At 52.2% G+C, this 461,373-nt stretch carries 419 protein-coding genes, 8 tRNA genes and 1 riboswitch (1 of these 428 cut by a window edge); of the genes, 174 read left to right on the forward strand and 253 right to left on the reverse strand.

The features are described from left to right. The 10 genes from gmd to OGY13_RS18000 all read right to left on the reverse strand — a co-directional run. On the reverse strand, positions 1 to 169 hold the 5' end (the start) of the coding sequence (gmd, locus tag OGY13_RS17955; RefSeq protein WP_213752596.1) for a GDP-mannose 4,6-dehydratase. The gene continues 953 nt to the left of window position 1, outside the view; the window shows 169 of its 1,122 coding nt (coding positions 1-169); the start codon lies at positions 167 to 169; the stop codon falls past the left edge of the window. Between the two features lie 24 nt (positions 170 to 193). Further along, positions 194 to 748, reverse strand: a complete 555-nt coding sequence (gene wcaF / locus OGY13_RS17960; RefSeq protein WP_001153539.1) for a colanic acid biosynthesis acetyltransferase WcaF — start codon at positions 746 to 748, stop codon at positions 194 to 196. 9 nt (positions 749 to 757) lie between these two features. Beyond that, entirely contained in the window at positions 758 to 1,504 is a 747-nt protein-coding gene (wcaE, locus tag OGY13_RS17965) for a colanic acid biosynthesis glycosyltransferase WcaE (RefSeq protein ID WP_213752595.1), read from the reverse strand. 5 nt (positions 1,505 to 1,509) lie between these two features. Further along, positions 1,510 to 2,727: a colanic acid polymerase WcaD gene (gene wcaD, locus OGY13_RS17970; protein WP_286637801.1), complete on the reverse strand. Its 1,218-nt coding sequence runs from the start codon at positions 2,725 to 2,727 to the stop codon at positions 1,510 to 1,512. Continuing rightward, positions 2,702 to 3,919 (reverse strand): colanic acid biosynthesis glycosyltransferase WcaC, encoded by a 1,218-nt coding sequence (gene wcaC, locus OGY13_RS17975; RefSeq protein WP_213752594.1) that lies wholly within the window; start codon positions 3,917 to 3,919, stop codon positions 2,702 to 2,704. The genes wcaD and wcaC overlap by 26 nt, the downstream gene beginning before the upstream one ends. Further along, on the reverse strand, positions 3,916 to 4,404 hold the full coding sequence (gene wcaB / locus OGY13_RS17980) for a colanic acid biosynthesis acetyltransferase WcaB (RefSeq protein WP_032943932.1): 489 nt from the start codon (positions 4,402 to 4,404) through the stop codon (positions 3,916 to 3,918). The genes wcaC and wcaB overlap by 4 nt, the downstream gene beginning before the upstream one ends. Positions 4,405 to 4,406: 2 nt before the next feature. Further along, complete coding sequence (gene wcaA, locus OGY13_RS17985) at positions 4,407 to 5,249, reverse strand: colanic acid biosynthesis glycosyltransferase WcaA (RefSeq protein ID WP_000206145.1); 843 nt, start codon at positions 5,247 to 5,249, stop codon at positions 4,407 to 4,409. 72 nt (positions 5,250 to 5,321) lie between these two features. Next, complete coding sequence (gene wzc, locus OGY13_RS17990; RefSeq protein WP_103285528.1) at positions 5,322 to 7,484, reverse strand: tyrosine-protein kinase Wzc; 2,163 nt, start codon at positions 7,482 to 7,484, stop codon at positions 5,322 to 5,324. Then, positions 7,481 to 7,930, reverse strand: a complete 450-nt coding sequence (gene wzb / locus OGY13_RS17995) for a low molecular weight protein-tyrosine-phosphatase Wzb (RefSeq protein ID WP_032949610.1) — start codon at positions 7,928 to 7,930, stop codon at positions 7,481 to 7,483. The genes wzc and wzb overlap by 4 nt, the downstream gene beginning before the upstream one ends. Positions 7,931 to 7,935: 5 nt before the next feature. Next, the gene (locus OGY13_RS18000; protein ID WP_003834266.1) at positions 7,936 to 9,075 is read right to left on the reverse strand and encodes a polysaccharide export protein; all 1,140 of its coding nucleotides are present in this window, start codon (positions 9,073 to 9,075) and stop codon (positions 7,936 to 7,938) included. A gap of 655 nt (positions 9,076 to 9,730) precedes the next feature. Here OGY13_RS18000 and OGY13_RS18005 point away from each other — a divergent pair. After that, positions 9,731 to 11,314, forward strand: a complete 1,584-nt coding sequence (locus OGY13_RS18005; RefSeq protein WP_032941964.1) for a TerC family protein — start codon at positions 9,731 to 9,733, stop codon at positions 11,312 to 11,314. Positions 11,315 to 11,358: 44 nt separating this feature from the next. Here the strand turns inward: OGY13_RS18005 and asmA are convergent, their stop codons facing one another. The 3 genes from asmA to udk form a co-directional block, all read right to left on the reverse strand. Further along, positions 11,359 to 13,212, reverse strand: coding sequence for an outer membrane assembly protein AsmA (gene asmA, locus OGY13_RS18010; RefSeq protein ID WP_213752593.1), 1,854 nt, complete (start codon positions 13,210 to 13,212; stop codon positions 11,359 to 11,361). A 26-nt stretch (positions 13,213 to 13,238) separates the two neighbouring features. Then, positions 13,239 to 13,820 carry a dCTP deaminase gene (gene dcd / locus OGY13_RS18015; protein WP_003834269.1) on the reverse strand — a complete coding sequence of 194 codons (582 nt, stop codon included), beginning with the start codon at positions 13,818 to 13,820 and terminating at the stop codon, positions 13,239 to 13,241. A gap of 91 nt (positions 13,821 to 13,911) precedes the next feature. Continuing rightward, entirely contained in the window at positions 13,912 to 14,553 is a 642-nt protein-coding gene (gene udk, locus OGY13_RS18020) for a uridine kinase (protein WP_003036776.1), read from the reverse strand. A gap of 315 nt (positions 14,554 to 14,868) precedes the next feature. On the opposite strand from udk, the gene OGY13_RS18025 reads away from it, so the two are divergent. Further along, entirely contained in the window at positions 14,869 to 18,198 is a 3,330-nt protein-coding gene (locus OGY13_RS18025; protein WP_213752592.1) for a diguanylate cyclase, read from the forward strand. On the opposite strand, the gene alkA is transcribed toward OGY13_RS18025, so the two are convergent. After that, positions 18,166 to 19,035 (reverse strand): DNA-3-methyladenine glycosylase 2, encoded by an 870-nt coding sequence (gene alkA, locus OGY13_RS18030; protein ID WP_213752591.1) that lies wholly within the window; start codon positions 19,033 to 19,035, stop codon positions 18,166 to 18,168. The genes OGY13_RS18025 and alkA overlap by 33 nt on opposite strands. Positions 19,036 to 19,171: 136 nt before the next feature. Here alkA and yegD point away from each other — a divergent pair, with 136 nt between their 5' ends. Further along, on the forward strand, positions 19,172 to 20,524 hold the full coding sequence (gene yegD, locus OGY13_RS18035) for a molecular chaperone (RefSeq protein ID WP_213752590.1): 1,353 nt from the start codon (positions 19,172 to 19,174) through the stop codon (positions 20,522 to 20,524). 99 nt (positions 20,525 to 20,623) lie between these two features. On the opposite strand, the gene OGY13_RS18040 is transcribed toward yegD, so the two are convergent. Next, the gene (locus OGY13_RS18040; RefSeq protein ID WP_100280300.1) at positions 20,624 to 20,683 is read right to left on the reverse strand and encodes a type I toxin-antitoxin system Ibs family toxin; all 60 of its coding nucleotides are present in this window, start codon (positions 20,681 to 20,683) and stop codon (positions 20,624 to 20,626) included. 279 nt (positions 20,684 to 20,962) lie between these two features. Here OGY13_RS18040 and OGY13_RS18045 point away from each other — a divergent pair, with 279 nt between their 5' ends. From OGY13_RS18045 to trhP, 8 genes are all read left to right on the forward strand, one after another. Then, complete coding sequence (locus OGY13_RS18045; protein ID WP_048215952.1) at positions 20,963 to 22,210, forward strand: MdtA/MuxA family multidrug efflux RND transporter periplasmic adaptor subunit; 1,248 nt, start codon at positions 20,963 to 20,965, stop codon at positions 22,208 to 22,210. Beyond that, complete coding sequence (locus tag OGY13_RS18050) at positions 22,210 to 25,332, forward strand: MdtB/MuxB family multidrug efflux RND transporter permease subunit (protein ID WP_213752589.1); 3,123 nt, start codon at positions 22,210 to 22,212, stop codon at positions 25,330 to 25,332. Before OGY13_RS18045 ends, OGY13_RS18050 begins: the two co-directional genes overlap by 1 nt. Continuing rightward, positions 25,333 to 28,413: a multidrug efflux RND transporter permease subunit MdtC gene (gene mdtC / locus OGY13_RS18055; protein ID WP_213752588.1), complete on the forward strand. Its 3,081-nt coding sequence runs from the start codon at positions 25,333 to 25,335 to the stop codon at positions 28,411 to 28,413. Continuing rightward, a complete protein-coding gene (locus OGY13_RS18060; protein WP_204192613.1) occupies positions 28,410 to 29,822 on the forward strand; it encodes an MFS transporter in 1,413 nt (470 codons plus the stop codon). The genes mdtC and OGY13_RS18060 overlap by 4 nt, the downstream gene beginning before the upstream one ends. After that, positions 29,822 to 31,225, forward strand: a complete 1,404-nt coding sequence (baeS, locus tag OGY13_RS18065) for an envelope stress sensor histidine kinase BaeS (RefSeq protein ID WP_003834277.1) — start codon at positions 29,822 to 29,824, stop codon at positions 31,223 to 31,225. Before OGY13_RS18060 ends, baeS begins: the two co-directional genes overlap by 1 nt. Further along, positions 31,222 to 31,944, forward strand: a complete 723-nt coding sequence (gene baeR, locus OGY13_RS18070; RefSeq protein ID WP_032943946.1) for an envelope stress response regulator BaeR — start codon at positions 31,222 to 31,224, stop codon at positions 31,942 to 31,944. The genes baeS and baeR overlap by 4 nt, the downstream gene beginning before the upstream one ends. A gap of 135 nt (positions 31,945 to 32,079) precedes the next feature. Next, positions 32,080 to 32,412 carry a YegP family protein gene (locus tag OGY13_RS18075; protein WP_048224506.1) on the forward strand — a complete coding sequence of 111 codons (333 nt, stop codon included), beginning with the start codon at positions 32,080 to 32,082 and terminating at the stop codon, positions 32,410 to 32,412. Positions 32,413 to 32,571: 159 nt separating this feature from the next. After that, complete coding sequence (gene trhP, locus OGY13_RS18080) at positions 32,572 to 33,933, forward strand: prephenate-dependent tRNA uridine(34) hydroxylase TrhP (RefSeq protein ID WP_213752587.1); 1,362 nt, start codon at positions 32,572 to 32,574, stop codon at positions 33,931 to 33,933. Between the two features lie 269 nt (positions 33,934 to 34,202). Here the strand turns inward: trhP and clpA are convergent, their stop codons facing one another. Together clpA and clpS are read right to left on the reverse strand one after the other, a co-directional pair. Continuing rightward, entirely contained in the window at positions 34,203 to 36,479 is a 2,277-nt protein-coding gene (gene clpA, locus OGY13_RS18085) for an ATP-dependent Clp protease ATP-binding subunit ClpA (RefSeq protein WP_003036804.1), read from the reverse strand. Positions 36,480 to 36,509: 30 nt separating this feature from the next. Beyond that, positions 36,510 to 36,830: an ATP-dependent Clp protease adapter ClpS gene (clpS, locus tag OGY13_RS18090; RefSeq protein WP_003036810.1), complete on the reverse strand. Its 321-nt coding sequence runs from the start codon at positions 36,828 to 36,830 to the stop codon at positions 36,510 to 36,512. A 323-nt stretch (positions 36,831 to 37,153) separates the two neighbouring features. On the opposite strand from clpS, the gene cspD reads away from it, so the two are divergent. Continuing rightward, the gene (gene cspD / locus OGY13_RS18095; RefSeq protein WP_003036813.1) at positions 37,154 to 37,378 is read left to right on the forward strand and encodes a cold shock-like protein CspD; all 225 of its coding nucleotides are present in this window, start codon (positions 37,154 to 37,156) and stop codon (positions 37,376 to 37,378) included. Between the two features lie 74 nt (positions 37,379 to 37,452). On the opposite strand, the gene macB is transcribed toward cspD, so the two are convergent. Together macB and macA are read right to left on the reverse strand one after the other, a co-directional pair. Continuing rightward, entirely contained in the window at positions 37,453 to 39,399 is a 1,947-nt protein-coding gene (macB, locus tag OGY13_RS18100) for a macrolide ABC transporter ATP-binding protein/permease MacB (protein WP_213752586.1), read from the reverse strand. Continuing rightward, positions 39,396 to 40,511, reverse strand: coding sequence for a macrolide transporter subunit MacA (macA, locus tag OGY13_RS18105; RefSeq protein ID WP_071444783.1), 1,116 nt, complete (start codon positions 40,509 to 40,511; stop codon positions 39,396 to 39,398). The genes macB and macA overlap by 4 nt, the downstream gene beginning before the upstream one ends. A 159-nt stretch (positions 40,512 to 40,670) precedes the next feature. On the opposite strand from macA, the gene OGY13_RS18110 reads away from it, so the two are divergent. After that, positions 40,671 to 41,618, forward strand: coding sequence for a VirK/YbjX family protein (locus OGY13_RS18110; protein ID WP_048234957.1), 948 nt, complete (start codon positions 40,671 to 40,673; stop codon positions 41,616 to 41,618). Here the strand turns inward: OGY13_RS18110 and OGY13_RS18115 are convergent. Beyond that, positions 41,615 to 43,273, reverse strand: coding sequence for an ATP-dependent endonuclease (locus OGY13_RS18115; RefSeq protein ID WP_003834292.1), 1,659 nt, complete (start codon positions 43,271 to 43,273; stop codon positions 41,615 to 41,617). The genes OGY13_RS18110 and OGY13_RS18115 overlap by 4 nt on opposite strands. Before the next feature lie 371 nt (positions 43,274 to 43,644). Here OGY13_RS18115 and aqpZ point away from each other — a divergent pair, with 371 nt between their 5' ends. The 5 genes from aqpZ (at position 43,645) to OGY13_RS18140 (ending at position 50,091) form a co-directional block, all read left to right on the forward strand. Further along, the gene (gene aqpZ / locus OGY13_RS18120; RefSeq protein WP_003840208.1) at positions 43,645 to 44,340 is read left to right on the forward strand and encodes an aquaporin Z; all 696 of its coding nucleotides are present in this window, start codon (positions 43,645 to 43,647) and stop codon (positions 44,338 to 44,340) included. Positions 44,341 to 44,608: 268 nt separating this feature from the next. Then, complete coding sequence (locus OGY13_RS18125) at positions 44,609 to 45,508, forward strand: LysO family transporter (protein ID WP_181510746.1); 900 nt, start codon at positions 44,609 to 44,611, stop codon at positions 45,506 to 45,508. A gap of 155 nt (positions 45,509 to 45,663) precedes the next feature. Continuing rightward, on the forward strand, positions 45,664 to 47,316 hold the full coding sequence (gene hcp / locus OGY13_RS18130) for a hydroxylamine reductase (RefSeq protein WP_008785224.1): 1,653 nt from the start codon (positions 45,664 to 45,666) through the stop codon (positions 47,314 to 47,316). A gap of 10 nt (positions 47,317 to 47,326) precedes the next feature. Continuing rightward, a complete protein-coding gene (hcr, locus tag OGY13_RS18135; protein WP_213752585.1) occupies positions 47,327 to 48,295 on the forward strand; it encodes an NADH oxidoreductase in 969 nt (322 codons plus the stop codon). A 179-nt stretch (positions 48,296 to 48,474) separates the two neighbouring features. Further along, complete coding sequence (locus tag OGY13_RS18140) at positions 48,475 to 50,091, forward strand: FAD-NAD(P)-binding protein (RefSeq protein ID WP_213752584.1); 1,617 nt, start codon at positions 48,475 to 48,477, stop codon at positions 50,089 to 50,091. Between the two features lie 69 nt (positions 50,092 to 50,160). On the opposite strand, the gene OGY13_RS18145 is transcribed toward OGY13_RS18140, so the two are convergent. Next, positions 50,161 to 50,595: a DoxX family protein gene (locus OGY13_RS18145; protein WP_213752583.1), complete on the reverse strand. Its 435-nt coding sequence runs from the start codon at positions 50,593 to 50,595 to the stop codon at positions 50,161 to 50,163. Positions 50,596 to 50,748: 153 nt separating this feature from the next. Here OGY13_RS18145 and poxB point away from each other — a divergent pair, with 153 nt between their 5' ends. The 4 genes from poxB (at position 50,749) to OGY13_RS18165 (ending at position 56,176) form a co-directional block, all read left to right on the forward strand. Then, positions 50,749 to 52,467 (forward strand): ubiquinone-dependent pyruvate dehydrogenase, encoded by a 1,719-nt coding sequence (poxB, locus tag OGY13_RS18150; RefSeq protein ID WP_032943955.1) that lies wholly within the window; start codon positions 50,749 to 50,751, stop codon positions 52,465 to 52,467. A 155-nt stretch (positions 52,468 to 52,622) separates the two neighbouring features. Continuing rightward, positions 52,623 to 53,624: a low-specificity L-threonine aldolase gene (gene ltaE, locus OGY13_RS18155; protein WP_048234951.1), complete on the forward strand. Its 1,002-nt coding sequence runs from the start codon at positions 52,623 to 52,625 to the stop codon at positions 53,622 to 53,624. A gap of 10 nt (positions 53,625 to 53,634) precedes the next feature. Then, positions 53,635 to 55,065 (forward strand): SDR family oxidoreductase, encoded by a 1,431-nt coding sequence (locus OGY13_RS18160; RefSeq protein ID WP_191215579.1) that lies wholly within the window; start codon positions 53,635 to 53,637, stop codon positions 55,063 to 55,065. Between the two features lie 97 nt (positions 55,066 to 55,162). Then, complete coding sequence (locus OGY13_RS18165) at positions 55,163 to 56,176, forward strand: 3-beta-hydroxysteroid dehydrogenase (protein ID WP_060683559.1); 1,014 nt, start codon at positions 55,163 to 55,165, stop codon at positions 56,174 to 56,176. A gap of 100 nt (positions 56,177 to 56,276) precedes the next feature. On the opposite strand, the gene OGY13_RS18170 is transcribed toward OGY13_RS18165, so the two are convergent. The 4 genes from OGY13_RS18170 to cspE all read right to left on the reverse strand — a co-directional run bounded on the left by OGY13_RS18170 (position 56,277) and on the right by cspE (position 58,043). After that, positions 56,277 to 57,107, reverse strand: a complete 831-nt coding sequence (locus tag OGY13_RS18170; RefSeq protein ID WP_008785229.1) for an N-acetylmuramoyl-L-alanine amidase — start codon at positions 57,105 to 57,107, stop codon at positions 56,277 to 56,279. After that, on the reverse strand, positions 57,104 to 57,427 hold the full coding sequence (locus OGY13_RS18175; RefSeq protein ID WP_001160725.1) for a heavy metal-binding domain-containing protein: 324 nt from the start codon (positions 57,425 to 57,427) through the stop codon (positions 57,104 to 57,106). The genes OGY13_RS18170 and OGY13_RS18175 overlap by 4 nt, the downstream gene beginning before the upstream one ends. Positions 57,428 to 57,631: 204 nt before the next feature. Then, the gene (gene ymcF / locus OGY13_RS18180; protein ID WP_071692589.1) at positions 57,632 to 57,820 is read right to left on the reverse strand and encodes a cold shock small protein YmcF; all 189 of its coding nucleotides are present in this window, start codon (positions 57,818 to 57,820) and stop codon (positions 57,632 to 57,634) included. Between the two features lie 10 nt (positions 57,821 to 57,830). Continuing rightward, positions 57,831 to 58,043, reverse strand: a complete 213-nt coding sequence (gene cspE / locus OGY13_RS18185) for a transcription antiterminator/RNA stability regulator CspE (protein WP_213752582.1) — start codon at positions 58,041 to 58,043, stop codon at positions 57,831 to 57,833. Between the two features lie 520 nt (positions 58,044 to 58,563). Here cspE and OGY13_RS18190 point away from each other — a divergent pair. From OGY13_RS18190 to yegS, 7 genes are all read left to right on the forward strand, one after another. After that, positions 58,564 to 59,079 carry a lipoprotein gene (locus tag OGY13_RS18190; protein ID WP_003834409.1) on the forward strand — a complete coding sequence of 172 codons (516 nt, stop codon included), beginning with the start codon at positions 58,564 to 58,566 and terminating at the stop codon, positions 59,077 to 59,079. Positions 59,080 to 59,304: 225 nt separating this feature from the next. Continuing rightward, on the forward strand, positions 59,305 to 60,033 hold the full coding sequence (gene artP, locus OGY13_RS18195; RefSeq protein WP_003027295.1) for an arginine ABC transporter ATP-binding protein ArtP: 729 nt from the start codon (positions 59,305 to 59,307) through the stop codon (positions 60,031 to 60,033). Between the two features lie 16 nt (positions 60,034 to 60,049). Continuing rightward, a complete protein-coding gene (gene artI / locus OGY13_RS18200; RefSeq protein WP_003027298.1) occupies positions 60,050 to 60,781 on the forward strand; it encodes an arginine ABC transporter substrate-binding protein ArtI in 732 nt (243 codons plus the stop codon). Between the two features lie 6 nt (positions 60,782 to 60,787). Beyond that, positions 60,788 to 61,504: an arginine ABC transporter permease ArtQ gene (artQ, locus tag OGY13_RS18205; protein ID WP_003027301.1), complete on the forward strand. Its 717-nt coding sequence runs from the start codon at positions 60,788 to 60,790 to the stop codon at positions 61,502 to 61,504. Then, entirely contained in the window at positions 61,504 to 62,172 is a 669-nt protein-coding gene (gene artM, locus OGY13_RS18210) for an arginine ABC transporter permease ArtM (RefSeq protein ID WP_003840185.1), read from the forward strand. The genes artQ and artM overlap by 1 nt, the downstream gene beginning before the upstream one ends. A gap of 261 nt (positions 62,173 to 62,433) precedes the next feature. Then, the gene (gene artJ, locus OGY13_RS18215; protein ID WP_003027308.1) at positions 62,434 to 63,165 is read left to right on the forward strand and encodes an arginine ABC transporter substrate-binding protein ArtJ; all 732 of its coding nucleotides are present in this window, start codon (positions 62,434 to 62,436) and stop codon (positions 63,163 to 63,165) included. 131 nt (positions 63,166 to 63,296) lie between these two features. After that, complete coding sequence (yegS, locus tag OGY13_RS18220) at positions 63,297 to 64,196, forward strand: lipid kinase YegS (RefSeq protein ID WP_048215937.1); 900 nt, start codon at positions 63,297 to 63,299, stop codon at positions 64,194 to 64,196. 20 nt (positions 64,197 to 64,216) lie between these two features. On the opposite strand, the gene fbaB is transcribed toward yegS, so the two are convergent. Continuing rightward, a complete protein-coding gene (fbaB, locus tag OGY13_RS18225) occupies positions 64,217 to 65,269 on the reverse strand; it encodes a class I fructose-bisphosphate aldolase (RefSeq protein WP_213752581.1) in 1,053 nt (350 codons plus the stop codon). 252 nt (positions 65,270 to 65,521) lie between these two features. On the opposite strand from fbaB, the gene OGY13_RS18230 reads away from it, so the two are divergent. The 3 genes from OGY13_RS18230 to OGY13_RS18240 are packed head-to-tail and all read left to right on the forward strand — an operon-like array spanning position 65,522 to position 68,762. Continuing rightward, on the forward strand, positions 65,522 to 66,799 hold the full coding sequence (locus OGY13_RS18230) for a nucleoside permease (RefSeq protein ID WP_153687498.1): 1,278 nt from the start codon (positions 65,522 to 65,524) through the stop codon (positions 66,797 to 66,799). Then, the gene (locus OGY13_RS18235; protein WP_137377500.1) at positions 66,796 to 67,800 is read left to right on the forward strand and encodes an ADP-ribosylglycohydrolase family protein; all 1,005 of its coding nucleotides are present in this window, start codon (positions 66,796 to 66,798) and stop codon (positions 67,798 to 67,800) included. Before OGY13_RS18230 ends, OGY13_RS18235 begins: the two co-directional genes overlap by 4 nt. Next, on the forward strand, positions 67,797 to 68,762 hold the full coding sequence (locus tag OGY13_RS18240) for a PfkB family carbohydrate kinase (RefSeq protein ID WP_213752580.1): 966 nt from the start codon (positions 67,797 to 67,799) through the stop codon (positions 68,760 to 68,762). Before OGY13_RS18235 ends, OGY13_RS18240 begins: the two co-directional genes overlap by 4 nt. Here the strand turns inward: OGY13_RS18240 and OGY13_RS18245 are convergent. The 3 genes from OGY13_RS18245 to thiM are packed head-to-tail and all read right to left on the reverse strand — an operon-like array spanning position 68,736 to position 71,110. Continuing rightward, a complete protein-coding gene (locus OGY13_RS18245) occupies positions 68,736 to 69,482 on the reverse strand; it encodes a GntR family transcriptional regulator (RefSeq protein WP_008785236.1) in 747 nt (248 codons plus the stop codon). The two genes, OGY13_RS18240 and OGY13_RS18245, sit on opposite strands and share 27 nt — an antisense overlap. Positions 69,483 to 69,524: 42 nt before the next feature. Further along, positions 69,525 to 70,325, reverse strand: a complete 801-nt coding sequence (gene thiD / locus OGY13_RS18250; protein ID WP_048234945.1) for a bifunctional hydroxymethylpyrimidine kinase/phosphomethylpyrimidine kinase — start codon at positions 70,323 to 70,325, stop codon at positions 69,525 to 69,527. Beyond that, positions 70,322 to 71,110, reverse strand: coding sequence for a hydroxyethylthiazole kinase (thiM, locus tag OGY13_RS18255; protein ID WP_213752579.1), 789 nt, complete (start codon positions 71,108 to 71,110; stop codon positions 70,322 to 70,324). Before thiM ends, thiD begins: the two co-directional genes overlap by 4 nt. A 31-nt stretch (positions 71,111 to 71,141) precedes the next feature. Beyond that, positions 71,142 to 71,238: riboswitch (TPP riboswitch) on the reverse strand. A 237-nt stretch (positions 71,239 to 71,475) separates the two neighbouring features. Here thiM and OGY13_RS18260 point away from each other — a divergent pair. Next, entirely contained in the window at positions 71,476 to 71,808 is a 333-nt protein-coding gene (locus OGY13_RS18260; protein ID WP_003834436.1) for an RcnB family protein, read from the forward strand. A 70-nt stretch (positions 71,809 to 71,878) separates the two neighbouring features. Here the strand turns inward: OGY13_RS18260 and OGY13_RS18265 are convergent, their stop codons facing one another. The 6 genes from OGY13_RS18265 to apbC all read right to left on the reverse strand — a co-directional run bounded on the left by OGY13_RS18265 (position 71,879) and on the right by apbC (position 78,577). Beyond that, positions 71,879 to 72,859: a fimbrial protein gene (locus OGY13_RS18265; RefSeq protein ID WP_213752578.1), complete on the reverse strand. Its 981-nt coding sequence runs from the start codon at positions 72,857 to 72,859 to the stop codon at positions 71,879 to 71,881. A gap of 8 nt (positions 72,860 to 72,867) precedes the next feature. Further along, positions 72,868 to 75,345: a fimbrial biogenesis outer membrane usher protein gene (locus OGY13_RS18270; protein WP_213752577.1), complete on the reverse strand. Its 2,478-nt coding sequence runs from the start codon at positions 75,343 to 75,345 to the stop codon at positions 72,868 to 72,870. 12 nt (positions 75,346 to 75,357) lie between these two features. Continuing rightward, positions 75,358 to 76,041: a fimbria/pilus periplasmic chaperone gene (locus tag OGY13_RS18275; protein WP_213752576.1), complete on the reverse strand. Its 684-nt coding sequence runs from the start codon at positions 76,039 to 76,041 to the stop codon at positions 75,358 to 75,360. A 47-nt stretch (positions 76,042 to 76,088) separates the two neighbouring features. Continuing rightward, positions 76,089 to 76,643, reverse strand: coding sequence for a fimbrial protein (locus OGY13_RS18280; protein WP_213752575.1), 555 nt, complete (start codon positions 76,641 to 76,643; stop codon positions 76,089 to 76,091). 277 nt (positions 76,644 to 76,920) lie between these two features. Continuing rightward, on the reverse strand, positions 76,921 to 77,202 hold the full coding sequence (locus tag OGY13_RS18285; protein WP_085047890.1) for a DUF2574 family protein: 282 nt from the start codon (positions 77,200 to 77,202) through the stop codon (positions 76,921 to 76,923). A 265-nt stretch (positions 77,203 to 77,467) separates the two neighbouring features. Further along, positions 77,468 to 78,577: an iron-sulfur cluster carrier protein ApbC gene (apbC, locus tag OGY13_RS18290; RefSeq protein WP_213752574.1), complete on the reverse strand. Its 1,110-nt coding sequence runs from the start codon at positions 78,575 to 78,577 to the stop codon at positions 77,468 to 77,470. Positions 78,578 to 78,741: 164 nt separating this feature from the next. Here apbC and metG point away from each other — a divergent pair, with 164 nt between their 5' ends. Together metG and OGY13_RS18300 are read left to right on the forward strand one after the other, a co-directional pair. After that, the gene (gene metG, locus OGY13_RS18295; RefSeq protein ID WP_213752573.1) at positions 78,742 to 80,775 is read left to right on the forward strand and encodes a methionine--tRNA ligase; all 2,034 of its coding nucleotides are present in this window, start codon (positions 78,742 to 78,744) and stop codon (positions 80,773 to 80,775) included. A 205-nt stretch (positions 80,776 to 80,980) separates the two neighbouring features. Further along, entirely contained in the window at positions 80,981 to 81,439 is a 459-nt protein-coding gene (locus OGY13_RS18300) for a YehR family lipoprotein (protein ID WP_071444692.1), read from the forward strand. Between the two features lie 43 nt (positions 81,440 to 81,482). Here OGY13_RS18300 and OGY13_RS18305 read toward each other — a convergent pair whose 3' ends face one another. Genes OGY13_RS18305 through OGY13_RS18315 form a run of 3 tightly spaced genes read right to left on the reverse strand, consistent with a single transcriptional unit; the run spans position 81,483 to position 84,401 of the window. Beyond that, a complete protein-coding gene (locus tag OGY13_RS18305; protein WP_003834454.1) occupies positions 81,483 to 81,953 on the reverse strand; it encodes a YehS family protein in 471 nt (156 codons plus the stop codon). 46 nt (positions 81,954 to 81,999) lie between these two features. Continuing rightward, positions 82,000 to 82,719 (reverse strand): two-component system response regulator BtsR, encoded by a 720-nt coding sequence (btsR, locus tag OGY13_RS18310; RefSeq protein WP_003840155.1) that lies wholly within the window; start codon positions 82,717 to 82,719, stop codon positions 82,000 to 82,002. Continuing rightward, on the reverse strand, positions 82,716 to 84,401 hold the full coding sequence (locus OGY13_RS18315; protein WP_020996665.1) for a sensor histidine kinase: 1,686 nt from the start codon (positions 84,399 to 84,401) through the stop codon (positions 82,716 to 82,718). The genes btsR and OGY13_RS18315 overlap by 4 nt, the downstream gene beginning before the upstream one ends. A 225-nt stretch (positions 84,402 to 84,626) precedes the next feature. Here OGY13_RS18315 and mlrA point away from each other — a divergent pair, with 225 nt between their 5' ends. Both mlrA and OGY13_RS18325 read left to right on the forward strand, forming a co-directional pair. After that, positions 84,627 to 85,358: an HTH-type transcriptional regulator MlrA gene (mlrA, locus tag OGY13_RS18320; protein ID WP_003027351.1), complete on the forward strand. Its 732-nt coding sequence runs from the start codon at positions 84,627 to 84,629 to the stop codon at positions 85,356 to 85,358. Positions 85,359 to 85,617: 259 nt separating this feature from the next. Beyond that, the gene (locus OGY13_RS18325; RefSeq protein ID WP_003027354.1) at positions 85,618 to 85,725 is read left to right on the forward strand and encodes a protein YohO; all 108 of its coding nucleotides are present in this window, start codon (positions 85,618 to 85,620) and stop codon (positions 85,723 to 85,725) included. Here OGY13_RS18325 and OGY13_RS18330 read toward each other — a convergent pair. The 5 genes from OGY13_RS18330 to bglX form a co-directional block, all read right to left on the reverse strand. Continuing rightward, entirely contained in the window at positions 85,706 to 86,437 is a 732-nt protein-coding gene (locus OGY13_RS18330; RefSeq protein ID WP_213752572.1) for an ABC transporter permease, read from the reverse strand. The genes OGY13_RS18325 and OGY13_RS18330 overlap by 20 nt on opposite strands. Beyond that, positions 86,421 to 87,368 carry an ABC transporter ATP-binding protein gene (locus OGY13_RS18335; RefSeq protein WP_213752571.1) on the reverse strand — a complete coding sequence of 316 codons (948 nt, stop codon included), beginning with the start codon at positions 87,366 to 87,368 and terminating at the stop codon, positions 86,421 to 86,423. Before OGY13_RS18335 ends, OGY13_RS18330 begins: the two co-directional genes overlap by 17 nt. Further along, positions 87,361 to 88,527: an ABC transporter permease gene (locus OGY13_RS18340; RefSeq protein ID WP_286593534.1), complete on the reverse strand. Its 1,167-nt coding sequence runs from the start codon at positions 88,525 to 88,527 to the stop codon at positions 87,361 to 87,363. The genes OGY13_RS18335 and OGY13_RS18340 overlap by 8 nt, the downstream gene beginning before the upstream one ends. A 15-nt stretch (positions 88,528 to 88,542) precedes the next feature. Further along, entirely contained in the window at positions 88,543 to 89,460 is a 918-nt protein-coding gene (gene osmF, locus OGY13_RS18345) for a glycine betaine ABC transporter substrate-binding protein OsmF (RefSeq protein ID WP_213752569.1), read from the reverse strand. Positions 89,461 to 89,693: 233 nt separating this feature from the next. Next, positions 89,694 to 91,991, reverse strand: coding sequence for a beta-glucosidase BglX (gene bglX / locus OGY13_RS18350; RefSeq protein WP_191227008.1), 2,298 nt, complete (start codon positions 91,989 to 91,991; stop codon positions 89,694 to 89,696). A gap of 232 nt (positions 91,992 to 92,223) precedes the next feature. On the opposite strand from bglX, the gene dld reads away from it, so the two are divergent. Next, positions 92,224 to 93,933, forward strand: a complete 1,710-nt coding sequence (gene dld / locus OGY13_RS18355; RefSeq protein WP_020996666.1) for a D-lactate dehydrogenase — start codon at positions 92,224 to 92,226, stop codon at positions 93,931 to 93,933. A 100-nt stretch (positions 93,934 to 94,033) separates the two neighbouring features. Here the strand turns inward: dld and pbpG are convergent, their stop codons facing one another. Together pbpG and OGY13_RS18365 are read right to left on the reverse strand one after the other, a co-directional pair. Continuing rightward, a complete protein-coding gene (pbpG, locus tag OGY13_RS18360) occupies positions 94,034 to 94,981 on the reverse strand; it encodes a D-alanyl-D-alanine endopeptidase (protein WP_048234922.1) in 948 nt (315 codons plus the stop codon). A 180-nt stretch (positions 94,982 to 95,161) separates the two neighbouring features. Beyond that, on the reverse strand, positions 95,162 to 95,749 hold the full coding sequence (locus tag OGY13_RS18365) for a Yip1 family protein (protein ID WP_003834475.1): 588 nt from the start codon (positions 95,747 to 95,749) through the stop codon (positions 95,162 to 95,164). A 239-nt stretch (positions 95,750 to 95,988) separates the two neighbouring features. Here OGY13_RS18365 and OGY13_RS18370 point away from each other — a divergent pair, with 239 nt between their 5' ends. Then, positions 95,989 to 96,558: a DedA family protein gene (locus tag OGY13_RS18370; RefSeq protein WP_003834476.1), complete on the forward strand. Its 570-nt coding sequence runs from the start codon at positions 95,989 to 95,991 to the stop codon at positions 96,556 to 96,558. Between the two features lie 38 nt (positions 96,559 to 96,596). Here OGY13_RS18370 and mdtQ read toward each other — a convergent pair whose 3' ends face one another. Then, positions 96,597 to 98,036: a multidrug resistance outer membrane protein MdtQ gene (gene mdtQ / locus OGY13_RS18375; protein ID WP_048234918.1), complete on the reverse strand. Its 1,440-nt coding sequence runs from the start codon at positions 98,034 to 98,036 to the stop codon at positions 96,597 to 96,599. Between the two features lie 169 nt (positions 98,037 to 98,205). Here mdtQ and OGY13_RS18380 point away from each other — a divergent pair, with 169 nt between their 5' ends. Both OGY13_RS18380 and yohP read left to right on the forward strand, forming a co-directional pair. After that, positions 98,206 to 98,940, forward strand: a complete 735-nt coding sequence (locus OGY13_RS18380) for a class I SAM-dependent methyltransferase (protein ID WP_213752765.1) — start codon at positions 98,206 to 98,208, stop codon at positions 98,938 to 98,940. A 70-nt stretch (positions 98,941 to 99,010) separates the two neighbouring features. Further along, entirely contained in the window at positions 99,011 to 99,094 is an 84-nt protein-coding gene (gene yohP, locus OGY13_RS25175; RefSeq protein ID WP_015572324.1) for a small membrane protein YohP, read from the forward strand. Positions 99,095 to 99,197: 103 nt separating this feature from the next. On the opposite strand, the gene dusC is transcribed toward yohP, so the two are convergent. The 6 genes from dusC to mhbT form a co-directional block, all read right to left on the reverse strand. Continuing rightward, a complete protein-coding gene (gene dusC / locus OGY13_RS18385; protein ID WP_003834483.1) occupies positions 99,198 to 100,142 on the reverse strand; it encodes a tRNA dihydrouridine(16) synthase DusC in 945 nt (314 codons plus the stop codon). 61 nt (positions 100,143 to 100,203) lie between these two features. Continuing rightward, positions 100,204 to 101,397 carry a 3-hydroxybenzoate 6-monooxygenase gene (locus OGY13_RS18390; RefSeq protein WP_125362677.1) on the reverse strand — a complete coding sequence of 398 codons (1,194 nt, stop codon included), beginning with the start codon at positions 101,395 to 101,397 and terminating at the stop codon, positions 100,204 to 100,206. 14 nt (positions 101,398 to 101,411) lie between these two features. Beyond that, positions 101,412 to 102,056, reverse strand: a complete 645-nt coding sequence (gene maiA / locus OGY13_RS18395; protein ID WP_103014205.1) for a maleylacetoacetate isomerase — start codon at positions 102,054 to 102,056, stop codon at positions 101,412 to 101,414. 8 nt (positions 102,057 to 102,064) lie between these two features. After that, the gene (locus tag OGY13_RS18400) at positions 102,065 to 102,766 is read right to left on the reverse strand and encodes a fumarylacetoacetate hydrolase family protein (protein ID WP_213752766.1); all 702 of its coding nucleotides are present in this window, start codon (positions 102,764 to 102,766) and stop codon (positions 102,065 to 102,067) included. Positions 102,767 to 102,781: 15 nt separating this feature from the next. Continuing rightward, positions 102,782 to 103,819 carry a gentisate 1,2-dioxygenase gene (gene gtdA / locus OGY13_RS18405; protein WP_048234914.1) on the reverse strand — a complete coding sequence of 346 codons (1,038 nt, stop codon included), beginning with the start codon at positions 103,817 to 103,819 and terminating at the stop codon, positions 102,782 to 102,784. 11 nt (positions 103,820 to 103,830) lie between these two features. After that, the gene (mhbT, locus tag OGY13_RS18410; RefSeq protein WP_213752767.1) at positions 103,831 to 105,189 is read right to left on the reverse strand and encodes a 3-hydroxybenzoate transporter MhbT; all 1,359 of its coding nucleotides are present in this window, start codon (positions 105,187 to 105,189) and stop codon (positions 103,831 to 103,833) included. A 126-nt stretch (positions 105,190 to 105,315) separates the two neighbouring features. Here mhbT and OGY13_RS18415 point away from each other — a divergent pair, with 126 nt between their 5' ends. The 6 genes from OGY13_RS18415 to OGY13_RS18440 all read left to right on the forward strand — a co-directional run bounded on the left by OGY13_RS18415 (position 105,316) and on the right by OGY13_RS18440 (position 109,610). Then, positions 105,316 to 106,224, forward strand: coding sequence for a LysR substrate-binding domain-containing protein (locus OGY13_RS18415; protein ID WP_008785262.1), 909 nt, complete (start codon positions 105,316 to 105,318; stop codon positions 106,222 to 106,224). 131 nt (positions 106,225 to 106,355) lie between these two features. Beyond that, the gene (locus OGY13_RS18420; protein WP_003834497.1) at positions 106,356 to 106,760 is read left to right on the forward strand and encodes a CidA/LrgA family protein; all 405 of its coding nucleotides are present in this window, start codon (positions 106,356 to 106,358) and stop codon (positions 106,758 to 106,760) included. Then, on the forward strand, positions 106,757 to 107,452 hold the full coding sequence (locus OGY13_RS18425) for a CidB/LrgB family autolysis modulator (RefSeq protein ID WP_003027380.1): 696 nt from the start codon (positions 106,757 to 106,759) through the stop codon (positions 107,450 to 107,452). The genes OGY13_RS18420 and OGY13_RS18425 overlap by 4 nt, the downstream gene beginning before the upstream one ends. A 148-nt stretch (positions 107,453 to 107,600) precedes the next feature. Next, complete coding sequence (gene cdd / locus OGY13_RS18430; protein ID WP_079934537.1) at positions 107,601 to 108,485, forward strand: cytidine deaminase; 885 nt, start codon at positions 107,601 to 107,603, stop codon at positions 108,483 to 108,485. Between the two features lie 163 nt (positions 108,486 to 108,648). Continuing rightward, a complete protein-coding gene (sanA, locus tag OGY13_RS18435) occupies positions 108,649 to 109,368 on the forward strand; it encodes an outer membrane permeability protein SanA (protein WP_003027383.1) in 720 nt (239 codons plus the stop codon). Positions 109,369 to 109,370: 2 nt separating this feature from the next. Continuing rightward, entirely contained in the window at positions 109,371 to 109,610 is a 240-nt protein-coding gene (locus OGY13_RS18440) for a DUF2542 family protein (protein ID WP_213752768.1), read from the forward strand. Positions 109,611 to 109,660: 50 nt separating this feature from the next. Here OGY13_RS18440 and mglC read toward each other — a convergent pair whose 3' ends face one another. From mglC to folE, 6 genes are all read right to left on the reverse strand, one after another. Then, the gene (mglC, locus tag OGY13_RS18445) at positions 109,661 to 110,671 is read right to left on the reverse strand and encodes a galactose/methyl galactoside ABC transporter permease MglC (RefSeq protein ID WP_003027393.1); all 1,011 of its coding nucleotides are present in this window, start codon (positions 110,669 to 110,671) and stop codon (positions 109,661 to 109,663) included. Positions 110,672 to 110,686: 15 nt separating this feature from the next. Next, a complete protein-coding gene (mglA, locus tag OGY13_RS18450; RefSeq protein ID WP_003027396.1) occupies positions 110,687 to 112,207 on the reverse strand; it encodes a galactose/methyl galactoside ABC transporter ATP-binding protein MglA in 1,521 nt (506 codons plus the stop codon). A 71-nt stretch (positions 112,208 to 112,278) separates the two neighbouring features. Continuing rightward, positions 112,279 to 113,277: a galactose/glucose ABC transporter substrate-binding protein MglB gene (mglB, locus tag OGY13_RS18455; protein ID WP_003027399.1), complete on the reverse strand. Its 999-nt coding sequence runs from the start codon at positions 113,275 to 113,277 to the stop codon at positions 112,279 to 112,281. A gap of 293 nt (positions 113,278 to 113,570) precedes the next feature. Continuing rightward, positions 113,571 to 114,596 (reverse strand): HTH-type transcriptional regulator GalS, encoded by a 1,026-nt coding sequence (gene galS / locus OGY13_RS18460; protein ID WP_032943995.1) that lies wholly within the window; start codon positions 114,594 to 114,596, stop codon positions 113,571 to 113,573. Positions 114,597 to 114,740: 144 nt separating this feature from the next. Continuing rightward, a complete protein-coding gene (gene yeiB / locus OGY13_RS18465; RefSeq protein WP_079934539.1) occupies positions 114,741 to 115,898 on the reverse strand; it encodes a DUF418 domain-containing protein YeiB in 1,158 nt (385 codons plus the stop codon). Positions 115,899 to 115,912: 14 nt separating this feature from the next. Continuing rightward, a complete protein-coding gene (folE, locus tag OGY13_RS18470; RefSeq protein WP_003027410.1) occupies positions 115,913 to 116,581 on the reverse strand; it encodes a GTP cyclohydrolase I FolE in 669 nt (222 codons plus the stop codon). A 322-nt stretch (positions 116,582 to 116,903) separates the two neighbouring features. Between folE and fghA the strand changes: the two genes are divergently transcribed. Together fghA and OGY13_RS18480 are read left to right on the forward strand one after the other, a co-directional pair. Further along, the gene (fghA, locus tag OGY13_RS18475; RefSeq protein ID WP_213752769.1) at positions 116,904 to 117,740 is read left to right on the forward strand and encodes an S-formylglutathione hydrolase; all 837 of its coding nucleotides are present in this window, start codon (positions 116,904 to 116,906) and stop codon (positions 117,738 to 117,740) included. A 279-nt stretch (positions 117,741 to 118,019) separates the two neighbouring features. Continuing rightward, the gene (locus tag OGY13_RS18480) at positions 118,020 to 120,005 is read left to right on the forward strand and encodes a ligand-gated channel protein (protein ID WP_213752770.1); all 1,986 of its coding nucleotides are present in this window, start codon (positions 118,020 to 118,022) and stop codon (positions 120,003 to 120,005) included. A gap of 72 nt (positions 120,006 to 120,077) precedes the next feature. Here the strand turns inward: OGY13_RS18480 and lysP are convergent, their stop codons facing one another. Continuing rightward, the gene (gene lysP, locus OGY13_RS18485; RefSeq protein WP_003834517.1) at positions 120,078 to 121,547 is read right to left on the reverse strand and encodes a lysine-specific permease; all 1,470 of its coding nucleotides are present in this window, start codon (positions 121,545 to 121,547) and stop codon (positions 120,078 to 120,080) included. Between the two features lie 193 nt (positions 121,548 to 121,740). Next, on the reverse strand, positions 121,741 to 122,622 hold the full coding sequence (gene yieE / locus OGY13_RS18490) for a DNA-binding transcriptional regulator YeiE (protein WP_003834519.1): 882 nt from the start codon (positions 122,620 to 122,622) through the stop codon (positions 121,741 to 121,743). A 119-nt stretch (positions 122,623 to 122,741) separates the two neighbouring features. On the opposite strand from yieE, the gene OGY13_RS18495 reads away from it, so the two are divergent. Then, positions 122,742 to 123,791 carry a YeiH family protein gene (locus OGY13_RS18495; protein ID WP_008785269.1) on the forward strand — a complete coding sequence of 350 codons (1,050 nt, stop codon included), beginning with the start codon at positions 122,742 to 122,744 and terminating at the stop codon, positions 123,789 to 123,791. A gap of 71 nt (positions 123,792 to 123,862) precedes the next feature. Beyond that, positions 123,863 to 124,720, forward strand: coding sequence for a deoxyribonuclease IV (gene nfo, locus OGY13_RS18500; RefSeq protein ID WP_032944004.1), 858 nt, complete (start codon positions 123,863 to 123,865; stop codon positions 124,718 to 124,720). A gap of 32 nt (positions 124,721 to 124,752) precedes the next feature. On the opposite strand, the gene hypT is transcribed toward nfo, so the two are convergent. Continuing rightward, complete coding sequence (gene hypT, locus OGY13_RS18505) at positions 124,753 to 125,664, reverse strand: hypochlorite stress DNA-binding transcriptional regulator HypT (protein WP_020996669.1); 912 nt, start codon at positions 125,662 to 125,664, stop codon at positions 124,753 to 124,755. A gap of 353 nt (positions 125,665 to 126,017) precedes the next feature. Here hypT and cuyB point away from each other — a divergent pair, with 353 nt between their 5' ends. Both cuyB and OGY13_RS18515 read left to right on the forward strand, forming a co-directional pair. Then, positions 126,018 to 126,737, forward strand: coding sequence for a cysteate racemase (gene cuyB / locus OGY13_RS18510; protein ID WP_048234902.1), 720 nt, complete (start codon positions 126,018 to 126,020; stop codon positions 126,735 to 126,737). Positions 126,738 to 126,812: 75 nt separating this feature from the next. Further along, complete coding sequence (locus OGY13_RS18515; RefSeq protein WP_008785273.1) at positions 126,813 to 128,111, forward strand: anaerobic C4-dicarboxylate transporter; 1,299 nt, start codon at positions 126,813 to 126,815, stop codon at positions 128,109 to 128,111. A 107-nt stretch (positions 128,112 to 128,218) separates the two neighbouring features. Here the strand turns inward: OGY13_RS18515 and fruA are convergent, their stop codons facing one another. The 3 genes from fruA to fruB are packed head-to-tail and all read right to left on the reverse strand — an operon-like array spanning position 128,219 to position 131,992. Continuing rightward, positions 128,219 to 129,907, reverse strand: coding sequence for a PTS fructose transporter subunit IIBC (gene fruA / locus OGY13_RS18520; RefSeq protein ID WP_213752771.1), 1,689 nt, complete (start codon positions 129,905 to 129,907; stop codon positions 128,219 to 128,221). A 16-nt stretch (positions 129,908 to 129,923) separates the two neighbouring features. Continuing rightward, positions 129,924 to 130,862, reverse strand: a complete 939-nt coding sequence (fruK, locus tag OGY13_RS18525) for a 1-phosphofructokinase (RefSeq protein ID WP_003834544.1) — start codon at positions 130,860 to 130,862, stop codon at positions 129,924 to 129,926. Beyond that, complete coding sequence (gene fruB, locus OGY13_RS18530) at positions 130,862 to 131,992, reverse strand: fused PTS fructose transporter subunit IIA/HPr protein (RefSeq protein ID WP_003834546.1); 1,131 nt, start codon at positions 131,990 to 131,992, stop codon at positions 130,862 to 130,864. The genes fruK and fruB overlap by 1 nt, the downstream gene beginning before the upstream one ends. 368 nt (positions 131,993 to 132,360) lie before the next feature. On the opposite strand from fruB, the gene setB reads away from it, so the two are divergent. Continuing rightward, complete coding sequence (gene setB, locus OGY13_RS18535; protein ID WP_213752772.1) at positions 132,361 to 133,542, forward strand: sugar efflux transporter SetB; 1,182 nt, start codon at positions 132,361 to 132,363, stop codon at positions 133,540 to 133,542. On the opposite strand, the gene OGY13_RS18540 is transcribed toward setB, so the two are convergent. After that, entirely contained in the window at positions 133,539 to 133,793 is a 255-nt protein-coding gene (locus OGY13_RS18540; protein WP_008785278.1) for a YkgJ family cysteine cluster protein, read from the reverse strand. The genes setB and OGY13_RS18540 overlap by 4 nt on opposite strands. A gap of 157 nt (positions 133,794 to 133,950) precedes the next feature. On the opposite strand from OGY13_RS18540, the gene yeiP reads away from it, so the two are divergent. Further along, positions 133,951 to 134,523, forward strand: coding sequence for an elongation factor P-like protein YeiP (gene yeiP, locus OGY13_RS18545; protein WP_003027452.1), 573 nt, complete (start codon positions 133,951 to 133,953; stop codon positions 134,521 to 134,523). Between the two features lie 319 nt (positions 134,524 to 134,842). Here yeiP and torD read toward each other — a convergent pair whose 3' ends face one another. The 3 genes from torD to torC are packed head-to-tail and all read right to left on the reverse strand — an operon-like array spanning position 134,843 to position 139,106. Further along, positions 134,843 to 135,475: a molecular chaperone TorD gene (gene torD, locus OGY13_RS18550; RefSeq protein ID WP_008785279.1), complete on the reverse strand. Its 633-nt coding sequence runs from the start codon at positions 135,473 to 135,475 to the stop codon at positions 134,843 to 134,845. Further along, entirely contained in the window at positions 135,465 to 137,963 is a 2,499-nt protein-coding gene (gene torA, locus OGY13_RS18555; RefSeq protein WP_079934545.1) for a trimethylamine-N-oxide reductase TorA, read from the reverse strand. The genes torD and torA overlap by 11 nt, the downstream gene beginning before the upstream one ends. Positions 137,964 to 137,972: 9 nt before the next feature. Further along, positions 137,973 to 139,106, reverse strand: a complete 1,134-nt coding sequence (gene torC, locus OGY13_RS18560) for a pentaheme c-type cytochrome TorC (protein WP_048224633.1) — start codon at positions 139,104 to 139,106, stop codon at positions 137,973 to 137,975. 165 nt (positions 139,107 to 139,271) lie between these two features. On the opposite strand from torC, the gene pdxR reads away from it, so the two are divergent. Further along, positions 139,272 to 140,744, forward strand: coding sequence for a MocR-like pyridoxine biosynthesis transcription factor PdxR (pdxR, locus tag OGY13_RS18565; RefSeq protein ID WP_213752773.1), 1,473 nt, complete (start codon positions 139,272 to 139,274; stop codon positions 140,742 to 140,744). Between the two features lie 45 nt (positions 140,745 to 140,789). Here the strand turns inward: pdxR and uxuA are convergent, their stop codons facing one another. Continuing rightward, on the reverse strand, positions 140,790 to 141,980 hold the full coding sequence (gene uxuA / locus OGY13_RS18570) for a mannonate dehydratase (protein ID WP_048215901.1): 1,191 nt from the start codon (positions 141,978 to 141,980) through the stop codon (positions 140,790 to 140,792). 202 nt (positions 141,981 to 142,182) lie between these two features. Here uxuA and OGY13_RS18575 point away from each other — a divergent pair, with 202 nt between their 5' ends. From OGY13_RS18575 to yejF, 9 genes are all read left to right on the forward strand, one after another. Next, entirely contained in the window at positions 142,183 to 143,649 is a 1,467-nt protein-coding gene (locus tag OGY13_RS18575; RefSeq protein WP_008785284.1) for a mannitol dehydrogenase family protein, read from the forward strand. Between the two features lie 119 nt (positions 143,650 to 143,768). Continuing rightward, positions 143,769 to 144,755, forward strand: a complete 987-nt coding sequence (locus OGY13_RS18580) for a CobW family GTP-binding protein (RefSeq protein WP_118262681.1) — start codon at positions 143,769 to 143,771, stop codon at positions 144,753 to 144,755. A gap of 33 nt (positions 144,756 to 144,788) precedes the next feature. Next, complete coding sequence (locus tag OGY13_RS18585) at positions 144,789 to 145,502, forward strand: phosphatase PAP2 family protein (RefSeq protein WP_032944023.1); 714 nt, start codon at positions 144,789 to 144,791, stop codon at positions 145,500 to 145,502. A gap of 413 nt (positions 145,503 to 145,915) precedes the next feature. Then, positions 145,916 to 146,485, forward strand: a complete 570-nt coding sequence (gene mepS / locus OGY13_RS18590) for a bifunctional murein DD-endopeptidase/murein LD-carboxypeptidase (RefSeq protein ID WP_003834567.1) — start codon at positions 145,916 to 145,918, stop codon at positions 146,483 to 146,485. A gap of 167 nt (positions 146,486 to 146,652) precedes the next feature. Then, entirely contained in the window at positions 146,653 to 148,212 is a 1,560-nt protein-coding gene (locus OGY13_RS18595; RefSeq protein ID WP_048215898.1) for a cyclic di-GMP phosphodiesterase, read from the forward strand. A gap of 100 nt (positions 148,213 to 148,312) precedes the next feature. Beyond that, on the forward strand, positions 148,313 to 150,127 hold the full coding sequence (locus OGY13_RS18600; RefSeq protein WP_213752774.1) for an extracellular solute-binding protein: 1,815 nt from the start codon (positions 148,313 to 148,315) through the stop codon (positions 150,125 to 150,127). Next, positions 150,128 to 151,222 (forward strand): microcin C ABC transporter permease YejB, encoded by a 1,095-nt coding sequence (locus OGY13_RS18605; RefSeq protein WP_213752775.1) that lies wholly within the window; start codon positions 150,128 to 150,130, stop codon positions 151,220 to 151,222. It begins immediately after the preceding gene. Next, positions 151,222 to 152,247, forward strand: a complete 1,026-nt coding sequence (locus tag OGY13_RS18610) for an ABC transporter permease (protein WP_003834577.1) — start codon at positions 151,222 to 151,224, stop codon at positions 152,245 to 152,247. Before OGY13_RS18605 ends, OGY13_RS18610 begins: the two co-directional genes overlap by 1 nt. 1 nt (position 152,248) lies before the next feature. Continuing rightward, complete coding sequence (yejF, locus tag OGY13_RS18615) at positions 152,249 to 153,838, forward strand: microcin C ABC transporter ATP-binding protein YejF (protein WP_208743980.1); 1,590 nt, start codon at positions 152,249 to 152,251, stop codon at positions 153,836 to 153,838. Between the two features lie 3 nt (positions 153,839 to 153,841). On the opposite strand, the gene OGY13_RS18620 is transcribed toward yejF, so the two are convergent. The 3 genes from OGY13_RS18620 to rsuA all read right to left on the reverse strand — a co-directional run bounded on the left by OGY13_RS18620 (position 153,842) and on the right by rsuA (position 156,433). Further along, on the reverse strand, positions 153,842 to 154,186 hold the full coding sequence (locus OGY13_RS18620) for a YejG family protein (RefSeq protein WP_085951589.1): 345 nt from the start codon (positions 154,184 to 154,186) through the stop codon (positions 153,842 to 153,844). A 333-nt stretch (positions 154,187 to 154,519) separates the two neighbouring features. Then, on the reverse strand, positions 154,520 to 155,710 hold the full coding sequence (locus OGY13_RS18625; RefSeq protein ID WP_003834584.1) for a Bcr/CflA family multidrug efflux MFS transporter: 1,191 nt from the start codon (positions 155,708 to 155,710) through the stop codon (positions 154,520 to 154,522). Between the two features lie 15 nt (positions 155,711 to 155,725). Then, on the reverse strand, positions 155,726 to 156,433 hold the full coding sequence (rsuA, locus tag OGY13_RS18630) for a 16S rRNA pseudouridine(516) synthase RsuA (protein ID WP_008785291.1): 708 nt from the start codon (positions 156,431 to 156,433) through the stop codon (positions 155,726 to 155,728). 151 nt (positions 156,434 to 156,584) lie between these two features. Between rsuA and radD the strand changes: the two genes are divergently transcribed. Both radD and rplY read left to right on the forward strand, forming a co-directional pair. After that, positions 156,585 to 158,345: a DNA repair helicase RadD gene (radD, locus tag OGY13_RS18635; RefSeq protein ID WP_079934598.1), complete on the forward strand. Its 1,761-nt coding sequence runs from the start codon at positions 156,585 to 156,587 to the stop codon at positions 158,343 to 158,345. Positions 158,346 to 158,469: 124 nt separating this feature from the next. After that, on the forward strand, positions 158,470 to 158,754 hold the full coding sequence (gene rplY, locus OGY13_RS18640) for a 50S ribosomal protein L25 (RefSeq protein WP_003027502.1): 285 nt from the start codon (positions 158,470 to 158,472) through the stop codon (positions 158,752 to 158,754). Between the two features lie 120 nt (positions 158,755 to 158,874). Here the strand turns inward: rplY and yejK are convergent, their stop codons facing one another. Further along, positions 158,875 to 159,882: a nucleoid-associated protein YejK gene (yejK, locus tag OGY13_RS18645; RefSeq protein WP_048234884.1), complete on the reverse strand. Its 1,008-nt coding sequence runs from the start codon at positions 159,880 to 159,882 to the stop codon at positions 158,875 to 158,877. A gap of 134 nt (positions 159,883 to 160,016) precedes the next feature. Between yejK and OGY13_RS18650 the strand changes: the two genes are divergently transcribed. The 5 genes from OGY13_RS18650 to narP all read left to right on the forward strand — a co-directional run bounded on the left by OGY13_RS18650 (position 160,017) and on the right by narP (position 164,588). Continuing rightward, complete coding sequence (locus tag OGY13_RS18650) at positions 160,017 to 160,244, forward strand: YejL family protein (RefSeq protein ID WP_003027506.1); 228 nt, start codon at positions 160,017 to 160,019, stop codon at positions 160,242 to 160,244. Between the two features lie 31 nt (positions 160,245 to 160,275). Further along, positions 160,276 to 162,036 (forward strand): LPS biosynthesis-modulating metalloenzyme YejM, encoded by a 1,761-nt coding sequence (yejM, locus tag OGY13_RS18655; RefSeq protein WP_057066518.1) that lies wholly within the window; start codon positions 160,276 to 160,278, stop codon positions 162,034 to 162,036. Positions 162,037 to 162,110: 74 nt separating this feature from the next. Continuing rightward, positions 162,111 to 162,187 (forward strand) — tRNA-Pro (locus OGY13_RS18660). A gap of 324 nt (positions 162,188 to 162,511) precedes the next feature. Then, on the forward strand, positions 162,512 to 162,949 hold the full coding sequence (locus OGY13_RS18665) for a glycosyltransferase family 2 protein (protein ID WP_213752776.1): 438 nt from the start codon (positions 162,512 to 162,514) through the stop codon (positions 162,947 to 162,949). Positions 162,950 to 163,940: 991 nt separating this feature from the next. After that, on the forward strand, positions 163,941 to 164,588 hold the full coding sequence (narP, locus tag OGY13_RS18670; protein WP_003834605.1) for a nitrate/nitrite response regulator protein NarP: 648 nt from the start codon (positions 163,941 to 163,943) through the stop codon (positions 164,586 to 164,588). 96 nt (positions 164,589 to 164,684) lie between these two features. Here the strand turns inward: narP and OGY13_RS18675 are convergent, their stop codons facing one another. From OGY13_RS18675 to napF, 15 genes are all read right to left on the reverse strand, one after another. Next, complete coding sequence (locus OGY13_RS18675) at positions 164,685 to 165,734, reverse strand: cytochrome c-type biogenesis protein CcmH (protein ID WP_125112613.1); 1,050 nt, start codon at positions 165,732 to 165,734, stop codon at positions 164,685 to 164,687. Next, positions 165,731 to 166,288 carry a thiol:disulfide interchange protein DsbE gene (gene dsbE, locus OGY13_RS18680; protein WP_213752777.1) on the reverse strand — a complete coding sequence of 186 codons (558 nt, stop codon included), beginning with the start codon at positions 166,286 to 166,288 and terminating at the stop codon, positions 165,731 to 165,733. Before dsbE ends, OGY13_RS18675 begins: the two co-directional genes overlap by 4 nt. After that, complete coding sequence (locus tag OGY13_RS18685) at positions 166,285 to 168,240, reverse strand: heme lyase CcmF/NrfE family subunit (RefSeq protein WP_213752778.1); 1,956 nt, start codon at positions 168,238 to 168,240, stop codon at positions 166,285 to 166,287. The genes dsbE and OGY13_RS18685 overlap by 4 nt, the downstream gene beginning before the upstream one ends. After that, a complete protein-coding gene (ccmE, locus tag OGY13_RS18690) occupies positions 168,237 to 168,716 on the reverse strand; it encodes a cytochrome c maturation protein CcmE (protein ID WP_003834619.1) in 480 nt (159 codons plus the stop codon). The genes OGY13_RS18685 and ccmE overlap by 4 nt, the downstream gene beginning before the upstream one ends. Next, on the reverse strand, positions 168,713 to 168,925 hold the full coding sequence (gene ccmD, locus OGY13_RS18695) for a heme exporter protein CcmD (protein ID WP_048215892.1): 213 nt from the start codon (positions 168,923 to 168,925) through the stop codon (positions 168,713 to 168,715). Before ccmD ends, ccmE begins: the two co-directional genes overlap by 4 nt. Further along, on the reverse strand, positions 168,922 to 169,659 hold the full coding sequence (locus OGY13_RS18700) for a heme ABC transporter permease (protein WP_003027538.1): 738 nt from the start codon (positions 169,657 to 169,659) through the stop codon (positions 168,922 to 168,924). The genes ccmD and OGY13_RS18700 overlap by 4 nt, the downstream gene beginning before the upstream one ends. Positions 169,660 to 169,735: 76 nt before the next feature. Then, positions 169,736 to 170,395 carry a heme exporter protein CcmB gene (gene ccmB / locus OGY13_RS18705; RefSeq protein WP_048215891.1) on the reverse strand — a complete coding sequence of 220 codons (660 nt, stop codon included), beginning with the start codon at positions 170,393 to 170,395 and terminating at the stop codon, positions 169,736 to 169,738. Continuing rightward, positions 170,392 to 171,012: a cytochrome c biogenesis heme-transporting ATPase CcmA gene (ccmA, locus tag OGY13_RS18710; RefSeq protein ID WP_008785298.1), complete on the reverse strand. Its 621-nt coding sequence runs from the start codon at positions 171,010 to 171,012 to the stop codon at positions 170,392 to 170,394. Before ccmA ends, ccmB begins: the two co-directional genes overlap by 4 nt. Positions 171,013 to 171,032: 20 nt before the next feature. Beyond that, positions 171,033 to 171,635, reverse strand: a complete 603-nt coding sequence (napC, locus tag OGY13_RS18715; RefSeq protein ID WP_003027548.1) for a cytochrome c-type protein NapC — start codon at positions 171,633 to 171,635, stop codon at positions 171,033 to 171,035. 9 nt (positions 171,636 to 171,644) lie between these two features. Further along, positions 171,645 to 172,094: a nitrate reductase cytochrome c-type subunit gene (napB, locus tag OGY13_RS18720; RefSeq protein WP_003834627.1), complete on the reverse strand. Its 450-nt coding sequence runs from the start codon at positions 172,092 to 172,094 to the stop codon at positions 171,645 to 171,647. Further along, a complete protein-coding gene (gene napH, locus OGY13_RS18725) occupies positions 172,091 to 172,954 on the reverse strand; it encodes a quinol dehydrogenase ferredoxin subunit NapH (RefSeq protein WP_003027552.1) in 864 nt (287 codons plus the stop codon). Before napH ends, napB begins: the two co-directional genes overlap by 4 nt. Further along, a complete protein-coding gene (napG, locus tag OGY13_RS18730) occupies positions 172,941 to 173,636 on the reverse strand; it encodes a ferredoxin-type protein NapG (protein WP_003834629.1) in 696 nt (231 codons plus the stop codon). The genes napH and napG overlap by 14 nt, the downstream gene beginning before the upstream one ends. 6 nt (positions 173,637 to 173,642) lie before the next feature. Continuing rightward, positions 173,643 to 176,129 carry a nitrate reductase catalytic subunit NapA gene (napA, locus tag OGY13_RS18735; protein ID WP_008785300.1) on the reverse strand — a complete coding sequence of 829 codons (2,487 nt, stop codon included), beginning with the start codon at positions 176,127 to 176,129 and terminating at the stop codon, positions 173,643 to 173,645. Next, the gene (gene napD, locus OGY13_RS18740; protein WP_048215888.1) at positions 176,126 to 176,389 is read right to left on the reverse strand and encodes a chaperone NapD; all 264 of its coding nucleotides are present in this window, start codon (positions 176,387 to 176,389) and stop codon (positions 176,126 to 176,128) included. The genes napA and napD overlap by 4 nt, the downstream gene beginning before the upstream one ends. After that, positions 176,379 to 176,870, reverse strand: a complete 492-nt coding sequence (gene napF, locus OGY13_RS18745; RefSeq protein WP_213752779.1) for a ferredoxin-type protein NapF — start codon at positions 176,868 to 176,870, stop codon at positions 176,379 to 176,381. Before napF ends, napD begins: the two co-directional genes overlap by 11 nt. A 413-nt stretch (positions 176,871 to 177,283) precedes the next feature. Here napF and eco point away from each other — a divergent pair, with 413 nt between their 5' ends. After that, a complete protein-coding gene (gene eco, locus OGY13_RS18750; protein ID WP_032934607.1) occupies positions 177,284 to 177,781 on the forward strand; it encodes a serine protease inhibitor ecotin in 498 nt (165 codons plus the stop codon). Positions 177,782 to 177,877: 96 nt separating this feature from the next. Here eco and mqo read toward each other — a convergent pair whose 3' ends face one another. Further along, positions 177,878 to 179,539 carry a malate dehydrogenase (quinone) gene (mqo, locus tag OGY13_RS18755; protein ID WP_003834639.1) on the reverse strand — a complete coding sequence of 554 codons (1,662 nt, stop codon included), beginning with the start codon at positions 179,537 to 179,539 and terminating at the stop codon, positions 177,878 to 177,880. A 278-nt stretch (positions 179,540 to 179,817) separates the two neighbouring features. Between mqo and OGY13_RS18760 the strand changes: the two genes are divergently transcribed. After that, on the forward strand, positions 179,818 to 181,065 hold the full coding sequence (locus OGY13_RS18760) for a SulP family inorganic anion transporter (protein WP_213753082.1): 1,248 nt from the start codon (positions 179,818 to 179,820) through the stop codon (positions 181,063 to 181,065). Here the strand turns inward: OGY13_RS18760 and mgtE are convergent. From mgtE to OGY13_RS18790, 6 genes are all read right to left on the reverse strand, one after another. Continuing rightward, positions 181,028 to 182,464 (reverse strand): magnesium transporter, encoded by a 1,437-nt coding sequence (gene mgtE / locus OGY13_RS18765; RefSeq protein ID WP_071444658.1) that lies wholly within the window; start codon positions 182,462 to 182,464, stop codon positions 181,028 to 181,030. The genes OGY13_RS18760 and mgtE overlap by 38 nt on opposite strands. A 105-nt stretch (positions 182,465 to 182,569) precedes the next feature. Then, a complete protein-coding gene (locus OGY13_RS18770; protein WP_003834645.1) occupies positions 182,570 to 184,213 on the reverse strand; it encodes a multidrug ABC transporter permease/ATP-binding protein in 1,644 nt (547 codons plus the stop codon). 75 nt (positions 184,214 to 184,288) lie between these two features. Further along, positions 184,289 to 184,939: a DNA oxidative demethylase AlkB gene (gene alkB, locus OGY13_RS18775; RefSeq protein WP_213753083.1), complete on the reverse strand. Its 651-nt coding sequence runs from the start codon at positions 184,937 to 184,939 to the stop codon at positions 184,289 to 184,291. Beyond that, positions 184,939 to 186,003 (reverse strand): bifunctional DNA-binding transcriptional regulator/O6-methylguanine-DNA methyltransferase Ada, encoded by a 1,065-nt coding sequence (ada, locus tag OGY13_RS18780; RefSeq protein ID WP_213753084.1) that lies wholly within the window; start codon positions 186,001 to 186,003, stop codon positions 184,939 to 184,941. Before ada ends, alkB begins: the two co-directional genes overlap by 1 nt. A 79-nt stretch (positions 186,004 to 186,082) precedes the next feature. Then, positions 186,083 to 187,135 carry an FAD:protein FMN transferase ApbE gene (gene apbE, locus OGY13_RS18785; RefSeq protein WP_048224669.1) on the reverse strand — a complete coding sequence of 351 codons (1,053 nt, stop codon included), beginning with the start codon at positions 187,133 to 187,135 and terminating at the stop codon, positions 186,083 to 186,085. Positions 187,136 to 187,249: 114 nt separating this feature from the next. After that, a complete protein-coding gene (locus tag OGY13_RS18790) occupies positions 187,250 to 188,365 on the reverse strand; it encodes a porin OmpC (protein WP_048215883.1) in 1,116 nt (371 codons plus the stop codon). A 738-nt stretch (positions 188,366 to 189,103) separates the two neighbouring features. Here OGY13_RS18790 and rcsD point away from each other — a divergent pair. Next, entirely contained in the window at positions 189,104 to 191,773 is a 2,670-nt protein-coding gene (gene rcsD, locus OGY13_RS18795; RefSeq protein ID WP_213753085.1) for a phosphotransferase RcsD, read from the forward strand. 16 nt (positions 191,774 to 191,789) lie between these two features. Further along, positions 191,790 to 192,440 carry a response regulator transcription factor RcsB gene (gene rcsB, locus OGY13_RS18800; RefSeq protein WP_003027592.1) on the forward strand — a complete coding sequence of 217 codons (651 nt, stop codon included), beginning with the start codon at positions 191,790 to 191,792 and terminating at the stop codon, positions 192,438 to 192,440. A 116-nt stretch (positions 192,441 to 192,556) separates the two neighbouring features. Here the strand turns inward: rcsB and rcsC are convergent, their stop codons facing one another. Beyond that, positions 192,557 to 195,403 (reverse strand): two-component system sensor histidine kinase RcsC, encoded by a 2,847-nt coding sequence (gene rcsC / locus OGY13_RS18805; protein WP_213753086.1) that lies wholly within the window; start codon positions 195,401 to 195,403, stop codon positions 192,557 to 192,559. A gap of 54 nt (positions 195,404 to 195,457) precedes the next feature. On the opposite strand from rcsC, the gene OGY13_RS18810 reads away from it, so the two are divergent. Continuing rightward, on the forward strand, positions 195,458 to 195,721 hold the full coding sequence (locus OGY13_RS18810) for a hypothetical protein (protein WP_081365299.1): 264 nt from the start codon (positions 195,458 to 195,460) through the stop codon (positions 195,719 to 195,721). A gap of 50 nt (positions 195,722 to 195,771) precedes the next feature. Beyond that, positions 195,772 to 196,527: a MurR/RpiR family transcriptional regulator gene (locus OGY13_RS18815; RefSeq protein WP_048224672.1), complete on the forward strand. Its 756-nt coding sequence runs from the start codon at positions 195,772 to 195,774 to the stop codon at positions 196,525 to 196,527. A 92-nt stretch (positions 196,528 to 196,619) separates the two neighbouring features. On the opposite strand, the gene OGY13_RS18820 is transcribed toward OGY13_RS18815, so the two are convergent. The 5 genes from OGY13_RS18820 to gyrA form a co-directional block, all read right to left on the reverse strand. Next, positions 196,620 to 197,636, reverse strand: coding sequence for a Gfo/Idh/MocA family protein (locus OGY13_RS18820; RefSeq protein ID WP_048224675.1), 1,017 nt, complete (start codon positions 197,634 to 197,636; stop codon positions 196,620 to 196,622). 11 nt (positions 197,637 to 197,647) lie between these two features. Further along, positions 197,648 to 198,664, reverse strand: coding sequence for a PTS glucitol/sorbitol transporter subunit IIB (gene srlE, locus OGY13_RS18825; RefSeq protein ID WP_186413152.1), 1,017 nt, complete (start codon positions 198,662 to 198,664; stop codon positions 197,648 to 197,650). Beyond that, positions 198,645 to 199,043: a PTS glucitol/sorbitol transporter subunit IIA gene (locus OGY13_RS18830; protein ID WP_048224679.1), complete on the reverse strand. Its 399-nt coding sequence runs from the start codon at positions 199,041 to 199,043 to the stop codon at positions 198,645 to 198,647. The genes srlE and OGY13_RS18830 overlap by 20 nt, the downstream gene beginning before the upstream one ends. 9 nt (positions 199,044 to 199,052) lie before the next feature. Beyond that, positions 199,053 to 199,574, reverse strand: a complete 522-nt coding sequence (gene srlA / locus OGY13_RS18835) for a PTS glucitol/sorbitol transporter subunit IIC (protein WP_186413151.1) — start codon at positions 199,572 to 199,574, stop codon at positions 199,053 to 199,055. 358 nt (positions 199,575 to 199,932) lie between these two features. Next, on the reverse strand, positions 199,933 to 202,572 hold the full coding sequence (gyrA, locus tag OGY13_RS18840; protein WP_057066395.1) for a DNA topoisomerase (ATP-hydrolyzing) subunit A: 2,640 nt from the start codon (positions 202,570 to 202,572) through the stop codon (positions 199,933 to 199,935). Positions 202,573 to 202,730: 158 nt separating this feature from the next. Between gyrA and ubiG the strand changes: the two genes are divergently transcribed. The 4 genes from ubiG (at position 202,731) to yfaE (ending at position 207,659) form a co-directional block, all read left to right on the forward strand. After that, a complete protein-coding gene (gene ubiG / locus OGY13_RS18845; protein WP_008785314.1) occupies positions 202,731 to 203,459 on the forward strand; it encodes a bifunctional 2-polyprenyl-6-hydroxyphenol methylase/3-demethylubiquinol 3-O-methyltransferase UbiG in 729 nt (242 codons plus the stop codon). Positions 203,460 to 203,878: 419 nt separating this feature from the next. Continuing rightward, on the forward strand, positions 203,879 to 206,164 hold the full coding sequence (nrdA, locus tag OGY13_RS18850) for a class 1a ribonucleoside-diphosphate reductase subunit alpha (protein ID WP_003834667.1): 2,286 nt from the start codon (positions 203,879 to 203,881) through the stop codon (positions 206,162 to 206,164). 110 nt (positions 206,165 to 206,274) lie between these two features. Further along, complete coding sequence (gene nrdB / locus OGY13_RS18855) at positions 206,275 to 207,405, forward strand: class Ia ribonucleoside-diphosphate reductase subunit beta (RefSeq protein WP_003834668.1); 1,131 nt, start codon at positions 206,275 to 206,277, stop codon at positions 207,403 to 207,405. Then, complete coding sequence (yfaE, locus tag OGY13_RS18860) at positions 207,405 to 207,659, forward strand: ferredoxin-like diferric-tyrosyl radical cofactor maintenance protein YfaE (RefSeq protein ID WP_003027609.1); 255 nt, start codon at positions 207,405 to 207,407, stop codon at positions 207,657 to 207,659. Before nrdB ends, yfaE begins: the two co-directional genes overlap by 1 nt. Positions 207,660 to 207,662: 3 nt before the next feature. On the opposite strand, the gene OGY13_RS18865 is transcribed toward yfaE, so the two are convergent. Continuing rightward, on the reverse strand, positions 207,663 to 208,853 hold the full coding sequence (locus OGY13_RS18865) for an MFS transporter (RefSeq protein ID WP_048234859.1): 1,191 nt from the start codon (positions 208,851 to 208,853) through the stop codon (positions 207,663 to 207,665). A gap of 160 nt (positions 208,854 to 209,013) precedes the next feature. Between OGY13_RS18865 and OGY13_RS18870 the strand changes: the two genes are divergently transcribed. Beyond that, entirely contained in the window at positions 209,014 to 209,892 is an 879-nt protein-coding gene (locus OGY13_RS18870; RefSeq protein WP_213752565.1) for a LysR family transcriptional regulator, read from the forward strand. 61 nt (positions 209,893 to 209,953) lie between these two features. Here OGY13_RS18870 and glpQ read toward each other — a convergent pair whose 3' ends face one another. After that, positions 209,954 to 211,021, reverse strand: a complete 1,068-nt coding sequence (gene glpQ / locus OGY13_RS18875) for a glycerophosphodiester phosphodiesterase (RefSeq protein ID WP_213752564.1) — start codon at positions 211,019 to 211,021, stop codon at positions 209,954 to 209,956. 3 nt (positions 211,022 to 211,024) lie between these two features. Continuing rightward, a complete protein-coding gene (glpT, locus tag OGY13_RS18880) occupies positions 211,025 to 212,383 on the reverse strand; it encodes a glycerol-3-phosphate transporter (protein WP_153687468.1) in 1,359 nt (452 codons plus the stop codon). A gap of 270 nt (positions 212,384 to 212,653) precedes the next feature. Here glpT and glpA point away from each other — a divergent pair, with 270 nt between their 5' ends. The 4 genes from glpA (at position 212,654) to OGY13_RS18900 (ending at position 217,819) form a co-directional block, all read left to right on the forward strand. Further along, complete coding sequence (glpA, locus tag OGY13_RS18885) at positions 212,654 to 214,282, forward strand: anaerobic glycerol-3-phosphate dehydrogenase subunit A (RefSeq protein ID WP_032944055.1); 1,629 nt, start codon at positions 212,654 to 212,656, stop codon at positions 214,280 to 214,282. After that, complete coding sequence (gene glpB / locus OGY13_RS18890) at positions 214,272 to 215,531, forward strand: glycerol-3-phosphate dehydrogenase subunit GlpB (RefSeq protein ID WP_032944057.1); 1,260 nt, start codon at positions 214,272 to 214,274, stop codon at positions 215,529 to 215,531. Before glpA ends, glpB begins: the two co-directional genes overlap by 11 nt. After that, entirely contained in the window at positions 215,528 to 216,718 is a 1,191-nt protein-coding gene (gene glpC, locus OGY13_RS18895; RefSeq protein WP_048215874.1) for an anaerobic glycerol-3-phosphate dehydrogenase subunit GlpC, read from the forward strand. The genes glpB and glpC overlap by 4 nt, the downstream gene beginning before the upstream one ends. Positions 216,719 to 216,901: 183 nt before the next feature. Beyond that, positions 216,902 to 217,819 carry an Rpn family recombination-promoting nuclease/putative transposase gene (locus OGY13_RS18900; protein WP_213752563.1) on the forward strand — a complete coding sequence of 306 codons (918 nt, stop codon included), beginning with the start codon at positions 216,902 to 216,904 and terminating at the stop codon, positions 217,817 to 217,819. A 38-nt stretch (positions 217,820 to 217,857) separates the two neighbouring features. Here the strand turns inward: OGY13_RS18900 and OGY13_RS18905 are convergent, their stop codons facing one another. Together OGY13_RS18905 and OGY13_RS18910 are read right to left on the reverse strand one after the other, a co-directional pair. Continuing rightward, positions 217,858 to 219,054 carry a nicotinamide mononucleotide deamidase-related protein YfaY gene (locus OGY13_RS18905; protein WP_213752562.1) on the reverse strand — a complete coding sequence of 399 codons (1,197 nt, stop codon included), beginning with the start codon at positions 219,052 to 219,054 and terminating at the stop codon, positions 217,858 to 217,860. Between the two features lie 79 nt (positions 219,055 to 219,133). Continuing rightward, positions 219,134 to 219,676: a YfaZ family outer membrane protein gene (locus tag OGY13_RS18910; protein ID WP_048215871.1), complete on the reverse strand. Its 543-nt coding sequence runs from the start codon at positions 219,674 to 219,676 to the stop codon at positions 219,134 to 219,136. A gap of 317 nt (positions 219,677 to 219,993) precedes the next feature. Between OGY13_RS18910 and nudI the strand changes: the two genes are divergently transcribed. The 8 genes from nudI to arnF all read left to right on the forward strand — a co-directional run bounded on the left by nudI (position 219,994) and on the right by arnF (position 228,090). Next, positions 219,994 to 220,419 carry a nucleoside triphosphatase NudI gene (nudI, locus tag OGY13_RS18915; protein WP_048215870.1) on the forward strand — a complete coding sequence of 142 codons (426 nt, stop codon included), beginning with the start codon at positions 219,994 to 219,996 and terminating at the stop codon, positions 220,417 to 220,419. 294 nt (positions 220,420 to 220,713) lie between these two features. Then, on the forward strand, positions 220,714 to 221,853 hold the full coding sequence (gene arnB, locus OGY13_RS18920) for a UDP-4-amino-4-deoxy-L-arabinose aminotransferase (protein ID WP_213752561.1): 1,140 nt from the start codon (positions 220,714 to 220,716) through the stop codon (positions 221,851 to 221,853). A 2-nt stretch (positions 221,854 to 221,855) separates the two neighbouring features. Beyond that, positions 221,856 to 222,839: an undecaprenyl-phosphate 4-deoxy-4-formamido-L-arabinose transferase gene (gene arnC, locus OGY13_RS18925; RefSeq protein WP_042307134.1), complete on the forward strand. Its 984-nt coding sequence runs from the start codon at positions 221,856 to 221,858 to the stop codon at positions 222,837 to 222,839. Further along, positions 222,836 to 224,818 carry a bifunctional UDP-4-amino-4-deoxy-L-arabinose formyltransferase/UDP-glucuronic acid oxidase ArnA gene (arnA, locus tag OGY13_RS18930; protein ID WP_213752560.1) on the forward strand — a complete coding sequence of 661 codons (1,983 nt, stop codon included), beginning with the start codon at positions 222,836 to 222,838 and terminating at the stop codon, positions 224,816 to 224,818. Before arnC ends, arnA begins: the two co-directional genes overlap by 4 nt. Further along, positions 224,815 to 225,717, forward strand: a complete 903-nt coding sequence (gene arnD / locus OGY13_RS18935) for a 4-deoxy-4-formamido-L-arabinose-phosphoundecaprenol deformylase (protein WP_008785331.1) — start codon at positions 224,815 to 224,817, stop codon at positions 225,715 to 225,717. Before arnA ends, arnD begins: the two co-directional genes overlap by 4 nt. Continuing rightward, the gene (gene arnT, locus OGY13_RS18940) at positions 225,714 to 227,372 is read left to right on the forward strand and encodes a lipid IV(A) 4-amino-4-deoxy-L-arabinosyltransferase (RefSeq protein ID WP_153687570.1); all 1,659 of its coding nucleotides are present in this window, start codon (positions 225,714 to 225,716) and stop codon (positions 227,370 to 227,372) included. The genes arnD and arnT overlap by 4 nt, the downstream gene beginning before the upstream one ends. Beyond that, positions 227,369 to 227,704 (forward strand): 4-amino-4-deoxy-L-arabinose-phosphoundecaprenol flippase subunit ArnE, encoded by a 336-nt coding sequence (arnE, locus tag OGY13_RS18945; RefSeq protein ID WP_003834709.1) that lies wholly within the window; start codon positions 227,369 to 227,371, stop codon positions 227,702 to 227,704. The genes arnT and arnE overlap by 4 nt, the downstream gene beginning before the upstream one ends. Continuing rightward, positions 227,704 to 228,090, forward strand: coding sequence for a 4-amino-4-deoxy-L-arabinose-phosphoundecaprenol flippase subunit ArnF (gene arnF, locus OGY13_RS18950; RefSeq protein ID WP_048215866.1), 387 nt, complete (start codon positions 227,704 to 227,706; stop codon positions 228,088 to 228,090). Before arnE ends, arnF begins: the two co-directional genes overlap by 1 nt. A 2-nt stretch (positions 228,091 to 228,092) precedes the next feature. Here the strand turns inward: arnF and pmrD are convergent, their stop codons facing one another. The 9 genes from pmrD to OGY13_RS18995 all read right to left on the reverse strand — a co-directional run bounded on the left by pmrD (position 228,093) and on the right by OGY13_RS18995 (position 236,453). After that, positions 228,093 to 228,356: a signal transduction protein PmrD gene (pmrD, locus tag OGY13_RS18955; protein WP_079934570.1), complete on the reverse strand. Its 264-nt coding sequence runs from the start codon at positions 228,354 to 228,356 to the stop codon at positions 228,093 to 228,095. A 95-nt stretch (positions 228,357 to 228,451) separates the two neighbouring features. Beyond that, entirely contained in the window at positions 228,452 to 229,831 is a 1,380-nt protein-coding gene (gene menE / locus OGY13_RS18960; RefSeq protein WP_213752568.1) for an o-succinylbenzoate--CoA ligase, read from the reverse strand. A gap of 41 nt (positions 229,832 to 229,872) precedes the next feature. Continuing rightward, on the reverse strand, positions 229,873 to 230,835 hold the full coding sequence (menC, locus tag OGY13_RS18965) for an o-succinylbenzoate synthase (RefSeq protein WP_032944069.1): 963 nt from the start codon (positions 230,833 to 230,835) through the stop codon (positions 229,873 to 229,875). Next, positions 230,835 to 231,692 carry a 1,4-dihydroxy-2-naphthoyl-CoA synthase gene (gene menB / locus OGY13_RS18970; RefSeq protein ID WP_003027671.1) on the reverse strand — a complete coding sequence of 286 codons (858 nt, stop codon included), beginning with the start codon at positions 231,690 to 231,692 and terminating at the stop codon, positions 230,835 to 230,837. Before menB ends, menC begins: the two co-directional genes overlap by 1 nt. 14 nt (positions 231,693 to 231,706) lie before the next feature. Next, positions 231,707 to 232,465 (reverse strand): 2-succinyl-6-hydroxy-2,4-cyclohexadiene-1-carboxylate synthase, encoded by a 759-nt coding sequence (gene menH / locus OGY13_RS18975; RefSeq protein WP_213752559.1) that lies wholly within the window; start codon positions 232,463 to 232,465, stop codon positions 231,707 to 231,709. Further along, positions 232,462 to 234,132, reverse strand: a complete 1,671-nt coding sequence (gene menD / locus OGY13_RS18980) for a 2-succinyl-5-enolpyruvyl-6-hydroxy-3-cyclohexene-1-carboxylic-acid synthase (RefSeq protein WP_060683502.1) — start codon at positions 234,130 to 234,132, stop codon at positions 232,462 to 232,464. Before menD ends, menH begins: the two co-directional genes overlap by 4 nt. An 87-nt stretch (positions 234,133 to 234,219) precedes the next feature. Next, positions 234,220 to 235,518 (reverse strand): isochorismate synthase MenF, encoded by a 1,299-nt coding sequence (gene menF / locus OGY13_RS18985; RefSeq protein ID WP_213752558.1) that lies wholly within the window; start codon positions 235,516 to 235,518, stop codon positions 234,220 to 234,222. A gap of 104 nt (positions 235,519 to 235,622) precedes the next feature. Continuing rightward, entirely contained in the window at positions 235,623 to 235,928 is a 306-nt protein-coding gene (elaB, locus tag OGY13_RS18990) for a stress response protein ElaB (protein ID WP_003027683.1), read from the reverse strand. A gap of 63 nt (positions 235,929 to 235,991) precedes the next feature. Further along, positions 235,992 to 236,453 carry a GNAT family N-acetyltransferase gene (locus tag OGY13_RS18995; protein ID WP_008785342.1) on the reverse strand — a complete coding sequence of 154 codons (462 nt, stop codon included), beginning with the start codon at positions 236,451 to 236,453 and terminating at the stop codon, positions 235,992 to 235,994. A gap of 67 nt (positions 236,454 to 236,520) precedes the next feature. Here OGY13_RS18995 and rbn point away from each other — a divergent pair, with 67 nt between their 5' ends. Both rbn and OGY13_RS19005 read left to right on the forward strand, forming a co-directional pair. Continuing rightward, positions 236,521 to 237,438, forward strand: coding sequence for a ribonuclease BN (gene rbn / locus OGY13_RS19000; protein WP_063940559.1), 918 nt, complete (start codon positions 236,521 to 236,523; stop codon positions 237,436 to 237,438). A 64-nt stretch (positions 237,439 to 237,502) separates the two neighbouring features. Continuing rightward, the gene (locus OGY13_RS19005; RefSeq protein WP_032944079.1) at positions 237,503 to 238,507 is read left to right on the forward strand and encodes a chemotaxis protein; all 1,005 of its coding nucleotides are present in this window, start codon (positions 237,503 to 237,505) and stop codon (positions 238,505 to 238,507) included. Between the two features lie 58 nt (positions 238,508 to 238,565). On the opposite strand, the gene nuoN is transcribed toward OGY13_RS19005, so the two are convergent. The 14 genes from nuoN to lrhA all read right to left on the reverse strand — a co-directional run bounded on the left by nuoN (position 238,566) and on the right by lrhA (position 255,264). After that, positions 238,566 to 240,023, reverse strand: coding sequence for an NADH-quinone oxidoreductase subunit NuoN (gene nuoN, locus OGY13_RS19010; protein ID WP_003027689.1), 1,458 nt, complete (start codon positions 240,021 to 240,023; stop codon positions 238,566 to 238,568). A 6-nt stretch (positions 240,024 to 240,029) separates the two neighbouring features. Beyond that, the gene (gene nuoM, locus OGY13_RS19015) at positions 240,030 to 241,559 is read right to left on the reverse strand and encodes an NADH-quinone oxidoreductase subunit M (protein ID WP_003027692.1); all 1,530 of its coding nucleotides are present in this window, start codon (positions 241,557 to 241,559) and stop codon (positions 240,030 to 240,032) included. A gap of 251 nt (positions 241,560 to 241,810) precedes the next feature. Next, positions 241,811 to 243,652 carry an NADH-quinone oxidoreductase subunit L gene (gene nuoL, locus OGY13_RS19020; RefSeq protein ID WP_003834744.1) on the reverse strand — a complete coding sequence of 614 codons (1,842 nt, stop codon included), beginning with the start codon at positions 243,650 to 243,652 and terminating at the stop codon, positions 241,811 to 241,813. After that, positions 243,649 to 243,951 (reverse strand): NADH-quinone oxidoreductase subunit NuoK, encoded by a 303-nt coding sequence (gene nuoK / locus OGY13_RS19025; protein ID WP_000612644.1) that lies wholly within the window; start codon positions 243,949 to 243,951, stop codon positions 243,649 to 243,651. Before nuoK ends, nuoL begins: the two co-directional genes overlap by 4 nt. Beyond that, positions 243,948 to 244,502: an NADH-quinone oxidoreductase subunit J gene (nuoJ, locus tag OGY13_RS19030; protein ID WP_003028059.1), complete on the reverse strand. Its 555-nt coding sequence runs from the start codon at positions 244,500 to 244,502 to the stop codon at positions 243,948 to 243,950. The genes nuoK and nuoJ overlap by 4 nt, the downstream gene beginning before the upstream one ends. A gap of 11 nt (positions 244,503 to 244,513) precedes the next feature. After that, complete coding sequence (gene nuoI, locus OGY13_RS19035; protein ID WP_003028062.1) at positions 244,514 to 245,056, reverse strand: NADH-quinone oxidoreductase subunit NuoI; 543 nt, start codon at positions 245,054 to 245,056, stop codon at positions 244,514 to 244,516. Positions 245,057 to 245,070: 14 nt separating this feature from the next. Next, the gene (nuoH, locus tag OGY13_RS19040; RefSeq protein WP_003028063.1) at positions 245,071 to 246,048 is read right to left on the reverse strand and encodes an NADH-quinone oxidoreductase subunit NuoH; all 978 of its coding nucleotides are present in this window, start codon (positions 246,046 to 246,048) and stop codon (positions 245,071 to 245,073) included. Next, entirely contained in the window at positions 246,045 to 248,771 is a 2,727-nt protein-coding gene (gene nuoG, locus OGY13_RS19045) for an NADH-quinone oxidoreductase subunit NuoG (RefSeq protein ID WP_071445283.1), read from the reverse strand. Before nuoG ends, nuoH begins: the two co-directional genes overlap by 4 nt. 80 nt (positions 248,772 to 248,851) lie before the next feature. Further along, positions 248,852 to 250,189, reverse strand: coding sequence for an NADH-quinone oxidoreductase subunit NuoF (gene nuoF, locus OGY13_RS19050; protein ID WP_003834753.1), 1,338 nt, complete (start codon positions 250,187 to 250,189; stop codon positions 248,852 to 248,854). Beyond that, entirely contained in the window at positions 250,186 to 250,686 is a 501-nt protein-coding gene (gene nuoE / locus OGY13_RS19055; protein ID WP_003028069.1) for an NADH-quinone oxidoreductase subunit NuoE, read from the reverse strand. Before nuoE ends, nuoF begins: the two co-directional genes overlap by 4 nt. Before the next feature lie 2 nt (positions 250,687 to 250,688). Next, positions 250,689 to 252,491: an NADH-quinone oxidoreductase subunit C/D gene (gene nuoC / locus OGY13_RS19060; protein WP_003834757.1), complete on the reverse strand. Its 1,803-nt coding sequence runs from the start codon at positions 252,489 to 252,491 to the stop codon at positions 250,689 to 250,691. An 85-nt stretch (positions 252,492 to 252,576) separates the two neighbouring features. Next, positions 252,577 to 253,239, reverse strand: a complete 663-nt coding sequence (gene nuoB / locus OGY13_RS19065) for an NADH-quinone oxidoreductase subunit NuoB (RefSeq protein ID WP_003028075.1) — start codon at positions 253,237 to 253,239, stop codon at positions 252,577 to 252,579. 15 nt (positions 253,240 to 253,254) lie between these two features. Next, on the reverse strand, positions 253,255 to 253,698 hold the full coding sequence (gene nuoA, locus OGY13_RS19070; protein ID WP_003028077.1) for an NADH-quinone oxidoreductase subunit NuoA: 444 nt from the start codon (positions 253,696 to 253,698) through the stop codon (positions 253,255 to 253,257). Positions 253,699 to 254,325: 627 nt separating this feature from the next. Next, complete coding sequence (lrhA, locus tag OGY13_RS19075; protein WP_003834760.1) at positions 254,326 to 255,264, reverse strand: transcriptional regulator LrhA; 939 nt, start codon at positions 255,262 to 255,264, stop codon at positions 254,326 to 254,328. Between the two features lie 926 nt (positions 255,265 to 256,190). Here lrhA and alaA point away from each other — a divergent pair. Both alaA and yfbR read left to right on the forward strand, forming a co-directional pair. Continuing rightward, on the forward strand, positions 256,191 to 257,408 hold the full coding sequence (gene alaA, locus OGY13_RS19080; protein WP_003028082.1) for an alanine transaminase AlaA: 1,218 nt from the start codon (positions 256,191 to 256,193) through the stop codon (positions 257,406 to 257,408). Positions 257,409 to 257,491: 83 nt separating this feature from the next. Next, positions 257,492 to 258,091 carry a 5'-deoxynucleotidase gene (gene yfbR / locus OGY13_RS19085; protein ID WP_003028083.1) on the forward strand — a complete coding sequence of 200 codons (600 nt, stop codon included), beginning with the start codon at positions 257,492 to 257,494 and terminating at the stop codon, positions 258,089 to 258,091. A 63-nt stretch (positions 258,092 to 258,154) separates the two neighbouring features. Here the strand turns inward: yfbR and OGY13_RS19090 are convergent, their stop codons facing one another. From OGY13_RS19090 to yfbV, 4 genes are all read right to left on the reverse strand, one after another. Further along, on the reverse strand, positions 258,155 to 259,987 hold the full coding sequence (locus tag OGY13_RS19090; RefSeq protein WP_032944084.1) for an SLC13 family permease: 1,833 nt from the start codon (positions 259,985 to 259,987) through the stop codon (positions 258,155 to 258,157). Between the two features lie 77 nt (positions 259,988 to 260,064). After that, positions 260,065 to 260,742, reverse strand: coding sequence for a sugar phosphatase (locus OGY13_RS19095; protein WP_008785348.1), 678 nt, complete (start codon positions 260,740 to 260,742; stop codon positions 260,065 to 260,067). Continuing rightward, positions 260,735 to 261,229, reverse strand: coding sequence for a YfbU family protein (locus OGY13_RS19100; protein ID WP_003028086.1), 495 nt, complete (start codon positions 261,227 to 261,229; stop codon positions 260,735 to 260,737). The genes OGY13_RS19095 and OGY13_RS19100 overlap by 8 nt, the downstream gene beginning before the upstream one ends. 83 nt (positions 261,230 to 261,312) lie before the next feature. Beyond that, a complete protein-coding gene (gene yfbV / locus OGY13_RS19105) occupies positions 261,313 to 261,768 on the reverse strand; it encodes a terminus macrodomain insulation protein YfbV (RefSeq protein ID WP_003028087.1) in 456 nt (151 codons plus the stop codon). Between the two features lie 339 nt (positions 261,769 to 262,107). Here yfbV and ackA point away from each other — a divergent pair, with 339 nt between their 5' ends. The 3 genes from ackA (at position 262,108) to yfcC (ending at position 267,250) form a co-directional block, all read left to right on the forward strand. Next, positions 262,108 to 263,310 (forward strand): acetate kinase, encoded by a 1,203-nt coding sequence (gene ackA, locus OGY13_RS19110; RefSeq protein ID WP_003834770.1) that lies wholly within the window; start codon positions 262,108 to 262,110, stop codon positions 263,308 to 263,310. A gap of 75 nt (positions 263,311 to 263,385) precedes the next feature. Beyond that, a complete protein-coding gene (gene pta, locus OGY13_RS19115; RefSeq protein ID WP_008785351.1) occupies positions 263,386 to 265,530 on the forward strand; it encodes a phosphate acetyltransferase in 2,145 nt (714 codons plus the stop codon). Between the two features lie 199 nt (positions 265,531 to 265,729). Continuing rightward, positions 265,730 to 267,250, forward strand: a complete 1,521-nt coding sequence (yfcC, locus tag OGY13_RS19120) for a putative basic amino acid antiporter YfcC (RefSeq protein ID WP_008785352.1) — start codon at positions 265,730 to 265,732, stop codon at positions 267,248 to 267,250. 56 nt (positions 267,251 to 267,306) lie between these two features. Here the strand turns inward: yfcC and yfcD are convergent, their stop codons facing one another. The 3 genes from yfcD to yfcF are packed head-to-tail and all read right to left on the reverse strand — an operon-like array spanning position 267,307 to position 269,169. Further along, a complete protein-coding gene (gene yfcD, locus OGY13_RS19125; RefSeq protein WP_003834775.1) occupies positions 267,307 to 267,861 on the reverse strand; it encodes an NUDIX hydrolase YfcD in 555 nt (184 codons plus the stop codon). 56 nt (positions 267,862 to 267,917) lie between these two features. Continuing rightward, positions 267,918 to 268,469, reverse strand: coding sequence for a phosphodiesterase (yfcE, locus tag OGY13_RS19130; protein WP_048234823.1), 552 nt, complete (start codon positions 268,467 to 268,469; stop codon positions 267,918 to 267,920). A 55-nt stretch (positions 268,470 to 268,524) separates the two neighbouring features. After that, complete coding sequence (gene yfcF / locus OGY13_RS19135) at positions 268,525 to 269,169, reverse strand: glutathione transferase (protein ID WP_003834778.1); 645 nt, start codon at positions 269,167 to 269,169, stop codon at positions 268,525 to 268,527. Between the two features lie 134 nt (positions 269,170 to 269,303). Between yfcF and yfcG the strand changes: the two genes are divergently transcribed. From yfcG to OGY13_RS19155, 4 genes are all read left to right on the forward strand, one after another. Further along, a complete protein-coding gene (gene yfcG, locus OGY13_RS19140) occupies positions 269,304 to 269,939 on the forward strand; it encodes a GSH-dependent disulfide bond oxidoreductase (RefSeq protein ID WP_020996685.1) in 636 nt (211 codons plus the stop codon). A 54-nt stretch (positions 269,940 to 269,993) separates the two neighbouring features. Further along, complete coding sequence (gene folX / locus OGY13_RS19145) at positions 269,994 to 270,356, forward strand: dihydroneopterin triphosphate 2'-epimerase (RefSeq protein WP_003028107.1); 363 nt, start codon at positions 269,994 to 269,996, stop codon at positions 270,354 to 270,356. 20 nt (positions 270,357 to 270,376) lie between these two features. Then, positions 270,377 to 271,270 (forward strand): TIGR01777 family oxidoreductase, encoded by an 894-nt coding sequence (locus OGY13_RS19150; protein ID WP_003834782.1) that lies wholly within the window; start codon positions 270,377 to 270,379, stop codon positions 271,268 to 271,270. Between the two features lie 71 nt (positions 271,271 to 271,341). Continuing rightward, positions 271,342 to 271,857: a GNAT family N-acetyltransferase gene (locus tag OGY13_RS19155; RefSeq protein ID WP_071845290.1), complete on the forward strand. Its 516-nt coding sequence runs from the start codon at positions 271,342 to 271,344 to the stop codon at positions 271,855 to 271,857. 33 nt (positions 271,858 to 271,890) lie between these two features. Here the strand turns inward: OGY13_RS19155 and hisP are convergent, their stop codons facing one another. From hisP to OGY13_RS19190, 7 genes are all read right to left on the reverse strand, one after another. Then, complete coding sequence (gene hisP, locus OGY13_RS19160; RefSeq protein WP_003028114.1) at positions 271,891 to 272,664, reverse strand: histidine ABC transporter ATP-binding protein HisP; 774 nt, start codon at positions 272,662 to 272,664, stop codon at positions 271,891 to 271,893. Between the two features lie 13 nt (positions 272,665 to 272,677). Continuing rightward, complete coding sequence (gene hisM, locus OGY13_RS19165) at positions 272,678 to 273,385, reverse strand: histidine ABC transporter permease HisM (protein WP_003028116.1); 708 nt, start codon at positions 273,383 to 273,385, stop codon at positions 272,678 to 272,680. Beyond that, positions 273,382 to 274,068 carry a histidine ABC transporter permease HisQ gene (locus OGY13_RS19170; RefSeq protein ID WP_003028118.1) on the reverse strand — a complete coding sequence of 229 codons (687 nt, stop codon included), beginning with the start codon at positions 274,066 to 274,068 and terminating at the stop codon, positions 273,382 to 273,384. The genes hisM and OGY13_RS19170 overlap by 4 nt, the downstream gene beginning before the upstream one ends. Positions 274,069 to 274,259: 191 nt before the next feature. After that, positions 274,260 to 275,042 (reverse strand): histidine ABC transporter substrate-binding protein HisJ, encoded by a 783-nt coding sequence (gene hisJ / locus OGY13_RS19175; protein WP_003028120.1) that lies wholly within the window; start codon positions 275,040 to 275,042, stop codon positions 274,260 to 274,262. A 247-nt stretch (positions 275,043 to 275,289) separates the two neighbouring features. Then, positions 275,290 to 276,072 (reverse strand): lysine/arginine/ornithine ABC transporter substrate-binding protein ArgT, encoded by a 783-nt coding sequence (argT, locus tag OGY13_RS19180; protein ID WP_006683634.1) that lies wholly within the window; start codon positions 276,070 to 276,072, stop codon positions 275,290 to 275,292. A 287-nt stretch (positions 276,073 to 276,359) separates the two neighbouring features. Further along, complete coding sequence (locus tag OGY13_RS19185; RefSeq protein WP_003028125.1) at positions 276,360 to 276,929, reverse strand: UbiX family flavin prenyltransferase; 570 nt, start codon at positions 276,927 to 276,929, stop codon at positions 276,360 to 276,362. A 40-nt stretch (positions 276,930 to 276,969) separates the two neighbouring features. After that, positions 276,970 to 277,983, reverse strand: coding sequence for a LacI family DNA-binding transcriptional regulator (locus tag OGY13_RS19190; RefSeq protein ID WP_191215528.1), 1,014 nt, complete (start codon positions 277,981 to 277,983; stop codon positions 276,970 to 276,972). A 338-nt stretch (positions 277,984 to 278,321) separates the two neighbouring features. Between OGY13_RS19190 and OGY13_RS19195 the strand changes: the two genes are divergently transcribed. Together OGY13_RS19195 and OGY13_RS19200 are read left to right on the forward strand one after the other, a co-directional pair. After that, positions 278,322 to 279,725, forward strand: coding sequence for an MFS transporter (locus OGY13_RS19195; protein WP_071445215.1), 1,404 nt, complete (start codon positions 278,322 to 278,324; stop codon positions 279,723 to 279,725). A 7-nt stretch (positions 279,726 to 279,732) separates the two neighbouring features. Continuing rightward, positions 279,733 to 281,694 carry a glycoside hydrolase family 127 protein gene (locus OGY13_RS19200; protein WP_213752557.1) on the forward strand — a complete coding sequence of 654 codons (1,962 nt, stop codon included), beginning with the start codon at positions 279,733 to 279,735 and terminating at the stop codon, positions 281,692 to 281,694. 102 nt (positions 281,695 to 281,796) lie between these two features. Here the strand turns inward: OGY13_RS19200 and purF are convergent, their stop codons facing one another. The 9 genes from purF to pdxB all read right to left on the reverse strand — a co-directional run bounded on the left by purF (position 281,797) and on the right by pdxB (position 290,947). Further along, the gene (gene purF, locus OGY13_RS19205; protein WP_003028127.1) at positions 281,797 to 283,314 is read right to left on the reverse strand and encodes an amidophosphoribosyltransferase; all 1,518 of its coding nucleotides are present in this window, start codon (positions 283,312 to 283,314) and stop codon (positions 281,797 to 281,799) included. 33 nt (positions 283,315 to 283,347) lie between these two features. Then, complete coding sequence (gene cvpA, locus OGY13_RS19210; RefSeq protein ID WP_003028129.1) at positions 283,348 to 283,836, reverse strand: colicin V production protein; 489 nt, start codon at positions 283,834 to 283,836, stop codon at positions 283,348 to 283,350. A 213-nt stretch (positions 283,837 to 284,049) separates the two neighbouring features. Further along, on the reverse strand, positions 284,050 to 284,718 hold the full coding sequence (gene dedD / locus OGY13_RS19215) for a cell division protein DedD (protein WP_213752556.1): 669 nt from the start codon (positions 284,716 to 284,718) through the stop codon (positions 284,050 to 284,052). After that, a complete protein-coding gene (gene folC, locus OGY13_RS19220; RefSeq protein ID WP_213752555.1) occupies positions 284,708 to 285,976 on the reverse strand; it encodes a bifunctional tetrahydrofolate synthase/dihydrofolate synthase in 1,269 nt (422 codons plus the stop codon). The genes dedD and folC overlap by 11 nt, the downstream gene beginning before the upstream one ends. 192 nt (positions 285,977 to 286,168) lie before the next feature. Then, positions 286,169 to 287,083 (reverse strand): acetyl-CoA carboxylase, carboxyltransferase subunit beta, encoded by a 915-nt coding sequence (gene accD, locus OGY13_RS19225; protein WP_003834797.1) that lies wholly within the window; start codon positions 287,081 to 287,083, stop codon positions 286,169 to 286,171. Between the two features lie 149 nt (positions 287,084 to 287,232). Then, complete coding sequence (locus OGY13_RS19230) at positions 287,233 to 287,892, reverse strand: DedA family protein (protein WP_003028140.1); 660 nt, start codon at positions 287,890 to 287,892, stop codon at positions 287,233 to 287,235. 24 nt (positions 287,893 to 287,916) lie between these two features. Next, entirely contained in the window at positions 287,917 to 288,729 is an 813-nt protein-coding gene (gene truA / locus OGY13_RS19235; protein WP_003028142.1) for a tRNA pseudouridine(38-40) synthase TruA, read from the reverse strand. Next, positions 288,729 to 289,742 carry an aspartate-semialdehyde dehydrogenase gene (locus tag OGY13_RS19240; RefSeq protein WP_008785360.1) on the reverse strand — a complete coding sequence of 338 codons (1,014 nt, stop codon included), beginning with the start codon at positions 289,740 to 289,742 and terminating at the stop codon, positions 288,729 to 288,731. Before OGY13_RS19240 ends, truA begins: the two co-directional genes overlap by 1 nt. Before the next feature lie 68 nt (positions 289,743 to 289,810). Then, positions 289,811 to 290,947, reverse strand: coding sequence for a 4-phosphoerythronate dehydrogenase PdxB (gene pdxB, locus OGY13_RS19245; protein ID WP_079939919.1), 1,137 nt, complete (start codon positions 290,945 to 290,947; stop codon positions 289,811 to 289,813). Between the two features lie 108 nt (positions 290,948 to 291,055). Between pdxB and flk the strand changes: the two genes are divergently transcribed. Further along, positions 291,056 to 292,057 (forward strand): flagella biosynthesis regulator Flk, encoded by a 1,002-nt coding sequence (gene flk / locus OGY13_RS19250; protein ID WP_079939942.1) that lies wholly within the window; start codon positions 291,056 to 291,058, stop codon positions 292,055 to 292,057. On the opposite strand, the gene OGY13_RS19255 is transcribed toward flk, so the two are convergent. Together OGY13_RS19255 and OGY13_RS19260 are read right to left on the reverse strand one after the other, a co-directional pair. Beyond that, complete coding sequence (locus OGY13_RS19255) at positions 292,054 to 293,232, reverse strand: MFS transporter (protein ID WP_003834805.1); 1,179 nt, start codon at positions 293,230 to 293,232, stop codon at positions 292,054 to 292,056. The two genes, flk and OGY13_RS19255, sit on opposite strands and share 4 nt — an antisense overlap. Positions 293,233 to 293,411: 179 nt before the next feature. Next, complete coding sequence (locus OGY13_RS19260) at positions 293,412 to 293,786, reverse strand: MerR family transcriptional regulator (protein WP_213752567.1); 375 nt, start codon at positions 293,784 to 293,786, stop codon at positions 293,412 to 293,414. Positions 293,787 to 293,954: 168 nt separating this feature from the next. On the opposite strand from OGY13_RS19260, the gene OGY13_RS19265 reads away from it, so the two are divergent. From OGY13_RS19265 to OGY13_RS19275, 3 genes are all read left to right on the forward strand, one after another. Continuing rightward, the gene (locus OGY13_RS19265) at positions 293,955 to 294,212 is read left to right on the forward strand and encodes a helix-turn-helix domain-containing protein (RefSeq protein WP_060683488.1); all 258 of its coding nucleotides are present in this window, start codon (positions 293,955 to 293,957) and stop codon (positions 294,210 to 294,212) included. A gap of 150 nt (positions 294,213 to 294,362) precedes the next feature. Continuing rightward, a complete protein-coding gene (locus OGY13_RS19270) occupies positions 294,363 to 294,728 on the forward strand; it encodes a CHAP domain-containing protein (protein ID WP_213752566.1) in 366 nt (121 codons plus the stop codon). A 2-nt stretch (positions 294,729 to 294,730) separates the two neighbouring features. Further along, entirely contained in the window at positions 294,731 to 295,249 is a 519-nt protein-coding gene (locus tag OGY13_RS19275) for a YqhG/Tai3 family protein (protein ID WP_071445205.1), read from the forward strand. A 52-nt stretch (positions 295,250 to 295,301) separates the two neighbouring features. Here OGY13_RS19275 and fabB read toward each other — a convergent pair whose 3' ends face one another. Further along, a complete protein-coding gene (gene fabB / locus OGY13_RS19280; RefSeq protein ID WP_038642358.1) occupies positions 295,302 to 296,522 on the reverse strand; it encodes a beta-ketoacyl-ACP synthase I in 1,221 nt (406 codons plus the stop codon). 159 nt (positions 296,523 to 296,681) lie between these two features. Here fabB and mnmC point away from each other — a divergent pair, with 159 nt between their 5' ends. Next, on the forward strand, positions 296,682 to 298,682 hold the full coding sequence (gene mnmC, locus OGY13_RS19285) for a bifunctional tRNA (5-methylaminomethyl-2-thiouridine)(34)-methyltransferase MnmC2/FAD-dependent 5-carboxymethylaminomethyl-2-thiouridine(34) oxidoreductase MnmC1 (protein ID WP_213752554.1): 2,001 nt from the start codon (positions 296,682 to 296,684) through the stop codon (positions 298,680 to 298,682). Between the two features lie 114 nt (positions 298,683 to 298,796). On the opposite strand, the gene OGY13_RS19290 is transcribed toward mnmC, so the two are convergent. From OGY13_RS19290 to prmB, 6 genes are read right to left on the reverse strand one after another with little or no spacing between them, the layout of a single operon-like run. Continuing rightward, the gene (locus OGY13_RS19290) at positions 298,797 to 299,072 is read right to left on the reverse strand and encodes a YfcL family protein (protein WP_003028163.1); all 276 of its coding nucleotides are present in this window, start codon (positions 299,070 to 299,072) and stop codon (positions 298,797 to 298,799) included. A gap of 32 nt (positions 299,073 to 299,104) precedes the next feature. Beyond that, positions 299,105 to 299,653, reverse strand: coding sequence for an elongation factor P hydroxylase (locus tag OGY13_RS19295; protein ID WP_079934585.1), 549 nt, complete (start codon positions 299,651 to 299,653; stop codon positions 299,105 to 299,107). Further along, positions 299,653 to 300,462, reverse strand: coding sequence for a sulfite exporter TauE/SafE family protein (locus OGY13_RS19300; protein ID WP_003834821.1), 810 nt, complete (start codon positions 300,460 to 300,462; stop codon positions 299,653 to 299,655). Before OGY13_RS19300 ends, OGY13_RS19295 begins: the two co-directional genes overlap by 1 nt. Beyond that, complete coding sequence (gene mepA / locus OGY13_RS19305) at positions 300,462 to 301,286, reverse strand: penicillin-insensitive murein endopeptidase (protein WP_032944099.1); 825 nt, start codon at positions 301,284 to 301,286, stop codon at positions 300,462 to 300,464. Before mepA ends, OGY13_RS19300 begins: the two co-directional genes overlap by 1 nt. 3 nt (positions 301,287 to 301,289) lie before the next feature. Beyond that, complete coding sequence (aroC, locus tag OGY13_RS19310; RefSeq protein WP_003834825.1) at positions 301,290 to 302,375, reverse strand: chorismate synthase; 1,086 nt, start codon at positions 302,373 to 302,375, stop codon at positions 301,290 to 301,292. Between the two features lie 39 nt (positions 302,376 to 302,414). Beyond that, positions 302,415 to 303,347, reverse strand: coding sequence for a 50S ribosomal protein L3 N(5)-glutamine methyltransferase (gene prmB, locus OGY13_RS19315; RefSeq protein ID WP_003028173.1), 933 nt, complete (start codon positions 303,345 to 303,347; stop codon positions 302,415 to 302,417). A gap of 166 nt (positions 303,348 to 303,513) precedes the next feature. Here prmB and smrB point away from each other — a divergent pair, with 166 nt between their 5' ends. Next, the gene (gene smrB / locus OGY13_RS19320) at positions 303,514 to 304,065 is read left to right on the forward strand and encodes an endonuclease SmrB (RefSeq protein WP_003839296.1); all 552 of its coding nucleotides are present in this window, start codon (positions 303,514 to 303,516) and stop codon (positions 304,063 to 304,065) included. An 80-nt stretch (positions 304,066 to 304,145) separates the two neighbouring features. Here smrB and sixA read toward each other — a convergent pair whose 3' ends face one another. The 4 genes from sixA to OGY13_RS19340 all read right to left on the reverse strand — a co-directional run bounded on the left by sixA (position 304,146) and on the right by OGY13_RS19340 (position 308,759). Next, positions 304,146 to 304,631 carry a phosphohistidine phosphatase SixA gene (gene sixA / locus OGY13_RS19325; RefSeq protein ID WP_003028179.1) on the reverse strand — a complete coding sequence of 162 codons (486 nt, stop codon included), beginning with the start codon at positions 304,629 to 304,631 and terminating at the stop codon, positions 304,146 to 304,148. 208 nt (positions 304,632 to 304,839) lie between these two features. Next, on the reverse strand, positions 304,840 to 306,987 hold the full coding sequence (gene fadJ, locus OGY13_RS19330) for a fatty acid oxidation complex subunit alpha FadJ (RefSeq protein ID WP_213752553.1): 2,148 nt from the start codon (positions 306,985 to 306,987) through the stop codon (positions 304,840 to 304,842). Beyond that, positions 306,987 to 308,297: an acetyl-CoA C-acyltransferase FadI gene (gene fadI / locus OGY13_RS19335; protein ID WP_213752552.1), complete on the reverse strand. Its 1,311-nt coding sequence runs from the start codon at positions 308,295 to 308,297 to the stop codon at positions 306,987 to 306,989. The genes fadJ and fadI overlap by 1 nt, the downstream gene beginning before the upstream one ends. Before the next feature lie 177 nt (positions 308,298 to 308,474). Continuing rightward, positions 308,475 to 308,759 carry a YfcZ/YiiS family protein gene (locus tag OGY13_RS19340; RefSeq protein WP_003834838.1) on the reverse strand — a complete coding sequence of 95 codons (285 nt, stop codon included), beginning with the start codon at positions 308,757 to 308,759 and terminating at the stop codon, positions 308,475 to 308,477. A 371-nt stretch (positions 308,760 to 309,130) separates the two neighbouring features. Between OGY13_RS19340 and fadL the strand changes: the two genes are divergently transcribed. After that, complete coding sequence (gene fadL / locus OGY13_RS19345; protein ID WP_048215843.1) at positions 309,131 to 310,462, forward strand: long-chain fatty acid transporter FadL; 1,332 nt, start codon at positions 309,131 to 309,133, stop codon at positions 310,460 to 310,462. A gap of 59 nt (positions 310,463 to 310,521) precedes the next feature. On the opposite strand, the gene mlaA is transcribed toward fadL, so the two are convergent. Continuing rightward, positions 310,522 to 311,277 (reverse strand): phospholipid-binding lipoprotein MlaA, encoded by a 756-nt coding sequence (gene mlaA / locus OGY13_RS19350; RefSeq protein WP_003028190.1) that lies wholly within the window; start codon positions 311,275 to 311,277, stop codon positions 310,522 to 310,524. Between the two features lie 288 nt (positions 311,278 to 311,565). On the opposite strand from mlaA, the gene OGY13_RS19355 reads away from it, so the two are divergent. From OGY13_RS19355 to OGY13_RS19375, 5 genes are all read left to right on the forward strand, one after another. Then, positions 311,566 to 312,507: a formate/nitrite transporter family protein gene (locus OGY13_RS19355; RefSeq protein ID WP_048224768.1), complete on the forward strand. Its 942-nt coding sequence runs from the start codon at positions 311,566 to 311,568 to the stop codon at positions 312,505 to 312,507. Positions 312,508 to 312,582: 75 nt separating this feature from the next. Beyond that, positions 312,583 to 312,654, forward strand: a tRNA-Arg gene (locus tag OGY13_RS19360). 187 nt (positions 312,655 to 312,841) lie between these two features. Beyond that, entirely contained in the window at positions 312,842 to 314,113 is a 1,272-nt protein-coding gene (locus OGY13_RS19365) for a tyrosine-type recombinase/integrase (protein ID WP_023203545.1), read from the forward strand. A gap of 74 nt (positions 314,114 to 314,187) precedes the next feature. Then, positions 314,188 to 315,162, forward strand: a complete 975-nt coding sequence (locus tag OGY13_RS19370; protein WP_024235423.1) for a hypothetical protein — start codon at positions 314,188 to 314,190, stop codon at positions 315,160 to 315,162. 107 nt (positions 315,163 to 315,269) lie between these two features. Beyond that, positions 315,270 to 315,479, forward strand: a complete 210-nt coding sequence (locus OGY13_RS19375) for a helix-turn-helix transcriptional regulator (protein ID WP_023203543.1) — start codon at positions 315,270 to 315,272, stop codon at positions 315,477 to 315,479. 51 nt (positions 315,480 to 315,530) lie between these two features. On the opposite strand, the gene OGY13_RS19380 is transcribed toward OGY13_RS19375, so the two are convergent. Further along, the gene (locus tag OGY13_RS19380; RefSeq protein WP_024235422.1) at positions 315,531 to 315,710 is read right to left on the reverse strand and encodes a YlcI/YnfO family protein; all 180 of its coding nucleotides are present in this window, start codon (positions 315,708 to 315,710) and stop codon (positions 315,531 to 315,533) included. Positions 315,711 to 315,841: 131 nt separating this feature from the next. On the opposite strand from OGY13_RS19380, the gene OGY13_RS19385 reads away from it, so the two are divergent. From OGY13_RS19385 to OGY13_RS19420, 8 genes are all read left to right on the forward strand, one after another. After that, on the forward strand, positions 315,842 to 316,018 hold the full coding sequence (locus tag OGY13_RS19385) for a host cell division inhibitor Icd-like protein (RefSeq protein WP_001118612.1): 177 nt from the start codon (positions 315,842 to 315,844) through the stop codon (positions 316,016 to 316,018). Next, positions 316,011 to 316,370 (forward strand): hypothetical protein, encoded by a 360-nt coding sequence (locus tag OGY13_RS19390; protein ID WP_023203540.1) that lies wholly within the window; start codon positions 316,011 to 316,013, stop codon positions 316,368 to 316,370. Before OGY13_RS19385 ends, OGY13_RS19390 begins: the two co-directional genes overlap by 8 nt. A gap of 31 nt (positions 316,371 to 316,401) precedes the next feature. After that, positions 316,402 to 316,686, forward strand: a complete 285-nt coding sequence (locus OGY13_RS19395; RefSeq protein ID WP_023203539.1) for a hypothetical protein — start codon at positions 316,402 to 316,404, stop codon at positions 316,684 to 316,686. Further along, positions 316,683 to 317,066, forward strand: coding sequence for a DUF5375 family protein (locus OGY13_RS19400; RefSeq protein WP_023203538.1), 384 nt, complete (start codon positions 316,683 to 316,685; stop codon positions 317,064 to 317,066). Before OGY13_RS19395 ends, OGY13_RS19400 begins: the two co-directional genes overlap by 4 nt. Next, positions 317,063 to 319,735 carry a TOPRIM and DUF927 domain-containing protein gene (locus tag OGY13_RS19405; RefSeq protein ID WP_023203537.1) on the forward strand — a complete coding sequence of 891 codons (2,673 nt, stop codon included), beginning with the start codon at positions 317,063 to 317,065 and terminating at the stop codon, positions 319,733 to 319,735. The genes OGY13_RS19400 and OGY13_RS19405 overlap by 4 nt, the downstream gene beginning before the upstream one ends. 400 nt (positions 319,736 to 320,135) lie before the next feature. Then, complete coding sequence (locus OGY13_RS19410) at positions 320,136 to 320,897, forward strand: phage polarity suppression protein (RefSeq protein WP_023203536.1); 762 nt, start codon at positions 320,136 to 320,138, stop codon at positions 320,895 to 320,897. Then, a complete protein-coding gene (locus OGY13_RS19415) occupies positions 320,897 to 321,169 on the forward strand; it encodes an Ogr/Delta-like zinc finger protein (protein ID WP_023203535.1) in 273 nt (90 codons plus the stop codon). Before OGY13_RS19410 ends, OGY13_RS19415 begins: the two co-directional genes overlap by 1 nt. Positions 321,170 to 321,615: 446 nt before the next feature. Beyond that, on the forward strand, positions 321,616 to 322,581 hold the full coding sequence (locus OGY13_RS19420; protein ID WP_024235421.1) for a DUF4062 domain-containing protein: 966 nt from the start codon (positions 321,616 to 321,618) through the stop codon (positions 322,579 to 322,581). Positions 322,582 to 322,610: 29 nt separating this feature from the next. On the opposite strand, the gene OGY13_RS19425 is transcribed toward OGY13_RS19420, so the two are convergent. Beyond that, on the reverse strand, positions 322,611 to 323,636 hold the full coding sequence (locus tag OGY13_RS19425) for a phage portal protein (protein WP_074676096.1): 1,026 nt from the start codon (positions 323,634 to 323,636) through the stop codon (positions 322,611 to 322,613). 593 nt (positions 323,637 to 324,229) lie between these two features. Further along, the gene (locus OGY13_RS19430) at positions 324,230 to 324,862 is read right to left on the reverse strand and encodes an ECs1377 family protein (RefSeq protein ID WP_048215836.1); all 633 of its coding nucleotides are present in this window, start codon (positions 324,860 to 324,862) and stop codon (positions 324,230 to 324,232) included. Positions 324,863 to 325,189: 327 nt separating this feature from the next. Between OGY13_RS19430 and OGY13_RS19435 the strand changes: the two genes are divergently transcribed. Together OGY13_RS19435 and OGY13_RS19440 are read left to right on the forward strand one after the other, a co-directional pair. Beyond that, positions 325,190 to 326,221 carry an isoaspartyl peptidase/L-asparaginase family protein gene (locus OGY13_RS19435; protein WP_286637818.1) on the forward strand — a complete coding sequence of 344 codons (1,032 nt, stop codon included), beginning with the start codon at positions 325,190 to 325,192 and terminating at the stop codon, positions 326,219 to 326,221. A gap of 342 nt (positions 326,222 to 326,563) precedes the next feature. Next, complete coding sequence (locus OGY13_RS19440) at positions 326,564 to 327,172, forward strand: DUF1062 domain-containing protein (RefSeq protein ID WP_213752551.1); 609 nt, start codon at positions 326,564 to 326,566, stop codon at positions 327,170 to 327,172. Positions 327,173 to 327,248: 76 nt separating this feature from the next. Here OGY13_RS19440 and OGY13_RS19445 read toward each other — a convergent pair whose 3' ends face one another. Continuing rightward, complete coding sequence (locus OGY13_RS19445) at positions 327,249 to 329,147, reverse strand: methyl-accepting chemotaxis protein (protein ID WP_032944111.1); 1,899 nt, start codon at positions 329,145 to 329,147, stop codon at positions 327,249 to 327,251. Positions 329,148 to 329,519: 372 nt separating this feature from the next. Here OGY13_RS19445 and OGY13_RS19450 point away from each other — a divergent pair, with 372 nt between their 5' ends. Next, entirely contained in the window at positions 329,520 to 330,059 is a 540-nt protein-coding gene (locus tag OGY13_RS19450) for a DUF2058 domain-containing protein (RefSeq protein ID WP_100272066.1), read from the forward strand. A gap of 105 nt (positions 330,060 to 330,164) precedes the next feature. On the opposite strand, the gene pgtA is transcribed toward OGY13_RS19450, so the two are convergent. The 3 genes from pgtA to pgtC are packed head-to-tail and all read right to left on the reverse strand — an operon-like array spanning position 330,165 to position 334,607. Beyond that, positions 330,165 to 331,412 carry a two-component system response regulator PgtA gene (gene pgtA / locus OGY13_RS19455; RefSeq protein ID WP_032944112.1) on the reverse strand — a complete coding sequence of 416 codons (1,248 nt, stop codon included), beginning with the start codon at positions 331,410 to 331,412 and terminating at the stop codon, positions 330,165 to 330,167. After that, positions 331,402 to 333,396, reverse strand: a complete 1,995-nt coding sequence (gene pgtB / locus OGY13_RS19460) for a two-component system sensor histidine kinase PgtB (protein ID WP_172111188.1) — start codon at positions 333,394 to 333,396, stop codon at positions 331,402 to 331,404. The genes pgtA and pgtB overlap by 11 nt, the downstream gene beginning before the upstream one ends. Before the next feature lie 11 nt (positions 333,397 to 333,407). Then, a complete protein-coding gene (gene pgtC, locus OGY13_RS19465; RefSeq protein WP_104856825.1) occupies positions 333,408 to 334,607 on the reverse strand; it encodes a phosphoglycerate transport regulator PgtC in 1,200 nt (399 codons plus the stop codon). 415 nt (positions 334,608 to 335,022) lie between these two features. On the opposite strand from pgtC, the gene pgtP reads away from it, so the two are divergent. Continuing rightward, positions 335,023 to 336,414 (forward strand): phosphoglycerate transporter PgtP, encoded by a 1,392-nt coding sequence (pgtP, locus tag OGY13_RS19470; protein WP_186413128.1) that lies wholly within the window; start codon positions 335,023 to 335,025, stop codon positions 336,412 to 336,414. A 109-nt stretch (positions 336,415 to 336,523) separates the two neighbouring features. Here pgtP and OGY13_RS19475 read toward each other — a convergent pair whose 3' ends face one another. Continuing rightward, entirely contained in the window at positions 336,524 to 336,766 is a 243-nt protein-coding gene (locus tag OGY13_RS19475; protein ID WP_008785383.1) for a DUF2545 family protein, read from the reverse strand. 440 nt (positions 336,767 to 337,206) lie between these two features. Here OGY13_RS19475 and lpxP point away from each other — a divergent pair, with 440 nt between their 5' ends. Beyond that, positions 337,207 to 338,127 carry a kdo(2)-lipid IV(A) palmitoleoyltransferase gene (lpxP, locus tag OGY13_RS19480; protein ID WP_186413127.1) on the forward strand — a complete coding sequence of 307 codons (921 nt, stop codon included), beginning with the start codon at positions 337,207 to 337,209 and terminating at the stop codon, positions 338,125 to 338,127. Between the two features lie 41 nt (positions 338,128 to 338,168). On the opposite strand, the gene OGY13_RS19485 is transcribed toward lpxP, so the two are convergent. Further along, entirely contained in the window at positions 338,169 to 338,783 is a 615-nt protein-coding gene (locus tag OGY13_RS19485; protein WP_079935172.1) for a lysozyme inhibitor LprI family protein, read from the reverse strand. 343 nt (positions 338,784 to 339,126) lie between these two features. On the opposite strand from OGY13_RS19485, the gene ypdK reads away from it, so the two are divergent. After that, positions 339,127 to 339,198, forward strand: coding sequence for a membrane protein YpdK (ypdK, locus tag OGY13_RS19490; RefSeq protein WP_010723117.1), 72 nt, complete (start codon positions 339,127 to 339,129; stop codon positions 339,196 to 339,198). 67 nt (positions 339,199 to 339,265) lie between these two features. Here the strand turns inward: ypdK and alaC are convergent, their stop codons facing one another. Next, positions 339,266 to 340,504 carry an alanine transaminase gene (alaC, locus tag OGY13_RS19495; RefSeq protein WP_008785386.1) on the reverse strand — a complete coding sequence of 413 codons (1,239 nt, stop codon included), beginning with the start codon at positions 340,502 to 340,504 and terminating at the stop codon, positions 339,266 to 339,268. Positions 340,505 to 340,891: 387 nt separating this feature from the next. Here alaC and OGY13_RS19500 point away from each other — a divergent pair, with 387 nt between their 5' ends. From OGY13_RS19500 to OGY13_RS19510, 3 genes are all read left to right on the forward strand, one after another. Then, complete coding sequence (locus OGY13_RS19500) at positions 340,892 to 342,589, forward strand: sensor histidine kinase (RefSeq protein ID WP_008785387.1); 1,698 nt, start codon at positions 340,892 to 340,894, stop codon at positions 342,587 to 342,589. A gap of 14 nt (positions 342,590 to 342,603) precedes the next feature. Further along, positions 342,604 to 343,338, forward strand: a complete 735-nt coding sequence (locus OGY13_RS19505; protein ID WP_003834866.1) for a LytR/AlgR family response regulator transcription factor — start codon at positions 342,604 to 342,606, stop codon at positions 343,336 to 343,338. 123 nt (positions 343,339 to 343,461) lie between these two features. Continuing rightward, the gene (locus OGY13_RS19510; protein WP_213752096.1) at positions 343,462 to 344,508 is read left to right on the forward strand and encodes a hypothetical protein; all 1,047 of its coding nucleotides are present in this window, start codon (positions 343,462 to 343,464) and stop codon (positions 344,506 to 344,508) included. A 2-nt stretch (positions 344,509 to 344,510) separates the two neighbouring features. On the opposite strand, the gene glk is transcribed toward OGY13_RS19510, so the two are convergent. Next, entirely contained in the window at positions 344,511 to 345,476 is a 966-nt protein-coding gene (glk, locus tag OGY13_RS19515) for a glucokinase (RefSeq protein ID WP_186413125.1), read from the reverse strand. A 204-nt stretch (positions 345,477 to 345,680) separates the two neighbouring features. On the opposite strand from glk, the gene OGY13_RS19520 reads away from it, so the two are divergent. Further along, entirely contained in the window at positions 345,681 to 346,916 is a 1,236-nt protein-coding gene (locus tag OGY13_RS19520; protein WP_186413124.1) for an ion channel protein, read from the forward strand. On the opposite strand, the gene OGY13_RS19525 is transcribed toward OGY13_RS19520, so the two are convergent. Continuing rightward, entirely contained in the window at positions 346,917 to 348,569 is a 1,653-nt protein-coding gene (locus OGY13_RS19525; protein WP_213752097.1) for an alpha-keto acid decarboxylase family protein, read from the reverse strand. Positions 348,570 to 348,751: 182 nt separating this feature from the next. Here OGY13_RS19525 and mgrA point away from each other — a divergent pair, with 182 nt between their 5' ends. Continuing rightward, a complete protein-coding gene (gene mgrA / locus OGY13_RS19530; protein WP_128316372.1) occupies positions 348,752 to 349,741 on the forward strand; it encodes an L-glyceraldehyde 3-phosphate reductase in 990 nt (329 codons plus the stop codon). Positions 349,742 to 349,878: 137 nt separating this feature from the next. Beyond that, positions 349,879 to 350,205: a DUF2502 domain-containing protein YpeC gene (gene ypeC, locus OGY13_RS19535; protein WP_003834889.1), complete on the forward strand. Its 327-nt coding sequence runs from the start codon at positions 349,879 to 349,881 to the stop codon at positions 350,203 to 350,205. A gap of 32 nt (positions 350,206 to 350,237) precedes the next feature. Here the strand turns inward: ypeC and OGY13_RS19540 are convergent, their stop codons facing one another. Beyond that, positions 350,238 to 351,476, reverse strand: coding sequence for an Nramp family divalent metal transporter (locus tag OGY13_RS19540; protein ID WP_213752098.1), 1,239 nt, complete (start codon positions 351,474 to 351,476; stop codon positions 350,238 to 350,240). After that, positions 351,473 to 351,547: a hypothetical protein gene (locus OGY13_RS25180; protein WP_418219455.1), complete on the reverse strand. Its 75-nt coding sequence runs from the start codon at positions 351,545 to 351,547 to the stop codon at positions 351,473 to 351,475. The genes OGY13_RS19540 and OGY13_RS25180 overlap by 4 nt, the downstream gene beginning before the upstream one ends. Before the next feature lie 273 nt (positions 351,548 to 351,820). Here OGY13_RS25180 and nupC point away from each other — a divergent pair, with 273 nt between their 5' ends. Beyond that, positions 351,821 to 353,023, forward strand: a complete 1,203-nt coding sequence (gene nupC / locus OGY13_RS19545; RefSeq protein WP_003834893.1) for a nucleoside permease NupC — start codon at positions 351,821 to 351,823, stop codon at positions 353,021 to 353,023. 150 nt (positions 353,024 to 353,173) lie between these two features. On the opposite strand, the gene OGY13_RS19550 is transcribed toward nupC, so the two are convergent. Both OGY13_RS19550 and OGY13_RS19555 read right to left on the reverse strand, forming a co-directional pair. Beyond that, positions 353,174 to 353,249, reverse strand: a tRNA-Ala gene (locus OGY13_RS19550). A gap of 42 nt (positions 353,250 to 353,291) precedes the next feature. Then, positions 353,292 to 353,367: transfer RNA gene (locus tag OGY13_RS19555), tRNA-Ala, on the reverse strand. A gap of 221 nt (positions 353,368 to 353,588) precedes the next feature. Here OGY13_RS19555 and OGY13_RS19560 point away from each other — a divergent pair. Together OGY13_RS19560 and OGY13_RS19565 are read left to right on the forward strand one after the other, a co-directional pair. After that, a complete protein-coding gene (locus OGY13_RS19560) occupies positions 353,589 to 353,951 on the forward strand; it encodes a YfeC-like transcriptional regulator (RefSeq protein WP_003028277.1) in 363 nt (120 codons plus the stop codon). 1 nt (position 353,952) lies between these two features. Beyond that, complete coding sequence (locus OGY13_RS19565) at positions 353,953 to 354,345, forward strand: MerR family transcriptional regulator (RefSeq protein ID WP_003834896.1); 393 nt, start codon at positions 353,953 to 353,955, stop codon at positions 354,343 to 354,345. A 56-nt stretch (positions 354,346 to 354,401) separates the two neighbouring features. Here the strand turns inward: OGY13_RS19565 and gltX are convergent, their stop codons facing one another. Next, positions 354,402 to 355,817 carry a glutamate--tRNA ligase gene (gene gltX, locus OGY13_RS19570; protein WP_008785393.1) on the reverse strand — a complete coding sequence of 472 codons (1,416 nt, stop codon included), beginning with the start codon at positions 355,815 to 355,817 and terminating at the stop codon, positions 354,402 to 354,404. Between the two features lie 258 nt (positions 355,818 to 356,075). On the opposite strand from gltX, the gene OGY13_RS19575 reads away from it, so the two are divergent. The 4 genes from OGY13_RS19575 to OGY13_RS19590 all read left to right on the forward strand — a co-directional run bounded on the left by OGY13_RS19575 (position 356,076) and on the right by OGY13_RS19590 (position 356,476). Further along, positions 356,076 to 356,151: transfer RNA gene (locus OGY13_RS19575), tRNA-Val, on the forward strand. A gap of 46 nt (positions 356,152 to 356,197) precedes the next feature. Then, a tRNA-Val gene (locus OGY13_RS19580) sits at positions 356,198 to 356,273 on the forward strand. 47 nt (positions 356,274 to 356,320) lie between these two features. Then, positions 356,321 to 356,396 (forward strand) — tRNA-Val (locus OGY13_RS19585). A 4-nt stretch (positions 356,397 to 356,400) separates the two neighbouring features. After that, positions 356,401 to 356,476 (forward strand) — tRNA-Lys (locus OGY13_RS19590). 405 nt (positions 356,477 to 356,881) lie between these two features. Here OGY13_RS19590 and OGY13_RS19595 read toward each other — a convergent pair. The 7 genes from OGY13_RS19595 to OGY13_RS19625 all read right to left on the reverse strand — a co-directional run bounded on the left by OGY13_RS19595 (position 356,882) and on the right by OGY13_RS19625 (position 363,756). Continuing rightward, positions 356,882 to 357,766, reverse strand: a complete 885-nt coding sequence (locus OGY13_RS19595; RefSeq protein WP_032944129.1) for a LysR family transcriptional regulator — start codon at positions 357,764 to 357,766, stop codon at positions 356,882 to 356,884. Positions 357,767 to 357,864: 98 nt separating this feature from the next. Then, positions 357,865 to 359,121 (reverse strand): nucleoside permease, encoded by a 1,257-nt coding sequence (locus tag OGY13_RS19600; RefSeq protein ID WP_048215824.1) that lies wholly within the window; start codon positions 359,119 to 359,121, stop codon positions 357,865 to 357,867. Between the two features lie 56 nt (positions 359,122 to 359,177). After that, the gene (gene xapA, locus OGY13_RS19605; protein ID WP_008785395.1) at positions 359,178 to 360,011 is read right to left on the reverse strand and encodes a xanthosine phosphorylase; all 834 of its coding nucleotides are present in this window, start codon (positions 360,009 to 360,011) and stop codon (positions 359,178 to 359,180) included. 325 nt (positions 360,012 to 360,336) lie between these two features. Next, entirely contained in the window at positions 360,337 to 360,606 is a 270-nt protein-coding gene (locus tag OGY13_RS19610) for a YdgH/BhsA/McbA-like domain containing protein (protein ID WP_213752099.1), read from the reverse strand. 230 nt (positions 360,607 to 360,836) lie between these two features. Continuing rightward, entirely contained in the window at positions 360,837 to 361,232 is a 396-nt protein-coding gene (locus OGY13_RS19615; RefSeq protein WP_213752100.1) for a DUF302 domain-containing protein, read from the reverse strand. A gap of 77 nt (positions 361,233 to 361,309) precedes the next feature. Continuing rightward, on the reverse strand, positions 361,310 to 362,401 hold the full coding sequence (locus OGY13_RS19620) for a YVTN family beta-propeller repeat protein (RefSeq protein ID WP_213752101.1): 1,092 nt from the start codon (positions 362,399 to 362,401) through the stop codon (positions 361,310 to 361,312). Positions 362,402 to 362,829: 428 nt separating this feature from the next. After that, a complete protein-coding gene (locus OGY13_RS19625; RefSeq protein ID WP_003834913.1) occupies positions 362,830 to 363,756 on the reverse strand; it encodes a LysR family transcriptional regulator in 927 nt (308 codons plus the stop codon). An 89-nt stretch (positions 363,757 to 363,845) separates the two neighbouring features. Here OGY13_RS19625 and OGY13_RS19630 point away from each other — a divergent pair, with 89 nt between their 5' ends. After that, a complete protein-coding gene (locus tag OGY13_RS19630) occupies positions 363,846 to 364,844 on the forward strand; it encodes a bile acid:sodium symporter family protein (protein WP_003038103.1) in 999 nt (332 codons plus the stop codon). Here OGY13_RS19630 and OGY13_RS19635 read toward each other — a convergent pair. The 3 genes from OGY13_RS19635 to zipA all read right to left on the reverse strand — a co-directional run bounded on the left by OGY13_RS19635 (position 364,841) and on the right by zipA (position 368,161). After that, positions 364,841 to 365,059, reverse strand: a complete 219-nt coding sequence (locus OGY13_RS19635) for a DUF3820 family protein (protein WP_003038102.1) — start codon at positions 365,057 to 365,059, stop codon at positions 364,841 to 364,843. The genes OGY13_RS19630 and OGY13_RS19635 overlap by 4 nt on opposite strands. 1 nt (position 365,060) lies before the next feature. Further along, entirely contained in the window at positions 365,061 to 367,076 is a 2,016-nt protein-coding gene (gene ligA / locus OGY13_RS19640) for an NAD-dependent DNA ligase LigA (RefSeq protein ID WP_213752102.1), read from the reverse strand. 71 nt (positions 367,077 to 367,147) lie between these two features. Continuing rightward, a complete protein-coding gene (gene zipA, locus OGY13_RS19645) occupies positions 367,148 to 368,161 on the reverse strand; it encodes a cell division protein ZipA (RefSeq protein ID WP_048215814.1) in 1,014 nt (337 codons plus the stop codon). A 230-nt stretch (positions 368,162 to 368,391) separates the two neighbouring features. Between zipA and cysZ the strand changes: the two genes are divergently transcribed. The 5 genes from cysZ to crr all read left to right on the forward strand — a co-directional run bounded on the left by cysZ (position 368,392) and on the right by crr (position 373,252). Further along, positions 368,392 to 369,153, forward strand: a complete 762-nt coding sequence (gene cysZ, locus OGY13_RS19650) for a sulfate transporter CysZ (RefSeq protein WP_095533163.1) — start codon at positions 368,392 to 368,394, stop codon at positions 369,151 to 369,153. Between the two features lie 163 nt (positions 369,154 to 369,316). Beyond that, a complete protein-coding gene (cysK, locus tag OGY13_RS19655; RefSeq protein WP_003038091.1) occupies positions 369,317 to 370,288 on the forward strand; it encodes a cysteine synthase A in 972 nt (323 codons plus the stop codon). A 383-nt stretch (positions 370,289 to 370,671) separates the two neighbouring features. After that, entirely contained in the window at positions 370,672 to 370,929 is a 258-nt protein-coding gene (gene ptsH / locus OGY13_RS19660) for a phosphocarrier protein Hpr (protein WP_002913505.1), read from the forward strand. A gap of 45 nt (positions 370,930 to 370,974) precedes the next feature. Then, positions 370,975 to 372,702: a phosphoenolpyruvate-protein phosphotransferase PtsI gene (ptsI, locus tag OGY13_RS19665; RefSeq protein ID WP_008785405.1), complete on the forward strand. Its 1,728-nt coding sequence runs from the start codon at positions 370,975 to 370,977 to the stop codon at positions 372,700 to 372,702. 40 nt (positions 372,703 to 372,742) lie between these two features. Then, entirely contained in the window at positions 372,743 to 373,252 is a 510-nt protein-coding gene (crr, locus tag OGY13_RS19670) for a PTS glucose transporter subunit IIA (RefSeq protein ID WP_000522253.1), read from the forward strand. Between the two features lie 211 nt (positions 373,253 to 373,463). Here crr and OGY13_RS19675 read toward each other — a convergent pair whose 3' ends face one another. Both OGY13_RS19675 and pdxK read right to left on the reverse strand, forming a co-directional pair. After that, positions 373,464 to 373,703 (reverse strand): hypothetical protein, encoded by a 240-nt coding sequence (locus OGY13_RS19675; RefSeq protein ID WP_008785406.1) that lies wholly within the window; start codon positions 373,701 to 373,703, stop codon positions 373,464 to 373,466. Next, positions 373,700 to 374,566, reverse strand: a complete 867-nt coding sequence (pdxK, locus tag OGY13_RS19680) for a pyridoxine/pyridoxal/pyridoxamine kinase (RefSeq protein ID WP_213752103.1) — start codon at positions 374,564 to 374,566, stop codon at positions 373,700 to 373,702. The genes OGY13_RS19675 and pdxK overlap by 4 nt, the downstream gene beginning before the upstream one ends. An 82-nt stretch (positions 374,567 to 374,648) precedes the next feature. Here pdxK and ptsJ point away from each other — a divergent pair, with 82 nt between their 5' ends. Continuing rightward, positions 374,649 to 375,941, forward strand: a complete 1,293-nt coding sequence (ptsJ, locus tag OGY13_RS19685; protein WP_213752104.1) for a MocR-like B6 salvage transcription factor PtsJ — start codon at positions 374,649 to 374,651, stop codon at positions 375,939 to 375,941. Positions 375,942 to 375,954: 13 nt separating this feature from the next. Further along, positions 375,955 to 376,671: a type 1 glutamine amidotransferase gene (locus OGY13_RS19690; protein ID WP_213752105.1), complete on the forward strand. Its 717-nt coding sequence runs from the start codon at positions 375,955 to 375,957 to the stop codon at positions 376,669 to 376,671. Positions 376,672 to 376,761: 90 nt separating this feature from the next. Here the strand turns inward: OGY13_RS19690 and cysM are convergent, their stop codons facing one another. The 10 genes from cysM to OGY13_RS19740 form a co-directional block, all read right to left on the reverse strand. After that, on the reverse strand, positions 376,762 to 377,673 hold the full coding sequence (gene cysM / locus OGY13_RS19695) for a cysteine synthase CysM (RefSeq protein WP_003835014.1): 912 nt from the start codon (positions 377,671 to 377,673) through the stop codon (positions 376,762 to 376,764). Between the two features lie 119 nt (positions 377,674 to 377,792). Next, positions 377,793 to 378,890 (reverse strand): sulfate/thiosulfate ABC transporter ATP-binding protein CysA, encoded by a 1,098-nt coding sequence (gene cysA / locus OGY13_RS19700; protein WP_213752106.1) that lies wholly within the window; start codon positions 378,888 to 378,890, stop codon positions 377,793 to 377,795. Beyond that, positions 378,880 to 379,755 carry a sulfate/thiosulfate ABC transporter permease CysW gene (gene cysW / locus OGY13_RS19705; RefSeq protein WP_003038064.1) on the reverse strand — a complete coding sequence of 292 codons (876 nt, stop codon included), beginning with the start codon at positions 379,753 to 379,755 and terminating at the stop codon, positions 378,880 to 378,882. The genes cysA and cysW overlap by 11 nt, the downstream gene beginning before the upstream one ends. After that, a complete protein-coding gene (gene cysT / locus OGY13_RS19710; RefSeq protein WP_003038061.1) occupies positions 379,755 to 380,588 on the reverse strand; it encodes a sulfate/thiosulfate ABC transporter permease CysT in 834 nt (277 codons plus the stop codon). Before cysT ends, cysW begins: the two co-directional genes overlap by 1 nt. Next, entirely contained in the window at positions 380,589 to 381,605 is a 1,017-nt protein-coding gene (cysP, locus tag OGY13_RS19715) for a thiosulfate/sulfate ABC transporter substrate-binding protein CysP (RefSeq protein WP_003835019.1), read from the reverse strand. Positions 381,606 to 381,762: 157 nt separating this feature from the next. Further along, positions 381,763 to 382,554, reverse strand: a complete 792-nt coding sequence (gene ucpA, locus OGY13_RS19720; RefSeq protein ID WP_003835020.1) for an SDR family oxidoreductase UcpA — start codon at positions 382,552 to 382,554, stop codon at positions 381,763 to 381,765. Positions 382,555 to 382,726: 172 nt separating this feature from the next. Beyond that, the gene (yfeX, locus tag OGY13_RS19725; RefSeq protein WP_003835022.1) at positions 382,727 to 383,626 is read right to left on the reverse strand and encodes a porphyrinogen peroxidase; all 900 of its coding nucleotides are present in this window, start codon (positions 383,624 to 383,626) and stop codon (positions 382,727 to 382,729) included. 93 nt (positions 383,627 to 383,719) lie between these two features. Further along, positions 383,720 to 384,295, reverse strand: a complete 576-nt coding sequence (locus OGY13_RS19730) for an RpoE-regulated lipoprotein (RefSeq protein WP_048215807.1) — start codon at positions 384,293 to 384,295, stop codon at positions 383,720 to 383,722. 59 nt (positions 384,296 to 384,354) lie between these two features. Beyond that, positions 384,355 to 384,804: a DUF2919 domain-containing protein gene (locus tag OGY13_RS19735; protein ID WP_008785415.1), complete on the reverse strand. Its 450-nt coding sequence runs from the start codon at positions 384,802 to 384,804 to the stop codon at positions 384,355 to 384,357. Then, a complete protein-coding gene (locus tag OGY13_RS19740; RefSeq protein WP_003038048.1) occupies positions 384,791 to 385,216 on the reverse strand; it encodes a GNAT family acetyltransferase in 426 nt (141 codons plus the stop codon). Before OGY13_RS19740 ends, OGY13_RS19735 begins: the two co-directional genes overlap by 14 nt. Before the next feature lie 211 nt (positions 385,217 to 385,427). Between OGY13_RS19740 and amiA the strand changes: the two genes are divergently transcribed. Next, positions 385,428 to 386,297: an N-acetylmuramoyl-L-alanine amidase AmiA gene (gene amiA / locus OGY13_RS19745; protein ID WP_003038046.1), complete on the forward strand. Its 870-nt coding sequence runs from the start codon at positions 385,428 to 385,430 to the stop codon at positions 386,295 to 386,297. Between the two features lie 2 nt (positions 386,298 to 386,299). Next, entirely contained in the window at positions 386,300 to 387,199 is a 900-nt protein-coding gene (gene hemF, locus OGY13_RS19750) for an oxygen-dependent coproporphyrinogen oxidase (protein ID WP_213752107.1), read from the forward strand. A gap of 95 nt (positions 387,200 to 387,294) precedes the next feature. Here hemF and eutR read toward each other — a convergent pair whose 3' ends face one another. The 18 genes from eutR to maeB all read right to left on the reverse strand — a co-directional run bounded on the left by eutR (position 387,295) and on the right by maeB (position 404,594). Continuing rightward, positions 387,295 to 388,347 (reverse strand): HTH-type transcriptional regulator EutR, encoded by a 1,053-nt coding sequence (gene eutR / locus OGY13_RS19755; protein ID WP_003835032.1) that lies wholly within the window; start codon positions 388,345 to 388,347, stop codon positions 387,295 to 387,297. Positions 388,348 to 388,395: 48 nt separating this feature from the next. Further along, positions 388,396 to 388,926: an ethanolamine utilization microcompartment protein EutK gene (gene eutK, locus OGY13_RS19760; protein WP_003835033.1), complete on the reverse strand. Its 531-nt coding sequence runs from the start codon at positions 388,924 to 388,926 to the stop codon at positions 388,396 to 388,398. 11 nt (positions 388,927 to 388,937) lie between these two features. Further along, complete coding sequence (eutL, locus tag OGY13_RS19765; RefSeq protein ID WP_213752108.1) at positions 388,938 to 389,597, reverse strand: ethanolamine utilization microcompartment protein EutL; 660 nt, start codon at positions 389,595 to 389,597, stop codon at positions 388,938 to 388,940. 9 nt (positions 389,598 to 389,606) lie between these two features. Beyond that, on the reverse strand, positions 389,607 to 390,503 hold the full coding sequence (gene eutC, locus OGY13_RS19770) for an ethanolamine ammonia-lyase subunit EutC (protein ID WP_008785418.1): 897 nt from the start codon (positions 390,501 to 390,503) through the stop codon (positions 389,607 to 389,609). A gap of 20 nt (positions 390,504 to 390,523) precedes the next feature. Further along, positions 390,524 to 391,885, reverse strand: a complete 1,362-nt coding sequence (gene eutB, locus OGY13_RS19775) for an ethanolamine ammonia-lyase subunit alpha (RefSeq protein WP_003038029.1) — start codon at positions 391,883 to 391,885, stop codon at positions 390,524 to 390,526. A gap of 11 nt (positions 391,886 to 391,896) precedes the next feature. Beyond that, complete coding sequence (eutA, locus tag OGY13_RS19780; RefSeq protein ID WP_048234758.1) at positions 391,897 to 393,300, reverse strand: ethanolamine ammonia-lyase reactivating factor EutA; 1,404 nt, start codon at positions 393,298 to 393,300, stop codon at positions 391,897 to 391,899. Then, complete coding sequence (gene eutH, locus OGY13_RS19785; protein WP_003835043.1) at positions 393,297 to 394,529, reverse strand: ethanolamine utilization protein EutH; 1,233 nt, start codon at positions 394,527 to 394,529, stop codon at positions 393,297 to 393,299. Before eutH ends, eutA begins: the two co-directional genes overlap by 4 nt. Positions 394,530 to 394,648: 119 nt before the next feature. Continuing rightward, complete coding sequence (eutG, locus tag OGY13_RS19790; protein WP_008785420.1) at positions 394,649 to 395,836, reverse strand: ethanolamine utilization ethanol dehydrogenase EutG; 1,188 nt, start codon at positions 395,834 to 395,836, stop codon at positions 394,649 to 394,651. Then, positions 395,826 to 396,665 (reverse strand): ethanolamine utilization protein EutJ, encoded by an 840-nt coding sequence (eutJ, locus tag OGY13_RS19795; protein WP_048234757.1) that lies wholly within the window; start codon positions 396,663 to 396,665, stop codon positions 395,826 to 395,828. Before eutJ ends, eutG begins: the two co-directional genes overlap by 11 nt. Positions 396,666 to 396,677: 12 nt before the next feature. Next, positions 396,678 to 398,081, reverse strand: coding sequence for an aldehyde dehydrogenase family protein (locus tag OGY13_RS19800; protein ID WP_153687435.1), 1,404 nt, complete (start codon positions 398,079 to 398,081; stop codon positions 396,678 to 396,680). Positions 398,082 to 398,092: 11 nt separating this feature from the next. Beyond that, positions 398,093 to 398,380, reverse strand: coding sequence for an ethanolamine utilization microcompartment protein EutN (gene eutN / locus OGY13_RS19805; protein ID WP_003038011.1), 288 nt, complete (start codon positions 398,378 to 398,380; stop codon positions 398,093 to 398,095). Positions 398,381 to 398,494: 114 nt separating this feature from the next. Beyond that, positions 398,495 to 398,788, reverse strand: a complete 294-nt coding sequence (eutM, locus tag OGY13_RS19810) for an ethanolamine utilization microcompartment protein EutM (RefSeq protein ID WP_003835054.1) — start codon at positions 398,786 to 398,788, stop codon at positions 398,495 to 398,497. 36 nt (positions 398,789 to 398,824) lie between these two features. Continuing rightward, positions 398,825 to 399,841: a phosphate acetyltransferase gene (gene pta / locus OGY13_RS19815; RefSeq protein ID WP_213752109.1), complete on the reverse strand. Its 1,017-nt coding sequence runs from the start codon at positions 399,839 to 399,841 to the stop codon at positions 398,825 to 398,827. Beyond that, on the reverse strand, positions 399,838 to 400,641 hold the full coding sequence (eutT, locus tag OGY13_RS19820) for an ethanolamine utilization cob(I)yrinic acid a,c-diamide adenosyltransferase EutT (RefSeq protein WP_213752110.1): 804 nt from the start codon (positions 400,639 to 400,641) through the stop codon (positions 399,838 to 399,840). The genes pta (OGY13_RS19815) and eutT overlap by 4 nt, the downstream gene beginning before the upstream one ends. A gap of 9 nt (positions 400,642 to 400,650) precedes the next feature. Next, positions 400,651 to 401,349 carry an ethanolamine utilization acetate kinase EutQ gene (eutQ, locus tag OGY13_RS19825; RefSeq protein ID WP_103285614.1) on the reverse strand — a complete coding sequence of 233 codons (699 nt, stop codon included), beginning with the start codon at positions 401,347 to 401,349 and terminating at the stop codon, positions 400,651 to 400,653. Beyond that, entirely contained in the window at positions 401,327 to 401,806 is a 480-nt protein-coding gene (gene eutP, locus OGY13_RS19830) for an ethanolamine utilization acetate kinase EutP (RefSeq protein ID WP_003037998.1), read from the reverse strand. Before eutP ends, eutQ begins: the two co-directional genes overlap by 23 nt. 12 nt (positions 401,807 to 401,818) lie before the next feature. After that, positions 401,819 to 402,154: an ethanolamine utilization microcompartment protein EutS gene (gene eutS / locus OGY13_RS19835; RefSeq protein ID WP_003037995.1), complete on the reverse strand. Its 336-nt coding sequence runs from the start codon at positions 402,152 to 402,154 to the stop codon at positions 401,819 to 401,821. 160 nt (positions 402,155 to 402,314) lie between these two features. Beyond that, entirely contained in the window at positions 402,315 to 404,594 is a 2,280-nt protein-coding gene (maeB, locus tag OGY13_RS19840) for an NADP-dependent oxaloacetate-decarboxylating malate dehydrogenase (RefSeq protein WP_003835063.1), read from the reverse strand. Between the two features lie 280 nt (positions 404,595 to 404,874). On the opposite strand from maeB, the gene tkt reads away from it, so the two are divergent. Next, complete coding sequence (gene tkt, locus OGY13_RS19845) at positions 404,875 to 406,869, forward strand: transketolase (protein ID WP_003835065.1); 1,995 nt, start codon at positions 404,875 to 404,877, stop codon at positions 406,867 to 406,869. Here the strand turns inward: tkt and OGY13_RS19850 are convergent. From OGY13_RS19850 to aegA, 3 genes are all read right to left on the reverse strand, one after another. Continuing rightward, entirely contained in the window at positions 406,859 to 407,902 is a 1,044-nt protein-coding gene (locus OGY13_RS19850) for a DUF1176 domain-containing protein (protein ID WP_008785425.1), read from the reverse strand. The genes tkt and OGY13_RS19850 overlap by 11 nt on opposite strands. A 123-nt stretch (positions 407,903 to 408,025) precedes the next feature. Beyond that, a complete protein-coding gene (gene nudK / locus OGY13_RS19855) occupies positions 408,026 to 408,601 on the reverse strand; it encodes a GDP-mannose pyrophosphatase NudK (RefSeq protein WP_008785426.1) in 576 nt (191 codons plus the stop codon). 156 nt (positions 408,602 to 408,757) lie between these two features. Next, a complete protein-coding gene (gene aegA / locus OGY13_RS19860) occupies positions 408,758 to 410,737 on the reverse strand; it encodes a formate-dependent uric acid utilization protein AegA (RefSeq protein ID WP_213752111.1) in 1,980 nt (659 codons plus the stop codon). A gap of 260 nt (positions 410,738 to 410,997) precedes the next feature. Between aegA and narQ the strand changes: the two genes are divergently transcribed. Together narQ and acrD are read left to right on the forward strand one after the other, a co-directional pair. Next, on the forward strand, positions 410,998 to 412,695 hold the full coding sequence (narQ, locus tag OGY13_RS19865; RefSeq protein WP_020996701.1) for a nitrate/nitrite two-component system sensor histidine kinase NarQ: 1,698 nt from the start codon (positions 410,998 to 411,000) through the stop codon (positions 412,693 to 412,695). 184 nt (positions 412,696 to 412,879) lie between these two features. Continuing rightward, entirely contained in the window at positions 412,880 to 415,993 is a 3,114-nt protein-coding gene (gene acrD / locus OGY13_RS19870; RefSeq protein ID WP_079935150.1) for a multidrug efflux RND transporter permease AcrD, read from the forward strand. 75 nt (positions 415,994 to 416,068) lie between these two features. Here the strand turns inward: acrD and ypfM are convergent, their stop codons facing one another. After that, positions 416,069 to 416,128 (reverse strand): protein YpfM, encoded by a 60-nt coding sequence (ypfM, locus tag OGY13_RS19875; RefSeq protein ID WP_001386977.1) that lies wholly within the window; start codon positions 416,126 to 416,128, stop codon positions 416,069 to 416,071. Positions 416,129 to 416,517: 389 nt separating this feature from the next. Here ypfM and OGY13_RS19880 point away from each other — a divergent pair, with 389 nt between their 5' ends. From OGY13_RS19880 to OGY13_RS19890, 3 genes are read left to right on the forward strand one after another with little or no spacing between them, the layout of a single operon-like run. Next, on the forward strand, positions 416,518 to 416,874 hold the full coding sequence (locus OGY13_RS19880; protein ID WP_128611175.1) for an ArsC family reductase: 357 nt from the start codon (positions 416,518 to 416,520) through the stop codon (positions 416,872 to 416,874). Positions 416,875 to 416,877: 3 nt separating this feature from the next. Beyond that, positions 416,878 to 418,005: a succinyl-diaminopimelate desuccinylase gene (dapE, locus tag OGY13_RS19885; protein ID WP_003037976.1), complete on the forward strand. Its 1,128-nt coding sequence runs from the start codon at positions 416,878 to 416,880 to the stop codon at positions 418,003 to 418,005. Between the two features lie 27 nt (positions 418,006 to 418,032). After that, positions 418,033 to 418,233, forward strand: a complete 201-nt coding sequence (locus OGY13_RS19890; protein ID WP_003835080.1) for a YpfN family protein — start codon at positions 418,033 to 418,035, stop codon at positions 418,231 to 418,233. Positions 418,234 to 418,336: 103 nt separating this feature from the next. Here the strand turns inward: OGY13_RS19890 and ypfH are convergent, their stop codons facing one another. The 6 genes from ypfH to dapA form a co-directional block, all read right to left on the reverse strand. After that, positions 418,337 to 419,035 carry an esterase gene (ypfH, locus tag OGY13_RS19895; protein WP_213752112.1) on the reverse strand — a complete coding sequence of 233 codons (699 nt, stop codon included), beginning with the start codon at positions 419,033 to 419,035 and terminating at the stop codon, positions 418,337 to 418,339. A gap of 73 nt (positions 419,036 to 419,108) precedes the next feature. Next, positions 419,109 to 421,124, reverse strand: coding sequence for a tRNA(Met) cytidine acetyltransferase TmcA (locus OGY13_RS19900; protein WP_213752113.1), 2,016 nt, complete (start codon positions 421,122 to 421,124; stop codon positions 419,109 to 419,111). Positions 421,125 to 421,139: 15 nt separating this feature from the next. Next, the gene (ypfJ, locus tag OGY13_RS19905) at positions 421,140 to 422,003 is read right to left on the reverse strand and encodes a KPN_02809 family neutral zinc metallopeptidase (RefSeq protein WP_032944186.1); all 864 of its coding nucleotides are present in this window, start codon (positions 422,001 to 422,003) and stop codon (positions 421,140 to 421,142) included. Between the two features lie 128 nt (positions 422,004 to 422,131). Beyond that, a complete protein-coding gene (gene purC / locus OGY13_RS19910; RefSeq protein WP_003835086.1) occupies positions 422,132 to 422,845 on the reverse strand; it encodes a phosphoribosylaminoimidazolesuccinocarboxamide synthase in 714 nt (237 codons plus the stop codon). A 111-nt stretch (positions 422,846 to 422,956) separates the two neighbouring features. Further along, positions 422,957 to 423,991, reverse strand: coding sequence for an outer membrane protein assembly factor BamC (gene bamC, locus OGY13_RS19915; RefSeq protein WP_003835088.1), 1,035 nt, complete (start codon positions 423,989 to 423,991; stop codon positions 422,957 to 422,959). A gap of 16 nt (positions 423,992 to 424,007) precedes the next feature. After that, positions 424,008 to 424,886, reverse strand: a complete 879-nt coding sequence (dapA, locus tag OGY13_RS19920) for a 4-hydroxy-tetrahydrodipicolinate synthase (protein ID WP_003037957.1) — start codon at positions 424,884 to 424,886, stop codon at positions 424,008 to 424,010. 145 nt (positions 424,887 to 425,031) lie between these two features. Here dapA and OGY13_RS19925 point away from each other — a divergent pair, with 145 nt between their 5' ends. Together OGY13_RS19925 and bcp are read left to right on the forward strand one after the other, a co-directional pair. Continuing rightward, a complete protein-coding gene (locus tag OGY13_RS19925; RefSeq protein WP_213752114.1) occupies positions 425,032 to 425,604 on the forward strand; it encodes a glycine cleavage system transcriptional repressor in 573 nt (190 codons plus the stop codon). Next, positions 425,604 to 426,074: a thioredoxin-dependent thiol peroxidase gene (gene bcp, locus OGY13_RS19930; protein ID WP_003835095.1), complete on the forward strand. Its 471-nt coding sequence runs from the start codon at positions 425,604 to 425,606 to the stop codon at positions 426,072 to 426,074. The genes OGY13_RS19925 and bcp overlap by 1 nt, the downstream gene beginning before the upstream one ends. Positions 426,075 to 426,181: 107 nt before the next feature. Here the strand turns inward: bcp and iadA are convergent, their stop codons facing one another. From iadA to OGY13_RS19950, 4 genes are all read right to left on the reverse strand, one after another. Next, the gene (gene iadA / locus OGY13_RS19935; protein WP_213752115.1) at positions 426,182 to 427,345 is read right to left on the reverse strand and encodes a beta-aspartyl-peptidase; all 1,164 of its coding nucleotides are present in this window, start codon (positions 427,343 to 427,345) and stop codon (positions 426,182 to 426,184) included. Positions 427,346 to 427,356: 11 nt separating this feature from the next. Then, positions 427,357 to 427,818: a YjiG family protein gene (locus OGY13_RS19940; RefSeq protein ID WP_003835099.1), complete on the reverse strand. Its 462-nt coding sequence runs from the start codon at positions 427,816 to 427,818 to the stop codon at positions 427,357 to 427,359. A gap of 1 nt (position 427,819) precedes the next feature. Next, on the reverse strand, positions 427,820 to 428,479 hold the full coding sequence (locus OGY13_RS19945; protein WP_186413109.1) for a nucleoside recognition domain-containing protein: 660 nt from the start codon (positions 428,477 to 428,479) through the stop codon (positions 427,820 to 427,822). Positions 428,480 to 428,645: 166 nt separating this feature from the next. After that, positions 428,646 to 429,710, reverse strand: coding sequence for an AI-2E family transporter (locus tag OGY13_RS19950; RefSeq protein WP_003037941.1), 1,065 nt, complete (start codon positions 429,708 to 429,710; stop codon positions 428,646 to 428,648). 226 nt (positions 429,711 to 429,936) lie between these two features. Here OGY13_RS19950 and bepA point away from each other — a divergent pair, with 226 nt between their 5' ends. Next, positions 429,937 to 431,400: a beta-barrel assembly-enhancing protease gene (bepA, locus tag OGY13_RS19955; RefSeq protein ID WP_213752116.1), complete on the forward strand. Its 1,464-nt coding sequence runs from the start codon at positions 429,937 to 429,939 to the stop codon at positions 431,398 to 431,400. Positions 431,401 to 431,522: 122 nt separating this feature from the next. Next, on the forward strand, positions 431,523 to 431,882 hold the full coding sequence (arsC, locus tag OGY13_RS19960) for an arsenate reductase (glutaredoxin) (protein ID WP_003037937.1): 360 nt from the start codon (positions 431,523 to 431,525) through the stop codon (positions 431,880 to 431,882). Positions 431,883 to 431,917: 35 nt separating this feature from the next. Here the strand turns inward: arsC and OGY13_RS19965 are convergent, their stop codons facing one another. From OGY13_RS19965 to OGY13_RS19980, 4 genes are all read right to left on the reverse strand, one after another. Beyond that, positions 431,918 to 432,619: a DnaA inactivator Hda gene (locus OGY13_RS19965; protein ID WP_211924219.1), complete on the reverse strand. Its 702-nt coding sequence runs from the start codon at positions 432,617 to 432,619 to the stop codon at positions 431,918 to 431,920. Between the two features lie 95 nt (positions 432,620 to 432,714). After that, positions 432,715 to 434,004: a uracil permease gene (gene uraA / locus OGY13_RS19970; RefSeq protein ID WP_003835107.1), complete on the reverse strand. Its 1,290-nt coding sequence runs from the start codon at positions 434,002 to 434,004 to the stop codon at positions 432,715 to 432,717. Between the two features lie 96 nt (positions 434,005 to 434,100). Next, a complete protein-coding gene (gene upp / locus OGY13_RS19975) occupies positions 434,101 to 434,727 on the reverse strand; it encodes a uracil phosphoribosyltransferase (RefSeq protein WP_003835110.1) in 627 nt (208 codons plus the stop codon). Positions 434,728 to 434,910: 183 nt separating this feature from the next. Next, on the reverse strand, positions 434,911 to 436,341 hold the full coding sequence (locus OGY13_RS19980) for a 6-phospho-beta-glucosidase (RefSeq protein WP_071446833.1): 1,431 nt from the start codon (positions 436,339 to 436,341) through the stop codon (positions 434,911 to 434,913). Between the two features lie 295 nt (positions 436,342 to 436,636). On the opposite strand from OGY13_RS19980, the gene purM reads away from it, so the two are divergent. The 4 genes from purM to ppx all read left to right on the forward strand — a co-directional run bounded on the left by purM (position 436,637) and on the right by ppx (position 442,141). Next, positions 436,637 to 437,674 (forward strand): phosphoribosylformylglycinamidine cyclo-ligase, encoded by a 1,038-nt coding sequence (gene purM / locus OGY13_RS19985; protein ID WP_213752117.1) that lies wholly within the window; start codon positions 436,637 to 436,639, stop codon positions 437,672 to 437,674. Next, entirely contained in the window at positions 437,671 to 438,312 is a 642-nt protein-coding gene (gene purN / locus OGY13_RS19990; protein WP_008785442.1) for a phosphoribosylglycinamide formyltransferase, read from the forward strand. The genes purM and purN overlap by 4 nt, the downstream gene beginning before the upstream one ends. Positions 438,313 to 438,528: 216 nt before the next feature. Beyond that, positions 438,529 to 440,595 carry a polyphosphate kinase 1 gene (gene ppk1 / locus OGY13_RS19995; RefSeq protein ID WP_032944192.1) on the forward strand — a complete coding sequence of 689 codons (2,067 nt, stop codon included), beginning with the start codon at positions 438,529 to 438,531 and terminating at the stop codon, positions 440,593 to 440,595. Positions 440,596 to 440,599: 4 nt separating this feature from the next. After that, a complete protein-coding gene (ppx, locus tag OGY13_RS20000; protein WP_032944195.1) occupies positions 440,600 to 442,141 on the forward strand; it encodes an exopolyphosphatase in 1,542 nt (513 codons plus the stop codon). Here ppx and OGY13_RS20005 read toward each other — a convergent pair. Next, positions 442,121 to 444,391: a bifunctional diguanylate cyclase/phosphodiesterase gene (locus OGY13_RS20005; RefSeq protein WP_071446835.1), complete on the reverse strand. Its 2,271-nt coding sequence runs from the start codon at positions 444,389 to 444,391 to the stop codon at positions 442,121 to 442,123. The two genes, ppx and OGY13_RS20005, sit on opposite strands and share 21 nt — an antisense overlap. A 350-nt stretch (positions 444,392 to 444,741) precedes the next feature. Here OGY13_RS20005 and OGY13_RS20010 point away from each other — a divergent pair, with 350 nt between their 5' ends. Then, positions 444,742 to 444,945 carry a YfgG family protein gene (locus OGY13_RS20010; RefSeq protein WP_008785446.1) on the forward strand — a complete coding sequence of 68 codons (204 nt, stop codon included), beginning with the start codon at positions 444,742 to 444,744 and terminating at the stop codon, positions 444,943 to 444,945. Between the two features lie 365 nt (positions 444,946 to 445,310). Beyond that, on the forward strand, positions 445,311 to 446,189 hold the full coding sequence (mscS, locus tag OGY13_RS20015; RefSeq protein WP_008785447.1) for a small-conductance mechanosensitive channel MscS: 879 nt from the start codon (positions 445,311 to 445,313) through the stop codon (positions 446,187 to 446,189). A 121-nt stretch (positions 446,190 to 446,310) separates the two neighbouring features. On the opposite strand, the gene guaA is transcribed toward mscS, so the two are convergent. Both guaA and guaB read right to left on the reverse strand, forming a co-directional pair. Further along, positions 446,311 to 447,888, reverse strand: a complete 1,578-nt coding sequence (gene guaA, locus OGY13_RS20020) for a glutamine-hydrolyzing GMP synthase (RefSeq protein ID WP_003037760.1) — start codon at positions 447,886 to 447,888, stop codon at positions 446,311 to 446,313. A gap of 63 nt (positions 447,889 to 447,951) precedes the next feature. Next, positions 447,952 to 449,418: an IMP dehydrogenase gene (gene guaB, locus OGY13_RS20025; RefSeq protein ID WP_003037756.1), complete on the reverse strand. Its 1,467-nt coding sequence runs from the start codon at positions 449,416 to 449,418 to the stop codon at positions 447,952 to 447,954. A gap of 160 nt (positions 449,419 to 449,578) precedes the next feature. On the opposite strand from guaB, the gene xseA reads away from it, so the two are divergent. Then, positions 449,579 to 450,952: an exodeoxyribonuclease VII large subunit gene (gene xseA, locus OGY13_RS20030; protein WP_213752118.1), complete on the forward strand. Its 1,374-nt coding sequence runs from the start codon at positions 449,579 to 449,581 to the stop codon at positions 450,950 to 450,952. Here xseA and OGY13_RS20035 read toward each other — a convergent pair. The 9 genes from OGY13_RS20035 to rodZ form a co-directional block, all read right to left on the reverse strand. Further along, complete coding sequence (locus OGY13_RS20035; RefSeq protein ID WP_003835160.1) at positions 450,949 to 451,164, reverse strand: zinc ribbon domain-containing protein; 216 nt, start codon at positions 451,162 to 451,164, stop codon at positions 450,949 to 450,951. The two genes, xseA and OGY13_RS20035, sit on opposite strands and share 4 nt — an antisense overlap. A gap of 52 nt (positions 451,165 to 451,216) precedes the next feature. After that, the gene (locus tag OGY13_RS20040) at positions 451,217 to 452,299 is read right to left on the reverse strand and encodes a Gfo/Idh/MocA family oxidoreductase (RefSeq protein WP_213752134.1); all 1,083 of its coding nucleotides are present in this window, start codon (positions 452,297 to 452,299) and stop codon (positions 451,217 to 451,219) included. A gap of 63 nt (positions 452,300 to 452,362) precedes the next feature. Further along, positions 452,363 to 453,904 (reverse strand): peptide MFS transporter, encoded by a 1,542-nt coding sequence (locus tag OGY13_RS20045; protein WP_003835166.1) that lies wholly within the window; start codon positions 453,902 to 453,904, stop codon positions 452,363 to 452,365. Between the two features lie 300 nt (positions 453,905 to 454,204). Next, a complete protein-coding gene (gene der / locus OGY13_RS20050; protein ID WP_003835168.1) occupies positions 454,205 to 455,677 on the reverse strand; it encodes a ribosome biogenesis GTPase Der in 1,473 nt (490 codons plus the stop codon). A 118-nt stretch (positions 455,678 to 455,795) separates the two neighbouring features. Then, positions 455,796 to 456,974 (reverse strand): outer membrane protein assembly factor BamB, encoded by a 1,179-nt coding sequence (gene bamB, locus OGY13_RS20055; RefSeq protein ID WP_008785453.1) that lies wholly within the window; start codon positions 456,972 to 456,974, stop codon positions 455,796 to 455,798. Positions 456,975 to 456,984: 10 nt separating this feature from the next. Next, positions 456,985 to 457,605 carry a YfgM family protein gene (locus OGY13_RS20060; RefSeq protein WP_003835172.1) on the reverse strand — a complete coding sequence of 207 codons (621 nt, stop codon included), beginning with the start codon at positions 457,603 to 457,605 and terminating at the stop codon, positions 456,985 to 456,987. 13 nt (positions 457,606 to 457,618) lie between these two features. Then, a complete protein-coding gene (gene hisS / locus OGY13_RS20065) occupies positions 457,619 to 458,893 on the reverse strand; it encodes a histidine--tRNA ligase (protein ID WP_003835173.1) in 1,275 nt (424 codons plus the stop codon). Positions 458,894 to 459,003: 110 nt separating this feature from the next. Further along, complete coding sequence (gene ispG, locus OGY13_RS20070) at positions 459,004 to 460,122, reverse strand: flavodoxin-dependent (E)-4-hydroxy-3-methylbut-2-enyl-diphosphate synthase (RefSeq protein WP_208743869.1); 1,119 nt, start codon at positions 460,120 to 460,122, stop codon at positions 459,004 to 459,006. Positions 460,123 to 460,148: 26 nt separating this feature from the next. After that, entirely contained in the window at positions 460,149 to 461,147 is a 999-nt protein-coding gene (gene rodZ / locus OGY13_RS20075; protein ID WP_008785454.1) for a cytoskeleton protein RodZ, read from the reverse strand. Between the last annotated feature and the right edge of the window lie 226 nt (positions 461,148 to 461,373).

Here is a 461,373-nt window from a genome sequence, read left to right on the forward strand (position 1 = left end):
TGGGATTGCCTGAATGCGGATCCTGGTAGATGTGGTCCACACGTTCGGTGTTGAATGATGAAGCGCGACGCTTAATACCGTGTACTTCATACCCTTTTTCCAGCAGAAGTTCTGCAAGGTAAGAACCATCCTGCCCGGTTACGCCAGTAATGAGAGCGACTTTTGACATGTTATAACCTCTTCAGTGATCCCCTCAGGGAGTAACTTTCTCGACGCGTTCGCGCGTGACTACTGCGGGATTTCCCCGACAAACAACATTTGCTGGCAGCGATTTAAATACGCTGCTTCGTGCTCCAACGACGGTGCCATCGCCAATCGTCACGCCAGGCGCGACAAAGACATCTGTCGCCAACCAGCATTTAGCGCCAACCACAATCGGCGTGGCGTTAATATCAAAATGTTGACTGGCATAATCATGACTTCCGGTGCATAAATAACTTTTTTGCGAAATAACTGCATGGGCGCCAATCGTAATATCACCTAACGTATATAAAACCGCGTCGTCACCCACCCAGGCATAATCTCCCAGGGTTAGTTTCCACGGATAAGTAATTTTTACTGAAGGCCGAATGACTACGTTTTTTCCTATTTTCGCGCCAAACATTCGTAATAAAAATGCACGCCAGCGATACATGACCTGTGGAGACCAGCGAAATAATGTTGCTTGCACCGCCCACCATAATTGCACTTTAATAGCACCACCGCCGCGAAAACCTCCAGGCACTTTAAATCCGCTTAAGTCCTGCATAATATGCCCTTACATTTTCCCATATAAGGTTTTTGTTTTACCGGTTGTGCGCAGACGTAAATATTCTGACAAACCGGTCCAAAAACCTGGCATGTGTAATATCTGGCGCTGTACTTTTTTGGCATCCCGACACAATTCCAGATTATTCGTCGTTGACACTCCGCCCATAGAAAACTCCGACACCAACCCGCTCAACTTTTTAAAAGCGTAACCGGACTTGTATAATTGGGCTGCCAACGCGTAATCAGACGATATTTTATATTGCAAATCATAATTCCAGACATTCAGTCCTGAGAGTGGAAAGAATATCGCCTGATGGCTGGCGGGCAGGCTGTGATAAATATACCAACCCGGTTTTGCCCGGCGCTTAATTTTGTTGCCATTGCCGAAATCCAGCAACGCATCGCCAATGACCATGGTTTGGTCGCTCTGCATTTTTAGCTGGCGGATAAAATGTGCCGCATCCGCATGCAAAATATCCCCGGAGTTGAGGAACAGCGCGAACCGCCCGCGCGCCATCGCGATGCCTTTGTTCATCGCATCATAGATGCCGTTATCCGGCTCGCTGACAAACCGTAACCGGTGTTCCCCACTGAGCCCTTCAAGAAACGCCGACGTACCATCCGAGGAGCCGCCATCAACAACAATCCACTCAAAACTGATATCACCCGCTTGCGCCAGATGTGCCAGCGATGCGTGAGTTTTGACGATCCCTTCCAGATTGCGAAAGGCGACGGTAATGATACTGAGCAGCATGTGAGTTACCTCGCGATATTCAGCGCCTTGCGCAATATAAACGGACACACAATTAAAAATGCGTATTCCGGACTAAATACTGAACCTGTAAAAAACAGTGACAACGGTGTAAAAAGATAAAGCTGCACCCGATAATTCTGATTATCGCCAAACGCATTGATCATCATTTTCATGACCTTCCCCATGTACCACAGGGCTAATATCACCGCGAACCATGAAAAATAAATAATCAGCAGATACAAACCATTGTCTATTGTTTTACCGACATCTGCACCGTTAAAAATTCCGAATGACGCAACGTATTCATAAAGTGAGCCAAATCTCACTACGCCATCAACGTTCAGTAACGAATAACCGACCATCACTAATGGCCCTACGATACGATAATACGATGACGAACCTTCAGTCCCTAAATCACCAAGCCGCGTTGCGATGTACGGAAAAGCAAATATCACCCCAACTAAAAACACGCTTAATGAGATTATCGCCAGCGGTAGCTTCTTTTTTATCGCATCCTTATTCAGGTACTGGAACGCCCACTCCAGGAGATAAAACAAAATAAACGTCATTACTCCTGAAAACGATCCTGATAATATTATCCCTGCCAGAATCATAGCATCGGACTTAGGTGTTTTGATACCAAACTGTTTGATACTGAGCCAAATTGAGATTAACGCCAGAGCGAAGAATGCCGGTTCGAAATAGAGCGCAGTGGTACGTTTCCCACCAAACTTAATAAAGTTCAGAACATAGCTGTTACTGTAAATAAGATATTTCGAAATAACTTCCATTAAACTTCTGCCGCCGCTGAGAATTATCTGCGCCATTTCAACCGCAGCTAACCCCACCACCAGTCCCACTACCAGCCAGAAAAACCGCAAGATCTTAGCGTAGTTATGCGGTGAAATGGTTTTGAAGCGAATACTCCACACCATGCCAATGATCACCACGGTATAAACAAACAGCATCGCTGACGTTACGTACTTACTGGCATCCAGTGATTGACCGAACAGGTAGTTAAACGCCGTCAGCCCGCCCCCTACCCCCAGTGCGATCATTAATTTTTTGATATTGATGCGCTCGACAAACAGCAACAGCAGAACGGGTAAGAAGGTGACGATAGTTATCGGGAAGCTCTCGCCAAGCTGGGCGAGTTTGACGTTAACCAGCAGATAAAGCAGCGGTAGCACCAGATAGCTACAGATTCTGATAGAACGAGACATATTCCTCCAGCATCTGTTGCCCACTGTATGCCACCCGACTGCGTTGACTGAACGCGGTAAGGGACGTGTCAAATACCGCCTGCGCAATGTCTGATTTTTTCAGCTGCACCAGCTGCAATACGTCCGCTTCGCTGAACGTTTTACCGCCTGATTTAGCCAGCACTTCCTGCGCGGCATCGCTGTGCGTGGCAATTACCGGTACGCCGATGGAAAGCGCTTCACACAAAATCAGCGGGTAGTTATCGACACGGGAGCTGAACACCAGTCCATCCATCTGGTTAAGCGCACTCATCAACGTGCGCTTATCGCTCTCAAAACCGTGATTGATGACGTTATCTCCCGCAAATGGCGAAAATTTGCCGAAGGTATGCAGCTCAATTTTTTCTCCCAACGCCATCAACTCCTGCACCAGCTGCTGATTGGTTTTACCGTCATAGCGCAGGTCATGAGCCACCACGGCAATTTTCGGCCGACCGCTCTCCGCAGGCATCGCGGGTAGTTCGGCAAGAATGGCTTCGGTTGCCACATCAATGCCATTATTGATAACGCGGCAGCATCCCACGCCATACAGGCTGTTGAATGCGTCGGCCACATGTTGACTGGGCGAGATAAACTGGCAGCCCAGCGCCAGCATGGCACGGAACATCTGCCGCTTACCGGGCAACTGCTGATGGGCTTTATCGACTTTTACCGGCGGATAGTTGCTGAGCGTTGGGCATTTCTGGCAGCCCGTTTTCCAGCCTTCGCAACCATCGGTAAAGGCACAGCGCCCGGTCACGCTCCAATGATCGTGCAGCGTCCAGACGAAGGTGATATCCGGTTTATGCGCCTTCACTTTTTGGCAAAAGGTCACCACCTCTTCCAGGTTCAACCAGTAGCTGTGCAACACATGAAAATGCAGTACCAGTGGGCCGCAGGTGCGGGTAACCGTGCGATATAGCTTGTCGAGATTGCCGAACATGTCGCGATTTGCAAAACGAAACAGCGCAATGTTAGCCGCCGACGTCAGGCGCGGCGTATATTTGATAACCTGTGGGTATTTCGCATGACTGGCGCTTTTTTTACCGCCTTTGCCATAGCCATAGACAAACCGTGACGACAGCCCTTTTTCCAGCGCGCGAAGATGCAAATCTAACGCCACACCTGCCGCCCCACCTTCTGCGAGTCGCACATTAAACTGTAATATCTTCATTTTATTACCTTCACCCGTGCCTTCTCGCCCACGACCAGCGTATTGTCCGGAACGCTATCCACCACGACGCTCCCGGCGCCAATCGTCACGTTATCGCCAATAGCAACGTCGCCGAGCAGAGTGACATTGGCCCCCAACTCAACGCCGTTACCGATGACCGGACAAGATGGATCGTTGGCACCAAGATTGCCGATAGTGACGCCGTGGCGTAGGGTAAAATCATCCCCCGCCACCACGTGTTTGTTGATAACCACCCCATAACCATGATGGATGGTGAAACGACGACCGATTGATGCAGCAGCCTGAATTTCATAGCCAAACAGGCATTCGGTGATAAGGCGATACATCACCAGCACCGGGGCAGCCCACAGGTTGTTTATGATATTTTTTTTACGCCAGACGGAGCAAAAATGGGCAATCCGATAGGCCGCCACCATGCAGCAGGGGCGCAGACTCCAGCCGTTCGCGCGTAAATCTTCCAGCATAATTAGCGTCCTCGCAGTCCGTCGGCCAGACGCTTACTGTTACGAACAGAAAGCAGCGTCAGCAGCGTGCGCCAGTTCATCCGTTTGTTGCGGATCTGATAGAGGGTAAACAACTGATATTTCTTGCTGGCCCGGTCAAATTTGCCTTTGTGCTTGCGGTAAAACTGAAAGTAACCGGAGAATTTATTCGGCGATGAGGTAATACGCATCTCGCCGTGATTCACATGCAGGATCTGCGTCGCCTCTTTGACCTTCCACGGTTTGCCATACGCCACCACCATGCGCAGGAAGATGTCGTAATCCTGCGCCGCTTTCAGCGTGGTATCGAACAGGCATGCTTTAAACCGCCATGCCCAGGTAAATACCTGATTACCAATGATGTTGCGTTTATAAAACCTGCGGCGTGAATATACGGACTTCGGATAGAGCGGCAGACTGGTCGGCTGCGAATACACTTCGCCCTCACAGACATAGTCATTGGCATATAGAAACGCCCGTGTGACCAGTTGATGCCGGTACTGCAGGAACACGCTCAGGCGGTTCGGCGTCCATTCATCATCATCATCAATCCCCGTAATGTATTGCCCGTTGGCCTGCATAATGGCCTGATTACGCACCGCACAGGCCCCGGAGTTGGTGGAATTATGCGTATACGACACGCGCGGATCGTTGAGTTCCTCAACAAACTGCTGCAACTGCTCATATGAGGAAGAGCAATCATCCACAATGATCATCTCCCAGTGAGGGTAGTCCTGGCGCAACACCGATTTAATCGCCCGAATGGCCAGCTGCTGGCGGTTCCAGGTTGGCATATAAATTGAAATTAGCGGGTTTTCTGTCGTCATTTTCGTTTCCGGATAGATACGCTTTTGTAGGCCGGATAAGGCGTTTTCGCCGCATCCGGCAGGGTTGGTGATTTATTTCGCATCCGACGTGTATTCGTATTCGTAGTAGCCGTAATCCTGATACCCGCTGGCACGGCGGAAGATCGAGTTGAGGATCACCCCTTTCACCTGAATGCCGTTTTGCTCGAAGCGACTCAGGCTGGTTTCCACCTCTTTCAGCGTGTTGACCGCATAACGCGCCACCATCAGCGTGGTGCCGACATGACGGCCAACAATCGCCGCGTCGGTCACCGCCAGAATTGGTGGGGTGTCAATCAACACCAGGTCATAGTGCGAGCTGGCCCAGGCAATCAGTTCGCCGAAACGTTCGCTCATCAACAGCTCGGAAGGATTGGGAGGGATTTGACCACGAGGGATCAGATCAAAATGCGGAATCGATGTCGGTTTGGCGCTGGATGAGATATCCCCCTTGCCAATCAGGATCTCAGACAGGCCGTTGACGTTATTGGTCCCCAGCAGTTCGTGGGTATAGCCTTTGCGCATATCGCAGTCGATCAACAGCACGCGTTTGTTGGTCTGGCTGATGACTGCCGCCAGGTTGGCGCATACAAACGTTTTACCAATCGACGGGCTGACGCCGGTCAGCATCAATACGTTGTTACGCGCCTGCATCATGGCAAAGTGCAGGCTGGTACGCAGGCTACGTACCGCTTCTATGGCGAGATCCGTTGGATTCCCCACGGCCAACAGCTGGCTTTGCTTGTAGCGTTTCACACCTTTAATGGTCTGAACGTTATCACGCGCTTTTTGCCATTCGGACAGCGGAATACTGGCATACACGCTGATACCATGCTCTTCCAGCGCCTGCGGGCTTTCAATACCGCGATTAAACAGAGAACGCAGCAGTACGCCCACCACGGAAAGCATCAAACCGAGAATGATACTGCCGAGAATAATCAGCGCCGTTTTCGGCTTCAGCACGCCTGGCTGGGCAATCGCGGGATCGACAATGCGCACATCGCCAACCGTACTGGCCTCGGTAATCTTCAGTTCCTGTTGCTTGTTCAGCAACTGCATATAGACCTGCTGACCGGACTCCACATCACGCGTCAGACGAACAATTTCCTGCTGCGTTTTCGGCATCGCCGTTACGCGCCCGTTCAGCTTACTTTTCTCATCTTCCAGCGCCTGGCGTTTTTCCAGCAGCGTGCGGTACGCCGGATGCGCTTTGGTGAACAGCTTGGAAATCTCCGCTTCTTTGAAGGTCAGTTCATTCAGCTGCGCATCGATATTCACCATCGAATCCAGCACCGCTTTGGCTTCCAGCGGCAAATCCACGGAGTCTTTATCCTGACGAAAGGCGTTCAGCTTGTTTTCAGCAACGTCAAGCCGGTTACGTACCTCAGGCAGTTGCTTTGCCAGAAACGCCAGACTTTTGGCAGCCTCTTCGGATTTACGTTCCACGTTTTGTTGCAGATAGTTGCGGGTAATACTGTCGAGGATCTGGCGGATTTGCTCGCGGTCTTCGCCGGTAAACGTCAGGCTCAATACGCCGGTGTCTTTGCCCGTTTCCGTCACCATCAGGTTATTTTGCAGGGTGTTTATCATGCCCAGCGTGGAGAATTTGCTGACGGTAAATTGGCTCTCCGGGCTGGCATGAATCGCCTCAACCAGCATCGTCACGCCATCATGTTCCAACACCTTGCCGACTTGCCCCCGGGCGCTAAAACCCCCGTCACTCACCAGTTGATAGCTTTTGTCATTCAGCACATTGAGCGTGAAGGTCTGTTCATTCATTGCCTTTGGCAACGTGAAGGTGGTCACATTAACCGTTTCGTTCTGGCGGCCCATCAGCCGGTCCCAGCCCGCGCCAAAAATAGGGAATGTATCTTTGGTAACGGCGATATCGAGGTTAAGATCGTCTACCGTTTTCCCTAATACCAGACGCGACTGGATGAGCTGAATTTCCGCTTCCGAGGCCGGAGGTTTGTTCGACAACGCCGAGCCAATATCCTGCACCAGTGAATTTCCGGTATTTTGCTCAATTTGCACCAGCGCGTCCGCACTGTAGATGGGTGTGGCGAACAGCGTGTAGACCGCGGCACACAATGCAAAAGCCGTGGTAATGCCTAATACCCACCAGCGGGCCTCCACCACCGTTGCAACCAGACGACCAATATCGATTTCATCATTGCCGGTTACCGGCGCAGCAGACTGTTTAACTTTTTCTGTCATTGTTTTCCCTGCTCTGCGTTCAGTGCCTGAGCCCATTGGCGGGCAGACCGTTCAAGTAATGCGTACACCGCGTCAAACGCATCACGGCTTTTACGATACGGATCGGGAATTTCGCGCTCGCTGTCCCAGTGCCCAAAAAGCATCACTTTGCCACGCATCTCCGGTACCATTTCACACAGGGCAGAGATATGGCGCTTCTCCATGGTCAGGATCAGGTCATACTCCCGGCACATGCGTCCCGAGATCTGCCGGGCACAATGATTATCCAGTGACAGGTTGTGCGCCTGTGCCACGCTAATAGCACACGGATCCGCGCCTTTCCCCACCAGCGCCCCAAGACCGGCTGAAGAGACCGTTAACGCCGGATGAAATTGCCTTAATAAGCGCTCTGCCGTCGGGGAACGACAAATGTTCCCCACACAGACAACTAAGATTTTGTTAAACATGATGATTACCAGTTGTGAAGGTCGCTGGCCGTGTCCGTCATATAGCGAACACCGCTAATAGTCGGCAGCAACTGATTGATCAAACGGTTCCAGCGAGCAACCGGCGCGGTAGTGACATACACCACATCGTATGGCTGGAGTCGGAATGATGTTGCCATCACCAGCGACGTCGCATCGGACATATCAAGCTGATAGATATTGGCGATCTTGCCGTTGTTCCCGCCCTCGCCTTTCAATGGTCGAATAACGAAAATGCCGCTGGCATTGGAGGTGGTCAGGTCGATACCTTCGGCATTGCCCAGCGCTTCGGTAAGCGTCATGCCGCTGAAGTCCATTTTGAGGGTGCTCTGTTTTTTTACTTCCCCCATTACGAAGACTTTCAGATCGTCATTACGCGGAACAAACAGAATGTCGCCAGGATAGAGCAGCCGGTTCTGGCTCAGGTCGCCATTTTGCATCAGCGCTTGCAGTGAAATACGTTGCTCCTGCCCTTTATGAGTCAGCACAACGTTGCGCCAGTCTGCTGCCTCGGTGAGACCGCCAGCGGCGTTAATGGCATCGAGAACGGTAAGCGGCACGTTGGTGATGGCCTGCTGGCCGGATTTGTTCACCTGCCCGGAGACATAGGCCTTCTGCGAGCGGAAAGCGGCGATATTAACGTCCACCTGCGGGTCAGCAATGTACTTCGCTAAGCGCCCGGTAATATCACTACGAATCTCTGCCAACGTTTTTCCCACCACGCTGACTTTGCCGATGTAGGGGTAAAACATGGTGCCATCAGGCTGCACCCAGTTGCCGGTATCGCTTGAGCTACGGTACTGCCCGGCCGGCGTGGTGAGTTCAGGATGGTCCCAGACGGTCACATTCAGGACATCCCCCGGGCCGACCCGGTACTGATATCCGGAAATCTCCTGGTCCAGCGACATATTAGGCTGGGCAACATTTGGTCGAGGACGTAATTGTTCGACCAGCCGTGGCGTGAGTGGATAAACATTCACCATGCGATCGATATCAAAATCAGCGTCCTGCTGTTTAATCACATCTTTGCCCATCGTAGACATATTGCTGCCCGGAAGCACGGTACAACCGTTTATCAAGATCACCGATACCAATACTGGCATCAATTTAAGTTTGGATTTCATCATTGATTATTTATCACTTTGGCAGAGTATTTATCACATGCAATCTAAATAGCGACTTCGCCTGTACGTATTTACCTTGCCGTTAATTGAAATGGAATTTAACTGGCATCAGTCCTAAAAAAAATGAATTCATCTGCGGTCTCTTGACAGAATAATTTAGGCTTGTTTCAGGCGACCAGACACGCTACCGCCCCTGGCTTCACTAGCTACCAATGCACTGATTAATTTAAATTTTTATCTTCTCCTTTATTTTCATCACATTTACAGCGTTAACGCATCGGGAATGGCGCCACTGATTGATGAGGAAATATTTATCTTTTGATTATTACCGCAAGAATTGTTGCAGCTATGCGAATATCAGGCAAGATAACAAACCGCCGATACCTGGCTTTTAAGATTAATATTAAGCGTCGGTTTTATATATTTTTAGGATTTTATTGATATTGACAATATTGATATAGAAATATTCCACCTGCGATATTTCCTAAATATATTTAGATTAATAAAATCATTTCCTGTAGTTACATTAAGGCTATTATCCTGCATCAGTTCTGATATAACCGACAGAGAAATCCCTTCTCGCCATTGCATTTTTCGCCAGTTTTACCCATGATCGAATTGTGACAATTGTCATACAACTATGGGTATAGCATTTACTATGGAATGGATTGCCGATCCGTCAATCTGGGCCGGACTGGTCACGTTAATCGTGATCGAACTTGTTCTTGGCATTGATAATCTTGTTTTTATTGCCATCCTCGCGGAGAAACTACCTCCTGCCCAGCGGGATAAGGCGCGTATTACCGGGCTACTGCTGGCGATGGTTATGCGCCTGCTGCTGCTGGCATCAATATCCTGGCTGGTAACGCTGACCACGCCGCTGTTCAGCATTCGCGATCTCAGCTTCAGCGCCCGCGATCTGATCATGCTGTTCGGTGGTTTCTTCCTGCTGTTTAAAGCCACTATGGAGCTCAACGAACGGCTGGAAGGGAAAGACAGCGATAACCCCACCCAGCGTAAAGGCGCTAAGTTCTGGGGTGTGGTCGCGCAGATCGTGGTGCTTGACGCCATCTTCTCTCTGGATTCCGTCATTACCGCTGTTGGCATGGTCGATCACCTGGCAGTGATGATGGCGGCAGTCATTATTGCCATCAGCCTGATGTTGCTGGCCAGCAAGTCGCTGACGCGCTTTGTTAACAGCCATCCAACTATTGTTATTCTGTGTCTGAGCTTCCTGCTGATGATTGGTTTCAGTCTGGTGGCCGAAGGGTTTGGTTTCCATATCCCGAAAGGTTACCTGTACGCGGCCATCGGCTTCTCGGTCATGATCGAAGCATTGAACCAGTTGGCTATCTTTAACCGTCGTCGCTTCCTCTCAGCCAACCATACTCTGCGCCAGCGCACCGCCGAGGCGGTAATGCGGCTGCTGAGCGGGCAAAAAGAAGATGCCGAACTGGATGCCGAAACCGCAGCGATGCTGGCGGATCATCATGAAGGTCAGATTTTTGCGCCACAGGAGCGGCGGATGATTGAACGTGTGCTGAACTTCAATCAGCGTACCGTCAGCAGTATCATGACCTCGCGCCATGATATTGAACATATCGACCTCAATGCGCCCGAAGCAGAAATCCGCGCCTTACTGGAAAAAAACCAGCATACGCGTCTGGTGGTCACTGGCGAAGACGAGCAGGAGGAACTGCTGGGCGTGGTGCATGTCATCGATTTGCTGCAACAGTCTCTGCGCGGCGAACCGCTCGACCTGCGTGTATTGATTCGCCAGCCGCTGGTGTTCCCGGAAACCTTGCCGCTGCTTCCGGCGCTTGAGCAGTTCCGTAATGCCCGGACGCATTTCGCGTTTGTAGCCGATGAATTTGGTTCCGTCGAAGGGATTGTGACGCTGAGTGATGTGATGGAAACCATCGCCGGCAATCTGCCAAACGAGGTAGAGGAAATCGACGCCCGTCATGATATTCAGAAAAACGCCGATGGTTCGTGGACCGCTAACGGACATATGCCACTGGAAGACCTGGTGCAGTACGTGCCTATCCCGTTAGACGATAAGCGTGAGTATCACACCATTGCCGGACTGTTAATGGAGTATTTGCAGCGCATCCCGAAAACCGGGGAGGAAGTCCAGGTTGGCGACTATCGGCTAAAAACCCTGCAGGTGGAAAATCATCGCGTGCAAAAGGTCCAGCTGATACCGCTACACGGTGAAGAAGAGATGGATTACGAGGTGTAAGTCACGAGCCGGATGGGGCATTAGCCACCATCCGGCAATATGAATCAGAGCTTATCCAGCAACTTTTTAACATCTTTGCCGTTGCGGGAATCTTTATTGCGATCTGCCCAGTCATTCAGACGACGTTTTGCTTCATCCTGCAGATGCTTACGCAAAAGCTGATCAACTTGCAGACTGTAGTTCAGTGATTGCCACTGGCCATAGACCCTGAGAGGAACCGGGGTGGCCTTCAGGAAACTAATCAACTTACTTTCGCCATCCCAACCGCCCAGCACGCGAATGTTAAACAGCGTGTCGCAATTCTGCTTCACCAGATCTAACGTTCCTTTGCCGGTTAGCGCCAACATCGCGGACTCCCCTGCCATGTTATCCAGCGTCACCTCACCGTTATCCAGCGTCATATCGGTTACAAAATGATCCAACCGGGTCACGTTATCGAGGTTTTGCTGAGATTTAACATCCCCACCGCTGCGTTCTACAGCCTGTTGAATCATCTGCTGGAAGTTCATCCCTTCCATTCGCGTATCTTTCATTTCGACATGGGCCTGCCCTTGCCAGCTATGGCGAAACGCCTGGGCATCAATATCTGAGCCGGAAAAATCTCCCGCCAGCGACAGCTTGCCGGTGAGTGCGATGGGGTAATCAAAGGCCTTCAGAATCGTGCCAATTTCCACACCTTCCAGGCGCGGATGAAAGACCGCTCGCGGTTCTCCCTTTCTGGCATCCAGCGTGCCGGGCAGTGAGATCAGCCCGCCATCACTTTTTCCCTGCAACTGCGCAATGTTCAGTAAGCCGAACTGGTTGTCTATTTTTGCCGAAACATTCTCAAACGCCATTTTCCGCCACAGCACTTTGTCAGCCTGCAAAGCGATGTCGGCCGAAAAACCCTTGAGTCCCTGATACGAAACGGCATCAACCTGGGAAGCAATGACGGGGCGCGCCAGCGTTGACTGACTCTGACCTTGCTGAACGTCACCTTTTGCTGTCGCCGCTGCGTCATGCTGTACGAGCAGGTTATCCAGATTGAGCTGACCAAATTTTAAGTCGACGGCCCATTCCGGTTTTTCCAACAAGGATACGTGCGCTTGCCCGGAGAACGAAGAGTCATTAGCAGTCAAATTTATCTGGCTAAACGAAAGCTGTTTTTTCTCTTCCAGCCATTGCGCCTGAAGATGTCCCTGACCGTTGATCCCCTGGGGCGGCAGATCGGCCCCCTGCAATTGCCAGCTTAACTGCTCGATATTCGCAGATAAGTTGTGCGGATAATCGGAGGCATCGACCGTGCCGTTAAAGGATAACGCGAGATCGCGCTGATCGCGGTTCACACGCCCGGAAAAATCAAACGTACCGCGGTGCTGGCTATCTTGTTCCATCTCCAGACGAATATCACGAACGGTAACTTGTTCGTCGTCTTCATGCTGGAATACCAGAACACTGTCGGCAACCCGCAAACGGGCGATATCAAACGACCACCCTTTGTCTTCCGCCAGATCGGGCAACATATTGTCTTTTGGGGCAACGGGCGCATCTTTACCGCGCACCGCCTCAGTTTGCGGGGTCAGTTGAATCACTGCGCCTTTGAGCATCACCTGCTTCACGCTGAGCTGGTGGCTCAACAGCGGCCATAACGCAACGTCAAGACGCATATTGTCGGCACGAACCAGAGGTTCGCTGGCACCTTCAGCCGTTAACACCACTCGCCCTGAGAGGATACTCAGTTGCGGCCATACGTGCCAACGCAGGGGGCCATCCAACTGCAGCTGATACCCGCTACGTGCGGCAACCTGCTTGACCATATACGCGCGGAAATCATTCGGATTCACCAACAGTACTAACGCAGAAAAGCCGGCCACCAGCACGACCAGAAGAATCATCAGCGTCGTCAGAAATCGTCTCATGCTATCCCCAATGGACTGAAAAACACTCAGTCTTTATCGATCCGGCTGGCAACGGCGCCCTGCTGGTCGCGATACTTCGCATCCTGACGACGGTTGTATGGTCGCGCTGCCGGACCGGAAAGCGGTTCGAAACTTAGCGCGCCAATCGGCATGCCCGGACGCAGAGCCAGCGGTAATTTTCCGGAGTTGTAAAACTCCAGTACGATACAGCCAGACCAGCCCGGATCGATACGGTGTGCGGTGACGTGTACCATCAGTCCCAGACGCGCCAGAGATGAACGGCCATCTAACCAACCGACGAGATCGGAAGGCAGCGTCACGGATTCGAATGTTACTGCCAGCGCAAGCTCACCCGGATGCAAGAAGAATGCCTCGCCGTCCTTGAGGACGATTTCATCACTCATCACGCGATCCAGCGCGGCGCTGACTTCATCTTTCGGTCCGCTCAAATCGATATACGCCGCCGTATGACCGCGGAACGTACGGAATTTGTTGCCAAGACGCACATCTACCGTGGCGCCATTGATTCGCTCGACAGGAGGGCGTGGAGTGATCGACAGGCGACCTTCATCCAACCAGGCTTCAATATCTCGGTCACATAAACGCATGGCACTTTCTCCTTTCGTGCTTCAAACCCTTAATGCCAGGTGCGTTAAGGGTGAACCAGGTTATCACTGAACGGTACACAATTCGCTGAACTTATTCAAAGAACTGACTGATTTTAGCCTTCAGAATATCGATGGCGATGCGGTTTTTACCCCCGCGCGGCACAATGATGTCGGCGTATTGCTTTGAAGGCTCAATAAATTGCAGGAACATTGGACGGACGGTTTTCTGGTATTGCGCCATCACCGAATCCATTGAACGACCACGTTCATTCACATCCCGCTTGATACGGCGCATCAGACAAATATCCAGCGGCGTATCAACAAAAATAGAAAAGTTCATCTCATCGCGCAAACGCGCATCCGTCAGCAGCAAAATGCCTTCCAGGATAATGACTTTCTTCGGTTCGATATGAATAGTGTCTTGCGTACGCGTGTGCTCAACATAGCTATAAACCGGCAGCTCAATGGCAGAGCCGCGTTTCAGCGTTTGCAGATGTTGAAACAGCAGGCTGTGGTCCATCGCGTTCGGATGGTCGTAGTTGGTTTTTACACGTTCTTCCATCGACAGATGGCTTTGATCTTTGTAATAGCTGTCTTCGGGAATAACGCCAATATGTTCGTCACCGACTTGTTCACGCAATTCGCGATAAAGAGTACTGGCAATAAGGCTCTTGCCGGAAGCCGATGCGCCGGCAATGCCGATAATGACGCACTGATGGGACTGATCAGTCATAAATTTAGCGACCTGATTAACCTGGATGTAAGGAAGGGCGGCGCCGAAACGCCAAACGCGGCAATTATAGGGATTTCAGCGGCGCGATGCCACCCCAGGCTGCACCAATGCTGTCCCTGTCGCAAATTAAAATGGTCAGATTTAGAACAGCCGCTATATTTATTCACCTGCCTTAGGAATTAATAGCTTGGGAGTGTTAATTTATGAGCAGCTGGCGTATAAATTGTAAATTGTTTGTACTAGCATAATCCCAGATTAAATGTGATGCGTCCGGCATCTCTGCTGGGCGACAACGGCTATTTGGGTAGAGTGGTAATGAGTAAACAATCCCAACATGTTTTAGTTACCTTACCCCATCCTCTACTGCGCCTGGCCAGTTTAGGTCTGGTGGCTTTCATCTTTACGTTGTTTTCGCTGGAACTATCACGTTACGGCGCACAGCTTGCCCCTCTGTGGTTTCCAACCTCTATCATGATGGTGGCTTTTTACCGTCACGCGGGAAAGATGTGGCCTGGGATCGCGCTGGCTTGCTCATTCGGTAGCATCGGCGCCTCTTTACTTTTTTTCCCCGGACAGTCGCTTAATTTCTCCTATACGGTCATTAACATTATTGAGGCTGTTGTTGGCGCAATGTTATTGCGTAAACTGCTGCCCTGGTACAATCCCTTACAAAATTTGAATGACTGGGCGCGCCTGGCATTTGGTAGCGCGGTTGTTCCGCCACTGTTGGGCGGCATTTTGATGTGGTTGTTGCTGCCGAAGGACACGTCGTTAAATACCTTTCTTATTTGGGTACTGTCAGAATCCATTGGCGCACTGGCGTTGGTGCCGTTAGGTTTACTGTTTAAACCACATTACCTGTTGCGCCATCGCGACCCGCGATTATTGCTTGAGACCCTGATTACCCTGCTGGTGACCTTAACGCTCAGTTGGCTGTCCATGATGTACATTCCATGGCCATTTACCTGCGTTATTGTCCTGCTGATGTGGAGCGCTGTCCGTCTGCCGCGTATGGAGGCGTTTTTAATATTCCTCAGCACCGTGATGATGGTTTCGCTGATGCTGGCCGCCGACCCTTCGCTGCTCTACACCCCTAAATTGACCGTATTGACCAGCATACCGTGGCTACCGTTTTTGATGATCCTGTTGCCCGCCAATATGATGACCATGGTGATGTACGCATTTCGAGCCGAACGCAAGCACATCTCTGAAAGCGAATCGCGGTTTCGCAACGCCATGGAATATTCCGCGATTGGCATGGCGTTAGTCGGTACCGAGGGGCAATGGTTACAGGCCAATAAAGCCTTGTGTCAGTTTCTGGGCTATAGCCAGGAGGAGTTACGTTCACTGACCTTCCAGCAATTAACCTGGCCGGAAGATTTGAACAACGACATTGAACAGTTGAACATGCTGGCACGCGGAGAGATTAATAGCTATTCCATGGAAAAACGCTATTACACCCGTTCGGGCGACGTCGTCTGGGCGTTGCTGGCCGTTTCGTTGGTGCGTCATAGCGACAATACCCCACTCTATTTTATCGCGCAGGTTGAGGACATTAACGACCTGAAGCATACCGAGTGGATTAACAAACGGTTGATGGAGCGCATTACCCTCGCCAATGAAGCCGGGGGGATTGGGATCTGGGAATGGGAACTCCAGCCTGACGTGATCAGCTGGGATAAACGGATGTTCGATCTCTACGAAGTTCCTGCGCATATCAAGCCCAGTTGGCAAGTCTGGTATGAGTGCGTGGTACCCGAAGATCGTGAGTACGCCGAAAATGTGATTCGTGATTCACTGGCCGCACGGGCTCCGTTTAAGCTTGAGTTTCGTATCGCGGTAAAAGATGGCATACGCCATATCCGCTCGTTGGCCAACCGGGTACTGAATAAAGACGGTGAAGTTGAACGCTTACTTGGTATCAATATGGATATGACCGAAGTCAAGCAGCTTAACGAAGCGCTGTTTCAGGAAAAAGAGCGCCTTCACATTACGCTGGATTCAATCGGCGAAGCGGTGATTTGTATTGATGTCGATATGAACGTGACCTTTATGAATCCGGTTGCTGAGAAAATGAGCGGCTGGCAGCAGGACAGTGCCATCGGCATTCCGCTATTGACGGTACTACATATTACTTTTGGCGAGAACGGTCCGCTGATGGAAAATATCTACAGTGCTGACATGTCGCGTACGGCAATCGAACAGGAAGTGGTCCTGCATTGTCGTAACGGCAACAGTTATGACATTCAGTACAGCATCACGCCCCTCAGCACCCTCGACGGCGGCAGCATTGGCTCGGTGTTGGTTATTCAGGACGTCACAGAGTCGCGGAAGATGCTCCGCCAGCTTAGCTACAGCGCCTCGCATGATGACCTGACCCAGTTGGCAAACCGGGTCAGCTTCGAAAACCATCTAAAACAATTGCTGCATTCGGTACACGACACGCACCAGCGCCATGTGTTGGTTTTTATCGATTTGGATCGTTTTAAAGCGGTGAACGACAGCGCGGGTCATGCCGCTGGCGATGCCCTGCTGCGTGAACTCTCAGCGCTTATGCTCAGCATGTTGCGATCCAGCGATATGCTGGCACGCCTGGGCGGCGACGAGTTTGGTCTGTTGCTACCGGATTGTAATATCGAAAGCGCCCGCTTTATCTCAGGTCGCGTCATCAGTGCTATTAATAATTACCACTTTATGTGGGAAGGCCGCTTACACCGTATAGGTGCCAGTGCGGGAATTACGCTGATTGATGAGAAAAACCATGTCGCGACCGATGTGATGTCTCAGGCCGATATCGCCTGCTATGCGGCGAAAAACAGTGGGCGTGGACGTGTCTGCATTTATGAACCGCAGCAAAGCCAGGGTCATGCCGCGCGTAGTCAACTGACATTGGATGAGCAAAGACACACCATTATGAACAACCCAATGCTGATGATCGCCAGAGGTGTGGCTTCCCCGCGTATACCGGAGACGTTTAGCTTCTGGATTATTTCGCTTCGCTTAGGCACCGCTGAGGGTGAAGTCATTGAGGAGCAAGCCTTCCGCGCCGGGCTGGTCGATCCCGCGTTAAGCAAGGCGCTTGACCGTCGGGTATTTAGCGAGTTCTTCCAGAACTCTGCCCAAGCAGTAGCCAGTAAGGGCCTCAGTATTGCCCTGCCCCTTTCCGCCGTCGGCCTGCTCAACACAGAACTTATCGATGAGCTGCTGGAGCACTTGCAACGCAGTCCACTACCGCCGCGATTGCTGCATCTGACCGTTCCGGCAAGCGTCATCAAAACCAACCCAACGCAGGCGGTATCCGCCCTGCATCGGCTGCGCCAGTACGGCTGTCGAATTGTATTAAGTCAGGTTGGTCGCGATTTAGAGCTCTTTGACAACCTGAAATATCGCATTGTCGATTACCTGTTGCTCGACAGCGAGCTAAGTGCCAGCGCTCCCGGCAACCTGATCGACGAAATGTGGGTGTCCATTATCCAGGGTCATGCCCAGCGTCTGGACATAAAAACTATCGCCGGGCCGGTGCAGTTGCCACTCATCATGGATACGCTTTCTGGCATCGGTGTTGATATGATTTATGGCGATATTATTGCCGATGCCCAACCGCTGGATCTGCTACTGAATACCAGTAATTTCGCCATCAACTGACGGTTGCCAGCCATCCGTATACCAAATATGTAACAGCGCATAGGAGCGCCAGGGTTTCCAGCGCTCTGCATACCGTCGGATCTGGGCCGGTGTCATGCCGGGAAAACGCTGTTTAATCAGATAATCATCCGGCAGAAAAACGTCCTTCGCCTGCCAACCACGTAGCGCGAAATAGTTGGCGGTCCAGCGCCCTATCCCGGGAAACGTTTGTAGCTGCTTAACGCCTTGTTCGATATCGGCAGGGGCTATTGTCGCGAGCGTTCCTTCAAGGGTTGCATGAGCCAGGTGGATCAACGCTTCAGCGCGTTTGAGCGGCATTCCTAGCGCTTTCAGGCGTAGCGGATCGGCATTGGCAAGCGCTTCTGGCGAGGGAAAACACACATACTCGGGCGCATCCTCCAGCGCTTCCCCGTAAGCGTGCGCCACTTTCGCCGTCAGTTTAGCGGCCATCAATACGCTGACTAACTGCCCTAAAATCGCCCGTACCCCTTGCTCAAACGCATCGACACATCCCGGCAGGCGCAGTCCCGGACGCGCCGCACCGAGGCTACCCAGCGCGGCGATAATTTGCTGCGGGCAACAGCCAAGATCGAACAAGCGCGTTATTTTTGCCAGGCACTCGGAAGCTACCGGCTGTAACCCTGTGCTCAATGTCACGTGTAGCACGTTGGCGTGCAGATCCGGGACAACGCGCACCAGACCACGATGCCCCCCTACGCACAGGCTTCTGACATAGCTCAGTTCCTCTACGGTTTCGACACCTTCAACCGCACGGGCGGCAAGAAATCCCAGCATCCAGGGCCAGTCATAAGGTGGTTGCCAGCTCAGCGTGAACATTCAGTTTTCCTTTTTACGCAAACCTACAGCATAAACGGTATTCAATCAGTACGCCTTGCTTTCATATTCCAGTTGTCGGGGCGTCAACTATTCGTTAAAGTCACGCCCCTTCTTCACTGGCATGGGGATTTTTACGGTGTTTATTGGTTTTGACTACGGTACGGCAAACTGTTCAGTGGCCGTTATGCGTGATGGGCAGCCCCACCTGCTCAAAATGGAAAATAACAGCACGCTGCTACCCTCAATGCTGTGCGCACCAACGCGCGAAGCGGTTAGCGAGTGGCTGTATCGCCATCACGACATCCCAACTACGGACGATGAAACGCAGGCGCTGCTTCGCCGTGCGATGCGCTACAACCGCGAAGAAGACATCGACGTTAACGCCAACAGCGTACAGTTCGGTCTGGCATCGCTGGGTCAGTATATTGAAGACCCGGAAGAGGTGTACTTCGTTAAATCGCCAAAATCATTTTTGGGCGCCAGCGGTCTGAAGCCGCAGCAGATTGCGCTGTTTGAAGATCTGGTCTGTGCAATGATGCTGCACATTCGCAACCAGGCGCAAAGCCAGCTGCCGGAAGCTATCACTCAGGCCGTGATTGGTCGGCCCATCAACTTCCAGGGATTAGGTGGCGATGACGCCAACACCCAGGCGCAGGGTATTCTTGAACGTGCGGCCAAACGCGCCGGTTTTCAGGATGTCGTCTTCCAGTACGAGCCGGTAGCGGCGGGACTGGATTACGAAGCGACGCTGCAGGAAGAAAAACGCGTGTTGGTGGTGGATATCGGCGGGGGTACGACCGACTGTTCACTGCTGCTGATGGGGCCGCAATGGCATCAGCGTGCCGATCGCGAAAACAGCCTGCTGGGACACAGTGGCTGCCGCGTAGGCGGGAACGATCTGGATATCGCGCTGGCGTTTAAACACCTGATGCCACTGCTAGGTATGGGCGGTGAGACAGAAAAAGGTATCGCCTTACCGATTCTCCCGTGGTGGAACGCGGTCGCAATCAACGACGTTCCCGCGCAAAGTGATTTCTATAGCAGCGCCAACGGTCGACTGCTCAACGATCTTGTCCGCGACGCGAGAGAAGCCGATAAAGTCGCTCTGCTGCTTAAAGTCTGGCGCGAGCGTCTGAGCTATCGCCTGGTGCGCAGTGCAGAAGAGAGCAAAATCGCACTTTCCGACCAGACTATTGTAACGGCGGCGATACCGTTTATCAGCGACACGCTGGCAACCGATATCAATCAACACGGACTGGAAGCTGCGCTCAATCAGCCCCTGGCGCGTATTCTCGAGCAGGTCCAGCTGGCGCTGGACAACGCACAGGAAAAACCGGACGTGATTTATCTGACCGGCGGCAGCGCGCGTTCGCCGCTGATTAAAAAAGCCCTCGCCCAGCAGCTTCCCGGGATCCCTATCGCGGGTGGCGATGACTTCGGTTCTGTCACCGCCGGACTGGCCCGCTGGGCTGACGTTGTTTTCCGCTAAGCCGCTCGCATGCTGAAAAGTGTGCGTATTGACATCATCCTTGCTGTGGCTTATTTTCAGGAGTGAGGGTTAGGGAGGGTTTCCCCTCCCCCTGGTGTCTTAGTAAGCCGCGAAGCTAATGACTAAGAGTATCACCAGTATGATGACCTGCTTCATCATAACCCTTTCCTTATTTTGGCCCCTTCCTCGGGAGGGGCTTTCCCGTTCCAGCGTCCTGCTGAAATCTCTGGCTTTCCTCCTTTTTGCCTTGTCAGCACTCTATCGCACAATTGCATATTCGCTATCTTCACCACCGATTGTTGCGTAACGCCTCGCAAAGCCGCGTCAGCATTCAGACGAATCCCGACAGTGTTTCATAATTCCTCCATTTTTCTCCCTTGTTCACTGGCTAAACTAGTATCATTCCGCGAATCGTTTCAGGATGAGAAACTCATAACAATGAAAGGCAGTAATAAATCCCGCTGGGTGATAGCAATCGTGATCGTCGTGGCCGCCGTCGCCGCCATCTGGTTCTGGCAAAGCCGCAGCGCATCCCAGGGAACCGCACCGGGCGCGACCAAACCCGCGCAGCACACGGCGGGGTCAGGACGGCGTGGAATGCGCTCCGGACCGTTGGCTCCCGTGCAGGCTGCCACCGCCACCGAGGAAGCCGTGCCACGCTATCTGACAGGGCTGGGGACCGTTACTGCCGCAAATACCGCCACGGTGCGTAGTCGGGTGGATGGTCAACTCATCGCCTTACACTTTGAGGAAGGACAACAGGTTAAAGCCGGTGACCTGCTGGCAGAGATAGATCCCAGCCAGTTCAAAGTTGCTCTGGCTCAGGCGCAGGGACAACTGGCAAAAGATAAAGCCACGCTGGCGAATGCCCGTCGCGATCTTGCCCGCTATCAACAGTTGGTTAAAACCAATCTGGTCTCCCGTCAGGAGCTGGATGCCCAGCAGGCGCTGGTCAATGAGACGTTAGGCACAATCAAAGCGGATGAAGCCAGTGTCGCCAGCGCTCAGTTGCAACTCGACTGGAGCCGGATAACCGCGCCTGTCGATGGTCGTGTCGGCCTGAAACAGGTCGATGTCGGTAACCAGATTTCCAGCGGCGATACCACCGGAATTGTCGTCATTACGCAAACGCATCCTATCGACCTGATATTTACGTTGCCGGAAAACGACATTGCTACCGTATTGCAGGCACAAAAATCGGGGAGCCCGCTGAAGGTCGAAGCCTGGGACCGAACCAATTCGCAAAAGCTGAGCGAAGGAGTTCTGCTCAGCCTCGACAATCAAATTGATGCCACCACCGGAACAATCAAAGTTAAGGCTCGTTTTAACAATCAGGATGATGCTTTATTCCCTAACCAGTTCGTTAACGCCCGCATGCTGGTCGACACACAACAAAATGCTGTTGTGATCCCAACTGCCGCCCTGCAAATGGGTAACGAAGGCCACTTTGTCTGGGTACTGAACAGCGATAACAAAGTGAGCAAACACCTGGTTAAACCGGGTATTCAGGATAGCCAAAAAGTGGTGATTGCCGCCGGGCTTTCTGCGGGCGATCGGGTCGTGACCGACGGGATTGACCGTCTGACGGAAGGCGCAAAAGTCGAAGTCGTTGAGGCGCACGACGCCTCTGTTCAGGACGAGAAAACAGCGCCACGCGGATACGGCAAAAAAGGAGCTAACTCCTGATGCAGGTGTTACCTCCGGACAACACAGGCGGACCATCGCGCCTGTTTATTCTGCGCCCCGTCGCCACCACGCTGCTGATGGTCGCGATTTTGCTTGCCGGAATTATCGGTTATCGCATCCTGCCAATCGCCGCCTTACCTGAAGTGGATTACCCCACGATTCAGGTCGTTACGCTCTACCCTGGCGCCAGCCCGGACGTCATGACCTCGGCGGTCACCGCACCGCTTGAACGTCAGTTTGGACAGATGTCTGGCTTAAAACAGATGTCATCACAAAGCTCCGGTGGCGCATCGGTCGTTACGTTACAGTTTCAACTGACGCTCCCGTTGGATGTTGCCGAGCAGGAAGTTCAGGCCGCGATTAACGCCGCCACCAATTTATTACCCAGCGATCTCCCTAACCCCCCGGTCTACAGCAAGGTAAACCCGGCAGATCCACCGATCATGACGCTGGCGGTCACATCCAGCGCCATGCCGATGACGCAGGTGGAAGATATGGTCGAAACCCGCGTCGCGCAGAAAATCTCTCAGGTCTCCGGCGTGGGTCTGGTAACACTTTCTGGTGGGCAACGTCCGGCGGTCCGCGTGAAGCTTAACGCTCAGGCCATTGCCGCACTCGGTCTGACCAGCGAAACCATCCGTACGGCCATTACCGGTGCCAACGTCAATTCGGCAAAAGGGAGTCTTGATGGCCCAACGCGTGCCGTTACCCTTTCAGCCAACGACCAGATGCAGTCCGCGGATGAATATCGTCAGCTCATTGTTGCCTATAAAAATGGGGCACCGGTTCGTCTGGGCGATGTTGCCACCGTTGAGCAAGGGGCCGAAAACAGCTGGCTGGGCGCATGGGCCAATAAGCAACAAGCTATAGTGATGAATGTTCAGCGTCAGCCTGGCGCGAACATCATCTCCACGGCAGACAGTATCCGCCAGATGCTGCCGCAGCTCACCGAGAGCCTGCCCAAATCGGTTAAGGTCAGCGTACTTTCCGATCGTACAACCAATATTCGTGCGTCCGTAGCGGATACCCAATTTGAGTTGATGCTGGCGATTGCGCTGGTAGTCATGATTATCTACCTGTTTTTGCGCAATATTCCGGCAACTATTATTCCTGCAGTCGCCGTACCGTTATCGTTAATCGGTACTTTCGCGGTGATGGTATTTCTTGATTTCTCCATCAACAACCTGACCCTCATGGCGCTAACCATCGCGACAGGCTTTGTGGTGGATGACGCTATCGTGGTTATCGAGAATATTTCACGCTATATCGAAAAAGGCGAAAAACCGCTGACTGCTGCCCTGAAGGGCGCGGGCGAGATTGGTTTTACCATCATCTCTCTGACATTTTCACTGATCGCCGTACTGATCCCACTGCTATTTATGGGTGATATCGTAGGTCGATTATTCCGGGAGTTCGCTGTGACGCTGGCCGTGGCGATTCTGATTTCCGCCGTTGTCTCACTCACTCTTACGCCGATGATGTGCGCGCGTATGCTGAATCAGGCCTCATTGCGTAAGCAAAACCGCTTCTCCCGTGCCTCAGAGCGCATGTTTGATCGCGTTATTGCCGGGTACGGCCACTGGCTGGCGAAAGTGCTCAACCATCCGTGGCTCACGCTGAGCGTTGCGCTCGGCACGCTGGCGCTGAGCGTTATGCTATGGGTCTTTATCCCCAAAGGCTTCTTTCCGATCCAGGATAACGGCATTATCCAGGGCACGCTACAGGCACCGCAGTCCAGCTCATTTGCCAGCATGGCCCAGCGCCAGCGTCAGGTTTCAGATGTCATTCTGAAAGATCCGGCGGTAGAAAGCCTGACCGCTTTTGTCGGTGTGGACGGCACTAATACGGCATTGAACAGCGCGCGCTTACAAATCAACCTTAAGCCGCTGGATGAACGCGACGATCGGGTGCAGAAAGTGATTGCGCGCCTACAGGACGCGGTTGACAGAGTTCCCGGCGTTGACCTTTATCTTCAGCCCACTCAGGACCTGACGATTGATACTCAGGTCAGCCGGACGCAATATCAGTTCACGTTGCAAGCGACATCCCTTGATGCCCTCAGCACCTGGGTTCCACAGCTGATAGCAAAACTAAATCAGCTACCGCAACTGTCCGATGTCAGTAGCGACTGGCAGGACAAAGGGCTGGTAGCGTATGTGAACGTCAATCGCGACAGCGCCAGCCGTTTGGGCATCAGCATGTCAGATGTCGACAACGCCCTGTACAACGCCTTCGGCCAGCGACTGATTTCAACCATCTACACCCAGGCAAATCAGTATCGCGTGGTGTTAGAACATGACACCAACAATACGCCAGGGCTTGCGGCACTGGATACAATTCGTCTGACCAGTAGCGACGGCGGCATAGTACCGCTCAGCGCGATCGCCAGTGTTGAACAGCGTTTTGCCCCGCTGTCGATTAACCACCTCGATCAGTTCCCGGTCACCACCATCTCGTTCAACGTGCCAGACGAGTGGTCGCTGGGTGATGCGGTACAGGCCATTCTGGATACCGAAAAAACGCTTAACCTGCCCGCCAATATTACCACCCAGTTCCAGGGCAGCACGCTCGCCTTCCAGGCCGCGCTGGGAAATACCATCTGGTTGATTGTGGCTGCGGTTGTCGCGATGTATATCGTCCTCGGCGTGCTGTATGAGAGCTTTATTCACCCAATTACTATTCTCTCCACGTTGCCGACGGCGGGCGTCGGGGCGCTCCTGGCGTTAATGATTGCCGGGAGCGAACTGGACGTCATCGCGATTATCGGCATTATTTTGCTCATCGGTATCGTCAAGAAAAACGCCATCATGATGATCGACTTTGCCCTTGCCGCGGAGCGCGAACAGGGAATGTCACCACGCGATGCCATTTTCCAGGCTTGTCTGCTGCGTTTTCGCCCGATCCTGATGACTACACTGGCGGCACTGCTCGGCGCGTTGCCGCTGATGTTGAGTACCGGCGTGGGCGCAGAGTTACGTCGTCCATTAGGTATTGGCATGGTCGGTGGGCTGCTGGTGAGTCAGGTATTAACCCTGTTTACCACCCCGGTGATTTATCTGCTGTTTGACCGTCTGTCGTTGTACGTGAAAAGCCGCTTCCCGCGTCAGGAAGAGGAAGCGTAAATGAAATTTTTCGCGCTTTTCATTCATCGTCCGGTGGCGACCATTCTCATTTCGGTAGCCATCACCCTGTGCGGCATACTCGGATTTCGTCTGCTGCCGGTCGCTCCGCTACCGCAGGTGGATTTTCCGGTGATCATGGTCAGCGCATCGTTACCGGGTGCCTCACCCGAAACGATGGCGTCCTCGGTCGCAACTCCGCTGGAGCGCTCGCTGGGGCGCATTGCGGGCGTGAACGAAATGACTTCGAGCAGTTCACTTGGCAGTACGCGTATTATTCTCGAATTCAAATTCGACCGTGACATCAATGGCGCGGCGCGGGACGTTCAGGCCGCAATTAACGCCGCGCAAAGTCTGCTACCCAGCGGGATGCCGAGCCGACCAACGTATCGCAAAGCCAACCCTTCCGATGCGCCAATCATGATCCTGACGCTAACGTCGGACACGTACTCGCAAGGTGAATTGTACGATTTCGCATCAACACAACTGGCGCAGACCATCGCACAAATCGACGGCGTGGGCGACGTGGACGTTGGAGGCAGCTCTCTGCCTGCGGTGCGTGTAGGGCTTAATCCGCAGGCGCTGTTTAACCAGGGTGTGTCGCTGGATGACGTGCGTAGCGCAATTGACAACGCCAACGTGCGTAAGCCGCAGGGCGCTATCGAGAATGATACCCACCGCTGGCAGGTCCAAACCAACGATGAGCTGAAAACCGCCGCCGAATACCAGCCGATTATCATCCACTACAATAACGGCGCGGCGGTACGACTGGGCGACGTTGCGTCTGTAACCGACTCGGTGCAGGACGTACGCAACGCGGGGATGACCAATGCCAAACCGGCCATTCTGCTGATGATCCGCAAGCTACCGGAAGCCAATATTATTCAGACGGTAGACAGCATTCGCGCCAAATTGCCGGAGCTACAAACGCTGGTCCCGGCCGCTATCGATCTGCAAATCGCCCAGGACCGCTCGCCGACTATTCGCGCCTCGCTGGAAGAAGTCGAACAGACGCTGATTATCTCCGTGGCGCTGGTTATCCTGGTGGTCTTTATTTTCCTGCGCTCCGGGCGCGCGACGCTGATCCCCGCGGTAGCTGTTCCGGTCTCGCTGATCGGTACCTTTGCCGCCATGTATCTGTGCGGATTCAGCCTGAACAACCTGTCGTTGATGGCGCTCACCATTGCTACGGGATTTGTCGTCGATGACGCCATCGTGGTGCTGGAAAATATTGCCCGCCACCTGGAAGCGGGAATGAAGCCGCTCCAGGCGGCGTTACAGGGTACGCGCGAAGTGGGATTCACCGTGCTCTCCATGAGTCTGTCGCTGGTGGCGGTGTTCCTGCCACTGCTGTTAATGGGCGGATTGCCTGGGCGCTTGCTGCGTGAGTTTGCTGTCACGCTGTCGGTTGCTATCGGTATCTCGCTGCTGGTGTCGCTGACATTAACGCCAATGATGTGCGGCTGGATGCTCAAATCCAGCACCCCGCGCGAACAGTCTCGCAAGCGGGGTTTTGGTCGTGTGCTGGTTGCACTGCAACAGAGTTACGGCACCTCGCTTAAATGGGTGCTACGCCATACGCGGCTGGTAGGCGTGGTGTTACTTAGCACCATCGCGCTGAATATCTGGCTTTATATTTCCATCCCCAAAACCTTCTTCCCGGAGCAGGATACGGGTGTATTGATGGGTGGGATCCAGGCCGACCAGAGCATCTCATTTCAGGCCATGCGCGGCAAACTGCAGGACTTTATGAAGATCATCCGCGACGACCCGGCGGTGAATAACGTCACCGGTTTTACCGGTGGTTCGCGGGTCAACAGCGGGATGATGTTTATTACCCTCAAGCCACGTGATGAGCGCCATGAAACGGCTCAGCAGGTGATCGACCGCCTGCGCGTCGCGCTTTCAAAAGAGCCAGGTGCGAATCTGTTTTTAATGGCGGTGCAAGATATTCGCGTTGGTGGACGCCAGGCCAACGCCAGCTATCAATACACATTGCTGTCCGACGATCTCGCGGCGCTGCGTGAGTGGGAACCGAAGATCCGTAAGGCGCTTGCCGCCCTGCCCCAACTGGCAGACGTCAACTCCGATCAGCAGGACAATGGCGCGGAGATGAATCTGATTTACGATCGCGACACCATGTCTCGTCTGGGGATCGACGTGGCAGCCGCCAACAGCCTGTTGAATAATGCTTTCGGACAACGACAGATCTCTACCATCTATCAGCCGATGAACCAGTACAAAGTGGTGATGGAGGTCGATCGACGTTACACCCAGGACATCAGCGCACTGGACAAAATGTTCGTCATCAACAATGACGGTAAAGCGATCCCGTTATCGTACTTTGCTAAATGGCAGCCGGCGAATGCGCCACTGTCTGTGAACCATCAGGGCTTGTCTGCCGCCTCAACCGTGTCGTTTAACCTGCCGACAGGTTCTTCACTGTCAGAAGCGACAGAGGCCATCAACAGAACCATGACCCAGCTCGGCGTCCCTTCCACGGTTCGCGGTAGCTTTGCCGGTACCGCACAGGTATTTCAGGACACCATGAATTCGCAGGTGATCCTGATTATCGCCGCCATCGCCACGGTCTATATCGTGCTGGGGATGCTGTATGAAAGCTATGTCCATCCGCTGACCATTCTCTCCACGCTACCTTCGGCTGGCGTCGGGGCGTTGCTGGCGCTGGAACTGTTCAATGCCCCGTTCAGCCTAATCGCCCTGATAGGGATCATGCTATTAATTGGCATTGTGAAGAAAAACGCCATCATGATGGTCGATTTTGCGCTGGAAGCGCAGAGAAACGGCAAACTACAGCCGGAAGAAGCTATTTTCCAGGCCTGCCTGTTGCGCTTTCGCCCAATAATGATGACCACGCTGGCGGCGTTGTTTGGCGCGTTGCCGTTGGTGTTATCCGCAGGAGATGGCTCTGAACTGCGTCAGCCTTTGGGGATAACCATTGTCGGTGGGCTGGTCGTGAGTCAGCTCCTGACGCTGTACACCACGCCCGTGGTCTATCTCTTTTTCGACCGTCTGCGTCTGCGTTTTTCGCGTAAAAACAGCAAACCGGTAGCAGAGTTATGACAGAACTTCCCGACAGCACCCGCTGGCAACTTTGGATTGTGGCATTTGGCTTTTTTATGCAGTCGCTGGATACCACCATCGTTAACACCGCGCTTCCCTCGATGGCGGCAAGCCTCGGGGAAAGCCCGTTACACATGCATATGGTCATTGTGTCATATGTTTTAACTGTTGCCGTGATGCTGCCCGCCAGCGGATGGCTGGCGGACAAAGTTGGCGTGCGTAATATCTTCTTCACCGCCATCATCCTGTTTACGCTTGGCTCGCTGTTTTGTGCCGGGTCCAGCACACTCAACGAGCTGGTGATGGCGCGCGTCTTACAAGGCGTTGGCGGCGCGATGATGGTGCCGGTCGGCAGGCTAACGGTGATGAAAATCGTCCCGCGTGAGCAATATATGGCGGCAATGACGTTTGTCACTTTACCCGGTCAAATCGGCCCGCTGCTGGGCCCAGCGTTAGGCGGGATTCTGGTTGAATACGCCTCCTGGCACTGGATATTTTTGATTAACATTCCGGTAGGCATTGTCGGCGCAATAGCGACGTTAATGCTGATGCCCAACTACACCATGCAAACCCGACGTTTCGACCTCTCTGGGTTCGCGATGCTGGCGGTCGGCATGGCGGTACTGACGCTGGCGCTCGATGGCAGCAAAGGAACCGGCCTCTCCAGTATCACGCTGACGGCGCTGGTTATCTGCGGGGTATTGGCTATTGCGCTGTATCTGAAACACGCCCATCGTAATCCGCGTGCGCTATTCAGCCTGAATCTGTTTCGCACACCAACCTTCTCGCTAGGTCTGTTCGGCAGTTTTGCCGGACGCATCGGCAGCGGCATGTTGCCGTTTATGACACCGGTGTTTTTACAGATTGGCCTCGGTTTTTCACCTTTTCATGCCGGGCTGATGATGATCCCGATGGTGCTGGGCAGTATGGGCATGAAGCGCATTGTGGTGCAGGTCGTTAACCGCTTTGGTTACCGTCGTGTGCTGATTACCACTACGCTTGGCCTGTCGCTGGTCAGTCTGTTGCTAATGACCACGGCACTGCTGGGCTGGTATTACGCCCTGCCCTTCGTGCTGTTTTTACAGGGAATGGTCAACTCAACGCGTTTTTCATCCATGAACACGCTTACGTTAAAAGATCTGCCTGACGATCTGGCCAGCAGCGGTAACAGCCTGCTGTCGATGATCATGCAGCTATCGATGAGTATTGGTGTGACCATCGCTGGCCTGCTGCTGGGCATGTTCGGCCAACAGCATATCGCCATCGACAGCGGAAGTACGCATACCGTCTTTATGTATACCTGGCTGTGCATCGCCTTCATTATTGCGCTGCCCGCCATTATTTTTGCCCGCGTGCCGAACGACACGCAAACCAACGCGGTGATTTCACGGCGCAAAAGGAGCACCTGATGAAGTTCTGGCGGCCCGGTATCACCGGCAAACTGTTTCTGGCGATTTTCGCCACCTGCATTGTGTTGCTGATCAGCATGCACTGGGCCGTACGCATTAGCTTCGAACGTGGTTTTATTGACTATATCAAGCACGGCAACGAGCAGCGGCTGCAAATGCTCAGCGACGCATTAAGCGAGCAGTACGAGCAGCACGGCAACTGGCGATTCTTACGCAATAACGATCGTTTTGTTTTCCAGATCCTGCGCTCTTTTGAACACGACAACGACGATGATAAACCGGGTCCAGGCATGCCGCCGCACGGCTGGCGTACACAGTTTTGGGTTGTCGACCAAAACGCCCGTGTGCTTGTCGGCCCGCGCGGCCCAGTTCCTCGCGACGGCATGCGCCATCCCATACGCGTTAACGGTAGCGAAGTGGGCGCCGTGATTGCCTCTCCTGTGGAACGCTTAACGCGGAATACGGATATCAATTTCGACATGCAGCAACGACGATCCAGTTGGCTTATCGTTGCGCTCTCCACGATCCTGGCAGCGCTGGCGACGTTTACGCTGGCGCGCAGCCTGCTGGCCCCGGTTAAGCGGTTGGTGGAAGGCACGCACAAACTGGCAGCGGGCGATTTCACCACTCGCGTTACGCCAACCAGTACGGATGAACTGGGCAAGCTGGCGCAGGACTTCAACCAGCTCGCCAGTACACTGGAAAAAAACCAGCAGATGCGTCGTGACTTTATGGCCGATATTTCTCACGAACTGCGTACGCCGTTGGCGGTGTTGCGCGGTGAACTGGAGGCCATTCAGGATGGTGTCCGCCAGTTTACCCCTGACTCCGTTGCCTCGTTGCAGGCTGAAGTCGGTACGCTCACCAAACTGGTTGACGACCTTCATCAGCTCTCCATGTCAGATGAAGGCGCGCTGGCCTACCAGAAAACATCGCTGGACCTCATCCCCCTATTGGAAGTGGCAAGCGGCGCATTTCGTGAACGCTTCGCCAGCCGTGGATTGACCATACAGCTTTCGCTCCCCGACAGCATGACGGTATTTGGTGACAGGGATCGTCTGATGCAGCTGTTCAACAACCTGCTGGAAAACAGTCTGCGCTACACCGATAGCGGTGGCGGGTTGCATATCAGCGCCGAACAACGCGAACGCATGGTGTTATTAACCTTCGCAGATTCCGCTCCCGGCGTAAGTGACGAGCAGTTACAGAAGCTGTTTGAACGATTTTATCGCACCGAAGGCTCGCGCAACCGCGCCAGTGGAGGTTCCGGGTTGGGGCTGGCGATTTGCGTCAATATCGTACAAGCGCATAATGGTCTGATTCGTGCCGCCCATTCGCCTTTTGGTGGGGTTAGCATTACAGTAGAGTTACCGCTGGAACGCGATTTACAGAGAGATGTATGACTGAGTTACCCATTGATGAAAACACACCACGTATTCTGATCGTGGAAGATGAGCCTAAGCTGGGGCAACTGCTGATCGACTACCTGCGGGCAGCGAGCTACGCCCCTACGCTGATCAACCACGGCGACCTGGTTCTGCCTTACGTGCGCCAAACGCCGCCCGATCTGATCTTGTTGGATCTGATGCTGCCCGGTACCGACGGTCTGACTCTGTGTCGGGAAATCCGCCGCTTCTCAGAAGTCCCCATCATGATGGTAACCGCTAAAATCGAAGAGATTGATCGCCTGCTGGGGCTGGAGATCGGTGCTGATGATTATATTTGTAAACCTTACAGCCCGCGTGAAGTTGTCGCGCGCGTGAAAACAATTCTACGCCGCTGCAAACCGCAGCGCGAACTGCAACAAATGGATGCAGACAGCCCGCTTATCGTCGATGAAGGCCGTTTTCAGGCCTCCTGGCGTGGGAAGATGCTCGATTTAACGCCCGCCGAATTCCGCTTACTTAAAACGTTGTCACATGAGCCGGGAAAAGTGTTCTCCCGTGAACAGTTGCTCAATCATCTCTATGACGATTACCGCGTCGTTACCGACCGCACCATCGACAGCCATATTAAGAACCTGCGACGCAAGCTGGAGTCGCTGGATGCCGAGCAGTCGTTTATCCGCGCGGTCTATGGCGTGGGGTATCGCTGGGAAGCCGACGCCTGCCGAATTGCTTAAACTCTCCTGCCCTTCAGGGCTCCGCTGCTCCGTGAGCCCTGGTAACTAGCAACTCTCCAAATATCGCTCATACTCTTTCTGACAATACTGTCGTCAATAACTGTTTGATATAAAACTTTTAATCAAGGAGTTCATATGGCTGGTTGGTTTGAATTAAGTAAGAGTAGCGATGATCAGTACCGCTTTGTTCTTAAAGCTGGGAACGGGGAAATAATCCTTACCAGTGAGCTTTACACTACAAAAGGCGCTGCAGAAAAAGGGATCGCATCTGTCCAGGCTAACAGCCCTCTGGATGAGCGTTATGAGAAAAAAACAGCGTCTAATGGCAAATTACATTTCAACCTGAAAGCTGCAAACCACCAGATTATTGGTAGCAGTCAACTGTATGCGAATGAACAGTCACGCGAGACCGGTATTGCTTCAGTTAAGACCAATGGTGTCAGTCAGACGATAAAAGATAAGACCTGATAATTACTCGCCCAGCCGGGTAACACAACGCTGTCGCCCGGCGTTTTTCTTTACCTGACTTCCTCGCAGCGCTACAATGCCCGCCCTTAATATGGGGGCACTCCCCTAACCGCCTCATTGAGTGAGGCGAGTCTGACCTGTCATCAGAACGAGAAAATTATGTTTAAACCGGAACTCCTTTCCCCGGCGGGAACGCTGAAAAACATGCGTTACGCTTTCGCCTATGGCGCAGACGCTGTGTATGCGGGCCAACCGCGTTACTCACTGCGCGTACGCAACAACGAATTCAACCACGAAAACCTGCAGCTCGGCATTAATGAAGCCCATGAACTGGGTAAAAAATTCTATGTGGTGGTTAACATTGCCCCACACAATGCCAAGCTGAAGACCTTCATTCGTGATCTGAAACCGGTGGTGGAAATGGGACCGGATGCACTGATCATGTCAGACCCTGGTCTGATTATGCTGGTGCGCGAAAACTTCCCTGACATGGACATTCACCTTTCAGTACAGGCTAACGCCGTAAACTGGGCGACGGTGAAATTCTGGAAGCAGATGGGGCTGACCCGCGTGATCCTCTCCCGCGAGCTGTCGCTGGAAGAAATCGAAGAGATCCGCACCCAGGTGCCGGATATGGAGCTTGAGATCTTCGTTCACGGCGCGCTGTGTATGGCCTACTCCGGCCGTTGCCTGCTTTCTGGCTATATCAACAAGCGTGACCCTAACCAGGGTACCTGCACCAATGCCTGCCGCTGGGAATACAACGTGCAGGAAGGCAAAGAAGACGTGGTGGGCAATATCGTACATAAGTACGAGCCTATCCCGGTACAAAACGTTGAGCCTACGCTGGGTATCGGCGCACCGACAGACAAAGTCTTTATGATTGAAGAAGCCCAGCGTCCGGGTGAGTATATGACCGCGTTCGAAGACGAACATGGCACTTACATCATGAACTCAAAGGATTTGCGTGCCATAGCCCACGTTGAACGCCTGACGCAGATGGGCGTGCATTCCCTGAAGATCGAAGGCCGCACCAAGTCATACTATTACTGTGCACGTACCGCGCAGGTCTATCGTAAAGCCATTGATGATGCCGCAGCCGGTAAACCGTTCGACCCGCAACTGCTCGAAACGCTGGAAGGTCTGGCGCATCGTGGTTACACCGAAGGGTTCCTGCGCCGCCATACGCATGACGACTATCAGAACTACCAATACGGCTTCTCTGTTTCCGAGCGTCAGCAGTTTGTCGGCGAGTTTACCGGCGAACGTAAAGGTGAACTGGCAGCCGTACTGGTGAAAAACAAATTCACCATCGGCGACAGCCTGGAGCTGATGACCCCACAGGGCAACATTAACTTTACCCTCGAACAGATGGAAAACGCGAAAGGTGAAGCCATGCCGGTTGCGCCGGGCGATGGTTACACCGTGTGGATGCCAGTACCAGAGGATATCGATCTGAATTATGCATTGTTGATGCGTAATTTTACCGGTGAGTCCACGCGCAACCCGCATGCTAAGTAGTTAATTACGGTTATTTTTCAGCGTTCGGAAGATTCTTAGAAATCGATCACATACCGTTGCGTTCATTAAGGGTATTATCCCCTCCGCTGAAAAACATAACCCATAAATGCTAGCTGTACCAGGAACCACCTCCTTAGCCTGCGTAATCTCCCTTACGCAGGCTTATTTTTTGCCTGCCGTTTAAACTCCCCCGAATATCCCATTTCAAATCACTTTTATCAGGCGAAAAAAAACCGGGCATTACGCCCGGCTGATTAGGTGATTAAAGATTAATGTGCGGCTTCTGGCTTGTGCTTTTGCGCACTCTGGAAGCCATAGGTCAGCTCATTTTTCTCTTTATCCAGCGCAACGGTCACCTGGCCACCATCCACCAGCGAACCAAACAACAGTTCGTTAGCCAATGGTTTCTTCAGGTTATCCTGGACCACACGCGTCATTGGACGTGCGCCCATTGCGCGGTCATAGCCCTTCTCTGCCAGCCAGTCACGTGCTTCCTGGCTCACTTCCAGAGAGACACCTTTCTGATCCAGCTGAACCTGAAGCTCGACGATAAACTTATCAACAACCTGATGAATCACCTCGGTAGAGAGATGATCGAACCAGATAATGTTGTCGAGGCGGTTACGGAATTCCGGCGTAAACACTTTTTTGATTTCGCCCATTGCATCAGTACTGTTGTCCTGATGAATCAACCCAATCGATTTACGCTCAGTTTCACGCACACCGGCGTTGGTGGTCATGACCAGCACCACGTTGCGGAAATCCGCTTTACGCCCGTTATTGTCGGTCAGCGTGCCGTTATCCATCACTTGCAGCAGCAGGTTAAAGACATCCGGGTGCGCTTTTTCGATTTCATCCAGCAGCAGTACGGCATGCGGATGCTTAATAACAGCATCGGTCAGCAAACCGCCCTGGTCGAAACCAACATACCCCGGAGGCGCACCAATCAGGCGGCTGACGGTGTGGCGTTCCATATATTCGGACATATCAAAACGCAGCAGTTCAATACCCAGCGCTTTGGACAACTGCACCGTGACTTCGGTCTTACCGACGCCAGTTGGTCCGGCAAACAGGAACGAACCGACCGGTTTATGCTCGTGTCCCAGACCGGCACGGCTCATTTTGATCGCTTCAGTCAGCGCCTCAATGGCTTTATCCTGTCCGAATACCAGCATTTTCAGACGGTTACCCAGGTTTTTCAGCGTGTCGCGATCGCTCTGCGAAACGCTCTTCTCCGGGATCCGCGCAATGCGGGCCACAACGGACTCGATATCCGCCACGTTGACGGTTTTCTTGCGCTTGCTGACCGGCATCAGACGCGCACGCGCGCCCGCCTCATCGATCACGTCAATCGCTTTATCCGGCAGATGACGATCGTTAATGTATTTCACCGCCAGTTCAACCGCTGCACGCACCGCTTTGGCGGTATAGCGGACGTCATGGTGCGCTTCGTATTTCGGCTTCAGACCGTTGATTATCTGCACGGTCTCTTCTACCGATGGCTCAGTGACATCGATTTTCTGGAAACGGCGCGCTAAGGCACGATCTTTTTCAAAGATATTGCTGAATTCCTGATAGGTTGTGGACCCTATCACACGGATCTTACCGCTGGAGAGCAGCGGCTTGATCAGGTTAGCCGCATCCACCTGGCCGCCCGATGCCGCACCCGCACCGATAATGGTGTGGATCTCATCGATAAACAGAATGCTGTTAGTATCCTGTTCCAGCTGTTTCAGCAGCGCCTTAAAGCGTTTTTCAAAATCACCGCGATATTTGGTGCCAGCCAACAGCGAGCCGATATCCAGGGAGTAAAGGGTGCAATCAGCCATGATTTCAGGCACATCACCCTGGACGATACGCCAGGCGAGGCCTTCAGCAATGGCGGTTTTACCGACACCAGACTCTCCCACCAGCAGCGGGTTGTTTTTTCTGCGACGGCACAGTACCTGAATGGCGCGCTCCAGCTCTTTGTCCCGGCCAATGAGCGGATCAATTCCACCCACTCGGGCAAGCTGGTTAAGGTTAGTCGTGAAGTTTTCCATACGGTCCTCCCCGCCAGCTTGCTCTTCGTTATTTGGCTGATTCCCAGAGTCAGAAGACTGACTGGGTTCGTCTTTGCGCGTGCCATGAGAAATAAAATTCACCACATCAAGGCGGCTCACTTCATGCTTACGCAGCAGATAAGCCGCCTGAGATTCCTGCTCGCTGAAGATAGCGACCAGCACATTTGCGCCGGTAACTTCATTACGCCCGGAGGACTGAACATGAAAGACCGCGCGTTGCAGTACACGCTGAAAACTCAACGTTGGCTGCGTGTCGCGTTCTTCCTCACTGGCAGGCAATACAGGTGTGGTCTGTTCAATGAAGGCTTCGAGTTCCTGACGGAGCGCCACCAGATCCACAGAACACGCTTCCAGCGCTTCGCGGGCCGATGGGTTACTGAGCAACGCCAGTAACAAGTGCTCGACGGTCATAAACTCATGTCGGTGCTCGCGCGCTCTGGCGAAAGCCATGTTTAAACTGAGTTCCAGTTCTTGATTGAGCATAGGCACCTCCCCCAATGTTTATGCCTGCATTCAGGCTTTTTCCAGCGTACACAGCAACGGATGCTCGTTCTCCCTCGCATATTTGTTCACCATCGCTACTTTGGTTTCAGCCACTTCGGCAGTGAACACACCGCAGATAGCTTTGCCTTGATAGTGAACTGCAAGCATCAGTTGCGTTGCACGTTCTACATCATAAGAAAAGAATTTTTGTAACACGTCAATAACAAACTCCATCGGAGTGTAATCATCATTGACTAATATCACTTTATACATAGATGGCGGTTTTAGCGCGTCGCGCAATTTGTCTTCCGCCAGCAGATCGAAATCCAGCCAGTCGTTCGTCTTACCCATTGTCAGTCGTCATCTTCAGTTACGGTTTCCGGCAGAAAATCTTGCCGCTGACAAGCAGCCTATGCGCACAATCAATCTACCTCAAGTATTAGATAACTATCATCTATTAGTGCCATCCGCGACATCTGTCACATAACCGACAATAGCGTTAACTGCTTCAAATTTTGATGCATTTTTACCCTATTCCGTCTGCATGGCGCTTGACGCCCCGCCTGATTTCTCTAAATTGTAGTCTCGAGAGTTGGCGAGGTTTTGAACAGCCCCCACTCCGCCACCGGTTCATTCCATCTTACTTATATAAGATTTACGAAGGATGTCGAAGTATGGAAACGGGTACTGTTAAGTGGTTCAACAACGCCAAAGGGTTTGGTTTCATTTGCCCCGAAGGCGGCGGCGAAGATATTTTCGCCCATTACTCCACCATTCAGATGGATGGTTACAGAACGCTAAAAGCCGGACAGTCTGTCCAGTTTGATGTCCACCAGGGGCCAAAAGGCAATCATGCCAGTGTCATCGTGCCTGTCATTGAAGCAGAAGCTGTCGCATAGCTCTTCTGTCTCATTGTGTACATCCCGCAGTCAAAATGCCAGCCCTTGCGGCTGGCATTTTTATCTCTGTGGCATTATTCCCGCGCCAGAGCATCTACCGGATCCAGACGTGCCGCATTCCGCGCCGGTAGCCAGCCAAACAACACCCCGGTTGCAGTCGAACACAGAAACGCCGTCAACAGCGCGACGGGTGAAAATCCAATTTCCCAGCCCGGCAGAAATAGCTGTAGCGTAAAAGCGATCAGCATCGACAGGCTAATGCCCAACGCGCCGCCAACCAGACACACCAACACTGCTTCAATTAAGAACTGTTGCAGCACGTCACTGGCGCGAGCGCCAACCGCCATACGAATGCCAATCTCACGCGTTCGTTCGGTTACTGAAACCAGCATAATATTCATCACGCCAATCCCACCGACCACCAGCGAAATCACCGCCACCAGCGTCAGGAAGAGTTGTAATGTACGTGTGGTCTTTTCGGCGGTTTTCAAGATGCCGTCCATATTCCAGGTGAAGAAATCCTTCTTGCCGTGGCGCAACGTCAACAGTCGGGTCAGTTGCTGTTCGGCCTGGGCACTGTCAAAACCATCCTTCACTCGCACGGTGATCGAGTTCAGCCACGACTGTCCCATAATGCGCCCGGACATAGTGCTATAAGGCAGCCAGACACGCAGGATCTTGCTACTGCCAAACATCGACTGTTTCTCTTCTGCAACACCAATCACCGTGGCAGGCATATTCCCCACCAGCACGACTTCGCCAACAACTTTCGCTTTATTGGGGAACAACTGACGACGGGTATTGCTGTCGAGCACCACCACCTGAGCGCGCCCCGCCAGTTGCTCGGCGTTAAAGGTGGTCCCTTCGCTAAATGTCATGCCATAGACGTTGAAATAGTCGCCGCTAACGCCATTAGCACTGGCAGCAACATCGATATTGCCATAGCGTAACCGCAGGTTCTTCGACACCGCAGGCGTTACTGAACTGACCCAGGGCTGCTTCTGTAGCGCCGTCAAATCGTCATACTTCAACGCCTGTTGATATTGCGGATCGTCGTCGCCGAAGTCTTTGCCTGGATAGATATCAATGGTGTTAGTACCTATAGCGCGAATATCTGCCAGTACCAGTTGTTTAGCCGCATCGCCTACCACCACGATCGACACCACCGAAGCAATACCGATAATGATCCCAAGCATGGTCAGTAGCGTTCGCATTTTATTCGCGGCCATTGCCAGCCAGGCCATGGTAAGCGCTTCACGAAAACCGCTGACAAACTGGCTCCAGCCGGATGCCGTTTTCACCGTTGGCTCCGCGATATCGCGTCCGCCAGAGGGGTTCTGTGGCGGTGGATTGCGCACAATCTCGCCGTCACGAATTTCAATGACCCGTTCGGCCTGCGCGGCGACCTGGCTATCGTGAGTAACGATAATTACCGTATGCCCGCGATTGCGCAGCTGATGCAAAATCGCCATCACCTCTTCGCCGGAATGGCTATCCAGTGCACCGGTGGGTTCGTCGGCAAGAATAACCTGCCCCCCGTTCATCAGCGCACGCGCGATACTGACCCGCTGCTGCTGACCACCGGAAAGCTGGGAAGGTTGATAGTCAACCCGGTCACCCAACCCCAGCCGCTGGAGTAATTCCTGCGCACGCGCCAGGCGCTGCTTACGTTCAGTGCCCGCGTAGACCGCCGGTACCTCAACATTTTGTGCGGCGGTTAAATGCGACAGCAGGTGATAGCGCTGGAAGATAAAACCAAAATGCTCACGACGGAGTTGCGCTAGCGCATCGCTATCCAGCGTAGAGACATCGCGTCCGGCAACCCGATACGTACCGCTGGTTGGCTTATCCAGACAGCCGAGAATGTTCATCAGCGTCGATTTACCCGAACCCGACGCCCCGACAATCGCCACCATTTCCCCGGCCTGAATGCTCAAGGATACGTCCTTCAACACCTCAACCTGGCCTTCGCCTGACGGATAGCTGCGGCGGATATGGCTCAGCTCAAGCAATGCTGTCATTTTGCAGCTCCAGCGTTGCCCTCACCGGTAATGACTTCATCCCCCTCTTCCAGCCCTTTCACGATCTCCACATCGGTGTCATTACGCGCGCCGATAACCACTTCACGTTCGCGGGTTTCGCCGTTACGCAGCAACCTGACGTTATAACGATTATTGCCGATAGGATCGCCCAGCGCCGACAGCGGGATGGTCAGGACATTTTTGACATCAGTGAGCTGGATATGGACCTGCGCGGTCATATCCAGGCGCAGGATCCCTTTCGGGTTGGGAACTTCGAAGCGGGCATAGTAGAAAATCGCATCATTCACTTTCTCTGGCGTCGGGAGAACATCTTTGAGCTTACCTTCGTAGCGCGTCTGCGGATCGCCCAGCACGGTAAACCAGGCCTTTTGCCCCGGATGCAGGTGAATTACATCAGCCTCAGAAACCTGCGCTTTCACCAGCATGGTGCTCATATCCGCCAGGGTCAGAATGTTAGGTGCCTGCTGGGCGGCAATAACGGTTTGCCCCTGCAGGGTAGTAATTTGTGTTACTTCGCCAGCCATTGGCGCAACGATGCGGGTGTAATCAAGATTGGTTTTCGCCGTATCGAGAGAGGCCTGATTACGCTTAATTTGCGCGTCAATTGTGCCAATTTGCGCCTGTTTGACCGCCATTTCGGTGGCCGCCGTGTCGAGATCCTGCTGTGAAACGGCCTGAGTTTTCGCCAGCTGTTGTTGGCGGGAGAGAGTGACCCGCGCCAGCTTCCACTCAGCTTCGGCTTGTAAACGCTGGGCGCGCAATTCCATTAGCGTCGCTTCAACCTCTTTGATTTGGTTTTGCGCCTGTTCAGGATCGATAACACCGAGCAACTGATCTTTTTTCACTTTATCGCCAATCGCGACCGACAGCGTTTTTAACTGCCCGCTGACCTGCGCCCCGACGTCAACTTTACGCAGCGCATCCAGCTTACCGGTCGCCAGCACGCTTTGTTGCAGATCGCCAGGACGAACAATTAATGTTTGATACTGAGGTAAAGGCGCATTAAGCGTTCGCCAAAGTGCAATTGCCGCCACAATAAGGACGACGGCGAACAGAAAATAGCGTTTTTTGATTTTTCCCTTGAGCTTCATAAATGTCCCAATTCCCCCAATACGCCCACCAGAGTGGAGTGCTAAACATCAACGTTAAATAAATCGCCGTTGAAAAGCGCAAGAATAACAGAGTTATTGATGAATGGTTAAGATCCGCTGTGCTGAAATTAGTACAAAGGTATCAATCGGATTTATATTATGAGCCAGCTAACTGAAAGCACTTTTCTTTCCACCAAACCAGTCACGCGTTTTGGCCTTTTTTTCAGCCTGAGCAGCGGTCATTTACGGCCCGCACATTGCTGGGATAAACGGAGCTTTCGTCGTAAGTTTATCTGGCGTTCATTATTGATACCCCGCCTCACTCAGGAATGGATGACTGAACTGGCCCAATGGCCGGATCTTGGCCCCCTGCTCGCCCGTCAACCCCGACTGCCGGTTCGTTTGCACCGTCCTTATCTTGCGGCAAACTTCTCCCGCAAAATGCGTTTAGATGCGGTGCGTTTTCATTACCATTTTATCCGCCACGCATTCTTACCCGCTGAATTTAACGCCTTATTAAGCAATGACGGCTTACATCTGGCGCAAACCGAAGGTAAAGACGGCGATATATTTACCATCACCATGATGATGTTTCCGGTACTGGATAAAGAGGGTGAAGCCACCATTCAGGTGCGCAATGGTGACGGAGACGTGCTAACTAAAATGACGTTTACGTTCTGCGAATATAATGGGAAAAGGACATTATTTATTGGCGGTGTGCAGGGCAATGCGCAACTACCGCACGAAGCAATCCAAAAAGCGACGAAGTCCTGCCATGGAATTTTCCCAAAACGTATTGTGATGGAAACCATTTGCCGTTTAGCCGAACAGTTGAATATTGAAAAAGTTATGGCTGTAAGTAATGAACAGCATATCTTTCGCAGTCAACGCTACCACGATAAAAACAAGGTGATCCATTCTGACTACAACGCTTTTTGGGAGTCGGTTGGCGGTGAGTGCGACAGCAACGGGTACTACCATATTCCGCGCACGCTGGCGCGAAAAAGCGAGGCGGATATTGCGAGCAAAAAACGCGCAGAATACCGCCGCCGCTATCAGCTACTGGACAGCATCCATTCGCAGCTGTCGTCGATGTTTCGCCACTAATCCGCTCTGCCGCGTGCCAGCCACAGCACGCGGGAAAACATTTTTCGCAGCAGCGTTGGCACCGCATCAACGCCCCGCCGCCCGGCTTCCATCGCCACCTCAATGGCCAAATCCGGTTTTGACGAACGATGTATCGCCTTGGAGATTATTTTGCGCATATTCATAGGCACATTCTCCGGAATTTGCGCCACCCGGTGAAAGACGTCAGCAAATCCCTGGCGATACATAAAGTGTTCCATATCCAGCGCGGGGAGCATGGTCAAATGCTCACGCTCTTCCTCTCTGTCGTCATTCAATAAGCTACGTACCGTGGCCGCGTACTTTTTCCCGGCTTCATCGCCATCGACCAGCACATGCCACTCTATCCCCATCCGGCGGGCGAATTTAACCAGCGGCTTAAGACCGGACTGGGCAAATTCAATGACTTTAATCCCTTCTGCATCAAAGTGATGTCCGCACTGGCGGGCCAGTTCGTTAATAACCCAGGTTTCCGTTTCACCTTCCACCAGCAGCCAGCAGCGGGCAAACAACGATGACGCACGATTAAAACGAATATGAAATGCGATTCGCCGACCATCTTCTGCACTGATCCCACCCGGCCCAAGCCGCCAGGCAGCGACACGGGATGATTCACGTACCAGACGAACAACATGCTCAACAGGCGTAAGGGACAGCAGCTCACCGGAGTTGGTGGTCGCCACTCGCTGCAGAGGCAGTAAATTCAACAAGTGCCAGGCCACCGACAGCATGATGGGATGTAAACGCGTTTCCGGATCTTCCACCAGCAGTAAAGGTCGGGCGTCTTTATCCAGCCTTAGCGTGCCTTTGGCCTGCAACAAGGTCGAAAAGAGGCCCAACAGAATAACCCGGTGCGTACGTCCGCCGGGTTTATCAATCATGCGGTTAATAATGTCCAGATAGCGCCAGCTTCGTTGTTCGTTATTGGAGCGACGGCGCATCAGACGGTAGCGGGACTGGCCAGCCCCCTGCTCGGAAAAATAGTGCTCCAACAACTGAACCATGGCCGATAACCCCTGACGGATCTGCCCGTCGGTCAGGTTTTGCGGCCGGGTAGCCAGCTCACGCGCCAGAAAATCCAGTTGGCGGGCGGTGACTTCGACATCCGCCGAGTCCGGCACGGTACCGTTGCGGATCCGTCGCATAAATCGCGCGTCGCGCAGACGCAGTACCGGCATCAGACGCACAAGGTGGCGCGCCTGATCGTTAATGTCATCGAGAGGTAATGGATGGCCGTCGCCATCAAGAAAACTGCGCAAGGTAAGAACGCTACCGTCATCCGCACACTCGCCTTCCAGGCGATAAAAAATGCGGTGATAGCCATCCTGGCAAGGCGTCCAACTGGCTTCCAGAGGACGATAGCGACGCACCCGGTGACGACCTGGTTGGGATTCACGAAACGTCAGGATAATGTGCAGGTGGTGTTCCCGGCCCTGTATATCACCCGGCGGGAACCAGAAATCCTCGCGGACAAAATGATACAAGTCTGACTCCGGCGACAGCAGCAGGGTCAAGGCATCCAGCAGACTGGATTTACCCCACGCGTTCTCCCCAATCAGCACGTTGCTCTGCTCCAGCATCAACGACAGACGGTTAATACCGCGAAATCCAACAATCTCAACGCGTTCGAGAATCATATAGCCTCCGGAAATGCTAACTTTTTCCTTCAAGTTATCAGGAGTATAACGGCAAGCGGGCGCTCAGGACACCCGATATCAATCTGGTGTGAATCGCAAAAGCAAAAAAAATAAGAATATTCTTCTTATGTTTTCTCCCGAATATAATTTCAGAACTTAATCATCGTCCTTTCGCTAATTGAACTATGCTTCATTCACCCAAGATTCAAAAAGGAATCGCAACATATTGCCTTAAATCAAATTTTTTCATCAATTTAACTGGCGAAGGGATGATATTTTTTTCTAAAATACCCGCTCTTTCATCATCGTCCCTTTTAGCGATGAATTACCGGGCAAGGAACACGAACCCGGAACTTTTAATTGAGGTGGTTATGTTCAGGAAATTAGCAGCTGAATTCTTCGGTACGTTTTGGCTCGTTTTTGGTGGGTGCGGTAGTGCAGTGCTGGCAGCCGCATTCCCGGAATTGGGAATTGGATTTGCCGGTGTCGCGCTGGCATTCGGCCTGACAGTATTAACCATGGCATTCGCTGTGGGTCATATTTCAGGTGGGCATTTTAACCCGGCGGTAACCTTCGGTTTATGGGCTGGCGGTCGTTTCCCGGCAAAAGATGTTATTGGTTACGTTATTGCTCAGGTTGTGGGCGGTATTGTTGCAGCTGCGGCACTGTATCTTATTGCCAGCGGTAAAGCAGGTTTTGATGCAACGGCCAGTGGTTTTGCTTCGAACGGCTTTGGTGAACATTCACCAGGCGGTTATTCCATGCTTTCTGCCGTCGTCATTGAAATTATTCTGACCGCAGGTTTCTTATTAGTGATCCACGGCGCGACCGATAAACATGCTCCGGCAGGTTTTGCACCTATCGCAATTGGTCTGGCGTTAACACTGATTCACTTAATCAGTATTCCGGTCACCAACACCTCCGTAAACCCGGCACGTAGTACCGCAGTAGCCATTTTCCAGGGCGGCTGGGCATTGCAACAATTGTGGTTCTTCTGGGTCATGCCGATTATCGGTGGGGTTCTCGGCGGTCTTATTTACCGCACCCTGCTCGAAAAACGCGATTAATCGCTAACAAAAAGGCCTGGCGAAAGTCAGGTCTTTTTGTTCCTCTCTATATTTCCTTTTATTTGCAACTTTACTCCCCTCTTTGCATTGAGTAGTGTGTATACCCGTTATACTTCAAGTTGCAGATGTGTTGACTGCGCTCGCTCCCCCCAGTCACGTACTTATGTACGCTCCCGGGGATTCACTCCCTTGCCGCCTTCCTGCAACTTGAATTATTTAGGTTATAGTGACGCATTTCGTCTTACTTCTCAGCAAGGATCTGATTTTCATGTTTTCAGGGCTGTTAATCATTCTGGTTCCCCTTATTGTGGGCTACCTTATTCCGCTCCGGCACAGGGCTGCATTACAACTTATCAATCGCCTGTTAAGCTGGATCGTCTACCTTATTCTCTTTTTTATGGGTATTAGCCTGGCGTTTCTGGATAATCTCGCCAGCAACCTGTTAGCCATTCTTCATTATTCTGCGGTCAGCGTGACGGTCATTATACTGTGTAATATTGCGGCGCTGTTCTGGCTGGAGCGTTCGCTGCCCTGGAGACACAACCACAAGCAAGAAAAGCTCCCCTCGCGAATTGCAATGGCGCTTGAGTCGCTTCAGCTTTGCGGCGTCGTCGTCGTCGGTTTCCTGCTCGGCCTCACTGGGCTTCCCATTCTGCAGCATGCCACCGAAGCCAGCGAATATACGTTAATCTTTTTACTGTTCCTGGTGGGGATTCAACTGCGCAACAGCGGCATGACCTTAAAGCAAATTGTATTGAACCGTCGTGGGATGATCGTGGCCGTCGTCGTCGTCGCCAGTTCGATGCTGGCGGGGGTTATCAATGCCTTGATCCTCGGTCTACCGCTGAAAACCGCGCTGGCGATGGCATCAGGTTTTGGCTGGTATTCCCTGTCCGGTATTCTGTTAACCGAATCGTTCGGGCCCGTAATTGGTAGTGCCGCCTTCTTTAACGACCTGGCCCGTGAGCTGATCGCCATTATGTTGATTCCAGGAATGGTGGGCCGCAGCCGCTCTACCGCGCTGGGATTATGCGGCGCGACATCAATGGACTTCACCCTGCCCGTTTTACAACGCAGCGGCGGTCTGGAAATGGTCCCGGCAGCCATCGTCCACGGCTTTATTCTGAGTCTGTTAGTACCTCTGCTGATGGCGTTTTTCTCCGCCTGACGCCGGGACAAATACCTCTCTGGCGGTAGTCAGCTACCGCCAAAATTGCGCTAAATCAATCTCCCTGCAAGTAGTAGCAGAAATCCCTTTTATCCCTTCGCGCACAGGCATAACCTTAAACATGTATATCAAATATAACTTTAAAAGGTGTGACCATGTTTTGTGTGCAATGTGAACAAACCATCCGTACTCCGGCAGGAAACGGCTGCTCTTACGCGCAGGGTATGTGCGGTAAAACGGCTGAAACCTCCGATTTGCAGGATCTGCTGATTGCTTCCCTACAAGGTCTGTCTGCATGGGCTGTTAAAGCACGTGAATACGGCATCATCGACCATGAGGTTGATAACTTTGCGCCGCGTGCGTTCTTCTCCACGCTGACTAACGTTAACTTCGATTCCCCGCGTATTGTTGGCTATGCCCGTGAAGCTATCGCCATGCGCGACGCCCTGAAAGCGCAATGCCTGAACATCGACGCGAACGCAGCGGTCACCAACCCGATGGCCGATCTGCAACTGGTCAGCGACGATCTGGGCGACCTGCAACGTCAGGCCGCTGAATTTACCCCGAACAAAGACAAAGCAGCCATTGGCGAGAACATTCTCGGCCTGCGTCTGCTGTGTCTGTACGGCCTGAAAGGTGCGGCAGCTTACATGGAGCACGCGCACGTTCTCGGTCAGTACGACAACGAAATCTACGCTCAGTACCACAAAATCATGGCATGGCTGGGTACCTGGCCTGCCGATATGAACGCTCTGCTGGAGTGTTCAATGGAAATCGGCCAGATGAACTTCAAAGTGATGAGCATTCTGGACGCCGGTGAAACCACCAAATACGGTCACCCAACCCCGACTCAGGTCAACGTAAAAGCGACCGAAGGTAAGTGCATCCTGATCTCCGGTCACGACCTGAAAGATCTGTACAACCTGCTGGAGCAGACCGAAGGTACTGGTGTTAACGTTTATACCCACGGTGAAATGCTGCCGGCGCACGGCTACCCGGAACTGCGTAAGTTCAAGCACCTGATCGGTAACTACGGCAGCGGCTGGCAGAACCAGCAGGTAGAGTTTGCCCGCTTCCCAGGTCCGATCGTCATGACCTCTAACTGCATCATCGACCCGACCGTTGGCGCGTACGACGACCGTATCTGGACCCGTAGCATCGTCGGTTGGCCGGGTGTGAGCCACCTCGAAGGCGACAACTTCGGTCCGGTTATCGCTCAGGCACAGCAGATGGCTGGCTTCCCGTACAGCGAAATCCCGCACCTTATCACCGTAGGTTTCGGTCGTCAGACCCTGCTGGGCGCTGCTGATACCCTGATCGACCTGGTGAGCCGCGAAAAACTGCGTCACATCTTCCTGGTTGGCGGTTGTGACGGTGCACGTGGTGAACGTAACTACTTCACCGACTTCGCCACCAGCGTGCCGGATGACTGCCTGATCCTGACCCTTGCTTGCGGTAAATACCGCTTCAACAAACTGGAGTTCGGAGATATCGAAGGCCTGCCGCGTCTGGTGGATGCTGGTCAGTGTAACGATGCTTACTCTGCCATCATCCTGGCGGTAACCCTGGCTGAGAAACTGGGCTGTGGCGTGAACGATCTGCCACTGTCTCTGGTGCTCTCCTGGTTCGAACAGAAAGCGATTGTTATTCTGCTGACCCTGCTGTCTCTGGGCGTGAAAAACATCGTCACTGGCCCGACTGCACCTGGTTTCTTCACACCGGATCTGCTGGCAGTTCTCAACGAGAAATTTGGTCTGCGTTCCGTGACCACCGTTGAAGAAGACATGAAGCAACTGCTGAGCGCGTAAGGAGTAAAGAATGACAATGCCAACTCATCAGTGCCCATGGCGGATGCAGGTTCACCACATCCATCAGGAAACGCCGGATGTATGGACAATTTCGTTGCTATGCCACGATTATTATCCTTACCGCGCCGGGCAGTATGCACTGGTCAGCGTACGTAATTCAGCGGATATGCTGCGTGCTTACACCATTTCTTCAACGCCGGGCGTTAGCGAGTACATCACGTTGACCATCCGCCGGATTGACGATGGCGCAGGTTCACAGTGGCTAACCCGCGACGTGAAGCGCGGCGACTATATCTGGCTGTCGGATGCAATGGGTGAGTTCACCTGTGAAGATAAAGCGGAAGACAAGTTCCTGATGCTGGCCGCCGGCTGTGGTGTCACGCCAATCATGTCAATGCGTCGCTGGTTGGCAAAGTACCGCCCACAAGCGGATGTACAGGTAATCTTTAACGTTCGCTCGCCGCAAGATGTCATTTTTGCCGACGAGTGGCGCGAATATCCGGTGACATTAGTTGCTGAAAACAATGCCACAGAAGGTTTTGTTTCCGGCCGACTGACGACTGAACTGCTGAAAAGCGTACCGGATCTGACCTCGCGTACCGTGATGACCTGTGGCCCGGCACCGTATATGGATCTGGTCGAGAAAGAAGTCAAAGCGCTGGGTGTGACGCGCTTCTTTAAAGAGCAGTTCTTCACACCTGTTGCCGAAGCCGCCACCAGTGGCCTGAAGTTTACCAAGCTACAGCCGGCGAAAGAGTTCTACGCGCCGGTGGGCAGTACGCTGCTGGAAGCGCTGGAAAGCAACAAGGTTCCGGTTGTCGCCGCATGCCGTGCAGGTGTTTGCGGCTGCTGCAAAACCAAAGTGGTTGACGGTAACTACACGGTCAGCAGCACCATGACGCTGACCGACGCAGAAATCGCTGAAGGTTATGTGCTGGCTTGTTCCTGTCATCCGCAGGGTGATTTAGTGCTGGCGTAATTGGCCGGTATCTGATGTGCAAAAGGCTGCCTGGCTGTACCGGGTGGCCTTTTTTTATGCTGTCAGGCGTTGCAAAATTCTGATGTTTTCACTCTCCCCGCAAATTATCGACCACACTTACCCTGCGCAGATTAAACATAATCCCCGACTAGCACGTCGAACTTTCTACAAGGATCCCCATGAAAAAAGTGGCTATTGTCGGCGTCGGTCCCACCGGGATTTATACGTTTCATGCCCTGGTTGAGCGCGGTGAACCGCTGGAAATAGAGCTTTACGAGCAAGCTGAAGAGGCGGGCGTTGGCATGCCTTACAATAGCGACAACAACGCAGACCACATGCTGGCAAATATAGCCAGCATTGAGATCCCGCCGATCTATATCAGTTATCTGACGTGGCTTCAGAATCAAAGTGATGACTATCTGGCCCAGTTTCAGATTAAACGCGCGTCTTTGCATGAGCGGCAATTTTTGCCCCGCGTGATCCTCGGCGACTATTATCGCGATCGTTTTTTAGCCATTGTCGAGAAAGCGCAACAAGCCGGTTTCACGATTCGCGTACATGAATCAAGCGAAGTCACCGACCTGCGAGCAGACCCGAATGGGGTTTCTTTGTGGATCAACCACGCGTCACAACCCGTTGAGGTGGATTTCGCCGCTATCGCCACTGGTCATCTGTGGCCTGAAACGGATGCTCAGGAACGCAAATTTTTCCCCAGTCCGTGGACCGGTCTGATGGACGCGCAGATTGGTGCTTGCCGGGTAGGGATTCTGGGCACCTCGTTAAGTGCTATCGACGCCGCGATGGCTGTGGCCAGTCAGCATGGCACCTTCACTACCAATACCGACCATTCACTGCAATTCACACCTAAATCCGACAGTCAAAACCTGAAACTAACCCTGATGTCGCGCAGCGGGGTACTGCCTGAAGCGGATTTTTACTGCCCCCTTCCGTATGAATCGCTGAATATCGCGACGCCAGAAGCAATTGAAGATGCCATTGCCCATGGACAAAACGGATTACTGGACCGCATCTTTCAGCTTATGGCGCAACAACTGCAAGACGCAGCGCCAGGCTGGTGCCAACAGGTGGCGCTTGCGACGCTTAACGCCGACACGTTCCCCGAAGTCTATTTCGCCGACAGGCTCAGACATGACCCTTTTGACTGGGCGAGACGTAACCTGGTAGAAGTTGAGCGCAACAAGCAAAAACAACATACCGTCGCCTGGCGCTATACCTTGCTGCGCCTGCACGAGGTTATCGAGGAGATAGTCCCTCATCTTGATACCCGCGACGAAAAACGTTTCAGGCGCGGACTGGCGCGGGTATTTATTGATAACTATGCGGCAATCCCGTCAGAGTCAGTTCGCCGACTGCTGGCGCTGCACGAAGCCGGGCTGATTGAGATCCTCGCGCTCGGCACAGATTATGAGCGCATGAATGAACAGGAAATGACGGTAATTTCCCACCACGGTCAGCGCTGCGAATTTGATGTGTTTATTGACGCCCGAGGACAACGGGCATTGCAGAGCAAAGATATCCCGTTCCCAACACTACGCGATCAACTGCTGGCCTGTGGCGATGAGATCCCGGATATCGGCGAAGATTACACGCTGCAAGCGCCGGAAAACGCCCGCAATCGCATCGCTTTTGGCGGGCTGCCGTGGTTGATGCACGATCGTCCGTTTATTCAGGGACTGGTGGTCAGCGCTGAAATAGGCGCCGCGATGGCAAGGGCATTGACGCAGCGAGCGCTGAGACGTCGGCACAAACTATGGAACAGTGACGACATAGAGTAGCGACAAATTGAACGACGAGGCGGAGCAATGCTACGCTTTCCCGCCTCGGTATAGACTCTCAGATGGTAACTATCGCCAGGCAGAATTCCCGGCAACGGAGTAACGCCCCGCCCCCAAAAACGCCACGGCCAGCGCGCCGATAAAGAAATAAACCAGACTTTCAATCGCCCATGCACCGGTTTTATCCAGTGTCCAGGTTTCGCCTATCCCGACCATCAGCCATGCCACAACCATCGTAAACGCCAGCCCCAACGCCGCCGGACGCGTCAGGATGCCAAGAATAATCAGGCACGGTGCCACGACCTCTCCCAACAGAACGCCATACGCAATAAAGCCAGGGAAACCTTTCGCTATCAACATACCGCTGATGCCATCAATACCCGCAAAGAGTTTATGCAGCCCATGAAACAGCATCAGCCCACCGACGGCAAAGCGTAACAATAACTTGCCAAAATCTTCGTGAGTCAGTACTCGGTTAACTGAATTTAATAGTTTTATAACCATTTGAATTTATTCCTTGTTTCACCATGTCCAATAACAAACTACGCTTAATACAGGTTAAATGAAACCTGCCGGAAATAAGGGGGAAATGAGAAGCATAACTATTATCTTCATCTAAACTTGTAACCGGTATCACATTAGAGGAGAAGGAAAACCATGAAACAAACGGTTGCCGCTTTTATTGCTAAAACACTCGAACAGGCTGGCGTAAAACGCATTTGGGGTGTAACGGGTGACTCACTTAATGGTCTGAGTGACAGTCTGAATCGTATGGGAACAATTGACTGGATGCCAACCCGTCATGAAGAGGTTGCAGCCTTCGCTGCGGGTGCTGAAGCGCAGTTGACGGGCGAACTGGCCGTCTGCGCAGGCTCGTGCGGGCCAGGCAACCTGCACCTGATCAACGGGCTGTTTGATTGTCACCGTAACCACGTCCCGGTACTGGCAATCGCCGCGCATATTCCCTCCAGTGAAATAGGCAGCGGTTATTTTCAGGAGACCCACCCGCAAGAGTTGTTCCGCGAATGTAGCCACTATTGCGAGCTGGTTTCCAGCCCAGAACAAATCCCACAGGTGCTGGCAATTGCCATGCGTAAGGCGGTGCTCAACCGTGGCGTTTCCGTGGTGGTTTTACCCGGTGACGTGGCGCTAAAACCTGCACCTGAAAGCGCCACCACGCACTGGTATCATGCGCCGCTCCCGGTGGTGACTCCACAAGAAGAAGAGCTGAGAAAACTGGCGCAACTGCTGCGCTACTCCAGCAATATCGCCCTGATGTGCGGTAGTGGCTGCGCCGGTGCGCATAAAGAACTGGTTGAGTTTGCGGCTAAAATCAAAGCGCCGATTGTTCACGCCCTGCGTGGTAAAGAGCATGTTGAGTACGATAACCCCTATGATGTGGGTATGACCGGGCTGATTGGCTTTTCATCCGGCTTCCATACCATGATGAATGCCGACACGTTGATCCTGCTTGGCACCCAGTTCCCCTATCGCCCGTTCTACCCCACCGACGCCAAAATTATTCAGATTGATATCAATCCGGCGAGCATTGGCGCGCACAGTAAAGTTGATATGGCGCTGGTAGGCGATATTAAATCTACGTTACGTGCCCTACTGCCGCTGGTGGAGGAAAAAACCGAGCGGCAGTTCCTGGACAAAGCGCTGGAGCACTATCGCGAGGCGCGCAAAGGGCTGGATGATTTAGCCAAACCCAGCGATAAAGCCATTCACCCGCAGTATCTGGCGCAGCAGATCAGCCACTTTGCCGCTGACGATGCCATCTTTACCTGCGACGTTGGTACGCCAACGGTGTGGGCAGCACGCTATCTGAAAATGAACGGCAAACGTCGTCTGCTCGGATCGTTTAACCACGGGTCGATGGCGAATGCTATGCCGCAGGCACTCGGTGCACAAGCTACAGAACCAGGACGCCAGGTTGTAGCAATGTGCGGTGACGGCGGCTTTAGCATGCTGATGGGAGACTTTCTGTCGGTTGTCCAGATGAAGCTGCCGGTGAAGATTATTGTCTTCAACAACAGCGTGCTGGGATTTGTCGCAATGGAGATGAAAGCGGGCGGTTATCTGACCGACGGCACTGAACTGCACGACACCAACTTCGCGCGGATTGCCGAAGCCTGCGGCATTACAGGCATTCGCGTGGAAAAATCCTCAGAGGTTGATGAAGCGCTACAAAGGGCGATGTCGATTGACGGCCCAGTGCTGGTCGATGTGGTCGTGGCGAAAGAAGAGCTAGCGATCCCGCCGCAGATCAAACTCGAACAGGCCAAAGGTTTTAGCCTGTATATGCTGCGTGCAATCATCAGTGGACGCGGTGATGAAGTGATCGAACTGGCGAAAACGAACTGGCTCAGGTAAAACATCCTTATTAAATCACACACAAAATCATTCATGATGCATCAAGGCGGCTAGCCCGAAAATCCCCAGGAGCATAGGTATACTATGTGACTGGGGTTTAAGGGTGCGGCCAACGCCGAGACAGCTTGAAGGATGAAGTGTAATAAGGAGACACCATGATTGATTTACGCAGTGATACCGTCACCCGGCCGAGTCGCGCCATGCTGGAAGAGATGATGGCAGCCCCGGTCGGGGATGACGTGTATGGAGACGACCCTACCGTTAACGCCCTCCAGCAATACGCCGCAGAGCTTTCTGGTAAAGAAGCCGCTATTTTCTTACCTACCGGTACTCAGGCTAACCTGGTGGCGCTGCTCAGCCATTGTCAGCGTGGCGAAGAGTACATTGCCGGCCAGGGCGCGCATAACTATCTCTACGAAGCAGGTGGCGCAGCGGTGCTCGGTAGCATTCAACCGCAACCTATCGACGCAGCACCGGATGGCTCCCTGCCTCTGGACAAAGTAGCTGCAAAAATCAAAGTGGACGATATCCATTTTGCCCGCACCCGCTTGCTCAGCCTGGAAAATACCCACAACGGCAAAGTGCTGCCGCGCGAGTATCTGAAAGACGCCTGGGAATTCACCCGTGAGCGTAATCTTGCCCTGCACGTCGACGGCGCACGTATTTTTAACGCCATCGTCGCCTACGGCTGTGAACTTAAAGATGTCACGCAATACTGTGATTCGTTCACCATTTGCCTCTCCAAAGGCCTCGGTACCCCCGTTGGTTCACTGCTGGTCGGCAGCCACGAGTACATCAAACGCGCTATTCGCTGGCGCAAAATGACCGGCGGCGGAATGCGTCAGGCCGGTATTCTGGCAGCGGCCGGGCTGTATGCGCTGAAAAATAACGTGGCGCGTTTGCAGGAAGATCATGACAACGCCGCCTGGATGGCGGAGCAGCTGCGCGAAGCAGGGGCGGACGTCATGCGCCACGACACCAATATGCTGTTTGTTCGCGTTGGCGAAGAGCACGCTACCGCGCTGGGCGAGTATATGAAAGCGCAAGGTGTGCTGATTAACGCCTCCCCGATTGTGCGCCTGGTGATGCACCTGGACGTATCACGTGAACAACTTGCTGAAGTCGTCGCCCACTGGCGCGCTTTTTTAACCCAATAAGGAGATGGGCGTGCCGCAACGGATTTTGGTTCTTGGCGCCAGTGGCTACATTGGTCAGCATTTGGTACAGGCGCTCAGTCAGCAAGGGCATCAGGTGTTGGCTGCGGCACGTCGCATTGAACGGCTGGAAAAGCAGCAACTGGCCAATGTCAGTTGCCACAAGGTCGATTTGAATTGGCCAGATAACCTCACCCCGCTGCTGACGGGTGTTGATACGGTTTATTATCTGGTTCATGGTATGGGCGAAGGCGGTGATTTTATCGCCCACGAACGTCAGGTGGCGATGAACGTGCGCGATGCGCTGCGTAATACGCCAGTTAAACAGCTTATTTTCCTGAGCTCATTGCAGGCTCCCCGGCATGAACAATCCGAGCATCTGCGTGCGCGACAGATAACTGCAGACACCCTGCGCGAGTCAGGCGTGCCAATGACGGAATTGCGCGCGGGCATTATCGTGGGAGCGGGTTCCGCTGCCTTTGAAGTCATGCGCGATATGGTTTACAACCTGCCGGTTCTCACCCCTCCACGCTGGGTACGCTCGCGTACCACGCCTATCGCGCTGGAGAATTTAATGTACTATCTGGTGGCATTGTTGGAAAATCCCACACAGCATCACCGCGTCCTCGAAGCCGCCGGGCCGCAGGTGTTGAGCTATCAGGAACAGTTCGAGCATTTTATGGCGGTCAGCGGTAAACATCGCCTGCTCATCCCCATCCCCTTCCCTACCCGCTGGATTTCGGTCTGGTTTTTGAACGTCATTACGTCAGTGCCGCCAACCACGGCCAAAGCGCTGATCCAGGGCTTAAAACACGACCTGCTGGCCGATGACACCGAATTACGTGCGCTGATCCCACAAAAACTGATTGCCTTTGATGACGCGGTGCGCAGCACGTTGAAGGAAGAAGAGAAGCTGGTCAACTCCAGCGACTGGGGTTACGACGCACAGGCGTTTGCCCGCTGGCGTCCAGAATATGGCTATTTCGCCAAACAAGCTGGCTTTAGCGTTGAAACCTCTGCCAGCACAAAAGCGCTGTGGCAGGTTGTGAATCGACTCGGCGGCAAAGAAGGCTATTTCTTTGGCAATATTCTATGGAAGACGCGCGCGGCGTTGGACCTGCTGGTCGGCCATAAGCTGGCAAAAGGTCGTCCCGAACACCCACTATTGCAAGTTGGCGACACCGTTGATAGCTGGAAAGTCATCATCGTTGAGCCGGAGAAACAGCTGACGCTGCTGTTTGGGATGAAAGCGCCGGGACTGGGTCGCCTGAGCTTCACACTGGAAGATAAAGGCGATCACCGGCGCATTGATGTACGCGCGTGGTGGCATCCGCACGGTATGCCTGGCCTCTTCTACTGGCTGTTGATGATCCCCGCCCACCTGTTCATTTTCAGGGGGATGGCGAAGCGTATAGCCAAACTTGCAGAACAAATCACAGACTAATGATAAAAAGAGCCTGTATTCTTTCATGTTTCCCATTGCATACAGGCGTAATTCACGGAAGAATGCGCACGACGTTTTTTAAACACAGTGGATTGATATGAAGGTACTGGTTACCGGAGCCACCAGCGGCTTGGGCCGAAACGCGGTTGAGTTTTTATGCAGCAAAGGCGTCAGCGTCAGAGCCACCGGTCGCAACGAAGCGATGGGCAAGCTGCTGGAGAAAATGGGCGCAGAGTTTGTGCATGCGGATTTGACCGAGCTGGTTTCTTCGCAGGCAAAAGTGATGCTTGCCGGCATTGACACGCTGTGGCACTGCTCCAGTTTCACCTCTCCGTGGGGAACTCAGGAAGCTTTTGATCTGGCCAACGTTCGTGCTACCCGCCGTCTGGGCGAGTGGGCCGTAGCCTGGGGCGTACGTAACTTTATTCATATCTCTTCTCCGTCGCTGTATTTTGATTATCACCATCATCGCGATATCAAAGAAGACTTCCGTCCCCATCGCTTCGCCAACGAATTCGCCCGCAGCAAAGCGGCTGGTGAAGAGGTGATTGCGCTGCTCGCCCAGGCCAACCCGCAGACTCGCTTTACTGTCTTGCGCCCACAAAGCTTGTTCGGACCTCACGATAAAGTCTTTATTCCCCGCCTCGCCCATATGATGTACCACTACGGCAGCATCCTGTTGCCGCACGGCGGGAGTGCGCTGGTGGATATGACCTATTACGAGAACGCGGTTCACGCGATGTGGCTGGCGAGTCAGCAAGCCTGCGATAAGCTGCCGTCGGGTCGCGCGTACAATATAACCAACGGTGAACATCGCACCCTGCGCAGTATTGTGCAGAAACTTATCGACGAGCTGAATATTGATTGCCGTATCCGCTCCGTGCCCTACCCGATGCTGGACATGATTGCCCGCAGCATGGAGCGCTTAGGCAATAAATCGGCGAAAGAGCCAAAGCTTACGCATTACGGCGTTTCGAAGCTGAATTTTGACTTTACGCTGGATACCAGCCGCGCCCAGGAAGAGTTAGGTTATCAGCCCGTTGTGACGCTGGATGAAGGGATTGAGCGTACCGCGGCCTGGCTGCGCGACCACGGTAAGCTGCCGCGTTAGGCTGATAGCCATTGCAGGGTGGCGGCACAAGCGCCACAAAAACCTGCCAAATTAACCGTAGGCCTGATAAGCGAAACGCCATCAGGCATTGGTGTCTGCGTTAACCCTGCCCGTATTTCTCCAGTAACGCTTCGGCAATCGCCTGCGTTTCCGCGTCCGCCACGCCATTCCACAACGTCGAGCGGAAGTGCATCTGGAACGCCATAATCACCCGCTGCTGTTCACGCGGCGTCATCTCGGGTTTTACCTCATAGCCATAGCGTGACAGCAGATCGAGCAATGACGCGGTTTCTACCGGCGTATGGGGCGCTCGTCCGGCGAGATAAAATGCCACACGCTGAGCATCCGGCCATGCGCCAATGCCCTGAGCGGCCAGTGCTTGCCACGGAAACAGCGGACCGGGATCGTCCTTACGCTGCGGCGCAATGTCTGCATGAGCCACCACGTTTTGCGGTTTTATGTCGTAGCGGGCGATGATATCTTTCGCCAATGGGATTAACGCCTGAATCTGCGCGGGCTCAAACGGCGCAAAATACTTGCTGCCCGCCGATTTTTGCCAGCCGCGGTTTTCCAGCTCAATACCAATTGAGGTATCGTTAATACGCGTAGCGCCGCGCCAGAAGCTAATCCCCGCATGCCAGGCCAGATCTTTTTCCGGCACCAGTTGCCAGATACGCGGTTTACCATGGTAAAGCGGCGGCACTGCGGGGATCAAATAGTGTGAACTGACGTTTTTATCGGTCAGCGTAGCCAGGGAAGAGTCAAAATCATCGGCCGTGTAATGGATAACCAGTACTTTAATGCGTGGATAAGCAGCCTGGGCCTGACGGCGGGTATCTAACTGATACCCGTCTTTGTCGACAATCCCTTTTTCGCCAGCACATCCCACCAGCAACAGCGTAAATGCCAGCAGACACAACAGACGTTTCATCGGCGAGTTTTCACCGCGGTACCGCTGACGCTCACCATCAGCATGCTACCGTCTTTGCCTACGGTTTCGTAATCGATATCGATACCGACCACCGCATCAGCACCCAGCGCTTTCGCCTGTTCGCCCAGCTCCTGAAAAGCAATTTCACGCGCTTTACGCAGCTCTTTTTCATACGCGCCGGAGCGACCGCCAACAATATCGCGAATGCCGGCAAAAAAATCGCGGAAGATATTCGCGCCTAAAATGGCTTCACCGGTAACAACACCGCAGTATTCCACGATGCTCTGTCCTTCCAGCGTAGGGGTTGTCGAAAACTGCATGGTTAATCTCCTTTTTGCGCTAAGAGCACAATCTCAAAAGCATTATCAAACCAATACACTATGACACTCAAAGGAAAGCCCGCCAAATAAAACTGCTATCCTTGTTGATGTGTAGCGGTTTCAGGTGGTGCATTTTTTATTTTTATTTGACTGGCAAGCCGCCAGAAATAAAAAAGCCCCCAGATGTTTGGGGGCCTGAAGTTATTATTTTCTGAAATCTAATGGCGCCTGGCCGGACTGAATGTACATTGCTACGTTATCAAATGTAATCATTTTTGATTTACAAAAAATACATTTTGCCCCGAATGGATTTCCTTCAGTAACATCAAAGGTTGATGTTCTGTATTGGGAACCATGGCAACATGGACAGCGAAAGTGAATATGATTAGTAATAATAGTTACCTCAAAGCGCCACAACATTAATTGCGGATGGACCTTTAGGTCCCTGCTCCACACCGAATTCGACTTTCTGGTTTTCATTCAGCATCTTAAACTCATTACTTTGAATCGCTGAGAAATGGACAAAGACATCTTTGCTGCCATCTGCAGGCGTAATGAAGCCAAAACCTTTTTCAGGATTGAACCATTTAACTAAACCAGTCATTTTAGTAGACATATATTTATTCCTTAATTTGAGCCTTTCGGCAAGCTTGGTTTTTATGACAGAAACTTCGTAGTGCTTAATGAAGAGACTCAAAGAGGGGATAAACGGATTACACCTGAAAATGAGAACTGCTTGAGTAAACTACTTTGTATATCGTCTGTTATTCAAACCGACTGGATCATTAACGCACGGGCACCGAGATTAAGCAACTCTTATTTTAGCCATCCGGAGTCCCTTATAGCCAACAACACGGCATGAGTTTTGTTTAGCCAGGCGTAAAGCGCGGCAAATGGAACATGCAAATGCTCAGATGGTCTATACAGTATAAGAAGCATGAATGGCCGCCAACGCCCCGTTGCAGGTTGATATACTAAAGCTGAAGCTGGCAACGAGCGCCACCAACATGCTTCAGGTCGGGTGTCCGCGAATTTGCTTTAGCAAAAACAATGTGTTAATCGATCATACAATCTTTAGTGAGACCGAATTGTTCATCGTAGAACACAATTAGTAGGAAGCTTATAAGGAAATCATTATGCGCTATTCGAAACTCTCTCTGCTGGTTCCATGTGCACTACTTCTCAGCGCCTGTACGACCGTGACGCCGGTCTATAAAGATAACGGCACGCGTAGTGGTTCATGCATAGAAGGTGGGCCAGACAGCGTGGCTCAACAATTCTATGATTACCGTATTCAGCATCGAAACAATGATATTACCGCCCTTCGTCCGTACCTGAGCGACAATCTGGCTAAACTGCTGACCGATGCCAGCCGTGATAATGCACACCGCGATCTGTTTAACAGCGATCCGTTCTCCAGTCGCGCTACGTTACCAGACAGCGCCAGTGTCGCCAGCGCATCGACTATTCCGAATAGTGATGCACGCAACATTCCACTGCGCGTAGAGCTGAAACAGGGTGACCAAAGCTGGCGTGATGAAGTGCTGATGATCCGTGAAGGTCAGTGCTGGGTCGTTGATGATGTACGCTATCTGGGCGGCAGCGTACACGCGCCAGCCGGGACGCTGCGCCAGTCTGTCGAAAACCGCTAACCGCCCCATTCACCCGCTTAAATCATAACCCCCATAAATTGTCTGGCATTCTGCATAGAATGCCGACATTTATTCTTGCCCACTGGTGGCCCCGCTATTTTGTGCTATGTTTAGAGAAGAATGCGGTTTGCATTTAACTTTTAACGCATAAATATTGCATAACTATTCTGTCAAAGGTAGTATCTGCGGCTTCAATAGCTATCAGACTGCCAGTATCGAGTGTCAATGAGTATTCAATTAAACGGCATTAACTGCTTCTACGGCGCACATCAGGCGCTGTTCGATATCACGCTGGATTGCCCTCAGGGTGAAACACTGGTGTTACTTGGCCCAAGTGGAGCCGGGAAAAGCTCGCTGCTGCGCGTACTCAACCTGCTTGAGATGCCGCGCTCAGGCACGCTCTCTATTGCGGGCAACCGTTTCGACTTCACGAAGACCCCGTCAGATAAAGCCATTCGGGATCTGCGTCAGAACGTGGGCATGGTCTTTCAGCAATATAATCTCTGGCCGCATCTCACGGTTGTGCAGAACCTGATTGAAGCGCCCTGCCGCGTACTGGGTCTGACAAAAGAGCAAGCGATGGCGCGCGCCGAGAAACTGCTGGAACGTCTGCGCCTCAAGCCTTACAGCGATCGTTACCCATTACATCTTTCCGGTGGCCAGCAACAGCGTGTGGCCATTGCCCGCGCGTTGATGATGGAGCCGCAGGTGCTGCTGTTTGATGAACCGACCGCCGCGCTTGACCCGGAAATTACCGCCCAAATCGTCAGCATCATTCGCGAACTGGCGGAAACCAACATTACTCAGGTGATCGTCACCCACGAAGTGGAAGTTGCACGTAAAACGGCCAGTCGTGTGGTGTATATGGAAAACGGTCATATCGTCGAGTTTGGGGATGCGAGCTGCTTTGCCAACCCGCAAACCGAAGCGTTTAAAAACTATCTTTCTCACTAAGATTCGGGACAATACAATGAAAAAAGTTCTGATTGCCGCGCTAATCGCAGGTTTTAGTCTTTCCGCTACCGCAGCCCAAACCATTCGTTTCGCCACCGAAGCGTCTTATCCTCCGTTTGAATCTATCGATGCGAATAACAAGATCGTAGGTTTTGACGTTGATCTGGCAAACGCGCTGTGTAAAGAGATTGACGCTACTTGTACCTTCACCAATCAGGCTTTCGACAGCCTGATTCCGAGCCTGAAGTTCCGTCGTTTTGACGCGGTGATGGCCGGTATGGACATCACGCCTGAGCGTGAAAAACAGGTGCTGTTCACCACCCCTTACTACGACAACTCTGCGCTGTTTGTGGGCCAGCAGGGTAAATACACCAGCATCGACCAGCTGAAAGGTAAAAAAGTCGGCGTTCAAAACGGTACCACGCACCAGAAATTCATCATGGATAAACATCCGGAAGTGACCACTGTGCCGTATGACAGCTACCAGAATGCCAAACTCGATCTGCAAAATGGTCGTATTGACGGCGTCTTTGGTGATACCGCAGTAGTAACCGAGTGGCTGAAAGACAATCCTAAGCTTGCCGCGGTTGGTGACAAAGTGACGGATAAAGATTACTTCGGTACAGGTCTGGGCATTGCTGTGCGCCAGGGCAATACCGAGCTGCAGCAGAAATTTAACGCTGCGCTGGAAAAAGTGAAGAAAGATGGGACTTACGAGACCATCTACAACAAATGGTTCCAGAAGTAATATTTGATGAATGAATTTTTTCCTTTAGCAAGCGCCGCCGGGATGACCGTCGGCCTTGCCGTTTGTGCGCTGATCATTGGCCTTGCGCTCGCCATGTTCTTTGCCGTCTGGGAGTCAGTAAAATGGCGCCCGGTGGCATGGGCGGGCTCGGCCCTGGTCACCATCCTGCGCGGTCTGCCAGAAATTCTGGTGGTTCTGTTTATCTATTTCGGCTCCTCACAACTGCTGCTGACGCTGGCCGATGGCTTTACGATCAATCTCGGGTTTGTACAAATCCCGGTTCAGATGCAGATCGAAAACTTCGACGTCAGCCCGTTTCTGTGCGGTGTCATTGCACTGTCATTACTGTACGCCGCTTACGCATCACAAACGCTGCGTGGCGCGCTGAAGGCCGTGCCACTCGGACAATGGGAATCTGGTCAGGCGTTGGGTTTGTCTAAAGCCGCGATCTTCTTTCGTCTGGTGATGCCGCAGATGTGGCGTCATGCCTTACCGGGACTGGGTAACCAGTGGCTGGTATTGCTGAAAGATACCGCGCTGGTCAGCCTTATCAGCGTGAACGATCTGATGCTGCAAACGAAGAGTATTGCCACCCGTACCCAGGAGCCGTTTACCTGGTACATTGTGGCGGCCGCTATTTACCTGGTGATTACGCTGGTGAGTCAGTACATTCTCAAACGCATTGACCTGCGCGCGACACGTTTTGAGCGGAGACCAGGCTGATGCTTGAGTATTTACCTGAATTGTTGAAAGGGCTGCATACCAGCCTGACGCTGACGGTCGCCTCCATCGTGGTTGCTCTGGTGCTGGCGCTAATCTTCACCGTCATCCTGACGCTGAAAACGCCGGTGCTGGTGTGGCTGGTTCGCGCTTATATCACGCTGTTTACCGGTACACCGCTGCTGGTGCAAATCTTCCTGATCTACTACGGACCAGGACAGTTTCCGGCATTGCAAGAATATCCGGTACTGTGGCATCTGCTCTCTGAACCCTGGTTATGCGCCTTAATTGCGCTGTCGTTAAACAGTGCGGCCTACACTACGCAACTGTTCTACGGCGCTATCCGTGCAATCCCGGAAGGCCAGTGGCAGTCCTGCGGAGCGTTAGGGATGAGCAAAAAGGATACGCTGGCGATTCTGTTGCCGTACGCCTTTAAACGCGCCCTCTCCTCGTATTCCAACGAAGTGGTGCTGGTATTTAAAAGTACCTCACTGGCTTACACTATCACGCTGATGGAAGTCATGGGCTATAGCCAGCTGCTGTACGGTCGTACTTATGACGTTATGGTCTTCGGTGCGGCAGGTGTGATTTATCTGATCGTCAACGGTTTGCTAACGCTGATGATGCGCTTAATCGAACGTAAAGCGCTGGCGTTTGAACACCGGAATTAAGCATATGCCTGATGGCGCTACGCTTATCAGGCCTACGGTTCATGCACCTTTTGTAGGCCGGATAAGGTGCTAGCACCGCCATCCGGCAAATATGCATAAAGCAAAATAATGAAGACGGACAAGAACCTAAATTGTCCGTCTTTTTTTACACCGCAAAAAATACTTAATCATTTTTATTGCATATAAATTCATAAAATGGCATTGTTACTCCACGCCGCAGACACGGTAATAATCATAAGATTGACAGACGGGAGTTCCACCATGAAAAAGTTAGTACTGGCCGCATTACTTGCTACTTTCGCCGCTGGCGCCTCAGCTGCTGATAAAATTAGTTTCGGTGTATCAGCCACGTATCCGCCATTTGAATCACTGGACGCGAGCAATAAAATTGTCGGTTTTGACATCGACCTGGCAACGGCGCTGTGCAAACAAATGCAGGCAGAATGTACTTTCACCAATCACGCTTTCGACAGCCTGATCCCCGCGCTGAAATTCAAGAAATATGATGCGGTAATTTCCGGAATGGATATCACACCTGAGCGTAGCAAGCAGGTTGCATTTACTCAGCCTTACTATGCCAACTCCGCGCTGGTGATTGCGAAAAAAGACACCTATAAAACCTTTGCCGACCTGAAAGGTAAGCGCATCGGTATGGAAAACGGCACCACCCATCAGAAATACCTGCAGGACAAACATCCTGAGGTGAAAACCGTGGCCTACGATAGCTATCAGAATGCGATTATCGACCTGAAAAATGGCCGTATTGATGGCGTATTTGGCGATACCGCTGTGGTTAACGAATGGCTGAAAACCAACCCGCAGTTAGGCGTAGCCACAGACAAAGTAACCGATCCGCAATACTTCGGTACTGGCCTTGGCATCGCGGTTCGCCCAGATAACAAAGCCCTGCTGGAAAAACTGAACAGCGCGCTGGCGGCAATCAAAGCTGACGGCACGTACCAGAAAATCAGCGATCAGTGGTTCCCGCAGTAACGTCTGCCCAATCTGAAAAGCCGCGCTCTGCGGCTTTTTTTATCTCTTCGCCTGCGCTTTCAGTCAGTTCTTACGCCATAAACGCTTTCCTGGCATACACTTGTTAAAACGAAAAAAAGTGAGGCAAACGGATGATAGCGTTCCCTGCCAGTTTACTGATCCTCAATGGAAAAAGTGCTGATAATCTCCCCCTGCGTGATGCCATTGCGAAGCTTCGCGATGAAGGCGTGGAAATCCATGTTCGCGTGACCTGGGAAAAAGGCGATGCCCAACGCTACGTTGATGAAGCTCGTCAGCTAGGCGTTGCTACGGTGATAGCCGGCGGCGGTGACGGCACCATCAACGAAGTTTCGACAGCGCTGATTCAGTCGCAGGGTGGCAATATTCCAGCGCTGGGTATTTTACCGTTGGGAACGGCGAATGACTTTGCCACCAGTGTTGGTATACCCGATGACCTTGATAAGGCGTTAAAGCTGGCTATCGCTGCAAATGCGACTGCGATTGATATGGTGCAGGTCAACGATAAAACCTGTTTTATCAACATGGCGACCGGCGGGTTTGGCACTCGCATCACCACCGAAACGCCGGAAAAACTCAAGGCCGCACTGGGCGGTGTATCGTATTTTATTCACGGATTAATGCGCATGGATACGCTCAAGCCCGACATCTGTGACATTCGTGGGGAGGATTTTCACTGGCAGGGTAAGGCGCTGGTGATTGGTATCGGTAACGGTCGCCAGGCCGGTGGTGGGCAACAGCTTTGCCCGACGGCGCTGATCAACGACGGCCTGCTGCAACTGCGCATTTTTACCGGCGAGGAACTACTGCCAGGACTGCTTTCGGCGTTAACGCAATCCGAAGACAACCCTAACATTATTGACGGCGCATCGTCGTGGTTTGATATCCGCGCCCCACACGAAATTACCTTTAATCTCGATGGTGAACCGCTCAGCGGACAAGAGTTTCATATTGAAATCCTGCCCGCTGCGCTACGTTGCAGACTGCCGCCGGGTTGTCCGCTATTGCGCTAACCCAACGACAATCCGAGGGATCAGGCAATAGTGACTTTGCTGTCCAGATAAACGTCCTGTACGGCGTTAATCAACTTAACGCCGTCGGCCATGGTTTTCTTGAACGCTTTACGCCCCAGAATCAGCCCCATACCACCCGCACGTTTGTTAATAACCGCCGTACGCACTGCATCGCTCAGGTCGGTGTCGCCGCCGGCCGCCCCGCCAGAGTTAATTAACCCGGCACGCCCCATATAACAGTTCGCCAGTTGGTAACGCACCAGGTCAATTGGATTCTCGCTGGTCAACTTGGTATAGACGCGATCGTCGGTATAGCCAAAATTAACCGCTTTATACCCGCCGTTATTTTCCGCCATTTTCTGCTTAACGATATCCGCTCCGATAGTGGCAGCCAGATGGTTAGCCTGCCCGGTAAGATCGGCGGAAACATGGTAATCCACGCCATCTTTTTTAAACGCGGGGTTACGCAGATACGCCCACAGCACGGTAACCATACCCAACTCATGGGCGCGCTCAAACGCTGCTGAAATCTCTTCAATCTGGCGGCGAGATTCCTCAGAACCGAAATAGATGGTTGCCCCTACCGCAACCGCACCCATATTGAACGCCTGCTCTACGCTGGCATACAGCGTCTGGTCAAAGGTATTCGGATAGCTGAGCGTTTCGTTGTGGTTAATTTTAACGAGGAACGGGATACGGTGCGCGTAGCGGCGGGAGACAGAAGCCAGCACACCGTAAGTCGATGCCACGCAGTTGCACCCTGCTTCGATAGCCAACTCCACAATATTCTTCGGATCAAAGTACAGCGGGTTAGCGGCAAACGAAGCCCCAGCAGAATGCTCTACACCCTGATCCACCGGTAGGATCGACAGATACCCTGTCCCGGCAAGTCGCCCTGTGTTATACAGCGTCTGCATATTACGCAGCACGGCAGGCGGCCGGTTGTTATCCACCATCACGCGATCGACGTAATCATGTCCAGGCAGGTAAAGTTGGTCAGAAGGAATGGTCATACAACGATGCTGTAAAAGGCTGTCGGCATCTTTGCCAAGCAACTGCGCAATATCAGTCATAGCTATGCTCCCGTAAGTTCCGGTTTAAAACCGGAATATGGATTGTCCTGACCCGCCTTTTTGCGGGCAGCATTAAGCCTGGTACCGACTGCGCTTTTTTTCCATCTTTAGCGCACTTTTCAGCAACTTCTGCTGGCTCGATTCAGGAAAAAATAATGTTAAGACGGTCAAAGTTTAATCTCAAAGGTATTTTAAAGGTATTATTGAATGGTACTATCAGCGCGTACCTTACCTGTCATGAAGGATTTAAAGATGAAAACTACAGTTAAGCTGTCGTTCATGATGTTTGTAGAGTGGTTTATCTGGGGCGCCTGGTTTGTACCGCTGTGGCTTTGGCTGAGTAAAAGTGGCTTTAGTGCTGGAGAGATCGGCTGGTCCTACGCCTGCACCGCCATTGCGGCGATCCTGTCGCCCATTCTGGTCGGTTCAATCACTGACCGCTTTTTCTCCGCGCAAAAAGTGCTGGCGGTGTTGATGTTCGTCGGCGCTATTCTGATGTACTTCGCCGCCCAGCAAACCACCTTTAGCGGATTCTTCCCTCTGTTACTGGCCTATTCGTTGACCTATATGCCGACGATTGCGCTGACCAACAGTATTGCTTTTGCCAACGTACCGGATGTTGAACGTGATTTCCCGCGCATCCGCGTGATGGGGACCATTGGCTGGATTGCCTCCGGTTTGGCCTGCGGTTTCTTACCGCAAATGCTTGGCTATAACGACATCTCACCGACCAATATTCCCCTGCTTGTCACTGCCGGAAGCTCCGCATTGTTAGGCGTTTTTGCCTTCTTTTTACCGGATACGCCGCCCAAAAGTACCGGCAAAATGGATTTCAAAGTTATGCTGGGTCTGGATGCGCTGATCCTGCTGCGCGATAAGAACTTCCTCGTCTTCTTCTTTTGCTCTTTCCTGTTTGCGATGCCACTGGCGTTCTATTACATCTTTGCCAACGGTTACCTGACAGAAGTCGGAATGAAAAACGCCACCGGCTGGATGACGCTGGGCCAGTTCTCTGAAATCTTCTTTATGCTGGCGCTACCGTTTTTCACCAAACGCTTTGGCATTAAAAAGGTATTGTTGCTTGGTCTTATTACTGCGGCGATCCGCTACGGATTTTTCGTTTACGGCGGTGCGGAAGAATATTTCACTTACGCCCTGCTGTTTCTCGGCATTCTGCTGCACGGCGTCAGTTACGACTTCTATTACGTCACGGCTTACATCTATGTCGATAAAAAAGCGCCGGTCCACATGCGCACCGCAGCGCAAGGGCTTATCACCCTCTGCTGTCAGGGGTTCGGCAGCCTGCTCGGTTACCGTCTGGGCGGCGTAATGATGGAAAAAATGTTTGCTTATCAGGAACCGGTTAATGGTCTCACCTTTAACTGGGCTGGCATGTGGGGATTTGGCGCGGTCATGATTGCCGTCATTGCCGTGATGTTTATGATTTTCTTTCGCGAATCAGACAAAGAAATCACCGCCATTAAGGTGGACGATCGCGATGTAGCGTTGAAACAAGGGGAAGTAAAATGAAAGCAGAACGTATTCTCGGTGCTCTTTATGGGCAGGCGTTAGGGGATGCGATGGGCATGCCGTCGGAACTGTGGCCAAGAACCCGGGTAAAAGCACACTTCGGTTGGATCGACCGTTTTTTGCCCGGCCCTGCGGAAAATAATGCCGCCTGCTATTTTAACCAGGCGGAGTTCACTGATGACACGTCCATGGCACTGTGTCTGGCAGATGCCCTGCTTGAGTGCGACGGCGAAATTGTGCCAGACGTTATTGGTCGCAATATTCTGGCATGGGCTGAGCAGTTTGATGCTTTTAATAAAAACGTGCTCGGCCCGACCTCGAAAATTGCGTTGAAAGCTATTCGTGACGGTAAACCGGTCGCCGAACTTGAAAACAACGGCGTGACCAATGGCGCGGCAATGCGCGTTTCCCCGCTGGGATGCCTGCTGCCCGCCCGCGATCTTGATGCCTTTATCGATGATGTGGCACTGGCCTCCAGCCCAACGCATAAATCGGATCTGGCTATCGCGGGAGCCGTTGTCGTCGCGTGGGCGGTATCGCGCGCCATCGACGGAGGAAAATGGTCAGAGATTGTCGACGCGCTACCTGCCATTGCCCTGCATGCGCAGCAAAAACGAATCACCACCTTTAGCGCATCGCTTTGTGCACGCCTTGAACTGGCGCTGAAAATCGTCCGTAACGCCGATGGCATCGAGTCCGCCAGCGAGCAGTTGTATCAGGTTGTGGGGGCAGGAACCAGCACCATTGAGTCCGTTCCTTGCGCTATCGCCATGGTTGAGCTGGCGCAGACCGATCCTAACCGCTGCGCCATTTTGTGCGCTAACCTCGGCGGCGATACCGACACCATCGGGGCGATGGCAACCGCCATTTGTGGTGCATTACACGGCGTGAGCGCGATCAACCCAGCATTGAAGCAGGAGTTGGACGCGGTGAATCAGCTGGACTTTACCCACTACGCCAACGGGTTAATGCGACTGCGCGAGCAGCGGGAGGCGCTATGAGCAACACGCATCTGCAACAACTTCTCTCGCAATTACGTACACAGCGGCCAGTAACGGTGGTGGGTGCGGCGGTGATTGATGTCATTGCCGATGCGTATGCCCTCCCCTGGCGCGGCTGTGACATCGAGCTCAAGCAGCAAGGTGTTAACGTTGGCGGCTGCGCACTCAATATCGCCGTCACGCTTAAGCGTTTAGGTATCGATGCCTGCAATGCTCTACCACTGGGTCAGGGAGTGTGGGCCGACATTATCCGCAACCGGATGACAAAAGAGGGACTGCATAGCCTGATCGACAATGCCGAAGGCGATAACGGTTGGTGTCTGGCGCTGGTGGAGCCGGATGGCGAGCGTACCTTTATGTCTTTTAGCGGCGTTGAGAATCAGTGGAATGCCGCCTGGCTGGCACAGCTGGATATCCCGCGTCATAGCCTGGTGTATCTTTCGGGTTATCAGCTAGCGTCCCCGTGCGGTGAATTGCTGGTGCAGTGGCTGGAAGGTCTGGAAGAGGTGACACCATTTATCGATTTTGGCCCGCGCATCGGCGACATTCCCGAGCCCTTACTGGCAAGAATTATGGCCTGTCGTCCGCTGGTGTCACTTAATCGTCAGGAGGCGGAAATTGCTGCCGAGCGGTTTGCATTAAGTCAGGATGTGGAAGGTTTTGGCGCAGAATGGGTGCAGCGTTTCACCGCACCGGTGGTCGTGCGTCACGATAAAGACGGCGCATGGTATTTCAGCGCACAGACATCCGGCTGCGTACCGGCATTTGCAACGGCGGTCGTTGATACTATCGGCGCAGGTGACAGCCACGCTGGCGGCATGCTGGCTGGGCTGGCGTCTGGCTGGACGCTGGCCGACTCAGTGCTGTTAGGTAACGCGGTGGCGTCCTGGGTAGTTGGGCATCGCGGTGGCGATTGCGCCCCGTCACGCGAGGAGCTACTCCTCGCACACAAAAACGTATAGATCGCTACGACAGTAACTGATGCTGTATTCAATAGGCCGTTGCTGCTGGTCAAGCGCTACCTGCTTGATCACCAGTACCGGCACTTTGCTATCCATTTGAATGTGCGCCTGGAACTCTGCGTCAGGCATTCTGGCGCTAACACGTGAGCGCGTGCGCTGCGGGAAAATATGCTGGCTACGAAAATAGTCATACAGCGAAACACCGATGGCATCCACGTCATGAATTAGATGTGCGGGTACCCAGGACTCTTCAATAGAGACTGCGTCTTCGTCAACGTAACGAATGCGTTTGAGCAAGAAGACATCACTCCCTGCGACAACAGCCAACTGCTGTGCCACCTCTTCCGGGCAAGGCACAATTCTTTTGTTAACCCACAACGTATCTGGTTTTTTACCGCGCAACACCACCTGCTGAGAAAAACCGCGCGCTTCTTTAAGCGAATACTCGAAGATATTGTTAATTTGCGTTCCGTAACCGCGGGCACGTGTTACTACACCTTCTTCTTCCAGAGCCTGCATCGCCTTGCGTACCGTAATCCGAGAAACGCCGGTCAACTGGCTGAGGTCGCGCTCGCCGGGCAGGATATTGCCGTGCTCCAGGATCCCACTGCGCACAGCATTCTTCACCGTCTGCGCAAATTTCATATACAGCGGCGTGTTATCCGCCGCTGAAATACGTTCATTCAGTTGTGCGATAAGCTGGGTATGCGCTTGTTCCATTTATCTTTTTCCTGGCCGCCGTTTCTGCAGCCAGTATACCCATTACCACCACGCGTGGAAATGATGCACCGGACCAATTCCCTCGCCAACTTCCAGCGTGTCGGCCTGTGCCAACGCCGCTGAAAGCCACAGTTTGGCTTCCTGTACGGTATCGGCCCAGTTGTTATGGCGCGGACGCAGGGCTGCCAACGCCGCCGATAGCGTACAACCGGTGCCATGGGTATTTTTGGTCATCACCCTTGGTGCGGTAAAACGCTGCTCACCATCGCGCGTAAAGAGCCAGTCGGGGCTTTGTGCATCATCCAGATGACCGCCCTTCATCAACACTGCCTCGCAGCCCAGCGCCCGTAGCGCCCTTCCCTGCTCTAACATCTCCTGCTCAGTCTGCGCATGCGATGCCCCGAGCAGTGCAGCAGCTTCGGGTAAATTAGGGGTGATAATCGAAACCTGCGGCAGCAAACGGGTACGCAACGTTTCTACCGCCGAGGGCGACAGCAACGGATCGCCGCTTTTCGCCAACATCACCGTGTCCAGCACCACATTTTGTACCCGATGGCGACGTAAACGTTCGGCGACAGCTTCGACAATGTCCGTCTCCGCCAACATACCGATTTTAGTCGTATCAATACGCACATCATTGAACACAGAGTCCAACTGCGCGGCGACAAAATCAGGTTCAATGCGATACACCGACTGCACCCCACGCGTATTTTGCGCCACCAACGCCGTGATAACGGAACAGCCGTAAGCGCCCAGCGCCGAGAAGGTTTTTAAATCAGCCTGAATACCCGCACCACCGCTTGGGTCGGTTCCGGCGATCGTTAATGCGTTAATCCGTTTCATGCTTGCTCCTGGGCGTTCAGATTATAGAGGGCGTCGAGAAATGCCGGGACAAAGCTGCCCGGTCCGTTTGATTGTTGTGTGGCTATTTGCCCGGCCTGTTTCATCCAGCTACAGGCGGAGGCGACGTTATCAAGTCGGTCACCACGTAAAGCGCAACTGGCCGCAACAACCGCTGATAGCGCGCATCCGGTGCCCACCACGCGAGTCATCAACGGGTCACCACCGTCCACGCAAACGGTACGCTGACCATCGGTGACGTAATCCACTTCGCCGGTAACCACGACAATGGTCCCAATCTGACGAGCCAGCGCCTGCGCTGCCGGAAGCGCAGCGACAACCGTATCGGTTGTATCCACGCCGCGTCCCCCACCGTTCATGCCGGCCAGAGCAAGTATTTCCGAAGCGTTGCCACGAATAGCCGCAGGCTGCAGTGACAATAATTCCAGGCAGAAGCGGCGACGAAACTCAAGCGCGCCTACGGCAACGGGATCGAGCGTCCACGGGGTTTTAGCATGATGAGCCTGCTCAACTGCGGCACGCATCGCCGTGGCCCGTTCCCGAGTTAAGGTGCCGACATTAACCAGCAATGCACTGGCAATAGCGGCGAATTGGCTGGCTTCTTCAGGCTCGATCACCATCGCAGGCGATGCGCCCATCGCCAGTAACGTATTGGCAGTAAAGCTTTGCACGACCTCATTGGTCATACAGTGTGTGAGCGGGGATAAGATTCTAAATTGGTGCAAGATGTGAGCCGCGAGTGCGCGGCTGTGCAGGTCAGGCTGCATGGTTCAGCTCCTGCCCGCGCGAAGAAGGGACACGAGCAGTGTCAGACTTCCCTACGCTGGCATTATCCAGATCAGGTGGTACGGGTATTTCTCAGCCTTCACCAGGAAGGGCACCCCGAGTCGTTGAAACGCAAATGTAATATGTTGGTTTCAGCAACAGGATACTGTCTGTGTCTGATGATGTAAATTGGCACTGCACGCTGATGCTTCGCCGCTAAACCTCTGGTCACAGTTGCCGGATTTCTGTACTTTCATTTACACTTTTTACGAAATTACTGGAGTGATCACAAAATAGTGCTTGTCAGACATCCGGTATGCCAGGAATGATACATGACTGATTTTGATGACCCGAAGAGGTAGAGAGGATGGGTATGAAGAATAAAATGTTGCTGGGTGCACTTCTGCTTGCAAGCAGCGTCGTCTGGGCCGCACCAGCTGCAACAGCTGCCCCCACCGGTATCGATAAGTATGAACTGAGCAGCTTTATTGCTGACTTCACCCATTTCAAACCCGGTGACAAGGTTCCACCACTGTATCTCACCGAAGAATACACCATTAAACAGTGGAATCTGCGCAACCTGCCCGCACCGACAGCAGGTACCCACTGGACCTACATGGGCGGCGCGTATGTGCTGGTCAACGATGCCGATGCTAAGATCATTAAAGCCTACGACGGCGAGATTTTTTATCATCGATAATGGTATTTAATTAAAATGAAGAACACGTACTGTCCAAGAGGCAATTCGTGTTCTAAATTTCATGAAAAAATCAATCATATGTAATAGTAAAAACAACCTTGCTTTGCACTTTCCCTGTTCGTAACGGTTCATTATTAATTCGTGCATACCTGGCACTAACTATAAAATTATAATATTTGTCAACCGCGCCCATCTTTTCTATTCTTTTTAAAACAGATCCATTTTTTAAGGGGACACTGGTATCTGAGCCACTGTAGATATTAAATCCCACTCCTTGCGCACCATCAGGTAAAGTGTTTTTCAGGGTAAGTCCATCATCCGACCAATCGCCAGAAGAAACTTTAAGGGTGACAGGATTTGTTGCTACACTATACACACCGTTACATTCTAGCTTTAGAGTATCAGAAACATTCCCTCCATATCTACCAGCCTGTAAATCTTTTATAGAAATATTAGGTAAAGTAATAGCATAATCAGACTGTAAAAACTTACAGGTTGTCGGTTTATGCGTTATATTGAAAGTTATTTTTTGCGAAAATGAAGCATTCAGACCTAGTAAACATGCTAAAATATTTGTCAAACTACAGCTGGAATTTGATGAAAATATAATCGCATCATCAATAGTAAAGGTGCTGGTGTTAGAAAACCGCTGTTTTACATTACCAGGATCGTCGACATATTCAACCTTAAGTTGAATATTTTTTGTATTAAACAAATCTGCTGCTGAATAATTACGACTGGGAAATACTGAACCTGGCGTAGGTATTGGCCATTCCCCCCCGACAGAAGCATTTAATTTAATATATATAGATTTCCCGCCTGAAGAATTTTGTAATTCAACTATATAATCTTGTAGGCTATTGGCGATATAAATTTTATCTCCAGAGCTATAACAACTAAAACTCCCATCAAAATTCGTATTGAAATTTTTAGTCTCCCCTTGATCCGTTAATGTGAAACTAATGTTAGCATCTTTATCTTGCGTTCCCGAGCAAGTTGCGTAAGACATCATTGGAAATAATAAAACCAACATTATGTAATACTTTTTCATGTATCACCTCACCGACAAATATAAACTTTACTTTCATCAATCGTTTTATCGAAGGTGATTGCGCATGAAAGTCCCTGTTGTTTATCGACCGCCACTTTTATCTCCGGCGGTACTTGGTTGGTACGAATAAAAAGCTGACTTCCCTGACCTACCACACCAATATTTTGTCCATGGCTGTCTTCAACTTCATAGCCAAACGTCAGCGGTGAACCATCTGGACGCAACGCACGAATAAACCATGGCTGACGTTGATCGGTCTCAAATTTAACCAACACCACGGCACCCCGATAGGGAGAGGTACTGTGTCGATTCCCCATCAACTCGGTTTCACTGTTCGTATTTGAAATATCCAGCATCAGTTTATTTTCCCGATAGGGGGTAATAGTATCGTATAACACTACACCGTTATGGTTCGTGATACGGTATCGTTGCCCGTTAACATAGGCCCCTTCCAGTCCCGGAGCCTGAAGAATAGCAAAGGTATCTGAGAGACGATTAGCCAAATTCACTCCGCCAGACCATGCCAACACCCCGCCTGAAATATTGCCGCTGGCTTGCATATATTTATTTGACTGGCTATAGCTGCCGTTTAGCGTAGCAAGCGGTGCATTCCACGTTAGGTTGGCACCAGCCATTGTTTCGCTGTCCTGACGCTGATGACTCAGGTTGACACCGTAGTTAAACTGGTCGCGATCGCCAATCGTTCCTGAGAGCCCGGTCGTATTTGAGGCAAAGCCGTCATCATCAAAAGTTGTTGAATTGGATACATATAAACGTCGGCTTCTTGAAGTTATATCATCTCCCCATTCAAACGGAATAGAGATAAAAAAGTTAAACCGCTTATCTTCGCGATGATTTTCATCATAAGTCTGACTGGCAGAAAACGTATAACTGATCCGTTGCCATGTATTTGAATAACTCAACTGATAATCTTTACTGCTGCCGCTACGCCCCCAATAATCGCGCCATAGTGTACTCAGTGATACAGACCCCCAGCCGACTGGTAAAGATTGGTTGATGTTTGCAGAAAAACTATTTTTACGGCCAAAATCATTCTGGTAATAATCTGCAATGTCATAAACATCATTTTCATCACGGTGATAGCTGTCTTTATTATTAGCCCAAACGTGATCGTTAAACGTTCGGTAATCCCGTGATGAGTATCGATAGGCAGCAAGGCCAAAACGAGTGGCGGTTTGTGTTAAATATTTATTATAAGCAATTTGATAGCTTTGCCCATCAAATACATCGCCATTATCTTGTTTACTGTGCGAACGCGTCGCATCCACGGAGATGGCGCCAATTCGGGTATTCCAGCCAGTCCCTAACGTAAACGAATTGTAGTTATCAGCGAGCATCGTACCGGCGTATAACGTCAAGAGGTTATTCCACCCATATTGATAACTTAGCTGGGTAAAATCGGTTTGGTTACTTGCACCCTCAATATGGCTGCGACCAGCGACAAAATCATATTTGGATACACCAGGTTGCAGCATATTCGGGACAGAAGAGAACGGTACCAGATAGGTCGTTACTGACCCATCGGCCTCTTTAATACTGACATCAAGATCAGCACCACCGCCCGCCAGTTGTAAATCAGCGATAGAAAACGGACCTGGCGGTACCTCTTTTTGGTAAACCACAAATCCGTTCTGCTCAATAGTCACTAACGCATTACTCTGTGCAATCCCCTGAACCAATGGCGTAAAGTTTTGCCTTGAGTTCGGTAACATCTGCATATCACGGTACACTCGCACTCCGCGAAAGCGCACAGAGTCAAAAATATCAGACGATGTGTACATATCCCCGACACGCAGAGTACCGAGAATTTGCGAGATCCCACGCTCAAGGTAAAAAGTATTACTTTTCCACTCACCGCTACTGTCTTGAGCTTTGGTGTAGCTGGCATCTGAATGTAACTGCCAGCCCAGCAGATTCAGTCCACTGTTAAAACGAGCATAGGTGCTTTTACTATTACCAGAATTTTTATAGTCGCTGTAATACTGACTAAGGTAATAAGAAGTATAAAGAGCATTAATTCCACGGTCCCAGTTTTCTGGGGGAACATAACCATTTTCCAATTCATCTACATAAGCCTGGGGTACGCTAAGGTTTAACTGAAATTTTCCTATATTCCAACTATAGCTTCCTCCTTGAACCATTTGCTTAAGCGTCAGACATGTCTGGGTTTTATCGATCTCATCAGTATTAATTCCTAAACGCGAAATCGTATCGCGGGACAGACAAGTTTCTTCAGGGGTGTCTTTAACAGTAATATCATATTTACCGCGCCATTGAGCATTGACATAGATATCAATATCATACTGCCCTGGCAATGGATGGTTATCATCAATACGGAAATCAGAAACCTTCGCCCCCTTCATACCACCAGTCATAAAATTGGTATCGAAGGTCTCTTCAGCATAGGTAGTAATACTCCATAACGAAATTAATATCGCAGAAGCAAGCGGGGTCATCCTTAACATAATCAGCTCCTGTTATTTCAAGCTGACGCTATCACTTATAAAGCTGCCATAATCATTGATAATGGTTAATTTATATTGGTTAGCGTTACTACTTTTAACCATGACGGGTTCACTAGAGAATGGTGCGACCATCACTGATTTATCATTTATTTTCACACTGCCAACTTTTATCTCAGCTACCGTAACCCAATTAGCATTGTCATTTTTTATGACAAAAGTCTTACCATTGCGTACCAAAACTATTTTTTTGAAAGTCGCACTATTAACTGGTGCAATACCTGACGGACGGTAAAATAATTTAATACGATTCTGCATCGCAAACTTTATAACATTCTTGCCAGCATTTGCTGGGTTATTAGGCGGAATATCCAGTACATTAAGATAAAACAGGCTCTCTTTATTTTTCGGCAACGTATTGGGCATTTTTTTGATTTTGAGCTGTTGACCTGAATTGCCCGGCACCCTGACCACTGGAGGCGTTAATAAAAAGGGAACCTGAATCTTCTCTGGCGGTAATGATGTATTACCATCATCGATCCAGGCCTGAACCAGAGAGGCATTTTGTTCCTGGTTCATTAACTGCAGCGTTATTTCACTTTTTTCCGCGGGGTAAATAACTCTTGTGCCATAAATCACTATCCCTGCATGAACTGGTGTAACAACTGATAATGTGATTACCGCACATAGCATCTTCATTTTTCATTCCTTATTTTATGCCGGCAACCAAGGTTGCCGGCATAACATTATTCCTGGATGACCATCAGTTTTACAGTTCCGTTTACCTTACCCTCAGAAACGTTAGTTGCTGATTTTGCATACCGCGCAGAAAGAAGCAACTCATATTTATTATCGCCTAATGATTTAAGATCAGAAATAGCAAGCGTTGAGTTTCCGTCTTTTTCAATTAACTTATTTTTATGGTATAATTTAAAACCAACACCGGTAGCACCACCAGATCCCTGAGCCACGGTGTTTTCGATAACATCATTATAATCGAAAGCAGCACCATCAACTTTAATAATTACATCTTTGTTTGGATCGCATACCAAAATCATTGGTGTTGTCGCTTCATTTTCGCCAAATGGAACATCAACGCCAACATCGTAACCTTGAAATGCCGAAGCAGGTACATTTCCTAGTTCAATTGCAGAAACATTATTCCCATTATCGAATCGACAAGCGGTACCTGTTACTTCGCCAGTAATTGTCAAAGTTCCTTGTTCCTCTGCAGGAGCAGCAAAAGCCCCACCACTCAAAAATACGCCAGCCAATACAGCAGCAATAATTGAACGATTCATAGTATCTTCCTTAATCAATATATTTAGATTTGTTACTCGGTGTTATTCCTGTAACTAGAATCTACACGCTTAAATCGTTACCGCAATGTAAACGGAATGTTTTTTTGATTTAAGACAAGTTACTCAATGCAATATAATTACAACAAATAGTCAGGAACCAATCTTATTTACAAAATTAATAAGTTAACGTAATTTACCATTCATATTTATTTTCAAGATAAATAAAAAAGCCCACATCATTCATGAGAGTGATGTGGGCTATATGAAAGAGAGTATTCTAGTCGTAGCGGTTGAGGATAATTTGACGATTATCGCTGCCCGGAACAGCGACCAGTTCCGTTGTTACTCCCCTCACCACCGATGAAACAGTTTGTTCGGTACTGGAAACGTGGGTGGTGTTGCCGCAGCGCTGTTGAAGCTGAGCATTTACCACTTCGGTACTGCAGGTCGGCGCGACAACGTTGCCGCTAATAGTTAAGGTTGCGGTATCTGTTCCCAATGCGGGAAGACTTAATCCATAAGCCAGAACTATAATTCCCAGCGACAAAGTTTTTTTCATCTAAACGTCATTCCTGTATTAAGCCCGATTTAACATGCAGGGTAGTTATTTAGCGTAATAATAGGTGCGCTACCACGCGAAAACCAATTAAAATACTAAATCAATAGGATAGGCATGATCAATTTAAATGATGAATATCGGATTTAATTCAGAAAAAAACATGTTTTATTAAGACAGGGTAAACAATGCTCTATTTTTTCTTCATCTTATATATTCACCGCATCAATATATCATTGATGCGGTGAATAATTTTTAACGCCAGAAATTACACCGCGCGGAAGGCAATCTCGCCCGGAATAACTTCACCCTGCCAGTACAGCTGCGCTGCTACGCGCCCTGCAAGGTCACGGTAAATGGTGGTAAATTCGCTGTCTGGACGGCTGATAACCGTCGGCGTACCGCGATCGAGGTCTTCACGCAGAGAAATATGCAGCGGCATTTGCCCCAGCAACTGGGTGTGGTACTGCTCGGCCAGTTTCTGCGCGCCACCGGTGCCAAAGATGGGCTCATGATGTCCGCAGTTGCTGCAAATATGCATACTCATATTCTCAACAATACCCAACACCGGCACTTCGACTTTTTCGAACATCACAATGCCTTTTTTCGCATCGATCAGCGCGATATCCTGCGGCGTGGTCACTACAACCGCCCCCGTTACCGGGATGTTCTGCGCCAGCGTCAGCTGGATGTCACCGGTGCCCGGCGGCATATCCAGTACCAGATAATCGAGATCCGGCCATAAGGTTTCCTGCAGCATCTGCAACAGCGCTTTACTGGCCATCGGGCCGCGCCACACCATGGCGTTATCGTCGGTGACCAGATATCCAATGGAGTTGGTCGCCAGACCGTGAGACATGATCGGCGCCATATGGGTGCCGTCCGGCGAAGTGGGACGCTGGTTTTCCGCACCGAGCATTGTCGGGATAGACGGACCATAAATATCGGCGTCCAGAATCCCTACCTTCGCCCCTTCTGCAGCCAGCGCCAGCGCCAGGTTCACAGCGGTAGAGGATTTACCCACGCCACCTTTTCCTGAACTGACGGCGATGATGTTTTTCACACCATTAATACCCGGCTGGTTTTTCACGCGCTTCAGCGTCGCGATGTTATGCGACAGTTTCCAGTCGATCGCTTTCGCACCGGTAATACGCAGCAGATCGGCGCTACATTGCTCTTTTAAGTCCTCAAACGCGCTATGCCAGACAAACGGCATGACCAGCTCAACGTGCAACGTGTCATCCATCCAGGCGACGTGGTGCAACGCTTTAAGCGTCGTCAGATTATGCTTCAGGGTTGAATGCTGAAAATTCGCCAGCGTCCCGGCAACCATGGCGCGCAGGGTCTCTGGTGATTTGGCCTGGGATTGTGCGTTCATCCCGACTCCTTTTTGTTGTTCTGAATATACAATAGTCACCAGGTAGTTTACTCCAACCGCAACAATTATTCATTTACGGATAAATGCCCTTATCGCTTGGCGCAGTAATTACCATTTTGGTACTATCAAAGCCCTTTTCACTACAAAAGAAGTAATTGCCCACTATGACTCAAGTCGCGAAGAAAATTCTGGTAACGTGCGCGCTGCCGTACGCCAACGGCTCAATCCACCTCGGCCATATGCTGGAGCACATCCAGGCTGATGTCTGGGTCCGTTACCAGCGAATGCGCGGCCACCAGGTTAACTTCATCTGCGCGGACGACGCACACGGTACGCCAATCATGCTGAAAGCACAGCAGCTTGGGATCACGCCAGAGCAGATGATCGGTGAAATGAGTCAGGAGCATCAGACTGATTTTGCAGGTTTTGACATCAGCTATGACAACTACCACTCGACGCACAGCGAAGAGAACCGTGAGTTGTCTGAGCTGATTTATACTCGCCTGAAGGAGAACGGTTTTATTAAGAACCGTACAATCTCCCAGCTTTACGATCCGGAAAAAGGCATGTTCCTGCCGGACCGTTTTGTTAAAGGCACCTGCCCGAAATGTAAGTCTCCGGATCAGTACGGCGATAACTGTGAAGTCTGCGGCGCAACCTACAGCCCGACCGAACTTATCGAGCCGAAATCCGTCGTGTCTGGCGCAACACCGGTGATGCGTGACTCCGAACACTTCTTCTTTGATCTGCCGTCATTCAGCGAAATGCTGCAGGCGTGGACGCGCAGCGGCGCGTTACAGGAGCAGGTCGCCAACAAAATGCAGGAATGGTTCGAATCCGGCCTGCAACAGTGGGATATCTCTCGCGATTCCCCGTACTTCGGTTTTGAAATCCCGAATGCGCCTGGCAAGTACTTCTACGTTTGGCTGGACGCGCCAATTGGCTATATGGGTTCATTCAAAAACCTGTGCGATAAGCGCGGTGACACCACCAGTTTTGACGAGTACTGGAAGAAAGATTCCGGCGCCGAGCTGTATCACTTCATCGGTAAGGATATCGTTTACTTCCACAGCCTGTTCTGGCCTGCCATGCTGGAAGGCAGCAACTTCCGTAAGCCGACCAACCTGTTCGTACACGGTTATGTGACGGTGAACGGCGCGAAGATGTCCAAATCTCGCGGCACCTTCATTAAGGCCAGCACCTGGCTGAAGCACTTCGATGCCGACAGCTTGCGCTACTACTACACCGCGAAGCTTTCTTCACGTATTGATGACATCGACCTGAACCTGGAAGACTTTGTCCAGCGCGTTAACGCCGATATCGTCAACAAAGTAGTCAACCTGGCATCCCGTAACGCTGGCTTTATTGCTAAGCGTTTTGACGGCATTCTGGCGGCTGAGCTGGCCGACCCGGCGCTGTATAAAACCTTCACCGACGCCGCAGCGGTGATTGGCGAAGCATGGGAAAGCCGTGAATTTGGTAAAGCTATCCGTGAAATCATGGCGCTGGCCGACGTGGCAAACCGCTACGTTGACGAACAGGCACCGTGGGTCGTGGCTAAACAGGAAGGCCGCGATGCCGACCTGCAGGCGATCTGCTCGATGGGTATCAACCTGTTCCGCGTGCTGATGACCTACCTGAAACCGGTTCTGCCAACGCTTGCTGAACGTGTTGAAGCTTTCCTGAACAGCGAACTGAGCTGGGATGCCATTGAACAGCCACTGCTCGGCCACAAGGTCAACACCTTTAAAGCGCTGTACAATCGCATCGACATGAAACAAGTTGAAGCGCTGGTTGAGGCGTCGAAAGAAGAAGTGAAAGCAGCTGCAGCACCGGTTACCGGCCCGCTGGCTGATGACCCGATTCAGGAAACCATCACCTTTGACGATTTCGCCAAAGTTGACCTGCGTGTAGCGCTGATTGAAAACGCCGAATTCGTGGAAGGTTCCGACAAACTGCTGCGTCTGACGCTGGATCTCGGTGGTGAGAAACGTAACGTCTTCTCTGGTATTCGTTCTGCGTATCCAGATCCGCAGGTCCTGATTGGCCGCCAGACCATTATGGTTGCCAACCTGGCACCACGTAAGATGCGCTTCGGCATTTCCGAAGGGATGGTGATGGCCGCAGGTCCTGGCGGGAAAGATATCTTCCTGTTAAGCCCGGACGAAGGTGCAAAACCAGGCCAACAGGTGAAGTAAATCAAACATCTCAAGCGCTGCAACCGCAGCGCTTTTTTTTTCTACGCAAGTGCTTCCTCTAATCTTAACCCCTGCTCCATTTTCGGACTGCTTCGTTGTTAATATTAGATTTATTCTATACTGCTCTGGTATCAAGGTAGTCCGGGCTCACCAGATTCGTGGACGTTATTATTTAACATCCGATATTCATGAAATGGAGTTTTACATGAAAGCGTTACAAAAATTATTTTCTCTCGCCGTGGCATCGATTGTGGTTTTTTCCCTGGCGGGATGTGGTGATAAAGAAGAGACAAAAACATTCAATGCCAACATTAATGGTTCTGATATCACCGTCTCTTACACCTATAAAGGTGATAAGGTCCTGAAGCAAATCTCCGAAAGTAAAATTAGCTATGCGTCAGTCGGTGCCAGCAATAAAGAGGAAGCAGCAAAAGTATTCGACGCATTAAGCGCCAAATATCAGAACATTCCTGGCATAGAAGAAAAACTCACCTATTCAGATACCTACGCGCAAGAAAATGTCACTATCGATATGGAAAAAGTTGATATAAAAGCGTTGCAGGCCATTTCAGGGATGAAGCTATCTGAAAACGCCGATAAAAACATCAGCATGAAGCAAATGCAAACGGTAATGGAATCGGCGGGTTTTAAAGAAGTGAAGTAAACCATCGGCGACCCGATTTTAATCGGCGTCGCCCATTTTTTCTTTATGGCTTCGCGTTATGTACCCGTGATGTCAAACCACGCAGAAAATAACGCAGGAACTGATCGCCGCATTCGCGATAGTTCTTATGATCAGGTGCACGCATCATGGCGGTAATTTCCGGCATCGACACACGGAATTTCTGCTCGGTCATAATAGCCAGAATATCGTCGGTTTTCAGCGAAAAGGCGATACGCAGCTTTTTCAGCACCGTATTGTTATTAACACGACGCTCCAGCGCCAGTTCCGGTGCAGAATCATCTTTACCACGCAGATGATAAATCAGGCCGTTTAAAAAACCGGAGAGAATGATATCCGGGCAACGAACAAACCCAGCCTCATCTTCTTTTGTCATCCAGGTATCGAAACCTGCGGAGGTGGATTCCATGTCAGCAAGCGCAAGAATACGCACCATGTCGTTATTGTTCGCTTTCAGGGTGTAGCGCAGGCTACGAAGAATATCGTTACTTAGCATAGAGCCTTCAACTGTCGGTGATGCAATGGCGCGCAGTGTATCAGTTTTACAGTCCAATCGCCTCTTTTAGACTTTTAAGATAACGACGACTCACCGGAACGGTCAGTCCGTTACGCAAAATCAGTTCCGCCTGACCGTTGTCTTCCAGACGGATCTCCTGCAATTGCGCCATATTTACCAGATATTGCCGATGACAACGCAGCAGAGGAGTACGGCTCTCCAGCGTCCTGAGCGTCAACTCAGTGAAGCCTTCTTTACCATCGCTGCTCGTCACATACACACCACTCATGCGACTGCTGATAAACGCCACATCATCCATTTGCAGCAAATAAATCCGACTATGACCGCTGCACGGAATAAACTTCAGTGCCTGCTGATTTTCTGGCAGCAGTGATACATCCTGCTTGGTACGCTCCTGACGCAAACGGATTAGCGTTTTTTCCAGCCGTGCTTCTTCAATCGGCTTGAGCAGATAATCAAACGCATGTTCTTCGAAGGCTTTCACCGCATACTCATCAAAGGCGGTCAGAAAAACAATGTACGGACGATGCTCGGGATCAAGCATGCCAACCATTTCCAGGCCGCTGATTCGCGGCATCTGAATATCAAGGAACAGAACATCCGGACGCAATTTATGCACCGCGCCAATGGCTTCCACCGCATTCGAACATTCACCGACAATCTCGATGTCGCTTTGCTCTTGCAACAGGATCCGCAGATTCTCCCGGGCTAACGGTTCGTCATCGACAATCAGCACTTTGATCATGCCAGTTCCTCCAGAGGAAGTCGTAAAGTGATTCGGGTAAAGCGGTCAGGTTCACACGCTACGCTGATGCCAAAATCATCGCCAAACCGCTCGCGCAGTCGTTTATCGACCAGATTCATACCCAGTCCACTGGCTTCTGAGGTTGGCTGATACAGCCCGGCATTGTCTTCGATATCCAGCATCAGATATTGCCCTTCGCGATGGGCGGTAATCGATACTTCACCGGTATCCAGTAACTGAGAAGTACCGTGTTTAATGGCATTCTCCACGATGGGTTGCAGAGTAAAGGCGGGTAATTGCTGATGCGAAAGTTCTTCTGGCACCGTCAAGGTCACCTGAAGACGCGACTGGAATCGTGCCTTTTCAATTTGCAGATAAGCATTAACGTGTTCAATTTCATCGGCCAGCGTCACAATTTCCGACGGGCGTTTTAAATTTTTACGAAAGAACGTCGACAGATACTGCACCAGTTGGCTGGCCTGCTCGCTATCGCGTCGGATCACAGCTTTGATGGTGTTGAGTGCATTAAACAGAAAATGGGGATTGACCTGGGCGTGCAGGAGTTTTATTTCCGACTGCGTGAGCATCGCTTTTTGCCGCTCATACTGCCCGGCCAGAATCTGTGCCGAAAGCAGTTGGGCGATCCCTTCCCCCAGCGTACGGTTGATCGAACTAAAGAGGCGGTTTTTGGCTTCATACAGTTTGATGGTCCCCATTACCCGCTGGTTTTCACCTCGCAGAGGGATCACCAGCGTCGAGCCTAATTTGCATTGCGGGTGCAAAGAGCAACGGTAAGGAACTTCATTTCCATCGGCATACACCACCTCTCCGGTTTCAATCGCGCGTTGGGTATATGACGATGAAATAGGTTTGCCGGGTAGATGGTGATCGTCACCAATACCGGTAAATGCCAGCAGTTTCTCACGATCGGTAATCGCCACCGCACCGATATCCAGCTCTTCATACAGCACCTGAGCAACCTTCATGCTGTTAACCTCATTGAACCCCTGGCGTAAAATACCTTCCGTTGAGGCGGCAACTTTGAGTGCTGTGGCGGAAAAAGCGGAGGTATATTTTTCAAACATCGCGCGTTTATCGAGCAAAATACGCATAAACAAGGCGGCGCCCACGGTATTGGTTACCATCATAGGCGCGGCAATATTGCTGACCAACCGAAACGCATCGTCAAACGGACGGGCAATTAATAAGATGATCAGCATCTGCACCAGTTCGGCGACAAAGGTAATCGCCCCCGCAGTCAGCGGACTAAAGACTTTATCGGTACGACCACGACGGGTGAGCACGCTGTGCACCAGCCCGCCTAGCAACCCTTCCACAATGGTCGAGATCATGCAGCTAAGCGCTGTCATCCCACCCATCGAATAACGATGCAAACCGCCGGTAAGACCAACTAAACCACCGACCACAGGGCCGCCAAGCAGCCCGCCCATCACCGCGCCTATAGCGCGAGTGTTGGCAATAGAATCATCAATGTGCAGCCCGAAATAGGTGCCCAAAATGCAGAAAATGGAAAAGGTGACGTAGCAAAGCAGTTTATGCGGGAGTCGGATAGTCACCTGCATCAGCGGGATAAACAAACGCGTTTTGCTCATGAGCCACGCGATAACGAGGAACACACACATCTGCTGAAGCAGCAGCAACACCAGATTAAACTCGTACATACCCGCCAACCACACATCACTTAAAAGCGCGTAACATACATGGGCTGGGTGTAACTTTCTTTGAAGTGTTGCAAAAAAAGACGAATTTGTGAGAACGATCACTCGAAAGCGCGAGCATGGTTACAAATTCACCCATTCATAGATCAAAAAACAGACAAAACTACCTGGTTCGCAAAAGAGCGTCTAAAGTAAAACTGGGACCTCGCGAGCAAGAGTGAGACGACGATGGCGCTTTACACAATAGGTGAAGTGGCTTTGCTTTGTGATATCAACCCTGTCACTTTACGCGCGTGGCAGAGGCGTTACGGATTACTTAAACCGCAGCGGACAGACGGCGGGCATCGCCTGTTTAACGATGCGGATATCGACCGGATCCGCGAGATAAAACGCTGGATAAACAACGGTGTCCAGGTCAGCAAGGTTAAAATGTTGCTCAGCAATGAGAGCATTGATGTGCATAACGGTTGGCGTGAACAACAAGAGACGCTGTTGAGCTATTTGCAAAGTAATAATCTGCATAGCCTCAGGCTATGGATCAAAGAGCGTGGCCAGGATTATCCCGCACAAACGCTCAACACCCATTTGTTCATTCCTTTACGCCGACGTCTGCAATGCCAACAGCCGATCCTGCAGGCGTTACTGGGGATCCTCGACGGCGTACTGATCAACTACATCGCGATTTGTCTGGCCTCAGCACGTAAGAAACAGGGGAAAGATGCTCTGGTGGTTGGCTGGAACATTCAGGATACGACCCGTTTATGGCTGGAAGGTTGGGTCGCCAGCCAGCAGGGATGGCGCATTGACGTCCTTGCCCATTCGCTGAACCAACTGCGACCGGAGCTGTTTGAAGGTCGCACCTTGCTTGTCTGGTGCGGCGAGAACCAAACGCCCGCTCAGCAGCAACAGCTGAACGAATGGCGCGCGTTGGGTCACGATATTTATCCACTCGGTATTTAGAGCCTGGCCCATTAGGGCTATTTTGCTTGCCATTTCGAACCTGGGCAGTGCTCAGACAACACTCAGAGAGTTTTGAACGCCCTTTAGGGCGGCCCGGAGGGTGAGCGTAGCGAATAATCCTCACGTACTACGTGTACGCTCCGGTTCTTCCGCGCTGGCCGTGTTCAAACTGTCTGCGCCAATAACGCCTAATGATCCAGGCTCTTAATATTCTATTAACAAACGTGTACAATCCTTGAATTCACATAAGGAGTGCATAATGAGCGCAGCTAAAATCGGTGTCATTACCCTCTTCCTGCTGATGGCCATCGGCGGTATCGGCGGTGTCATGCTGGCAGGCTATACCTTTATTTTACGTGCCGGGTAAGATGTCTCGCTAATTTCTCAAACCCGCGATCAACAATTACCGCCGCCAGCGCGACCAGCAGCGCTCCCTGAATCACATAGGCGGTATTGAACCCACTCAGCCCGATAATAATCGGCGTACCCAGCGTGTTTGCCCCGACGGTTGAGGCGATGGTTGCGGTGCCGATATTAATAATCACCGACGTGCGAATCCCGGCCAGAATCACCGGGGCCGCCAGCGGCAACTCGACTTTAAGCAGCCGCTGCCTCTGACTCATGCCCATTCCGCTGGCAATATCCATCACGCTGGGTGAAATTCCGCCGAGTCCCGCCAGTGTTGCCTGCAAGATCGGTAATACACCATACAGGATCAACGCGATAATTGCCGGTTCAGGACCAAATCCCATCACCGGTACGGCGATCGCCAGCACAGCAACTGGCGGAAAGGTCTGCCCCACGGCGGCGATGGTTTCCACCATCGGCCTGAATTCCGCGCCCCAGGGCCGGGTTACCGCTATACCGGCCCCGGTGCCAATAAGTACGGCAATCAGGCTTGAAATCCCCACCAGGCCAAAATGGCTCAGTGCCAGCGCCGCAAAACTTTCCTGCTGATACACGGGACGCGGTAGCGCCGGAAATAGCGCACTGAACAAGGCCTGACTATGAGGCAACCCAACTAACAGGACCAGAAACAGGACAATAAGCCATAACAACGGATCAGCAAGACGTTTCACGGGTCGGCATCTCCGAAAGCAAATCACGAAAATGAAGCGTCCCGCAGGACAACCCCTGCGGGGTCACGACCGGCAAGACGTCGCAACCACGCGCTACGAACATCGACAACGCATCACGCAGCGTCATTTCATCTACCAACGGTTCACCGGCTGTGTGTTCACCGCGACGGATAAAATCCCCTACCGTGCGAAGCGACAGTAGACGTACGCCCAGTTCACTACGGCCAAAGAATGTTTGCACGAATTCGTTCGCCGGTGCTGTCAGCATCGACAGCGGCGTGCCTTGCTGCACTACCTTTCCTGCATCCATCAGAACCAGATGCTCCGCCAGCCTTAGCGCCTCGTCGATATCATGCGTCACCAGCACAATGGTACGCCCGAGCAGACGATGAATACGCGTCATCTCCTGCTGCAGCGCACCGCGGGTGACCGGATCCAGCGCGCCAAAAGGCTCATCCATCAGCAGTACCTGCGGATCTGCCGCCAGGGCACGCGCCACTCCGACCCGCTGCTGTTGCCCGCCAGACAGCTGATGCGGGTAACGATGGCGCAAACTTTCCTCAAGACCCAGCAGCGCCATCAGTTCGTCTGTTCGGTCATCAATACGTGAACGCGACCACTTTTGTAGCTGCGGCACCGTGGCGATGTTCTGCGCGACGGTCCAGTGGGGAAACAAGCCAATAGACTGAATCGCGTATCCCATGCGCCGCCTTAGCTCCAGCACCGGTAGGCTGCGGATCTCTTCCCCGGCAAAGCGAATCTGTCCGCTGTCATGTTCAACCAGCCGATTGATCATTTTCAGCGTGGTGGATTTCCCGGAACCTGACGTGCCAATTAACACCGAAAAGCTGCCCTCCCCCAACCGCAGATTAAGGTCGTCAACGGCTTTTTGCTGGCCATAGGTTTTACTGACATGGCGAAATTCAATCATTATTCGATACCTCTAGCAGCGCGAGCCCTAAATCAAACAGCGCATCAATCAATACCGCCAGTACCACAACCGGGATCACGCCCAGCAACACTAAATCGACGGCGCTACTGAGCAATCCCTGAAAGACCAGCGCGCCAAATCCCCCTGCGCCAATCAGTGCAGCAATCACCGCCATTCCCACCGTTTGCACCATCACTACCCGTAAACTGCGCAAGAAGACTGGCAATGCCAGCGGGAACTGCACCGAGACAAACCGCTGGAAAGTGTTCATCCCCATCGCTCGGGCGCTTTCCAGTACATCCCGCGGCACCTGATTCAATCCAGCCACAACGCCACGTACCAGCGGTAACAGCGCATACAGCACTAACGCAATAAGCGCAGGCGTCAGGCCGGTCCCGGCGACGCCGAGCGAACCCAACAAAGGAAAGTGCTTCACCAACCCGGCAAGGGGCGCAATTAACAGGCCAAACAGCGCGACTGAGGGAATGGTTTGGATGACATTCAGTACCGCAAAAACCGGCCCCTGACGGGAGACAGAGAAAGCACACCAGATGCCCAACGGCACACCAATAAGCAGCGCGGGCACCACGGTAGCGAACAGAATTGTCAGATGCTGCGCCAGGGCGTCGTTGAAGACATCCTGACGGTTGGCATATTCTTTAAGCAGGGAAAGATCGTTAAACGTGCCGGAGAACAAAAGCACCAGCGGAAAAATAAACATTTGCGCGTGCAACAGCCAACGCCATGATGCCAGCTCGGTTATGCGACGAATGGCGTCACTGGCGGCCAGCAACATTAGTCCTAGCCCCAACCAGAACCCGCTGCCCAGGCTGGTTCTGGCCAGTGGACTTCCCGTCTGGGCCAGATACGTTGCCGTTGTTCCTGCGGTTACCAGCGCTGCAATAACCAGCAACTGGCTAATAACAAGCGTCAATATATTGCCGGGCTTTCCCGGTACAAAGCACAGAAGAAACAGCAGCGAACAGGCTACTGCCAATCCCCACGCCATGTCGGGCCGGATATCCCAGAGTTGGCGCCCCTCACCGGAGACCAGGCGATTAGGCGCATAGCTAATGAAAGGCAGCGCTGCCGCCGCGAAGGTAAGAAGTACCAGTAACAACAGCACCCGATTAACTGAAATCTTTGACAAAACACCCACCTGCTGCAAACTCCGTTACTTCACCCATCCTTTTTGCTTCAGGTAGTCTGCTGCAACTTTTTTCGCATCCAGCCCCTCCACGGCAATACTGGCATTCAGCTGCTGCAACGTTTTTTCATCCAGGCTGGCAAAAACCGGTTGTAGCCATTCTCCCATTAGCGGGTAGTCTTTCAGCACCGATTCACGTACGACGGGTGCTGGCGCATAAATGGGCTGGACACCTTTGGGATCGCTTAAAGTTTGCAGACCAAGCGCCGCAACCGGGCCATCGGTGCCATAAGCCATCGCCGCATTGACGCCAGAAGTCTGCTGCGCCGCTGCTTTAATCGTCACCGCGGTATCTCCCCCAGCTAGCGACAACAGCTGATTTTGATTCAGTTTGAAATCATAGGCTTTTTCAAACGCAGGCAACGCGTCAGCCCGTTCGATAAATTCAGCAGAGGCAGCAAGTTTGAATGTTCCCCCGTCTTTCAGGTAGCGGCCTAAATCAGCAAGGGACTCAAGCTTGTTCTTTTGCGCGACATCCTGGCGTACCGCAATGGTCCAGGTATTATTGGCGGGTGCAGGTGTTAGCCAGACCAGCTTATTTTGCTCTGCATCCAGCTTTTTCACTTTCTCGAAACCGGCCTGCGCATTTTTCCACGCGGGATCATTTTCATCTTTAAAAAAGAATGCGCCATTACCGGTATATTCCGGATAAATATCCAGCTCACCGGAGGTGATTGCCCCACGCACTACTGGAGTGGTACCCAGCTGTACTTTATTGACGGTTTTCACGCCATGGCTTTCGAGCACCTGCAAAATAATGTTGCCGAGCAGCGCCCCTTCGGTATCTATTTTTGAACCAACCGTGACGGGTGACGCGGCCTGTAAGGGTAGGCTTATCGCGGCTAACAGCGCCAGCGAAGCCACCGATACTTTTGAGATTATCATGCTGTACTCCTCATCCTTTTGCGGCCCTTTTCAGAGACTTGAGGAAAAAGCATAGTCGAAAAATCAAGCCTTAACCTGGCAATTGGGTGGTAACGCTGAGAGTTATTAGCGGTAAGGCGATAATAAAATAAAAAAAAATCCGGCAAACCCAATATGAATTTGCCGGATGATACAACTTTGTCAGCCTGATAAGCGTAGAGCCATCAGGCATGCTGCATGACTTTATTCATCTATTACAGCAGTTCAAATTCGCCCTGCTTCACTCTGGCGGAATCCACGCCGATGAAAACGTTAAATTTGCCAGGTTCTGCATCGTATTTCATCTGCTGGTTCCAGAATTTGAGCGCTTCAATATCAATCGGGAAGCTGACGGTCTGGGTTTCACCTGGCTTAAGATTCACTTTTTCAAAACCTTTCAGCTGTTTTACCGGACGACTCATGGAGGCGGTCACATCCTGTAAATACATCTGAATCACCGTTGCACCTTCGCGCTTGCCGGTGTTGGTCACCTGCACGCTGGCCGTCACGGTTCCGTCACGCTTCATCGTCGGAGAAGAGAGCTTCACATCAGAAACCGTAAACGTGGTGTAGCTCAGGCCATAACCAAAGGGATACAACGGACCATTGGCTTCATCAAAGTAGCGCGACGTGTACTTGTTCGGTTTATCGGCGTTATACGGACGACCGGTATTGAGATGGCTGTAATAGACCGGGATCTGTCCAACAGAGCGCGGGAAAGACATCGGCAGCTTGCCTGACGGATTGTAATCACCAAACAGCACATCGGCGATGGCGTTACCGCCCTCCGTCCCGGCAAACCAGGTTTCGAGGATCGCATCGGCTTGTTGATCTTCCTTCACCAGCGCCAGCGGACGACCGTTCATCAACACCAGAACCAACGGTTTACCCGTGGCTTTCAACGCGGCAATCAGGTCACGCTGACTTTGTGGAATGGTGATATCGGTGCGGCTGGAGGCTTCATGCGCCATGCCCTGCGCTTCACCGACTACCGCGACAACCACATCAGATTGCTTCGCGGCGTTAACGGCTTCATCGATCATCGCCTGCGGCGAACGCGGGTCAACCTTTACCGCTTCTTCATACAGGTTGAGGAAATCGACAATGCCTTTGTCGTTGGTGATATTCGCCCCTTTGGCGTACAGCACTTTGCCCTGATCGCCGACGGCATTTTTAATCCCCGTCAGTACCGTTACCGACTGATCGGCAACACCGGCGGCGGACCAACTGCCCATCACATCACGCTTGCTGTCGGCCAGCGGACCGACAACCGCCACTGTGGCCGATTTTTTCAGCGGCAACGTTTCCAGACGGTTTTTCAGCAGCACCAGGCTTTCGCGCGCCACTTCACGCGCCTCTTTGCGATGCAAACGGCTTTCTGCGTTGGTGTCCTGTGGGTCAGATTCTTTGGCCCCCAGATGGCTGTACGGATCGTTAAACAGCCCCATATCATATTTCACGTTCAGCACGTGGCGCGCGGCGTCGTCCAACTCCGCCATCGTCACTTTGCCGGATTTAATCAAGCCCGGCAGATATTTGCTGTAATACTCATCGCTCATACTCATGTTGATGCCGGACTTGATCGCCACACGCACCGCATCTTCAGGATCGGAGGCGGTACCGTGCTTAATCAGTTCCTTAATCGCGCCGTGATCGGAAACGGTAATCCCCTTAAAGCCCCACTCATCACGCAGCACGTCTTTTAACAGCCATGAATCTGAGGTTGCAGGCGTACCGTTTAGCGAATTAAGACCCACCATCACCGCACCGCTACCGGCATCCAGCCCGGCTTTATACGGCGGCATATAGTCGTTGAACAGACGCTGTGGGCTCATATCGACGGTGTTATATTCCTTGCCACCTTCAACCGCGCCATAGGCGGCGAAGTGCTTGACGCTGGTCATCACCGAATAGCGGTCAGCCGGGCTTTTCCCCTGCATCGCTTCCACCATGGTTTTACCCATCGTAGCCGTTAAATACGTGTCTTCACCAAAACCTTCTGAAGCACGGCCCCAGCGCGGATCGCGAGAGACATCGACCATTGGCGCCCAGGTCATATTCAGACCATCATCGGCAGCTTCATACGCGGAAATACGGCCAACGGTTCTGACCGCATCGAGATTAAAAGAGGACGCCAGGCCAAGACTTATCGGGAACACGGTACGCTGGCCGTGCAATACGTCGTAGGCAAAAAAGAGAGGAATTTTCAGGCGGCTGAGCTCCATCACCTGATCCTGCATTTTGCGGATATCCTGGCGCGTGACGGTGTTAAAAATTGCCCCAACCTGCCCGTCTTTGATCATCTCGCGGATGGCTTCTTTCGGGTTATCAGGTCCGACGCTTATCAAGCGTAGTTGCCCAATTTTCTCATCCACGGTCATCTGTTTAAGTAAATCGGTAACGAATGCATCCCGCGCTTCTGGCGTCAGAGGATGGTTACCAAACAGCGTGTCCGCCAGCGCTGGTTGCAACGCCAGACTCACCGCGACACCTACAGAACATAGCCATTTCATGTTGATTCTCTCTTTATTTTTTCCCGACGAGGCAGCGAAAATATAACAAAAACCGCAGTTTGCCGTAAGACTAAACGGGAGCGATAAAGAAAGCTAAGGTTATTCTCCTAATTTTCGAAACCAACGCGACTCAGTGGAGGACAACCCAGAGACAATGTGAATGAGAAAGCGTATTGTCATACAAAGCGCTATGCTTGTTCCTGATATTGAGTCCCACCACAAGGAGTGGAGAATGTCTTCCATTACAACAGATAATAAAGCTTTTCTGAATGAACTGACCCGTCTGGTAGGTCATTCACACCTGCTCACAGACCCTGCTAAAACCGCCCGCTATCGCAAGGGATTCCGCTCCGGTCAGGGCGATGCACTCGCCGTGGTGTTCCCTGGCTCGCTTTTAGAATTGTGGCGCGTCCTGAACGCTTGTGTCGCCGCAGATAAAATTATCCTGATGCAGGCCGCCAACACTGGGCTGACCGAAGGCTCTACGCCAAGCGGTAATGATTACGACCGCGAGATTGTCATTATCAGCACCCTGCGCCTTGATAAGCTGCACGTCATCGGCAAAGGCGAACAGGTGCTGGCCTATCCCGGCACCACGCTTTATTCACTGGAAAAAGCGCTCAAACCGTTTGGCCGTGAGCCGCATTCGGTGATCGGATCTTCCTGTATCGGCGCTTCAGTGATTGGCGGTATTTGTAACAACTCCGGCGGCTCGCTGGTTCAGCGCGGTCCGGCATACACGGAGATGTCGCTGTTTGCGCGTATTGACGAGCAGGGTAAATTACAGCTGGTTAACCATCTGGGTATCGAACTGGGCCAGACCCCGGAACAGATCCTTAGCAAACTTGATGACGAGCGTATCAAAGATGACGATGTGCGCCACGATGGACGTCATGCACACGATCACGACTACGTTACCCGCGTCAGAGATATTGAGGCGGACACGCCCGCTCGCTATAACGCCGACCCGGATCGGTTGTTTGAATCATCCGGTTGTGCAGGCAAGCTCGCGGTTTTTGCGGTGCGTCTGGACACCTTCGAAGCCGAAAAAAACCAGCAGGTCTTTTACATCGGTACCAACCAGCCAGAGGTGCTGACGGAGATTCGCCGTCATATTCTGGCAAAATTTGAGCATCTGCCGGTCGCCGGTGAATATATGCACCGCGATATTTATGACATCGCTGAGCAATACGGCAAAGATACGTTTCTGATGATCGACAAGCTCGGCACCGACAAAATGCCGTTCTTCTTCACCCTGAAAGGTCGCACCGATGCAATGCTGGAAAAAGTGAAAATTTTCCGTCCACATTTCACCGATCGGGCAATGCAGAAATTTGGCCATTTGTTCCCCAGCCACTTACCCGCGCGCATGAAAAGCTGGCGCGATAAGTACGAACATCACCTGCTGTTAAAAATGGCCGGTGGTGGCGTGGCTGAAGCGCAAAACTGGCTAAGCGAGTTTTTCAAAACCGCTGAAGGCGACTTCTTTGCCTGTACGCCGGAAGAAGGCAGCAAGGCGTTTTTGCATCGCTTTGCGGCGGCTGGGGCGGCGATTCGTTACCAGGCCGTACATGCCGATGAAGTGGAAGATATTCTGGCGCTGGATATCGCGCTGCGCCGTAACGACACCGAATGGTACGAGCATCTGCCTGCAGAGATCGACAGCCAACTGGTGCACAAACTCTATTACGGCCACTTTATGTGCTACGTCTTCCATCAGGATTACATCGTGAAAAAAGGCGTGGATGCGCATGCCCTGAAAGAGCAGATGCTGGAGCTTCTGCACGAGCGCGGAGCACAGTATCCGGCAGAGCATAACGTCGGACATCTGTATAAAGCACCGGAAACATTAACCCGTTTTTACCGTGAGAACGATCCCACCAACAGTATGAATCCGGGTATTGGGAAAACGAGTAAGCAGAAGTTCTGGAAAGAGTCATAAAGCAAAAAAGATAAGCGCCACCGGGCATGTTGCCGGGGGCGCTTCGCTTGCCCGGCCTACCGCTACATTAGCTATGTGTATGCCGGATAAGTTGTCTTATTTAATCGTTCTGTGCAGTTTGCTCGCTCGTCGCTGAACCCGCCGCTGCCATCTGCGCCGCTTTTTGCTTTTTATAGCTCAGCGCCGCTGCCGGAACCGGCATCACCTTGCCCGTTTCAATCCAGGTACGTAAACGGCTGGCATCGGCAAAGTGGGTATATTTACCGAACGCATCCATCACCACCAGCGCCACCGGTTTGTTATTGATCACGGTGCGCATCACCAGACAGTGGCCTGCCGCATTGGTAAACCCGGTTTTGGTTAACTGAATATTCCAGTTATCGCGGTATACCAGATGGTTAGTGTTACGGAATGGCAGCGTATAAGCCGGGTTGGCAAAGGTCGCCATATCTTCACGCGTGGTGCTTAACTGGCCAATCAGCGGATACTGCTTGCTGGCAATCAGCAGCTTGGTTAAATCACGAGCGGTCGAGACGTTATGAATCGATAAGCCGGTTGGTTCCACAAAGCGAGTCTGAGTCATGCCGAGCGCTTTCGCTTTAGCATTCATGGCCTTAATAAACGCGTTATAACCGCCAGGGTAATGATGCGCCAGGCTCGCCGCCGCACGGTTTTCTGATGACATCAGCGCCAGCAGCAGCATGTCTTTACGGCTAATTTCACTGTTCAGTCGCACACGAGAGTAGATGCCTTTCATTTCCGGCGTCTGGCTGATATCAACTTTCAGCTTCTCATCCAACGGCAGTCGTGCATCAAGCACTACCATCGCGGTCATTAATTTGGTAATCGACGCAATCGGACGCACAAGGTCCGGGTGGTTCGAATAGATAACTTTGTTGGTATTCAGATCAACAATCATCGCGCTACCGGACGCTATCTCAGGCTGAGAAGCTGCTGCGGTAGTTGCCGTTTTAGCCACGGCTTGGGGTGCAAAAGGAACGGCCAGCACCAGGGCAAGGCTTAATAATGAAACTCGGAATTTCAGCATGATGAGATTTCTGATAATGGTTCACGCACGTCACAACGCACACCGCCAGAGACTAAGTATTATCTCAAGCTAGCTCAGGCATCATAGCGATCCGGCAGGTTTGCCGCCACAGGAGAATCGTCTCGAAATGCTGCGTTGCTGACTTTTACGTCAACAACGCAGCGCAGACAGGTTTATCCGTCAAAATAACCGATAGCCGTAACCCCACAGGATTACCGTAATCGCCAGCAGAACTTCCAGTACCAGAACACCGATCGCCAGTGTTGAACTGGAAAAGCTCAGGCCTTCCTCTTTAGAGATATTCAGGAACGTCGGAATGCCGAGATAGAGTAAATAACCGGTGTAAAATAGCGCGATCGTTCCTACTAATGCACACAGCCAGACCAGCGGATAAAGTGCGACCAATCCGCTTAAAAACAGCGGCGTCGCAACATACCCTGCAAAGACCATACAGTGGGCCAACGACGGGCGCTGCGGGTAATTACGTGCCATCCACCAGATAACCCGGCCCATGACGGCGACGCCTGCCAGCATCACCCCGTAAAACAGAATTGCCATCGCAAATCCGGTCAACAGAGATAACTTCAGGATATTGCCATCGCCAAAATTCCAGCCGATTTGCGTGGTACCGATAAACGCGCAAACAACCGGGATTGCCGCCATCAGCAGTACATGGTGGGTATAGTGATGCGAAACACTTTCGTTTTCGCTGTTGATCACGTGCATTTCACGATCGGGATGGGAAAACAGCCCCCAGACATGGTTCATACCGCCCCCTTCTTGTCAGCTCCGGACCTCAACACTTCAAGTATAATTCAGCTTTTGATTATTTTATGTACACATGAAAAATACCGAAGCGCCGGGTAAAAAGTGTGTAAGCCGTAGGCTTGATAAGCGAAGCGCCATCAGGCATTAGGGAACTGAACGACGTTAAGCGCTACTATGCGTCTTTTCCGGCATCAAGTATTCATAGGGTGTATGCTATTACCGTGGAGGTCATACAACGTATGGATATAACGCATTATGTTGCGCAGTACGGCTATGCTGCGTTAATCATCGGCAGCCTGGCGGAAGGTGAAACCATTACCCTGTTAGGCGGCGTCGTGGCGCATCAGGGAGTCCTGAAATTCCCGCTGGTGGTACTCTCGGTCGCACTAGGTGGGATGATTGGCGATCAGTTGCTCTATTTACTCGGACGTCGTTTTGGCGGCAAAATTCTGCGTCGTTTCTCGCGCCATCAGGCGAAAATTCATTATGCGCAGAAAATGATCCAACGGCGTCCTTACCTGTTTGTGGTCGGTACGCGCTTTATGTACGGCTTTCGCGTTATTGGTCCCTTACTGATTGGCGCCAGTCACCTGCCGCCGAAGATATTTTTACCGCTGAATATTCTTGGCGCGTTTGTCTGGGCATTGCTATTTACCACCCTCGGCTACGTCGGTGGCGAAGTGATCGCGCCGTGGCTGCACAGCCTCGACCAGCATATCAAGCATGGTATCTGGCTGGTGCTGGTTATCGGAATAGTCGCGGGCGTTCGCTGGTGGATGAAACGCCGAAGCACGCGTAAAGCGCAATGAAGATGGCCCGACAGCGGAACACCGGCGGGCCGATTAAATCAGGATGCGTGATAACCGCCGCCCAGCGCGCTGGTCAACTGGATTGAGGCATCCAGCCACTGGCCTTGCAAAAGCAGACCGTTGCACTGCTCACGTAATGCCGGGATCTTTGCCTCGCTAACCCTGGAGCCCGCAATAATACCCGCATTAAAGCGCGCCTGTGCCAGCCCCACTACGCGCTGAGCGTCATGTTCAATCTGCTGCTGATGCTGATTTTTCTGCGCCAGTGTTTCTACCTGCGATGCCGCACGTGCCACGTCATTCACCGCATCCACCACAGCTTTGTTGTAATTCGCCACCGTCAGGTTACTTTGCGCTTTCGTAATATCGAGATTCGCATTCAGCCTGCCACTGTCAAAGATAGGCAGCGTCAGCCCGGCGGTTACGCCCATTTGCTGCGCGGAATGGCGGAACAGGTCACTCAGATGTAACGCATCCTGTTGTAAAAATGCCATCAGATTCACATCGGGATAAAACGCCGCTTTCGCCGCATCAATGCTGCTCAGCGATGACTCAATGTACCAGTGTGCTGCCTGCAAATCTGGTCGACGGGCCAGCAGCGAATAACCTAGTTGGGACGGGAGCTGACTTTCAACCACGGGCAGTTTGGTCGAATGGAGCTTCAGGGCAACGGACTGCGAGTTGCTCAGCGCGCTTAGGCGCGCCTCAATCACCTTCATTTTACCGCTGACATCATTCAGCTGCTGCTCTGTTTTGCTGGAATCGATATCGGTTTCGACGCCTTCCACCGAAGAAGTGAGGCCGTTTTGATATAGTTGACGATCGACGGTAATCACATTTTGCTGCTCGCTTTCGATTTGCGTCAGCACGGTTTTCAGCGCGGCCTGCGTCTGCCATTCCCAGTAAAGACGGGAGACACCGCTCGCCAGCAGTTGCCGGGTTTGCTCGCGCTCAGCCTCACGTGCCTTAACGGCCCCTATACGCGCAGTCACTTCGGCCCGATTCTTACCCCACAGATCCAGATTCCAGCCGGCGGTTAAACCAAAAGTACCGTTGGTGTACCACGGCCCTGTCGTCCCGGCGGCCGGATCGGTAATGGCAAACGGCCCCATCAGCCCTTCGGCTGACATTCTCTGACGCTCAACGTCTGCGGAGAAGTCAATCTCCGGGCCATCTTGTGCTTCCACGGCCTTAGCCTGCGCCTCCGCCAGTTGAATGCGCTGTTCCGCGACCTGCATATCAGGAGAATTTCGCAACGTGCTGTCAATCAACGCATTAAGCTGGGGGTCGTGATATGCCTTCCACCACTGGCTGTCCGGCCAGCCATTTTTTAACGCGGCAGGCAATGTGGTATCGACATTTGCGGCAGGCGTCTGCTGTGACAGAGACTGACGGTCATCATGCATCGGCGCGCAGCCAGACATCAGAACAAAAAGCGGCAACAATGCCGTCGTGACAAACACAGAATTACGATTCATGGAGATATACAGGTAAGAAAAGATGTGCAGAGATTACGACTTGTCGCTGTTGCTTTTTTAGTTACGCGTGGCAATACATCTTTGGCAATAAAAATATATAATCAGAAAAATATACACCTCGTGAATAATATAGATTAAATAATTTTAATAATTAATGGATGGAGATGTTATGTCACAGAATATCTATGACGATCCTGAGTTCTTTGCCGGATATGCCACGCTGGATCGTTCAGTAAAGGGACTCGACGGCGCGCCAGAATGGCCGACAATACAAGCGATGCTCCCCTCTCTTCAAGGCAAAAACATTCTTGATTTGGGCTGTGGATATGGTTGGTTTTGCCGCTACGCGCGCGATAATCTGGCAGCCAGCGTAATGGGACTGGATATTTCACAAAAAATGTTAACCCAGGCACACAGTATGACGCAGGGTAATGGCATCGTTTATCAGCGTGAAGATCTCGAAACGCTAACCCTGTCCCCAAATTCTTTTGACCTGGTTTATAGCTCGCTTGCCCTGCACTATTTGCACGATATAGAACGATTATTCGTAACCATTTACCAGTCATTAACACCAGGCGGTATGTTAGTTTTCTCTGCCGAGCATCCAATTTATACCGCACCGCTTAATCAGGGCTGGATAAAAGATAAAACCGGGCAGCTGTCCTGGCCGGTTAATCATTATCAGCAGGAAGGTGAGCGTATCAGTAACTGGTTTGCTGAAGGCGTCAAAAAACAGCACCGTAAGCTGGCGACCTGGATTAATGCGCTGATTGCCGCCGGATTCGAGATCGTTTGTGTCGATGAATGGGGGCCGTCCGCGCAACAGATTGCTGAAAACCCGGCTTTAGATGAAGAAAAAGAGCGGCCGATGGTGTTTCTGCTCAGCGCACGTAAACCAGCATAACAACGCCTCCAGGCAGAATGATTGATACTTTCCTATACTCAATCTGAACTTACCAAAAAAAGGAAAGTTAATGAAAATTCTGCTGTGGGTAATTCTGATTATTTTTCTGATTGGGCTATTGGTGGTAACAGGCGTGTTTAAGATGATTTTCTGATGTCGTCATTTCGCCCAGGCCTGATAGCAGAAATCTCAGGCTATTATTCTCTCTGATGCCGGATGGCGGCGTAAACGCCTTATCCGGCCTACTGGAACTGAGATCAGGCAGTAATCTCGATAGCCTGAATCGCACGTGCGATATCCGGCGAATTATTTAACGCACGAATTTCCTGAAACAGTTCTGTTGCCTCTGAATATTCTTTGCGCAAATACCCTAACCACTGCTTAATCCGCGCTACATGATACAGCCCGGTGTCCCCCTGCTTTTCAAGGCGGGTATATTTTTGCAACAGCGTCACGACTTCAGGCCACGGCATACGCGGCTCGTTGTATTTCACCACGCGGCTCAGGTTCGGAATATTTAATGCGCCACGTCCGATCATCACCGCATCGCATCCGCTGATAGCCATACAATCCTGGGCGCTCTGCCAGTCCCAGATTTCACCATTCGCAATAACCGGAATGGTCAGCCGCTGGCGGATCTCGCCAATCGCCTGCCAGTTGATATGTTCCGCCTTGTAGCCCTGCTCTTTGGTTCGGCCGTGCACCGCCAGTTCGCTGGCACCAGCCTGCTGGACGGCATCGGCAATTTCAAACTGCCGGTCGCTGTTGTCCCAGCCCAGACGAACTTTCACCGTCACCGGAAGATGAGCCGGAACCGCCTCGCGCATAGCTTTTGCGCCCCGGTAGATAAGCTCAGGATCTTTCAATAGCGTTGCGCCACCGCCGCTACCGTTCACCAGCTTCGACGGACAGCCACAGTTTAGATCGACACCGTATGAGCCCAGTTCTACCGCGCGTGCGGCATTCTCCGCCAGCCACTGCGGATACTGTCCTAACAGCTGAATGCGAACCAACGTGCCGGATGGCGTCCGGCTGTTGTTATGCAGTTCCGGGCAGAGTCGATGAAATACTTTTGCCGGCAGGAGCTGATCCACCACGCGCACAAATTCGGTGATGCACAGATCGTAATCATTCACTTCAGTCAGCAGCTCGCGCACCAGTGAGTCGAGCACGCCTTCCATCGGCGCCAGTAAAACACGCATATCGTCACCCGCAAAAAAAGAGGCGCTATGGTAGCGCCTCCGTTCGGGAGATTAAAGAGGCTCAGCGCGGCAACAGGCAGTTATCTTCTTTCCAACCGTACAGCCATTCCATACCGCGATAAAACTCCGCCTGCGATTTGTCTTTCCACAGCAGATTACGCACCTGCCGCTCGACGCCTGCGGCGTGGTAGACACGGCCCATTTCACGCGTTGACCAGACGATGCGTGCGGTACGCGGAATACGCACCGACTCATACAGCGCAAAGGCATCAGCCGCATCGCCATCACACTGCTGTAGCGCTTTACCGAGCGTTACCGCGTCTTCCAACGCCATACAGGCACCCTGCGCCATATATTGCGCCACCGGGTGAGCGGCATCCCCCACCAGCGTGATGCGGTCGGTTCCCCATTTTTCTACCGGCTCGCGGTCGGCGGTGGACCAGCGCCGCCATGACGTCGGTTTATCCAGCATCTGGCGCGGGCGCGGATGGATACCCGCAAAATAGGAGAGCACTTCCTCTTTGCTGCCATCTTTCACGCCCCACTCTTCCTGCTGACGACTGTGGAAGGTCACCACCAGGTTATATTGCTTACCGCCGCGCAGCGGATAGTGCACCAGGTGACAGTGTGGTCCGGCCCACAGCACCGGTGCGTTAATGCGTAAATCTTCCGGCATATCATCGCAATCAATCACGGCGCGATAGACCACGTGTCCGGTAACCCGTGGCGCATCGCCAATCAGAGACTGACGAACGACCGATTTTACACCGTCACAGCCCACCAAAATATCCGCCGTCCAACTGTTGCCGTGTTCATCAAATACCGTCACGTCATTCTCTGTCTGGCGAATATCAACCACGTTAGTTGAAGTGCGATACTCAACGTTAGGATGCACCAGCGCCGCTTCCCAAACGCTGGCGTGAATATCAACCCGATGGATAACCGCATAAGGGCCGCCAAAGTGATCGCGGAACGCCTGGCCGGTTTCAATGCGGACCACCTCTTTCGCATTTACCGCATCCATCATCGTGATGTGGTCGGTAAAAACGGCGCGTTGGCGGGCGATTTCCCCCACGCCAAGGCTGTCCAGAGCAGAGAATGCATTCGGCCCGAGCTGAATACCCGCGCCAATTTCACCAATCTCGTGCGCTTTCTCCAGCAACATCACTTTAATGCCCTGACGGGCCAGCGATAGCGCGGTCGCCGCGCCGCCAATCCCACCACCCACGATAATTGCGCGTGTCACTTTAGCCATTGTCGTTCTCCTTATCAGGCTGGAATTTTATCTTGTTGATTCTCGGGCGCGGCGGCGATAAACGCCGGAAGCTGAGTACAGGCATCATATACCGCCTTACAGCGCGGATATCCGCTCAGATCACAGCCCATACGTAACGCGTTCGCCCACTGTGGGATCAGACAGCAATCCGCCAGCGTTGGCGCATCACCCACGCAGAACGTCCCCGAATGACTCTGGCGCAGCATCTGTTCCACCGCGCTTAACCCTTGCTGGATCCAGTGTGCATACCAGCGTTTTTTATCTTCTTCACTGACCTTTAACTCTTCACTCAGGTAGCGCAGTACCCGCATGTTATTCACCGGGTGGATATCACAGGCGATGGCATAGACAATTTCCAGCACCTTACTGCGCACCGGGAAGTCGGCAGGCAGCAGTGGCGTTTGCGGAAAGTGGCCATCCAGCCAGTCAATTATTGCCAGCGACTGCCCAAGTGATTCTCCGTCATCGGTCACCAGAGTCGGCACCAGTCCCACCGGGTTCATCCGTCGGTAGGCCAGTTCGTTCTGCTGACCGATGCGAATGTTGACACCCACCGTCTGGTAATCCAGCCCCTTCAGCGCCAGCGCAATGCGCACCCGATATGACGCCGAGCTATTAAAGAAACTGTACAGCTTCATCATCCACCTCAGACAATCTTCACGGCGATGGGGGTTAAACCGTCTACGTTTCCGGTGATCACATCCCCTTTCACTACCGCCCCCACGCCTTCTGGGGTACCGGTGTAGATCAGATCGCCCGGCTGCAGTTCAAAGAAACCAGACAGATAGCTGATGGTTTCATTCACAGACCAGATGAGGTGGCGAATATCGCTACGCTGATGATCGTCGCCGTTGACCTGCAACCAGATTGGCGCATTGTTAACATCCACACTTTCGCTGGCTTTATGCAGCGGCGCGATGGGTGCGGAGAGATCAAACGCTTTGCCAATTTCCCACGGACGCCCCATCTGCCGCATCTCCATCTGCCGATCACGGCGGGTCATATCCAGGCCGGTGGCATAGCCCCAGATATATTCGTGCGCTTTTTCCAGCGGAATATCACTGCCCTTTTTGCCAATCGCCACCACCAGCTCTATCTCATAGTGATAGTTATCGGTTTGCGATGGGTACGGCAGTTCGAGGATCTGACCAGCCGCCACCGGGACTACCGCATCGGCAGGTTTACAGAAAAAGAACGGTGGTTCGCGATCCGGATCAAAGCCCATTTCACGGGCATGAGCGGCATAGTTACGGCCCACGCAGTAAACACGGCGCACAGGAAATTGTTCATCACAGCCAACAACAGGAACGGTAACAGGCACTTGTGGTTCAAATACGTATTGCGTCATTTTCTCTCTCCCAAATTAATAGCGTGCTTCGCGGAACAACCCCAGTGCTTCCTGAACCGGTCTGTCCGAAAAACTGAATAAGACGGTATCTTCGTGGGTCTGGAACGACACGCCGTGCCAGGTTGGCACCACAAAGATATCTTTTGGCGAAAAGTTGAAGGTCTCATTGCCGATGGTGACCTGCCCACTTCCTTCCACCACGTGGTAGATAGTGCTGTCGGTGGTACGCGCCATTCGTGAGGAAAAGCCCTGCGGCAACAGTTGCAGGAAGGTTCCCATCGAAGGCATGGGATAACCGCCGGTTACCGGGTTGACGTAACGCATCTTGTAACCGTCCCACTCATCGGCGTCGCCCATGCGCGTCAGGTCATGCAGTGCTTCACGGCTGCGATCGTAGCGATAGTTAAAAATCGGCGATGAGTTACCTTTCTGATGACGCAGCGGCAGCATATTGGCCGCGTAGCGCGGTAAGTAATCCCCTTCCTTGCGCGTGACCGGCTGCTGATCTTCCGGGTAGTCTTCCGCAAAGCCGCAGCCCAGCAGGTTCACCAACGGCAGGTCCAGACCGTCCAGCCACACCACCGGTTCACTGCCCGGGTTGCCGTGATCGTGCCAGCGCCACTGCGGCGTCAGAATAAAATCGCCTTCATGCATTTGGGTGCGCTCACCGTCCACAGCGGTAAATGCCCCTTTCCCTTCGACAATAAAGCGCAGTGCAGACTGATTATGACGATGACTCGGCGCAACCTCGCCCGGCATAATTAACTGCAATCCCGCGTACAGCGTTGGGGTGATTGAAGACTGTCCACGCAGCATTGGGTTTTCCAGCACCAGCACGCGGCGAATCGCCTCTTTCGCGCCAATCAGATCGCCACTTTCCAGCAGCAGCGGGCGGATCTCCTGATAGTTCCAGTACGCAGGCGCGCAATGTGCGTTCGGTGTTGGCGGCACCAGGCGGTGCAGCGACTCCCACAGAGGGGTCAGATTCTGCCCGGAAATATGCTGGTAAAACTGCTGACGGCTGTTCTTAACGTCCTGATTCAGTTCAGACATAGGGATTCTCCTTATTCATTCACAACACCTGCGCGTGGCAGAGTATTTGAGGCAGAGGCCGACTGGCGGATAACAACCGTCAGCAGCGTAAGCATTACCGCGCTGATGGCCGCCGGGACGGCAATAATGAAAAACAGGTTATCGAATGAGAAATTCATCGCCATCATCACCCCGCCGGAAAGCGAGCCGACAATCGCGCCGCAGCGCCCCACTGCATTAGACCAGCTGACGCCCGTCGCCCGGCTTTGTGTCGGATAAAGCGTGGCGGTTAACGCATTAATACCAACCTGAGAACCGCTGATGCCGATGCCGGTGCCAAAAATAGCCAGTGCCATCAGCCACAGACCGTTTTCGCTCAGGCCAATCATGACGATGCACACTGCGCCCAGCGCATAACTCACGGCCAGCACGCGGAAAGGGTTATATTTGTCCATCAGCACACCCAGCGCCAGTGCCCCCAGCGTTCCTCCAATCTGGAAGGCGGCAGTTACCCAGGAGGCATGCTGCAGATCAATTCCACGATGGTTAAGCAGCGTTGGCATCCAGCTGGAGAGCAGATAAATAATCAGCAGGCTCATAAAGAACACTACCCATAGCATCAGAGTAATAGGCAGCTGTCGCCCAACGAACAGCTGGCGAATGCTGCCTTTAGCTATCGCGGCACCTTCGTTGAGATAAAAATGGGTATTGTCATAACGTTCCCGGGTGATGGCGCTAACGGTTCTGGCAATCACGTTTTGCGGCACTTGACGACGAACCTGCCAGCGCGGGGATTCCGGTAGCGCAAACAGCAGAGCAACAAACAGCATTAGCGGTAGAACGCCTCCCAGCACCAGAATGCCGTGCCAACCAATCACCGGCACCAGCTGTGCGCTGACGATACCGCCCATTGCCGATCCCAGAGTAAAGCCACAGAACATCATGGTGACCAGTGCGCCACGCCGACGCGCGGGCAGGTATTCCGAAGTCATAGTAATGGTATTCGGCATTGCCCCGCCCAGCCCTAAGCCGGTAAGAAAGCGCAAAATAACCAGCGTTTGCAGATCGGGGGAAAAAGCCGAGAGCAGGCTCAGTGCACCGAACAGCGCCACGCAGAGTTCTATCACCCGTTTGCGGCCAAAACGGTCGGACAGCGGGCCACAGAGCAGCGCGCCAGCAGTCAGCCCCAGCAGACCTGCGCCAAACAGCGGTGCCAGATCGCCGGCAGTCAGCTGCCAGTGAGTGCGAATGTCGGGTGCGATAAAACCAATCGCCGCGGTATCAAATCCGTCGAGCATGACAACCAGAAAACAGCAGATGATAACGCGCCACTGGGTCTTACCGACGGGGGCGGAATCGATCAGTGCTTGTAGATCACGTTGTTGAGTCATAGTGAATGCCTCAGTGCAGGTAGAGTAGATGTCTGTTTTGTTTTAGGTATGTTGCGACTTTGTATGTTTGGAGATGAAATGTACAATGGCTTTTCATGCAGAGGCATAACCTGGAGGTTATAGCAAATGGCAAACTGGGCGCAGAAACTGAAGTTGCAACACCTGCAAACGCTTATCGCGCTGGGCGAACAGGGAAATCTGACGCACGTCGCCCGGATGATGAATATCACCCAGCCCGCGTTGTCGAAATGGTTATCACAGCTCGAAGATGAGATTGGCATCACGCTCTTTGAACGTCACAGTAAAGGCTTGCGCCCTTCCGAAGGCGGCAAGTTGCTACTGCAACATGCCCAACGCCTGATCAATGATATGGAGCGTTCGCAGTATGAAATCGCCCGTTTTAAGCAAGGCGGCCTTGTAGGGAGTCTGAAGATTGGCTGCTCGCCGGTAGCGACCGACTGTGTTTCACAGGCAATACTGGGTTTGCTCACAGAACTGCCAACCCTGCATCTAAATATTGAAGAGAAAGTGATGACCCCGCTGCTGCACGATCTGCTCGCGGGTTCGGTGGATGTCGTCGTCGGTCGGGTCGGCGGTCGGGCGCTTCAGTTGCCGCTCAATTATCAAGTGCTGTATACCGAGCCGGTCTGTTTCGTCGCCCGCCCCGATCATCCCTTGGCAAAATATCCCCTGCTCACCTGGCACGATCTGGCTAACTGGCGCTGGATTGTCTGGCCGACAGGAACCCCTATCCGGATAAGCATTGATAACGCGCTGGTTGATAACGGCGTAATGTTGCCGGAAAACATCATTGAATCGGCATCAATCAACGTCAGTACCAACCTGCTGCAAAGTAGCGACATGATCTCTATTCTTTCTCTACGGCTGGCACAACGGTATGCCGCCCAGGGACAACTGGCTATCCTGAATCTGCCGAAGATTGAACAAAAAGGCAGCGTCGGCGTATTCTGGCGCAACAACGAAACGCCTACTACCGCCCTGAACCGTTTTCTGTACTACCTGGCACAAGTTTAGCGCGGAGAGTTAGGGCCATCGCCCGATGTTCCAGATATCTATTTCCTCTATGCTTAGAATTCATGATGTGATCGGTAGCACGTTTTTAAGTTTAATTGTATGATGAATGAGTCTCGTCAAGGGTTTCAACTATGAGCAAAGCACTGAACGTTATCTGGCAATATTTGCGCGCATTCGTCCTGATTTATGCCTGCCTCTATGCAGGTATTTTTCTTGCATCGCTACTCCCTATCACCATTCCGGGCAGCATTATCGGCATGCTGATTCTGTTTGTTTTACTGGCTTTGCAGGTGTTACCGGCAAAATGGGTTAACCCCGGCTGCTACGTGCTGATTCGCTATATGGCCCTGTTGTTTGTCCCGATTGGCGTGGGGATCATGCAGTACTTTGACCTGCTGCGCGCGCAATTTGGTCCGGTGGTGGTGTCTTGTACCATCAGTACGCTGGTCGTTTTCCTGGTGGTGAGCTGGAGCTCGCACATTGTGCACGGTGAGCGCAAAATCGTTGGGCAAAAAGAGGCTAAAGCAAAAAAATGATGTCGTATATCTGGTGGTCATTACCTCTTACGCTGGCGGTATTTTTTGGCGCACGTAAGCTGGCAGCTCGCTTTAAAATGCCTTTGCTGAATCCGCTGCTTGTTGCCATGGTGGTGATCATTCCCATTCTGCTGCTGACCGGTATTCCCTACGATCACTATTTCAAAGGCAGCGAAGTGCTGAACGATTTGCTGCAACCTGCCGTGGTCGCGCTGGCCTATCCGTTATACGAACAGTTGCACCAGATTCGCGCCCGCTGGAAATCAATCATTGCTATCTGTTTTGCCGGGAGCGTTGTGGCGATGGTTACAGGTACAACAATCGCCTTGTTGATGGGCGCATCGCCGCAAATTGCCGCGTCTATCATGCCAAAATCGGTCACCACGCCTATCGCTATGGCCGTGGGAGGCAGTATTGGCGGCATTCCGGCGATCAGCGCCGTATGCGTCATTTTTGTCGGCATTCTCGGGGCGGTATTTGGACATACGTTACTCAATGCCATGCGTATTCGCACTAAGGCCGCTCGTGGGCTGGCAATGGGCACCGCGTCGCACGCCCTGGGCACCGCACGCTGTGCGGAACTGGACTATCAGGAAGGTGCGTTTAGCTCACTGGCGCTGGTCATTTGCGGCATTATTACCTCGCTGGTAGCCCCGTTCCTGTTCCCGATTATTCTGGCAGTGGTGGGTTAATCTTCATTTTTTAGCTATTTATTTGCGATGCGTTGCACATTTTTCATTTAAGTTTCATAAGTTGCATACACAATGAGATTTGGATCACATATAAAGCCATAACAGGCCCGTAAACTACGATTCCATTACATTGTTATGAGGCATCGCCATGCATCCACGTTTTCAAACTGCTTTTGCCCAACTCGCGGATAACTTGCAATCAGCCCTGGCCCCTGTTCTGGCGGATGCACATTTCCCCGCCATGCTGACTGCTGAGCAGGTCTCTTTGCTAAAACGCGAATCGGGACTGGACGAAGACGCGCTGGCATTCGCTCTGCTGCCGCTGGCTGCGGCCTGCGCACGTACTCCGCTGTCCAACTTCAACGTTGGGGCAATTTCTCGCGGCATCAGCGGCAACTGGTACTTCGGTGGGAACATGGAGTTCCTGGGCGCGACCATGCAGCAAACTGTTCATGCCGAGCAAAGCGCTATCAGCCACGCCTGGCTGCGCGGTGAAAAAGGGCTCGCCGCCATCACCGTCAACTACACGCCGTGCGGCCACTGTCGCCAGTTTATGAACGAACTGAACAGCGGACTGGATTTACGTATTCATCTGCCGGGACGTGCGCCACACGTGCTGCGTGATTACCTGCCAGATGCCTTCGGCCCGAAAGATCTGGAGATTAAAACGCTGCTGATGGACGATCAGGATCACGGCTTCGCACTGCAGGGCGATGCGTTGACCCAAGCGGCAATCACCGCTGCCAACAGATGTCATATGCCGTACAGCAAATCCCCAAGCGGCGTGGCGCTGGAGTGTAAAGATGGCCGTATTTTTAGCGGCAGCTATGCTGAAAATGCCGCCTTTAACCCGACCCTGCCACCGCTGCAGGGCGCGTTAAACCTGTTGAATCTGAACGGTTATGATTATCCAGATATCCAACGCGCCGTGCTGGCTGAAAAAGCCGACGCGCCGTTGATTCAGTGGGATGCGACCTCCGCCACGTTGAAAGCACTGGGCTGCAATAATATTGAGCGCGTTCTCCTGGGTTAATCGACTCAATAACGCCAGTTCGTAGGCCGGATAAGGTGTTTACACCGCCATCCGGCACTATGCAGAATGCCTAAAATCCCCTCAATCAGACTGCTGTTTCTTGCGCTACGTCTTCCGGTACAGTAGCCTGATTGAAATTCCATCCAAATAACGAGTTTTCTGCATGTTAAAGCGCGTGTTTTACAGCCTGTTAGTCCTGTTAGGCTTGCTGCTTTTGACTGTGCTTGGACTCGATCGCTGGATGAGCTGGAAGACTGCTCCCTACATTTACGACGAACTGCAGGATTTACCCTACCGCCAGGTCGGTGTGGTTCTGGGCACGGCGAAGTATTACCGCACCGGCGTCATCAATCAGTATTACCGCTACCGCATTCAGGGCGCATTGAACGCCTATAACAGCGGGAAGGTAAACTATCTGCTGTTAAGCGGCGACAATGCCCAGCAAAGCTACAACGAACCCATGACGATGCGTAAGGATCTGATTGCCGCAGGCGTTGATCCCGCTGACATCGTGCTTGATTACGCCGGGTTCCGCACGCTCGACTCCATCGTGCGTACGCGTAAAGTATTCGATACCAACGATTTCATCATTATTACTCAACGATTCCACTGTGAGCGCGCCTTGTTTATTGCGCTGCATATGGGTATTCAGGCTCAGTGCTATGCGGTGCCTTCGCCAAAAGATATGCTCACCGTGCGGGTACGTGAATTTGGTGCCCGTTTTGGCGCACTCGCCGATCTCTACATTTTCAAACGTGAGCCTCGTTTTTTAGGCCCACTGGTGCCCATCCCTACCATGCATCAGGTACCGGACGATGCGCAGGGGTATCCGGCGGTCACGCCTGAACAATTACTCGAATTACAAAAGAAACAAGGAAAATAAGCATGGAAGGAAAAACGATCTTTATCGTTACTGGCGTACTGATGATTGTTCTCTGGACGTGCAGAGAAGGCCTGAAGGGACTGCGTTCCGGTATCGTCGAGAAAACCGTGAAAGGTTCGCAGACGCCAATGATCATTTCTCGCGCTAAAGAACCCAGCACTTACTGGAGCTATATCATCGTTTATTTCGGTATGGCCATTGGTGCACTGTTCACTGGTATCTGGTTACTCTTTATCAAATAAAAAACCGATGCAGAAAGCCTCTGCACCGGTTTTATTTTTCTCTTCCCAGATTACTTCTTACGCGCGTACTTCAGTGAGTCCAGCGCGACCGCGAAGATGATAATGCCGCCTTTGATAATATACTGCCAGTAAGGGTTCACGCCGATGTAGGTCAAACCGTAGTTGATGACGGTGAAGATAATCACACCGGTCACTACGCCAAACACGGTACCTACCCCGCCGCTGAACGACACGCCACCAACCACGCACGCCGCAATCGCATCCAGCTCATACATAAAGCCGAGGTTGTTGGTCGCAGAGCCGATACGCCCTGCTTCCAGCAAACCACCGAAGGCATAGAACACGCCAGACAACGCATAGATAATCAGCAGGTTCAGCGCAACGTTTACACCGGACACTTTCGCAGCTTCCGGGTTTCCGCCGATGGCGAAAATGTTTTTACCGAAGCGGGTCTTGTTCCACAGCACCCACACAAAGGCCACCGCAATCAGCGCATAGAATGTGATGTAGGAGAGTCGGAAACTGCCCAGTGCAATAAAGCCCTGCGCAAAGGTTGAGAATCCACTGTCAAAGCCAGAAATTGGCGATGCACCGACGAAGTCGTAGTACAGGGAGTTGATCCCGTAAACGATAATCATCGTACCCAGTGTGGTAATAAACGGCGTTACGTTCAGATAAGCAATGATAATACCGTTCACCAGACCGATAATGGCGCCAATCACGCAGACAATCAGCACCACTACAATGATCGGCATCGTCGCCATTTCCGGGAACACCTTGTTGGCATTCTCCATCGACTGCAACAGAGTTGCCGCCACCACTGCCGCCAGGCCAACCTGACGCCCCGCCGACAGGTCGGTCCCTTGGGTAACAATCAGTCCAGCCACACCCAATGCGATAATAATACGCACCGAGGATTGCGTGAGAATATTACTCAGGTTCAGTAAGCTTAAGAAAGTGGGATCCTGGAAAATAATAATCGCCAGCAAAACCAAAAGAACAACGTAAATTCCGCCTTCTTTCAGGTAAGTAAGAAAACTTTTCTTATTTAACGCACTCATGAGGAGCCCCTAATCTTAAAGGTGCAAAGACGCAAGACGGAGGATTTCGTTTTGCGTTGTTGTTTTAGTGTCAACAATTCCAGCAACGAGACCATTGCTCATCACCAGAATACGATCGGTAATACCCAGCAGCTCCGGCATTTCAGAGGAAATAATAATAATCCCCTTATCCTTTTTCGCGAGTTCGGCAATCAACTGATAAATTTCAAATTTCGCACCAACATCGATTCCGCGCGTCGGTTCATCCAGCATCAGAATTTCTGGCTGGGTTAATAACCAACGACCAATAACCACCTTTTGCTGATTACCGCCAGAAAGTGAACCGATTTGCGTGCGATGACCCGGTGTTTTTACCCTCATAGAGTCAATTACCCACTGGGTATCACTCTTCATGCGGGAATTATCCAACAGACCAACTTTGTTTTTATAGTTTTGGATATTGGAGATTAACGAGTTAAAACCAATGTCCAGATACGCATAAATACCGGTTGAGCGGCGCTCTTCCGTGACCAGTGCAAAACCATGGTTGATGGCTTCATTTGCACTGTGGTTATTAATCTTTTTGCCGTGTAGCGTAATCGTACCCGATGATTTCTCACGAATACCAAAAAGCGTTTCAACGATATCCGTGCGTTTTGCGCCTACCAGACCTGCAATCCCAAGAATCTCCCCTTTGTGCAAATCAAACGAGATATCACGAATCGACGGCTGGCGCAGCGAGGTCAGGTTACGCACTTGCAGAATGACTTCACCAGGTTTGTTTTCTTTATCCGGAAAACGTTGGTTCAGTGAACGTCCAACCATCATGGCGATGATCTTATCCATATCCAGCCCTTCCAGCGGCTGGGTCGCAATCCACTGGCCATCGCGCAGAACGGTAATTTCATCGCACAGCTGGAAGATTTCTTCCATTTTGTGAGAGATATAAACAATACCGCATCCACGCTCTTTCAGCTTACGGATGATGGTGAACAGATGGTTAACTTCTTTTTCGGTTAACGATGAAGTTGGCTCATCCATGATGACGATTTTGGCGTCATAGGAGAATGCTTTCGCAATTTCAATCATCTGCATTTGTGAAACGGATAATGTGCCGACACGCGCACGCGGATCGATATCAATATCCAGTTCATCAAATATCGCTTTGGTATCGCGGTACATTTTTTCCTGATCGACAAACATGCCTTTGGTGGGATAGCGTCCCAGCCACATGTTGTCCATTACAGAACGTTGTAATACCAGGTTTAATTCCTGGTGTACCATCGAAATACCATTTTCAAGCGCTTCTTTCGCAGAATGAAAATCGATTTCTTTACCCTGAAATAAAATACTGCCGGAATCTTTTTGATAGATGCCGAAAAGACATTTCAATAATGTTGATTTCCCCGCGCCATTCTCTCCCATGAGGGCGTGAATAGAATGCGGGCGGACTTTTAAATTGACATTATCAAGCGCCTTAACGCCGGGGAAGGACTTGTTGATGCCGGTCATTTCCAACAAGTATTCGCCTGACGACTGAGTATGTGTGCTGACCATAATTATACCTTATTGGCCTTGCAGAGTGCGTTATTAAGGGCGCAATGAAATTGCGCCCACATACGGAGTATTTATTTGTTGGTGAACTCTGCCAGATTATCTTTATCGACACCTACGTACGGTACGCGAACAATCTTGTTCTCAATTTTCCAGTTAGTGCCATCTGCCGCACCTTTGCCGTCAGCCAGGTTTTTCGCCAGATCGAAGGTGGCTTTCGCCTGGTTGTTGGCATCGTTCAGGACGGTACCGGCCATGGCGCCAGATTTCACCAGAGCCAGCGCTTCAGGCAGCGCATCCACACCAAATACTGGTACGCTGGTTTTGTTGTGCGCTTTCAGCGCTTCAACTGCACCCATTGCCATCGCATCGTTGTTAGCGATAACCACTTCAATTTTGTTCGCGTTTGGACCAGACATCCACGCATCCATCTTATCTTTCGCCTGAGCGGTATCCCACATTGCAGTATCTAACTGCAGCTGCTCAGTTTTAATGCCTTTGTCGTTCAGCTCTTTAATCACGTAAGTGGTACGTGCTTCAGCATCCGGGTGTCCCGGTTCGCCTTTCAGCAGAACAAACTGAATTTTGCCGTCTTTGTTCAGGTCCCAGTTCGGGTTAGCTGCCCAGTGTTTGGCAATCAAATCACCCTGAATAATGCCGGACTCTTTAGAGTCGGTACCGACGTAATACGCTTTGTCATAGCTGTCCAGCGCTTTACGAGAAGGTTCTTTGTTGAAGAATACGATCGGTACGTTCTGTCCGCGTGCTTTTTCAATGACCGTGCCAGCAGCTGCCGGGTCAACCAGGTTAATCGCCAGTGCTTTAACGCCTTTTGCCAGCAGCACGTCGATCTGATCGTTTTGTTTGGACTGGTCGTTCTGCGAGTCGTTCATCAGCAGCTGTACATCTGGTGCCGCTTTGGCATCTTTTTCAATAGCCTTACGTACTACAGACATAAAGTTATCGTCATACTTATAGATAGTCACACCAATGCGGGTATCAGCAGCGTGCGCAGCCGCGCCGAATAACATGCTTGCCATTACAGCAGACAGGGTCAACACCTTCTTATTCATGGTATCTCCGGTTTTATTATGCAGGGTAGTACTTGAGATAAATGCTCGGCAGGCAGAACGTTACTGAAGTGTTACTGAACGCCGAAGCTCACTTTTAAAAAATATTTCTTCCGTGTCTGGCAACGCTCCAAAAACAGGCTTTAATTTTTGTTTAAGGCACCTATACCTCGATGAAAGTGATTATTCACCGTTACATAGTAGTTACAGCGCAACAAACAGTGTCATCATAGCTATCGCATTGTTAATATACTGTGAATTTACTCACATATTGAAAGCGGTTACATCGCGCAACGTTATGAGTTAGTGATCGGTGCCGCATTCTGCCGCAGCGCTACTGAATGGCGACGCACCAGCGTTGGCATAAAACAATGTGACGCCTGCGGATCCAACGTGCCAGCCGCCCCCTGTAGCGCAAGCTCCGTCGCCATTTTTGCCATTGAGGCAATGGGATAGCGCACAGTGGTTAGCTGCGGATCGGTGTAACGCGCGATGGGAATATCATCGAAGCCAATGATAGAAAGGTGTAATGGAATAGCGATGCCGTTATCTTTTAGCGCAGTCAGCGCGCCGGCTGCCATATTGTCGTTGTAAGCAAAGACCGCCGTCAGTTGTAAGTTACGCCCCAGCAGTTCCACCATCGCGGACTCTCCGCCCTGCATATCGGGCGAACCAGTGCCGACCCAGCTTTCTGCCGCAACAATCCCCTGCTCTTTCAGGGCAGTTAACCACCCTTCTTTGCGCATGGCGTCATCTTCAATACGGTGGCTTGATGCCAGATAACCGATGCGTTGATGACCATTATTTAGCAGCATTCGGGTAGCCATTTTGGCACCGCTGATGTTATCCAGGCAGACGCAACGGTGTGCGTAGCCAGGAACAAGGCGGTTGATCAGAACCATGCCGGGAATTTGATCCATAAACTCGGCCAGCTCCCGATCGCTCAGTGCTTTAGAATGTACAATCAGCGCGTTACAGCGTTGGCGAATCAACACCTCAATGGCATGACGTTCTTTTTCCGCCTCATGGTAGCTGTTGCCAATCAGGACATACTTCTGATGCTGCTGGGCAACCATATCCACGGCTTTTACCAGCGCGCCAAAAAACGCATCTGATACATCCATGACGACAACACCAATCGTGTCGCTTACCTGCGTCGCCAGTGCTTGTGCGTTGGCATTAGGTCGATAGCCAAGCTGAGTGACTGCCTTCATTACCGCTTCACGCGTATCGGGACTCACCAGCGCACTGTTGTTCAGTACGCGGGAAACGGTCGCTACAGAAACGCCAGACTGCCGTGCCACATCACGAATGGTTACCATATTCACTGCCCTGTTTTAGATTGCGGCTGCCCACAGACACCCCAGGCTGGGTATTTTGTCAGCACAATGAAACGGACTGCGTGAGTGATGTCACAGGAATGAAAGCGCTTACATCCATTTTGTTAATGAATGTGATCCAGATCGTTATCTGGATGTTCGCGGTAATGATGTCCCCGCAGCACGCAGGGTTAATTGACGCCACAGCCATTCCACCGGGCCCTGGCGGTAAAAACGCAGCCATATGACAGAGAAAAGTAAGTTAATCGCCCAGACAGGGATGACGAAAAACAGCAGCTCCAGCCGGTCAAATTTCATAAATAAACCGGCCTGATAAAACAACGTGGTGCAGATTAAGGTTTGTAACAGATAGTTGGTTAATGCCATGCGCCCCACACAGGCGATAGCAATGACCCATTTGAAGCGACTAAGCTGCGGCCAGAAACCAAACATCAGCGCGGCATAACCAATGGTTTGCAAAGGCGCACCCAACTCTCGCGGGGCTTGTAACAGGAAGGCACACCAGCGGTAGGACCAGTCCAGTTGCCACTGGGCGACGATAGCAGGCAGGTTAATCGCCATGCCGATAATAACCAGCAAAACGCCAGTGCGTCGATAATGCTGCAAACTGTACTGCCCTTTTAGCCAGCCACTACGCATTAATGCCGCGCCGAGCAGCATCATTCCCGCCAGTTGCCAACCGTATTGCGCACCCAGCGCCAGCAAGCTATTGGACATCATATCCACGCGATTGCTGATTGCTTCCATTCCGCCGTTCACTTTCCAGTATTTTTCATACAGCAACGCTGAAGCATCCGGTGTCCAGGCGCGGCTGGTTTCGCTCCCGGAGATCACACCCAACAGCAGCAATACACCAACGCCCGCCAAATAAAGCACCACGCCGGTGTTAAACAAGCTTTTCACCGACGGCGCATCCCGGATCAGCCGCCAGCAAATCAGGCCGATCAAGCCATATGCCAGCAGGATATCGCCATCCCAGAAGAGTAAACCGTGAATGAATCCCAACAGCACCAGCAACGTAAGCCGCGACTGGATCCAGCGTTTACCACGCGGGAGCAGCATTTGCAGACCAGCACCAAACAGCAGAGCAAACAGCGTGAGGAATTTTACCTGCGCGAAGAGATCGAGCAGCGCCCAAGTCCAGGCGTCGGATAAGGTGATGTTGCCATACCAGGCGGGATTGAGGTATGCCGCCTTTGGCAAGCCAAAGGCGCTAATATTGAGAAGCAGGATACCAAGAATGGCGACGCCACGAATAAAATCCAGCGTGACATTACGCTCCATGGTTCCTGCCCTAATCAGTTGTGATGACGTACTGCGCGCAGAAATTCCTGACGCGTGTTCTGGCTGGACTTAAACAATCCGCCAAGAGAAGTGGTGGTGGTCGCACTGGTCGCATCGCGAATGCCGCGCGCTTTCACACAGTAATGCACCGCATCAATCGATACCGCCACATTATTCGTCCCGAGCAGCGTTTGCAGCGCGGTGAGAATTTGCTGAGTCAGACGTTCCTGTACCTGCGGACGTTGCGCAAAGAACTGCACAATGCGGTTAATCTTCGACAGACCAATGACCGAATCTTTCGGAATATACGCCACCGTCGCTTTGCCATCGATAGTGACAAAGTGGTGTTCGCAGGTGCTGGTCAGCGTGATATCACGAACCGTGACCATCTCGTCCACCTTCATTTTGTTTTCAATGACGGTGATTTTCGGGAAGTTGGCGTAATCGAGGCCGGAGAAAATCTCATCGACATACATTTTCGCAATGCGATGCGGAGTTTCCATCAGACTGTCATCGCTCAAATCGAGATTGAGCAATTGCATAATCTCGGTCATATGGCCAGAGATAAGACGTTTGCGTGTTTCGTTATCCATCTCTTGCACGGGCGGGCGCAGCGGGGTTTCGAGACCACGCGCAACCAGCGCTTCATGAACCAGTGCCGCTTCTTTACTGAGTGATGACATTTCTTCTTCTCCTGCAGGTGGGGCGCCTCTGCCCTGCATGGGGCAAAGTTTTTAGGCTGTGTCACAGCCAGAACATTGTGCGTGAGGCGGCGCACATAATCCAGTATTCACCGTGATAATTATTGAAATTGGCACAGCCTTTCAGCGTTGCTGATTTCACTTGTCGTTCAGCCCGGTGACGTCGAGTGTTAATGTAAAGTTATATAGATGATGAAGTATGTTTGCTCAATGCGGAAGTGAAAGTTACTCACAGTGCTATGAATAATCTGTATTATGATGAGTTCGCAAACACATTCAGGTTCAACACAACAAGGAGCCACGCATGGAAATGCTTGAAGAGCACCGCTGTTTTGAAGGCTGGCAGCAACGCTGGCGTCACGACTCCGCCACGTTAAATTGCGCCATGACCTTCAGTATTTTTCTTCCACCACCCCGTGATAACGCCGCGCCTCCGGTGCTGTACTGGCTGTCGGGCCTGACCTGTAATGATGAAAACTTCACTACCAAAGCAGGCGCGCAGCGCATTGCCGCTGAGCTGGGTATTGTTCTCGTGATGCCGGACACCAGCCCGCGCGGCGAGCAGGTTGCCAACGATGATGGCTACGATTTAGGTCAAGGGGCCGGATTTTACCTCAATGCCACCCAGCAGCCGTGGGCAACGCATTTTCGTATGTATGACTATTTGCGTGATGAGCTTCCGGCACTGATTCAGTCGCAGTTTAACGTCAGCGATCGCTGCGCCATCAGCGGACACTCCATGGGCGGTCACGGCGCGTTGATTATGGCGCTGAAAAATCCCGGGAAATACACCAGCATTTCCGCCTTTGCGCCGATCGTCAATCCTTGCCGCGTTCCGTGGGGCGAGAAGGCGTTTAGCGCTTATCTGGGTGAAGATAAATCACAGTGGGCCGAGTGGGACAGTTGCGCGTTAATGTTGGCCAGCAAGCCCGCAGATGCGATTCCGACGCTAATCGATCAAGGCGACAGCGACCAGTTTCTTGCCGATCAGCTGCAGCCCGCGGTACTGGCCGAAACTGCCCGTCAGACCGCATGGCCAATGACGCTACGCATCCAGCCAGGTTACGACCACAGCTATTACTTTATTGCGTCGTTTATTGAGGATCACCTGCGCTTCCATGCCCAGTATCTGCTGAAGTAATTCCTGAGTTGAGGGCGGAAGCCCTCTTCATTTCTCCATCATTCCTTCACTTTTTCTCCTTTTTTCTTCCCCAACTATCTTATTGATTAAAAAAGCATTTCACTCCAAATCATATCAAACACAAATGATTTCTATTATCATTTGTGTTTACAAATATTCATACTTTTGTACAATCCCCCCGCTTCTTTACTGAAAAGAGTCCTTAAAAGACAAATACATACAATTGTCATGGCCTTTCACATGACGCGCAGTTTGATTCATTTAAATGGAATGATACAAATGACTATACCTCACGTTAAGGCTGTAGCTGCCGCAGTATGCGTCGCCTGCCTCCCATCACTCGGCCATGCCGCTGAACAAGACACCGTGGTCGTTACCGCTACCGGTTTCGAGCAGAAAATTCAGGATGCCCCGGCTTCAATATCTGTTATTACCAAGCAGCAGATTGAGGACAAAGCCTATCGAGATATCACCGATGCGCTAAAAGATGTCCCAGGCGTCGTTGTCACTGGCGGGGGGAGCAGCAGCGATATCAGTATTCGCGGTATGGCTTCGCAATACACGCTCTTCCTGGTCAACGGTAAACGCATCAGCACCCGCGGTACACGTCCTAACAGCGACAACTCAGGTATTGAGCAAGGTTGGCTGCCGCCGCTGGAATCCATCGAGCGTATCGAGGTAATCCGCGGCCCGATGTCATCCCTTTACGGCTCCGATGCGATGGGCGGCGTCATTAACGTCATCACCAAAAAAGTGTCGAATACTAAAGCCTGGACCGGCTCTTTGCACGGCGATGCCACTTTCCAGGAAGACAGAGACTCCGGCGATATTTACCAGACCAACGCCTATGCGTCTGGACCACTGATTGACGGATTACTTGGCGCGAAGGTGACCGGATTATTCTCCCACCGCGCAGAAGATGAAATCGTAAATGGCTACAATGAACAGCGTATGCGTAGCGGGGGATTAACCCTGAACTTTACGCCAGATGATAAAAACGACATCGATTTCGATTACGCACGTGAATTGCAGGATCGCGACAGTACGCCAGGCAAATCCATGGCAGAGGAAAACTGCCGTAACGGAAGCTGTAAGCCCAACAGTAAAAGCGAAAACAAGTATGTGCACACCACGTACTCAATAACCCACAGCGGTTATTACGACGACTTCAACTCCACCAGCTATGTCCAGCAGGAAGAGACCGATAACCCCGGTCGCCAGATGAAGTCCTACAACACGATTTTCAATAACCAGAACCAGGTCTTCATTGGGGCGCACACCCTGACGTTGGGCGGACAATACCGTTATGAAAAACTACGCGATAACGGCAACCAGCTGCAAGCTGCTGATGGACTGAACAAACTGACCCGCTGGAGCTGGGCGCTGTTTGCTGAAGATGAATGGGCCGTTACCGATACCTTCACGCTGACCGGCGGTCTGCGTATGGATAAGGATGAAAACTACGGTGACAACTGGACGCCACGCGGCTATGGCGTATGGCATCTGAGCGATCAGTGGACCTTAAAAGGTGGCGTTTCCGCAGGCTATCGTGCACCGGATCTGCGCCAGTCTTCTGCCAGTTGGGGACAGGTTACCGGCGGTGGTCGTCTGAACGGAATCATTGTCGGCAACCCGGATCTGAAACCGGAGAAAAGCCTCAGCGAAGAGATCGGTTTACTGTGGGATAACGGCAACAACCTCAACGCAGGCGTTACATTGTTCAATACCGACTTTAAAAACAAAATCACCGAAGTTCGCCGTTGTAACAGCAGTTCCGATCCGGCCTGCACCATCGGCGGCACCCATTATGACTTCGTCAGCGATCGCGTTAACGTCGATAAAGCCAATATGCGCGGCGTAGAATCCACCTTCGGCTGGAAAATAACCTCCGACGTCAACTGGACTGCGAACTACACCTACACGGAATCTGAGCAGAAAAGCGGTCAGTTTTCTGGCCAGCCGTTGAACAAAATGCCGAAGCATATGTTTAACACGACGCTGGACTGGCAGGCTACGCAGGATCTCGGTTTCTGGAGCCGTCTGAATCTGCGCGGGAAAACCTCTGAATACCTGAGCCGAACCTCTATGGCACAGGGCACCCCGTCCTATACTCAGGTCGACGTTGGTTTACGTTACTATGCTACCAAGGATCTGTTGATGACCGCTGGCGTGTATAACGTGCTGGATAAACAAATCGATTACGATACCTACGACACCGTCCTTGATGGACGTCGTTACACGGTTGGCATGACTTACAGCTTCTAAGTTAGGCGCAATAAAAAACCCCGGCACTCATCATGCCGGGGTTTTGTTTTTTCTGCCGTATCTGGTTAAGAATTACTTCTTCACGCGACCCGGGAATTTCATTTCGCTGTAGCGAACAAAACGGGTTCCTTTGGTCAGCTTATAGCCAAACCAGATAATCAGGAACAGCGGGATACCGATATAGGTAGCCATCACGCCGCCCCAGTCAATGCTGTCTTTCAGGAACGCTTCGTAGTTCTGACCCAGGGTGATAATCAGGCACAGCACAAAGGCGAAGATCGGACCCAGTGGGAAGAAGCCAGAACGGTACGGCAGATCCTTCACATCGTGACCCTGAAGCACATAACCGCGACGGAAGCGATAGTGGCTAATAGCAATCCCCAGCCAGGCGATAAAGCCCGTCATCCCGGAAGTATTCAGCAGCCACAGATACACGGTCTGGTTGCCAAACATTGAAGTCAGAAAGCACAGCCCCGCCACCACGGTGGTCGCATACAGCGCGTTACGCGGTACGCCGCCACGAGACAGTTTGCCGAAAATACGCGGTGCTTTACCGTCACATGCCAGGGTATAAAGCATACGCGTGGAGGCGTACATCCCGGAGTTACCTGCCGACAGCACCGCCGTCAGGATAACTGCGTTCATCACCGCTGCCGCAGACAGCAGACCCGCATGCTGGAATACCAGCGTGAACGGGCTAACGCTGATATCTTTTACATCGTTACGCAGCAGGCTTGGATCGGTGTACGGAATGATCAGGCTGATAATCAAAATCGCGAACACATAGAACAGCAGGATTCGCCAGAATACCTGACGTACCGCACGTGGAATGTTCTTTTCAGGATCTTCAGATTCGCCAGCCGCGATACCGATAAGCTCTGTCCCCTGGAAGGAGAAGCCGACGATCATCGCCACGCCAATCATCGCAGCAAAACCACCGGCAAACGGTGCATCACCGGTCGTCCAGTTGCTCCAGCCCACCGGCTGAGCGCCTTTGAAGATACCGAAAATCATCATCACACCAACCACGATGAAGATAATGACGGTGGTAACTTTGATCAGTGAGAACCAATATTCCGCTTCACCAAACCCGCGAACGGAAATGTAGTTCAGCAGGAAGATAACGCCGAGGAACAGCGCACTCCAGATCCAGCCCGGCGTGTCCGGGAACCACCAGCTCATCACCAGCTGTGCGGCCACCAGGTCAACGGCAATCGTTACCGCCCAGTTGTACCAGTAGTTCCAGCCCAGCGCGAAGCCAAAGCCCTCTTCTACATAGTTCTGACCGTAGGTGGAAAACGAGCCGGAAACCGGCATATAGGCAGCCAGTTCACCGAGGCTGGTCATCAGGAAGTACACCATCAGACCGATCAGAATATAAGAGAACAACGCGCCGCCTGGACCCGCTGCAGAAATAGTTGCACCAGATGCAACGAAAAGACCTGTACCGATGGAGCCTCCAATGGCAATCATCGTCAGGTGACGCGCCTTCAGTTCACGACGTAGCGTGGGCGCTTCTGTGGTTTTAGTTTCGGAAACCATGTGAAAATGCTATCCATCCAAAAAATGAGGCGCGATTGTAGCAGACGAAATGGCATTCTTCCGGCACAAATACGCTGTTATAAGAGACCTTCATGACTGGCCGCGGATTATAAGTAAAGCAGAAAATATGCGGCGCACAGCGGTTAAGATATAACCGCCGTTCTACAGAGATGACCTTACGACTGTAAGCGCCCTATTCGCCCAGCTCGACCTGGTCGCTGTAATGCAAAAATCGCGTAATGGCATTGGAGATGTGTTTTTGCCTGTGATGCACGCGCCAGAGAGTGCGGACTAAACGCGGCAGCGGCACGGGAACTTCGCTCAGCGTTCCCGCCTGCAGCTGCTCCGCAATGACCCGACGCGACAAGCAGCTGATCCCGAGACCATGGCGTACCGCATGCTTAATGGCCTCTGAGTTACCCAACTCCATTGCCATCTGAAATCTCGGCAGATGAGACAACAGCAGGTAATCCACCAGTTCACGCGTACCGGATCCTCGCTCACGCAGGATCCACGGCGAAGCCGCCAGCTGTTCCAGCGTAACAGGCCCCTTTGTGAGCGGTGACGACGGTGCGGCAAACACCACCAGCTCGTCTTCCAGCCACGGTTCAGAGATAATTTCAGTACTGTGACACGGCCCTTCGATCAGCCCAATGTCTACCCGAAAATCAAGCACAGCATTGATCACATCCTGACTGTTACCCACGCTCAGCTCGAGCGGCAAATCAGGAAAATCCTGCCGATAACGGGCGATCATAGCAGGCAAGATATAGTTACCAATGGTGCTACTGGCATAGACCCGAATGGCACCATTATCTTCGCGAAAAAGCTGCTCGATTTCGGTCGTTTGCTCAAGTAACGCCAACGCTCGTGGGTAGAGCAAACGCCCGTGCTCATTGACCACTAGCCGTTTGCCGACGCGGTCAAACAGTTGCACGCCGAGTTGCCCTTCCAGATCGGTAAGTGCCGCACTCACCGCCGATTGCGACAATGCCAGCATGACAGACGCCTGGGTCGTTGAACCGCTTTTTAGTACCTCAGCAAACACTTCAAGTTGTCGCAAGGTGATATGCATAGTCGTTTTCCACCGGATATCCGTTACTTACCACTTATAGAGATTAATTATAAATATATAATCAATTTTATTTTTAAACCACTTCGCCGTACTCTTTTACCCAGATAAAGGAGAAGGATATGACAGAACTCACCTTGCAGACTCATCGTCGTACAGCGTGGCATTTTATTCCGGGGCTTGCCCTGAGTGCAGTTATCACTGGGGTCGCCTTATGGGGTGGATCTATTCCCGCCGTCGCAGGTGCCGGGTTCAGCGCCCTCACCTTAGCAATCTTGTTGGGGATGGTCCTCGGCAACACCGTCTATCCGCACATCTGGAAAAGCTGTGACGGCGGCGTGCTGTTTGCTAAACAACATTTATTACGTCTGGGGATTATCCTCTACGGTTTCCGCCTCACCTTCGCGCAAATTGCTGACGTCGGCGTCAGCGGTATCGTGATTGATGTGTTAACGCTGAGCAGTACCTTTTTGATTGCCTGCTTCCTGGGGCAGAAAGTGTTTGGTCTGGACCGCCACACCAGTTGGCTGATTGGCGCGGGGAGCAGCATTTGTGGTGCCGCCGCCGTGCTGGCAACCGAGCCGGTAGTGAAAGCGGAAGCCAGTAAGGTAACCGTCGCTGTTGCCACCGTGGTGATCTTCGGTACCATCGCTATCTTCCTGTATCCGGCAATGTATCCGCTGCTGGCACACTGGTTTAGCCCAGAAACCTACGGCATTTACATTGGTTCCACCATGCATGAAGTAGCACAGGTAGTGGCTGCCGGGCACGCCATTAACCCGGATGCAGAAAACGCCGCGGTTATTGCCAAAATGCTGCGTGTCATGATGCTGGCACCGTTCCTCATCCTCCTGGCCGCACGCGTTAAACAGTTGTCTCCGGCTACGGGCGGTGAGAAAAGCAAAATCACTATTCCATGGTTTGCCATCCTGTTCATTGTGGTCGCGATTTTTAACTCGTTCCACCTGCTGCCGCAGTCGGTTGTGAACATGCTGGTAACGCTGGATACCATTTTGCTGGCAATGGCGATGGCTGCACTGGGGTTAACCACTCACGTTAGCGCACTGAAAAAAGCCGGTGCCAAACCGTTACTGATGGCCCTGCTGCTGTTTGTCTGGCTGATTGTCGGTGGTGGTGCGATTAACGTCGCTGTCCACGCCCTGATGGCATAAACGATCACGACTCACCTCCATTAACCCGCTATACTCTCCCTTTTTGTATTTGAGTATGGCGGGTTAAATTTATGAAATATATCGGAGCGCACGTAAGCGCCGCTGGCGGTCTGGCTAACGCCGCTATTCGAGCCGCAGAAATCGAAGCGACCGCATTCGCCCTGTTCACCAAGAATCAGCGCCAGTGGCGTGCTGCGCCGCTAACCACCGAAATCATTGATGATTTCAAATCTGCCTGCGAGAAGTACCACTACACCTCCGCACAAATCCTGCCTCACGACAGTTACCTGATTAACCTCGGTCACCCGGTCAGCGATGCGCTGGAAAAATCGCGTGATGCGTTTCTTGATGAAATGCAACGCTGTGAACTGCTGGGCTTATCCCTGCTGAACTTTCACCCGGGCAGCCATTTGATGCAGATCCCGGAAGATGAATGTCTGGCGCGCATTGCCGAATCCATCAACATCGTCCTCGCTCAGACCCAGGGCGTGACGGCAGTTATCGAAAATACCGCCGGACAAGGTAGTAATCTGGGATTCAAGTTTGAGCACCTGGCCGCCATTATCGACGGCGTCGAAGATAAGTCCCGTGTTGGCGTTTGTATTGATACCTGCCACGCTTTCGCGGCGGGGTACGATTTGCGTTCCGCAGAAGAGTGCGAAAAGACGTTTGCGGAATTTGAACGTATTGTCGGTTTCAAGTATCTACGCGGTATGCACCTGAACGACGCCAAGAGCGCGTTTGGCAGTCGCGTTGACCGTCATCACAGCCTGGGTGAAGGCAATATTGGCCATGATGCCTTCCGTTGGATTATGCAGGATAATCGTTTTGACGGTATTCCGCTGGTACTGGAAACCATTAATCCGGATATATGGGCCGAAGAGATCGCCTGGCTGAAAGCCCAGCAAACAGAAAAAGCAGTGGCGTAACGATCCCCGCGCGCCAGACAAGCTGGCGCGTATCAAGTGAGCGTAACCAGATCCTCTGGCATATGGTTGTACAAAATCCGCCAGAAATGCTCAGCCGTTTTATTCAAACGGGTATCCATTCGGTAAATATAGGCCTGAATTGGCACCATCAACTCCGGCGTGTCCAGACAAACCAGGCGCTTATCCCGTAGTTCGTTCACGATCGTCCACGCTGGCAGCCAGGCGATACCATGACCATCCAATGCCATATTCTTCAATAGCTCACTCATCGAAGACATAAACAGCGTACGCGCTGAAATACTGCCCACCTCCGCCAGGTGACGGTTAACCAATCTTCCCATGTAGGAAGTGCTGGTATAGTTCAGAATCGGCACCTGCGGCTGATAGATATCAAACAACGCCTTACCCTGTGCATCCGCAGCACAGACGGGATACAGCTCAGACTCAAAAACCTTCAAGCCGCAGAAAGGTGACTGCATTAAGTCTTCATCGCGAAAGGAGATAATGAAATCACTTTTCCCTTCGCGCAATGTATTCACCGCCTGGACTACATCAATCGCTTCGACGTGGTAAACAAACTCCTCGCCCCATGCCGACATTGAATGTACTAATCTGGGCAACATCGTCAGCGACAGAGAATGTGCCGCCGCTATTTTGATATTGGGAACGCCAAGCAGATTGTGACCGCTTAGCTCATCTAAATTGCATTCCAGCTGTTGTAGCAGGCTACGGGTCTGCGAATGGAATAACTTACCCTCCTCCGTCAGCTGCAGTGGACTTGTCGTACGGTCAAACAGCAGCACCCCAACAGCGGATTCGAGCGCCTTGATCCGCCGACTAAATGCCGGTTGGGATAGGTTGCGCTCCTCTGCGGCCTGAGAAAAATGACGACACGCTTCCAGCGTCAGAAAATCATATAACCATTTTGTCTCGATATTTTTCATGCCTGTCACGCGGATGTTTAAATATGTCGATTAGTCTTAAGCATCATGCCTGAATATTCCCGGTGATGATATTCAACATCAGCATCTGGTGATTCGTTTTTTGCATAATACCTTCGTTTTTGACATTAACATGTTTCTTTACCCATCGACCACGACCGCTCATCCACCGCGTAATGTCGGGCCTCTGGCTGATTACCGGCCTGCTGAGGTGGTAAAAGACATCACACTCATGCGTTTTTTGCATTGAACCAAACATTATTGCATTTCTCCTCACGACACTCTGCTGTTAAACATAAGCACCAGATAGACACCAGCTCTGAATATTAAATATCGGTAAATTAGAGGTATATATCGTGAAAGGTTTAATTGGCGTACTTGGTGGTATGGGGCCTGCTGCAACCGTCGATCTTTTTAATAAATTCGTCACCTTTACCGCAGCACAACGCGATCAGGAACATATCCCATTAATTATTTCATCCATCCCTGATATTCCAGACCGAACTGATGCGTTAATGCATCATGGTCATTCCCCACTTCCGGCAATGCGTGATTATATGCACAAACTGGAAGATGCTGGTGCGGAGTGTATTGTGATCCCCTGTAATACCGCCCACTTTTGGTTTAATGAATTAAAAGAGTGCTGTCATACAGAGTTACTCAGTATCGTTGAAACAACCATGAATGAGGTCAAAAACTGCGGAAAATCACGTATCGGTTTACTTGCTACTAACGCCACCCTTTACATGGGACTCTACCAAAAAGGCATAGAATCTCTTGGTTTAACCTGCATCAGTCCTGATTCATCCGGTCAGGAAAAGGTCATGGAAAGTATTTATTGCTTAAAAGCCGGCGACCTTAAGCGGGCACAAACGCTGATGAATGAACAGGCTGAAGTGCTCTTCTCACGCGGCGCACAAATCATTGTACTGGGATGTACTGAAGTCCCCGTCATTCTTGCCGAAGCAGTCAGAAAGTCTCCAGATAAATATATTGACTCAACCGGATCATTAGTTCGCGCCGGTATTAAATGGTACGAAAAACGAGTTGGCAAACATCATCTTCTGGCGCAATAACAGCCGTCACCAGATTAATAAAGCATTAAACAACCACTTATTTTAATAACAAATTATTCTCTGGCGGAGGCCATTATGGTTTGGTTAGAAATTATCGTCGTGTTGGGTGCAATATTTTTTGGTATCCGCCTCGGCGGAATAGGTATCGGTTTATGCGGTGGTCTGGGGCTGGCTATTTTAACGTTGGGATTTGATCTGCAAATTGGCTCGCCACCCGTTGACGTTATCCTCATTATTATGACAGTTGTCGTGGCAGCATCGGCGCTACAGGCCGCAGGAGGTATGGATTATCTGGTTCGCGTTGCCGGTAATTTCATGCGGCGTAACCCCAAATATATCAATATTATTGCACCGATTATCACCTGGTCGATGACCATTATGGCCGGAACAGGGTTCATTGTATTTTCTACCCTGCCAGTGATTGCCGAAGTCGCCAAAGAGTCAGGTATCCGCCCTTCTCGTACGCTCGCCGGATCCGTAGTCGCCTCTCAGGTGGCGATATCCGGTTCACCGATCAGTGCCGCAATGGCGGCTATGCTGACCATTATGGAAGGCAACGGTATCACTTTTATTCAGGTCATGGCGGTATGTCTGCCAGCTTCGTTTGTCGCCGCGATGGTTGCCGCTTTTATCGCCTCACGTCAGGGATGCGAGCTACAGGATGATGAAGTCTATCTGGAACGCCTGCAAAAAGGATTAGTGCGTAAATATGAAGGGCAAAACAGCACTACGCCGGGTGCCAAACTCTCAGTCGCCCTGTTTATGCTGGCAACGGTCGTCATCGTTATTCTTGCCGCCTGCCCGCAGCTACGCCCTGGATTCGATGCAGGCAACCCAATGAATACCCGGGATATCATCATTATCTGTATGTTGGCTGCCGCTTGCCTGATGGTGGTGTTATGCAAAACATCAACCGATGCTATTGTCCTGACATCCACGTTTCGATCAGGGATGAGTTCACTGGCGGTCATTCTCGGGATTGTTACACTGGGAACGACCTTCATTGATGCCCACTTAGCGGAGATTAAGGATATCGCAGGCGATATTCTACGGGCTTATCCTATGCTGTTGGCACTGGTGTTGTTTGGTACCTGCGCGCTTCTCTACTCGCAAGGCGCCACCACGCCGCTGATCATCCCTCTGGCCGTTGCGCTCGGCGTGCCTACATGGGCAATTCTGGCCTCCTATGTGGCGGTAACCGGGGTGTTTGTTCTACCAACATACCCGACTTCGCTGGCGGCAATGGAGTTCGACACCACAGGGACAACGCGCGTGGGCAAGTATGTCTTAAACCATCCGTTTATGCTGCCAGGACTGGGTGGGATCATTGCTGGCGTTGCCTTTGGTTTTATCATCGCGCCAATGATTGCCTGACCCGTTTTATTAAGGCTGGATGGATTATTGTGGCGATGCTGCAACGGTATAGGTAAAAACATAAAAAAAGGGGCAGAGAATTCTCTGCCCCTGGTATCGACGTTAAATCAGGCCGCCTTTGCCACAACCTCAGCTTCCGGGCGCTTCAGCACCGCGTAGGAGAGACCGGCTACCAGCGTACCGGCAATAATTGCCAGCAGGTATCCTAACACCGGCGTGATTGCGCCTGGGATTAACAGGACAAACAGCCCGCCGTGTGGCGCCATCAGCTTCGCACCCACCGCCATCGAGATAGCCCCGGTAATCGCACCACCAACGATACAGCAAGGCAGAACGCGCATTGGGTCACGGGCAGCGAACGGGATTGCCCCTTCGGTGATAAAGCACAGGCCCAGTACCAGAGCAGCTTTACCACCTTCCTGCTGCGCTTTGTCGAACTTACGACGCGCAACCAGCGTTGCCAGACCCAGAGCCAGCGGAGGTACCATACCCGCAGCCATAATGGCTGCCATAGGCGCATAAGTTTGCGTACTCAGCAGACCCACACCGAAAGCATACGCCGCCTTGTTAACCGGACCACCCATGTCGGTACACATCATGCCGCCAAGAATCGCGCCAAGCAGCACCGCATTGGCCGTACCCATGGTTTGCAGCCAGTGAGTCAAACCTTCCAGAATACCCGCCACCGGTTTGCCGATCAGGTAAATCATGGCCAGACCAACCACCAGGCTTGAGAACAGCGGAATGATCAGGATCGGTTTCAGCGCTTCCATACTCTGCGGGAGTTTCAGCTTCGTGCTGATAAGCTTCGCCACATAACCGGCAAGGAAACCAGCAATAATACCGCCAATAAAGCCGGAACCGGTGCTTACCGCCAGCATACCGCCGATAAGACCCGGCGTCAGACCCGGACGGTCAGCGATGGAAAACGCGATATAACCTGCCAGTACCGGCACCATCAGCGCGAAGGCTGAACCACCGCCAATCTGCATCAGCGCCGCCGCCAGCGTCCCCTGCTCTTTAAACGCTTCGATACCAAAAGCGAACGAGAGTGCAATACACAGACCGCCAGCAACCACCATCGGCAGCATGTAAGAGACGCCCGTCAGCAGGTGACGATACGCCCCCGCGCTCTCTTTCTTACTTTCGGTTGCTGAAGTCTGCGCTTTACCGCTTGGCTGGTACGGTGTTGCTTCTTCCAGCGCTTTGTCCAGCTCCTGCTTGGTTTTCTTCAACGCAAGACCGGTAGAGGTGCGGTACATCGGTTTGCCGGCAAACTTCGCCAGATCAACTTCAATGTCAGCGGCCACAATCACCAGATCAGCCTGAGCCACTTCTTCCGGCGTAATGGCATTACCTGCACCAACAGAACCTCGGGTTTCAACCTTCACCCACCAGCCACGTTTTTTCGCTTCTGTTTCAATCGCTTCAGCGGCCATAAACGTATGAGCAACACCGGTCGGACACGCCGTCACCGCCACCACGCGTTTTGGACCACTGCTGGCCACAGGTGCTGTTGCAACCGGGGCGCTGTAGGGTTTTGCATGGCCTTTAGCTTCGCTGAGGAAGAGTTCAGGATGCGCAACCGCACGACCAATGTCGCCCAGCCAGACTTTTTTGCCGTTCAGCGAACTGTCGGCAGGAAGCGTATCGCCCAGAACAATTGCCAGTTCGGCATCATTCGGATTATCAATAATTTCCAGATGTGCTTTCTGTGCCGCCGCTCCAAGCAGGGTTTTCGCCATGTAAGCGCGAGCCTGGCCGAGATTAGCGTCAATAATCAGCAGCGTTTTCATTATGCCTCTCCTGCTGTCAGTTAAACGGTTTTAAGTCGACACGCGCCATCATTGCGGCCAACTGAGGACGATCGGTAATGCCTACATTACTTTGGCTTACCGCCAGGGCGGCAACAGCCGTCGCCAGACGCAGGGTATGTTCGCTGGACTCACGCATCAGCAGACCGTAAATAAGACCGCCAACCATTGAATCACCCGCGCCGACGGTGCTGACCACCTCAACTGACGGCGGTTTAGCAATCCACTCACCTGAGGCGTTAACCCACAGCGCACCTTCCGCGCCGAGTGAAATCACCACATGAGCGATCCCCTGTTCACGCAGCGCATGCGCCGCTTCAATCACATCTTTCATTTCCGGCAGCTTACGACCGGCCCAGATTTCCAGTTCGCGACGGTTTGGCTTCACCAGCCATGGTGCCGCTTTCAGACCTGCTACCAACGCTTCACGACTACTATCAAAGATAATGCAAGGACACTGACTACGCAGGCGCGTCATCCAGTCGGTGAAGGCTTCCGGGCTCACGCCGGTTGGCAAACTGCCGCTGACGCACACCATATCGAACTGGCCCAGCCAGCTCAGCGAATCATTCACAAAGCGTTCCCAGTCAGCCGGGGTAACTTCAAAACCAGAGAAGTTGAAGTCAGATACTTCACCGTCTTTTTCGGTCAGCTTGACGTTAATACGGGTACGACCCTGCACGACCTGAAAACGGTTGGCAATGCCCAGCTCGCTGAACAACTGCTGAAAACCATCCTGGTTGTCTTTACCCAGGAAGCCACCCACAGTGACATCGATACCTAAATCCTTCAAAACCTTAGCGACGTTGATCCCTTTCCCTGCCGCATGCAGACCGGTGGTTTTAACCAGGTTCACTTCACCGCGTTCAATTTCCGGGCAGAAACCCACCAGGTCGTAGGCCGGGTTAAGGGTGATAGTAGCAACACGTCTGCTCATTACGCGCCCTCCCCAAGACCTGCCGCGATGGCTTCGCCAATCGCCTTCAGCGCCTGTTCAGCATCTTCACCCTGTGCAGTAAAGCGCAGGTGATGTCCTTTCTTCACGCCTAACGCCACAACTTTCATCAGACTGCGTCCATTCGCCGGCTTGCCGGTTCCATCAAGATTTGTCACGGTAATTTCACTGTTAAATTGTTTAATCGTATTCACCAGCATGGTGCCCGGGCGGGCATGTAAACCATGCTCATTGCGCACAATAAATTCGGCGCTCAGTACATCATCAGTTAAGGCGTCATCGCTGGTCAGCAGCGCCAGCACCGTTGCCGCATCAGCTTTCAACAAACGGTCAGCTTTATTATTCAGCAGCAGATCGCCAAGGCGCTTCAGCACCGCAACCGGTTGATCGTCATTCATGGCGACGGTCACCAGCAGGGCTGCCGCTTCACCTTGTACATCGAACGCTGTTGCTGCACGGCTGACCGCAACGGCGCTACGCACGTTACCTTCAGCACAGTCATTCAGCCAGATCCCCTGACCAAGATTCATCGGCTGCTCATTGATTGCTCTGGCTACAAAGGTGGCGTCAACCGCACCGACTTCTTTCAGCCGCGCCGCGTTGAGTGCCTGCAGCGTCACCAGCGAGTTGGCCACGACATCCAGCGACAGCGTTTCGTTATCAAGCTTCAGCTGTTCACTTTGCTTTTCACCCATCAGCAGCGCACGCAGTTCTTCCGCCGTGGTCGCAGATTTCAGCTGTTCAGCGACGGAGTCATCGCTCAGCACGTGTGTCAGCTGACGCAGTAAACCGAGGTGTTCATCAGAGCTTGCGGCGATACCGATTGCCACATAAGCAACCTGCCCTTCGCCCCAGGTCACGCCCTGTGGAAACTGAAATACCTGCACACCGGTTTTCAGTACCTGATCGCGCGTGTCCGTCGTACCGTGAGGAATCGCAATACCGTTGCCGAGGAACGTGGACGTCTGTTGTTCGCGCGCCAGCATGCCATCGACGTAGCCTTCCGCGACGTTACCCGCCTGCACTAAGGCAGCGGCAACCTGGCGAATAGCCTCTTCTTTATTCCCGGCCTGTTCGCCCGGGTGAATATCCTGAACAGATAACTGGAACATGATTCTCCTCTCCCGCTGAATTGAAACGATTCAGCCAACATGAGAAAAAAGGCGCCACCCGACTCCATCAGCTAAGGCAAGATGACGCTGAAACGTTTCAAGAAGTCTTGCTCTTTTTTCTTCAGCACACAAGTAAAGTTGACAAATTACTTGCTGAATTTAGAGATAACGCACATTTTCTCTGCGAAGGAGTAAAAAATGCTGACGCAAAAACGCCGTCAGCTTGTCAGATTCAGCAACGTCAGCAAACAGCATTCTTTGACTGAAATGCTATTTTGATTTTTGATGCCGATTTTGATTTGGCTCCCTGTTTATTTTCTGACAAGCGGCGTAAACTCCGCGTCTCTTCACATCATTGATATCAAAACATGCATAACACCCCCGTAGCCGCCACACCCAAGGCGTTTGATTTAACGTCTTCGGCGTTCCTGCTTGTCGCATTTCTGACGGGTATCGCCGGTGCGTTGCAGACGCCAACGCTCAGCCTTTTTCTGACGGATGAAGTCCACGCCCGTCCCGGCATGGTTGGGTTCTTTTTTACCGGAAGCGCTGTGATCGGTATTCTGGTAAGTCAGTTTCTGGCCGGACGTTCAGATAGAAAAGGCGATCGCAAGAACCTGATTGTGTTTTGCTGCGTGCTGGGGATGCTGGCCTGCATGCTGTTCGCCTGGAACCGTAATTATTTTATCTTGCTGTTTGTCGGGGTATTCCTCAGCAGCTTTGGATCGACCGCCAACCCGCAAATGTTTGCTCTCGCCCGTGAACACGCCGACCGCACAGGTCGGGAAGCCGTCATGTTCAGCTCAATATTACGTGCGCAGGTTTCGCTAGCCTGGGTAATTGGCCCGCCGCTGGCCTACGCGCTGGCCATGGGATTCAGCTTTACGGTGATGTATCTCAGCGCGGCGGTGGCGTTTGTTGTCTGCGGCGTAATGGTCTGGCTGTTTTTACCCTCAATGAGTAAAAACGTGCCTCTCGCGACAGGCGCAGTTGAGGCCCCGCGCCGCAATCGACGCGACACGTTGCTGCTGTTTGTTATCTGCACATTAATGTGGGGAACCAATAGTCTCTATATCATTAATATGCCGCTGTTTATCATCAACGAACTGCATCTGCCGGAAAAACTGGCTGGCATCATGATGGGCACCGCAGCCGGACTGGAAATCCCAACCATGCTGATTGCTGGCTATTTTGCAAAGCGTCTGGGTAAACGTCTGTTGATGAGAATTGCCGTCGTTGCCGGATTCTTCTTTTATGCCGGTATGCTGCTGGCTCACTCTCCGGCGATATTGCTTGGCTTACAGCTGCTGAACGCGATTTACATCGGTATTCTCGGCGGGATTGGTATGCTCTATTTCCAGGATCTGATGCCGGGACAGGCGGGTTCAGCCACCACCCTCTATACGAATACCATTCGCGTGGGCTGGATTATTGCCGGATCGCTGGCGGGGATTGCCGCTGAAATTTGGAACTATCACGCGGTGTTCTGGTTTGCACTGGTGATGATCGTCGCCACCGTCGTGTGCCTGACGCGCATCAAGGACGTTTAAGGCGCGGTTAGCGCTTCAAGCTCGATGAGATAAACCATGGCCTGGTGCGTCGTCCGCCCGCACATTTCCGCACTGGGCTGTAAACCGCCGCACACCTTTGGTCGTAGCGGCGACGCAAAAATTTTGCAACGCAGGGATTCATCCAACTGAACGCAGGGCGTATTAGCGGGCTTGCCATCAGGCATACCGGGGATGGGACTGGAGATTGAAGGCGCGGTGCAGCATGCACCACAATCCGGACGGCATTCCATACAGTACTCTCTTTATCGTAAACCATCGGATTGTGCGGGAAGGGCACAGTACCACCTTTTTTGCACCAGCAAAAGCATGAATTCCGCTTGCCTGAATGCCCCGGCGCGAGTAGTTTTACGCGATATTTTAGACACTCCCCACTACAGGATTTTTTCGATGCCAAGAGCGAACGAAATTAAAAAAGGTATGGTACTGAACTACAACGGCAAGCTGCTGATTGTAAAAGATATCGATATTCAATCACCGTCTGCACGTGGTGCTGCCACGCTGTACAAAATGCGTTTTTCTGATGTGCGTACCGGTCTGAAAGTTGAAGAGCGCTTCAAAGGCGACGATATCGTCGATACCGTCACTCTGAGCCGTCGTGGCGTTGATTTCTCCTACGTCGATGGCAACGAATACATCTTTATGGATAAAGAAGACTATACCCCGTATACCTTCACCAAAGACCAGATTGAAGAAGAGCTGCTGTTCATGCCGGAAGGCGGTATGCCGGACATGCAGGTACTGACCTGGGACGGCCAACTGCTGGCGCTTGAACTGCCGCAGACCGTAGACCTGGAAATCGTTGAAACTTCACCGGGGATCAAAGGTGCTTCAGCGAGTGCGCGCAACAAGCCAGCAACCCTGAGCACCGGTCTGGTGATCCAGGTTCCTGAGTATCTGAGTGCGGGTGAAAAAATCCGTATTCATATCGAAGAACGTCGCTATATGGGCCGTGCAGATTAAGCTCCTGTCGTTACAGGTGAACCAAAGATAATGACATGTTGTCTCTGGCAAAATGTTCCGTTCACTTTAGTGATATCACTTCTCTGAAACGATACTGCCTGTGAACGTGTTAAGGGTACTATCGCCGTACCCTTAACAATGCCGCCGGGAGCCTGGGTTGCAAGGGAGGCGGCGGTGAGCCTCCCTTGCACGTTCACGGGTATCTGCGCTTCAGAGAAATGACTCCGCTGAGGTGAACGGAACCCTATGCCGCAATAAAATATGCTCCATAATGCTTAACTGACTGGCATTACAACGCAGGCTGTCCCTTTTTTCATTTTCAGCGCTGGCTGCTGAAATAAAAATCATCCATCAGCAATGACTCCAGATACTGTTCATCCTCTTGCATAAAACGCACTATCAGATTCACCGCCTGAGGATAAAACCCCTCGTTATCCCGCACCAGACAAGCGTCGCGAAATAACGGTGCCCAGCACAGAATATGATGATGCAAAAAGTAATATTGCGCCGATAGCCTCTCCTCTTTAGCAACCATCCTCGCCATTAATGCCAACTGCACAGCAATATGATCGGAGGGCTCATTCTCTCGCGCTGCCAGACCTTGCTCAATCAGCAGCACATTCATTTGCCGACGTTCTTCTGCCGCTGTCGTGTGTGGATAGTGCCCTGCATAGGGAGAAACACTAGCCGGCGGGGCCAGCAGAAACAGCGAGGCAAAATCTGCTGCCAGCTCCAGCTGTCGGGAGTCGCGCCGCAAAACCCGGCCCAGGCTACGCTCAAAACGTTTAACCTCGGCAGACACTCCAGGAACCGCCGCCAGTGAGGCAATCCAAGCCTGGCTATCGCCGTTTTCCAGACTGGCGAGCTGTTTTTCATCCAGCTCACGAAATAGCAGTTGCGAAAACCACTGGTACACAGCTGCCCGCTGCTGATGAATTTGCTTATGCTGCACTGGTCCCCTCCTCTTTCACAATCTGCGGACCACCGAAAGCCGTCACCTGCGGGGCTTTCTGCTGATAACGCTCGACCTCCACCAGCACGGTATGCGCTGAAGGCCCCTGGGCCAGCTGTGAAGTGCCGATATCCGCGCTCAGCACGTTCGGGTCGCCATAAGTGCATAATGTCCCGGCTTTCCCCCCTTCCTGCGGGGAGTACCACGCGCCTTCATGAATACGGACCACGCCAGGGGAAAAATCCGGACTGACAACTACGCCAGCCAGTACCTGACCACGAGCGTTGAAGACGCGGGCGATATCACCGGCTTTTAAGCCACGAGCGGTGGCATCCTGTTCACTGATATAAAGCGGTTCTCTTCCGGCAACCGCATAGGTGTTGCGAAACGCCTCGCTAGAGCACAGTTGGGAATGCAGACGTTTATCCGGATGGCAGGATTGCAGATGCAGCGGGTATTTATCTTTTTTGCCGCTATGGGTACGCTCAAAGGGTTCCATCCACACCGGATGCCCCGGACAATCCTCATAGGCAAAGCCCGCGATGGTTTTGCTGTAGATTTCAATCAGACCTGACGGCGTTCCCAGCGGATTCAGGTCTGGCTGGTCGCGAAACTCGCCGTGACGTACCCACGGCTGACCCGGCGGATATTCAATATATCCGTCACCCTGCCAGAACGTTGTGAAATCCGGTAATGAGACGCCGAGCGATGCCCCCATCTTCACGCCTTCGTCATAAAGCGCCTGTATCCACTGCATTTCATCACGGTTTTCACGGTACACCGCTTCCTTGTCAAAGCGCTTACACAGCCCGGCAAATACATCAAAATCATGTCGCGCTTCATATTGCGGTTTGACGATCTGATGCAACGCCATCAACCCTTTATTCGAATGCGTACCGAACTGCTCAATATCGTTACGTTCAAAGCGGGTGGTAACGGGCAGGACGATATCGGCAAAACGGCACGACGCGGTCCATTGGTGATCCAACACCACCACGGTTTCCAGCTTCTTCCACGCGTCGATCATGCGATTCCTGTCCTGCTGCGCATGAAATGGATTCGCCGCGCTGTAGATCGCCATTTTGATGTCAGGCCAGGTTAACGTCTCGCCGTTAAAGGCAACCTTTTTGCCCGGCTCAAGAAGGCAGTCAACGATACGCGAAGTGGGGATATGCTCCGATACGCCGCGAAAATCCGCGTTGTACTTTGCCTGCGGGGGATTCGTGATCCCTCCCAGCCCAGAGAGCACAGGCCCGGCGGATGTTACCGTACCACCGCCGTTGTAGTGCCAGCCAAATCCTACCCCGCCGCCGGGCAAACCAATTTGACCGACCATGCTGGCCAGCACCACCAGCATCCACGGATACTGCTCACCATGGTGCATGCGTTGTACGCACCAACCGCCCATAAACTGTGTCCGGCCTTTCACCAACAGGCGGGCGAAGTCTCGGATCTGCTCTGCCGTCAGGCCGCAGATTTCTGCCGCCCATTCGGCATTTTTCGGCTGTTTATCGGTTTCGCCCAGCAGATACGGCAAAAACTGCTCAAAGCCGACGGTGTAATCGGTAATAAACGCCGTGTCGTACAGTTTTTCTTCGTACAAGGTATGCGCCAGCGCCAGCATTAACGCGACATCGGTTTGTGGCCGCAACGCCAACTGCTCGCAGCCAAGATAGTTTTGCGACTTGCTACGCACCGGATCAACACTGATAACGCGCATCTTACCCTGCGCTACCGCCTCTTTAATCTGCTGCCAGTAGCCAAACGCATCGTGATCGGGAACCAAAAACTCGATCTGCAGGTTCTTGATCGGATCGCAGCCCCACAGCACGATGGTATTGCTGTTTTGAATCACCAGCGGAAGCGACGTCTGCTGCTCATAAACTTCCAGCGAACCAATCACATGCGGTAAAATGACTTGTGCCGCTGCCGCAGAATAGTCGCCGACGGTTGTCACATAGCTACCATGCAGGCCAAGTCCCCGATCCATCGCCCCGCCCGCTTTATGGTATTTGCCCACCATTTGCCAGTCGGCAAGCCCGGTAAATACGCCTGATGAGCCATAGGTTTTTTGCACCCGCTCCAGCTCTTCGTAAAACAGATCCAGCGCCTGATCCCAACTGACCCGAACAAAACGGTTATCTCCGCGCTGACTGCGATCTGACTTCTCACGCTTACGCAGCCAGTCAAGACGCACCATCGGGTAGCGTACCCGCGACGGGTTGTAGACCACTTCACGCACCGCGTTCAGCATATCGCAGGGGTATTTGTCATGTTTGAACGGACGGGTTTCGGTCCACTCACCGTTGACCACTTTGGCTTCAAAAGCGCCATAGTGCGAACCAGATTGGATCCACTGCTCGGGATTTTCCCCCGCCGCCCACACTTTTGATATCAGCGGATTAGGCGCCAGTGCGCTGGCAGCCCCCACCGCCAGCATTCCGTTGAGAAAACGGCGGCGGGACGGATTAAAGTCATGAATATCCATACATTATCCTTACTTTTTGTTGGTTTCAGACACATCGCTGGCGTGGGTCTGGAGGTATTTCAACAACGTACGTTCCTCCACCGGATTAAGCCGGTAATAGGTCGACATGGCTTTCAGTCCGGCGATCCAGCCGTTAGCGGTATATCGGGTTGTAGGAGGAGTGCTATGACAGGCACTACAGGTGGATTGCAGCATTTGATCTGAGTATTCCCAGATTGGCGCAAGCGTGTTGATAAAGTCCTGATCGGTGGTCCAGGCGGTGACGCTCACATGCTGCCATTCCTGATGTGAGTCAGGATCGACCTGGGTTTGAAGCACTTTTACGTTCGCCATCAGGGGCTCATCGAGAACGGCGGAGAAAACGCGTTTCCCCATATACTGAGTGATCACCCGTCCACGCCCTTTGCTTTCTCGCCAGCCCGTGATTTCGAGTTGCACGTTACTGCCTTCTTTTTTCAGCACCTTGACCTCGGTAGCAGGAAATAACAGCGCCTTCCCGACCGGACTCCCTGCCGTTGCCGCCAGTGATTTTTCGCTTAATGAAAACAGTGTGGTCGCATCCGTTGGCGTATCTCCTTGACGCTGTAGCTGCTTATAGCGATCGCGAAAACCGCTGCTCATATCGGGTTTGTGATGGGCTATTCCTTTGTGACAATCGATACAGTTACTGTCTTTTGCTGCCGCTGCGGTCATTTGCGCAGCCGCGTTTGCCGATTGCTTGCCATGATCCATTGCCTCATAGCTATGGCAGGATTTACACGCCGCTGAATTATTCGCGCTCATGCGTGCCCACTCCCGCTGAGCCAGCTCCGGGCGTTTGGCAGCAAACTTTTCAGGAGTATCGATAGAAGGAGAAATAAAGGTGTGATAGAGGTCGTTTAAGGCTTCAGTTTTACGAACAAGCGTTGGAACAACGCCCGGGGGAATATGACAATCCTTACACTCAGCCCGCACGCCAGATGCGTTACGAAAATGCACGCTGGTTTTATATTCCTCTCCAGCCGTGCGCATCGAGTGACACGATAAACAAAATTCGGTGGTACTGGTGTAATGAACGCCTTGCCACGTTCCCCAAATAGCCAGGGCCATTGCCACCGCCCCAGCCAATACGCACCACAATGCGTTCTTTCTTATCCACGACATGCTTGCCTCCATTTTTTTAATAGCGACACGCTAAGGGATAATAAAAATAAAAAATAGAGACAGCGATGGCAAGCTATAGGAACAGCCGCTACTCCATGAGGTGTATCAAATAGTAAAAACGAGAAATTCGTAATATAGTGGCTATATATTAATAAGGAATTCCTCATGCTTACATTAACGCTCAATAGAGAACTCCGCACTCCGCTGCAATTGCAAATTTTTCAATTTTATTTCCAGGCTATTCAGCGGGGAGATTTGCTTTGTGGCGATAAGCTTCCCTCTATTCGCGAGCAGGCTCAGGTATTGAACGTAGCCAAAATAACGGTAGTGATGGCCTATGATAAGCTTATGGCTGCAGGGTTAATCAAGAGCCGACACGGCATCGGCTATGAAGTGATATTCACCACGCCTGTACGTATAACACCAACGCATGTGCCCATTACCCAAGGTTCTCCGCCGACAAAACCTAAAGCTGCCGGAGTCTCAACCGATGTTTACGCCGAGCCTGGACGAGAGTGCTACTGTCGGATGGGCGTCCCCGATCCCAACGCTTTTCCCTGGTCAAGCTGGCGGAAATGGAATAATGCTCCAAGCATACTTAAAGAACAATTATTTACTCGATACCATTCACCAAGTGGATTATTTTCACTGCGTGAGCAATTGGTCAGATACCTTAATTTATCCCGCGGAATTAATACCCGAGCAGAGAACATCATCATTACCAACGGGATTCAGGAAGGATTATCACTGCTCAGCCAAATATTTATTATTCATCATGCCGTCAGTCAGCAAAAAAAGTGCCATATTGTGACCGAATCCCCTTGTTATTCTGGCGCATGGCATCTTTTTAATTATTACGGTGCAGACATTACGTCAATTGCTGTAGATAACCACGGGCTGCAAACAGATAATTTACCCGAGTATGAAACCCAGCTTTGTTATGTTACTCCAGCGCATCAGTATCCGATGGGAAGCGTGCTTTCACTGGAGCGCCGTCAGTCATTATTAACGTGGGCGCAACGCGTCGGCGCTTACATCATTGAAGATGATTACGATGCCGTTTTTACCTATGGGGAAAATCCCCTTCCCGCGCTGAAAGCCATGGATTATCACAACCGGGTTATCTACATGGGGACATTTTCTAAAACGCTGGGGCCAGGCGCACGGCTTGGCTATCTTATTTGCCCTGATGAACTGCTTCCGGCGGTACAGAATATGAAAGCGCTCAATAACAACGGCAGTCAGTGGTTGTTGCAGCAATTTTTGGCCGAACTGATGCAAAACCAGGTGTTCTATACGCATATCAGCAAGCTGGCCTGCAGCTATGCGACGCGCCTCACCCTGTTACGCGATGGCCTTTCCACTCTGTTTCCCGAAGGGAAAATCGCTGGCGCAACGGCAGGTCTGCACCTCTCGTTACGCATTGCCAGACACGCAGAACTCATCACCAGGTTGCAGCAATGCTGCCTGTTGGCCGGGATCCGTTTCGACACTCTGCCGGATATAGAAAATGGATCAGAAGCCGCATGGCGCAAAGAGAACAGCGATGCTGTTATGTTTTTTGGGTTTGGTGGATTGCAGATACAGCAGATCAATAAAGTGCTGACAGTGCTGGAGCAGGCGCTCGCGCAGCCTTGATGAAAAACAGGGATCGCGCCTGTCGCGCAATCCCTGTTGTTAGACTTACAGCAGATCGCGGAACTGCGTTTGTTTCAGCGCCAGCTCAACGCCACGGACTTCTGCCAGGCCTTTCAGGCGGCCAATCGCAGAGTAGCCCGGGTTGGTTTTCTTGTGCAGATCGTCAAGCATCTGGTGTCCATGATCCGGACGCATCGGGATAGGACGCAGGTCGCCCGCTTTTTTACGCCGCTGCTCTTCGCTCAAAATGGCAGCCACCACCGATACCATATCCACATCGCCCTGCAGGTGCGCACCTTCATGGAAGGTTTTCGGGTTATCTTCACGACAGGTTGAGCGCAAGTGCGTGAAGTGGATTCGATCGCCAAAGGTTTCGATCATTTTCACCAGATCGTTATCAGCGCGCACGCCGTAAGAACCGGTGCACATGGTGAAACCATTATTAATGCTATCGACCGTTTCTTTCAGCCATTGCATATCTTCAATAGTCGAAACAATACGCGGCAGGCCGAGGATCGGGCGCGGCGGATCGTCAGGATGCACGGCCAGACGTACGCCGACTTCTTCTGCCACTGGCACAATCGCCCGCAGGAATACCGCCATATTATCGCGCAGATCGTCCTTGCTGATGCCGTCGTATTCAGCGAGACGCGCACGGAACTGATCCAGCGTATAGCCCTCTTCTGCACCAGGCAGACCAGCAATGATATTGCGGGTCAGCTTTTCAATTTCTGCATCGCTCATGGCATTGAAGTAGTCCAGCGCCTGGCGTTGTTCTTCGGCGGTATAATCCGCTTCAGCTCCCGGGCGTTGCAGAATGTGAAGTTCGAAGGCCGCAAAAGCAATCTGGTCAAAACGCAGCGCTTTGGAACCATCCGGCAGCTGATATTCAAGGTCGGTACGCGTCCAGTCGAGGATCGGCATGAAGTTATAGCACACCGTATCGATACCACAGGTCGCCAGATTACGGATACTCTGCTGATAGTTGGCAATCCACGTTTGATATTGACCTGAACGCGTTTTGATATCTTCGTGGACAGGGATACTTTCCACTACCGACCAGGTCAGCCCTTTTTCAGCCAGAATGGCCTGACGCTGCTGAATTTCTTCTACCGGCCACACTTCACCGTTAGGAATATGGTGCAAGGCGGTCACAACACCCGTTGCGCCAGCCTGACGCACATCATCAAGCGATACCGGATCGTTAGGTCCGTACCAACGCCAGGTTTGTTCCATTGTTTCACCTCACAAGTTGTTATACCAAATTAAATCATCTTAATGACGACTACCATACAGGCATCCGTCAACTGATCAACACATTGCCGATGATTGGTTGATCAAGCTCACATTCCCCGGATAAATGAGGCACACCAATTCAATTTGTTGTCATATAACTTTATACTGACATTGTTAATTTATGGTTACTCAGGTGTATTAAATGAAAACTATTGCCTCAGCGCCACTGGCGGAAAATGTCATGATGCCGCAATACGACCGCCAGCAATTAAAAACGCGGATTGTGCATTTTGGTTTCGGTGCTTTTCACCGCGCCCATCAGGCGTTACTAACCGACAGGGTGCTGAATGCGCAGGGTGGAGACTGGGGTATTTGTGAGATCAGTCTGTTCAGCGGCGATCGACTGATGAGCCAACTGCGCGAACAGGATCATTTATTTACCGTGCTGGAAAAAGGGGCCAACGGTAACCAGCCAATTGTTATCGGCGCCGTCAACGAATGTCTCAACGCCAGGCTGGATTCGCTGGCGGCCATTATCGAAAAATTCTGCGAACCTCAGGTGGCTATTGTCTCGCTAACCATCACAGAAAAAGGCTACTGCATCGATCCGGCGACAGGCTCGTTAGACCTCAGTAATCCACGTATTGCTCACGATCTGCAAACACCGACTGAACCGCACTCTGCCCCCGGAATTATTGTTGAAGCCCTACATCGCCGACGTGAACGCGGGCTACAGCCGTTTACCGTCCTCTCTTGCGATAACATCCCGGACAATGGTCATGTGGTAAAAAATGCCGTCCTTGGAATGGCGGAGAAACGTTCACCAGAACTGGCAACCTGGATTCAGGAGCATGTCAGTTTCCCAGGCACCATGGTCGACCGCATTGTCCCTGCCGCCACTGAAGAGTCACTGGCCGAAATTGCCCGCGAGCTGGGGGTTGCTGATCCTTGCGCAATCAGCTGCGAACCGTTTATCCAGTGGGTGATTGAAGATAATTTTGTGTGTGGCCGCCCACAATGGGAAACGGCGGGCGTCCAGATGGTCGAAAATGTGTTGCCGTGGGAACAAATGAAACTGCGGATGCTGAACGGCAGTCATTCGTTTCTCGCTTATCTCGGCTATCTGGCCGGGTTCCAGCACATCAGCGACTGTATGCAGGACAGCGCATTTCGTGAAGCCGCTTACCGCCTGATGCTCAACGAACAGGCACCTACGCTGCAAATTACCGATGTGGATTTAGACCAGTATGCCCTAAGCCTGTTGGAGCGTTTTGCCAACCCAGCGTTGAAACATAAAACCTGGCAAATCGCGATGGACGGTAGCCAGAAATTACCCCAGCGCATGTTGGAAGGGATCCGCGTACATTTAGCCCGCCAAAGCGAGTGGCCACTGCTGGCGCTCGGCGTCGCGGGCTGGATGCGTTATGTGAGCGGCGTGGATGATTCAGGCACCGCTATTGATGTTCGTGACCCGTTGAGTGAAAAAATTGCCGCTCTGGTTAAACAGAGCACAGAGTCAGAACGCGTCAACGCCCTGCTTTCGCTGCGCGAGATTTTCGCTACCGATCTCGTACAGAATCCGCAGTTTGTCGCGGCCATTCAGCAGGCCTGGCAACGCATTGCCCAATACGGTGCGCATCAGGCTGTCATTGAGACGTTAAAAAGTTAACGATTTCTGCCATTAAGCAGGACGAAGCGCCTCTTCGTCCTCTCACCCCTTCTCTTTTTCCCCGTTTTTCGCCAGGATTGTTAAATGCCATTACGGTAATTTATGATTCTGGAGTAAATGTGACTAAAACCAATCTCATCACCGGTTTTCTCGGCAGTGGCAAAACCACCTCTATTCTTCATTTGTTGGCAAACAAAGACCCTGCTGAGAAGTGGGCCGTGCTGGTTAATGAGTTTGGCGAAGTTGGCATTGATGGCGCGTTGCTGGCCGACAGCGGTGCGCTGCTAAAAGAGATCCCTGGCGGCTGTATGTGCTGTGTTAACGGTCTGCCAATGCAGGTTGGCCTCAATACGCTGCTGCGTCAGGGGAAACCCGACCGCCTGCTGATTGAACCCACCGGCCTCGGGCATCCCAAACAGATTCTGGATTTACTCACCGCACCGGTTTATGAGCCGTGGATCGATCTGCGCGCAACCCTTTGTATCCTTGATCCTCGCCTGTTACTGGATGAGAAAAGCGTCGCCAATGACAATTTCCGCGATCAGCTGGCCGCCGCTGATATCATTGTTGCCAACAAAACCGACCGTGCCACGACGGAAAGCGAAAACGCCCTGCAAAGCTGGTGGCAACACTACGGCGGTAATCGACAGTTGGTTCATGCCGACCATGGGCAAATTGACGGACAGCTACTGGATTTGCCCCGACTAAACCTGGCGGAGCTTCCTGTAAGCGCGGAGCACGCCCATAGCCATGCCAACAAAAAGGGGCTGGCAGCATTGAGCTTACCCGCACAGCAGCGCTGGCGTCGTAGCCTGAACAGCGGTCAGGGCCATCAGGCCTGCGGTTGGATTTTTGACGCCGATACGGTGTTCGATACCATCGGTCTGCTGGAATGGTCGCGTCTTGCCCCGGTTGGGCGCGTGAAGGGGGTAATGCGTATTAAAGAAGGACTGGTACGCATTAACCGCCAGGGAGACGACTGGCATATAGAGACGCAAAACGTCGCACCACCGGATAGCCGTATTGAACTCATCGCCGATACCGAGACTGACTGGAATGCGTTACAGAGCGCGTTGTTGAGACTTCGTTTAGACGCTAGCGCGTAAGGTTGCCTTCGTTTTTAGCAATGGTAAACGACGATGAAAACCCGATACCCTTTAATCCTCCTGCTTAATATTGCTGGTCTGGCACTGTTTCTGTCCTGGTATATTCCAGCCGGGCATGGGTTCTGGTCTTCACTCGATACGGGCGTTTTCCGCTTCTTTAATCATAAACTGGTGGAAAGCCCGCTGTTCTTATGGGTTGTTGCTATTACCAATAATCGGGCATTTGATGGCTGCTCATTGCTGGCTATGGGCGCATTGATGCTGCACTTTTGGCTCAAAGAGACGTCGGAAGGTCGCCGACGCATTGTGGCAATTGGTTTGGTTATGCTGCTCACTGCAGTAGTATTAAACCAACTGGGCCAGGCGCTTATTCCCGTTAAACGCGCCAGCCCCACGCTTATGCTGGATAATATTTATCGCGTCAGCGAACTGCTGCATATTCCGACCAAAGATGCGTCGAAAGACAGTTTTCCTGGCGATCACGGCATGATGCTGCTTATTTTTTCCGCATTCATGCTGCGTTATTTCGGAAAAGTCGCAGGAATAATCGGCCTTATTATTGCTGTGGTTTTTGCCTTCCCGCGCGTAATGATTGGCGCCCACTGGCTCACCGATATCGTGGTTGGTTCCATGACGGTGGTCTTGATTGGCCTTCCCTGGTGGCTAATGACGCCATTAAGCGACCGATTAGTCACTCTGTTCGTGAATTATCTACCCGGCAAAAACAAACAATTTTTAAACAAATAACGCAGAGTAATTAACATCATCAGGGATACTTCTGATTCCCTGATGATGCCGGGCAATATTTCATCATTCTGATTGTCATTCTCCTGTCATCTTATTCATGTTTAAAATGAGTAGGTTGCGTATCTTTTGCCCTAACTGTTCTTAATTTAGACAATGCCGTTTATTCACTTTCTGTATCAATTTTTCTTATAAGAAATCACGTAAAATCACTCGCATTGACCGGAACGATCGGGTAATCTCGAACTCGTTTTGCCTCGCGGGATAATTATTCCCTTTCAGAATAAATTTGTGCGTTCTGCCACAGATTTGACCTTAAGGAATTGTCTCATCGTGCGATGGTAATTAGTCTCGTCACGTTTGGCATTTTTTATAACGATATTTATCGTTAAGGACTTCAAGGGAAAACAAACAAAATGGTCAAATCTCAACCGATTTTGAGATATATCTTGCGGGGCATACCCGCGATAGCAGTTGCGGTTCTGCTTTCTGCATGTAGCACAACGAACACCGCCAAGAATATGCATTCTGAGACGCATGCTGTGGGCAATGGAGATAACTCTTCACTGCAAGCCTCTCAGGATGAATTTGAAAATATGGTACGTAATATCGATGTTAAATCACGTATTATGGACCAGTATGCTGACTGGAAAGGCGTGCGTTACCGCCTTGGCGGCAGCACCAAAAAAGGTATTGATTGCTCAAGCTTCGTGCAGCGTACATTCCGCGAGCAATTTGGTTTAGAGCTTCCGCGCTCAACCTATGAACAACAGGAAACGGGAAAATCCGTTTCGCGCACTAATCTGCGCACAGGCGATCTGGTTCTGTTCCGTGCTGGTTCTACTGGCCGTCACGTCGGTATTTATATCGGTAACAACCAGTTTGTACATGCCTCGACCAGCAGTGGCGTTATCATTTCCAGCATGAACGAGCCTTACTGGAAAAAACGTTACAACGAAGCTCGCCGGGTTCTGAGCCGCAGTTAGTTTCGTTTGGCAGCTATCCCTTGGCTATCCTGATGAGACATTCCAAAAGCACTGCTTCGGCGGTGCTTTTTTGTTTCACCCTGCGACTAAGAAAAATCTCACAACATGAGTCATTTCAGGTTATATTCATACAGAGTAAGCGGTTAAATCAGGTAAAATAAGGATCTATGTTCAGACGCTCTTCTTCATCCGGTCGGAAAATCCTGCTTTCCTGTATGTTAACGGGGCTTATCGTCGCAATACTCGTGAGTACCCTGCAGTTTTTCGTCACCTGGCATAAACGAGAAGTTAAGTACGACACGCTCCTTGCCGATATCCAGAATTACGTCAGCAGCTATTTCACCGACCTCAAAACCACCACCGATGCCCTTCAGCCGCTGGTTGCCAACAGTTGCCAACAAGTCGGCGCTAAACTGACCTCCAGTGCAGCCTTCAGCCTGAACGTTCGCGCTTTCTTACTGGTAAAAGACGGCATCGCTTTCTGCTCTTCCGCGACAGGTTCCATGTTCACTCCGATTTTGGATTTGATACCAAACCTCGATATCAGCAGAAATATTGATGTGGAATTACTTCCCGGTACGCCCATGATGCCGGATAAGCCAGCGATCATGATTTGGCACCGAAACGCGTCGTTCAATGATAGCGGCGTATTTACCTCACTGAATATCAATCTGGCACCTTACCTACTCTATACCGCCCGGCAGGATGATTTTGACGGTATTGCGATTATCGTCGGTAATACCGCAATTTCGACATTCTCATCGCGAATCATCGATGTCTCCGCTCTTCCTCATACCTCCTGGCGGCAGGCCACTCTTGAAGGGATCCCGCTTAAAATTCGCTTATACGCACAAGAGTGGAACTATACCGACGTCTGGTATTCTATTTTGTTGGGATGTATGGCCGGGATTATTGCCGCCCTTCTCCTCTGGTACTACATCTACAGCATCCGTTTACGCCCAGGCAAAGATATCCTCAACGCCATCAAACATAACCAGTTTTATGTGGTGTACCAGCCCGTCGTAGAGATGCAAACGCTGGAAGTGAAAGGCGTCGAGGTCCTGTTACGTTGGAATCACCCAACAACGGGCGAGATCCCACCGGATGCCTTTATTCATTACGCTGAATCACAGAAAATGATTGTCCCGCTGACTCAGCATCTCTTTAAGTTGATCGCCCAGGATGCCCCGGCGCTGCAAAAAGTGTTACCCGCTGGCGCAAAATTGGGGATCAATATCGCGCCATCGCATCTGCATGGCGAGACATTTAAAGACGACATCCGGCACCTGCACGCTTCACTTCCCGCAAACTATTTTCAGATAGTGCTGGAAATCACTGAACGAGATATGCTCAATCAACACGAGGCCACAAAGCTATTTGAATGGCTGCATTCCGCAGGTTTTGAAATCGCGATTGATGATTTTGGCACCGGCCATAGCGCGCTTATTTATCTGGAACGCTTTACCGTTGACTACCTGAAAATCGATCGTGGGTTTATTAACGCCATTGGAACAGAAACCCTGACCTCTCCGGTTCTGGACGCCGTGTTGACACTTTCTAAACGTCTTAATATGCTGACGGTTGCGGAAGGGGTAGAAACTCCTGAGCAAGCCCGTTGGCTGCGCGATCGTGGGGTGCATTTTTTCCAGGGATACTGGATTAGCCGACCATTAAAGCTTGCTGATTTTGTGCGTTGGATGGCACAGCCCAATAAGCCGACGTGGTGATCGCAGTATGCGATTCATATACTCTCACTCGCCGCTACATCCCTTATCTTTCAGGCATGATGCCCGTCGGGTTGTGGCAGGAAAAGGAAATCACTTTTATATGATCCCTCGCGTACTGCTTCTGTTTATTACCCTCATCGGGTTTAGCGCCCAGGCGCAATCCATCAAAGAAAGCTATGCTTTTGCCGTACTGGGTGAACCGAAGTACGCATTTAACTTTAATCACTTCGATTATGTGAATCCCGCAGCCCCTAAAGGGGGTCAAATCACCCTGTCCGCCATTGGCACGTTTGACAACTTTAACCGCTATGCGATGCGCGGTAACCCCGGAGCACGTACCGAAACGCTTTACGATACGTTGTTTACGACCTCTGACGATGAACCTGGTAGCTATTACCCGCTCATTGCCGACAGCGCACGCTATGCTGACGACTATTCCTGGGTAGAAATTGCCATTAATCCACGAGCGCGTTTTCACGATGGCTCACCCATTACCGCCCGCGACGTCGCATTCACCTTCCACAAATTTATGACTGAAGGCGTGCCGCAGTTTCGTCTGGTCTACAAGGGAACAACGGTAAAAGCCATCGCGCCATTAACCGTACGCATTGAATTAGCCAAACCGGGTAAAGAGGACATGCTCAGCCTGTTTTCATTACCCGTAATGCCAGAGAAGTACTGGAAAGATCATAAGCTCAGCGATCCCTTATCATCGCCACCGCTCGCCAGCGGCCCTTATCGCATTACGAAATGGAAGATGGGCCAGTATATTGTCTATTCGCGCGTCAAAGATTATTGGGCCGCTAATCTGCCCGTCAATCGTGGACGCTGGAACTTTGATACCATCCGCTACGACTACTATCTGGATGATAACGTCGCCTTTGAAGCGTTTAAGGCCGGTGCGTTTGATCTGCGTCTTGAAAATGATGCCAAAAACTGGGCGACGCGTTATACCGGGAAAAATTTCGCGAATCACTACATCATCAAAGATGAGCAAAAAAACGAGTCCGCGCAGGATACCCGCTGGCTGGCATTTAATATTCAGCGTCCGGTATTCAGCGACCGACGGGTACGGGAAGCCATCACGCTGGCCTTTGATTTTGAATGGATGAATAAAGCGCTGTTCTATAATGCCTGGAGCCGGACCAACAGCTATTTTCAGAATACCGAATATGCCGCGACAAAATACCCCGACGCAGATGAGCTGGTGATACTCGCGCCCTTGAAAAAAGATCTCCCCTCTGAGGTCTTTAGCCAAATCTATCAGCCGCCAAAATCAAAAGGCGATGGCTACGACCGCGACAACCTGTTGAAAGCCGATACCTTACTGGAGCAGGCCGGGTGGATACTAAAGGGTCAGCAGCGGGTAAATAGCGCCAGCGGTAAACCTCTGAGCTTTGAACTGTTGCTCCCGGCGGGCAGCAACAGTCAATGGGTGCTGCCGTTCCAGCATAACCTGCAGCGCTTAGGTATTACCATGAATATCCGCCAGGTGGATAACTCACAAATCACGAACCGCCTGCGCAGTCGCGACTATGACATGATGCCGAGGTTGTATCGCGCGATGCCGTGGCCGAGTTCAGACCTGCAAATTCTGTGGGCCTCTCAATATATTGACTCCAGCTACAACGCCCCCGGCGTACAAAGCCCGGTGATTGATAAATTGATCAATAAAATCATCGCGGCACAAGGTGATAAAGCCAAATTGATCCCACTGGGCCGGGCACTGGACAGGGTACTAACCTGGAACTACTACATGTTGCCGATGTGGTTTATGGCAGAGGATCGCATCGCCTGGTGGGATAAATTTTCACATCCTGCTATTCGCCCAATTTACACCATTGGCCTCGACAACTGGTGGTATGACGTCAACAAAGCGGCGAAACTGCCCGCTGCCAGACGACAGGGAGAATAAATGGGCGCGTATCTGATTCGACGTCTACTGCTGGTGATCCCAACGCTTTGGGCCATCATCACCATCAACTTTTTTATCGTGCAAATAGCCCCAGGCGGCCCGGTTGAACAGGCCGTCGCCGCCATTGAGTTCGGGCAAAGCGGGGCATTACCCGGCGCGGGTAGCGAAGGCGTTCGCGCCAGCCACGCGCAAACCGGCGTTGGTAACATCAGCGACAGTAATTATCGAGGCGGCCGGGGTCTGGACCCGGAAGTGATCGCCGAAATCACTCGCCGCTATGGGTTCGATAAGCCCATTCACGAGCGTTACTTCAAAATGCTCTGGAATTACATTCGTTTCGATTTCGGTGACAGCCTGTTTCGTAGCGCCTCGGTGCTGACGCTTATCAAAGACAGCCTGCCTGTTTCCGTCACGCTGGGGCTGTGGAGTACGCTCATCATCTATCTGGTGTCGATACCGCTTGGGATCCGCAAAGCGGTGCATAACGGCAGCCGGTTTGATGTCTGGAGCAGCGCATTTATTATTGTCGGCTATGCCATACCGGCCTTTCTGTTTGCCATATTGCTGATCGTCTTTTTTGCCGGGGGAAGCTACTACGACCTGTTCCCGCTTCGCGGGCTGGTTTCGGCCAATTTTGACTCCCTGCCCTGGTATCAGAAAGTAACCGACTACCTTTGGCATATTACCCTGCCGGTGCTGGCGACGGTGGTTGGTGGGTTTGCCGCGCTGACTATGCTGACCAAGAACTCATTTCTGGATGAGGTGCGCAAACAATATGTCGTCACCGCACGCGCTAAAGGGGTCAGCGAGAAAAATATTCTGTGGAAACATGTGTTTCGCAATGCCATGTTGCTGGTGATCGCCGGCTTCCCGGCAACGTTTATCAGCATGTTTTTTACCGGCTCACTGCTGATTGAAGTGATGTTTTCGCTTAACGGACTGGGATTGCTGGGTTATGAATCCACAGTATCACGCGACTACCCGGTAATGTTTGGCACGCTTTATATCTTCACCCTGATCGGTCTGCTGCTGAATATCCTCAGCGACATCAGCTATACGCTGGTCGATCCTCGTATTGATTTTGAGGGACGCTAATGTCGCGATTAAGCCCCGTCAATCAGGCCCGCTGGGCGCGCTTTCGCCACAATCGTCGCGGCTACTGGTCGCTGTGGATTTTTCTGGTGCTGTTCGGTCTTAGCCTGTGTTCAGAACTGATTGCCAATGATAAGCCGCTACTGGTGCGCTACGACAATAGCTGGTATTTCCCCCTGTTCAAAAACTACAGTGAAAGCGACTTCGGCGGACCGCTGGCGACTCAGGCTGATTATCAGGACCCGTGGCTACAACAGCGCCTGGAAAACCAGGGCTGGATCCTGTGGGCACCAATACGCTTTGGGGCCACCAGCATTAACTTTGCCACCGATAAGCCCTTCCCTTCCCCGCCTTCCGCACAAAACTGGCTGGGAACAGACGCCAACGGCGGTGATGTACTGGCACGCATCCTCTACGGCACACGTATTTCTGTCTTGTTTGGTCTAATGCTCACTCTCTGTTCGAGCGTGATGGGCATTATGGCTGGCGCAATTCAGGGCTATTATGGCGGCAAGGTGGACCTGTGGGGGCAACGATTCATTGAAGTTTGGTCAGGAATGCCAACGCTGTTTCTCATCATTCTATTGTCGAGCGTGGTCCAGCCTAACTTCTGGTGGCTGTTGGGCATTACCGTATTGTTTGGCTGGATGAGTCTGGTTGGCGTGGTGCGCGCGGAATTTTTACGTACCCGAAACTTTGATTACATTCGAGCCGCTCAAGCGCTAGGCGTAAGCGATCGCAGTATTATTCTGCGTCATATGCTGCCTAACGCGATGGTCGCGGCCCTGACTTTTTTACCGTTTATTTTATGCGCCTCGATAACTACTCTGACCTCACTGGATTTTCTTGGGTTCGGTTTACCGCTTGGCTCGCCATCACTGGGAGAACTCCTGTTACAGGGTAAAAACAACCTGCAGGCACCGTGGCTTGGCATCACCGCGTTCATCTCCGTTGCCCTGCTACTATCACTACTGATCTTTATTGGTGAAGCGGTACGCGATGCGTTTGATCCCAACAAGGCGATTTAAAATGACACAACCTCTGTTAGCCATTGAGAATTTATCGGTAGGTTTTCGTCAACAAGAGACCGTGCGCACCGTAGTCAATGCCCTCTCACTACGGGTTGATGCCGGACAAACGCTGGCGCTGGTGGGCGAGTCTGGATCGGGGAAAAGCGTGACCGCGCTTTCTATCCTACGGTTGTTACCGTCCCCTCCGGTAGTTTACCCTTCCGGGGACATCCGTTTTCATGGTGAATCATTACTTCACGCCAACGAGCAGACGCTTCGCGGCGTACGGGGGAATAAAATCGCCATGATTTTCCAGGAGCCGATGGTGTCACTGAACCCGCTCCACAATCTGGAAAAACAGCTTTATGAAGTGCTGTCGCTGCATAGGGGAATGCGTCGGGAAGCGGCGCGGGCAGAAATCCTGACCTGCCTGGATCGCGTTGGCATCCGTCAGGCAGCCAAACGTCTCGCAGATTACCCACACCAACTGTCCGGCGGTGAACGCCAGCGTGTGATGATCGCCATGGCACTGCTGACACAACCTGAGCTGCTTATTGCTGATGAACCGACTACCGCGCTGGACGTTTCCGTTCAGGCACAGATCCTGCAATTGCTGAGGGAACTACAGCGCGAGCTGAACATGGGATTACTGTTCATCACCCACAACCTGAGTATTGTGAAAAAACTGGCCGATACCGTGGCGGTCATGCAAAACGGCCAGTGCGTTGAGCAAAATAGAGCAGCACAGTTGCTCACTGCGCCAACGCATCCCTACACGAAGAAATTGTTAAACAGCGAACCTTCCGGCGACCCGGTACCTTTGCCTGTCGGGCAAGCTCCGTTGCTGGAAGTGGAAAAACTCCGCGTCGCCTTTCCTATCCGCAAAGGTATCCTGAAACGCGTGGTGGACCACAACGTCGTCGTTAACGACGTCAGTTTTTCCCTCCGGCCCGGTGAAACGCTGGGGCTGGTTGGAGAGTCAGGCTCCGGAAAAAGCACTACCGGACTGGCGCTTCTGCGGTTAATCACCTCACAGGGAAGCATTGTGTTCGATGGTCTGGCACTGCATACCTTAAATCGACGCCAGCTATTGCCGGTCCGTCACCGTATTCAGGTGGTATTTCAGGATCCCAACTCCTCGCTGAACCCACGCCTGAGCGTGCTACAGATTATCGAGGAGGGGTTGCGCGTTCATCAGCCTACCCTGTCAGCCGAACAACGCGAGGCACAGGTGAAATCGGTGATGGAGGAAGTGGGATTGGATAGCGAAACGCGACATCGTTATCCTGCGGAGTTTTCTGGCGGACAACGCCAACGCATTGCTATTGCGAGAGCATTGATTCTCAAACCTTCCCTGATCATTCTGGATGAACCAACATCGTCGCTCGACAGGACCGTACAGGCGCAAATCCTGACGTTGTTAAAATCCTTACAGGAAAAGCATCGGCTGGCTTATATTTTTATCAGCCATGATTTGCACGTAGTACGCGCATTATGCCATCAGGTTATTGTGCTACGTCAGGGAGAGGTCGTGGAGCAAGGGCAATGCGAGCACGTCTTTAACGCACCACAGCAGGCCTATACGCGTCAGCTGCTCGCGCTAAGCTGACGCTCAAAAAGGATTGTTGTTTGAAAACGGTTCTGCGATAGCCACGCCGAAGTTTTTCAGTCTGCAGGTCGCGGCAAATTCGTCCTGGCGATTCACAAACAGGCACGGCTCCCCTTCACATTCCAGTACGGAACAAGGAACCTCGATATCACTGAGGGCCTGGCTGAGCTTATGCATGACTGACCACGCGCTGTCACCATCAGGACTGAGCAATTTGAGTGCCACCAGGCTGTTCTCATTACTCTGACCGTTTTGCGGAATCGGTTCAACTTTCGAACCTGCGAAACCCACCGACCAACGATAGCTCTGCGGCAGACGATGAACGATTGAGAGTTGTAATGTCATCACTTTCTTTCCCTGGAAGCACAATCACTTCACAATTATTTTACATCAATATTAACACATCATTGACAATACGTCTTTAGACAGTTGGTAAACGTTTACATCCAGTACTTATGCTGCTTACAGAACCCAGTAATTAAATTTATTCAACGGTTCTGGCATATTTCCGGGCTATATGTACTCGTTTCTGCGATCTAACTCAACCTTTTTAACTACAATGATGTGACTTTTTACATAAATTGATTTTACATAAAATAAACATAAGCGGGGGAAATGATAGATTTGCGGTTGATGTACATCAACTCTGGAGACCTTATGGCCCCCAGGTTGTGTAATAGATCACCGTTTTTGAGCGCGACTGGCGTAAAGATAGAAGAGAATTGAGCAGGTAGCGCAAAATGCGATCGACCATATCATTGGCCAGGCCGAGTTAAAGGTCGCCAGAGACAACAGGGCCCCGACAATGGCGCCAATGCCAAAGCGGAATGTCCCAGCCAGCGATGACGCCGTTCCCGCCATATGCGGAAATTCATCCAGAATAACCGCCATGGCATTTGATGACACCATCGATACACAGCCAACAAACGCCGCAACGCCAACGACCAGAGCCCAGAACCCCAGCCCAAACAGTGCGCTAAAGACCATCCATCCCGCCATCACGAACTGGATCCACAGACCGGTACGGAACATATTCAATGCCCCAACCCGACGCACAAAGCGACTGTTGATGATAGTCATCACGAACAGGAATACGATGTTCAGTGCGAAGTAATAACCGAAATGCTGCGGTGAAACGTGGTTGATCTCAATGTAAACAAAGGGTCCGGCGCTCAGAAACGAGAACATCCCGGCAAAGCTGAACCCACTGGCCAGCATATAGCTCAGCACTCGTTTATGACGAAACAGCGAGGCAAAGTTGCCAATAGTGGTACGCAGGCGAAACGGCTGGCGACGCTCTACAGGCAGGGTCTCTTTGATCAGCGTAAAGATCATCACCGACGCCAGAACAGCCGCCATGGCGAGGATCCAAAAGATATAGTGCCAGCTCAGCCATACCAGCACCCAACCACCCACGATAGGTGCCAGTAATGGCGCTATTGTGGTGACCAACATGACGAATGACATCATGCGCGAGAACTCTTCCTTTGGATAGATATCGCGCATCAGGGCGTTGATTACCACGCTCGCCGCCGCAGCAGCCAGACCGTGGAAGAAACGCATCACGATCAGTTGATCGATAGTTTGCGCCAGGGCGCAGGCCACTGCCGCCGCCGCAAACACCAGCGTTCCGCCCAGAATCACCGGCTTGCGCCCAATGCTGTCAGCCATTGGGCCATAGAGCAACTGCCCCACTGCAAACCCCAGAATATAGGTACTGAGGGTCATCTGCGCGCTACCCGCAGGCACACCAAACTGTTCTGAGATAACAGGTAGCGCCGGAAGATACATATCAATCGACAACGGCATCAGCATGGCTAACAAGCCAAGGATAAAGACTATGGCAATTGACGAGTTCTGCCGGGTGGTCACATTTAGCTCCTGAAATTAACGCGGGGTTAAGTTAACGCTGGCGATTTCTTCTTCGGTCAATGGACGGTATTCACCCGGCTCCAGATCGTCATCAAGCCTGATGTCACCAATTCGTTCACGGTGCAGTTCCACAACGTGGTTACCCACCGCGGCAAACATACGTTTTACCTGATGATAACGCCCTTCGCTGATGGTCAATCGCACCTGAGTTGGCGTAATGACCTCCAGAACAGCCGGTTTGGTCAGGTCTTTTTCATTATGCAACTGTACGCCATGGGCAAACTGCTCGGCGGTATCGTCTGCCACTGGCGACTCCAGCGTCACCAGATAGGTTTTCTCACAATGGTGACGAGGAGAGGTGATACGATGCGACCACTGTCCGTCATCGGTCATCAGTACCAGTCCGGTGGTGTCGATATCCAGACGCCCTGCCGCATGCAGTTTGTAGGCAACCGGTTCATCAAGGAAATAGAGCACCGTCGGATGATCCGGGTCATCCGTTGAGCAAACATAACCCTGAGGCTTATTCAGCATAAAATAGCGCGGGCCATTTTGTTGAACCAGGGAATTACCGTCATATTCGACGTCGTGTTCTGGTAGCAGCTTAAAGGCACTGTTTTTAACGATTTCACCGTCGACGGTAACGCGGTTAGCACGGATCTCACGCCCGGCAATAGCGCGGCTGACGCCGAGTTGCTGAGCGATAAATTTATCAAGTCGCATGAGTGTGATTTTTGCCTGTAAAAATACGAGAAGCGGGTTTACGCCCGAAAAGTGGGACTATTATCCGCCCAGTATAGCGGTGTTACACCATCCCTCAAGGGAAATGATTCATGGCATACTATACATTGTTGCTGTTTACCTTAATGAGCTCATGATTTTTACTCTTCGCCCGTACCAAAAAGAAGCCGTGGACGCCACGCTCAACCATTTTCGCCACCACCGCACCCCGGCGGTTATCGTCCTGCCAACCGGCGCGGGCAAAAGTCTGGTGATTGCTGAACTGGCCCGCGTGGCACGTGGTCGCGTACTGGTACTGGCGCACGTCAAAGAACTGGTCGCACAAAACCATGCCAAATATTGTGCGCTGGGGCTGGAAGCCGATATTTTTGCCGCAGGCCTGAAGCGTAAAGAGAGCCACGGGAAAGTGGTCTTTGGCAGCGTACAGTCGGTAGCGCGTAATCTGGACGCCTTTCAGGGAGAATTCTCACTGCTGATCGTCGATGAATGCCATCGTATTGGCGATGATGAAGAGAGTCAGTATCAGCAAATCCTCACTCACCTGACTAAAGTAAATCCCCACTTACGTCTGCTCGGGCTTACTGCCACGCCTTTTCGTTTGGGCAAGGGCTGGATTTATCATTTTCATTATCATGGTATGGTGCGCGGCGATGAAAAAGCGCTGTTTCGCGACTGCATTTATGAATTACCGCTGCGCTACATGATTAAACACGGCTACCTGACGCCGCCAGAACGCCTCGACATGCCGGTCGTGCAGTATGACTTTAGCCGCCTGCAGGCGCAGAGTAACGGCCTGTTTAGCGAAGCGGATCTGAATCAGGAGCTGAAAAAGCAGCAACGAATAACGCCGCATATCATCAGCCAGATTGTCGAGTTTGCCCAAACCCGCAAAGGGGTGATGATTTTCGCCGCCACCGTTGAGCACGCCAAAGAAATTCTGGGCCTGCTGCCCGCTGACGACGCCGCGCTAATCACTGGGGATACGCCAGGCGCTGAGCGCGACGTGCTGATTGAAGAGTTCAAAGCCCAGCGCTTTCGCTATCTGGTGAATGTGTCGGTCCTGACCACCGGCTTTGATGCCCCGCACGTTGACCTTATCGCCATTCTGCGCCCGACGGAATCAGTTAGCCTTTACCAACAAATTGTCGGTCGTGGGTTGCGCCTTGCACCGGGTAAAACCGACTGTCTGATCCTCGATTATGCCGGCAACCCGCACGATCTGTACGCACCGGAAGTGGGTGCACCGAAAGGGAAAAGCGACAACGTTCCGGTACAGGTGTTCTGTCCTGCCTGCGGATTTGCAAACACCTTCTGGGGCAAAACCACGGCAGACGGCACGCTGATTGAACATTTTGGCCGCCGCTGCCAGGGATGGTTTGAAGATGATGACGGCCATCGCGAACAGTGCGATTTTCGTTTCCGTTTTAAAAACTGTCCACAGTGCAACGCGGAAAATGACATTGCTGCCCGCCGTTGTCGGGAGTGCGACACGGTGCTGGTTGACCCGGATGACATGCTGAAAGCCGCGCTCAGGCTCAAAGATGCGCTGGTCCTGCGCTGTAGTGGTATGGTGTTACAAAACGGGCAGGATGATAAAGGCGAATGGCTGAAAATCACCTATTACGATGAAGATGGCGCTGACGTCAGCGAACGCTTTCGCCTGCACACTCCCGCGCAGCGTACGGCCTTCGAACAACTGTTTATTCGCCCGCACACCCGAACACCCGGTATACCCTTACGCTGGATAACCGCCGCCGATATCCTCAATCAGCAGGCGTTGTTACGGCATCCTGATTTCGTGGTGGCTCGCATGAAAGGTCAGTACTGGCAGGTCCGTGAAAAGGTCTTCGATTATGAAGGTCGCTTTCGTCGGGCACATGAATTACGCGGTTAATCGTACTTTTGATTGATGTACCAGCCGTTTGAGTATAGAATCTCGCCCGCTTTTGCATACGCAAAGCAGATCACTTACCTGTTGCTGGGTCGCCTGTAGCAGGAATTATTAAAGAGAGATTTAAATGTTTACTATCAACGCTGAAGTACGTAAAGAGCAGGGTAAGGGTGCGAGCCGCCGCCTGCGTGCCGCTAACAAGTTCCCGGCAATCATCTACGGTGGCGCAGAAGCCCCGATTGCTATCGAACTGGATCACGATGCAGTTATGAACATGCAAGCTAAAGCTGAATTCTACAGCGAAGTTCTGACCATCGTTGTTGACGGTAAAGAAGTTAAAGTTAAAGCTCAGGCTGTACAGCGTCACCCGTTCAAGCCGAAGCTGTCCCACATCGACTTCGTTCGCGCGTAATCGCAAACAAGTTGAAGAAAAACCCCGCCAAGGCGGGGTTTTTTTATGGGATTTTGTCATCGATACTGATGGTTCTCGTCGACCGGATAAGGCGTTAACGCTCTCACCCGGCACACGGTTTTATTTCCCGCCAGACGTGCGGCGCTGCAGCTGGTCGCGCAGGTTCGGCGGCGTACCTTTGATGGTCAAGGTGTCCGTCGCCGGATCCCAGAAAATACGTTCACCCAGTAACATAGCGTCGAAGTTAATGGTTAACCCACCGCCGCTGCCGGCAAATTTGGTTAACTGACGCAGCGTACTGCGATCCGCAGGGAAGCTCTCTTCCAGCTCGTAGCCTTTATCAGCGGTAAATTCGCTGAAGCTGACTTCACTGACGCCGGAAAGCTCTTTAGATAGCGACTCCAGTTCGATCTCTTCACCAGCCTGCAGCTGCTCGTTACAGTAGCTGTACACCTGCTGACGCACGTTCTGGCGTTCGGCTTTATCGAGTTGAGCCTCATTGGTAAAGTCATCGAGCGCCTGCAGCAGGCCACGGTTTTGTGCTTTGGCGTTCAGACCTTCGCTGGCACCGAGGAAATCCATAAAGAAATCGGCGACTTTACGCCCGACCCGCCCTTTCAGGAACGTCAGATAGCGCGTGGACTCCGGATTGGTTTCCCACTCGGTTAAATCAATACGCGCCACGATGTCCGCATGATTGATATCCAGATAGTGCGTCGGGTTGATATCCAGATTTTCATTGACGCGCATGCTGCTTAAATTGTTCAGCACGGCGACCAGCAGATACTCTACCGCCAGATAGCGGTAATGGCAGAACAGGACAATACCGCCGTCGGCAAAAGGATATTTCGCCAGCTCGTCCCGCAAGCGTCCGGTCGCGGCACGACTAAATGCCAGAAAATCCTCTTCACCCTGACGCTGTAAACGCAGCGTTTGCGCCAGTTCACTCTCTTCGCTAAACAGGCCATAGGCTTTATTCTTAGCGCTATACACCCGATGCAACTCAGCCATCATATCGACAACCGTCGCTGTCGGTTCCAGTAATGAATCGCGCAAGACCAGCTCAAGGTTCTGCTCGTCACGTTTGATAAGCTGGTGCAGGGCAATCTGGTTGATATCCAGACTCATGATAAACTCTCCTTTTAGACCGGGCGGTATTCAACCACCTGCCGGGCAGTGACGCAATAGAAGATAAAAAAGCAGAAAAAAAACTGTCTGTACGGTAATATGTTGCCCTTTCATGAACAGACTGATTTCGATTTATGCCACAAATTTCCCGCTATAGTGACGAACACGTTGAACAACTGCTGAATGAGATGCTCAACGTACTGGAAAAACATAAGGCGCCGACCGACCTTTCCCTGATGGTTCTGGGAAACATGGTGACTAACCTTATCAATACAAGCATCGCACCGGCCCAGCGCCAGGCGATTGCCAACTCTTTTGCCCGCGCATTGCAGTCTTCGGTAAACGACGACCAAGCGCATTAAGAGCCTGCTCCGGGGAAACGAACAATAGTTTATGGTAACTCATCGTCAGCGCTACCGTGAGAAAGTCTCCCAGATGGTTAGCTGGGGGCACTGGTTTGCCTTGTTCAACATTCTGTTGGCCATGGTTCTCGGTAGCCGTTACCTGTTTGTCGCCGACTGGCCGACAACCCTTGCAGGTCGTGTATATTCCTACCTGAGCGTTGTCGGGCATTTTAGCTTTCTGGTGTTTGCCACCTATCTGCTAATCCTGTTTCCCCTGACGTTTATCGTCATGTCCCAGAGGCTGATGCGATTCTTATCAGCTATTCTGGCGACAGCTGGCATGACGCTGTTGTTAATCGACAGCGAAGTTTTCACCCGCTTCCACCTGCACCTTAACCCGATAGTCTGGGAACTGGTCATTAATCCTGACCAGAACGAAGCGGCGCGTGACTGGCAACTGTTGTTTATCAGCGTGCCGGTTATCCTGCTAATAGAAATGTTGTTTGCGACCTGGAGCTGGCAAAAGCTGCGCAGCCTGACGCGTCGTCGCCATTTCGCCAAACCGTTAGCGGCATTCTTCTTTGTTTCTTTTATCGCCTCGCATGTGGTGTATATCTGGGCAGATGCCAATTTCTATCGCCCGATTACCATGCAGCGCGCAAACCTGCCGCTCTCCTACCCGATGACGGCGCGTAAGTTTCTGGAAAAACATGGCCTGCTGGATGCGCAAGAGTATCAGCGTCGCCTGATCGAACAGGGTAATCCGGAAGCGGTTTCCGTGCAGTACCCGCTCAGCGAACTGCACTATCGCGATCTGGGCACCGGCCAGAACGTTCTGCTGATCACCGTAGACGGCCTGAACTACTCACGCTTTGAAAAACAGATGCCTGCGCTGGCTGAGTTCGCCGGGCAGAATATCTCCTTTACACGTCACATGAGCTCAGGCAACACCACGGATAACGGGATCTTTGGCCTGTTCTATGGCGTATCACCAAGCTACATGGACGGCATTTTGTCGACCCGAACGCCTGCGGCGCTGATCTCTGCACTGAACCAGCAGGGTTATCAGTTAGGGCTATTCTCCTCGGATGGCTTTACCAGCCCGCTTTATCGTCAGGCGCTACTGTCAGATTTCTCCATGCCGAGCGTGCAAACGCAATCAGACGAACAAACCGCAAGCCAATGGATTAACTGGCTGGGACGCTACGCGCAGGAAGATAATCGCTGGTTCTCCTGGGTCTCCTTTAACGGGACAAACCTTGATGACAGTAACCAGAAGAACTTTGCCAAACGCTACGCCAGCGCCGCTCAGGATGTGGATGCCAATATTAACCGTGTACTTAGCGCCCTGCGCGACTCGGGTAAACTGGACAACACGGTGGTGATTATTACCGCGGGTCGAGGCGTGCCGCTGACTCAGGAAGAGAACAACTTTGCCTGGTCGCGTGGTCATCTGCAGGTTCCTCTGGTGATTCACTGGCCGGGAACACCTGCCCAGCGTATCAATAGCCTGACCGATCATACAGACCTGATGACGACGCTGATGCAGCGCCTGCTGCATGTCAGCACGCCGGCTAACGAATACTCGCAGGGGCAGGATTTGTTCAATGCTACACGTCGCCATTACTGGGTGACCGCCGCTGACGGCAGCACAATGGCAGTGACTACGCCAGAGATGACGCTGGTGCTGAACAACAACGGAAATTATCAGACCTATGATTTACGTGGCGAGAAAATAAAAGATCAGAAACCGCAGCTCAGCCTGCTGCTACAGGTTCTGACGGATGAGAAACGATTTATTGCTAACTGATTAATTATAAATCAGTTAGTGAGGCATCCTCTTGCATTCGTAGCGGAAAGCAGTAGTATTAGCAGCCATAGCGTCGGCACGTAGCGCAGCCTGGTAGCGCACCGTCATGGGGTGTCGGGGGTCGGAGGTTCAAATCCTCTCGTGCCGACCAAAAATCCCTAAAAAAACCAACCCTTGCGGTTGGTTTTTTTTTATGCCTGTTTGTTGTTCGTCGCAGTTTAGTAAAAGGAACCAAATGAAAAAATTCAACAAGAAATGAACTGGTAAAAGCGATCCCCCTCGTAACAAGACTATACAACATCAACGAATATAAACATCCTATAGCCTAATTCGCATCCAGACCACCCTTAGCAAGATTGTCACTACAGCTTTCTGTTCTTTGTAACAACTGATAAGATGTTAGGATGAGAAAAACGATAAGCCTCACTTGAATTATTTTTGCGCATCTGTTCAGCAATAATTAAGGATTTATTCTATGACTTCTCCATACTTGCTAAGCGTCATAATCCCTTGTTACAACTGCCAAGATTATGTTTATGAATGTCTGGAATCTGTATGCTGTCAAATTGACAATAGTGTTGAGATCATTGTGATCAATGATGGTTCAACAGATAACTCATTTAAAGAAATAGAACGGTTTGTAAGCAATAATACGAATAAAATCATTAAATTAATTACACAACAAAATATGGGGGTATCCGCAGCTAGAAATACTGGCATTGATGTATCTTCTGGAAAATATTTAGCATTCCTTGATGGAGATGATCTCTGGGATACCTCCTTCTGGGAGAAAATAAGTCCGATACTACAGTCCGATAATATTGATCTAATTGAATTTAATGAAAATAGATTTTACAATGGAAATAAAAATGAAATAACACCAGTATCAATAGTCTCAAAAATGAATCTCTAACAATAAATTCATTAAGCGATTTACGCGAAACATTTTTAAATAATGAATGGTTTCCATGGGCCAGAATTTATAAAAGATTTATATTCAATACGTTACGATTCCCGGTAGGAAGACATTACGAAGATATAGCCTTAGTACCAAAGACATATCTTGCATCAAAAACGATAAAACGGATGACCGATGTACTTGTTTTATATAGAGTCAGATCCGATAGCATTACTAATGCTCCCAAAAAGGAAGACATCGACGATATAATATACGCTTTAGGTGTTCTTAATGGATTAGCTAAGAAAAAATGCGAGACAGAAATTAAAACAATAGCCCCATCTATTCACTTAACATATAGTCTTGCGAGAAGAGTAAGCACAAGTGTTTATGGTTATTGTTTCTTTAACAATCGTCAAATACAAGCTATAAAAGCCGCAGTATCCCCATTTCTAAGCACACAAAAACCAAGCAGAAAAATTAAATTTTATTTTATACGCGAATACTGTCTTATTAAAAAAGTTAAATATAAACTTAGAACTTTTCGAAGCAATGCCTAAAAATAGGCTGCCTATGTTGGGCAGCTTTTTCTAACTGGGTTAAATATGTCATTTGACTTTTCGACATAAAAAAATCAATAGTATCCTGAAGGTGCAGAATTTGAATGCTGTCAAATCACTGTTTACAGTTTTCCTGCACTGACAGATTCACTTTGCCACCGAGGCATTATACATCTATAAGTATCGCCCCCTTAACCTACACACCGTCAGGATGTCAGTAACTAAATCATCAGTAAGGGCACCTAACTAGTTAATTTTTATAGTTTTCCTCGTATAGACTTCGTTGGAAAAATATCGTCGACCGATACCAAAGCATGTGAGTAAAGGTTTTGCTACTTACCCATGCACAAATTGGGGTAAAATTCATCCTCTCATCAGCGCGATGAATCTGGACGATTGATGCGCTGAAAACAATAATGATACTAATAAAAGCTCAGGAGAATAGTATGCCTGAAGTAACGCCTTTTCGGGTGCTGATTGTCGACGACCACCCACTCATGCGGCGGGGAATTAGTCAATTATTGCAACTGGATCCCGCATTTGACGTAGTCGCTGAAGCAGGCGACGGCGCAAGTGCTATCGATCTGGCAAACCGTCTGGACCTTGATGTGATCCTGCTGGATCTCAATATGAAAGGTATGAGCGGGCTGGACACCCTGAATGCGCTGCGTCGGGACGGCGTCACCGCGCAAATTATTATTCTTACCGTATCGGATGCCGCCAGCGATGTGTACGCCTTAATTGATGCCGGCGCGGATGGTTATTTACTGAAAGATAGCGATCCTGAAGTCTTGCTGGAAGCCATTCGTAACGGCGCCAAAGGGGGTAAAGCGTTTAGCGCTCGCGTTAGCGAATATCTGCGCGAACGTGACCTGTTTGGTGCGCAGGAAGATCCATTCAGCATTCTCACCGAACGTGAACTGGATGTATTGCATGAACTTGCTCAGGGACTGTCGAACAAACAGATTGCATCAGTGCTGAATATTTCTGAACAGACGGTGAAGGTGCATATTCGCAACCTGCTGCGCAAACTCAATGTGCGTTCTCGCGTTGCTGCCACCATCCTGTTTTTGCAAACGCGCGGCATGCAGTAATCAATGAGATGCCGGATGACGACGCAGCAGCGTCTTATCCGGCCTACAAAGCTCGCACAGGCCCGAAAGCAGCACGCCTTCGGGTAATCTGGACTCTTACTTCTCCTGCGGCGTTAGCTGCTCCATCGCCTGCTTAATGCTGCGTTCTATCACCGCCCGACGGGTATCATTGGCCGGTAATAATTTCAGCATCATCTCCCATGCCGCAACCGCCTCACCAAAGCGTTGCTGTTCAAAAGCGTTAAACGCGTACATGCTGAGAACCCGCACGTTGGCATGCTCGCCGCGCACCAGCTGGCGTAACAGCTCCCCTCCCCGGCGGTTATCGTCAGGATCGGATGAACGGGTCAGTGCTTCCGCATAACCCAGCGCCGCATCGCTGTTTTTAGGATCCAGTCGATAGGCATTGGCATAGGCTTCAGTGGCCGTACTGGCGTTACCGAGTACCATGCCAATACGCCCAAGCATGATCCAACCTTCAACGTTTGTAGGATCGGCTTGTAAACGCGTGCGCAGCCCCAGCGCCAGACGTGTCATATCTTCTTCATTGAGCGGGTCAGCTTTCGGATCCAACGCGCGTTCCAGCAGCGCCGGTGCCTGAGCGGTGGCCTGATGCCAGACCTGAACCTGCTTATAGCTGCCGGTTTCATAATAGCTCACCGCGCCAACGATCAGCGCCACCACGATGCCGGGCACAAACAACCCAAATCCACCGCGTTTGCCATCCGGGATAACGTCGTCAGGAAACTCTTCCAGCTTCACCCGGACGCGTCGGCGAGTACGGGCAAAAATAATCCAGCCGCCCAAACCAATCGCTACCACCGGCATCACCCACAAAAGCACTGTAAGCGGCGTCAACGGTGGATCGTAGGTGACGAAGTTGCCGTAGCGCGCCACCATGTAGTCGACAATCTCTTTCTGACTTTTTCCTTCCTGCATCAGTTCGTACACTTTCTGGCGCAGGTCAGTGGCAATCATCGAGTTAGAATCGGCGATACTGTTGTTCTGACATTTAGGACAGCGCAGCTGTTCGGTAAGCTGACGGAACTGCTGCTCCTGCGCTTCATCCTTAAACTGCATCACATCGATGGTCGCCAGCGCAGATCCCGAGATAACCAGCATCAGCAGGCCCAGTAAAAATCTCATTGCGCAGCCTCCTTACTGTACTTATCCCACAACGGTTTGATCTCGCTCTCCCACACCCTGGCATTCAAATCACCGGCATGGCGATAGCGAATAATACCTTTACCGTCGATCAGGAACGTTTCCGGCGCGCCGTACACGCCAAGATCCAGACCGAGCATACCGTCGCCGTCAAACAGGCTTAATGAGTAAGGATTGCCCAGCTCTTTCAGCCAGACAATGGCTTTCTGACGATCGTCTTTATAGTTCAGACCCACCACCCGCACGCCTTGTGCAGACAGCTGGTTCAGATACTGATGTTCGGCGCGACAGGCCGGACACCAGGTCGCCCAGACGTTCAGCAGTACCGGTTTGCCCTGGGTCAGCACATCGGCCTGATAATGCTGACCCGGATTTTCCAGCGACTCCAGGCGGAATGTCGGAACGGGTTTGCCGATCAGCGCCGATTCCAGATTCGTGGGATCGTCTCCCTGAGCGTTACGCGCCAGCTGCCACAGCAGCGCCGCCGCAATGACCAGAAAAATAATAAACGGAATTAACAGTGCGTTGCGCTTCATACAGCCTCCGACGCATTTTTTTGCACCGCGGTGCGAGGACGCGTGCGCTGACGATAGCGTGGATCAAACAGGCAGAACAATCCGCCCAGCGCCATCAGCAATCCTCCGGCCCAAATCCAGCGAATAAACGGTTTGTAGTACAGACGCACAGCCCATGCGCCGTTATCCAGTTCTTCACCCAACGCGGCGTACAGATCGCGCGTAAACCCGCCGTCAATTGCCGCTTCGGTCATCATCGAACTGGTGCTGTTATAGAAGCGTTTTTCCGCATGCAGCGTGGCTTCCGGTTTACCATCTCGGGTAACGCCAATAATGGCGACACCGCCCCGGTAGTTAGGTCCGGTAATATCTTTCACTTCGCGGAACGTGAACTGATAGTTATGGATACTAACGCTATCACCTGCTTTCATGCGCACATCGCGTTCAACGCTGTAGTTCTGGCTGAAGGCAATACCGACAATAGTAATCGCCAGCCCAACGTGGCCCGACACCATGCCCCAATAGCTTGGTGTTAATTTCGTTCCGCGGGAAACACGCAGGAACGCTTCGGACATCGCCAGCACAAATATCCAGCATGCCATCGCCAGCCCTACCACCGTCATAGCGGCAATGCGATCCTCAAACAACCACGGCAGCAGCAGCGACAGAACAAGCGTGGTGACAAACGCGATAATCAGTAACGTTTTCAGTTTACGCGGTCGGTCACGGCCCCAGCGCACTAATGGCCCAATTCCCAGCAACAGCGCGAACGGCGCCATCAGCCAGGTAAACATGGTGTTGAAGAACGGTTCGCCAATCGAAATGCTGCCCAGACCCAGCTGTTTGTGCACCAGCGGCAGCAGCGTGCCCAAGAGCACTACCAGCATGGCGGCAATCAGCAGAACGTTGTTGCCCAACAGCAGAGATTCACGCGACCACAGCGCGTTGTTTACCCGTGAACGGACCTTGTGACCGCGCACCGCAAACAGCAGCAGGGAGCCGCCAATCACCAATACCATAAAGGCCAGAATAAACATCCCGCGCGACGGATCGGAGGCGAAGGCATGCACTGATACCAGCACGCCGGAGCGCACCAGGAAAGTACCTAACAGGCAAAGCGAGAATGCGCAGATTGACAGCAGCAGCGTCCAGGCTTTAAAGCTGGCACGCTGTTCGGTTACCGACAGCGAGTGCATCAGCGCCGTTCCCACCAGCCATGGCATAAACGAGGCGTTCTCAACCGGATCCCAGAACCACCAACCGCCCCAGCCCAGCTCGTAATAGGCCCAGGCCGAACCGAGCACAATACCCAGCGTCAGGAACACCCACGCCGCCAGCGTCCACGGACGCGAAAAACGGGCGAAGGTACTGTCCAGTCGTCCGCTCATCAGCGCGGCAATCGCAAACGCGAAGGCTACCGAGAAACCGACATACCCCATGTACAGCAACGGCGGATGGAAAATCAGCCCCGGATCCTGCAACAGCGGGTTCAGGTCGCGCCCTTCAATAGGGAAGTTGGGCAACGTACGGGCAAACGGGTTGGAGGTAAACAGAATAAACAGCAGAAAGCCAACGCTTACCATCCCCATTACCGCCAGCACGCGGGCAACGATGTCCAGCGGCATACGCTGGCTGAATGCCGCAACGGCGAACGTCCAGCCGCTCATCAGCAGCACCCATAGCAACAGCGAGCCTTCATGGGCCCCCCAGGTTGCTGCCACCCGATACCAGACCGGAAGCTGGGTATTGGAGTTGCTGGCAACGTAGGTGACGGTAAAGTCATTAACCACGAAGGCGTTGACCAGAATCAGGAACGCCCCCATCACACAGATAAACAGAACCCAGGCAAAAGGCCGCGCGGAGGCCATCATTCGCACGTCGCCGCGCGCTACGCCCCACAGCGGATAGACTGACAGTAGTAACGCCACGCCGAGCGCAAGGCACAACAGCGCATTGCCAATTTCAGGCATCATGACGTTTTATCCTTATAAACACTTTCCGGGCGACGATGGTTTTCCTGCATCGCTTTTTCGACTTCCGGCGGGGTGTAATTCTCATCATGTTTGGCAAGAACCTCTTTGGCCTGCACATGATTTCCCTCGTCCAGTTCGCCCTGAACAACAACACCCTGCCCTTCGCGGAACAGATCCGGCAGAATGCCTTCGTAGGTGACATCCACCACACCTTCGGCGTCATAGATACTGAAATTCACCTTCAACGACTGCGGATCGCGCTTTACGCTACCGGGCATCACCATTCCGCCCACGCGCAGGCGCTGACCGACTTCGGGCATCTGCTGCGTTTCGCGCTTACCGTAGAGTATCTCTCCCGGCGTATAAAACAGGTCAATATTAGAACGCAGCGCATAAAGCACCAGCGTAATGGTCAACGCCAGACCCGCCAGTACCGCACAGGCTATCCATAACCGATTTTTACGTCGAATATTCACGCCGCCTCCCGTTGCACTTGCGCCGCACGCATACGCGCTTCTCTCGCCCGCTGCTGCGCCACACCGCGTAAAATTGCGCGATGTTGTAACGTGGAATGCAGTACCAGCACCACCAGCGGGATAACACTCATCGCTACGGCAAGCCAGACATACAAGGCGTAGCCGCCCATCGCGAAAAAATCACTCCATGATGCAAATGCAGGGGTCATTGTCGGCCTCTTTTTAAGATCAGTTCGCTCACCCACGGGCGGCGTTTTTCCATCATCAAAATCAGGTTACGCATGCGCATCAGCGCCAGCGTGACAAACAGTAACAGGTAGCCGACGATCGCCAGACGCAGCGGCGTACGCATCGCCGGATCGATGCTTTGCTGCATGCGGGTAGAACCCTGATGCAGCGTATTCCACCACTCAACCGAGTAGTGGATAATCGGTAAGTTGACCACGCCAATCAGCACCAGAATACCGGCGGCACGACCTGCCAGACGGCGGTCGTCAAAGGCATGCCACAGCGCAATGGCGCCCACGTAGAGAAACAGCAGCACCAGTTCAGAGGTGAGTCGGGCATCCCAGACCCACCAGGTTCCCCACATCGGTTTGCCCCATGCGGAGCCGGTCACCAGCGCAATAAAGGTAAACACTGCACCAATCGGCGCCATCGCAGCCAGCGCCAGATTGGCCATTTTCATCTGCCAGACCAGGCCGATAAACGCGGCAACAGCCATCGAGGCATAAATGCCCATCGACCAGATTGCCGCCGGAACGTGCAGATAAATAATGCGATAGCTCTGCCCCTGCTGATAGTCCGCAGGCGCAAAACCAAAGCCCCAGACCCATCCCGTTATCAGTACCACCGCGCTGGCAATCGCCAGCCACGGGATAAACCAGCCACAGATCTGATAGAGCCGAGGGGGCATCGCCAATTGATGAAGTGTTTTCCACATAGTTCAGTCACCAGACTCCATAAATTAAAATCCGTTGTGCCAGAGCACCTTGCCCGGCCTACACATCTAATTCTCGTTACTGCACGCTTATCCGTAACGCCGCAGCTGTGGCAAACGGGCTTAACGTGGCGCTGCCGACCAGCAACGCGCCCAGAATTGCCATGTACCCTTCAACCGGTAAGTGCATAGAAGCCGCATCCATCGCGGCGGTTGCAAAAATCAGTAAGGGTATGGTGAGTGGGAGCACCAGCACGCTTAACAACACGCCGCCGCGCTTTAAGCCCACCGTCAGCCCCACACCCGGCGCACCGAGGAAGCCCAGCGTCGGCGTTCCGAGTAACAACGTCAGCGCCATAATTTTCCAGCTGTACATATCCATGCCCAGCAGCAGCGCCACTAGCGGCGAGAGAATCAACAGCGGCAGGCCGGTCACGACCCAGTGCGCCATCACTTTCGCCAGCACCACGGCCGGTAGCGGTAACGGCAGCAGCATCAGTTGCTCAAGGCTGCCGTCCTGCAGATCATCACGAAACAGGCGTTCCAGCGCCAGCAATGACGCCAGCAGCGCCGCAACCCAAATGATGCCCGGCGCAATGCGCGCCAGTAGCTGCGGTTCCGGCCCAATGCTCAGGGGGAACAGCGTAATAACAATCAGGAAGAACCATAAAGGATTGGCGATTTCCGCACTATGACGAAACGCAACTCGCAGTTCTAAACGGAAGATTCGCCACATCATTGCGTTGCCCTCTCGCTGGTCAGCGCAATACGTCGCACTTTATCGGTTTCGACATTGAGCGGTTGGTGGGTGGTGAGAATAACAATACCGCCCTGCTCTGTATGCTGCGCCATACGCTGAGTCAGTCGCTCAACGCCGTTCACATCAATGGCGGTAAAGGGTTCATCAAGGATCCACAGCCGGGCGCGGGTCAGCCACAAACGGGCCAGCGCCACGCGCCGCTGTTGTCCGGCGGAGAGCTGGTTCACCGGAATATCTTCATATCCGGCAAGTCCCGCCTGTGCCAGCGCAGCCAGACACTGTGCAATGTCGCCGTCATGATGGAAGAAACGCAGGTTCTCCAACGCCGAAAGCCGGGTTTTTATCCCCGGCTGATGTCCGATCCACAGCAGTTGCTGATGGTAGCTGTCCCGCACGTGATGCAGCGGCTGCTCTTGCCAGCAAACCTCCCCTGCATCGGGACGCGCCAGCCCGGTAAGCAACCGCAGCAGAGTAGTTTTCCCTGCGCCGTTGCTGCCGGTAATTTGTACCCATTCCCCTGCGTTGACGCGAAATGACAGATTGCTGAACAGTATTCTGTCATCTCGCTCGCAAAGTAATTCTCTGGCTTCAAGCATACCTGGTTATCTACATCCTGTTAAAAGCCCGGTTTGACTTCGCGCATATCAGGCAGTTTGTGCGCTATCCCTTTATGACAGTCAATACAGGTTTGCCCGTCTTTCACGGCCTGGTCGTGCATTTTGGCCGCAACGCCTTTCTGAGCGGTTAAATCCATAAACTCGAAGTTGTGACAGTTTCGGCACTCTTGCGAATTATTATCTTTCATACGCCGCCACTCATTTTGCGCCATCGTCAAACGATGGTCTTCAAATTTCTGCGGTGTATCTATCAGCCCCAGTGCTTTCGCGTACAGCTCTTTACTGGCCTTGATCTTGCGAATCATTTTCGGGCCCCACTCATGCGGGACGTGGCAATCAGGGCAAGTCGCTCGCACACCACTGCGGTTGTTGTAGTGTACGGTTTCCATGTATTCCTGGTATACCGTATTGCGCATTTCGTGACAGCTAATGCAGAACTCTTCTGTATTGGCCTTTTCCATACCGGTATTAAAGCCGCCCCAGAAAATAATGCCGCCCACAAAGCCGATTAACAACAGCGTGCCGAGCGCCAGACGGCTGGGGCGACGCCACCATTGCCAGACGCGCTTAATCCAGCCTGGTTTACGGTTAGAATTTTCCATAATGACCTCTTATTTCCCGTAACCTTTCGAGGGGGTGAAGGTATTTTCAACAATCGGCGCGGCGTCAGCCTGCGGAACGTGACATTGCAGGCAGAAATAACGACGCGGCGCAACTTCAGCCAATACCTTGCCGTCGCTGTCCATAAAGTGCGTCGGACTGATGCGCGGCGCACCGGTAGTGCGATAGCTTTCCACACCGTGGCATTGCAGGCAGCGGTTAGTGTTAGTCGTCACCTGATACCCTTCAACGCTATGCGGAACCATCGGCGGCTGATTCACATAGTTCAGCGGCATGCGCTCTTGCTCTTTCGGCATGCGAATCGCCCCTTCCTGTGTTCCTGAGACTTCCGGTGACTGGCTCAGATCCACTCCATTTGCAGCCCAAACGGCCCCACTGACGACCAGGGCAAGCAGGGCCGTCCATTGACACAGCGTCTTAATCAGGTCATGGCTTTTCATGATTTCGCTCCCGAACTCCATCGTGTTGTTATTGTAAAAACATCCTCAGAACAGACATCCACGCAGCGACCACAGGCCATGCAATCGCGGCTGGTTACCTGCACCGGACTTTGCTCATCCAGCACCGGCGCACGTAGCACATGCGGTTCCGGGCAAACATGAAAACAATCCATACAGCGGTTACATCTGTTACGTTCTTTTGCCGAAACGGTTAATGCCCCTTTGCTTCCCACCACGCTATACAGCGCACCCAGTGGGCAAAGATGCCCGCACCAGCCATGCTCAACGACCAGTAAATCAAATAAAAACAGCGCGAGGATCAGCAGCGCTCCGCTACCGAATCCCATTACCAGGCTCCGTCCAAGCAGAGAGACTGGATTTATCCACTCCCACAACAGCGTACCGGTCAGGGCGGAACCGACCAGGATAACCACCAGCAGGACGTACCGTATATGGCGTGGCAGGGTTGCGGACTGATTCAGGTCAAACCTTCTGCGCAACCAACTGGCTAAATCGGTAACCGGGTTCATGGGACAAACCCAACTGCAAAACAGTCGCTTACCGGCCAGGGCATACAGCACCGTGATGATAGCTGCTCCCGTTAACGCCACCGTCGCCGGCAGATGCCCGCTGGCCAGGCTTTGCAGAGTAATCAGCGGATCGGTGAACGGGATAGCATCCAGCAACAGGCTGCTACTGTAGTTGCCATGCAGGATCCACACGCCAAGCCACGGGCCGCTGAGGAACATCGCCAGTATCAGAAACTGACTCAAACGACGCAGCAGCAGCCAGCGATGACTCTTCCACCATCCTTTTTTTGCCTGCGCTTCACGCCCGGCATCACGTTTACGATTTGCCATTGTTCCCCTCCAGCCAACCGAAGCGGTAATGGTGTCCTAACTCCCCTTTCGCCAGCGACAGCGGCAGCACTTTTATTGCTGGCTGTTCCAGTACGCAGACTTTTTCGCATTTCCCACAGCCGGTACAGGCATCGCTGTGCACGGTCGGAATAAACCGCGCATGCTTGCCGGTACGCATATTGCGGTCCAGCTCCAGGGTGATCGCCTCATCAATTTTCGGGCACTCGCGATAGCAAACGTCGCAGCGTAATCCCTGATAGTTGAGGCAGTTTTCGTGATCCAGCAGTACCGCCAGCCCCATACGCGAATCGTCAATGGATTCAATTTCCCTGTCCAACGCGCCGCTCGGGCAGACTTTGGCACACGGAATGTCCTCACACATTTCGCAAGGAATATCACGGGCGACAAAATATGGCGTACCGGCCGCCAGCCCGGAGGCCAGCGTTGCCAGCTTCAGCGTGTCATAGGGACATGCCTGAACGCACTGACCGCAACGTACGCAGGCGCTGGCGAATGCCTCCTCGCTCAGTGCACCTGGCGGGCGCAACCGCACGCCGGTTGCGCGTGCGGTTTGTTGTTGCAACCCCAGCGCCACGCCAACGACGGCCAGCCCGCCCGCTGCGCGAACCATATCGCGCAGAAAGCGGCGGCGGCCATTTTGGGGTTTTGCTGACCGGGACATAACGCGTTACACCTTCGCCAGTTTCACGGCGCACTTCTTGAAATCCGTCTCTTTGGAGAGCGGATCCGTCGCATCCAGCGTCAGGTTGTTCACCAGCTGTGCGGCATCGAAGAACGGCATATACACCAGCCCCTGCGGCGGACGGTTACGACCGCGTGTTTCAACAATCGAAATCACTTCGCCACGACGGGAAATCACTTTGACCTTATCGCCACGGCGCAGATCGCGTGCTTTTGCATCCAGCGGGTGGATAAACAGCACGGCTTCCGGGAAAGCACGGTGCAGTTCAGGCACACGACGCGTCATACTGCCGGTATGCCAGTGTTCCAGCACACGTCCGGTAGACAGCCACAGGTCATATTCTTTATCCGGCGCTTCAGCAGCAGGCTCAAATGGCAGCGCGAAGATAACCGCTTTACCGTCCGGTTTACCGTAGAACTTGTAGCTTTCACCTGCTTTCACGTAAGGGTCGTTGCCTTCGCTGTAGCGCCACTGGGTCTCTTTACCCTCAACGACCGGCCAGCGTAAACCGCGCGCTTTGTGGTAATCGTCAAATGGGGCAAGATCGTGCCCGTGACCGCGGCCAAACCAGGCGTACTCTTCGAACAAGCCTTTTTGCAGATAGAAGCCCAGCTCGCGGGATTCATCGTTTAGTTGATCTTCAGCCAGTTCAGTCACTGGGAATTTCGTTACTGCTGGCGTAGCAAACAGCACGTCATACAGCGTTTTACCGCGCAGTTCCGGTTTTTGTGCCAGCAGCTCTTCCGGCCATACTTCTTCTGTTTTGAAGCGACGAGAGAACTGCACCAGTTGCCACAGATCCGATTTCGATTCGCCCGGCGCTTTAATTTGCTGACGCCAGAACTGTGTACGGCGTTCCGCGTTCCCGTAGGCGCCTTCTTTCTCTACCCACATCGCGGTCGGCAGGATCAGGTCAGCCGACAGGGCGCTGATCGTCGGGTACGGATCGGAGACGATGATGAAGTTACGCGGATCACGCCAGCCCGGCATACGCTCTTCGTTGATGTTCGGACCGGCCTGCATGTTGTTAGTACACATCGCCCAGTAGACATTGAGCTTGCCATCTTTCAGCGCACGGTCTTGCGCCACGGCGTGCAGACCAACTTTTGCCGGAATGGTCCCTGACGGAATATTCCAGTGCTTCTCGCAGATATCGCGGTGTTTTTCGTTCGTTACCACCATGTCCGCAGGCAGACGGTGGGAGAACGTACCGACTTCACGCGCGGTGCCGCATGCGGAAGGCTGGCCGGTCAGAGAGAACGGGCCGCAGCCTGGCTGGGAGATTTTGCCAGTCAGCAGGTGCAGGTTATAGACCAGGTTGTTGGCCCACACGCCGCGGGTGTGCTGGTTAAAGCCCATCGTCCAGTAGGAGATGACTTTTTTCTTCGGATCGGCATACAGCTGCGCCAGTTGTTCCAGCTGATCTTTCGGTACGCCGGTCATTTCGGCGGTTTTATCCAGCGTGTACTCAGCAACGAAGGCTTTGTAATCCTCAAAGCTCATCGGTTCAGAAGCATCGGATCCCGGGTTTTTCGCCGCTTTTTCCAGCGGATGGGTTGGACGCAGACCGTAGCCGATGTCCGTCACGCCTTTACGCAGGTTAACGTGCTTGCTAAAGAAATCCTGGTTAATCGCATTGTTTTGAATGATGTAGTTCGCGATGTAGTTGAGGATCACCAGATCGGTTTGCGGCGTGAAGACCATACCGTTATCCGCCAGCTCAAAGCTGCGGTGCTGGAAGGTGGAGAGAACCGCGACGTTCACGTTAGGATCGGACAGACGACGGTTGGTGATGCGCGACCACAGGATCGGGTGCATCTCTGCCATATTCGCGCCCCACAGGACGAAGGCATCCGCATGTTCGATATCGTCATAGCAGCCCATCGGTTCATCCATACCGAAGGTACGCATAAAACCGACTACCGCTGAGGCCATGCAGTGACGTGCGTTCGGGTCGATGTTATTGGAACGGAAACCCGCTTTAAACAATTTGGCAGCGGCATAACCTTCCCAAATCGTCCACTGGCCAGAGCCGAACATACCGATAGACTCCGGGCCTTTCTCTTTCATCGACGTTTTGAATTTCTCTTCCATCACGTCAAAGGCCTGGTCCCAGCTAATCGGGGTGAACTCGCCTTCTTTGTGATACTTGCCGTCTTTCATGCGCAGCATCGGCTGCGTTAAACGGTCTTTTCCGTACATGATTTTCGGCAGGAAGTAACCTTTGATGCAGTTAAGCCCACGGTTAACCGGCGCATCCGGATCGCCCTGGCATGCCACAACACGCCCTTGCTGCGTTCCGACCAATACGCCACAGCCCGTCCCGCAAAAACGGCACGGGGCTTTGTCCCATTTGATGGCTTCTTGCTGACCGACTACCGCGCGGGCAACGCCCGGCACGCTTAACCCGGCAGCCGCCGCAGCGGCCGCAACGGCGTTAGCTTTCATAAAGCTACGACGACTGAGTTTCATGGTGTTTCCTCACCTTGCTCATCCTGCTGGTGATAAACCAGCGACACCGCCAGTACGCCCGCAACGTTGCGTACTGACTCAATTGTTTTCATTAGCGTTTCACTTTGCTCAGCTTCCACCACCACAATCAACTGACCACTTTCCACATCGCTGAGTGCAACTTCGCAACCGGAAAAGGAACGCAACTGTGTGGCGATATCGTTGATATGCTGGCTTTTGGCCTGAACGACCAGGCTGCAGACCTGCCAGTTATTGTCCATGGTTGTACTCCGCGTTAATGGCTGATACCGGGCAGATAGCGACACAGGCGCCACATCCGTTACAGTCCTGATTGTCGAGCTGCGGCTGATAAATGCCGGACAGCGTGGGACGAAAGGTTATTGCCATGGGCTCACAGCTATCCTGACAGCGGTGACATTCAACGGACTGATGTGCGAGACAGTTTTCCCCAATCGTAAAATTCAGATCCCATGCCCTGGTGTGGCGCGGAAGAAAAAGTGATTCGGGACAGGCTTCTGCGCAGGCATAGCAAAAGCTGCACTCGCCGTGTTTGAAATTTACGCTCGGGTAACCACCCTGGCCTCGCTGCAGGATGTCGGTTTCGCACGCCTGGATACAGGCGTCACAACGGAGGCAATGGGCCAGAAAGTGAGCGTCTTCCTTGCTCCACGGCGGACGGATCCCTGCGCTGGCGTTTCGCCAACTGCCTGTCAACATACCTCGACGGGATAAATCAACCATGACATTGTCCTTCCATAATGACGCCCTCCCTCGGCGGGTTGAACGACATAAAAAACTGCACTATTTATGAGTAGTTATTTTTAGCCGTAAGATATTTCAGGATGTGTTAGAGGTGCATACCCCAATTGGGGTAAATGCTGTTGCCGGATCAAAGGAGTGTTGAGTTGGCGGGAAAAAATGCGCTTTTGCTCACATTTCAATGAGTTATATAACAATGTATATAACGGTTTATTCAAAAAGATAAAGATCTCAATATTAGGATAATTCCTAGTATATATCGCTATCATGACAACGAAACCCTACCTAATACACTTTAAATATAAGTAAATCCAGATTAATAGATTATCCAAATATGTTAACCTGCTACAGACTCGTTCATAAGACAGAAGAAAGGAAACACTGTGAACAATAAGATGAAGACAATTGTCCCTGCCGTACTTTTCGCCGCCTTTGCCAGCACCTCTGCATGGGCTGCCAGTAACGAAACCGCCGCTCAGCCGCTGGAAAAAGTCGCCCCTTATCCCAAGGCGGAAAAGGGTATGAAGCGCCAGGTTATCCAGCTTACCCCTGAGAAAGATGAATCTACTCTGAAAGTAGAACTGCTGATCGGACAAACGCTGGAAGTTGACTGTAACCAACACCGCCTGGGCGGAGAACTGGACAGCAAAACGCTGGAAGGTTGGGGATATGACTACTATGTCTTTGACAAAGTTACGTCTCCGGTTTCAACCATGATGGCTTGTCCGGACGGAAAGAAAGAGAAGAAATTCATTACTGCGCATCTGGGTGATGACGGCATGTTGCGTTACAACAGCAAGCTGCCGATTGTGGTCTATACCCCGGAAAACGTGGACGTTAAATACCGTATCTGGAAAGCGGAAGACAAAATTCAGGACGCAGTCGCGCGCTAAGTGAGAATGTGCCGGATGGCAGCGTACCGCCTTATCCGGCCTACAGACGCATAAACAATGCCGGATAAGCGCAGCAGCGCCATCCGGCATTTTATTTTACAGCGCGATATCCGCGACGGCTTTCTGTTCAGGCTGAGGTTGTGCCTGAGGTTTCAGCTGTGGTTTCGGCGCTTCATCAGCAACCTGCGGCTTGTCATATTTCAGACCCAGAACCTCACTGGTGTACTGCAGCTCTTGTTCCGTAGCCTCAACGTTACCGTTCAGCTTAGTACCATAAGACGGAATAATGGTTTTCAGCTTCGCCTGCCACTCGGGGCTGGCTACTTTATCTTTAAACACTTTTTCCATCAGATGCAGCATGATCGGTGCCGCGGTTGATGCGCCCGGAGAAGCTCCCAGCAGCGCTGCAATCGTGCCTTCTTTATCGCTGACGACTTCAGTGCCCAGACGCAGCACGCCGCCCTTCTCCGCATCGCTTTTGATGATCTGCACACGCTGGCCAGCCTGCCATAAACGCCAGTCTTCTTTTTTCGCCTGCGGATAGTACTCTTGCAGCGCAGCAAAACGGTCGTCGTCGCTGAGCATCACCTGGCTCACCAGATATTTCACCAGATCGAAGTTATCCAGACCCACGTTGACCATCGGCATAAAGTTTGAGGTGGTGGTCGAGCTGAGCAGATCCCACAATGAACCATTCTTCAGGAACTTGGTGGAGAATGTCGCGAATGGCCCAAACAGCACAACGCGCTTGCCATCAAGGATACGGGTGTCGATATGCGGTACAGACATCGGCGGCGCGCCAACGGAGGCCTGACCGTACACTTTCGCCAGGTGGCGATTGACCACATCCGGGTTTTCCGCAACCAGGAACTGCCCGCCCACCGGGAATCCGGCATAGCCTTTCGCTTCCGGAATGTCGGTTTCCTGCAACAGCTTCAGCGCAGCGCCACCGGCACCGATAAAGACAAACTTCGCCTTGATATCGTGTTCCGCTTCGTTATTTTTCAGATCGGCGACCGTGACCGTCCAGCTATTATCGGCATTACGCTTAAAGCCACGCACTTCGGTGCTCAACTGCAGCGCAAAGTTGGGCTTTTTCTGCAATGAGGTAATCAGTTGGCGGGTGATTTCGCCGTAGTTCACGTCAGTACCAATCTCGGTACGCGTTGCCGCGACTTTCTGCTGCGGATCGCGACCTTCCATGACCAGCGGCGCCCACTCTTTGATCTGCGCGTGGTCTTCTGAATAGCGCATACCACGGAACAGCGTGCTCTGCTGCAGTGCGGTGTAACGGGCACGCAGGAAGTTCACGTTCTCGTCACCCCAGACAAAACTCATGTGCGGAACGGTGGTGATAAACGAGCGTGGTTCATGCATTACGCCATTATTGACCTGATAGGCCCAAAACTGGCGGGAAATCTGGAAGGCTTCGTTAATTTCGACTGCCTTTTCAATGCTGATGCTACCGTCGGCCTTTTTAGGCGTGTAGTTCAGCTCCATCAGTGCGGAGTGGCCGGTTCCGGCGTTATTCCAGCCGTTTGAGCTTTCCTGCGCTACACCATCCAGTCGCTCAACCATGGTCATTGACCATTGCGGCTCCAGCTCCTGTAAATAGGTTCCCAGCGTGGCGCTCATGATGCCGCCGCCGATCAACAGTACATCCGTTTCCTGCTCTTCCGCCGCTTTCGCTTTTGCCGCCATCGAGACAACATTCAGCCCAACGGCCATGGTGAAGAGCATGGCAGTCACTTTTTTCATAATGTTAATGCCTTACTTTTAGTATCGCTTTTTTGCTTTTAATGCAGGTGAAAATCGAGCGGCACCAACGGTAACACTTAAGTAAAAATAATTAAATAAAGTTTATAAATTATATTTAATTTTTAAAAATGTTATTAATACGTTGATAGCTTATGCGGTTATTGACAATCATTTCTGGAAACCGGTCCATCTGACGGGTACTATGCTGCGCTTTGCTATTCACCGCACGGATGCCTGTCGGTCTGCTGTATCAGGCCATTTTTGACCTGAGTGTAACTATGTCTGCAACTCAACATTCTTCTGCCACAGTCTCGGAACACACGACCCGTGCCGTGCTCCGCCAACCCCGTCTGCTGGTGCGCGAAACGCTGGCCGGTGTGGTAACCGCCCTGGCGCTGATCCCGGAAGTAATCTCGTTTTCCGTGATCGCAGGCGTTGATCCTAAAGTCAGTCTGATCGCCTCCGTCGTACTGTGCCTGGCGATGTCTTTTTTAGGCGGTCGTCCCGCAATGGTTACCGCCGCTGCAGGATCGGTCGCGCTGGTGATTGGTCCGATGGTGCATCAACACGGCGTGCAATATATCCTTCCTGCAGTGGTGCTGGCCGGGATGATTCAGATCCTGTTTGGTGTATTGGGAATGGCACGTCTGATGCGATTCATCCCTACGGCCGTGATGACCGGCTTTGTTAACGCGCTGGGTATATTGATTTTCTTTGCCCAGGTCCCGCATTTCTGGGGCAAAAGCCCGCTCATCTGGGGGCTGTTTGTCCTGACGCTGCTGATTGTGCTGTGGGTTCCGCGGTTTATTAAAGCAATTCCCGCACCGCTTATCGCCATCGTGCTGCTAACCGTGTTCACTGTCACCAGCGGGCAACTGTTACCGACCGTCGGTGATGAAGGTTCAATGAGCGGCGGTCTGCCAGGATTAACGCAGTTACTCGTACCGCTCAACCTGCACACGCTGGCGATTATCTGGCCCTGCGCGCTGAGCATCGCTTTTGTTGGTTTGATGGAGTCGTTGTTAACCGCCCGTCTGGTGGATGACCTGACGGTGACGCCGTCGAATAAAAATCGCGAAAGCACCGGACTGGGGATTGCCAATATTCTGGCCGGATTTTATGGCGGCATCGCCGGGTGCGCGATGATTGGTCAAACCATCGTTAACGTCGAGATGGGCAAAGGACGCAGCCGCGTCTCGACGGTTGCCGCCGGACTGGTATTACTCCTGTTAGTCACAGGGTTAAGCGAAGTGATGGCAGAAATACCCATGTCGGTGCTGGCAGGTATTATGGTGATTGTGGCGGTAAAAACCTTCAGTTGGCACAGCATCCAGCCCGCCACGCTGACGAAACTGCCCGTCACTGAAACGCTGGTGATGCTGGTGACCGTCGCTGCCACGGTTTCTACCGGCAACCTGGCGATTGGTGTGGTTGCCGGGGTGATGGCGATGCTCATTCTACCGCGTATCGTCAGACGCAAACGGGCGACTACATCAGAAACAGCGTTGCCAGACCGAGAAAAATAAAGAAACCACCAGTATCAGTGATAGCGGTTATCATGACGCTCGAGCCGACCGCCGGGTCGCGCCCGAGCTTCACCATCGTCATCGGAATGATAACCCCCATCAACGCCGCCATCAGCAGATTGAGCATCATCGCCAGAGTCATCACACCACCGAGCGCCATATCATCGTACAGCCACCAGGTAATGCCACCCATAATCCCGCCCCACACGAGGCCGTTGATTAGCGCCACGCCCATCTCGCGCAGGATGAGAAACGTCAGGTTCCCCGGCTGAATATTTTGCAGCGCCAGCGCGCGGACGATCATAGTGATAGTTTGATTCCCGGTATTGCCGCCGATACCCGCCACAATCGGCATCAACGAGGCCAGCGCCACTAGTTGCGAAATCGTATGTTCAAAGCCGTCGATCACCCGCGAGGCGATAAAGGCGGTACAGAGGTTAACGGCCAACCACGCCCAGCGGGTTTTTACCGCTTTGGTAACAGGCGCAAACACGTCCTCTTCGGCGCTTAAGCCCCCCATTCGACGCAGATCGGTGTCGGTTTCTTCATAGACAACGTCGACGATCTCATCGATGGTTAAACGGCCCATCAGTTTACCGGAAGGGTCAACCACCGCGGCGCTGACCAGGTTGTCGCGTTCGAAGGTACGCGCAGCGTTTTCGGCGATATCTTCAGGAGAAAAGGTGAGCGGGTCATCTTCCATCACCTCGCTGACTTTTCGCTGCACATCATTGAGTAAAATGCAGGTTAGCGTCAGTTCGCCAACCAGCATTTTATTGCGATCGGTCACGAAAAGTTTATCGGTGTTCTCCGGCATTTTCCCCAGCCGCCGCAGATAGCGTTGCACCACTTCCAGCGTCACGTCCGGACGCACAGTGATGACCTCGAACTCCATGATCGCGCCGACGCTATTTTTCTCGTAGTGCAGCACCTGGCGGACGCGCGTCCTCTCCTCTGCCGGTAACGTCGCCAGCAGACGACCGGTAAGGTTACGAGGCAAATGCTGCACCAGGTAAATCTGTTCATCGATATCGAGATATTGCAGCGCATCCAGCAGCTCGCGGTCGCTCATCTCATCGATCAGGTCGTCCCAGACGTTTTCAGACGCCTCAAGCAAGACGTTACCGCGCTTTTCATTTTCGACCAGTCGCCACAGGGCGTGGCGCTCTTCAGAGGGCAAAGCTTCGAGGGTATCGGCCAGGTCAGGCGGTGGCAGGTGGGCCACCAGCGCCCCTACCTCAGCAATATCGTCGGCTAACGTACCGACGTCATATTGCTCAGCCAGGGTAAGCTTGCCCAACAGCGTTGAAATAATGGCTTTATCAGTGGTCAGCAGCCAGATGAGGCGCGCACGCTCTTCATCACGCAGTCTGGCGCTGTTTTTGTTTATTACGGACATTAATCATAAATCCATGATATGAAATATCATTAATCATGATGCCGATTTATGTAAATAACAATAAACAGTGCCGCCGGGTGGCTAAAAAACCGGCGGCACGAAGGATCAGGCTGTGCGAGCCACCGCGTCGCGCGAGGCGGCGTCACGTTCATCGCCCAACAGTTCACTCAACTGTCCGTTACGCATTTCCAGTAGACGATCGGCGTGAATAAAATAGTGATCGTCGTGGCTGATGGCGAAAATGGTTTTCCCCATTTCCTGCATCAAAGGCAATAGCACCTGATAGAACTCCCGGCGGAAATGGGGATCCTGATCGGCGGCCCATTCGTCCAGCAGAATGATGTCGCGCTCCTCCGCCAGGGCCAGCAGCAGCGCCACGCGTTTCTTCTGCCCTTTCGACAGCTTCAGATTGAGGATACGACCATCGCTCAGCTCCAGCTTATGACCCATCTTCAGATGTTCCAGCCACTTCGCGACCAGCTGCGGATTAGCCTCTTTACCTTCCGGCCCCAGCAGTTTGTCGAACAGCCAGACGTCGGTAAACACGGCGGAGAAGAGCTTGCGGTAGTCTTCCGGTTTTTCAACGGCAACGGCCTTACCATCAAGCAATATTTCGCCTGACTGCGGCTGGTACAGACCGGTCAGTAACATCGCCAGCGTAGATTTCCCGCTACCGTTACCGCCAATCAGAAAGATCAGTTCACCGCGATGAATCGTCAGATTCACCGGCCCTACGGAAAACGCATTATCCTGATAGTGGAAAACCACGTTGCGCAGCTCCAGCGTTTGCCAGTTGGGAAACGCGGTTGGGCGTGGGAATTCGGCCTTAAAAGGTGCCAGTGCGAATTTATTCAGCTTGTTGAACGCCACCTGCGCGGTAAGCAGCGTCGGCAGCGCGCCAACGGCAGAAAGCAACGGTGTTCGCAGGAATAACAGCGTCAGAGAATAGGTCGCTGCCACGGCGGTATCAGCCCATCCCAGACTGTTAGCCATCCAGAACACCAGGCCAATGGCACCCAGCATCATAATGTTCGACCAGTTAACCGCGCTCAGGTGGAAGGTATCGGCACGGATAATATGGTGGCGATACTCTTTGGCATCCGGGACGTACATCTGATTAAAGATATGCTCGGCGCGCTCGCGGTTAAGCGTCAGCTCTTTGCGCCCTTCCAGCACAGTCTGATAATCGTTGTACAACTTGTCTTCAGTTTCGCGCAAGGTGGCCATGTGTTTATACACCCGCGCCACCAGCACAAATCCGCCCCAGATGGTGATTGCCATCCAGATTGCCGTTACCAGTAGCATTTTGGTCGACAGCATCGCCAGATACGCCGCCGATCCTATGGTCAGGATAATCCCCTGCACCAGCTCAGGCAGACGAACAAAGGCGATGGTGATGTTGCGGATATCACTGGTTAAACCGGCCAGCAACGAGGCGCTGCCAAGCTGTTCAATACGCTCAACGTGAGTATCCAGAATTCGTTTGATAAATTCGCTACGCAGGCGGTAGACAAAGTGGTGACCCAGCGTGGTCAACGCCAGCTGAGAACCGAGGGTGACAACCATCAACAACAGCAGCAGGCCAAGAAACTCCGGTAGCACCATCAGCGTGGTGTCGACCGTTTCGATCAAGCGCTGGTTGATAAACGCAATCAGCCCAATCCCCAACGCGGCGCTGGCGAGGCTGAGCGCCATCACGCTGATAAATGGCCAGCGATACTGCCGCCAGACAAGAAGTAAAAGTTCCATGCAAACAACCCGGACAAGTAATAACAGCCCGCAGTTTAAACATCTCTTCGTCGACAGCAATAATAATTCTTATTTTTATTCTTTTTTACCCGCCAGACGAAACGTCAGGTTGTAACGACAGTCTCCGGTTAATGGGTGATACCCTGTTTTAAGCGGCTGGATCCCATGATAAAACAGCCGCGAATTACCGCCCCATACCACGACATCGCCATGTTCCAGCAGCAAACGCTTTAAAGGGTCATTACGGCGCAATCCGCCAAATTGAAAGATGGCTGGTAGCCCCAGCGATACAGAGACAATCGGCGCCCGCAGGTCGGGCTCGTCTTTATCCTGATGTAAGGACAGTTTTGCCCCTGGCGTGTAGCGGTTAATCAGGCAGGCATCGGGTTGAAAATCAGCATAGCCCGCCGCCGTCGCCGCCTGTTGGCACAGATCAGCGAACGTATCCGGCAGCGGCGGCCAGTGCGTGCCGGTGAGTGGATCAAACGGAGAATAAAGATAGCCATGCTGATCCGTCGTCCAGCCCAGATGGCCGCAGTTGGTCATCGCCACCGACATTGTATAGCCGCCGGGCGTCACCATCTGGCGAAACGGCGACTGTCTGGCGACAGCCGCTATTGCCTGAAGTAAAGTGGGCGCGGAGTCAAAAGCGAAACGTCGCAGAATAACCGCACCTGACGCCAGCGGTTCCTGCCAGGGTTTAGCATCCGCAAAGAGATCGAGCATTATGTTTCCTCGCCAGTAGTTTCCCGTTGCAGTAACTGCGCCTTGCGCGCAATACCCCATCGGTAGCCCGAAAGTGCGCCATCGCCACGGATCACCCGGTGACACGGGATAACAATCGCCAGTTTGTTGGCCCCACAGGCACTGGCCACCGCGCGCACCGCCTTCGGTTTGCCGATGGCGCTGGCCAACTGTTGGTAACTCACTGTTTCACCGCACGGAATTGCGCACAGAGCCTGCCACACCTGCTGCTGAAAGGCCGTTCCCCGAATATCCAGGGGTAGCGATAGCGACGCGTCACGCGAGTTGATCGCGACGATCACTTCGCGCACGCGCTGCTGAAAATCGGCATCTGCAGGTACATCCTGCGCGGTGGGAAACAGCGCATGAAGATCCGCAACCAACGTAGCGTCATCATCGCCAAGCAAGATCGCGCAGATACCCCGCTCGCTTTCCGCCACCAGACAGCGACCCAGAGCGCAATCTGCGAGGGTATAGCGTACAGATACGTTATCGCCACCTTTACGAAATTGCTTTGCCGTCATGCCTAATGCTTGATCGGCTTTGCGGTAGTAGCTGCTGCTGTCGGGGAATCCGGCGTTGAGAATCGCCTGTGTAACCGGAACACCTTTCGCCAGGGCATCGCGCAGACGGCGAGCACGCCATGATTGTTGCCACACTTTCGGGGTCATGCCCGTCGTGGCTTTGAACAGACGATGCAAGTGATACGGGCTCATTGCCACCTGCTGTGCCAGCTCGTCCAACGTAAGAGGTGACTCTTGCTCCAACAACTGACAGGCGCGGGCAATTTTATCCAGCCGATGCTGTTGCGCGCTGTCTTTATCCGGCTGGCAGCGCTTACAGGGGCGAAACCCGGCATCCTGTGCCTGCTGGGCATCGGCGAAAAAACGGACATTTTTGCGCAGCGCATGTTTTGCCCGACAGGACGGACGGCAGAAAATACCGGTAGTCTGGACGGCAAAAACAAACTGACCGTCGGCGTTAACGTCGCGATCCACAACGGACTGCCAACGGTCATCGTCAGTGATGCGTAAACGATTTTTCATTTCGGACTCCTTTGTTAAGCATAGCGCTTAGCCTCAGTGTGTCCCCATCGTCGGGCATAAAAACCCGCAATCTTGCTTTTTAATTTTTTTCGCTGACCAGAAAGCTATTAAACTGCGGCGACATCCAGGTTTTAAACCCCTCGCCCTCTTTCACAATCATATAGACCGCCAACCCTTCACGACGCACGACTTCTTTGGCCTTTTCCGGGCCGAGCACCATCAATCCGGTATCCCAGCCATCGGCCTCCAGCGCCGTTGGCGCAATCACCGTTACGGACACCAAATTATGTTCGATCGGGCGACCGGTTTGCGGGTCGATAACATGGGAAAGGCGCTTACCGTCCAGCTCATAATAGTTCCGGTAGCTGCCGGAGGTGCTAATGCCGTGCCCGTTAATGTCGACAATCGCCTGCACAGCGTTTTCGCGATCGGTCGGTTTCTGGATCGCCACTCGCCACGGATGCCCTTCAGCATTCATTCCTCTGCTGTTCAGTGCACCACCAACGGAAACCAGATAACGGGCGATCCCTTCTTGCTCCATCAATCGAGCCAGATGATCGGCGGCGTACCCTTCACCAACGGTAGAGAGATCCACATACAGATCCGGCAAGTCTTTTTGCAGGTAGTTCTGATGCGCTTCATTCACGACTTTCAGATGAGAAAGCCCTGTTTGCGCTTTTGCAGCGTCAATTTGCCCTTGGGTGGGAATATGCAACGGCTGCTGATCCGGGCCAAATCCCCACAGGTTGACTAACGGCCCCACGGTGATATCCATGGCCCCATCGGTTTTTGCACCAATGCGTAGCGCCGAAGTCACGATATCCGCCATGGCGTCGTTAACCGGCCACGGCGACAGACTTTTCGACAGGTTAAAGCGCATTAACGCAGAATCGTTTTTATAGGTGGAGAGCAGTTGATCATCGGCATCAAGCTGAGTCTGGATCTTGGCCTGCAGTTCCCTGGCGCGTTTGGCATCTACGCCTACCGCACTGACCCGCCAGAAAGTGCCCATCGTTTTACCTTCCAGAACGATGGCAGGTGTTGTGGTCTGAGCAGGTTTCGGGGCCTCATCGCACCCGACAAAAAAGATCGTCACAGCCAGCAGTGCTGCGCGATAAAAATTCATTTCCATACGTAATTATCCTCATGCGAACGGGCGCAAGAGTACACCAAAAATCGTTGTTTGTACGGCGAAAAAACGGCATTAAAAAAGGCCCCGCAGGGCCTTTGATAGACATAATGTAGATTAGAACTGGTAAACCAGGCCCAGTGCTACGATGTCATCGGTGCTGATGCCAGCATCACGAGTGAACTGGTTGTCATCCAGCAGGTTGATTTTGTAATCAACATAGGTGGACATGTTTTTGTTGAAGTAGTAGGTCGCGCCAACATCAACATATTTCAGGATATCTTCGTCGCCATAGCCGCGGCCCAGGTCTTTACCTTTGGACTGCAGGTAAGCCACGGACGGACGCAGACCGAAGTCGAACTGGTACTGCGCAACAGCTTCGAAGTTCTGTGCTTTGTTAGCCCAGCCCAGAGAGCCCGCACGCGTTGCGTTGTAGGTCTGGGTGTACTGTGCTGCCAGGTACACGTTGTTCGCGTCGTATTTCAGACCACCAGTGTAGGTTTCAGCACGGTCGCCAGTACCGAAGTTCAAACGGTTCTGCTCGTCAGTACGTTTGGAGCTGGTGACAGCAGTACCCAGTGCGAAGCCTTCACCGATATCATAAGTGATAGATCCGCCAACGCCGTCGCCGTTTTGACGCAGCGCGTCACGACCGTTGTTGGTCACGCCAGTGAACGTTCTGCCGTTTTCGTCTTCGCCGCTTACGCTACCGTTTTTACCCTGATACTGAATGGCAAAGTTCAGGCCATCAACCAAACCGAAGAAGTCGGTGTTACGGTAGGTCGCGAAGCCGTTACCACGCTGCTGCATGAAGTTGTCAGCACCGTAAGTATCGCCGCCGAATTCCGGCAGGACGTCGGTCCAGGACGTTACGTCGTAAACTACGCCGTAGTTACGACCGTAGTCGAAAGAACCTACGTCAGCGAATTTCAGACCCGCAAACGCTACACGGGTCCAGGCGTTGTTTTCACTTTCAGCCGCATTACCCTGAATCTGGTATTCCCACTGGCCGTAACCGGTCAGTTGGTCGTTAACCTGAGTTTCGCCTTTGAAGCCGATACGCATGTAAGTCTTGTCACCATCATCACCTTTGTTGTCGGAGAAATAGTGCAGACCATCGACTTTACCGTACAGATCTAATTTGTTGCCGTCTTTGTTATAAATTTCAGCCGCATTCGCTGCGCCTGCTACCAGCAGTGCTGGTACCAGGAGGGACAGTACTTTAACTTTCATGTTATTAACCCTCTGTTATATGCCTTTATTGCTTTTTTATGCCACTGCATACTGATTAAGGTCATTAACCAGTCGGCAACTTCATTCTCCGCAAAAACACAGAATAATCCAACACGAATATGATACTAAAACTTTTAAGGTGTTTCATTTATCGGCATAGATGTTTCCAAATGTTAATGCGAGGGAACTTTTTTAAAATCAAAAAACAGTCGGAATAAGCACAAATAATCAAGAATCATTTCAATACTCTTTAAAATCAATGTATTACACAAAAAAATCTTATAGCACTGAATGACAAAACAAAATCTTCACTCGCAACTAAAATAGACCCGCTATCATCATTAACTTTATTTATTACCGTCATTCATTTATGAATGTCTGTTTACCCCTATTTCAGCCGAATGCTCAGCGTTCGGTTTTTTTTTACCCTTCTTTACACAAAACTTACCTTTCTGTGCTACCGATGCAAAACTATAACGACTATTAACTATCTCGTAGCGTTGTGATCAGATATAAATTTGATAAATAATTTCTTGTTATTTAATGCTAAATGTATACTTTCCGTACAAATATTTGTACCCGCCTTTATCCACTGTACACCTTTGCACCGTCATGGCTGCAACAAAATGAGGCGTAAAAAATGCAAGCTATGCCGCGCGGTGTAAGTGTGGTAATTCATACATTACCCTTTATACTGCCCCTTCATCTTTCGCGTCGTTTAACAGGTCATAAACACGAATGAGTCAGTCTGACACAACGGTTTCCACCCGATTCTCCCTGTTACCAGGAAGTATTACCCGTTTCTTCTTATTACTGATCGTTGTGCTGTTGGTGATGATGGGTGTTATGGTCCAGAGCGCCGTCAACACCAGGCTAAAGGATAAGAGTTATCAGATTGTCGATATTACCCATGCCATTCATAAAAGGGTCGATACCTGGCGATACGTGACCTGGCAAATCTATGACAATATTGCCGCTACAACCAGTTCACCAGGCGCAGATGGGCTACAGGAAACGCGTCTGAAACAAGATATCTATTATCTTGAGAAACCCCGCAGAAAGACTGAAGCGCTGATTTTCGGCTCGCATGACAGTTCTACACTGGAAATGACCCAGCGTATTTCAACGTATCTGGACACGTTGTGGGGCGCGGAGAATGTCCCATGGTCAATGTATTACCTGAATGGTCAGGACAACAGCCTGATCCTAATCTCGACGTTACCGCTGAAAGATCTGACCTCTGGTTTTAAAGAATCGACGATTGGGAATATTGTGGATTCCCGGCGCGCTGAGATGCTGCAACAGGCTAATGCGCTGGATGAACGTGAAAGCTTCTCTTCACTGCGCCGTCTGGCCTGGCAAAACGGGCATTACTTCACGCTACGCACGACCTTTAATCAGCCAGGACATCTGGCAACGGTTGTCGCCTTTGACCTGCCGATTAATGACTTGATCCCTCCCGGGATGCCGTTGGACAGTTTCCATCTGGAACCTGATGCCACCTCAACGACCGAGCACCTGAATGAAAAAGAGTCGCCTGACAGCGTCAGCATTAATTTCAACAACAGTAAAATTGAGATCTCTTCGGCGCTAAACTCAACGGATATGCGGCTGGTGTGGCAGGTTCCGTTTGGCTCATTGCTGCTCGACACATTGCAAAGCATTCTGCTACCGCTTTTGCTGAACATTGCGTTACTGGCTCTGGCGCTGTTTGGCTATACCACCTTTCGCCACCTCCCTGCCCGTTCGACTGAAGTGGCGCCAAACCTTGCGGCAAATAACGAACTGCGTGTTCTGCGCGCAATTAATGAAGAGATTGTTTCCCTTCTGCCGCTGGGATTACTGGTACACGATCAGGAAGCAAACCGCACGGTTATCAGCAATAAAATTGCCGACCACCTGCTGCCGCATTTAAATCTGCAAAACATTACCAATATGGCAGAGCAGCATCAGGGAGTGATTCAGGCCACCATCAATAATGAACTGTATGAGATCAGACTGTTTCGCAGCCAGATCTCCCCGAGAACGCAGATCTTTATCATTCGTGACCAGGACCGCGAGGTGCTGGTCAATAAGAAACTGAAACAAGCACAGCGGCTGTATGAGAAAAACCAGCAGGCCCGCGCGGCCTTTATGCAGAATATTGGCAGCGCGCTGAAAGCCCCCGCGAAAACGCTGGCTGCTAATGCCGCCGCGCTCAATACACCAGACAGCCAGAAACTGGCCAATCAGGCCGACGTTCTGGTGCGCATGGTGGACGAAATCCAGCTAGCCAACCTGCTGGAGAACGATGCCTGGAAAGGTGAATCCACACTGTTTTCCGTGCAGGCATTAATTGACGACGTGGTTCCGGAGGTTCTGCCGGCCATTAAGCGTAAAGGGCTGCAGCTGCTGATTAAAAATCACTTAAGCGCCCATGACGAACGCCGTGGCGATCGCGATGCCTTGCGTCGTATTTTGCTGCTGTTGATCCAATATGCGGTAACCACCACGCAGATTGGTAAAATCACGCTGGAAGTCGACCAGGATGAGTCAGAGGCCGAACGCCTGACCTTCCGCATTCTGGATACCGGGGAAGGCGTCACATTAAATGAAGTTGATAATCTCCATTTCCCATTCATTAATGACACGCAGGGCGATCGGTATGGCAAAGCCAACCCGCTAACGTTCTGGCTGTGCGATCAGTTAGCCCGCAAACTTGGCGGACACCTGAATATTAAAGCACGGGAAGAACTTGGAACACGTTACATCGTCCATGTTAAAATGCCGCTGCACGATCAACATGCTGATAGTGAAGAGCGCCTGTTGGATGACGTCTGCGTAATGGTTGATGTCACCTCAAATGACGTACGTAGCATTGTATTACGTCAGCTGGAAAACTGGGGGGCAACCTGCATCACGCCCGATGAACGGTTGAATAGTCAAGAATATGATCTCTTTTTAACGGATAATCCGTCTAATCTTACTGCCTCAGGCCTACTTTTAAGCGATGATGAGTCTGGCGTACGGAAAATTGGCCCAGGCCAACTGCGCGTCAACTTTAATATGAGCAATGCTATGCAGGAAGCGGTCCTTGAGCTGATTGAAGAGCAGCTGGCACAAGAAGAGTTCCAGGAACTCCCCCTCGGCGGAGATGAAAACGCCGAACTTCATGCCAGTGGTTACTACGCACTCTTTGTAGACACAGTACCGGATGATGTTAAGAGGTTGTATACTGAGGCGGCTATCAGCGATTTCGCTGCATTAGCCCAAACGGCCCATCGCCTGAAAGGCGTGTTTGCCATGCTTAATCTGGTACCCGGCAAGCAGTTATGTGAAGCGCTGGAACATCTTATTCAAGAGAAAGATGCTCCAGGTATAGAAAAATACATCAGCGACATTGACGTTTACGTCAAGAGCTTGCTGTAGCAAGGTAGCCCAATACATGAACACTATGAACGTAATTATTGCCGATGACCACCCGATTGTACTGTTCGGTATTCGTAAATCACTTGAGCAAATCGAGTGGGTAAATGTTGTCGGCGAATTTGAAGACTCCACTGCACTGATCAACAATTTGCCTAAGTTGGATGCGCATGTGTTGATTACCGACCTCTCCATGCCGGGAGATAAATACGGTGATGGGATCACGTTAATTAAATATATCAAGCGTCATTTCCCAAGCCTGTCGATTATCGTTCTGACCATGAACAACAATCCGGCTATCCTGAGCGCGGTACTGGATCTCGATATCGAAGGGATCGTACTGAAGCAAGGCGCGCCAACCGACCTGCCAAAAGCGCTGGCCGCGCTGCAGAAAGGTAAGAAATTTACCCCTGAAAGCGTGTCTCGTCTGCTGGAGAAAATCAGCGCCAGCGGCTATGGCGACAAACGTCTGTCACCGAAAGAGAGTGAAGTTCTACGCTTGTTTGCCGAAGGTTTCCTTGTTACTGAGATCGCCAAAAAGCTCAACCGCAGCATTAAAACCATCAGCAGCCAGAAAAAATCGGCAATGATGAAGCTCGGTGTGGAAAACGATATCGCACTGTTGAATTACCTTTCCTCTGTGACGCTGAGTCCGTCAGACAAAGAGTAATTCTTTATCACGTCAAAATGCCTGATGGCGCTGCGTTTATCAGGCCTACGAATAAACAGCATCGTGCACGTTTCGTAGGCCGGATAAGACTAACGCCGCCATCCGGCTCTTTTCCCCTATCCCCGCGTTTTTCTCACTCTTTCCGCATAGACCGCCAGCGTTTGCTTCAATACGTCTAAGGTCACCGGCTTGGACAGACAGCTATCCATACCTGATTCCAGACAACGCTGCTTCTCTTCGGCCAGCGCGTTTGCCGTTACCCCCACAACAGGCAGCGTTAACCCTAGCTGGCGGATACGCTGCGTCAGGCGATAACCATCCATATTTGGCATGTTGACGTCACTCAGCACGATATCGATATGGTTTTTGCTGAGTACATTGAGCGCATCCACACCGTCATTCGCCGTTTTACACTGATATCCCAACGATCCCAGCTGATCGGCCAGTAAGCGCCGGTTGATAGGGTGATCGTCAACAACCAGGATCATCATGTCATCGTTCGTCGCACCGGCTTTATCCGGGGCTGGCAGCGCCGTGGAGAGATCTTCACTCCCCAGCTCTACACTGTAGATATGCGCCAACAGCGCAGGCAGTTCGTGCGGTGACGCCACGCTGTGTACCCATTCTCCAGGCTCTCTTTCCAGCGGAATGCCAATATGGCGGCGGCAGAAAATTACCGCTGCTCGTCCCTGCCAGGCCTGTTCCAGCACATCGTCGGCCACCAGCAGGTCATCCGCATCAGGCTGTTGTCCCTCATATCGCAGCACCGTCATCCCGTTACGCGTCAGGCTGGATTCGAGAAATTGGTACAGTGACGCATTACGTACTGCCAGCCAGCAACGCGTGCCTGCCAATCCTTCAACACCCTTTTTCAGCGGATACTGTGCGCCATAAAGCGGAATACGCAGCGTAAACTGACTCCCCATTCCCGGCTCGGAATCGACGGAAATATCCCCATCCATCATGCTGATCAGTTTTTCACAAATCGCCAAACCGAGTCCCGTTCCCTGGAAATTACGCTGTACGCCAGTCCCCACCTGGAAGAAAGGATCGAACAACCGAACCACCTCTTTGGCAGGGATCCCTACACCGGTATCACGCACTCGAATGCTCAGGTAGTCGCCGCTGCACTGCACGTGCAGCACAATACAACCGGTATCGGTAAACTTGATTGCGTTACTCAGCAGATTAGAAATCACCTGTTGTAAACGCATCGGATCGCCATTCAACGCCACGGGCACATCCGGGTCGATAAAGCAGTACAACCCCAACTGCTTGCGGACCACCAGCGGCAAATAGTTAGCCGTAATATGGTTCATGACTTCACGCGGTGAAAACTCTCGCGGCTCAATCTTCAACTGTTCAGATTCAATTTTTGAGAAGTCGAGAATATCGCTGATAATTTTCAGCAGCAGGCTGGAAGAGTTATTCATCGCCGTTACCAGACGATCCACCCCACTCGGTAACTCTTTGGTTTGCAACAAATCAAGGTTCCCGATAATGCCATACAACGGTGTACGTAGCTCATGGCTCACCGTCGCAAGGAACATCGATTTGGACTGGCTGGCCTGTTCCGCCGCCTGCGCCATCTCCTGCAACGACTCTTCCATTTTAACGCGCGCACTGACATCAACCAGGACACAAATTGCCACGTTTTCATTGCGATAGCGCGAGTGCACAAAGCTGATTTGCAGATTGGTATTGTTGCTGGTTAGCACATCAACAAAATTGACCTGTTGGCCGCAAATAATTTGCGTTAGCCGCTGACGGTCTTCATGCGTCAACATGTTCAGATAGGTGTGCGCCAGTTCGTTACTCAGGATGTTAATGCCATCCATCGTGCGCAGAATACAAATACCCACCGGCGCAGAAGCCACGATTTTACGGTTAAACTGCTCATGTTCTTCCAGCCGCTGAGCATCACTTTCCGCCGGAATAAAAATGCGCCGTTCATACATGCGCGTGAGCATAAACAATGCCGCGCCAACCAGCGCGTTCAACAAGATAGCGTTCAGGATCATCATGCGGATCCGTTCCAGCACCAGATCGACCGGAACGGAGTACACGATGCTCAGGGAGGACGGAGGCAGATTCTTCTTCAATACCAGCTCGCGGAAACCCGGCGTGTAACCAAACCAGGAGCGTTCCTGCATCCAGTGGGGCTCAGCCTTAATATTCCCTTCAGGGCCAGTGAGCGAAATCAGCGCATGCCCATTTTCGTCGAGGATGGTCACGCCCATCGGTAAACTGCCCGGCGTGAAGAAATTCTCCATACGAATAGGCTGCTCTACGCCCAACAGCGCCTGGAGGCGATTGGCGAGGTAAACCGGCGTCAGCGCATAGAAATACCCTACTCCCGGACGTGGCCCCTGGCTGATCCAGAACAGGTTGTTGCCGTTTTCATCTTGCGTAGCATTGCGATACTTAATAATGCGCTCATGCAACGCCTTCAGGGCCTCGTCACGTTCGACAGGCATATCACGCAAGCCGAAATTGGCCATACAGAGGTTGTCGCTGCCAATCAGGAACACTCGATTTAAATCATAGGCGGCGGAAAAGTTGTCGCGCCAGTAGCGCATAAACCATGCCAGTGATTCCAGAGAACCTCGCCAGGCGTTGCCCATGACAGAACAGTCTGAGTCGGCAAACAACGGCTCAAAATTAGGCACGACGGTTTTATCATCTCGCGCCCGCAGCGACATCACACCGTTTTCTGCCGTTAAGCGATTCTCGGCAATATATTTAAGCTCTTTAATGACATCAGATGTGCGCTGAATGTAGCGCTGGGCTTGATCGGAGCTGAGATTAAGCTCCTGATGGATCTCTGACTCTCGCTGGTGCAGCGCATTCACAATGTAGAACACGGAGGCGAACGCAATCAGACACCAGATGACGAGCGCCAACGCTCTGAACAGGTAGCGTGAAACTTTTAGGGTTGAATGAACGGAAGCAAGGTATTTCAAAGGGGCGAAGCTCCGCCTCAGGGCATTAATAGAGTGTGGTTAAGGTAGCGGTAAATGTCCGGCGTCGCAATGCCCTCTCTTTACGGGAATATGATACACCGCGCTGAAACCGTTGTCTTAACCCCGCAATATTTACACAACCAAATGGTCATTGTGTCGATAATTCCACATGTTTATAGCGTAGAAATCACAGGCCGTTCAGCAGTCTTATCTGAAAATGAGAAAAAACGCTTTGCTGCTTGCCCTGCTCAACGTTATGCGGGGGAAGCGCCGTCAATCCCCTTCACGTTAACCACTCGCCAGGCAACACAGAGGTAACTTGAAGGAAAAAGTGTATATGTCATAATAAACAAAACCGAGGGACCTCAATGAACATTATCGAACAACTTCAGTTACTGGTGAAAACTGGCTCACACACGGAACAAACTATTAGTCGTTACATTCTGGCTACATTATCAGGCGCAGAAAAACTGACATCGACAGCAATTTCAAAAAAGACTCAGACCAGCCAACCTTCTATTGTTCGTTTTGCTCAAGCGCTCGGTTATACCGGTTTTACTTCTTTTAAATATGATTTAATTAAATGTCTACGCAGTGAACCTGCAGTGCTGCTTCCAGCACAGGCAACAAAGAATAATGTTATTCTCAGTGAATTTATCAACAATAATAACCCAGCAGCAATTAATACTTTCTTTGAAATTATCAGCTCCAGCCGCAACCTTTATTTTTGTCACTCCCGGGAACTAGGCTCTTTACTCAGTAATATCATTCAGGACTACAGTGATATTGGTAAGGTCTGTATTCCCGTTGAGTATCAAAATGCCGATTCGCTGTTAGCCAACAGCCTGACAGATTGTGATTCCGTAATCTTGCTACCGGGTCCCAAAGATGAACCGGATAACCAGTTGATTACATTGATTCGCGAGCATGAGGCTGCCTCGCTGGCTGTCGCCTGCCACCAGAGCGGCACATCGCTTGCCGATGTGACCCTGTACACTCCTCAATCCAGCGTCAGTCCTCTGAGTTTTGCCGCATTGAAAATGTCACTGCATACGCTTTTCTTTCATGCCCTGCAATATTGTTATCTGAATATGAATAATGAAAAGACGCCCCATAAGCGATGATCATTGGCAGGGTTGGGGGAATAAGACACCCTACTTTAATCATAGAAATTAAAGTCAAAAAAAAATACTTATGAGACGTAAAAAAAGATTAATTACAAGTGCACAATATTTCCTGTTGATAGTGAATGATGTACTGCCTCGCAAATTAACGTAGCCTGTAAGCCGTCTTCTGCTGTTGCCAGATAAGGTGTATCAAATAATATATGCTCCACAAAATCATGTATTGGCTGAATTCCGTATCCGCTGGCCTTGTTATTAACATAATTGATAAAGTTATAATTTGGTGTCGCGCTACGTTGTGGTGTAAACATTTCATAGCCGCGCAACTGCGCATCTGCTCGATAATAGTTATTTTCAGTAATAACAAAACTACGACCATCATTTGCTTTGGGGAACGTAGAGGGCAGACACCATCCCACCTCCACCGTCCATTGCGCACCATTTTCAAACGTAACAAAAGACTGAATGGTGTCCCAGGAGTCGATACCTTCAGCAACCAGTTTCTTTTTCTGCCCTATCGCATAGACGCTCACTGCGTTGGCACCGTTCATATAGTATCGAATTAAATCGAAACAGTGAGTGCCGAGAAAATGGACGGGTGAGCTTTCATTCGCCCACGATAACCAGTTTTTTGGCACATCGATGATGTCATCCATGCTCATATAGCCACGTAGTACCTGACCGGTTTCAGGCTTCAATAGCTCATGATGAATATGTTGCGCCATTCCGTCCCAACGCTTGTGGTAATCAACACCAATTTTCACCCCATACTCTGTAGCGCAACGGATAATCTCCCGACATTCCGCCGACGTTGTTGCCATCGGCTTTTCAATCAGCACATGTTTTCCAGCGGTAATGGACTCAATTGTTGCATCAAAGTGGAAAGGATCCGGGGTGGCTATCGATACCAGATCAACTTGCGTAGCGGCAAACAGTTCTGCCAGCGATGCAAAGCCGGGAATATGAAACTCCTGAGCTACGCTGGCCCGAATGTCCGGGTTGATTTCGCAAAACCCGACCAGATTCACCCACGGATTATAGTGGTAAGCATTGATATGGTGTTTGCCATAAATTCCCGCGCCAACCACCGCGGCATTGATTTTATTCATTACATGATTCCTCAGTTAAACAAACCAAAAGAAAACAGATAGCCGATAGCCACCGCCAGAGGAGCGGTAATCATTCGTGATAACAGGAAGGCAGGAACGCCAAGACGAATGGTCTTCTCTTTCGCCTCCTGCATGGAAAGCCCGACAGGAATAAAATCGGCCCCTACCTGAACATTTATCGCGAACAGTGCCGGCAACGCCATCAGTGGAGAAACCACTCCGCTACCGATTAATGTTCCCACCAACACACCCACAACCTGTGCTATGGCCGCGCCAGGAGCCAGAATGGGTGAGATAAACGGTAAGCCGCAGATAATCGCGATGACAAACAAGCCAGTTAACGACCCGGCAAGCGGTGATAGCGCATTCCCGGTCCACTGACCAATTGCCGTTTCCTGCACCAAAGCAATTAACACAGAGATAAAAGCCATAAACGGGATAACGTTTTTAATGCACAGCTCAACCGACTCACGCGCAGAGGTATACAGCAGGCTGACAAAATTACCGATACTCGTAGCAAATCGGGTCATCAACTCCAGCGCAGTGTTGGTTGCTGAACCGCTTGGTTTTGTGTCAACCTGGCGGCTGACAACCGCCGAAGCATCACCTGCGGGCAAAGGTTCAGCAAGATTAACCTCTTCGTGTGCATTGACCGGTTGGTTAAGCGTTTCAATCAACGATAGCGATTCGCTGCTGATATCAGAAATATAGATATCCTCAGTGATATACTTCGCCAGCGGTCCCATCGCGCCGGTAGGGAGGATGTTGATGGTCTTGATTCTTTTTTGCGGGTAGATGCCGCAGCGCAATGAACCACCGCAGTTGATCACCACGCAGAGGATTTTCTTATCATCTGGCATTGCATCAAAGCCGTTAACCACCGGCATCTCGAGCATTTCACCCAGTTTTTTTGCAATAGGGTCAATGCTTTTCCCGGTGAGCGACAAGATTACTTTGCTGGTATCGCGAGATAAATACATGTCATCGCCAATTCCTGAATGACCTTTTTTAATCAGCACGGTTTTCATTGGTTTTCCTCATTATTGTCAATGGGCCCGTTAATTCATTAACGGAAGGCGAGAAACCGCTTTTAACGTGTAATGAACCATAGGCAATTGGCTTTTCTGCCCCGTCAAATACCACTGTAATATGACCCAGCTCACATAGATTTTGCCACGCAGCATCTCCCCAGCAGGTGATATTCCATATCTGGTTATTAATCTGTAAAACATAGTTCGCTGTTTTTTGTAACGGTGCGCTATCAAAAACAATATTCTTTATAACCAGCACATAATCGAGATAATCTTCCGGGGCGCGATCGTTAAACGTTATGAGCATGCCATTAAGCAGCCCTTCCTCTACTTTCTTTCCAGCTTTTACGACATCAGCCGAAAATAGCACTTTCATTGTCTTTCCTTATTTCTGATTAAGTTCGCGTTTTTCCAACCTTGTGAAGATATATTCGGTAAGAAAACCGCGGATAAATCCAAGCAGAATACCTGCAGCGATATAACGCAATGCCAAGTCGGCAACAGGAAGGTCGAGTCGGGTAATCCCCGCCGCCACTCCCAGCCAGATAAAGAGTTCCGATGGTACGATGTGGGGAAACAGCGAGGTCAGTGGATGTACGGTACTGCCCAGTGCATCCTGATAAGCGGGCTTACACCGTTCAGGCAGGAACTTACCCATTGTCAGCGCGCCGGGGCTGCTAAGGAAGAACCAGGCAAAACTGGGCAATATTCCGTATGTTAATATTTTTGATTTCCCCATCAGGGTCGCGACTTTTTCCATTCGCTGTTGACCTATTAACTTCATAATGAAATTAACCGTCAGAATTAATGTTATCAACATCGGAATGGTACTGACGATCATCCCAGAGAATATCTTCCCTGCACTCTGAAAAAGATGGATAAAGCCTTCCGCAATTTCAACTATCATAGTTAACTCCCAACGCCGAGGTAAAAGTATATTCATCCGTCAGAGATGAACTGACAGACTGAGGCAGCCAACGCATTTTTCTTTCACACTTCAGGTGCTTTTTCTTAAATAGTTTGCAGGTCTCCTGTTCATAGCGGATGTTAAAAAATCTTTTATTGGGCAGAGAAAAGTTAGCGGTAAAAGAGTGAACAAACAGTGAGCACTCTCACAGAGTTATAATTATTCATTTATTTTTGTATTTTTATACAAGAAGCGGGTGGACGGTTAGAAAAAGATAATGAGCTGATGGGTAAGGGATTATTCAGGACGTAAAAAAGGGAGGCAAAGCCTCCCTTGTGCACAGTACTACAATGTTTAATTACTCGTCAGCGTCATCCGCTGCTGCATCATCATCGCTTTCCGCTTCAGGTGCGATATCCTCGTCACCTTCAGCTGCACTTCCGTCGATGGAATCGAGCTCTTCATCATCAACCGGTTCAGCAACGCGTTGCAGACCCACGACGTTTTCATCTTCCGCAGTACGGATAAGGATCACACCCTGGGTATTACGCCCTACCACGCTGATTTCCGACACGCGAGTACGTACCAACGTACCTGCGTCGGTGATCATCATGATCTGGTCGGTATCTTCAACCTGCACTGCGCCAACAACGGAACCGTTGCGCTCGGTAACCTTGATGGAGATTACGCCCTGGGTCGCACGAGACTTGGTCGGATACTCTTCCGCCGCCGTACGTTTACCGTAACCGTTCTGAGTAACGGTCAGGATCGCACCTTCACCGCGCGGAACGATCAGCGATACCACGCTATCTTTTTCCGCCAGCTTGATACCGCGTACACCGGTCGCGGTACGACCCATTGCACGGACAGCATCTTCTTTAAAGCGCACCACTTTTCCTGCCGCAGAGAACAACATGACTTCGTCACTGCCGGATGTCAGATCTACACCAATCAGTTCGTCGCCTTCGTTCAGGTTAACCGCAATAATACCGGCAGAACGCGGACGGCTGAACTCGGTCAGCGCCGTTTTCTTCACGGTACCGCTGGCGGTTGCCATGAAGACGTTCACGCCCTCTTCGTACTCACGTACTGGCAGAATTGCGGTAATACGTTCGTTAGCTTCCAGCGGCAACAGGTTGACGATTGGACGTCCACGTGCGCCACGGCTTGCTTCCGGCAACTGATAGACCTTCATCCAGTACAAACGACCACGGCTGGAGAAGCAGAGGATCGTGTCATGGGTGTTGGCCACCAGCAGGCGGTCAATAAAGTCTTCTTCTTTAATGCGTGCTGCTGATTTACCTTTACCGCCACGACGCTGCGCTTCGTAATCGGTTAACGGCTGATATTTCACGTAACCCTGATGAGACAAGGTTACGACTACATCTTCCTGGCTAATCAGATCTTCGATGTTGATGTCAGCGCTGTTCGCGGTGATTTCGGTACGACGAGCGTCACCGAACTGTTCACGAATCAGCTCCATCTCTTCACGGATAACTTCCATCAGACGATCGGCGCTGCCCAGAATGTGCAGCAGTTCAGCGATCTGTTCCAGCAACTCTTTGTATTCGTCGAGCAGTTTTTCGTGCTCAAGGCCGGTCAGTTTCTGCAAACGCAGATCCAGAATAGCCTGGGCCTGCTGTTCAGTCAGATAGTACTGACCGTCACGCACGCCAAATTCCGGCTCCAGCCATTCAGGACGCGCGGCGTCATCACCGGCACGTTCCAGCATGGCAGAAACGTTGCCCAGTTCCCACGAACGCGCAACCAGCGCAGCTTTCGCTTCAGCCGGGGTCGGCGCGCGGCGGATCAGTTCGATGATCGGATCGATGTTCGCCAACGCAATCGCCAGCGCTTCAAGGATGTGCGCACGGTCGCGGGCTTTACGCAGTTCAAAGATAGTACGACGGGTTACGACTTCACGGCGGTGACGTACGAACGCGGCAATAATATCTTTCAGGTTCATGATCTTCGGCTGGCCATGGTGCAATGCAACCATGTTGATACCGAAGGAAACCTGCAGTTGGGTCTGGGAATAGAGATTGTTCAGAACCACTTCCCCGACCGCATCGCGTTTCACTTCAATCACGATGCGCATACCGTCTTTGTCAGACTCGTCACGCAGCGCGCTGATGCCTTCAACGCGTTTGTCTTTTACCAGCTCGGCGATTTTCTCAATCAGGCGCGCTTTGTTTACCTGATACGGAATTTCGTGAACGATGATGGTTTCACGGCCCGTTTTGGCATCCGCTTCGACTTCCGCGCGTGCGCGAATGTACACTTTGCCACGACCGGTACGGTAGGCTTCTTCGATACCACGACGACCGTTGATGATCGCGGCAGTCGGGAAGTCCGGACCCGGAATATGTTCCATCAGCCCTTCAATGCTGATGTCTTCATCGTCAATATATGCCAGACAGCCGTTGATCACTTCGGTCAGGTTGTGCGGCGGAATGTTGGTCGCCATACCTACCGCGATACCGGACGAACCGTTCACCAGCAGGTTAGGAATTTTGGTCGGCATGACGTCAGGAATTTGTTCGGTGCCGTCATAGTTGTCGACGAAATCAACCGTTTCTTTTTCCAGGTCAGCCATCAGCTCATGGGCGATTTTCGACATACGGATTTCCGTATAACGCATCGCCGCTGCGGAGTCGCCATCGACAGAACCAAAGTTACCCTGACCATCTACCAGCATGTAGCGCAAGGAGAATGGCTGCGCCATACGAACAATGGTGTCGTAAACGGCGATATCACCATGAGGGTGGTATTTACCGATTACGTCACCAACGACACGGGCAGATTTTTTATAGGCTTTATTCCAGTCGTTGCCCAATACGTTCATGGCGTAAAGTACGCGACGGTGAACCGGTTTCAGGCCATCTCGGACGTCCGGCAGCGCACGGCCAACAATGACCGACATCGCATAATCCAGATAGGAGCTCTTCAGCTCTTCCTCAATGTTGACCGGTGTAATTTCTCTCGCAAGGTCGCTCATCTAACCGCTATCCCTCTACTGTATCCCGGATTCAAAGGTCGCAAATTATAACACATCCGTGCAGATTCAGGTAAATGGATTCCCCCTGACAGAGGCTTTATTCATCCCGTCAGGCTGATATACTCATTTGCATCGCAAATTTAGGAGTAGAAGCCCCAATGAATGCCGAAAAACCTCCGGTAGCTCACAACGTTGACCATGAAGAAATTGCCAAGTTTGAAGCAGTCGCGTCACGCTGGTGGGATCTTGAGGGTGAATTTAAGCCGCTGCACCGCATTAACCCACTGCGTCTGGGCTATATTACTGAGCGCTCAGGCGGCCTGTTTGGTAAAAAGGTACTCGACGTCGGATGCGGCGGCGGTATTCTGGCGGAGAGTATGGCGCGCGAAGGTGCCACCGTCACCGGACTGGACATGGGTTTTGAACCGCTGCAGGTAGCAAAACTGCATGCACTGGAAAGCGGTATCCAGGTAGAGTACGTACAAGAAACCGTCGAAGAGCATGCGGAAAAGCATGCACATCAGTATGACGTTGTCACCTGCATGGAAATGCTGGAGCACGTGCCAGACCCACAGTCAGTGGTCAGAGCTTGCGCCAGGCTGGTCAAACCGGGTGGCGAAGTATTTTTCTCCACGCTTAACCGCAACGGCAAATCCTGGCTGATGGCGGTGGTCGGAGCGGAATATATTCTGCGCATGGTGCCGAAAGGCACGCACGATGTGAAAAAGTTTATTAAGCCTGCTGAATTATTAGAGTGGGTAGACCAGACCGTGCTGAAAGAGCGCCATATGACCGGCCTGCATTACAACCCCATCACCAACACCTTCAAACTTGGCCCGGGCGTTGATGTGAACTATATGGTACATACCACCGCCAAGGTTGATTAACCGCTCCTGTAGGCCGGATAAAGCGTGCAACGCCGCCATCCGGCATGCTTACTTGAACCATGCCTGATGACGTTTCGCTTATCAGGCCTACAAATCCTGTGCCAGATCATAAGAACTTTCCTTGCCTTAGATGAAGAAATCAGCACTCGATCAAATTTTCTATTTTTTTTCTCAATTATTGACATCCCCGCCAGGCCTTATAAGACGCGCACTTAGCGATTATCACCCTTTTGCAACCTCAATTTAACCTCAAAATCAACTCTTGTGCTGAAAAGAATCCCTACTAGAATACTCACCATATAGCGTCTATTTTATCAAACAACCCCTACATATAGTATTTATCCACAGACTTAGTCACAACATGACTCTGTGGATAATATGGGGGATATTTTTTCTTTCACGGACAGGTAAAAAACCACATGAATCAGAGTCTGCTGGTGACAAAGCGTGATGGTAGTACAGAGCGCATCAATCTCGACAAAATCCACCGAGTTCTGGATTGGGCGGCAGAAGGACTGAATAACGTATCGATTTCTCAGGTCGAGCTGCGCTCCCACATTCAGTTTTATGACGGAATCAAGACCTCCGACATCCATGAAACAATCATCAAAGCAGCCGCCGACCTGATCTCCCGCGAAGCGCCGGATTATCAGTATCTGGCTGCCCGTCTGGCGATTTTCCATCTGCGTAAAAAAGCGTACGGTGAGTTTGAACCGCCAAAGCTGTTCGACCATGTCGTGAAAATGGTTGAAATGGGCAAATACGACAATCATCTGCTGGAAGACTACACGGAAGAAGAGTTCAAGCAGATGGACTCGTTCATCGTACACGACCGTGATATGACCTTCTCCTACGCTGCGGTGAAGCAGTTGGAAGGTAAATATCTGGTGCAAAACCGTGTTACCGGTGAGATCTATGAAAGCGCACAGTTCCTCTACATTCTGGTAGCTGCTTGCCTGTTCTCTAACTATCCGCGTGAAACACGTCTGCAATATGTAAAACGTTTCTACGACGCCGTTTCTACGTTCAAAATCTCGCTGCCGACGCCAATTATGTCCGGTGTGCGTACCCCAACGCGTCAGTTCAGCTCCTGCGTACTAATCGAGTGCGGCGACAGCCTGGACTCCATCAACGCAACCTCCAGCGCAATTGTGAAATACGTTTCTCAGCGTGCCGGTATCGGCATTAACGCTGGTCGCATCCGTGCGCTGGGTAGCCCGATTCGCGGCGGTGAAGCGTTCCACACCGGCTGTATTCCGTTCTACAAGCATTTCCAGACTGCGGTGAAATCCTGCTCTCAGGGTGGCGTACGCGGTGGTGCAGCCACGCTGTTCTACCCAATGTGGCACCTGGAAGTTGAAAGCCTGCTGGTCCTGAAAAACAACCGTGGCGTCGAAGGCAACCGCGTTCGTCACATGGACTATGGCGTACAGATCAACAAGCTGATGTACACCCGTCTGCTGAAAGGCGGCGACATCACCCTGTTTAGCCCGTCCGACGTCCCGGGTCTGTATGACGCGTTCTTCGCCGATCAGGATGAGTTCGAGCGTCTGTACACCCAATATGAAAACGACGACAGCATCCGCAAACAGCGCGTGAAAGCGGTTGAGCTGTTCTCACTGATGATGCAGGAACGTGCCTCGACCGGTCGTATCTACATTCAGAACGTTGACCACTGCAACACCCATAGCCCGTTTGATCCGGTTGTCGCGCCGGTACGCCAGTCCAACCTGTGCCTGGAAATTGCTCTGCCGACCAAACCGCTAACCGACGTTAACGATGAAAACGGCGAAATCGCACTGTGTACGCTGTCCGCATTTAACCTGGGCGCTATCGAAAGTCTGGACGAACTGGAAGAGCTGGCTGTACTGGCGGTACGTGCGCTGGATGCGCTGCTCGATTACCAGGATTATCCGATTCCGGCCGCCAAACGCGGTGCGATGGGTCGTCGTACGCTGGGTATTGGCGTGATCAACTACGCTTACTGGCTGGCGAAAAACGGTAAACGCTACTCTGACGGCAGCGCCAATAACCTGACTCACAAAACCTTTGAAGCGATTCAATATTACCTGCTGAAGGCTTCTAACGAGCTGGCAAAAGAGCAAGGCGCATGCCCATGGTTTAACGAAACCACCTATGCGAAAGGTATTCTGCCGATTGATACCTATAAAAAAGATCTTGATGCTATCGCTAACGAACCGCTGCATATGGACTGGGAACAGCTGCGTGAATCTATCAAGACTCACGGCCTGCGTAACTCCACGCTGTCAGCCCTGATGCCGTCCGAGACCTCTTCGCAGATCTCCAACGCCACCAACGGTATTGAACCGCCACGCGGTTACGTGAGCATCAAAGCATCGAAAGATGGGATTCTGCGTCAGGTCGTGCCGGACTACGAACACCTGCACGACGCATACGAACTGCTGTGGGAAATGCCAAACAACGACGGCTATCTGCAGCTGGTAGGCATCATGCAGAAATTTATCGATCAGTCGATTTCCGCCAACACCAACTACGATCCGTCGCGCTTCCCGTCCGGAAAAGTACCGATGCAGCAGTTGCTGAAAGACCTGCTCACCGCCTACAAATTTGGTGTCAAAACGCTGTATTACCAGAACACCCGTGACGGTGCGGAAGACTCTCAGGACGATCTGGTACCATCCATTCAGGACGATGGCTGCGAAAGCGGCGCATGTAAGATTTAATCTTTTGCCGGGTGGCGTAACGCTTACCCGGCCTACAAATTAATTCGCGGTATTGTAGGCCGGATAAGCAAAGCGCATCCGGCAGTACATTCCAGACAGGATTCACATCAATGGCATACACCACTTTTTCACAGACGAAAAATGATCAGCTTCTGGAACCGATGTTCTTCGGCCAGCCGGTGAACGTCGCCCGCTACGATCAGCAAAAATATGACATCTTTGAAAAACTGATCGAAAAGCAGCTCTCTTTCTTCTGGCGTCCGGAAGAAGTCGATGTTTCTCGCGATCGTATCGACTTCCAGGCATTGCCGGAACATGAAAAACATATCTTCATCAGCAACCTGAAGTATCAGACGCTGCTGGACTCCATTCAGGGACGTAGTCCTAACGTCGCGCTGCTGCCGTTAATCTCGATCCCTGAACTGGAAACCTGGGTGGAAACGTGGGCGTTTTCTGAAACGATCCACTCCCGCTCTTACACCCACATCATCCGTAATATTGTTAACGATCCGGCGGTGGTGTTTGACGATATCGTCACCAACGAGCAAATCCAGAAACGCGCAGAAGGCATCTCCAGCTACTACGACGAATTGATCGAGATGACCAGCTACTGGCATTTGCTCGGTGAAGGTACGCATACCGTTAATGGTAAAACGGTTGTCGTAAACCTGCGTGAGCTGAAGAAGAAGCTGTATCTGTGCCTGATGAGCGTGAACGCGCTGGAAGCGATCCGCTTTTATGTCAGCTTCGCCTGCTCTTTCGCCTTCGCCGAACGTGAACTGATGGAAGGCAACGCGAAAATTATTCGTCTGATCGCCCGCGACGAAGCCCTGCACCTGACCGGTACTCAGCATATGCTGAACCTGCTGCGCAGCGGCGTGGACGATCCGGAGATGGCGGAAATTGCCGAAGAGTGCAAACAAGAGTGCTACGACCTGTTCGTACAGGCCGCGCTGCAGGAAAAAGAGTGGGCGGACTATCTGTTCCGTGATGGCTCAATGATTGGCCTGAACAAAGACATTCTGTGCCAGTACGTTGAGTACATCACCAACATCCGTATGCAGGCTGTTGGACTCGATCTGCCATTCCAGACACGTTCTAACCCGATCCCTTGGATCAATACCTGGCTGGTGTCTGACAACGTCCAGGTTGCGCCGCAGGAAGTGGAAGTCAGCTCTTATCTGGTCGGCCAGATCGATGCCGAAGTCGATACTGACGATCTGAGTAACTTCCAGCTCTGATGGGCCGCGTGACTCTGCGCATCTCTGGCACGCAGTTGCTGTGCCAGGATGAACACCCTTCCCTGCTTGCCGCGCTCGAGTCGCACGATGTTGAAGTCGAATATCAGTGTCGTGAAGGCTACTGCGGCTCCTGCCGTACCCGCCTGGTGGCGGGACAGGTTGACTGGATTGCAGAACCGCTGGCCTTCATTCAGCCCGGTGAAATATTGCCGTGCTGTTGCCGGGCAAAAGGCGATATTGAAATAGAGTTATAGTGTTTAGTGAACTTCATGCGCGGAGACCAGTACCACGTCTCCGCGTTTTTTCATCTGCATGATATACAGCGCCCCGGCCAGTACCACCAGCAGCGCACCCACCAGATAAATCGCCCGATATCCCACGCCCTCGACCATCATCCCCATGATAAACGCGCCGATTGCCATTCCCGCATCCATCGCATTGAAAAACAGCGAATTGGCGATACCAATTTTATGGGGTTCCACCGAACTAATAATTTGTGTCTGAAATACGGGTGTGACAGAACCATAACCGATGCCAATTAATCCACCGGAAATAATCATCATAATGCTGCCGTTAGTATAGCCAAGCGCCACCAGCCCGACGGTGAAAGCCAGCAAACACGGATAGACCACGTATTTCGGCCCTTTTTTATCACAAACATTGCCGGTAAAGGTTCGACAGATCATCAGGCAAATGGCGTAACACAACAGGAAATTACTGGCGGCGGCCATCAGATCGAGCTCGCGCGCATACAGTGCGAGAAAAGCGGAAACGCCCGCGTAGGAAAAGGTCATGAAAAACGTCACCATCGCGAAAGGCAGTGCGGCGCGATCAAACATAGCAGCAAATCCCAGCTTCGGTTTTGAGCCGTCAGCATGACGGATAACCGGCGGTACGGCGACAATCAATGACAGGATAATACCCAGTACGGCAACCGCGCTACACAGCCAGAATGCAGTGGTAAAAGCTTCCCAGCGTGCCATGTTCAGCCCTACCCACGGCCCCACAACCATTGCCAGTCCCATGGCTAACGAGAAAAAACTGATGCCCTCCCCACGTCGGGAGGCCGGTATCAACCGCGCGGAAATCGTTCCTTTTACCGTGGTAATAACGCCAAACGTTACACCATGAAGCACCCGAATCAACAGCAGTGATTCAATTGAGTGGCAAACAGGATACAGCGCAGTGACCACCAAAAAGGCCAGAGAAGAGAGCACCAGAATTGTTTTATTCGAATATTTTCCTACCCATTGTCCCGCAAACGGGCGCACAACAATTGCGGCCCCCAAAAAGAAGGTGACTAATAATCCGGCCTTATCTGGAGTGGCATGCAGGCGATCCGAAATATAGATCGGTAACAGCGTGAGCAGGACATAAAAAACAAAAAATATAATAAAGCTGATTATCGTTATTGCCCAAAAATCTTTCGTCCACAGTTTTTCTTTCATATTCGACAACCTGTCCAGACGGCGCACGCAGGCAACGCTCAGCTCAACTGAACTACGGACAGGTGCGTCGAAGTGTGATTTTACGGTAGACCGCAAGTATAAACAGGTCCATTATATTAGAGAAATTAATCGTTTTAATATTGTTGATTAGAGGGAGCTAATGACATTAACCCAGATCCACGCCCTGCTTGCCGTACTTGAGTACGGTGGTTTTACCGAAGCCAGCAAGCGGCTGTACATGACCCAATCCGCCGTTAGCCAGGCAATTTCAGCGCTAGAGGAAGAGCTAGGGGTTGATATTCTTATCCGCGAACGCCGCAAAGACATTCAACTTAGTCCGGCCGGGAGTCGGATCGTTTCACACCTGCGGACGATCGTGTCTGAAACCAACGCGGTGAAAGAGATTGCCGAGCAAGAGCGACAAAACCCGGCCAGAACCCTGCGAATCGGCTGCTTTCCCAGCGCCTGTGCCTGTATTTTGCCCGGTATCATCCACCACTTCGAGCAGCACCACCCGCATATCAAAATTATCCCTTATGAAGAAAACAGCACGGCAATCGTTGATTCCCTGCGCAGTGGGGATATCGATGCGGGATTTGTACATTTCCCGGTAAATGGCATGTACTGCGTACCGGTGTATCGCGACAAATTTACCGTTGTAGTTCCTGAAAGCCATCCGCTGGCGGCCAATAGAACGATTTCAGTGGAACAACTGGTTGGAGAACCGCTCATAATCAGCAAAGGTCGCTATGAATTAAGCATCATGGCGCTATTTAAAGAGAAGGGAATTGAACCGGTCATTAAATACGAGTTTAACCATCCGGATACCGCGATGAGCTTTATTCGTCAGGGGCTGGGTATAGCGTTATTACCGGAATTAACGCTGAAGGCGGTTGGTGGGAAAGTACGCTCAGTCGCGCTGGAACCGACGTTCTATCGACAGATATCCTTACTGGCAAAAGAGCCGCCGGTGGACGGCAGCCCTTTATTTCTCCTGCAGGCATGTATGGAAACGTTGACAGCAGACGGCCTTATCTAGCAGTTAAAACGTTTCATCCATTAAGGCCTGTGACCGGAGGTGCATCACAGGCCTTACGCCATCACTCTTTATTCAAGAATTTCACTGCTTTGTCGGGGAAGTCGGTGAACAGCCCGTCCACGCCCGCCTTGTTATAAAGAATGTCATACAGCTGGTTTACGTCAGTGGTGTAATCCGGCAGTTGATCGGCGCGAACGGTATAAGGATGCACCACCATCTTATTCTGATGTGCGTCCTGCACCATGCCAGTTAACGAGATATTGCCCTTCTTCGACTTCTCATCAATCAGCATGTGGTAGTCCGGCCCAATGCCGTCCGCATACTGCGCAACCTGCTTCATGGCACCCGGCTTAAACATCCAGTCGTAGTTGTAATTAACCCAACTACCGTCCGGCTTTTTCTCCTGAGTTTCATTCCAGTCGGTGTACGCAATCAACTGTACCAGATTGAGATCCATCCCCATCTTCGGTTCCAGTTCATTTTTAATGCGCTTCAACTCTGCAACATCAAAACACTGTAGATAGACCTTGTCGTTCTTGTCGGTATACCCGTACTTTTTCAGCACTTCCAGCGTCTTAGCCGCAATGTCCTTCCCTTCCTGGTGATGGAACCACGGCGCTTTCATTTCCGGGTAAATACCGATGTTTTTACCGGTGGAATGATTTAATCCCTGAACAAACTCAATCTCTTCTTCGAACGTGTGCACGCGGAAATCAGATTTACCCATCGGGAAGCGCCCTGGGTAGGTCTGGACCTTTTTGCCATTTTCGATATCGAAGCCTTCGGTAAATTTCAGCGATTTAATTTCATCCAGCGTAAAGTCGATAGCGTAGTAACGCCCGTCTTTACGCGCCCGATCCGGGAAACGCTCGGCAACATCGGTGACGCGGTCAAGATAATGGTCATGCAGGACGACCAGATGGTCATCCTTGGTCATCACCAAATCCTGCTCCAGATAATCCGCACCCTGGGCATAGGCCATCGCTTTCGCTGGCAGCGTATGCTCCGGTAGATAACCGCTCGCACCACGGTGCGCAATCACGATTTTATCTGCGGCAACCGCCGCGCTGCTGACCACCATACCTGTGAGCATCAGCGCCACGCTGAGACTTTTCAATCTAGTTTTCATCTATTAGCCCCCGTTACGTTTCAGTTGCATCTCTTCGTGATGGCGTTTTTCGCCAATCATGACGACCACCAGCAGGATAACCGCCAGCACGCTACCGCCAATCATCACCATAAAGCCGCCGTCCCAACCGAAGAAGTCAACGGTGTAGCCAACAATGGCGCTCGCAGCCACAGAACCGCCGAGATAACCGAACAGACCGGTAAAGCCAGCTGCCGTTCCCGCCGCTTTTTTCGGTGCCAGTTCCAGCGCGTGCAGACCAATCAACATTACCGGGCCGTAGATCAAGAAGCCGATGATGATCATACAAGCCATATCCACGTTCGGGTTGCCAGCCGGGTTCATCCAGTAAACGATGGTCGCAATAGTTACCAGCGTCATAAAGAACACGCCGGTCGCGCCACGGTTACCACGGAAGACTTTATCCGACATCCAGCCGCACAGCAGCGTGCCCGGAATACCCGCATACTCATACAGGAAGTAGGCCCAGGATGATTTGTCCAGTGCGAAATGCTTCACTTCTTTCAGGTAGGTTGGTGACCAGTCCAGGATGCCGTAGCGCAGCAGATAAACAAACACGTTGGCGATAGCGATGTACCACAACAGTTTGTTCGGCAGTACGTACTGCATGAAGATCTGCTTCGCAGTCAGCTCTTCTTCCGCTTTCTCGGTGTAATCGTCCGGATAGTCGTTCTTATACTCTTCGATAGGCGGCAGACCACAGGACTGCGGCGTATCACGCATCAGGGCAAAAGCAATCAGCGCGACGACGATCGCACCGAAAGCAGGCATATACAGCGCCGCTTTCCAGTCATTGAACCAGGCCATACCCAGCAGGAACAACAGCGGAGGCAGACCGCCCCCCACGTTATGCGCACAGTTCCAGACGGAAACAATGCCTCCACGCTCTTTCTGCGACCACCAGTGCACCATAGTACGGCCACACGGCGGCCAGCCCATCCCCTGGAACCATCCGCAGAGGAACAGCAGCACAAACATTACCGCGATGCTCGATGTCGCCCACGGCACAAAGCCCATGAACAGCATCACTGCGGCGGCCAGAATCAGACCGGCTGGCAGGAAAACGCGCGGATTCGAGCGATCCGAAATGGACCCCATGATGAATTTCGAAAATCCGTAAGCAATGGAGATACCGGACAACGCAAAACCCAGATCGCCACGCGAGAAACCTTGTTCAACCAGATACGGCATCGCAAGGGCAAAGTTCTTACGTACCAGATAGTACGCGGCATAACCAAAGAAAATCCCCAGAAAAATCTGCCAACGTAATCGACGATATGTCGGGTCGATCTCCGCTGCAGGTAAACGCGCCGTGTGTGACGCTGGTTTAAAAATGCTCAACATAGTGTAGCCTCCGTGGCCGTCTTTCATTCGAAGTAAACACTGCAGTTCGTCATTACTACCCTACCGCTCCCAGTGTGGCCGCGATGTTAAGGAAAGATACATAACAAAAATGTGAAACGCAGCACATATTGTTACAGATTTATGACAAATGTTCATAAAGGCGCACGAAATCACGTTTCATTTTCGAATAATGAGCGATTATGCGCGAAATCAAACAATCCATGTTTTTTATGTGGCTAAATGATAAAAAACGAACTGTGAGGAAAAACAATGAAAACTCGCGACTCGCAAACAAGTGACGTGATTATCATTGGTGGAGGAGCAACAGGTGCAGGGATCGCACGTGACTGTGCGCTGCGCGGGTTGCGCGTCATCTTAGTGGAACGCCACGATATCGCCACAGGTGCGACCGGGCGCAACCACGGTCTGCTGCACAGCGGTGCACGCTACGCCGTCACCGACGCTGAATCTGCCCGTGAGTGCATCAGCGAAAACCAAATTCTGAAACGTATCGCCCGTCATTGTGTTGAGCCAACGGACGGTCTGTTTATTACTCTGCCGGAGGATGAGCTTTCCTTCCAGGCCACCTTTATTCGCGCCTGTGAAGAGGCGGGGATTCGCGCAGAAGCGATTGACCCTCAGCAGGCACGTATTATCGAACCTTCTGTGAATCCACAGCTGATTGGTGCAGTAAAAGTACCAGACGGCACGGTCGATCCTTTCCGCTTAACAGCAGCTAACATGCTGGATGCGCGTGAGCATGGCGCGGTTATCTTAACGGCGCATGAAGTGACGGGACTGATCCGCGAAGGCGCAACGGTTTGCGGCGTTAACGTGCGCAATCATCTGACAGGCGAAATGCAGTCCCTGCATGCACCGGTTGTCGTCAACGCCGCTGGGATCTGGGGTCAACGCATTGCGGAATATGCCGATCTGAGCATCCGTATGTTCCCGGCCAAAGGTTCGTTGCTGATTATGGATCATCGCATTAACCAGCATGTCATTAACCGCTGCCGTAAGCCCTCTGACGCCGATATTCTGGTGCCTGGCGATACCATTTCACTGATCGGTACCACCTCACAGCACATTGATTACGACGATATCGACAGCAACCGCGTCACCGCAGAAGAGGTCGATATTCTGCTGCGTGAAGGCGAGAAGCTGGCGCCGATTATGGCGAAAACGCGCATTTTACGCGCCTATTCTGGCGTACGCCCGCTGGTGGCCAGCGACGACGACCCAAGCGGTCGTAACGTCAGCCGTGGGATTGTACTGTTCGATCACGCTGAACGTGACGGACTGGAAGGGTTTATCACCATTACCGGCGGCAAACTGATGACCTACCGCCTGATGGCGGAATGGGCCACCGATGCCGTTTGCCGTAAGCTGGGCAATACCCAGCCTTGCACAACGGCAGACACCGCGCTGCCTGGCTCACAGGAATCTACCGAGCATACGCTTAAACGCGTGATCTCATTGCCAGCTCCACTGCGCGGCTCGGCGGTCTACCGTCACGGCGATCGCACCCCTGCGTGGCTTAGCGAAGGCCGCCAGCACCGCAGTCTGGTCTGTGAATGCGAAGCAGTCACCGCAGGCGAAGTGCAATACGCCGTCGAGAATTTAACCGTCAACAGCCTGCTCGATTTGCGTCGCCGTACCCGTGTTGGAATGGGGACCTGCCAGGGCGAATTGTGTGCCTGTCGCGCCGCAGGTTTGCTGCAACGTTTCAATGTCACTACCGCAGCGCAGTCCATTACCCAGCTTTCCGACTTCCTCAACGAACGCTGGAAAGGCGTGCAGCCTATCGCCTGGGGAGATGCGCTGCGCGAAAGCGAATTCACGCGCTGGGTTTATCAAGGGTTGTGTGGTCTGGAAAAGGAGCACCAGGATGAAATTTGATACCGTCATTATCGGCGGCGGCCTCGCCGGACTGCTATGTGGCCTGCAACTGCAAAAAAGCGGACTGCGCTGCACGATTGTTACCCGCGGCCAAAGCGCCCTGCATTTTTCCTCCGGCTCACTGGATTTGCTCAGCAGCTTACCCGATGGTCAGCCGGTGACGGATATAGAAGCGGGTTTGAATGCGCTGCGCACTCAGGCACCCGCACATCCGTATAGCACCATCGGAACGCAGAACGTTCTGGAACTGGCCCAACAGGCGCAAAATTTACTGGAAGAATGCGGAACGCATTTGCAGGGCAAAGTGCATCAGGCACATCAACGTGTTACCCCGCTGGGCACCCTGCGCTCAACCTGGTTAAGTTCCCCGGAAGTGCCGGTCTGGCCGCTGTCCGCGCAGCGTATCTGCGTTGTAGGGATTAGCGGGTTACTGGATTTTCAGGCGCATCTCGCCGCGGCGTCATTACGCCAACGCAATCTCAGCGTCGAGACGGCAGAAATCGAGCTACCGGAGCTGGATGTCCTGCGTGATAACCCAACCGAGTTTCGTGCCGTTAATATTGCGCGCCTGCTGGATAACGAAGATAAATGGTCGCTGCTCTATGACGCATTGCTGCCAATGGCAAAAACCTGCGACATGATAATCATGCCGGCATGCTTTGGTCTGGCCGATGAGCGGCTCTGGCAGTGGCTTAACGAGCGCCTCCCCTGCTCGCTGACACTATTACCGACCCTACCACCTTCGGTACTGGGCATGCGTTTGCACAACAAATTACAGCGCCAGTTTGTGCGCCAGGGCGGTGTGTGGATGCCGGGTGATGAAGTGAAAAAAATCACCTGTCAGGATGGCGTGGTCAGCGAAATCTGGACCCGAAATCATGCCGATATCCCCTTGCGGCCACGTTTCGCCGTGCTCGCCAGCGGCAGCTTCTTCAGCAGCGGGCTGGTCGCCACGCGTGAGGCAATCCATGAACCAATCCTGGGACTGGATGTACAGCAAACAGCTACCCGCGCCGAGTGGTATCAGCGTGATGTTTTCGATCCACAACCGTGGCAACAGTTTGGCGTAACAACCGATTCCGCATTGCGTCCATCACTGGCGGGAAAAACGATAGAGAACATGTATGCCATCGGTTCCGTCCTCGGCGGATTCGACCCTATCGCCCAGGGTTGCGGAGGCGGCGTGTGCGCAGTTAGCGCCTTACATGCCGCGCATCATATTGCGAAACGTGCAGGAGGACAGCAATGAGCGACACACGTTTTGAAAGTTGTATCAAATGTACGGTGTGCACCACCTCCTGCCCGGTAAGCCGCGTCAATCCGAGCTACCCGGGCCCTAAGCAGGCCGGCCCGGACGGTGAACGTCTGCGCCTGAAAGATGGCGCGCTATATGACGACGCGCTGAAATACTGCATCAACTGTAAACGCTGCGAAGTGGCCTGTCCGTCAGACGTGAAAATCGGCGATATCATCCAGCGCGCGCGCGCCAAATACGACACGACGCGCCCATCGTTGCGTAACTTTGTCTTAAGTCATACCGATTTAATGGGCAGCGTATCCACCCCCTTCGCCCCAATAGTGAATACCGCCACCTCATTAAAACCGGTGCGTCAGTTGCTGGATTACGCGTTAAAAATCGATCATCGCCGTACGCTGCCGAAGTACTCCTTTGGCACCTTCCGCCGCTGGTATCGCAGCGTTGCCGCACAGCAGGCGCAGTATCAGGATCAGGTCGCCTTTTTCCACGGCTGTTTTGTGAATTACAACCATCCCCAGCTCGGCAAAGACCTGATCAAGGTGTTGAATGCGATGGGTACTGGCGTGCAACTGCTGAGTAAAGAGAAATGCTGCGGCGTACCGCTGATTGCCAACGGTTTTACCGATAAAGCGCGTAAGCAGGCTGTCAGCAACGTGGCCTCGCTCAGGGAGGCAATTGATGGCAAAGGCATTCCGGTGATCGCCACCTCATCAACCTGTACCTTTGCGCTACGTGATGAATATCCGGAAGTGCTGGATGTCGACAACTCAGGCCTGCGTGAACACATTGAACTGGCAACTCGCTGGCTATGGCGCAAGCTGGATGAAGGTAAAACGCTGCCGCTGAAGACGCTGCCGCTGAAGGTAGTCTATCACACGCCATGTCACATGGAGAAAATGGGCTGGACGCTCTATACGCTGGAGCTACTGCGACAAATTCCAGGGCTGGAGCTGACGGTGCTGGATTCTCAGTGTTGCGGGATTGCCGGGACTTACGGCTTTAAAAAGGAAAACTATCCGACTTCACAGTCTATTGGCGCACCGTTATTCCGCCAAATTGAAGAAAGCGGCGCTGATATCGTCGTCACCGACTGCGAAACCTGTAAATGGCAGATTGAGATGTCTACAAGCAAAAGCTGCGAACATCCTATCACCCTGCTTGCCAAAGCGTTGGGTTAACTCTGTTGCCCGGTAGCATTTGCTACCGGGCATTTTTGCGTAGCCCGTTCCGCTTAATTGAATACGTTGCAGTCGGACGTATTTATCTCTGATTCACCCACGCAAAGAACACATTTCCCGCATGCAGCGCATATTAAAAGTGGATACCGTCACGCCATCTTCTCTTTCTGGTGACGGACTACCATGGCTAAATCCACTACATCTATACCGCATGATGCCGTTTTTAAAAAGATAATGTCTTACCCTGAGATGGCTCGGGATTTTCTGGATATACACCTTCCCATCGCATTACGTGAGATATGTGATTTACAAACGTTGAAGCTGGAGTCCACCAGTTTTATCGAACAGGATCTCCGCGCATACTACTCCGACGTAGTGTGGTCACTAAAAACCCGCGAAGGTCAGGGCTATATTTATTGTGTTATTGAACATCAGAGTACCGCGGTACCGCATATGGCATTTCGCCTGATGCGTTATGCCACCGCGGCGATGCAGCATCATCTTGATGCCGGGAATAAAACGCTGCCGCTGGTGATCCCCATGTTGTTTTATCACGGCCAACAAAGTCCCTATCCCTGGTCGCTCAACTGGCTGGATGAATTTGATAATCCGCAACTGGCACGGCAACTGTATTCAGAGGCTTTTCCGCTGGTCGACATTACCGTAATACCTGACGATGAAATCGCGCAGCATCGCGGGGTTGCGCTGCTTGAGTTGATGCAAAAACATATCCGCGATCGTGATTTAATGGGGTTAGTGGACCGCCTGGTCTCGCTATTAGTTACAAGCACTGCTAATGACAGCCAGCTACAAACGCTATTTAATTACCTGATACGGTACGGCGACGTTTCTCGCGTCAGTGAGTTTATCCGCGAAGTTGCCGAACGATCCCCCCATCACAAGGAGAAGCTGATGACAATTGCAGAGAGGCTCAGGCAGGAAGGCCACCAAAATGGGCTGCAAGAAGGGATACAGCAAGGGGTGCAAAAAGGTACGCAAGAAGAAGCCTTACGTATCGCTCACATAATGCTGGAACAAGGTATTGATCGTGATTTAGTTCAGTTAATTACCGGGCTATTGCCTGGCGATACCACCGCATGAGCCAGATTGGGAAGGCATTTAGCCTTCCCAATCTGTGATTAAATCGTCAACGACTCAACCACTTCGATCCAGCCGTGTTCGCTAGCGATTTCCAGATTGTTAAGCCAGCGGCGCAGCATATTTAGCGCCATCATCGCGCACACTTCCTGACGAATCGCCAGGCTGTAGCGATTTGCATTCAGCCGTACGCGCAAGGCGTGTGTCCCATCAGCCGTGGCCAGCGCAAAGTTAATATGTTCGTTTTCGAAAGCCGATATTGCGAGTGCCAATCCAGCATAATGCTTGCTGCGTCGCTCGGTTATCCAATGCGCCGTTTGCGCCAGCGTTTCTTCCTGAGGCGGAACCACTTCACTCGCCAACAGTGGCGCATTCGCACGAGAAAGCTGCAATGCCACCAGGCCACCGGTGAATTGTTCGCTCAGCGTCAGGCTGTATTGCCGTTCTTGCAACATGCGGGCGATTTGCGCGGGTAAGCCTTCCGTACCTTCAAAAATCATATTCTGCCCGGCAACCCGCTTAACTTCTGGCCACAGCGCCAGCATCGCTTCCCGTTGGGAATCCGGCCCGGTCAGCTTCAGCTCAATAATCGGCATTGAGGAGCGATAACCCATTGTTACTCCCGGAGGCAACGGCAGCGGATCCAGGCTCTGCGCCAGGTCGCTTTCAGAACGGCCAAAGGTGGTTAATCGCAGGCATAACGGGGGCTGAGCCAAAGAGAAACGCTCACGCAAACGAGGCAGGATCTCATGCTCCACCATGACTTTGAATTCTGACGGTACACCCGGTGTAAAGAACATCAGGCAGCGGTTAAGCTTCAGGGCGAACCCGCACGCGGTACCCACCGGATTATTGATAAACTCAGCGCTGGCCGGAAGTTCAGCCTGTTTGCGGTTGCTTGGCGCCATCACGCGGCCACGATCGCGGAAATATCGCTCCATCTCGGCCAGCCATGCTTCATGCAGCACCAACCCTTCGCCTTTTGCCGTTGCCGCTGCCAGCGCGCTCAAATCATCGCTGGTAGGTCCCAGACCGCCATTAACGATCAGTACATCGGCGTGCTCGCTACGCTCACGCAAAACGGCGACCAAATCGTTAAGATTGTCACCTACCGTGTTGCGGCGTGTTAGCGGTAAACCCTGATTAAAGAAAAAATCGGCCAGCCAGGCGGCATTGGTGTCGACGATTTGTCCGTGCAACACTTCATCCCCTGTGGATAGCATCTCCACGTTTAACATCGTGTTCTCCTGCTTTTATGATGAAAACACTATAACGCATGGAGGGGGGAAGGCGCGACTGAACGCCGCGCCAGAAATGTTAGAAGCTGGCGTTAACCCCAACGTACGGGCCATCAGCAATCGCGTTATCACGGTTGCCGTCTTTGCCTGCCAGGTTCAGGTAACGATAACCGGCTTCGATGCTCAGCGGACGCATAATGGTCAGACGCGCACCGGCATTCGCTTCTTCATAGCTGTCGATACCGCTGGAAAGTGAATCAGGAGAGTAATAATACTCACCAAACAGACGGAAGCTATCGCCAATTGGCCATTGTAAACCACCACCGACAGCAGCAGCATAGCCTTCATCGCCATCGTTTGGATTAGTATAAACACCTTTACCACCAACGGTCGCCATCAGCGGCCCCAGTGGGATATTCAAACCTAAACCCAGACCGGCAACATCACCGTCGTCATCGTTATGCATCCAGTTACCGCTGACGGCCAGACCAGTACTCTCAGTGCCCATACCGAATCCCAGGTTGGTGTAGTCTTCGCCAGCCTGGCCGCTGATGCTAATCGCGCTCGCCGACGCGGAAACAAACAGCATTCCGGCAAAACCCAACATTAAACTTTTTTTCATTTTCTATCCTTTCCAGCAAGAATCAAAACATAGCCCCAAAACCGATGAATTGTACTGTCAGATGGCGAGGAATCAATGAGCTAAAAAAGCGATGCAATGACATATTGTAACTAAATACTACTCACAAGATTTATTTAAGGTTAAATTCTTGTGCCAATTACACAGTCGGACGTCCAAGAACGTCATTTTCAACAAACATCCTGTTTTCCCTGCCAAAGCGCTCTTAATCACCGATGAAACATTTTTTCTGCCGCCAGCAAAAGGTAAGATGCGTGCATGACGGAATTTTCTCTACTTCCCCAACAAGGACTCGAATGATGCGCCAAAGAACGATTGTATGCCCATTAATTCAAAACGATGGCTGTTATTTACTCTGCAAAATGGCTGATGACCGCGGTGTGTTTCCCGGTCAGTGGGCGCTTTCTGGCGGCGGTGTTGAACCGGGTGAACGTATTGAAGAAGCTCTGCGCCGTGAAGTGAGGGAAGAGCTGGGCGAACAGCTGGTGTTATCAGAAATTACCCCCTGGACCTTCAGTGATGATATTCGCACTAAAACCTATGCTGATGGCAGTCAGGAAGAGATTTACATGATTTATCTTATCTTCGATTGTGTCGCGGCGAATCGTGAAGTGAAGATTAACGAAGAGTTCCAGGCATTCGCCTGGGTTAAACCGGAAGATCTCAGTGCCTACGATTTAAATATCGCCACACGTAAGACGTTGACCTTGAAGGGGTTACTTTAAGTTATCATTTTAATAGCGACATAAATACTCCCCTCTTAATAGCGGCATTGCAGCCACCTGTCTACAGTAAGCAGCAGTGTCGCCAAGACTACATAATCCGCATAAAAGTTATTTACTATCAAATGTATATAGAAAGAATGTCGCTATTTTCTTGCCTCTCTCAAACCTTAAACTCTTAAGGATAAATTAACCTTCAGTCATTAACCTTTGTAGCCTGATGAAATAATTAACGACGCCCCTGTTTATCACTAAAAATAAAACTTCGGTGGCGTTAAATGGCTTGAAGGAATAATGATGTCTGACTTTTTGCCTTTCTCTCGCCCGGCCATGGGCGCTGAAGAACTTGCCGCAGTGAAGGCGGTTCTGGACTCTGGATGGATAACCACCGGCCCGAAAAATCAACAGTTGGAAGAGGCTTTTTGCCAGCTCACGGGGAATAAGCATGCCGTCGCCGTTTGCTCCGCCACTGCAGGAATGCACATTACGCTGATGGCGCTGGGCATTGGTGCAGGCGACGAGGTCATAACGCCGTCGATGACGTGGGTTTCGACCCTCAACATGATTGTGCTGTTGGGTGCATCGCCCGTCATGATCGACGTCGACCGCGATACGCTTATGGTGACACCTGAGCAAATTGAAGCCGCTATTACCCCACGAACCAAAGCCATTGTTCCAGTACATTATGCTGGCGCCCCCGCCGACCTCGACGCAATTTATGCCATTGGCGAGCGTTATGGAATCCCGGTAATAGAAGACGCAGCCCATGCCGTAGGGACATTGTATAAGGGCCGTCATGTCGGTGCTTGCGGCACGGCAATCTTCTCTTTTCACGCTATTAAAAATATCACCTGTGCGGAAGGTGGACTGATCGTTACCGACGACAGCCAGCTCGCTCAGCGGCTTCGCAGCCTGAAGTTTCACGGTCTGGGCGTTGATGCTTTTGATCGACAAACCTACGGCCGGGCACCACAAGCCGAAGTGCTTGCACCTGGATACAAATACAACCTGACGGATATTAACGCCGCTATTGCGCTGGTACAGCTCAATAAGCTGGAGCAACTGAACTCACGCCGGGCGCAAATTGCCCAGCACTATCAAAAAGCACTGGCCGATACGCCATTCCAGCCGCTGAGCCTACCACAGTGGTCGCACGTTCATGCCTGGCACTTATTCATCATTCGTGTTGATGAAACGCGCTGCGGGTTGAGTAGAGATGCCCTGATGGAAACGCTGAAGACCAAAGATATCGGCACAGGTCTGCATTTTCGTGCGGCCCATACGCAAAAATATTATCGCGAACGCTTCACTACCCTTTCGCTCCCAAATACTGAATGGAACAGCGCGCGCATCTGCTCGCTGCCGTTATTCCCTGACATGACCGATGATGACACTCAGCGGGTCATTACGGCGCTTCGCGAGATAGCAGGACAATGAGCATGTTTGAAGCCACACCGATTAAAAAAGTCTCGGTTGTTATTCCCGTTTTTAATGAACAGGAAAGCCTGCCAGAGTTAATCAGACGCACCAGCGCCGCCTGCGAAAAATTGGGCAAAGACTATGAAATTCTGCTCATCGACGACGGCAGCAGCGACCGTTCCGCTCAGTTGATGATGGACGCCTCTCAGGCACCGAACAGCCATATTGTCTCTATTTTACTGAATCGTAATTACGGACAGCACTCGGCGATTATGGCCGGTTTCAGCCATGTCACCGGAGACTTGATCATCACGCTGGATGCCGATTTGCAAAACCCGCCGGAGGAGATCCCACGGTTGGTCGCCACTGCAGATGAGGGTTTCGATGTGGTAGGCACGGTACGCCAGAACCGTCAGGATAGCGTATTTCGTAAGACCGCCTCACGAATGATCAACCATCTGATCCAACGAACCACCGGTAAAGCAATGGGCGACTACGGCTGCATGCTACGCGCCTATCGCCGTCATATCGTCGATGCCATGCTGCATTGCCAGGAGCGCAGCACCTTTATCCCTATTCTGGCCAACATTTTTGCCCGTCGCGCCACGGAGATCCCGGTACATCATGCAGAGCGTGAATTTGGTGACTCCAAATACAGCTTCATGCGTCTGATCAACCTGATGTATGACCTGGTGACTTGCCTTACCACAACACCGCTTCGCATGTTGAGCCTGCTGGGCAGCGTGATCGCTGCCACGGGCTTTACCTTATCAGTCCTGCTTGTTGTTCTGCGCCTGACGCTCGGCCCACAGTGGGCAGCGGAGGGGGTATTCATGCTGTTTGCCGTCCTGTTTACCTTTATCGGCGCACAGTTTATTGGCATGGGTTTACTCGGCGAATATATCGGTCGCATCTATAACGATGTCCGCGCCCGCCCCCGCTATTTTGTTCAACACGTTATCCGCCCACAAACTACGCAGTCAACCGAGGAAAACCGCGCATGAAAGCCGTCGTATTTGCCTATCACGATATGGGATGTCAGGGTGTCCAGGCCTTGTTGGATGCAGGTTATGAAATCGCTGCCATTTTTACGCACACCGACAACCCGGGTGAAAAAGCGTTTTTTGGATCTGTTTCCCGCCTCGCGGCCAGCGCCGGTATTCCGGTTTACGCCCCAGACGAGGTTAATCATCCCCTGTGGATTGAGCGCATTAGCCAACTGGCACCCGATGTTATCTTCTCGTTCTACTATCGCCATTTACTGAGTGATGAGATCCTCAGTCTTGCCCCTAAGGGTGCATTTAATCTGCACGGCTCGCTGCTGCCGAAATACCGTGGTCGCGCGCCATTGAACTGGGTATTGGTCAATGGTGAAACCGAAACGGGCGTCACACTTCACCGCATGGTCAAACGCGCGGATGCTGGTGCCATAGTTGCCCAGCAGCGCGTTGCTATTTCACCGGATGATGTGGCGTTAACGCTGCACCATAAGCTGTGCCAGGCTGCGCGTCACCTGCTGGAGCAGACACTGCCGGCCATCAACGCAGGAAGTTACTCCGAATTCCCTCAACAGGATGCAGATGCTACCTGTTTTGGTCGCCGTACGCCGGAAGATAGCTTCCTCGACTGGAACAAACCTGCCGCGGAGTTACATAACCAGGTCCGTGCCGTCAGCGATCCGTGGCCGGGCGCATTTAGCTATGTTGGCACGCAAAAGTTCACCGTCTGGTCATCGCACGTTTGCACAAACGACATTGCGGCCCAGCCGGGTACCGTCATCTCCGTGTCTCCTTTACTTATCGCCTGTGCCGATGGCGCACTGGAGATTATTACCGGACAAGCTGGCGATGGTATTGCAATGCAGGGTTCACAACTGGCGCAAGTTCTGGGTCTGGTGCTAGGTTCTCGCCTGAACAGCCAGTCAGTGACCACCAGCAAACGCCGTACTCGCGTACTGATCCTCGGCGTTAACGGCTTCATTGGTAACCATCTGACAGAGCGCCTGCTGCAAGAAGATAATTACGAAGTGTATGGGCTCGATATTAGCAGCGACGCCATTGGGCGTTTCCTGCAACATCCGCGATTCCATTTCGTCGAAGGTGATATCAGCATTCACTCCGAATGGATTGAATATCATGTGAAAAAATGCGACGTTGTGCTGCCTCTGGTGGCGATCGCAACGCCTATCGAATATACCCGCAACCCGCTGCGCGTATTTGAGCTCGATTTTGAAGAGAACCTGAAAATCATTCGTTACTGCGTGAAATACCGCAAGCGCATCATTTTCCCGTCAACCTCCGAAGTCTACGGCATGTGTACCGACAAAGTCTTTGATGAAGACAGTTCGAATCTGATCGTCGGTCCGGTCAATAAACCACGCTGGATCTACTCCGTATCCAAGCAGCTGCTGGACCGTGTTATCTGGGCGTACGGCGAAAAAGAGGGATTGCGCTTCACCCTGTTCCGCCCGTTTAACTGGATGGGACCGCGTCTGGACAGCCTTAACGCCGCGCGTATCGGCAGCTCACGCGCCATTACACAGCTGATCCTCAACCTCGTGGAAGGTTCACCGATCAAGCTGATTGAAGGCGGTAAGCAAAAACGCTGCTTTACCGACATTCGCGATGGTATCGAAGCCCTGTACCGCATCATTGAAAACGAAGGCGGCCGCTGTGACGGTGAGATTATCAACATCGGTAATCCGCAGAACGAAGCAAGTATTCAGGAACTGGCAGAAATGCTGCTTTCCTGCTTTGAAAAACATCCGTTGCGTAACCACTTCCCGCCGTTTGCCGGTTTCCGTGACGTCGAAAGCAGCAGCTACTACGGTAAAGGTTATCAAGACGTTGAGCATCGTAAGCCTAACATTCGCAATGCAAAACGCTGCCTGAACTGGGAACCGACCATTGAGATGCAGGAAACGGTAGAAGAGACGCTGGACTTCTTCTTACGCAGTGTGGATATCACGGAACACACATCATGACCAAAGTAGGCTTGCGCATTGATGTCGATACATTCAGGGGGACGCGCGAAGGCGTGCCCCGCCTGCTGGAGACATTAAACCGACATAACGTTCGGGCAAGTTTTTTCTTTAGCGTTGGGCCTGACAACATGGGACGCCATCTCTGGCGTCTTGTGAAGCCGCAATTTCTGTGGAAAATGCTGCGTTCAAACGCAGCATCGCTCTACGGATGGGATATTTTATTGGCGGGAACCGCATGGCCGGGAAAAGAGATCGGCCAGGCCAACGCGGCAATCATTGCACAAACCGCCCAGATTCATGAAACCGGTTTGCATGCCTGGGATCATCACGCCTGGCAGGCGCGAAGCGGAAACTGGAATGACAAACAGCTGATTGATGATATTTCGCAAGGTATCACCGCACTTGAAGCCATCATCGGTCAGCCAGTCACCTGCTCTGCCGTTGCCGGATGGCGTGCCGACAACCGTGTCGTCCATGCCAAAGAAGCATTCCATCTGCGCTATAACAGTGACTGTCGGGGAACGTCGTTATTTCGTCCGGTGCTGGAATCCGGGAAAACGGGGACGCCACAAATTCCCGTCACCCTACCAACATGGGATGAAGTGGTTGGTCAGGAGGTCCAGGCGGTGGACTTCAACTCCTATATTCTCTCCCACATCCAGATGAGCAGAGGAACACCGGTGTACACCATTCATGCGGAAGTTGAAGGTATCGCCTTTCATCAGAATTTTGACGAGTTGCTCATTCGTGCTGCCGATATGGGGATGACATTCTGCCCGCTTGGCGAGCTGTTACCTGACGATATCAGTACGCTGCCGTTAGGACAGATAGTACGTGGAAAAATACCCGGCAGAGAGGGATGGCTCGGCTGCCAACAACCGGTGAGTGTGACACCATGAAACCTGCTGCCCGCTACACTCTGGCATTTATCGCTTTAATCGCACTGTATTTTATTTTACCTATCAACAGCCGTATGCTCTGGCAGCCTGATGAAACGCGCTATGCTGAAATCAGCCGGGAAATGCTCAACTCTGGTGACTGGATCGTTCCACACTTTTTAGGGCTGCGTTATTTTGAAAAACCAATTGCCGGATACTGGTTGAACAGCATCGGACAATGGCTGTTTGGCGCAAACAATTTTGGCGTCAGAGCGGGTGCTATTTTTGCCACTTTGTTGACCGCATTACTGGTAGCCTGGCTTGCCATGCGACTGTGGCAGGATAAGCGTACCGCCGTACTCTCCTCCGCTATCTTTTTAACGTTTTTTTCGGTTTACAGCATCGGCACCTACGCGGTACTTGATCCCATCATAGCGCTTTGGCTGATGGCGGGCATGTGCTGTTTTTGGGAAGGCATGCAGGCTACCACCAGAACACGCAAAATCACCGCCTTTTTGCTGTTAGGGTTAACCTGCGGCATGGGCGTGATGACCAAGGGTTTCCTGGCGCTTGCCGTTCCTGTACTCAGCGTACTGCCGTGGGTTTTTGCACAAAAGCGTTGGAAAGACCTCATTCTCTACGGTCTGCTGGCGGTGATCGGCTGCATCGCGATCGTACTACCGTGGGGTATAGCGATTGCACAACGCGAGCCGGATTTCTGGCATTACTTCTTCTGGGTTGAACATATTCAGCGCTTTGCGCAGGATGATGCCCAGCATAAGGCTCCTATCTGGTACTACATCCCGATATTTGTGGCAGGCACATTACCGTGGCTCGGTCTGCTTCCCGGTGCGCTGCGTACGGGCTGGCGTGAGCGGGATGTTCCGCGCAGTGCTCTGTACCTGTTAAGCTGGATTATTATGCCAATCCTGTTTTTCAGCATCGCGAAAGGAAAACTGCCGACCTATATTCTTTCCTGCTTCGCGCCGCTGGCGATATTAACGGCGCGCTTCGGCCTGCAGGCTGCGGAAAAAGACTCAGCATCCCTGCGCATCAATGGCTGGATCAACGTGCTATTTGGTGTCGTCGGCATCGTCGCTACGTTTATTGTTTCCACGCTGGGACCATTGAAGACGCCGGTCTGGTCGCATATCGAAACGTATAAGGTTTTTTGTGCCTGGGGCATCTTTATCATCTGGACGCTTTTTGGCTGGTATACGCTAAATAACCGCGAGAAGAACTGGAAATTCGCAGCACTATGCCCATTAGGGCTGGCGCTGTTATTTGGCTTCTCCATTCCTGACCGGGTGATGGAATCTAAACAGCCGCAGTTTTTTGTCGAGATGACCAAAGAATCGCTGGAGCCGAGCCGTTATATTCTCACCGACAGCGTTGGCGTCGCTGCGGGACTGGCCTGGAGCCTGAAGCGCGACGACATCATGATGTACGGACAAACGGGCGAGTTAAAATACGGTCTCAACTACCCGGATGCTCAAGGCCGCTTTGTCAGTCGGGAGAATTTTGCCGACTGGTTAGCACAACATCGTCAACAAGGAAACATTACGCTCGTGCTCTCTGTCGGTAAGGATGAAGATATTAATCAGCTTGCCATCCCTCCCGCTGACTACATTGATAATCAGGGGCGTCTGGTCCTGATTCAGTATCGGCCCAAATGATCTGGATAGCCTTAGTCCTCGCCAGCTTGCTCAGCGTCTGCGGCCAGCTATGCCAGAAGCAGGCAACCCGACCGGTGTCTGTTCGTGCGCGAAAACGCTACATTACGCAATGGATTGGGCTTGCTCTGGCAAGCCTCGGTCTGGCCATGCTGCTATGGCTGGCGGTTTTACAAAATATTCCTGTCGGTATTGCCTATCCCATGCTGAGTCTTAACTTTGTATGGGTAACTCTCGCGGCCTGGAAAATCTGGCGCGAACCCGTCACAACCCGCCACTGGCTGGGCGTTGGGCTGATCATTACCGGCATATTTATTCTTGGGAGTGCAGTGTAATGGGCGTATTTTGGGGATTATGTAGCGTGATGATCACCTCCATCGCCCAGTTGAGCCTCGGCTTTGCGATGGATAATCTGCCGCCAATGCTGCAGCCGCTGGCGTTCATCTCCGCCGTATTCTCTGTCAGTATCGGAGCGTTTGCTTTATATGCCGGGCTGGCAGGGTATTTGCTGTCGGTTATTTGCTGGCATAAAGCCCTACACCAACTCGCGCTGAGCAAAGCCTATGCCCTGCTCAGCCTGAGCTATGTGCTGGTGTGGGTTGCTTCAATGATCCTGCCCGGCTGGCAGGGAACATTTTCAGTGAAAGCGCTGGCAGGGGTACTGTGCATCATGGCAGGGCTAATGACGATTTTTCTGCCTTCACGCAAACACCAGCCCTGAGATTACTTATCTTCAGACAGTCGTAACAGACGTTCCCATTCATCACAGATGTACTGTCTGGCATCAATTACCTTAATGACACGGGATTTATCGCGGTTAATACAATACTGAGCATCCTTCAGCGGCGAAAGAAGATCGCCGGGCTTAATCCGCTCAGATGATTGCGCCTGGGCAAGCATCTTGAGCGAACCACCGCTATCGCAAAGTACGATATAGAGCCTCCCTGCTTTTTTGTGACAGCAGGTCTTCTTCACATGCCATTCCATAGCGCACCTATTGTTAATAAATTTCACAATAGGTTACACATTAGCTCATAAACAAAAGGACAATAGCTGCGGAATGACAGAAATGAGAAATGTAATTAATGTTTTCTTAATGCTAACGATGAAGCGCTTACCCAATCCGACAACGCACGACGCGAGATTTTAATCCCTCCGGCTTTGAGTTCGGGCGGCAATGTCAGCCAACATACCGGTTGTTGAAAGCGGGCCAGCTTATCGTTTACCCACTCAGCCAGATTAGTTTCTCCAGCATTAGCGTCATACTCAATGACCGCCACCGGGCGATGGCCAAACTCTTTGTCTTCTAACGGGACAATAAAGGCCTGCAGAACCTGCGGATGCGCTGCAATCACGCGTTCCACTTCTTCTGGCTGTATGCCTTCCCCACCGCTAAAAAACAGATTGTCCATACGACCGATAATAGTTAACTTGCCGTCCTTTAACACCCCACGATCGCGGGTAGCAAACCAGCCTTCCGCGTTCACTAAAGGAATAAGCTGTCCGTTACGCCAGTAACCTTGCGCCATGCTGGCAGCCCGTAACCAGACTTCATCATCAACGATTCTGACTTCTCTGCCTACCAGAGGGGAACCCACATCTGCCAGACCATCCGCCTCTTTCGCACAGACCGTAGAAGCAAACTCCGTTAATCCGTAACCGCACCAGCAACGAATCCCTTGCTCGCGCGCTTGCTCCGTCAATTCAACAGGAATTGCCGCACCTCCCAGCAGTACCGCTTTGAGCGTGACCGACGTGTTGTTGACCAGCAAGCGCCACAGCTGCGTGGGCACCAGTGAAGCGTGGGTACATCCAGCCAGCATTTGCTCCAGCGGCTGCTTGTCGCGCACGGTCATTCGCGCCCCGGCAAACAACCAACGCCATAAAATCCCCTGGCCGGAAACATGAAACAGCGGCAATGAAAGCAGCCAGTCATCTTCAGCGCCAAACGGCATTAATGACAGCACCCCCTGCGCGCTTGCCAGATGCGCCTGACAGGTGTGAACCGCCGCTTTCGGCAATCCGGTAGAACCTGAAGTTAACGTCATCGTGCTCAAACGCTGAGGCGACCACGCGGCGGCATGTGCGCCTGGCAGCGCCTGCATCTGCAACGGGCTGAGTTCCGGAAGTGCGATAGCGGCCTCCAGATCCAGCGCAAAACGTAGCGTTAAGTCCGGGATCAGCGCATCAAGCAGCGGCTGAGGCAACTGTGGGTTCACGGGTAAAACCCGCGCCCCACATTGCAGCAGCGCGAGCCAGGCCAGCAAAGCGCGCGGATGATTCCAGGCGCGAAGCAGAACACCATCGCCCTCTTCCACGCCCTGAGCGGCAAAACCACAGGCCAGATGATCTACACGTGTGCAGAGATCGCTCCAGCTTAATACCTCATCGTTGAGGCGTAAGGCTGGCGCCTTCGCACGAACCTGTCGCCAGTGGCGCCACGGCCAGTCACTGAACTGCACCAGGCCCGATAAGCTCACGCTATCGGGCATTTCCTGCTGGGTCATAGCAGACGTTCCAGCGCATCAACGTCGATACACGGCAACGTGCTACCCGGCCAGGTGCGTACCTGCTGGCACTGCATCAGACTCAGGGTATCCAGACCCGGAATGGTCTGCGGCGTTAACCAGGCGGCAATTCTCGCCAGCTGGGTTAAGCCCAGACTCGACTCGATTGACGAACTGATAACAGCAGTAAGACCAAGCGCATGCGCCGCAGCCACCTGTTCACGGACTTTATCGAGACTGCCGGTCAGCGTAGGTTTGATAACCACGGCCCTGACGCCTTCTTCGGCTTCGAAGGTGAAATCCGCTTCACGCAAACTTTCATCCCAAGCGATGGCAATGCCGGTTTCACGCGCGAAGGCACGAGAATCATCGCGGGTTTTGCACGGCTCTTCGAGGAAGGCAATGCGTCCACGATATTCCGGATTAACGTATTTCGCGAACTGCTGTGCTTTCAACGGCGTCCAGGCCCGGTTGGCGTCAAGTCGCAAATGCAGCTCCGGGATCGCCTCAAGCAGCAGATTGGCTACCATGCCGTCGCGGACCGCTTCATACAGACCGACCTTGATCTTCGCCACTTTTTCGCCCGGCATATCCGCCAGTTGTAGCACCAGATCGTCAGGATCGCCGGTACACAGCGGCGCAGCACGATAGTCCGCGTCCTGTGGCAATACGCCAGCCAGTTCGGCCAGCGCACAGCTTACGCCAAAGGCGACCGAAGGCAGTTGCGGTAAGGAGTCATCCCCTTGCAACCAGCCTTTCACCCAGGCCAGCAGCTCGGTTTGTGCCTCTTCCCAGCTTTCCTGACTGAAGCCCGGCAGTGGGGAAATTTCTCCCCACCCTTCGCGCTCGCCGTCACAAAGACAAACGTACAACCCGTCACGCGTTTTTAACCGCCTGTCGCGCAGAATCACCCCCGCGTCCATGGGGATCTGCCAGCGGTATACCTGCGCGCTACGCATTACGGATTCCGTTTGAATTTGCTGAAATCAGGCTGACGTTTTTGGTTAAAGGCGTTACGGCCTTCCTGACCTTCTTCCGTCATGTAGAACAGCATAGTGGCGTTACCTGCCAGCTCCTGCAGACCAGCCTGACCATCACAGTCGGCGTTCAGTGCGGCTTTCAGGCAGCGTAGCGCCATTGGGCTGTTTTGCAGCATTTCACGGCACCAGCGTACGGTCTCTTTTTCCAGATCCGCCAGCGGAACCACGGTGTTGACCAGACCCATATCCAGCGCCTGTTTCGCATCGTACTGACGGCACAGGAACCAGATTTCACGCGCTTTTTTCTGACCGACGATGCGCGCCATGTAGGAAGCGCCCCAACCGCCGTCGAAAGAACCGACTTTCGGGCCGGTCTGACCAAAGATGGCGTTTTCAGCCGCAATGGTCAGGTCACACATCATGTGCAGCACATGGCCACCACCAATGGAGAAACCTGCAACCATCGCTACTACCGGTTTCGGACAGGTACGAATCTGGCGCTGGAAGTCCAGTACGTTCAGGTGATGCACACCGGAGTCATCCTGATATCCGCCGTAGTCACCACGCACTTTCTGATCGCCGCCTGCGCAGAACGCTTTGTCGCCAGCACCGGTCAGAATAATTACGCCGATGTTGTCATCATAGCGGGCATCCGCCAGCGCCTGGATCATCTCTTTCACGGTGACCGGACGGAAGGCATTGCGTACCTGTGGACGATTAATGGTGATTTTTGCGATACCGTCGGTGGATTTCTCGTAAAGAATGTCGGTATAGCCTTCAGAGCAATCGTGCCATTCTACCGGTGCGTAAAGCATTGTTTCATCAGGATAGATCATAAAATGTCCTATAGTCAGCGACGCAGAATCTGAGCCAGACAGTCCACTACACCCGCGGGGTTGTCCCGATGCGCGTTGTGTCCGGCATTACGAATCACATGGTTTGGTACTGATATTTCCGCCGCCAGAGCACGGAATTTTTCGTCACGTTCACCACATAAATAATAAAACGGAAATATGCGCGTCGTGAGTTGCGCACGTAAATCAGGTTGTACGGCAAGCGAGGTGGCCTCCAGCATTGCCGCCAGCGTTTGCCCATTATTCTGGCTACGCAGTGCGACCAGCGCCTCTCTTTGTTTCGCGTTCAGCGAGGAAAAAACGGGCTGTTGATACCAGTCATTAAACACCTCACGTAGCGGCTCTGCGCGAAAACGCGCAGCCCAGCGGCCATCCGAGAGACGGCGTTGCACGCGCGCTTCCTCGCTTTGCAAGCCGGGATGTCCGCCTTCAACCACCAGACCACAAAGCCCTGGCATCTCCTGACTGGCCGCCATCATCGCGACTCTGCCGCCAAGAGAGTATCCCACCAGCCAGTAGTTAAGTATGTTGTAACTAAGTAGAGTATTACGTAGCAAAACGCTGACATCATCGAACCCGCTCACGCTGATGTCAGCGGAGCCACCGTGTCCCGGCAGGTCGATGTATAGCCGCGAATAATCCTGAAACGCTTCGCCGACCGTCTGCCATTCCTGGCAATCGCCAGAGAAACCGTGCAGGAAAACCAGCCAGGGAAATCCCGTTTGGCCCTCTTTCGCCTGCGCATGCAGGATCATAGGTGACTTACCTGCGCCAGCAGTTGCTGCAAGGTTTGCGCCCCGTCAGTTTCGTTCACCACCAGCTCAATCACCGTGGCCGCAGGTGTACGCCACGCGTTAGTCAACGCGCTCTCCAGCTGCTCCCAGTTTTCCGGGCGCTGGTATTTAAGGTTAAACATGGCGGCAGCATGCTCGAAATGTACGTTCTGCGGCATCAGATAGAACCGTTCGCGTTCGCTGGCTGGTGTCGGCAGCAGGGAAAAAATCTGCCCGCCGTTATTATTGACCACTATCAGGACAAACGGTGCAGAAACCTGGCGCAATAACGCCAGCGCATTCAGGTCATACAATGCAGATAAATCGCCAACAATCGCCAGCGTCGATTTCGCGCTGGCACGCTGTACACCAGCTGCCGTTGACAGCAGGCCGTCAATACCGCTCGCGCCACGGTTGCTATAGACCGGGTAACCAGCCGGAAGCTGCGACAGCGCATCAATCAGGCGTACCACCAGACTGTTACCCACGAACAGCTGCCCCTGCTCCGGCAAGTAGTCGCGGATACGGTGGGCTAATTGCGCTTCACCAAACGCCTCACGACGGGCTTCTACCGCCTGCCAGGCCTGTTGCGCCAGACGAGGGATCTCCATACACCAGGGCTGACGTTTCTCCGCCGGATGTAGCTCCAGCCAGTCGCCAACTTTCGCCACCAACCTGCGGCCGCGATGATGGGCCGGATCGAGGCGGCCTTCGATATTATCGACAATCCAGTATTCCTGCGGATCGCAGCTGGCCTGCCATTGCAGTAGACGTTTTCCGGTCAGGCTGCTACCAAGCTGCACCACAATCTGCGCCTGCTGCAATTCAGCTACAGCTTTCGCATTTCCCAGCCACAGGTCGGCGCACGGCAGCGGTTGTCCGGTTTGCGACAAAACATCGCCAATCAGCGGCCAGCCTAACGTCTGCGCCCACTGCGCAACCTTCTTACCTTCTTCCGCGCTCATGCGGCCCGCAATGACTACGCCGCGTTTTTGTCGCCAGAAAAACCAGTCACGCTGTTTGTCGCTTTCCAGCCGACGCGCTTCTCGCAGCCAGGGTTTATCGTCCTGCCACCAGTCGCCGAGGCGCTGCTGCCAGGCAATCCCCGTTTCGTCCATATCGCCATACAGCGGTTCCGCAAACGGGCAATTGATATGAACCGCCCCGCTATGCAGGGCAGCTAACGCATTATCAATAGTGGACACCAGCCAGCTTGCCGGAATGTCCTGAGTCGGGCGTGGTAAAGAGAGCGTTTGCGATGGATGCGAGGCAAACATTCCGGCCTGACGAATCGCCTGGTTCGCGCCACAGTCGATAAGCTCTGGCGGTCTGTCAGCGGTAAGTAAAATCAGTTTTTCACCGGTCAGGCCCGCTTCAATCAACGCGGGATATAAATTCGCCACCGCGGTACCGGACGTCACAATCACGGCGACAGGCTGACGGCTGACTTTTGCCAGACCTAAAGCCAGATGCCCAAGACCGCGCTCGTCAAAATGGGTGTGGTGGATGAATGCGGGGTTTTCCGCTGCCGCCAGCGTCAACGGTGTAGAACGAGAGCCAGGGGCAATGCAGACATGCCTGACGCCGTGGCGAGTGAGTGCTTCCAGAATGACCGCCGCCCAGCGTCGGTTAAATGCGCTTACTGACATGAGATTGTCCGGTATCAATATTGCGACACAGTATAGAGAATCGAATAAATGGATTTTTGATATGAATCGGAAATATACACGAAATCACTATCCTTCCATCTGTAATAAAGTACGTAACCCTGCCGCTTTATTGTCTATTTCTTGCCATTCCTGCTCAGGATCTGAGCCACGTACAATCCCTGCCCCGGCATACAGGCGTACCACGTTTGCGCTAATTTTCGCTGAACGCAATGACACACAAAACTCGCTTTGGCGCAAAGAAAGATAACCCGCTGAACCGGCATACCACTCGCGTTCAAAGGGTTCATTTTGTTGGATGAATTCACGCGCCAGCTCACGCGGAATACCGGCAACTGCCGCCGTGGGCTGGAGCTGCATCAGGCAAAGCGTATCGTCGGCCTGATTCAGTTCCGTCCAGATGCAACGGCGCAGGTGCTGCACTTTACGCAGCCTGAGCACCTGCGGTGGCAGCACATCGAGAGTTTGCGTACAGCCTTGCAGGCGCTGGCAAATATCTTCGACCACCAGCATATTCTCGCGCTGGTTTTTATCATCTTTCATTAGCCAGTCGCCCAATTGCCAGGCCCGATGATCCTCAGGGTGATTGGCCACGGTTCCGGCCAGCGCCTCGGTGCGCAGCGCCGTATCACGTCGTCGATACAGACGTTCAGGAGAAGAGCCAAGAAAAGCGGTGTCGGCGGAGAATGCCATAAAGAAATGGTAGCAGTTCAGATTTAAGCGACGGCTGGAAGCCATCACGGCAGCGGCATTAACCGACTGAGAAAACTGTAAATCGGTCGCCCGCGCCAGCACGACCTTATCGAGATCTTCTCCTGCGATCGTTTGAGTGGCGAGTTTTATCAGGTCTATCCAGCCAGCTTTCTCCGGCCAGTGCTGTTCTCCCGTCAAATTCAAACGCAATGCAGGGAGCGGTTTTACGGGAGCAAGCGATGAGATGAAGGCGATCGCTTGTGCAGCGTCTTCACGTAGCGACACGTCGCTATAAAGATGTAAGCGTAAGCTCGCCACTCCGGCGCAACGTCGCCACTCCAGCCGCGGCAGCAGTAAATTGCCACGCAGAGGCTCAAAGGCATTCAGGCCCCAGATGCGCAGGTCGGGATGATTATCATGCTGATGTAAAAATTGCTGGGCTGATTCCAGCGAGGAAAATGCGGCGACGGCCCCTAATACGGCGGCTTCTTCATCGCCGTTACGCTGCTGCCAGTAAAACTGGGGCCAGACGGGTTGACTGGCCAGCCATCCTAAAGCGTCAAACGCATCATTCAGTGGGAAAGGTATATCGTAAATACGAATTCCAGGTGCTGCTGGCATCTCTTGCGATAAATGACGCATCAGACTTTCCAGCGCAGTAGTGATTGAATGCACGCGGACCTCTCCCTGTTAAAAACCTCTCATTATACGGGGTACTGAGCAGAAAAAGCAGTACCCCCAGTTAGGGAGTACGTACAAATGCGATGACAGAACGGAATTTATCGCCGCGCTAACAATAATCCCATCACTAAACCGACTGTGGCGCCAACGCCGATTCCGCGCCAGGGTTTTTCGTGCACATAGTCATCCGCCCGACAAACGGCTTTTTTCGCACGGTAATAGTAGCTATCAGAAGCATGGCTGACGCGATTTCTCACCTCTTCTAACGCCCGCTCAGCCCGCGCTTTTAACTCAAGGTATTTTTGATCTGCTGGGTCGCCAGAAGAACGCAGCACCTCTTCCAGCGTTTCACTTAATAATTCCAGATCATCATCGATACGTGATTCATAAGAATGAAAAGACATTATATTCTCCCTTTCTATTGACGTACCCGCTAACTATAGACAACCAGGACTGATTGCGCCTGTTTACGCCTGATGTGCTTCCCGCGCCATTCCGACGTGTGGAATACCATCTTCGTCATAGATATCCGTCACCGGAACAAAGCCAAAGCGTGCATAGAATGATTGCAGATGCGCCTGCGCGCCCAGATACAACGCCTTGTGTGGCCAGTGTTGCGCGCAGGATGCCAGCGTCTGGGCCATTAGCTGTTGCCCCAGTTTTTCACCACGCAGCGCTTCGCTTACAATCACCCGACCAATCACTACCGGCTCCAGCTCGTCATCGCTTTTCAGAATCCTCGCATACGCCACCAGCTCATCGTTATGCCAGCCCAGAATATGCCGATTCTCTCCAGCCAGGTCATCGCCATCCACATCCTGGTACGGACACTGTTGCTCAACTACAAACACCGCGCATCGTAGCTGAAGTAGTGCGTACAGTTGTTGGGTACTCAGCTTTGCATGGTGGAGATCTTGCCAGTGAATCATTGTCTGCCCCTATGTTGTGATAACCTGAACACCCTGCCTTATTGATGGCGAAAAGTGTAACGCAAAGATGGAATTACTATTTTTAGGCACGTCTGCGGGAGTCCCCACGCGCTCACGCAATGTAACGGCAATTTTACTGAATCTGCAACACCCGACTCAGGCGGGGCTGTGGCTTTTTGATTGCGGCGAAGGGACGCAGCATCAGATGCTCACCACGCCTTTCAATCCAGGAAAACTCGATCGTATTTTTATCAGCCATCTGCACGGCGATCACCTGTTTGGTTTACCGGGGCTACTGTGCAGTCGCTCAATGGCCGGCAATGTCCAGCCTCTGACGCTCTACGGGCCAAAAGGGTTGCGAGAGTTTACCGAAACCGCATTGCGTCTGAGCGGCTCCTGGACCGATTATCCGCTGGATATTGTAGAAATCACCGCGGGTGAGATTGTGGATGACGGCCTGCGAAAAGTAACGGCGTACCCGCTGGCGCATCCGCTGGAATGCTACGGTTTTCGCATTCAAGAGCACGACAAACCGGGTGCTCTTGACGCCAATGCCCTGAAGGCGGCAGGTGTTAAAGCGGGCCCGTGGTTTCAGGATTTGAAAGCTGGGAAAACCATCGTGCTGGAAGATGGACGTACGATCCACGGTGCCGACTTCCTCGCCCCGGCCACCAGGGGAAAATCAGTCGCTATTTTCGGTGACACAGGACCCTGCGCGTCCGCCATTGAACTGGCTCGAGGTGTAGATGTCATGGTACACGAAACCACGCTGGACGCTTCAATGGAGGAAAAAGCAAACAGTCGTGGGCACAGCTCAACCCGACAAGCCGCACAGCTGGCGCTGGATGCCGGAGTGGGACGTCTGATAATGACCCACGTTAGCTCACGCTACGATGAAAAAGGCTGCCAGCGCTTACTCGCAGAGTGCAAAACAATATTTCCAGACACGGCACTGGCTCACGATTTCGCCATTTTCAGCGTTTAACGCTCTATTTTTCCGCCTCAGTGCCGATAACAGTGGAAAGGCTGGCATTCACACTGAGGACAGGATGAACAATTTCCAGAAAGATATTGATGACAGGACAAACCTAACCCTGTCTAACCGTTTTGAACTGCTGCTGTTTCGCCTCGGCAAATCTGTTGAGGAGCAGAAATCAGAGCTGTTTGGCATCAACGTATTCAAACTGCGTGAAATCGTGCCGATGCCGACCTTTACGCGTCCGGCGGGTATGAAGGCCCCGTTACTGGGTATGGTTAATATTCGCGATCAGGTGATCCCGGTGATTGACCTGCCCGCCGTCGCGGGCTGTAAGCCCGAGACCGGACTCAACATCCTGTTGATCACAGAATATGCCCGCAGCGTCCAGGCGTTCGCTGTGGAGTCAGTGGAAAACATTATGCGCCTGGACTGGCAACAGGTGCATACCGCCGAGAAAGCCGTTAATGGTCGCTATATCACCAGTATCGCTTGCCTGGACGACAACAAAGAGACCAACAACCTGGCGCTGGTGCTCGACGTTGAGCAGATCCTGTACGACATCGTACCGGCGAACCACGACCTGCGCGCAACCGATCTGAAAACCAATAAATTCAACATCACGCCGGGTGCGGTGGCGATTGTGGCTGATGATTCCAAAGTGGCCCGCGCCATGTTGGAAAAAGGTCTAAACGCCATGGAGATCCCGCATCTGATGCATGTAACAGGCCAGGATGCGTGGGAAAAAATTCAGCAGCTTTCCGCAGAAGCGCTGGCGGAGGGCAAGCCGGTCAGTGAGAAGATCGCTCTGGTTCTCACCGATCTCGAAATGCCGGAGATGGACGGTTTTACGCTTACCCGTAAGATAAAAACCGACGAACGTCTGAAGAAAATCCCGGTCGTTATCCACTCTTCGCTTTCCGGTAGCGCGAACGAAGATCACGTTCGCCGAGTAAAAGCGGATGGCTACGTGGCCAAATTCGAAGTCAATGAGCTTTCTTCAGTGATCCAGGAAGTGATGGATCGCACAGCGAAAGGCATCAGCGGTCCGCTGGTGAGCCGTCAGCTATTAAACTGACCGTATTTCACGCATAAAAAAACCCGCCAAGGCGGGTTTTTTCGTTTCTGCATTTCGTTTACATCAGCGGAGTCGCTAACTGCACAATGCTGATCAGCGGTTGCGGGTAAATACCCAGCACCAGTACCAGCAGAGCAGAAATCAGCACCACGATACCGCCCGCGCTGTACTGCCAGTTAGACGGCGCATCACGGTTCAGCTGCTGCGGTGCGCTCAGGTACAAGCTTACGGCAACGCGCAGGTAGTAGTACAAACCAATCGCAGAACCGACCACCACGGCGGCAACCAGCCACCACAGGTTAGCCTGCACACCGACGGCCAGTACATAGAACTTACCGATAAAGCCCAGCGTCATCGGGATACCTGCCAGAGACAGCATCATCACCGTCATCACTGCCGCGAGGATCGGACGATGCCAGAACAGACCACGGTAGGAGAACAGAGAGTCCGCATCCGGGCCGCGGTACGGGCTGGACATCAGGCTGACCACACCGAACGCGCCGAGGCTGCTGAACAGGTAACCTGCCAGGTAAACGCCAACTGCTTCCATCGACATCTCGCCGCTCTGCAGAGCAATAAGCGCCACCAGCAGGTAGCCGAGGTGAGAGATAGAAGAGTAACCGAGCAGACGTTTAATATTGGTCTGGCTCAGCGCCATCAGGTTACCGAAGATGATGGAAGCAAAGGCAATCACGCCCAGTACGATACGTACCGCTTCGCTATCTCCTACCGGTGCGTACAGGAACAGACGCATCACCACGCCGAAGATAGCGATTTTGCTCGCCGTCGCCAGGAAGGTGGAAACCGGAGCAGGAGCGCCCTGGTATACGTCTGGCGTCCACAGGTGGAACGGAACCAGCGAGAGTTTAAAGCCGAGGCCAACAATCATCAGACCGAAGCCCGCCAGCAGCAGCGGTTCGTGCAGCATGCCGTCGCCGAGGCTCTTACCGAGTGCAACAAACGACAGATTACCAGACTGCGCGTACACCAGCGCCATACCGAACAGCAGGAAGGAAGACGCTGCGGCAGACAGAATGGTGTATTTGATACTGGCTTCCAGCGAACGTTTCTGACGGAACGCATAGCCAACCAGACCAAACAGCGGCAGAGAGATCAGCTCAATACCAAGGAACAGCGCCGCCAGATGGTTAGCGTTAGCCAGCAGAATACCGCCGAGCGCGGCAATCAGCACCAACAGGTAGAACTCTTCCCGGTTGTCATCGTAGCCTTCCAGCCACGGGTAAGCGAAGGTACAGGTGGCAAGACTCGCCAGCAGCACCAGCCCGGTGTAGAGCATGGCGAAACCGTCAACCCGCATCAGCGGGGTGACGTCCATGGCGCCCGCCTGGCCAACAAACCAGAGCGAAACCAGCGCGGCGTTAAGCCCAATGACCGACAGCGTGGCATTGAGGAAGTGATTGCGTCGCCACGCAATGGAGAGCATCACAACCACCACCGTCAAGCCGACGATCAGCAGCGGTAGCAGCGCAATCAGGTGTTGTGGAGTTATTGTCATGGCGATTTACGGCCTTGTAGTAGTAACGGAATTAACAAACCACTGCTGGATGTTGCTCATCGCAGAATGCGAGGTATCCAGAATCGGCTGCGGATAGAAGCCAAGCAGTACCAGAAGCACGACCAGCAACAGGATGATAAACAGCTCACGCAGCGACATCCCTGGCAGTTCAACACTGGCAATCTGGCTCTTCGCTTTACCGAAGTAAGCGCGATGCAGCATCGCCAGCGAGTAAACAGAGGCAAACACCAGACCAAAGGTCGAGATCACGGTAATGACCGGAACCACCTGGTAGCTGCCGAACAGAATCATAAATTCGCCAACGAAGTTACCTGTACCCGGCATACCCAGCGTACACACTGCGAAGAACATCGACAGCGCAGGCAACCATTTCATTTTGCCCCACAGGCCGCCCATCATACGCATATCACGCGTGTGCAGACGTTCGTACAGCTGACCACACAGAATGAACAGACCGGCTGCGGACAGACCGTGCGCAATCATCTGGATAACAGCACCCTGGTACGCCAGCTGGCTGCCGGTGTAGATAGCAATCAGTACGAAGCCCATGTGCGATACGGAGGTGTAAGCGATCAGACGTTTGATATCGTACTGATTAAAGGCCATCCACGCGCCGTAGAAGATACCGATAACGCCCAGCCACATTGCGATAGGTGCAAACTCCGCCGACGCGTTCGGGAACAGCGGCAGAGAGAAGCGCAGCAGACCGTAAGCCGCGGTTTTCAGCAAGATCCCCGCCAGGTCAACGGAACCTGCGGTCGGCGCCTGGGAGTGCGCATCCGGCAACCAGCCGTGCAGCGGAACTACCGGCATTTTCACCGCGAAGGCAATGAAGAAGCCCAGCATCAGCAGATATTCCACACCGTGGGACATCGGGGTATTCAGCAGCTCTTCATAGTTGAAGGTCCACACACCGGTCGCTTTATAGTGCACAAACACCAGCGCCAGGATGGCAATCAACATCACCAGACCACTCGCCTGGGTATAAATGAAGAACTTGGTCGCCGCCGTGATACGCGTTTTACCGTCAGAGGCTTTATGCCCCCACAACGCGATCAGGAAGTACATCGGCACCAGCATCATTTCCCAGAAGAAGAAGAACAGGAACATGTCGATGGCAAGGAACACGCCGATCACGCCGCCTAAGATCCACATCAGGTTCAGATGGAAGAAGCCCTGGTATTTTTCGATTTCATTCCAGGAGCAAAGTACCGCCAGAACACCGAGCAGACCGGTCAGTACTACCATCAGCAGCGACAGACCGTCGATAGCCAGATGAATAGAGATGCCAAAACGTGGGATCCACGGCAGGACAAATTCAGACTGCCACTGCGGAATGCCAGCGGATTGCGTCAGTGAATAGCCGCCCTGCAACCACAGTTGCAGGCCAAGCGCCAGCGTCAATCCCATGGTAATCAGCGCAATCCAGCGCGGCACCTTCACGCCAAAGCGTTCGGTCTGCCAGCACAGGAAGCCACCGATAAAGGGAATTAATATCAACCAGGGTAATAACATAGCTAAGTATGTCCCTTATATTTACTCCTGCTCAGGCTATCTCACTCGTCAGCCCAAATCCCGGCAGTGCTCGCAATCCTCACGTACTTCAGTACGCTCCGGTTGCTCTGCGCTGGCGGTCTCCGGTCTGACTTCGCCGATGACGCCTGTACATCAGGAACAGATTTTCAACGAATTCTAAAAATTATTTTTGGGTTTGTAGGCCGGATAAGCGCAGCGCCATCCGGCAATCGTTCATCCAGCCAACAAACTCAACGCAGTACCATCAACAGTGCCAGCACAACGACGGCGCCGATGCTCATTGATGCAACATACCAGCGCAGATAACCGTTCTCGCTCAACAGCAGGCCTTTACCTGCAAAGCGGGAAAGGATCGCCGGGATGTTCATCATTGAGTTGAGCGGATCGCGTTTCAGCAACCAGGCAACACCCAGGAACGGCTTGACGAACACTTTGTCGTACAGCCAGTCGAAGCCCCAGGCGTTATACCACCAGGTACCCAGCAGGCGGCCCGGCGCACTGTTCGCAATCGACGTCACCAGCGTGCGTTTACCCAGCCACAGCCATGCTGCGATCAGGATGCCCGCAATCGCTACGATACCGGAGGTAATTTCCAGCGTCATGACGCGACCATGCTCAAGCTCGGTCGTAGCAGGCAGTACACCCTGCAGCGGCGGCACAATCAGCGCGCCAACGAAGGTGGACAGGATCATCAGCACAATCAGCGGCAGATGATGGGTAATCCCCTTCCCTGCGTGGGCGTGAATTTGTTCTTTACCGTGGAACACGATGAAAATCATACGGAAGGTGTACAGAGAGGTCATGAATGCACCGACCAGACCTGCAACCATCAGATTAATATGACCATTCGCCATTGCACCGGCCAGAATCTCATCCTTACTGAAGAAGCCAGCGGTAATCAGCGGCAGAGCCGACAGCGCCGCGCCACCGATCAGGAAGCAGAGATACACCAGCGGAATTGACTTACGCAGACCGCCCATCTTGAAGATGTTCTGTTCGTGGTGGCAAGCCAGGATAACCGAGCCAGATGCCAGGAACAGCAGCGCTTTAAAGAAGGCGTGCGTCATCAGGTGGAAAATCGCCGCATCCCACGCCTGTACGCCGAGAGCCAGGAACATATAACCAATCTGGCTCATGGTGGAGTACGCAAGAACGCGTTTGATGTCGGTCTGTACCAGCGCAGCAAAACCCGCCAGCACCAGAGTGATAGCACCGATAATCCCCACCAGGTGCAGGATTTCAGGCGTCATCAGGAACAGGCCGTGCGTACGGGCTATCAGGTAGACACCAGCGGTAACCATCGTCGCGGCGTGGATCAACGCGGAGACAGGCGTCGGGCCGGCCATCGCATCAGCAAGCCAGGTCTGCAACGGCAGCTGTGCAGATTTACCGACCGCACCGCCCAGCAGCATCAGGGTTGCCCACATCAGCATGTTGTTACCGTCTGCAAAGTGCGCAGGCGCCAGTTCCACCATTTCGCGGAAGTTCAGCGTGCCCAGCTCGTTGTAGAGGATGAACAACGCGAACGCCAGGAATACGTCACCAACACGGGTTACCACGAAGGCTTTCATTGCCGCAGCGCCATTCTTCGGATCGGTATAGTAGAAACCAATCAGCAGATAGGAGCACAGGCCCACGCCTTCCCAGCCGAGGTACATCAGCAGCAGGTTATCCGCCAGCACCAGAACCACCATGCTGGCGATAAACAGGTTGGTGTAGGCGAAGAAACGAGAATAGCCCTCTTCTCCGCGCATATACCAGGAGGCGAACATGTGGATCAGGAAACCAACGCCGGTCACCACAGAGAGCATGGTCAGCGACAGGCCGTCCAGCACCAGGTTAAAACCGATGTTGAAGTCGCCGACTGACATCCACGTCCACAGCGGCTGGCTGTAAGCCTGCTGGCCATTGGCAAAGAAATCAACGCCAACAAACGCAGTCACCAGCGCAGCCAGACCGATCGACCCGACACCCACGGTAGCGGACAGATTTTCTGACCAACGACCACGAGAAAACGCCAGTAATACAAAGCCAATAAATGGCAGAATAATGGTTAAGGCAAGCATGTTCATCCACGCATCTCACTTACTGAATCGATGTTCAGGTTCTGGCGACGGCGATGAAGTTGCAGCAACAGCGCAAGCCCAATGCTCGCTTCGGCAGCCGCAAGGCTGATGGCGAGAATATACATCACCTGACCATCGGTCTGGCCCCAGTAGCTTCCGGCGACCACAAAGGCCAGCGCGGAGGCGTTAATCATGATTTCCAGTCCGATCAGCATAAACAGCAGATTGCGGCGGATAACCAGACCGGTTAAGCCCAGCACGAATAAGATCGCAGCGAGGATCAGTCCATGTTGTAAGGGGATCATGCGTGCTCCTCCGTTTTTCTTTTCGCGCGGTCGTCGGTGCGATTGCTCAGCACTTCACCTGAACGCTCTTCGCGCCCCACGTGGAAGGCCACAACCAGACCCGCCAGCAGCAGCATCGAAGCCAGTTCAACCGCCAGTACATACGGTCCGAACAGGGAAATACCGACTGCTTTCGCGCTAATTGGCGTGCCGTCGATGCCCTGATCGTTAACGCCCAGAATGGCGTAAACAATAACCACCAGCATAATGGCTGACAGAATCGCCGGACCAATCCACACCTGCGGTTTCAGCCACTGACGTTCCTGTTCAATTTCAGAACCACCAAGGTTGAGCATCATCACCACGAACACGAACAGCACCATGATGGCGCCCGCGTAGACGATAATTTCCAGCGCACCGGCGAAGTAAGCGCCTAACGAGAAGAACACCCCAGAAATCGCCAGCAGCGAAATAATCAGGTACAGCAACGCGTGTACCGGATTGGTGTGGGTAATCACCCGCAAGGTTGCGAGAATGGCTATCAGGCCACAGATATAAAAAGCGAACTCCATTGCCCCTCTCCTTACGGTAACAGGCTCTTGACGTCGATAGGCTTAGCTTCGTTCTCTGCTTCGCCCTTATCTTTGCCGTCGATTGCCATACCTGCCATCCGGTAGAAGTTATATTCCGGGTATTTACCCGGACCGGAGATCAGCAGATCCTCTTTCTCGTAAACCAGGTCCTGGCGCTTGTACTCACCCAGCTCGAAATCTGGAGTCAGCTGAATAGCCGTAGTCGGACAGGCTTCTTCGCACAGGCCGCAGAAAATGCAGCGTGAGAAGTTAATGCGGAAAAACTCCGGATACCAGCGGCCGTCTTTGGTCTCTGCTTTTTGCAGAGAAATACAGCCTACCGGACACGCTACCGCACACAGGTTACAGGCAACGCAGCGCTCTTCACCGTCTGGATCACGAGTCAGAACGATACGACCACGAAAACGGGGCGGTAGATAGACCGGCTCTTCCGGATACATCTGCGTTTCGCGTTTCGCGAACGCATGCAGGCCGATCATCCAGATACTGCGTACCTGGGTGCCGAAACCTACGAACAATTCTTTTAAGGTCATGGTCTTTGTGTCCCTTATTGCGCCTGCCAGAGAATGACAGCCGCCGTTACCAGCAAGTTGACGAGCGTCAGCGGCAGACAGACTTTCCAGCCGAAGGACATTACCTGGTCATAACGAGGACGCGGTAACGACGCACGAATCAAAATGAACATCATCATGAAGAACGCGGTTTTCAGCGCGAACCAGACGAATGGCGGTAAGAACGGGCCATGCCAGCCACCGAAGAACAGGGTAACCATCAGTGCAGAAATGGTGACGATGCCGATGTATTCACCCACGAAGAACAGACCGAATTTCATACCGGAATATTCAATGTGGTAACCGTCGGCCAGTTCCTGCTCGGCTTCTGGCTGGTCAAACGGGTGACGGTGGCACACCGCCACGCCCGCGATGGCAAAGGTGACAAAACCAAAGAACTGCGGAATAACGTTCCAGATATCAGCCTGGTTGTTGACGATGTCGGTCATGTTAAATGAACCGGCCTGCGCCACCACGCCCATCAGGGAAAGCCCGAGGAACACTTCGTAGCTCAGCGTCTGCGCAGACGCACGCATCGCACCGAGCAGGGAGTATTTGTTGTTACTGGACCAGCCGGCGAACAGCACCGCGTATACCGCGAGGCCCGCCATCATCAGGAAGAACAGGATCCCGATGTTCAGGTCAGCAACCACCCAGTTCGGACTCACCGGCACGATGGCGAAAGCCAGCAGCAGCGAGGTGAAGGCGATCATCGGTGCCAGGGTAAAGATGACGCGATCCGAGAATTTCGGGATCCAGTCTTCTTTAAAGAACATCTTGATCATGTCCGCAACCAGCTGGAGCGAACCGCCCCAGCCAACACGGTTCGGTCCGTAACGGTTCTGGAACAGACCCAGCAGACGACGTTCGCCAAAGCTCATGAATGCCCCGCAGGTGACCACCACCAGCAGGATCACGACCGCTTTGAGAATGCTCAGCAGGATCTCAATCAGATCGGGTGTAATCCAACTCATTGTTGTGCCTCCTGCAGATCCTCAAGACGCGCACCTGCCAGAACCGGCGCGATGCCAGGCATACCCATCGGCAAACCAACCTGCCCTGCCGTTAATCCTTCAGCGATTTCAACCGGCAGCGTAACCGTGTTGCCATCGTAGCTGAAAGAAACGCGCGTACCGGCATTAACACCCAACTTCGCGGCATCAGCCGGGTTGAGTTTGATGTACGGCTGCGGCATACGGGTCTGGAAGACCGGCGCACGCTGGGACATTTCGTCGCTGCCGAACAGATGGTAGTACGGCGCGATACGCCACTGCCCATCCTGAGCCTGGAAGCTCGCCGGAACGGTAGTGAAGTAATCCATACCATCTGCAGAAGCTTCGATCAGACGCACGCCCGGATCGCCATGACGCAGTTTACCGCCCACTTCATCCTGGAACTTGTTCCACGCCTGTGGGGAGTTCCAGCCCGGAGCCCAGGCAAACGGAATTTGTGAACGCGGCGCAGACGGTTGGTTGTTCCCTTCCATAGAGAAGGCGAACATTGTGTCTTTGTCCTGCGGCTGGCGCGGTTCGTGTACGCTGATGTTGGCGCGCATTGCGGTACGACCGCTGTAGCGGTGCGGTTCACGAGCCAATTTCTGTCCACGGATACGGAAGCTTGCGTCCGGAGCGGCATCTTTGATACCCGCCAGTTGCGGCAGCTGCTCAACGACCGCGTCGATAACGTGGTCGAGCTGCGTCCAGTCCACTTCGCGGCTCTGCACGGTGCTGTGCAGCGAGTGCAGCCAGCGCCAGCTTTCCAGCATCACGGTGTTACTGTCGTAGTAGGACGGGTCGTAGACCTGGAAGAAACGCTGAGCGCGGCCTTCGTTGTTAATCACCGTACCATCGCTTTCGGCGAAGCTTGCGGCGGAAAGCACCAGATGGGCGTTTTCCATAATTGCCGTACGCTGATGGTCAATGACCAGTACCAGCGGCGCTTTCGCCAGCGCTGCGTTCACACGCGTTGCTGAAGCATGGCGATGCAGGTCATTCTCCAGCACCACAACGGCGTCAGCACGACCTGTTTCCAGCTCGGTCAGCGCATCGTCAAGGGAACCACCGCCAATCATACCCAGGCCCATGCTGTTAACAGAGCGAGCAATCATGGTGATGCCGACGTCTGCGCCACGGCCTTTCAGCGCCTTCGCCACGTTGGCAGCCGCCTGAATCACTTCGGCGCTACCGGCGTTGGTGCCGGAAATAATCAGTGGTTTCTTCGCCCCGGCCAGTGCCTGAACGATAACGTCAATTTTGTTTTGCAGGTCACGGTCGATACCGTCAACCGCCGGAGCGTTGTTATCCAGCGCATGAGCGATAGCGAAACCTAAACGCGCCTGATCTTCAACCGGTGCACGATAGGTCCATGCGGCGATGTCATCCAGACGGGTGTTATCGACGTTGGTAACGAACAGCGGGTGCTTAGCACGCTGGCCGATGTTAAGGATTGCTGCGATCTGCCAGTCAGCCACTTTCTGTGCCGCCGCCATTTCACGCGCTTTACCTTTCACCGCCTGACGCACTGCCAGCGCAACGCGTGCGCCGGTCTGGGTGACATCTTCGCCCAGCACCAGAACCGCATCATAAGATTCGATTTCGCGCAGTGCCGGAGTATGAATCCCGCCGTCACGCAGCACGCTCAGTGCCAGTTGCAGACGTTCCTGCTCGCCCTGGGCGATACCGGTATAGAAGTTATCCGCACCCACCAGTTCACGCAGCGCGAAGTTACTTTCAACGCTGGCGCGCGGGGAGCCGATACCAATTACTTTCTTCGACTGACGCAGAATATCTGCCGCGCCCTGCATCGCCTGCTCGGCGTTGAGCGTGATCAGGTCATCGCCACGACGCTGTACTGGCTGACGCGGACGGTCTTTCAGGTTCACGTAACCATAGCCAAAACGACCACGGTCGCAGAGGAAGTAGTGGTTAACGGTACCGTTATAACGGTTTTCGATACGACGCAGTTCACCGTAGCGTTCGCCCGGGCTGGTGTTACAGCCGATGGAACACTGCTGGCAGATGCTCGGCGCAAACTGCATGTCCCATTTACGGTTATAACGCTCGGAGTGCGTTTTATCAGTGAAGACGCCGGTCGGGCAAATTTCTACCAGGTTACCAGAGAACTCGCTTTCGAGCGTACCGTCTTCCGGGCGACCGAAGTAGACGTTGTCATGTGCGCCATAGACGCCCAGATCCGCGCCATCGGCGTAATCTTTGTAGTAACGTACGCAGCGATAGCAGGCGATGCAGCGGTTCATTTCGTGAGAGATGAACGGCCCCAGGTCCTGGTTACGGTGAGTACGCTTCGTGAAGCGGTAGCGACGGAAGCTGTGACCGGTCATGACGGTCATATCCTGCAGGTGGCAGTTGCCGCCCTCTTCACAGACCGGACAGTCGTGCGGGTGGTTAGTCATCAACCACTCCACGACGCTTTCGCGGAACTGTTTCGCTTCTTCGTCATCAATAGAAATAAAGGTGCCTTCGGTGGCCGGTGTCATACAAGACATCACCAGGCGACCACGCGTATCTTCCGCGTTTTGATATTGCTTCACCGCACACTGGCGGCAAGCACCGACGCTTCCCAGCGCCGGGTGCCAGCAAAAGTACGGAATATCAAGGCCGAGAGACAGACAAGCTTCCAGCAGGTTGTCCGCTCCGTTGACCTCATATTCTTTGCCGTCTACATGAATCGTAGCCATAGTCAGCATGCTTCCAGTTGGCTCGGTCGTAACCGAGCGTTAATCGAATTTCTTATCGCGACACAGGGCTAACCCTGTAATCACCAGCGCTCTTTCAGCAGGTTCGGCTGAATACCACCAATCTGATGGGTATTGCTGAAGGACTGCTTGATGCCAGCTTCGAATTCTTCGCGGAAATATTTAATGGCGCTCTGCAGCGGTTCCACTGCACCCGGTGCGTGTGCACAGAAGGTTTTACCCGGGCCGAGGAAACGACACAGTTGCTCAAGTGTCTCGATATCCCCAGGCTGGCCTTCGCCACGCTCCAGCGCGCGCAGAATTTTCACACTCCACGGCAGACCGTCACGGCACGGCGTACACCAGCCGCAAGACTCGCGGGCAAAGAACTCTTCGAGGTTACGCACCAAAGGAACCATGCCAATCTCGTGATCGACAGCCATGGCCAGCGCGGTGCCCAGACGGCTACCTGCTTTACCAATGCTTTCGAATTCCATCGGCAGATCGAGGTGCGCTTCGGTCAGGAAGTCAGTCCCTGCGCCGCCTGGCTGCCAGGCTTTGAACTTCAGTCCATCGCGCATGCCGCCCGCGTAATCTTCGAGGATCTCACGCGCGGTAGTACCGAAAGGCAGTTCCCACAGGCCAGGATTCTTCACGCGACCAGAGAAGCCCATCAGCTTGGTGCCCGCGTCTTTGCTCTTCGAAATGTTCTGGTACCACTCCACGCCGTTCGCGAGGATAGCCGGTACGTTACACAGGGTTTCGACGTTGTTTACGCAGGTCGGTTTGCCCCATGCGCCAGAGCTTGCCGGGAACGGCGGCTTGGAACGAGGGTTAGCACGGCGACCTTCGAGGGAGTTGATCAGCGCGGTTTCTTCACCGCAGATGTAACGCCCTGCCCCGGTGTGGACAAACAGTTCGAAGTCGAAACCAGTGCCCATGATGTTTTTGCCAAGCAGACCGGCTTCGGTCGCTTCGGCAATCGCGCGACGCAGATGCACGGCTGCTTCGATATATTCACCGCGCAGGAAGATGTAACCACGGTACGCTTTCAGCGCAAACGCGGAAATCAGCATGCCTTCCACCAGCAGGTGCGGCAGCTGTTCCATCAGCAGACGGTCTTTATAGGTGCCCGGCTCCATTTCATCGGCGTTACACAGCAGGTAACGGATGTTCATGGATTCGTCTTTCGGCATCAGGCTCCACTTCAGACCGGTGGAAAAGCCCGCGCCGCCGCGCCCTTTCAGGCCAGCGTCTTTTACCTGATTAACGATTTCGTCCGGTGACAGCCCGGTCAGGGCCTTACGCGCACCTTCGTAGCCGTTCTTGCTACGGTATTCGTCCAGCCAGACCGGCTGTTTGTCATCACGCAGACGCCAGGTCAGCGGATGGGTTTCGGGAGTACGGATAATGTCTTTCATTTATACCGCTCCAGTAGTTCGGGAATGCCTTCCGGGGTCAGGTGAGCGTGAGTATCCTCATCGATCATCATGTTTGGCCCTTTATCGCAGTTCCCCAGGCAACAGGTCGGCAGCAGTGTAAAGCGACCATCAAAGGTCGTCTGCCCCGGCTTGATGTTGAGTTTTTTCTCAAGCGCGGCCTGGATCCCCTGGTAACCGTTGATATGGCACACCACGCTGTCGCAATAGCGGATCACGTGGCGACCTACCGGCTGGCGGAAGATCTGGCTATAAAACGTAGCAACACCTTCTACGTCGCTTGCCGGAATACCCAGCACATCAGCGATCGCATAGATCGCCCCATCCGGCACCCAGCCACGCTGTTTCTGAACGATTTTCAGCGCTTCAATGGACGCCGCACGCGGGTCTTCGTAGTGGTGCTTCTCGTGCTCAATCGCTTCACGCTCAGCCGCACTCAGCTCAAAAGCCTCGGTTTGTGGTTGTTGATTCTCGTGCATAATTAGCGGTCCACATCTGACATAACAAAATCGATACTACCCAGATGGACGATTAAGTCGGACACCAGGCTGCCACGTACCGCTACCGGGATCTGCTGCAGGTGCGCATAGCTCGGGGTACGGATACGGGTACGGTAACTCATGGTGCTGCCATCGCTGGTCAGGTAGTAACTGTTGATACCCTTGGTCGCTTCCACCATCTGGAAGGACTCGTTTGCCGGCATAACCGGGCCCCACGAAACCTGCAGGAAGTGGGTGATAAGGGTTTCGATATGTTGCAGCGTGCGCTCTTTCGGCGGCGGCGTCGTCAGCGGGTGATCCGCTTTGAACGGGCCTTCCGGCATGTTATTGAGGCACTGCTCAAGGATGCGCAGACTCTGGCGCAGCTCTTCAACTTTCAGCATCACGCGGGTATAGCAGTCAGAAACGCCGCCGCCAACCGGGACTTCAAAGTCAAAGTTTTCGTAGCCAGAGTACGGACGCGCTTTACGCACGTCGAAATCAATACCGGTCGCGCGCAGCGCAGCACCGGTACAACCCCAGTCCAGCGCTTCTTTCTTACCGTAAGCGGCAACGCCCTGCGAACGGCCTTTCAGGATGGTGTTACGCAGCGCGGCTTTCTCGTAAGAATCCAGACGTTTTGGCATCCAGTCGAGGAAGTCACGCAGCAGCTTGTCCCAACCGCGCGGCAGATCGTGTGCCACACCGCCGATACGGAACCAGGCCGGGTGCATACGGAAACCGGTGATCGCTTCCACCACGTCATAGATTTTCTGACGGTCAGTAAAGGCGAAGAATACCGGGGTCATCGCGCCGACGTCCTGAATGAACGTGGAGATGTACAGCAGGTGGCTGTTGATACGGAACAGTTCGGACAACATCACGCGAATCACGTTGACGCGATCCGGCGTGGTGATACCAGCCAGCTTCTCAACGGCCAGTACGTAAGGCATTTCGTTTACGCAGCCGCCGAGGTACTCAATACGGTCGGTGTACGGAATGTAGCTGTGCCAGGACTGACGTTCACCCATCTTTTCAGCGCCACGGTGGTGGTAGCCGATGTCAGGTACGCAGTCGACGATTTCTTCGCCATCAAGCTGCAGCACAATACGGAAAGCACCGTGAGAAGACGGGTGGTTAGGACCGAGGTTGAGGAACATGAAGTCCTCGTTTTCGGTACTACGCTTCATACCCCAATCTTCAGGTTTGAAGGTCAGCGCTTCCATTTCCAGATCCTGTTTGGCTTTAGTCAGCTCAAACGGATCAAATTCGGTCGCACGCGCCGGGTAGTCTTTACGCAGCGGATGACCTTCCCAGGTATGCGGCATCAGCAGACGCGTCAGGTGCGGGTGACCTTCGATATCGATGCCAAACATTTCCCAGGTTTCACGCTCGTACCAGTTGGCGTTCGGGAACAGTTTGGTGAAAGTCGGTACGCGCAGATCGTTTTCAGACAAAGCCACCTTGAGCATGATATCGCGATTGCGTTCAATGGAAATCAGGTGATAGAAAACGGAAAAATCCGCGGCAGGTAACCCTTCGCGGTGCGTACGCAGACGTTCGTCCATGCCGTGTAAGTCAAACAGCATGACGTAAGGTTTCGGCAGTCTCTTTAAGAAATCGCCAACTTCCAGTAATTGTTCACGCTTGACCCAAACAACGGGTACCCCGGTGCGAGTCGCCTGAACGGTAAAGGCATCCGGCCCAAAACGGTTGCGCAGTTCGCCAATGACCGGGTCATCAAGGTGATCCCGTGTTTGCCATACGGCGTCTTGCGCGGTTAAGTCGGTCATATTGTTCACCATTGCAAATGGTCCGTGGTGGTCGGCAGTGCTTCGCGCTATTTATGTAGTGATAAGCGAAGGAAGTGCTGCTGCCGACAGGCGCAAATTAAATCTCGTCTGGTGTACGAAGATTCGTTACAGCAATACGTTCGCCGCGTTTACGCTCGCGTTCTGACTGCATATTGGCGCGATAAACGCCCTGATCGCCAACCACCCAGGAGAGCGGACGGCGTTCTTTGCCAATGGAATCTTGCAGCAGCATCAGAGCCTGCATATACGCTTCTGGGCGCGGCGGACATCCCGGGATGTACACATCGACCGGAATAAATTTATCAACGCCCTGCACCACAGAATAGATGTCGTACATACCGCCGGAGTTGGCGCATGCGCCCATGGAAATAACCCATTTCGGTTCCAGCATCTGATCGTAGAGGCGCTGAATAACTGGCGCCATTTTGGTAAAGCAGGTTCCGGCTACGACCATCAGGTCAGCCTGACGCGGCGATGCACGCAGTACTTCCGCACCAAAACGGGCCACATCGTGCACGGCGGTAAACGAGGTCACCATCTCAACGTAGCAGCAGGAAAGGCCAAAGTTATATGGCCAAATTGAGTTTTTACGGCCCCAGTTAACCATGTCATGCAGTTTGCCCATGAACACGTTTTTGTTAACTTCTTGTTCCAGGGGGTCGGTTACGATCTCCTGTTTTTGCAGGGGGTAACGGTCGTTCTCACCGTTAGGATCTATGCGGGTGAGCGTATAATCCATCTTAATGCCTCGCGGTTAGCGTTGACGATTAGCGATACTGTTCGTTTCCGGGTTCATACGCTCGCGGCGTGAACGCGCGGGCGTCCAGTCCAGCGCGCCAATACGCACCAGATAAACCAGACCTGCCAGTAACACAAAAATAAAAATTGCAGCTTCCACAAAGCCAATCCAACCGCTTTCACGGATAGAAGTTGACCATGCGAACAGATACAGCGCTTCAACGTCGAAGATAACGAAGAACATGGCTACCAGATAAAACTTGGCAGACAGGCGCAGGCGGGCGGTGCCGACCGAGTCGATACCTGATTCAAACGGCACGTTTTTAGATCTCGCGCGTGCGCGACCCCCTAAAAACCAGCCGCCGACGAGCATCAGGCAGCACAGGCCAATGGCAACGATAAGAAAGATAGCGAATGCCCAGTGATGAGCGATGATTTCAGTGGATGTTGACATACTCATTGCTTACTCATCAAAAGTAGCGCCAAATTCTCTGCTCTTTTCGGCAGATGAACGCCACATCGATTCATGGGGAGGAATAAAAAAAACCTTACAATCACTGTGAAAAATCATTTTATACAGCTAATTGATGGGGTTTTTTACTCCTTTCTATAACCTTTTGTCAACTTTAACAAAAGTTTCCTCACATTATTTTACACTGTTCCAACTTCATTAACATAAAGTGCTCTTTAGACCCATTTCGATTGCATCATCGGTCATTTTTAATGTTGTTGAATCGTGTCCGTAGTGAAGTAAAAAAGATAATACACGTCTATTTTGACAGGAATTCACCCAGATGCCTCCCCCTAAATGGGAGTATTTTCTTGATCTGTGACACGCTTTTGTTAATTCACCATAAAAAACAGCAACAATTTCTCTAGTTTTTTAACATGGAAACATTTAGCAACTCAGCTGATTATTTTTCATCCTATTGTCAGTCTGTTTTTTTACCTGCTGATTTTGTTAAGTTTTAGTATATGAATGAACAGAAAGCAGTAATATTTGCATAAAAAAAGAGCCGCTGGATGTTTTTTCATCATCAGTGGCTCTTTTTTACACTTACATTTTAAAACGTTTTTTTGTGACGCTTTACTCAAAGTCGCCTTCAACAATCAGCGAGTCATCTCCCCCTTCAGGGGTAAACTGATTGTATTGCCAAGGATTTTGATATGTCTGCATCGACTTAAAGATAACCTGAGCTAATTCATTTTGCGTGGCCGGATCGCTGCACAGCAGATACTCGGTATCAGGCAGAGGTGGCAATCCGTCCGCCGCACCCAGTACGCGTAAATCCGGGCTCATCATTTCGACAGGACGGGCAGTAACGCCCAGCCCTGCTTTTACCGCCGCGCGGACCGCAGGCAATGTTGAAGCGACATAAGCCAGACGCCACGGGATCTGTGCGGCATTCAACGTCGCCAGCACGATATCGCGAAACGGGCTGGGATCGTCCAGCAGAACTAACGGCACCGGTTCGCCTTTTTGCAGGATATATTCGGCTGCGCAATACCAGTGCGTCGGTGAAGTTCGCAAATTCAGGCACTCAAAATCGCCAGGTCGGTTAGTGGTGACCACTAAATCCACTTCTTGCGACTTAAGCATCTCCACCATGTAGGCGTTGCGTTTCACTCTGACATCCAGTGCAAGTTTCGGATAAACCGAACTTATACGGTTAAGCAGAAAAGGGAGTATGGTATCGGCGGATTCATCAGAAGCACCGATAGTTAACACCCCCTGAAGATTGTTAAACATCAATGATGAGCATGCCTCATCATTAAATCGCAGTATTTTCCTGGCGTAACCCAACAGCTGGATACCATGTTCGGTCAGCAGTTTGTTGCGTCCATGGCGCGCGAACAACTCTTTCCCCACAAGTTGTTCAAGACGCTGCATTTGCTGACTTACCGCAGACTGAGTTCGACATACCGCAGCTGCCGCAGCCGCAAAGGTATTCAGGTCGGCAACAGCAACAAAGGTTCTCAGCAGATCGAGGTCGAGGTTAATTATCGGACGATTTGCATTTATCATAGTTTTTCACTTACTCGCGGGTCATACCGGGTTAATGCTGTGCATTCAGAATCAAACAACTCCATTTGTAATGTGCCTCCCTTCAGTTTCGCTTAGTGTAACCAAGTGAAAATAAGGATGTATTTGGTTTAACAAACGAAACAATTCTCTTTCTGAGCTATTTTAATACCCGTGATATTCATCGGAATATAGCAACGAGAAAGAGCCGTATTTTTAGCTGCTGGATGATTCTGACTAATGGGAAACATGTAAATTTTGTAAATTTAAAAAATAGTTAACGAACAATAATTTACACATTAAAAACTAACTTTTCAGGATGTTAGGAACAACCAACAAACATTTGAATTATCGTAAAATTCGTACTACACACCATTTCATAGGAGTTATCTTAACCTAAAACCACTATATTTATAAGTGTTATCGCGAATAATTCCGGGCAAATTGGTGTTATGTCAGTGCAACGGTTTTCGTATTATTGGCCCACTCAATTTGATGTCGTTTAAATAATAAATAATAATTAATTAAGAATCTCTCAATTCATTAATTATGCTTAACAATGGATTCACACCGTATCACGCAGGGATCAGACCGATAACAGATTTCGCAGGCAAAACCTCAGTATTTTCGAATTACGCCATTCAGCTGAGATCTCAGCTACTTTGTCTTTACAGACCTAACTTTTTTTGACCAGACAAATCACCATACCCACACTAACAAAGCAAAATATAAACCACAAAAAACACAACAATCCAGATTATTACTCTACAAAAATCACATTATTTAGTTATTAACAGTGAATTATAATCCTCCTGCTTTCCAAAATCTTCTACTAAAGACCCTTCAAAACTCACCGTCGTGGGAGTACATTGTGCTGGGCTGACTTCCACGGCAGGGAGTGGCATTCACAGCTAAAAAGGTCAACGTTCATGTCCCCCATTGAAAAATCCAGCAAATTAGAAAACGTCTGTTATGACATTCGCGGCCCGGTTCTGAAGGAAGCAAAGCGCCTGGAAGAAGAAGGCAACAAAGTTCTGAAACTGAACATCGGCAACCCTGCGCCTTTCGGGTTTGAAGCGCCAGATGAAATTTTGGTGGATGTGATCCGCAATTTGCCAACTGCGCAAGGATATTGCGATTCCAAAGGCCTTTATTCAGCCCGCAAAGCAATCATGCAGCATTACCAGGCCCGTGGGATGCGCGACGTAACCGTGGAAGATATCTATATCGGTAACGGCGTATCTGAATTGATTGTGCAGGCCATGCAGGCATTGCTAAACAGTGGGGACGAAATGCTGGTTCCTGCACCTGATTATCCACTATGGACGGCGGCGGTTTCGCTCTCTGGTGGTAATGCCGTGCACTACCTGTGTGACGAATCGTCAGACTGGTTCCCGGACCTGGATGATATCCGCGCCAAAATTACGCCGCGTACCCGTGGGATCGTCATCATCAACCCAAACAACCCTACTGGCGCGGTGTATTCTAAAGAGCTGCTGATGGAGATTGTTGAGATTGCCCGCCAAAACAATCTCATCATCTTTGCGGACGAGATTTACGACAAAATTCTTTACGATGACGCCGAGCACCACTCGATTGCGGCAATGGCCCCTGACCTGCTGACTATTACCTTTAACGGCCTGTCAAAAACCTATCGTGTTGCCGGTTTCCGCCAGGGCTGGATGGTACTGAACGGACCGAAGAAACATGCCAAAGGGTATATCGAAGGCCTTGAGATGCTGGCTTCTATGCGCCTGTGTGCCAACGTTCCGGCACAACATGCCATTCAGACCGCACTGGGTGGATATCAGAGCATCAGCGAATTCATCATGCCAGGCGGGCGTCTGTATGAGCAACGTAACCGCGCCTGGGAACTGCTTAATGACATCCCCGGCGTCTCTTGCGTAAAACCGCGCGGTGCGCTGTATATGTTCCCGAAAATTGATGCTAAACGCTTTAATATTCATGACGACCAGAAGATGGTACTCGACTTCCTGTTGCAGGAAAAAGTACTGCTGGTCCAGGGGACGGCATTCAACTGGCCGTGGCCGGATCATTTCCGCATCGTCACGCTACCGCGTATTGACGATATCGAAATGTCGCTGAGTAAATTTGAGCGTTTCCTGTCAGGGTATCGCCAGCTGTAACTACGCAAAGTGCTGCCGGGTTTGCATCCGGTAGCACTCTCTGCGCAAAATACCGTTACTGAAGTCACTGAGTAAGGGTCGTTATGAAGCAGAGCCACTTTTTTGCCCACCTCTCCCGTCTGAAACTCATTAACCGCTGGCCGCTGATGCGCAACGTGCGCACCGAAAACGTGTCCGAACACAGTCTGCAGGTTGCCATGGTTGCCCATGCGCTGGCCGCAATTAAAAACCGTAAATTTGGTGGTCAGGTTAATGCTGAGCGTATTGCCCTGCTGGCGATGTATCACGATGCGTCAGAGGTATTAACCGGCGACCTCCCTACCCCAGTGAAATATTTCAACTCTCAGATTGCTCAGGAATATAAAGCGATAGAGAAAATTGCCCAACAAAAACTGGTCGATATGGTTCCCGATGAGCTGCGCGATATTTTTGCGCCGCTCATTGATGAACATGCCTTAAGTGAAGAAGAGAGGTCGATTGTTAAACAGGCCGATGCCCTGTGCGCGTATCTGAAGTGCCTGGAAGAACTCTCTGCCGGTAACAACGAATTTTTGCTGGCAAAAACGCGTCTGGAAAAAACGCTGGAGTCACGACGCAGCGAAGAGATGGACTACTTTATGGACGTGTTCGTCCCGAGTTTTCACCTCTCATTAGATGAAATCAGTCAGGATTCTCCATTGTAAGTTTGCGGCGACATTGCCTTTGTAGGCCGGATGAGGCGTTAGCCGCCATCCGGCACATAAAAATCAAAACGGAAACAGCATCGGGATCATCACCACGCACACCACCATCACAATAATGGTAAACGGCACGCCAATTTTTACGAAATCGCTAAAGCTGTAGTTACCCGGCCCGAGTACCAGTGTGTTTACCGGTGAAGAAACTGGCGTCATAAAGGCTGCGGAAGCCGCCATCGCAATCACCATCGCAAAAGGATACGGCGAAACGCCCATCGACTTTGCTGCCGCCAGCGCAATCGGCGCCATCAGTACCGCCGTCGCAGTGTTAGAGATAAATAACCCAATGGTCGCGCACAGCACGAACAGGCAGCCCAGCATCATATACGGGCCGTACCCTCCACCAACGTCCATTAGCCCTTTAACCACCAGATCAACACCGCCCGTTTTCTGTAATGCCAGCGCAAAGGGCATCATTCCGACAATCAAAATAATACTTGGCCAGTGAATGGCTTTATAGGCGCTTTCGGCATCGATGCAGCGGAATTTTCCCATCAGCAAACAGGCGATAATCGCGGCAACCGTATTAGGGATTTCATCGGTGAGCATTAACGCGACCATCAGCACCAGACAGAAAATCGCATGCGGCGCCTGGCTGTGCGCCGGAGAAGCTTCACTGACTTCCACGGGCATATTCAGCACCACGAAATCGCGCCCTTTTTGCCCCAACAAAGTGATGAGTTTCCAGTTACCCACTACCAGAATGATATCGCCCATCAGCAGTGGTTCATCCACCACCGCTCCGGCCAGTGCCGTACCATCACGCTTCAGTCCGACGACATTCAGGCCATAACGCGTACGAAAAGCGATTTCCCGTACCGTTTTGCCGATCAATTCCGATTCAGGGATTAATGAAATCTCGGCCATACCCACGTCAAGCGCCTGCTCGGAGAAGTATTCACCGCGCAGCACCATCGGCTCCAACAGTTGCTCGCTGCAAAATTCACGCAGGTCGACGTCGGCCGCTGACATATCGATCAGCAATACGTCACGGGCACGGAACTCAGAAACCCCGTTAACATCGACAATCACGCGGCGAAAACGCCGCCAGCGTTCAACACCAATCACGTTTGCCCCGTAGCGCTCACGCAATTTCAGATCATCCAGACGTTGGCCAATCATGGGAGAACCCGGGCGAATCGCCAGGCGACGGGCACGCCCTGTCAGGCGATATTCTTTGATCAGATCGCGAAAGGTCCGGCGCTTCCAGCCGTCTCCCGGCTGCCCGGAGTCTTCACCTTTCAGCATAAAACGCATCACCAGCATATAAATTATGCCGAGTACCAACACCACCAGTCCCAGTGGGGTTACGCTAAAAAAGCTAAAACCGTTAAGTCCTTCACGTAACAATTCACTGTTGACGACCAGGTTCGGCGGCGTTGCCACCAGCGTCATCATGCCGCTTATCAATCCGGCAAAGCTCAACGGCATCATCAGCCGTGAGGGGGAGATTTGCATGCGCATGGAAACGCTTAAGACAACCGGAATAAAGATGGCGACCACACCGGTCGAACTCATGAAGGCACCGAGTCCGGCTACGGTTATCATCAGCAACACCAGCATTTTGACTTCACTGCTGCCGGCGACCTTCACCAGCCAGGCACCCATTACCGTCGCCACGCCGGTACGCACCAGGCCGTCGCCGATAATGAATAAAGCCGCTATCAAAATAACATTAGGATCGCTGAACCCGGAAAAAGCCTCTGTGATGCTCAATGTTCCACTCAGAACAAAGGCAATAATGACCAGCAAAGCGACCGCGTCCATACGCACTCTGCCAGTTGCAAACAAGACGACGGCAATCGCCAGCAATGAGAGAACCCATATCAATTCACCGTTCACAACATATCCTTGTTAAATGAGAGGGATGGACTGATTCTGCCATAAAAAAGCCCCAACAATCTGGGGCTAAATCATGATCAGGTATTTCTTATAACGACCACATTTCCGTTGGGTTGTTTGGTCACAGAAATATGTTCCAGACTGGTCAGCGAAAAATCAACTTCGTCCAGACGCGGCGTATCCGCTGGCGCGTTAACCGCGATGACATGACACCCAGCAGCCAGTCCTGAGAGCACCCCGGCGGGGGCATCTTCCACGACTGCACATTCCTGCGGTGCCAGGCCCAGAAGCTGAGCGCCTAACAGATACGCGTCTGGCTCTGGTTTCCCTCTTTTTACCCGCTCGGCGGTGACAAACACTTCAGGAGCAGGAAGCCCGGCAACACGATGGCGCGCCCGTGCGACCGGCATAGAGCCGGAGGTCACAATCGCCCATGGAATACCCGCTTTATTGAGATGGTTGAGTAAATCAACCGCCCCCGGTAGCGCGGTGATCCCGGCGGTTTCCGTCGCTTCGATCTGTTCCAGACGGGTAAATTCCGCGGCGATCTCTGCCTCAGACTTGCCCACCATAAAGTGTCGCAGGGAGGTAATGGCCTGCTTGCCATGAATAAAGCCGAGTACCTCGGCGTGATCGAGGCCGAAGCGATCGGCCCAGTTGCACCACGCACGCTCTACTGCGGGTAAGGAATCGACCAGCGTTCCATCCAGATCAAACAGAAAACCTTTGCACTGCACGCTCGCCCCCTCAGGCATTAATGATTTGGTTAATTTCATTCGCGCTCAGGTGATACTGACGCGGGCAAGAGTGCCAAACATTCAGCATACGCTGATATTTTTCCCACATTGGGGTCTGGGCGTTGAAGCCATGCGTACCCGCATCAAAGTGGGTGTAACGACCTTCCACATTGACCATAAAACGAACGTACCCGAGGAAACGGGCTTCCGTTGCGGCGTCAAAACCGAGGAAGGTCACGCGACGCTCATCAATAGCCTGCGCATCCTTAAGATTAGTCCAGGACACATGTAATGCGTGATACATCTCCATAATATCGATAATTGTTCGACAGGTTTCTTCCGTCAGTTCACCAAACTCACGATCCAGCTCACGCATCTGCAAGCCGTAACCGCGTTCAATAATCGTCTGCAAACGACGATAACGCTCGGCGTTAGTTGGATCGAGCATAGTCATCATTTTGTACTGATTCGACAAAATCAGACGTTGAGCGTTGGTCATTTCCATTTGGGACTCCTGTATCACTACTACTGCGATGAAAAAAAAGAAGGCATCTTGTGCCTTCTTTTATATGCGTAATCAGGGGTCAATTACAAATCATCAAGGAAAGTTTTATCCAGTTGTTTGAAGGCGCGCTTAAGCGTGTCAGCCAGCGCCTGGTAATCCGGCTTTCCTTCTACCGGAGAGAGCGCCTGCCCAGCTTCTTGCAATTTACCCCGAACTTCGTAGAACCAATTGAGAATTGAAGGCGGCAGCGGCGTTACAGAACGTTTTCCCAGCCACCACATCCCCTGCATCGGCAGGCTAAGCGCAAACAGCGCAGTCGCCACGGCCGGGCCCAACTGCCCCCCTAACGCAATTTGCCAACATAAGGTGAAGACGGCGATAGGCGGCATAAAACGGATCGCGTAACGCGTCATGCGGATCACGCGGTTCTCAACAAACACGGGCGCAAGGCGCTTTTCCATTGGCCACGTCTTTGCATAGTGCTGCCCCCGGCGAAACAAGCTAAAAAAATTGACGGAGCGATTATCCGGTGTCGACATGGCGGTTACCTCAACTTCACATATAAAAATTAAAAAATTTGTGCAAAACAACAACTACAAGGGACATCGTTCAAAACATTTTGTCTTTGATACCCACATTCAGGTATCCTGTGCCGGCCTGTAAGGCCTGTAGTCCAAAATCATTGGGTCGTCAAATTGGCATACATTATGCCATTGCCTGAAAAATACGCAAAATGACATAGACTCAAAGGTATTTATTCCATCGTGCCCAAAAAGACTATGGCGCATGATGTTAATCATAAACGTCGGTGTCATCATGCGCTACGCTCTATGACTCCCTGACGTTTTTTTAGCCACGTATCATAAATAGGTACTTCCATGTCGAGTAAGTTAGTACTGGTTCTGAACTGCGGTAGCTCCTCACTGAAATTTGCCATCATCGATGCAGTAAACGGTGAAGAATACCTCTCTGGTTTAGCCGAATGTTTCCATCTCCCAGAAGCACGTATCAAGTGGAAAATGGACGGCGGTAAACAAGAAGCGGCTTTAGGTGCAGGCGCCGCTCACAGTGAAGCGCTGAACTTTATCGTTAACACTATTCTGGCACAAAAACCAGAATTGTCTGCGCAATTGACCGCTATTGGTCACCGTATCGTACACGGCGGCGAGAAGTACACCAGCTCCGTGGTTATCGATGATTCCGTTATTCAGGGCATCAAAGATTCTGCCTCTTTCGCACCGCTGCATAACCCAGCTCACCTGATCGGTATCGCAGAAGCGCTGAAATCCTTCCCTAATCTGAAAGACAAAAACGTAGCTGTATTCGACACCGCGTTCCATCAGACTATGCCGGAAGAGTCTTACCTCTATGCTCTGCCGTACAGCCTGTACAAAGAACACGGCGTTCGTCGTTACGGCGCGCACGGTACCAGCCACTTCTTCGTCACTCAGGAAGCGGCAAAAGTGCTGAACAAACCGGTTGAAGAGCTGAACATCATCACTTGCCACCTGGGCAATGGCGGTTCTGTATCTGCTATCCGTAACGGTAAATGTGTTGATACCTCCATGGGTCTGACCCCGCTGGAAGGTCTGGTGATGGGTACGCGTTCCGGTGACATCGACCCGGCGATCATCTTCCACCTGCACGATACCCTGGGCATGAGCGTTGACCAGATCAACAAAATGCTGACCAAAGAGTCCGGCCTGCTGGGTCTGACCGAAGTCACCAGCGACTGCCGTTATGTTGAAGATAACTACGCTACTAAAGAAGACGCTAAACGTGCAATGGACGTTTACTGCCACCGTCTGGCGAAATACATCGGTTCTTACACTGCGCTGATGGATGGTCGTCTGGATGCAGTTGTCTTCACCGGTGGTATCGGTGAAAACGCAGCGATGGTTCGTGAACTGTCTCTGGGCAAACTGGGCGTTCTGGGCTTTGAAGTTGACCACGAACGTAACCTGGCCGCACGTTTCGGCAAATCTGGTTTCATCAACAAAGAAGGTACCCGTCCTGCGCTGGTTATCCCAACCAACGAAGAACTGGTTATCGCGCAAGACGCGAGCCGCCTGACTGCCTGATTTCACACCGCCAGCCTAGCTGGCGGTGCTGTTTTGTAACCCGTCTAAATTGGCGGTAACGAAAGAGGATAAACCGTGTCCCGTATTATTATGCTGATCCCTACCGGAACCAGCGTCGGCCTGACCAGCGTCAGCCTTGGCGTGATCCGCGCAATGGAACGCAAAGGCGTTCGTCTGAGCGTCTTTAAGCCGATCGCTCAACCGCGTGCCGGTGGCGATGCGCCAGACCAGACTACCAGCATCGTCCGTGCTAACTCTTCTCTGCCAGCCGCAGAGCCGCTGAAGATGAGCCACGTTGAATCTCTGCTGTCCAGCAATCAGAAAGATGTGCTGATGGAAGAGATCATCGCGAACTACCACGCGAACACCAAAGACGCTGAAGTTGTACTGGTTGAAGGCCTGGTCCCAACCCGTAAACATCAGTTCGCGCAGTCTCTGAACTACGAAATCGCGAAAACGCTGAACGCGGAAATCGTCTTCGTTATGTCTCAGGGTACCGACACCCCGGAACAGCTGAACGAGCGTATTGAACTGACTCGCAGCAGCTTCGGCGGCGCGAAAAACACCAACATCACCGGCGTAATCGTTAACAAACTGAACGCACCGGTTGATGAGCAGGGCCGTACTCGCCCGGATCTGTCCGAGATTTTCGACGACTCTTCCAAAGCGAAAGTGATCAAAGTTGATCCGGCTAAACTGCAAGAATCCAGCCCGCTGCCGGTTCTGGGCGCGGTGCCATGGAGCTTCGATCTGATCGCTACTCGTGCAATCGATATGGCGCGTCACCTGAACGCCACCATCGTTAACGAAGGCGATATCAACACCCGTCGCGTGAAGTCTGTGACGTTCTGCGCACGCAGCATTCCACACATGCTGGAGCACTTCCGCGCAGGTTCTCTGCTGGTGACTTCTGCCGACCGTCCTGACGTGCTGGTTGCAGCATGTCTGGCTGCTATGAACGGCGTAGAAATCGGTGCTCTGCTGCTGACTGGCGGCTACGAAATGGACGCGCGCATCACTAAACTGTGCGAACGTGCATTTGAAACTGGCCTGCCGGTATTCATGGTAAACACCAACACCTGGCAGACCTCTCTGAGCCTGCAGAGCTTCAACCTGGAAGTTCCGGTTGACGATCACGAGCGCATTGAGAAAGTTCAGGAATACGTTGCTAATTACATCAATGCTGACTGGATTGAATCTCTGACCGCGACTTCTGAACGCAGCCGTCGTCTGTCTCCACCGGCGTTCCGTTATCAGTTGACCGAGCTGGCGCGCAAAGCGGGCAAACGTGTTGTTCTGCCGGAAGGCGACGAACCGCGTACCGTTAAAGCGGCTGCTATCTGTGCTGAACGTGGTATCGCAACCTGCGTACTGCTGGGTAACCCGGATGAGATCACCCGCGTTGCAGCCTCTCAGGGCGTTGAACTGGGCGCTGGCGTAGAAATCGTTGATCCAGATGTGGTTCGCGAAAGCTACGTTGCTCGCCTGGTCGAACTGCGTAAAAACAAAGGAATGACCGAAACCGTTGCCCGCGAACAGCTGGAAGACAACGTGGTTCTCGGTACCCTGATGCTGGAACAGGACGATGTTGACGGTCTGGTTTCTGGTGCAGTACACACCACCGCGAACACCATCCGTCCGCCGCTGCAGCTGATCAAAACTGCACCGGGTAGCTCTCTGGTGTCTTCCGTGTTCTTCATGCTGCTGCCGGATCAGGTTTACGTTTACGGCGACTGCGCGATCAACCCGGATCCGACTGCAGAGCAGCTGGCAGAAATCGCGATTCAGTCCGCTGATTCCGCAATTGCCTTCGGTATCGAACCGCGCGTAGCGATGCTCTCCTACTCCACCGGTACTTCTGGTGCAGGTAGTGACGTAGAGAAAGTTCGCGAAGCAACCCGTCTGGCACAGGAAAAACGTCCTGACCTGATGATCGACGGTCCGCTGCAGTACGACGCCGCTGTTATGGCTGACGTAGCGAAATCCAAAGCGCCGAACTCTCCGGTTGCAGGTCGCGCTACCGTGTTCATCTTCCCGGATCTGAACACCGGTAACACCACTTACAAAGCGGTACAGCGTTCTGCCGACCTGATCTCCATCGGGCCAATGCTGCAGGGTATGCGCAAGCCGGTGAACGACCTGTCTCGTGGCGCGCTGGTAGACGATATCGTCTACACCATCGCACTGACCGCGATCCAGTCTTCCCAGCAGCAGCAGTAATCTGCCGAGTGTGCCGGATCTCTTATCCGGCAACACATCTGCTTATCAAACCGGAAATAGCTGATATTTCCGGTTTTTTTATGTCTATTTCCCTTTTGGCATAATCTGAAACATTTGCCTGGATGCGCTGCATCAATGAATAACTATTCTTCTGTTCGCATACTTACTCTCTTTTGCGTTGCAACAGGGATAGTCTTTCATGTCAGCAGTAACAGAATCACAGCCAGCTAAAAAATGGGCGATGCCCGACACGCTGGTGATTATTTTTTTCGTCGCCGTTTTAACCAGTCTGGCGACATGGGTTGTTCCCGTCGGGATGTTCGACAGCCAGGAAGTGCAGTATCAGGTTGATGGACAAACCAAAACCCGTAAGGTGGTTGACCCCCATTCCTTTCGTATTCTGACCAACGACGCAGGTGAAGAGCAGTATCACCGGGTGCAGTTATTCACCACCGGAGATGAACGCCCAGGCCTGATGAATTTCCCGTTTGAAGGATTAACCTCCGGCTCGAAATTCGGCACTGCTGTCGGCATCATTATGTTTATGCTGGTCATTGGCGGCGCATTCGGCATCGTTATGCGTACCGGCACCATTGATAACGGCATCCTGGCGCTCATTCGCCATACGCGGGGCAACGAGGTCCTGTTTATCCCAGTGCTGTTTATTCTCTTCTCCTTAGGCGGCGCGGTGTTTGGCATGGGGGAAGAGGCTGTTGCCTTTGCCATTATCATCGCGCCTTTGATGGTACGGCTAGGTTACGACAGTATCACCACCGTGCTGGTTACCTATATCGCGACTCAGATTGGTTTCGCCAGCTCATGGATGAACCCATTTTGCGTGGTGGTCGCGCAAGGTATTGCGGGGGTACCGGTGCTCTCTGGTTCCGGGCTACGCATCGTGGTCTGGGTGATCGCTACACTAATCGGGCTGACCTTCACGCTGGCCTATGCGGCGCGAATCAAAAAGAATCCGCTTTTGTCCCGGGTACATGAATCCGACCGCTTCTTTCGCGAGCAGCAGGACGAAGTCGTGGAACGACGCTTCACGCTGGGCGACTGGTTAGTGCTACTGGTGCTGACCGCGGTGATGATTTGGGTTGTCTGGGGCGTTATCGTCAACGCGTGGTTTATTCCTGAGATCGCCAGTCAGTTCTTCACGATGGGTCTGGTGATTGGCATTATCGGCGTCGTGTTTCGGCTCAACGGCATGACTGTCAACATCATGGCCTCCTCATTCACTGAGGGTGCACGAATGATGATTGCCCCTGCCCTGCTGGTTGGTTTTGCCAAAGGCATTTTACTGCTGGTCGGTAATGGAGAGGCGGGTGAAGCCAGCGTGTTAAACACTCTGCTGCACAGCATTGCCAATGGCATCAGCGGGCTGGATAACGCCATCGCGGCGTGGTTTATGCTGTTGTTCCAGGCAGTTTTTAATTTCTTCGTCACTTCCGGCTCTGGTCAGGCTGCGTTAACCATGCCGCTACTGGCACCGCTGGGCGATCTGGTTGGCGTAAACCGTCAGGTCACAGTCCTGGCCTTCCAGTTTGGCGACGGATTCAGTCATATTATCTATCCGACGTCAGCATCTCTGATGGCTACGTTAGGCGTTTGTCGGGTAGATTTTCGTAACTGGCTGAAGGTAGGTGCTACGCTGTTGGGACTGCTGTTTATTATGTCCAGCGTGGTGGTGATTGGCGCGCAGATGATGGGTTACCATTAAAAAGTGTGCGTCCGGCCTACTCGATTTCTCGACGCAGTAGGCCGGATGAACAGAGTTTACTCAGCTTCTTCCTGCTTTTCGGCTTTCGCCCCTTCATTCTTGGCGTTGCGGGTCATCCACAGCGCCAGGGCTTTCAGGGAGTCCGGTGTAAATTCGTCGCAGCGCGCGGTAATTTCTTCCGGCGTCAACCAGCAAACTTCACTGACCTCATCTTCCTGAAGCGCAAACGGTCCGTGGGAAACGCAGCTAAACAACCCACCCCATACGCGACAGTTCTGGTCTTCAAAGTAAAACTGACCATGCTCGGCAAACGGCACGCCCGCAATCCCCAGTTCCTCTTCTGCTTCACGACGCGCTGATTCCAGCATCTGCTCGTCAGCCTGAACCACACCGCCTGCGGTGGCATCCAGCATGCCGGGCAAAAAATCTTTTGTCTCAGTGCGACGTTGAACCAGAATTTTGCCCATACCATCATGCACAACGATATACGTTGCACGATGGCGTAAGCGTTGCGCCCGCATTTGTTCCCGGCTGGACTGTGCAATGACTTCGTTGTCTTCATTCACAATATCCACCCATTCAGTACTTGCCAAACGACGCTGTTCCACCATCAGGAAACCTTCTTTTTTCTGGCGCTCTTACGGCGCGTTTATGTTTGTGGGGTAAATTACGGATTAATCTCGACCTGTGCAATAACACTTTGATCATTGAGTGCCATTACGCTGAGAACATTATCATCCAGAATCCCGTAACTTGCCGCAAAGCCCCCTTTCGGGATGCTTACCGAGCCGGGATTGAAATGATAGATACCCTCGCGCCGCTCAGCAACCGGCAGATGAGTATGCCCATAAACCAGAACATCGCCCGCATTGAGCGCCGGCATATTTTGCGGGCCAAAAAGGTGTCCGTGCGTCAAAAAGAGTCGCTGGTTTTCTGTCAGAATTTGCTGCCACGGCGCAGTCATCGGAAAATGCAGGAGCATCTGATCCACTTCGCTGTCGCAATTACCACGCACCGCAATAATTCGCGATGCCAGCTCATTCAGCCGTTCAGCAACCTGCGCAGGTGCATAGCCTTCTGGAAGCGCATTACGCGGCCCGTGGTTTAAAACATCACCCAATATCACCAGCCATTGCGCGCCGCTTGCAGCAAACCGTTCGAGTACGCGTTCCGTGGCTGGCAACGAACCATGAATGTCCGATGCGAACATCAGTTTCATCACTCACTCCTCGCTGAAAATTACCTTGTAATGATACTGGATTACGGCCCGTTTTTCAGCAGGAACGCTTCGCTGAAAGCGCGATAAAACGCTGTACTGAAGCGCGCTGCCACTGGAAGGTGGCGTATTCCGCAAGCGCTTCTGGAACCTCATCGCCGTTAAGGACCAGTCGATTAAGCATTAGCGCTAAATCGCAGTCAGCGATACACCATTCGCCAAATAAATTCTGCTTACCGTGGCTCAGTAAACTGCTCGCAGTAGCGAACAGTTTTTCCGCACTGGCTTTTCCCGCTTCGCTTAACGGGCCTTTCTTCACGCCAGCAAAAACGACATCTGTTGATCGTTCCTCACGGATAGGCATTAAATCGCTGCGGATCCACGCCTGAACCTGGCGCGCCCGAGCGCGCTTTTGTACATCGTGTGGGTAGATACGCTCCCACTGTGGCGGTGCAAAGCTCTCTTCCAGGAATTCCGTAATCGCTGATGATTCGCTCAGTTCAAAACCATCGATCTCCAGAACCGGTACGCGGCGCGTCAAGGCGTAACCTTGCCATGAAGGATGCAAGTGTTCACCACTATTGAGATCAACGGTTTTCAGCGTGAAAGGTAGCCCCTTCTCTTGCAGAGCGACATAAACAGACAGCACGTAGGGGGAGAAAAAATTGGCATCTGACCACAGCGTAATTGCAGATTTGCTCATAATGTCCTCTGAAGTGTATTGGCTTGCCTTCAAAATATAGAGTCTTTCTCTCGCTGTCACTTGATGAAAACTCACGCACGCCAACAGGCTCTATACTTGTAATGACCCGGTTCATGACAAAACGGATGCTGAAAATGATCGATCTCTATTACACGCCATCGCCAAACGGTCACAAAATCACGCTGTTTCTTGAAGAGGCACAGCTGCAATACCGTCTGATTCATGTCGATATCAGCAAAGGCAGCCAGTTTCGCCCCGATTTTCTGCTGATCTCGCCGAACAATAAAATCCCGGCCATTATCGATCATGCGCCGGAAGATGGCGGAAGGCCCATCAGCTTGTTTGAGTCCGGAGAAATTTTACTCTATCTGGCGGAGAAGAGCGGTAAGCTGCTCAGCGGTGAATTACGCGAACGCCACACCACACTGCAGTGGCTGTTCTGGCAGGTCAGCGGTCTGGGTCCCATGCTGGGGCAGAATCATCATTTCAGTCATTACGCTCCGCAAACGATCCCTTACGCTATTGAAAGATACCAGGTTGAAACCCAGCGCCTGTACAACGTGATGAATAAACGTCTGGAAACGTCACCCTGGCTGGGAGGCGATCACTACAGCATTGCTGACATTGCCTGCTGGCCGTGGATCCACGCCCATCAGCGTCAGCGCATCGACCTCGACAATTACCCGGCGGTCAATAACTGGCACGAACGCATCCGTACGCGTCCTGCCACGGAACGCGCCATGCAGCAAGCACTGAGTGAGAAGCGGTGACGCAATTCGGTTCTCGTGTATCATGCAGAGGTTCATACATGGAGGAAACCTGCAATGTCACAACCTGACGCTATTATTCGTATAAAAAACCTTCGTCTGCGCACCTTTATCGGCATTAAAGAAGAGGAGATCCTTAACCGCCAGGATATCGTCATCAACATTGCCATTCACTATCCGGCAGACAAAGCGCGTACCAGCGAAGATATCAACGACGCGCTGAATTACCGCACTATAACCAAAAGCATCATTGCCCACGTGGAGGGTAACCGCTTCTCATTGTTAGAAAAATTAACTCAAGATGTGCTCGATATCGCACGCGAACATCACTGGGTCACTTATGCTGAAGTCGAGATAGATAAACTTCACGCATTGCGTTACGCCGACTCAGTATCAATGACGCTGAGCTGGCAGCGCTAAAACGTAACCCGGGAGGCGACATGCAGATTCTGATTACCGGCGGTACTGGCCTGATTGGACGTCATCTGATCCCCTGCCTGCTGGAACTGGGGCATCAGATAATCGTAGTGACACGTACCCCTGATAAGGCTCGTCAGATTCTCGACTCTCGGGTCACGTTATGGAAAGGACTGGAAGAGCGGCAACATCTCAATAATATTGATGCCGTGATTAACCTTGCCGGAGAGCCTATTGCAGATAAGCGCTGGAGCGCACAGCAAAAGGAACGCTTGTGCCAGAGCCGTTGGGGCATTACGCAGAAACTGGTCGATTTAATCAATGCGAGCGAGACGCCACCCTCAGTGTTAATCTCCGGTTCCGCTACCGGTTACTACGGCGATTTGGGCGAAGTTGTGGTTACGGAAGAAGAGCCACCGCATAACGAATTTACCCACAAGCTGTGCGCCCGCTGGGAGCAAATTGCCAGCACTGCGCAAAGCGACAAAACCCGCGTGTGTATGCTGCGTACCGGCGTGGTACTGGCCTCAGCAGGCGGCATTCTGGCAAAAATGGTCCCGCCGTTTCGTCTTGGCTTAGGCGGCCCGATCGGTAATGGACGCCAGTATATGGCCTGGATCCATGTTGATGATATGGTCAACGGAATTATCTGGCTGCTGAATAACGATCTACGCGGTCCCTTCAATATGGTTTCGCCATACCCAGTGCACAATGAGCAGTTTGCCCACGCGCTGGGTCACGCTCTGAACCGCCCTGCCATTCTGCGCGTTCCCGCCACCGCTATGCGACTGCTGATGGGGGAATCGTCAGTATTGGTCCTTGGTGGACAACGCGCATTGCCCAAACGCCTGGAAGCTTCCGGTTTTACGTTTCGCTGGTACGATTTAGAAGAAGCGCTGGCGGATGTCATCCGATAACCCCTAAGCGCTATTCACAGTCGCCGTTGTGGTGGTAAGGTTATAGACCAGATTTCCGCAATGGCGACGTTATGGCGATAATATCGACTCCCCGACTTACCCTCTCTTTGTTTCAATTTTCTGACTGGTCATTTTTCCAGAAACTCCGTGAATGTCCTGAAGTCATGCGCTATATGGGCAACATCGCCCCGGCGAAAGATACGCGGCTGTTATTCGCCAGACGTCTGGCCGCACAGCACACTTTCGTCATCCGCGAGCATAACAGCCCGACGCCACTTGGCGATATTGGTCTGCAAATCAGCCATCTTTACCCGCAGGAAGCCGACCTCGGCTACGCCATCATGCCACAGGCTCAGGGGAAAGGTATTGCCAGTGAAGCCGTCCGAGCGGTGTGCCAGTATGCCTTCGAGCATGCAGGTGTGACGGCGATAAACGCATACGCGCTGGCGGATAATAAAGGTTCAATCCGTATTCTGGAAAAGACAGGCTTTGTACGTACACAGGTACTGGAAAAGGCGTATGAGATTGACGGCATCGCCTACGACGACTGGGTGTTTCGGCTGGAGCGCGACGCGCTAAAATTGTAAGCCCGGAAAGCGTAGCGTCTCCGGGCTGTTGACTTACTTCAGCGATCCTTTAAGAAACTGCTGCAAACGCGGGCTTTGCGGATTACCGAATACCTGCTCCGGGTCGCCCTCTTCCTCAATTTTCCCCTGATGCAGGAAAATCACGTGCGTGGAAACATGACGGGCAAACCCCATTTCGTGGGTCACCACCACCATGGTTTTCCCCTCTTCAGCCAGCTGTTGCATAATGCGCAGCACTTCACCCACCAGCTCAGGATCAAGCGCTGACGTAGGTTCATCAAACAATAACACTTCAGGTTCCATCGCCAGTGCACGGGCAATGGAAACACGCTGCTGCTGACCACCGGACAGGTGCACCGGATATTTGCCCTGTGCGCGCTCATCAATGCCCACTTTAGCCAGATACTTCACCGCACGGTCTCGAGCTTCCTGCTTGCTCAGCCCCAACACCTGAATCGGCGCTTCCATGACGTTTTCCAGCACTGTCATGTGGCTCCACAGATTAAAGTGCTGAAAGACCATCGTCAGACGCGTACGCAGCAGGCGTAGCTGATTTTTGTCCGCAACTTTCAACTGGCCGTCTTTGTCGCGCACCAGACCAATGTTCTGACCGCTGACGACAATCGACCCGGCACTCGGTTTCTCAAGAAAGTTAATGCAGCGCAGGAAGGTACTTTTACCGGAACCTGACGAGCCAATAATGCTGATAACATCACCCGCGTTGGCCTGCAGCGATACCCCTTTCAGCACTTCATGTTCGCCGTAGTGCTTATGTAAATCGATAACGTTTAATTTATTTTCAGACATCGTGTTACTCGAATCATTTAGAGGATACATGCTGCAACCAGCGTTTTTCCGCTTTACGGAACAGACTGATCAGGACATACGAAATAATCAAATACAGCACAGCGGCAATACCGAAGGCGGTAAACGGCTGATATGTTGCCGAGTTGATATCGCGAGCGATTTTCAACAAATCAGGTACCGTTGCAGTAAATGCCAGCGCCGTTGAGTGCAGCATTAAAATGACTTCATTGCTGTATGCCGGCAGCGCAATACGCAACGCGGAAGGTAAAATAATGCAGCGATACAGTTTGAATGACGAGAAACCGTATGCGCGCGCAGCCTCAATCTCACCGTGAGGCACGGAACGGATAGCCCCGGCGAAAATCTCCGTGGTATAGGCGCAGGTATTCAGCGTCAGCGCCAGCACGGTGCAATTCAGCCCGCTGCGGAAAAACGCGTTGAGGAAGTCCGTTCCTTTGACTATCTCCAGCGTATACATCCCGGAATAAAACACCAGTAGCTGAACGTACAGCGGCGTGCCACGAAAAATATAGGTGAACAGCCAGATGGGAAACTGGATAAATTTATTACTGGAAACGCGACCAATCGCCAAAAAGAGTGCCAGTATTCCGCCCATCACTACTGACGAAATCAAAAGCCACAGGGTGATAGCGACGCCAGTGTAGCGATATCCGTCGGTCCACAGCAGGGACTTCCAGTATTCCTGAATAATCTCGATCACAGGTCAGCCCTCTTCACACCCACGGAATAGCGGCGCTCAAGGTACAGCAGCACACCATTAGAAACAGTGGTAAACACCAGATAGATGACCCCGCACACGACGGCAAAATAGAACGGCTCCCAGGTACTCTTCCCGGCAAGCTGAGTCGCTTTCACCACGTCTTCAAGTCCAAGCAACGATACCAGCGCCGTAGCCTTAAGAATAACCTGCCAGTTATTGCCGATTCCCGGTAAGGCATAACGCATCATCGCCGGGAACATAATGCGACGAAATATTTGTGAGCTGGTAAAGCCAAACGCCGTCGCGGCTTCAATATGGCCTTTTGGTACAGCCATAAACGCACCGCGAAAAGTTTCGGTAAAGTAGGCGCCGTAGATGAATCCAAGGGTGATAATGCCCGCAACCATCGGATCAATATCAATCTGGCCGATACCGATGGCATCGGTAATGGTATTCAGCGCGATTTGTAATCCGTAGAAGATGAGCAGCATTAAGACCAGATCGGGCACGCCGCGGATTAGCGTTGTGTACCCTTCGAAAATAAGCCCCATTGCCCGGCTTTGCGACAGCTTTGCTGCTGCACCGACAAGACCTATCAGAACCGCCAGTACCACCGAGCTGAGTGCCAGCTCCAGCGTAACAATTGCGCCCTGTAAAATAACACCTGAAAAGCCATACAACATGCTGCCTGTCCTGTCCTGTCGTGTGTGGTGGAGTAGTAAGCCTCTTTTGATTTCAGACTAACCGTTAAATGCCGGATGGCGGCCTTGCCTTATCCGGCCTACAAAATCACCGTAGGCCGGATAAGCGCAGCGCCATCGGGCATAAATTCAACGCGTCAAAAATCTACGGGCTTTATCAGCACCTGCGGTAATTAACCGCCGTAAACATCAAAATCGAAGTACTTTTTCGCCAGCTTCTCGTAAGTACCGTCAGCTCGCATTTCGGCAAAGGCTTTATTCAGCGCTTCGCGCAGCTCGTTATCGTCTTTGCGCAGTCCCATACCGGTACCCACGCCGAACAACTTCTCGTCTTTCACAGACGGGCCGCCGAATTTGTAATCTTTACCGACTGGCTGTTTCAGGAAGCCTTCGCTGGCCGCGACTTCATCCTGGAACGCGGCGTCAATACGCCCGGCAGTCAGGTCAGAATAGATATTGTCCTGCCCCTGATAAGAGACAATCTCAATACCTTTTGGCGCCCAGTGTTCGTTGCCGAACGTTTCCTGGGTAGTGCCCTGCAGCACACCAACACGTTTGCCTTTCAGCGACTCAATGGTCGGCTGAATAGCAGAATCTTTAGCGACAACCAGACGCGAATCGGCTGCATAAAGCTTGTCGGTAAATGCGATTTCCTGCTGACGTTTTTCAGTAATGGAAAGCGAGGACATGATGGCATCGATTTTCTTCGCTTTTAGCGAAGGGATCAGCGCGTCCAGCGGGTTTTCCACGAAGGTACATTGCGTATTGATACGTTTGCACAGCTCTTTAGCCAGATCGATATCAAAACCGACTAATTCACCCTGCGCATTCTTCGATTCGAACGGCGCATAAGTAGGATCGGTACCGATACGAATTTTTTGCGGAATGGCTGCAAATGCTGCGGTAGCACTGGAGAAAGCCAGAACCAGAGAAAGAGACAACACCAGTTTTTTCATAACTATCCTCAACAGACTGTCTTTTATAGGGGATCTTTACAGGACCAGGTGCAGTTATCGTGCCATTAATCAGGCCGACAAGGCAAAGCATTCTACCCTGTCGGCGGTATTTATTTGCATGAAAAGCGCTTAAGTATGCACTCATGCTTATTAAGTCAGCGATAAAAGCACCAAAACAGTGCACTGAATTTATTATGCACCGAAATGGTTACCCGCAATGGTGCAGTCAATTCCCCACGCCGCTGTATTAATCGCCGTAGACATTAAAATTAAAATATTTGCTCGCCATTTTGTCGTAGGTGCCGTCTTTACGCAGTTCGCCCAGCGCTTTGTCGAAAGCGGCTTTCAGCTCTGCATCATCTTTGCGCAAGCCAATCCCGGTTCCGTCACCAAAGTATTTTTTATCTTTCACCGACGGACCGGCAAAAGCGTAATCCTTACCAGCAGGCTGCTTCAGGAAGCCTTCGCTGGCCGCGACTTCATCTTGCAATGCCGCGTCCAGACGGCCTGCCGTCAGGTCAGAATAGATGAGGTCCTGGTTCGCATAGGCCACCACGTCCACGCCTTTGCTGCGCCAGTTGTCATTGGCATAGGCTTCCTGAGTAGAGCCTTGCAGGACGCCAACGTGTTTACCCTTGAGGGAATCCAGAGTCGGCTGAATTGGGGAACCTTTCGCGGCGATCAGACGTGAGTCTGCAGCGTAAAGTTTGTCTGAGAACGCAATCTCTTGCTGACGCTTTTCGGTGATAGAAAGCGAGGAGATGATGGCATCAATTTTTTTCGCTTTCAGCGATGGGATCAGCGCATCAAAGTCACTGGCAACCCAGGTGCATTTGATCTGCATGCGCTTACACATCTCATTTCCCAGATCGATATCGAAGCCGACAAAGTCGCCTTTGGCATCTTTAGAGGAAAAAGGAGCGTACGTTGTATCTGTACCAATACGAACCGTCTGCGGAAGTGCTGCGTAGCTGGCCGCGGTGGCGGAGAGTCCTACCAGCAAAGACAAAGCAAGAACCGTCTTCTTCATACATAACCCTCAAGTGGCGTAATTTTATTATGTTTTACGTTGTGTTGTGTGTTTGCAGACTTTTTCATGCATGTCTTATGCCATTTTCACGTCGATGAGGATATTCGACGTTAAATATGTTAATAAAACGTTGCAATAATGTCCTGATTTTGAAGATAGCAGGTCTGGCGGTTGAACCGCAGCGTTTCGTTGAGTTTTAACGAATTAAATGTTGAGGATATGATCGCGGTTACAAAATTGCCCTGAAACAGGGCAACGGATGATTCTTTGCACGCTGATGGAACGGCTTACGCCCCTTGCCAGCGGGTGAACAGGTCCTGCGGAAGGGTAATATCAAACTGGTCAAGCACGCGATTAACCGTTTGATTAATCACATCATCGAGCGTTTGCGGACGATGATAAAACGCCGGGACAGGTGGCATAATTACCGCCCCAATTTCTGCCGCCTGCGTCATCAATCGCAAATGCCCCAGATGCAGCGGCGTTTCGCGTACACACAGCACCAGCGGACGACGTTCTTTCAACACCACATCTGCCGCACGGGTAAGCAACCCATCGGTGTAACTGTGGACGATGCCAGAAAGCGTTTTGATTGAACAAGGCAGAATAACCATTCCGGCAGTCTGAAAAGAGCCGGAGGAGATACTGGCGGCGATATCACGGGTATCATGATTCACATTTGCCAGCGCCTGCACGTCGCGCACAGAGAGGTCCGTTTCCAGCGCCAGCGTCTGCCGGGCAGCGGCACTCATCACCAGGTGGGTTTCCACATCAGTGACGTCACGCAATACCTGCAACAGGCGCACGCCGTAAATTGCCCCGCTTGCACCAGAAATACCAATGATGAGTCGTTTCACAGTGAGAGCCTTTTCGTCATAATGGCGAGACTTTGCCGGATTACGGCGTCGGGCGCAACTGTGAATGTGGCGCTGAACTGAGCGAGCTTTCACGAACCACCAGACGAACCGGCAGCAGCAGATTTCGTTCCCCTTGCTCATTGAGCAGCAAACGAAACGCATCCTGTCCAAGCTCGTGCTTATCAACCGCAACGGTGGTTAACGCCGGATGCGCCCAGGCCGCTGCATCAATATCATCGAATCCAACAATGGCGATATCTTCCGGCACCCTGATTCCTTTGCGCGCACAGACCCGCATCGCCACCAGAGCGGCAATATCGTTATAGGCAAAAATCGCGTCCGGCGGCTGGGCCAGCGCCAGCAGTTTGTCCATCCCCTCAATCAGCGCCTGCTCAATATTTTTGACTGGCGGCGCTTCAACCTGATATTCCTCAGGAAGCGAGAGTCCGGCGTCAAACAGCGCCTGCTGATACCCTTCTACGCGCTGGCGAATACTGTAATGTCGTTGCGAATGTCCAAGAAATGCAATGCGCTTGCGTCCCTGTTCAAGCAAGTGACGTGTAGCAATAAATCCGCCATGAAAATTATCTGGGTTGACGCAAGGAAAGTCGGCGGCCCACAGATCCACCAGCGCCACAGGCAATGCCAGCTTCCGCAATTCAGCAAGTATTTCAGCTTCCAGATAACCGGCGCAGATAAGCGCATCGGGCTGGTGCAGGTTAATCATCTCCGCCACCGAGTCTTCCGGTCCGATGGGTAAGAAACTCATCGCAATGTCATTTTCCCGACAAGCCTCAGCCACGCCGAGCATCACCGTGGAATAGAAAGGTAACGCGCTGGCGATATTGTGTTCGCGATGCAGCAAAAAAAGTAAGCGTTTAATACGACCGCTGCGCAAACGGCCAAAATCGTAGCCCTCAGCCTGCGCAATCGTCAGTATTCTCTGACGCGTCTCCTCGCCAAGACCGGGTTGCCCTTTCAGCGCCCGGGAAACCGCAGCAATAGAAACGCCGCATGCCGCGGCAATGTCTTTAATTCGGGTCTTTTTCGCCATTCCGTTTGTTTGCACCTGTCACGCGTTCTTCAGTCGACGTCTGATTCCATTAGCCGTAAGAATATCACTCTCACAGCAGACGATTAACAATACGTAATTTCCCCACAGAGTCACTAGCAGAACCGCTAATCGTGCTCCTCCACCCTGCACTTGTGATTAAGATCACTATTAAAAATATTTTTCTAGTAAAAATTAAGATCATTTTCACAGAGAAAGAAACACGTCATATACCAATACTCCACAGCAGATCTATTCTCATCGCCGTTACTTGTTTAGTAAAAACTGTCAGAGATAAGCCGTAATGACTCTTTAAATCATCCCCTGTTCGAGGATTGGTTATGACAATTGCTGATAACCTGGATACTGATGTACAGACAATTGACGCGGGCGAGACGCTTTCGACCCGCGAAAAGATAGGCTATGGATTAGGCGATGCCGGCGGGCACTGCATCTCAGATTTGATAAGCGGCTTTTTGCTCTTTTTCTATACCGATGTTTTTGGCTTAAGCCCGGCCATTGTGGGGGCGATGTTTTTTGTTCTGCGTATTTTCGATGCTGTTTCTGACCCGGTGATGGGCGTGATTGCCGATCGTACCCGCAGCCGCTGGGGTCGTTTTCGTCCCTGGCAACTGTGGACCGCAGTACCGCTCGGCGTAATCGGCATTCTGACTTTCACCGTGCCGGATATGGGGCCAAACGCGAAAATTGCCTGGGCCTTTGGCACCTACTTCCTGCTCTCCATCGGCTATACCGCTAACAACGTTCCATACTGTGCGCTGATTAACGCGGTGACTAATCGACACGATCAGGTGATGTCTTGTCAGTCCTGGCGCTTTGTATTAAGCGGCATTGCGGGTTTCCTGGTCGCGGTAGGATTACCGTGGATGGTGGAGGTCTTTGGGCAGGGCAACCTGGCAAAAGGCTACCAATATGGCGTAACGGTACTGTGTACCGTGGGCGTGGTGATGTTTCTGCTGTGCTTCTTCTGGGTCAAAGAGCGCGTACCGTTATCGCTGGCGGGCAGCTTTACGTTGCGCGAACATCTGGTCGGGCTGCGTAAAAACGATCAGCTCTTGATGATGCTGGTGATGTCCTTCCTGCTAGTGAACATTCTATGTATTCGCGGCGGCGGCTACATGTACTTTATCTCTTATGTCCTGCAGGGCAGCGCCGGATTTATGTCGCTGTTTTTTGGCGTGGTGACCGTGGCATCCATTGCCGGGGCGATTATCGTTAATCCCCTCTCCCGCCGCTTTGATATGGTGAAACTGTATTTTTACACCAACCTGGCGCTGTTCGTCTTCGGTATCGCCATGTACTTTCTGCCGACCGGGCCGCAGTACCAGACCCTGTGGCTGGTTTGTATCTTAATCAACAACGTGGTGCTGGGTTTCACCCTGCCGCTGCACTTCTCCATTATGGCCTTTGCCGATGACTACGGTGAATGGAAAAATGGCGTTCGTTCATCCGGCATGAACTTCGCCTTCAACCTCTTTTTTATCAAGCTCTCATGGGCATCGTCCGGGGGCATTATCAGCCTGATTCTGATTATGGTGGCCTATCGACCGGGACTGGAAAACCAGACCGCAGCATCGATTCAGGGCATCACCCTTCTGCAAAGCATCGTACCCGCAATTTTCCATCTCGCGCTGGCGCTGTGCCTGCTCAAATGCCGTCTCAACGGCCCGATGATGCAGCAAATTTCAACCGATCTTCACCAACGACATTCACACATTTCCTGAGGTAAACATGATGCAGTCTGATGTGATTGAAGCCGACCTGAATAACATCACCATCACCGACCCGTTTTTAGGAGAGTACCAGCGTCTGATTCGCGACGTCGTTATCCCCTATCAATGGCAGGCGCTGAACGACGAAATCCCTGAAGCGGAGCCAAGCCACGCGCTGATGAACTACCGCATTGCCGCCGGACTTGAGCACGGTGAGTTTTATGGCATGGTATTTCAGGATAGCGATGTGACTAAATGGCTGGAAGCCGTGGCCTGGTCACTCAGTCAAAAGCCGGACGCACAACTTGAGAAGACCGCCGATGAGGTCATCGAGCTGCTGGCAAAAGCGCAGTGTGAAGATGGTTATCTCAACACCTGGTACACCGTTAAAGAGCCGGGGCTGCGCTGGACCAACGTTGCGGAATGCCATGAGATGTACTGCGCCGGGCATCTGTTTGAAGCCGCAGTGGCCTTTTTTAACGCCACCGGCAAGCGTCGGCTGCTGGAGATAGCCTGCCGCTTCGCCGACCACATCGACACCGTTTTCGGTCCAAACGAAGGCCAGTTGCGTGGCTATCCGGGTCATCCGGAAATTGAGCTGGCGCTGATGCGCCTGTATGAAGTCACACAGGAACCACGCTATCAGGCGCTGGCACGCTTCTTTCTCGAAGAGCGCGGCCAACAACCGTACTATTACGATATTGAGTTTGCTAAGCGCGGGGGCACCTGGCACTGGGATAACTGGGGCGAGGCATGGATGGTCAAAGATAAAGCCTATACCCACGCCCACAAACCGCTGGCGCAACAGAGCGAAGCCGTCGGCCATGCGGTACGTTCGGTGTATCTTATGACCGGGCTGGCGCATATCGCCCGCATGACGAACGACGAAGAAAAGCGCCAGACCTGCCTGCGCATCTGGAATAACATGGTGCAGCGCCGGATGTACATCACCGGCGGTATTGGCTCGCAAGGGATCGGCGAGGCCTTCACCAGCGATTACGATTTACCGAATGATACCGCCTATGGTGAAAGCTGCGCCTCCATCGGCCTGATGATGTTTGCCCGTCGCATGCTGGAAATGGAAGGCGACGCGCACTATGCCGATGTCATGGAACGCGCGTTTTACAATACGGTGCTGGGCGGGATGGCGCTGGACGGCAAACATTTCTTCTATGTGAACCCGCTGGAAACGCAGCCCAAAAGTATTCCGCATAACCATATTTACGACCACATAAAACCCGTGCGCCAACGCTGGTTCGGCTGCGCCTGCTGCCCACCAAACATCGCCCGTACGCTGGTCGCCATCGGTCACTATATTTTTACCCCACGCCCGGACGCGCTGTTTATTAACTTCTATGCTGGTACCGAGGCGCAGTTTACGGTTGACGCTCAGACACTGGCGCTAAAGATTGAGGGTAACTATCCGTGGGATGAGCAGGTCTCGATTCGCTTTAAACAGCCACAAGTAGTCGAGCACACGCTGGCGCTGCGCCTGCCAGAGTGGTGCGCAGCACCAACGGTGCAGGTAAACGGCGAAGCGGCTCAGGGCAAAATGGTGAAAGGTTATCTGCACCTGCATCGCCTGTGGCAGGAAGGAGATATCATTACCCTGAATCTACCGATGCCCGTTCGTCGCGTGTATGCCAATCCTCAGGTGCGCCACGCGGCGGGCAAAGTGGCGATCCAGCGCGGGCCGCTGGTCTACTGTCTGGAAGAGGCGGATAACGGCGCACAATTGCACAACCTGTCGCTACCGAAGGTGAGCGCGTTTCGTAAGATTCAGGGCGTTGGCATGCTGAAAGGGAAAGTGCTGCTACAGGCGGAAGGGGTACGCGTGTTGAGCGCGCATGAGGATAAGCCGCTATACAGCTTTGATAATCGCCAGACGGCGCTTGTGAAGCAGACGCTGACCTTTATCCCGTGGTTTAGCTGGGCCAACCGCGGCGAAGGAGAAATGCGAATTTGGGTCGACGAGGTGTAGCCATAAAAAAGCCGGATGGAGGCTACGCCTTATCCGGCTTACAACGATGATGGACTGTAGGCCGGATAAGACGCGATGCGTCGCCATCCGGCATGTCCAGTTTTAACCTTCGTTGTGCATCTCAAGGTTTTCCGCTTCGTTCTGACGCAATACCGCTTTGGCATCGTCATTACGCAGGGAGTCGAGGAAATCGAGATATTGCTGGTCGACGTCTTTGGTAACGTACACGCCGTTAAATACTGAACATTCAAACTGCTGAATATCCGGGTTCTCAGCACGGACAGCTTCAATCAGATCGTTCAGATCCTGGAAGATCAGACCATCTGCGCCGATTATCTGGCGAATCTCGTCCACTTCACGACCATGCGCAATCAGCTCCGTCGCCGTAGGCATATCGATGCCATAAACGTTCGGGAAGCGAATTTCCGGGGCGGCGGAGGCCAGATACACCTTCTTCGCTCCGGCTTCACGCGCCATCTCGATAATCTGCTCAGAAGTGGTGCCGCGCACGATGGAGTCATCCACCAGCAGCACGTTTTTATCACGGAATTCCGCACGGTTAGCGTTCAGCTTACGGCGCACAGATTTACGACGCAACTGCTGGCCCGGCATGATAAAGGTACGGCCCACATAGCGGTTTTTCACAAACCCCTGGCGGTACGGCTTACCGAGAATACGGGCAATTTCCAGCGCGATATCACAGGAGGTTTCCGGGATTGGGATTACTACGTCGATGTCCAGATCTTCCCACTCACGGGCAATTTTTTCGCCAAGCTTAGTCCCCATATTCACACGGGCGCTGTAGACGGAAATCTTGTCGATAAAGGAGTCAGGACGTGCGAAGTAAACGTATTCAAACAGACATGGATTGCTCACCGGGTTATCGGCACACTGACGGGTAAACAGCTGGCCTTTTTCGGTGATGTACACCGCTTCGCCAGGTGCTACGTCGCGCAGGAATTCAAAGCCCAGCGTATCCAGCGCTACGCTCTCAGACGCCACCATGTACTCGGTACGGCCATCGCCAATATCGCGTTTGCCCATCACCAGCGGACGGATACCGTTAGGGTCGCGGAAGGCAACCATACCGTGACCGATAATCATCGCCACGCAGGCATAGGCGCCGCGAATCTGGCGGTTGGTTGCCGCAATGGCCGCAAAAATATTGTCGGCTTCCAGCGGGTAATGGCGGAAGTTATCCAGCTCGCTGGCGAAAATATTCAGCAGAATTTCAGAATCTGAAGTGGTATTGATGTGGCGGCGCTTTTCTTCAAACAGCTTTTTACGCAACTCATGCGCGTTGGTCAGGTTGCCATTGTGGGCAAGCGTAATGCCATACGGTGAGTTGACGTAAAAAGGTTGAGCTTCGGAGGCGCTGGAGCTGCCAGCCGTTGGGTAACGCACATGACCGATGCCCATATTGCCCTGCAAACGCTGCATATGGCGCGCTTCAAAAATATCGCTCACCATTCCGTTTGCTTTACGCAAGCGGAAGCAGTTGTTGGCATCAATGGTGATGATGCCCGCAGCATCCTGACCACGATGCTGGAGCACCGTTAACGCGTCATAAATCGACTGGTTTACCGGCATAACACCGGCGATACCGACAATACCGCACATACGTCTTTTCCTCGTTCAGCAACGACCCAAAGTTTATACTTTGGGCAAGAAACTTGACGAGCTTTGCAGATAGTCAAAGAACCATCTGATGATGAAACTGAACTGCGGGATCAGCTGTGACTTACCCCAGTCTTCACTTTTCGACAGACCGGTAAAGGTATCGAGAAAGAACAGTATGGCGGCGACGATCAACGCTCCACGCAAAGCACCGAAGCAGATCCCCAACACCCTGTCGGTACCCGACAGTCCTGTTTTCTCTACCAGTTGGCCTATCACAAAGTTAACGATAGCGCCGACGATAAGTGTCGCGATGAACAGTATCGCGATAGCAATCCCATTTCGAACCAGTTCGTCTTCAAAGCCCGTAAACCAGACAGACAGGTAAGTGTAGTAATGGCTGGCGACAAAGAAAGCACAGCCCCAAGTCACCAACGATAATGCTTCACGAACAAAGCCACGGATCAGGCTAACCAGACAGGAAAAACCAATCACCGCGATAATGGCGTAATCAATCCAGACCATATGTGTCCCACGATTTTACGCCCTGTCGTCCTGTTCGGGGCGCATTCTAACAGAAAAAGAAAACGTTTGCGTAGGGATTTCCTTTCCACGCGTAAATAAAAATGGCGCTGAAAAAATCTTCAACGCCATACGATTTTATGCCTCTTCGGGCACTGCCGGATGGCGGTGTAAACACCTTGTCCGGCCTACATCAGAGCAACGTAACGCAATCCCTTAGTTAGGGGTATACCCCATCACCACCCCGCTCAAACCAGAGATCTTCTGCAGCTCGCCGAGCGAGTTCTTCAGCTTATCTTTGGAGGCGTCAGGTCCTACGAGAATGCGGGTTATTTTACCCTGCACCGGCGTTGACGGGGAAGTATATACCCGGAAGCCCGCGCCACGAAGTTTACCCACGATCTCATTGACCTTATCCGCGTTTTTCAATGCACCGAGCTGTACAACGTACGCTTTTCCGGTTGGCGCTGGCGCTTCCTCAGCGGCCGGTTTCTGCGCTGGAGTCGGTGCCGGCGTTGGCGTCGGGGCGACAGCAACAGGCTGCGGTTTCGGTTTAGGTTTCGGTGGTTCCACAGGCGCAGGGACAGGATCTAACTCCGCACTGTTTGCCGTCGTCAAACGTGATGGATCCAACGATGGCGCGGCAGCATCACCCGCACGCACCTCTTCTGCCGCCCCTTCCGGCGGCTGAGTCGGCAGCGCCTGCGTTGCTGCTGGCATCATGTCTGGTTCATCGCGATCGCCGGGTTTAGGCACCAGTGGGATCGCTGCAAATTCATCCTGATAATGCTTTTTCTGGCCGTCAAGCAGCCCGGGAAGCACAATTACCCCGAGCGCGACCAGCACAATTGTGCCGACTAATCGGTTCTGAAACTTACTCGCCACCGCTTCTCCCCACGTCTATTACTTCCATGACATGTGCGACAGTGTGAAACGATCCACACACCAACACGGTATCTTCTGGCTTCGCCTCAGCAAGTGCCGCAGCCCATGCCTGCGCCACGCTGTCATAAGCGTTGCCTTTGCCCAGGTGCTCCAGCAGCTGTTCTGCCGTTGCACCACGCAGCCCTTCCAGGGGCGCACAGTACCAGTCGTCAACCACACTTTTCAGCCAGGCCAACGTACCTGCAATATCTTTATCATGTAGCATACCGATAACCGCAAGTACACGCCCGCTTTTCACTAACTTTTTCAGACGTCCGGTCAGATACTCCGCCGCATGCGGGTTATGGGCAACATCAAAAATCACCCGCGGCGACTCGCTCACAATCTGGAAGCGTCCCGGTAAAATCGCTTGTTCGATACCGTCACGAATGGCCTGCTCGCTGACGTTAAGGCCGCTTGCGCGCAGTGCGGCCAGTGCGGTTGCAGCATTAGGTTGTGGCACCTGCGGCAACGGCAGGTGCGCCAGCGTTCCATGAGCATCAGTAAACGACCAGTCGTTCTCCGTGACCGCATAGCGCCAGTCCACACCGCAACGTTGCAAAATCGCCCCGCACTCCTGAGCGACATCCGCGATGGTGTAAGGCATTTCCGGTTCGCCGACGATGGCCGGTTTCTCTGCGCGGAAAATCCCTGCCTTCTCACGACCAATACTTTCGCGATCCGGGCCCAGCCAGTCAGTATGGTCAAGCGCAATACTGGTGACTACTGCGACATCGGCATCGACGATATTGGTGGCGTCAAGGCGGCCGCCTAACCCCACTTCCAGAATAACAACATCCAGTTGGGCCTGTTTAAACAGCCAGAGTGCCGATAACGTACCGTATTCAAAGTAAGTCAGGGAAATGTCACCACGTGCGTCTTCAATCTCAGCAAACGAGGCGGTATGAGCTGATTCCGGCAGTTCACGCCCCTGCACGCGTACGCGTTCCGTGTAGCGCACCAGATGAGGCGAACTGTACACCCCAACTTTATAGCCTGCCGCAGTCAGCACAGATTCCAGCGTACGACAGGTTGTGCCTTTCCCATTGGTTCCTGCCACCGTAAAAACAAATGGCGCAGGTTTCAACACACCCAGTTTACGCGCCACCTGGCTGACGCGTTCAAGGCCCAGATCGATGGTTTTACTGTGCAGGTTTTCAAGATAAGAAAGCCACGACGCCAGGGGCGACGCGGCTTGAGGGATACGTTTATTGTCCATGATGCCTGTAGATTCTTTACGTTGAGAAAAGCAAAAGGGCAGCGCCAACCGGCCTGCCCTTTTTTACACGTCGTTTTCCACGTTGCAGATGTGTTGGCTGTACTCGCTCTCCCGAATCACTTAACGGTGTAAGTTCATCGGGATTAACACTCTTGTCGCCTGCCTGCAACCCGAAACCCATAGCGTAAACTATCAGGCCTCTGGTTCCTGATCGGGAACCGGAGGTACCACTTCGCCTTCACGCGGCTCATCCGGATTCGGCGCGGGAAGATTCATCAGCTTCGCCAGGATGCTTGCCAGTTTCAGGCGCATTTCCGGACGGCGGACGATCATATCGATAGCGCCCTTTTCAATCAGGAACTCGCTGCGCTGGAATCCCGGCGGCAGTTTCTCACGTACGGTTTGCTCGATAACACGCGGACCAGCGAAGCCGATCAATGCTTTCGGTTCTGCAATGTTGAGATCGCCCAGCATCGCGAAGCTTGCGGAAACACCACCCATTGTTGGGTCGGTCAGTACAGAAATATACGGTAAACCGCGTTCCTGCATTTTCGCCAGCGCAGCAGAGGTTTTCGCCATCTGCATCAAAGACATCAGCGCTTCCTGCATACGCGCCCCGCCAGAAGCGGAGAAGCAGATCAGCGGACAGTTGTCTTCCAGCGCCTGCTCAACGGCACGGACAAAACGCGCGCCGACCACAGAGCCCATGGAGCCGCCCATAAACGCGAACTCGAATGCCGCAGCAACGACCGGCATACCGTGAAGTGTGCCTTTCATCACCACCAGCGCATCTTTCTCGCCAGTTTCTTTCTGCGCAGAAGCCAGTCTGTCTTTGTATTTTTTGGAGTCACGAAACTTCAGCACGTCTTTCGGCTCAAGCTCGCTACCCAGTTCCACAAGAGAACCTTCATCTAACAGGCTATGCAGGCGATTGCGCGCCGACATGCGCATATGATGGTCACACTTCGGACAGACCTCAAGATTACGTTCCAGCTCAGCACGGTATAAAACCTGACCGCAGCTATCACACTTGGTCCACACCCCTTCAGGAATGCTTGCCTTGCGGGTGGGAGTAATGTTGCTTTTAATTCGTTCAATCCAGCTCATTGGTGACCTTTCTGCCTGAACCCTAGTCAGCTTTGTTATAAGGGGCGCATAATGCCATTTTTGCCCCTAACAGACCATGAATGTTGCACATTAAAACATAACAGCCCGAAACTTTGGATAAAAAAGTGGTCGAACCGCTGAGTTACTTTCTATTTTGCAGCCCGTGACGCAGCACGCTTATGGCGAATTACTTCAATCACCCCCGGCAATACGGAAAGGACGATAATCGCCACAATCAATAATTTCAGGTTTTCCTGGACGATCGGCAAATCGCCGAACAGGTAGCCTGCGTAGGTGAACAACAATACCCACAGCAATGCACCTACGACGTTATACATCGCAAAGTGACGGTAGGACATATGTCCCATACCGGCAACAAACGGCGCAAATGTACGCACGATAGGCACGAAACGCGCCAGGATAATCGTCTTACCGCCATGACGCTCGTAGAACGCATGGGTTTTATCCAGGTAGCTGCGGCGGAAAATTTTGGAGTTCGGGTTACTGAAAAGTTTTTCCCCGAACAATCGGCCAATCGTGTAGTTCACCGCATCGCCCACAATCGCCGCCACAATCATCAGTGCCACCATCAGATGAACATTAAGATCGTTGGTTGGCAGCGCAGAAAGCGCACCCGCAACAAACAGCAGCGAGTCCCCTGGCAGGAATGGTGTCACCACCAGCCCGGTTTCACAGAACAGGATCAGAAACAGAATGGCGTATACCCAGATACCGTATTCCGCAACCAGCTCCGCCAGGTGCACATCAATGTGCAGGATAAAATCGATAAGAAAGTAAATCAGGTCCATAGTTTTGCCTTTATACGACTCAAATTAGTCCGCCAGAAATAGCGGGCCCATAGGCGGTTTTGGCAGGTCGAACCGGTCCGGGTAATCTACCGCAACCAGATACAATCCTTCCGCTTTCGCCGTTGCCGCTGCCAGCGTTCTGTCCTTTGCCGCTAACAGTTCTGCTATCCAGCTCTCCGGCTGGTTGTTGGCGCCAACTTCCATCAGGCTGCCGACAATATTCCTGACCATATGATGTACAAAGGCATTCGCTTTAATATCCACCACCACATATGCACCGAAACGTTCGACGTTAATGTGCATCACGTTTCGCCACGGCGTGCGCGACTGACACTGCACCGCTCGAAACGAGGTAAAATCATTTTCGCCAATCAGACACTGGGCCGCACGATGCATACGCTCAGCGTCCAGCGGTTCATAGTAATGGGTTACCCCTTTACCCAAAACAGCAGGGCGCAACCGATGATTGTAGATGATGTAGCGATAACGGCGAGCTGTGGCGCTAAATCGGGCATGAAAATCATCGGGTACAGCTTTAACCCAGCGCACGGCGATGTCACCAGGTAAATTCGCATTTACCCCCAGTGTCCAGGCCGCATCTTTACGCTGGGCAGTGGTTTCAAAATGCACGACCTGCCCAGTGCCATGAACGCCCGCATCCGTGCGTCCTGCACAAAAAACATTGATGCGTTCATTCGCCACCTGAGAGAGCGCTTTTTCCAGTTTTTCCTGAACGCTACGCACTTCGTTCTGGCGCTGCCAGCCATAATATTTGCTGCCGTCATACTCAATGCCCAGCGCAATTTTATGGGTTGACGGCTGTTGCTGGTCAGACATTAGTACAGGTACTCCTGCACCAGTTTTTCCGCAATTTTCACCGCCATTAACGCGCCGCCAAAGCGTACGTTGTCCGCCACAGACCAGAACTGAACCTGCTCTGGCATACCGTAATCATTATGCACGCAGCCAATAGAAAGGTGCGGCGTGCCCGATGCATCGCCAACCTGGGTCGGGAAATCGGTCTCTTCCGACAACACCACGTCTTCACCGCGTGAAAACGCATCGCGCGCTTCTTCCGCCGCCAACGGGCGCAGGGCCTCAAAATTCACCATCTGCGCGTGGCCATAAAATACCGGGGACTGCACGATGCTGGCAGAGATGAGCAGACCATCATCCTGCATAATTTTGCGCACTTCATCAACGATACGACGTTCTTCACGCACGCTACCTTCACGATCGGGCAGCAGCGGCAGCATGTTGAATGCCAACTGACGGCCAAAGAAATCATCTTCGTCAATCGGGATGCCGTTAAGCAGTTTTGCACTCTGTCCGGCCAGCGCATCCACCGCTTTTTTGCCATGAGCGGAAGCTGAGATAATATTGGTCACCGTAATACGCGAAAGCCCACCGTCATCAATCAACGGTTTCAGTGCAGACAGCAGTTGGCTGGTCAGACTGTTAGGCACCGCAATCACATTGCGGTTACGGTAATCCGCCAGCACGAACGGGTTAACGTCCGGAACCACCAGCGGAACGTCTGGCTCAAGCGCGAACAGACCGCTGCTGTCAATCACCAGGCAACCTGCATTAGTGGCTTCTTCTACCCAGGCGGCGGTGGCTTCAGCGCCCGCAACAAAAAATGCCAACTGTGCCTGCGTCCAGTCAAAGTCTGCAACGTCCTGCACTATGACCGATTTACCGTTAAAACGCAGATGTTCACCGGCGCTTTCATTACGCGCCAGCGCATAAATTTCACCGACCGGGAACTGGCGTTCAGCCAGCGTATCGAGCAGGGCTTCGCCTACGGCGCCCGTTGCGCCCAGAATGGCAATATTCCAGCCTTCAGACATGGTGATTTACTCCAAGAAATACGTAAGCGTCCCTGTCGCATTATTCGACAGGGAGCATTAAGAAGACATTAATGTGCCGGATGATGAACAGCGTTAAAACCCAGCTTACACAATAAGGCAGCAGCCGTTGCGTCGTCACACATCACATATAAAGACGACCATTCACGACGCTCAAGGTAATTTTTACGCAGTTTATCAAACTCACCCGGAATTCCAGCGACTTTGCGCAGCGGCGCATCATCGCGGCGCACATCATACACTAAATGCACCAGCCTTTTCAGCGTTGGCTGATCTAACGGGCCATGCAGGGTGATACGACCAAATTCCGGCGCGGGTAACAGGGTACTGAGCGCAACGTGCTGCTCGTGACCAATAAACTTACTATAGGCCTCAAAGACCTGCGTGGTGCCACGCGCTTTTCCTTCGAGGGTATACCCGGCAATGTGCGCCGTGCCGATATCGGCTTTCTCCAGCAACGCCACATTGAGATCCGGCTCTCCTTCCCAGACATCCAGCACAACGCTCAGCGACTGACCGGCATTCAATCGGTTCAGCAATGCCGTATTGTCGATGACCGGCCCACGGCAGGCGTTGATCAAAATAGTGCCCGGCTTCAACCGGCTAATCAGCGCGTCATCCGCCATGTGCAGCGTTTTGTACGGCCCGTCTTTAAACAGCGGGGTATGGAAAGTCAGCACATCGGCTTGCTCAACCAGTTCATCCAGCGAGCAGAAATTGCCTTCGTCACCGCGATCGGCTCGCGGTGGATCGCACAGCAGCGTGCGGATCCCCAGCGCTTCCAGACGCGCCTGCAAACGCCCGCCAACGTTACCCACACCCACAATGCCTACGGTGCGATCGCGTAACGCAAACCCGTCGCGCTCCGCCAGCATCAGTAACGCTGAAAAAACATATTCTACGACCGCTATTGCGTTACAACCGGGCGCGGCGGAAAAACCGATCCCCGCCTGCGCAAGCCAGGCGTCATCCACATGGTCTGTGCCAGCGGTTGCCGTACCGACAAATTTAACCGGTTTTCCGCCAAGCAGTGATTCATTTACTTTCGTCACCGAGCGCACCATTAAAGCATCCGCATCATCCAGTTCAGCAACGGGAATCGGACGACCGGGAACCGCTTTGACCTCCCCCAAACGACTGAACAGTTCGCGGGCATAGGGCATATTTTCATCAACGAGGATTTTCACGTCTTTCGCACCTGTTTGAGAACGAGAGTTAACCGGGCAAGTGTGCCATAATCTCGCCGCCAGGCATACTGCGAGACCTGGTCAGCACAGATTTAAGGAACAGAGATGATGCAGCCCATTTCAGGTACGCCCGCACGCCCTCCCGGCGAAGGCCAAAATGCCCCTTCCGCTGCGGGTGAACAACCGCTATCCACGCAACAACGTACTGTGCTGGAACGGCTAATTACCCGTTTGATTTCACTCACCCAGCAGCAAAGCGCTGAGGTGTGGGCCGGAATGAAGCACGATCTGGGCGTCAAAAGTGATACGCCGCTGCAATCACGTCACTTTCCTGCCGCTGAGCAAAACCTTAACCAACGACTGGGGGTTGCTCAGCAAAATCATGTTAATCGTCAGGTGCTTTCGCAGCTCACTGAATTACTGAGCCAGGGAAATAATCGCCAGGCGGTGAGTGATTTTATCCGTCAGCAGTATGGGCAAACGGCGCTCAGCCAGCTCACGCCTGAGCAGTTGAAGAACGTGCTCACGCTGCTGCAACAAGGACAGCTGTCGATACCGCAGCCGCAGCAGCGCCCGGCTACCGATCGCCCGTTGCTCCCCGCAGAGCACAATACGCTGAACCAGTTAGTTACCAAACTGGCGGCGGCCACGGGAGAATCCGGGAAGATGATCTGGCAGTCGATGCTGGAGTTGTCTGGCGTAAAAAGCGGTGAGCTGATCCCTGCCAAACAGTTTACGCACCTGGTCACCTGGCTGCAGGCGCGCCAGACGCTCAGCCTGCAAAGCGCACCAACGCTACAAACGCTCCAGGCGGCGCTGAAGCTGCCATTAGAGCCGAATGAGCTGACAGCGATAAAAGAATACGCGCAGCAGACGTATCAGATCCAACCACAATCGATTCTGACCATGGTGCAGGTGCAGGATTTGCTCAATCAAATTTTCCTGCGTCGCGTGGAACGAGAACGTGAGCTCAGCGATCCGCGTCATCTGCAGCCCATTTACAGCCCGTTCGCGCCGATGATTGAAACGGTTAAATCTCTGTCGGCACGACCGGGACTGCTGTTTGTTGCGTTGATAATTGCGTTAGCCATTTTCTGGCTGGTCGCCTAACCTTTACGCAGCGTAAGCAACGTTACAATAATCCCCACCACGGCGGATATCGCCCCGGCAAGGAACACTGAGGGATAACCGTACGCGGTGGCCAGCACCCCGGCGACCGGACCGCTTATACCGTAGGAGATATCCTGAAACGCGGCGTAACCGCCCAGCGCCGTACCGCGAACCTGCGCGGGCACTCGCTTCACCACTTCGACGCCCAATGCCGGGAAGATAAGCGAACACCCGGCCCCGGTTAATGCCGCCCCGAGCAGCGCAATCCAGGCCGATGGGGCCTGCCACAGCAAAATCAGCCCCGCAGTTTCCACCAGCAAAGAGACAACGGCAACCTTCACGCCGCCGAAACGGTCCGGCATCCAGCCAAACAGAATGCGCATCAGCACAAACGCCCCACCAAACGCAGTCAGGGTGAACCCCGCCATCGTCCAGCCGTTGCTGACAAAATAGAGTGAAATAAAGGTACCGATCACCGCAAAGCCAACGCCCTGCAGCGCCAGGCCCAGGCCCGGTTTCCATATAAGCCCGACTACGCTCCATAAAGAAGGACGTTCTCCTGCATGCGCAGGCACTTTACGCACGGTGCCGTTGAATGCCCATGCCAGCAGCGGTAATACCATCGTCGTTCCCGCCAGCGCCGCGAAGCCAAAGTGGCTGTGGATCAACAGGCCCAGCGGTGCACCAGCGGCCAGCGCGCCGTAAATCGCCATTCCGTTCCACGACATCACCTTACCGGAGCGTGTTGGGCCGACCAGCCCCAACCCCCAGGTCAGCGTACCGGTGAGCAGTTGGCTTTCGCCAAAACCGAGGATCAAACGCCCGACGATTAACAACGCAAATTTTACAGGGACAGAAACAGGCAATAGCGCGGCTAAAAGCCACGCCGCGCCCGCCAGCCCACAGGCAAACATCCCCTGTAGTGCCGAGCGTTTAGCACCATATTGATCGGCTAAGCGCCCGGCGTAGCCGCGCGTTAATACCGTTGCCAGAAACTGTACACCTACGGCGATACCGACCATAGTATTGCCATAGCCCAGTTCCTGATGCACAAACAGAGGAATCACGGGCAAAGGGAGACCGACCGTCATATAGGTCAGGAAAACTGCAAAAGCGATACGAAACAGCGAAAAGTTCGCCGAAGGTGTTTTTTCTTGTTGGGTTACAGCTGTCATGCGTTACTCCAAAATGCAGAGTAAGGCGAGGAATGTCCACGCCCCCTCTACCTGACTATCAGGATTAAGGTGCGTTGGATAACGTTAAACGCTTACGCATTATCAAGAGGATAATGTTGAAGCTGGAGTCTGCCTGCGAGTGACCCTGGCTGTCAACTGTGAAAGCATAGCTGTGTGTTTCAAAGCGGTGACTTCTCAACGAACAAAAAGGGAAATACCGCATCAATGCCTTTCGCTCTAAACCTCCCGGTTACCTGTTCACGCTGCTGCGGCGTCAGGAGCCGGAACATCATATCCCAAATCTCTTTGGGCTCGGCTTCCTGCACAATGTTGCGATCAGGCGCCTCTGTTTTCTCATTTTCATTCAGATACGAGCGTACATACAGTGGGAACGCAGAAATATGAAATTCCTCGGCCTTAGATTTCGCGCGCTTGCGCTTAACGCCCTCCTTCCCTTCACTGTTGGTATTTAAGCGCAGACGTACAGCTGGTGCGCTTCCAGGAAACCCCGGTAATTCAAGACACTCCTTTACCGTGAACCACTCTTTTACCATCAGTTTCTTTCCTTTCTGCTGATGAAATAAAAATATTTTTTCTTTTTCGCGAAATTTCAAATTAATTCTGGCAATATTCCTACGACAACAAGAAAGTAACGTTCTTTTTTTCTAATTTATACCCTGAAAAATATCGGCACCGATAACACATCTTCTTAGGATTACAGAATGGAACACAAAAGCCAAGACTGGCATCGTGCAGATATTAAAAGTGCACTGGAAAAAAGAGGCATTACGCTCAGAGAATTGTCACGTTCTGCGGGCTTGTCTCCTGATTCGCTACGAAATGTATTTACCCGCAACTGGCCCAGAGCAGAACAGATCATCGCACAGGCGCTGGAAACCACGCCGGACATGATTTGGCCATCGCGCTATCTCTCGAAATCAGAAAAAATAACCGTCACAAAAAATAACCATAAACTATAAATGCGTTACCCATAATTTGCATGGCAGATTAATTTATATCTCAACCAAATATATTCCCGATATTAATAGCACTATCGGTTATGCCCATCAGATTAAATCCTGTTAAAGCAATACACGAACTTATTACATATTCTTTTAACAGGAGTCATGATGAGCTGGAATAAAACAGCAGCAACAAATTATGCGAAATCACATGCAGGCGCGCATTCTCAGAAGCGCTGTGCAGAATTTACCCGCAAAGCCATTCAGACAGGAGGTATTTCTCTTGGGAATACCTACCATGCTAAAGATTATGGACCGCTGTTAAAAAACGCAGGATTCCGTCCTATCGGCACATTTGAACAACCCAGAGCAGGAGATGTCGTCGTCATTCAACCTTATGAGGGAGGAAACCCAAGCGGGCATATGGCGATATTTGACGGTCAGGAGTGGTACTCCGATTTTAGACAACGTGATATGTGGGCGGGGCCAGGCTATCGGGCGGCAAAGCCTTCATACACTATTTACAGGAAGTAGTAATGAAAGCGTTCCCATTGATTGCTCTAGTTTTGTTACTTTGTAGCTGTTCTTCATCACGCAGTGACAGCACTCAGGATGTTAAACAATTCTATCTCGCGTGGATGTCCGCCTACACACAAGATCGAGATACGTCCGCGCTCATGCAACGTTATGTGGCGAAAGACGTTATCGACCGTCTGGCGCTGATTGGCAGCCTTTACGAGCAGGAAATAATAAATTCTGACTACTTTATGTACGTGCAGGATTATGACCCTGAATGGATCCCGCGGCTACGGGTTGGAGCAGTTCAGCCCTTTCTCGGTGGCGAAAAGGTGGAAGTACAATTAGGTGGACCGGCAGGCGAAGCGCCCATGCAACTGGAAGTGTATACGCGTTGGGAAGAGGGTCGCTGGAAAATTTATCGCGTGCGGGATCTGGGCAATCAATTTGAACAGCCAATCTACAGCGCCGGTGATATCGCACACGCCAAGGCATGGTCTGCGGAGATCGCACCGGAGTACGAAAAGATGAATAGATAAAAAAGGGGAGCCATCAGGCTCCCCTTTGCATCTCATTTTTCATTTTGCAGACTTATGCTTTCAGCTTACGCATAACCAGCGTTGCGTTAGTGCCGCCAAAGCCGAAGCTGTTGGACATCACGGTAGTCAGCGCCTGCTCGGTCGGTTTAGTCACGATGTTCAGACCTGCCGCCTGCTCATCCAGCTCTTCAATGTTGATGCTCGGCGCGATAAAGCCGTGTTCCAGCATCAGCAGAGAGTAGATAGCTTCCTGTACGCCAGCTGCGCCCAGGGAGTGGCCGGTCATGGCTTTAGTCGCAGAGATTGCAGGGCTGTTGTCGCCAAACACTTCACGAATTGCACCCAGCTCTTTCACGTCGCCTACCGGGGTAGAGGTACCGTGAGAGTTCAGATAGTCGATCGGGGTGTCTACACCGTGCATCGCCATTTGCATGCAACGTACTGCGCCTTCACCAGACGGAGCAACCATGTCTGCGCCATCGGACGTTGCGCCGTAACCGACGATTTCCGCGTAGATATGCGCGCCACGTGCCAGCGCGTGCTCCAGCTCTTCAACCACGACCATACCGCCGCCGCCGGCAATAACGAAACCATCGCGGTTTGCGTCATAGGTACGGGAAGCTTTGGACGGATCGTCGTTGTATTTAGTAGACAGCGCGCCCATGGCGTCGAATTCACACGCCATTTCCCAGCACAGCTCTTCGCCGCCGCCAGCAAAAACGATGTCCTGTTTGCCCAGCTGAATTTGTTCTACCGCGTTACCGATACAGTGCGCAGATGTCGCACAGGCAGAGCTGATAGAGTAGTTTACGCCGTGGATTTTGAACGGCGTTGCGAGGCAGGCAGAAACGCCGGACGCCATCGCTTTGGTGACCACATACGGGCCAACCGCTTTCAGACCACGCGGGCTACGCATTGCGTCAGCACCGAACACCTGAAAACGCGGGGAGCCGCCGCCGGAACCTGCAATCAGGCCAACGCGCGGGTTGTTCTGGTAATCTTCTGCTGCAAGGCCGGCATCAGCCACTGCCTGTTCCATAGAAAGGAATGCATAGATGGATGCGTCGCTCATAAAGCGCACTACTTTGCGGTCAATGAGGCCAGTGGTATCCAGTTTTACGTTGCCCCAAACGTGGCTACGCATGCCGGAGTCCTTCAGCTCCTGAGAGAAAGTGATCCCTGAACGTCCTTCACGCAGAGATGCCAGGACTTCCTGCTGGTTATTACCGATGCTGGAAACGATGCCCAAGCCAGTAATCACTGCACGTTTCATTCAATACCTCTGTAAGTCGCACTATTTTAAAGTTTCGAGTGGCACAATAGCGTACACTTGTACGCCGAACAAGTCCGATCAGCCATTTAATGTGGAAATTTGCGCAGCCAGGCACTCATCGCTAAGATCGGGGCACAGCCTGCCAGACGAGTAACTTACGTGAAACAATACGCTATACAACCTGCAAACCTTGAATTCAACGCTGAGGGTACACCTGTTTCCCGAGATTTTGACGATGTCTATTTTTCTAATGATAACGGGCTGGAAGAGACACGTTACGTCTTTCTCGGCGGGAATCATCTCGCCCAGCGATTCCCTGCGCATTCACGTCCCCTCTTCGTGGTGGCAGAAAGCGGGTTTGGCACCGGACTTAACTTCCTGACGCTCTGGCAGGCATTTACCGATTTTCGCGATACCCATCCTGAAGCTACCCTGGAAAGATTACATTTCATCAGTTTTGAAAAATATCCGCTAACGCGTGAAGATCTCACCTTAGCTCATCAGCACTGGCCAGAACTTGCCCCATGGGCCACGGCGCTGCAAGAGCAATGGCCGCTGCCGCTGGCGGGATGCCATCGCCTGCTCCTTGATGAAGGACGCGTCACGCTGGATCTGTGGTTTGGCGATATTAACGAACTGACCAGTAAGCTCGATGACTCCCTGAATCAAAAAGTGGACGCCTGGTTTCTGGACGGTTTCGCACCGGCAAAAAATCCGGATATGTGGACGCCAACGCTGTTTAACGCAATGGCCCGTCTGGCTCGTCCCGGCGGTACGCTGGCGACCTTTACCTCAGCGGGCTTTGTGCGTCGGGGGTTGCAGGAAGCCGGGTTTACGATGCAAAAATGCAAAGGCTTTGGTCGCAAACGCGAAATGCTCTGTGGCGTAATGGAACAGACGCTGACGCTCCCTTCATCGGCTCCCTGGTTTGCACGTTCCGGAACAGATAAACGCGAAGCCGCCATTATTGGCGGGGGGATTGCCAGCGCATTGCTGTCGTTGGCGTTACTGCGTCGCGGCTGGCAGGTCACACTCTATTGCGCCGACGATAATCCAGCCAGGGGGGCATCCGGCAATCGCCAGGGCGCGCTTTATCCGCTACTCAGCAAGCATGACGCGGCCATTAATCTCTTTTTCCCCACCGCGTTTACCTTCGCTCGTCGACTGTATGACGCCCTCCCCGTTGAGTTCGAGCATGACTGGTGCGGTGTGACGCAACTGGCGTGGGATGAAAAAAGCCAGCAGAAAATCGCTCAAATGCTGTCCCTTGAATTGCCTGATGCGCTCGCCGTCAGCGTTAACGCAGAGCAGGTTTTACAAACGACCGGCGTAGAAACCGGATGCGGCGGGATTCAGTACCCTGCCGGAGGATGGCTGTGTCCGGCACAATTAACCGCCGCCGTATTCGACTACGCCGCAACGCTGGGATTACGCACCCGGTATCAACATACGCTGGCCTCGCTGTCTCGGCAGACAGAACACTGGCAATTGACGTTTGCCAGTGGCGAAACCGCCACTCACGCTGCGGTGGTTCTGGCTAACGGGCATCGCATTAACGGCGTTGAGCAGACGCAGTCGCTACCGGTCTACTCCGTAGGCGGTCAGGTGAGTCACATTCCTACCACGCCTTCGCTTTCAGCGCTGCGTCAGGTGCTGTGCTATGACGGCTACCTCACGCCGCACAACCCGCAAAACCAGCAGCACTGCATTGGCGCCAGCTATCATCGCGGAAGTGAAGAAACGGTGTATCGCGCGGACGATCAGCAGCAAAACCGTCAGCGCTTAATAGATTGTTTCCCGAATGCCTCGTGGGCAAAAGAAGTAGACGTTAGTGGCAATGCCGCCCGTTGTGGAGTGCGCTGTGCCACGCGCGATCACATGCCGATGGTGGGCAATGTCGCGGACTATGACACCACGCTCAGCCAATACGCCACGCTTGCCGAAGACAGAGTGCACGCCGTAAACGCCCCGGTGTATTCCGATTTATTTATGTTAGGTGCGCTGGGCTCGCGCGGGCTGTGTACTGCCCCGCTGTGTGCAGAAATTCTGGCATCGCAAATGAGCGATGAACCTATTCCTATGGATGCCAGTACGCTGGCAGCGCTGAATCCGAATCGTCTGTGGGTGAGGAAGTTATTGAAGGGTAAAGCGGTGAAATAAGATACCATCTCGCCATTGCCTGATGGCGCTACGCTTATCCGGCCTACAACCCCCGTCCGCGTAGGCCGGATAAGACGCCTTCGCGTCGCCATCCGGCACAATCCACTGCTATTATTATTGCGTTGCCTTCTGGAACAGTGTGTCCCACATCTCTTTCACTAACGCCTGGTCACGCGGCGAGAGTTCGCCTGCGCTAATGGCTTTTTCCAGGCTGCTGGTCACATTGGCGTACAATGCCTCAGCGGAATGGTCCTCGCCAGCATCCAGCTCAGCCACAGCCAGCGTCAGGTGCCCACGCAAATAGCCACTGGCAAACAACTCATCATCGCTGGCGTGCTCTACCATATCGTCGATTAATGCCAGAATGCGTGATTCAAACTCCGCGATCATCTTATTTCCTCATTGTAAACGTGGCAGCGGCTTCAGTTGAGCGCTTCGGGCCACGGGAATTGTTCCGCCGTAAGTTCAGGCGTGTGATAATAATTCTGTAACGCGTTAATGAAACGCGCCGGACGTTCAGGGATCCCCTTTTCCAGGTACTCCATCACCTGAGTATGAACACGGCGCTGGAATACCACGCGATCCGGTTCAAAGTCCCCTTCCAGATTGTCGCAACTGACGTTAAACGGGTAGCCCGCCGCCATGCAAAACAACCAGTCAAACGCCTGCGGCTTCACTTCCACATCTTCAAACTGGCATTGTGTCTTCGCGTCGCGTCCGTCCGGGCAGTACCAGTAACCGAAATCGACCAGTTCACGACGGGCTTTACCGGCGATACACCAGTGTGAAATTTCGTGTAACGCACTGGCGTAATAACCATGCGCAAAAACGATACGGTGATACGGTAATTCCGCATCCGCTGGAAGATAGATCGGTTCGTCGTCGCCTTTAATCAGACGGGTATTAAATTCATCGGCAAAGCAGCCGTTAAAAATCTCAATTAACTGTTCGTAGTGATGCGTATTATTCATTAGTTCATCCCCAGCCAGTGGAGAATCTCCTGTCCATGATTATCATAAAGTAGCTTGGCGCTCATCACGGCGGAGACAATAACGATCATTGGCCGAATGAGTTTTTGTCCTTTGCTGAGTACCAGTCGAGAGCCCATCCGTGCGCCAATAAACTGGCCAATGAGCATCACAAAACCTGTCGCCCAAATCACTTTGCCGCCGAGGGCAAACAGCAACAACCCACCGATATTCGATGTGGCATTTAATACTTTGGCGTGGGCCGTCGATTTTGCCAGGTTGTATCCGCACAGCATGACAAAGGCCAGCGCGTAGAATGACCCTGCCGCCGGACCAAAAAAGCCATCGTAAAAGCCGACGCAGCCCCCGGCTACCAGCGCGAAAGGCAAACCGTGCAGTCGGCGCTGTCGGTCCTCTTCCCCGATTTTCGGCATCAACAGAAAGTAAAGGCCAATACAGATAACCAATACTGGCAGGATCTGGCGCAGAACATCTGACTGCACGTGCTGAACCAACAGCGCGCCACTCATTGAGCCGATAAAGGTCATGAAGATATTGAGCTTCTGATCCGCCAGATTAACCACACCCCGACGAATAAAATAGAGGGAGGAAGAGATAGATCCCCCGCAGGCTTGCAGCTTATTGGTTGCCAGCGCTTGCGCAGGTGGCATCCCGGCCGCCATCAATGCCGGGATGGTGAGTAGACCACCACCTCCGGCCAGAGAATCAATAAAACCTGCCAGCATCGCCACAAAAAAAAGCACACCTAACAGCAGTGGCGACACCATAAACAGAGAGGCAAAATGATCCATTAGAGTACATGCTCGTCCAGTAGCGCCTGGCAGGAAGGCGGCAACGGCGGCGGTGTCTTCTTCTCAGGCTTGGTGGTTCCAGGTTTTGGAGGTTCGAACCAGCTTTGCAGCTCTGCGCCACAGCCGTCACCCGGTGGCGGTAACGGTTGATCTTCGCACTCAAGGCTGTCGGCAGGACAACGTAACCGCACGTGCATATGCGCACGATGCTGGAACCACGGCCGCACTTTACGCAACCAGTCCCTGTCGGTCCCTGCATCCAGACAAAGTTGTTGCTTAATCGCCGGATTCACGAAAATACGCGTTACTTCATTATCTTTTGCAGCCAGTCTGATCAGGCTGAAAATCTCCGGTTTCCACAGTGACGGCACAACACGTTTACCATCCTGTGAGACCAGATCTAACGCCTGCGGCCGCAGCAGTTGCGACTGGGTCCAGCGCGTTTTCGGCAGTTGCAGGAAAATATCCACATCCAGTCCCGTCTGGTGGCTGGCGTGACCGCCATTGAATCGCCCACCGGCCGGCATACCCATATCGCCGATTAATACCGTGCCCAGTCCCTGACTATTGGCCTGATAACTCAGACGCTGGATAAACCTCACCAGATCCGGATGGCCAAAGTAACGACGCTGATCGGTGCGCATCACCTGATAGTGTTCTGACTGGACAGGCAGCGTATCTGCGCCAACAATACAGCCATTGGAAAACGCGCCAATAGACTGCGCGCTGCCCGCAACCGGATGGGTAATTTTCTGCCAGGGCGTCGCCGCCAGACAGGCGGTACTGGCAAACAGAGCCAGCGCCGCAAGTGCCGTTTTTTTCATCTCTTACCAGCGTGGAATATCGGTCTTCACGTCCGCATTTTGCGCCCGCTGACGCAGCAGGTGATCCATCAATACGATCGCCAGCATCGCCTCGGCGATCGGTACGGCGCGGATCCCTACGCACGGATCGTGGCGACCTTTAGTGATCATTTCGACTTCTTCTCCAAAGCGGTTAATAGTGCGCCCAGGAACGGTAATACTGGACGTCGGTTTCAGCGCCATATGAGCAATGATTTGTTGCCCGCTGCTGATCCCGCCCAGAATGCCGCCCGCATGGTTACTCTGGAAACCTTCTTTGGTGATTTCGTCACGGTTCTGGCTGCCGCGCAGCGCAACAACGTCAAATCCATCGCCAATCTCAACGCCCTTAACGGCGTTAATGCTCATCAGCGCATGGGCAATGTCGGCATCCAGGCGATCGAATACAGGTTCGCCGAGACCCGCAGGTACACCGCGTGCAACAACGGTCACCTTCGCTCCGATGGAGTCACCTTCTTTCTTCAGCCCGCGCATCAGTTCGTCCAGCGCTTCGAGTTTATCCGGGTCCGGGCAAAAGAACGGGTTAAGTTCCACCTGGGACCAGTCTTTGATCTCCAGCGGAATATCACCCATCTGCGTCAGGCAGCCGCGGATCTCAACGCCGAATTTTTCCGCCAGATATTTTTTGGCAATCGCTCCGGCCGCCACGCGCATCGCCGTTTCACGTGCGGATGAACGTCCGCCGCCACGGTAGTCGCGCAGGCCATATTTTTGCTCATAGGTATAGTCGGCGTGTCCCGGACGAAAAACGTCCTTAATCGCGCCATAATCCTGTGAACGCTGATCGGTATTTTCGATCAGCAGGCCAATGCTGGTGCCTGTGGTAACGCCCTCGAACACCCCGGAGAGGATTTTCACCTGATCCGGCTCACGACGCTGCGTAGTGTAGCGCGATGTGCCCGGACGGCGTCTGTCGAGATCGTGCTGCAGGTCAGCTTCTGTCAGAGAAATGCCCGGCGGAACACCATCGACAATACAACCGAGCGCCAGCCCGTGTGATTCGCCGAAAGTGGTTACGCGAAAGAGTTGCCCAATTGTGTTTCCTGCCATCACGGCTCCGTTATGCGTGTTGTGTATGTGCGCGTGTAATTAGTCTTTATAAATGCTGAAGTGCTCGCGAGCAGCAACTAACTGCTCTTTGGTCAGCATGAATACGCCGTCACCGCCGTTGTCGAACTCAAGCCAGGTGAACGGTACATCCGGATATTGCTCTATCAGATGTACCATGCTGTTTCCGACTTCACAAATCAGAATACCGTTATCTGACAGGTAGTCCGGGGCGTTCCCCAGAATGCGGCGGGTCAGTTTCAGCCCATCGCTGCCGGACGCCAGACCCAGCTCAGGTTCGTGGCGATATTCGTTTGGCAGATCGGACATATCTTCCGCATCGACATACGGCGGGTTGGTCACAATCAGGTCATACTGGACTTTCAGCAGATCGCGGAACAGATCGGAGCGGATCGGCGTTACGTGATGGATCAGGCCGTGCTCTTCAATGTTGTGTTCGGTCACCGCCAGCGCGTCAGTGGAAATATCCACCGCATCGACTTCGGCTTCCGGGAAAGCATACGCGCAGGCAATGGCAATACAGCCGCTGCCAGTACACATATCGAGGATATGCTGCGGTTGCTCATTAATAAGGCCCGCAAAGCGGTTATTGATAAGCTCGCCAATCGGTGAACGTGGAACCAGCACGCGTTCATCAACATAAAATTCATGCCCGCAGAACCAGGCTTTGTTGGTCAGATAAGCAACCGGAATGCGCTCGTTGACGCGGCGAATCACGCGTTCAACAATACGATGACGCTCGCTGGAGGTCAGACGCGCGGTACGCATATCTTCTGGAATATCCAACGGCAAATAAAGTGACGGCAGCACCAGTTGTACGGCCTCGTCCCATGGGTTATCCGTGCCATGGCCATACCAGATGTTCGCCGCGCTAAAACGGCTGACCGCCCAACGCAACATGTCCTGAATGGTATGCAGTTCACTCACTGCTTCATCGACGAAAATTTTATCCACGTATTCCTCCAGGGCATGCTCGTATTAATTTCGGCGGCTAGTTTGCCACGAAGACGGCGATAAATCAGCATTCACACGGGGCCTGAACGCGAAAATTGCGTTTTAAGCGATCGGATGCCCGCCGAGTCGGGTTAAACTAACGGAAAATAAAAGTTGAGACTCTCGAATGAAAAAGAAAACATCGCTCAGCGAGGAGGATCAGACGCTGTTTCGCCAGCTGATGACCGGCACGCGTAAAATTAAACAGGACACCATCGTTCACCGACCTCCACGTAAAAAAATTGCCGAGGTTCCGGTTAAAAGACTGCTACAGGAGCAGGCTGATGCCAGCCACTATTTCTCGGATGAGTTTCAGCCGCTGCTGAATACGGACGGCCCGGTAAGATACCTGCGCGCCGACGTCAGCCATTTCGAACTGAAGAAAATGCGCCGTGGCGATTACTCTCCGGAGCTATTTCTCGATCTGCATGGGCTGACCCAGCAACAGGCCAAACAAGAGTTAGGCGCGCTGATTGCCGCCTGTCGTCGCGAACATGTGTTTTGTGCCTGCGTGATGCATGGCCACGGAAAGCATATTCTTAAGCAGCAAACGCCGCTCTGGCTGGCGCAGCATCCGCACGTGATGGCGTTTCATCAGGCGCCGAAAGAGTACGGTGGTGACGCCGCGCTGCTGGTGCTGATCGAAGTGGAAGAGTGGCTACCGCCTGAACTTCCGTGATGCAGAAAAACAGAAAGAGCCGCATTTGCGGCTCTTTGATTTTTCGGATGACGGCTGCACCTTATCCGATTCCAGACTTTTTAAATCGCTTTTGCCATTTTCAGGTTACACGGGCTCATCTGCCAGTTAAAAGTCCCCTTCCCGCTCTCATCAAGCGTAACGCTGGCAATCGCTGATGTGGTAAACATCGGCGGTGTTTCGCCCGGGCAAAGCTCAGACACCAGATATCCCACTAAAGGCAAGTGAGAGATAACCAGTGCCGTGGCGATACCTTCATTGGCCAGAGCCTGTAAATAGGCGCTGACCAGACCGACATCGCCGCAGGGAGTCAGCTCCGGCAAAACATCAACACCGGTTGGCAGGTTCATACACTCCCCCACCACATCCAGCGTTTGTTCGGCTCGTAGGAACGGGCTCACCAGAACACGTTCGATATCCACTTTTTGACCTTTCAGCCAGTTCGCCATCAGGCGAGATTCGTCACAACCACAGGAGGTTAAGGGACGAACCGAATCACTGGCGGCATCGAGGGCCGCGTCGCCGTGACGCATGATAAAAACTTGCATATTGCACCGCTTTTGTTAACCAGAATCACCACTACCTTTATTCACAGCCCCTATTGGCTGTGGTAACGATATGGTGGCCGGCATTGTGCCTTATCCATTCACCGAATGAAACGCTGTTTTTTACCTCAACGGCGTAAGTATAGTCAATCTCTGTTTACATTTTGAGCGCGACCCATACATTCAGTGCGGATTCATCCTACCTTTGACCTCATGAATTCAGGTCAGTTTCCCCAATATTCCAGAATCTTTCACTGCGTTCCGCCATCTGCAATAACTGCTCACACGGTGTAAACCGCGAGCCGTACTGCGTGGTCAGCCGTTGCAGAACCGCAACCACTTCACCCGCGCCGAGAGAATCCATATACCTGAACGGGCCGCCGAGGAATGGCGGAAAACCAATACCAAATACAGCGCCGATGTCGCCATCACGTGCGCTGCGGACTATCTTCTCGTCGAAACAACGGGCTGCTTCATTGAGCATTAACATAACGCACCGCTCTGCTATCTGCGCAGCGGTAAGTCGGCCCTGACCCTGGACGCCAATAAGCGTATAAATTGCAGGGTCGACCTGTTTTTTGCTTTTACGCCCTTTCGCACCATAAAGATAGAAACCCCGACCATTTTTTCTACCTTTGCGATCGTCATTCAAAATTGAAGCAACAACATTTGCAGGCGCGCTAAAACGTTCTCCATATGCAGCCTCAAGCACTGGTATAATTTTAGTGCCCGTATCAATTCCGACCTCATCCAAAAGTTGGATTGGCCCAACTGGAAAACCAAACTTAACCAGCGCGGCGTCTATGGTTTCGACCCGCTCGCCTTCGGTCAACATACGAATCGCTTCGTTAATATAAGGCGCTAAAATGCGGTTAACGTAAAAGCCGGCCTTATCTCTCACCACTATCGGCGTTTTGCCCTGTTTTTTCGCTAACTTAACGGTAGTTGCAATTGTCTGCTCAGAGGTCGTGGCATGCGGGATCACTTCGACCAACGGCATTTTTTCCACCGGACTAAAAAAGTGTAAACCAATCACTTGTTCGGGCCTTGCAGCGTTCGCAGCAATATCGCCAATGGGCAAAGATGAGGTGTTAGAAGCAAAAATGGTATGAGGTGCGCAATTTTGCTCAACTTCTGCCACCATCCGTTGTTTTAGCGACAGATCTTCAAACACGGCCTCAATAATTAGATCGCGATGCGCAAAGCCACGGTAGTCGATTGATCCCGAAATCAGCGCCAGCTGTTTATCGCGTTCGCTGGCTTTGATATGACGGCGGCGAACCTTCGTTTCAAGCTGATCCCAGCTGTACTTCAGCGCGTGGTTGATTCCCTTAGCGTTTATATCTTTGATGCGCACAGGCAAGCCGCCTTTACAGGCCGTCACGTAGGCAATACCGCCGCCCATCAGACCGCCGCCCAAAATACCTACGCTGTTTAGCGGGCCAGGTTTCGCATCACTTCCGGGATCTTTTTTCACATCGGTGTTGGCAAAAAAGATGTGCCGTAGCGCCTGAGACTGGGATGTCATCGCTAGTTCACCAAACGCACGTGCCTCAGCGTCGTAACCGCTACTGCTGCCTTGCGCTAGCCCGGTTTCGATGACCTCAAGGATACGTTCTGTTGCAGGGTAGTTACCTTGCGTTTTTTGCACCGTCTTTTTACTGGCCATGCGGAACAACAGCGCCCGCCCCAGCGGGCCCGCCAACACTCGCTCTCTCACGGGCAGTGTTCGATGCGCAGAACTGTCCTTTTTAGCCAGTTCAACGGCTGCTTCCAGCAAAATGGAATGCGGTACAACTTCATCCACTAAACCAACTTTCAGCGCCTGTTTTGCGCGTAATTGTTTTCCGGTGAGGATCATATCCAGTGCGGTACTGACGCCAATCAGGCGCGGCAGCCGCTGCGTACCACCGGAGCCGGGCAACAAGCCAAGCTGTACTTCCGGTAAACCCAGTACGGTTTTAACATCATCGGTACAAATACGGTTGTGGCACGCCAGCGCCATCTCCAGGCCACCGCCGAGGCATGCGCCATGAATCGCGGCGATAACCGGGATCGGCAAGGCATTGATTTCAGCCATCATCTGCTGCCCCTGACGGGCCAACGTTTCGGCTTCCTGCGCGCTGCGACAGCTACCAATCATGTTGATATCCGCCCCGGCAATGAAGTTATCGGGTTTAGCCGAAATAAACACCACGCCGCGCAATGCTTTGTTATCGCGGATTTGTTTCAGAATGGCCCGTACCTGAGAAGCAAACTCCGCTTTCAGGGTGTTCATTTTCTCTCCGGGCACATCAATGGTGACAACAGCAACGTTATCCAGACGTACGTTTAGTGTAAAAGCCGATGCCATTTCCATTATTCCGCCTCCAGAACCATGGCTGCACCCAAACCACCAGCTGCACAGGCGGTCACTAAACCAAAACCACCGCCACGACGTCGTAACTCATGGAGGGTTTGGGTAATCATGCGCGCACCAGTGGCGGCGAAGGGGTGTCCATAGGCAATCGATCCACCCAGCACGTTAAATTTACTGTCATCAACTTCGCCAGTGGCATGTGCTCTGCCCAGCACGTCGCGGGTAAAACGTTCGCTACCCAGCAACTGAATATTCGCCAGCGTTTGAGCGGCAAAGGCTTCATGCATATCGATTAGGGTTAAATCTGCCATGGTCAGACCCGCTCTCTCCAGGGCAAGCGGCGTTGACCACGCAGGTCCCAGCAGCATGTCCTGCCAGACATCGATGGCGGTAAAAGCAAAACTACGCAGGTATCCCAGCGGCACCAGCCCCAACTCTTTCGCACGCGACTCCGTCATCATGATCACGGCGGCTGCACCGTCCGTCAGCGGGGTACTGTTTGCTGCGGTGACAGTGCCGTGCTTGCGGTCAAACGCCGGACGTAGTTTGGCGTAATCGGCCAGCGTAGAGTTACCGCGAATATTGTTATCTTCTGAAAAAGGATCTTTAAACGGTGGCGCGTAGGTAGTCATTACCTCATCTGCCAGCTTTCCTTCAGCCCACGCCTGAGCGGCACGCTGATGAGAGCGGTGCGCCAGAGCGTCCTGCTGTTCTCGGGTAATACCATAGGTTTTGGCCATTTGCTCAGCCGTATCCCCCATACGCAAACCGGTGGAATACTCAGCGACGGCTGGCGGCACAGGCATCAGGTCACGTAAACGCAGTCGGGAAAAGAGTTTAAGGCGTTGACCGGTAGTCCGGGCCTTATTGACATCCACCAGCACCCGCGCCAGCTTTTTACTAACGCCAATAGGCAAGACTGACGAGGAGTCCGCACCACCCGCAATTCCCGCACGAATAGACCCCGCCATCAGGCTTTCCGCGACATTCGCCACTGCCTGAAAACTGGTCGCGCAGGCTCGGCTTACGCTATAGGCATCCGTATGCACATTCATGCTGGTTCCCAGCACGATTTCACGAGCAATATTTGGCGCTTCAGGCATTTGCACCACCTGACCAAAAACCAGTTGCTCAATCACATCAGCAGGTATTTCGCTGCGCGCCAGCAGCTCACCGACGACCATTTTTCCTAAATCAACGGCGGGAATGCCATGAAACGCGGTAGCCTGACGAGCAAATGGCGTACGCAACCCACTTACAATGGCAATACGGTCGCCCTGGCGGGTAACCAGCGGTAAAGCCTGACTCATAACACTCCCCTGTAAAAAAATAAAATAAGTGGTCTGACCTGATCATAGTCTTAACCAATTTTTTACATTTAGCCAAGCGGAGAGAAAAGAAAGTGGGAGCTAAGACACAGTGAATAATCACTGACAGTTACGAAAAAGCCCTTGCTATCTGATAGCAAGGGCTTTTGCAGAGGGGGATTAACGCAGGCCCAGCTGGAAGATCAGCGTTTCAGCTTCACAGGCAAAAACAAAGTCGATATCCAGACGCACACCTTCTGACTCTTCAGTAAAGGTCGAGGTGATTTGGCAAGGCTCAGATTCCACGCCACGCGCCTTTTCGGTCAGAGCAGCCAGCGTTTCTTCTGCCTCTGCGCGGTTCGCGAACACACGGCTGTAGGACGCGGTGCAATCGGAGTTGTCCATGATGGTGCCAACATCCATACAGCAGCAAACCGGGGTTTCATCAGCACTGCATTTACTCATTGTAGATTTCCTCTGTATTCGCACCTGAGGTGCCAGATAAACGATAGGGATATTTTACGCTCCCATTATTCGCCTCTCCAGTCGTTAATTGTATGAAATGCGATAAGTGACCGAAATCACACTTAAAAATGATCTAAAACAAAAATCGCCCAAACAGGTGAGTGCGCCCCCCCGCAATTTTGCCAGCTGGATCGCGTTTCTCTGATCAAATTTGAAAATATTTATAAACATACTTGCAACATTCCAGCTGGTCCGACCTATACTCACGCCACTGGTCTGATTTCTAAGTCGTACCTCAGACCCTACACTTCGCGCTCCTGTTACGGCATGTAACATTGTTTGTATAAAAATAAATCTATGAGGTTATGGTCATGAGCCAGAAAACCCTGTTTACAAAGTCTGCTCTCGCAGTCGCAGTGGCAATTATCTCCACACAGGCCTGGTCTGCAGGCTTTCAGTTAAACGAATTTTCTTCCTCTGGCCTTGGCCGGGCATATTCGGGTGAAGGCGCAATTGCAGATGATGCAGGTAACGCCAGTCGTAACCCGGCATTGATTATGATGTTCGATCGCCCTACTTTTTCAGCAGGTGCAATTTTCGTTGACCCAGATGTAGATATTTCCGGTCGCTCGCGTATTGGCAATGACGCCAGCCAGGATAATATCGCCCCAACAGCCTGGATACCGAACGTGCATTTTGTTGCTCCAATTAACGATCAGTTTGGTTGGGGGGCCTCCGTCACCTCTAACTACGGCCTGGCTACGGAGTTTAACAATGATTACACAGCTGGTTCGATGGGCGGGAAAACCGATCTGGAAACGCTCAATCTAAACCTGAGCGGTGCTTATCGCCTGAACAATCATTTTAGCTTCGGTCTCGGTTTAAACGCCGTCTATGCAAAAGCGAAGCTTGAACGCTATGCTGGCGATTTACCACAGCAGATCGTTGCAGGCTCCGGGGGCAGAATTCCTCCATCACTGGCCGCGCAATATCCGGCAGATACACAGATTGCGCGCCTGAAAGGTGACGAGTGGGGCTTCGGTTGGAATGCTGGCCTTCTTTATGAAGTAGATAAAGATAACCGCTACGGTTTCACCTACCGTTCTGAAGTAAAAATTGACTTCAACGGTGATTACCGCAGCAATCTGCCATCAATGGACCGTATTCCTGCGCAGTTGCGTCCGGTGTTCGCGAGCCTGCCAGCAGGAACCAACGGCAGTACGATCGATGGTTCACTTGATCTGAATCTGCCAGAAATGTGGGAGTTTTCAGGCTATAACCGCGTTGCACCACAGTGGGCGGTTCACTACAGCATGGCTTATACCAGCTGGAGTCAGTTCCAGGAGCTGAAAGCAAAAGGCAACAACGGCCAAACCTTGTTCTATAAAGAAGAAGGCTTCAAAGACTCCTATCGCATCGCACTCGGTACTACCTATTACTATGATGATACCTGGACGTTCCGTACCGGTATCGCCTTTGATGATAGCCCGGTTCCGGCAAACCGTCGTTCCATCTCTATTCCGGATCAGGACCGCTTCTGGCTGAGCGCGGGTACAACCTACGCCTTTAATAAGGATGCATCGTTGGATGTTGGTATCTCTTATATGCACGGTCAGAAAGTGAAATTCGAAGAAGGCCCATACTCCTTTGAATCTGAAGGGAAAGCCTGGTTGTACGGTATGAACTTGAACTACGCATTCTGATTTTCTTCAGACGTAAAAAAGGTGAGCTTTTTAGCTCACCTTTTTATTTGCCCAATTCCTTACTCAGAATCGATCTCTTTTAAATCATCCTGAATATCTTTCGCGTTCGGGTTTTCTTCTGGTTTGAGTTTCCCGCCGTTCGCAATAAAGTCATGACGCTGGAAGTAAGCTTCACGCACCATGATGTAAGGATCGGAAGACTGACGCAGCAGACCGTCAGAGTCGAGCAATTGCGCGCGAGTTTCAATCCCTTCAACCGTCCATTTGCCTATCGACAACGGCCAGGTCAGCCAGGACAGTACCGGATACAGTGTATCGACCATATCACCACCGTCATCACGCAGCGTGAAACTACCGTAGAACGGAAGCTGCATATACGGCCCGTAACCAACATCATAGTGGCCTAACGTACTGCCAAAGCGGTGTGGTTCAACGCGCTGCAACTTCGGATTAGCCATACCTGCCACATCGATAAAGCCGCCCATACCTAACAGGGTATTCAGGAAGAAACGGGTAAAGTGCACCATCCCCTGATAAGGATCGCCTTGCAGGAAATAGTTGACCATGACGGCCGGCTCTTCAAGGTTCCCCGTAAAGTTGCTTAAACCATTACGCGCCGGCTGCGGAACATAGTCACGCCAGGCAACAGCTACGGGTCTAACAACGTATGGATCTAAAACATTAAAGTTGAAGTTGTACATGGTGCGGTTGAACCCTTCAAATGGGTCCGAACGCCCCTGCTGTTCAGTACCGGAGCTCGCACACCCCACCAAAAGTGTGGTTCCCAGCGCAAGCGCCGACAGGCGAAGCTTCATAAGTGTCTCCCTGTGTTTTATGGCTATCGCTGATTGCCATCCATGACGGAACGATGACGTATCCGCCTGTTTAGATGTGAGCGATTGTAACAGCACGTCAAATGATGTCTATATACCCTGTCTTACTGATTTGATCATAGCCTGGTAATGCGCACTCCGCGGCGGTTCTATTCTAACTAACCCGATAAAAACAAACGTTACTATTTTTGCTATCTCAGACTTTCTCCCGCTGATTTTCAGACAAAAGCCGCTACGCTTTAGCAATACGTGCTTATTCAGGATTCGGCCATGAATGACATCAAGAAAGATAAGATCGATCGACACAGCGACGAACTCGAGGTGGAAAGCGATGAAAAGCTAACAGGGAAAAAGATAGAGCTTGATGAGGACAGACTCCCCTCCCGCGCCATGGCAATCCATGAACATATTCGCCAGGATGGGGAGAAAGAGATGGAGCGTGATGCGATGGCGCTACTGTGGTCAGCAATCGCAGCAGGACTGTCGATGGGCGCCTCGCTACTGGCAAAAGGGATTTTTCACGTACAGCTGGAAGGCGTGCCAGGGGGATTTTTACTCGAGAACCTCGGTTATACCTTCGGCTTTATTATTGTCATTATGGCCCGCCAGCAACTCTTTACCGAAAATACCGTCACCGCTGTACTGCCGGTGATGCAAAACCCTACCCTCGGCAATTTTGGCCTGTTGATGCGCCTGTGGAGCGTGGTTCTGCTGGGTAATATTATTGGCACCGGGGTTGCCGCATGGGCCTTTGAACATATGCCGATTTTTGATGAAGAGACCCGCGATGCTTTTGTCAAAATCGGCATGGATGTGATGAAAAACACTCCTGTGGAGATGTTTTCCAACGCCATCATTTCTGGCTGGTTAATTGCCACCATGGTGTGGATGTTTCCCGCCGCCGGAGCGGCAAAAATTGTGGTCATTATTCTGATGACCTGGCTGATTGCCCTCGGTGATACCACACATATCGTCGTCGGCTCGGTGGAAATTCTCTATTTGGTCTTTAATGGCACGCTGCACTGGAGTGATTTTTTCTGGCCCTTTGCGCTACCAACGCTCGCCGGGAATATCTGTGGCGGAACGTTTATTTTCGCGCTAATGAGCCATGCGCAGATCCGCAATGATATGAGCAACAAACGCAAGGAAGAAGCCAGGTTGCAAGCAAAGCGTGATGAGCAAAAGCAGAAAAACCAGAAAAAACAGGCCTGAATGGTGACTGTTTGAGCAGTCGGGCGGCCTGAGACTTACCGTTGTGAGTAAAAAACGCTATACTCGTGCCGCTTCGTCCCCTTAGTTAAATGGATATAACGAGCCCCTCCTAAGGGCTAGTTGCAGGTTCGATTCCTGCAGGGGACAATACCTTTTCATTTCATCACGTTTCAACACACTTCACCTCCCCCCTTAAAACCAGCAAAATCAGGGCCTGTCGCCTTGAACATGGTTTCAGTTGATTTCATGACATTACATGATTCTGATGGTATCGTTGATGGTACTCACGGTTCGATAAACCGATACCATCAACTGACAACAAAGATTACTCTCCATGGCACTAAATGAGCTATCACCCAAGAAAGTTGAAAACGCTAAACCCAAAGAAACAGACTACAAACTGACGGATGGGGGAAGCCTGTATCTTTTAGTTAAAAAGAACGGGACCAAGGCATGGCGAATGAACTACAGATTTAACGGCAAACAAGCTACGCTGGCTTTGGGCGTTTTCCCAGACGTTTCGCTGGCACTTGCCCGTAAGCGTAGAGATGAAGCAAGGCAACTTTTAGCCGACGGTGTTGATCCCAGAGTATCTAAAAAAGCAGCGCCAACAGAACCCGCCTCTGCTACATTCCAGACAATCGCTTTAGAGTGGCATAAAGGCTCTATAGGCCATCCCTCATGGAAAGAGATTACCCGCACTAAAATTTTAAGAGAAATGGAAAATCATATTTTCCCATATATCGGAAATAAACCCATCGACTCATTAAAAACAAGTGACCTGTTGCCATTATTGGTGAGGATGAGTGATCAGGGAATTGGAGCAACAACAGGAAGAGTGAAAACTACTCTTGCAAGCGTTTTCCGGTACGCTATTCAGCGTGGAATTGTTGAATACAATCCTACCCATGATCTAAGAGGAGCAATTTCCAGCCCCAAAATAAAGCATCGCCCTGCACTTCCGTTAGAACGATTACCCGAATTAATATCAAAAATTGATAGCTATACAGGGAGGCCGTTAACTAAGCTGGCAGTATTATTTTCTCTTCATACTTTTGTTCGCTCCAGTGAACTGAGACACGCAAGATGGGAGGAAATTAATTTTGAAAATGCAATGTGGACTATTCCTGCTCAAAGAAAAAGAATTGATGGGGTAAAATATTCAGAGCGTGGGGCAAAAATGGGCAGTATTCATTATGTTCCATTATCTAATGAAGCTATTGATGTTCTCGAAGCTATTAAAAAAATAAGTGGTGAGTATGAACTTATTTTCCCCGGAGATAGTAACCCTTACAAACCAATGAGTGAGAACACAGTTAATAAGTCATTAAGAATTATGGGGTACGACACGCAGGTGGACATTTGCCTTCATGGATTTAGGGCAATGGCGTGCTCAGCCCTGACAGAATCAGGCTTATGGTCGAGGGATGCAGTAGAACGGCAAATGAGCCATCAAGAACGAAATGAAGTGCGAGCCGCTTATGTACACTTAGCTCAGCATATGCATGAACGTCGTCGGATGATGCAATGGTGGTCTAATTATATTGAAGCTAACACTGATAGATATATTGCCCCCTATAAAATGAAAAAACTACGCGTTGTTTGAAAATAAGAAAATGGCTAATAGTAGTAAAGTCTGCTATTCGCCCCATTTTACCATATGTGCATACAGGTGACGTGATGAGCGATAATACACGATTAAATGTTTGGGAAAGGAATAGTATTCCTGTAATGGAATTTTGCTCCCTAAAACGAGCTGCTGAACTACTTAATTGCCAAATTGATGACCTTATCCATTTTGCTCAAATTGGAATTATCGAATTTTGCTTAGAATTAAATGGTTTCGAAGCTGCGCTAATGATGATGCGTAAAGGTGGAGATTTTAAAGATTGGGAAAACATGTACCCACCCAGAGTATTAAACTATAGTAATAAATCTGCATTAAGCCATTTCATACCAAAAGCAAAATTCGATATTGATTATACAGAAGATAAGCCATTTTCACCTCCAAAACAAATATACCATTTAGAAAACAAACCAAATATAAAAAGCCCATTAATCTTACTTTCTGGATTGTGGTCTATATGTGTCATCAGCCCAACATCTTCATTATACAAAGAACTAAAGGTATATGGTAAAGCAAGGCTATTAGCACATGATATTTCTTTTAAAGAAGCTAATATGCCATTCACTAATGCTGCATTTGGCAGTGATGAGTGGGTAATATTAGCAATGTCCCCTTTCGAAGGCTTATCATCAATAGAGGGATTAGTATCTCCATCTAATAAAAATATTATTGGAAATATAACACTGGATGATATCTATTTAACAAGATACCAAATAGAAAAATTAGATAACGGTGTTGGCAAAGAGCTACCCAGCTATGTGAATGGTGGTGTATCCAGCATCGAAAGCATCCGAAGAGTGCATGGTAATGTTGAAGCATCAGCAACAAAAAGAGAGGCAGTGTACAAAGCAGCTATTTATTGGTTACTAAATGACCCAGCATCTTGCAATGGAAAACGAGGAAAACTGACTATTGACGCGTGGGCAGATAAAATCGTGGCAGAAAGAAACAATCCAAAAACAAAGGTTGAACTTGGAAAAGATAAGATAAAAGAATGTCTTAGCTCATCTAAAGCAGGAAGATTTTAAGTGGTAATATTTTATACCATCATAAAAACAAAATAGTGGCACTGATAATTTAGCCCTAACCTTGCCATCATCTGCCGTGTTCATTACATAACACGGCAGGTAATTTCATGACATTAAAAACTTACCCTATCACCGGGCATGCCCGCCCACGGGCTACTGCTGACTTTTTGCAAGTAAGCACAGTTACTCTCTGGCGCTGGGAAAAAAACAATCCTGAATTTCCAAAATCCACACGTATTTCAAAACGGGTAACTGTTTACGATGCACAAGAAATTAGACAGTGGGTAAAAGCTCAATCCTCAGATGCTGATAAATAATATGACGACCTTAGAAAAATGGGAAAGAAGAAAATCTTCCCCATGTATTTATCAGTTCTTTGGTTCGGAACCACGACTTTGTAGCTCTTTGCGGATAATGCGTTTGATCCAAGCAGCCAGTGATTCATCACCATCCTGCTGCTGTGCTTCTTCCATTAACTCACGCAATTCAGGGTCAAGTCTGAACTGGAATGGTGGATTACCACGTCTTTCGTTCTTGTGTGTTGACACGTCAATTACACCTATTGTAATGTGCTTATGTGTAATGACACATTACACACAAGGAATCAAAATAGCAACGCCCCGGAGTGTTTGCGGCACTGCCGAGGCGTCTGACCAAAGCGTTAGATGAGGTAACGAAAATGGCTAAACAGAAGTGTACCTGGTTATTTGCGGCGATCAACCGCAGTCAACGCAATGCCCGTCCTGTGATGTTAAGGATCACCGCAGATAACGAGCGCTCAGCGCGGCGCAGACTTGCCCCGGACTATGTGCTGAGCTTTGCCGGTCGCATTCCCTGTGGAGGTGAACATGCGTAATTATCCGCAACCCGGCGAACGCTGGCAGCATGAGCGTGGCTGGACTGTCACGATTATCAGATTAACTGAAGCCTCGCCCTCCGTGGCGCTGGTTAACCCTGAATTCAGCTGTGAAGTGCTGATTCGTCATGACAGCGACAATAAGCTTTCTTCCTGCCCTCTGGCATGGTTTGAGCAGCGGTATACGCGCCTGTTTAATGCCCCGCTCTTTAAACCTTCGCTAGCTCCCGCGGGGGGTAGCGGCTCTGGCTCGCTGACGCTGCATCCGTCGGTGGTATTTACCCGCTGGCGGGAGCGCAGCATACGGCGTTCTGCTGAACCTGACGACAGTCACTATTCAAAGTTTCTCTGACAAAACACCGCTGAAAACGGAGTAATCCACGATGAATATTTCAAACGGGCACAACGGTGCTCAGGGCCACGCTTTGCCTGAAAAACACAATAGCGGTGCTTTTGCGTATGGATTGTCAGAGGACGGTTTCGGAAAGCTGGACCGCGCCAGAAAGGCCTGCGACATGTTGCAGCTTCTCTTTTCTGAATACCCCTCGCAGGGCGGAACGCTGGATGCAGGATGTGCGCCAGGCATCGCCGCGCTGATGGAGTACCTGCGGGCAGATTTGACGGATATTGCGCACAGTTGCGAACTGATTGAAGGAGGCACCCAATGAACCAGCCGCAGGTTTCTATTTTTCCGGCAGAAATGACCACTGCGCTTTACCGGCGGGCTATTGCATCGGCCTGGCGCCAGAAAGCGCTGACCGAAACCGGCTGCGATCACTATGGTCCGCACAGCCTGACGGTTGAACGTATTGAAATGGCCATTGCCCTGCATATCGAGTGCGCACTGATTAACGAATATGGCGAAGCACAGGGAGCAGCGGCTGCACTGGCGCTGCTGACTGACATGCTGGAGCCATCATTGCTGACCGCGCCACCGGTACTGACTGTGCGCGGCTGTGAAGTGATGGCGGAGCTGTACCGCACACTTCCGGCGGCATTTGATGACTTCTGCAGCTCGGGTGTATCGCTGTATCAGGGGGAAATATGACAACACAGACGGTTACGCAGATTTCAGCCGCAGCGCGGGGAAAATGGCCCGTCATTCTGCAGATGCTGCGTATTGATGTACCTGAAAACGGCAGGCACGGTCCCTGCCCGAAATGTGGGGGCAAGGATCGCTTCCGCCTCGATGACCTCGACGGGCGCGGGACGTGGATTTGCAGCCAGTGCGGCAATGGTGATGGTCTGGATCTGGTTAAGCTCATAACCGGTTACGGCATCAGAAAGGCAGCGCAGGAGGTGGCGCAGGTGCTTAATGTGCCGGATGTGCAGGAACTGCCCGTTAAGCCCGCCAGGCAAAAAGCCCCTAAACGCGATATGAGCCTTACCGTGGCGGCCCTGATGAAAGAGAGTCACACGGGAGAAAGCCCCTATCTGACCGGAAAAGGGTTCGCCGGATACCCGGCCTCCCTGACCGGGAGCGTGCAGCATATCAGTGGTAAGGATTTCCCTGCCGGTTCCCTGCTGTTACCGCTCACGACAAACGCCGGAGCCGTGACCGGTGCACAGCTTATCGCCCCGACGGGTGAAAAAAGCATACTGCCCGGCAGCACGATGAAAGGCGCGTTTGTGGCGCTCAGCCCGTTACCGTCTGAACCGCCGGTACAGGTGGTGATTACCGAAGGTTACGCCACGGCGCTGACGGTAAGCCAGCTCACCGCCGGATGCGTAGTGGCGGCCATATCGGCGGGCAACCTGCCCAACGTCGCACAGGCGCTGCGGGCACGCTGGCCTGAGGTAAAAATTATCATCGCCGGTGATAACGATTTTCAGGACGGGGGCGAGAATCCCGGCAGATCCTTTGCTGAACGGGCGGCAAAATCAGTCGGTGGCTGGGTGACGCTGCCACCGGGAGAAATTAAAGCTGACTGGAATGACTTCCACCGTGAGCACGGTATTACACGTGCCCGTGAAGCCTTTCGTAACGGTCTTGTACTGTGCGGAGAAGGCCGCACGCAGTTGCCGCACGGGTTCCGTCTTACCCAGGAATATCTCTGGTATGAAAAACAGGTACAGCGCAACGGTGAGACGGAGATCCAGAACGTCAAAATATGCAACCCGTTGCGCGTGACGGCAATCACCTGCGATGCTGATGGCGGTAATTTCGGGCGACTGCTGGAGTGGGAAGATACATGGGGAGAGCGCCGCCGCTGGGCGATGCCGATGGAAATGCTCAGTGGTAGCGGTGAGGAACTACGCCGGGTACTGCTGGTTAACGGGCTGTCCTATATCAGCACCACCGGTGAGGCCCGCGCCCGCCTGATGGAATATATCTCGCTGTGTAAACCGGAACGCCGCGTGACCTGCGTCAGCCGCACTGGCTGGCATGGTCAGGTTTACGTCCTGCAGGATGAGGTCAGCGGTGAAGGTGCAGAGGGTGTCATTCTCCAGACCACTTCCGTGCAGGGGCGCGATTTCCGTGTGTCAGGTACAACGGAGGAATGGCGGGAGCACGTTTCCCGTTACTGCACCGGTAACTCCCGCGTGGCGTTTGCCGTCAGTCTGGCCTTTGCTGCACCCCTGTTACGGCTGGTTGGGATGGACGGCGGCGGCTACCACCTCAAGGGGGAATCGACTGACGGTAAGACCACCACCATGAAAGCGGCAACCTCCGTTTGTGGCGGGCCTGATTACTGGCAGACGTGGCGGGCAACCGGCAACGCGCTGGAGGGATGCGCCAGCCGCCGCAACGATGCCGCCATGATGCTTGATGAGATCCGGGAGGTGGACGGACGCGAGGCGGGTAATATCGCCTACATGCTGGCAAACGGTCAGGGCAAGGGCCGTGCCGGTACGGACGGTGAGCTGCGCACCCGTAAGCAGTGGCGGCTGCTGTTCTTTTCAACCGGCGAGCTGTCACTGACCGAACATGCGGCAAAAGCCGGTGAGCGTACCTTTGCCGGGATGGAAGTCAGGATGATCCAGATCCCCAGCGATTCCGGGAAATTTGGCGTATTTGAGGAGCTGCACGGCTTCGACAGCGGCAAGGCTCTGGCGGAACATCTGGAGTGGGCCACGTCCAGCTACTACGGTTCGCCGTTCAGGGAGTGGCTGAAAGCCCTGACCGCTGACCTTAACGGGCTGACGGCACAGGCAAAGTCACTGATGAAGGAATATACAGCCGCCCTGACCCCGAAAGATGCGGGTAATCAGGTAGGCCGGGCTGTGAACCGCTTTGCACTGGTGGCGATGGCGGGCGAGCTGGCAACCCGGCTGGGTATTACCGGCTGGCCTGAGGGTGAAGCGCTGCGGGCAACCCGCGTCTGCCTGAACGCATGGCTGAAAGATCGCGGGCACACCGCCAATCAGGAAGATATTGCCGCACTGGAGCAGGTACGCAGCTTCTTTACCGCGAATCAGTACAGCCGCTTTGCTGACTGGCACGACGAGCGTAACCGCCCCGGCAATATGGTGGGCTGGCGCAGGGTGGAGAAAGGCAGTACCGCGCAGGGCACGGAGGCCGTCACCACGTTCTACGTCATGCCGTCCGGCTGGAAAGAAATCTGCCGGGGATTTGACCCGCGCAAGGTGGCGCGTCTGTGCGCGGATCGTGGATACCTGCTGCCCTCCACCGATGGCAAGCTGCAGACAACCATTCGCCCGCCAGAGATGAATCCCCGCAGACTCTATGTCTTCAACAGCGAGGTGCCGGGTTAAGGCTTTGCGTGAGTCTTATTTATTAAGGGTAACAGGTGAAACAGGTGGAACACCCGTATTTTACAAGGGCTAAACCTGTTTCACCTTCTGAAATAGTGAGGTGGAACAGGTGGAACGCCAGCCGATCCGCTGTTCCACCTTGTTACCTGCGATGTTTCACCTGTGATGTGCATATAAATGTTTTACAAAACAATGCTGTAACACCTGTTCCACCTGTTTCACCGCATCCGGGACATAAAGCAGGCTGAAACAGAGGCATTTTTATCTGGCTGGCTGTCATGGCCGCGTCTGAATAACCGCAAACGCCCGTTGTGCCAGCCACCACACACTGAGCGCCGATAGTGCGCTTGTGTCAGTCACGACACAATTGACGTAACGAACCAACCCGGCAGGAGAAGTCATGAACAACACCGCAGAGAATAACAACCTTTCCACTTTTCCGGCTGTAACGCAGCAGGCAATGGAAACCCTGAACACGGCCAGAAGCGCATGGCTTGAAGCACGTCGTCGGCAGAAAGCGGCAGCGGATAATATTGCGACAATCCGCCAGCGCCGGGCTGAAATGGAAGCCACGACGAACGCGCTGAATGAGGAGTGGCGCACGCTGTTTCGTGAAAGTCAGGGCGTAGTCTCAAAGGAAATGAAAAAACTGCGCACGGAAATTGCGCTGGGACGAGAAACGCTTGAGGATTTTGATGAACTGCTGGCAGCTCAGGAAAGCGAAAATGCCTTATTACCGCAGGAAGCCGGGAAATTAGCCGGGCAGTATATCAGCGCACATAACACCCTTGTGGAAATTCGCGCAAAGCAAATCTGGGAAGACTTCATGCAGGCGCATGGTAAGGCGTTAATCCAGACACTGAGCCTGCTCAAAACCACAATGGGGCGGGAAGCCAGTGCCGTTGTGGGGGTGGTGAATTCAGTTAATGACCCGGACACACTGCTGAAAGACTTTATTCACAAACATATCACCAAACCGGCTCTTGCTAACACTGCGATGCCGGAACTGGACCCTGTGTTTAAACTGGCGGGCGTTGCGCCGGATTATGCGGCTCGTGTCGATTTAAGCAAAATCCCGTCACCGGCGGCCCTTCACAAAATGAAGATCCGTCAGGAACGTGAAGAGCTGCAGAAACGTAACCGTGATATGGAGGGTATCTGATGGCGCTGAAATGTCCTGAATGCGGCACCGTTGCACACGCCAGAACCACCGCCTATGAAGCACCGTCGGTTAAACGCTCATGGTATCAGTGCCAGAATCTTGAATGTTCCTGCACATTTACCGCTCTGGAAAGTGTGGATAAGATAATTATGAAGCCCCGGCGCAATGAACAGGAATCAGACAAAGCACAAATGCCGGAAAAACAACAGCAAACGCTCAATCGCTATGGCTCTGCATCAAAGTTATCAAGCCGCCAGCAAATCCCTGTCTGATTAGCAAAAAACGCCTACCTAATCCCGGCCCGGCACCGGGATTTTTTACGCCTTTTTCCTGGCTGGCCTGAGAGCGCATGAGTGCATGTCTATGGCGCATGAAAACGCATGAGTCTCATGCATCATTTTTGACGTGAAAGCCCTTGTGTGGCGGCTCCTGAGGCGATTTACGGGGTGCATGAAAACCATTCTGTTAAGCGAAGCGGGCAGGCGGGCGGGGCTGCTCGCGCTGAGGGGAGATCTAGGGAACTTACGTTAATCGGTCTTGAACACGCTTTAACCTATATCATATGATTATGCTCTGATGTTGGTATCTGCGTCTAATGTCTTTCTTTCATCAACTTTTTCAGCATTAGATACTAGTAAAAGACTAATAATACCAACTTAAATTTACCTATAGCATTTTGTAGGTATGTTAGATGACAATAACTCTATATGGATAAAAAATGAATAGGAAATTTCAAGTTTTCATTTCATCAACTTTTACAGACCTCATTGAAGAAAGGCAAGCTGCGGTAAGTGCCATATTAACTGCCGGGCATATACCTGCGGGAATGGAGCTATTTAAGCCTGGAGACAGAAGCCAGTTAGAAATTATTAAGCGCTGGATAGATGAGTCAGATATCTACATCCTTATTCTGGGAGGGCGTTATGGAACGATTGCTCCCGGCAGTGATTATTGCTATACAGAGCTCGAATATGATTATGCTTTAAGTACAAACAAACCTCTATTTTCGATAGTCATTGATGACGAATATCTAGATGAAAAAGTTAAAACAGTTGGTAAGGAAGTTCTTGAATTAGATAACCCGACAAAATATGAAGCTTTCAAACAAAAGGTCAAGGGGTATCCGGTGGAATTTTTTCGGGATATTAAAGATATACAAATATCAATTTATAAGACACTTCCTCAAATTGGTGTCGAGAGAAATCTCCTTGGGTGGGTTTCTGGAAAGGAAATATCAGAGTCAAGTGTGTTAATAGAACAAATATCTAAACTAACGAAGGAAAATGAAGCTTTAAAATCTGAGGTTGAACTTCTCAGAGCTGCACGTTCTCCTGAAAGTAAAGCTATAGTAAAAAAACCATCTGAGGAAGAGTTCAGTAAAATATATAAGCTATTTGAAAATACACAGTTAACGATCCCGACAAAATTATCCGAAACTCCAGAGCCAGTTAAAACAACAGCAATGCGACTCATTTTGCTGTATAGAGGAACTATTCTTTCTGGGTTAAGATCAAATTCGACTGACTTAGCTGGTTTTTTGGTTAGAAATGTTTGCACGTTAATGATGGTCCATGGCCTACTCAAAACAACGCCAATAATGGAAAATCGATATCTTCGATACGAGTTAACTGAGAAAGGTGCCGCATTTTTCTCATATATCGATTTACGTAACCTTCCCGATTAAATAAAAAAGCCACTTCAGTGGCTTTTTTATTACTCAAGTGTATAAGGTTCAAAACTAATTATTTTCTCGCCACACCAGTCGTTCAGTTCCTGCAGTCGCTTCTGTAGCGGCATCAGTTCGTTGCGAACAAAAACACGGCTGGCTTTTTCTACATCTCCAAACCCCCCAACGTTACTCGGCATGATTCCCATCATCTGCGGTGGCACGCGGTGCGCTGCCATCATGTCATCACGGCTCACGTTCTTGATGTTCAGAAACTCATCTTTCGCCGCAACTTCGGATAGGGGGATGATCTGGATGCCATCTTTTTTGCCATTGGGTGAGTACATAAAGAGATTGCGAAAATTGCCCGGTCCTTTGGCACTTTTCATTGCCTTGCGGATGTTGTTCACATCCTCCTGATTCTGCGCAGCGTCGGTCATGTACATGATGAAGCCTACATGGCTGCCGTTGATGTAATATTTCCGACGGAACAGCGTTGCGGACTCGTTGAGCAGGGTTGACGGAATGGCGGAGAGATAACCGGGCAGCCCGTAAATCTCTTGGTTAATATCCGGCTCCATCAGATGAAAAATGTTGCCTCTGGTGAACTCATAAGGCTGCATCGTCAGGCCGTAGTTCACAAACCAGTAGGATTCTAGGTCAACGCCGCGCCGGGTATACTTTGCCAGCGCTGGCTCCAGTGAGAGGACACCACCCAGCCAGTTGGTGCGCTTTTCCAGATAAGCATTACCAAACACCAGATAATCCTGAACGAAACGGGCGAAAGACTGCTGGCTGAGCAAGCGGTGTGGGATGAAGGTGCTGCTGAGAATGTCACGCTTAACAGCAATTGGTGAACTGTGATGCACGGCAGCGCGGTAGGTACGTGCCAGCCCGGCAAAACTGACCGGCGGTTCATACCAGCGATCAATCTGTACGCACTCCACATAATCAAGCAGCTCGCGCCGGTCCAGTACCGGAATGGGATCGCCAAAGGTGAAGCATTCTGCAGAGGGCTGCGGTTCTGTTGCTACAGTGACCTCAGGTACGGGAGTTTTGTCCGGGTTATCCATATTTTTCTCGCTGTGAACAATTCTTGAGTGATCAGGTGTGTCGTGAACAGTACAACGATATTTGCTTGACGGTCTGATTACTGCGGGCGGGTATTGTGTCAAATTCGATACAATAAAGGGTTTTATGAATGAGAATACGTCATATCACATGGGGGATGGTATACACGGTTAAACCCGGTTATAGCGCTGGATGGTGAGTGATTTAAAGCCATTCTGGTATACATAAAATGAAAAAAATACTTTAGGGTGTATCCCCCTGACTTCCCAGAGTTGGCGCTGGTTTGCGAGCAGCATTGTATAATGCGTGGGGTGTGATAACTTTTTTGCGCATTTTTCAACCTTTTCGCAGATTTGCCAGCCCCCTGCCCCGTCGTTTTTTCATCCAACTATTCATTATTGAAACTGACGGAATAGGCCGATCTCTATGGCCTTAATGAGATGTTTTTATCGTTTGATGGTATCCATGATGGTATCAACAAAACAACCACTTAAATTACCTTTATAAAACATAGATATAAATACATTTTCGATTCCTGCAGGGACACCATGAATTCTTATGCTCCCCGTTATAATCCCTTCATTTACCAGTCAGTTCATCCCTGGGCCAGGCGATAAAAAGGCACATTCCTCACTGTTGCAGTAAGATTGTCGGACACCATTGTCTGCTTTGTCGCTATCCGCATCCCTGCTTTTCTCAGCCTCAACACATCAGCGGCAATACGCTGGCTGCCAAACCAGAAAAGCCCGTCCAGCGCAGTGACATCAAGGCCCGATTCCAGTGCCAGCTTCAGACGTTCACGCGGCGCTTTTACTGTTTTAGCAATCTGCTGATATGGCGCTTCGCTTGAACCTGCAGGACTAATGCGCCGGATACGATGTGACAGGCGGTACTGAAATTCATCCGGTATCCCACCGAGACTCGCTTTCAGGCTGTAAACACAACCAAAGCGTTTGCCGTTAAAGATGACGTTTTTCTGACTAAGCTGCAGCTCTTCACGCACGCTGGCAATCAGTTGTGGAGTACGGAGTAATAACAAGCGGAAAGGCAGCTCAAAGCTGGTCACGTAGTCCACATTCAATAAAGCAATACGCAGACGTTCTTGGGGCCCCGCCTTCATTTCCCGGCATTCAGCAATAACATCAGCCCACTGGCCGGTAAGACGGGAACACTCTGTCGCCTCAGTAAAACTGTATTTTTCAGCCTGATAATCAATACGCTCGGTCACACTGAATTCCCTTCTGGCCAGATTTCGGTATTGGTTGCTCACTTTACCAGCGACAGGCTGCAACCAGAAGCCTGCAGGCATTGTCAGTGGAATGAGAGAAACTTCTGCGGAAACGCTTCATTATTTGGTAAATCAATCATTAAAAATATTTTATGACTAAAATCAATTCACATGAATTATGACTATTGAAATATAGCCATGATTAATTTTTAGCCTACTCATCAGGGAAACTACTCCCAAGCAGGCTGATTAATACCGGTAACAATAAAAATTACCGGTGACATTGTCCGAAATGATTCATCGCCTAGAAAAAAGGAATTTATTCATATGATCAGAATCAAGACCTGTATCGCTACCTTGACCCTATGTACCTTACTAACTACTCCCGCATGGGGAGACACGCAATCGCCGATACGGCTGGTGATCCATGGTGGTGCCGGTACTATTACAAAAGATACCATCACACCAGAACAAGAAAAGCAGTATACAGAAAAACTCACTGAAGCTCTGAATGCTGGCTATGCCGTTTTGAATAAAGGCGGTAGCAGCCTGGAAGCCGTTCAGAAAGCGATTAATGTTATGGAGGATTCCCCTCTCTTCAACGCAGGTAAAGGCGCCGTGTTTACCCACGATGGCCGCAATGAACTGGATGCGTCCATTATGGACGGGAAAAGCCGAAAAGCCGGTGCCGTTGCCGGTGTAACCACTGTTAAAAACCCAATTAATGCGGCGTATGCCGTTATGACGCAAAGTCCACATGTTCTCATGGTCTCGACAGGCGCGGATACCTTTGCAAAAGAACAGGGACTCGCAATCGTTGCTCCGGCTTATTTCAAAACTGATTTTCGCTGGCAGCAATTACAGAATGCAATTAAAAAAGAAAAAGTGCTCCTGGATCACGACGGAAAGAGCGCAGCTCTGTTTGCTGATCCGATGATGTATGACTATAAATATGGCACTGTCGGTGCTGTTGCACTGGATAAAGAAGGTAATCTGGCTGCCGGAACATCTACAGGCGGAATGACCAACAAACGTTACGGACGAGTAGGAGATTCACCTATCATTGGCGCAGGTAATTATGCCGACAATGAAACCGTGGCGGTATCCGCAACTGGTTCAGGAGAAATGTTTATCCGCACGCTTACCGCTTATAACATTGCAGCCCAAGTGAAATACCGCAATATCCCTTTAAAGGACGCAGCACAGAATGCCCTGGATGAAGTTAAGGCGCTGAATGGCAGCGGTGGGGTTATTGTGCTTGATAAAGCAGGTAATTACACCATGTCCTTCAACTCTGAAGGGATGTACCGGGGAACCATAGGTAATGACGGAAAACCTGTTGTAGCCATTTATCGTTAATGATGTTTCCCCGCCATAAAGGCGGGGATGCTCTGTGACTCACGTCAGTCCCTTTCTCTTTTCAACAACCTCCCCTCGAATACCTACAGGAAGAAATTACCAGGATGACCGACGCCATAAGTTGCACTCCCTCCGGGCAACATAATAAATATTGATTGAACTCATATACTTGAGTGTATCCACACTGATAATCTCGCGAGATTCATTTGTTGGCAGAAAGGGTCACTGTGTTAGAAATCTTTTCTTAACCCACTGAAAAATATTTAAAAATATTTTCCTCACATAAAAACGATGGTTCGTTCAAAACGGTTCCGAATTTATTTGGGTTAAAAAAGGTACGGTATGAAAGTCACATGGACTGTCACCCCTGTCGGGTACCAGCGCATAGCTAAGCGTTGTCCATCATGTAATGTAAAACGCGAATTCGCACCTTCCGGAGCATTCAGAGTCAATTCGCAAAAAAAAGTGCTCGATATCTGGAGCATTTATAAATGCATCCACTGCGAATACACATGGAACATCTCGCTGTTTTCACGGCTTCACATCAGCAAAATCAATCGTGAGCTGTATCATCGATTTATCACCAACGATGCCAATACGGTTCACTATTTTGCCAATGATAAAGCGACCCTGAACCGGAATAATGCTGAGCTTGCAGGTAAACCTGATTTTCGTATTCAGGAACAGTGGCAGGTCAGCATCAATAGCGGCCAGAACGTCACCGTCAGCATCAGACTTTCCCATTCTTTTCAGATTAATGTGCTATCGATATTGAAGCGACAGCTTTTACTCAGCACTGCGGAGATAAAGAAACTGATAGATGAAGGTCATATTCGCGGTGTTACGATGAAAGAACTTAAATCCCGAAAACTCATGACAAGACAATTGGATTTTAAGCTGTCAGTAGTCATATTATGTGCTCAGCGAAAAGTTGTTCTGAGCCAGCGTTAACAGTATGCAACTTACAATAAGGCGATGAGACTTAACCGACCCGGTATGTTGTCCGGGTCGGTTAAACTGCATCACGTCAGACAACAAAACGGTTAACCAGATCCTTCATGGTTGCCGACAGATTGTCCAGCCGCTGGCTGTCGCTCGCAGCCTGAGATACCAACGCCGCATTTTGCTGTGTGACCTGCTCCATCGGTCGTAATGCCAGGTTTATCTGGGTTACCCCTTGTGACTGCTCCGTCGCCACACGAGCGATATCCGCAATATATTGCTTCATACTGGTGGTATTATCCGCCGCGGCTTTCAGCGCGGTAGCAGATGCAGTAACCCGCTCAACACCCTCACTAATTTTGACCATATTCTGCGCGACCAGCTCACGGATTTGGTTAGCCTCTTTGGCGCAACGCTGCGAAAGATTTCTCACTTCACTGGCTACGACAGCAAACCCCCTGCCCATCTCTCCAGCACGTGCAGCTTCCACTGCCGCATTCAGCGCCAGTAAGTTAGTCTGAAACGAAATATCATCAATCGAGGTCACAATATTCGAGATTTTCTCACTGGAAGCGCGAATATCCCCCATGCTCTGGTTCGCCGCACTGGCAACGTTACTGGCCTGTCGGACCTCTTTTTCCAGTCTGATTGTCAGATGCTCAGCTTCGCGGGCATTATCCGCTGTTTGCGTAATCGCAGTTGATAGCTGCTCCATACTGGCCACAGCTTCTACTATTGATGCAGCCTGTTCATCTGTACGTTGAGCCAGATCCTGATTTCCCGCCGTAATACTGCTACTGGCATCGGACAAAACCACGGAGCCTTGCTTAATCTCCTGTACGATATGCTGAATACTTTCCAGCATCGTGTTATAGGCACGATTAAGTGAGGAAAGCTCATCTTTGCCCGGGGTCGCCAGACGTTGAGTCAGATCGCCATTCATACCCGCAATCTTGCGTAGCGTGTCACTAAACTGACGGTGCATATTGATTGCGATGGCCCCTGCGAACGTCAATGATGCCAGGAGTGCTAACAGGCTAACAGCCATATATATTTGCCAGTTTTTTCGTGCATCTTGCGCGAGTTTTTCTGCATTCGCCAACAGACGATTCGCTGTCACATTTTCTATCTGCCGCATCACTTCAATACGCTGGGTTTGTACTTTAAACCAGACCGTAGGATCGACACCAAATCCACCGTTCTCGACATGGTTAAACGCGATCTCGCGAAATGCGAGGGCTTTTGACGCTTCTGCTGACTGTAAGCGGCTTTTCAACATGGCCGCCTGTTCCGGTGAACTCAGGCGTAACGATTCTGCCAACCAAACGTTCTGTTTACTGACGACATCACTGAGTTGATGTAACTGTCCGTCGGCGAAATGGCCGGAGGAAAAGATATTTGATAACAGCGCCCGTTCAATACCCGCTTGTTCTTTCAAATTCAGCAGGTTGTAGTAGGCGGCGAATGCGTTTGCCATCTCGCCTGAATCCGTCAACTGCCCCAATCTACCCACAAAATTCAGCACATCAGCAATGACATTGGTATAAAACTTAACCACATCTGAAGCCGGAAGCCCCAACTGCGTGACGTTTTCGCGGATGGTAGCGAGCGAAAGAATATTTTTCTTAAACGCAGCGACAGAAGTGGCGACATCCCCTTCCGGTAAGGCAGTATCGGACAGTGACCGCACAAATACCTCGATCTCGCGATCGGTCAAAGCCCGCTGTGCGTTTAACTCATCTTTGAACGTCTTCCCTTCAGCCCCCAGAAACCCGACACTCATGCCGCGTTCTTTTTGCAATTCATGCACTACATTTCCGGCACTGCGTGCGAGCGCTGTCAGTTGGGCAATATTCTCCATCTGCCGTTCTGTCTCAATGCGCGTTAATATTCCTGAACCAGCAAACCAACATAACGCCAGTAATAATGGTTGTAGCGCAATTATTAACTTCATTTTCATCGGCATTCGATAAACCCACCACATGCCACTTCCCTCCATTATCCATATATTCATTATGGTTATCGGCGTAAAGAAGCGGCTCTTTAAATTTGAACAATGGGCAACTGTTTGTTTTTTAGATTAAATTTTTGCCAAGATAACTCTATTTAATTACTTCAATTAGAATAAAACTCTAAATAATTAACACATGCGAATCTATGCTCCATTTTGCTAACTTATTTGGCATATTATTTTTTATTAAAGAATCAGGTAATCATCAACTGATTCAGATAGAGAGAGAAGCACATGACAGTGACAGCAGCCCGAGATAACAGCCATGGCGCGGCCATCATTCTGGCGTCCCGCCGAACGTTAAGGTTATAATCCTTACAACGATTTTTTGGATTAGAAGCGACAATGACAAAACTTACCCTACAAGAACAGATGCTTAAAGCGGGTCTGGTCAGCAGCAAAAAAATGGCGAAAGTGCAGAGAACGGCGAAAAAATCGCGCGTTCAGGCTCGTGAAGCCAGAGAAGCGGTTGAAGAAAATAAAAAAGCACAGGTCGAGCGTGATAAGCAGCTCAGCGAACAGCAGAAGCAGGCCGCATTGTCTAAAGAATACAAAGCGCAGATCAAGCAACTGATTGAGATGAACAAAATCACCATTTCCCGTGGCGATATTGGTTACAACTTTACTGACAATAACCTAATCAAAAAAGTTTATGTTGATAAGGTAACCCAGTCTCAGTTGATCAAGGGCCGTCTGGCCATTGCCCGCCTGACGGCTGAATGCAGCAGCGAGAGCGAATATGCCATTATCCCGGCTGTTGTCGCCGACAAGATTGCCCAGCGCGATGCAAGCTATATTGTTCTCAATTGCGAACTGAGCCAGGAAGCGAAGGACGAAGACGATCCGTATGCTGATTTTGTCATTCCTGACGATTTGATGTGGTAAGAAAAACACCCCGATAATCACCCAGAGTTCCGTCGCGTATTTCGGTGAACGCTAGCGCCGCCACCGAAATACCGTCAACCGCTCTTCTTCCCCACACGCCATCTGCTAAAACTTATAGTGTTCCTTGCTCAGTCCGTATTTTCTCATGCGCAAATACAGTTTCTTACGCGGAATTTGTAAATACTCCGCCACTTCATTAATACGTCCCTGATGAATATTAAGCGCTTCGGTAATGATCTGTCGCTCGTACTCGTCGACCCGACGATCGAGCGGTGTCGGTTCGGGCAAATGTAGCTGTGGATTCGCGGTTTCAGCCAGTGGCAATAACCCAACGGCAAAAAGCTCGGCGGCATTGGCCAGCTCTCGAACATTGCTTAACCACACGCGACGCCGCATTCCTTTTAGTAATTCCCCGTCAACCTCGGGCACGGGATGGTTCAGGCGCAGACAGGCTTTCTGCAGATAATGGCGAAACAGCGGCTCAATATCATCTGGGCGCTGAGACAGCGGCTGGCAACCAATTTGCGTCATCGCAAAACAGTAATAAAGTTCGGCCACAATCTGATTGGTTGCCGCCAGTTCCACCAACGAAGTGGCGCCAATGCCAATTAAGCGAAACGGACGCCGCTCCTGGCTTTGCAAATGCACCAGTTGGTGCTGCTGTTCGCGCGTCAGGCACTCAATATGGCTCAGGACCAGCGTTCCCCCTTGCGCCTGGGCAATAAGGTCATTGAGTTGCCCCGCATTCTCTAACGTCAATTCCCCGCGGATAAACGGTCCTTCAGCACTGCGCCCAAGCTGATGCAAATAACGGGCTCCGGTCATACGCCCCGTTCCCGGCTCGCCATAAAACCAGACGGCAATATCCGTTTCAGCCAGTTGCCGTAAGCGCTGGCGGTACTGATTAACCCAGTCACTGTAGCCGACCAGTTCAACCTGGAGCTTTTGCTGGCAATAGTGACGACGTGCAATCACAGATTTTCTCTGACGCAACGCATCCTCTACCAACACCAGCAGTTTGCCTGGATCAACCGGTTTTTGCAGAAAATCCCACGCACCTTTCTTCACCGCGTCCACCGCCATCGGGACATCGCCATGTCCGGTGATCAACAGGATCGGAAGCTGATTGTCATCCTGATGAAACAACGTCATCAGGTCGATTCCATTACAGCCAGGCATACACACGTCGCTCAGGACAATCCCTGGCCAGTCGGCCTGCAGCCAATTTCGGGCATCAAAAGGGTTACTGCATGCGAATACATGATATCCCTCCTGTTCAAGCAACAAGGTGTAAGCGTCAAGAACATCGGCATCATCATCAATAAGCAGAACAGAATATTCATCACTCAACATCGTTTACATCCGTCAGATTAAATTGCAGAACGACGCAGGCATTGCGCCCCGGGGTCGACGCCAGGCGCAGTTCGCCGTTCATTTGCATCATTAACGATACACAAATCGATAAGCCAATACCGAGGCCAACATCCTTACTGGTGGTAAAAGGTTTTAACAGTGATGGTAATAATGCTCCAGGCCAACCGGGGCCGTTATCGCTAATAAATACGCACAACCGGCTGCCTTCGGTCTGCCAGTGAACCTCTATTTTCGCCGCAACCGGACAGGCATCCAGCGCATTTGCCAGAACGTTTACCAGCACCTGCTGGATACGCACTTCATCACCAGCCACCCACACGCCCCGGTCTGGGAGCGTCAGCGTACCCTGCTGTGGCTTGTGTCGCATGGCCAACAGTTCCCAGGCAGCGTTGAACGTTTGTCGGAGATCGACCGGATGCAGAGGCGTGCCAGGTTCGGCCCGGCGAGCAAACTGACGCAGTGAACGGATAATGGCATCGATGCGAGTAATCAGCCCTTCCGCTTTGGTTAATGTGCTTCTGGCCTGAGCGGGTTGCCCCTGTTCGATTGCCCTCCCTGCCGTAAACAGGTACATCGACAGCGCATTCAGCGGTTGATTAATCTCGTGCGCCAGCGTGGTCATAGTCTGGCCGACCACTGCCAGTTTTGCCGTCTGGATCAGCTCATCTTGCGTTGCACGAAGATCAGATTCAATCTCCTTGCGCTCGGTCACTTCCTGCTCCAGCTGATTTTTTTGCGCGCTCAACTGGCCCAGGGTATGACGCAGTAAGCCTGCGATACGCCCCAGTTCATCGCGTCCATATACCGGGATAGAGGCATCCGTTCTGCCAAGACCAATTTGCACCACGGCCTGGTTGAGCGCAGTAAAACGCTTCACCAGACGCGAGCGAATGAAGTAGTGGTTAAGCCCCCAGGCGAGAAGTAGCGCCAGCAGCGTCGCCAGCAGGATAAGTCCACCGCTGACGCGAACAATTTGTTCCAGCCGCTGGTTAAACGTCTGCATTTGCTGATGGCTACTCCCCAATTGCGCTTCCAGCAGTGTTCGAAAGCGCCCAAGCGTGGCCTCTCTGGCATGGCTGGCATCAACCAGCGCTTTTTGCGCTGCGACATAATCGCGCATCGTATCGGGCATTTTATTTTTCATCATCCCGATTTCCAGCAGCTCATCGATAGTTTGTCGCAGTGTGATAGTACTGGGCCAGTCATCGAGGGTGCGGATATTTTCATCCGCCGTTTTCTTCAGATTTTCCAGGTAGCGGATGTGATTCTCCACCAGCATGCCATCGTCGCTACCCGATTTCAGTTCATTGAGCCTGTCGCGTAAATCATCAACGATCTGGTTTTCAATTCTTGCCAGGGTGTAGACCTGCTGCTGCTCGTTTTGCACCTCTCGGGCACGTTTGAGATACAGCGCCGCATCACCATTTTTGGCCTCGATTTGATCCAGCAACGTCCCCTGCTGCCAGGTAAAATCCTGCACCAGTGAATTCAGCTCAGTAGTAAAATCATCATGTAGCCAATCAATGCGCGCGGAAAGCTCGCTCACTTTTTCGCGTACAAGGAACATGTTGTAGAGCACCCGGTCCAGTTCCGCCATCAGCGCCCGGCTGTCCTGCAAAATCACCGCCAGTTGCTGCTGTTCTGCTGGTTGCAACCCCCTGCTCAGCACTTCGATTTTATCCAGATGCGAGATTATCTGATTGCGCAGTTGCAGCCTTACTGTTGTATTGGGAGCCAGCAGGAATTCATTCAGTTGGTCCACAACCAGATTGAGATTCCCTTCAATCAAAAAAGCGGAATGCACGCGCGGGAAGTAATCATCAAGCGAATAGCGTATCTGCGAGCTCTGCTCATGCCAGGAGTATAAACTGACGCAGCTTACGCTCAACGTCAGTAATGCGCCCGTTAGAAAGGCTCCCCGCAGGCTGCTGCTGATGCTGAGTTGGCGAAGGCGTTGCAGTATCGATCCACCTTTCATTTTAATTCTTCCAGTTTTGATATCGCCTGACGCTGGTTTTTAAGAAACCAGAGCTGCCACTCCATCATCTGCTGTTCGGCAACGCTTTTATTATCAAACTGCGCAAGCCAGGCTTCATCTTCACTACTTTTGGCATCTATCGGAACGCTGGTCAGTAAGGCTCTGATTTCGGGTAGCGGGCGTTTCAGGCGTGCTTCCGCACTGTATAGTGCCCGCCATGCATCCTTCAGTTGCGCAAGACGAAAACTGATGGCGGTATCAAACATCCGCTGCACTAACTGTTGTCGCTTAAGGATCAGCCGATAATTAAGCGGAGGCTGGTTCAGTAAAATAGCCTGCTGAGCAGCGCGGGGATTATCAGATGCGAGCTGCGTTACCGGATATTTCCCCGTATTCGCATCAGCAAGGATCCGCTGTCCCTCCGGGCTTAACAAATAGCGGATAAAACGACGCGCTTCATTGGGGTGCTGGCTGTTCTTGAGAACAGCAACATAGGTTGGCGATACCGCCGAGCGTGGAAAATAGGTAAAAGCCAGGTGAGGATCGTTAAGCAACAGGTTGGCATAATTATCAATGACCGGCCCCGCCACGCCCAGGCCACTCTTAATTTTGTCGGCTACGCCAAAACTGCGTGATGAAATCGTCACCAGATTTCCAGCACTCGCCAGCAGCGTCGCCCACCCCTCTTCCCACCCTTTTTGCTGTAGCAATGACTCAACCATCAGATGGTTGGTATCCGAACGCGATGGGCTACTCATCAACAGCGCGTTCTGATATTTGGGCAGCGTTAAATCCCCCCAGTCGGCAGGAGGCGACAGATGCCGTGCCACCAGAGCAGAACGATTAATCAACAGACCAAAACCAGATATCGCCACTGCCACGGAGGTCGAACGGATAGAGTCTGGCACCAGCCGCTGGCTTTCCGGCAACGCATTTTCGAAAGGCGCCAACTTCTGATGCTCCTGCAGATGCTGCAACAGCATAGGGGATGAGGTCAAAATCAGATCAACATTTTCCGCATTCGCGGTATCCAGCAGTTGCTCCAACGAACTGCTGGTCCGGTTTAACGTGCGAATCATCACCGACCCCGGTTCAGTCTGCCAACGCTGAATAATCCAGGCCGTTGCCCCAGGGGAAAAGGTTGTCGCCATTACCAGCTCTTTACCCTGCGCCAGGCAACTCACCGACAACGACATAAAACAGAGCGAGAACGCCCAACAACGCCCCCGGCCCAAAAGTCTGTTTGTGATCCCGTTCATAAATACCAACATATGCAAAAAATAATATTGAGACAAAACTTACCCGTTTATCACCGACTGGGGGAAGAATAAGGTTATTCGTAGAATAACCAAACGGAAAGTGACGACATCGGTAAAGAATACCCGAAAACGCAGTCTGAATTTGTTAATATCCGCACACGCCGATGATAAAAGCGTTCGTAAAAGAATGGAATTGAAAAGCCATTATTTAAAAAGAGTCAAAATCAGCCACGCAATCCACAAATTGTGTCAATAGTGACTCATTTCATCAACTTGAGTTTCTCTGCCGTCTATTTCACTCTTCACTGCGAAAAATCCTGATATTCACATCAATATAAATTTAGGTGATGATATGTTATCCATATTTAAGGCAGGGCCAGCGGCAAATAAAGTCCCGGCGGAGAAAGTCCAGGAAACTTATGGCCGATACCGCATTCAGGCATTACTCAGCGTATTTCTTGGCTATCTTGCGTACTATATTGTGCGTAATAACTTCACGCTATCAACACCGTACCTGAAAGAACATCTGGATCTCAGTGCCACGCAAATTGGTCTACTCAGCAGCTGCATGCTTATTGCCTATGGGATCAGTAAAGGCATTATGAGTAGTCTGGCAGACAAGGCCAGCCCTAAGGTCTTTATGGCATGCGGCCTGGTTCTGTGCGCCATCGTAAACGTCGGTTTAGGATTCAGTACCGGATTCTGGATTTTTGCCGCTCTGGTCGTTTTCAACGGTTTGTTCCAGGGTATGGGCGTTGGCCCTTCATTTATTACTATCGCCAACTGGTTTCCGCGTAAAGAACGTGGACGCGTCGGCGCATTCTGGAATATTTCTCACAACGTTGGCGGTGGTATTGTCGCTCCGATTGTTGGTGCCGCCTTTGCCATTTTAGGGAGCGAGCACTGGCAAAGCGCCAGCTATATTGTCCCGGCCGGTGTTGCCGTACTGTTTGCTTTTATTGTGCTAATTCTGGGGAAAGGTTCACCGCACCAGGAAGGCTTACCGGCTCTGGAACAAATGATGCCGGAAGAAAAAGTAGTATTAAATTCCCGACACACTGACCAGGCGCCAGAAAATATGAGCGCCTTCCAGATCTTCTGCACCTATGTGCTGCGTAATAAGAATGCCTGGTATGTTTCACTGGTAGATGTCTTCGTCTATATGGTGCGTTTTGGCATGATTAGCTGGTTGCCTATTTATCTGTTAACCGAAAAACATTTCTCGAAAGAGCAAATGAGCATCGCTTTTCTGTTTTTTGAATGGGCGGCAATCCCTTCCACATTACTGGCGGGCTGGCTTACCGATAAACTGTTTAAAGGCCGTCGCATGCCGCTGGCCATGATTTGTATGGCGCTGATTTTCGTCTGTTTGATCGGCTACTGGAAAAGTGAATCCCTGCTGATGGTCACTATTTTTGCCGCCATTGTGGGTTGCCTGATCTATGTTCCACAGTTCCTCGCTTCTGTTCAGACGATGGAAATCGTCCCCAGCTTCGCAGTAGGTTCTGCAGTAGGACTGCGCGGATTTATGAGCTACATTTTTGGCGCATCGCTGGGCACCAGTCTGTTTGGCGTAATGGTCGACAAAATGGGGTGGCACGGCGGCTTCTATCTGCTGATGGGGGGTATTGTTTGCTGCATCCTGTTCTGCTACCTCTCTCATCGCGGTGCGCTGGAACTTGAGCAACAGCGAAAAAATGCTCAGCAAGAGGAAGCATCACTCCAGTTGGCGGATGCCCGGTAATTCATTTCGGTCTCACAAAAAAGTGCCAGCGATGCTGGCACTTCGATAAACTTAGATAAATAATAAATAACTCAAAGTGATAATTTATTGCTAAACGTAAGATTGCAAATTATTGCTTACCATCCGCGACCATAAAGCGAATGATCAAACCACATGTCGGAGCAAGAAACAGGAATAATCCAGTTACCATTTCGTTACCATTGGTCAGCCGCATAGTAAAAACGTAAATTAATGCCGTAAGGATGGCCATGCCGAGAAAAGCGCTAATTGACGCCGCAGCGCCTATAACCTGCCAGATATAGCAACTGACGCACAGAATGCTCAGTATGAGAAAGGTCCAGAAATAGAGCATAGCGATACCTCCTGTCTGCCGTAAACTTAACGTAAGTCCTTACACTCCCTTAACTTTATATTCTAAGACAATTCCTATCCGCATGCAATTTGAGCAACATTTTATTCACAAAAATCATTCGACCGCTTACTATTACACTGTTTCTCCGTCGTTTATTTAATCATCATAAAAACAACGAATTATATATAGGCGAAATTTTGCCCTTAATCGCCCTAAAAACATTTACGAATCTTGAGTAATTATTTCTGGCTGACATTAATTTTCGGGTGTACATTGTGCGTCCGATCATTCATGCCCCCTCGTGGTTTTGTCCTGACTCAGTTTTACACTCTTTACAGGAACCAATGTCGTTCATGGCGGCCTAACGATCAGTGCAGAGTGTAAAGCGACAGGCAAAGAATCTTCGCGATACATCTATTTCGTATCAACAACAGGTGCTTATGTTCCCCCAATGTAAATTTTCACGCGCGTTTTTGCATCCGCGCTACTGGCTCACATGGTTTGGTGTTGGTGTGCTCTGGTTACTGGTACAGCTTCCCTATCCCGTATTGTGTTTTCTTGGTACCCATACAGGAACGCTGGCTCGTCCATTTTTAAAACGCCGTGAATCTATTGCACGTAAAAATCTCGAACTCTGTTTCCCAAATCTGTCACAGGAAGAAAGAGACAAACTGGTCGATGAGAATTTCCGTTCGCTCGGCATGGGGCTGCTTGAAACAGGTATGGCCTGGTTCTGGCCGGACCGTCGGGTGCGTAAATGGTTTGATGTAGAAGGGCTGGACAACCTGAAGCACGCTCAGATGCAAAACCGTGGCGTGATGGTCGTTGGCGTACACTTTATGTCGCTCGAGTTGGGTGGTCGCGTAATGGGGCTTTGCCAGCCAATGATGGCAACCTATCGTCCGCACAATAATAAGTTGATGGAGTGGATCCAAACCCGCGGTCGTATGCGCTCCAACAAGGCGATGATCGGCAGAAATAATCTGCGTGGTATTGTCGGCGCCCTGAAAAAAGGCGAGGCAGTGTGGTTTGCCCCCGATCAGGACTATGGTCGTAAAGGGAGTTCTTTCGCCCCCTTCTTCGCAGTCAAAGACGTGGCGACCACCAACGGTACCTACGTGCTGTCACGATTATCGGGCGCAGCAATGCTGACCGTAACCATGGTGAGAAAAGCAGATAACACCGGTTACCGCCTGTTCATCACCCCAGAAATGGAAGGTTACCCGGCAGATGAAAGCCAGGCTGCGGCGTATATGAACAAAATTATCGAAAAAGAGATCATGCGTGCACCCGAGCAGTATCTCTGGATCCACCGTCGCTTCAAAACTCGCCCGATGGGTGAAGCTTCGTTGTATATCTAAAAAGAAAGGCCGTAAGGCCTTTCTTTTTTTCTACGGTTGAATTACTTAACGCCCCATTTGCTGTGCAGCTCAGTCATTCGCTCGTTGTAATTGCGGGCGATGCAGGCTGATTTATCCTGTTCCTTCCAGCACTCGTTACGCCCTTTCACCCAACCGCGCTGCTCTGCTTTCAGAGTCGGGTTATTGCTCGATTTAACCAGCGCCTGCTTGTAGGCCCCGTTTAACGCTAAATCCATTTCTGAGAGCGAAGGACTCTGGCAGATAATCTCTTCGATACTGCCCTTTGCAACCGCAGCGCAGGAAAAAGAGGGTCCAGTGCTGGTCGATTTTTTGGCCCCAGAAAAGTCAATATTATCTTCAGGCAGGCATACCCCGTGCTTTCGATTCGGCCCACTCCAGGAAACGTCCGGATTTCCGTCATCTTTACGAGAAATAGAAACCGTATTGTTCCCGCTTTTGGCTTCCCAGTAATTTTCATTGAAGGCCTTCACCGTCGCCTTCGAGCCATCAATCCAAACATTGCCTTTGCCATCACTATTCACACCACCAATACTTGCGCAGCTGAAATTAAACGCCAACGGTGAGGCCGCCATCGACGTCAGTGGCGTAAAAACGAGTGCTAACATCATTAATCTGGTCATTTTTAACCTTTTCATTATCTCATTCCGCGAAAAATTAACCGCATTAACATCATGGCGATATGAGAATTCTCCGAGTAACCATTCCGTCGCTCAATAGCAATTTATTACCGGCAGAAATTAAACTGTCGCCGAATCACGACAGTTGTAAGTTATTAAAATTAAATAAAAAAATGCCTCTTGTCTCTCCTCATTTTTAGGCGTACATTAGCGCCGTCTGGAGCATTAAAGCTCAGAATTCTGAGGTGATGCAGCCAAGCAAATGAGGGGTATTCTCCCTTTCGTTCGCGAGTGCATCAGCTCTCTGTCAGGTAAGCATATGTTCATTTAGACGTACCTCAGGTACGCGGAGAGATGAAAAGTGAAATATTTCTTTATGGGCATTTCTTTTATGGTCATCGTTTGGGCCGGTACTTTCGCCCTGATGATCTAAATTAAAAGACGCAGCAAAAAAACAGGAGCCATCAGGCTCCTGTTTTGCATTTTGGGGGAACATTCTGTCAGTCGGTACTTTCAGAAGTCGATTTTGCACTGGTCGGTAACAGGCCATCTGCGCGAAACATCGCCTTGATGCCGCGAATAGCCTGGCGGGTACGGTCACGGTTTTCAATCAACGCAAATCGCACATGCGTATCACCATAATCACCAAACCCAATCCCTGGCGAAACGCATACCTTCGCTTCGTTCAGCAGCTTCTTGGCAAACTCAAGTGACCCCATCCCGGCGTATTGCTCTGGAATTTTCGCCCAAACGTACATTGAGGCCTTTGGCATCTCGACCATCCAGCCTGCTTCATGCAGTCCTTTGACCAGCACATCGCGACGACGTTTATATTGCTCAGCGATATCCCGCACACATTGCTGATCGCCTTCCAGCGCGGCAATTGCCGCAACCTGCAGTGGCGTAAAGGTCCCGTAATCGTGATAGCTCTTGATTCGCGCCAGCGCGTTCACCAGCGTTTTGTTGCCCACCATAAACCCGATACGCCATCCCGCCATGTTGTAGCTTTTCGACAGGGTGAAAAATTCAACAGCGACGTCGCGAGCGCCGGGTACCTGCATAATCGATGGTGCCTTCCAGCCGTCATAAACAATATCAGCGTAGGCCAGGTCGTGAACCACCAGCACGTCATAGCGTTTAGCCAGGGCCACCACTTTCTCAAAGAATTCCAGCTCGACGCACTGCGCGGTCGGGTTGGATGGGAAACCTAAGATCATCATCTTCGGCTTCGGGTAACTTTCGCGTATTGCGCGTTCCAGCTCATTAAAGAAGTCGACCCCCTCAACCAGCGGCACTGAACGCACCTGCGCGCCGGCAATCACCGCGCCATAGATATGGATGGGATAACTTGGGTTGGGCACGAGGACCGTATCACCGTGATCGAGTGTTGCCAGCATCAGGTGCGCCAGCCCCTCTTTGGAACCGATGGTCACAATGGCTTCGGATTCAGGATCGATCTCAACGTCATAGCGTTCCTGGTACCAGCGGGAAATCGCCCGACGCAAACGCGGAATGCCGCGTGAGGTGGAATAACCGTGAGTATCCGGGCGCTGCGCCACGGTACACAGTTTTTCGACAATGTGAGGAGGCGTGGCCCCATCCGGGTTCCCCATACTGAAATCGATAATATCTTCGCCGCGCCGACGCGCAGCCATCTTCAGTTCAGCGGTGATGTTAAAAACGTACGGGGGAAGGCGATCAATACGCGTAAAGCGACGTTCAGGGCGGGAGTCAGCCATAATATCCTCAGATTAACGTTAGCGCCCGGACCGTCCGAGCGACGCTGCCACGATGGTGGCACGTTTAGAAAATAGCCTGAATAATTTCCTTCTGTCGAGAGGCAAAACAAAATATTTTTTCCTGACGAAAAAGAGGAACAGCTGAGTAAAATGAGGAAATAACCATTTTCACAACCCGCCAAAAATTACCATCATTTAACATTTTGTTGTTAAATACATTACCTTGAACGCAGCACTCACAGGACAGGTATTGTAAATACAACAATCATGCAACAATCCCCTTTTAATATTATGGTTTTTCCCCATTAGCTCTGAACTGCGGGGGTGCTGGTCATCCTGCCTCAGGTTACCTATCATAGTGGTTTAACCCTTGCGCAAGAGTCACCCGTGCACGAAATATTCAATATGCTGCTGGCGGTATTTGACCGGGCAGCACTGATGCTGTTCTGTCTGTTTTTCCTGATTCGTATCCGCCTGTTTCGCGAACTGTTGCACAAGTCAGCCCACTCCCCAAAAGAGCTGCTCGCCGTTACCGCGATTTTCTCCATGTTTGCCCTGTTCAGTACCTGGTCAGGCGTACCGGTTGAAGGTTCTCTGGTTAATGTGCGTATTATCGCGGTCATGTCAGGAGGGATCCTGTTCGGTCCATGGGTTGGCATTATTACGGGGCTGATCGCAGGCACCCACCGTTACCTGATCGATATTGGCGGCGTAACTGCCCTACCCTGCTTTATTACCAGCATTCTGGCTGGCTGCATTGCCGGGTGGATCAACCGTAAGATCCCCAAAGCGCAGCACTGGCGCGCGGGTATTTTAGGCGGAATGCTGTGCGAATCACTGACCATGATACTGGTCGTCGCCTGGGCACCCACCACCGAACTGGGGCTGGATATTGTCTCAAAAATCGGTATTCCAATGATCCTAGGCAGCGTCTGTATTGGTTTTATCGTGATGCTGGTACAAAGCGTTGAAGGTGAGAAAGAAGCCAGCGCTGCAAAACAGGCCAAGCTGGCGCTGGATATCGCCAACAAAACGCTGCCGCTCTTTCGCCAGGTCAACAGCGAGTCGTTACGTCAGGTGTGCGAAATTATTCGCCACGATATCCACGCAGACGCGGTTGCCATCACCAATACTCAGCACGTTCTGGCCTATGTTGGCGTTGGAGAGATTAACTACCGCGATAACGATGACTTCGTCAGCCCCACCACGCAGGAAGCCATAAATCACGGTAAAATCATCATAAAAAACAATGATGAAGCACATCGCACCCCGGAAATTCACTCTATGCTGGTGATCCCGCTTTGGGAGAAAGGCGTCGTGACCGGCACGCTGAAGATCTACTACTGTCACGCTCATCAAATCACTTCCTCGTTACAGGAAATGGCGATCGGTCTGTCGCAAATCATCTCCACCCAGCTTGAAGTCTCCCGCGCAGAGCAACTACGAGAAATGGCAAATAAGGCAGAGCTACGCGCGCTGCAAAGCAAAATAAATCCCCATTTTCTGTTTAATGCCCTGAACGCGATTTCATCGTCGGTGCGGCTTAACCCGGACACAGCACGTCAGCTCATTTTTAATTTGTCGCGCTATCTTCGCTATAATATTGAATTAAAAGACGATGAGCAGATCGACATCAAGAAAGAGCTGTATCAAATCAAGGATTACATCACCATCGAACAGGCCCGCTTTGGCGACAAGCTGACCGTTATTTATGATATCGATGAAGAGGTAAGCTGTTTTATTCCCAGCCTGCTGATTCAGCCGTTGGTCGAGAACGCTATCGTCCATGGGATCCAGCCCTGCAAAGGGAAAGGTGTGGTCACTATCAGCGTTGCGGAGTGCGGCAACCGGGTACGGATTGCCGTACGAGACACGGGTCATGGTATCGACCCAAAAGTGATTGAACGGGTCGAGTCCAATGAAATGCCGGGCAATAAAATTGGTCTGTTGAATGTGCACCATCGCGTTAAGCTGCTCTACGGTGAGGGATTACATATCCGCCGTCTGGAGCCAGGCACAGAGATTGCCTTTTATGTACCTAATGTGCACTCGCCCGCAGCCGCGCCAACTACATTATTGCTTTAACCAGGAGTGAAGTCGTGAAAGTCATCATTGTTGAAGATGAATTCCTGGCCCAACAGGAACTGAGCTGGCTGATAAAAGAGCACAGCCAGATGGAGATTGTCGGCACGTTTGACGATGGTCTGGACGTGCTGAAATATCTCCAGCACAACCGCGTTGACGCCATTTTTCTGGATATTAATATTCCCTCGCTGGACGGCGTATTGCTGGCACAAAATATCAGCCAGTTCGCACATAAACCCTTTATTGTGTTTATTACCGCGTGGAAAGAGCATGCCGTTGAAGCCTTCGAACTGGAAGCTTTTGACTACATTCTGAAGCCGTATCAGGAATCACGCATTGTCAGTATGCTGCAAAAGCTGGAAGCCGCCTGGCAGCAACAGCAAACGGGAACGTCCCCTGTAAGTCCGGTGGCCCGCGAAAACGATACGATCAACCTGATCAAAGATGAGCGGATCATCGTGACCCCAATCAACGACATCTACTACGCTGAAGCGCATGAAAAAATGACGTTCGTCTATACGCGACGAGAATCATACGTCATGCCGATGAACATCAGCGAATTTTGCAGCAAACTGCCGGCTTCGCATTTCTTCCGCTGCCACCGCTCGTTCTGCGTAAATCTGAATAAAATCCGCGAGATCGAACCCTGGTTTAACAACACTTATATTCTGCGTTTAAAGGATCTGGAATTTGAAATCCCGGTTAGTCGGAGCAAAGTGAAAGAATTCAGACAATTAATGCATTTATAGTGCTGAAAAAGCGTGACGAATGGAGAGTACAGCGCACGCTTTCAGTCGTTTCCGCGACGAACGGGATAGCGGAACTAAGTTTGTAGTATATTGGTCGTCACTCTATTTTTTACAGGTGATGTCATGGCGAAGCTGAGCGAAAAATATCAACGTACATATCTACGCGAATACGCAAAAGAAGCGGAAAAAAATGCCCTGATATGGATAAGTACGGACGATTATTTAGCTGAGTGCCTGGATATTCATGAACAATGCCATCTGGATTATTCACTGCAACAACAGCTGAGTTCATGGCTTTTTATGCTGCGCATGAAGCGCAGCCCGGAGTTATTAGGATATAAAACCGCGATACAGTCAAATGATATGGAATCTCTACACTTATCCCTGCGACAGTCTGCGATGATTAAACATGTGACGCAGGGTGTGGACTCAGGCTGCGATCACAGTATTAATGTATGGACGACACTAGAGATTCTTGCCGCGGGTTTATTTGACCGAGTACCACTCTTATTGCCTGAAAAATTGGGTATGAGTGATAACGGTCACCCTGTTAACCTGGCCATGACGAATTTAATGATGGCGTTGTGGTACAAACGTGCAGATTTTGCAGTGGATGCCAGAAAAAGAGCGCAAAAGGTACTGACCACGAAGCAAACGGTAAGCGATATGTTCATCCTCAGCTATCTGATGGCGCTCCTGGATGAGGATGTGACAGAAGCAGGCACGCAACTCGATTTATATTGTAAAAGCGTGTCTGCATTGAGAGAACCAGGGCTCACTAAGCTCCATAAAATGTTCTGGCCATACGCGCACGGATTATACAACCTGGCTTATATTGTGTTGGGCAAAGATAAAGCCAGCGCGATGCCGAAACCAACCGCAGAGTGTTTTATGGACGATCTGGCGGAATGGCAAAATAAACATAACTATCGCCATGGCCCGCAATTTGTTGAATACCCTAAACCAATTGACCTTATTAACACCCTGATCTCATGCACGCCGCCAGAATGTTGTTTGCATCAACCCTATCTGAATACCGATAAAAAATATAAAAACACAAGATACCTGCATGCCGATTTATTTGAACAACAGATGATCAAGATAATTTTAGAAAATATGAACAGCCAGAACGACAAGGCCGGAGAAGCGCTGAGCGCCATCCGGCCCTGACCTTACAAAATATGGCCCAGCGTCTGACGTAAATGCGCACCAGCGCCAAGTAGTCCAGGATTATCGTGCACGATCAGATACACCGGAATATCCTGCACGTAGGCTTTAAAACGGCCTTTATCTTCAAAACCACCGCGGAAGCCCGACGCTTTAAAGAAGTCGAGGAAGCGCGGCACAATACCGCCGGCGATGTACACACCGCCAAATGTGCCCAGCGTTAACGCCAGATCGCCACCAAAACGTCCCATGATGACGCAGAACAGCGACAGCGCACGACGACAGTCAATGCAGGAATCTTCCAGCGCCCGTGCGGTGATATCCTTCGGCTGCAGATTTTCCGGCAGGCGTCCGTCAGATTTGACGATCGCGCGATACAGATTCACCAGTCCCGGACCAGACAGCACGCGTTCTGCGGACACGTGACCTATTTCCGCGCGCAGAACCTCAAGGATAATTCCCTCTTCCTCGCTGTTAGGCGCAAAATCCACGTGGCCGCCTTCACCAGGGAGGCTTACCCAGCGTTTATCCACGTGGACCAGATGCGCCACGCCGAGCCCGGTTCCTGCGCCATAAACAGCAATAGGTTTACCTTCAACAGGTTCCGTGCCACCAAACTGGATTAAATGCTCTTTTTTAAGCATCGGGATCGCCATCGACACAGCGGTGAAATCATTGATGATTTCCAGATGGCTGAAGCCCAGGTTTTTTTTCATCTCAGCAATAGAGAACGCCCAGGTATGGTTGGTCATTGCCACCCAGTCGCCGGTTATCGGACAGGCAATGGCAATACAACCATCTTCAACGCTAACGCTATGCTCATCCAGGTACACGCGCACCACCGCCTCCAGACTTGGAAAATCCAACCCGGAATAGGTTTTTGCCTGCGAAATCTCGCCGCTGGCAATATCGCACAGAGCAAGACGCGCGTTGGTGCCGCCAACATCCCCTACTAAAGCATATTTTGTCATTCTTCCACTGCTCCGCTAAAGTCAGAATAAATCTTTGCCACACTGTAAATTCATGGGGACATAACAACAACGGTCTGAAAGCTGATGCCCGTGGAAAATCGATCCAGATCACACAATTACTTTATCGTTTCAGCACCATTTGCAGCGATGTCGTCAGGCAGGCTGTGCAAACTATGTCTATGACTCTGTTTTAAGGAATAGAAAATGCTCCATCCGCGAGCCAGAACGATGCTCTTGCTATCAACCCCAGCGCTAATCATTGGCATAGCGTCCAGCCTGGTGTTGATCGTCGTGATGAAAGTGGCTTCCGTTTTACAGCAGTTTTTGTGGGAACGTCTGCCTGTTAGCATCGGTATAGCCCAGGACTCTCCGGTCTGGATTATCGGTATGCTGACACTCACGGGGATCATGGTCGGGTTAGTAATCCGTTACAGCCATGGCCACGCAGGCCCGGATCCGGCCTGTGAACCGTTAATTGGTATGCCGGTGCCAACGTCAGCAATACCGGGCCTGCTGGCAGCACTAATCCTTGGCCTCGCGGGTGGCGTCAGTCTGGGTCCGGAACACCCCATCATGACCGTAAATATCGCTCTGGCAGTGGCACTTGGTAGCCGCATATTTCCGCGCATTGCGAAGCTGGACTGGACCATTCTCGCCTCTGCCGGCACCATCGGCGCGCTATTTGGTACCCCCGTTGCCGCCGCGCTGATATTTTCGCAAACGCTGAATAGCTCAAACGATGTTCCTTTGTGGGATCGCCTGTTTGCGCCCTTAATGGCCGCCGCCGCAGGTTCACTGACCACCAGCCTTTTTTTTCATCCCCATTTTTCACTGCCCATCGCGCACTACACGCAGATGCACTTGATCGATATCCTCAGCGGCGCGGTTGTTGCTGCCATCGCCATTGCCGCTGGGATGGTGGCCGTCTGGTGTCTGCCGCGTTTGCACCATTTAATGCATCGATTAAAACACCCGGTGCTGATCCTCGGGGCAGGCGGTTTTATCCTTGGCATTTTGGGTGTTATCGGCGGGCCGCTTACCTTGTTTAAGGGACTGGACGAAATGCAGCAGATGGCGTTTAGCCCAACGCTGGGGACATCAGATTATTTCATGCTCGCCGTGATCAAACTAACGGCATTAGTGGTTGCAGCGGCGAGTGGTTTTCGCGGCGGACGAATCTTCCCGGCTGTATTCGTTGGCGTCGCGCTTGGCCTGATGCTGCACGCCCATGTTGAAGCGGTGCCGGCTGCCATCACGGTTTCTTGCTCTATTCTCGGGCTGGTGCTGGTCGTCACCCGTGACGCCTGGCTGAGCCTGTTTATGGCAGCAGTGGTGGTGCCAGATTCCACCCTGCTGCCACTGCTGTGCATCGTCATGCTGCCCGCCTGGCTGCTGCTGGCAGGCAAACCGATGATGGTCGCTGAGCGCCCTGATAAATAGCTATCCGCCGTTGCGAGATTCCAGCGCACGGGTCACCGTGCGCAATAATTCAGGAAGATCGGCTTTCGGTAGCACCACCTCAATTAACGACAGTCGTTGCGGATGGGACAACCGGGCCAGCACCTCTTCCAGCTGTACCGCCTGCTTCACCCGCCAACATTCGGCCTGACATTCACGACTAAACGCCTGCGGCACCGACGTCCAGCTCCAGGCGGCGATGTCGTTATAGCGCTGATTTGCCCCGTGTATGGCCCGCTCCACGGTATAACCGTCATTGTTGAGCAGTAAAATAACCGGCGATTGCCCGTCTCTGAGCATGGAGCCCAGCTCCTGAATGGTGAGCTGCGCCGCGCCATCGCCAATAATCAGGATAACCCGACGGTCCGGACAGGCCGTTTGCGCGCCGAATGCAGCCGGGAGCGCGTAGCCGATAGATCCCCACAACGGTTGAACCAGTACTTCCGCCCCGCAAGGTAGTGAGAGCGCAGCCGCGCCAAAGGCGGCGGTTCCCTGATCGACGAGGATAATGTCATCAGGCTTCAGAAACTGCTGTACCGTGTGCCAGAGGTTTTCCTGCGTCAGTGGGCCCTTCTCAACCTGAACACGCCTAATTGGCGGACGTTCTGGCGGTAGAGAAAACGACATTTCCAGGCACAGCTCACGTAATGTGGTGACCGCCTGCTCCATCGGGATGTTAAACCAGTGGGATCCAATTCGTGACGCATGGGGCTGAACGTCAATGGTGCGATCCAGCGGTAGCTGTTGTGTAAACCCAGCTGTCAGGGTGTCGACAAATTGTGTGCCGACACACATTATCGTATCGGCATCTTCTATCGCCTGACGTACATAATCGCTGCTGGCTCCAGCGCTGTACGTGCCAACAAACGCCGGGTGACGCTCATCAAACAGTCCTTTGCCCATCAACAACGTGGCATGAGCCATCGGCGTTTCTGCCATCCAGCGCTGTAAAACCGGCTGCAGACCAAAACGCAGCGCGAGGAAGTCGGCCAGCAACGCTACGCGTGGGCTGTCCAGCAATCGTTCACGGGCATGGTAGCGAAACGCCTCTATCACGCTGCTTTCCGGCTCGCTCAGAGGAACAATCATAATATCATTCGGTGGCGTAGCAGGCTGTTTAGCCACATCAGCAGGTAGCATCAGATAGCCCGGCCTGCGCTCGCTGAGCATCATTCGCAACACACGGTCAATCTCATAGCAGGCATTTTGTTCATCCAGTATCGCGCTGGCCGTCGTTACCGCCTGCTGCATGCGGTAAAAATGCTGAAAGTCACCGTCACCCAAAGTGTGATGCATCAACTCTCCGCGACGCTGCGCGCCGCGACAGGGTGCGCCGACAATATGCAAAACAGGAACATATTCCGCGAAGCTACCCGCGATACCGTTAATTGCGCTTAACTCCCCCACACCAAACGTGGTGAGCAGCGCCCCAACCCCGGATACCCGGGCATAGCCATCTGCCGCATAAGCCGCATTCAATTCATTCGCACACCCGACCCAACATACGTTGGGATGTTCAATCACGTGGTCAAGAAACTGCAAATTATAATCGCCCGGCACACCAAAGAGATGGCCGACGCCACAGCCTGCCAGCCTGTCCAGCAGATAATCAGCAACGGAATACGGGGTTTGCATGACAGCTATCCTTCTGACGGTAACCTCATGTTGAGTATCGAAGAACTGTGATGACTGTCCAGGAAAGTCGCTGTGAAAGGGTGGAAAGCAGGATTTACAGTTTTGGCGGTTAAAATTCATTGAAGAATCGACGGTGTAACCGTATACACTGAAAGACACACGCATTGTGGAAGGGAGGTGACATGGTTTATCACGCAGATGAAAATCGTTATCAGACAATGGAGTACCGCCGCTGCGGTCAAAGCGGCCTTAAGCTCCCGATTGTCTCTCTGGGTTTGTGGCACAATTTTGGCGATACCACGCAGGTCGAGAACAGTCGCGCATTGTTACAGCGCGCATTCGATCTGGGGATTAACCATTTTGATCTGGCAAATAACTATGGTCCACCGCCGGGTTCGGCAGAACGGAATTTTGGTCGGATCCTGCAGGAAGATTTTTTACCGTGGCGAGATGAGCTTATTATCTCCACAAAAGCGGGCTACACCATGTGGGAAGGTCCCTACGGTGATTGGGGTTCACGCAAATATCTGATTGCCAGTCTCGATCAAAGCCTGAAGCGTCTGGGGCTGGAGTATGTCGATATCTTCTACCACCATCGCCCCGACCCTGAAACACCGCTCAGAGAAACCATGCGCGCGCTGGATCACATCGTCCGTCAGGGCAAAGCGCTGTACGTCGGGTTGTCTAACTATCCAGCAGATCTTGCCAGGCAGGCGATTGAAATACTCGACGATTTAGGTACGCCATGCCTTATTCACCAGCCCAAATATTCCATGTTTGAACGTTGGGTCGAAGGCGGCTTGCTGTCGCTATTACAGGAAAAAGGTGTCGGCAGTATCGCCTTCTCACCGCTGGCTGGCGGACAGTTAACCGACCGCTATCTGAACGGCATTCCTGCGGATTCTCGTGCGGCAAGCACCAGTCGCTTTCTGAATCCGGACCAGATCACTCCACAAAAACTGGAAAAAGTGCGGGCGCTGAATGTGCTGGCAGAACGACGCGGGCAAAAGCTTTCCCAAATGGCGCTAGCATGGGTGTTACGGGATGACAAAGTCACGTCAGTGCTGATTGGCGCCAGTAAACCAGCACAAATTGAAGATGCTGTCGGCATGCTGGCAAACCGTCACTTTACGTCTGAAGAGTGCGCGGAGATTGATGCTATCCTGAGTTGATTGAAATAAAGACACATTTATTAACAAAAAGTGCTCTCACTTGCGATTTAAGAGTTAAGGCGATGAAACGGGGCTTTACTGCCCCGTAATATTACGTTAACAGGCCGGCTACGGCTCGATCGTGAAGGAGAGAAAACATGTTCAGGTCACTGATTCTGGCGGCAGTCTTATTGGCTTTTACACCGCTGGCCGCGAACGCTGGCGAAATCACCCTGCTGCCATCAATAAAATTACAAATTGGCGATCGCGATAACTACGGTAACTACTGGGATGGCGGCCGCTGGCGCGACCGGGATTACTGGCACCATAACTATGAGTGGCGCAAAAATCGCTGGTGGCGTCATGACAATGGCTACCATCGTGGCTGGGACAAACGCAAAGCTTATGAGCGTGGTTATCGTGAAGGCTGGAACGATCGTGACGACCACCGCGGTCGCGGGCGTGGCCACAAACATCATCATTAATGTAACAAAAGGGCCAACGGGCCCTTTTGTTTTTACAAACCGAGTGCGGTTCCTACCAACAGCCAGATATTGAGCGCCACCACCAGCACAACAATCACCCAACCTACCTGTTTTACCCAACGGGTATTCACCAAATCGCCCATCAGCTGACTGTTGCTAGTGAAGATCAACAGCGGCACCAGCGCCAGTGCAATACCAAAACTGAGCAATACCTGGCTCATCACCAGAATACGCGTCGGATCCAGTTCCATCAGAATCACAATAAATGATGGCATCATGGTGACGGTACGGCGTACCCAAAGCGGAATGTGAAAGCGGATAAACCCTTGCATCACCACCTGCCCGGCCAACGTACCGACCACGGTAGAAGAAAGTCCCGCAGCCACCAGGCTTAAACCGAATACCGTCGCCGCAGCGTGACTCAACAGCGGTTCAAGTGTCAGATACGCTTGATCGAGATCGGCAATACCGGTATGCCCGCTAAAGTGAAATGCAGCGGCAGCCGTCGCCATCATCGCCAGATTGACAAATCCAGCAATCGTCATGGCGATTGCCACATCCCATTTCGTGGCCGCATAGCGCTGTTGACGTGTTCCGCCGTGCAGATGCTGAGTTAAGGAAGAGTGCAGATAAATGACGTGTGGCATGATAGTCGCGCCGAGCACGCCAGCCGCCAGGAACACCGCTTCGGAATTAGGCAGGCTCGGGATAACCATTCCCTTGCTAAGTTGCGCGAAGTTCGGCTGGGAAAAGATCAGTTCCACAATGTAAGCCGCTGCCACAAACAGCAGCAAGCCGCCAATCACTTTTTCCAGCGGTTTTTGCCCACGGCGCTGCAACATCAGAATCAAAAAAGTCGCGATACCGGTGAGCACGGCCCCCTGCAATAACGACACGCCGAGGATCAATTTGAAACCAATCGCGGCGCCAATGAATTCAGCAAGGTCTGTCGCCATGGCGATAATTTCGGCCTGCACCCAGTAGAACCACACCACCGGACGAGGATAGTGATCGCGAATTTGCTCCGCCAGATTTTTACCTGTGGCAATACCCAGCTTTGCCGACAGCACCTGAATCAGCATCGCCATCAGATTTGCCCAGACCACCACCCACAACAGTTTATAGCCAAAGCTGGCCCCTGCCTGGATGTTGGTGGCGAAGTTGCCCGGATCGATGTAGCCGATCGCCGCGATGAACGCAGGTCCCATTAATGCGAGCTTCAACTTGCGCGCTGCCCGTCCACTGCTACTCTCAACGCGATCGTTAGTCATTTTAGTGCCTCAGAAACATAGCCTTTGCTATGTTTCAAGCTACGCCTATTGAGAATGATTATCAAATTCATTTTAATGGGTGAAGTTGATTTCTCTGATAGCGTTTGTCTATGGATCGATAAGGATTCTGGAAATACCGGTGAGATGTTTAATTATTGTTATGAGATTAGCACAATGACATAACTTTTCACTTCCATACTAAACATAACAGAAGTGTATCACCGATCACTAATTTTGAATCTCGTCACAGGTCCTTATTATAGTGTGTGTTTGATCTCGTTTTCTTTATGGTTGTTACATAGAATGTGCACGAAAACTAAACCTGCCTCATATTTGGAGCAAATATGGACCGCGTTCTTCATTTCGTCCTGGCCCTTGCCGTGGTTGCGGTACTCGCACTGCTGGTAAGCAGTGACCGTAAAAAAATCCGCATTCGTTATGTTATTCAATTGCTTGTTATTGAAGTGTTACTGGCATGGTTCTTCCTGAACTCTGATGTCGGTCTGGGCTTCGTGAGAGGCTTCTCCGAGATGTTTGAAAAACTCCTCGGATTCGCTAATGAAGGGACAAACTTTGTCTTCGGCAGCATGAACGACAAAGGCCTGGCATTCTTCTTCCTGAAAGTGCTGTGCCCAATCGTCTTCATTTCCGCTCTTATCGGTATTTTGCAGCATATCCGCGTTCTGCCGGTTATCATCCGCGCGATTGGTTTCCTGTTATCCAAAGTGAACGGTATGGGCAAGCTGGAATCCTTCAACGCCGTCAGCTCCCTGATCCTGGGTCAGTCCGAGAACTTTATCGCCTATAAAGATATTCTCGGCAAAATGTCTCGCAACCGTATGTACACCATGGCTGCAACGGCGATGTCGACCGTTTCCATGTCTATCGTCGGCGCGTACATGACCATGCTGGAGCCGAAGTACGTGGTTGCAGCGCTGGTTCTGAACATGTTCAGCACCTTTATCGTGCTGTCGCTGATCAACCCGTACACCGTTGATGCCAGCGAAGAAAACATTCAGATGTCTAACCTGCACGAAGGCCAGAGCTTCTTCGAAATGCTGGGTGAATACATCCTGGCAGGTTTCAAAGTGGCAATTATCGTTGCGGCGATGCTGATTGGTTTCATCGCGCTGATCGCAGCCCTGAACGCCCTGTTCGCCACCGTGACCGGCTGGTTTGGCTACAGCATCTCCTTCCAGGGCATCCTGGGCTACATCTTCTACCCGGTTGCATGGGTAATGGGTGTGCCGTCCAGCGAAGCGCTGCAGGTGGGCAGTATCATGGCAACCAAACTGGTTTCCAACGAATTCGTTGCGATGATGGATCTGCAGAAAATTGCCGCCACGCTCTCTCCGCGCGCAGAAGGTATCCTGTCCGTGTTCCTGGTCTCCTTCGCTAACTTCTCTTCCATCGGTATTATCGCCGGTGCGATTAAAGGTCTGAACGAAGAGCAAGGTAACGTGGTTTCCCGCTTCGGTCTGAAGCTGGTGTACGGCTCTACGCTGGTGAGCGTACTGTCTGCATCTATCGCCGCACTGGTGCTGTAAGCGTAAGATAACGTCGTATTGATAAGACCGGGGAGATTCTTCTCCCCGGTTTTTTTATGCCTGCTATTCAGCAAACCGAAGAGATACAGGGTAAGAACAGGTAGGATACAGAAACAAAAAACCCCCGCTTTTCAGCGAGGGTTTAAATTTTGGTGGAGCTAAGCGGGATCGAACCGCTGACCTCTTGCATGCCATGCAAGCGCTCTCCCAGCTGAGCTATAGCCCCACGATGCTATTACGTACATACCAAATTCATTGGGATTAAATTTGGTGGAGCTAAGCGGGATCGAACCGCTGACCTCTTGCATGCCATGCAAGCGCTCTCCCAGCTGAGCTATAGCCCCATTACGTAAAGCTTGTCGAGTTGACGGGCGGCATCATATGAATTCCCTTCGCGTGTGTCAACGGCAAAATTAACTCATAGAATTCAATCGCTGAAAAAGCAGTCAAATGAAGAACATTGCGTAACAACTCGCATTCAGTAGTTAAACGCGTCACGGTTTCTACTAAAATGGTGCTATAAAATGAGCCACTAATTAACCCCACGACTATTCAGGGAATCGTTATGTTCAAGGAACGGATGACGCCAGAAGAACTTGCTAATCTGACCGGATACAGCCGACAGACCATCAATAAATGGGTGCGCAAGGAGGGTTGGGCTACATCACCAAAACCAGGCGTACAGGGCGGTAAAGCGCGTCTGGTTCACGTCACCGAACAAGTTCGTGAATACATTCGCAGTGCTGAGCGTTCAGCCGAAGGTTTATCAGATAATTTATCGTTATCCGGCGATACCTCTATCGAAGCTCTACTGATTAGGCTCGCCAAAGAGATGACTCCGTCAGAACAAAAAATGTTTACGTCACTGATCCTGCGTGAAGGCATTACGGGTTTGTTACAACGCTTAGGGATCCGCGACAACAAATAATATGAAAAAATTACGCAGCAAAATGACGACCGAAGAACTGGCGGAATGTCTCGGGGTTGCCAAACAAACCGTCAATCGTTGGATCAGAGAACAAAACTGGACCACTGAAAAGTTTCCCGGCGTTAAAGGGGGTCGTGCAAGACTGATCCATATCGACTCCAGTGTCCGTACGTTTCTGCTCAATATTCCGGCTTTTCGCAAAGTCCCTGAAATTTATCAGGCTGAGGAACCGCTGGCAGAATACACCCACGTGGTGCGTAGCCACGCCTGTCGCCAGATAATTAGCGCACTGGACAACATGTCCCCAACGGAACAAGAAAAGCTGGCAATGTATATTTCGCGCGAAGGTATTCGCACTTTCCTTACCCGTCTGGGTATTGATGAGTCTGAATAACAGGCAAAAAAAACGGCAGGATGCGCTCCTGCCGTTGTTTCATCGCTCAACCACTCTTACTGCTGGCTTTCACGCTCAGCAATAAACGCCAGCGCTTTATTAATACGCTCAATGCTGCGGGATTTACCAATCGCATGCACCGTTACGTCTAACGCCGGAGACTGACCCGCGCCGGTTACGGCTACGCGCAGCGGCATCCCAACTTTACCCATACCCACTTCCAGCTCATCAGCGGTTGCCTGAATCGCGTGGTGCACGTTTTCTGCCGTCCACTCGCTGATAGCAGCCAGTTTATCGCGAACCACTTCCAGCGGCTGACGCGCTACCGGACGCAGGTGTTTCTTAGCTGCATCCGCGTCGAACTCAGCAAAGTCTTCGTAGAAGTAGCGGCAGCTCTGCGCCATCTCTTTCAGCGTTTTGCAGCGCTCACCCAGCAGTTTAACCAGCTCAGAAAGCTGCGGGCCGACGCGAGTATCGATATTTTCCTGCTCAATGTGCCATTGCAGATGCGTTGCCACATATTCAGGTGCCAGCGAATTAATGTAGTGATGGTTCAGCCACTGCAGTTTTTCGGTGTTGAACGCACTGGCAGACTTGCTCACCGCACCAAGGGAGAACAGTTTGATCATCTCTTCACGGGTGAAGATTTCCTGATCGCCGCTGGACCAGCCCAGACGCACCAGATAGTTCAGCAGCGCTTCCGGCAGGTAACCGTCGTCGCGATACTGCATAACGCTGACCGCACCGTGACGTTTAGAGAGTTTTTTACCGTCGTCGCCGTTGATCATCGACACGTGTGCATAAACCGGCACCGGCGCATTCAGCGCTTTCAGGATGTTAATCTGACGCGGAGTGTTGTTGATATGGTCTTCACCACGAATAACGTGAGTGATTTCCATATCCCAGTCGTCGACAACAACACAGAAGTTGTAGGTCGGGGAACCGTCAGTACGGCGGATGATCAGATCGTCCAGCTCCTGGTTGCTGAATTCGATCGGCCCACGGATCTGGTCGTCAAAAATAACGGATCCATCCTGCGGGTTGGCAAAACGCACCACGCAGGGTTCATCAGCAGCATGATGTTCATGGCCGTGGCGGCAGCGACCGTCGTAACGTGGCTTCTCACCGTTTGCCATCTGCTCTTCGCGCAGTGCGTCCAGACGCTCTTTGGAGCAGTAGCATTTATACGCGGTACCGGCTTCCAGCATCTCATCAATCACGGCGTTGTAGCGATCAAAACGTTTGGTCTGGAAGTACGGGCCTTCATCCCATTCCAGATTCAGCCAGTTCATGCCATCCATAATGGCTTCAATAGCTTCCGGAGTGGAGCGTTCAAGATCGGTGTCTTCAATACGCAGCACAAACTCACCGTCATGGTTACGTGCAAAAAGCCAGGAATATAGAGCAGTACGCGCACCACCGACATGCAGGTAACCTGTCGGGCTTGGCGCGAAGCGAGTTTTGATTTTCATGAAATGGCCTTACGTTTATAAAGATGCCGACAACCGGCAAATCCTGGGAAGATTATCAGGCTCGTATTCTATCACTGTGGTCTGATTCCTCAATGTTGTTCAGGTTGGAACATCACGCTTTGCCATTTTCGTATACAAATCATGCTGCATGGATTGATTTGCGATCGTTTTGTTTAAATTTACGACGAACGAACAAATTATTTAGAAAATGCGTTGACTCATTTTCAACTCTCCCTATAATGCGACTCCACACAGCGGGGGTGATTAGCTCAGCTGGGAGAGCACCTCCCTTACAAGGAGGGGGTCGGCGGTTCGAACCCGTCATCACCCACCAACTACTTTATGTAGTCTCCGCCGTGTAGAGTAAGAAATTGAGAAGTGGGTGATTAGCTCAGCTGGGAGAGCACCTCCCTTACAAGGAGGGGGTCGGCGGTTCGATCCCGTCATCACCCACCACTTTCTCGCCAGCTGGATTTCTTACAATAAAATTGAAGTACCGAAGTGGGTGATTAGCTCAGCTGGGAGAGCACCTCCCTTACAAGGAGGGGGTCGGCGGTTCGATCCCGTCATCACCCACCACTTCGGGTCGTTAGCTCAGTTGGTAGAGCAGTTGACTTTTAATCAATTGGTCGCAGGTTCGAATCCTGCACGACCCACCAATGTAAAAAGGCGCCCTAAAGGCGCCTTTTTGCTATCTGCGATTTATAAGATTCGAACCTGCATCGCCTGATGCGCTACGCTTATCAGGCCTACAGACAATACCGCACACGTAGGCCGGATAAGACGTCAGCCACCATCCGGCACAGACAACACTACACACGTAGGCCGGATAAGACGTCAGTCGCCATCCGGCGCAGACAACACAACACGCGTAGGCCGGATAAGACGTCAGTCGCCATCCGGCACAGACAACACTACACGCGCAGGCCGGATAAGACGTCAGTCGCCATCCGACGCAGACAACACAACACGCGCAGGCCGGATAAGACGTCAGTCGCCATCCGGCACAGACAACACTACACGCGCAGGCCGGATAAGACGTCAGTCGCCATCCGGCGCAGACATCACATCGTCAATGCCGCTACCAGTTTCTCCAGCGCGGGTGTCGCCTGCAGTTGGTCATACACAATATACAAATCCGCCGGAATACGTTCCTCTAACGGTCGAAATACCACGCCAGGCCAACTCATCTGCGCATAGCTGTCAGCAATTAACGTAATACCAATCCCCATGCTGATCATCGCCAGCACCGTTTGCGGCTCCCTCACCTCACGAATAATCATCGGGGAAAATCCAGCACTCAGGCAAACTCGCTGCAAAAATGCCCAGTCAGTATGAATGGAAGGCATTGTGACAAAATATTCATTTCTCAACGCCTCCAGCGGTATGGACTCACAGGCAGTAAGAGGATGTTCTTCCGGCATGGCAACCAGAAAAGAGGACTCATGCAAACGCAAACTGGTAAACCCGGGAGAAAGCTCCGTAGCCATCCGCCAAATTCCCGCATCCAGTTCACGCCGTTCCAGCATCGTCATCTGCATCGCGGGCATGTTCTCGCGAAACAGCACCTCAACATTGGGATTATCCTTCATAAAACGCCGCATCACCGGACGCATTTTTCCCCACATCGCTGTACCGATAACGCCAAGCTCAATTCGCCCTGCCTCACCACGACCAATTTGCTCCACTCTCGCCAGCGCCTGATTAGCACTGGATAACAGTCGGCGCGACTCTTCCATCAATATCTTTCCCGCGTGAGTTAACGCCACGCTGCGGGAATGACGGATAAATAGCAAAGTGCCGAGCTGTTGCTCCAGCTCTTTAATATGGGTACTGAGCGGCGGTTGCGACATATTCAGGCGAGCAGCAGCACGTCCAAAATGCAGTTCTTCTGCGACAGCAAGAAAATAACGCAGTAACTTCAGATCGATGCGGTGCGTGCGTTCCATGGATAATGCGCTCCTGAAATAAGGATAATACGCAAAGTTACCACATTGCCTCGCAGAAAATGAAACGGCGGGTATCAGAACCCGCCGCCAATGGAGTATTAATGTGCCGGTGATTTCTGTGCCAGTCGTTCAGGCTCATGCCTGTATTTAAAGAACAATGCAAAGATAACCGCCAGAGCCAGCGCATACGCGGCAAACACCAGCCAGATAGTTTGCCAATCCTTGACGCCATCGACAGAAAAATAGTCCACCGCCATACCACTCAGAATTGATCCCACCCACGCGCCAACGCCGTTTACCATCGTCATAAACAGCCCCTGCGCGCTGGCGCGAATGTTAGAGCTAACCTCCTGCTCGACAAATACCGATCCCGAGATATTGAAGAAATCAAACGCACAGCCGTAGACGATCATCGACATCAGCAGCAGCACAAAACCAAACGGCGACGGATCACCAAAGGCAAAGAAGCCAAAGCGCAGCGTCCATGCCAGCATGCTCATCAGCATCACCGTTTTAATGCCAAAGCGTTTAAGGAAGTACGGAATAGTGAGAATAAAGCCCACCTCCGCCATCTGTGAAACGGAAAGCAATATGGAGGGGTACTTCACCACAAAGCTGTCGGCAAATTCCGGGTTACGGGCAAAATCATGCAGGAACGGATTGCCAAAGACGTTGGTGATTTGCAACACCGCCCCCAGCATCATCGCAAACAAAAAGAAGATTGCCATCTGCGGTTTTTTAAACAGAACAAAGGCGTCCAGACCGAGCTTGCTGGCAAGCGTGGTGTTTGCTTTCTTCTCAGCAACCGGGATTTTCGGCAACGTAAGTGCATACAGAGCCAGCAGCAGCGATGCGCCTGAAGCGATATACAACTGCGCGCTGCTCAGTTCCAGTCCCATCAAACTGACTGTCCACATCGCCACAATAAAACCTATGGTGCCAAACACACGAATTGGCGGGAACGCGGTGACCGGATCCTGACCTGATTGCGCCAGGCACGAGTATGAGACGCTATTCGATAACGCAATCGTCGGCATATACGCCATTGCGTTAACCAGCATCACCCAAAACATGGTCTGCGGATCGGTAACGGTTGTGGCATATAGCAACACGCCCGCACACACCAGATGACAAAGCATATAGGCGCGCTCGGCGCGTAGCCATTTATCGGCAATGATGCCCATAATGCCCGGCATGATAATCGCCGCCAGCCCTTTCGAACTGTAAATCATACCGACGTTCGCACCGGTAAAATCCAGGGTATTAATCATGTAGGAACCCAGGGTTACCAACCAGCTTCCCCAGATGAAATATTGCAAAAACGACATGAGCTTTAAGCGAGATGCGATACCCATTTTTCCGTTCCTTGCCATAAAGTAAGACCCCGCAAGCGGGGTCATTTTTTAGTTATTCAGGCCAGTTTGCGCAAGAATCCGCAGATCAAATTGATGAAATTCTGCCGGGAGAGTTCCGCTGCAGCCAGCGTCTGCGCGTGAGATAATTTAACATCACCCAGACCTTCCGCCAGGTTGGTGATGGCCGCCACCGCAACCACTTTCAAACCGCAGTGGCGCGCAGAGATAACTTCAGGCACCACCGACATCCCCACCACGTCGCCACCGATAATTTGCATCATGCGGATTTCTGCCGCGGTTTCAAAGTTCGGCCCCGGATAAGAGACAAAAACCCCTTCACTCAGCGGGAATCCTTCCTCAGCGGCAACAGTTTGCAGGATCGCACGGTAGTCAGCATCATAGGCATTCGCCAGTGAAAAGAATCGCTCGCCAAAACGCTCATCGTTTGGCCCTACCATCGGCGTACCCGGCATCGTATTGATGTGATCGCTAAGCGCAACGAGGCTACCCGGTCCAACTTCGGGACGCAAAGAGCCTGCAGCATTGGTGCAAAACAGCAGCTCACAGCCCAGCAGCTTCAGCGTACGAATGGCATCCGTCATCACCGTCATACCGCGACCTTCATAGAAATGTCCACGTCCTTTCATACAGGCCACCGGAATTCCCGCCAGATTTCCCAACACCAGTTCACCAGCATGACCGTGTACGGTACTCACCGGGAACCCTGGTAGTTTCTCGTAAGAGATGGCAACCGCATCCTCAATTTGATCCGCCAACGCCCCCAGGCCTGAGCCGAGGATAAAGGCTACGCGCGGCGTAAAATCCGGTTTGTAACCACGAATGATATCAGCGCTATACCAGGGATTTTGCGAGAAAAGAGAGTGGCTCATGAGATGTCCTTAATACTGAGTAATCGAAATAACGTAGCGTACCGCATTGTTATAGCGAGACTACGCAATCGATTACCAATACCGTTTATCCCGATAACCGATAGTAAATCGGTATAGATGGCATGTGCTAAATCGGCCTGAACTCACATTTTTTTTCTGCCAGAAATGGCAAGGAGTACCAACACATCAGGAATTCGTCAGACGAGTGGGCTGACAAAGCCCGCCTTGCAAATGACTGACAAACATTTGTTGATTATTAATAAGCGAAAGCAGGTACAACAACGCACTTTCGCTAATCAATAATTAAAACGGGGGAAACAGCTGTTTACTTCTTATAGAGTTCGCTGGTCACTACAGCCTGAGAACCATTGCCTATAGAAGAGAAGTTCTTAATAACAAAGAAATCAGCACCTTCTTTATCTGCCATTTTCGAAATTTTGTGCATACATTGATTCACCGTATTTTCCGTTACGGTGATTGACTTGACATGCTTTAAACTATTGGCTTCTTGTTGCGAGATTTCTGTAGCAGCAAAGGCAGACAGACTGAGAAAAAACAAAGAAGCGGCCAATGATGTGACTAATGTCTTTTTCATAACTATCCTCATAACTTACATATTAATATTTGAGCGTCAAGATATACTCTTCACATAATATTGCAAACAAAAACCCGTCTATTTATAAAATAGACGAATCGACAAACATTGAAGAGTAATGAACATCATATGTATTATTCAATAGGTTTATTATAGCGGGTTAAATATTTGCATAATAAACGCAGAAAAATAACACTAAATATCCACGAGGCATTTAGTGTTATTTGCAATTAATTACCGGCCACTTCGTTAAGAAGGGTTGTCAGGATGCTAACTGGAGCAACAATATTATGTGCAACACCATAGTCAAACTCCAGAACAGTACTTGCATCCTGATAATCTATATGGGTATCACCATTGTCATCCTGCCAAATAACCACCCGTAGGGGTAACTCTATTGCCGCATGAGGATTTGCTTGCATGGCAGGAGTACCCCCCTTTGGGTTACCAAACAGAAATAACATCGTCGGTCGCAGAGCAAGACCTACATCCGTTGCCGCTTGCTGTTGATCAACCTGCACAAAAATACGAATATTTTTAGCATTCAATACGCTGACGAGTCTGTTTATAGTATCATCAAAATTGAACTTACTAGGCAGCGTTTTTGTCCGCTCCGGCTTTCTCATCTGTCGTTCCTTTATTTATAGAATATTTATGAAAATACCCGCCAGCGAATGACGGGTATTGATAAATGCTAGCACAATTATTTAGGCGTCACGTCAACAGAGCCCCAGCTAATACCATTTGGGTTGTTGTCTACCGGGAGCGTGTTCACTACCTTACGCTCATTAATGTCAATCATCGAAACAGAGTTTGCAAATGAGTTAGTTACGTAAGCATACTTGCCATTTTTATCGACAACCACGCCATGGGCCCCATCGCCAGTGGTGATGGTTTTCGCTACCGTAAGGCTTGCGATATCAATCATGTTTATTGTGTTACCCGGCTTGCTCTTCGAGCCCTGATTGGTTACCAGCATGCTTTTACCATCCGGAGTGCCAAACAGCTGGATTGGTACGGTACCAACATTAATTTTCTTCACAACTTTACGCGTTGCTGTATCAATCACCGCTACAGCATCTTCACCAGACAGGGAAACAAACACCCGTTTTCCGTCCGGTGAGAAACCTACCTGGGCTGGCATTTTACCTAATGGGATCTGCGCGACTTCTTTATTACTGGCTGTATCGACAACGGATACCGTGCCCCCTTTCATATTCGCGATATAAACTTCTTTACCGTCAGGACTCACTCTGAGGCCATGAGGGAATTTACCTACATTAATTGTCGTTAAATTTTTCAAATGTTCTGCATCAATCACGCTGATAGTGTTATCTGCACTATTTGAGATATACGCCATTTTCCCATCAGGGGTGACGACAACATGCGCAGGGTGTGCGCCAACCGGAAGTTTTGCAATAACCGTATCATTTTCGGCATTAATAACCCAAACTTCGCCATGTTCCTTTTTGCCTGCATGAGAATCTTTGCCCATATCCATTTTCTCAGAATGGGCATCTTTACTCATATCCATATGTTCAGAGCCTGATGAATGTGTCCCGTTAGCACCAAGGTTGGTTACCCAAACTGTTTTATTGTCTGGTGACACCTGAACGTTATGCGGCATTTTGCCAACATGTACTTTATCTACAGTCTTTAAAGACGCAGCATCAAGTACATTAACTGAATCTGCACCTTCATTTGCTACATACACTCTGTCTGCTGCAAACGTATAACCAGACCATGCCAGCATACTAATTTGCATTGCAATTAAAATTTTATTTTTTCTTATCATCGCCGCCAATACCCCATTAGTTAAATATATTTACCGGATTAGTTTCAGCAACCAGCTATTGTAGGATTATTTAACATGTCACTAATATTACTCCATCGGGATCGTGTTAATTCTACCTATAACGAGTTACTGTATAAATTGCTTAGTCATTTCATTAATCAATCGCTATACATCATTATATTAGATACTGCTATCCGTACTTGCGTATAAAGAGTATCAACCTTCCAGCAAGTGGAAGGTCAAGAAAAAAAGTAATAATTTAAAATAGCCTTACAAATCCGCAAGCTAAGCAATTGCCTAAGAATATCGCAGGAGAATTTATAAATATAAAGAGGTAGTCCGGTGCCGGGTAAAAATATAAAAGTTAACGATCAGTTCATCGATACTGAAAGCCAAACTTAACGACATGACAAACACCAGCCATATCGTTAAAGCTGGTACAAAGGATCCCGTGCCCGACCGGCGGTTAATTCACTGGCCTGCATCCGTACTACGTCCCACAGCGCCTGGGCCGCAGTCGATAAAGAACGATTTTTACGTCGTGCCAGCATCAATTGTCGTTCCACAACCGGCGTCAGGCGTTTAACCTGCAAATGGCTGCCCTGTGGCAGAGGAAGCGCCAGCGCAGGCAGCACGCTGATACCAATCCCCGCCTCAACCATCGGGAAAAGCGTGGCAGGGTGACCTATCTCCTGAACGATATTGGCCTCAATGGAAAAGTGAGCCAGTGCCGCATCGATCAACGGTCGACTGCCGGAAGCGTAATCCTGTAATACCAGGCGCTCATGATATAAATCCTGCCAATTTACCCATTCGCGTTGGGCTAGCGGATGATCCTCTCGACACAACAGCAGGAACGGTTCGGATAACACCGCTTCACACTGTAGATCGGTCACAGCACCTGGATCTATCACAATGCCAAAATCCACCTCGCCCTGACGAATACTCTCCAGCACCCACTGTTGCGGACGATCGTGCAGCACAAAATCGATTGCTGGATAAAGCTGATTACTCTGGGCAATACACTGTGGAATAAGGTGAGCAGATATTGTCTGGCTGGCGGCAACGCGCACCGTTCCGGTTAACTGCGTTCCCACCTGGCCTGCTTCGCGCAGCGTGCTGTGCAGTTCATCCAGAATACGTTCCAGCCGCGCCGCCAACTGGTGCCCTGCTTCTGTCAGCACCACTTCCCGCGTTGTTCTATCTAACAACCGCACACCCGTCTGCCCTTCCAGCTCTTTAACGCTGTGGCTGACCGCAGACTGGCTTAAGCCAATGATATCCCCCGCCCGGCTAAAGCTTTTGGCCTGAGCGACGGTAACAAAAATACGGAGCTGACGCAGAGAGTAATTCATCTATTCGATTCATATATGGATGCAATAAATCAATTTTATTTCTCAAACAGAAAAACGCAAAATGTTCCTACCGAATTTCAGGAGCTTTTATGAAACTTTTTCGTATCCTTGATCCGTTCACGATAACGTTGATTACGGTCGTTTTACTGGCGTCCTTTTTCCCGGCCGAGGGTGGCTTTGTACCTTTCTTTGAAGGCTTAACCACCGCTGCCATTGCCCTACTGTTTTTTATGCACGGGGCGAAGCTTTCGCGTGAAGCCATTATTGCCGGCGGTAGTCACTGGCGTTTACATCTGTGGGTGATGTGCAGCACGTTTGTTGTTTTCCCGGTGCTGGGCGTTCTGTTCGCCTGGTGGGCACCGGTAAATGTTGACCCGATGCTGTACACCGGTTTCCTGTACCTGTGTATTTTGCCGGCCACGGTGCAGTCGGCAATCGCTTTTACGTCGCTGGCGGGGGGTAACGTTGCTGCCGCCGTGTGTTCCGCTTCGGCCTCCAGCCTGCTGGGTATTTTTCTCTCGCCGTTACTGGTTGGCCTGGTAATGAATATGCATGGCGCAGAAGGCAGTCTGGAGCAGGTGGGGAAAATCATGCTGCAGCTGCTGCTGCCGTTCGTACTGGGACATCTTTCACGTCCGTGGATTGGTAACTGGGTGTCCCGACATAAAAAATGGATCGCCAAAACGGACCAATCCTCCATCTTGCTGGTGGTGTACTCCGCCTTCAGTGAAGCCGTGGTTAACGGGATCTGGCACAAAGTGGGGATTGGCTCACTGCTGTTTATCGTGGTGGTCAGCATCGTATTGCTGGCAATCGTGATTGGCATCAACGTCTTTGTTGCGCGGAAATGCGGCTTCAACAAAGCCGATGAGATCACCATTGTCTTTTGTGGATCGAAAAAGAGCCTGGCGAATGGGATCCCAATGGCAAATATTCTGTTCCCGACGTCAGTGATAGGAATGATGGTGCTGCCGTTGATGATCTTCCATCAAATTCAGCTGATGGTGTGTGCCGTGCTGGCACGGCGCTACAAGCAACAAACGGACGCATTGCAGGCGCAGCAGAAAAGCCGCGCCGCAAAGGCTTAGAGCGGGCGTTTCAGGGGCTGCACCAGTTGCGTCAGCCCTTCAGTTTTAATCAGCAGCGTGATTTGCATCAGCTCGCCGAGCTTGCCCGGCGGGAATTCATCTTTACGGGCAAACCACAGCAGATACTCTTCCGGTACATCAATCAGCCGACGCCCTTTATATTTGCCAAAGGGCATCACGGTATTGGCGATTTCAACCAGCTGCTCTTTTTCCATCTCAGGCACCCAGTAAGCGGATCATTTCAGCTTCATCGATCACGGCAATACCCAGTTCCTGCGCTTTTGCCAGCTTCGAACCCGCCGCTTCACCGGCAATAACCAGGTCGGTTTTCTTCGATACGCTGCCGGCCACTTTTGCACCCAACTCAGTCAGTCGCGCTTTGGCGTCATCGCGTGACATCAGGCTCAGGCTCCCGGTCAGCACCACCGTTTTCCCCGCGAAGGGGCTGTCGATTTCTTCAGCGTTGATGACCACCGGCGCTGGCCAGTGAATCCCCTGCGCCAGCAGTTGGACGATCACCTCGCGGTTACTCTCTTCAGCAAAGAAATTAAACACGTGGGTCGCTACCACAATGCCGACATCCGGCACTTTTTGCAGCTCTTCAATGGAAGCCGCTTCCAGCGCCTCAAGGGTGCCAAAATGCGCCGCCAGACCAGCCGCCGTGGCTTCACCGACTTCGCGAATACCCAGCGCGTAGAGGAAACGGGCAAACGTTGTTTCTTTCGCTTTTTCCAGCGCATTCACCACATTTTGTGCCGATTTCGGCCCCATACGATCAAGACCGGTCAGCTTACCTGCGGTCAGTGTGAAGAGATCCGCTGGTGTGTGGACATACTCCTTCTCGACCAGTTGATCGATAATTTTGTCGCCCATGCCGTCAACGTCCAGCGCGCGGCGGGAAACGAAGTGTTTCAGCGATTCCTTACGCTGCGCTCCGCAGATTAAACCACCGGTACAGCGAGTAACCGCTTCGCCTTCCACACGCTCAACGTCTGAGTTGCATACCGGACAGTGGGTGGGAAACTCAATTTCACGCGTATCGTCCGGGCGCTCGGAAAGCACGACATTCACTACCTGCGGGATGACATCGCCCGCACGGCGAATGACGACTTTATCGCCAATACGCAAACCAAGACGCTCAATTTCATCCGCATTGTGCAAGGTGGCGTTACTGACCAACACCCCGGCAACCTGAACTGGCTCAAGGCGGGCGACAGGCGTAATCGCCCCGGTGCGTCCAACCTGAAACTCAACATCACGTACGAAGGTCATCTGCTCTTGCGCCGGGAACTTAAAGGCCACAGCCCAGCGCGGCGCGCGGGCAACAAAACCCAGTTGTTCCTGCAACACCATAGAGTTGACTTTGATCACCACACCGTCGATATCGAATCCCAGCGTCGGTCGGTCTTCTTCAACCTTGTGATAGTAAGCAAGTACTTCCTCCGGAGAGTCGCAAAGCGTAACTCTGTCGCTCACCGGCAATCCCCACTCTTTAAATTGCAGCAGACGGCCCAGGTGGGTATCAGGCAGCACACCACCTTCCAGCACACCAACGCCATAGCAGAAGAAAGTAAGCGGTCGCTTCGCTGTGATACGCGGATCGAGCTGGCGCAATGACCCGGCCGCTGCGTTACGCGGGTTAGCAAACACTTTGTTGCCAGTGCGGCGGGCCTCTTCGTTAATTTTTTCAAATCCGGCCTGCGGCAGGAACACTTCACCGCGCACTTCCAGACGCGTCGGAATGTTATCGCCACGCAATTTTAACGGGATCGCACGGATGGTACGCACGTTCGAGGTAATATCCTCACCCGTAGTACCATCACCACGCGTTGCGGCACTGACCAGCACACCGTTTTCATACAGGATACTGACCGCCAGCCCGTCCAGCTTCAGTTCGCAGCACCAGGTTAGTTTGTCCGTACTCTTCAGTCTGTCCTGCACGCGCTTGTTGAAGGCGAGAAAACTCTCTTCATCAAACACGTTATCCAGCGACAGCATTGGCACTTCATGGCGAATCTGGCTGAACGCTGCTAACGGGGCGGCGCCAACACGCTGGGTTGGCGAGTCGGGGGTGATAAGTTCCGGATGCTGCGCTTCCAGCTCGCGCAGTTCACGCATCAGGCGATCGTATTCCGCATCGGGAATTTCCGGCGCATCCATCACATGGTAGAGATACTCATGATGGCGAAGCGTGGTTCGCAGTTCTGTCAGTTGTTGTTCGATTAATTCCATATCGCACCATCAATGATAAAAAACCCCCGACAGGCGGGGGTTTAGCAAGGAGATGTCACGCCAGAGGAAAATCAGGCGCGAGATTCTTTAACTTCGCGGATGCGGTCCTGATACTCGCGCAGTTTCTGCGGCGTCATCATGCGACGTTGATCGTCGAGCACCACACCACCCACTTCATCGGCAATGTGCTGTGCGGACTGCAGCATCAGCTTAAAGTTTTGCAGCTCGTCACCGTAGGACGGAACCTGCATAAAAATAGTCACGCCAGGGGTGCTGAAATCACCCGTCATTTCGGGGTCAAACGTTCCTGGGTTAACCATATTGGCAAGGCTGAACAGCGAAGGACCGCTGCCATCCGGGCTCAAATGACGATGGAAAATATTCATATCGCCAAATTTAAAACCGGCTTGCTGAATGCTGTTGAGCAGCACTTCACCGTTGAGCTCACTACCGTGATGCGCCGCAACGTTCATAATAATGACCGCTTCTTTACGCTGCGGTTTTTCAGCAACAGGCGCTTCTTCAACTACCGGCTCAGGCTGCGGTTGATGTTCAACGGCAGGCTCTGCGGGCTGGAAAGCCTGCGGCGCAGGTTGCGGTGCTTGCTGCACGGGCTGCTGAACCTGCGGAGCAACGGGCTGATGCTGCATCGGCTGCTGCACAGGTTGTTGCTGAACAGGCTGATGCTGCACCGGCTGCTGCGGTTGTACAGGCTGCGGCTGCTGCTGAGCATGCGGCGGCGGTACCGGCGCTTGTGCAGGCTGCGGCGCGGGTTGACGCGGCTGAGCAGACGCATAAGGCGGCTGGTACTGGTGTTGCGGCGACTGAGGAGGAACACCATGTTCCTGCGCGTTACCGGGAGCATGATTCACACGATGAACGCGAACTTCGCCCACGCCTTCGTCTTCCTCGACGTTGTCGTCGAACGAATCCTCGTCTTCACGTTTAGACTTCATGCGTTTCAGTGGGCGATCGCGGAATATAGAAGACCGCTCTTTACGGCTAGTCCAAAAACCATGTACCAGTAAAGCGATTATGGCGATCGCGCCAACAATGATTAATATCAGACGCAAATCCTGCATCATTATATTCTCTGTTGTTCTAACACCTTGCCACCACGGCAAACATTTACTCACTAAGAGTATTTGTCGATTACGCCAAGTGCAAGTGCACTCTTGGCTTTCACGGCATAAAGATGAACAAAATTGTGCTTTTTGCTGTTTTTTCGAACATTTCTGAACAGCTTAACGCTCAACAACCCGGTAAGATACGCAAAGTTTACCAGAGCTTATATAACAAGGAGTATGTCCTGACCATGGTTTCATCATCTGCAGTCGTACCTCGCAGCGGCCTTTATTACTTTTCACAGGGATGGAAGCTCATCACCCAACCGGGCATTCGTCGCTTTGTCATCCTGCCTTTGCTGGTGAATATCCTGCTGATGGGCGGCGCATTCTGGTGGCTATTCACACAACTCGATAACTGGATCCCCGCGCTGATGAGTCACGTCCCTGACTGGCTTCAGTGGCTCAGCTACTTGCTGTGGCCGATTGTCACTATCTCCGTACTACTGGTGTTCGGCTACCTGTTTTCCACCATAGCCAACTGGATTGCCGCGCCGTTTAACGGTCTGCTGGCAGAACAGCTGGAAGCACGCTTAACGGGCGCAACACCGCCTGACACCGGCGTTCTCGGCATCATGAAAGATGTTCCCCGTATTATGAAACGTGAATGGCAAAAGCTGGCGTGGTATCTCCCGCGCGCCGTCGTGTTGCTGATCCTCTATTTCATTCCGGGTATTGGGCAGACCGTCGCCCCGGTGCTGTGGTTCCTGTTCAGCGCGTGGATGCTGGCCATTCAGTACTGCGATTATCCGTTTGATAACCATAAGGTGCCTTTTAAGGAGATGCGCGTCGCGCTGCGCACACGCAAGGTCACCAATATGCAATTTGGCGCATTGACCAGCCTGTTCACCATGATTCCGGTGCTCAATCTGTTCATCATGCCGGTCGCGGTTTGTGGTGCCACAGCGATGTGGGTAGACTGCTATCGTGCTAAGCACGCGTTATGGAAGTAATGAAAAAATGTGTAAAAGCGGGCTGGCTTATGCCCGCTCTTATTCCATACTGCAACGCATTATTTCCTGGTGGCATATAGATATACGAATTCCTTACTTCCCCATACTTTCTCAACAGGTATGCTGAAGCGGTATCCCAATTTCATACAGTTAAGGACAGGCCATGAGTAAGATTTTTGAAGACAACTCGCTGACTATCGGTCATACGCCGCTGGTTCGACTGAACCGTATCGGTAACGGACGCATTCTGGCGAAGGTGGAATCACGCAACCCAAGCTTTAGCGTCAAATGCCGTATCGGTGCCAACATGATTTGGGATGCCGAAAAACGTGGTGTACTGAAACCGGGTGTAGAGCTGGTCGAACCAACCAGCGGCAACACAGGGATTGCGCTGGCCTACGTTGCCGCAGCTCGCGGTTACAAACTGACTCTGACCATGCCTGAAACCATGAGCATTGAGCGCCGCAAGCTCTTAAAAGCGCTGGGCGCGAACCTGGTGCTGACCGAAGGCGCAAAAGGTATGAAGGGCGCGATTCAGAAAGCGGAAGAAATTGTGGCCAGCGATCCGGAAAAATTCCTGCTGCTGCAGCAGTTCAGCAACCCGGCAAACCCGGAAATCCACGAAAAAACTACCGGCCCGGAAATCTGGGAAGATACCGATGGTCAGGTTGATGTCTTTATCTCCGGCGTCGGTACCGGCGGTACGTTGACTGGTGTGACCCGTTACATTAAAGGCACTAAAGGCAAAACCGATCTGATCACCGTCGCGGTTGAACCTACCGACTCCCCGGTTATCGCCCAGGCGCTGGCAGGTGAAGAACTCAAACCAGGCCCGCATAAAATTCAGGGCATTGGCGCAGGCTTTATTCCGGGCAACCTTGATCTGAAGCTTATCGATAAAGTCGTTGCCATCACTAATGATGAAGCTATTTCTACTGCGCGTCGCCTGATGGAAGAAGAAGGTATTCTGGCGGGTATCTCTTCCGGTGCTGCGGTTGCTGCCGCGCTTAAGCTCCAGGAAGATGAAACCTTTACCAATAAGAATATAGTGGTTATTCTACCGTCATCGGGTGAGCGTTATCTGAGCACTGCACTGTTTGCCGATCTCTTTACAGAGAAAGAACTGCAACAGTAGTGCCAGCATGTTAAAAACGCGTAAAAAAGCACCCTTTTGGGTGCTTTTTTGTGGCCTGCTTCAAAGTTTCAACTCGCCTGGCATTGATTCAACCCGCCGGAACTGGTATTTAACCAAACTAATTATTTTGATGCGCGAAATTAATCGTTACAGGAAAAGCGCTAGCTGAATCGATTTTATGATTTGGTTCAACTCTTCCTTTCGCGGCATAATGTTTAATGACGAACGAAACGTCAGCGGCAAGAAGTTGCCAGCAACGGATTGCACCGAACTCCTTTTGTGTCGCGTCCAGTTTACGCCGATGCTAACAATACAGGCTAAAGTTGAGCCGCCAGGCTAGACTTTAGTTCCACAACACTAAACCTATAAGTTGGGGAAATATAATGTTCCAGCAAGAAGTTACCATTACCGCTCCGAACGGTCTGCATACTCGCCCTGCTGCTCAGTTTGTTAAAGAAGCAAAAGGCTTTACTTCTGAAATTACTGTGACTTCCAACGGCAAAAGCGCTAGCGCCAAAAGCCTGTTTAAACTGCAGACTCTGGGCCTGACTCAGGGTACCGTTGTCACCCTGTCCGCAGAAGGTGAAGACGAGCAGAAAGCAGTTGAGCATCTGGTTAAACTGATGGCTGAACTCGAGTAAGTTCAACGAGTTCTTTTAAATATCAGTCACAAGTAAGGTAGGGTTATGATTTCAGGCATTTTAGCATCCCCGGGTATCGCTTTCGGCAAAGCACTGCTGCTGAAAGAAGACGAAATCGTCATTGACCGGAAAAAAATTTCTGCCGACAAGGTTGATCAGGAAGTTGAACGTTTTCTGAGCGGTCGTGCCAAGGCATCTGCGCAACTGGAAGCGATCAAAACCAAAGCTGGTGAAACGTTCGGTGAAGAAAAAGAAGCCATCTTTGAAGGGCATATCATGCTGCTCGAAGATGAGGAGCTGGAGCAGGAAATCATAGCCCTGATTAAAGATAAGCACATGACGGCTGATGCAGCTGCGCATGAAGTTATCGAAGGTCAGGCCACAGCCCTGGAAGAGCTGGATGATGAATACCTGAAAGAACGTGCGGCTGACGTACGTGACATCGGTAAACGCCTGCTGCGTAACATTCTGGGTCTGGCAATTATTGACCTAAGCGCTATCCAGGACGAAGTTATCCTGGTTGCCGCAGACCTGACCCCGTCAGAAACCGCACAGCTGAACCTGAACAAGGTGCTGGGTTTCATCACTGACGCGGGCGGACGTACTTCCCATACCTCTATCATGGCGCGTTCTCTGGAACTGCCTGCTATCGTAGGTACGGGTAGCGTAACCTCTCAGGTGAAAAACGACGACTATCTGATTCTGGATGCCGTAAACAATCAGGTTTACGTCAATCCGACCAACGACGTTATTGAGCAACTGCGTGCCGTTCAGGAGCAGGTTGCAACCGAGAAAGCGGAACTCGCTAAGCTGAAAGATCTGCCGGCTATCACGCTGGACGGTCACCAGGTTGAAGTTTGCGCCAACATCGGTACCGTTCGTGACGTTGAAGGCGCCGAGCGTAACGGCGCTGAAGGTGTGGGTCTGTACCGCACCGAATTCCTGTTCATGGACCGTGAATCGCTGCCAACTGAAGAAGAACAGTTTGCTGCGTATAAAGCCGTTGCTGAAGCCTGTGGCTCTCAGGCGGTCATCGTCCGTACCATGGACATCGGCGGCGATAAAGAACTGCCGTACATGAACTTCCCGAAAGAAGAGAACCCGTTCCTGGGCTGGCGTGCCGTGCGTATCGCCATGGATCGTAAAGAGATCCTGCGTGACCAGGTTCGCGCTATCTTGCGCGCCTCTGCTTTCGGCAAACTGCGTATCATGTTCCCAATGATCATCTCTGTTGAAGAAGTGCGTGCACTGCGCAAAGAGATCGAAATCTACAAACAGGAACTGCGCGACGAAGGTAAAGCATTTGACGAGAGCATTGAGATTGGCGTGATGGTGGAAACACCAGCTGCGGCAACAATTGCGCGTCATTTAGCCAAAGAAGTTGATTTCTTTAGTATCGGCACCAATGATTTAACGCAGTACACCCTGGCAGTTGACCGTGGTAATGATATGATTTCACACCTTTACCAACCGATGTCGCCATCTGTGCTGACGCTGATCAAGCAAGTTATTGATGCTTCTCATGCTGAAGGCAAATGGACTGGCATGTGTGGTGAGCTTGCAGGCGACGAACGTGCTACACTTCTGTTGCTGGGGATGGGTCTGGACGAATTCTCTATGAGCGCCATTTCTATCCCGCGCATTAAGAAGATTATCCGTAACACGAACTTCGAAGATGCGAAGGTGTTAGCAGAGCAGGCTCTTGCTCAACCGACAACGGACGAGTTAATGACGCTGGTTAACAAGTTCATTGAAGAAAAAACAATCTGCTAATCCACGAGATGCGGCCCAATTTACTGCTTAGGAGAAGATCATGGGTTTGTTCGATAAACTGAAATCTCTGGTTTCTGATGATAAGAAAGACACCGGAACTATTGAGATCGTTGCTCCGCTCTCTGGCGAGATCGTCAACATCGAAGACGTGCCGGATGTAGTTTTTGCTGAAAAAATCGTTGGTGATGGCATTGCTATCAAACCAACCGGTAACAAAATGGTTGCTCCTGTTGATGGCACCATCGGCAAAATCTTTGAAACCAACCACGCTTTCTCTATCGAATCCGACAGCGGCATTGAGCTGTTTGTTCACTTCGGTATTGATACCGTTGAACTGAAAGGCGAAGGCTTCAAACGCATCGCTGAAGAAGGTCAGCGCGTGAAAGTGGGCGACCCGGTTATTGAATTCGATCTGCCGCTGCTGGAAGAAAAAGCCAAGTCTACCCTGACTCCGGTTGTTATCTCCAACATGGACGAAATCAAAGAGCTGATCAAACTGTCCGGTAGCGTGACAGTGGGTGAGACTCCGGTTATCCGCATCAAGAAGTAATTCTTTTTGCAGAGAAAAATGGCGCCATCAGGCGCCATTTTTTTTATATACTTCATCCTTCAGATTGCCTCTGTGTTGGCTGCAGTCGCTCACCCCAGTCACGTACTCATGTACGCTCCCAGGGATTCTCTCCTTTGCCGCCTTGATGCAACCTGAATGATTTTGTATATACCCCGATAACGATTTTTATCTTTTATAGGTCGGAAAAGCGTTAAATTTGTGAGGTGACCGGTCGGTAACACGCCTCGCGCATCAGAATCTTCATCCCTTCCGGCCCGCTTTCCAGCATCCGTCGCTCCGAGTCTGCCACTAACAATTCACAGTCGTAGCCACCCGCAATACCAAACATGGCCCGCGCTACACAGATATCTTCCAGCGCTGCTGCCCCGTTGGTGTCAAAATGTCCAACCATACGCCCATTCTGGCGAACTACCAGCCGGTAACTCTTCATCGCGCCTCCCCTGCCGGTGGCAGAATTAATTCATCACAACCGCACTGGTGCGTCCACGTCATCACGTCCAGCACCCGCTGCGCGGCGTCGTGCGTCGCGGTCGTCAGCGCTTTCCCCAGTACAAGGCCGCTCACCAGCTCTGCACAAAACAGATCGCCAGTCCCCTTCAGATCCGTTTTCACTCGCGGATGGGCTAACACCTCAACCGTTTCAGCCGTCACCACCGCAACGTTAATAATCTCTTCGGTATCCCCCGGCGCGCTGGTAATTACCACCCATTTCAGGGTGTCAGTGAGCAGTGATTGTGCCGCCGTAATGGCTTCATCAAGCGTACGACACGGCTTTCCGCTTAGCATTTGCAGCTCGAACACGTTCGGCGTCAGCCCCTGTGCCAACGGCAGCAGGTGCTGACGATAAGCTTCCGGGATTTCGGCTTTCACATACATGCCGCTATCCGTATCGCCAATCACGGGGTCGACCAAAATGCATAGGTCCGGATGCGTGGCCCGAACGGTTTTCAGCCACTGTGCCAGCAAGGCGATTTGCTCCGCGCTGCCCATGTATCCTGTTGTCACCGCCTTTAGCTCACGCAAGGCATCACGCTCGCTTAAGGCGCGGAGATAGCCGCTAAACCAGTCAGACGGAATAACGCCGCCGTAAAAGGTTTCATAATGCGGGGTATTACTGAACAGCACCGTGGGTACTGCCGTCACGCGTAACCCCTGCGCTTTAATGGCCGGGACGGCGATGCTGTTACCTACGCTGCCATACACCACCTGTGACTGGACGGCGACGATATCGGTCTGTAACGCTCGATTCGTGTCGTCAAAGAGCACTGACTGGATATCACTCCCCTGCTCCATAAATTTCTCCTCTCGCTGGACAGCGGGCCTACGCCTCACTATTATCGTCATATGCTAAAATTCATTTTGTCATAGGTCAATAATGATCGACGGAAAAACCGCTAACGAAATTTTTGACAGTATCCGTCAACATGTCACTACAGGCACGCTGGCAGCAGGCGAAACGTTGCCGCCAGTGCGGGAACTGGCAACGGCATTAAACGTGAACCGCAATACTGTCGCGGCGGCTTACAAACGCCTGGTCACCTCCGGGTTGGCGCAGAGCCTGGGACGCAACGGCACGGTGATTAAGGGGATTACTGCCCCCGTTGCGCTGGAAGGTGGTAATCCGGATACCCCGCTTATCGATCTTTCCGGCGGTAATCCAGCGCCCTCGCGTCTTCCTGACCTGAGTAGTTATTTCGCGAAGATAAATAAGAATCCGCGGTTGTACGGAGATGCCGCTGTATCACCAGGGCTTAAGGTATGGGCATCACAATGGATGCAAAATGCAATGCCCGGCAAAGGGGAAATTGATATCACCAGCGGCGCCATTGATGCTATCGAACGGCTACTGTGCGCCCATTTACTGCCTGGAGATAGCGTTGTCGTAGAAGATCCATGCTTTTTGAGCAGCATCAACATGCTGCGTTATGCTGGTTTCTCCGCCAGTCCGGCCAATGTTGACCACGAAGGCATGCTGCCGGACCTACTGGAACTCGCGCTACAGAAAGGTGCGCGGGCAGTGATTCTGACACCGCGCGCGCATAACCCGACAGGATGCAGCCTGAGCGCTTCACGCGCGGCGCAATTGCAGGAAATCCTGGCCCGCTACCCGCAGGTGCTGGCGATCGTCGACGACCACTTTGCGCTGCTGTCCGCCTGCCGCTGGTATCCGGTGATTGCAAAGGAAACTGCACACTGGGCGGTTGTCCGTTCGATGTCGAAAACCTTAGGCCCGGACTTACGCCTGGCTATCGTGGCCAGCGATCCCGTCACTTCCGGGAAACTGCGTTTACGACTCAACTCCGGCAGTCAGTGGGTCAGCCACCTGCTGCAGGATTTGGCCTGCGCCTGCCTGAGTGACGAGACTTATCAACACACGCTGGCGCAAACTCAGCAGTTTTACGCCGCCCAGCAGCAAACGTTGGCGGCAGCACTGCGGCGACATGGCATTGAGTTGCCCGTTGGTGACGGTCTGAATATGTGGCTACCGCTGGAAGATAACAGCCAGGCGATCGCTTTTGCGCTGGCAAAGTCCGGCTGGCTGGTGCGGGAAGGCGAAGTGTTTGGCGTCAACACGCCTGCCCACGGCCTGCGTATTACGCTGTCAACCTTAACTGACAGCGACATTGATAAGCTGGCGGCTGATATTCATCAGGCGCTAAAACGCTAACAGGAGAGAAAAAGTGCGAGTTCATTTTGTTATTCATGAGTCTTTCGAATCTGCTGGCGCGTATCTGCCGTGGGCCGAATCACGCGGCTATAGCGTCAGTTGGTCGCGCGTTTATGCCGGAGAAGCGGTCCCTGCGAACGCCGATGATTTCGATATATTGGTGGTGTTTGGCGGTCCGCAGTCACCACGAACCACGCTGGCAGAGTGCCCGTACTTTGATTCTCAGGCCGAGCAGCATCTGATCAACCAGGCGATTGCGGCACGTAAAATTGTGGTAGGGATCTGCCTGGGTTCACAGTTAATCGGCGAAGCGCTGGGTGCGAAGGTGTGCCAGAGTCCGGAAAAAGAGATTGGTCACTACCCCATCGTTCTGACCGAAGCCGGTCAACAGCACCCGCTGTTCAGCCATTTCGGCTCACCGCTTACCGTCGGTCACTGGCACAACGACATGCCAGGATTAACCGACCAGGCGACCATTCTTGCTGCCAGCGAGGGCTGCCCACGACAAATCGTGCAATACGGTAATTTTGTTTATGGTTTTCAGTGCCATATGGAGTTTACGGCTGATGCTATAGAAGGGCTTATTCAACACTCCGAACAAGAACTGGCGGAAGCTAAAGGCAAGCGTTTCATCCGTTCCGTTGAAGAGATGCGAGCATGGGATTATCAGCAGATGAATGAGAAACTGTGGCAATTCCTTGATAAGCTTGTGGAAAAACGTAACGATTGATTATGGCAGGCCGGATAAGACGCTTTACGTCGTCATCCGGCGCTCGTGCCGTACGTTTGCCTGATAGTGCTATGGTTATCAGGCTGAAAACTAAATCCCTAATCCCTGGTTAAAGTGCTCTTCGCCAAACACACCGGTTGAAAGGTAGCGATCGCCGCGATCGCAGATGATCGCCACCACCACCGCTCCCGGGGTCGCGCGCGCCACACGTAACGCCCCCGCTACCGCGCCACCAGAACTGACACCACAGAAAATCCCTTCGCGCACGGCCAGTTCACGCATGGTGTTTTCCGCATCGTTCTGGTGAATATCCAGCACCTCATCCACCAGCGAGGCGTTAAAAATGCCTGGCATATACTCCGCAGGCCAGCGGCGAATTCCCGGAATACTACTGCCCTCTTCCGGCTGCAGGCCAACGATAGTGACCGCTTTTTCTTGCTCACGCAGAAAACGCGACACACCGGTAATGGTGCCTGTCGTTCCCATACTGGAGACAAAGTGGGTAATACGACCTGACGTCTGCTGCCAGATTTCCGGTCCGGTGGTAGTGTAATGCGCGTACGGGTTATCCGGATTATTAAACTGATCCAGCAGCTTGCCTTCTCCCCGCTGCGCCATCTCAAGGGCTAAATCGCGCGCGCCTTCCATCCCCTGCTCTTTGGTGACCAGAATCAGCTCGGCACCATAGGCGCGCATCGCCGCACGGCGCTCCTGGCTCATGTTGTCTGGCATCAGCAGCTTCATGCGATAGCCCTTCAGCGCGGCGATCATTGCCAGCGCAATTCCGGTATTACCGCTGGTCGCCTCAATCAGCACGTCGCCTGGCTTAATTTCTCCGCGTTTTTCCGCTTCGACGATCATCGACAACGCGGCGCGGTCTTTCACCGAACCTGCGGGATTATTGCCTTCCAGCTTGACCCAAATTTCACTACCGTTATCCGGCGCCAGACGTTGTAATTTCACCAGAGGCGTATTGCCAATTGTTTGTTCTAATGTGTTCACGTTTTCAGCTCAATAAAAATGCCGGGTGGCGCTGTACTTACCCGGCCTACAGGTCATGCTGCACCTGGTAAGCCCGGTAAGCGCAGCGCCACCGGATGATAACTATACGAATTAACCTATCAGGCGCTTTGCGCCAGGGCAAGTTCCTCTTCCCGAGTTTCAATACGCTGGTCGCCGTTATACAGGCGCGCATTTTGCAACCCGACAAACAGACGTTCGCCGCGGCCAGGGGAATCATCGCCCTGCATGACTACCGTCAACGGTTCGTTATACCACCCCAGGGGTTGCACAACTAATTGGGTGTAGTGTCCTTTCGGGCTGGCTTCCAGCACTTGTACCGGCAACGGCGAATCCAGGCTGGTACGATGGCTCACGTCCACTTCCCACGGGCGCAGGAACAGATCCACCGGTCCCTGATAGCCAGGCGTATAACCCAGCGGCCAGCGGTGTGCGCCCACATGGAATTGGCCGCCACGAATCGTCCCCTGCAGGCGGTTAACCTCACCCATAAATTCCAGGACGAAACGAGTAGCCGGTTCGCGCCATACCTGATCCGGCGCATCAGCCTGTTCGATATGACCCTGACTCATCACCACCACGCGGTCTGCGACTTCCGTTGCTTCTTCCTGATCGTGGGTAACAAACACGCTGGTAAATTTCAGCTCTTCATGCAGCTGGCGCAGCCATCGACGCAGCTCTTTGCGCACCTGCGCATCAAGCGCGCCAAACGGTTCGTCGAGCAGCAGGATCTGCGGCTCTACCGCCAGCGCACGCGCCAACGCCACGCGCTGTTTTTGCCCGCCGGAGAGCTGTGCCGGGAAACGGTCCGCCAGATGAGCTAGTTGAACCATTTCCAGCAGTTTGGTCACTTTGGCTTTGATCGCCGCCGCGTTCGGACGCTCACGCCGTGGCAGAACTGTCAGACCAAACGCGATATTGTCGAAAACGGTCATATGACGAAACAGCGCATAGTGCTGGAACACGAACCCCACCTTACGGTCGCGGGCGTGCAATCGGCTGACGTCGGTACCGTGAAAACGGATATGCCCGCTAGACTGATGCTCCAGCCCGGCAATAATGCGCAGCAGCGTGGTTTTGCCCGAGCCGGATGGCCCCAGCAGCGCGACCATCTGACCTGAAGGAATATCCAGCGAGATATCGTTCAGCACCTGGGTGCGACCAAAAGACTTCTTAATATTGGCAATCTCAATGCTCATGATTTTCCTCCTGCTGCGCGCGTTTTTCCTGGTTCTCCAGACGCCATTGCAACATGCTCTTCAAAAACAGGGTAATAATCGCCATCAGCGTTAATAGCGCCGCGGCGGTAAAGGAGCCGACCGTGTTGTAGTCCTGCTCCAGTAATTCAATCTGTAGCGGCAGCGATAGGGTTTCGCCGCGAATCGAGCCGGAAACCACTGACACCGCACCAAACTCACCAATCGCACGGGCGTTGGTCAACACCACACCGTACAGCAATGCCCAACGGATATTCGGCAGCGTAACGCGGCGGAACATCTGCCAGCCGGATGCACCCAGCAACACAGCCGCTTCATCTTCATTGCTGCCCTGGCTTAACATCACCGGCACCAGCTCACGCACCACAAACGGACAGGTCACGAACACTGTCACCAGCACCATCCCCGGCCAGGCAAACATAATTTGCAGGTTATGCTCATCCAGCCACCCACCAAGCGGGCCGTTAGAGCCGTAAAACAGCAGATAGACCAGACCGGCGACCACCGGCGAGACAGCAAATGGAATATCCAGTAACGTTAGTAGTAGTTGGCGTCCTGGGAAGTTAAAACGGGTCACCAGCCAGGCCAGCAACACACCAAACACCAGGTTCACCGGCACCGCAATTAGCGCAATCAGCACCGTCAGCCAGATGGCATGCAGCATGTCCGGATCCGCCAGGTTCTGTAATACCGGCATTAATCCCTTGCTGAACGCCTGCACGAAGATGTAAATCATCGGCACCAGCAAAATAAACGCGGAGACCAGCATGCCCGTGCCGATCAGAAACCATTTTCCCCAGTTGATGCGGGGTGCGCCATAGCGTTTCAATTGGGTAATGTCTGCCATCAGTGACCTACCACACGTCGACCAAAGCGACTTTGCAGAGTGTTAATTGAAAACAGCAGCAACAACGAAGCCCCGAGGATCACAGAAGCAATCGCGCTGGCGGCCGGGTAGTCAAACTCCTGCAAGCGAACAAAAATCATCAGCGAGGTCACTTCCGTCTTCCATGCGATGTTTCCGGCGATAAAAATAACCGCGCCAAACTCACCGAGGCTGCGGGTAAACGACAGCGCAACGCCCGCCACCAGCGCAGGAGACAGCTCCGGCAGCACTACTTTACGGAAACTTTGCCAGCGCGTAGCACCGAGCGTTTCAGCTGCTTCTTCATATTCCGGGCCTAACTCTTCCAGTACCGGTTGCACGGTACGCACCACAAACGGAATGCTGGTAAAGGCCATCGCTACCGCGATACCGAGCCAGGTGTAGGTCACCTTGATATCCAGCTTCGCCAGCCACTCGCCGTAGAAGCCATTAACCGAAAACAGTGACGCCAGCGTCAGACCTGCCACCGCCGTAGGCAGTGCGAACGGCAGGTCCATCAGCGCATCCAGCAGCGTACGGCCCGGAAAGCGATAGCGGGTTAAGATCCACGCCATCAGCAAACCGAACACGCCGTTAAAAATCGACGCCACAAACGCCGACAGCAGCGTCACTTTATAAGCCGCCACCACCTGCGGATTGGTAATCACATCCCAGTATTGCGCCCAGCTCATTTGCGCCAGTTGCATCACCAGCGCGCTCAGCGGCAGCAGCAATATCAGGCAGACAAACAGTAAGCTGGTGCCCAGGCTCAAAGTGAAGCCGGGCAGCACACGTCGGGAAGAAACAGCAAACATTTACTTACGCCCCGCCGCCAGCAGTTTGTCCAGCTCACCGCCGCTGACAAAGTGCGTTTTCATCACTTCAGGCCACGAGCCAAACTTATCTTCCACACGGAACAATTCGGTCTGCGGGAATTTATCTTTCAGCTTGTCCATTACCTGCGGGTTATTCACGCGGTAGTAGAAATCGGTAATGATGGTTTGCGCCTGCGGGCTGTACAGCCAGTTCAGGTAAGCTTTCGCCGCTTTTTCAGTACCGTTGGCCTGCACATTTTTATCTACCCAGGCCACCGGGAACTCCGCCAGAATGTTGACCTTCGGCACCACCACTTCGAAGCCCTGGTCTTCGTACTGTTTACGGATATTGTTCACTTCCGATTCAAAGGTAATCAGTACGTCGCCCAGACCGCGCTCCACGAAGGTGGTAGTTGCACCACGACCGCCGGTATCAAATACTTCCACGTTTTTCAGAAACTGGGTCATGAACTGTTCGGTTTTAGCTTTATCCCCACCGTCCGCTTTATCTGCCGCGCCCCACGCAGCCAGATAGGTATAGCGTGCGTTACCGGAGGTTTTCGGGTTCGGGAAAATCAGCTTCACGTCCGGGCGAACCAGATCGTTCCATTCGTGGATATTCTTCGGGTTGCCCTTACGCACCAAAAACGCCATGGTGGAATAGAATGGCGAACTGTTATTCGGCAGGCGGCTTTGCCAGTCGGCAGGGATCAGCTTGCCTTTGTCATGCAGGATCTGCACGTCGGTCACCTGGTTATAGGTCACGACGTCAGCTTTCAGCCCCTGCAAAATCGCCAACGCCTGTTTTGATGACCCGGCATGAGATTGTTTAATCGTCAGTTTGTCGCCGCCGTTATCCTTCGCCCATTGCTGTTCAAACGGCGGATTAAGGGCGGCAAACAGCTCGCGGGAAACATCGTATGAACTGTTCAGCAGTTCCGTTGCCTGCGCCTGCCCCACCAGCAACAGCATGGCTGCCAGCGTCAGTGTTCTTTTTTTCAGTAAGTTAACGGCCATTGCGCACCCTTATAAATTAAATGACTTTCTTATGGTCATCATATTTATAACCAGTGCTAAAGGAGTAACGGTTTTATATACCGTTTGATGATTTGAAAGTTGAAAAGAGAATAAGGGGTACCTCCTCCCCAGCACATGGGGAGGAGACCGGCATCAATCAGACGCCGACGCTTACGCTTTCAGGCAAAGTGCTGCCGCCATCAATCACGTTTTGCGTGCCAGTTAAATAACTGGACTCATCCGATGCCAGGAACGCCGCCAGTTCACCGACCTCAAGCGGGCAGGCCAGACGACGCATCGGGATCGCTTTCGCCATTTCGACTAAAACGGATTCAGGATCTTCCGGGTTAGACTGACGCGCAATGCTTTCCGCCATCGGCGTACGAACGTAGCCAGGGCAAATGGCGTTCACGCGAATGCCGGACTGCGCATATTCTACCGCCAGGGATTTGGTCAAACCGATGATCGCGGCTTTCGACAGCGCGTAGGCCGTTTCGCCCGGGTCAGCAACCATATCGCCGGTCACCGATGACATCATCACGATGCGCCCATCTTTGCGCGCAATCATCTCCGGCAGAACGGCTTTCGTCACGTTCCAGACGCCTTTAATGTTGATATCAATGTGGAAATCGCGATCTTCATCGCTCATATCAAGGAAGTTGCCGAGGCGGCATACGCCGGCATTGTTCACCAGAATATCGATTTTGCCTTCAATCTGCTTCGCGCGCGTCACCGCTTCCTTGACCGACGCAAAATCTCTGACGTCAGCGTGAACGGCTGTGCAACGGTGCCCACGCCCAGCCAACTCATCCGCCAGTTTTTCAATCTCATCGGAGATATCCAGCAGGATTAAGTTCGCACCATGGCGGGCAAACGTTCTGGCGATACCCTCGCCAATACCCTGAGATGCGCCCGTAATCAATGCTGTTTTGCCCGTGAGTTTTCCCATTTCAATATTCTCCTTTTGAATATAAAGCCTTCGCTTCATTCACGCAGAAGATACAGCAATAACAAATTAGTGCTGAGGAATAGCTCACTAAATCAGGTTAATCTCAGGTAAAAAAAATCCCCGACGATGCGGGGATGTCTATTTCGTGGCCGATAACAGGATCAGCTCGCCATTACAGCGCCATTAAACGGTCCAGCGACGGTGCAAAGTAATAGCCGCCGGTTACCGGTTTGGTGAAGCGCAGCATCGCATCACGCTTACCGTCGGTGTCACCAAACATGCTCAGCAATTGTTGTTCAATGTTGTGCAGACGAGCGCAGTAGGCGCAGAAATAGAGACCATGCGTGCCGCTGGCAGTACCGTATGGCAGGCTCTGGCGCACAATTTTCAGCCCTTTACCGTCTTCTTTTAGGTCAACACGGCTCAGGTGAGAGGTGACCGGACGGTCATCACCGTCGATCTCTTCGTTGGCTTCCTTGGTACGACCAATCATCATTTCCTGGTCATGGATGCTCATGCGATTAAGCTGCTTCAGGTTATGTTCCCAACGCTGCACAAACACATAGCTGCCACCGGCATCCACACCATCTTTGATAACGGCAACTTCACGGCGCGTTTCTTCGCCTGCCGGGTTTTCCGTACCGTCAACAAAGCCGCTGAGATCGCGCTCTTCGACCCAACGGAAACCATGGATTTCTTCTTTAACTTCAATACAGTCGCCAAATGCTTCCATTGCCGCCTGCGCAACAGAGAAATTCACGTCATGACGCAAAGAGAGAATATGGATCAACACGTCATATTGGGTTGCTGGTGCCAGACCTTTACCGTAAGGGATAAAGTCTTTTAACTCTTCAGCACCGACGCCGCCGCTCAATGCACGCCAGGTGTTGTTGCCAAAAGCGACAACCGCGCCCAGATGCGCATCCGGGAACTTAGCTTCAAAGGTCGCCAGCTTATCGGCGAAGGTTTTGCTGGCCGCACGCAGGGCATCAACGTCGCCTTTAACATTGGCTTCAATCCAAATCGCCGCACGGCAATGTTCTGGCAAAATGCCACTCTGAACCTGAGACATTGTTCCTCCTGAAAAAAAGATGCCACGACATCGTGGCATTGATGGGCGCTATTCTACCTGTTTTTTTAACAAGCCGATTTGTTCAGACGCAAATTAACGCCGCCAGATAATTTTGCTTACTTTCCACGCTTTCAGCGTGTCGTCAGACGGCATTATATCCTCAGGCCCGCTCCATTCACCGGAAAAAATATAGCTAATATGTTGACTTCCTTCAGCTTTACACTCAACGCCCGCGCTGTCATCTCCGGTTGCTTTTTGGCAATTACCGAAAGCTTTAGTGTAAAGGTCGCTAAACGGTGTACCGATTTCGACACCCGCGGCTGACGAAATATCGTGATCTAATACATCAATACGACTGATGGTTCCCTGGCTGCCGTTGATGACTATCGCCAGCTTGTCGTCTTTCATCGCTTCATAGAAGCGCACCACATTACCGTTATCGGTCTTCATTCCGCTACGCAGGCGGTAATCGCCGTCCAGCGCATCAGCAATGGCTTTTTCATCCAGCGGCGTAGCGCCTGTTAACGCTCCGACGCCCTGCTCTGTGACCTGCGTTGAAGAACCAAACCAGTTCCACGGATTGGCGGCAGACCAGTTCACCGAGGACAACGTTGAACACCCGGCCAGTAGCAGCGGCATCGCGCATAAAGTCAAACGCAGTGATTTCATTTCACTTCCTTCCTTATTTATCAACGGTGCTTGGAGTCCGGTTTCCCCAAAAAGTGCCGTTATTCTTTCTCAAGGGAAAAACAGGCGCGCAGACGTTGATTGGTTAACAGCCAGATCAGCGCGACGATATCCGCCACCAGCAGCGCCAGCCCGACGCCGTTGAGCGGATCGCCTGCCAGCCACATCACCGGCTGCCAGCACAGCAGCACCAGTTGAGCGAGAATCAATAATCCGCGCAGCCAGCGCCAGAGCACCGGAAACGCAAAGCGTCGCCCGCTGAGTAAAAACGCCAACACGGCGGGAACGCCGGGAAGCAACCCCAGCCAGAATGCGTCATGATCGGGATAAAACAGATTCAGCAAGGTGTTGCCCTGCTCACGGGAAGAACCGGCAATCACAAACAATACCCAGGTGCGTGCCTGCAACAGCAGTACGCACCAGAAGAGAAAAGGCAGGCGCAGACGCCCATGACCGTCATAGTCGGCCGGATGAAACTCAGTACTCTTCATCTTCGATCAAACGCTTGCCCAGATTGAGTACATCCGCATGTTCATAGCCCAAACGTTCATACATGCCCTGTACGACGTCGTTATCGTCACGCACCATGATTTGAATCTTCGGACAACCGCGGGCAATGAGCTTTTTCTCCAGCCGGTTGAGCAGCGCATTGGCGATACCGCGTCCGCGAAACTCAGGATGCACGCCCAGGTAATAGGCGGAACCGCGATGCCCGTCGTATCCGCCCATCACCGTACCGACCACCTCGCCGTTCACTTCAGCGACGAGGAACAAGCTGACGTCATGATTGACTTTACGTTCGATGTCCATTTCAGGGTCGTTCCATGGACGCAGCAAATCACAACGCTCCCAGAGGGTGATCACCTCTTCGAAATCTTCCTGGCGAAAAACGCGTATTTCCATGGTATTGGGTACCTTTTCAGGACGTTAAAAAGCGATTATGGCGCGAACGGCTGATTTAGCCAATATCTGACGCGAAGCGGCGGAAAAAATGGCATAATACGGAATTGTCACGTATTGAAATGAAAAGTAAAACAATTCTTATCTCGATCCGTCGCAACGGACTACGCGATACGATATAACGTTTAGAACCTTTTTTTACAACTCAGGCCGTATGAGCACTTTTAAACCACTAAAAACACTCACATCGCGCCGCCAGGTGCTGAAAGCCGGGCTGGCCGCCCTGACGCTGTCAGGCATGTCACAAGCCATCGCTAAAGAAGAAGCGCTAAAGACCAGCAATGGACACAGCAAACCGAAAGCGAAAAAATCCGGTGCTAAGCGCGTTGTTGTCCTTGATCCGGGGCACGGAGGGATTGATACCGGCGCAATTGGTCGCAACGGCTCGAAAGAAAAGCACGTTGTGTTGGCTATTGCCAAAAACGTGCGCTCGATCCTACGTAACCAAGGGATTGATGCACGCCTGACCCGCTCCGGCGATACGTTTATTCCGCTCTACGATCGCGTCGAGATCGCCCACAAACATGGTGCCGATCTGTTCATGTCGATCCACGCCGACGGTTTTACCAATCCGAGCGCTGCGGGTGCTTCGGTCTTTGCCTTATCCAATCGCGGTGCCAGTAGCGCCATGGCGAAATATCTGTCCGATCGTGAAAACCGGGCCGATGAAGTCGCCGGAAAGAAAGCCACTGATAAAGATCATTTGTTGCAGCAGGTGCTGTTCGATCTGGTGCAAACTGACACCATAAAAAACAGCCTGACGTTAGGCTCGCATATTCTTAAGAAGATCAAGCCGGTACACCGTCTGCACAGTCGCAGCACGGAACAGGCCGCCTTCGTGGTGCTAAAATCACCTTCGATTCCGTCGGTCCTGGTCGAAACCTCGTTCATCACCAACCCGGAAGAAGAACGATTGCTGGGTACGGCGGCGTTTCGTCAGAAAATCGCCACCGCTATCGCCAATGGCATCATCAGCTATTTCCACTGGTTTGATAACCAGAAAGCACACTCGAAGAAACGTTAACCATGAAGCCCGATGCACAGCGCGTAAAACAGTTCCTGCTCAGCCTGCAGGATGAAATTTGTCAGCAGTTATCCACCGTAGACGGCAGCGAATTTGTTGAGGATAACTGGCAACGCGAAGCGGGCGGCGGCGGGCGCAGTCGGGTGTTGCGTAACGGCGGTATTTTCGAGCAAGCAGGCGTCAACTTCTCCCACGTCCACGGCGATGCAATGCCGGCCTCGGCTACCGCACATCGCCCGGAGCTTGCCGGGCGCAGTTTTGAAGCCATGGGCGTCTCGCTGGTAGTGCATCCGCAGAATCCCTACATTCCAACCAGCCATGCCAACGTACGTTTTTTTATCGCGGAAAAACCGGGGGCCGATCCCGTGTGGTGGTTTGGCGGCGGCTTTGACTTAACGCCCTTCTACGGCTTTGATGAGGATGCGGTTCACTGGCATCGCACGGCGCGGGACCTGTGCCAGCCGTTTGGCGATGACGTTTATCCACGTTACAAAAAGTGGTGCGATGACTACTTCTTCCTCAAGCACCGCAACGAGCAGCGCGGCATTGGCGGGCTGTTTTTCGATGATTTGAATACCCCTGATTTCGACCACTGCTTCGCTTTTATGCAGGCGGCAGGTCAAGGATACACCGAGGCGTATCTGCCCATCGTCGAACGCCGCAAAATGATGAGCTGGGGCGAGCGCGAGCGTAATTTCCAGCTTTATCGTCGTGGGCGCTATGTGGAATTTAATCTGGTGTGGGATCGCGGCACGTTGTTCGGTTTGCAAACCGGCGGGCGCACGGAGTCGATTCTGATGTCGATGCCACCGCTGGTACGCTGGGAGTATGACTGGCAGCCGGAAGCGAACAGCCCGGAAGCTGCCCTTAGCGAGTTTATTCAGGTCCGCGACTGGGTGTAATTGCCTGATGGCGCTACGCTTATCAGGCCTACAACAACGGCAAACCCGTAGGCCGGATAAGACGCGTTAGCGTCGCATCCGGCACAATAATCTCATCATGCCCACTGGCGCATACGCTGATGCAGCGTCAACGACGGTTTCTCCGCAAACAGCTGCTGGTAGTCGGTGGCAAACTGCCCTAAATGCCAGAATCCCCACTGCATGGCGGCGTCTTTCACCGTCGCACTCTGCGACCATGGGCTTATCAACTCACGGCGCACGGCGTTCAGGCGAATACGTTTCAACCAGGCATTCGGGCCAATACCGAGGATCGCGTGAAAGGCGTTTTGCAACGTCCGGCGGCTAACGTGCAGCTGATTGCATAAGTCGAGCACGGTCAGCGGCTCTGACATATTTTCCAGCACATATTCGCGCGCACGTGACAGCAAGCGACGATAGCTCTGATGGCTGATGCTCTCCGCAGTCATAATCGGCTGCGCTTCTTCCAGCATGGTGCCCATCGCCAGCAGCAGGTTATCCCCTAACACTTTACGCACCGCGGGTTGGTGAAGGTTTTCAGGATTCTCACTAAACGTCGCCAGCGCCTGCTGCACAAAGCCCCATAGCGCGGCTTTGTGTTGTTCTTTAACTTCCAGCGCCGACTGATTGCGCAGCATATGTAGCACCCTTTCCGGGTTATGCAGGAAGTTGGCCTGACGAGCAATGGCCTCTTCCGAAATGACGACACCCAAAATGGTGTAATCATCCGGCGTACTCAGTTCAAACTCCGTCCCGCCTGGGCGGGTGGCAATTTCAGCGCTACCCAAACACTGGGTACCAATAAATCCCTGCTCGCCGCGCGTGGCCGGAATGCCAAACCAAAATGAGTTTGGCCAGACAAGGCACGACTGACGCAGCGCCAGTCCGGTGTATTCACGGAACACCTGAATATCATCGAGCAGGATTTCCGTGAACTCGCCATGAAATTTTCCCGGATGCAGCTGGTCGTAGATCTGCTGCCAGGCGGTAATCGTCAGCGCGTGCTCATACACATCCGTTGTTCGCCGTTGGTGAACGTTGTCCACTTCCACTTTCGGCGTCAGTTTAACGTCTTCGGGTAATACTTCATGATAAAGATGGTGCAAGTTTGCAGTACGGTTCTTTTTCATGATCTTTTAAGCCGGAAGCTTCAACGAAGCCCCCGGCCCTCCGACAGGTTAATTTTTTAAGCGGTAGCGACTACTGCGTTTACGCAACGCTCCATCAGAAAAGAGCTGTTCCAGCGCATTTCTGGCTTCATCAAGTGACCAGCCAAAGTGGGCCGCCACTTCCCCTGCCGTCATTCCTTGACGGACCGATGCTAACAGCGTCAGAAGTTGGGCAGAGGATTCAGACGTCACTGGGGCGTCCTGTGTCTTCTCTGGTTTCACTTCTGTTTTCGCTTCTGGCTTCTGTTCAGGTTTCTTCGGCTGGCGTTTAAAACCGCCGATCAGCCACTGGGTGTCATCGTCCGGCCGGCCTATTTCCTTACGGCTGATAACACGGCCCGTACGCGCTGCGGCTGCACTGCCAGCATCCAGCGCTGCGCGGCATGCCGCCAGATCGCCTTCCACCACCAGCGTCAGCCGACCAGGATCGAGCACTTCGTGGCTAAGCAGACGCACGTTCGCGGCTTTCAGCATGGCATCGGCCGCGTCCACGGCAGCCACCATGCCATCCACTTCCAGTAATCCCAGTGCATTGATCATCACTACCTCTCTTATGCGCGCTGGATTGGATTACGGGCAATATCCAGAACGGCATCAGCAAAGGCGTTACATGCGGCTTTACAAGCGGCCTGGCTACCGGTCAAAAACGCGGCTGAATAGTTAGTTTCTGACGGCGGTGGTACATAGGTCACCAGTTGTACATCGGCAGATTTCAGCGCGGCATCAATACCAAATGTCGCTTCCAGCTGCGGTGCTACCAGATACGCCATCGGATCGCCCAGTCGGCATCCCGCGGTTGCGGAGAGATACGAACCGGTACGCGAAACCACATGCGCCAGGAAGGCGGTATCTTCTGCGTCATTCGCCCACTGGAATGCCGCACCGCTTTCAATATTGGCCACCATCGCGTCCAGACCCGCGCGAACTTCGGCCGGGTTTGGTCCACCGAGCATAATCAGCACTTCGCCCGATGTTGGAGAGGGACTGTGCGCCGCACCGGCATACAGCGAGCGGCCATAAACCACTTCGACCATTGCCTGTTTTGTCGCTTCGTCTGCGGCAATATACGCCACGTCATCAGAATCTGCTGTGATGAGTCCGAGGCTACGTATATGTGGCGGTAATTTAAGTTCGCGGGCAAAACCGTCATTTACCGAGGCAATCACACGCATTGCGGTGACTGAGGGTCTAATTAAATCTAATGCTGGCATGATGCCTCCTTAACGGGTCATATTGATGCCGGATGCTTTTTGCTCCAGCATGCGCTTGGCCAAATCCACAATCACCGCCGCCGCTTCAACCGGTGGCGTACCGCCCTGGTGAATGTTCGAGATACAGGTACGATCAGCCTCAACGGTGGTCGCCACACGCGGCGAATAGACGGCATAGCAAGAAAGACTTTCCGACTGGCCGAGGCCCGGACGTTCACCAACCAGCAGGATCACCGCTTTTGCACCCAGCAGTTCGCCGATCTGATCTTCGATTTTCACGCGCCCATAGCGAACAAAGAACGGCGTCCCGACCTTCAATCCGGCCTGTTTTAAGCCCGACAACAGCGGCGGCAGGATCTCTTCATAGTTAGCGGTAATCGCGTCGGTAGACAGGCCATCAGAAATAATCACCTGCACATCCGGATTCATTACACACTGTGATTTCAGTGCTTCAATGGCTTCCGCACTCAGACGACGCCCCATATCCGGACGCGTCAGATACAGGTTTTTGTCGCTGATTTCCGAGCGCACTTCCAGCAGCCCCTGGGCTTTTACCCACTCTTCCGGCACTTCTTTCAATACCGTATCTTTCGAACGCGAGTGGTCAGCCAGGAAACGCAGCAGCGCCTGGGTACGCGGACGAGGACCGGCACGACCGGTACATACACGCGCAGCGGTGCTACGACGAAGTTCAGTCAACACCTCTGCACGGTGCGGATTCTCAACGCCAATCCATGCTTTGGCTTCGGCTGAGCCTAAGTCCATCGCGCAGCTTTCACCGGTCGGCGCGGCGCACTGCGTGGTGCTGCATTTTGCTGGTGCTGACGGTTCTTGAGCCTGCGGTTGAGACTCACCCATTGACGCCATTACGCTGCGTACAATTTCTTCAATCTGTTTTTGATCCATCGTGTGTCATCCCCGCGTCATCAGAAGAACAGTGACGGATCGCCCGCCCGTTTGGTCAGGCGACCGTTTGCCATAATGCCCATGGTTTCCAGCCAGCGTTCAAACTCCGGCGACGGACGCAGGTTCAGCAGCTGACGCACGGTCGCGGTGTCATGGAAGGCGGTGGTCTGATAGTTGAGCATGATGTCGTCACCGAGCGGCATGCCCATGATGTAGTTGCAGCCAGCGGTGGCGAGCAGAATCATCAGGTTTTCGTTAAGGTTCTGGTCAGCATCAGCATGGTTGGTGTAGCAGCAGTCGCAGCCCATTGAGATGCCGCTCAGCTTGCCCATAAAGTGATCTTCCAGACCCGCGCGAATAATCTGACGGTCGTTGTAGAGATACTCCGGCCCGATAAAGCCCACCACGGTGTTCACCAGGAACGGATCATAGTGGCGTGCCAGCCCGTAGTTACGCGCTTCCATCGTCACCTGATCGGCGCCGAAGTTCGCGCCCGCGGAAAGTGCAGACCCTTGCCCGGTTTCGAAGTACAGGCAGTTTTCCCCGGCGATACGGTTGAACTCAGCGCCCACTGCGCGCGCTTCATCCAGCATGGCCAGCTCAACGCCAAACTCTTTTAAGCCTTTTTCGCTACCGCAGATACTCTGGAAAATCAGCCCGCCCGGCGCGCCGCGACGAATCGCTTCGATCTGGGTAGTCACGTGTGCCAGTACGCAGCCCTGGGTCGGGATGTTGAATTTGTCGATAACGCCGTACACGGTATCCAGTACGCGGCTTAAGTTTTCCACGTCATCCGTTACCGGGTTTACGCCGATCACCGCATCGCCCGCCCCGAAGGACAGCCCTTCGTAGATTTGTGCGGCAATACTCTGCACGTCATCACGGGTGTCGTTCGGCTGCAAACGGCAGCTGAAGGTGCCCGGCAGACCGATGGTGGTATTGGCCTTTTTGATCACCGGCATTTTCTTACCGCCGTAGATCAGGTCCGCGTTAGAGCAGATTTTTGCTACCGCAGCGACCACTTCCGACGTTAACCCTTTGCGCGTAAACGCAATGTCATCAACGGAGGTTTCATCGCTCAGCACGTACTCGCGCAGCTCGCTGATACTCCAGTTTTTGATACGGTTATAGGCCGTCTCGTTGACGTCATCCTGAATCAGACGAGTAACACAGTCCTCTTCATAGGAAATCACCGGGTTATTGCGGATATCCGCCACCGTCATTTCCGACAGTACCTGCTTGGCCGCCACGCGCTCCTGCGAACTGGTTGCGGCCACTCCTGCCAGCACATCCCCCGAACGCAGTTCGTTGGCTTTTGCCAGCACCTCTTTAACATCCTTAAACTGATAAACATTGCCGAACAATGTGGTCTTTAGTTTCATAAGTCGTTCCCTCAGGAAGGAAATGCGAGTGATTTCACCGTCACCGGCACAACCGATCCGCCAAAAAGAGGCGTACCAATGTCGATATAGTCCCCCGCCCGGACAACCACCTCATCGATGACTGCCAGCGGGTGTTGCTGTAACTGTGGGCGTAACAGCATGCCCAGGGCCTTACCAAAATCCTGCTCGGCTACCACCAGCAGGGGATGCGGATTCGGATAGCGCGCGACAAAGGCCAGCAGCGCATCAATCACCGTTAACAGCGCGGCATAGCGCACCGGCAGCGAACCGGGCAGCGCCAGCACGTAGGCGTCCGTTTGCGGGTCCAGATCGAGCTGCATTAGCGCCTGTTGCCAGGCGGCCACCAAATCAGCCTCATCAACCGGAATCGCCACCGGCAGATTGCGCAGCGGAAGCGCCACGCCTTCCAGCCAGATGGTGCTGCCCGAAAGCGACAGCGTATGCGCACCGGCGCCAATCACCGTGGCGCGCACGGTTTGCGCCGGGAACTGCACGTTCATCTCACGCAGGCGCGGATGTTCATGCAGTGCCGTTGCTAACAGCGGGCCAATGTCGGAAAAACAGAACGGATCGGCTGGTTGGTTGCGGTAGCACTCGCCCACCCCGCCGGACAACGTAATCACTTCCGGTTTCACGCCCGCCGGTAACAGGCCGGTTTGCATCAGCGCCTGCGCCAGCGGTGATAACGTGCCGTCAATCACCTCCACAATGAGCGCCGCCATCCGTCGGGCTACCTGAACAAGCTGCGCCGCATTGAGGGTTCGGGCGTCGGTGCCCGGACCAAATACGTCATCAACAACCATCTGCCCCGGCTGATGCGCATGTACTACTCGCCCCTGGCCGTCCGTTTCCAGCAGTCGCCCGCCGACGTTGAGGCAAGCCGAACCGCTGACCTTTCCAGCATCAAACAGAACGTAGTTCGACGTACCGCCACCGATGTCGATATTCAGTACGCGGCACAACTTCTGCTCGGACAGGGTTTGTGCCCCCGCACCGTGACCGGCAATCACCGATTCCAGATGCGGTCCGGCGCTGGCCACCACAAAATCCCCCAGCGACTGAGAGAGCGCCATCACCGCCGGACGCGCATTACGGGTTTTGGCACTTTCTCCGGTGATGATGATCGCGCCGGAATCGACAGTCTCAGGTGCAATACCCGCCGCCTGATACTGGGCGAGGATCAGCGCCTTAAGTTCGGCCTCTTTCAACCCGCCCTGCTTATCAACGGGGGTAAAGAACACCGGGCTTTGCCAGCTAATTTCGCGTTTGATGAATTCGTAGCGCGGCACCTGCGACACTGCCGCACGGTTGACTAACTCAAGGCGCGAGAAAATCACCTGAGTGGTAGTGGTGCCGATATCGATACCGACGCTCAGTAGCTGGCGAGTATTCACGATTGCGCCTCCGGGTTGGTTTCTACTTCTGCTGGCACATCTTCATCTTTCGGTACCAACAGCATAGCCACACCAATCGCCGTCACGCCGCCAATCAACTTGCCGACAATCATCGGGAAGATCATCGCGTTCATGTTGGCAGCGGCGAAGCCTAAGTGGTCACCCAGTGCAAAGGCCGCGGAGACCGCGAAGGCGCAGTTGATCACTTTGCCGCGGGTATCCATATTCTTCATCATGCCGAACATTGGGATGTTGTTCGCCAGCGTCGCAACCATACCGGCAGCCGCAATATTATTGATTTTTAACAGGTTACCGACGCTCATCAGCGGTTTTTCAAACCAGCGGGTTAGCAGCAGTACCATTGGGTACGCACCGAGCAGTACGCAGGAAATAGAACCGATAACTTCGATGGCGCGCATCACTTCACCCGGCTTGTCGCCCGGAGCCATGAAGATAGGATCAAGACCTGGGATCAGCTCCCAGCCGAGCAGGAATTTGACCACCGCTGCTGCCAGGCCGATGGTGATCAGCGCCACCAGGAATTTCGCGAAGATCTGGAAGCCGTTGATCATTTTTTCCGGGATGAATTTCAGTCCCAGCGCCACCAGCACAGCCACGATCAGCACCGGGATCATATTCATAAGGATCAGCGCGAAGGTGAACTCCACCGGCTGTCCGTTGATTTCGACGCCGGAGTACATCGCAATCAAACCGCCCGCAATACAACCAATCGGAATGGTGACAATACCCGCCAGCACGCCCAGCGCCAGATAACGACGGTCAGACGGTTCAATAATCCCCAGCGCAACCGGAATGGAGAAGACCAGCGTCGGCCCCATCATCGCCCCGAGGATCAGGCCAGAGTACAGCCACGCCGCAACGTCGCCGCCCGCCAGTTCTTTCGCCAGGAAGAAGCCGCCCATATCGCACGCCAGCAGCGTTCCGGCAAACATCGACGGGTTCGCGCCCAGCATTTCATACAGCGGAATAATTACTGGCCCGAGCACATGCGCCAGAACCGGTGCCAGCGCGGTCATACCGACCATCGCCAGACCCAGCGCGCCCATCGCCATAAAACCTTCTTCAAACTGGCCGCCCGATCCCTCAATACTCTTACCGAACTTACCGAGGAAGCGCGCCGAACCGCCGAACTGCGACAGGATCCTGTCCACGGCGGCAATCAGCATAAAGAACATCATGATGTACATGATGATTTCGTTAATTCCCATAGCCCCTACTCCCTGTCATTTGTGATTTGTAGGCCGGATAAGACGTTTACGTCGCCTCCGGCATTAACGCCGTGTTATTACCGGATGGTGGTGCGAGCACCTTATCCGGCCTACAGGCATTACCCGGCAGCCGCGTACAGGTCGATGATCTGTGCCTGCGTGGCGGTGCGTGGGTTACTGCGAATACAAATATCCTCCAGCGCGGCGTGAGCCCATGCGCTGTACTGCTCGGGCTTTGCCCCAACGTCAGAGAGTCGTTTGGTCTGGCCCACTTCGCTAATCAACTCGCTGACCGCGTTGATAGCATCACGATCGTCCGATTTCTTGTTGGTTAACGCGCGTCCGATATGGCTAAAGCGCTCACGACACACCATGCGGTTGAACCCCATTACCGTGGGAAGCAGCATGGCGTTAGCCTGTCCGTGTGGAATGTGCAACGTCGCCCCCGGCTGGTGCGCCATCGCATGGCACAGGCCAAGCCCAGCGCTGGAAAACGCCATCCCGGCCATACAGGAAGCCAGCAGCATGCTTTCGCGCGCCGCCAGATCCTGACCGTAGCCGACGGCCTTCGGCAGCGATTTACCGATCATCGCTATCGCACCAATCGCCAGGCTGTCGGTAAACGGCGTCGCGTTCAGGGCGCTATACGCTTCAACGGCGTGCGTCAGTGCATCAATCCCGGTCATCGCCGTTACGTGCGCAGGCACACCTTCCGTCAATGCGGCGTCAAGGATCGCCACATCCGGCATCAGGGTTGCGTGGGCCAGTACTTTTTTGAGTCCGGTCGCGGCGTCGATAATCACCGTGACGTTCGTGGTTTCTGAGCCCGTTCCGGCGGTAGTCGGTACGGCAATCAGCGGCAGACGCGGGCGTAACACGCTACGCTCGTCCATGTCAGCCAGCGTCTGGGTAGGATTGGTCACCAGCAACGCCACTGCCTTGGCGGCATCCAGCACGGAACCGCCGCCGAAAGCCACGACACCGTCGCACTTTGATTCACGCAGTTGCGCGACTGCCGCGCAGACGTCCGTAATGCACGGTTCACCTACCGGACATGGCCACAGCGTCATTGCCACACCTTTCATCGCCAGGCTGCGCTCCAGTGCGGCGGTCATCCCCGCCTGATGCAGAAAGCTGTCAACCATGACGAACATATGCGTCAGTCCGCGCGTTTGTGCTTCCTGTCCGCAGGTACTAAGCGCTCCCAGTCCACATAACGTAACCGGGGGAACGCTAAACGTTTTTACGCGTTGCAGATTCAGGGTATCGAATGCCTGAAAGAGCGCGGTCTGCAATTCAGCTTGCATAGATTCCTTCCGCTTTTTCTTTTCCGCTGTTTGCAATCGCCAGCGGAGTCATAAACAGGCTGTGCTGGGGTAAATGCACCTGCAGTTCCGGGAAACGCTTACGGAACAGTTCATCAACGCCTGGCTGCATACAGGAGCCACCCGCCAGCCACAAATCAGCGACATCCTGTCCGGCAATATGGTGCGCCACGATTTCCGCCATCTTTTCGTAGACAGGCTTCACCACCGGCCAGATTTCTTTGCCATTGCTGCGCTTGTACTGCTCGGCTTCTTCCAACTGGATACGACGGTTCCCGGCCAGCGTCAGAGAGATATGGTGCCCGCCAGTCGCTTCATCAGCGGAGTAAGTCACTTTGCCCTGTTTAACAATCGCAATCCCGGTAGTGCCACCACCAATATCCACCACGCCGGCGTTATCAAGCTGCAACAGATCCGCCACCGCGGTTGGTTCGTCGAGGACATGGCTCACTTCAAGCCCGGCAGACTCCAGCACGTTAATAGAGATGCGTGGGTCAGTTCCCGGTGGAAACGAGGTTGCCGCATGGGTAAAACGGCAACCCAGTTGTTGTTCGAGCGTATCGAGATGGCGACGAACGATGGTCACCGCACCAAAGAAATCCCAGACGATGCCATCGCGCACGACATCGGCCCAGTCCAGGCAAACCGCGACCGGCTGTCCATCACTGTCCACAACCATCGACACCACATCACACGTTCCCAAATCAATGCCCAACCACAGCGGTGAATCGCTCTTTGCGGGCGTCTGGTTACATAGCGTTGCCGCTTTTAGCAGTCTGGGTGTCAACCAACGTTGTTCGTCGTGCGCCATCTCATTTACTCCTTATACAATTCTGAAGGCGTCTACCAACACACAGCGACGCAGACGCACAAACGTACGCGCACTGGTCACCCCTTCCCCGGTTGGTGTGGTAATAGTCATCGTGGTCCAGCCTTCACCGCCCAGTCCAAGACCGGCAATGCACGGTCCGTTCTTAACGAAGATGCTGGTATCAATGGCGTTTGCCATACGGTTCATATTTTCGATATTGCGTGAGTGCATCGCCGCCGTATGGTGGCAGCCGCCTTCCAGCTTGACCGCCAGTTCAATGGCTTCATCGACGTTGGCAACCCGCACGACCGGCAGCACCGGCATCATCAGTTCGGTAACGGCAAACGGATGCGTCGCGGAGGTTTCGACGAATAACAGACGGGTTTGCTCCGGTACGTTCAGATCAATCGCCGCAGCGATTTTTCCGGCATCGCGCCCGACCCAGTCACGACTGACTGTGCCTTTACCGCGCTCATCGATATTTTTCAGCAGCACCGGCTGCAGCTGTTCGGCCTGAGCCGCGGTCAGTTTCACCGCATGCTGGCTTTCCATCAGACGCATCAGTTCATCAGCGACGCTATCGACCACGATCAGCACTTTTTCATCGGCGCAGATGATGTTGTTGTCAAACGATGCACCTTTGACTATCGACTGCGCCGCGCGTGCCAGGTCAGCCGTTTCATCAACCACCACTGGCGGATTACCCGCACCAGCGGCAATCAGACGTTTGTTGGTGTGCTTACGCGCGGCGTCCACCACGGCTTCACCACCGGTCACCACCAGCAGGCCGATACCTGGGTACTTGAACAGACGCTGCGCAGTCTCGATATCCGGGTTGGCAACCGTCACCAACAGGTTTGCCGGACCGCCTGCGGCAACCACCGCCTGGTTAAGCAGAGTGATAGCGCGCTGAGAGACTTTTTTCGCCGCCGGATGCGGTGCGAAGACCACGCTGTTACCAGCGGCAATCAGGCTGATAGCGTTGTTAATGACGGTCGCGGCCGGGTTGGTGGATGGGGTTACCGAGGCCACCACGCCCCACGGTGCGTTTTCAATCAGCGTCAGACCGTTATCGCCGGTCAGAACCTGTGGAGACAGGCATTCCACACCCGGCGTGCCGCGCGCCTGCGCCACGTTTTTGGCAAATTTATCTTCGACGCGTCCCATGCCGGTTTCAGTGACGGCAAGTTCCGCTAATTCTCTGGCGTGCTTTTCGCCCGCCTCACGTAGGGCCGTGATAGCCAGTTGGCGCATGGCGACGCTTTTCAACCCCTGCTGGGCTAGTTTTGCTGCCGCCACTGCGTCATCCAGGGAGGCAAAAACGCCCATTTCTTGAACGGCACTGACGGGTTGGCTGCTGTCTTTCATTTTCAGCAGTACCGCTTTCACGACCTGTTCAATATCCTGTTGATTCATGATTTTCTGCCTTATTTATGGAAGATCACCTGACCACCTGCCACCACTTCATCGACAATGCCAATCACGCACAGATCGACAGGCGATGATTCATTCCGGTGCGCCTGACGGGCGGAGCTTCCGCTGACCAGCAGCACCCACTCTCCGGTTCCCGCCCCGATGCTATCGATAGCAACAGCACATTGCCCGTCGGGATTTCCCTGGGCGTCAATCATTTCCACCATCAGCAACTTGTCGTGCGCGAGCCCCTGATGGCGTACGGTACAAACAATTTGTCCTGTAACGATTGCCAGTTTCATACGCGCCTCCGTGGCATATTTCAGGTAAAACCTCCCCCTACCCTCCGCAGAAGGTAATGTGAAAAGGAGAGAGGGTGACGCCAGCAATGAAGTCTGTGGCGTCACATGGACGACTTACATGTCGTTGCTGTCGCCTTTAAAGCTGATCGGGAACACTTCTTCCAGATCGCCGTGCGGACGTGGGATCACGTGTACTGAAACCAGCTCGCCAATACGCTGTGCAGCCGCAGCACCTGCGTCCGTTGCAGCTTTACATGCCGCTACGTCGCCACGGACCATGGCAGTGACCAGACCGCCACCGATCTGCTTCACGCCAACCAGTTTCACCCGTGCCGCTTTAACCATTGCGTCAGAAGCCTCAATCAGTGCAACCAGGCCCCGGGTTTCAATCATTCCTAATGCTTCCATTGTGTTTTCCTCTCATTAAGGGGTCCAGAACGGGACCTAAACAACCAGTGTTTGTGAGGCGTTTTCACGACTCACGTCAGTCTGGCGCGGCACTGCTGCCACCAACGCCAGTTCGATAATTTCCTGTACGCTACAGCCACGAGAGAGATCATGAAGCGGTGCGGCAAGCCCTTGAATCAACGGACCTACTGCACGATACCCTCCCAGACGCTGAGCGATTTTGTAGCCAATATTGCCTGCCTCGAGCGATGGGAAGACCATCACATTGGCATTGCCCTTTAACGGACTGGTGGGCGCTTTTTGCGCTGCGACATCCGGAACAAAGGCGGCATCAAATTGCAGTTCTCCGTCCACGGTAAGCTGCGGGGCACGCTCACGAACGATCTCGGTCGCCTGCTGCACGTTAGCGACGTTAGGGTGGCGAGCACTGCCATTACTTGAAAACGACAGCATAGCCACGCGCGGCTCTTCACCAGTGATCGCCTGCCATGTCTGCGCGCTGGCAATCGCAATATCCGCCAACTGTGCAGCGGTGGGCTGCGGCACGACGCTGCAATCGGCAAAACCTAATGACGGACCAAGGTACTGCGGCAGCATCAGGAAAATTGACGACAGCGTTTTACAGCCAGGCTGTAGCCCGATAATGCGTAATCCGGCACGCAGCACGTTCGCTGTTGATGAGAGATTGCCCGCAATACAGACGTCAGCTTTACCCGCGCTAACCATTGCAGCGGCGAACATCAGCGGATCGTTGAGTTTTTCCAGCGCATCCGCAGGCGTTTTATCTCCCGCGCGGGCCAGCCAGCGCAGCGCAAACTCTTCGCGCATTGGCTGATTGCTTTGCGGATCGATAACCTGAATGCCATCCATTGCCACCCGGTGGCTGAGGGCAAACTGGCGCAGCGCAAACGGACTGGCGACGAGAATTGGATGTGCCAGACCGTGCTGATGCAGGTAATTCGCCGCCTTCAGCACCCGGACATCCAGCGCATCCGGGAACACCACCCGTGCCGGTGAGCGTTGGGCGAGTTGACGAGCACGTTCAATGATCATTGCTTCTCCCCCAGTCGCTGTTGAATTTGGTTAACCGTCAGCGGATGCTTCGCAACGCTCAGAATCATCATCACGTAGACCGTACTGGAAAGGCGGTTGAGCGCCTGCATAATGTCCGGTCGCATAACCTCAAAACTGCGAGTGATGAACACCTGGGCCGCCACCGTCTCCGTTTCACGGACTTTGGTACGCAGCAGATTAAGCAGCGCGCAATCACGTCCGTGGCTGGCTTCAGGCACCAGATGGTCGTGGTCCAGATAGCGCAGCGGTTGATGCGAAAGACGGTGTAAATCTTCGTCGCTTAAACCCACGACAGCTTGTGCTGCCAGCGGCTCATCCATGGCGTCAGCGCGCATAATATTGCCCAGGCGCGAGCGGATATCCGCCAGCCACGGCTGCCACGTTTCTGCCATCTCAATCTGCAACCACACAGCCAGGGCGATGGTGCTGTCCAGCGCGGCGCGAAATCCCAGACGCGGATCGCTTTTGGCGACCATCTTGTCCGCCGTCAGATGCGTCAGGGTGTCCGGTTTCTTCGCCACCGGTTGATGGCACAGTTCGCAGCTGGCCTGTGGATGCGTATCACTGCTGGTTAACCCATGCACCGGCTGCGGCTGCTGTTCTTCGTCATCAATAAACAGGCTGCCCTGCTCGTCGATAAACTTAATACGCAGATGTCGGCTTTCCAGTAATTCCCGGGCAGACGGCGTCAGGCGAGCGTCAGCGGGGAGATGAATTTCAGCCCCTTCGCTGAGCGTATGATTCGCTCTGAGCCATGCTTCGGTAATGAAATCCTTCATACATCCGCCTTAGCAGGACTGCCAGTTCGCAGGCCAGGCCACATACAGAAACTTCACCGTCGATGGCGTACCAAATTCGATGCTGGAACCTTTCGGGATAAACATGACGTCCCCGGCTTTTGCAATCATGGTTTCGCCTTCGTGGCGAACGTGCAGCTCACCTTCCAGAATCATGTCGATTTCGTCGTAGTTCAGCGTCCATGGGAAAAAAGCGTTATCCCACTGCATGAACCCGGCGGCCATGCTGCTACCGTCCTGGTCGGTCACCAGATCGGTTAAGCCCACGCAGTGCGGCTGCGCGCCGTCAAAACGACCAAACTTCACGCTGCTGCCGTCGATGACTTTGACGCCGCCTTTGCCGGTTACCGAGCTAAAACTCGGCTGCATTCCGCCCTGCTCCAGCGACTGCTTCTCCTTCATAACTTTGTCCATCAGCTGGGCGACCAGGCTTTCGGTAAACTGCCCTTCCGGTAACTGCGCAATGATGGTTTCGCGAATGCGCTGGCTTTCCGTTTTGCCATCATCAACCGCCGCCGGTACAGCAGCAGTTGGCGCGGATTCATCGCATTCACTGATGGTAACGCCCAGCAGCTCCGCAACTTCGCGCGCCTCCGGGGTGATGATGCTGGCGCGCAGAACAACCGACATTTCCTGTTCGCCGCGTGCGTGGGCCGCACGAATATCGTTAGCTGTGATGAGTTTTTTCACCTGCCCTTTCCTCCTTTTGGCTGAGCTCAGTCAGATAATCCACCAGGTGCTGCACGCTGCGCGGGTCATGGCTATTGAGCTCAAAAATCGGCTCCTGAAACCCCATCCCGCGAAGTAGTTGTCGCGTTGCGGCGACGTCGGCATCCGGCATGTCCGTTTTACTGATAACGGCGATTTGTCGTTTACTGGCGCCGATATCCAACAGCCCGGCAGGTAAGCGACTTTCTTTATCATTTGCCGCGTGTATATAAATCAACGTATCGACATCCTGCAGCGTGGTAATTAAGGCGTGATACCAGCGCGGATGGCTAAAATATTCCCCTGGCGTATCGATATCGCCATTTTCATTAAACTCCACGGCCTGTGTTTTTCTGGCGAGGGAATAATTCCCCTGTAGCGCATTAAAGAGCGTTGTTTTCCCCGCCCCCACCGTACCGACAAATGCAATACGTTTCATCGCCGCCTCTGATTAACTTTTTGTCAGGTTGCACAAAGTGAAATTTAATAATCGACCCAGACCACTTACCGTCTGTAATAACGCTTCTTCTACTGCGCCTACCGAACCGTAGATCACCAGTGCGCCGCTGAATCTATCGAGAAAACCGATATGTACATCCGCCGCCTTCATGGCTAAGTCACCTGCAATCATCGCGGTTTCGCCTGGCGTCAGCGTCATTATGCCGATAGCGCCCGCTTCGGGTACGCCGATCTTTTTCGCTAATTCCTCGCCGGGGTGCGCAATGAGATGCGCCAGCGTGACCTGTTTCCCCGGCACAAATTCCTGAATAATGCGTTCTTTTTCCATTGCTCACCGCCTCCGCTAAAACTGCCCTCATCGTGGCAATTTTTTGTCAGAGTAAATAACAAAATTCGGCAACCAGGTTTAAAAGGTGAAGTAGATCACTAAGAAAGGGAAAATAAAAAGGCGCGGGAGAAACCCGCGCCGGAAATAAATTAAAGTGAAATTACAGCGGCTGCGTTTGGGCTTCTACAACCGCCAGCGCCACCATATTAACGATACGACGAACAGAGGCGATCGGCGTTAATACGTGAACCGGTTTCGCAACTCCCATCAGCACCGGGCCAACCGTTACGCCTTCAGAACTGGAAACGCGTAGTAAGTTGTAACTAATACGGGCAGCTTCCATATTCGGCATCACCAGAATATTCGCTGAGCCTTTCAACGGACTGTCCGGCATGCGGTCATTACGGATGCTTTCCACCAGCGCGGCGTCGCCGTGCATTTCGCCGTCAATCATCAACTCTGGCGCGCGCGCCTTAATCAGCTCCAGCGCGTCGCGCATTTTGCTGGCCGACGGACAGTTAGAGGAACCAAAGTTGGAGTGCGACAGCAACGCCACCTTCGGTTCGATACCAAAGCGACGCACGGTCTCTGCCGCCATCACGGCGATTTCCGCCAGTTGCTCAGGCGTAGGATCGTCGTTGACGTAGGTATCGGCGATAAAGGTGTTACCGCTTGGCAGCAGCAAGGCGTTCATCGCCCCGGCAGTATGCACGCCGTCGCGATGACCAAATACCTCTTTCACCACGCTGAAGTGCTCATGGTAGTCGCCAATCGTACCGCAGATCATCGCATCCGCTTCGCCGCGCTGTACCATGATTGCGCCGATCACCGTAGTGTTGGCGATCACCGCACGCTGCGCCTGCTCCTGGGTAATCCCACGACGCTTCATAATCTGGTAGTACTCGCTCCAGTACTCTTTAAAGCGCGGATCGGACTCATTGTTGACGATTTCAAAATCGACGCCCGCTTTGATCTGCAGACCCAGTTTCTGGATGCGCATTTCAATAACGCTTGGACGACCGATCAGGATCGGTTTTGCCAGCCCTAACGTGATCAACTCCTGGGTAGCGTGCAGTACGCGCGCTTCTTCCCCTTCGGTCAGCACCACGCGCTTCGGCGCTTTGCGTGCCAGGGAGAAAATCGGCTTCATGAACAGGTTGGTTTTGTAGACGAATTCAGTCAGCTTATCGATGTAAGCGTCAAAGTCGGCAATCGGACGCGTTGCCACGCCGGAGTCCATCGCCGCTTTCGCCACAGCAGGGGCGATTTTGACGATCAGACGCGGGTCGAACGGTTTCGGAATGATGTATTCCGGGCCGAAGCTCAGGTCCTGATCGCCATAAGCAGAGGCCACCACTTCACTCTGCTCGGCATGCGCCAGCTCAGCAATGGCGTGCACCGCCGCCAGTTTCATCTCTTCGTTGATGGCCGTCGCACCAACGTCCAGCGCACCGCGGAAGATGAACGGGAAGCACAGGACGTTGTTAACCTGGTTCGGGTAGTCTGAACGACCGGTACAGATGATGGCGTCGGAACGCACCTCTTTTGCCAGCGGCGGCAGGATTTCCGGCTCCGGGTTGGCGAGTGCCAGAATCATTGGCGCACGCGCCATCTTCTTAACCATTTCCTGCGTCAGCACTTTCGGGCCCGAGCAGCCGAGGAAAATATCTGCGCCGTCAATGACATCATCCAGCGTACGCTTACCGTCATCCACCACCGCGTAAGCCGCTTTGGTTTCCGCCATGTTCGGTTCGCGGTCTTTGTAAATCACACCTTTGGAGTCACAGACCACAATATTGTGTTTCTGCATACCCAGCGCTACCAGCAGGTTCATACAGGCAATCGCCGCCGCACCTGCACCAGACACCACCATGCGCACGTCAGAGATATTTTTCTCAACCACCCGCAGACCGTTCAGAATAGCGGCAGTACTGATGATTGCCGTACCGTGCTGATCATCGTGGAAGACCGGAATATTCATGCGCTCGCGCAGTTTTTGCTCAATGTAGAAGCACTCTGGCGCTTTAATATCTTCGAGGTTGATACCGCCAAACGTGGGCTCCAGGGCCGCAACCACATTGATAAACTTATCCGGATCGAGTTCATCGACTTCAATGTCGAACACGTCGATCCCGGCGAATTTCTTAAACAGAACGCCTTTACCTTCCATCACCGGTTTGCCGGCCAACGCGCCAATGTTGCCGAGACCCAGCACCGCTGTGCCGTTGGAAATAACCGCAACCAGGTTGCCGCGCGCGGTGTATTTGTAGGCTGCCAGCGGGTCCTTTTCAATTTCAAGACACGGTGCAGCCACGCCCGGCGAGTAGGCCAGCGCCAGGTCGCGCTGCGTTGCCAGAGGCTTGGTCGGAGAAACCTGGATTTTACCGGGTACCGGAAATTCGTGGAAATCGAGGGCGCTTTGTTTTAACTGGTCATCCATCTTGTTGTTCCTTTCACGTATCTATCAAAAAAGTGGCGCGGGTAACCATTCTACTGAGCCGCACATTATCACCTCAGTCAACGGTACAAACTTTGAAGGTCCCCAAACTCTCACCATTCAAAGAAAGAATTTGTTATCAATTTATAACAACCATGTTACCTGCTTAATCCAGCAATACCATGCCTGTCTGCTATGCTTTTTGCTGACAACGCCCGCAATTTTCCCAAAAGTGTGAATCACAACACGCATCTAACACTTTACTTTTCAAGGAGTATTTCCTATGACCCGTAAAGAGCTTGCCAATGCCATTCGTGCGCTAAGTATGGATGCCGTCCAAAAAGCTAACTCCGGCCACCCTGGAGCACCAATGGGGATGGCCGATATCGCCGAAGTTCTGTGGAACGATTTTCTACGCCATAACCCGACCGACCCCACCTGGTACGATCGTGACCGGTTTATTCTGTCCAACGGCCACGCCTCAATGCTGCTTTACAGCCTGTTGCATCTTTCCGGTTACGACCTGCCGATCGAAGAATTAAAGAACTTCCGTCAGCTCCATTCGAAGACGCCAGGGCACCCGGAAATTGGCTACACGCCGGGCGTGGAAACCACGACAGGACCGCTGGGTCAGGGTTTAGCCAACGCCGTCGGCATGGCCATTGCCGAGCGTACGCTGGCAGCGCAGTTTAACCAGCCGGACCATGAGATTGTTAACCACTTTACCTGGGTCTTTATGGGCGACGGCTGTCTGATGGAGGGTATTTCACACGAGGCTTGTTCGCTGGCGGGCACGCTGGGGCTTGGCAAACTCATTGGCTTCTACGATCACAACGGCATCTCGATTGATGGTGAAACCGACGGCTGGTTTACCGACGATACTGCAAAACGCTTTGAGGCTTATCACTGGCATGTGGTACACGACATTGACGGTCATGACCCAGAGGCGGTGAAAAAAGCCATTCAGGAAGCGCAGGCTGTTACCGATAAACCATCGCTGATTATCTGCCGCACGGTGATTGGTTTTGGCTCACCAAATAAAGCAGGGAAAGAGGAAGCGCACGGCGCTGCGCTGGGCGAAGAAGAGGTGGCACTGACCCGGCAGAAGCTGGGGTGGCATCATCCTGCTTTTGAGATCCCCAAAGAGATTTACCGGGCGTGGGACGCACGCGAGAAAGGCGAAAAAGCGCAACAGGGCTGGAAGGAGAAATTCGCAGCTTACCAACAAGCCTACCCGGAACTGGCGGCAGAGTTTTCTCGCCGGATGAGCGGTGGGCTGCCGAAAGAGTGGGAGGCAACAACCCAGAAATATATTACCGAGCTGCAGGCAAATCCGGCCAAAATCGCCACCCGTAAGGCCTCGCAAAATACCCTTAACGCCTACGGGCCTATACTGCCAGAGCTGCTTGGCGGATCGGCGGATTTGGCCCCCAGCAACCTGACCATCTGGAAAGGCTCCTCCTCTCTTAAAGAGGATCATGCAGGAAACTACATCCACTACGGCGTGCGTGAATTTGGTATGACGGCGATTGCCAACGGTATCGCCCATCACGGGGGCTTCGTACCGTACACCGCTACGTTCCTGATGTTTGTCGAATATGCCCGAAATGCCGCGCGTATGGCGGCGCTGATGAAAGCCCGACAAATCATGGTTTATACCCACGATTCAATTGGTCTGGGGGAAGATGGTCCTACGCACCAGGCCGTTGAACAGCTCGCCAGCCTGCGCCTGACGCCTAATTTCAGTACCTGGCGACCGTGCGATCAGGTTGAAGCGGCAGTAGGCTGGAAGCTGGCAGTCGAACGTCATGACGGGCCAACGGCGCTGATCCTCTCGCGGCAGAATCTGGCACAGGTTGAGCGCACGCCAGAGCAGGTGCAGCAAATTGCCCGCGGCGGCTATGTGCTGAAGGATGGCGGCGGTAAGCCGGATGTTATTTTGATTGCTACCGGTTCAGAAATGGAAATCACGCTGCTGGCAGCGGAAAAACTGACCGGAGAAGGTCGTAACGTGCGAGTGGTTTCTCTGCCCTCAACCGATATCTTCGACGCCCAGGATGAGGCGTACCGGGAATCGGTCCTGCCAGCAAACGTCAGCGCTCGCGTGGCGGTAGAAGCAGGAATTGCTGACTACTGGTACAAATATGTCGGGCTGAAAGGGGCAATTGTTGGGATGACGGGTTATGGAGAGTCGGCTCCAGCGGACAAACTGTTCCCGTTCTTCGGCTTTACGGTAGATAACATCGTCGACAAAGCGCACAAGGTGCTTAACGCGTGATCCACAGTGTGGGCCAGGCATCTGGCCCATGCCAGTTATCGCAGCTTGGCTCCTGGGCATAGCGCACCAGGCGAAAACGTTGACCGTCGTAGCGCCAGCGGGTCTGGATACCGCAATCTGCCAACCCTCGTCCTTTAGCGAGGGTGACCAGCTCCCGCGACTTCTCGTCAAACGTAGCGTTGGTCAGCTCCATATCGCGACTTTCTGCATCCGTTTTAAACGGCAGGCTTAACCGTACCGCGCGTGAAGTCAACGGAGTCGTACGTGAAACCACCCACGCCAGATCGATGGTGTTATACGCCCCGGCCTCACAGCCAATCATCAGCAGCGCTTTATCATCCGTTAGGGCCGTGACGCGCATCTCGCGACGCAGCGGATCGATAGAGCAACGAATACCGTTGATCCGCCAGTTACCATAGTCCAGCAGTTCACTGCGCTCCTGCTGTGTGAGAGGCGTTGGCGTTGGATTAATGACCGCTACACCTTTCAGCGCGGGGGCCGGAGGTACGCTGAGCGGAGGCTCGTCACCTTTTTCAATCCATGCGGTTTCGCTCCCCACCCGTTTTTGCTGGGCGTCGATAAACAACAATGCGGCTTTTAGCCCGACCAGCGAAAGGTTTTGCGCACCTTTTTGCAGGGTAATCGCCTTCGCGTCCTGTACGGTTTGTAAAAATGCGCTGATGGTGGCGGGATCATCAGTCGTCAGCTGCCAGGGAGTTATGCGCCAGTGCTCGCCGCTCAGCGAGAGTGGCGCACCATCCAACAGCAGACGCGGCGCAATATCGCTCTCTTTGACGCTGGACGATTCCAGCCCGCCCAGCTCAATACGCAACACGGCGTCGGTATGTGCCCCGGCGCTGCGGCTCAAGGTCATGACCAGGCCGTGGTGCTCTCCGGTATTACGCGCCACGCAAAAATTTTGGTTATTACACGTTACCTGCCAGTCAGAAAATGCCTGTTGCGCGGGCGCAGCCCACAGCAATCGGGCGGGTAGCAACCCGAGCAGGAAAAGGAGAATAACGCGATAGCGCATGGACGGTACAACCCCGAAGTCAAAACACACAGCCTAAGCGGTATCTTCCTTGCGCGACTGATGTGGCTCAATAAGAATCGTCGGATTGGCCGTAAATTTGTAAAGAAATATAAATCCCGCGCATTAGTCCATGAGATGCGATGACTGCAAATAGTTCAGCAATAGCACCGTTTTACCGTCACGGATCTCACCCGTTTTGATCATTTCCAGCGCCTGTGTGAACGGCAGTTCCAGAACTTCAATATCTTCATCTTCCACGCCGCCACCCGCGTTTGTCCGCTGACTGTCACGGTATTGCGCGATGAAGAAGTGGATTATTTCCGTCACACCGCCCGGCGACATGTATAGCTCAAACAGTTTACGTACTTCACCCACTTCAAAGCCGGTCTCTTCAATCGCCTCTTTTCGAATACATGCTTCCGGTTCGTCGTTATCCAGCAGCCCGGCGCAGGTTTCAATCAGTTGACCGTCTTCGTTACCGTTGACCCATGTCGCAACGCGAAACTGGCGGATGAGCACCACCGTTTTCTTCTCCGGGTTATACAGCAGAATTGTGGCGCCGTTGCCACGATCGTAAACCTCACGTTTGTGACGGATCACCTCTCCATTCTTACGGGTCAGGTCATAAGTGATATTGCGCAGGACGAAGTAGTTATCGGAAAGGACTTTATCTTTGATGAGGGTAATTTTTTGCGACATACCGGCTCCACAGCAAGAAGTGAGAAATAATACTACGCCGTGAAACCGGGTTTGTCTTGGAACAATGTAGGCCTGATAAGCAAAGCGCCATCAGGCATTCATGCGGCACATTGCCGGATGGCAACGCTAACGCGTTTTATCCGGCCTACTCGCCGATTAATGAGATTTGACTGATTTTACGCCCAGCCAGTCGACGATCCCCTGGGCGGCATGCCGCCCTTCCGCCATAGCCGTCACCACCAGGTCTGCACCGCGTACCGCGTCACCACCGGCAAAGATTTTCGGGTTACTGGTTTGATAACGGTATGCACTTTCAACATCGGCGGCAATGCGCCCCCAGTTATCGACCTTAACGCCATGCGACTCCAGCCACGGCATGCCGTGTGGGTGAAAACCAAACGCCATAATCACCGCATCTGCGGGCATCACAAACTCACTCCCGGCAATGGGAACCGGGCGGCGACGGCCCTGCGCATCAGGTTCGCCAAGTTGAGTACGTAAGAAACGCACACCGCTGACTCGCCCATCGGCATGCAACACCAGCTCAACCGGCTGAACGTTAAACTCGAAATTTGCCCCCTCTTCCCGGGCGTTCTTCACCTCTTTTTTCGAGCCGGGCATGTTGGCTTCATCACGACGATAGGCGCAGGTTACCTGGCTTGCGCCATGACGCAGGGCGGTTCGCACACAGTCCATTGCCGTATCGCCTCCGCCCAGCACAACCACGTTTAGTCCGGCGGTATCGATAAATGGTTCTTCAGGCAGTTCCTCCAGCCCCATCACCTGCTTGGTGTTGGCGATCAGGAACGGCAGCGCATCATACACGCCAGGCGCATCTTCATTTGGCAGGTCCGCCTTCATGGAACGATAGGTTCCTACGCCCACGAACACGGCATCGTAATCCTCCAGCAGCTTTTCAAGCGCGACATCCTTACCCACTTCACAGTTAAGTTCAAAATGAATGCCCATGGCGCTGAAGATTTCACGGCGACGCGCCAGCAGCGATTTGTCCAGCTTGAAGGCCGGAATACCGAACGTCAGCAAACCGCCTATTTCAGGATGGCGATCGTAAACGGTGGCGCTGACGCCGCTGCGCGCCAGCACATCCGCACAGGCCAGACCCGCCGGACCCGCACCGATGATGGCAACACGCTTGTCCACTTTCTGCACATGGCTTAAGTCCGGTCGCCATCCTTTACTCAGCGCCCGATCGGAGATGTAACGCTCAATATTACCGATGGTAACTGCGCCATGCTCGCTACGCACCGTACATGCCCCTTCGCAGAGTCGATCCTGCGGGCATACGCGTCCGGTCACCTCCGGTAGGCAGTTGGTCTGGTGAGAAAGCTCAACCGCCGCGTCGATATTCCCGGCTTTGACCAGTTCAATCCACTGCGGAATGTGGTTATGCAGTGGACAGGTCCATTCGCAAATACTGTGGTCGCCGCATTTCAGGCAGCGAGAGGCTTCGCGCTCCGCCTGCGCCGTACGAAACGGCAGATAGATCTCTTCAAAGCTGGTTTTCCGGGCCTCAATCGCCAGTTTATCCGGCTCCCCGCGCGCAGGCGTCGCCTGCATTTGCTCACGTTTAGTGATGACATGTGGAACAAAATCGGTAGTGCTGGCATGCCATGGCTGGCTTTCCAGACTTGCGGTACGCAGCCTGCGCGCTTTTGACAGACCGGTAAGCGCATTTTCCGTCACCAGCTGTAACGCCTGCGCCGGACAGTTCTCTACGCAGGCGGGCCCCTGTTCACGCCCCTGGCACAGATCGCATTTGTGCGCGGTAGCTTTCACCTTCCCTTTGGCGACGGGAGTGAGTACGATCTGCATCGTGCCGAAAGGACAGGCTACAACGCACGATTTACAGCCAATACACTTTTGCGGGTTCACCTGAACGCTGTCGTTATCATGGCTAATTGCCCCGTTTGGGCAGCTTCTGGCGCAGGGTGCATCTTCGCAGTGGTGGCAGGTCACCGCGCTGCGCTGCTGCTGATGCTTAATGACGGTAATTCGGGGCTGAAAATGCCGTTGGTTCAGGACATGCTGTTCGCCATTGTGAGCCATGACGCAGGCGACCTCACAGGCATGGCATCCCAGGCACTGCTGGCTATTGACCATAATAAAACGATTCATGGCTTCCTTCTTTTTTGGTTGCAAAAACCTTATTCTTTATAAGAGTGTTATTAACCGACACGGAAGGAAGCGGCAATGTTCATTTGCCCAGGAAGCACAACTATTTATCCAGAACCTGTGGCAGATCAATTTATTTCATCGCATATGAAATTGTGTTTCAGTTACCATCCAGTTTCATGGCGTTTTATTAACATTTATCAAATACACCGCATCGTTCACGCTGTTTTCAGGCGCGACGTGTATTGTGTGAGGATGCACAAGTGACGGTAAAGCGTCCGGTCTCGGCCAGTCTGGCTAAAGCTTTTTTCTACATAGTGATGCTGTCGATTCTCTCAACGGGTATTGCGCTGCTCACGCTGACCAGCAGCTTGCGAGATGCCGAAGCCATCAACGTTGCTGGCTCATTGCGCATGCAAAGCTACCGTCTGGGTTACGATCTACAAAGCCAGAGCCCGCAGCTTAATGCCCACCGCCAGCTTTTCCAGCAGGCGCTAAACTCGCCAGCATTACAGAATCTGAACGCGTGGTATGTGCCACAAGCGGTAAAAAGCCGCTATGGACGTCTGCATGCTAACTGGCTGGAAATGAACGCCCGCCTGATCGACGGCGATTTAAAATGGTACCAGGCCAACATCAACAACTACGTCGATCAGATCGATCTCTTCGTGCTGGCGTTGCAGCATTATGCCGAACGTAAAGTAATGCTGGTATTTGGCATCTCGCTGGCGGGCGGGATCGGCATATTCACCCTCGTCTTCTTTACCCTGCGGCGCATTCGCCAGCAGGTGGTGCGTCCGCTGAATAAACTGGTGATGGCCAGTCAGCAAATTGAACACGGTCAATTTGATATCCCACCGCTGGATACCGGTTTGCCTAATGAACTGGGGTTGCTGGGCAAAACATTTAGCCAGATGTCGAGTGAATTACACAAACTGTATCGCTCGCTGGAAGCGTCTGTGGCCGAGAAAACTCACGATCTCCACGAAGCCAATCGCCGTCTGGAGGTGTTGTATCAGTGCTCGCAGGCGTTAAATACCAGCCAGATTGACGTGCACTGCTTCCGCCATATTTTACAGATCGTCCGCGAACATGACGCCGCGTATTTCCTTGAACTCACCGTCGGTGATAACTGGCGGATTAGCGAAGGGACTAAAAGCCTCGAGCTACCGATGCAGATCCTGCCTGTCACCATGCAGGAAACCGTCTACGGCGAACTGCACTGGCAAAGTCCAAACGTCAATGCTTCTACTCCGCTGCTCAACAGCGTCTCCTCGATGCTGGGACGCGGGTTGTACTTCAACCAGGCGCAAAAACATTTTCAGCAGCTGTTGTTAATGGAGGAGCGAGCGACGATTGCACGCGAGCTGCACGACTCGCTGGCGCAGGTGCTCTCTTATTTACGCATTCAGCTCACGTTGCTGAAGCGTTCAATTCCGGAAGATAACGCCCCGGCACAAAGCATTATGGCGGATTTCTCCCAGGCGCTGAACGATGCCTACCGTCAGCTACGCGAACTGCTCACCACCTTCCGTCTGACCTTACAGCAGGCAGACTTACCCTCCGCCCTGCATGAAATGCTGGAAACGCTGCAAAATCAAACCTCAGCTAAACTCACACTCGACTGTCGGTTACCCACGCTGGCGTTGGATGCGCAAATGCAGGTGCACCTGTTGCAGATCATCCGCGAAGCGGTGCTGAACGCCATTAAGCATGCCAGTGCGAGCGAAATTGCCGTCAGCTGCGTAACGGCTCCGGACGGCAACCACACGGTTTATATCCGCGATAACGGCATCGGCATTGGCGAGCCGCATGAGCCTACAGGGCACTATGGACTCAATATTATGCGTGAGCGGGCGGAAAGACTAAGCGGCACGTTGACCTTCTCTCAACCTTCCGGAGGGGGAACGTTAGTGAGCATCAGTTTCCGTTCGGCTGAATCAGACAGTGAGCTAACGTAAAGAACCGCAAAGCGCCGTCGGGTCTGGATCCAGGCCTGACGGCGTTGGCACGAAAGGTATGCTGTAAACGGGCATGATAATTTACATTATCTTCTTTTTTTCTCCACGTTTGACCCGTACCTTGCCGCTAAAGTGAAGCAAGCCATACCCATAACGATACGCAGAAACACGAGGTCCTCTTTTAATGGCGAATTTTTTCATCGATCGCCCCATTTTTGCCTGGGTGTTAGCTATCCTGTTGTGCCTGACAGGAGCCCTGGCTATTTTTTCACTGCCCGTTGAGCAATATCCCGATCTGGCACCGCCAAACGTGCGGGTCACCGCCAACTATCCTGGCGCTTCGGCTCAGACTCTGGAAAACACCGTCACCCAGGTTATCGAGCAGAACATGACCGGTCTCGATAACCTGATGTACATGTCATCGCAGAGCAGCGGGACAGGTCAGGCGACGGTTACGTTGAGCTTCGTTGCCGGAACCGATCCTGACGAGGCCGTCCAGCAGGTGCAAAACCAGCTGCAATCGGCAATGCGTAAACTGCCGCAGGCGGTACAGGATCAGGGGGTCACGGTGCGTAAGACCGGGGACACCAATATTCTGACTATCGCCTTTGTCTCCACCGATGGCTCAATGGATAAGCAGGACATCGCCGACTACGTCGCCAGTAACATTCAGGATCCACTCAGCCGTATTAACGGCGTGGGAGATATTGACGCTTACGGCTCACAGTACTCCATGCGTATCTGGCTTGACCCGGCCAAACTGAACAGTTTCCAGATGACCGCTAAAGATGTGACCGACGCTATCGAGTCACAGAATGCGCAGATTGCCGTCGGACAACTTGGCGGTACGCCTTCGGTGGACAAGCAGGCGCTGAACGCGACGATCAACGCCCAGTCGCTACTGCAGACTCCGGATGAATTCCGCGCCATTACGCTACGCGTCAACCAGGATGGTTCAGAAGTTAAACTGGGCGATGTGGCGACGGTCGAAATGGGTGCTGAAAAGTATGATTACCTCAGCCGCTTTAATGGAAATCCTGCCTCCGGCCTGGGCGTGAAGCTGGCTTCAGGCGCCAATGAAATGGCGACAGCAACGCTGGTCATTAACCGTCTGAACGAGCTGTCACAGTATTTTCCGCATGGGCTGGAATATAAGGTGGCTTATGAAACCACCTCCTTTGTCAAAGCCTCAATCATCGACGTGGTAAAAACCCTGCTGGAAGCTATTGCACTGGTATTCCTCGTGATGTACCTGTTCCTGCAAAACTTCCGCGCCACGCTGATTCCCACCATCGCCGTTCCCGTCGTCCTGATGGGTACCTTCTCCGTGCTTTACGCCTTTGGCTATAGCGTTAATACCTTGACGATGTTTGCGATGGTGCTGGCGATCGGCCTGCTGGTCGATGACGCCATTGTGGTAGTGGAAAACGTCGAGCGTATTATGAGTGAGGAAGGACTCTCACCTCGGGAAGCGACACGGAAATCGATGGGGCAAATCCAGGGTGCGCTGGTCGGTATCGCCATGGTGCTGTCAGCGGTGTTTATCCCGATGGCCTTCTTCGGCGGCACTACCGGGGCTATTTACCGCCAGTTCTCGATTACTATCGTCTCCGCCATGGTGCTGTCTGTTCTGGTGGCGATGATCCTGACCCCCGCTCTGTGCGCCACCCTGCTCAAACCGCTGCATAAGGGCGAGCATCACGGACAAACCGGTTTCTTCGGCTGGTTTAACCGGATGTTTAATCGCAACGCCGAGCGCTACGAAAAAGGCGTTGCCAGAATTCTGCACCGCAGCCTGCGCTGGATACTGATCTACGGCCTGCTGCTCGGTGGCATGGTTTTCCTGTTCCTGCGCCTCCCAACCTCCTTCCTACCGCTGGAAGACCGCGGCATGTTTACCACCTCGGTACAGCTGCCCAGCGGTTCCACGCAGCAACAAACGTTGAAAGTGGTTGAGGAAGTGGAGAAGTATTACTTCACCCATGAGAAAGACAACATCATGTCAGTCTTTTCCACGGTCGGTTCTGGCCCTGGCGGGAACGGTCAAAACGTGGCACGTATGTTTGTCCGCTTAAAAGACTGGGATGAGCGCGACACCACTACCGGAACCTCTTTCGCCATCATCGAACGTGCGACCAAAGCCTTTAATAAGATTAAAGAAGCCCGCGTCTTCGCCAGCAGCCCTCCGGCTATCAGCGGCCTCGGAAGCTCTGCCGGTTTCGATATGGAGCTGCAGGATCACGCCGGTGCGGGCCATGATGCGTTAATGGCCGCGCGCGACAAACTCATTGAGCTGGCCGGGAAAGACACATCCCTGACCCGCGTTCGTCATAACGGTCTGGACGACAGCCCACAGTTGCAAATTGATATCGATCAGCGCAAAGCCCAGGCTCTGGGCGTTTCCATCGACGACATCAACGACACATTGCAAACGGCCTGGGGTTCCAGCTACGTCAATGACTTTATGGACCGGGGCCGCGTGAAGAAGGTTTACGTGCAGGCGGCAGCAAAATATCGCATGCTCCCGGACGACATTAACCTGTGGTACGTCCGCAATAACAACGGTGGCATGGTGCCTTTCTCGGCCTTTGCGACTTCACGCTGGGAAACGGGTTCTCCACGTCTGGAACGCTATAACGGCTACTCCGCAGTCGAGATTGTCGGCGAAGCTGCGCCCGGCGTCAGTACCGGTACGGCAATGGACGTGATGGAATCGCTGGTGCGCCAGTTGCCGACAGGGTTTGGCCTCGAATGGACTGCGATGTCTTATCAGGAACGGCTATCGGGCTCTCAGGCCCCTGCCCTGTACGCCATTTCTTTGCTGGTCGTGTTCCTGTGTCTGGCGGCACTGTACGAAAGCTGGTCGGTACCCTTCTCCGTCATGCTGGTCGTGCCGTTGGGGGTTATTGGCGCGCTACTGGCGACCTGGATGCGCGGCCTGGAAAACGATGTTTATTTCCAGGTCGGGTTGCTTACCGTGATCGGGCTATCGGCGAAGAACGCAATATTGATTGTTGAATTCGCCAATGAGATGAACGAGAAAGGACACGATCTGCTCGACGCCACGCTCCATGCTTGTCGCCAACGTTTACGCCCAATTCTGATGACGTCACTGGCGTTTATCTTCGGGGTGCTGCCGATGACCATCAGCAGTGGTGCTGGTTCTGGCGGTCAACATGCGGTGGGGACAGGCGTAATGGGCGGGATGATTTCAGCCACTATCCTGGCGATTTACTTCGTTCCCCTGTTCTTTGTGCTGGTGCGCAGACGCTTCCCATTGAAGCCACGCCCAGAATAATCGGACACAAAAAAGGCGACTTACGTTGAGTCGCCTTTTTTTATCCTTTACAGGATATGAATTTCTTCCAGAAAATTATTTACGAAGCATCACTTCGATAAAGTCTTTCCAGTTCCCCAGTTCACGTTCAATCATAACAACCTCTCTTATTATTATGGGCATTCTACGAAATCATCATCATTAAAAGAAGGCAATTTAACCGATGGTTGCGATTGATTCCTCCAGTGTTTGGGGTTTATGTGATCACTATGCGCTATACCCATAAATTTTATGTGACTTACTGCAATATTTTGAAATATTCATACATCATCTACTACTTTTGCAATTCTGATGGAAAAACAGGCTGATGCAAACAGGCAGATTCTGATTTTTAGTTATACGGTATTTTTTGGAGCTTTCAGGAATCATTATTCACTGTTGTTCAACAATGTTATATTTTTCTATAACGATTGAATGACAATATGTATTATTCATTGCCACAGAATATAAGAATAAATATTCAAATTACGTCAATAAGGATTCAAATGATCACCCTTTACGGCATTAAGAATTGCGACACGATTAAAAAAGCCAGACGCTGGTTGGAGGCTCAAGGTATTGACTACCGCTTTCATGATTATCGCGTCGACGGTCTGGACAACACGCTATTACAGTCCTTTATCAGCGAATTAGGTTGGGAGGCGCTGCTCAATATGCGTGGAACCACCTGGCGTAAACTCGATGAATCCACGCGCAGTCAAATCACCGATGCGGCTTCCGCCGCCGCGTTGATGATTGAAATGCCAGCAATTATCAAACGCCCATTGCTCTGCGCGCCGGGTAAGCCTATGCTGCTTGGTTTCAGTGAATCCAGTTATACTCTGTTTTTTAATGAGGTGTAGTCTATGTCGTGCCCGGTTATTGAGCTGACACAGCAGCTTATTCGCCGTCCTTCCCTGAGCCCGGATGATGCCGGGTGCCAGGCGTTAATGATTGAACGCCTGCGTGCGGTAGGTTTTACCGTTGAGCGAATGGACTTTGGTGACACACAGAATTTTTGGGCATGGCGCGGTAAAGGTGAGACCCTGGCATTTGCCGGTCACACCGACGTAGTGCCTGCCGGCGATGTCGATCGCTGGATCAATCCACCGTTCGAACCGACCATTCGCGATGGCATGTTGTTCGGGCGTGGCGCTGCCGATATGAAGGGTTCACTGGCGGCGATGGTCGTGGCCGCAGAACGTTTTGTCGCCCAGCATCCAAACCATCAGGGTCGTCTGGCATTTTTGATAACGTCTGACGAAGAAGCCAGCGCCAAAAACGGCACCGTGAAGGTGGTTGAAGCGCTGATGGCGCGTAATGAACGACTGGATTATTGCCTGGTGGGTGAGCCATCCAGCACGGAAATCGTTGGCGACGTGGTGAAAAATGGACGTCGTGGTTCACTGACCTGCAACCTGACCATTCACGGCGTGCAGGGCCACGTAGCCTATCCGCATCTGGCCGATAACCCGGTACACCGCGCGGCCCCCATGCTCAACGAACTGGTGGCGATCGAGTGGGATCAGGGTAACGAATTCTTCCCGGCGACCAGCATGCAGATTGCCAATATCCAGGCTGGAACCGGCAGCAACAACGTTATCCCTGGAGAACTGTTTATCCAGTTCAACTTCCGTTTCAGCACTGAGCTGACCGATGAGATGATTAAAGCACGGGTTCACGCGCTGCTGGAGAAACATCAGCTGCGTTATACCGTCGACTGGTGGCTTTCCGGTCAGCCGTTCCTGACCGAACGCGGTAAACTGGTGGATGCAGTGGTGAACGCCATTGAGCACTATAATGAGATTAAACCGCAGTTACTGACTACAGGCGGGACGTCCGACGGGCGTTTTATTGCCCGCATGGGGGCGCAGGTAGTAGAACTTGGGCCGGTCAACGCCACTATTCATAAAATTAATGAATGTGTTAATGCCGCCGACCTGCAGCTGCTTGCCCGTATGTATCAACGTATCATGGAGCAACTCGTCGCCTGATGAGTGTTCCTGTAAGAGGAAATGAGCATGGACTGGCTGGCAAAATATTGGTGGATTCTGGTGTTGGTGTTTCTGGTAGGCGTGCTGCTGAACGTGATTAAAGATCTCAAGCGCGTCGATCACAAGAAATTTCTTGCCAACAAGCCGGAGCTTCCCCCACATCGTGACTTTAACGATAAATGGGATGACGACGACGATTGGCCGAATAAGGACCAACCGAAGAAATAATTAGTAGGCCGATAAGTCCCGTAGGCCCGGTAAGCGTTAGCGCCACCGGGCATTACGTGCCGGATGGCAACGCTTCGCGTTTTATCCGGCCAACGGTGATCAATCAGATCATGGCAATCACATCATCATCGTGAGGCTTACTGCCGCTCAGCGCTTCATCAAAGTAGTGCTTCGGTACGGTAAAACGCAGATGATCGAGCGCAAACTGCATGCTGCGTTCATCAATGGCGTGCCCCAGATTTTCGACGATATCCAGCGTCACATCCCCACCGGCGCGAATTAACGCTTCCTGCGCGGCAACGGCATGAGATAACTCAATTACCCGGTCTTCACCACCGTGAATCAAATGCACCGTCGTCGCGGTGGTTGCAGCCTCTGGCAAGGTGGCATAGCGGCCATTGAAGGCGATGACCCGCGATGCCAGCCCCGGCTCAGCTTTGATGCTCTCAAGTGACATAATCGCCCCCTGAGAAAAGCCAATCAGCGCGGTTGCCTGCGGCGAAACGCCGCTTTGCTTCTGCCAGTAGCGCACGGTTTCGATAAACACCGGCATAATGGCGTCAACACGTGCCTGACGATTCTCTTCTGTTACGCCCTGCACCGAAAACCACTGACGTCCGGACGTCGTCCCGTAAGGCTCTGCTCCACCAATGCTAACGATTAGCGCATCCGGAAACAGCGGCGCAAACCAGGTGCCAATTTCGCCCATAGCAACCGGGTTATCGCCGACGCCATGAAACAGCAGCAGTAGCTGTTGAGCGGGTTTATCGGGACTTTGAACAACAAAATGGTCATGTTTCATGGCGATCTCCTTAACTGATGAGAATCATTCTACGCCGCTTAACCGCAATGACCATGCCAGGAAATTGAAGAAGTTAGTGAAAAAATTGCCATTGCATAATGCGATTATGTAGCCGTTGTTCACGCTCTGCATCTAACTGATTTAATGCCTGCGCCGCTTCGGCGCGCTGAATGACCAGCAACGCTTTACGACCAGAAATCTTGAGCTGTTGGCACAATTCGGCGTCGCTACGTTTAGCCTGGATGCGTCCGCGCAAGGCCGGAAGAGGTAACTCACTGTGCTCAAGCAGACGACTCAGACAGCCTAGCGACGTCAATAATGGCCGATGCGCGAAGGCAAACCCGGCCAGCTCAGCCCAGTCATCCTCATTAAGCGTAGTCTCTTTCAGCGGGACCAGCGGAATGCTCTCACCGTTCCATCGCGCAAGGATTTCCGCATCACGGCGCAAATGCTGGTGCTCCCGCTCGGCAAGGCGTTTCCCCGCTTCGCTAATGGGAAGTAACGCCATGGCGGTATAACAGCCGCTGCTGGCTTCCCGATGATTTCCCATTCGCACCAGCACAAAACCGCAACGTTGCCAGAAACGCCATAGTTCAGCCGTATACCCAAAACTGACCGACAGATAGTCACACGATGTGGAATAGCGGTAGGCCAGCATAATCAGCTGTTGCCCAATACCTTCTCTTTGGCGCGCAGGATGAACCGCAATTCGACTGACCCGTCTCCCGACGAGCGTCGCCGCCAACGGGTCACCACCGTGCGCCGCCAGCGACTGCGCAACCAGATTCCCTCTCGGTCGACGATATCCGGCCCAGACAGCCTGGCTTAATTCCGCGGATAGTCCCCCTTCATCGACCAACCAGACGGCTCCCGCTACGGAGTCAGCGGTTGATGCCTGAAGAAAATGCTGACCAGGCGCGTCCATCATCCGCCGCAGGTCCAATGGCGAGGTGCGATAATGCGCTCCAGAAAGCAGCTGGTATACCGCTAACGGCAGCGCCGGATTAGCATGCCAGGACTGTTGCTCAAATGCCGAGAAGTGAAGCTCCCCCAATGGGGCATGCGTGAACGTTTCATCATCAAACACCAGCGCATCGCTGACGATTTGCTCCAGCGGACATCCCTGCGCCCAGCGTACCGGTTGCTGCAACTCATAGCGTTGAAGATTGGGGAAGCGAGCACAGAATTTCAGCAAGAAGCCTCTCCCCGTACCCTCGTAGCCTTGTACTGTAGTGGTTAACAGCGTACGAGGAAAACGCGCCACCAGTTGGTGCAGCAGCGGCGCGGGGATCGCGGCGGCTTCATCCACAATTAGCCAGTCTGCGATTGCAGAACTGCTTAACAGCGCATCCGGGGCCATAAAACGGTAACGCTCTCCGGCAAATTGCGCCAGCACATCGGTTGCCGCTTTGGCAGGCGCTGTCACAATCGCAGTGCCGTTAATCCGCGCTATGAGTTGCCCTGCCAGAGCGGACTTGCCCCGACCCCGTGCGGCCGTCACCGCAACCACACCGGGAGGCATAGCCAGCAAATGATTTAATATCATCGCCTGTTCTGGCTGGGGTTCGCCGGTTGCCGCGTGCCAGGCTGCGCGACCAGGAAAATGCGGACAGGCAACCGGCTGATGCTGTTGCCAGTGCAGAGCCTGTCTATCGCGGGAAATCACCCGTTTGACGTGTTCAATAAAGTGCGGTGTAGGGATAGGTTCAGCACAATCGCTCCAGCGTAGTGAATCCGCATCCGGATGCGTGTGCCAGGAATGCCAGGGTGGGGTCAGCAAAACCAGCCAACTGCCAGCAAGCAGTGTGCCGCTTAAGGCGGCAAACGCCGCAGCGTCAAAACCTTGCCTGGCGTCAAAAACCGCATGACGAAACTCGCGCCCTAATAATGTTTTTAGCGCCTGCGGCGTACAGCACGGCTCGGTAGGGGCTTGCTCCCCTACCCACAGCCAGTCGCCGGGTAACGTGCTACGTAGCGCTAATGCCTGTTCCTGACACCAGTTATCCTCGCCGCTGATAATCAGCAGACGACGGATCCCTTCGTGGGTCATTTGTTCGGTTAACGTGCTCAGCGCCGTGTTATCGGACATCCCTGCCTCAGTATCTTAAATACCTTTACCAAAAGTATTACATTGCCCCGGATCGCCGCTGTCAAAACCGCGTTTGAACCAGGTAAAACGCTGTTCAGAGGTTCCGTGAGTAAAGCTGTCCGGTACTACGCGTCCTTGTCCCTGCTGTTGCAGACGATCGTCACCAATGGCCTGTGCGGCGTTCAGTGCCTCTTCCAGGTCACCAGACTCCAGTACGCCCTGCTGCTGCATGCTGTGGCCCCAGACACCGGCAAAGCAGTCTGCCTGCAGTTCCATTCGAACGGAAAGACGGTTCACTTCTGCCTGTGAGGCATTCTGCTGCATCTGACGAACTTTAGGTTCAATGCCCAGCAGTTTCTGCACGTGATGACCCACTTCATGGGCGATAACATAGCCCTGAGCAAAATCACCATCAGCGCCCAGCTTGTTTTTCATGTCGTCATAGAATGAAAGGTCGATGTAAACCGTACCATCTGCCGGGCAATAAAACGGTCCCATCACGGACTGACCCGCGCCGCAGCCGGTACGCGTCGCGCCCCGGTACATCACCAGCTTCGGCTGTTGGTAGGTGCGACCCATTTTTTCAAACTGCTGTCCCCAGGTATCTTCTGTTGTAGCCAGAATCACCGAGGTAAATTTTGCCGCTTCATCATCGTTTGGGCTGATGGAGCGTGATGATTGCTGTTGGGAGACCGGCTGGCCAGTCATTAGCCCGGTGAGATCCACGCCATAGTAACCCGCCACCAGCACCACAATCAGCAGGATGATGCCTCCTTTACCACTGGGCAGACGAAAACCAGGCCCACCCATAGAGGGGCCGCCAGAGCTGTTTCGTCTGTCTTCCACGTTGTCACTTTCACGACGCCCTTGCCAGCGCATAATCACCTCAACTTTTTATTCATTATGATGATGATCGTAGGCGGTTCGGAACAGGATTACCATAAGAAATAGTAATCAAATCAGGTGGGGTTAATGAGCCGGAGAGCGATCGCCGGCTCAGGGGAAGATTAGTCTAACTTCACACCCAGGCGATGCGCGACGGCTTCATAGGCTTCGATCAGGCCGCCCAGACTCTGGCGGAAGCGATCTTTGTCCATTTTATCCAGCGTTTCTTTGTCCCACAGGCGGCTACCGTCCGGTGAGAATTCATCACCCAGAACCACTTCACCTTTATACAAACCAAACTCAAGTTTGAAGTCGACCAGAATCAGACCAGCATCATCAAACATCTTTTTCAGCACGTCGTTAGCTTTGTAGGTCAGCTCTTTCATACGTGCCAGATTCTCTTTGCTCACCCAACCAAAAGTTTCGCAATAGGAATCGTTAATCATTGGATCGTGCATAGCATCGTTTTTCAGGAACAGATCAAACAGCGGCGGATTCAGCTCAATACCTTCCTCAACGCCTAAACGCTTAACCAGAGAGCCTGCCGCGCGGTTACGTACCACACATTCAACCGGTACCATCTCCAGTTTTTTCACCAGACATTCGGTATCAGAAAGCAGTCGCTCCATCTGGGTAGGAATACCCGCTTCTTGCAGTTTAGTCATAATGAAATGGTTGAATTTGTTGTTCACCATGCCTTTACGGTCAAACTGTTCAATGCGCGCGCCATCCCCTGCTGACGTATCATTGCGGAATTCGAGCACCAACAGGTCCGGGTTTTCCGTGCTGTATACGGTCTTCGCTTTACCACGATACAACTCAGCTTGCTTTTGCATCTTTATTACTCCTGGGTGTGAATTAACGATAAATATTGCGTTTTTCTGCCGACGCACACGTTTGCGTATCATATCAGAAAAAAAGGGCTGGAGTTATCCAGCCCTTTATTTTTACTTACTGAACGCTGCCTGGAAGACGGCGACCAGCGCGTCGTTCTGGCTTTGCGTCAGGGTATGCCCCTTCGGATCGATAAACTGCAAGCTGCTGCGGTTGTCTAAATCACCGACCTGCAGTTTATAGTCGCCGGATACCAGACCCGGATCGCTTGCGCCCAACTCCTGCCAGTTGCTATCGGACAGTGGTTTGTAGGTCACCGCGATGCTGCCCTGAGAACGGGTGCTGTCGGTTACCTTCATCCCCACTTTCTCAAGCGCTGCCGGCAGACGCTGCCACACCACGTTGAACGGCCCACGTACCACCAGCATTGGTAAACCTGTGTCATCGGCGGCGCTCTGAACATCCATGGTGGCTGCAGAGCGGTTCTGCGCGGCATTCGCGGCGTCGGTGGCGTTTTTATCCAGACCAGCAGAGATAACGTTCATCATCTCAGCGCTGTAGCGCTGCATTGATGCCGCATCGGCTACGGGTTTACCCGCCTGCTCGAGGTTAACCAGTTTCACCGTTACCGCTTGCTGATAGCCCTGCGGTTTAACCGAGATTTGATAACGTCCACGGTACTGCTCGTCTTCATCCAGACGGTTCCAGTCAACCCAGTCGGTGGTCAACGTCTGGCTGGCATCATCACGTTTGGTGATCGTGTAGTTTTTAGACTGAATGACGCTAACGACCTGCGGCCACAGTGTGTTGCCACGACCGTTTTCCACCAGTAATGTCGACGTATCACCCGCGATCTGTGTGCGAGCACCGGTGACTAATGCTAACGGCTGAGCCGGTGGACGAATATCCAGCGCTTTACCCACGGCACCACTGCCGTTGGTTACCGGGATATTATAGTCGCCCGACATAACCGGCAAAATCATCCCAGCTGGAGCATGAAGCTCAGCAAGCGGTGCGGCCTCCAGATAGGATTCATCACCGCTCACCTGGCGCTTATAGCGCGAGTCAGAGCTACAGGCCGCGAGCAACATAACAAGCGAAACACCCGCAACCTTGGCCAGGCGCGACTTTTGTACTGAGTAAGCCATCAAATCTCCCTAAACTTTACAGCAAACCGGCATGCTTAAGCGCCGCTTTGACGATTTCACGAGCATTGTCCGTGATTGGCGTCATCGGCAGACGTAGCGTATCGGTCGCCACAAGTCCCAACTCCTTACACGCCCATTTCACGGGGATAGGATTGGGTTCGACAAATAGTTTGTTGTGTAACGGCATCAGACGCTGGTTAATCACCCGCGCCTCGGCAAATTGCCCGGCTGCCGCCAGTTTGCACATTTCAGCCATATCACGTGCCGCAACGTTAGACGTTACGGAAATCACGCCATGACCACCGAGCTGCATAAAATCCAGTCCGGTCGCGTCATCACCGCTGAGCAGAATAAAGTCGTCCGAAACCAGCTCTTTGATCTGGTGAACGCGACTTAAGTTCCCCGTGGCCTCTTTAATAGCGATAATATTTTTAACTTTCGCCAGACGACCAACGGTTTCCGGCAGCATATCGCAGCCAGTACGGGACGGCACATTATACAGAATTTGCGGCAGGTCAGTATGCTCAGCGATGGCTTTGAAATGCTGGAACAAACCTTCCTGGGTTGGGCGGTTGTAGTAAGGCGTCACCGTCAGGCAGCCGACAACACCGCTGTCGTTGAAACGCTGCGTCAGACTAATGGCTTCCGCGGTCGCATTGGCGCCGGTTCCGGCAATCACCGGAATACGCCCGTCAGCCAGTTCCAGCGTCATCATCACCACATCGCCATGTTCATCATGACTCAGGGTGGCGGACTCACCGGTGGTGCCAACAGAAACGATCGCCGAGGTGCCGCTGGCGACATGATAATCAATCAGTTTTTTCAGGCTCGACCGGCAGACTTTACCTTTCTCATCCATCGGCGTAACAAGCGCGACAATACTTCCCGTGAACATGGGCCATCCTCTGTGCAAACAAGTGTCTCAATGGTACGTTTGGTACGACAATAAAAGCAAGCGACCAGAGCCGTTCTGATTGTTGTATGCATGTTTTTTTTATGCTTTCCTTATGATTACCTCACCGCTCAAAGGAAGAACAGGTTTGACATCGTCATCGCAACACTATCTGGTCATTACTGCGCTGGGTGCCGATCGCCCAGGAATTGTGAACACCATCACGCGTCATGTCAGCAGTTGCGGCTGTAATATCGAAGACAGCCGACTGGCCATGCTGGGTGATGAGTTCACGTTTATCATGTTGCTGTCGGGAACCTGGAATGCCATCACCCTGATTGAATCAACCCTGCCCTTAAAAGGCGCAGAGCTGGATTTACTCATTGTGATGAAGCGCACGACCGCGCGCCCCCGTCCGGCAATGCCTGCTACGGTATGGGTGCAGGTCGATGTCCCTGATTCTCCCCATTTGATTGAACGCTTCACCGCTCTGTTTGACAGCCACCAAATGAATATTGCGGAACTGGTTTCACGCACGCAACCGGCTGAGAATGGAAAGGCGGCGCAGTTGTTTATTCAAATTACCGCACATAGTCCTGCGTCACATGATTCGGCAAATATTGAAGGTGCGTTTAAAGCACTCTGTACAGAACTCAATGCGCAAGGCAGTATTAACGTCGTCAATTACTCACAGCATGATGAACAGGATGGAGTTAAGTAATGAACCCACTGAAAGCCGGTGATATCGCACCGAAATTTAGCTTGCCGGATCAAGACGGAGAACAAGTAAATTTAACCGACTTCCAGGGACAGCGTGTTCTGGTTTATTTTTACCCGAAAGCCATGACACCCGGCTGTACCGTACAGGCCTGCGGCCTGCGCGATAACATGGATGAGTTAAAAAAAGCGGGTGTTGAAGTGCTGGGGATCAGCACTGACAAACCAGAGAAGCTTTCCCGATTCGCGGAGAAAGAAGTCCTGAATTTCACGCTCCTGTCCGATGAAGATCATCAGGTTTGCGAGCAGTTCGGCGTCTGGGGTGAGAAGTCATTTATGGGCAAAACCTACGATGGCATCCACCGCATCAGCTTCCTGATTGATGCCGAAGGGAAAATTGAGCATGTGTTTGATGACTTCAAAACCAGCAACCACCACGACGTGGTAATGAATTGGCTGAAAGAGAACGCCTGACCGTGAAATGCCGGATGGCGGCGTGAACGCCTTATCCGGCCTACAAATGCACGCACGTAGGCCGGATAAGACGCGTTAGCGTCGACATCCGGCAGATGACCGCCCGGTTACTCAAACGTCCCTTTCACACACGCTTTCTGCTCCCTGACTACGGCTTTTCCCTTCGCCCACAGGTGATGAACTTCCAGCGCGTCGTTGAGCACCAGAATGTCCGCATCGCATCCCACCGCCAAACGCCCTTTATGCTCCAGTGCCAAAAATTCTGCGACCGTACGCGTCAGCGGACACAGCGCCTGTTCCAGCGGTATGGCATGAATCTTCACCAACTGGCGCACCGTCTCAGCCAGTGATTCAAACCCCGCGACACCGATGCCGGTGAGATTGCCAAGCTCATCAAATTCCGGCTGGCTGCCGTTGCCATCCGAACTAAGGGTAATGCGCGACAGCGGCACGTTCTGGCTCAGCGCCGTGGCGATAGCCGTGGCCGGGTCGACGGGCTCATCAATGCTGCTGGTAATGTCGATATAACCGCCTTTACGGGCATACTCCAGCGCCGCCTGGAACAACGGTTCCGCACGGTTAACGTGTGTCGGCAACAGTTTAGTAATCGGCACATCGCAGCAGTCGAGGATCTGGTACAACGGTTCCAGCATGCGCGGGCTGTCGCCCATATGGAAAACGCTGATCCCTGGTTTGCGCCCCAACAACCCGCCGACGCGCGACTGCGCCGCCATATTTGCCAGCGCCGAGGTATCCGGGGCTGAAGAACGATGGTCCGAAACCGCACATTTCACACCAATAACTTTATCAATCAGCGCCACATCGCGATCGATACTGCCGGTGATAGTCGGGGAAGGCAGAGAATACGCCCCGGTCAGCATCCATGCGCTGATGCCTTCAAACTCCAGCGCGCGGGTTTTTGCCAGCAGCGATTCCGGGTGACGGGTAATGCCATCGGTCCCCAGCAAACCCACCACCGACGTGACACCAGCTTCAACCAGCCGTGACAAGCGCACTTCCGGCGTGCGGGTATGCGGCCCCGCTTCCCCACCGCCGCCAATAAGATGGACGTGTTGATCGATAAATCCTGGGCATACAATCGCGCCGTCAAGATTGATACACTCGCAACCGGGAAAGTCTTCAGGAGAAATTGACGGGGCGATGGCAACAATTTTGCTGCCGGAGACCAGTATATCCTGTCGCCCTAAATCTTCCGGCGCATACACGTGTCCCTGCTGGAACAACGTCAAATCAAGAATTGAACAGTTCATAACCTTCCTTGTCAGGCAATAACCTGCATAACCCAAATAGAGAGCAGCGCATTAATGACGCATACCGCAATAATTAGCGGGTAATAACGAGGATGAACCCCCGCGGTCCCCAGACAACGGCCCACATTTTGCACCGGATTTCCCATCAGGTAGATAGCCGGTAACAACACCGTGGCATCATGTCCCGAAAGCGTACCGGCGACAACCAGGCTGGCGCACACGCCGACACCGCCTCCCATACTCATCACCGCTGCCAGCAGCACAGTGGCAGATTCCCCCGGTAGCCCCCACAGCGCCATTACCGGCTCGCATACCCGCCCTACAACCTCGAGCAGCCCTGTCACCTTCAGCGCCTGAATAATCACAAACGCCATCACCACGTTAGGCAACAGACTGGTTGTTGCAATGGTAAACCCGCGCCGTGCGCCATCGATAAACATATCCATGACGTTTTTACGTACCTGCGTTGTCATCTCACGCCTCCTGCTGCATACGGCGATTTTCCAGCTGCGCGATCCACACACGCAACAGGTTCGCGCCCACAAATTTGAAGACAAGGATCACCGCCAGCGGCGTAATCACCGGAACGGTCACCATCGTAAACAGCGCTGCGCCAGATGAAAAATAGTTGGTAATGCATGCGCTGCCGCTGGTTTGCCAGCAGGCAAAAATAGCGCGTTCCTGCTCTGTGATAATGCCCTCTTCCGCCATTTCTTTGGTCATCCCGGCCGCGGCATCGGTATTTTGCAAATTCGCAATCAACGCCAGCGAACAAATACCCGGAATGCCCAGTAACGGACGCAGGACCGGCGTCATCAGCTGTTGTGCCGCGCGCAACCCACCCAGCCCTTCGGTGACAGAAATAATCCCGAGCGAAAGAATAACGGAAGGCGCCAGCTCAAGCGCGAATAAGAAGCCGTCTTTTGCCCCCATCCCCCCAGTGCCACGAAAAGAGACTGCCGTGTCGCCCGCAGCATTAATCTGCCCAAACGCACCGTTGAGGATAGTGAAGTCAAAGACCCGCCACCATTCGGTACTTTTCGCAAACATGCCGGAAAAAAGAATAATCGTAATAAAAAAAGCGAGATAACCACCCCATCCCACCTTTTGCTGCGTGTGTGTGCTGTGACCCATTTTGTTCTCCTGTTGGCCTTAATCCTTGTGTGACTAAAAGACATCACGATGGTCAAGTTAAAGACAAACGCGGAGAAAAACGACAGCAGAAGAGATTATTCAGAAAGTGTGGATAGAGGTCAGACAAGTTCAGATCCGGCGACATGATATCGCCGGATCTTGCAGATTAGGGTTCGTCAACGACCTGACCATCCGGCCAGGCATGCATTACCGCTTTGATTAACGTCGCCAGAGGAATCGCAAAGAATACGCCCCAGAATCCCCACAAACCGCCGAAAATCACCACGGAGAGAATAATCACCAGTGGATGCAGATTGACCGCCTCGGAGAACAGCACGGGAACCAGCAAATTGCCGTCCAGTGCCTGGATTATCAGGTACACAGCAAAACAACTCCAGAACTCGGTGCCAAGCCCGAACTGGAACAGCGCCACGCCAACCACCGGAATCGTCACCACAAAAGCGCCGATATACGGGATCAGCACCGAGAACCCGACCAGCACAGCCAGCAGCAGCGAATAGTTGAGACCAAACAGCAGGAAGCCGAGCCAGGTCGCTACGCCGACCACTACCATTTCCAGCACCTTCCCGCGGATATAGTTGGTGATTTGCTGATTCATCTCTTTCCATACCTGCCCTGCCAGCCCGCGGTTACGCGGCAGCACCCGGCGCACGGCGTTCAGCATCTGTCCTTTATCTTTGATCAGAAAGAACACCATCAATGGGACGAGAACCAGGTAAACCGCCAGCGTCAGCAAACCGACCAGTGAGGCCAGCGAATATTTCACCACCGAATCGCCCATGGTGAGCATTCGCGAGCGCATATTTTCCGCCATCGCATCAATGATGCCCGCATCCATCAGCGCCGGGTAACGTCGTGGCAAGGTGGCGGCAAAATCAGACAATTTATTGAGCATGCCGGGCATGTCGCGGATCAGGTAAATTCCCTGCTGCCACGCAACGGGCATCACCACAAAAGCCATCAGCAGTAAAATACCGACAAACACCACCAGCACAATCGATGTCGCCCAACGCCGTGAACACCCAATATGTTCCAGCCGCACTGTCGGCCATTCAAGCAGGTACGCCAGCACAATGGCGACCAGCAGCGGCGCCAAAAGACCGCTAAAGAAAAACAGGATGCCAAAACCGGCAACAAGAATAATCAGCAGGGCGATGGCTTCGGGGTCGCTAAAGCGGCGACGATACCATTGCATCAACATTTCGAGCATAAAACCCTTCCATGAACCCAATAGCGGGATTGCGATCCCGAATTGTATCGAAATGTCACAAAAAAGACTTCGCTTTTTATGGCTGATTACGCAAAGTGAAAAGACATTTTTCCTGGGTGTTCATCGCCAGGTTTCGCAGTTACACTCCGTAAGCTTGCGGAGTGTGAACGATACTTCACAGCATCGGTCAAATGGCTATCTCAAAAAAGAATACAGGACAGAGGTTATGTTCAGGCAGTTGAAAAAAAACCTGGTTGCTACCCTCATTGCCGCACTGACTATCGGTCAGGTTTCGCCCGCATTTGCTGATACTGCGGACACCCTGCCTGATATGGGAACGTCGGCAGGCAGTACGCTTTCCATAGGACAGGAAATGCAGATGGGCGATTATTACGTACGCCAACTGCGCGGCAGTGCGCCATTAATTAACGATCCATTGCTCACCCAATACATTAATGCGCTGGGGATGCGTCTGGTCTCGCACGCCGACTCGGTAAAAACGCCCTTCACCTTCTTTTTGATTAACAACGATGAAATCAACGCCTTTGCTTTCTTTGGCGGCAACGTTGTCCTGCACTCCGCACTATTCCGCTATTCCGACAACGAAAGCCAGCTGGCATCGGTTATGGCGCACGAAATTTCCCACGTTACACAGCGTCACCTGGCGCGTGCCATGGAAGATCAGAAACGCAGCGCACCGCTAACGTGGGTTGGCGCATTAGGTTCAATTTTATTAGCAATGGCCAGCCCGCAGGCGGGTATGGCGGCGCTGACCGGTACGCTGGCGGGTACACGTCAGGGAATGATCAGCTTTACGCAGCAAAACGAACAGGAAGCAGACCGCATCGGTATTCAGGTGCTGCAACGCTCGGGATTCGATCCCCAGGCCATGCCAACGTTCCTGGAAAAACTGCTCGACCAGGCTCGTTACTCTTCGCGTCCGCCGGAAATTTTGCTGACTCACCCCCTGCCGGAAAGCCGTCTGTCTGATGCCCGTAACCGCGCCAACCAGATGCGCCCGGTGGTCGTCCAGTCGTCAGAAGATTTTTATCTGGCTAAGGCACGAACCTTAGGCATGTACAACTCTGGTCGTAACCAGTTGACCGATGACCTGCTGAGTAGCTGGTCGAAAGGCAACGTACGTGAGCAACGTGCGGCGCAGTATGGCCGGGCATTGCAGGCGATGGAAGCCAGCAAATATGACGAGGCGCGTAAAGCGCTGCAACCGCTGCTGGCAGCAGATCCTAACAATGCCTGGTATCTCGACCTGGCAACGGATATCGATCTCGGCCAGAAGAAAACCAGTGATGCCATTAACCGCCTGAAAAACGCCCGCGACCTGCGCACCAACCCGGTGTTGCAGCTCAACCTGGCGAATGCCTATTTACAGGGCGGACAAGCCAAAGAGGCGGCAACTATCCTGAATCGCTATACGTTTAACCATAAAGACGACCCTAACGGCTGGGATCTGTTAGCGCAAACGGAAGCTAACCTGAGCAACCGCGATCAGGAGCTGGCGGCGCGCGCGGAGGGGTATGCCCTCGCCGGACGTCTGGATCAGGCGATTTCGATGCTCAGCAGCGCAAGCTCTCAGGTGAAACTGGGTAGCCAGCAGCAGGCCAGATACGATGCCCGTATTGACCAGCTACGCCAGCTGCAAGAACGCTTTAAACCGTACACGAAAATGTAATTATCGAACCCTTGCCGGATGGCGACGCTGTAGCGTCTTATCGGCCTACGTCAGACGCAAAATGTAGGCCGTATAAGGTCTTTTGGCCGCCATCCGGCAGTATTGTTATGCAAGGAGAAGTCATGTCAGACGCGATTAAAATCTACCATAACCCACGCTGCTCCAAGAGCCGTGAAACGCTGGAATTACTGAAGTCCAACGGCGTGGACCCGGAAGTGGTGTTGTATCTGGAAACGCCGGCTGACGCAGCGACCCTGCGCGAACTGCTGCAAATGCTCGGTATGTCCAGCGCGCGTGAACTGATGCGCCAGAAAGAGGATCTCTATAAATCGCTTAACCTGGCGGACAAAAATCTGAGTGAAGATGCGCTGATTCAGGCAATGGTGGAAAACCCGAAACTGATGGAGCGCCCGATTGTGGTTGCCAAAGGTCAGGCTCGAATTGGACGCCCGCCTGAGCAGGTACTGGAAATCGTCGGTTAACCTGCAACCTGCCGCAGTCTTCTCGGCTGCGGCGCTTACAGCTTCAGAATTTCTTTTACGAACGGAATGGTCAGCTTACGCTGGGCGGTGATCGACGCATGATCTAACTGATCCAACGTCATAAACAGCGTTCGCATTTCACGATCCAGACGTTTCAGCAGAAAACGTCCCACATCTTCCGGCAGTTCAAATCCACGAAGTCTGGCGCGTAATTGCAACGCCTGCAGCTTATCTTCATCGGAAAGCGGTTGTAGCTTGTAGATTTGCCCCCAGTCCAGGCGTGAGGCGAGATCCGGCAACCCCAGATTCAGCTGTCTTGGCGGACGATCGCCGGTGATCAGCAAACGCGTTTTCCCCGACTCCAGGATACGGTTGTAGAGATCAAAGATCGCCATTTCCCACAGCGAATCACCGGCCACACATTCGATGTTATCAATGCAAACCAGCGATAAATGCTCCATCCCGTCGAGCACCTCGGGGACGAACCAGGTGCGTTTGTCGAGCGGCACGTAGCCTACCGCATCGCCGCGCGCGGAGAGTTCCGCACAGGCTGCATGCAGCAAATGACTACGGCCAGCGCCTTCACGCGACCAGAGATAAATATACCCGCTATGTTCCTGACGCAGCACGTTTTGCAGTGCAGCCAGTAAAGAGGAGTTATCCCCCGGCCAGAAACTTGCGAAAGTTTCGTCGTCAGGAAGATAAAGTGGCAAAGAGAGCTGTGCCGGTGTGTTCAGAGATACCTCAACCCAGGATTTCATAAAATCGCGTTGAGTTTAACACAGAAATACGTCGCGATAGAACCGGGCAGCGCTGCCGCCCGGTCAGAGATTTACTGTTGCGGACTGTCTGCATCTTTCGCGTCAAGCACGACTTCTTCCGGACGCAGCAGGCTGATAACTTTGAAAATCAGGCTCAGACAGACACCAACGATGGTCGCCAGCGCCATGCCTTTCAGCTCTGCGGCACCGATGTGAACTTTCGCGCCACTTACGCCGATGATCAAAATAACCGAGGTCAGGATCAGGTTCTGCGCCTTGTTATAGTCAACCTTCGACTCGATCAGTACGCGAATACCAGAAGCACCAATCACACCGTACAGCAGCAGTGATACGCCGCCCATAACCGGCAGTGGAATGATTTGGATCGCCGCCGCCAGTTTACCCACGCAGGAGAGCAGAATGGCGAAAATTGCCGCACCGCCGATAACCCAGGTACTGTAAACGCGGGTAATCGCCATTACGCCGATGTTTTCGCCGTACGTGGTGTTCGGCGTAGAGCCGAAGAAACCAGAGATTACCGTAGACAGACCGTTGGCAAACATAGAACGATGCAGGCCAGGATCGCGAATCAAATCTTTTTTCACGATATTCGCCGTCACCACCAGATGCCCGACGTGTTCGGCGATGACCACCAGCGCCGCTGGCAGGATGGTCAGAATGGCAACCCATTCAAAACGCGGCGTGTAGAACGTCGGCAGCGCGAACCAGTGGGCCTGCGCAATCGGCGTAGTGTCCACAACGCCCATCACGAAGGAAAGCGCATAACCGGCCAGCACCCCGATCAGAATCGGGATAATCGCCATAAAACCGCGGAACAATACGGAACCAAAGACCGTTACCGCCAGCGTCACCATAGAAATGATGATGGTTTTTGAATCCGGTAATTGCCCCTCAGCAGGCAGTAACCCCGCCATACCCGCAGCAACGCCAGCCAGCTCCAGACCGATGACGGCAACGATTGCGCCCATCGCCGCAGGCGGGAACATGACATCCAGCCAGCCGGTTCCTGCCTTCTTAACAATGAAAGAAACCAGGCAGAACAGGACGCCACACATAATGAAACCGCCCAGCGCCACTTCATACCCTAACGGCAGCAGCAGCAGTACCGGGGAAATAAAGGCAAAGCTGGAACCCAGATATGCGGGAATTTTACCCTTACAAATAAAGAGATACAGCAACGTACCAATGCCGTTAAACAGCAGAACGGTAGCCGGGTTGATGTGGAACAGGACTGGCACCAGTACCGTTGCGCCAAACATGGCGAACAGGTGCTGCAAACTAAGCGGGATTGTCTGTAAAAGCGGCGGTCTTTCACTCACCCCGATAGCACGGCGCGTCATAGTGTTTTCCTCTGAGTGTTGTTTGTTATTAGCCATTGGGTTGTTTTATTCAAAAAAAAGCCGACTCTTAAAGTCGGCTTCTTTTCACTTATTCGTTTACTTGGTACCAAAAATCTTATCGCCGGCATCGCCGAGCCCCGGAATAATGTATCCGTGCTCGTTCAGTCCCTGATCGATGGAGGCGGTGTACAGCTCCACATCCGGGTGCGCTTTTTCCAGTGCCGCGATACCTTCCGGTGCCGCAACCAGGACCAGCACTTTAATGCTGGTGCAGCCTGCATTTTTCAGCAGATCGATAGTGGCGATAACAGAGCCGCCGGTTGCCAGCATTGGGTCAACGATCAGCGCCATACGCTCATCGATGTTAGAAACCAGCTTCTGGAAATACGGAACCGGCTCCAGCGTCTCTTCGTTACGGTACATACCAACAACGCTGATACGCGCGCTCGGAACGTTTTCCAGAACGCCTTCCATCATGCCCAGACCCGCACGCAGGATAGGCACAACGGTGATTTTTTTGCCTTTGATTTGGTCAACTTCAACTGGACCGTTCCAGCCTTCAATGGTCACCTTTTCGGTTTCCAGACCAGCGGTTGCTTCATAAGTCAGCAGACTGCCAACTTCCGAGGCGAGTTCACGAAAGCGTTTAGTGCTGATGTCGTTTTCACGCATCAGTCCCAGCTTGTGTTTGACGAGTGGGTGTTTGACTTCCACGATCTTCATACTCTTCTCCTTTCCTCAGACGAATGGCAACCACAAAAAAAATCGCCGGATTATACCGCTTTTCCTCTCTGGCGCAACACTGCATACGCTTGATATGGATCAACCAAAGTCATTTGCGTCTGAATGATGAGTATAAAACAAGCCCCGCACTGATGGCGGGGCTTGTTGTCAATGCCATGAATTTTAAAGATATTCAGCATTAGTCTGGATGACTTTTTGATACCACGAAAAAGATTTTTTAGGTGAGCGCGTTAATGTCCCGCTACCATCATTATTTTTATCGACATAGATAAACCCGTAGCGTTTTTTCATCTCCCCTGTCCCGGCAGAGACTAAATCAATGCAGCCCCACGGGGTATATCCCATCAGATCCACGCCATCTTCCACCACCGCTTTTTTCATCTCACGTATGTGGGCGGCAAGGTAGTCGATACGGTACTGGTCGTTAACTGTACCATCGTCCTCGCGCACATCAATGGCGCCAAATCCATTCTCCACAATAAATAGTGGCAGTTGATAATGATCCCAGAACCAGTTCAGTGAATAACGTAGGCCAACCGGATCAATCTGCCAGCCCCAGTCCGATTTCTGCACGTACGGGTTGGAAACCAGGCTTTTCGACTCGTCGTAATCCAGCTGTGGGTTGTCCGCCGTTGCCTGGGTCGCGAAAGACATATAATAGCTAAAGCCGATGTAATCAACGCAGCCCTTGGCCAGCGCCTGACGGTCTTCCTCGGTGATATCCAGTTCAAAGCCACGACGGGCAAAGTAGTTGAGAAGATGCCGCGGATATTTGCCGCGCACATGGACGTCAGTAAACCAGTAACGCCGGTGCATGGCATTCATCGCCATCATCATATCGTCTGGCGCGCAGGTCAGCGGATAGATTGGACACATGGCAATCATGCACCCTATTTGTAATTCCGGGTTAATCTCACGCGCGACCTTTACCGCCAGCGCGCTTGCCACCAGCTCATAGTGCGCCGCCTGGTACATGACCGGCTCGCGGTCTTCGCCAGGCTGGTATTTCAGACCTGAGTTAGTAAAGGGCGCGAAATCTTCGTGATAATTTGCCTGGTTGTTAATCTCATTAAACGTCATCCAGTACTTCACTTTGTGCTGGTAACGAGTGAATACCACCCTGGCAAAACGGACAAAGAAATCGATAAGCTTGCGGTTGCGCCAGCCGCCGTACTCCGTCACCAGATGGTAAGGCATCTCAAAATGCGACAGCGTAATCACCGGCTCAATGCCGTATTTCAGGCATTCGTCAAACAGGTCATCATAGAACTGTAGGCCAGCTTCATTGGGTTGTTCTTCATCGCCTAAGGGGAAAATACGTGTCCAGGCAATAGAGGTGCGAAAACATTTAAACCCCATTTCGGCAAACAGCTTTATGTCGTCTTTATAGCGATGATAAAAATCGATGGCCTCATGGTTAGGGTAATTTTTACCGGCAATCACACCGTCGGTAATTTCACGCGCCACACCATGCGCTCCCGCGGTCATGACATCGGCAACGCTGACGCCTTTTCCGCCCTCCTGCCAGCCACCTTCCAGTTGATGAGCAGCGACAGCACCACCCCACATGAAATCTGCTTTAAATCCTGACATACCCTTCCCCTATCATGATGACTCTGCGCAAAACGCTGTTGATGAGGTCCGCAACAGAAAACAGAAACCGGTTTCAGTACGATACTGTGCATTCGGCTAACAGGATTCAAGCACAAGACTGTACCCGGTTTCATTTTCGTGGCGCAGCTCAAACAAATGGATAAATGATTGTAAAATGCTGAAAAAACCAGCAGATAAAACTTGATGCAGAGCAGGCTCGCAAACGTTTGCTTTCCCTGTTAGAATTGCGCCGAATTTAACTTTTACTGCAAGTAAACATGTGGGGAAGCAGGCAGTGACCGATAAAACCTCTCTTAGCTACAAAGATGCCGGTGTTGATATTGATGCAGGTAATGCTCTGGTTGATCGAATCAAAGGCGTAGTAAAGAAAACTCGTCGTCCGGAAGTTATGGGTGGTCTGGGTGGCTTCGGTGCGCTGTGCGCATTGCCGCAAAAATATCGTGAACCGGTACTGGTTTCCGGCACTGATGGCGTTGGTACAAAACTGCGTCTGGCGATGGATCTGAAACGCCACGACACTATCGGCATTGACCTCGTCGCAATGTGCGTCAACGACCTCGTGGTTCAGGGCGCTGAGCCACTGTTCTTCCTCGACTACTATGCGACCGGCAAACTGGATGTGGACACCGCAGCCAGCGTCATTAACGGGATTGCCGAAGGCTGCCTGCAGTCTGGCTGTGCGCTGGTCGGTGGGGAAACAGCTGAAATGCCGGGGATGTACCACGGCGAAGATTACGACGTGGCAGGTTTCTGCGTTGGCGTCGTCGAAAAGTCAGAGATTATCGACGGTTCAAAAGTGGCTGACGGTGACGTACTGATTGCGCTCGGCTCCAGCGGCCCGCACTCCAACGGCTACTCTCTGGTGCGTAAAATTGTAGAAGTCAGCGGTTGTGACCCAGAAACCACCGAGCTTGAAGGCAAGCCGCTGGCCGATCACTTACTGTCCCCTACCCGCATTTACGTGAAATCCATTCTGGAACTGATCGAGAAGGTTGATGTGCACGCCATTGCCCACCTGACCGGCGGCGGCTTCTGGGAAAATATTCCACGCGTTCTGCCAGACAACACGCAGGCAGTGATCGACGAATCTTCATGGCAGTGGCCAGCCGTCTTCAACTGGCTGCAAACGGCGGGTAACGTCAGCCAGCATGAGATGTATCGCACCTTTAACTGCGGTGTAGGTATGGTTATCGCCCTGCCAGCTCCGGAAGTGGACAAAGCCCTTGCTTTGCTCAATGAGAAAGGTGAAAACGCATGGAAAATCGGTATCATCAAAGCTTCTGATTCCGAACAGCGTGTGGTCATTGAATGAAAAACATTGTGGTGCTCATTTCCGGCAACGGAAGCAATTTGCAGGCGATAATCGACGCCTGCGAACAGAAAAAAATCAATGGCACCATACGTGCAGTATTCAGTAACAAGGCCGATGCGTTCGGCCTTGAGCGCGCACGCGAAGCGAATATTCCGGCACACTCGCTGGAAGCCGCCCAGTTTGCCAGTCGCGAAGCATTCGACCGCCAACTGATACAAGAGATTGACGCCTATGCACCCGATGTCGTGGTGCTGGCCGGTTATATGCGTATCCTCAGCCCGGCGTTTGTCGCTCACTATGCTGAACGATTGCTGAATATCCACCCGTCTTTATTGCCGAAGTATCCCGGCCTGCATACGCACCGCCAGGTACTGGAAAACGGCGATGAAGAACATGGTACCTCAGTCCATTTCGTGACGGATGAGTTGGACGGCGGACCGGTCATTCTCCAGGCCAAAGTCCCAGTATTTGAAGGCGACAGCGAAGATGACGTCACGGCACGGGTTCAGGCTCAGGAACATACCATTTACCCGCTGGTGGTAAGCTGGTTTATCGACGGTCGCCTGAAGATGCGTGATAACGCTGCATGGCTGGATGGCGTTCGTTTGCCTCCACAAGGCTACGCCGCCGACGAATAATAAAAAAACCAACCTGTAAGCCGAATGTCACCATCCGGCTTACAGGCATAACTACCTTTTCCGGTTAATACCACCGGTATTCATCTACGCTCCCCCTTTCTCTTTGCTATCAGACGGTTTATTGTCATATTTTTCTGGCACAGTTGGACATCTGAGAGCAATGCTCGCCATAATAAATCGGTAGTGTCCCGTGAATGAAACGGAGTAAAAGTGGTAATGGGTCAGGAAAAGCTATACATCGAGAAAGAACTCAGCTGGTTAGCGTTCAACGAACGTGTACTCCAGGAAGCTGCTGATAAGTCAAACCCGTTGATCGAACGGATGCGTTTCTTAGGTATCTATTCCAATAATCTCGACGAGTTTTATAAGGTTCGTTTTGCCGAACTGAAGCGCCGAATCATTATTAGCGAAGAACAGGGTTCAAACTCTCACTCCCGCCATTTGTTAGGCAAAATCCAGGCCCGCGTATTAAAAGCCGATCAGGAATTTGACGGCCTGTACAACGAGTTGCTGTTGGAAATGGCGCGCAATCAGATTTTCTTAATCAACGAACGCCAGTTGTCGGTCAATCAGCAAAGCTGGTTGCGTCATTACTTCAAGCAATATCTTCGCCAGCACATCACGCCGATCTTGATTAACCGCGAGACGGATTTAGTCCAGTTTTTGAAAGATGACTACACCTATCTGGCGGTAGAAATTATCCGTGGTGATACGATCCGCTACGCGCTGCTGGAAATCCCTTCCGACAAGGTTCCCCGTTTTGTGAATCTGCCGCCGGAAACCCCGCGCCGTCGCAAACCGATGATCCTGCTGGACAACATCTTACGTTACTGCCTTGACGACATTTTCAAAGGGTTCTTTGACTACGACGCACTGAACGCCTATTCGATGAAAATGACCCGTGACGCCGAATACGATTTGGTGCACGAGATGGAATCGAGCCTGATGGAGCTGATGTCATCCAGCCTGAAACAGCGTCTGACCGCAGAACCTGTACGTTTTGTCTATCAGCGTGACATGCCCAATGCACTGGTCGAAGTACTGCGTGAAAAACTGACGATTTCTCGCTACGACTCGATTGTTCCCGGCGGACGTTACCATAACTTCAAAGACTTTATTAACTTCCCTAACGTTGGCAAAGCTAACCTGGTGAACAAACCGCTGCCACGTCTGCGCCATATCTGGTTCGACAACGAGAAATTTCGTAACGGCTTTGACGCCGTTCGTGAACGCGACGTGCTGCTGTATTACCCCTATCACACCTTTGAGCACGTTCTTGAACTACTGCGCCAGGCCTCTTTCGACCCGAGCGTGCTGGCTATAAAGATCAACATCTACCGTGTGGCAAAAGATTCACGCATCATAGATTCAATGATCCATGCCGCGCACAACGGTAAGAAAGTCACCGTGGTGGTGGAATTGCAGGCCCGCTTCGATGAAGAAGCCAATATCCATTGGGCCAAGCGTCTTACCGAAGCAGGCGTTCACGTCATCTTCTCCGCGCCAGGCCTGAAAATTCACGCCAAACTGTTCCTTATCTCACGTAAAGAAGGTGATGAAGTCGTGCGCTATGCGCATATCGGGACGGGGAACTTTAACGAAAAAACGGCACGCCTGTATACCGACTACTCGTTGCTAACTGCCGATTCGCGCATTACCAACGAAGTGCGTCGGGTGTTTAACTTCATCGAGAACCCGTATCGCCCGGTGACGTTCGATTATCTGCTGGTTTCCCCGCAGAACTCACGCCGTCTGCTGTACGCGATGATCGACAAAGAAATCGCCAACGCGCAGCAAGGACTGCCTTCCGGCATTACGCTAAAACTAAATAACCTGGTCGATAAAGGTCTGGTTGACCGCCTCTATGCGGCCTCAAGCTCTGGTGTGCCGGTCAATTTGTTGATTCGTGGTATGTGTTCTTTGATTCCGAATCTGGAAGGTATCAGCGACAATATTCGCGTTATCAGCATCGTTGATCGCTATCTTGAACATGACCGGGTCTATATCTTCGAGAACGGAGGTGACAAGCAGGTGTATCTCTCCTCCGCTGACTGGATGACAAGAAACATCGACTATCGTATCGAAGTTGCCACACCGCTTCTTGACCCGCGCCTTAAGCAACGCGTGCTGGATATTATCGATATCCTGTTCAGCGACACGGTGAAAGCCCGCTTTATTGATAAAGAACTGAGTAATCGCTACGTACCGCGCGGAAACCGCCGTAAGGTTCAGTCACAATTGGCGATTTACGATTACATCAAATCACTCGAGCAACCTGACTAAAGATATGCCAATACACGACAAGACTCCACGACCGCAGGAATTTGCTGCGGTCGACCTTGGTTCAAACAGTTTCCATATGGTCATTGCCCGCGTGGTTGATGGCGCAATGCAAATTATTGGGCGACTGAAACAACGCGTACATCTGGCGGATGGCCTCGGCGAAGATAACAAGCTGAGCGAAGAGGCCATGGAGCGCGGGCTAAGCTGTTTATCACTGTTCGCCGAACGTTTGCAGGGGTTTCCTCCATCAAGCGTATGTATCGTGGGAACCCATACTTTGCGTCAGGCACTGAATGCGACTGATTTTCTCAAGCGAGCGGAAAAAGTCATCCCCTACCCAATTGAGATTATTTCCGGCAACGAAGAAGCCCGATTGATCTTTATGGGCGTTGAACATACGCAGCCGGAAAAAGGTCGCAAGCTGGTTATCGATATCGGCGGCGGCTCAACAGAACTGGTGATCGGAGAAGATTTCGAGCCTAAACTGGTCGAAAGCCGCCGTATGGGTTGCGTCAGCTTTGCCCAGATGTATTTCCCGCGCGGTGTAATTAACCGCGAAAACTTCCAGCGTGCCCGCATGGCGGCTGCGCAAAAGCTCGAAACCTTAACCTGGCAGTTTCGCATTCAGGGCTGGAACGTTGCGCTGGGCGCATCGGGCACCATTAAAGCAGCCCATGAAGTGCTGCTGGAGATGGGTGAAAAAGACGGTTTTATCACCCCCGAACGTCTGGACAAGCTGACATCTGAAGTGTTGAAGCACGCGTCATTTGATGCGCTCAGCTTGCCGGGGTTGTCAGAAGAAAGAAAAGCAGTGTTTGTACCCGGACTCGCGATTCTGTGCGGCGTTTTTGACGCGTTAGCTATTCGCGAACTTCGCCTTTCTGATGGTGCGTTACGTGAAGGCGTGCTGTACGAGATGGAAGGCCGTTTTCGCCACCAGGACGTTCGCAGCCGTACCGCCAGCAGCCTGGCGAACCAGTACAACATTGACAGCGAACAGGCCCGGCGCGTACTAGAAACGACGATGCAAATGTACGACCAGTGGCATACGCAGCAGCCAAAGCTGGCCAATCCCCAACTGGAAGCGTTACTGCGTTGGGCAGCAATGCTGCATGAGGTTGGGCTGAACATCAACCACAGCGGTCTGCATCGCCACTCTGCGTATATCTTACAAAACAGCGATCTGCCTGGTTTCAATCAGGAACAACAGCTGATGATGGCAACATTAGTTCGTTATCATCGCAAAGCGATTAAGCTCGACGACTTGCCCCGCTTTACGCTGTTTAAGAAGAAACAGTTTCTGCCGTTAATTCAGCTGCTGCGCCTGGGCGTGCTGTTGAATAATCAGCGTCAGGCGACCACCACACCGCCGACTTTGACCCTGATAACCGACGACAGCCACTGGACCTTACGCTTCCCGCATGACTGGTTTAGCCAAAATGCGCTGGTGCTGCTCGATCTGGAGAAAGAGCAGCAATACTGGGAAGCCGTAACAGGCTGGCGACTCAAAATTGAAGAAGAGAGCTCACCCGATATCGCCGCATAAGATCTCAGCAGGTGTCAGTTCATCTGGCACCTGCTTTTCCAGCGTTTCATTCAACGGCAGTGGCTCACCAATCAGATACCCCTGCATGTAATCAATCCCCAGCGAAATCACCGCACTGCGTATTTCTTCGCTTTCGACGTACTCCGCAACCACCAGCATTCTTTTCATCCGCGCAAGATGGCAAATAGAGGCCACGATTTGGTAGTCGAGGCTGTTCGAAACAATATTGCGAATAAAGCTACCGTCAATTTTCAGGATATCGGCATTCACATTTTTCAGCCGCGCATAGCTGGCATACCCAGTACCAAAATCATCAATCGCAATCTGACAGCCCAGTGATTGCAGCTGCAGCAACGTTGCCTGTGCCTGTTCCGCATTGGTCAAGGCATTGCTTTCCGTCACTTCAAAGATAAGTTGCCATGCTTCAACCTTGTACTTATTCAGTAACTGATTGATGTCATTAGGAAGTCGCGCGCGACATACTGAGGTGGGTGATAAGTTGATAGCAAACCGGTGGGCGGGCATTTTTTCCCGATTCTGCGCCATAAATTTCAACGTATTTTCAATCACCCACAGATCGATACGGGATGACAAACCAAACTCATGGGCTACCGGCAAGAAGTTATCAGGGGCAATAGTTTCACCGTCATCCCCCTCAAGCCGCAGGAGGATTTCGTGATAAACGTCGCCACGCACGCCAAAAATCGGCTGCGCCTTCAGGAAAAAGCGATTGTTCTCCAGCGCCTGCTGAATACGGTTCATCATCGCAACTTTATCTTTCAGGTCGCGTTGCAGGTGCATCACACCACGCCGCTGCAAATTCTCTGGAGAATTGGTTGCCAGCGATAATTCGGCAATGGTACTTAACTCTCCCAGCAACAAATAGATATGGTTAACAGGAGAACGGACATAGCAAAAGCTGATCCCAACCTGCGGTTGCAAAGGCATTCCGTCCCAAACAAAACGAAACTGCTTGATATGCCTGTCCAGTGCTTCAATGCGTTCCTGGTGTAGCTCAGTGTTAAAACGCAGGATTAAATCATTACCTGACAATTGATAGACATGCTCATCCTGTTCAAGCAACGGTGTTATCCACTGAGCCAGTTTTTGCTTGTACTGGATACGCAGCATAATGCCGTAATTTTTCACCAGCAGCTCCATGCCCGGAACACCCAAAAAGCAAAGCACTGACCATGGCGCGTTTTTCAAATCCCGGTTCAAAGCGCGCAAATTCGGAATATGCACCATAGGGTCAAAGAAGGCCAGGCGATGGTTGCGCCGGGTAACAAAACGTTGACGCGTTGCCAGGACAGCAATGAAATTCACAATGAAGGAAAAAACCAGATAACTTGATGAGGTAATGGCAAGCTGCGTATCGTAACCCGAATACCATGGCATATAGCGCTGATAATAATGAATTGCGGTAATAAGTACGACCGCCCATATCACCGAAATAAATCTATAACCGTAACGCATTGCCCCCCACAGCATGACGGGAAGTAACAGTGACAAGGTATAATTCGTGCTGAATATTGAGCTTTGTTCATTGAGCGGCATACACAACATTGCCATTAGCACAGTCAATATAATCAACCAGACCGCAAACTCTGTTTTAGTCACTTTGGTATCAAACTGCTGCTTTAACTGAGAAAAATAGCCTCTCAGATGCAAGGGGTTGCGAATTGTTCGAATGATGAAATAACACAGCGGCACACCTACAAGATTCCCCGCGAGTATGGACTGATAGTTGATCAATGTGCCTGTATTGAAGGGCATAACGCCCACCATGCCGGATTTGCTTTCATAAACACCCACAAATGCAGCAAACTGGAAGAGTATCAGAAACAGCGTTGCCGGGCAGAAGACCTGCCAGAACATACGCTGAAACATCAGGTGAGAATCCCCGTGGGAAACGTTGTTTCGTCGGGGAGAAAATACTTTATATCCTCCCCAGCTAAGCACGATTGTAACTATAAAGTGCGAAATTATTGAAAGTGTTTCAAATAACCCGACCTGCGGATATTTGTACCAGATAATGGAAATGATAATACCTGGCAATGCCGCCCAGCCAAAAAAAAGCATCAGGCTAATCATCAGCGCTAACGGCAGGTAGAAAAGAATTACGGTCCCCGTACTAATATGGGCATAGGTGGTGGCAGTGCTCAATATAGGCAACAACAAAGAAGGTAAGATGAGAGGTAATGCCCACCATCTATCTCTAATACCAATATAATTTTTATTGAGTTTCATAGATGCTCAGTAGAATCCCACACATCCTGTAGGGGGTATTCAGACAGGCATCCCACCTGACCTTAAAACGATAAAGTAAAATACATCACAATGATTCATCGATTTTAGTTGTCAGCAAAGTGTGATGCTTGATACATATCAAAAAACATCCCCCTCATTCATCAATTATTACTCTTTTCATTATTTTTTATCGTTAATACATTATTCATGCAAATAATAATATTAATTTCCATAACATAAGAAGATAAAACAACTGAAGCAATTTTACATAAGGAAGAATTGACCATTCCCTCACAGTGTGCCTTAATATGAGTATCGCCCTCAGTTGGGTACACTACAAGGAACCTTTTGTGAGCCAGGTTACCAGCCTACGCAAACGACACCGATTTAACAGTCGCATGATCCGGATCGTACTGCTTATCAGCTTTCTCTTCTTCTTCGGACGCTTCGTCTACTCCGCCATTGGTGCGTGGCATCACCACCAGGACAAAAAAGAATCTCAGCAGACCACTCAGCCACAACAGACAGCTCCTGCACAAACCGACGAACATTGATCGCTCGCGCCTGTGATACCCCCAGCATTAAGATTCCTTACCGGATGGCTAATCGCCTGACATTTAACCATCCGGTAAGGGATTTGAGTGATGAAACTTTACACCCCCCTCCCCCTCTCTCGCTTAATTATCAGATAATCGACCGTATTTTTCGCACAAATGCACAATCTTTTCATCCCACTTCACCGCACCATTCGCGCTGATTTTTACGTTACGATTTAACGGACATAAAAAGACAAACAGTGCTCAAATAAACGCTAATTAATATCACCAGCAAATATCACTGACGCAAGCATTTATATTTCGCATGAAAATTAAATAGTTATTTGAATTGTTATCATTTTTAAATACTACAGGGTAATACCATGAGTGGTTTTTTATTATTCCCGAAAATAAGAAGCGGCCTTGAGTGGATCGCCGGGCACAGCGATGCTGTCATTCAATTCGGCTGGAATATCGTTGCCGCCGTGATCTTATTGTTTATCGGTAAATTTATCGCTCGTCTGCTCTCTCGTGGGCTGGAAAAGTTACTGCTTAAACGTAAAGTCGACAGAACGATCATTCAGTTCTTCACCGCGCTGGTACGTTACATTACCCTCGCCTTTTCCGTCGTCGCCGCATTAGGTCGCATCGGTATTGAAACATCCTCCATTATTGCCGTCATCGGTGCCGCCGGACTAGCCATTGGCCTCGCGCTACAAAGCTCGCTTTCCAACTTTGCCGCTGGCGTGCTGTTGGTTTCCCTGCGGCCTTTTCGCGCCGGAGAAGTAGTGCAGATTGGTGCAGTCACCGGAACAGTAGAAAAGGTGCACATCTTCTCCACCACCCTGCTAACCGCGGACAGCAAAGAAGTGGTTATTCCAAACGGTAAGATCATCGCTGACAACATCATTAACTATTCCCGTCACCCTTTTCGTCGTATCGATCTGGTGATTGGTGTGGGTTATCAGAGTCGGATTGCAGAGGTTAAACAAGTTATTAATCACATTATCGAGCAGGACAGCCGCATCGATAAGCAACGTGGGGTAACCGTTCGTCTGGGCGAACTGGGCGCTTCAGCGTTGAATTTTTACGTGCGCGTATGGGTGCCCAATATCGAATACTGGAACACCTATTACGATCTGCTGGAAAACATTAAAGAGGCGCTGGACGCCAACCATATTGACCTGCCCTATCCGCAGATGGATGTGCGTATTCAGAATGTCGCACCTCAGCAACAGCCACAGCTGCAACTGGTCGATTAGCGTACTTTCCTGCAGAACATGCGCCTGAAGTATTTGCTGAAATGCGCGCAATAAAAAACCCTCTGTAAACAGAGGGCTTTTTGCATATTACCGGTTCAAAAACCGCTAACGGAAAGGGATATTATTCCCACTCAATGGTAGCTGGCGGCTTACCGCTGATGTCATACACCACGCGGGAAATACCGTTCACTTCGTTGATAATGCGGTTAGAGACACGGCCTAAGAAGTCATACGGCAGGTGTGCCCAGTGCGCGGTCATAAAGTCGATGGTTTCGACCGCACGCAGGGAAACAACCCAGTCGTACTTGCGGCCATCGCCCATCACACCAACGGAACGAACCGGCAGGAACACGGTGAACGCCTGGCTTACCTTGTTGTACAGGTCAGCTTTGTGCAGCTCTTCAATGAAGATAGCATCCGCGCGACGCAGCAGGTCGCAGTACTCTTTCTTCACTTCGCCAAGCACACGCACGCCCAGACCCGGTCCCGGGAACGGGTGACGATACAGCATGTCGTACGGCAGGCCCAGCTCCAGACCAATCTTACGCACTTCGTCTTTGAACAGCTCACGCAGCGGCTCAACCAGACCCATTTTCATCTCTTTCGGCAAACCGCCCACGTTGTGGTGAGATTTGATAACGTGCGCTTTACCGGTGGCAGATGCCGCGGATTCGATCACGTCCGGGTAGATGGTGCCCTGCGCCAGCCACTTCACGTCTTCCAGCTTCAGCGCTTCTTCATCGAATACTTCCACGAATACGCGGCCAATGATTTTACGTTTAGCTTCTGGGTCGTTCTCGCCTTTCAGCGCGTCCAGGAAACGCTGCTCGCCTTCCACGTGAACGATGTTCAGCCCAAAGTGGTCGCCGAACATATCCATCACCTGCTGAGCTTCGTTGAGACGCAGCAGACCATTGTCAACGAACACGCAGGTCAGGTTTTTGCCGATTGCACGGTGCAGCAACATCGCGGTGACGGAAGAGTCAACGCCGCCGGACAGACCGAGGATAACTTTATCATTGCCAACCTGCTCACGAATGCGGGCAACGGCGTCATCGATAATTTTTGCCGGCGTCCACAGCGCTTCACACTGGCAGATGTCGCGCACAAAACGCTCCAGCATGCGCATACCCTGACGGGTGTGGGTAACTTCCGGGTGGAACTGCACGCCGTAGAAGCGTTTTTCTTCGTGCGCCATGATAGCGAACGGGCAGCTGTCGGTGCTGGCAACGGTCACGAAACCTTCCGGAATGGCGGTCACTTTGTCGCCGTGGCTCATCCACACGTCAAGCAGCGGTTTGCCGTCTGCGGTCAGGGAGTCTTCAATACCGCGGACAAGCGCGCTGTCGGTCTGAACTTCAACCTGCGCATAGCCGAATTCACGTTCGTTAGAACCTTCAACATGGCCACCGAGCTGCATTGCCATGGTCTGCATGCCGTAGCACACGCCGAACACCGGCACGCCCGCATTGAAAACGTATTCCGGCGCACGCGGGCTGTTTTCTTCGGTGGTACTTTCCGGACCACCGGAAAGAATGATACCGCTTGGGTTGAATTCGCGAATTTGTGCTTCCGTAACATCCCATGCCCACAGTTCACAGTAGACGCCCAGTTCACGTACGCGACGTGCAACCAGCTGAGTGTACTGCGAGCCGAAATCGAGGATGAGAATGCGATGTTTATGAATATTGTCTGTCATTGACGCTAATTCCGAGGCAAGTGAAACAAATTCGCCCGGCATATAGCCGGGCGCGGAAACTTATCAGGAGCCCATGCGGTAGTTAGGGGACTCTTTGGTGATGGTCACATCGTGAACGTGACTTTCCTGAATACCCGCACCGCTGATGCGTACAAACTCTGCTTTCGTTCGCAGCGCGTCGATAGTACCACAGCCGGTCAGACCCATACAGGAGCGCAGGCCGCCCATCTGCTGGTGAATAATCTCTTTCAGGCGACCTTTATAGGCAACGCGACCTTCGATACCTTCCGGGACCAGTTTGTCAGCAGCGTTATCGCTCTGGAAGTAACGGTCAGAAGACCCTTTGGACATCGCGCCCAGAGAACCCATACCGCGGTAAGATTTGTAAGAACGGCCCTGGTACAGTTCGATTTCGCCCGGGGATTCTTCAGTACCCGCCAGCATGGAGCCAACCATCACTGCGGCAGCACCAGCAGCAATCGCTTTAGCGATGTCGCCGGAGAAACGAATACCGCCGTCGGCGATAACCGGAATACCGGTGCCTTCCAGCGCTTCAACGGCATCAGAAACGGCAGTGATCTGCGGAACACCGACGCCGGTCACGATACGGGTAGTACAGATGGAGCCAGGGCCGATACCCACTTTAACTGCGCTGCAGCCAGCTTCAGCCAGCGCGCGAGCACCTGCGCCCGTAGCAACGTTACCGCCGATGATCTGCAGGTCAGGATATTTAGCGCGAGTTTCACGAATACGCTGCAGAACGCCTTCAGAGTGGCCGTGAGAGGAGTCAATCAGCAGAACGTCTACGCCAGCGGCAACCAGCGCGTCTACACGCTCTTCGTTACCTGCGCCAGCACCTACCGCTGCACCAACGCGCAGACGACCATGCTCGTCTTTACAGGCGTTAGGTTTACGTTCTGCTTTCTGGAAATCTTTTACGGTGATCATGCCGAGCAGGTGGAAGCTGTCATCAACAACCAGCGCTTTCTCAACGCGTTTTTCGTGCATTTTGGCAAAAACGACATCGCGCGCTTCGCCTTCACGAACGGTCACCAGACGCTCTTTTGGCGTCATATATACGCTAACCGGCTGGTTCAGGTCTGTCACAAAACGCACGTCACGGCCGGTGATGATGCCGACCAGTTCGTTATCTTCAGTCACTACCGGGTAGCCAGCAAAGCCGTTACGCTCGGTCAGTTCTTTCACTTCGCGCAGAGTAGTGGTTGGCAGTACGGTCTGTGGGTCAGTTACCACGCCAGATTCATGTTTCTTCACGCGGCGAACTTCTTCAGCCTGGCGCTCGATGGACATGTTTTTGTGGATAAAACCGATGCCGCCTTCCTGGGCCAGGGCAATTGCCAGGCGCGCTTCCGTCACGGTGTCCATTGCTGCGGAGAGCATAGGAATGTTCAGGCGAATGGTTTTCGTCAACTGGGTGCTGAGGTCAGCAGTATTCGGCAGAACGGTAGAATGAGCGGGAACGAGGAGGACGTCGTCAAACGTCAGGGCTTCTTTTGCGATACGTAGCATGGGCAATATCTCACCTGGGAGGTTATTAAATATTGCCGCGGCATTATACAGAGCGTAACCGATTGCATCCACACTTTTTTGCAAAAAAACCTTGCGCTCCTCTGTGAGCATGTTACTTTCGACTGAATAACTTGCTGATTTAGAATTTGATCCCGCTCACATGTTATCCTCTCAGACCACCTCAATTTTTACCGTAAGCCGCCTAAATCAGACGGTTCGTTTGCTGCTTGAGCAGGAAATGGGACAAGTTTGGATCAGCGGTGAAATCTCGAATTTCACTCAGCCGTCCTCCGGTCACTGGTATTTCACGCTCAAAGATGACACCGCCCAGGTACGCTGCGCGATGTTTCGCAACAGCAATCGACGGGTAACGTTCCGCCCGCAGCACGGTCAGCAGGTCCTGGTACGCGCCAACATTACGTTGTACGAACCGCGTGGCGACTATCAGATAATTGTTGAGAGCATGCAGCCAGCTGGTGAAGGCTTGTTGCAGCAAAAATATGAGCAACTCAAGGCCAAACTGCAGGCTGAAGGGCTATTCGATCAGCAGTTCAAAAAATCACTACCCTCTCCGGCTCACTGCGTTGGGGTCATTACCTCGAAAACCGGGGCTGCGCTGCACGACATTCTCCACGTGCTGAAGCGCCGTGACCCATCCCTGCCCGTTATTATCTACCCGACCGCGGTCCAGGGCGACGATGCGCCAGGACAGATCGTTCGCGCCATTGAGCTGGCGAACGCGCGGGGCGAGTGCGATGTGCTTATCGTCGGGCGCGGCGGCGGTTCTCTGGAAGATTTGTGGAGTTTTAACGACGAACGCGTTGCACGGGCAATCTTTGCCAGCCACATTCCTGTGGTTAGCGCCGTCGGCCACGAAACAGATGTCACTATTGCCGATTTTATTGCAGATTTACGGGCGCCTACGCCATCAGCAGCTGCGGAAATTGTCAGCCGCAATCAACTGGAACTGCTGCGTCAAATTCAGCATGGCCAGCAGCGTCTGGAGATGGCGATGGACTACTACATCGCCAACCGTACTCGTCGCTTTACCCAGCTTCATCACCGTTTGCAACAGCAACATCCGCAACTGCGTCTGGCCCGTCAGCAGACCGTGCTGGAGCGGCTGCGTCAGCGGATGAATTTCGCTCTTGAGAATAAGATTAAGCAGGCCAATCAGCGCCAACAGCGCGTAAGCCAACGCCTGAGCCAGCAAAACCCACTGCCGCGAATTTATCGGGCGCAAACCCGTATTCAGCAACTGGAGTACCGTCTGGCAGAAAATATCCGCGCGCGTTTAAGCGCACAGCGAGAACGCTTCGGTAATGTGGTGACGCACCTTGAAGCGGTGAGTCCTCTCTCGACGCTCGCTCGCGGCTATAGCGTCACTACCGCGACCGACGGCAAAGTGCTGAAGCAGACCAAACAGGTAAAAACCGGTGATGTGCTCACTACCCGCCTGTCAGACGGCTGGGTAGAGAGCGAAGTGAAAGGCGTAACGACGGCAAAGAAAACGCGTAAGAAAAAGCCAGATTAAACCGGCACAAACTCCACACGTTTCTTCGAGATCAGACCATGGCCATTCTGACAGAAGTAATCCACCGCACCGCAGGCTTTTAACACCTGGAGTGGCTGATGGCACTCCGGGCAGCGCGCTTCTAACGGAATATCTTTTTTACAGTTTTCACAGTGTGCCACACCGTTTTGTGGTTCCAGTTCTGCATGACAATCCGGGCAGGTCATCGACATGGTGACTCCTTTAAATGGCGTTCAATTCTGCGCTAATTTTACCATGATACGCTTAGTGTGAACCACGCAACTGTTGCTGTAGGATCAGTAATCGTTCTACCTCCCCCAGCCTGCGCTGCGTCGTGCGGCTCACCTCCTGCGGGCTGCGTTCAAACAGATTTTGCGTCCCCAGAATATGTTCCGCCAGACAATGGGCATAAATCGTACCAGGCAGACACCAGCGTTGCACAACATCACCGTCAATCAATTCGAGCACATCGTCGGCACCCCGTCGGTCGTAGCTGATGATACGCCCATCACGCAGATAAAGGCGCAGACCTTTTTGTCCACCAGCCGGCCCCGCGTATTTATTCAGCCAGATATCCAACGGTACACCGCTAATCAGCCCTTGCAGATGCGCCTCTCCTTCAGCCGTGGTCAGGTCACCCTGGATGATGTTACGTCCCAGACGGTCTTTAGCGCTCTTCACCTGCAGGGTCATGCTGTCATTACCGCCCAGGTAACGCACTGTTTCACGCAGCATGGCCAGTACGTGTGTGCCAATGTCCAGAATCACACCGTCCGGGTGGCGAAGCTCACGCGTATCTGGCTCACCAGTGGCAAAGTTGAGCGCGATCGGCTCTCCTGTAGCGTTATATCCGCTCGGCTCCTGCAAAAAACCGTCGATTTTAACAACGTCTGAAAAGTGAGAGACAAGTGCCTGTTGTGGGTTATCGCCCTGCCACTGCGCACCGAGTTTTCCCAATGCCAGCTGCATTGCGCCATTACGCGCCATCCAGTGGTCGAGCGCCAGCACATGGTCGGCAGCGTCGGGTTGCTCCAGCAGCGTTTTCAGTTTTTTAATTTGGGAAAGCGTGGCAACAATCGGTTTTTCAACCACGATTCGTGCGATGGGAGCGGCCAGCGCCTGTTCAAGCACATCGAGATGATGCAGAGAAGCGGTGGTGATAAACAGGGTATCAAGCGGTGTTGCAAGAAGTTCAGCGAGCGATGCACAGCGTGTCACACCAGCGGGCTGTTTTGCGGGTTGCACGTCAAATCCCACACAGCACAGGGAATCACCGTAAAGTTTACGCAATGCGGGCAAGTATGCCGTTTCAACGACTGCGCCAAGCCCAACAAACCCTAACAGCATGTTCTCACCTCGTAAATGAATTGGCCGGGACATCACGTCTGCCCCGGCACAATCGAGGTGTTATCAGGCGCTAGTAGCCGGTTTAGTTTGCGTATTCTCCAGCATGCGACGGATCGGCACAATGAGGACGATCAGTACCGCGGCGCAGATAAGCAATGCAATCGAGCAACGAGCGAAGAGATCCGGCAGCATATCCAGTTGGTCGGCCTTCACATGACCACCAATCAGACCTGCGGCCAGGTTACCCAGCGCACTGGCGCAGAACCACAGGCCCATCATCTGCCCGCGCATTCTTTCCGGAGCCAGCAGCGTCATGGTCGCTAGACCGATCGGGCTCAGGCACAACTCACCAAGCGTCAGCATCAGGATACTGCCCACCAGCCAGAATGGGGAGACGCCTGCGCCACCGTTACTGAGAACGTTTTGCGCTGCCAGCATCATCAGACCAAAGCCTGCAGCGGCACAGAGAATACCGATAACGAACTTGGTGATGCTGCTCGGGCGAATGTTCATGCTCGCCAGTTTCGGCCACGCCCAGCTGAATACCGGTGCCAACAGAATGATAAACAGTGCGTTTATCGACTGGAACCAGACCGCCGGGATTTCAAAATCGCCGATCATACGGTTAGTGTAGTCGTTAGCGAACAGGTTGAACGAGGTTGGCTTCTGCTCAAACGCAGACCAGAAGAACGCGGCGGAAACCAGCAGGATAAAGCAGACCAGCAGTCTGGCGCGCTCTTTGCGGTTCAGACCAGCAAAGACAAACAGGTAGATAAAATAGAGCGCGACGGAGGCGGCAATCACATACACCAGCATACTGGCAACCGCGACCGGATTTATCACAATCACGCCCTGCGCAATCAGCGTAACGATAACAGCTACGCCGACGGCCAGCGCCAGCAGCCACGCGCCCACACCATTACGTTTCACTACCGGGCTGTTCCAGGTTGAGTCCAGACCCACTTCGCTGTCATAACGTTTCATCGATGGAACGGCAAACACGCGGAAGATGATCAACGCCACCAGCATCCCGATACCACCGATGCCAAAGCCCCAGTGCCAACCGTGGGATTTAATCAGCCAGCCGGAGATCAGCGGCGCGATAAACGATCCCATATTGATGCCCATATAGAACAGCGAGAAACCGCCGTCGCGACGCGCATCGCCTTTTTTATACAGCGTGCCAACCATCACTGAGATACAGGTTTTAAACAGACCGGAACCGAGCACGATAAACATCAGGCCGATAAAGAACAGGTTGTTCCCCATAATGGCCGAGAGCGCGATCGACAAGTGACCGAGCGCAATCAAAATGGAACCGTACCACACCGCTTTCTGTTGGCCGAGCCAGTTATCCGCCAGCCAGCCACCTGGCAGCGCGGCGAGATACATCGTACCGGCAAAGATACCCACAATCGCCGAGGCATTTTCACGCGCCAGCCCCATGCCGCCGTCATAAACGGTAGCAGCCATAAACAGGATCAGTAACGGGCGAATGCCGTAAAACGAGAAGCGCTCCCACATCTCTGTGAAGAACAGCGAGCCGAGCGGGTAAGGATGACCGAAGAAAGTTCGGCTTTCTTTTTGATTAACAGAGGATTGCATAATTCTCCCGAAAGTTATGTCGTCGTGCGTGTAAACACCGCGATGTACGCCAGCCAGTTACGTATCTGACCGATTTTTTACATGCGGCGAAAAGTTATTTAACCATTTGATAACCTAAGGCTAGTTTTGTCTAGTACCAGCCCCCGGACTTTAAGATGAAAACTCGACAAATGTCTACTTTCTTAGATTTAAACTTGGCAAAAAACGAATAGTGATTGACTTTACACAGGGGGAGATCAGCAATGGGCAGACGAAAAAAAACCCGCGACAAGCGCGGGTTTTTATCTCCATCAGCAACAGTTACTTGCTTTTTTTGATGTGCTTAATCAGACGCTTACGCTTACGCATCTGAGTCGGCGTTAATGTATTACGTTTGTTCGCAAACGGGTTCTCCCCTTCTTTGAACTGAATACGGATCGGCGTCCCCATTACGTCCAAAGACTTGCGGAAATAGTTCATCAGATAGCGCTTGTAGGAATCCGGCAGGTCTTTGACCTGGTTGCCGTGAATCACCACGATTGGCGGGTTATAACCACCGGCATGGGCATATTTCAGCTTCACACGACGACCACGCACCAGCGGCGGCTGATGATCTTCTACTGCCATGGTCATGATGCGCGTCAGCATCGCGGTGCTCACGCGACGTGTAGAGCTATCGTATGCTTCACGGACCGATTCAAACAGGTTACCCACGCCGCTACCGTGCAGAGCTGAGATAAAGTGTACGCGCGCAAAATCAATAAAGCCCAGACGGAAGTCCAGCGTCTCTTTGACCTGCTCTTTTACTTCCTGCGTCAGGCCATCCCACTTGTTCACAACGATAACAAGTGAGCGCCCACTATTGAGAATAAAGCCCAGCAGCGACAGGTCCTGATCGGAAATCCCTTCACGCGCGTCAATCACCAGCATCACCACGTTGGCATCTTCAATTGCCTGCAGCGTTTTGATTACTGAGAATTTTTCTACCGCTTCGGTAATTTTGCCGCGCTTACGCACACCCGCGGTATCGATGAGCACATATTCGCGTTCATCGCGCTGCATCGGAATATAAATACTGTCACGCGTGGTTCCCGGCATGTCGTAAACCACCACGCGGTCTTCGCCGAGAATACGGTTAGTAAGCGTGGACTTACCTACGTTCGGACGGCCGACGATTGCCAGTTTAATCGGCAAATCCTGCGGGTTGAAATCGTCTTCAGGCTCTTCTTCGCCGTTTTCTTTGGCTTCAAGCTGCGCCCAGTATTCTGCGTCTTCATCCACTTCTTCCTGAGGAGCAACGTCATCCATCCACGGCAGCAGAACATGCTCCAGCAGGCTGAGAACACCACGACCATGGGACGCCGCGATCGGATAAATTTCACCCAGACCCAATGAGTAGAAATCAACAACCGCCTGGTCAGGATCGAGTCCGTCAGTTTTGTTGGCGACCAGGAACGTCGGTTTCTGGCGCGAACGCAGATGTTTAGCAATAGCTTCATCCGCTGGCATCAGGCCAGCACGCGCATCCACCATGAACAGCACAACGTCTGCTTCTTCGATAGCCAACAGCGACTGTTCCGCCATACGGGTTTCAACACCGTCTTCGGTGCCATCAATACCGCCGGTATCAATACAGATAAACTCACGGCCTTCAATTTCCGCACGACCGTACTTACGGTCACGAGTCAGACCCGGGAAATCCGCAACCAGCGCATCTCGGGTGCGAGTTAGACGGTTAAATAACGTGGATTTGCCAACGTTAGGGCGCCCGACAAGCGCGACCACAGGTACCATGTTTAAAGCCTCATTTAAAAAATCATCAGACAACGGGCACATTTTTTGCCCCGTTGTTAAAAACAGTAAAACGGCCCCTGCACCAGGAGCCGTTTTTCAAAGCGAGCGGCCGGGACGATTAACGCGTAATGGAGTACAGCGTACCGTCTTTCGCCTGGATCAGCAGTTTACCATCAGCAGAGACCGGCTCGGTCAGGAAACCTGAGCTGTCGACTTTCTGCTGGGCAACAAAACGACCATCGTCAACGTTAATCCAGTGCAGGTAGCCTTCGCTATCACCGACGACCAGATTGCCATTATACAATACCGGGGACGTCAGCAGACGGTGCAGCAGATCGCTTTGCGTCCACAGCGTCACGCCGCCATCGGTGGTCAGCGCCAGTACGCGGTCATTCTGGTCAACCAGGTAGATACGGTTACCGTCGACGATGAAATCATTCACCGAGCCCAGTTCGCGTTTCCACATAATCTGACCGCTGCGCAGATCCAGCGCCGTTAGGTTACCATTATAAGCCAGCGCGTAAACAACGCCATTGACGATAACCGGCGTGGTATCAACGTCGCTCAGACGATCGATTTCCGTTGGGCCTGTCGCCTGTGAGATACGCTGCTGCCAAATCATCTGGCCTTGCTGCATCAGCACGGCGCTCACGCGACCGTTATCACCGCCGACAATAGCTGCGCCAAAGGCGGTTGCCGGAGCGGATTCACCACGCAGAGACAGGGAAGGCATGTCGAGGTTAACGGTCCATTTGATGGCGCCATCAGCTTCGTTTAATGCCTGCAACTGGCCGTTGCTGGTGTGGATCAAAACTACGCCATCGCTCACAACAGGACGAGACAGCGCTTCACCGGCGACTTTCGTCTGCCATGCGGTGGTACCGTCGCTGGTATTCAACGCATAAACCTGTGCTTTTTCGCTGCCAATGTAAACATGTCCGCCGGACACGGTTACACCGCCAGAAAGCTGTGCAGATGCACGGGAGAACCAGCCGTCTTTCTCACCCAGATTCACAGACCAGACTTCTTTACCGTCGCCTGCGTTCAATGCTTTCACTACACCAGCGCGATCGGCTGCATAGACAACGTTATCCGCCAGCGCAGGGTGAAGATTGGAATAGAAATCACCAATACCGTTACCTACGGAGGTGCTCCATTCCGTAGACGGAGTAAACTGGTTTTCAACCACCGGTAATGGGGACATCTTAACGACATCTTCTTCGCCACTAAACAGTGAACAGCCGCTCAATAGGGTAACGGAAAGCAGCCCTGGCAGAAGTAATTTACGCAATTGCATCGGGTCCCTCTCAGATGGACAAATTATTGATTTTCATCTGCATCATTTCGCTCAGAGCAGGAGAGGCATCGCTTTTCACACCCGCTTCCCATGCGCTACGCGCACCTTGTTTGTCGCCTTTGCTCAGCAACGCTTCACCGCGCAGATCGGCAACAATGGCCGTCCACCCTTCACCTTTAATGGTGTCGAGTGTTTTCAGCGCGGTATCAGCCTGTTTAAGCTGAACCTGAACACGAGCCAGACGCAGGTTAATCACCGCTTTGAGATTTTCATCGCTGGTCGCAGCCAAGCCCTGTTGCAGCTGACTTGCGGCTTTCTCAAGTTCATTTTGGTCAACAAACTGCTGCGCAAGTTCCAGTGAAGCTAGCGCGCCGTAGGTATTTTTATTCTCTGCAGCAAATTTCTCAGCGGCAGGAATGCTGTCCGGTTTACCCGCGCTAACCGCAGTCACCGTATTTTGATATGCCAAAGAAGCAGAGCGTGCGGACTCCGTCTGATGGCTGGTCCAGTAACGCCAACCAACCAGCGCGCCAACCCCTAAAATGATCCCAACAGCCAGCGCCTTGCCGTTTTCAGCAAAGAAGCGTTTTACCGCATCAACCTGGTCGTGTTCGTTCTCGTAAATTTCCACGCTGTCCTTCTCCTTAGCCCAGTAAAGTGCGCAAATGCGCGGCAACGCTATCCTGCGCTACTGCCGTTTGCTCACCAGAGCGCAAATCCTTCACTACAACAGTACCGTCAGCCACTTCGGACTCGCCCAGTACCAGTGCAACGCGGGCGCCCCACTTATCGGCACGGGCAAACTGTTTCTTAAAGTTGCCGCCACCGTGGTTTGTCATCAATTTCACACCAGGAACTTCATCGCGCAGACGTTCTGCAAGCGTCATTGCCGCCGACTGCGTGTCCGCCCCTGAAGCGACCAGGTATATATCGACAACAGGATCTGCGTTAAATTCCGGATTAACTGCCTGAACTAACAAAACAAGTCGTTCCAGCCCCATAGCAAAGCCCACGGCTGGCGTTGCACGACCGCCAAGTTGCTCTACCAGACCGTCGTAACGACCACCGGCACACACGGTGCCCTGAGAGCCCAGGCTGCTGGTGACCCACTCAAATACGGTGCGGTTGTAGTAATCAAGACCACGAACCAGACGCTGATTGACGGTGTAGGCAATGCCTGCGGATTCCAGCAGTTTGCACAAGCCCGCGAAGTGCTCGCGAGAGTCGTCATCAAGATAGTCGCCCAGTGCAGGCGCGTCGTTGAGCAGCGCCTGTACTTCCGGGTTTTTGGAGTCGAGAACGCGCAGCGGATTGGTGTACATACGACGCTTGCAGTCTTCGTCCAGTTTCTCTTTATGCAGTTCCAGGTAGGCGACCAACGCATCACGGTAGTTAGCGCGGGCTTCAAGCGAACCGATTGAGTTCAGCTCAAGGCTAACATGCTGAGAAATACCCAGCGCGCGCCACCAGCGAGCGGTCAGCATAATCAGCTCCGCATCGATGTCCGGGCCTTGCAGGCCAAATACTTCGACACCCAACTGATGGAATTGACGATAGCGTCCTTTCTGCGGACGTTCGTGGCGGAACATCGGCCCGATATACCACAGACGCTGTTCCTGATTGTACAGGAGACCATGTTCGATGCCGGCGCGTACGCAGCCCGCAGTCCCTTCAGGACGCAACGTCAGGCTGTCGCCATTACGGTCCTCAAAGGTATACATCTCTTTTTCAACCACGTCGGTGACTTCACCGATCGCGCGTTTGAATAACGGGGTCTGCTCTACAATCGGCAAGCGGATTTCACTGTAACCGTAGCTACCGAGCACGTTTTTGAGAGTGCCTTCAATGCGCTGCCAGATGGCGGTTTCGCCAGGCAGATAATCGTTCATGCCGCGAATGGCTTGAATGTTTTTTGCCACGTTTATTCTCTTTATGAATATAAAAATGAACCCTCAGCGCTAACCCGAACAATGCGGGCGCCATGCGGGTTCAATCATACACGGGAAGCACGCCGCTTCCCATCACGTTGTTATTTTTCAAGCTGCTGCACGTCGATACGACGCGCTTCGTCCAGAATACTCGCTTTAGCGCGGATGCGGGCTTCAAGCTGCTTAATCATGTCGTCGTTATCGAGTCTGTCCTTACGCACGCCGTCTTCATACAGGCCGCTTTTCTTGTTACCGCCCGTCACGCCCAGCGTAGAAACCAGCGCTTCACCAGGACCGTTTACCACGCAGCCGATGATCGAAACGTCCATTGGCGTAATGATATCTTCCAGGCGTTGCTCCAGCGCGTTAACCGTACCAATAACGTCAAACTCCTGACGCGAACAGGTTGGGCAAGCGATGAAGTTGATCCCGCGCGCGCGAATGCGCAGCGATTTCAGGATATCGAAACCCACTTTGATCTCTTCCACCGGATCGGCTGCCAGAGAAACACGCAGCGTATCGCCGATCCCTTCAGATAACAGCAGGCCAAGGCCGATCGCGGACTTCACCGAACCACTACGCAGGCCACCGGCTTCGGTGATCCCCAGATGCAGTGGTTGATCGATCTGTTTCGCCAGCAGGCGATAGGATTCTACGGCGAGGAAAACGTCAGATGCTTTAACACTGACTTTGAATTGATCGAAGTTCAGACGATCGAGGTGATCCACGTGGCGCATAGCGGATTCCAGCAGCGCCTGCGGCGTCGGTTCACCGTATTTTTCCTGCAGATCTTTTTCCAGCGATCCGGCGTTGACGCCGATACGGATTGGAATATTTTTATCACGAGCGCAATCCACCACCATGCGAATACGCTCTTCACTGCCGATATTACCTGGGTTAATACGCAGGCAATCAACGCCGTATTCCGCCACCTTCAGCGCGATACGATAGTCGAAGTGAATATCGGCAACCAGCGGGACGTTAACCTGCTGTTTGATAAGCTTGAACGCTTCTGCGGCATCCATTGTCGGTACAGAGACACGAACAATATCTGCGCCTACGCGTTCCAGCGCTTTAATCTGATTAACCGTCGCTTCCACATCCGTGGTACGCGTGTTAGTCATAGACTGTACGGCGATGGGCGCATCATCGCCGATCGGCACGTTCCCAACGTAAATGCGTGTCGATTTTCTACGTTGAATTGGAGCCTGGTTATGCATTAAAAAATCTCCCGCATTGCCGTCTGTTACTGAGCCGGTGATTGTTCGGCATTAACGGTCAGACGCGCAACCTGGTTAGTTCTGATAAAACGACTCAGATCGACAGGTTTACCCTGGAACTGAATCTGCACTGCCGCCGGGGCGCCAATTTTCAGTTTGTACGGCGCTTGACCGGTCAGGTTTAGATTGCCGTCTTTACGCTGCATCCCGCTGAACAGTTTTTTACCGGTCGCATCGGTTACTTCCAGCCAGCAATCGGCGGTAAAGTTCATCACCAGCGCGTTAGGATCGGCTACAGGTGTAGTCACACCTGCCTGATCGGTCGGCAGAGGAGCCGCTGTAGCTGGCGCTGTTGGCGCTGCGGTTGCGGTATCGACGTTAGCCTGAGAAGGGGCAACAACGGCGTTCTGTTGCGCATCAGCGGCGGGTGCCGGGGTCGCAGCAACGTCTGGCGTTGGCGCTGCGTCCGCTACCGCACCATCGTCAGGAGCCGGGGGGGTATCCTGCCCTGCTGCTGCGCTGGTATCTAACGGTACGTTCTGCGCGCCCTCTTTACCGGCATTCAGCTCAGCAGAGGATTGATCGGCCATGGTGGTGATCTCTTCCTGCTGTGCTTTATGGTTCTGCCACCACCAGGCGCCTGTCAGTCCGACAACGACAAACAGTACCAGCCAGGTAAAGGTCATTAACCAGCCGTCGCGTTTCTTACGACGTTTGCCGAGCGAGAAGCTCTGCATCGGTGCGACTTTAGCTGGTCGAATCGGAGCCTGTTTTTCCAGCCCTGGCAACAGTTCTTCTTCAGGAATATGCACCAGACGCGCATAAGAACGGATATACCCGCGCAGGAATGTTGAAGCAAGATCGGCTGGCGCCTTATCTTCTTCAATATCGCGTACCGTGGAGACCTTCAGGCAAAGTCGCTCCGCGACTGCCTGCTGGCTGAATCCGAGTTGTTCACGGGCATTGCGCAGACGAACGCCGGTGGATAGTGTTTCATTTTTGTCGTGCGTGGCTTCAGTATTCATTCGCTACAGCTGCGTAAATTTGGGTTCTGATGCCGGCGAGCCACAATGCTCACCCACACCGCGAAACATCTGGTCAGTTAACCTTCGTCAGACAGTATAAAACGGTCAGACTATCAATGACAAAACGGCGTAAACCTGAGGGCTAAACACTTGTTACGCCGTTACATACTGCCTTAAAGTCGACAAAAACGCACCGTTATTATTGACCTGACGACGACAACAAAAA

It is taken from the genome of Citrobacter sp. Cpo045, from assembly GCF_030332875.1.
GTDB lineage: Bacteria > Pseudomonadota > Gammaproteobacteria > Enterobacterales > Enterobacteriaceae > Citrobacter > Citrobacter portucalensis.

Bases quoted from the DNA above. Each gene is read 5' to 3' on its own strand.
- wcaF (WP_001153539.1), bottom strand. From the start codon at position 748: ATGCAGGACTTAAGCGGATTTAAAGTGCCTGGAGGTTTTCGCGGCGGT.
- wcaE (WP_213752595.1), bottom strand. From the start codon at position 1,504: ATGCTGCTCAGTATCATTACCGTCGCCTTTCGCAATCTGGAAGGGATC.
- wcaD (WP_286637801.1), bottom strand. From the start codon at position 2,727: ATGTCTCGTTCTATCAGAATCTGTAGCTATCTGGTGCTACCGCTGCTT.
- wcaC (WP_213752594.1), bottom strand. From the start codon at position 3,919: ATGAAGATATTACAGTTTAATGTGCGACTCGCAGAAGGTGGGGCGGCA.
- wcaB (WP_032943932.1), bottom strand. From the start codon at position 4,404: ATGCTGGAAGATTTACGCGCGAACGGCTGGAGTCTGCGCCCCTGCTGC.
- wcaA (WP_000206145.1), bottom strand. From the start codon at position 5,249: ATGACGACAGAAAACCCGCTAATTTCAATTTATATGCCAACCTGGAAC.
- wzc (WP_103285528.1), bottom strand. From the start codon at position 7,484: ATGACAGAAAAAGTTAAACAGTCTGCTGCGCCGGTAACCGGCAATGAT.
- wzb (WP_032949610.1), bottom strand. From the start codon at position 7,930: ATGTTTAACAAAATCTTAGTTGTCTGTGTGGGGAACATTTGTCGTTCC.
- OGY13_RS18000 (WP_003834266.1), bottom strand. From the start codon at position 9,075: ATGATGAAATCCAAACTTAAATTGATGCCAGTATTGGTATCGGTGATC.
- OGY13_RS18005 (WP_032941964.1), top strand. From the start codon at position 9,731: ATGGAATGGATTGCCGATCCGTCAATCTGGGCCGGACTGGTCACGTTA.
- asmA (WP_213752593.1), bottom strand. From the start codon at position 13,212: ATGAGACGATTTCTGACGACGCTGATGATTCTTCTGGTCGTGCTGGTG.
- dcd (WP_003834269.1), bottom strand. From the start codon at position 13,820: ATGCGTTTATGTGACCGAGATATTGAAGCCTGGTTGGATGAAGGTCGC.
- udk (WP_003036776.1), bottom strand. From the start codon at position 14,553: ATGACTGATCAGTCCCATCAGTGCGTCATTATCGGCATTGCCGGCGCA.
- OGY13_RS18025 (WP_213752592.1), top strand. From the start codon at position 14,869: ATGAGTAAACAATCCCAACATGTTTTAGTTACCTTACCCCATCCTCTA.
- alkA (WP_213752591.1), bottom strand. From the start codon at position 19,035: ATGTTCACGCTGAGCTGGCAACCACCTTATGACTGGCCCTGGATGCTG.
- OGY13_RS18045 (WP_048215952.1), top strand. From the start codon at position 20,963: ATGAAAGGCAGTAATAAATCCCGCTGGGTGATAGCAATCGTGATCGTC.
- OGY13_RS18050 (WP_213752589.1), top strand. From the start codon at position 22,210: ATGCAGGTGTTACCTCCGGACAACACAGGCGGACCATCGCGCCTGTTT.
- mdtC (WP_213752588.1), top strand. From the start codon at position 25,333: ATGAAATTTTTCGCGCTTTTCATTCATCGTCCGGTGGCGACCATTCTC.
- OGY13_RS18060 (WP_204192613.1), top strand. From the start codon at position 28,410: ATGACAGAACTTCCCGACAGCACCCGCTGGCAACTTTGGATTGTGGCA.
- baeS (WP_003834277.1), top strand. From the start codon at position 29,822: ATGAAGTTCTGGCGGCCCGGTATCACCGGCAAACTGTTTCTGGCGATT.
- baeR (WP_032943946.1), top strand. From the start codon at position 31,222: ATGACTGAGTTACCCATTGATGAAAACACACCACGTATTCTGATCGTG.
- OGY13_RS18075 (WP_048224506.1), top strand. From the start codon at position 32,080: ATGGCTGGTTGGTTTGAATTAAGTAAGAGTAGCGATGATCAGTACCGC.
- trhP (WP_213752587.1), top strand. From the start codon at position 32,572: ATGTTTAAACCGGAACTCCTTTCCCCGGCGGGAACGCTGAAAAACATG.
- clpA (WP_003036804.1), bottom strand. From the start codon at position 36,479: ATGCTCAATCAAGAACTGGAACTCAGTTTAAACATGGCTTTCGCCAGA.
- clpS (WP_003036810.1), bottom strand. From the start codon at position 36,830: ATGGGTAAGACGAACGACTGGCTGGATTTCGATCTGCTGGCGGAAGAC.
- cspD (WP_003036813.1), top strand. From the start codon at position 37,154: ATGGAAACGGGTACTGTTAAGTGGTTCAACAACGCCAAAGGGTTTGGT.
- macB (WP_213752586.1), bottom strand. From the start codon at position 39,399: ATGACAGCATTGCTTGAGCTGAGCCATATCCGCCGCAGCTATCCGTCA.
- macA (WP_071444783.1), bottom strand. From the start codon at position 40,511: ATGAAGCTCAAGGGAAAAATCAAAAAACGCTATTTTCTGTTCGCCGTC.
- OGY13_RS18110 (WP_048234957.1), top strand. From the start codon at position 40,671: ATGAGCCAGCTAACTGAAAGCACTTTTCTTTCCACCAAACCAGTCACG.
- OGY13_RS18115 (WP_003834292.1), bottom strand. From the start codon at position 43,273: ATGATTCTCGAACGCGTTGAGATTGTTGGATTTCGCGGTATTAACCGT.
- aqpZ (WP_003840208.1), top strand. From the start codon at position 43,645: ATGTTCAGGAAATTAGCAGCTGAATTCTTCGGTACGTTTTGGCTCGTT.
- OGY13_RS18125 (WP_181510746.1), top strand. From the start codon at position 44,609: ATGTTTTCAGGGCTGTTAATCATTCTGGTTCCCCTTATTGTGGGCTAC.
- hcp (WP_008785224.1), top strand. From the start codon at position 45,664: ATGTTTTGTGTGCAATGTGAACAAACCATCCGTACTCCGGCAGGAAAC.
- hcr (WP_213752585.1), top strand. From the start codon at position 47,327: ATGACAATGCCAACTCATCAGTGCCCATGGCGGATGCAGGTTCACCAC.
- OGY13_RS18140 (WP_213752584.1), top strand. From the start codon at position 48,475: ATGAAAAAAGTGGCTATTGTCGGCGTCGGTCCCACCGGGATTTATACG.
- OGY13_RS18145 (WP_213752583.1), bottom strand. From the start codon at position 50,595: ATGGTTATAAAACTATTAAATTCAGTTAACCGAGTACTGACTCACGAA.
- poxB (WP_032943955.1), top strand. From the start codon at position 50,749: ATGAAACAAACGGTTGCCGCTTTTATTGCTAAAACACTCGAACAGGCT.
- ltaE (WP_048234951.1), top strand. From the start codon at position 52,623: ATGATTGATTTACGCAGTGATACCGTCACCCGGCCGAGTCGCGCCATG.
- OGY13_RS18165 (WP_060683559.1), top strand. From the start codon at position 55,163: ATGAAGGTACTGGTTACCGGAGCCACCAGCGGCTTGGGCCGAAACGCG.
- OGY13_RS18170 (WP_008785229.1), bottom strand. From the start codon at position 57,107: ATGAAACGTCTGTTGTGTCTGCTGGCATTTACGCTGTTGCTGGTGGGA.
- OGY13_RS18175 (WP_001160725.1), bottom strand. From the start codon at position 57,427: ATGCAGTTTTCGACAACCCCTACGCTGGAAGGACAGAGCATCGTGGAA.
- cspE (WP_213752582.1), bottom strand. From the start codon at position 58,043: ATGTCTACTAAAATGACTGGTTTAGTTAAATGGTTCAATCCTGAAAAA.
- OGY13_RS18190 (WP_003834409.1), top strand. From the start codon at position 58,564: ATGCGCTATTCGAAACTCTCTCTGCTGGTTCCATGTGCACTACTTCTC.
- artP (WP_003027295.1), top strand. From the start codon at position 59,305: ATGAGTATTCAATTAAACGGCATTAACTGCTTCTACGGCGCACATCAG.
- artI (WP_003027298.1), top strand. From the start codon at position 60,050: ATGAAAAAAGTTCTGATTGCCGCGCTAATCGCAGGTTTTAGTCTTTCC.
- artQ (WP_003027301.1), top strand. From the start codon at position 60,788: ATGAATGAATTTTTTCCTTTAGCAAGCGCCGCCGGGATGACCGTCGGC.
- artM (WP_003840185.1), top strand. From the start codon at position 61,504: ATGCTTGAGTATTTACCTGAATTGTTGAAAGGGCTGCATACCAGCCTG.
- artJ (WP_003027308.1), top strand. From the start codon at position 62,434: ATGAAAAAGTTAGTACTGGCCGCATTACTTGCTACTTTCGCCGCTGGC.
- yegS (WP_048215937.1), top strand. From the start codon at position 63,297: ATGATAGCGTTCCCTGCCAGTTTACTGATCCTCAATGGAAAAAGTGCT.
- fbaB (WP_213752581.1), bottom strand. From the start codon at position 65,269: ATGACTGATATTGCGCAGTTGCTTGGCAAAGATGCCGACAGCCTTTTA.
- OGY13_RS18230 (WP_153687498.1), top strand. From the start codon at position 65,522: ATGAAAACTACAGTTAAGCTGTCGTTCATGATGTTTGTAGAGTGGTTT.
- OGY13_RS18235 (WP_137377500.1), top strand. From the start codon at position 66,796: ATGAAAGCAGAACGTATTCTCGGTGCTCTTTATGGGCAGGCGTTAGGG.
- OGY13_RS18240 (WP_213752580.1), top strand. From the start codon at position 67,797: ATGAGCAACACGCATCTGCAACAACTTCTCTCGCAATTACGTACACAG.
- OGY13_RS18245 (WP_008785236.1), bottom strand. From the start codon at position 69,482: ATGGAACAAGCGCATACCCAGCTTATCGCACAACTGAATGAACGTATT.
- thiD (WP_048234945.1), bottom strand. From the start codon at position 70,325: ATGAAACGGATTAACGCATTAACGATCGCCGGAACCGACCCAAGCGGT.
- thiM (WP_213752579.1), bottom strand. From the start codon at position 71,110: ATGCAGCCTGACCTGCACAGCCGCGCACTCGCGGCTCACATCTTGCAC.
- OGY13_RS18260 (WP_003834436.1), top strand. From the start codon at position 71,476: ATGGGTATGAAGAATAAAATGTTGCTGGGTGCACTTCTGCTTGCAAGC.
- OGY13_RS18265 (WP_213752578.1), bottom strand. From the start codon at position 72,859: ATGAAAAAGTATTACATAATGTTGGTTTTATTATTTCCAATGATGTCT.
- OGY13_RS18270 (WP_213752577.1), bottom strand. From the start codon at position 75,345: ATGTTAAGGATGACCCCGCTTGCTTCTGCGATATTAATTTCGTTATGG.
- OGY13_RS18275 (WP_213752576.1), bottom strand. From the start codon at position 76,041: ATGAAGATGCTATGTGCGGTAATCACATTATCAGTTGTTACACCAGTT.
- OGY13_RS18280 (WP_213752575.1), bottom strand. From the start codon at position 76,643: ATGAATCGTTCAATTATTGCTGCTGTATTGGCTGGCGTATTTTTGAGT.
- OGY13_RS18285 (WP_085047890.1), bottom strand. From the start codon at position 77,202: ATGAAAAAAACTTTGTCGCTGGGAATTATAGTTCTGGCTTATGGATTA.
- apbC (WP_213752574.1), bottom strand. From the start codon at position 78,577: ATGAACGCACAATCCCAGGCCAAATCACCAGAGACCCTGCGCGCCATG.
- metG (WP_213752573.1), top strand. From the start codon at position 78,742: ATGACTCAAGTCGCGAAGAAAATTCTGGTAACGTGCGCGCTGCCGTAC.
- OGY13_RS18300 (WP_071444692.1), top strand. From the start codon at position 80,981: ATGAAAGCGTTACAAAAATTATTTTCTCTCGCCGTGGCATCGATTGTG.
- OGY13_RS18305 (WP_003834454.1), bottom strand. From the start codon at position 81,953: ATGCTAAGTAACGATATTCTTCGTAGCCTGCGCTACACCCTGAAAGCG.
- btsR (WP_003840155.1), bottom strand. From the start codon at position 82,719: ATGATCAAAGTGCTGATTGTCGATGACGAACCGTTAGCCCGGGAGAAT.
- OGY13_RS18315 (WP_020996665.1), bottom strand. From the start codon at position 84,401: ATGTACGAGTTTAATCTGGTGTTGCTGCTGCTTCAGCAGATGTGTGTG.
- mlrA (WP_003027351.1), top strand. From the start codon at position 84,627: ATGGCGCTTTACACAATAGGTGAAGTGGCTTTGCTTTGTGATATCAAC.
- OGY13_RS18325 (WP_003027354.1), top strand. From the start codon at position 85,618: ATGAGCGCAGCTAAAATCGGTGTCATTACCCTCTTCCTGCTGATGGCC.
- OGY13_RS18335 (WP_213752571.1), bottom strand. From the start codon at position 87,368: ATGATTGAATTTCGCCATGTCAGTAAAACCTATGGCCAGCAAAAAGCC.
- osmF (WP_213752569.1), bottom strand. From the start codon at position 89,460: ATGATAATCTCAAAAGTATCGGTGGCTTCGCTGGCGCTGTTAGCCGCG.
- bglX (WP_191227008.1), bottom strand. From the start codon at position 91,991: ATGAAATGGCTATGTTCTGTAGGTGTCGCGGTGAGTCTGGCGTTGCAA.
- dld (WP_020996666.1), top strand. From the start codon at position 92,224: ATGTCTTCCATTACAACAGATAATAAAGCTTTTCTGAATGAACTGACC.
- pbpG (WP_048234922.1), bottom strand. From the start codon at position 94,981: ATGCTGAAATTCCGAGTTTCATTATTAAGCCTTGCCCTGGTGCTGGCC.
- OGY13_RS18365 (WP_003834475.1), bottom strand. From the start codon at position 95,749: ATGAACCATGTCTGGGGGCTGTTTTCCCATCCCGATCGTGAAATGCAC.
- OGY13_RS18370 (WP_003834476.1), top strand. From the start codon at position 95,989: ATGGATATAACGCATTATGTTGCGCAGTACGGCTATGCTGCGTTAATC.
- mdtQ (WP_048234918.1), bottom strand. From the start codon at position 98,036: ATGAATCGTAATTCTGTGTTTGTCACGACGGCATTGTTGCCGCTTTTT.
- OGY13_RS18380 (WP_213752765.1), top strand. From the start codon at position 98,206: ATGTCACAGAATATCTATGACGATCCTGAGTTCTTTGCCGGATATGCC.
- yohP (WP_015572324.1), top strand. From the start codon at position 99,011: ATGAAAATTCTGCTGTGGGTAATTCTGATTATTTTTCTGATTGGGCTA.
- dusC (WP_003834483.1), bottom strand. From the start codon at position 100,142: ATGCGTGTTTTACTGGCGCCGATGGAAGGCGTGCTCGACTCACTGGTG.
- OGY13_RS18390 (WP_125362677.1), bottom strand. From the start codon at position 101,397: ATGGCTAAAGTGACACGCGCAATTATCGTGGGTGGTGGGATTGGCGGC.
- maiA (WP_103014205.1), bottom strand. From the start codon at position 102,056: ATGAAGCTGTACAGTTTCTTTAATAGCTCGGCGTCATATCGGGTGCGC.
- OGY13_RS18400 (WP_213752766.1), bottom strand. From the start codon at position 102,766: ATGACGCAATACGTATTTGAACCACAAGTGCCTGTTACCGTTCCTGTT.
- gtdA (WP_048234914.1), bottom strand. From the start codon at position 103,819: ATGTCTGAACTGAATCAGGACGTTAAGAACAGCCGTCAGCAGTTTTAC.
- mhbT (WP_213752767.1), bottom strand. From the start codon at position 105,189: ATGACTCAACAACGTGATCTACAAGCACTGATCGATTCCGCCCCCGTC.
- OGY13_RS18415 (WP_008785262.1), top strand. From the start codon at position 105,316: ATGGCAAACTGGGCGCAGAAACTGAAGTTGCAACACCTGCAAACGCTT.
- OGY13_RS18420 (WP_003834497.1), top strand. From the start codon at position 106,356: ATGAGCAAAGCACTGAACGTTATCTGGCAATATTTGCGCGCATTCGTC.
- OGY13_RS18425 (WP_003027380.1), top strand. From the start codon at position 106,757: ATGATGTCGTATATCTGGTGGTCATTACCTCTTACGCTGGCGGTATTT.
- cdd (WP_079934537.1), top strand. From the start codon at position 107,601: ATGCATCCACGTTTTCAAACTGCTTTTGCCCAACTCGCGGATAACTTG.
- sanA (WP_003027383.1), top strand. From the start codon at position 108,649: ATGTTAAAGCGCGTGTTTTACAGCCTGTTAGTCCTGTTAGGCTTGCTG.
- OGY13_RS18440 (WP_213752768.1), top strand. From the start codon at position 109,371: ATGGAAGGAAAAACGATCTTTATCGTTACTGGCGTACTGATGATTGTT.
- mglC (WP_003027393.1), bottom strand. From the start codon at position 110,671: ATGAGTGCGTTAAATAAGAAAAGTTTTCTTACTTACCTGAAAGAAGGC.
- mglA (WP_003027396.1), bottom strand. From the start codon at position 112,207: ATGGTCAGCACACATACTCAGTCGTCAGGCGAATACTTGTTGGAAATG.
- mglB (WP_003027399.1), bottom strand. From the start codon at position 113,277: ATGAATAAGAAGGTGTTGACCCTGTCTGCTGTAATGGCAAGCATGTTA.
- galS (WP_032943995.1), bottom strand. From the start codon at position 114,596: ATGGTAACCATTCGTGATGTGGCACGGCAGTCTGGCGTTTCTGTAGCG.
- yeiB (WP_079934539.1), bottom strand. From the start codon at position 115,898: ATGGAGCGTAATGTCACGCTGGATTTTATTCGTGGCGTCGCCATTCTT.
- folE (WP_003027410.1), bottom strand. From the start codon at position 116,581: ATGTCATCACTCAGTAAAGAAGCGGCACTGGTTCATGAAGCGCTGGTT.
- fghA (WP_213752769.1), top strand. From the start codon at position 116,904: ATGGAAATGCTTGAAGAGCACCGCTGTTTTGAAGGCTGGCAGCAACGC.
- OGY13_RS18480 (WP_213752770.1), top strand. From the start codon at position 118,020: ATGACTATACCTCACGTTAAGGCTGTAGCTGCCGCAGTATGCGTCGCC.
- lysP (WP_003834517.1), bottom strand. From the start codon at position 121,547: ATGGTTTCCGAAACTAAAACCACAGAAGCGCCCACGCTACGTCGTGAA.
- yieE (WP_003834519.1), bottom strand. From the start codon at position 122,622: ATGCATATCACCTTGCGACAACTTGAAGTGTTTGCTGAGGTACTAAAA.
- OGY13_RS18495 (WP_008785269.1), top strand. From the start codon at position 122,742: ATGACAGAACTCACCTTGCAGACTCATCGTCGTACAGCGTGGCATTTT.
- nfo (WP_032944004.1), top strand. From the start codon at position 123,863: ATGAAATATATCGGAGCGCACGTAAGCGCCGCTGGCGGTCTGGCTAAC.
- hypT (WP_020996669.1), bottom strand. From the start codon at position 125,664: ATGAAAAATATCGAGACAAAATGGTTATATGATTTTCTGACGCTGGAA.
- OGY13_RS18515 (WP_008785273.1), top strand. From the start codon at position 126,813: ATGGTTTGGTTAGAAATTATCGTCGTGTTGGGTGCAATATTTTTTGGT.
- fruA (WP_213752771.1), bottom strand. From the start codon at position 129,907: ATGAAAACGCTGCTGATTATTGACGCTAATCTCGGCCAGGCTCGCGCT.
- fruK (WP_003834544.1), bottom strand. From the start codon at position 130,862: ATGAGCAGACGTGTTGCTACTATCACCCTTAACCCGGCCTACGACCTG.
- fruB (WP_003834546.1), bottom strand. From the start codon at position 131,992: ATGTTCCAGTTATCTGTTCAGGATATTCACCCGGGCGAACAGGCCGGG.
- setB (WP_213752772.1), top strand. From the start codon at position 132,361: ATGCATAACACCCCCGTAGCCGCCACACCCAAGGCGTTTGATTTAACG.
- OGY13_RS18540 (WP_008785278.1), bottom strand. From the start codon at position 133,793: ATGGAATGCCGTCCGGATTGTGGTGCATGCTGCACCGCGCCTTCAATC.
- yeiP (WP_003027452.1), top strand. From the start codon at position 133,951: ATGCCAAGAGCGAACGAAATTAAAAAAGGTATGGTACTGAACTACAAC.
- torA (WP_079934545.1), bottom strand. From the start codon at position 137,963: ATGGATATTCATGACTTTAATCCGTCCCGCCGCCGTTTTCTCAACGGA.
- torC (WP_048224633.1), bottom strand. From the start codon at position 139,106: ATGTCGTGGATAAGAAAGAACGCATTGTGGTGCGTATTGGCTGGGGCG.
- pdxR (WP_213752773.1), top strand. From the start codon at position 139,272: ATGCTTACATTAACGCTCAATAGAGAACTCCGCACTCCGCTGCAATTG.
- uxuA (WP_048215901.1), bottom strand. From the start codon at position 141,980: ATGGAACAAACCTGGCGTTGGTACGGACCTAACGATCCGGTATCGCTT.
- OGY13_RS18575 (WP_008785284.1), top strand. From the start codon at position 142,183: ATGAAAACTATTGCCTCAGCGCCACTGGCGGAAAATGTCATGATGCCG.
- OGY13_RS18585 (WP_032944023.1), top strand. From the start codon at position 144,789: ATGAAAACCCGATACCCTTTAATCCTCCTGCTTAATATTGCTGGTCTG.
- mepS (WP_003834567.1), top strand. From the start codon at position 145,916: ATGGTCAAATCTCAACCGATTTTGAGATATATCTTGCGGGGCATACCC.
- OGY13_RS18595 (WP_048215898.1), top strand. From the start codon at position 146,653: ATGTTCAGACGCTCTTCTTCATCCGGTCGGAAAATCCTGCTTTCCTGT.
- OGY13_RS18600 (WP_213752774.1), top strand. From the start codon at position 148,313: ATGATCCCTCGCGTACTGCTTCTGTTTATTACCCTCATCGGGTTTAGC.
- OGY13_RS18605 (WP_213752775.1), top strand. From the start codon at position 150,128: ATGGGCGCGTATCTGATTCGACGTCTACTGCTGGTGATCCCAACGCTT.
- OGY13_RS18610 (WP_003834577.1), top strand. From the start codon at position 151,222: ATGTCGCGATTAAGCCCCGTCAATCAGGCCCGCTGGGCGCGCTTTCGC.
- yejF (WP_208743980.1), top strand. From the start codon at position 152,249: ATGACACAACCTCTGTTAGCCATTGAGAATTTATCGGTAGGTTTTCGT.
- rsuA (WP_008785291.1), bottom strand. From the start codon at position 156,433: ATGCGACTTGATAAATTTATCGCTCAGCAACTCGGCGTCAGCCGCGCT.
- radD (WP_079934598.1), top strand. From the start codon at position 156,585: ATGATTTTTACTCTTCGCCCGTACCAAAAAGAAGCCGTGGACGCCACG.
- rplY (WP_003027502.1), top strand. From the start codon at position 158,470: ATGTTTACTATCAACGCTGAAGTACGTAAAGAGCAGGGTAAGGGTGCG.
- yejK (WP_048234884.1), bottom strand. From the start codon at position 159,882: ATGAGTCTGGATATCAACCAGATTGCCCTGCACCAGCTTATCAAACGT.
- OGY13_RS18650 (WP_003027506.1), top strand. From the start codon at position 160,017: ATGCCACAAATTTCCCGCTATAGTGACGAACACGTTGAACAACTGCTG.
- yejM (WP_057066518.1), top strand. From the start codon at position 160,276: ATGGTAACTCATCGTCAGCGCTACCGTGAGAAAGTCTCCCAGATGGTT.
- OGY13_RS18665 (WP_213752776.1), top strand. From the start codon at position 162,512: ATGACTTCTCCATACTTGCTAAGCGTCATAATCCCTTGTTACAACTGC.
- narP (WP_003834605.1), top strand. From the start codon at position 163,941: ATGCCTGAAGTAACGCCTTTTCGGGTGCTGATTGTCGACGACCACCCA.
- OGY13_RS18675 (WP_125112613.1), bottom strand. From the start codon at position 165,734: ATGAGATTTTTACTGGGCCTGCTGATGCTGGTTATCTCGGGATCTGCG.
- dsbE (WP_213752777.1), bottom strand. From the start codon at position 166,288: ATGAAGCGCAACGCACTGTTAATTCCGTTTATTATTTTTCTGGTCATT.
- OGY13_RS18685 (WP_213752778.1), bottom strand. From the start codon at position 168,240: ATGATGCCTGAAATTGGCAATGCGCTGTTGTGCCTTGCGCTCGGCGTG.
- ccmD (WP_048215892.1), bottom strand. From the start codon at position 168,925: ATGACCCCTGCATTTGCATCATGGAGTGATTTTTTCGCGATGGGCGGC.
- OGY13_RS18700 (WP_003027538.1), bottom strand. From the start codon at position 169,659: ATGTGGAAAACACTTCATCAATTGGCGATGCCCCCTCGGCTCTATCAG.
- ccmB (WP_048215891.1), bottom strand. From the start codon at position 170,395: ATGATGTGGCGAATCTTCCGTTTAGAACTGCGAGTTGCGTTTCGTCAT.
- ccmA (WP_008785298.1), bottom strand. From the start codon at position 171,012: ATGCTTGAAGCCAGAGAATTACTTTGCGAGCGAGATGACAGAATACTG.
- napC (WP_003027548.1), bottom strand. From the start codon at position 171,635: ATGGAAAATTCTAACCGTAAACCAGGCTGGATTAAGCGCGTCTGGCAA.
- napB (WP_003834627.1), bottom strand. From the start codon at position 172,094: ATGAAAAGCCATGACCTGATTAAGACGCTGTGTCAATGGACGGCCCTG.
- napH (WP_003027552.1), bottom strand. From the start codon at position 172,954: ATGGCAAATCGTAAACGTGATGCCGGGCGTGAAGCGCAGGCAAAAAAA.
- napG (WP_003834629.1), bottom strand. From the start codon at position 173,636: ATGTCCCGGTCAGCAAAACCCCAAAATGGCCGCCGCCGCTTTCTGCGC.
- napA (WP_008785300.1), bottom strand. From the start codon at position 176,129: ATGAAACTCAGTCGTCGTAGCTTTATGAAAGCTAACGCCGTTGCGGCC.
- napD (WP_048215888.1), bottom strand. From the start codon at position 176,389: ATGGACAATAACTGGCAGGTCTGCAGCCTGGTCGTTCAGGCCAAAAGC.
- napF (WP_213752779.1), bottom strand. From the start codon at position 176,870: ATGGTTGATTTATCCCGTCGAGGTATGTTGACAGGCAGTTGGCGAAAC.
- eco (WP_032934607.1), top strand. From the start codon at position 177,284: ATGAAGACAATTGTCCCTGCCGTACTTTTCGCCGCCTTTGCCAGCACC.
- mqo (WP_003834639.1), bottom strand. From the start codon at position 179,539: ATGAAAAAAGTGACTGCCATGCTCTTCACCATGGCCGTTGGGCTGAAT.
- OGY13_RS18760 (WP_213753082.1), top strand. From the start codon at position 179,818: ATGTCTGCAACTCAACATTCTTCTGCCACAGTCTCGGAACACACGACC.
- mgtE (WP_071444658.1), bottom strand. From the start codon at position 182,464: ATGTCCGTAATAAACAAAAACAGCGCCAGACTGCGTGATGAAGAGCGT.
- OGY13_RS18770 (WP_003834645.1), bottom strand. From the start codon at position 184,213: ATGGAACTTTTACTTCTTGTCTGGCGGCAGTATCGCTGGCCATTTATC.
- alkB (WP_213753083.1), bottom strand. From the start codon at position 184,939: ATGCTCGATCTCTTTGCGGATGCTAAACCCTGGCAGGAACCGCTGGCG.
- ada (WP_213753084.1), bottom strand. From the start codon at position 186,003: ATGAAAAATCGTTTACGCATCACTGACGATGACCGTTGGCAGTCCGTT.
- apbE (WP_048224669.1), bottom strand. From the start codon at position 187,135: ATGGAAATGAATTTTTATCGCGCAGCACTGCTGGCTGTGACGATCTTT.
- OGY13_RS18790 (WP_048215883.1), bottom strand. From the start codon at position 188,365: ATGAAAGTTAAAGTACTGTCCCTCCTGGTACCAGCACTGCTGGTAGCA.
- rcsD (WP_213753085.1), top strand. From the start codon at position 189,104: ATGAGTCAGTCTGACACAACGGTTTCCACCCGATTCTCCCTGTTACCA.
- rcsB (WP_003027592.1), top strand. From the start codon at position 191,790: ATGAACACTATGAACGTAATTATTGCCGATGACCACCCGATTGTACTG.
- OGY13_RS18810 (WP_081365299.1), top strand. From the start codon at position 195,458: ATGTCCGGCGTCGCAATGCCCTCTCTTTACGGGAATATGATACACCGC.
- OGY13_RS18815 (WP_048224672.1), top strand. From the start codon at position 195,772: ATGAACATTATCGAACAACTTCAGTTACTGGTGAAAACTGGCTCACAC.
- OGY13_RS18820 (WP_048224675.1), bottom strand. From the start codon at position 197,636: ATGAATAAAATCAATGCCGCGGTGGTTGGCGCGGGAATTTATGGCAAA.
- srlE (WP_186413152.1), bottom strand. From the start codon at position 198,664: ATGAAAACCGTGCTGATTAAAAAAGGTCATTCAGGAATTGGCGATGAC.
- OGY13_RS18830 (WP_048224679.1), bottom strand. From the start codon at position 199,043: ATGAAAGTGCTATTTTCGGCTGATGTCGTAAAAGCTGGAAAGAAAGTA.
- srlA (WP_186413151.1), bottom strand. From the start codon at position 199,574: ATGATAGTTGAAATTGCGGAAGGCTTTATCCATCTTTTTCAGAGTGCA.
- gyrA (WP_057066395.1), bottom strand. From the start codon at position 202,572: ATGAGCGACCTTGCGAGAGAAATTACACCGGTCAACATTGAGGAAGAG.
- ubiG (WP_008785314.1), top strand. From the start codon at position 202,731: ATGAATGCCGAAAAACCTCCGGTAGCTCACAACGTTGACCATGAAGAA.
- nrdA (WP_003834667.1), top strand. From the start codon at position 203,879: ATGAATCAGAGTCTGCTGGTGACAAAGCGTGATGGTAGTACAGAGCGC.
- nrdB (WP_003834668.1), top strand. From the start codon at position 206,275: ATGGCATACACCACTTTTTCACAGACGAAAAATGATCAGCTTCTGGAA.
- yfaE (WP_003027609.1), top strand. From the start codon at position 207,405: ATGGGCCGCGTGACTCTGCGCATCTCTGGCACGCAGTTGCTGTGCCAG.
- OGY13_RS18865 (WP_048234859.1), bottom strand. From the start codon at position 208,853: ATGAAAGAAAAACTGTGGACGAAAGATTTTTGGGCAATAACGATAATC.
- OGY13_RS18870 (WP_213752565.1), top strand. From the start codon at position 209,014: ATGACATTAACCCAGATCCACGCCCTGCTTGCCGTACTTGAGTACGGT.
- glpQ (WP_213752564.1), bottom strand. From the start codon at position 211,021: ATGAAAACTAGATTGAAAAGTCTCAGCGTGGCGCTGATGCTCACAGGT.
- glpT (WP_153687468.1), bottom strand. From the start codon at position 212,383: ATGTTGAGCATTTTTAAACCAGCGTCACACACGGCGCGTTTACCTGCA.
- glpA (WP_032944055.1), top strand. From the start codon at position 212,654: ATGAAAACTCGCGACTCGCAAACAAGTGACGTGATTATCATTGGTGGA.
- glpB (WP_032944057.1), top strand. From the start codon at position 214,272: ATGAAATTTGATACCGTCATTATCGGCGGCGGCCTCGCCGGACTGCTA.
- glpC (WP_048215874.1), top strand. From the start codon at position 215,528: ATGAGCGACACACGTTTTGAAAGTTGTATCAAATGTACGGTGTGCACC.
- OGY13_RS18900 (WP_213752563.1), top strand. From the start codon at position 216,902: ATGGCTAAATCCACTACATCTATACCGCATGATGCCGTTTTTAAAAAG.
- OGY13_RS18905 (WP_213752562.1), bottom strand. From the start codon at position 219,054: ATGTTAAACGTGGAGATGCTATCCACAGGGGATGAAGTGTTGCACGGA.
- OGY13_RS18910 (WP_048215871.1), bottom strand. From the start codon at position 219,676: ATGAAAAAAAGTTTAATGTTGGGTTTTGCCGGAATGCTGTTTGTTTCC.
- nudI (WP_048215870.1), top strand. From the start codon at position 219,994: ATGCGCCAAAGAACGATTGTATGCCCATTAATTCAAAACGATGGCTGT.
- arnB (WP_213752561.1), top strand. From the start codon at position 220,714: ATGTCTGACTTTTTGCCTTTCTCTCGCCCGGCCATGGGCGCTGAAGAA.
- arnC (WP_042307134.1), top strand. From the start codon at position 221,856: ATGTTTGAAGCCACACCGATTAAAAAAGTCTCGGTTGTTATTCCCGTT.
- arnA (WP_213752560.1), top strand. From the start codon at position 222,836: ATGAAAGCCGTCGTATTTGCCTATCACGATATGGGATGTCAGGGTGTC.
- arnD (WP_008785331.1), top strand. From the start codon at position 224,815: ATGACCAAAGTAGGCTTGCGCATTGATGTCGATACATTCAGGGGGACG.
- arnT (WP_153687570.1), top strand. From the start codon at position 225,714: ATGAAACCTGCTGCCCGCTACACTCTGGCATTTATCGCTTTAATCGCA.
- arnE (WP_003834709.1), top strand. From the start codon at position 227,369: ATGATCTGGATAGCCTTAGTCCTCGCCAGCTTGCTCAGCGTCTGCGGC.
- arnF (WP_048215866.1), top strand. From the start codon at position 227,704: ATGGGCGTATTTTGGGGATTATGTAGCGTGATGATCACCTCCATCGCC.
- pmrD (WP_079934570.1), bottom strand. From the start codon at position 228,356: ATGGAATGGCATGTGAAGAAGACCTGCTGTCACAAAAAAGCAGGGAGG.
- menC (WP_032944069.1), bottom strand. From the start codon at position 230,835: ATGCGTAGCGCGCAGGTATACCGCTGGCAGATCCCCATGGACGCGGGG.
- menB (WP_003027671.1), bottom strand. From the start codon at position 231,692: ATGATCTATCCTGATGAAACAATGCTTTACGCACCGGTAGAATGGCAC.
- menH (WP_213752559.1), bottom strand. From the start codon at position 232,465: ATGATCCTGCATGCGCAGGCGAAAGAGGGCCAAACGGGATTTCCCTGG.
- menD (WP_060683502.1), bottom strand. From the start codon at position 234,132: ATGTCAGTAAGCGCATTTAACCGACGCTGGGCGGCGGTCATTCTGGAA.
- elaB (WP_003027683.1), bottom strand. From the start codon at position 235,928: ATGTCTTTTCATTCTTATGAATCACGTATCGATGATGATCTGGAATTA.
- OGY13_RS18995 (WP_008785342.1), bottom strand. From the start codon at position 236,453: ATGATTCACTGGCAAGATCTCCACCATGCAAAGCTGAGTACCCAACAA.
- rbn (WP_063940559.1), top strand. From the start codon at position 236,521: ATGGAATTACTATTTTTAGGCACGTCTGCGGGAGTCCCCACGCGCTCA.
- OGY13_RS19005 (WP_032944079.1), top strand. From the start codon at position 237,503: ATGAACAATTTCCAGAAAGATATTGATGACAGGACAAACCTAACCCTG.
- nuoN (WP_003027689.1), bottom strand. From the start codon at position 240,023: ATGACAATAACTCCACAACACCTGATTGCGCTGCTACCGCTGCTGATC.
- nuoM (WP_003027692.1), bottom strand. From the start codon at position 241,559: ATGTTATTACCCTGGTTGATATTAATTCCCTTTATCGGTGGCTTCCTG.
- nuoL (WP_003834744.1), bottom strand. From the start codon at position 243,652: ATGAACATGCTTGCCTTAACCATTATTCTGCCATTTATTGGCTTTGTA.
- nuoK (WP_000612644.1), bottom strand. From the start codon at position 243,951: ATGATCCCCTTACAACATGGACTGATCCTCGCTGCGATCTTATTCGTG.
- nuoJ (WP_003028059.1), bottom strand. From the start codon at position 244,502: ATGGAGTTCGCTTTTTATATCTGTGGCCTGATAGCCATTCTCGCAACC.
- nuoI (WP_003028062.1), bottom strand. From the start codon at position 245,056: ATGACCTTAAAAGAATTGTTCGTAGGTTTCGGCACCCAGGTACGCAGT.
- nuoH (WP_003028063.1), bottom strand. From the start codon at position 246,048: ATGAGTTGGATTACACCCGATCTGATTGAGATCCTGCTGAGCATTCTC.
- nuoG (WP_071445283.1), bottom strand. From the start codon at position 248,771: ATGGCTACGATTCATGTAGACGGCAAAGAATATGAGGTCAACGGAGCG.
- nuoF (WP_003834753.1), bottom strand. From the start codon at position 250,189: ATGAAAGACATTATCCGTACTCCCGAAACCCATCCGCTGACCTGGCGT.
- nuoE (WP_003028069.1), bottom strand. From the start codon at position 250,686: ATGCACGAGAATCAACAACCACAAACCGAGGCTTTTGAGCTGAGTGCG.
- nuoC (WP_003834757.1), bottom strand. From the start codon at position 252,491: ATGGTGAACAATATGACCGACTTAACCGCGCAAGACGCCGTATGGCAA.
- nuoB (WP_003028075.1), bottom strand. From the start codon at position 253,239: ATGGATTATACGCTCACCCGCATAGATCCTAACGGTGAGAACGACCGT.
- nuoA (WP_003028077.1), bottom strand. From the start codon at position 253,698: ATGAGTATGTCAACATCCACTGAAATCATCGCTCATCACTGGGCATTC.
- lrhA (WP_003834760.1), bottom strand. From the start codon at position 255,264: ATGATAAATGCAAATCGTCCGATAATTAACCTCGACCTCGATCTGCTG.
- alaA (WP_003028082.1), top strand. From the start codon at position 256,191: ATGTCCCCCATTGAAAAATCCAGCAAATTAGAAAACGTCTGTTATGAC.
- yfbR (WP_003028083.1), top strand. From the start codon at position 257,492: ATGAAGCAGAGCCACTTTTTTGCCCACCTCTCCCGTCTGAAACTCATT.
- OGY13_RS19095 (WP_008785348.1), bottom strand. From the start codon at position 260,742: ATGCCTGAGGGGGCGAGCGTGCAGTGCAAAGGTTTTCTGTTTGATCTG.
- OGY13_RS19100 (WP_003028086.1), bottom strand. From the start codon at position 261,229: ATGGAAATGACCAACGCTCAACGTCTGATTTTGTCGAATCAGTACAAA.
- yfbV (WP_003028087.1), bottom strand. From the start codon at position 261,768: ATGTCGACACCGGATAATCGCTCCGTCAATTTTTTTAGCTTGTTTCGC.
- ackA (WP_003834770.1), top strand. From the start codon at position 262,108: ATGTCGAGTAAGTTAGTACTGGTTCTGAACTGCGGTAGCTCCTCACTG.
- yfcC (WP_008785352.1), top strand. From the start codon at position 265,730: ATGTCAGCAGTAACAGAATCACAGCCAGCTAAAAAATGGGCGATGCCC.
- yfcD (WP_003834775.1), bottom strand. From the start codon at position 267,861: ATGGTGGAACAGCGTCGTTTGGCAAGTACTGAATGGGTGGATATTGTG.
- yfcE (WP_048234823.1), bottom strand. From the start codon at position 268,469: ATGAAACTGATGTTCGCATCGGACATTCATGGTTCGTTGCCAGCCACG.
- yfcF (WP_003834778.1), bottom strand. From the start codon at position 269,169: ATGAGCAAATCTGCAATTACGCTGTGGTCAGATGCCAATTTTTTCTCC.
- yfcG (WP_020996685.1), top strand. From the start codon at position 269,304: ATGATCGATCTCTATTACACGCCATCGCCAAACGGTCACAAAATCACG.
- folX (WP_003028107.1), top strand. From the start codon at position 269,994: ATGTCACAACCTGACGCTATTATTCGTATAAAAAACCTTCGTCTGCGC.
- OGY13_RS19150 (WP_003834782.1), top strand. From the start codon at position 270,377: ATGCAGATTCTGATTACCGGCGGTACTGGCCTGATTGGACGTCATCTG.
- OGY13_RS19155 (WP_071845290.1), top strand. From the start codon at position 271,342: ATGGCGATAATATCGACTCCCCGACTTACCCTCTCTTTGTTTCAATTT.
- hisP (WP_003028114.1), bottom strand. From the start codon at position 272,664: ATGTCTGAAAATAAATTAAACGTTATCGATTTACATAAGCACTACGGC.
- OGY13_RS19170 (WP_003028118.1), bottom strand. From the start codon at position 274,068: ATGTTGTATGGCTTTTCAGGTGTTATTTTACAGGGCGCAATTGTTACG.
- hisJ (WP_003028120.1), bottom strand. From the start codon at position 275,042: ATGAAAAAACTGGTGTTGTCTCTTTCTCTGGTTCTGGCTTTCTCCAGT.
- argT (WP_006683634.1), bottom strand. From the start codon at position 276,072: ATGAAGAAGACGGTTCTTGCTTTGTCTTTGCTGGTAGGACTCTCCGCC.
- OGY13_RS19190 (WP_191215528.1), bottom strand. From the start codon at position 277,983: ATGGCGAAAAAGACCCGAATTAAAGACATTGCCGCGGCATGCGGCGTT.
- OGY13_RS19195 (WP_071445215.1), top strand. From the start codon at position 278,322: ATGACAATTGCTGATAACCTGGATACTGATGTACAGACAATTGACGCG.
- OGY13_RS19200 (WP_213752557.1), top strand. From the start codon at position 279,733: ATGATGCAGTCTGATGTGATTGAAGCCGACCTGAATAACATCACCATC.
- purF (WP_003028127.1), bottom strand. From the start codon at position 283,314: ATGTGCGGTATTGTCGGTATCGCCGGTGTTATGCCGGTAAACCAGTCG.
- cvpA (WP_003028129.1), bottom strand. From the start codon at position 283,836: ATGGTCTGGATTGATTACGCCATTATCGCGGTGATTGGTTTTTCCTGT.
- folC (WP_213752555.1), bottom strand. From the start codon at position 285,976: ATGGACAATAAACGTATCCCTCAAGCCGCGTCGCCCCTGGCGTCGTGG.
- accD (WP_003834797.1), bottom strand. From the start codon at position 287,083: ATGAGCTGGATTGAACGAATTAAAAGCAACATTACTCCCACCCGCAAG.
- OGY13_RS19230 (WP_003028140.1), bottom strand. From the start codon at position 287,892: ATGGACCTGATTTACTTTCTTATCGATTTTATCCTGCACATTGATGTG.
- truA (WP_003028142.1), bottom strand. From the start codon at position 288,729: ATGTCTGACCAGCAACAGCCGTCAACCCATAAAATTGCGCTGGGCATT.
- OGY13_RS19240 (WP_008785360.1), bottom strand. From the start codon at position 289,742: ATGTCTGAAGGCTGGAATATTGCCATTCTGGGCGCAACGGGCGCCGTA.
- flk (WP_079939942.1), top strand. From the start codon at position 291,056: ATGCAGCCCATTTCAGGTACGCCCGCACGCCCTCCCGGCGAAGGCCAA.
- OGY13_RS19255 (WP_003834805.1), bottom strand. From the start codon at position 293,232: ATGACAGCTGTAACCCAACAAGAAAAAACACCTTCGGCGAACTTTTCG.
- OGY13_RS19260 (WP_213752567.1), bottom strand. From the start codon at position 293,786: ATGGTAAAAGAGTGGTTCACGGTAAAGGAGTGTCTTGAATTACCGGGG.
- OGY13_RS19265 (WP_060683488.1), top strand. From the start codon at position 293,955: ATGGAACACAAAAGCCAAGACTGGCATCGTGCAGATATTAAAAGTGCA.
- OGY13_RS19270 (WP_213752566.1), top strand. From the start codon at position 294,363: ATGAGCTGGAATAAAACAGCAGCAACAAATTATGCGAAATCACATGCA.
- OGY13_RS19275 (WP_071445205.1), top strand. From the start codon at position 294,731: ATGAAAGCGTTCCCATTGATTGCTCTAGTTTTGTTACTTTGTAGCTGT.
- fabB (WP_038642358.1), bottom strand. From the start codon at position 296,522: ATGAAACGTGCAGTGATTACTGGCTTGGGCATCGTTTCCAGCATCGGT.
- OGY13_RS19290 (WP_003028163.1), bottom strand. From the start codon at position 299,072: ATGATCGCGGAGTTTGAATCACGCATTCTGGCATTAATCGACGATATG.
- OGY13_RS19295 (WP_079934585.1), bottom strand. From the start codon at position 299,653: ATGAATAATACGCATCACTACGAACAGTTAATTGAGATTTTTAACGGC.
- OGY13_RS19300 (WP_003834821.1), bottom strand. From the start codon at position 300,462: ATGGATCATTTTGCCTCTCTGTTTATGGTGTCGCCACTGCTGTTAGGT.
- mepA (WP_032944099.1), bottom strand. From the start codon at position 301,286: ATGAAAAAAACGGCACTTGCGGCGCTGGCTCTGTTTGCCAGTACCGCC.
- aroC (WP_003834825.1), bottom strand. From the start codon at position 302,375: ATGGCAGGAAACACAATTGGGCAACTCTTTCGCGTAACCACTTTCGGC.
- smrB (WP_003839296.1), top strand. From the start codon at position 303,514: ATGAAAAAGAAAACATCGCTCAGCGAGGAGGATCAGACGCTGTTTCGC.
- sixA (WP_003028179.1), bottom strand. From the start codon at position 304,631: ATGCAAGTTTTTATCATGCGTCACGGCGACGCGGCCCTCGATGCCGCC.
- fadJ (WP_213752553.1), bottom strand. From the start codon at position 306,987: ATGGAAATGGCATCGGCTTTTACACTAAACGTACGTCTGGATAACGTT.
- fadI (WP_213752552.1), bottom strand. From the start codon at position 308,297: ATGAGTCAGGCTTTACCGCTGGTTACCCGCCAGGGCGACCGTATTGCC.
- OGY13_RS19340 (WP_003834838.1), bottom strand. From the start codon at position 308,759: ATGAGTAAATGCAGTGCTGATGAAACCCCGGTTTGCTGCTGTATGGAT.
- fadL (WP_048215843.1), top strand. From the start codon at position 309,131: ATGAGCCAGAAAACCCTGTTTACAAAGTCTGCTCTCGCAGTCGCAGTG.
- mlaA (WP_003028190.1), bottom strand. From the start codon at position 311,277: ATGAAGCTTCGCCTGTCGGCGCTTGCGCTGGGAACCACACTTTTGGTG.
- OGY13_RS19355 (WP_048224768.1), top strand. From the start codon at position 311,566: ATGAATGACATCAAGAAAGATAAGATCGATCGACACAGCGACGAACTC.
- OGY13_RS19365 (WP_023203545.1), top strand. From the start codon at position 312,842: ATGGCACTAAATGAGCTATCACCCAAGAAAGTTGAAAACGCTAAACCC.
- OGY13_RS19370 (WP_024235423.1), top strand. From the start codon at position 314,188: ATGAGCGATAATACACGATTAAATGTTTGGGAAAGGAATAGTATTCCT.
- OGY13_RS19375 (WP_023203543.1), top strand. From the start codon at position 315,270: ATGACATTAAAAACTTACCCTATCACCGGGCATGCCCGCCCACGGGCT.
- OGY13_RS19385 (WP_001118612.1), top strand. From the start codon at position 315,842: ATGGCTAAACAGAAGTGTACCTGGTTATTTGCGGCGATCAACCGCAGT.
- OGY13_RS19390 (WP_023203540.1), top strand. From the start codon at position 316,011: ATGCGTAATTATCCGCAACCCGGCGAACGCTGGCAGCATGAGCGTGGC.
- OGY13_RS19395 (WP_023203539.1), top strand. From the start codon at position 316,402: ATGAATATTTCAAACGGGCACAACGGTGCTCAGGGCCACGCTTTGCCT.
- OGY13_RS19400 (WP_023203538.1), top strand. From the start codon at position 316,683: ATGAACCAGCCGCAGGTTTCTATTTTTCCGGCAGAAATGACCACTGCG.
- OGY13_RS19405 (WP_023203537.1), top strand. From the start codon at position 317,063: ATGACAACACAGACGGTTACGCAGATTTCAGCCGCAGCGCGGGGAAAA.
- OGY13_RS19410 (WP_023203536.1), top strand. From the start codon at position 320,136: ATGAACAACACCGCAGAGAATAACAACCTTTCCACTTTTCCGGCTGTA.
- OGY13_RS19415 (WP_023203535.1), top strand. From the start codon at position 320,897: ATGGCGCTGAAATGTCCTGAATGCGGCACCGTTGCACACGCCAGAACC.
- OGY13_RS19420 (WP_024235421.1), top strand. From the start codon at position 321,616: ATGAATAGGAAATTTCAAGTTTTCATTTCATCAACTTTTACAGACCTC.
- OGY13_RS19425 (WP_074676096.1), bottom strand. From the start codon at position 323,636: ATGGATAACCCGGACAAAACTCCCGTACCTGAGGTCACTGTAGCAACA.
- OGY13_RS19435 (WP_286637818.1), top strand. From the start codon at position 325,190: ATGATCAGAATCAAGACCTGTATCGCTACCTTGACCCTATGTACCTTA.
- OGY13_RS19440 (WP_213752551.1), top strand. From the start codon at position 326,564: ATGAAAGTCACATGGACTGTCACCCCTGTCGGGTACCAGCGCATAGCT.
- OGY13_RS19445 (WP_032944111.1), bottom strand. From the start codon at position 329,147: ATGTGGTGGGTTTATCGAATGCCGATGAAAATGAAGTTAATAATTGCG.
- OGY13_RS19450 (WP_100272066.1), top strand. From the start codon at position 329,520: ATGACAAAACTTACCCTACAAGAACAGATGCTTAAAGCGGGTCTGGTC.
- pgtA (WP_032944112.1), bottom strand. From the start codon at position 331,412: ATGTTGAGTGATGAATATTCTGTTCTGCTTATTGATGATGATGCCGAT.
- pgtC (WP_104856825.1), bottom strand. From the start codon at position 334,607: ATGTCGTTGTCGGTGAGTTGCCTGGCGCAGGGTAAAGAGCTGGTAATG.
- pgtP (WP_186413128.1), top strand. From the start codon at position 335,023: ATGTTATCCATATTTAAGGCAGGGCCAGCGGCAAATAAAGTCCCGGCG.
- OGY13_RS19475 (WP_008785383.1), bottom strand. From the start codon at position 336,766: ATGCTCTATTTCTGGACCTTTCTCATACTGAGCATTCTGTGCGTCAGT.
- lpxP (WP_186413127.1), top strand. From the start codon at position 337,207: ATGTTCCCCCAATGTAAATTTTCACGCGCGTTTTTGCATCCGCGCTAC.
- OGY13_RS19485 (WP_079935172.1), bottom strand. From the start codon at position 338,783: ATGAAAAGGTTAAAAATGACCAGATTAATGATGTTAGCACTCGTTTTT.
- alaC (WP_008785386.1), bottom strand. From the start codon at position 340,504: ATGGCTGACTCCCGCCCTGAACGTCGCTTTACGCGTATTGATCGCCTT.
- OGY13_RS19510 (WP_213752096.1), top strand. From the start codon at position 343,462: ATGGCGAAGCTGAGCGAAAAATATCAACGTACATATCTACGCGAATAC.
- glk (WP_186413125.1), bottom strand. From the start codon at position 345,476: ATGACAAAATATGCTTTAGTAGGGGATGTTGGCGGCACCAACGCGCGT.
- OGY13_RS19520 (WP_186413124.1), top strand. From the start codon at position 345,681: ATGCTCCATCCGCGAGCCAGAACGATGCTCTTGCTATCAACCCCAGCG.
- OGY13_RS19525 (WP_213752097.1), bottom strand. From the start codon at position 348,569: ATGCAAACCCCGTATTCCGTTGCTGATTATCTGCTGGACAGGCTGGCA.
- mgrA (WP_128316372.1), top strand. From the start codon at position 348,752: ATGGTTTATCACGCAGATGAAAATCGTTATCAGACAATGGAGTACCGC.
- ypeC (WP_003834889.1), top strand. From the start codon at position 349,879: ATGTTCAGGTCACTGATTCTGGCGGCAGTCTTATTGGCTTTTACACCG.
- OGY13_RS19540 (WP_213752098.1), bottom strand. From the start codon at position 351,476: ATGACTAACGATCGCGTTGAGAGTAGCAGTGGACGGGCAGCGCGCAAG.
- nupC (WP_003834893.1), top strand. From the start codon at position 351,821: ATGGACCGCGTTCTTCATTTCGTCCTGGCCCTTGCCGTGGTTGCGGTA.
- OGY13_RS19560 (WP_003028277.1), top strand. From the start codon at position 353,589: ATGTTCAAGGAACGGATGACGCCAGAAGAACTTGCTAATCTGACCGGA.
- OGY13_RS19565 (WP_003834896.1), top strand. From the start codon at position 353,953: ATGAAAAAATTACGCAGCAAAATGACGACCGAAGAACTGGCGGAATGT.
- gltX (WP_008785393.1), bottom strand. From the start codon at position 355,817: ATGAAAATCAAAACTCGCTTCGCGCCAAGCCCGACAGGTTACCTGCAT.
- OGY13_RS19595 (WP_032944129.1), bottom strand. From the start codon at position 357,766: ATGGAACGCACGCACCGCATCGATCTGAAGTTACTGCGTTATTTTCTT.
- OGY13_RS19600 (WP_048215824.1), bottom strand. From the start codon at position 359,121: ATGGGTATCGCATCTCGCTTAAAGCTCATGTCGTTTTTGCAATATTTC.
- xapA (WP_008785395.1), bottom strand. From the start codon at position 360,011: ATGAGCCACTCTCTTTTCTCGCAAAATCCCTGGTATAGCGCTGATATC.
- OGY13_RS19610 (WP_213752099.1), bottom strand. From the start codon at position 360,606: ATGAAAAAGACATTAGTCACATCATTGGCCGCTTCTTTGTTTTTTCTC.
- OGY13_RS19615 (WP_213752100.1), bottom strand. From the start codon at position 361,232: ATGAGAAAGCCGGAGCGGACAAAAACGCTGCCTAGTAAGTTCAATTTT.
- OGY13_RS19620 (WP_213752101.1), bottom strand. From the start codon at position 362,401: ATGATAAGAAAAAATAAAATTTTAATTGCAATGCAAATTAGTATGCTG.
- OGY13_RS19625 (WP_003834913.1), bottom strand. From the start codon at position 363,756: ATGAATTACTCTCTGCGTCAGCTCCGTATTTTTGTTACCGTCGCTCAG.
- OGY13_RS19630 (WP_003038103.1), top strand. From the start codon at position 363,846: ATGAAACTTTTTCGTATCCTTGATCCGTTCACGATAACGTTGATTACG.
- OGY13_RS19635 (WP_003038102.1), bottom strand. From the start codon at position 365,059: ATGGAAAAAGAGCAGCTGGTTGAAATCGCCAATACCGTGATGCCCTTT.
- ligA (WP_213752102.1), bottom strand. From the start codon at position 367,076: ATGGAATTAATCGAACAACAACTGACAGAACTGCGAACCACGCTTCGC.
- zipA (WP_048215814.1), bottom strand. From the start codon at position 368,161: ATGATGCAGGATTTGCGTCTGATATTAATCATTGTTGGCGCGATCGCC.
- cysZ (WP_095533163.1), top strand. From the start codon at position 368,392: ATGGTTTCATCATCTGCAGTCGTACCTCGCAGCGGCCTTTATTACTTT.
- cysK (WP_003038091.1), top strand. From the start codon at position 369,317: ATGAGTAAGATTTTTGAAGACAACTCGCTGACTATCGGTCATACGCCG.
- ptsH (WP_002913505.1), top strand. From the start codon at position 370,672: ATGTTCCAGCAAGAAGTTACCATTACCGCTCCGAACGGTCTGCATACT.
- ptsI (WP_008785405.1), top strand. From the start codon at position 370,975: ATGATTTCAGGCATTTTAGCATCCCCGGGTATCGCTTTCGGCAAAGCA.
- crr (WP_000522253.1), top strand. From the start codon at position 372,743: ATGGGTTTGTTCGATAAACTGAAATCTCTGGTTTCTGATGATAAGAAA.
- OGY13_RS19675 (WP_008785406.1), bottom strand. From the start codon at position 373,703: ATGAAGAGTTACCGGCTGGTAGTTCGCCAGAATGGGCGTATGGTTGGA.
- pdxK (WP_213752103.1), bottom strand. From the start codon at position 374,566: ATGGAGCAGGGGAGTGATATCCAGTCAGTGCTCTTTGACGACACGAAT.
- ptsJ (WP_213752104.1), top strand. From the start codon at position 374,649: ATGATCGACGGAAAAACCGCTAACGAAATTTTTGACAGTATCCGTCAA.
- cysA (WP_213752106.1), bottom strand. From the start codon at position 378,890: ATGAGCATTGAGATTGCCAATATTAAGAAGTCTTTTGGTCGCACCCAG.
- cysW (WP_003038064.1), bottom strand. From the start codon at position 379,755: ATGGCAGACATTACCCAATTGAAACGCTATGGCGCACCCCGCATCAAC.
- cysT (WP_003038061.1), bottom strand. From the start codon at position 380,588: ATGTTTGCTGTTTCTTCCCGACGTGTGCTGCCCGGCTTCACTTTGAGC.
- cysP (WP_003835019.1), bottom strand. From the start codon at position 381,605: ATGGCCGTTAACTTACTGAAAAAAAGAACACTGACGCTGGCAGCCATG.
- ucpA (WP_003835020.1), bottom strand. From the start codon at position 382,554: ATGGGAAAACTCACGGGCAAAACAGCATTGATTACGGGCGCATCTCAG.
- yfeX (WP_003835022.1), bottom strand. From the start codon at position 383,626: ATGTCTCAGGTTCAGAGTGGCATTTTGCCAGAACATTGCCGTGCGGCG.
- OGY13_RS19730 (WP_048215807.1), bottom strand. From the start codon at position 384,295: ATGAAATCACTGCGTTTGACTTTATGCGCGATGCCGCTGCTACTGGCC.
- OGY13_RS19735 (WP_008785415.1), bottom strand. From the start codon at position 384,804: ATGAAGAGTACTGAGTTTCATCCGGCCGACTATGACGGTCATGGGCGT.
- OGY13_RS19740 (WP_003038048.1), bottom strand. From the start codon at position 385,216: ATGGAAATACGCGTTTTTCGCCAGGAAGATTTCGAAGAGGTGATCACC.
- amiA (WP_003038046.1), top strand. From the start codon at position 385,428: ATGAGCACTTTTAAACCACTAAAAACACTCACATCGCGCCGCCAGGTG.
- hemF (WP_213752107.1), top strand. From the start codon at position 386,300: ATGAAGCCCGATGCACAGCGCGTAAAACAGTTCCTGCTCAGCCTGCAG.
- eutR (WP_003835032.1), bottom strand. From the start codon at position 388,347: ATGAAAAAGAACCGTACTGCAAACTTGCACCATCTTTATCATGAAGTA.
- eutK (WP_003835033.1), bottom strand. From the start codon at position 388,926: ATGATCAATGCACTGGGATTACTGGAAGTGGATGGCATGGTGGCTGCC.
- eutL (WP_213752108.1), bottom strand. From the start codon at position 389,597: ATGCCAGCATTAGATTTAATTAGACCCTCAGTCACCGCAATGCGTGTG.
- eutC (WP_008785418.1), bottom strand. From the start codon at position 390,503: ATGGATCAAAAACAGATTGAAGAAATTGTACGCAGCGTAATGGCGTCA.
- eutB (WP_003038029.1), bottom strand. From the start codon at position 391,885: ATGAAACTAAAGACCACATTGTTCGGCAATGTTTATCAGTTTAAGGAT.
- eutH (WP_003835043.1), bottom strand. From the start codon at position 394,529: ATGGGAATTAACGAAATCATCATGTACATCATGATGTTCTTTATGCTG.
- eutG (WP_008785420.1), bottom strand. From the start codon at position 395,836: ATGCAAGCTGAATTGCAGACCGCGCTCTTTCAGGCATTCGATACCCTG.
- eutJ (WP_048234757.1), bottom strand. From the start codon at position 396,665: ATGGCGCACGACGAACAACGTTGGTTGACACCCAGACTGCTAAAAGCG.
- OGY13_RS19800 (WP_153687435.1), bottom strand. From the start codon at position 398,081: ATGAATCAACAGGATATTGAACAGGTCGTGAAAGCGGTACTGCTGAAA.
- eutN (WP_003038011.1), bottom strand. From the start codon at position 398,380: ATGAAACTGGCAATCGTTACAGGACAAATTGTTTGTACCGTACGCCAT.
- eutM (WP_003835054.1), bottom strand. From the start codon at position 398,788: ATGGAAGCATTAGGAATGATTGAAACCCGGGGCCTGGTTGCACTGATT.
- pta (WP_213752109.1), bottom strand. From the start codon at position 399,841: ATGATCATTGAACGTGCTCGTCAACTCGCCCAACGCTCACCGGCACGG.
- eutT (WP_213752110.1), bottom strand. From the start codon at position 400,641: ATGAAGGATTTCATTACCGAAGCATGGCTCAGAGCGAATCATACGCTC.
- eutP (WP_003037998.1), bottom strand. From the start codon at position 401,806: ATGAAACGTATTGCATTTGTCGGTACGGTGGGGGCGGGGAAAACAACG.
- eutS (WP_003037995.1), bottom strand. From the start codon at position 402,154: ATGGAAAAAGAACGCATTATTCAGGAATTTGTGCCGGGGAAACAGGTC.
- maeB (WP_003835063.1), bottom strand. From the start codon at position 404,594: ATGGATGACCAGTTAAAACAAAGCGCCCTCGATTTCCACGAATTTCCG.
- tkt (WP_003835065.1), top strand. From the start codon at position 404,875: ATGACCCGTAAAGAGCTTGCCAATGCCATTCGTGCGCTAAGTATGGAT.
- OGY13_RS19850 (WP_008785425.1), bottom strand. From the start codon at position 407,902: ATGCGCTATCGCGTTATTCTCCTTTTCCTGCTCGGGTTGCTACCCGCC.
- nudK (WP_008785426.1), bottom strand. From the start codon at position 408,601: ATGTCGCAAAAAATTACCCTCATCAAAGATAAAGTCCTTTCCGATAAC.
- aegA (WP_213752111.1), bottom strand. From the start codon at position 410,737: ATGAATCGTTTTATTATGGTCAATAGCCAGCAGTGCCTGGGATGCCAT.
- acrD (WP_079935150.1), top strand. From the start codon at position 412,880: ATGGCGAATTTTTTCATCGATCGCCCCATTTTTGCCTGGGTGTTAGCT.
- OGY13_RS19880 (WP_128611175.1), top strand. From the start codon at position 416,518: ATGATCACCCTTTACGGCATTAAGAATTGCGACACGATTAAAAAAGCC.
- dapE (WP_003037976.1), top strand. From the start codon at position 416,878: ATGTCGTGCCCGGTTATTGAGCTGACACAGCAGCTTATTCGCCGTCCT.
- OGY13_RS19890 (WP_003835080.1), top strand. From the start codon at position 418,033: ATGGACTGGCTGGCAAAATATTGGTGGATTCTGGTGTTGGTGTTTCTG.
- ypfH (WP_213752112.1), bottom strand. From the start codon at position 419,035: ATGAAACATGACCATTTTGTTGTTCAAAGTCCCGATAAACCCGCTCAA.
- OGY13_RS19900 (WP_213752113.1), bottom strand. From the start codon at position 421,124: ATGTCCGATAACACGGCGCTGAGCACGTTAACCGAACAAATGACCCAC.
- ypfJ (WP_032944186.1), bottom strand. From the start codon at position 422,003: ATGCGCTGGCAAGGGCGTCGTGAAAGTGACAACGTGGAAGACAGACGA.
- purC (WP_003835086.1), bottom strand. From the start codon at position 422,845: ATGCAAAAGCAAGCTGAGTTGTATCGTGGTAAAGCGAAGACCGTATAC.
- bamC (WP_003835088.1), bottom strand. From the start codon at position 423,991: ATGGCTTACTCAGTACAAAAGTCGCGCCTGGCCAAGGTTGCGGGTGTT.
- dapA (WP_003037957.1), bottom strand. From the start codon at position 424,886: ATGTTCACGGGAAGTATTGTCGCGCTTGTTACGCCGATGGATGAGAAA.
- bcp (WP_003835095.1), top strand. From the start codon at position 425,604: ATGAACCCACTGAAAGCCGGTGATATCGCACCGAAATTTAGCTTGCCG.
- iadA (WP_213752115.1), bottom strand. From the start codon at position 427,345: ATGAACTGTTCAATTCTTGATTTGACGTTGTTCCAGCAGGGACACGTG.
- OGY13_RS19940 (WP_003835099.1), bottom strand. From the start codon at position 427,818: ATGACAACGCAGGTACGTAAAAACGTCATGGATATGTTTATCGATGGC.
- OGY13_RS19945 (WP_186413109.1), bottom strand. From the start codon at position 428,479: ATGGGTCACAGCACACACACGCAGCAAAAGGTGGGATGGGGTGGTTAT.
- OGY13_RS19950 (WP_003037941.1), bottom strand. From the start codon at position 429,710: ATGCTCGAAATGTTGATGCAATGGTATCGTCGCCGCTTTAGCGACCCC.
- bepA (WP_213752116.1), top strand. From the start codon at position 429,937: ATGTTCAGGCAGTTGAAAAAAAACCTGGTTGCTACCCTCATTGCCGCA.
- arsC (WP_003037937.1), top strand. From the start codon at position 431,523: ATGTCAGACGCGATTAAAATCTACCATAACCCACGCTGCTCCAAGAGC.
- uraA (WP_003835107.1), bottom strand. From the start codon at position 434,004: ATGACGCGCCGTGCTATCGGGGTGAGTGAAAGACCGCCGCTTTTACAG.
- upp (WP_003835110.1), bottom strand. From the start codon at position 434,727: ATGAAGATCGTGGAAGTCAAACACCCACTCGTCAAACACAAGCTGGGA.
- OGY13_RS19980 (WP_071446833.1), bottom strand. From the start codon at position 436,341: ATGTCAGGATTTAAAGCAGATTTCATGTGGGGTGGTGCTGTCGCTGCT.
- purN (WP_008785442.1), top strand. From the start codon at position 437,671: ATGAAAAACATTGTGGTGCTCATTTCCGGCAACGGAAGCAATTTGCAG.
- ppk1 (WP_032944192.1), top strand. From the start codon at position 438,529: ATGGGTCAGGAAAAGCTATACATCGAGAAAGAACTCAGCTGGTTAGCG.
- ppx (WP_032944195.1), top strand. From the start codon at position 440,600: ATGCCAATACACGACAAGACTCCACGACCGCAGGAATTTGCTGCGGTC.
- OGY13_RS20005 (WP_071446835.1), bottom strand. From the start codon at position 444,391: ATGAAACTCAATAAAAATTATATTGGTATTAGAGATAGATGGTGGGCA.
- mscS (WP_008785447.1), top strand. From the start codon at position 445,311: ATGAGTGGTTTTTTATTATTCCCGAAAATAAGAAGCGGCCTTGAGTGG.
- guaA (WP_003037760.1), bottom strand. From the start codon at position 447,888: ATGACAGACAATATTCATAAACATCGCATTCTCATCCTCGATTTCGGC.
- guaB (WP_003037756.1), bottom strand. From the start codon at position 449,418: ATGCTACGTATCGCAAAAGAAGCCCTGACGTTTGACGACGTCCTCCTC.
- xseA (WP_213752118.1), top strand. From the start codon at position 449,579: ATGTTATCCTCTCAGACCACCTCAATTTTTACCGTAAGCCGCCTAAAT.
- OGY13_RS20035 (WP_003835160.1), bottom strand. From the start codon at position 451,164: ATGTCGATGACCTGCCCGGATTGTCATGCAGAACTGGAACCACAAAAC.
- OGY13_RS20040 (WP_213752134.1), bottom strand. From the start codon at position 452,299: ATGCTGTTAGGGTTTGTTGGGCTTGGCGCAGTCGTTGAAACGGCATAC.
- OGY13_RS20045 (WP_003835166.1), bottom strand. From the start codon at position 453,904: ATGCAATCCTCTGTTAATCAAAAAGAAAGCCGAACTTTCTTCGGTCAT.
- der (WP_003835168.1), bottom strand. From the start codon at position 455,677: ATGGTACCTGTGGTCGCGCTTGTCGGGCGCCCTAACGTTGGCAAATCC.
- bamB (WP_008785453.1), bottom strand. From the start codon at position 456,974: ATGCAATTGCGTAAATTACTTCTGCCAGGGCTGCTTTCCGTTACCCTA.
- ispG (WP_208743869.1), bottom strand. From the start codon at position 460,122: ATGCATAACCAGGCTCCAATTCAACGTAGAAAATCGACACGCATTTAC.
- rodZ (WP_008785454.1), bottom strand. From the start codon at position 461,147: ATGAATACTGAAGCCACGCACGACAAAAATGAAACACTATCCACCGGC.